This is a genomic window from Roseitalea porphyridii, assembly GCF_004331955.1.
GTDB lineage: Bacteria > Pseudomonadota > Alphaproteobacteria > Rhizobiales > Rhizobiaceae > Roseitalea > Roseitalea porphyridii.
Map to the genome: position 1 here is coordinate 1,740,603 of NZ_CP036532.1, position 448,620 is coordinate 2,189,222.

A 448,620-nucleotide genomic window follows, 5' to 3' on the forward strand; every position below is an offset into this window, starting at 1 on the left:
CGATACCGACGAGCTGGTCGTCGTCGGGCCCGCGCGTTTCCTTCAGCGTACACCGCCAGACCGTGTTGGGCGCCTTGCTGGCGTGGCCGTCGAACGACAGCGCCCAGCCCGGATAGGCATGGCCGACCACGTTCACCGCGCCATCGGTTCCGGCCAGAAGGGCCGCTCTCGCGTCGCGCGCGGTGAGCTTTCCGTCCAGCCGATCCTCCAGCATCCTTGCGGCTGCGTCGGCCAGCGTGTCGTCCATCGCCTCGGCCGCCTCGCAGCGCTCGTGCAACGCCTTCAGCTCCGCTTCATTCATATCCGCCTCCCGCAGGTTCACCTCATCAGCACCTTATTCGGCGTTGCGCGCCCTCCCTTGATACGGGTCAAGGAACGCGCTTCGCAACACCGATAGGGGTGGTGCAGCGATGATCAGGCCGCAAGGGAGGGAACCCGGTGCTTAGCTCAAACCAAAATGTGATCTTTTTCGAGCAACTGGCGCGCGGGGACGTCGCCAAGGTCGGCGGAAAGAATTCCTCTCTCGGCGAGATGGTCCAGCAGCTTGGCGGCAAGGGCGTCTCGGTGCCCGGCGGTTTCGCGACGACCTCGGATGCGTTCCGCGCCTATCTCGCCGCCAATGACCTCAACAGCTTCATCCGCGATCAGGTCGAGCGCTTCGATGATGGCCGGCTGACCCTCAAGCAGGCCGGTGAAGCCATCCGTGAGGCGATCTTCGCCGGCGACTGGCCCGACGACATCCGCACCGACATCCTGACCGCCTACAAGGAGCTCTCCGAACGGGCGGGCACGGAAAATCTGTCGGTTGCCGTGCGTTCGTCGGCCACCGCCGAGGACCTTCCCGAGGCAAGCTTCGCCGGCCAGCAGGAGACCTATCTGAACGTCCATGGCGAAACCGCGCTGCTCGAATCGTGCCGGCGCTGTTACGCATCGCTGTTCACCGACCGGGCGATTACCTATCGCCGCCACCATGGCTTCGACCATCTGGAGGTCGCCCTTTCGATCGGCGTCCAGCAGATGGTGCGCGCCGACATCGGCGGCTCGGGCGTGATGTTCTCGATCGACACAGAATCCGGGTTCGACAAGGCGGTGCTGATCAACGCCGCCTGGGGCCTTGGCGAGAACGTGGTCCAGGGCGCGGTCAACCCGGACGAATACGAGGTCTACAAACCGTTCCTGACCAACGAGAAGCTCAAGCCGATCATCGAGAAGACGCGCGGCTCCAAGGACATCAAGATGGTCTATGCGCGCGAGGACGGGGCGATGACCCGCAACGTGCCGACCTCGAAGGCCGAGCGCGCCGCGTTCGTGCTCGACGATGACGAGATCATCGAACTGGCACGCATGGCGGTGACGATCGAGGACCATTACGGCCAGCCCATGGACATGGAGTGGGCCAAGGACGGCGAGACCGGCAAGCTCTACATCGTCCAGGCCCGGCCCGAGACGGTGCAGTCGCGCGCCAATGCGGGCACGCTGAAGAACTACACGATCGACAACAAGGGCAAGACGCTGCTCACCGGCCTTTCGGTCGGCGGCGCGGTGGTCGCCGCGCCCGTCTGCCTGATCGAGCACGCCCGCGACATCGACAAGTTCATCGACGGGGCGATCCTGGTTACCTCGACCACCGATCCCGACTGGGTGCCGATCATGAAGCGCGCCTCGGCGATCGTCACCGACCATGGCGGACGCACCTCGCACGCGGCCATCGTCAGCCGCGAACTGGGCCTGCCGGCGATCGTCGGCACGGGCGATGCAACGCACGTCCTGCACGACCACCAGGAGGTCACGGTCTCCTGCGCCGAGGGCGACCACGGCTTCGTCTATGAGGGGTTTGCGGACTACGCGTCCGAGGAAATCTCGCTGACCGACGTGCCAGAGACGAAGACGAAGATCATGCTCAACATGGCAAGCCCGTCGGCCGCGTTCCGCTGGTGGCGGCTGCCCGCCGAAGGCGTGGGCCTGGCGCGCATGGAGTTCGTCGTCAACAACGTCATCAAGGTCCACCCGATGGCGCTGATCCATTTCGACACGCTCAAGGACGAGGACGCCAAGGCCGAGATCGCCGAGATTACGCGCGGCTATGACGACAAGGCCGACTTCTTCGTCGACGAACTGGCGCGCGGCCTGTCGCGCATCGCCGCGGTCGCCTATCCGCACCGGGTCATCGTGCGCATGTCCGACTTCAAGACCAACGAATATGCCGAACTGCTGGGCGGCCGCGACTTCGAGCCGAAGGAGGAAAACCCGATGATCGGCTGGCGCGGCGCCTCGCGCTACTATGCCGACGGTTACCGGCCCGGTTTCGAGCTCGAATGCAAGGCGATCAAGAAGCTGCGCGAGGAGATGGGCTTTGACAATGTCATCGTCATGATCCCGTTCTGCCGGACGCTGACCGAGGCCGACAAGGTGCTCGAGGTGATGGAAGGCGCCGGGCTCAAGCGCGGCGAGAACGGGCTTGAGATCTATGTCATGTGCGAGATACCGGCCAACGTGATCCTCGCCGAGCAGTTCGCCGAGCGCTTCGACGGCTTTTCGATCGGCTCGAACGATCTGACCCAGCTCACCCTCGGCGTCGACCGCGATTCGGGCGAACTGGCCGACGTGTTCGACGAGCGCGACCCGGCTGTCCTGTGGATGATCAGGTCGATTGTCGAACGCGCGCACAAGGTCGGGGCCAAGGTCGGCTTCTGCGGGCAGGCGCCGTCCAACTCCCCGTCCTATGCGAAACTGCTGGTCGAGGCCGGCATCGACACCATCTCGGTCACGCCGGACAGCTTCCTTGACGTGAAGGGCCATGTGAAGGAAGCCGAGGGGTAGGGCGCTCGGCGGCCTCTGCCAATTAAACCCCACCCTTCATCCCTCCCACGCTTGCGGGGGGGGTATGACGGGTGGGGGCATAACTGAACCGTGCGTGCGGGGGGTCCTGAGCCCGCCCTCAGGCAATCGCCCACACCATCAGCCCGGCAGCGATCAGCCCGACGAGCGCGACGGGCGCTGTCTTGCGCATCACCGAGCCTTCGCGCCCGGCCGCGTCGACCGTCGCGCAGCCGGCGATGATGTTGTGCGGCGCGATGATGTTGCCGATCGCCGCGCCGACGCCCTGCGCTGCCGCCATGGCGACGGGGGCGAGGTCGAGCGCGGCCGCTGCCGAGGTCTGGAACTGGCTGAACAGGATGTTGGAGGCCGTCGCCGAACCGGACACGAACGTGCCCGACGCGCCCACGAACGGCGCCAGCACCGGCCATGCCGGACCGGTCAGCGCCGCCGTCGCGGCCAGCGTCTCGATCATGCCCGAATGGACCATCAGCCGCGAAAGGGCGAGCATGATCACCAGTGCGACGCCGACCGGCACGAGGCGCCTGAGCGCCGCGCCGAGCGACGGGCCGACGACCGCCCACTGGCCGACGAGCAGCGCCCCGGCGACGATGCTCGCCATCATCAGCGTGCCCGGATGATAGAGCGGCGCGAAGCTGCCCGCGAACACGTCGTGCCAGCGCCAGTCGAAACTGATGCCGGTCGACCATGCGCGCACCGGCGAGGCGAGCCGGGTGGCGAGAATGAGAACGGTCAGGAACAGGTAGGGCAGAAGGTCCGGCAGCAGCGACCGCAGATCGACCCGCTGCATCGGCGTGAAGGCGCGCAGGATGCCCAAAAACAGGCCAAGTCCGATCATCGCGCCGGCAAGTGCGGGCAGTTCCGGCCCGGTGAAGGCGGCGAGCGCGACGAACGGCACCAGAAAGCACACGCCGGCGATGAGCGCCCAGCCCGCATCGCGCCAAGTCAGCGGCCGGTCGTCGGCGATCCGCACCAGCACGAGCAGCAGGCCGATGCCGATCACCGCGTTGAGCCCGGAAGCCATGCCGGCGAGCGCCTGCGGGTCGATGCCGGTGATCTCGATCTGCGCAAGCGTCGGCGTGCCGACGGCGCCGAACGGCACCCCCGCCGCATGGCCGACGAGCGCCATCGTCACCGCGCGCAGCGGCGAAAAGCCGATGCCGACGAGCAGCGGCGCGGCAAGCGCCACCGGCGTGCCGAAGCCGGCCGCGCCCTCGAAGAAGAGGCCCAGGAACCAGGCGATCAGCAGCGCCTCGATCCGCCGGTCGCTGGTCACGCCGGCGAGCGCGGCGCGGATGCGGCCGATCCCGCCCGAGCGCTGCTGGTATTCGAACAGGATCAGCGCTGCCAGGATGATCCACAGGATCGAGGCGGCCGAATGGGCTGTCTCGGCGGCGATGCCGGCGACCGCAGCAGCCGGCCCGGGCACCGTGGCCGGCGTGATCCCGAAGACGGACGCGGCCAGCACGAGCGCGACGGCAAGGCCAGCCGCCCCGGCGGTGATTGCCGACCAGCGCAGCACCGCCATCGCCACGATGACCGTCGCAAGCGGTGCTGCCGCAAGAAGCGCGGTGGCAACGGTCTGGTCGGTCAAGCGGTCGGTGCCCCTGCAATCTGGACGGTACGGCCGGGTGTGGAATTAGTCGATCGACCGCGCCCCGGCAAGCGCGCGCCCGCCGCACGTATCAAGCATGGCGCCTGTCACAATCGTTACAACTCGACACGTCGGCGCCCAATCACGCGCCCGATTTACACGAATTTGACAACGCATATGCAGCATTCGCGTGCCATCGGCGCCCGGAATCGCTATCGAAAAGCGCATCAGGCCGTTATGAGACCGGTTCCGCGCCGCAGAAGGCGTCTTCCTGACCGAGGCTATGACAGGCTTTTACAAATTCCGACGCGATCCCGACACGCCGGGACGCCATGCCAAGGAGCCGACCATGAGCTACCAGACAGAAATCCAGACCGCGTCCGACCTGATCTCGGCGCAGGGGACGCCGTGGGACGGCATCAACGCCGAATATGTCGCCCGCATGCGGCTTCAGAACCGGTTCCGGACCGGCCTCGACATTGCCCGCTACACGGCGAGGATCATGCGCCAGGACATGGCCGCCTACGACGCCGACCCCGCCAACTACACCCAGTCGCTGGGCTGCTGGCACGGTTTCATCGGCCAGCAGAAGATGATTTCCATCAAGAAGCACTTCGGCACGACCAAGGGCCGCTACCTCTATCTTTCGGGCTGGATGGTCGCCGCGCTGCGCTCCGAGTTCGGCCCGCTGCCCGACCAGTCCATGCACGAGAAGACCTCCGTGCCGGCACTGATCGAGGAACTCTACACGTTCCTCAGGCAGGCCGATGCGCGCGAGCTGGGCGGCCTGTTCCGGGAGCTCGACAAGGCGCGCGACGCCGGTGACGAGGTGACGGCGGCGGCCGTCCAGAAGAAGATCGACAATCACGAGACGCACGTCGTGCCGATCATCGCCGACATCGACGCCGGCTTCGGCAACGAGGAAGCGACCTATCTGCTTGCCAGGAAGATGATCGAGGCGGGCGCCTGCGCCCTGCAGATCGAAAACCAGGTCTCGGACGAAAAGCAGTGCGGCCACCAGGACGGCAAGGTCACCGTGCCGCACGCCGATTTCCTCGCCAAGGTCCGCGCCTGCCGCTACGCCTTCCTCGAGTTGGGCGTCGATGACGGCATCATCGTCACGAGGACCGATTCGCTCGGCGCCGGCCTGACCAAGCAGATCGCGGTTTCCAACGAGCCCGGTGATCTCGGCGATCGGTACAACTCCTTCCTCGATTGCGAGGAGGTGTCGGAAGAGGAGATCGGCAACGGCGACGTGCTGATCCGCCAGGACGGCAAGCTGATGCGCCCGAAGCGCCTGCCGAGCGGCCTGTTCCAGTTCAGGAAGGGTTCGGGCGAGGATCGCGTCGTGCTCGACTGCATCACATCGCTGCAGAACGGCGCCGATCTTCTTTGGATCGAGACCGAGAAGCCGCATATCGGCCAGATCGCGTCCATGGTGGACCGCATCCGCGCCGAGGTGCCGAACGCCAAGCTGGTCTACAACAATTCGCCGTCCTTCAACTGGACGCTGAACTTCCGCCAGCAGGTTTATGACGCCTGGGTCGAGGCCGGAAAGGACGTCTCCAGCTACGACCGCGACCGGCTGATGAGCGTCGACTATGACGGATCGGATATTGCCGCCGAAGCCGACGAGCGCATCCGCACCTTCCAGGCGGACGCGGCGCGGCAGGCCGGCATCTTCCACCATCTGATCACGCTGCCGACCTACCACACGGCCGCCCTTTCGACCGACAATCTCGCCCGCGAATATTTCGGCGAGCAGGGCATGCTGGGCTACGTCAAGAACGTCCAGCGCGAGGAAATCCGCCAGACGATCGCCTGCGTCAAGCACCAGAACATGGCCGGCTCGGACATGGGCGACGACCACAAGGAGTATTTCTCCGGCGAGGCGGCGCTGAAGGCCGGCGGCACCGAGAACACGATGAACCAGTTCGCCGTGCCGGCGGAGTGACGAACCAAGGGTGGCGGGCCAACCTTGGTTCGTCACCCTCGGGCCTGACCCGAGGGTCCATTCCCTTCCGCTGCCTAAGCACGCCCGCTCTTCGTGAGCGGGCGCTTTTCGTTGGCATCACGGAATGGATCCTCGGCTCAAGGCCGAGGATGACGGCGGTGCCGTCACCCCTCCAGGCGCTGCCCCAACCGCCCCGCCAGATCGGTGATAAACTGCGAGCGCCGGTTCTCGTAGCGGGCGTTTCTCGGTTGCATCACGGAATGCAATGTCGACGGAAGACCGTGGATGGCGGGGAGGGGCGCGACACGCTTTTCCCTCTCCCCGCTCGGCGGGTAGAGGGATACGAGACCGCGCGAGCGATGCGAGCGCTGGTCGCAGTTGGGTGAGGGGCGCCGGTTTGACGTGTCGAGCGATGGCGCCGCCCCTCATCCGTCCCCTCGCTGCGCTTGGGGCCACCTTCTCCCCGCACACGGGGAGAAGGGTTGGCGCTACCCCTCCAGCCGCGTTCCCAGCCGCCCCGCCAGGTCGGTGATGAACTGCCAGGCGACCCGCCCCGAACGGGCGCCGCGTGTCGTCGCCCATTCGAGCGCATCGCGGCGCAGTTCCTCGGGTTCCACATCGAGCCCGTAATGGGCGACATAGCCGTCGATCATCGCCAGATACTCGTCCTGCGAGCATTTGTGAAAGCCGAGCCACAGGCCGAACCGGTCCGACAGCGACACCTTTTCCTCGACCGCTTCGGACGGATTGATCGCCGTCGACCGCTCGTTCTCGATCATGTCGCGCGGCAGCAGGTGCCGCCGGTTCGAGGTGGCATAGAAGATGACATTGTCCGGCCTGCCCTCGACGCCGCCGTCGAGCGCCGCCTTCAGCGACTTGTAGGACGTGTCGTCCTGGTCGAAGGACAGATCGTCGCAGAAGACGATGAAACGGAATGGCTCGGCCTTGATGCGGGTCAGGAGCCGGGGCAGGGCGTCGACATCCTCGCGGTGGATCTCGATCAGCTTGAGCGGCGGTTCGGCCCCGGCGGCGTTGATCGCCGCGTGAGCCGCCTTGACCAGCGAGGATTTGCCCATCCCGCGCGCGCCCCAAAGCAGCACATTGTTGGCCGGCAGCCCCCGTGCGAAGCGCTGCGTGTTGTCGACCAGGATGTCGCGGACCCGGTCGACGCCCTTGATCAGGCCGATGTCGATGCGATTGACCTTCGGCACGGCCGACAGATGGCCCTGATCCCAGATGAAACAGTCCGCCGCGGCAAGATCGGGGTCCGGCGGGGGTGGCGGCGCCAGCCGGTCGAGCGCGGCGACGAGCCTGTCCAGCCTGTCGCTCAGCGTGGTGGCGATGTCGGCATCGGTCCGGTTCATGCGATCCTGTCGGGCTCGGCACCGGTCCGGCACGGCCGGCCGATTGTCCCCGGTTTCGGTTGCATCGGGGCTTTGCCTGACTATATTCGCGGCAAATTTCAAGGCCCGCTGCGGGCCGAACCGTTCCATGGAGTTCTGTTTGATGTTTGTTTCACCGGCGTTCGCACAGGCTGGCGGCGCGGCCCAGGGGCCAAGCCTGATCATGAGCCTGCTGCCGTTCGTTCTGATCTTCGTGATCATGTATTTCCTGATCATCCGCCCGCAGCGCCAGCAGATGAAGAAGCGCGAGGAAATGCTCGCCGCGATCCGCCGCAACGACACCGTCGTCACCGGCGGCGGCGTCGTGGGCAAGGTGACCAAGGTGCACGAGGACGAGGGCGAACTGGAGGTCGAGATCGCGCAGGGCACCAAGGTGCGCGTGCTGCGCTCGATGGTCGCCGATGTGCGCGTGAAGGGCGAGCCGGTCGCGGCCAACGACGCCAAGAAGGGCTAGGGTCGGCGCCTGCGACGCGCCCCAGCGCGCGCGGACGACAACACGCCCCAATTTCGCCAGGCGGCGCCGGCAGGCAGGCCTTGGCCGACGGACAGTTTCGGGACATGATCTGACATGCTCTATTTCGCCCCCTGGAAGACGGTTCTGATCTGGCTGACGGTCGCGGTCGGCGTGCTGTTCGCGCTGCCGAACCTCTATCCGCAGTCGGTCCGCGACAGCCTTCCGGAGATCATCCCGAACGACACGCTGGCGCTCGGGCTCGACCTTCAGGGTGGCGTGCACCTGCAGCTCAGGCTCGACCGGCAGGATCTCGTCGAACAGCGGCTCGAAAGCGTCGCCGACGAAGTGCGCAGGGCGCTCAGGGCCGAAGGCATCGGCTACACCGGCCTGTCCGGTCGCGGCCAGCGGGTCAGCTTCACCCTGCGCGATCCGGCCGACGCGGAGGCCACGCGCGAGGCCCTTTCGGACCTGACGACGCCGATCCAGACCGGCGTCCTGACCGGCGGCACGGTGCGCGAGGTCACGATCGACGAGGGCGCCGATGGCCGTTTCGTGCTCGACATCACCGATCAGGGGCTCGACTACCGCATGGCGAGCGCGCTCAGCCAGACGGTCGAGGTCATTCGCGGCCGGATCGACGAACTGGGCACCACCGAACCGGTGATCCAGCGCCAGGGCGCCGATCGCATCATCGTGCAGGTGCCCGGGCTCGGCGATCCCGAGCGTCTCAAGGACCTGATCGGCACGACCGCGCGGCTGACCTTCCAGATGGTCGACACGACCGTTTCGACCGAGGAGGCGCTGCAGTCGCGCCCGCCGGTCGGCACCGAGCTTCTTTATTCGACCGACGATCCGCCCGTGCCCTATGTGCTCGAGACGCGCGAGATCGTCACCGGCGAGAACCTGGAGGACGCGCAGGCCGGCTTCGACCAGCGCACCAACGAGCCCATCGTCACCTTCCGCTTCGACGGCACCGGCGCGCAGCGCTTCGGCCGCGCCACGCAGGAGAATGTCGGCCGTCCGTTCGCCATCGTGCTCGACGACCAGGTCATCTCCGCGCCGGTGATCCGCGAGCCGATCCTGGGTGGCTCGGGCCAGATATCAGGCAACTTCACGGTCGATGGCGCCAACGATCTCGCCATCCTGCTGCGCGCCGGCGCGCTGCCGCTCAAGCCGACCTTCGTCGAGGAGCGCACGGTCGGGCCCTCGCTTGGCGCCGATTCGATCGCGGCCGGCGAGATCGCCGGCATCATCGGCGCGATCCTCGTCGTCGGCTTCATGTTCGTCGCCTACGGCTTTCTCGGGCTGATCGCCAATCTGGCGCTGCTGATCAACATCACGCTGGTGATCGCGGCGCTCTCGGCGCTCGGCGCGACCCTCACATTGCCGGGCATCGCCGGCATCGTCCTGACGGTCGGCATGGCCGTCGATTCCAACGTGCTGATCTTCGAGCGCATCCGCGAGGAACGGCTTGGCGGGCGAAGTCTGATCCAGGCGATCGACGCGGGCTTCCAGCGCGCCTTCACCACGATCGTCGACGCCAACGTGACCACGCTGATCGCCGCGATCATCCTGTTCTATCTCGGCTCCGGGCCGATCCGCGGCTTCGCGGTGACCCTTGCGATCGGTATCGTCACCACCGTCTTCACCGCGTTCATCCTGACGCGCTGGATGATGGCCTTCTGGTTGCGCCGCCGCAAACCCAAGGAACTGCCGCTCGGCCTTGGCAGGCATCTGCGCCCCGACACCCACATCAAGTTCATGTGGCTGCGCCGCTACAGCTTCACCCTGTCGGCGCTGGTCGTGGTCGCCTCGATGGCTTTGTTCGCCACGGTCAACATGAACCTTGGCATCGATTTCAAGGGCGGCTCGCTGGTCGAGGTACAGGCGATCGAGGGCGAGGCCGACATCGGCGCCATCCGCACGGACCTTTCGGACCTCAATCTGGGCGACGTCCAGGTGCAGGGCTTCGGTGCGCCGAGCGACGCGCTGATACGCATCGAGAGCCAGGGCGGTGGCGACAATGCCGAGCAGAGCGCCATCGCCAAGGTGCGCGCCGTGCTCGAGGACGACTACAACATCCGCCGCGTCGAGGTTGTTGGGCCGACCGTCTCGGGCGAACTGGCGACCGCCGGCACCATCGCGGTTCTCGCCGCGCTCGCGGCGATCCTGATCTATATCTGGCTGCGGTTCGAGTGGCAGTTCGCGCTCGGCGCGATCATCGCCACCACGCACGACGTGCTTCTTACCATCGGCATGTTCGTGGTGACCGGGCTCGAATTCAACCTGTCGAGTATCGCGGCGATCCTGACCATCGTCGGCTATTCGCTGAACGACACCGTGGTCGTCTACGACCGCGTGCGCGAGAATCTGCGACGATACAAGAAGATGCCGATTCCCGAGTTGCTCGACATGTCGATGAACCAGACATTGCCGCGCACCATCCTGACCTCGGTGACGACGCTTCTGGCGCTGCTGGCCCTGTTCTTCTTCGGCGGCGAGGTGCTTCGCTCGTTCGTCTCGGCGATGATCTTCGGCGTGGTGATCGGCACCTATTCGTCGATCTTCATCGCGGCGCCGATCCTGATCATGTTCCGCCTGCGCCCCGGCGCCCTGTCGCAGGAGGACGACGAGGCGAAAAAGGAAAAGGCGGCGACCGCCAACACCGCGCCCGTCGACATGGACACGGCTTAGGCGCGTCGTGGCCCACTCCATCCGCGCCGGCATCGAGATCCGCGATGCGCACTTTCCGGGCCGCGCGCCGATCGACGCTTACGGCAATGGCGGCTTCCGCTTCGCCGAGATGAGCCATCGCGGCTCGATCCTGGCGCTGCCATCGGGCATCTATGGCTGGGATGCGGCGACCTTCGAGGACATCGACCTCACGCGCCTTGAGAAGGTGGTCGCCGACGCCGACGAGATCGAGGTGCTGCTGGTCGGCTGCGGGCCGGACCTGCGCGTGCTGCCGAAGGCGTTGCGCGACACGCTGCGCACCGAGCACGGCATCGTCACCGAGACGATGGCGACCGGTGCCGCCGTGCGCACCTTCAACGTGCTACTCGCCGAGGAACGCGCGGTGGCGGCGGCGCTGATCGCGGTGGAGGAGGCGCGCTGAACGCCTGAACCGGAGTTCTCCCAACTCGTTACGAATCGCTTGATTTCGCAGACGGACTGGACCCCAAAGCGCCGCACGGCGCCCCTTGCGCCGCGTCATTCCGGAACTTGTTTCCGGAATCCAGTGGCATCGACTTCGGCGCGGTTCGCAAACTGGCAACGGCGTGGCGTCGAAGAAGGCGCCGTGGATACCGGGATCAAGTCCCGGTATGACGGAGCCGGGCATGGCGACCGGCGCCGCCGTATGCACCTTCAACGTGCTGCTCGCCGAGGAACGCGCCGTCGCCGCGGCGCTGATCGCGGTGGAGGAGGCGAGGTAGGGTGCACGCCGCCTCCCTCGCCCCGCTTGCGGGGAGAGGGATGTGAGGCTTGTGAGCGTAAGCGAACTAGCCGCAACTGGGTGAGGGGGCACTTCCCAAATAGCGGCCCCTCATCCAACTGCGACATCAACTCAGCTTCGCTTCGTTGTGTCTCGTATCCTTCTCCCCGCTCCGCAGGGAGAAGGAAGCCGCCGAACAACCGCCCCAGCCTGACCGATCAAGCAAGACGCACCGTCTGACGTCCGCTCAACCCCACCCCACTGGCCAACACCATCCACCGGTGCCATATCGGCCCCATGGGCGATACCTCCGGCGATCTTCTGAACCAGCTGCGCGAGGCCGATCGCGAGCGCTACCTGTCGGTGCTTTTTGCGCCCGAGGGCCATCGTGCCGCGCTGGCGGCACTGTTCCTGTTCAACGCGGAGACAGCGCGGCTGCGCGACATCGTCTCCGAACCGCTGCCCGGCGAGATCCGCCTGCAATGGTGGCGAGAGGTGATCGACGGCGACCGCGCCGACGAGGCCGGCCAGCACCCCCTCGCAGCGCCGCTTCTGGAGACCATCAACCGCTATGACCTGCCTGCGACGGCCCTCGACAATCTGCTCGAAGCGCGCATCTTCGATCTCTACGATGACCCGATGCCATCGCGCACCGATCTTGAGGGCTATCTCGGCGAGACCGCCTCGGCGCTGATCCAGATGGCCTGTCAGATCCTTGATGGCGGCGCGGCGCCGCCGACGGCCGATGCGGCCGGCCATGCCGGCGTCGCCTACGGCATCGCCAACCTGATCCGACAGATGCCGGTGCACCGCGCGCGCGGGCAGGTCTATCTGCCCGCCGACCTGCTCGCCGCCGCCGGCACGGATTCGGGCGGCTGGCTGGCCGAGGCCGACGATCCGGCGCATGGGCGTGCCGTCAGCGCCTTCATCGCCCTCGGCCGCGACCATCTTGCGCGCGCCGACAGGGCGCTGGCCGAGGTGCCCAAGCCGCTGCGTTCGCCGTTCGCCGTGCTCGGTGTCGCGCGTGCCGTCTTCGCGCGCGCGGACAAGGCCGGGGGCAGGTCGCGCACCACGCCCGTTGCGCTCTCGCCGGTGACCGTGCAGTGGGCGATGACCCGCCGCGCGTTCGGTTTCTGAACATCGCCTTCTTCTTTGACGTTTACGTCAAAATCGCTATACTTGTCTCCTGTGTCGGGGAGGTGAGGCCATGAATCTCCTGGTCCTGGTCGCCATCGTCGGTTTCGGGATCGGCCTGATCGTGCTGCTCGTGCATCTGACGGGCGGCTCGCGGCCGACGCCGATCGACGACAAGGCAACCGTGCGCAACCGCTTCGCCGAGGACTATCCGGATGCGGGCGTCCGGCACTGCGTGCTGAGCGCGGACGGGTTCGATGCCCTGCTGGCGCTGGAGGGCGGCGATATCGGTTTGGTCCACGCCGTCGGCTCGAAGGCGCTGACCCGCCGGTACACGCACGCCGAATTCGCCGCGATGATTGAGCTGCAGGACAGCCGGTCGATCCTGCTCAGGACCGGGGAGATGACGTTGCCGCCGTTTGCGATCCGCTTCGCCGATGCCGAGGCCCGCGCCGAGGCGATGGCCGCGCTCGGCCTGTCCGTCGTTCCCGTTTCGAAAGCCGCCTGATGAACCTCGACCAGCTCATTCCGAACTATCCGGACGTCACGCAGGTGGCGATCCCGTTCTTCATCATCGCGATCATTGCCGAGCTGTATCTGCTCAAGCGCTTCGCCGACCAGCGCAAGGCCGGCTTCGAGACGCGCGACACGCTGACCTCGCTGCTGATGGGCACGGGCAATGTCGTCTCCGGCCTCCTGTTCGGTTTCATCGCCTTCGGCGTGCTGATGTGGGCCTGGCAGTTCCGCATCCACGATTTCGGCTTTTCGTGGTGGGCTGTGCTCTTGTGCTTCATCCTCGATGATCTGCGTTACTACTGGTACCACCGCATCGCGCACCGCGCCCGTTGGGTGTGGGCCGAACATGTCAATCACCATTCCTCCCAGCACTACAATTTGTCGACCGCGCTCAGGCAGAGTTGGACGGGAACCTTCACCGGCATGTTCATCCTGCGCATCCCGCTGGTCCTGATCGGCTTTCACCCGGTGATGATCGCCTTCGTCGGCGGGCTCAACCTCGTCTACCAGTTCTGGATTCACACCGAGGCGATCGGCAGGATGTGGAAGCCGATCGAGGCGATCTTCAACACGCCCTCGCACCACCGGGTCCATCACGCCACCAATCCGCGATATCTCGACGCCAACTATGCCGGCACGCTGATCATCTGGGACCGCATGTTCGGCACCTTCGTGCCCGAACTCGACGAGGACATGCCGCGCTACGGGCTGGTGCGCAACATCGGCACGTTCAACCCGATCAAGGTGGCGTTTCACGAATGGTGGGCGATGTTCGCCGATGCGAGCCGGCCGGGCCTGACGCTGAGAGAGCGGCTCGGCTACATCGTCATGCCGCCCGGCTGGAGCCATGACGGCAGCCGCGCCGACACCGCAAGGATCAAGGCGGACTATGTGGCCCGCCATCCCGACCAGGCGGGCATGCCGGGGCTGCCGGGCGGCCGTGACGGCGTGAACGAGGCGGGCAATGGTGCACGCCGCGTGCCGGCCGAATAGGGCGACCCTGTCCGGTCAGGCCGCGGCGGTCTGCGGCAGTTCGCCCGTATACTCGCCGCGCGCCGGGTAGTTCTTCTCGATGGTGAAATCGAGCGCGGAGACGAGCTCGCGGAAATGCGGACGCACGAACGGCATGGTCTGCACCGAACCGTAGTAAAGGGTCTGCGCCGGCGTCACCATGAACAGGCCGGGCTCGGAGAACAGCGCCGGCTCCTCGATGCCGATCGACGTCGTCCCGCGCGAGGTGGAGATGTAGAGCCCCCATTCGCGCGCCTTCGAAAGCGAAAGGTCGTAGCCGAAGCGCAGGTTCTTGTTGCCGATCTTGTCGGCCATGGCGCGGGCACGCTCGTCGTCATCGGAACTCAGCGCGAGCACACCGACCCCGCGCTTGGCGAATTCCGGAGCCTGCTTGTCGAACTCCGTCAGGTAGTTCGCGCAGATCGGGCAATGCAGCCCGCGATAGAAACAGATCACCGTGCCGCGCTCGGCGTCCTGCCTGGACAGGTCGAACATGCCGTGATCGAGCGTCGGAACGACAAGGTCGGGCACTTTCTGGCGTGGTACGAGCATGATTTCCCCCGGTGGTCTGCGACTGGAGTGCCGACAAAGCACCGGTGGGCGAACACGGGCAAGTCACGGATTGGCGAGGGCCATCGGCAAAGGCCTTGTCGTCCGATGAGCCCTCAGCGCTCCGGATCGGGGATGGTCAGATCCGGCGCGGGCTCGTTCTGCTGCGTGATCGTCATGGGCGCGTCGCCGCCGAACTCGTGCATCACCTTCCATGGAAATCCGGTCTCGGCGTCCACCCAGTAGCGGCTTCGGGCGGGAACGCCGGAGGGTATGAGCACATACTCCGCCTCGAACCGGTGCACCGTCCTGCCATCGAGCGCGATGTCGTAGTCACAGATGAAGCCCGTCGCCTCCTCGGCCTGCTTGTGCAGATTGGCGGCCTGCTGGTCCATTTCCGCGTCGGACTGCTCACGCAACAAGGTCCACGTTTCGCCACCATCGCCGGTCGTATAGAACCGCCCGCCGATCCAGAGGCTGACGGGATTGTCGTTCGCGTCGAGCGCCATGCCGCGCCCGTTTGGCGTCGAAAGGGCGGCGCTCTCGATCGTGGTGTCGCCCATTTCGGTGATCACGTTCTGCCGCATCGGCACGGCATGGTTCACGTCGACCATCACCGCGCGTGTGTCGGCATCGCAGCCGACGGTGGTGGCATGAGCGGGCACCGCAAAGGCCGCAATGATGGCGACCGAGCCAGAAACAATCGTATTCCGAGAACGCATCGACCCGAATAGCCCCCTCGTGTCGCCTTTGACGACATGATTGGCGGCATGCGGCCCGTGCGTCAACGGCGTACGCGTTATTCGGCGGCGATCGGCGCCTCGAGGCCGAGCCATGCTCTGGCGTCGGCGATCGCCCGGCCGGTCATCGCCCGCTTTTTGGCCATCGCCTTGTCCTTGCCGCGAAACCGGCCCTGATGGCCGTCCGGCTTGCGGATCGCGCCGTCGGGCAGGGGCGGGAACAGGCCGAAATTGATGTTCATCGGCTGGAACGAGCGCTTGCCCGGCTCGTCGTCGGCGGTCAGGTGCCCGCCGGTGATGTGGCCGAGCAGCGCACCGAACGCGCTCGTCTGCGGCGGCAGGTCGAGCGCCTGGCCGCGCCGTTCGGCGGCCGCGAAACGGCCGGCGAGCAGCCCGATGGCCGCCGATTCCACATAGCCCTCGCAGCCGGTGATCTGGCCGGCAAAGCGCAGGCCAGGCCGCGACTTCAGGGTCAGGTCCGGGCCCAGAAGGACGGGCGAATTGATGTAGGTGTTGCGATGGATGCCGCCGAGCCGCGCGAACTCGGCGTTCTCCAGACCCGGGATCATCCGGAAAATGTCCGCCTGCGCGCCGTAGCGCAGCTTCGTCTGGAAGCCGACCATGTTGTAGAGCGTGCCGAGCGCGTTGTCCTGGCGAAGCTGGACGACGGCATAGGGTTTTTCGTCGGGCCTGTGCGCGTTGGTCAGCCCCATCGGCTTCATGGGCCCGTGGCGCAGCGTCTCGCGGCCGCGCTCGGCCATCACCTCGATCGGCAGGCAGCCGTCGAAATAGGGCGTGCCTTCCCACTGCTTGAACTCGGTCTTGTCGCCGGCCAGCAGCGCGTCGATGAAGGCGTTGTACTGCGCCTCGTTCATCGGGCAGTTGATATAGTCCTTGCCCGTGCCGCCGGGCCCGACCTTGTCGTAGCGCGACTGGTGCCAGGCGATGGTCATGTCGATCGTGTCCGTATGGACGATCGGCGCGATCGCATCGAAAAAGGCGAGCGCGTCCTGACCCGTCTCGGCGGCGATCGCCTCGGCCAGCGACGGCGCCGTGAGCGGGCCGGTGGCGATGATCGCCTGGTCCCAGTCTTCGGGAGGCAGGCCGGCCACTTCCTCGCGCACCACCGTGATCAACGCGTGGGCGGCGATCTTCTCGGTCACCGCCTGCGAGAACCCGTCGCGGTCGACGGCCAGCGCCGAACCGGCCGGCACCTGGTGGGCGTCACCGCAGGCCATGATCAGCGAGCCCGCAAGCCGCATCTCGGCGTGCAGAAGCCCGACCGCGTTCAGTTCGGCATCGTCGGAGCGGAACGAGTTCGAGCAGACCAGTTCGGCGAGCCCGTCGGTCTTGTGCGCGTCGGTGCCGCGCACGCCGCGCATTTCGTGGAGGATCACGGGCACGCCGGCCTGCGCGATCTGCCAGGCCGCTTCGGAGCCGGCGAGGCCGCCGCCGATGACATGGACGGGTGTAGCGTTCATGCTCTGCAGGTAGCGCAAGGCCGGGCGGGCTTCAACATCATCGGCGAGGAGCCCCGGTCCGCGCAAACAAGAGACCCGCCGGCCAAGCCGACGGGTCCAAATGATCGGGTTGTCCGTCGCGCGATCAGCGCAGCGCGGCGGAGCGGGCCACGCCCGGAATGTCGCCGGGGGCGAAACCGATATCTTCCAGCTCGCGCTCGGAGAGACGGCGGAGCTGGTGTTCGGTGTTCCGGACCGAACGCCATTGCTTGAGCGAGTGAGCGAATTTGATCATCGTTCTGTCCTTTCCTGTTCCGGATGGTTGTCTTCGTTCGACCCCTAAATGGGCACCTCCACGCCATCTGAGAAGCGCCATTTGGGTATGGCAGCCATGAGGATATTGCAGTGCGGCATGATCTCGAAACCGGGGCTGAAACGAAAAACACCCGCCGGGGGAGGACCGGCGGGTGTTCTTCGAATGAAGGTGCGGCAAGGGAGGAGGTGCCGTGCACCTTCATGGCCCGACCGGTCCGGGAGGAGGAAAGACCGGCGGGCGAAACGGTTGCAGCGTCAGCCGCGGACCGAGCGGCGTGCGATCTCGGCGATATCGCCGCGGGCAATGCCCAGATCGTCCAGTTCGCGCGTGGTCAGGCGGCTCAGTTCGTTGTAGGTACGGCGGGCTTTCCGCCATTCGGTGAATGAGCGAGCGATGTTCATTGTTCTTCCTTTCGGTTGACTCGCGGTTTTATCCGGCTTGTCGTTGTTTCACGACGCCGATATAGGCTTGGGGCAGGGCGCTGATAAGCGACATTTGTGCATGGCACATATGCGCTTTTGCATTGCACAATCCGGCCATGATCCTTAACCGGCGCCGCCGGCCAGCGAAAACCTAAGATACTGTTCTTGAAGAGGGAATTCCGCGGCACGTGGCAAGCTGGCTGGAGCACCAGATCCGAGATTGGCGAAATCGTGGCGTCATCGACGACGCCGTCGCGGCCGCGCTTGTCGAAGACGTTCGCAAGGGCGTGAAAAACGCTCCCAATTCCGCCGCACGGCGCTTCTCCTTCTTCCGGATCGTCGCCCTTTTCGCGGCGGTCTCGTTTGCCGCGGCGATCCTGATGTTCATCTCGGCGAACTGGGAGGCGATCCCGCGCCTGGTCAAGGCGGCCGGCGTCATGATGCTGATCGGCGCCGGGCTCGTCGGCGGAGCGCTCGTGCGCAGCCGCGGTGGACGTATCGGGCCGCGGTTGGAAGAGGCGTTCTACCTCCTCGCCGGTGCGGCCTATGTCGGGGGCGTCGCCCTTGTCGGCCAGATGTATCATCTGCCCGGCACGATCGGCGAAGCCATGGCGGGCTTTGCCCTCGGTCTCGGCATTGCCGGCGTGCTCGTGCGTGGCAATGTCCTGCTCGCCGGTGCGCTTGGCGCTTTGGCTTGGTGGTACGTCGAAACGCCAAACGCGGCCAACCTGCTCGATCGCCAGTTCGCCATCGTGGTCGCGGTCTGCGCCGCCTGCTTCGTCTTTGCGCACCTAACGGGCATGCGGCGAATGCGCATCGTCGCCGTTGCAGCGGTGCTCGTCAGCATGCTGCCGTTCCTGATCGCCACCGTCGTGCCGTGGATCATCGACATGATCGAGGCCGCCGTCGAGTTCTATCAGGGGCTGCCCGAAGGCACGCGGATCGCATTGTGGCTGCTTGTTCTGGTCGCCGGCGTGATCATCCTGCGGCTGTCGCGCGGCACGACCGAAGAAAGGGCAGGGGCGCAGCGCCTTGCTCCGGCCATCGGGTTCGCGCTCGGCGTGGGCGCGCTCGCGGTGCTGCATGCCGAAAGCGAGACGCTGCTGCCGCTGATCGTCGTGGGCCCGCTTGCGCTGGCGGTCGCGCTGTTCGCGCTGTTCGCGCATGGCGCCGCCTCGCGCCCGATCCGGTACCTGGCCTATGCGCTGTTCGTCGGCGAGATCCTGTTCCTTTATGCAGCCACCGTCGCGACGCTTCTGGGCACGGCGGGCTTCTTCTTTGCGATCGGGCTGATGCTGACCGTGCTTGCCGCGGTGATCTATGCATCCGAGCAGCGCTTCAGGCGGCGCGCGGCGGGGAGTGAACGGTGATGGCGCAAGCGACCCCGGCCAAGCCCTTCCTGTTGCCGGCCGCGATTGCCGCGACCCTCGTCCTTTGCGGGCTGATCGCCTGGATGATCGAGTCGCGCGCCGTGATCCTGCGCGAGGGCACCGAGATTGTGCTTCAAAGCGAGCCGATCGACCCGCGCGATCTGCTGCGTGGCCGTTATGTCGTGCTCGGCTATCCGTCTCAGCGGATCGGTGGCCCGTTGCTCGACCCTCTGCGCGCCGAAATCGGCGAGGGCGAGACCATCGACGACGCCACCGTCTACGTCACGCTTCGACAGGGGCCGGACGGTTACCATGAGCCTGTCGCGGTCTCGCTGGCGGAACCCGACGAGGGCCTCTTCATCCGTGCCCGCGCGACCCGCGTCGCACACGACATGACGTGGCTGTTCCTCGATTTCGGCATCGGCCGGTTCTACACCAACGAGCACCGCGCCCCCGAACTCGAACGCCGCATGCGCGAGGGCGCACTGACCGAGATCGTGGTGGCCGTTGCGCCCGATGGAACCGCGCAGATCAAGGCACTGCGGCAGGCCGGCGAAACCATCATCACCGAGCCGCTCTACTAGCGTTCGGCCGCGACCGCTCCTACATCCGGCGAGCCGGCGTTTTTCATTTGATGCGCCGGACCATGATGCTATAGGGGCCGCCACTGGCGACATGCCCCGGCGTGTTGCGTCGCGGATATGGCGGAACTGGTAGACGCGCCGGATTTAGGTTCCGGTGCCGCAAGGCGTGGGGGTTCGACTCCCTCTATCCGCACCAATTCGCCACCCAGCAGGTCCAACACCACCGGCGCCCCACACGAGGACAGGCCGACGCGCCGGCAAATCGAAGGTTCAAACATGCAGGTCACCGAAACCGTCAATGAAGGGCTCAAGCGCGAGATCAAGGTCGTTGTGCCCAAGTCCGATCTCCAGGCAAAGCTGACCGACCGGCTGCACGACGCCAAGGGCAAGGTGCGCCTGAACGGCTTCCGCCCCGGCAAGGTGCCCGTCAGCCATCTGCGCAAGATGTACGGCAAGTCGTTCATGGCCGAGATCGTCAACGAGATCCTGTCCGAGACCCCGCGCTCGATCCTCGCCGAGCGTGAAGAGAAGTCGGCCACCCAGCCCGAGGTCGACATGACCGAGGACGAGGGCGAGGCCGAAAAGGTGCTGACCGGCGAGAGCGATTTCGAGTTCTCGCTCAAGTACGAGGTCATCCCGCCGATCGAATCCAAGGACTTCTCGTCGATTGCGATCACCCGGCCGGTGGTCGAGATCTCCGACGAGGAAGTCGAAGAGCAGGTCAAGCGCGTGGCCCAGTCGGCAGCCGAGTATTCCGAGAAGAAGGGCAAGGCCGCCGACGGCGATCGCGTGACGATCGACTATGTCGGCAAGCTCGACGGCGAGCCTTTCGAGGGCGGTGCCGACGAGGGCGCACAGCTCGTGCTCGGTTCCGGCACCTTCATTCCCGGCTTCGAGGAACAGCTCGTCGGCGCCAAGGCCGGCGACGAAACGCAGGTCACCGTAACCTTCCCCGAAGATTATCAGGCCGCGCATCTGGCCGGCAAGGAAGCGGTCTTCGACGTCAAGGTCACGCTCGTCGAAAAAGCTGCACCGGTTGAGATCGACGACGATCTTGCCCAGAAGCTCGGCCTTGAAAACGCCGAGCGGCTGCGGTCGGTCGTGCGCGAGCAGATCGAGGGCCAGTACGCCGGCATGACCCGTCAGAAGGTCAAGCGCCAGCTTCTCGATGCGCTCGACGAGATGTACCAGATCGACAGCCCCGAAAAGCTGGTCGAAACCGAGTTCAACAACATCTGGGCGCAGATCACCGCCGAGCTCGAGCAGGCCGGCCGCACCTTCGAGGATGAGGAGACCACCGAGGAGGAAGCGCGCGAGGAATATCGCAAGCTCGCCGAACGCCGCGTGCGGCTCGGGCTGGTGCTTTCGCACATCGGCGAAGAGGCCGGCGTCGAGGTGACCGAAACCGAACTGCAGCAGGCGGTCATGCGGCACGTGCAGCAATATCCCGGCCAGGAGCGGCAGGTCTACGAATTCTTCCAGAAGACGCCCGATGCGGTCGCGAACCTGCGCGCGCCGATCTTCGAGGAGAAGACCGTCGACCATCTGCTCGCCGTCGCCAATGTCACCGACGAGACCGTCAGCAAGGAAGAGCTGATGGCCGAGGACGAGGAAGACGACATCGTGCCGGCCAAGAAAGAGGCCAAGAAGAAGGCTGCGCCCAAGAAGAAGGCCCCGGCCAAGAAGAAGAAGGCCGACGACGCGCCGGCGGAAGCCGAAGCCGACAAGGCCGAGTAGGCCCATCCGGCATGAAGATCTGATCGAGGCCGGCCGTCGCGCCGGCCTTTTTCATGCGTGCTTTTCAGACGATCAGCCGCACGAGCGCCAGGGCGATGAGCGCGGTGACCGCGAAGATCGCCAGGAACTTCAGGTCCGGGAACCGGCGATCGCGCGCATACGTCACCGCCACGTAGATGACCACCGCAACGGCGATCATGATCAGATCGTTGATATCGAGCGGCATGGTGGGCGTCCTTACCGGATTCTGCCCACCCCCCTGCCACCGAAGCGCAAGGCGCGCAACGCCGCGCTGGCCGGGCAGGCGACGGACCTATCGTCGCCACGCGGCTTGACGTTCACCGATCGCGCGCAATGTCGAGCACTCCATCGCAGCGCAAAGGAGGCGGAACAGCCAGTGGCGAAATATCTGATCTATGGTGGCAATGGCGGAATCGGCAATGCGGTGGCGAGAAGTCTCACGCAGGACGGCCATGCGCTGCATCTGGTCGGCCGCAACGCGGACGAACTGGCGCGGGCCGCCGGCGAACTGGGCGCAAGCCACACCGTCGCGGACATCACCGACGCGGACCAGATCGCGCACGCGGCGGCCGAAGCGGGCGACGATCTGGCCGGTCTCGTCTACGCGGTCGGCACGATCAACCTCAAGCCGATCGGCAAGCTGACCCATGATGATTTCCTGACCGATTTCCGCGTCAACGCCGCCGGCGCGGCGCTCGCCATCAAGGCCTCGCTCGATGCGCTCAAGGCCGGGCAGGGCGGCTCGGTGCTGCTCTTTTCGACGGTCGCCGTTCAGCAGGGCTTCGCCGCCCACGCCTCCGTCGCCATGGCCAAGGGCGCGGTCGAGGGGCTCGTCCGGGCGCTCGGGGCCGAACTGGCGCCGAAGGTCCGCGTCAACGCCATCGCGCCGAGCCTCACCGAGACGCCGCTCGCCGGTCCGATGCTCGCCTCCGACCAGATGAAGAAGGCGATATCGGGCATGCACGCGATCCCGCGCATCGGTGCGCCCGACGATATGGCCGCGCTGGCGCGGGTGCTCCTGACCGACTCCGGCAGCTGGATCACCGGCCAGGTCATCGGCGTCGATGGCGGCCGGTCCACCCTGCGCACCAAGGGCTGAACCCGTGGCGAAGACGCTGCGCCTGGTGCTGGGCGACCAGCTTTCGCGCAATCTCTCCAGCCTGAAGGACGCCGAACCCGGCCGGGACGTGATCGTCATGGCCGAACTCTCGGACGAGGCGACCTATGTGCGCCACCATGTCAAGAAGATCGCCTTCGTCCTTTCGGCCATGCGCCATTTCGCTGCCGACCTCGCCGGCGACGGTTTCGAGGTCGACTATCGTCGCCTCGACGAGGATGACGTTTCCATCACTTCGTTCACCGACGCGCTCGAAGCGGCCGTCGCACGGCATACCCCCGAGCGCATCATCGTCACGGAAGCGGCCGAATGGCGCGTGCTGTCGATGCAGGAGGCATGGAAGGATCGGTTCGACATACCCGTGGAGATCAGGCCCGACGACCGCTTCATTGCGACCCACGCCGAGTTCGCCCGCTGGGCCGAGGACCGCAAGAGCCTGCGCATGGAGTTCTTCTATCGCCGGATGCGTACCCGGACCGGCTACCTGATGGACGATGGCGAACCGGCTGGCGGTCAATGGAACTACGACGCCGAAAACCGCGCGCCCCCCAAGGAAGGACTGTCGTTCCCCGATCGGCCCGACTGGTCCGTGGACGAGACCACGCGCGCCGTGCTCGATCTCGTTGCGAGCCGGTTCGACGACCATTTCGGCGATCTCGAACCGTTCGCCTATCCGGTCACCCGCCGGCAGGCCACGCACTATCTGAACTGGTTCGTCGACCATGCGCTCGCCGACTTCGGCACGTTCCAGGATGCGATGGTGCAGGGCGAGGCGCTGATGTTCCATTCGCACCTGTCGGCGCTGATCAATATCGGCCTGCTCGATCCGCGCGAGTGCTGCGACAGGGCCGAGGCCGCCTGGCGCGAGGGGCGCGTGCCGCTCAACGCGGCCGAAGGCTTCATCCGCCAGATCATCGGCTGGCGCGAGTTCATCCGCGGCGTCTACTGGCTGCACATGCCCGCCTATGCCGACGAGAACGCGCTCGACGCCCGTCGCGACCTGCCGGACTGGTTCTGGACCGGCGAAACCCACATGAACTGCCTGCGCCAGGCGATCACGGAAACCCGGCAGAACGCCTACGCTCATCACATCCAGCGGCTGATGGTGATCGGCAACTTCGCGCTTCTGGCCGGGCTCGACCCGAAGCAGGTCCAGGAATGGTTCCTGATCGTCTACCACGACGCCTATGAGTGGGTGGAAATGCCGAACGTGGTCGGCATGGCGCTCTATGCCGATGGGGGGCTGTTCGCCTCGAAGCCCTATGCGTCCTCTGGCGCCTACATCAACCGCATGTCCGACTATTGCGGCAACTGCCGTTACGCGGTGACCAAAAAGAACGGTCCGAAGGCGTGTCCCTTCAACTATCTGTACTGGAACTTTCTGATCGACAATCGCGAACGGCTGTCGGGCAACCAGCGCATGGGCATGATGTTCGGCACGCTCGATCGCATGGGCGACGAAAAACGGCGCGCCGTGCGCGAAGATTCGGAGCGTTTTCTTGCCGCGATCGGGGATGCGTGAGGGTCGCTTTGGCGCCGCATGCTGCGCTGCCGTTGCTGCACCGCGAACCGGTCTTGTGCGCCGCGCTGATCACGGCCTGTTTTTCGCCCGAAATATTGCCGATTGATGAACGTTTACGGTTCGTCTCAAGCGTTTGATCAAAAAGGAGAAAGTTCCTTCCGTCCACCGGCCCTCCGGAACTACTGCCGCAATTTGGCCCTTTTTCCCCCTTGCGGGGTCGAAACGATCTGCCTATAGGCCGCGCCACCATAGCCGATGGACCCCGCCCCGAGGCGGACAACAGGAGCAATCATGGATCGACAGACTGCGAAGCCGGGCTGGAACCTGACACTTTGGGCTCTGGCCGGATTTCTCATCGTCGCGCTCGCCGTGTACGTGGCGGGTGGCAAGACCAGCCAGGACATGGCCGTCACCGAGGTCAGCGCGGTTTCCTGAACCGCCTCATGCCAAAGACGGGATTCTCGAAGGGCCGCCACGGGGCGGCCCTTTTGCATCGGTGCCGATGAAGGGTACGGTGTCGCCGGCGCGCCATCGCATGTCGGTGCGGACCGCGCCCGGCCGGCCTTGGCCGCCGACAATGATGCATCTTCACCAGGGCGGCACGCGCATGTTCCTCTCGGTCTTCGACCTCTACAAGATCGGCATCGGTCCTTCCTCATCGCACACGATGGGGCCGATGAGCGCCGCCGCGCGGTTTCTCGACGAATTGAAGTCCGGTGCCTGGCCGCGTCCCGCCGGCGCCCGTGTCGAACGGCTTGGCGGGTCGCTACACGGCTCGCTCGCCTTCACCGGCGTCGGCCATGCCACCGACCGGGCGGTGATCCTGGGCCTTGCCGGCGAGCGACCCGACGCGGTCGATCCGGACGCGATGGAAGCGATCGTCGAAAGCGTCCGCAAGAGCGGGCGAGTCACGCCGCCGGGCCATCCGGCCTATGGCTTCGATCCCGACGAGGACCTTCGCTTCGACCGCGAGAACCCGATGCCCGGTCACGCCAACGGCCTCGCCTTCTACGCCTATGACGGCGACGGAAGGCTGCTGTTGCGGCGCGGCTACTATTCGGTCGGCGGCGGCTTCATCGTCGGCGAGGAAGAGATCGACCAGACCACGGTCTACGGCGAAAAGGCCGAGGACGACCACGTGCCTTACCCGTTCGCAAGTGCCGCCGAAATGGTCGCGATGGCGGAACAGTCCGGCCGGTCGATCGCCGAGATGAAGCGGGCCAACGAGATCGCCCGAGACCCCCAGGGCCATCTCGATGCGAAGCTCGACGCGGTCTGGGATGCGATGGACGGCTGCATCGCGCGCGGCATGTCGGCGCATGGCGAACTGCCGGGCGGATTGAAAGTGCGCCGTCGCGCGGCCCGCCTCGCCGATCATCTGCGCGAAAAGGCGAAATCGAACCGGTTCGATCCGCTCGTCGGCAATGACTGGCTGACCGTCTACGCGATGGCGGTCAACGAGGAGAATGCGGCCGGCGGCCGTGTCGTCACCGCGCCGACCAACGGCGCGGCCGGCACCGTGCCGGCGGTGATCAAGTACATGATGCAGTTCCACGAGGGCGCCTCGCGCGAGGATGTGCGCACGTTCCTCCTGACCTCGGCGGCTGTTGGCGGCATCATCAAGCACAATGCGTCGATCTCCGGCGCCGAGGTCGGCTGTCAGGGCGAGGTCGGCAGCGCGGCGGCGATGGCGGCGGCCGGCCTTGCGGCGGTGATGGGCGGCACGCCGCAGCAGATCGAGAACGCGGCCGAGATCGCCCTTGAACACCATCTTGGCATGACCTGCGATCCCGTCGGCGGGCTCGTGCAGGTCCCGTGCATCGAGCGCAACGGCATCGCCGCGGTCAAGGCGGTGACGGCCGCGTCGCTGGCGCTGAAGGGCGACGGCACGCACATCGTGCCGCTCGACGCGTGCATCGAGACCATGCGCCAGACCGGCGCGGACATGGACAGCCGCTACAAGGAGACCTCGCTGGGCGGGCTGGCCGTCAACCTGCCCGAGTGCTGAAACGGCCTGCGACCGGTGCAAGCTGTGGATCGATCGGCCCGGGACGTTGATCGCCGCGCACGATGATCCATCTTCAAAACATGGCTTTGCATCTTCTCAAATTGTGCGTCGGTGCCGAAAGCGTCGACGATCATCGCGCCTGGATCGCGGCGCGCATGGCCGAAAAGCGCCGTCTCGGACTGGCCGAGGAATCGATCCACACCACCCGCATGATTCCGAAGCGCGCCGACGAGATCATCGGTCAGGGCTCGCTCTACTGGGTGACCAAGGGCCGCGTGCAGAGCCGCCAGCGGGTGATCGACATCCGGCCGTTCGTCGATGATGAGGGCATTTCGCGCTGCGATCTGGTGCTCGATCCCGAACTTATCCTCACCGTGCCGCAGCCGCGTCGCCCGTTCCAGGGCTGGCGCTATCTCAAGCCCGAGGACGCGCCGGCCGATCTCGGCGACGGCGCGGCGGGACTTGCCGAGATGCCGCCTTCGATGCGTGCCGAACTGGCCGATCTGGGTCTTCTGTAGCCGGACTGTCTCGCCGCATCGATGCGCGGGCGCCCTGCGGCGTCATTGCCATCTTGCAATGGCTGGCCGAAACGCCATTTTGCTTCCATGAGCAAGACACCGGTCAGAACCGATGCGCAACGGTCGCCGGACAAGCGTGCCTCCTCGTCCGGCGACATCGCCGCGTTCTTGGACGCGGCCAGAACCATCAAGCCCGGCGCCGGCGGAGGCGGGCGCATCGTGCTGGCGCTCGATGCAACGATGAGCCGGCAGCCGACCTGGGACATGGCGTCCCAGATCCAGGCCGAGATGTTTCAGAACGTCGCCCGGGAAACCGCGTTGACCATGCAGCTTGTCTATTTCCGCGGCTTCGGCGAGTGCCGGTCCTCGCGCTGGGCTCGCAACGGCCCGGAGCTGGCAGCCATGATGACCCGGATCGATTGTCGCGCCGGCCGCACACAGATCGAAAAGGTGCTCAAGCACGCGCTCAAGGAGCACAACAAGTCGCCCATCTCCGCGCTGGTCTATATCGGCGACGCGATGGAGGAGGATCCCGATGCGCTGGGTCATGCTGCCGGACAGCTCGGCGTGCGCGGGGTGCCGGCTTTTGTCTTCCAGGAAGGGCATGAGCCGGGCGCCGAGCGGATGTTCCGCGAGATCGCGCGGCTGACGCGCGGCGGCTGGTTCCGCTTCGATCCGTCGGCGCCGCAGGTGCTGGCTGATCTGCTCAAGTCGATCGCGGTCTATGCCACAGGCGGCCTGAAAGCGCTCGAGGCGCGCGGCACCGGTTCGGACCGCAAGCTTCTCACCCAGCTCAAGGGAGGCGGTTCGGGCCGATGACCGCGCTGATCGCACTGGTCGGAACGCTCGGTTTCGCCGCGCTCGCGGTCTGGTATTTCGTGGTCACGCCCCCGGCGCAGGTGGCGACCGCGCTGCGCTATGTCGGCCCGGGCGCGCTCGGTCTTCTCGGTGCGGCGCTGACCTTCACCGGCCGGATCGGGATCGGGGCGCCGCTTCTGTTCTTCGCCTATGCGCTGTTCACGCGAGCCCGGCGCGGCGCGTCGGTGCGGTCGACCCCTGGCCAGCATTCGACCGTGCGCAGCGCGATGCTCGAGATGATGCTGGATCACGACACCGGCGAGATGGACGGCATGGTGCTCGGCGGCACGTTCGAGGGGCGCCGTCTTGGCGAGATGAGCGATGCCGAACTGATGGATCTGGCGCGCGAGGTCGACGATGACGCCGAGAGCGCCCAGCTACTTGAGGCGTATCTTGACCGCCGCATGCCCGGCTGGCGCGACGACGCGGAGCCGGACGACGGTGCGCGGCAGCGACGCACGCCCGAGTCTGGCGCCATGACAGAGCAGGAGGCCTACCAGATCCTTGGTCTTGAGCCGGGCGCGTCCGTTGCGGACATTCGCAAGGCCCATCGTGGCCTGATGCAGCGCGTCCACCCCGATCTCGGCGGCAGTTCCTTTCTTGCGCAACGGATTAACGAAGCGAAGGACTTTCTGTTGCGGCTTCATGACGAGCGGTCCTGATACGCGAAAACTTGAAACGGGACGCTTGGGCCGGGCAGGGCGCCCGGCCTAGTTCTGGTAGGCCAGGCACGAATAGTTGTAGCTCTCCAGCGCCGAGCAGGCGCCCCAGGCCTGCGACTTGGAGGCAAAGCCGGCAAAGCGGGCGCGGTGATACGTGACCCCGCCTTTGACGAATTGCTCGACATAGGGCTCGCGGTTGCCGAGCACGCCGGCCGCACGGTTCTGGGCGTTGCGCAGGAAGGCGACGGCCTGGCCCTCGGTTTCAAGGGCGGCGATCTGGATAACCCAGCCGGAGCGGTCCGGCGCCGAGGCGGTGGTGATCGGATCGACCGGCGCGGCGGGTTTCGGCTCGGGCGCATAGGCGACGACCGGCGCGCCGCCGCTGGAGCCGACCGGACGCGTCACCGACGGAACCGGCAGGCGATCGAGCGGGATCGAGGCGATCGAGGCCCCCTTGATCGCAAAGCTCGCCCGGCCGTTGCGCGCCACCAGTGGTCCCCGGTCGCGGCGCGAGGCCTTGTGCAGATATTCACCGATCAGCTTTTCCATCTGCGCGTTGCGCGAGGCGCCGGTGCGTCCGCCCATGACGACCGCGACGATCGAGCGGCCGCCCGTGTTCACCGAGGTGACGAGGTTGAAGCCGGAAGCGCGGATGTAGCCGGTCTTGATCCCGTCGACGCCCTTGATGCGGCCGAGCAGGCGATTGTGGTTGCGGTGCGTCACGCCGGCATACGTGAACGAGCGCGTCGTGAACAGTTCGAACTGACGCGGGAAGTGCTCCTGCAGCGCGATGCCGAGCCTGGCCATGTCGCGCGCGGTGGTCACCTGTCCCGAATTGGGAAGGCCGGACGCGTTGCGGAACGTTGTCGAGCTCATCCCGAGCTGGCGCGCCCTTCGCGTCATCATCTGCGCGAAATTGCTTTCGGTGCCGCCCAGATGTTCGGCCACGGCCGCGGCGACGTCATTGGCCGACTTGGTAATCAGTGCCTTGATCGCCGCTTCGGCGGTGATCGTGCCGCCGACCCGGATACCGAGCTTGGAGGGCACCATCGAGGCCGCGTGGCTGGAGACGCGGATCGGCGTGTTGGGCCGCAATTTGCCCTGCTCCATCGCCTCGAACATCATGTAGACCGTCATCATCTTGGTCAGCGAGGCCGGATACCGGGTGTTGTCGGCCCGGTATTCGTAGAGCGTCTTGCCGGTGTTCGCATCGATCACGATGCCGGCATATTTTGGGTTCGCCTGGGCCTGCTGGACGGGCGCGACCAGCACCAGGGCGAAAAGGGCGAGGAGGGCGGAAAAGGCGAGCCGGGCTGCGGGCGCGGCGCGGCGGGCGCTTGGGACGGACTGAAACACGGGGCGGGCACTCTCGTTACACGGGACGCACACGGGGCGGCGTCTGGCCGCCCATTGCCCGCAGGCTAGGGTGCCGGCGTTACCAATCGGTTTATGGTAACCGAAGCCTTGCCCGGTCGAGGCCAGTTTTCATCGAATTGTTTTTGTGCGTTGCAAAATCCGCCCTTGCAATTTTGTGCAGTGCACACTATACAGGGTGTCGAGGACGTCGCCTCCCGATGATCCGATACCAAATGCCAAACCGACAGGTGACATTATGATGAAAGCATTCGAAGACATGAGCAAATCCAACAAGGAAATGATGGACAGCGCTCTGAAGAGCTATGCGGCCATGACCAAGGGCATGCAGACCATCGCGACCGAAGCCACCGACTATTCCAAGCAGTCCTACGAAGCCGGCGCCGCCGCTTTCGAAAAGCTGGCCGCTTCGAAGTCGCTGGAAAAGGCGATGGAAGTGCAGACCGAGTATGCCAAGGGCGCCTACGAGTCGATGGTTGCACAGGCCACCAAGATGGGCGAACTGTACACCGACCTCGCCAAGGAAGTGTACAAGCCCTTCGAAACGATGGTTCCCGCTTCCAAGTAAGCGCGCCTTCGCGTCCGGCGGCTTCGGCCGCCTCTTCGATACCCGCGTGCCGTCCGGCGCGCGGGTATTTTGCGTTCGAGGGCATCGTCACGCGCACGCGACGCCCCGCTTCGAAAAGGCCGTCTTGCGCGTTTGACCGAGGGTCTTAAAATGGTCCGAACATGACCTAGATTAGGCGAGGGATCGAACCTGAGAATCGGAGCCGCCGATCACCCCCCGCAGACAATCCAAGCCGGAGATCATGCACAGCTTGCCGGAAACGAAGCAAACCGATGGCCGCGCCGCAGCCGCGATGAGTTGGCCGCTGCGGGCGGCGGGCGACGACGAGAAGGGTGGGGCCGGCCGCGGGACCTCGGTCATCACCCGAACCGAACCCAAGACCAAGAAGCCCAGCCTCTACAGGGTCCTGCTCCTCAACGACGACTACACGCCGATGGAATTCGTCGTGCACGTGCTCGAGCGGTTCTTCCAGAAGGACCGCGATCAGGCCACGCGGATCATGCTGCACGTGCATAATCACGGGGTCGGCGAGTGCGGCGTCTTTACCTATGAGGTCGCCGAGACCAAGGTGACCCAGGTGATGGATTTCGCCCGCCAGAACCAGCATCCCCTGCAATGCGTGATGGAGAAGAAATAGATGCCCGCCTTCACCCAGACCCTCGAACGCGCATTGCACCAGGCACTGACCTACGCCAATGAACGCGACCACGAATACGCCACGCTCGAGCATTTGCTGCTCGCGCTGATCGACGACAAGGACGCGCGCGCCGTGCTCGATGCGTGCAACGTCGATCTCGATGCGCTGCGCCGGACGCTGGCGCACTATGTCGACAATGACCTCGCCAACCTAGTGACGGGCTATGACGAGGACGCCAAGCCGACCGCCGGCTTCCAGCGCGTCATCCAGCGCGCCGTCATCCACGTGCAGTCCTCGGGCCGCGAGGAAGTGACCGGCGCCAACGTGCTCGTCGCCATCTTCGCCGAGCGCGAGAGCCACGCCGCCTACTTCCTGCAAGAGCAGAACATGACCCGCTACGATGCGGTCAACTACATCGCGCACGGCATCGCCAAGCGCCCGGGTGCTTCGGTCACCCGCACGCCGTCCGGCGCCGAGGAAGAGGGCGAGGCCGGTCCGGCCGGCGAGGCCGAAGAGGGCGCAAAGAAGCAGGAGAGCGCGCTCGGCGCCTACTGCATCGATCTGAACGCCAAGGCCAAGAGCGGCAAGATCGACCCGCTGATCGGCCGCACCGACGAGATCAACCGGACGATCCAGGTGCTGTGCCGGCGCTCCAAGAACAACCCGCTCTATGTGGGCGATCCCGGCGTCGGCAAGACGGCCATCGCCGAGGGGCTGGCCAAGCGCATCGTCGATGGCGACGTGCCCGAGGTGCTGGCCGACTCGACCATCTTCTCGCTCGACATGGGCGCGCTGATCGCGGGCACCCGCTACCGCGGCGATTTCGAGGAACGGCTCAAGCAGGTCGTCAAGGAACTCGAGGAGTTCGACGGCGCGGTTCTGTTCATCGACGAGATCCACACCGTGATCGGCGCCGGTGCGACCTCTGGCGGGGCGATGGATGCCTCGAACCTGCTCAAGCCGGCGCTGTCGAACGGCACCATCCGCTGTATCGGTTCGACCACCTACAAGGAGTTCCGCCAGTTCTTCGAAAAGGACCGTGCGCTCGTCCGCCGGTTCCAGAAGATCGACGTGGCCGAGCCGACGCTCGATGATGCGGTTGCGATCATGAAGGGCCTGAAGCCCTATTTCGAGGACTTCCACAAGGTCAAGTTCACCGAGGACGCGATCAAGTCGGCGGTCGAGCTCTCGGCCCGCTACATCAACGACCGCAAGCTGCCCGACAAGGCGATCGACGTGGTCGACGAGACCGGCGCGCGGCAGATGCTCGTGCCCGAAAACAAGCGCAAGAAAACCATCAACGTGCGCGACATCGAAGAGACGATCGCGACCATGGCGCGCATTCCGCCCAAGTCGGTCTCCAAGGACGACGAGAAGGTGCTCGCCAACCTCGAGAAGGAACTCAAGCGCGTCGTCTACGGCCAGGATCTGGCGATCGAGGCGCTCGCCTCATCGATCAAGCTGGCCCGCGCGGGCCTTCGCGAACCCGAAAAGCCGATCGGCTCCTACCTGTTCTCGGGACCGACCGGCGTCGGCAAGACCGAGGTCGCGCGCCAGCTCGCAACGTCGATGGGCGTCGAACTGCTGCGCTTCGACATGAGCGAGTACATGGAGCGCCACACGGTCTCGCGGCTGATCGGCGCGCCTCCGGGCTATGTCGGCTTCGATCAGGGCGGTCTTCTGACCGACGGTGTCGACCAGCATCCGCACTGCGTGCTGCTGCTCGACGAGATCGAAAAGGCACATCCGGACCTGTTCAACATCCTGTTGCAGGTGATGGATCACGGCAAGCTGACCGACCACAACGGCAAGCAGATCGACTTCCGCAACGTCATCCTGATCATGACGACCAATGCGGGCGCCGCCGACATGGCCAAGCCGGCGATCGGCTTCGGCTCATCGCGGCGCGAGGGCGACGACATGGAGGCGATCAACCGCCTGTTCACGCCCGAGTTCCGCAACCGGCTCGATTCGATCATTCCGTTCGGCCCGCTGCCGGTGCCGGTGATCCACAAGGTCGTCCAGAAGTTCGTCATGCAGCTCGAGGCGCAGCTTTCCGAGCGTGGCGTGACCTTCGATCTGGACAAGGCGGCCGTCGCCTGGCTGGCCGACAAGGGCTATGACGAGCGCATGGGCGCGCGTCCGCTGGGCCGCGTCATCCAGGAACAGATCAAGAAGCCGCTGGCCGACGAGGTGCTGTTCGGCAAGCTCAAGAAGGGCGGCACGGTCAAGGTCACCGTCGACAAGGACGAGCTGGGCGAGGACAAGCTGCATCTGGAGGCGATCGCCGACGAGGTGCCCGTCAAGCCCAAGCGCGAGACGCCCGCAAAGCGCAAGACGCGCGGCAAGGCCAAGGCCACCGCCAAATCCGGCTCGAAGACGGCCGGCAAGGGCGATGGCGAGACCAAGTCGGGCGATGACGGTGCGGCCAAGCCCGAAGCGGGTCCGGAGGGCGGCGAGGACAGCCGCGCCAAGGCCCGTTCCGCCGTACCGCGCGTGCCGCGCAAGTAGGCCGCGACAGAACCTGCAGACGACAAAGGCCCGCCATGACCGGCGGGCCTTTTCTTGTCTCCTCAAGGGAAGGCGGTGATAAGTCGTGGCGCGGCTGTCGCTTCAGAGCGTCCGCATGCCCCGTTCCATGAGTTCGCGCATGAACCGCTGGTATTTGACCCCGCGCTTGGCCGCTTCGGCCTTGATCCGCTCAAGCTGGCTCTCCGGCAGCCGCATGGTGACACGGGCCGACTTGTCTTCGAACTCGTAATGAACCGGTTCGGCCGCGCTCCAGTCATACTCCGTCAGATCGGCCTGTTCGACGAACCTCTCCGCCTCCTCATCGGTCGGAAGGGTCGGCCATGGCTTTTTCGATTTGCTCATAATGCCTGATCTCCTTGCTGTGCATGAACCGCGCGCTTATCGGGCGCAGAAAGGTCTTCCCGGCACGGTCACGGTGGGTGAACACGACGAAGACGACGCGGCCCGACGGCAGTCTGCATGCAGTTCTGAACCGGCGCTCGGACGGATCGGGGTCGGCAATGCGAAAAGTCATGTGCCGCAACGCGTGCTCGATCTCGTCCTGGCCGACGCCGTGCTTGCCGCATTTCGGCCAGTTGGCCTCGTCCCAATCGATCCCGGCGATCTTCACGTCGGAATTATGCACAATTGTACGCACACATTCAACTGTGCGAGGCCTGGGCCTGTCAGAGGTCGGCCAGGGCCTGCTTCAACTTCCGGGCGTTGGCCGCCAGCACGTCATTGTCTTCCATCTGGCCCGAATGCGGCCTCAGCGCCTGGCCGTCATGGCGGGGGATGACATGGAAGTGCAGATGGAAGACGGACTGACCGCCAGCCGCCTCGTTGAACTGCATGACCGTGATCCCGTCGGCCGCAAAGGCGGTCTTCGAGGCGCGCGCGATGCGCTGGACGACCGCGATCAAAGCGCCGACGGTCATCGGCTCGGCGTCGAGCAGGTTGCGGGCCGGCGCCTTGGGCAGCACCAGCGCATGGCCGGGCGCCTGCGGCATCGCATCCATGATCACCAGCGTGTCGTCGTCCTCGTAGACCTTGTGGCTCGGCAGGTCGCCGCGCAGGATCTTGGCGAAGATGTTGTCCGGATCATAGTCGGCCATGGCGTTCTCCCGGGTGTCGGTCGCCGTCTGCTAGCGGCGCGGCGCGGGCGCTTCAACCGCTTTTCTTGAACGGGGCCGCGTCCGACAGAATTTCGCCGAACCGGGCGACGTCGGCGCGCTCATGATGCAGATAGTCCGCGATCGCGCGCCGGAACCCTTCGTGCGGAATGAAATGGGCCGAGTGCGTCGTCACCGGCAGATAGCCGCGTGCCAGCTTGTGCTCGCCCTGTGCGCCGGCCTCCACGATCCTGAGCTTGCGGTCGATCGCGAAATCGATGGCCTGGTGATAGCAAACCTCGAAATGCAGGAACTTGTGGTGCTCGACGCACCCCCAGTGCCGGCCGAAGATGGTGTCGCCGCCGATGAAGTTGATCGCGCCGGCGATGTAGCGTCCGCCGCGCACCGCCATCACGAGCAGAATGTCCTCGGCCATCCGCTCGGTGACGAGCGAGAAGAACCGCCGGTTCAGATAGGGCCGGCCCCATTTGCGGCTGCCCGTGTCGGTATAAAAGCCGTAGAAGGCGTCGAGCGCATCCTCGGTGATGTCCGAGCTGGTCAGCCACATGATCTCGATGTCGTTTTCGACCGCCGTGGCGCGCTCCTTCTTCAGGTTCTTGCGCTTGCGCGACGACAGCGTCTCCAGGAACTCGCCATAGGAGCCATAGCCTTCATTGGTGAAGTGGAACTGCTGGTCGGTGCGATGCAGGAAACCGGCGCCGACGAGCGCGTCCATGTCCTGTTGCTGAGCAAAGGTGACATGAGCCGATGACAGCCCCAGACGCTCGGTCAGTTGCGCGATCGCGCCGGCGAGTGCCGCGCGCGCCGCCTCGGCATTGACGTTCGGGCCGACGAGCAGACGCGGGCCGGTGGCGGGCGTGAACGGCACCGAGCACTGCAGTTTGGGATAATAGCGCCCGCCGGCGCGCTCCCAGGCGTCCGCCCAGGCATGGTCGAACACATACTCGCCCTGGCTGTGGCCCTTCAGGAAGGCGGGCACAGCGGCGAGCGCGTTGCCTTCGGCGTCTTCCAGAACGAGGTGCTGGCCGTGCCAGCCGGTCTGCGCCACCGCGCACCCCGCCTCCTCGAGCGCGCTGAGAAAGGCGTGGCTGATGAAGGGGTTGTAATCGGTGCCGCTCGCGCGGCTCGCCCCGGTGAACCCGGCCCACACCTCGGCCGGCACGTCGGCCACGCGCTCGTGCACGCGCACCGAGTAGGTGGCTGGTGAAGCTTCGGATGCGGTCGATGCGGCCATGCTAACCATCTATTGCAGCGCAACGGCGCCGCAAGTCGCCGGGCACGCTTTTCATGGCGCGTCCGGATCGAACCCCTCGAACGTCATCTGGTCGGCATGGGCGCGGGTCAGCGCCACCTCCTCGGGCGTGCGCACCGTCCATGTGATCACCGGCATGGCACGCGCCCGGACCTGTTCGACGAAGCGGTTCGGCAACGCCGCGACATGATAGGACACGAACGCGATGCCGAGATCGAACGCGCTTTCGTGGGAGGCGAGGGCGGCCTCGCCGGTCCCCATGGCGGTCAGGCCGACCGGCACGGGCGAGCCCGTCGCGGCGAACGCCGCGATCAGATCGTGTTTGAACGACATGACCGCGCAAGGCCCGCCATAGTCGGCCAGATCGTCGGCGACGGCGCGCGCCAGTTCGCCATTGCGCGCGCCATTGTCCTTCATCTCGATGACCACCGGAACGCGGCCGCCGATCCGCGCGAGCGTTTCGGCCAGCGTCGGGATCGTGTCCGCCGTGCCGCCCACGGGCAGGGCGCCGAGCGCCGCCGCCGTCCACGCCACCACCGGCCCTTCCCGGTCCGTCAGCCGGTCGAGCGTGTCGTCGTGGAAGACCATCGCGACGCCGTCGGCCGAGAGCTGGACGTCGAGCTCGATCGAGAAATCGCGCGCGATCGCCGCATCGAACGCCGAGGCGGTGTTCTCCCAGCGTGCGTTGTTGCCGTCATGCCGGCCGCGATGGGCGATCGGCCGCACGGTCAGGAAACCGGTATCGGCCATCAGCTCTCGATGATCGCCTCGATCTCGACCGGCGCGTTCAGCGGCAGGCAGGCCATGCCGATCGCCGAGCGGGCGTGGCGGCCATCATCGCCGAGCACTTCGACCAGAAAATCGGACGCTCCGTTTGCCACCAGATGCTGGCTGGTGAAATCGGGCGCCGAGGCGACGAACACGGAGATCTTCACGATGCGCCGAATCGCATCCAGATCGCCGAGCGCCGCACGGGCCTGCGACAGGATGTTGACCGCGCACCAGCGGGCCGCTTCCTGGCCCTGTTCGAGCGAGACGTCGGCGCCCACGATGCCGGTCGCCGTCAGCGCGCCGTCGCGGAAGGGCAACTGCCCGGAGGTGAACAGCAGATTGCCGCTGCGCGTGTACGGCAGATAGTTGGCCGCCGGCGCCGTGGCTTCCGGAATGGTGATGCCCATGGCCGCAAGGCTTTCTTCGATCGTCTGGCTCATATCTGTTTCTTCCTGTCCCCAATGACGCGGCGCTTGGCCCTCTTGCCTCGCTTCCGCCAATAGGTTTCCTATAGTGGCGGCAAAAAGGAAAGTGAGTCCCGATGACTGATTATCGAGAGGCCGGCACGCTGGCCGTTGCCGTCTGCGCGCTGGCCGCATCGATGTCGCCTGCGCTGGCGGCGGGCGTGCAACTGGTGCCGCACCGCGCCGTCTACGCCGTCGCGCTCGACGAGGCCAGCGACCGGAGCGGCATCAACGACATGCGCGGCCGCATCGTCTACGAGTTTCGCGGCTCCGCCTGCGCCGGCTACACGACGAACTTCCGTTTCGTCACGCAGATCGCCTCGCGCGCCGGCGCGCGCGTCACCGACCAGCAGACCACCACGTTCGAGGAAGGCGACGGCTCGCTGTTCCGGTTCGTCACGCGCACCTTCGTCGACCAGGAACCCGACCGCACCATAGAGGGCACGGCGGAACGGACCGATGATGCCACGCTGGTCACGCTCACCGAACCCGAGGACGCCGCGTTCGAACTCGACCCGGCCGCATTTCCGACCGCGCACATGATCGACCTCATCGAAAGGGCCGACGCCGGCGAGCGCTTCTACGAGAAGAAGATCTATGACGGCTCGGACGACGCCGACAAGGTGATGACCACGACGGTGATCATCGGGCCGGAAAAGACCGAGGAAGCGGAGGACCGGGACGCGCTCGATCCGATCGCGGACAGCCCGTTCCGCAACGTCTCGGTCGCCTATTTCGACGAGCTGGCCCAGGGCGAAGGCGAGGGGCTTCCCGACTACCGCATCGCCTTCAAGATGCACGACAACGGCATCACCCGCTCGCTGGAGATGGACTATGGCGACTTCAGCCTGACCGGGACGATGGAGGAACTGGAACTGTTCGAACTTGAAGAGTGCGACTGAACCCTCCATCTGTTCGGCAGTTGCAATGACGGGCGCTTTGCGATAAGCGCCCGTCCATTCCACACACGGCGCACGGCTTGCTTCGGGAGACATCCGGACGGGCCACCGGTGGCGGGAAACCGCTGACGCGCCGTGGAGGCCAAACCGGAAAGGAAAAACCGCATGGCAATGCCAGACTATTCCATGCGCCAGCTTCTCGAGGCTGGCGTTCATTTCGGCCACCAGACGCACCGCTGGAACCCGAAAATGGCGCCGTACATCTTCGGCGACCGCAACAGCATCCACATCATCGATCTGTCGCAGACCGTGCCGCTGCTCGAGCAGGCGCTCAAGAAGGTGTCGGACACCGTCGCCGGCGGCGGTCGCGTGCTGTTCGTCGGCACCAAGCGCCAGGCATCCGAGATCATCGCCGACGCGGCCAAGCGCTCGGCCCAGTATTTCGTCAATGCCCGCTGGCTCGGCGGCATGCTGACCAACTGGAAGACGATCTCGCACTCCATTTCGCGGCTGCGCAGCCTTGAGGAACTGCTCGAAGGGGATGCGCAGGGCTTCACCAAGAAGGAGCGTCTGAACCTCGAGCGCGAACGCGAAAAACTCGACCGCGCGCTCGGCGGCATCAAGGACATGGGCGGCCTGCCCGACCTGATGTTCGTCATCGACACCAACAAGGAAGCGATCGCCATCCAGGAAGCCCACCGGCTGGGCATTCCGGTCGTCGCGGTCATCGATTCCAACTGCGATCCGGACGTCGTCGACTTCCCGATCCCGGGCAATGACGATGCCGCGCGCGCGATCTCGCTCTATTGCGACCTGATCGCACGCGCCGCCATCGACGGCATCGAGCGCCAGCAGGGCGCCTCGGGCGTCGACGTGGGCGCGCAGGCCGAGGCACCCGCCGAGACGGCGATCCTCGAAAGCGCCGAGCCCGCCGCCGCCGAGGCGCCGGCCGAAACGAAGGCCGAAGCTCCCGCCGAGGATCAGCCCGCCCAGGCGTGAACGCGTGCCGGACCATCGGTCCGGCCGTTCATGACCCCGTCACACGAACCGGGCAAGAGCCCGGTTCAAAAGCATAATTCGAGTTCAGGCCGACCGCGCCACGGCGTGGTTGGCGCGATGAGAGGCACGACAATGAGCATATCCGCCGCATTGGTGAAACAGCTGCGCGAACTGACCGGCGCAGGCATGATGGACTGCAAGAAGGCGCTCGAGGAAACCGGCGGCGACCTCGACGCGGCCGTCGACTGGCTGCGCACGAAGGGCATCGCCAAGGCCGAGAAGAAGTCCGGCCGGACCGCCGCCGAAGGGCTGATCGGTGTTGCCTCGGCCGGCGCGAGCGCCGTCGTGGTCGAAGTCAATTCCGAGACCGACTTCGTCGCCCGCAACGACGCCTTCCAGGCGCTGGTCGCCGACATCGCCAGGGTCGCGCTCGACACCGACGGTTCGGTCGAAGCGGTCGCAGCTGCCCCCTATCCGGGCGCCGACAAGACCGTCGAACAGGCGATCAAGGATGCCGTCGCCACGATCGGCGAGAACATGAGCCTGCGCCGTTCGGCCAAAGTCTCCGTCGGCTCGGGCACGGTCGCCACCTACATGCACAACGCGGTCAAGACCGATCTGGGCAAGCTCGGCGTGCTCGTGGCCGTCGAGACCGAGGGCGATGCCGATGCGGCCGGCGCGATCGGCCGGCAGATCGCCATGCATGTCGCCGCGACCAACCCGATGGCGATCGATGTCGACGATCTCGACCCGGCCGCCATCGAGCGCGAGCGCGCGATCTTCTCCGAGCAGGCCAAGGCCTCCGGCAAGCCCGAGAACATCATCGAGAAGATGGTCGAGGGCCGGCTGCGCAAGTTCTACGAGGAGGTCTGCCTTCTCAAGCAGTCCTTCGTGATCAACCCGGACCTGACCGTCGAGCAGGCGCTCAAGGAAGCCGAAAAGGACATCGGCGCGCCGGCCAAGGTCACCGCGTTCGAACGCTTCGCGCTGGGCGAGGGCGTCGAGAAGGAAGAAAGCGACTTCGCCGCCGAGGTTGCCGCAGCCGCCAAGGGCTGAGGCTCCCGCCTCATGACGGCCGGGTCGCGGCCGCAACGACTGCGGGCATCGCGTGACAAGGCGGTGCCCGTGTTGTATCGGGACGCAACGATTCCGCCCGCCCTTCCAGCGAACCCTTCATGACCGATCCGATTGCCTACAAACGCGTGCTGCTCAAAGTGTCCGGCGAGGCGCTTATGGGCAATCAGGGTTTCGGCATCGACGTTGAGGTCGCCGACCGCATCGCAGCGGACGTCAAGCAGGCGGTCGATCTTGGCGTGCAGGTCGCCATCGTCATCGGTGGCGGCAACATCTTCCGCGGCGTGGCGGTGGCCTCGCGCGGCGGCGACCGGGTGACCGGCGACCATATGGGCATGCTGGCGACGGTGATAAATTCGCTCGCGCTGCGCACTTCGCTCGTCAAGTATGGTCTCGATGCCGTGGTGCTGTCGGCGATCGCCATGCCGCAGCTTTGCGAGAGCTTCTCGCAGCGCAAGGCGATGTGGAACATCGAGCAGGGCCGCGTGGTCATCTTCGCCGGCGGCACGGGCAATCCCTATTTCACGACCGATTCGGCCGCCGCGCTCAGGGCGGCCGAGATCGGCGCGGACGCGCTGCTCAAGGGCACGCAGGTCGACGGCATCTATTCGGCCGATCCCAAGACCGACCCCTCGGCCGAACGCTACGACCGGCTGACCCACGCCCAGGTCATTCAAAAGGGCCTGAATGTCATGGACATCGCGGCGGTGGCCTTGACCCGCGAGAACCGCATTCCCATCGTCGTCTTTTCGATCCACGAGCATGGGGGCCTCGCCCTCATCCTTAAGGGGCAGGGCCGCTCGACCGTCGTCCATGAATCCTAACGACCGACGTTCCGGAGGAACTGGTGCCATGAGTGAATTCGACATTGCCGATCTGACCCGGCGCATGGAAGGCGCCATCAATGCCTTCAAGAGCGATCTGAGCGGCCTTCGCACCGGCCGCGCCTCGGCATCCCTGCTCGATCCGATCATGGTGCCGGCCTATGGCAGCGAGATGCCGCTCAACCAGGTGGCCAACGTCACCGTGCCCGAACCGCGCATGCTGGCGGTCAACGTCTGGGACAAGTCGATGGTCAGCGCCGTCGAGAAGGCGATCCGCGAATCGACGCTCGGTCTCAATCCGATGACCGACGGCACCACCGTTCGCGTGCCGCTGCCCGAACTGAACGAGGAACGTCGCCGCGATCTGGTCAAAGTCGCGCACCAATACGCGGAAAATGCGCGGATTGCTGTGCGCCATGTGCGCCGTGACGGCATGGAGACCTTGAAAAAGCTCGAAAAAGACGGCGAGATCGGTCAGGACGAGAGCCGCTCGCAATCCGAGGCGGTGCAGAAGAAGACCGATCATTACATCGGCCGCATCGACGAACTGCTGGCCGAGAAAGAGACCGAAGTCCTTCAGGTTTGACGCGCACCCGTTTCCCATATCCAGTCCCGGCGCCCGGCGTCCCCACGGAGAGGTCCATTGCTGTCCAAAGCGCCCGTTGACGAGATCGCCGGTCCCGAACACGTGGCCATCATCATGGACGGCAACGGTCGCTGGGCCAATGCGCGCTCGATGCCGCGCGCCTTCGGCCACAAGGCCGGGGTGGAAGCGGTCCGGCGCACGGTCAGGGCAGCCCCGCGGTTCGGCATCCGGCACCTGACGCTCTACGCCTTCTCCTCGGAGAACTGGTCGAGGCCGCCCGACGAGGTGCGCGATCTGCTCGGCCTCTTGCGGCTCTACATCCATCGCGACCTGAGCGAACTGGCGGCGAACGGCGTGTGCGTGCGCGTCATCGGCGGCCGCGAAGGGCTTCAGCCCGATCTGCTCGACCTGATCGAGCGTGCCGAGCAGCGCACGCGCGGCAATGTTCGGCTCAACCTCAACATCGCCTTCAACTACGGCTCGCGCGACGAGATCCTCAGGGCTGCCCAGAAGCTGGTCGATCAGGCCCGTCAGAGCCCCGATTGCGACCGCCGCCTGACCAGCGCCGACATCACCGCGGCACTCGATACCGCCGGTCTGCCCGATCCCGACCTGATCATCCGCACCAGCGGCGAGATGCGTCTGTCCAATTTCCTGCTCTGGCAGGCCGCCTATTCCGAGTTCGTGTTTCTCGACTGCATGTGGCCGGACTTCGACGAGGCCGAACTGGTCCGGGCGCTTGAGGAATATGGCCGGCGCGAGCGCCGCTACGGCGCGGTGGCGACGGCGCGGGACGCCGCCCTATGAGCAATCTGGCCACCCGGGTCTGGTCCGGCGTGGTGCTCGGCACGATCTTCCTCCTGGCGACGCTGGCGGGCGGCACGCCCTTTGTCATCCTGGTCACGCTGATGGCCGCCGTCTTCTGGGCCGAATGGATCGGCATGAAGATGCCTGGCGCGGACGACCGGTTGCAGGGCACCGGCATTCTGGCGCTGATCGCATGCGCGCTGATCGTGCTGTTCGCGCCGGCGTCGGTCCAGGGCCTGCTGCTGGTTCTCGTGCTCGCGCTTTTCGCGATCGCCGCCATCGGCCTCAAGGACCGCCGCGCGATCGGCGGGTTCCTCTATGCCGCGCTGCTGCTGACGAGCCTTGGCCTCTTGCGCGGGCACTGGGGCTTTCAGCCGGGCCTGGTGGCGATCATCTTCCTGGTGGCCGTGGTCTGGGCAACCGACATCGGCGGCTACTTCGTCGGGCGCGCCGTCGGCGGGCCGAAGCTGGCGCCGCGCGTGTCGCCCAACAAGACCATCGCCGGCGCGCTCGGCGGACTTGCCGGCGCGATCGTTGCAGCCCTGATCGTCCATGCCGCGTTCGGCGTCTCGGGATGGGGCGCGGCGGCCGCACTGGCCGTTTTCCTGTCGGTCCTGTCGCAGGCCGGTGACCTGTTCGAATCATGGATCAAGCGGCGCGCCGGCGTGAAGGATTCAGGCCGCGTGATTCCGGGCCATGGCGGTGTCATGGATCGCGTCGACGGTCTTGTTTTCGCCGCGATTGGCCTATGGTTTGCATGTGTGCTCAGCGCCGGCATGACCGAGCCGGCCCGGGCCTTCTTCTGACCGCTTCCGGACGTTCCATGCTCGATTTCTTCGCCAATCTGGCTTCCACCGACGGCTTCATCATCGGCATCCTGCTGCCGTTCCTGTTCGTGTTGACGATCGTCATCTTTTTCCACGAGTTGGGGCACTATCTGGTCGGCCGCTGGTGCGGCATCGGCGCCAAGGTCTTCTCGGTCGGCTTCGGCCCGGAACTGGTCGGCTTCACCGATCGCCGGGGCACGCGCTGGCGGTTGTCGGCGGTTCCGCTCGGCGGCTACGTCAAGTTCATCGGTGACATGAACGCCGCATCGGCCGGCGCGACCGACGAAGACGATCTGACCGAAGAGGAGCGGCGTCAGGCCTTCCACACCAAGAGCGTGTGGCGCCGCGCCGCCACCGTCTTTGCCGGCCCGGCCGCCAACTTCATCCTGGCGGTGGTCATCTTCGCCTTCGTGCTGGCGCTGTTCGGCCGCACGGTCGCCGATCCCGTCGTCGCCGAACTGCGCGACGGTGGCGCCGCGCAGGAAGCCGGTCTTGAGGTGGGCGACCGGTTCGTCAGCCTCGATGGCCGACCCGTTTCGAGCTTTTCAGACGTTCAGCGCTACGTCGCCCCGCGCGCCGGCCAGCCGATCGACATGGTCGTCGAACGCGACGGCGCCGAGATTGCGCTGACAATCACGCCCGAGCGCCTGGAAATCGAGGACCGGTTCGGCAACCAGATCGAGCAGGGCATCATCGGCGTCGTCAACAATCCCGAACTCGGGCGCTACCGCGTGGAGACATACGGCCCGGTCGAGGCCGTCGGCCTCGGCTTTCAGGAAACCTGGTACGTCATCGCCCGCACCGGCGGCTATCTCGCGGGCGTCGTCACGGGCCGCGAGAACGCCGACCAGATCGGCGGACCGATTCGGGTCGCGCAGGTCTCCGGTCAGGTCGCCACGCTCGGTTTCGTCGCACTGCTCAACCTGACCGCGATCCTGTCTGTCTCCATCGGTCTTCTGAACCTGCTTCCGGTGCCGATTCTCGATGGCGGCCACTTGCTCTTCTACGCCTACGAGGCCGTGCGCGGCCGGCCGCTCTCCGAAGCCGCGCAGGAATATGGCTACAGGATCGGATTCGCGCTGGTTCTGGGCCTGATGGTGTTCGCGACGTGGAACGACATCACGATTCTTTTCGGCAGCGGATAGAACGTGACGCCACGCCGGCCGGCTGCGAAATCGGTCGGATTTGAGATATTTCGTTTACCATAGCGGGGCGCGATGCGTTGCGAAAACGCCACTAAGCGGCACAAGCTAAACGCTTTTTAACCCGACTGCTTGCGTGTGCGGAAAAACCCTGCAATACGGATTTCGGCATTTGAGTGATGGTTCTGGTCTGGCTCGGACCCAAGCAGATTGGGGACACTACCGCATGAAAGCGGCTCCTAGGTTTCTAAGCGCCGTCTCGGCAGCAGCTCTGGCGATTGCGCCGGCTGTCGGCGGTGCGGTGGCAGTCAGCGTGCTGACAACCGCAAGCGCACAAGCCGCTGTCGTTACGTCCATTTCCGTGCGCGGCAATCAGCGCGTCTCCGAACAGACGATCGCCGATTTCGTTGGCTACCGCTCAGGCCGCAACTATTCGGGTTCGGACATCAACGATGCCGTGCGTGCGCTGTTCCGCTCGGGCCTGTTCGCCAATGCCGCTGTCGTCACTTCCGGGTCGACGCTCGTCGTCACCGTCGAGGAGTATGCGACCGTCAACCAGGTGCTTTTCCAGGGCAACCGTCGGCTCGACGACGATCGCCTGCGTAACGTGGTGGAACTGACGCCGCGCAGCCGCTTCGAACAGGCGATTCTCGATGCGGACGTCGAGGCGATCGTCGAGGCCTACAGCCGCACCGGCCGCAGCGACGTGACGGTCAATGCCAGCGTCGTCGATCTGGGCGAGAACCGGGTCAACGTGATCTTCCAGATCCTGGAAGGCGACCGGACCAAGATCGCGCGAATCAATTTCACCGGCAACAACGCGTTCGGCGACCGCCGCCTGCAGGCGGTGATCTCGACCAAGGCGTCCAACCCGCTGTCCTGGCTGACGCGCAATGACGTCTATGACGATCAGCGTCTGGCGGCCGACGAGGAAGCGCTGCGCCGCTTCTATTTCAACCGCGGCTATGCCGACTTCCGGATCATCTCCTCGTCCGCCGAGGTCGATCCGTCGACCGGCAACATCGTCATCAACATCGAGGTCGACGAGGGCGATCGCTACACGTTCGGCAACATCGAGATCGACAGCACGGTCACCGGCGCCGACACGAACGCGCTCGCGCGCACCATCTCGACCCGGTCGGGAAGCGTCTACAGCGCCCGCGAGGTCGAGGACACGCTGATCTCCATGTCCGAACGGCTGGCCGGTGCCGGTTTCCCGTTCGCCGAGGTCACGCCCGTCGGCAACCGCAACTTCGACAACCGCACGATCGACGTCACCTATATCGTCGATCAGGGCCAGCGCGCCTTCATCGAGCGGATCGAGATCGTCGGCAACACCCGGACCCGCGACTACGTCATCCGCCGCGAGTTCGATGTTTCCGAAGGCGATGCGTTCAACCAGGTCCTGATCCGTCGCGCCCAGCGCCGCCTCGAGGCGCTCGACTTCTTCAGCACGGTGCGGATCTCCACGCGTCCCGGCTCTTCGCCCGACCGCGTCATCGTCGTCGTTCAGGTCGAGGACAAGTCGACCGGCGAGTTCGGTGCAGGCGTTGGCTATGCCACCGGCGGTGAGAACGAGGGCGTCAATCTCGAAGGTTCGATTTCCGAACGCAACTTCCTTGGCCGCGGTCAGGCGATCCGGATCGGCATCGGTGGCAGCACATCCTCGCGCACCTACAATTTGTCGTTCACCGAGCCCTACTTCCTCGGCTATCGTGTCGCCGCCACGTTCGGCCTCTACCAGAACCGCAACGATCTGGGCGACTACGAGCGCACTAGCACCGGCGGTACCGTGTCGTTCGGCCTGCCACTGACCGACGATCTGACGGCCAATGTCGGCTACAACTATCAGCGCGACGTTTATTCGGCCGATGGCACAGACTGTACCGATCTGCCGGGCGATCCGGACGCCAACTGCGGCGCGCCGGCCTTCGTTCAGGGCCGCATCGTCAGCGGTCAGGCACGGATCAAGTCCTCGGTCATCTACGGGCTCGTCTACAACACGATCGAGGATCGCAACGATCCGCGCGACGGCTTGTTCATGCGCGTGAACCAGGAAGTTGCGGGCCTTGGCGGCGATGCGCGCTTCATCCGGACCACGGCGGACGCGTCCTACTACATGACGCTCGCCGAGGATGCCGAGTTGATCGGCCTGCTGCGGGGCGGCGCCGGCAACGTGACCGGGCTTGGCCAGAGCGTCGAGGGCTTCGACCAGTTCGAGATGAGCCCGCGCCGGCTGCGCGGTTTCGCCTTCAACGGCATCGGTCCGCGTGATGCGGCCGGCAACTTCATCGGCGGCAAGACCTATTTCAACGCCACCGCCGAATTGCAGTTTCCGCTGCCCGCGCTGCCGCGCGATCTCGGCTTCAAGGGCGCTGTCTTCGCTGACGCGGCGACGCTGTTCGGCTCCGATGTCGCCGGTGCCCAGAACACCAATCTCGAATGGCGCGCTTCGGCCGGTCTCAGCGTGATCTGGCAGTCGCCCTTCGCTCCGCTGCGCTTCGATTATGCCTGGCCGCTGGTCAAGGAACCGCAGGACGACGAGCAGCGCTTCAACTTCTCGGTGTCGACCGCATTCTGATCGGCCTGTGAACGCCCGGCCAGCCGGCCGGGCGCAGCCAGTGGTGCCGCTTTGGCCATTGACCCGCATTTCCACCATGCCGACCTGCCGGCGACGCTTGGCCATCTGGTCAAGCTGGCCGGGATCGACCTCGGCGATGATGGCCTTCGGTCCGTGCAGATCCAGACGCTTGCGTCGGCCGCCGATCCCGCACCGGGCAGCCTCGTCTTCGTCGACAATGCCCGCGGCATCGATCTTCAGGCGCTTTCGGTCTGCGCGGCGGTGATCGGCGCGGATGATCTGCAGGACAGGCTACCGGCGGGACCCGTCCTCGTGCCGGCACGGCGGGCGCGCCATGTGTTTCAGGATATCGCGCTGGCGCTCTTTCCCGCCAGCATCGGGGACGCTTCGCCCTTCATCGATCCGGCCGCGACGCGGCCCACGCAACAGGGTGCGGTGATCGCCGAAAACGCGCGGCTCGAGGACGGTGTCGTCGTCGAAGCCGGCGCGATCATCGGCGATGGCGTCGAGATCGGCTCCGGGACTATCGTTGGCGCCAACGCGGTCATCGCGCGGGGCTGCCGCATCGGCCGCCACAGCCGCATCGGCGCCAACAGCACGATCCAGTATGCGCTGATCGGCGACCGCGTACGCATCCTGCCCGGCGCGGCGATCGGCCAGGACGGTTTCGGCTACGTGCCGCGCGAGGACGGCCTGCGCAAGGTGCCTCAACTCGGCCGTGTGATCATTCAGGATGATGTCGAGATCGGCGCCAACACCGCGGTGGATCGGGGCACGCTCGGCGACACGGTGATCGGGCAGGGCACCAAGATAGATAATCTGGTGCAGATCGCCCACAATGTGCGCATCGGAATGCACACGGTGATCGCCGGTCACTGCGGCATTTCCGGTTCGGTCACCATCGGCAGCGGCTGCATGATCGGTGGCGGGGTCGGCATCGCCGACCAGATCACCATCGGTGATAAGGTGCAGATTGCCGGCGGCTCTGGCGTCATGGACGACATTCCCTCCGGCGAACGGTGGGGCGGCTCGCCCGCCCGGCCGGCAAAGCAGGCGCTTCGCGAACTGCTGGCGTTGCGCAAGCTCGCCGATGACCGTAAGAGGTCGCCTCGATCCGAGTGAAACCGAACTGGGCCGCAATGACAGAAACAAAGACCGACGGCGCGCTCGGAACCGCCGATCTCGCCGACATCATCAAGGCCCTGCCGCACCGCTATCCGATGCTGCTCGTCGATCGCATCGTTGATATTGACGGGCTCGATTCGGCGGTCGGCATCAAGAACGTCACCTATAACGAGCCGCACTTTCTTGGCCATTTTCCCGGCAATCCGATCATGCCGGGCGTGCTGATTATCGAGGGGCTGGCGCAGACGGCAGGCGCGATCGGCATCCGCAGCCTGGGCATGGACAGGCCGGCGCTCGTTTATTTCATGTCGATCGACAAGGCGAAGTTCCGCAAACCCGTCGTCCCCGGAGATGTGCTCGAATACCACGTGCGGCTGATCAAGCGGCGCGGTTCGATCTGCCGTTACGAATGCATCGCCAGGGTCGCCGGCGAGACGGTCGCCGAGGCCGAACTGACCGCCATGCTTTCGCCCGACGACGCCAAGCGCGGCGGCGGGGTGTGATCATGGACGCAAAGCCCACATTCATCCATCCCACCGCGCTCGTCGAGACCGGCGCGCAACTGGGCGCGAACGTGCGCATCGGCCCGTTCTGCCATGTCGGCTCCGATGTGACGCTTGGCGACGATGTCGAGCTGATGAGCCACGTCTCGATCACCGGCCCGACCGAGATCGGCGCGGGTTGCACGGTTCATCCGCAGGCCGTTCTCGGCGGGGCGCCGCAGAACGCCGCCTACAAGGGCGAGCCCACGCGCCTGATCGTCGGCCGCAACGTGACGATCCGCGAAGGCGTGACCATGCACCGTGGCACCGGCAATGCGCGCGGCGAGACCGTTGTCGGCGACCATTGCATGTTTCTGGCCTATTCCCATGTCGCCCACGACTGCATCATCGGCGACCATGTCACCTTCGCCAACAACGTCATGATCGGTGGCCACGTGACCATCGGAGACCGGGTGATTGTCGGCGGTGGCGGCGCCATCCACCAGTTCTGCACGATCGGCAACAATGCCTTCATCGGCGGTCTGACCGGCGTCGCCCACGACGTCATCCCCTACGGCCTGGCGATGGGCAGCCGCGCCTATCTCAGCGGGCTCAACCTGGTCGGCATGAAGCGTGCCGGCATGAGCCGGGAGCAGATCGGTCGCGTCCGTCAGGCATTCAATGAACTGTTCGCAGACAACGGACTTTCGGTGCGCGACAACGCAAGGCGCCTGGCTTCGGACTTCGCCGACATCGAACCGGTCCAGCAGATCGTCCATTTCGTGCTCGAACAGGCCAAGCGCCAGCTCACCACCCCGCTCAGCGGCGCGGGCGCGCGCAAGGCCGAAGGCCGCGCGGAGTAAACGATGGCCCGGGCGCCCGAGGACGGTTCCGGCGCACCGATCGCGATCATCGCCGGGGGCGGGCAGGTGCCCGTGCATCTCGCCCGGTCGATGGCCGATCGCGGCCTTTCGTTCGTGGTCGTCATGCTCAAGGGTGATGCCGATCCGGCGCTCGCCGCCTATGACCACATCGCGGTGAACCCGGTCGAACTGGCGCGCTTCAAGCGCTTCATGCTTGATCGTGGCGTGCGAACGGTCACGCTGGTCGGCTCGGTCCGCGGCCGGCCCGACATCGGGCGCTTCCGCCCCGACTGGACGACCCTGCGCTTCATCGGCCGCATCGTCGGCGCTCTTGGCCGGGGTGACGACGCGCTGCTGCGCGCCGTGGTACGCATGATGGAAGACGGCGGGCTCACCGTCGTCGGGGCCCACGAACTCGAGCCCGATCTGGTCGCGCCCGCCGGCCTGCTGGGGTCGGTCGCGGTACCAAGGGGGCAGCGCGCGTCGATCGACACCGGGGTTGCGGCCGCCACCACGCTCGGCGCGCTCGATGCCGGCCAGGCTGTGGTCGTCGTCGGTCGGCGCGTTGTCGCGCTGGAAGGCGCCGAAGGCACCGACGCCATGATTGAACGCGTCGCGCAGTTGCGCGCGATCGGCCGGCTCGGCCGCAAGAAGGGGGGCGTCCTCGTGAAGCTGCGCAAGCCGGGCCAGGATATCAGGGTCGACATGCCGACGATCGGCCCGCAGACGGTGCGCAACGCCGCCGCCGCAGGCCTTTCCGGCATCGCAGTCCACGGCGAAAACACGCTCGTCATGGATCGGGCCGCGACGGTCGAGGCGGCCGACCGGGCCGGCCTGTTTCTGGTCGGCCTGACGCCCGATCCCGTGGCGTTGATCGCGGGGGAGGGGCCGGGATGACCGGTGACGTCGCGCGCGCGCCGCTGATCGGCATCGTCGCCGGGGAGACCTCGGGCCAGCTCTTGGCGGCCGAACTGATCGAGGCGCTAAATGCCCGGCTCGGCGCGCCGGCCCGGCTGATCGGCGTCGGTGGCCCGCCGCTCGATGCACTCGGCCTCAACTCGCTGTTCGACGCGGACGAAATCGCCCTGATGGGGTTGAGCGCGGTACTCAAGAGCCTGCCGCGTCTCGCCCGTCGCATCGGCCAGACCGCCGATGCGCTGATCGCGGCAAAACCCGACTGCCTGATCATCGTCGACAGCCCCGATTTTTCGCTGCGCGTCGCGCGACGGGTGAAGCTGCGGCTGCCGCATTTGCCGGTCGTGAAGTATGTCGCCCCGACGGTCTGGGCCTGGCGGCCCGGCCGCGCCCGCGACATGGCGGCCTTCGTCGACCATGTCCTGGCGATCCTGCCGTTCGAGCCGCAGGTGATGGCTGATCTCGGCGGGCCGGAGACACACTATGTCGGCCACCGGCTGATGGCGGACGCGGAGCTTGAGCGCTGCTGGCAGGCCAACCGCACGCGCGGCCCACGCGCCCAGGGCGACGATACGATCAACCTGCTTCTGCTGCCCGGCTCACGCCGCTCGGAGGTGCGCGCCCTGCTCGGCGATTTCCGCCGGGCTGTCGAAATCCTGCGCGAGCGGGGCCGGGCGCTGTCCATCAGCCTGCCGACGCTTCCGCATCTGGAGCGACCGGTGCGCGATCACGTTCTGGAATGGCCCGACATGGTGCGCGTGACAACCGGGCGTGAAGCACAGATCGAGGCCTATGGACGTGCCGACGTGGCGCTGGCGGCATCGGGCACCGTCCTGCTCGAACTGGCGTTGGCCGGCGTGCCGGCGATTTCGTGCTACCGCGCCGATCCGCTGATCCGGCGTGTCGCCGAACGAATGCTGACGACCTGGTCGGCGGCGCTGCCCAACATCATCGCCGACAAGGTGGTGATCAACGAATATTATGACGAGATGATCCGGCCGGGCATGCTGGCGCGGCTGGCCGAAACGCTCGCGCGCCCCGGCAGTGCCGAACGGGCCCGCATGATGGATGACTATGCGGATATCCGCGCCCGCATGAGCGTTGACGTGCCGCCCAGCGAGAAGGGCGCGGACATCGTCGCCGCGGCCCTGCGTCGCGATGGCTGAACGAGACGGGGCTGCCGGCGGCCCCTTGACCTCAGCGCTTTGAGAGCGGGATGTAGTCGCGCTGCGGCTCGCCGGTATAGAGTTGTCGCGGCCGGCCGATCTTCTGGCTCGGATCCTCGATCATTTCCTTCCACTGGGCGATCCAGCCGACGGTGCGCGCCAGCGCGAACAGCACTGTGAACATGTTGGTCGGAAAGCCCAGCGCCTTCAGCGTGATGCCCGAATAGAAGTCGATGTTCGGATAGAGCTTTTTTTCGATGAAATACTCGTCGGTCAGCGCGATCTGCTCAAGCTCCATGGCGACCTCGAGCATCGGATCGTCCTTGATGCCCAGTTCGCCGAGCACCTCGTGCGTCGTCTTCTGCATGATCTTGGCGCGCGGATCGTAGTTCTTGTAGACCCGGTGGCCGAAGCCCATCAGGCGGAACGGATCGTCCTTGTCCTTGGCGCGGTCGATGAACTCGGGAATGCGGTCCGGCGTGCCGATCTCGGCCAGCATGTTCAGCGCCGCCTCGTTGGCGCCGCCATGCGCCGGTCCCCAGAGGCATGCGATGCCGGCTGCGATGCAGGCGAACGGATTGGCGCCCGACGAGCCGGCGAGCCGCACCGTCGAGGTCGAGGCGTTCTGCTCGTGGTCCGCGTGCAGGATGAAGATGCGGTCCATGGCGCGGGCCAGCACCGGATTGACCTCATACTCCTCGCACGGCACCGCAAAGCACATGCGCAGGAAGTTCGAAGCGTAGTCCAGATCGTTCTTCGGATAGACGAAGGGTTGGCCGATCGAATATTTGTAGGCCATCGCCGCGATCGTCGGCATCTTGGCGATCATGCGCAGGCTGGCGACCATGCGCTGGTGTTCGTCCGAAATGTCGGTGGAGTCGTGATAGAAGGCCGACAGGGCGCCGGCGACGCCGCACATGATGGCCATCGGGTGCGCATCGCGGCGAAAGCCGGTGAAGAACCGGTTCATCTGCTCGTGCACCATCGTGTGGTGCGTCACGCGGTAGTCGAAATCGGCCTTCTGCGTCTTGTTGGGCAGCTCGCCGTAGAGCAGCAGATAGCAGGTCTCCAGGAAGTCGCCATGCTCGGCGAGCTGGTCGATCGGATAGCCGCGATGCAGCAGGATGCCATTGTCGCCGTCGATGAAGGTGATCTTGGATTCGCAGCTCGCCGTCGAGGTGAAGCCCGGATCGTAGGTGAACTTGCCCGTCTGCGCATAGAGCTTCGAGATGTCGATGACTTCCGGACCCACGCTGCCCGATTTCACGGCGAAGGAGTGTTCGGCGTCATCCACGTTCAGCGTTGCACTCTTGTCAGCCATAACCTCTCCTCCTGTCGTCGTGTGGGATTCCGCTTCCTGTCCGGTGCCGCGCTGCGCAGGGGGTCCGGGGGCGGATTGTGGTTTGCGGTTTGCTAGCCCATTTGCCGATGGGTGCCAAGCTAGCCCAAAGCCCTATTGTGCGACGCACAAATCACGTTGCCGCCACCGGGTCAAGCCATCTGGTCGGCGATACGGCCGAGCGATTCCTCGCGACCGAGCACCGCGAGCACGTCGAAGACGCCCGGTGACGTGGCCCGTCCCGTCAGGGCCGCGCGCAGCGGCTGCGCGACCTTGCCCAGTTTCAGCTCTTGGCTTTCGGCGAAGGCGCGCACCGCGGCGTCCAGGTGATCGGCGTCCCATGTCCCGACGGCCGAAAGCGCGGCATGGGCGCCCGTCAGCATGGCGCGCGCATCCTCGGTCAGGATGCCGGCGGCTTTCTCGTCGAGCGCGAGCGGGCGGACGGCGAACAGGTAGCCTGCGCTGTCGACGAGCTGCACCAGGGTGCGCGCTCGCTCCTTCAGGCCCGGCATGGCAGCCAGAAGCTGGCCGCGCCTGTCATCGTCCAGTCGGCCCGCGATCGCCGCGCCGCCTTCGATCTCCGGCAGCAGAGCTTCGATCCGCTCGACCAGATAGGCATCGTCCGCCTGGCGGATGTAATGGGCGTTCAGAGCCTCGAGCTTGGCGATGTCGAAGCGCGCCGCGCCCTTGTTGATGTCGGTGACCTCGAACCACTCGATCATCTGGTCGGTCGACATGATCTCGTCGTCTCCATGGCTCCAGCCGAGCCGGGCCAGATAGTTGCGCAGCGCCTCGGGCAGATAACCCATGGCGCGGTAGGCCTCGGCGCCAAGCGCGCCGTGCCGCTTGGACAGTTTCGCCCCGTCCGGTCCGTGGATCAGCGGAATGTGCGCCATGACCGGCGCCTCCCAGCCCAGATGACCGTAGATGATCTGCTGGCGCGCGGCGTTGGTCAGATGGTCGTCGCCACGGATGATGTGGGTGACGCCCATGTCGTGGTCGTCGACGACCACCGCCAGCATGTATGTCGGCGAGCCGTCAGAGCGCAGGATCACGAAATCGTCCAGATCGACGTTCGGAAAGCGCACGTCGCCCTGCACCTGGTCGCGCACGACCGTTTCGCCCTCGCGCGGCGCCTTGATGCGGATCACCGGATCGATGCCTTCGGGCGCTTCGGCCGGATCGCGATCGCGCCAGCGCCCGTCATAGCGCGGCGGCCGGCCCACGGCCCGCGCCTGTTCGCGCATGGCGGCGAGTTCTTCCTGGCTGGCGTAGCAGCGATAGGCGTTGCCCGCCTCGAGAAGCTGATGGGCGATTTCCGCATGCCGTTCGGCCCGCGCCGCCTGCGAGACCGGCTCGCCGTCCCAGCCGATGCCGAGCCAGCTCAGACCGTCCAGGATCGCCGCGACCGCGGCCTTCGTCGACCGGGCGCGGTCGGTGTCCTCGATCCTGAGCAGCATCTTGCCGCCGGTGTGGCGGGCGTAGAGCCAGTTGAACAGCGCGGTGCGCGCGCCGCCGATGTGCAGGTAGCCCGTGGGCGAGGGGGCAAAGCGCGTGACAACGCCGCTCGTCATGGTCCGCTCCGGTTCTGTTGGCAGTGGGCCGTCAGTGCTGGCACGGCCGATGGCGGCCAATACATGTGAAGGCCGCAGATGTCGCGCTCTGGTACCACACAATTGCCAACTTGCAAGCGCGCCCGCCCGGCCGCAGGATGACCGGGGTCACGGCTGAGGACGTGGCCGTCAGGGTGGCGTCGTGGCGGGTCCGGGTGAGACAACGACCAGGAAGCGACGTGGCTGGGAACCGGTAGCGGACGAGACCGCCGCACCGGCCGAATGCCGCGCGTTCCTGCATGCGCCTGCAATTCCGAAGAGACCGACATCGGCTGAAAAACGCGCCGAGCGCACGGCCGCCGAAATCCCGGCGCCTGCACCGGCCGCACCGTCTCCGCGCGCCCGCCCGCGCCTTCAGGCCCTGCGCGCGCGATGGACGGCGCATCTGGCGCGCGCGCTCGACGACGAGGCGGCGTTCGGCACGCCTTTCCTGCTCGTCCCGGTCCTGCTGCTCGTCGGCGTCGCAGGCTATTTCGCGCTGCCGGCCGAACCGGCGGCCCACAATTTGCCGCTGGCGCTGGGCTTTTGTGCCTTGCTGTGGCACATCGCCCGGTCACGCTCGCGACCGGTTGCGCGGGTGCTGCTGACGGGCGTGCTGCTGCTCGCCGGCATGGCGCTGGCGCAATGGCACACCATGGCACAGGCGACGCAGATGCTCGGCGCGGAAGTCACCACCCATCTGACCGGCCGGATCGTGCGCATGGAGCAGCGGCCCGACGGGTCGGTCCGCTACACGCTCGATGTGCTGGCGACCGAGCGGCCGCGGCTTCGGCACGTGCCCGACCGGCTGCGCGTGACCGCCCGCGTCCCGGTAAGCGACGTGCGCGCGGGCGACGGACTGAAAGGGGTCGCGCGGCTGTTCCCGCTGTCCGGTCCGGCCCGGCCGGGCGGCTACGATTTCACATTTCACGGCTATTTCGCCGGCCATGGCGCCAACGGCTTCTTCTACGGCGCGCCGGAAAAGGTCGCCGCGCCACCGCCGGACGGTTGGCGCGCGGCCGTCGCGGCACGGCTGCAGAACGCCCGGCTGTGGCTCGGCCAACGCATCCGCGCGGCCGCGCCCGGCGAAGCCGGCACGGTCGCCGCCGCGCTCGTCAATGGCGACAAGTCGGCGATCCCCGAACCGGTCAACGAGGCGCTGCGCATCTCCGGCCTTGCGCACATTCTGACAATATCTGGCCTTCATATGGCCCTCGTCGCCGGCACGGTGATGATCGGGCTGCGGGCGGGCCTTGCCCTGTCGGGTCCGCTGGTGGCCGGACACGCGGTCAAGAAGCATGCGGCGCTCGTAGCGCTGGCGGCGATCTTCGTCTATCTGTTCATGGCCGGGGCGGGCGTCGCCACGCAGCGCTCCTTCACCATGCTGGCGGTGATGCTCGCGGCGCTGCTGCTCGACCGGCGCGCCATATCCAAACGCAACCTGGCGATCGCGGCGATCGTCATCATCGCGCTGCATCCGGCCGCCGTCGTCGGGCCCAGCTTCCACATGTCGTTTGCGGCGACGCTCGCCCTGATCGCGCTCTACGACCTCTGGAACCGCCGCCGCGCAGAGCGGGCAAGCCGAAGCCCGGCGAAACCGCGGCCCGAGGGGATCGCGGCCGCCGGCAGTGGCGCGTTTCGCTTCTTCGTCGCGCTCGCCGCCACATCGCTGGTCGCCGGCGCGGCGAGCGGGCTCTATGCCGCCTACCACTTCCAGCGCGTCGCCGTTCTGGGCCTCGTGACGAACCTTGCGGCGATGCCGATCGTCTCGCTGATCACCATGCCGCTGGCGATCCTGGCGACGCTGGCCATACCGTTCGGTGTCGATGGCCCGCTCTACGCGATGATGGCGGCCAGCGCGGGCTGGATCCTCGCCATAGCCCAATGGGTCGCCGCCCGTTCGCCGGACGGCATGGTCGGCGCCATGTCGAACGCGGCGATGCTGTGGGCGACGGCCGCCATGGTCTGGTTTTGCGTGTGCCGCACGTGGCTGCGCTGGGGCGCGGTGCTGCCGGCGCTGGCCGCGACGATGTTCATGGGCCAGCGCGACCTGCCCCTGGCGGTGATCTCCGAGGACGGCCGCCAGATGGCCGTCGTCGGCACCAGCGGCGCACTCGCCGTGAACAGGGCGCGGCCGAACGCGTTCATCGTCGAGCAATGGCAGCAGGCCTATGCGGCGCGGACGGTGATCAAGCCGGTTGGTCTGGAAGACGGTGTTGCAGAATGGGTGCTCCCGGACGCGGCAGCGGCGGTTCCTGCGCATCGCGCGGCCGATGCCGAGCCGGGCGGTCGCCGCGCGCAAGGCGCCGACCCTGTCGCCCCGATGCGCTGCGCCGAACAAATCTGCATCGCGACGGTCTGGCGCGGCGCCGAGCGATACGATCTTGTGATCCTGTCAGCGCCTTTTCCAGACGGTCCCACGAACGCGACGGCGGAGACCGGTGGGTTGAAGGCTATCGATGCAGAGGCCCATGACGGCGGCCACCACCACGCGTCCGTCCTCTGCGGGCGGTTCGATCTGATCGTTCTCGCCTACGCGCCGGCGGAGTCACCCTGCGACGACGGAACGCTCGTGCTCACGGCACGGGATCTGGCGTTCGCCGGCAGTGCGGAGATCAGACCTGCGCCGCGGGGTCGTCTGCGAACTCGGGAAAATGGAACGGCACCCGACCCGCCGCATGAAACAAGGCTTTCGCAGGAAACCGCACCGCAGACCCGGTCCGAATCGGAACGCTTGGAGGCCGAGGCGGGGACCGCAAAGAAGAGTGGCGCGGTTTCGCCAAGGCTCGCCGTCCGCCACGCCGTCTCGACGCCGTTGCGCCCCTGGCATGACGCTCGCCGCTGGAGCCGGGCCGCGCGCAATCTGGCACCCTATTGACCGCCTACCGATCGCGCGGACCCGGCCGCGACCACCGGTCGACCGGCCGCTTGTGCCGCGTCAGTAGCGCCGTACGAGGCCCACGAGCCGGCCCTGGATGCGCACCCGGTCGGGGCCGAAGATGCGGGTCTCGTAGGCAGGGTTGGCCGCTTCGAGTGCGATCGAGGCACCTTTGCGCCGGAAACGCTTGAGCGTGGCTTCCTCTTCGTCGACGAGAGCGACGACGATCTCGCCCGGATTGGCGGTGTCGGTGCGCTTGATGACGACCGTGTCGCCATCGAGAATACCGGCCTGGATCATCGAATCGCCCTCGACATCGAGCGCGTAATGCTCGCCCTTGCCCATCATGTCCGGCGGCACGGAAAGGACACGCGTCTGGTTCTCGATCGCTGAAATCGGCACGCCCGCGGCGATCTTGCCCATCACCGGAACGGCCCGGTCGTCATTGGCGCCGGCCTGCGGCATCGCTGGCGGCGATTCGGCCGGTGCCGACGGGCGGCCGAGACCGCCTTCGACGACGCTCGGCGAAAAACGCTGGCGCACCTGGTTAATCGGCTGCATCGCGTCGGGCAGCTTGATCACTTCGAGCGCACGAGCGCGATTGGGCAGGCGGCGGATGAAGCCGCGTTCCTCGAGCGCCGTGATCAGGCGATGGATGCCCGACTTGGAGGCCAGGTCCAGCGCTTCCTTCATCTCGTCGAAGGAAGGAGGGACACCGGTCTCCTTGAGCCGCTCATTGATGAACATCAGAAGGTCGAGTTGCTTGCGCGTCAGCATGGCGATTCCGGAAACAAACGAAAACAAACGTCGAACAGACGTTAACTGTTCCAGTTGTGTTCCGCAAGCAATAAAATCCGGTTAACCGCCGGCCGATTTCCTTTGCGCGCCGCGTTACCGGCCCTCCGGGCGCGGAATCACTGGCGCGGACGCAGCATCAGGCCGAAGGAAAGGGCGCTCGCGCCCGTCAGGACGGCAACTGCGACGGTCACTGCGTAAATCGTGAACATGGGAACCTCCCGATTGCTTGTGTTGTCGACTATGCTTCCAACAACGACATGCGGATGTGCGAAGTTGCACACGGGGCGGTCAAAGCAACGTGAACGGCGCGCGCCGATCGCCGGTTATGGGGAGCGATCCATGAAGACGATCATGAAAATTGCGCCGATCGGCATGGTTTTGGCGGTCCTTTCGGGGAGCCCGGCCGCCGCCACCGGCACGGTGGAATGCACGGGCGCCGACAGCGCCGATGCCAGTGTCTTCCTGTCGGTCGGCCGGCTTCCGGTCCTCGCCGTCCTGGGCGCCGTGATCGAGGCGGAGGGGACGACCTATGCAACCGACACGGACGTCAATCCGGATGCGGAACCCATCGTCTTCGGACAGGGCTTCTCCGATGGCGACCGGCTGCGCGCCGATTTCACCGATCCGAACATCGAGCAAATCCTCGTGAGCGTGCGAATCGAGCGCGCCTTCGAGGACAAGGCCGGCGCGGAGGCGGGCATCGTGCGTGTCGCCGGCCGGGGCGCCTGGCCAATCGTCTGCGTCTCGGGCTGAGGGCGGCCGGCCAGCGCCTGCCTTCGGGCGCGAGGGGCTTTGCAGGCGCGCCATATTTGCCTACACGCTTCCCATGACCCAACGCACGGCGATCTATGCGGGTTCGTTCGATCCGCTGACCAACGGCCACCTTTCGGTGCTGCGCGCGGGCCTGGTGCTGTTTGATCGCGTCACCGTGGCGATCGGCGTGCATGCGGGCAAGAAGGGCCTGTTCGCTTTCGAGGAACGCGAACGGCTTATCCATGCGGCGCTCGGGGAGACCGGTCTCGCCGGCGAACGGGTTTCGGTGGCCGCGTTCGACGGGCTGGTGGTTGAGGCCGCGCGCGCGCACGGCGCCATCGCCATGCTGCGCGGTCTGCGCGATTCGACCGACTATGCCTACGAGATGCAGATGGCGGGCATGAACACGGCCATGGCGCCGGACATCGAGACGGTCTTCGTGCCGGCCGAGGCCGAGACGCGTCCCATCGCGGCCACATTGGTGCGCCAGATCGCGGCGATGGGCGGCGACGTTTCCCCCTTCGTGCCGCCATCGGTGGAAAAGGCGCTGCGTGCGCGCTTTTCCGCCTGAACCCGATCCACTTGAACGAGGCACCTTGATGCGTTTGACACGACGAACCCTGACCGCGGCGGCCGCCGGCATGGCGCTGGCGATGACCATGGCCGGTCCCGTGACCGCCCAGTCCGACCCGGAAAACACGCTGATCATCGAACTCAAGGACGGCGAGGTGGTGATCGACCTGCGGCCGGACCTTGCACCGCGCCATGTCGAGCAGATCAAGACGCTCGCCCGCCAGGGCGCCTATGACAATGTCGCCTTCCACCGGGTCATCGACGGCTTCATGGCGCAGACCGGCGACGTCCAGTTCGGCGACATGGAAGACGGGTTCGCGCCCGGTCGCGCCGGCACAGGCGGCTCTGATCTGCCCGACCTTCCGGCCGAATTCTCCGACGAGCCGTTCGTACGCGGCACCGTCGGCATGGCGCGGGCCCAGAACCCCGACTCGGCCAACTCGCAATTCTTCATCATGTTCGACGAGGGCCGCTTCCTCGACGGGCAGTACACGGTGGTCGGCAATGTCGTCAGCGGCATGGAGCATGTCGACAACATCAAGCGCGGCGCCCAGGCCCGGAATGGCGCGGTCGATGATCCCGACCGGATGATCGACGTCACCGTCGCGGCGGACCGATAGGCCGCTCATCACCAGCAAACACGGAGAGGGAACGCAATTGACCTACAAGGACCCCGAGAACACGCTCGTCCTGGAAACCACCAAGGGCACGGTGGTGATCGAAATGAAGCCCGATCTGGCGCCCGGCCATGTCGACCGCATCAAGGAACTGGCACGCGCCGGTGACTATGACGGCGTCGTCTTCCACCGCGTCATCGACGGCTTCATGGCGCAGACCGGCGACGTGCGCTTCGGCAAGCAGGGCGGACCGCACTTCGACCCGGCCCGTGCCGGCATGGGGGGCTCGTCCCGGCCGGACCTGAAGGCCGAGTTCTCCAACGCCAACCATGCCCGCGGCACCTGCTCGATGGCGCGGGCACAGAACCCCAACTCGGCCAACTCTCAGTTCTTCATCTGCTTTGAGGACGCTTCGTTCCTCGATGGCCAGTACACGGTCTGGGGCGAGGTGATCGACGGCATGGACAATGTCGACCAGATCAAGCGCGGCGAGCCGGTTCGCGATCCCGATTCGATCGTGTCGATGAAGGTCGCGGCGGATCTTTGATCAATGCGGGCGGGCTGACTTCCGTGCGATGCGACCGTGTCGTCTGCCTGGAGGTCCTTCAACCGCTAGACCGACGGTCCGCCCATGCGCGTCGATGAATTCGATTTCGAGCTTCCCGAAGACCGCATCGCGCTGAGGCCTGCGAGCCCGCGCGATGCGGCGCGCATGCTCGTCGTGCGCGGCGACACGCTGACCGATGCGGGCGTCATGGACCTGCCGTCCTTCCTGTCGGCCGGCGACCTGATGGTGTTCAACGACACGCGCGTCATTCCCGCCCAGCTCGAAGGCACCCGCGAGCGCGACGGCCAGATCGCCACGATCGGCACCACGCTGCACATGCGCACCGCGCCGAACCGCTGGATGGCATTCGCGCGCGGCGCGAAAAAACTCAAACCCGGCGACCGAGTCCGCTTCGGCGAGACCGGCGATGCGTGTCTTCTCGGCACGCTCGATGCGTCCGTCATCGCAAAAGGCGAGGGCGGCGAGGTGGAACTGGCCTTCGATCTGGCCGGTCCCGACCTCGATGCGGCGATCGCCTTGGCGGGCCACATTCCGCTGCCGCCCTATATCGCCTCGAAACGTGCCGACGACGAACGCGACCGCGCCGACTATCAGACCGTCTATGCGCGTGAGGACGGCGCCGTCGCCGCGCCCACGGCCGGCCTGCACTTCACCGACAGGCTGTTCGACAAGCTCGATGCGGCCGGCATCAACCGCGCCTTCGTCACGCTGCATGTCGGCGCCGGCACCTTCCTGCCGGTCAAGGCCGACAATACCGAAGACCACAGGATGCACGCCGAGATCGGCCATGTCTCCGAGGCGACCGCCGCGCTGATCAACCAGACCCGTGCGCGGGGCGGCTCGATCGTCTCGGTCGGCACGACCTCGCTGCGCCTGCTCGAAAGCGCCGCCGATGAGGCGGGCACCATCCAGCCGTTCGCCGGCGCGACCGACATCTTCATCACGCCCGGCTACCGGTTCCGCTGCGTCGATGTGCTGATGACCAATTTCCACCTGCCGCGCTCGACCCTTATGATGCTGGTCTCGGCCTTTGCCGGGCTCGGGACCATGCGGCGCGCCTATGCCCATGCGATCGACGCCGGTTACCGCTTCTATTCCTACGGCGATTCCAGCCTGCTGTTCCGGAACGATCCCGATGGCTGAATTCGGCTTCGCCCTTCACGCGACCGACGGCGGCGCGCGGCGCGGCACGGTGACGACCGGGCGCGGCGCCATCGCGACGCCTGCCTTCATGCCCGTCGGCACGGCCGGCACGGTCAAAGGCCTCTATCTCGATCAGGTCAAGGACGCCGGCGCCGACATCATCCTTGGCAATACCTACCACCTGATGCTGCGCCCCGGCGCCGAGCGGATCGACCGGCTCGGCGGGCTGCACCGCTTCATCGGCTGGGACAGGCCGATCCTGACCGATTCGGGCGGTTTCCAGGTAATGAGCCTGTCCGCGCTGCGGCAGATGAGCGAAGAGGGCGTCACCTTCAAGAGCCACGTCGACGGCGCCATCCACGAAATGAGCCCGGAACGCTCGATCGAGATCCAGGGGCTTCTGGGCTCGGACATCCAGATGCAGCTCGACGAGTGCGTCGCGCTGCCGGCCGACGCGGACACGATGAAGGCGGCGATGGAACTGTCGCTGCGCTGGGCCGAGCGCTGCCGGGTCGCTTTCGGCGACCAGCCGGGCAAGGCGATGTTCGGCATCGTGCAGGGCGGCGATGACGAGAGCCTGCGCGAACAATCGGCCCGGGCGCTCACCGCGATGGATTTGAAGGGCTACTCGATCGGCGGTCTGGCGGTGGGAGAGCCGCAGGAGGTCATGCTGGCCATGCTGGACGTCGTCTGCCCGATCCTGCCGGCGGAAAAGCCGCGCTACCTGATGGGCGTCGGCACGCCCCAGGACCTTTTGCGCTCGGTCGCGCGCGGGGTCGACATGTTCGATTGCGTCATGCCCACCCGTTCGGGCCGGCACGGGCTCGCCTTCACGCGGCGCGGGCGCGTCAACCTGAAGAACGCCCGCCACGCCGAAGACCACCGGCCGCTCGACGATCAGATGGCATGCCCGGCCTCGCGGGACTATTCACGCGCCTATCTGCACCATCTGATCCGGTCGGGCGAGATGCTCGGCATGATGCTGCTGAGCTGGCACAACACGTTCTATTATCAGTGGCTTATGCGTGAGATGCGCAGCGCGATCGAGCAAGGCCGCTTCGCTGCGTTCGCCGCCGAGACCGAGGCGGTGTGGGAGCAGGGCGACATCGAAGCGCTTTGATGCGCTTTGCGGGCTTCGGACCTCTTGCCCCCACCCTTCATCCCTCCCCCGCACGCATGGAAGGGAGGACCTCTGCATTCAGCCTTGGCGTCAGGATTTGCGCCAGGCGCATGATCTGGTCGAGTGGCGCGGTTTCGATGTCTTCCCTCCCACGCGTGCGGGGGAGGGATGAAGGGTGGGGGTCTTGGTTCAGGCGGGGCTACGATGTCACGTCATCCCCGCAGCGCCCTTGCGCAGGTTCACGCCATCCACTTTCCAGGAGCCGTCAGGCTGCTGTTCCATGTAATAGACCGCGGTCCAGTCGCTGCCGTCGGGCGCGCGGATGAGCACTTCCTGCACGATCCTGCCGTCCGGCATCGCCTCGGTCCGGCCGAACGCGTAGTTTCCGGGCCGGAGAACGGGCAGATAGCCGCCCTGGACCATGGACATGAACCGGTCGAGCGTCGGGTACAGGCGTTTGATATCCTCGGATGCATGGCCGTAGGCACGGTCGAAATCGCCGGTGAGAAAGCTCTCGAGCTGATCGGTGATGACGGTGCGGGCGGCGCCCTCGTCGGCGTTGGCCTCATCGGCGGGCGCCAACAGAAACGCCAGCGCCAGCGCGAAAAGCGACGCGATGGCCATCGCCATGGGGATCAGGCGGGGTCGATTGGGCATGGGACACCTCCTTTTCCTTTCCCAACATAGGCGCTCGGGGCGCCATGGCAAACCGGCTGCCGGCGGCGAGGGCGGCGCCTTGCGCGCCTTCGGCAAATGGGGCACATGCCGGCCATGACTGGCATTTCGCCCTATACGCCGCGCGCGCTCGACCACTGCGTCCTGCCGGTCGCGGAACTGAGCATCGCCCGGGCGCGCCTCGAAGCGCTCGGCTTCATCGTCGCCGGGGACGCCAGGCATCCGTTCGGTACGGAGAACGCCTGTGTGTTCTTCGCTGACGGCACCTACCTGGAGCCGCTCGCCATCGACCAGCGCGAGACCTGCGAACGCACCGCACAGAGGGGCAACGTCTTCACCGCGCGCGATCAGGCCTACCGTTTCCGCAATGGCGACAATGGTTTTTCGGCGATCGCGCTCGCCACCGATGATGCCGATGCCGACCACAAGCGGTTCCGGCAGGACGGCATCTCGGCCGGGCGCAAGCTCCTGTTCGGGCGCACCATGACCGACCCCGAGGGTCGGTCCGGCCGGGCGACCTTCAAGAACGCGTTTGCCGCCGATCTGCGTTCGCCCGACAGCTTCTTCTTCTGCTGTCAGCGTGTGGCCATGCCCGACATCGACCGCTCGGCGCTGACCCGCCACGAAAACGGCGTCACGGGGATCGCCGGCATCGTCGCATCGGAAGCCAATCCGACGGACTTCCAGTATCTCCTGCAGGATGTGTTCAACAATCGCGAGACGCAGGCGCACTCGTTCGGCATCGACATCGCCATGGCCAACGCCGTGTTCGACGCGATGACGCCAGAGGGGCTGCGCGTGCATTTCGGTGTCGAGCGCACGGTGCCCACACGCGGCCTGCGGCTCGAAGGCATCGTGCTGAAGACAGCCAACCCCGCCCGGATGGAAAAGATCGTGACCGACAACGGCATCGGCGCACAGCGCCACAGTCACTATCTGGTCATCGACCGGGCGCCGGGGCAGGGCGCGTTCCTGGCGATCGACATGCGTGGAGAGGGGAAATGACGAGCACGCCGAGCCGAACCGGGGGTCCGGCCGAGATCGTTGCCGCCGGCACGGTGCGCTTCGGCAACGCCCTGCCGCTGGCGCTGATCGCCGGCCCCTGCCAGATGGAAAGCCGCGACCACGCGCTGAAGATGGCCGAGGCGCTCAAGACGCTGTCGGTGAAGCTCGGCATCGGCCTGGTCTTCAAGACCTCGTTCGACAAGGCCAATCGCACTGCGCTTTCCGGCAAGCGCGGCATGGGGCTCGAGGCGGCGCTGCCGGTCTTCGCCGAAATCCGCGAGCAGCTCGGCCTGCCGGTTCTCACCGATGTGCATGCACCCGACCAGTGTGCGCCGGTTGCCGAGGTCGTGGATATCCTCCAGATTCCGGCGTTTCTGTGCCGGCAGACGGACCTGCTCGTCGCCGCCGCCGCAACCGGCCGTGTGGTCAACATCAAGAAAGGCCAGTTCCTTGCGCCCTGGGACATGAAGAATGTCGCGGCCAAGGTGACCGGATCGGGCAACCCGAACGTGCTCCTGACCGAGCGCGGCGCCAGTTTCGGCTACAACACGCTGGTCTCGGACATGCGGGCGCTGCCGATCATGGCCGAAACCGGCGCTCCGGTGATCTTCGATGCGACCCATTCCGTGCAACAGCCGGGCGGGCAGGGCGCGTCGTCGGGCGGCGACCGGACCATGGTGCCGCCGCTGGCGCGCGCTGCCGTCGCGGTCGGCGTTGCCGGCGTCTTCATCGAGACCCATGACGATCCCGACAACGCCCCATCCGACGGGCCCAACATGGTGCCGCTCGACCGCATGGGCTCGCTGGTCGCGCAGCTCATGGCGATCGACGCGCTCGTCAAGTCGGACTGATCGGGCTTTTGGCCGCCGACGCGGTTTTCCTTTTCACAAAGCTCGGCTAAGGGGTCGGCCATCGCAGACCATAACACCGGGGACCATCCTTCATGAGCGCGATCATCGACATCATCGGCCGGCAGATCATCGACAGCCGCGGCAATCCGACCGTCGAGGTCGACGTGCTGCTCGAGGATGGCGCCTTCGGCCGCGCGGCCGTGCCGTCCGGAGCCTCGACGGGCGTTCACGAGGCGGTCGAGCTGCGCGACGGCGGCGACGCCTTCATGGGCAAGGGTGTCCAGAAGGCCGTCGACAACGTCAACGGCGCGATCTTCGACGCCGTCGGCGGCATGGACGCGGCCGATCAGGCCAAGATCGACGCGGTGATGATCGATCTCGACGGCACCGACAACAAGGGCAAGCTCGGCGCCAACGCAATTCTGGGCGTCTCGCTGGCCGTCGCCAAGGCCGCCGCGCAATCGGCCGGACTGCCGCTCTACCGCTATGTCGGCGGGACCAACGCCCACATGCTGCCCGTGCCGATGATGAACATCATCAATGGCGGCGCCCACGCCGACAATCCGATCGACTTCCAGGAATTCATGATCATGCCGACCGGCGCGGCGACCCTGTTCGACGCCGTGCGCATGGGCACCGAGACCTTCCACACGCTCAAGAAGAAGCTGACCGCGGCCGGCCACAGCACGGGCATCGGCGACGAGGGCGGCTTCGCGCCGAACCTGAAAAGCGCCCAGGCCGCGCTCGACTTCATCATGGAGGCGATTTCCGAGGCCGGCTACAAACCCGGCGAGGACATGCACATCGCGCTCGACTGCGCCGCCTCGGAGTTCTTCAAGGACGGTGCCTATGCCTATGAGGGCGAGGGCGTCACGCGCAGCGCCAGCGAGCAGGCCGCCTATCTCAAGAGCCTCGTCGAGGCCTATCCGATCATCTCGATCGAGGACGGCATGCATGAGGACGACTGGGACGGCTGGGAGGCGCTGACCGATGAGGTCGGCGAGATCTGCCAGCTCGTCGGCGACGACCTGTTCGTGACCAACACGGCCCGGCTGGCCGAGGGCATCGACAAGGGCATCGCCAACTCCATCCTGATCAAGGTCAACCAGATCGGAACGCTGACCGAGACGCTGCGGGCGGTCGAGATGGCGCACAAGGCCGGTTACACGGCGGTCATGTCGCACCGGTCCGGCGAGACCGAGGACGCAACGATCGCCGATCTCGCGGTCGCCACCAATTGCGGGCAGATCAAGACCGGCTCGCTCGCCCGCTCGGACCGGCTGGCAAAATACAACCAGCTCATCCGCATCGAGGAGGAACTGGGCGATCTCGGCCGCTACGCGGGCATGTCGATCCTGCCCTGACCGGTCGGTTCTCGCCGGCGACGGGCCCTTAGGGCCCGCTTAACCAAAACCGGCCTAAGCATGATCCGCACGCCAATACGGTTCCGGGTCGATGTGGACGCGCCAGTACAAGAGATCGCCGTTTCGCCATGCCGTCATTCCGGCAATCGCGATCGTCGCGCTCGGCTATTACGGCTTTCACGGCATCAACGGCAATCTCGGCCTGCAATCCAAGCAGGAATATGAGGCGCGCCTGGCGGGGCTCGAATCGGACCTTGCCGCGCTGAGCGCCGAACGGGCACGCCTTGAAACGCGGACGCTTGCGCTGAGCGACGGATCGCTGCAGCGCGACATGATCGACGAGCAATCGCGGCTCGCGCTCGGGCTGGTTCAGGCCAACGAGGTGATCCTGCTTCACAATTCGGATGCGGCGACGCGCGACCTTGAAGAATTGCTGCAGCGCAGGAATTAACTTGAGATCAGTTAATTGTGCTTTTTTCGAGCGTTCCTATAGCCTTACTGACATAAATCCTATGCGAATTGGCGGCTTGATGTCGCTGGTTTGCACAGTACAGTGCGCCAAACGCAAAAGGGACGAAACGCCATGGCGACACGCGCGCGCAAGTCCCCGTCCAAATCCAAGGCGGGGACGACCAAGAGTGCCATCGAGGCCCCCGAGCCCGCCGAGTTCGAAAAGGAAGACGAACTCAAGGCCTACCGCGACATGCTGCTGATCCGGCGGTTCGAGGAAAAGGCCGGCCAGCTCTACGGCATGGGCTTCATCGGCGGCTTCTGCCATCTCTATATCGGCCAGGAGGCGGTGGTCACGGGCGTCACCATGGCGATGGAGGATGGCGACCAGACCATCACCACCTATCGCGACCACGGCCACATGCTCGCCATGGGCATGGAATCGAAGGGCGTCATGGCCGAACTGACCGGCCGCCGCGGAGGCTACTCCAAGGGCAAGGGCGGCTCGATGCACATGTTCTCCAAGGAGAAGAACTTCTACGGCGGCCATGGCATCGTCGGCGCCAACGTGCCGCTCGGCACCGGCATCGCGTTCGCCAACCAGTATCGCGAGAACGGCAAGGTCTGCTGCACCTATTTCGGCGACGGCGCGGCAAACCAGGGCCAGGTCTACGAGAGCTTCAACATGGCCTCGCTGTGGAAGCTGCCGGTCGTCTACATCATCGAGAACAACCGCTATGCGATGGGCACGTCCGTCGCCCGCTCTTCGGCCGAGACCGACTTTTCCCATCGCGGCCTGTCCTTCAAGATCCCCGGCTTCCAGGTCGACGGCATGGATGTGCGTGCGGTCAAGTCCGCCGCCGATCTTGCGCTCGAGCATGCGCGCTCGGGCGAGGGGCCGATCATCCTCGAGATGCTGACCTATCGCTATCGCGGCCACTCCATGTCGGACCCGGCGAAATACCGCACCAAGGACGAGGTGCAGAAGATGCGCTCCGAGCGCGATCCGATCGAGCAGGTCAAGGCGCGCGTCATCGAGAAGAAATGGGCCGACGAGGACGAACTCAAGGCGATCGACAAGGATGTCCGCGCGATCATCGCCGAGGCGGCCGATTTCGCCCAGAACGATCCCGAGCCCGATGTTTCCGAGCTCTACACCGACATTCTGATCGAAGCCTGAGGGCCATTTCATGCCAATCGACATTTTGATGCCGGCCCTGTCGCCGACCATGGAAGAGGGCAACCTCGCCAAATGGCTCAAGCAGGAGGGCGACGAGGTCACCGCCGGTGACGTGATCGCCGAGATCGAGACCGACAAGGCGACCATGGAGGTCGAGGCGGTCGACGAGGGAACGCTCGGCAAGATCCTGGTTGCCGAGGGCACCGAGGGCGTCAAGGTCAACACGCCCATCGCAGTGCTGCTCGAAGAGGGCGAGAGCGCCGACGATATCGACGCGTCGGGCCGCAACGGCGGTGCCGGTGCCGCCCGGCAGCAGGCGCCCGCCAGCGAACCGGCCGCCCAGGCGCAGGAGGACACACCGTCGCCCGCCGCCGTGCCGAAGGCCGAGACCCAGCCCATGCCGGCCGACCCGGAAGTGCCCGAGGGCACCGAAATGGTGCCGACGACGGTGCGCGAGGCCTTGCGCGACGCGATGGCCGAAGAGATGCGCGCCGACGAGACGGTCTTCGTGATGGGCGAGGAGGTCGCCGAATACCAAGGCGCCTACAAGATCACGCAGGGCCTGCTCGACGAGTTCGGCGCCAAGCGCGTGGTCGACACGCCGATCACCGAGCACGGGTTCGCCGGCGTCGGCGTCGGCGCGGCGATGACGGGCCTCAGGCCCATCGTCGAGTTCATGACGTTCAACTTCGCCATGCAGGCGATCGACCAGATCGTCAATTCGGCCGCCAAGACGCTCTATATGTCGGGCGGGCAGATGGGCGCGCCGATGGTGTTCCGCGGGCCAAACGGCGCCGCCGCCCGCGTCGCCGCCCAGCATTCGCAGTGCTATGCGGCTTGGTACAGCCACATTCCGGGGCTGAAGGTCATCCAGCCCTATACGGCGGCCGACGCCAAGGGCTTGCTCAGGGCGGCGATCCGCGACCCCAATCCGGTCATCTTCCTCGAAAACGAGATTCTCTACGGGCAGACGTTCGACGTGCCCAAGCTCGACGATTTCATCCTGCCGATCGGCAAGGCGCGCATTCACCGCACCGGCAGCGACTGCACGATCGTCTCGTTCGGCATCGGCATGACCTATGCGGTCAAGGCGGCCGAGGAACTGGCCGGCCAGGGCATTGATTGCGAGATCATCGATCTGCGCACGCTGCGTCCGATGGACCTTCCGGCCGTGATCGAAAGCGTCAGGAAGACGGGCCGTCTCGTCACGGTCGAGGAGGGTTTCCCGCAGAATTCGGTCGGCGACTACATCGCCAACCAGGTCACGCGCGCCGCCTTCGACTATCTCGACGCGCCGCCGATCACCATCGCCGGCAAGGACGTGCCGATGCCGTATGCGGCCAACCTCGAGAAGCTCGCCCTGCCGAGCGTCGCCGAGGTCGTCGAGGCGGTCAAGACCGTCGCTTACGCGGATTGATTGACGCCATGATATGCTGCCCGCGCGCTAACAAGAGCCCCGCCCGCCAATGACCGATCTGGCGCACAGACGCGCGACCTACGCCGACGTGCTCGCCGCGCCACCCGACATGGTGGCCGAGATCATCGACGGCGCCCTGGTCACCCATCCGCGACCAAGGCCAAGGCATGCGCGCGCTCATGCAGTCCTTACGGGCAAGCTTGGCGATCGGTTCGACTTCGGCGAGGGTGGTCCCGGCGGGTGGATTTTTCTGACCGAACCGGAGCTTTCACTGGTCGGACAACTCGTCGTGCCCGACATCGCCGGCTGGCGGCGTGAACGCTTGACTGAACTGCCCGAGACCAACTGGATCGAGACACCGCCCGACTGGGTTTGCGAAATCATCTCGCCGTCAACCGAATATTACGATCGCACGGCCAAGCGCCGAATTTATGGCGAGGCGGGCGTGGCCTATCTGTGGCTTCTCGACCCCGACGCCCAACTGCTCGAGGCATTCGGGCTGGTGGAAGGCCGCTGGTTGCTGAACGGCACCGCTGCCGGCGACGAACAGGTCAGCCTCGAGCCGTTCGATGCCATATCCTTTCCTCTGATGTCGCTGTTTCCGTTCGACCAACCAAAGACGGGCGGCGACCCGCATCACGACACACGCAAACCCGACGAACCGGCGGGAGACTGACGCCCATGCCAATCACCATCACGATGCCCGCGCTTTCGCCGACCATGGAGGAGGGCAACCTCGCCAAATGGCTGGTCAAGGAGGGCGACCAGATCGCGGCGGGTGACGTCATCGCCGAGATCGAGACCGACAAGGCGACCATGGAGGTCGAGGCCGTCGACGAGGGCACGGTTGCAAAGATCCTGATCGAAGAGGGCACCGAGGGCGTCAAGGTCAATGCGCCGATCGCCATCCTCGCCGAAGAGGGCGAGGATGTGGGCGAAGCCGCCAGGGCCGGACCGTCTGACGGCGCATCCGCATCCTCCGAAGCGGCGGCGCAGGACGATTCGCCGCCCAAGGGCGAGACGGCGGAAGCGACATCCGGCGGAAACGGCGCGGCCAAACCGCAGCCGGAGACACCGCCGCGGTCGGTATCGAAGAGCGGCGCGGACATACCCGATGACGTGAAGGCGGGTCCGGTGCCGCGCAAGAACGGCGAGCGCGTGTTCGCTTCGCCGCTGGCGCGCCGGATCGCCGGCAATGAAGGCATCGACATCACCGCCATCACCGGGTCCGGCCCGAAAGGTCGGATCGTCAAGCGCGATGTCGAGGCGGCGCTCGAAAAGGGCGTGCCCGCTGCTGCCGAAGCCCCTGCCGCCGAGGCGCCTGGCATGGCCGCGGCCCCCGCGCCGATCGCCGCCGGCCCGAGCTCGCAGCAGGTGCTGGCGAACTTCGCCGAGGGTTCGTACGAACTCGTCAAGCATGACGGCATGCGCAAGACGATCGCCAAGCGCCTGACCGAATCCAAGCAGACGATCCCGCATTTCTACGTCACGGTCGACTGCGATCTGGACGCACTGCTCGCCCTGCGCTCGCAACTCAACAAGGCCGCGCCGGTCAAGGACGACAAGCCCGCCTACAAGCTGTCGGTCAACGACATGATCATCAAGGCCCTGGCGCTGGCGCTGCGCGACGTGCCCGATGCCAACGTCTCTTGGACCGACGAGGCGATGGTGCACCACAAGCATGCCGATGTGGGCGTCGCCGTCTCCATCCCCGGCGGGCTGATTACGCCGATCGTGCGCCGCGCCGAGGAAAAGACGCTGTCGGCGATTTCCGGCGAGATGAAGGATCTGGGCAAGCGCGCCCGCGAGCGCAAGCTCAAGCCGGAGGAGTATCAGGGCGGCACGACCTCGGTCTCCAACATGGGCATGATGCGCGTGAAGGATTTTTCCGCCGTCATCAACCCGCCGCACGCCACGATCCTGGCGGTCGGCGCGGGCGAACAACGGCCCGTCGTCAGGGACGGCGCGCTCGCCATCGCCACCATGATGAGCGTGACGCTGTCGACCGACCATCGCTGCGTCGACGGGGCGCTCGGCGCCGAACTGCTCGCCGCCTTCAAGGGCTATATCGAGAACCCGATGGGGATGCTGGTCTGAGGTGGCACGTGACAAGCCGGCCGGCCGGGTTCTTCCGGACGACCCGACGACGCGATCAGGAGATTTGCATGGCCCAACCCGCAGACATGATCCTGTCAGTTGCCGAAAACACGGTCACGCCGTTTCCGAGCGAGCCCTGAGATGGCCGCCACGGAACCGAGAACCATCCTCGCCTATGGCGACTCCCTGACCTGGGGGGCCGACCCCAGCAGCGACGGACGGCATCCGCAAGACGGCCGGTGGCCGGACGTGCTGGCCACGGAGCTCGGCGAGGGCACCAGTGTTATTGCCGAGGGATTATGCGGACGCACGACCGCCTATGATGACGATACCGGCGACTGTGACCGCAACGGCGCGCGCCTTCTGCCGACGCTTCTGGCAACGCATGTGCCCGTCGACCTGCTCATCCTGATGCTCGGCACGAACGACATGAAGCCGCATGTCGCCGGTACGGCCATCGCGGCGACGCAAGGCATGCGGCGGCTGGTCCAGATCGCAACGAGTCATATCTCAAATCGGACGGCGGCGAACCGGATGCAGATTCTGGTGGTCGCGCCCCCGCCGATCGTGCGGACCGACGACGCTGAGGCCGCGGCCATGTTCGCTGGTGGCGTCGAGCATTCACGGCAACTGGCCGATCTCTACCGTGCGCTTGCGCATCAGAACGGCTGCGGTTTCTTCGATGCGGGAACGGTGGCGCAGGCTTCCCCGGTCGATGGCGTGCATCTGGACGCCGAGAACACCGCGGCCATCGGCCGGGCTCTGGCGCCGGTCGTCCGGTCGATGCTGGAGGCGCGATTGACACCGATCAAGGAGGCATGAGCAGCGGCCGATAGGGTGGCGCGACCAACACGGACCAAGGAGCGATGTCCATGGCGCACACGCCGCACGAACTGGCCGAGGAATTTCCCGAGCATGTCGACAAGATGCACGAGCTGAAGGGCTCGAACGCGCGTTTCGCACGGCTGTTCGACGAATATCACGAGATCAACCGGGCCATTCACCGCGCCGAGACGGATGTCGAGCCCACGGATGATTTCAACATGGAGGACATGCGCAAGAAGCGCCTGCGCCTCAAGGACGAAATCTACGCGATGCTGACCGGCTGACCCGCGCCGCCCGGCATCCTGCAAGGAGACCGGGCGCTTGGAAATCCGTTCCGCCGCCATCGCCGACTGCAGTGATCTTGCCATACTCGACAATGTGGCGGGCCACGGCCTGCCGCTTTGGCTCTGGCATGGCGCCGTCCTGCGCGGCAGGGCGACAGATGCGCTGGAGTGGGGCCGCGACCGCTACCGCGACGACAGCCAGCCCTGCAACTGGCGCAACGCGCGGATCGCCGACGAGGGCGGCGAGACCGCCGGCATGGCGGTCGGCTACGCACTGCCCTCCGACGTGCCGGCGCCTTCCGAGGCGGACCCGGTCCTGCGGCCCGTGCTCGCCCTTTTCGCCCGCGCGGCGGGAACCTGGCTGCTTGACGCGCTTGCCGTCTTCACCCGGTTCCGCCGGCGCGGCACGGCGCGCCTCCTTCTGCGCGACCAGATTGCGCTCGCTGGCGACCGGCCGGTGAGCCTGGTCGTCGCCGACGACAATCTGCGCGCCATCGGCCTTTACGAGAGCGAGGCCTTCCAGCAGACCGCCAGCGAACCGTTCGTGCCGTTCGGCAAGGGACAGGCGACGACACAATGGCTGCTGATGCAGCGCCAAGGACAAGAAGAGAGGCACAATGGCTGACAATTCCTATGACGTGATCATCATCGGCTCGGGGCCGGGTGGTTATGTGACCGCCATCCGCGCGGCGCAGCTCGGCTTCAGGACCGCGATCGTCGAGCGCGAACATCTGGGCGGCATCTGCCTGAACTGGGGCTGCATTCCGACCAAGGCTCTGCTGCGGTCGGCCGAAGTGATGAATTATGCAAGCCATATCAAGGACTACGGCCTTAAACTTGAAGGAAAGGTCACGCCCGAAGTCGGTGCCGTCGTCGACCGGTCGCGCAAGGTCTCGCTGCGCCTGAATGGCGGTGTCGGCTTCCTGATGAAGAAGAACAAGGTCGACGTGATATGGGGCGAGGCAAAACTCGCCGGCACCGGCAAGGTCAGTGTTTCCAAGCCGACCAAGAAGCCGATGGAGCCGCAGCCGCCGGTGCCCAAGGGCGTCAAGGGCGAGGGCGAGTACACCGCCAAGCACATCATCGTCGCGACCGGCGCCCGGCCGCGCGCGCTGCCGGGCATCGAGCCGGACGGCAAGCTGATCTGGACCTATTTCGAGGCGATGGTGCCGCAGAAGATGCCCGAAAAGCTCGTCGTCATGGGCTCGGGCGCGATCGGCATCGAATTCGCCAGCTTCTACAATTCGATGGGCGTCGACGTGACCGTGGTCGAACTGATGGACCAGATCATGCCGGTCGAGGACGAGGAAATCTCCAAGCTCGCCCGCAAGCAGCTCGAAAAGCACGGCCTGAAGATCATGACCGGCGCCAAGGTGACCAAGGTCGACAAGAAGGCCGATTCGGTCGTCGCCCATGTCGAGACCAAAGACGGCAAGTCGACGCCGATCGAGGCCGACCGGCTGATCTCGGCGGTCGGCGTTCAGGGCAACATCGAGAACATCGGGCTCGAGGCCGTCGGCGTGAAGACCGAGCGCGGCACGATCGTCACCGACGGCTACGGACGCACCAATGTCGAGGGCGTCTATGCGATCGGCGATGTCGCCGGCCCGCCCATGCTCGCCCACAAGGCCGAGCATGAGGGCGTGATCTGCGTCGAGAAGATCGCCGGCGTGCCGGGCGTGCATGCGCTCGACACCAGCCTCATTCCGGGCTGCACCTATTGCCACCCGCAGGTCGCGTCGGTCGGCATGACGGAGAAGGCGGCAAAAGAGGCCGGCCGGAAGGTGCGCGTCGGCCGCTTCCAGTTCGGCGCCAACGGCAAGGCGATCGCGCTCGGCGAGGACCAGGGGCTGGTCAAGACGATCTTCGACGCCGAGACGGGCCAGCTCATCGGCGCCCACATGGTCGGCGCCGAGGTGACCGAACTGATCCAGGGCTACGTCGTCGCCATGAACCTCGAGACAACCGAGGAAGAGCTGATGCACACGGTCTTCCCCCATCCGACCCTGTCGGAGATGATGAAGGAGAGCGTGCTCGACGCCTATGGACGGGTTCTGAACGCGTGACCGTTCTCGAGTTTTCCGAACTGGTGCGCAATGCGGCCCTGGCTGTCGTTGCACTGGTCGGAACCTACTTGGCCTGGAAGCGCGTGTTTGCGGCGAACCGACAGGCGGAAGCATCGACCAGACAAGCCGAACTGGCTCGTCGTGACTTCGTCGCAGAGCTCTTCAACCGTGCTGTCGGACAACTTGCCCACGAACGGTTGGAAGTCCGCCTCGGCGCGGTCTATATATTGCAGCAGATTGCCGAGGATTTTCCGGATTTGTCCAAGCCGGTTCACCGCCTGCTCGCAGCACATCTGAGAGAAAACGCAATCGAGTATGGCGATAGCGAACCACCGCTCGATATCAAGGAAATCATGGAGTTCGTGGAGATATGGCTGCATCCCAGCGAGCAAGACCGCCGCACATGAGGCCCGACAACTTGCCACCTCTCGACCTGAGCGGGGCTTTCTTGCGCCGCACCAGCCTGAGCGGTGCGATTCTGAAGAACGCAAACTTTGCCGGTGCCGATTTCCAGAATGCCCGCTTTGTCGGCAGCGACTTCGAAGGGGCCGACCTGACCGGGACGAATCTGGTGGGGGCCGATCTTACCGGTGCAAAGAACCTGACGGCTGATCAGCTTCGCAGGGCGATCATCGACGAGACAACACGACTGCCCACCTACATAGATCGAACGGTGCTGACGTTGGAAGAGCAAACGGACGTATCCCCGGCGGAGTAGGTCGAAACAAGGAAAGCGAAAGCACTGCCATGGTCACCGTCGTCGATACGGTCGCAACCGCAAAGCCGAAGCTTCGCCACCCCGAGAAGGCGCACCGGCCGGATCAGGACTCCGGCCTGCGCAAGCCGGACTGGATCCGCGTTCGCGCGCCCGTCTCCAAGGGCTATCGCGAAACCAACGCCATCGTGCAGTCGCACAATCTGGTGACGGTGTGCGGCGAGGCGGGCTGCCCGAACATCGGCGAATGCTGGGACAAGAAGCACGCCAGCTTCATGATCCTGGGCGAAATCTGTACCCGCGCCTGCGCCTTCTGCAACGTCACCACCGGCCGTCCCGGTGCGATCGACCCGGACGAGCCGAAAAATGTCGCCGACGCCGTCGCCCAGATGGGTCTCAACCACGTCGTCATCACCTCGGTCGACCGTGACGATCTCGACGATGGCGGCGCGCAGCACTTCGTCGATGTCATCCATGCCATCCGCGCCCGTTCGCCCGGCACGACGGTCGAGGTGCTCACCCCCGATTTCCTGCGCAAGGACGGTGCGCTCGAAATGGTCGTCGCGGCACGGCCGGACGTCTTCAACCACAATCTGGAGACGGTCGCCTCGAACTACCTGACGGTGCGCCCCGGCGCGCGCTATTTCCACTCGATCCGGCTCTTGCAGCGGGTCAAGGAGCTTGACCCGACCATGTTCACCAAGTCCGGCATCATGGTCGGCCTCGGCGAAAGCCGCAACGAGGTGCTGCAGCTCATGGACGATCTGCGCACCGCCGACGTCGATTTCCTGACGATCGGCCAGTACCTGCAGCCGACCAAGAAGCACCACAAGGTGATGGCCTACGTCACCCCCGACGAGTTCGCATCCTACGAGGCGGCGGCCTATTCGAAGGGGTTCCTGATGGTCTCGGCGAGCCCGCTGACGCGTTCCTCGCACCATGCCGGCGAGGATTTCGAGAAGCTGCGCGCCGCCCGCGCCAGAAAGCTGGCGGCGGCCGAATAGACGATGCCGCAGTTCTCATCGACACGGCGGGTCAACCACACCGCCCGCGCCATGTTCGATCTGGTCGCGGACGTCGAGAAGTACCCCGAATTCGTGCCGCTGTGCGAGGCGCTGACCGTGCGGTCACGGCGCGAGAAGGAAGGACGCACGCTGTTGATCGCGGACATGACTGTCGGCTACCGCGCGATCCGCGAGACCTTCACCAGCCAGGTCGTGCTCAAGCCCGGGGAACTGGAGATCGACGTTTCCTATGTGGACGGGCCGTTCCGCTATCTGAGCAATCTCTGGCGTTTCGACGATTGCGGCGACGGGTGCTGCGACGTGCATTTCCACATCGACTACGAGTTCAGGAGCCGCATGCTGGGCGGGCTCATGGGCGCCATGTTCGACCGCGCGTTTCGCAAGTTCTCGGCCGCCTTCGAGGAACGCGCCGACCAGCTCTATGGACGGCCGCTGCGCTCGGCGAGCTCAGCCTGAGCCTTCGGCGTCCGCGGACCGTTCAGGCGCGCTGCCGCCGATTTCCAGCAACAGTTCGAGGGCGGTGATCACGCTCATCTGGCGGATGAAGGCGCGCCCATTGTCCTCGAACTCGCGCTTGAGCACCAGCGTCGAGCCGAACGCGGAGGCGGCGCCGAACCAGACCGTGCCCACCGGCTTGGTGTCGGACCCGCCACCGGGACCGGCGATCCCTGTGATCGAGACGGCAACGTCCGCGTCGGACCGGGCAAGTGCCCCTTCGGCCATCGCGCCGGCCACCTCGCCCGAGACCGCGCCGACCGTGTCGAGCATTTCGCCGTCGACACCCAGCATCGCCAGCTTCGCCGCGTTCGAATAGGTCACGAAGCCCCGGTCGAGCGCGTGCGAGGCGCCGTCATGATCGGTGATCGCTGCGGCGACCATGCCGCCGGTGCAGCTTTCGGCCGTCGCCGCCAGGATGCCGCGCTCGGCGTAGAGCGTCACCATGGCTTCGGAGAGTTCGGCAATCGCGTCGACGGGGTCGGTCATCCGGTTTCTCCCTTCGGTGCATAGAGGACGCTCGCCGTCGCGATCGCGGCAATGCCCTCGCCACGCCCGACGAAGCCCATCTGTTCGTTGGTGGTCGCCTTGACCGAGCAGCGCTCGATGGCGATGCCGAGCAGGCGCGCAAGCACCTCCCGCATCGCCAGACGGTGCGGGGCGATCTTGGGCGCCTCGGCGATCAGCGAGACGTCGGCGTTCAGGATCGTGCCGCCCGCTTCGCGCACGATGCGCGCGGCCTCTTTGAGGAACAGCGCCGATGCCTGGCCCTTCCATTGCGGATCGGAGGGCGGGAAATGATCACCGATGTCGCCCGCGCCGCAGGTGGCCAGAAGCGCATCGGTCAACGCGTGAAGGCCCACATCGGCGTCCGAATGCCCGCTGAGCGTCTTCGTGTGCGGGATCGCGACTCCGCACAGCATGACATGGTCGCCTGGCCCGAACCGGTGCACGTCATAGCCGTTGCCGGTGCGGATGTCGGGCAGGGCAGGGGCGGCGTTTCCGGCAAGCTGCTGTTCGGCCATGTGAAAGTCCTGCGCATAGGTCAGTTTGACGTTGGCCTTGTCGCCCTCGGTCGTCATGACCGGCAGGCCGGCCCATTCGAAGAGCGCGGCATCGTCCGTGAAATCCTCGCGATCCTCGGCCGCCGCCCGTCGATGTACGTCGGTGATGGCGGCCAGCGGAAAGGTCTGCGGTGTCTGGGCGGTGAACAGCCCGTCGCGTGGCACGGTTCCGCCGACCGCGCCGTTCTCGACACGCTTGATCGTCTCGGCGATCGGCAGAACCGGCAGGATGCCGCTTTGGGGATGGGCGGTCGCCGCCGCGTGGATACCGTCGAGCAGCGCTCGAGAAACGAAGGGACGGGCCGCATCGTGGATCATCACATGGGTGATACCGGGTGCGGTCGCGGCGAGCGCTTCGAGCCCTGCGCGCACCGAGGCCTGCCGGCTCGCCCCGCCATGCACGGTCCGATACGCCCGGTCCGCGCCGATCGCCTCGGCCAGCAGGGCGTCATCGTCGGCATGGATGACGATGCAGGTCTCGGCCGGCGCAACGAAGCCTTGAAACGCATCGAGCGTGCGGGCAATCAGGGCGCGGCCGGCGAGCCGGTGATATTGCTTCGGACCGCTGTCGAGCCCCGCCCTCGCGCCACGTCCGGCGGCCACGATCACGAGCCCCATCACGGGCGCGCGGTCGGCGGTCGGGGCGGGCATGTCGGGAACGGCGGACATCGAATGAAGACCTTCGGGAACGGCCCGGTTTATCAAAGCGGCATGATTGCGCAATCGCGCAACTCTGTATAAAGATTAGGCACGATGAACGTTTGCCCAAAAAACGCTCAAGCACCGACGCATGACGCTCTGCGCCAGCCGCTCGACATCGGCCCGGTGCGGCTGCGCAACCGCGTGTTTCTGGCGCCGATGTCGGGTATCTCGGACGCGCCGTTCCGCCGACTGGCGTATGGGCATGGAGCCGGGCTCGTCGTCAGCGAGATGACTGCCAGCCGCGAACTCTGCCAGGCGCATGCCGAAAGCCGCAAGCGGGCGATGCGCCACGCCGGGCAGGGGCCATTCATGCTGCAACTGGCCGGCCGCGAATCGCGCTGGATGGGCGAAGCCGCCCGCATTGCCGTCGACGCCGGCGCCGACGTCATCGACATCAACATGGGCTGCCCGGCCAGGAAGGTGACGGGCGGCCTGTCTGGTTCGGCGCTGATGCGTGACCTCGACCATGCGCTGACGCTGATCGAGGCGACCGTCAAGGCGGTCGATGTGCCGGTGACCCTCAAGATGCGGCTTGGCTGGGACGGGGACTCGGTGAACGCGCCCGAACTGGCTCGCCGCGCCGAACAGGCCGGCGTCCGGATGATGACCGTGCATGGCCGCACGCGTCAGCAGTTCTATGAGGGCAGGGCGGACTGGCACGCCGTCGCCGCCGTGCGTGAGGCGATCACGGTGCCCCTCGTCGTCAATGGCGACATCACCGATCCGGCTTCCGCCCGCTCGGCGCTCGCCGCCTCGGGCGCCGACGCGGTGATGGTCGGCCGCGCCGCCTGCGGCCGGCCCTGGCTCGCCGGACAGATCGCCGGCGAGGCGGACGACACGATCCCGGATGCCGACGCCATCGCCGCCTATGTGATTGACCATTACGACGCGATGCTCGCACACTACGGCGCCGACATGGGCGTGCGCCACGCGCGCAAGCATCTGGGCTGGTACATCGACGCGCATGCGGCCCATCTTGTTGGCCTGCCGGCCTTCAAGGGCGCGATCCTGCGCGAGCGCGATCCCGACATCGTCCGGCAGAAGCTGGCGATCATCTTCGAGACCGCCGCCACTGCACCACGGAGCCTGGCCGCATGAGCAAGCCGCCCGTGCAGACCGACGGATCGTCGCGGGCTCTTCAGGTGCTCAACACGATCCGCGATCCCGTCATCCTGCTCGATGCGGACAATCTGATCCGTTTTGCCAATCTTGAGGCGGAGTATTTCTTCCTGTCCTCGTCGACCCATCTGGAAGGCCGCCGGATCGACGACTTCCTGCCTTTCTCGAGCCCGCTGATCGCGCTGATCGGCCAGGTGCGCGAGGAGGGTTCGCCGGTCAACGAGTACCGCGTCGACATTTCCTCGCCCCGCATCGGCCCCGACCGGATCGTCGACATTCATGTGACACCCGTGCCCGAGGAGGCCGGCGCCATGGTCATCGTGTTCCGCGAGCGGTCCATGGCGGACAAGTTCGACCGGCAGATGACCCATCGCGGTGCCGCCCGTTCGGTGACGGGCCTTGCCGCCATGCTCGGCCACGAGATCAAGAACCCGCTGTCCGGCATCAGGGGCGCGGCGCAACTGCTCGAACTGTCGGCCAACGACGAGGATCGCGCGCTGACGCAGCTCATCCGCGCCGAGACCGACCGCATCGTCCAGCTTGTCGACAAGATGGAGGTCTTCTCCGACGAACGCCCCGTCGATCGCCAGGCGGTCAACATTCACGTCGTGCTGGATCGCGTTGAAAAAATTGCCAAAACCGGTTTCGCGCGAAATGTGCGCTTCTCCCAGCATTACGACCCGTCGCTGCCCTATGTGGCCGGCAATCAGGATCAGCTCATCCAGGTGTTCCTCAACCTGGTCAAGAACGCGGCAGAGGCCTGCGGCCAGGCCGACCGGCCGCACGTCAAGCTCAAGACAGCCTACCGGCCCGGCATCCACCTTTCGATTCCCGGCGCCAGCGAGCGCGTCTCGCTGCCGCTCGAATTCTCGGTCGAGGACAACGGCCCGGGCGTGCCCGAGGACATGCAGATGCACATGTTCGACCCGTTCATCACGACCAAGCAGAACGGATCGGGCCTTGGCCTTGCCCTTGTCGCCAAGATCGTCGGCGATCATGGCGGCGTGATCGAATGCGACAGCGTGCCCGGTCGCACGGTCTTCCGTATCCTGATGCCGGCGGCCCCACCCCACATGGCGCCGCAGGCCGTCGCCGGTCACGACACGGCGGAGGAAACCGCATGAGCAACGGCACGGTGCTGGTCGCCGACGACGACGCCGCCATCCGCACCGTGGTCAGCCAGGCCCTGTCGCGCGCCGGCTACGATGTGCGCGTGACATCGAACGCGGCGACGCTCTGGCGCTGGGTTGCGGCCGGGGAGGGCGACGCGGTCGTCTCTGACGTCGTCATGCCCGACGACAACCTGTTCGACCTGCTGCCGCGCATGAAGAAACTGCGGCCCGACCTGCCGGTCATCGTCATGAGCGCCCAGAACACCTTCATGACGGCGATCCGAGCGACCGAGAAGGGCGCCTACGAATATCTGCCCAAGCCCTTCGATCTGGTCGAACTGACCGGCATCGTCGGCCGGTCGCTGACCGAACTCAAGCGCAAGGGGTCGGGCGACGGCGTCTCGCCCGACGATGCGGGCGAGGCGATGCCGCTGGTGGGCCGGTCACCGGCCATGCAGGACATCTACCGGGTGCTGGCCCGGATGATCCAGTCCGATCTGACCGTGCTGATCAACGGCGAGTCGGGTACCGGCAAGGAACTGGTCGCGCGCGCGCTGCACGAATACGGCAAGCGCAAGAACGGGCCCTTCGTCGCCATCAACATGGCCGCCATCCCGCGCGACCTGATCGAGTCGGAACTGTTCGGCCACGAGAAGGGCGCCTTCACCGGCGCCACCAGCCGCTCGACCGGCCGCTTCGAGCAGGCCGAGAACGGCACGCTCTTCCTCGACGAGATCGGCGACATGCCGATGGATGCGCAGACACGCCTTCTGCGCGTGTTGCAGCAGGGCGAATACATGACCGTGGGCGGCCGCACCCCGATCCGCACGAACGTCCGGATCGTCGCCGCCACGAACAAGGATCTGCGCGCGCTGATCAGCCAGGGGCTGTTCCGCGAGGACCTCTACTACCGCCTCAACGTCGTGCCGCTGCGCATACCGCCGCTGCGCGAGCGGCTCGAGGACATCGGCGATCTGGTCAGCCATTTCCTCGCCAAGGTCCATGACGAGGGCCTCGAAGCCAAGCGCATCCTGCCCGACGCACTCGAACTCATGCGCCGCTATGACTGGCCGGGCAATGTGCGCGAACTCGAGAACCTGATCCGGCGCCTCGCCGCGCTCTATCCCCAGGACGAGATCACGGCCGAGATCGTCGCCAGCGAACTGCGCTCGTCGGAGGGCGCGGGCGGCGGCGGCGAGGGGGCGCAGGGCGCGATCGCGGCCGGCGACATGTCGATCGCCCAGGCCGTCGAGGTCAACATGCAGCGCTACTTCGCCTCGTTCGGCGAGGCGCTGCCGCCGCCGGGGCTCTATCATCGTGTGCTGGCCGAGATGGAGTATCCGCTGATCATGGCGGCGCTGACGGCGACGCGCGGCAACCAGATCCGCGCCGCCGACGTGCTCGGCCTGAACCGCAACACGCTGCGCAAGAAGATCAAGGATCTGGGCGTCACCGTGATCAAGGGTTGACCCGACCCGCACGCGCCGTGCGAAGAAACGCCTTGTCAGCGCCCGGTGCGTTGCAATATTGCCACAATGTGTTGCAGGTATGCGACGCTGGCCGCAAAGGCCTGAAGCGGCCGTGACGGCGTCACGGGACGTTTCAAGGGGCGCAAGGCGGGATCGACCATGGTTTCGATGGAGCAGGGCACGCCCCGCTCGCTACTGACGCGAACCCTTGGCGGCGGGCATATCGGCCCGGCCGGCGGGATCGCCGTGGTCGCCGCCGCGCTCGTCACCGCCAGCGTCTCGTTCGTCATCCTGATCGGACTGACCCCGATCCAGCCCGACAACAGCGTCACGCTGACGGCGATCGTCATCAACGGCCTGTTCGTGGCCGCGCTACTGGTGCTGATCGGTCTCGAACTGCGCAACATCTGGCAGGCGCGCCGCGACCGCAAGGCGGCGTCCCGGCTGCATCTGCGCATCGTGAGCATGTTCTCGATCGTCGCCGCCGCGCCGGCGATCGTCGTCGCCGTCGTCGCCGCGGTCACGCTCGATCTGGGACTGGATCGCTGGTTCGAGATCAGGACGCAGACCATCGTCGACAGTTCGATCCAGGTGGCCGAATCCTACGTCAACGAGGCCGCGGTCAATCTGCGTGATTCGACCATCAACATGGCCTTCGCGCTCGATCAGCGCCGCACGCTGTTCAATCTGGACCGCAACGGCTTCCGGCTCCTGCTGACGCAGCAGGCGCGCGGGCGTGGCATGCTCGGCGCCTCGGTGATCCGCCCCGACGGCAGCGTCATCCATTCCGCCGACATCGAGGTCGACCGGCCGCTGCCGCTGCCGCCCGCCGATGCGCTCGCCGCCGCCGGTGACGGCACGCCCGTCATCATCCCGCCTGGACGCACCAACCTCGTCGGCGCCGTCATCCAGCTTCGCGAGATCGAGGATGCGCTGCTCTACACGCTGCGCACGGTCGACGCCGGCGCCCTCGACGCCGTGCGGCTTATGCAGCAGAACCGCACAGAATACCAGAACCTTGAAGCCAACCAGGGCACGGTGCAGATCGCCTTCGCGCTGCTCTATTTCGGCCTGACGCTGATCCTGCTGCTGTCGGCGATCTGGACCGGTATCGCCGTCGCCAACCGGATCGTCCGGCCGATCCGCCAGCTCATCAACGCCTCCGACGAGGTCGGTCGCGGCAATCTGGAGGTGCGCGTGCCGGTGCGCGCCACCGACGGCGACATCGCCCATCTGGGCGAGACGTTCAACGGCATGCTCGGGCAGCTCAAGAGCCAGCGCGACGAGATCCTGAGCGCCAAGGATGTCATCGACAAGCGCCGGCGCTTTTCCGAGGCCGTGCTCTCGGGCGTCTCGGCCGGGGTGCTGGGCGTCGACGATCGCGGCCGCATCAGCGTCGCCAACCGCTCGGCGGCGACGATCCTGAACGGCGGCCGGCCGATCGAGACCGGCGCGACGCTGAAGGACGTGGCCCCGCCCGTTCACGCCGGCTTCGTCCAGGCGATCCGGTCGCGCCGGGCCGACTATCGCGCGCCTGTGGCCTTCACCGATCGCGACGGCCGCGAACGTGTCCTCAACATCCAGGTCAATTTCGACCGGCAGCCGGCCGGCCAGCAGGGGGCGCCGACGCGGACCCATGTCGTCACCGTCGACGACGTCTCCGATCTGGTCGAGGCGCAGCGCTCGAGCGCCTGGGCCGATGTCGCCCGCCGCATCGCCCACGAGATCAAGAATCCGCTGACGCCGATCCAGCTGTCGGCCGAGCGCATCAAGCGCCGCTACGGCAAGGCGATCGATCCCGATGACCGGGAAGTGTTCGACCAGTGCACCGACACGATCATCCGGCAGGTCGGCGACATCGGCCGGATGGTCGACGAATTCTCCTCGTTCGCGCGCATGCCCAAGCCGGTCATGGCGAGCCAGGACCTGCGCGAGACGATCCGCGAGGCGGCGTTCCTCGTCGAGGTCAGCCGCAACGAGATCACGGTCGAGCGCGATCTGCCCGACGAGCCGCTGCCCGTCACCTTCGACGCCCGGCTTGTTGGCCAGGCGATCGGCAATGTCATCAAGAATGCCTCGGAAGCCATCGAGGCCCGGCTTGCCGGTCACGACAATGCCGAACTCGCCGGTCATATCCTTGTGCGCGGCTACCGCACGCCCGACGGTGGCCACGTCCATGTCGATGTGATCGACAACGGAAGGGGGCTGCCGGCGCAGAACCGGTCCAAGCTGCTCGAACCCTACATGACCACGCGCGAGAAGGGCACGGGCCTCGGCCTTGCCATCGTCCGCAAGGTCATGGAGGACCATGCCGGCGCGCTCGAACTGCACGATGCGCCGGCCGATTTCCACGATGGCATCGGCGCCATGGTGCGGCTCGTCTTTCCGCTGCGTGCGAATGCGCCCACCGGAAACGCCGGCGACATCGAACAAGCCGCCACGGCGCCGCAGGCCGCCGCGCGGGAAGGACGTCCGGAGGTCACCTCATGAAAGCCGACATCCTTGTCATCGACGATGAAGACGACATCCGCGATATCGTCTCGGGCATTCTCGACGACGAGGGCCACGAGACGCGCACAGCCCATGACAGCGACTCCGCGCTGGCCGCGATCGCCGACCGCGTGCCACGCCTGATCTTCCTCGACATCTGGCTGCAGGGCAGTCGGATGGACGGCCTCGAACTGCTCGACGCGATCCAGCAGATGCATCCCGGCCTTCCCATCGTGATGATCTCGGGGCATGGCAACATCGAGACCGCCGTCTCGGCGATCAAGCGCGGCGCGTACGACTACATCGAAAAGCCGTTCAAGGCCGACCGTCTCGTGCTGGTCGCCGAGCGCGCGCTCGAGGCGCACGCCCTCAAGCGCGAGGTCGCCGCGCTCAAGCGCCATTCAGGCGGGCAGGCCGAGCTGACCGGCAACTCGCCGGCCATGAACGCGCTGCGCCAGCAGATCGACCGGATCGCGCCGACCAATTCGCGCGTGATGATCACCGGGCCGACCGGTTGCGGCAAGGAACTGGTCGCGCGGGCCATCCACAGCGCCTCCGAGCGCGCAAGCGGCCCGTTCGTCGCGCTCAACGCGGCAGCGATCACACCCAGCCGGATGGAGATCGAACTCTTCGGGACCGAGGCCAACGGCGCCGAGCGCAAGGTCGGCGCGCTCGAACAGGCCCATGGCGGCATCCTCTATCTCGACGAGGTCGCCGACATGCCGCAGGAGACCCAGTCGAAGATCCTGCGCGTGCTGGTCGAGCAGGAGTTCGAGCGGGTCGGCGGCGTAAGGCGGGTCAAGGTCGACGTGCGCGTGATCTCCTCGACCGCCTTCGATCTGGAGGCGCTGATCTCGCATCGCCGCTTCCGGCGCGATCTGTTCAACCGGCTCGCCGTCGTGCCGATCGCTGTCCCCGGCCTCGCCGACCGGCGCGAGGACATCGTCATGCTGGTCGACGGGTTCGTCCGCCAGATCAGCGCGCAGACCGGCATCCGGCCGCGCATGATCGACGACGATGCGATGGCCGTGCTGCAGGCGCATTCCTGGCCCGGCAACATCCGTCAGCTGCGCAATACGGTCGAACGGCTGCTGATCCTTGCCCGTGACGAACCAGAGGACCGGATGATCACGCCGGACATGCTGCCGGCCGAACTCAGCGAGAACCTGCCCAAGGCGCCCACCGCCGACGACACGCACATCATGTCGCTGCCGCTGCGCGAGGCGCGCGAGCGCTTCGAGCGCGACTATCTGCTCGCCCAGATCTCGCGTTTTGGCGGAAACATCTCGCGTACCGCCGAATTCATTGGTATGGAGCGCTCCGCCCTGCACCGGAAACTGAAATCCCTCGGAGTGTGATTTCCCATGCGCGTCATCATCTGCGGAGCCGGCCAGGTGGGCTTCGGCATCGCCGAGCGGCTGGCTTCCGAGGGCAATGACGTTTCGGTCATCGACACCTCCGAGCAGTTGATCGAACGCGTGCGCGACACGCTGGACGTGCGCGGCATCGTCGGTCACGGCAGCCATCCGGACGTCCTTGCCGCCGCCGGCGCCGATCAGGCCGAGATGATCATCGCCGTCACGCTCTACGACGAGGTCAACATGACCGCGTGCCAGGTGGCGCATTCGCTGTTCGACGTGCCCACCAAGATCGCGCGCGTCCGGGCCCAGTCCTATCTGGGTGCCCATTTCGGCGATCTCTTCTCGCGCGACCACCTTCCGATCGACGTCGTCATCTCGCCCGAAAAGGAAGTCGGTCAGGTCGTCCTCAAGCGCATCGCGCTGCCCGGCGCGACCGACGTCGTCCAGTTCGCCGACGACCATGTGACGATGATGGCGATCGAGTGCAGCGAGGATTGCCCGGTCGTCAACACGCCGCTCAGCCAGCTCACCGACCTGTTTCCCGATCTGAACGCGACCGTCGTCGGCGTCTGGCGCAACGAGAAGCTGTTCGTACCCCATTCGGCCGACCAGCTTCTGACCGACGATCTGGTCTATGTGATCTCCCATCGCGATCAGGTGCGCCGCACGCTCTCGCTGTTCGGGCACGAGGAGACCGAGGCGCGCCGCATCGTCATCGCCGGCGGCGGCAACATCGGCCATTTCGTCGCCACCGAACTGGAGCGCGAGGGCGCCCGCACCAATGTCAAGATCATCGAGCACAATCGCGAGCGCGCGATCCGCGTCGCCGACACGCTGCGCCGCACCATCGTTCTGCACGGCAGCGCTCTCGACCAGCAGATCCTGCACGAGGCCGATATCCAGGATGCCGAACTGATGGTCTCGCTGACCAATGACGATCAGGTCAACGTGCTGTCGGCGGTGATGGCCAAGAAGCTGGGCTGCGACGCGACGATGAGCCTGATCAACGATCTGGGTTACCAGTCATTCACGGCGACGCTCGGCATCGACGCCCACATCAATCCGCGCGCGGTCACCATCTCGCGGGTGCTCCAGCACATGCGCCGCGGCCGCATCCGCCAGGTCCATTCGGTGCAGAAGGGGCAGGCAGAAGTGCTCGAGGCCGAGGCGCTCGAAACCTCGCCGCTGGTCGGTCCGCCCCTGCGCGAACTCGACCTGCCCGAGGACATCCGCATCGGCGCGATCTATCGCAACGGCGAGGTGGTCCGCCCAGACGGCGAAACGCGGATCAAGGCGCACGACCGCGTCGTCATTTTCGCCAAGACCTCGGCGGTCAAGCAGGTCGAGCAGCTGTTCCGCGTCAGCCTGCAGTTCTTCTGAAGCCGCCGAACCGAAAGGGAAGGGCACCCATGTCACGCATCGCCTACGTCAATGGCCGCTACGTGCCGCACCAAAGCGCGCGTGTGCATGTCGAGGACCGTGGCTACCAGTTCTCCGATGGCGTCTACGAGGTGTGCGAGGTCTCGGACGGCTATATCCTGGACCGGACCCGGCATCTCGAACGGCTGGACCGTTCGCTGTCGGAACTGGCGATCGGCTGGCCCGTGGAACGCGAGGCGCTCGGCCGGATCATGATCGAGGTCGCCGCGCGCAACCGGGTGCGCGACGGTCTGGTCTATGTCCAGGTCACGCGCGGCGTGGCACGGCGCGATCACCCGTTCCCCTCCGCCGACACGCGCCCGGCGCTCGTCGTCACGGCGCGGTCCACCGACCGGGCCGCGTTCGCCGCGAAGGCCGAAGAGGGGGTCGGCGTCATCACCGTGCCCGACACGCGCTGGGACCGGGTCGATATCAAGACGATCGGCCTGTTGCCCAACGTGCTGGCGCGCCAGCAGGCCCGCGACGCCGGGGCGGCCGAGGCGTGGCTCGTTGACGAAGACGGCATCGTTCTGGAAGGGGCGGCGACCAATGCGTGGATCGTCACGGGCGAGGGGGAACTGGTCACCCGTCCCGCCGTCTCCGGCATCCTGCGCGGCATCACCCGCGCGACCGCGATCGACACGGCGGCCGCGCTCGGCCTGACGATGGTCGAACGCGGTTTTACGGTCGGCGAGGCCAAGGCTGCCCGCGAGGCGTTCATGACGTCGGCGACCTCTCAGGTCATGCCGGTCGTGCGCATCGACGGGGCGCCCGTCGCCAATGGCTATCCCGGTGAGATCACACGGCAATTGCGCGGCGCCTTCTTCGCCCATGCGGAAAAAATCGCCGTGCGCGGATCGCTCGCACTTGAAAAGCCGTGATCTTTTGGCAAATCTTCACACATGGCTAGGGTCATAAGCCACAGACGTGACAAGATCGGTCCACCGTACAAGAAGCCAAACGGCCGCACAGGCCAATAGACAAACAGCACGCACCAAGGCGGGGCAACAATAATGGCGGAGAGGTCGCAGAACCTTCAGGACCAGTTTCTGAACGCGGTCAGGAAACAGAAGATCCCGCTGACCATTTTTCTGGTCAACGGCGTGAAATTGACGGGCGTCGTCACGTCGTTCGACAATTTCTGCGTTCTGCTGCGCCGTGACGGCAGCGCGCAACTGGTCTACAAGCACGCCATTTCCACCGTGATGCCGAGCCAGCCCGTTCAGCTGTTCGACAGCGAGAGCGCGAGCCAGAAGACCGATTGACCGAATTCGACACCACCCCCGGCACCGCAAAGCAGGGCCGCTTCGGCGGCGTTGACCGACGCGGAAAGCCGACACGCGCGATCGTCATCGCGCCCGACATCTCGCGGCGGCCGGCAGCAACGCCCGACGCGCAGGGACCGTCGCGCACGGCCGACGAGCGCCTGTCCGAGGCGGTCGGCCTTGCGCTGGCGATAGATCTGGAAATCGCCGCCCAGTTCGTCGTGCCGCTTGCCAAGCCGGTGCCGGCCACGCTTCTGGGCAGCGGCAAGGTCGACGAGATCGCCGGCGTCATCGCCGCTGAAAAGGCGGGCCTTGTCGTGGTCGACCATGCTTTGACGCCGGTGCAGCAGCGCAATCTCGAAAAGGCCTGGAACGCCAAGGTGCTCGACCGCACCGGGCTGATCCTCGAGATCTTCGGGCGGCGCGCGCGGACGAAGGAGGGCACGCTGCAGGTCGAACTGGCGCATCTGAACTATCAGCGCGGTCGGTTGGTGCGGTCATGGACCCACCTCGAGCGCCAGCGTGGCGGCGCGGGCTTCATGGGCGGGCCGGGCGAGACGCAGATCGAGGCCGACCGCCGCATCCTGCGCGACAAGATCAAGCGGCTGGAGAACGAACTCGACCAGGTCCGCCGCACGCGCACGCTGCACCGTTCCAAACGCCAGAAGGTGCCGCTGCCGGTCGTCGCGCTGGTCGGCTACACCAATGCCGGCAAGTCGACGTTGTTCAACCGGCTGACCGGCGCCGACGTGATGGCCGAGAACATGCTGTTCGCCACGCTCGACCCGACGCTGCGCCGCGTCGGCCTTCCCGGCGGGACCGAAGCGATCCTGTCGGACACGGTCGGCTTCATCTCCGACCTGCCGACCCATCTCGTCGCCGCGTTCCGGGCCACGCTCGAGGAGGTCGAGGAGGCCGATCTCGTCATCCACGTCCACGACGCCGCTGACCCGCAGGCGGGCGCGCAGGCCGAGGACGTGCGCACCGTGCTCGCCGACATGGGCGTGACCCCGGACGACGATCACGTCATCGAGGCCCACAACAAGATCGACGCGCTGGGCCCGGCCGAGCGGGACGCGCTCGTGCGGCGGCTCGGGGACACCGAGGGCGAAGTCGCCCTGTCGGCGCTGACCGGCGAAGGCATGGACGCCCTGAAGGCGCTGATCGAGCGCAAGATCGCCGGCGCCCTGGTGACGCGCCGTTTCGTCGTGCCGGCGGCCAACTACGAGGACGTCGCCTGGCTCTACGACCATGCGATCGTCCGCGATCGCGACGACCTCGACAGCGGCGCGGTGGCCGTGACCGTGCAGATGACCCGCGAGGCGGCGGACGGCTATGCGCGCCGCCAGCAACAGCGCGAGCGGCAGGCCGGGTAGGGCGGCCTAATCCGCAGCCAGCTTTTCCGCCGCCTTCACCGAATCCCAGATCGCGTCCATCTCTTCGAGCGTTGCGGCATCCAGTGTCCGGCCGCGCCGTTCCAGTTCGCGCTCGATGGCGCGAAAACGCCGGGCGAACTTGGCGTTGGTCGCTTCGAGCGCCGCTTCGGGCTCGACGCCCAGATGACGCCCCAGATTGACCATCGCGAACATCAGATCGCCGAACTCGTCCGCAATTCCCGCTTGGTCGCCAGTCTCGACGCGCTCGGCAACCTCATCGAACTCCTCGCGGATCTTGGAGAGAACCGGCGGCGCCGTGTCCCAGTCGAAGCCGGCGGTCGCGGCGCGCTTCTGCAGCTTGAGCGCGCGCATCAGCGCGGGCAGGGCGCGCGGCACGTCGTCGAGCAGGGAAGGGACTTCGCCCTGCCCGTTTGCCGCCGCGTCGCGGTGCGCCGCGGCGCGCTCCGCCTTTTCCTCGGCCTTGATCCGCTCCCAGGTGCCCTTTGCGAGCTTGCGGCCCCGCACCGTCTCGTCGCCGAAGACGTGCGGATGCCGGCGGATCATCTTGCGCGTGACCGCATACACGACATCGCCGAAGTCGAACAGGCCGTCTTCCTCGGCCATGCGCGCATGGTAGACGATCTGCAGGAGCAGGTCGCCCAGTTCATCGACGAGATCGACCATGTCGCCGCGTTCGATCGCATCGGCGACCTCATAGGCTTCCTCGATCGTGTAGGGCGCGATCGTTTCGAAGGTCTGCTCGACATCCCAGGGACAACCCGTCTCGGGGTCGCGCAGCCGCGCCATGATCTCGATCAGCCGTGCGATGTCGCGGGACGGTTCCATGCGGGTCTCCGGGTTGCCGCCGTTCCTGACACGGCGGCGCTGAAGGGCGCAAGTCGGCACAAAGGGCAGCCGCATTGCCGTGCATACGCCGCACCGCGCTCCACCGACACCAATGTCGCATAAGATGGATTATGGAACTGGAGCGGACGCGTCAGCCGTGCGGACGGACGCTGATCGTCTCCGCACCGATGGCCTCGGCGAGCGCATTCGGGTCGACGCTGAACACGCTGTCCGGTCGGCCGGCCGCCGCCCAGACCGTATCGAAGCCCAGCAACGTCTCGTCCATATGCACCGGCGTCGGCGTCAGGTGGCCGATCGGTGCCACGCCGCCGATGGCGAAACCGGTCTCCTGGCGCACGCGCTTGCCGTCAATTCGCTTGAGCTCCAGCCCGTAAGTGTCTGCGATGAAATCGAGATCGGCATTGTGCGCACCGGAGACGAGCAGCATCACCAGCGCATCGGTCCGCGCGTCCTCGAACACCAGCGACTTGACGATCTGCGCGACATCGCAGCCGCAGGCCCGCGCGGCATCCTCGGCCGTGCGCGTCGACTGGTCCATGGTCTTCAGTTCGATGTCGAGGCCAAGCGCCGAGGCGGCGTCGGCGACGCGCGCCATGGACGATCCAGGCTTGGGAATGACGGGTTCGCTCATCGTTGCACCATTGCGGTTTCGATCACCTGGCCGTCAAAGCACGGCGCGACATGGTCGGGTGTGTCGGCCAGCACGGTGTCGTAGTCGAGCGGAATGTGCATGTGCGTCAGGAAAGCGCGTTTTGGCGCAAGCCGCTCGATCATGTCGAGCGCCTGTGCCAGCGAGAAATGGCTCGGATGCTCCCGATACTGAAGCGCGTCGATGATCAGCGCGTCGAGACCGGCAAGCTTGTCCATGGTCGCATCCGGCATGCCGGACACATCCGGGCAATAGGCAAAATCGCCGATCCGGAAGCCCAGCGAATGGATCCCGCCATGGTGCTGGTAGAGCGGCTCGAAGAGGATGGCGCCGCCCTGCCCGTTCACGTTAAACGGCTTGTCGTGCGCGATCCGGTTGTCGATCAGGATGGGCGGATAGGCGCTGCCTTGCGGCGTCTTGAAGCAGTAGCCGAACGCGGCATGCAGCCGCTCGGAGGTGGCGGCATCGGCGTAGATCGGGATCATCTGGCCCTGTGCGAAGACGAAGCTGCGCACGTCGTCGATGCCGTGAATATGGTCGGCATGGGCGTGCGTGTAGACGACCGCGTCGATCTGACGGACATCGGCCATGAGCATCTGCGCGCGGAAATCGGGGCCGGTGTCGATGACGACGCTCGTCGTGCCGGCATGGTTGACGCGCTCGACCAGCACCGAGGCGCGCATGCGCCGGTTCTTCGGATTGTGCGGATCGCATTTGCCCCAGTCGCCGTTCGGCCGCGGCGTGCCGGGCGAAGAGCCGCAGCCGAGCACGGTGACGCGCAGCGTGTCGCCGGCCTCAGCGGTCATGGCGCGGCACCTTGGCAAAGAGCGTATAGAAATTCTCGGTCGTCTGCGCCGCCAATTCGTCAGGTGGCATGCCCAGATGCTCGGCGAGCACGGCGGCGGTGTGGGCCACATAAGCCGGCTCGTTGCGCCGGCCGCGATGGGGTGGCGGCGCGAGATACGGCGCGTCGGTCTCGACCAGGATGCGGTCGCGGGGCAGGTCGCGGGCGATGTCGCGCAGTTCCTCGGAGCGCTTGAAGGCGGCGATGCCTGAAAAGGAGACGTAGCCGCCGAGCTTGACGCCGGTCTCGGCCAGCGCGCGGCCGGACGAGAAGCAATGCAGGACGAACGGGAAGGGCCCCTTCCCTTCGGTTTCCTCGGTCAGGATCGCGGCCATGTCCGCGTCGGCGTCGCGCGCATGGATGACGAGCGGCAGGCCGGTCTCGCGCGCCGCCGCGATATGCCGGCGGAAGCCTTCGGCCTGCGCCTCGCGCGGTGAATTGTCATAGTGATAGTCAAGGCCCGCCTCGCCGATCGCCACCACCTTGGGGTGATCGGACAGGCGCGCCAGGTCGCCGGCATGGATGTCGAGTTCGGTGTCGGCATGGTGCGGATGGGTGCCGACCGAGCAGAACACGTCCTCGAAGCGCTCGGCGATCGGCAGGATGCGCTCGGCGAACAGGTGCACCCTGGTCGAGATCGTCACCATGCGCACGAGCCCGGCCTGCCGCGCGCGCTCGACGACGGCGTCAAGTTCCGGCGTGAACGTGTCGAAGTCCAGATGGCAATGGCTGTCGACGAGGGTCGGCATCAGGCCCCCTGCCCGGCATTCTCCGCTTCGACATAGCGCGGAAAAACGCCCTGCGGCTTGGGCAGGTCCGTGCCGGCGACGAGTCGCGTTTCCAGATCGGCAAAGGTGCGCGCGTCTTCCGGCACGGCGACCAGATCGAGCAGCTTTGCCGACGCGTCGGGCATGAAGGGCTGCGTCATGAGCGCGATGCGCCGCACCGTCTCGGCCATCGTGTAGAGCACGGCCTTCATCCGCTCGGGATCGGTCTTGCGCAGCGCCCAGGGCGCCTGAGCGTCGATATAGCGGTCGGCCTGCGCGACCACCGCGAAGATCGCCTCGAGCGCCTTGTGCACGGCCTGCACGGCCATCGCCTCGCGCGCCGTTTCAAGCGCCGGCACGGCCGCGCCGATCAGCGCTTCGTCCTCGTCGGTCAGCGCGCCATGGTCCGGCACCTTGCCGTCGCAGTTCTTGGCGATCATCGACAGCGAGCGCTGGGCCAGATTGCCCAGTCCGTTGGCCAGATCGGCGTTTGTGCGCTGGACGATCGCGTCGTGGCTGTAATTGCCGTCATTGCCGAACGGCACCTCGCGCATGAAGAAATAGCGCATCTGGTCGACGCCGTAATGGTCGGCGATCTGGAACGGGTCGACGACGTTGCCGACCGATTTCGACATCTTCTCGCCCTTGTTGAACAGAAAACCGTGCCCGAACACACGCTTCGGCAAGGGCAGGTCCGCCGACATCAGGAACGCGGGCCAGTAGATGGTGTGGAAGCGCGTGATGTCCTTGCCGATGATGTGCACGTCCGCCGGCCAGAACCGGTTGCGCGCATGTTCGTCCGGCCAGCCGGTGGCGGTCAGGTAGTTGGTCAGCGCGTCGATCCACACATACATGACGTGGCGCTCGTCGCCGGGCACCGGCACGCCCCAGTCGAAGGTCGTCCGCGAGACCGACAGATCCTTCAGACCGCGCCTGACGAAGGCCACGATCTCGTTGCGACGGGTCTCGGGGCCGATGAAGTCGGGATGGCGCTCGTAATGGTCGAGAAGCTTGTCGGCATAGGCGGACAGGCGGAAGAAGTAACTCTCCTCCTCCATCCATTCGACCGGCGTGCCCTGCGGGCCGTAGCGCACGCCGTCGTCGCGCAGCTCGGTCTCGTCCTCGTCGTAATAGGCTTCCTCGCGCACCGAGTACCAGCCGGCATAGCTGTCCTTGTAGATGTCACCATTGGTCGCCATCCGCTCCCAGATCGCCTGGCAGGTGCGCCGGTGGCGGTCCTCGGTCGTGCGGATGAAATCGTCGTTCGACCCCGACATCGCCTCAGTCATCGCCTCAAAGCGGGCCGCGTTCCGGTCTGCCAGTTCGCGCACCTCGATCCCCTCCCCGCGCGCGGTCTGCAGCATCTTGATGCCGTGCTCGTCGGTGCCGGTCAGGAAGAAGACGTCCTTGCCGTCGAGCCGCGCGAAGCGCGCCAGCGCATCGGTAACGATGAACTCGTAGGCATGGCCGATATGCGGCTGGCCATTGGGATAGGAAATGGCCGTCGTGATGTAGAACTTGTCGCTCATGGACGCCTTGCGCGCGGCTGGTTGGGATGTGGCCGTGCTGTAGCGGATTTGCCGCGGGTTTCAAACCGCTGGGCGGGGTTTTTGAACGGCTCAGCCGCCATGCATCAGCGCGTGCACCCGCTGCGTGGCGACGAGGAATTCCTGCTTGCGATCGAGACCAAACGCGTCGGCCTGCCGCAACTGCACGCCAAGCGCCTGCTGGAAGGCGGCGATCCTGTCGGCACCACGCCTGTCACCGCCGAGCGCGGCGCTGCGCGCACGGCCCATCAGCATCTCGGCCATCATCTCGCGCAGCAGCGCATTGTGCGTGTCGTTGCCGCGCGCGCCGGCCACCTCGGCCAGCTTGTGCGCCAAAGCCGTATCGAACCGGGGTGCCGTGAACAGGCGGTCGAGACTGTCGCGCAGTTCGCCGCCGCCATAAAGCGCCAGCGTCAGCGCCTGGCGCGGCCTGCCACCGGCGAGCGCGGCAAGCCGATCGATATCCGGCTCGGCGACCGCACCGCCCACATGCGTGATCACCGCCGCGACGTCGGCATCGGCGAGCGTTTCGAACCGCACGCGCTGGCACCGCGACCGGATCGTCGGAAGCAGGCCACTTGCACCATGAGAAACAAGAAGAAACAATGTGTTGGCGGGCGGCTCTTCAAGTGTCTTCAAAAGCGCGTTGGCTGCCCCGCGCTGCATGTCGCCGACCGGATCGACGATCACGATGCGCGGCTGGTCCGCGCTTGCCGTCATCGACAGGAAGTGCTGCACGCGACGCACCTCGTCGACGGTGATCACGGTCTTGAAGCCCGATCCCTTGTCGTTCTGCGGACGGGTCAGATGGATCAGGTTGGGATGCACACCCTGGGCGATCTGCCGGTGGACGGCGGCATCGGGCCGTGGCGCCGGCAGCGTATCGCCCGGCGGCAAGGGCCCAGACAGAAGCGCATTGGCCAGGTGGAAGGCGGCGGTCGCCTTGCCGATTCCGTGCTGACCGTCGAGCAGGATCGCATGATGGCCCGACCGTGCGATCGCCAGCATCTCGGCGACGGCCCGCGCATGGCCGACCAGCCGCGTCGATGCACAGGGCGGCGGTACCTCGTCGAGGGCATCATGCTGTGCGGGCCAGGCCACCTGCTCCATCACCGACGTTCCCCGCCGGGTCGCCGCTCGAGCAGCGGCTCCACCGCATGCCAGACCGCCTCGGCGACATCGGCGGCGTCCCCGCTCGCATCGATCAGCCGGCACCTGTCGGGCTCGGCTTCGGCGATGTGGCGGAACGCGCGTCTGCGGGCCTCGTGAACGGCCACCGTTTCCTTCTCGAACCGGTCACGCTGCTGGCCCTGCGTGCGACGCGCATGGGCGCGCTTCAGCCCGGTTTCCGGATCGAGATCGAGAATGATCGTCAGGTCGGGAACGGTGCCGTGCACCGCGACCCGCTCGAGCGAGGTGACGAACCCTGGATCGAGATTGCCGCTCATGCCCTGATAGACGCGGGTTGAATCCATGAACCGGTCGACCAGCATGACCTCGCCGCGTGCCAGCGCCGGGCGAATGACCTGTTCGACGTGATCGTTGCGCGCGGCAGCGAAAAGCAGCGCCTCCATGGCGGGGCCGAAGCTTTCGGCCGCGGCTTGATCCAGCAGCACGTGTCGGACCGCTTCGGCGCCGGGCGTGCCGCCGGGCTCGCGCGAGACGGTAACGTCATGGCCGCGTGCGCGCAGGCGCTTGGCCAGAAGCCGGATCTGGGTCGACTTGCCAACCCCCTCGCCGCCTTCGAAGCTGATGAAAAGGCCTGTGCGGGTATCGTCGTTCACGGGCGTCCGGGCGGCGGCGGTCACGTCCTGATCCAGCCGATCGCCAGTTCGAGAAGCGCATCGAGGGCCTGCCGGTGGATCGGGCCGCGCTCGACGGACTGCGCGGCTTCGAGCGGCGCCGAATGAGCCAGTTCGTCGCCGAAATAGATGTGCAGGTCGGCGATCCGGTCGCCCTCGCCCACCGGTGCCGGCACCGGTCCGTCGAAGACGATGGCGGCCCGCAGGCTGCTCTGGCCGGTGAGCGGCATCAACACGGTCAGCGGGTCGATCAGGCGGACCGGCACCGAACCGCGTTCACCGCCGTAAAGGCGCACATTACCCACCTCGTCGCCCGCATCGAACAGGCTGTGGGGTTCGAAGGCCCGCATTCCCCAATCGAGCATCTTGCGCGCCTCCTCGGCACGCATGCGTTCGGATTCGAGCCCGCTCATCGCCACGATCAGCCGGCGCCCGTCGCGTGCGACCGAACCGACGATCGCGTAGCCCGAGGCTTCGGTGAAGCCCGTCTTGAACCCGTCGGCGCCGATCTCCATCGGCAGCAGCGGATTGCGGTTGCGCTGGGTGATGCCGTTCCAGGTGAACTCCCGCTGGCTGTAGAACTCGTAGAATTCGGGATAGGTGCGCTGGATGTGCAGCGCCAGCGTGATCAGGTCGCGCATCGTAACCGCCTGTCCCTCGGCGGGCAGCCCGGTCGAGTTGACGAAGTTGGAACCCTCAAGCCCCAGTTCGCGCGCCCGCTCGTTCATCAGTTGCGCGAACGCCGCTTCCGAGCCGGCAATCCCCTCGGCGATGATGATGCAGCCATCATTGGCGGACTGCACGATCACGCCCTTGATGAGGTCCTCGAGCCGGATCTCCGAATTGATCTCCGCGAACATGGTCGACGTGCCCGACGCCGCCCCGCCCGTGCGCCAGGCGTTCTCACTGACCAGGAACGTGTCGTCCATCGTCAGCCGGCCCATCTTTAGCGCGTGGAAGACCACCTCCATCGTCATCAGCTTGGCGAGCGAGGCCGGTGGGATCGGCACATCGGGGTTCTTGGCAAACAGGATGGTGCCGCTGCCGACATCGAGCAGCATCGCCTGTTCGGCCCGGGTCTCGAAGAGCTGGGCGCGGGCCGGCGGCGCGACCGCGCACGCAAGAGCGGCAATGAGCGCCAGAACGAAGACAGGATGCCGCCACCGGGCGGCCGTAACGAAGCTGAAGGGCATATGGGATCGGTCCCGGTCACGGATGTCCGTTACGGGCAAACCTAGTGTGAAGGCGCAGGGATTGGAAGATGCGGCGTGCCGCTCAGTCGGCCTTCCAGTCGGTGCGGGCCATCGGCTGCACCGCAAACGCATCGAAAGCGCTGGCGACGCGCCGGTCGGCATAGGCCGACGCGTCAAGACCGATCAGCGGACGCGTGGCACGGCGCAGCAGCGAGCCGGCCGTCGGCGTCTGCGCGGAAGTCTCGCCGAATCGTTCGGGCGCGGGCTCCCCGGTCGAGGCCATCATCACGCCGGGCCGACGCACACCCGGAAGATCCGGCCCCGCGCCGCCACCGCCGCGTGGCGCACCGACGGTCGGCGCGCCGCGGAACGAGGCGATCAGATATTCGTCGTCCTGGCCGTGCAGCGGAGCGCGGCCGAGATATTCCACCTTCACGTCGGCCGTGCCCGAGGAAATGTAGTCGAGCATGTAGGCGGCACGCTTGGACAGATCGATGACGCGGTCGTTGGAGAACGGGCCGCGGTCGTTGACCCGCACGATCACCGACCGGCCGTTGGCCTTGTTGGTGACCCGCGCATAGGACGGCAGCGGCATCGTCTTGTGCGCCGCCGTCAGGTGGTTCATGTCGTAGACTTCGCCATTGGCGGTCTTGCGGCCATGGAAGGCCTGACCGTACCAGGAGGCCCGCCCGTGCTGCACCGGCGGCTGGTCCGCGGTCGGATAGTAGCGGCGGCCGCGAACCGTATAGGGCCGACCGACCATCTCACGCCCGCCACCGCGCTGGATACGCGTTCCGTTGGCGACGCGAGGGCTGGCGGCGACACCATAGGCGGCGACCGAGAAGCTCTCCGCGCCCGAGGTGGCCGCGTTTTCGGTGAAGACAGGCAGGTTGGAAAGATTGATGACGTCGCTGCTGGCGGCGACGACACTGGAACTGCCGCTGGTCAGGGCGACCTTGGGCGACATCGAGGAACCGCAGCCCACAACGGCAATGCACAGCGCGGCGACGATGCCGCCCCGCCCCAAGCCGATCCTGAAGGTCGTGGTCCCCATAACCAATGGCGCATACACCAAGCTTTCGCGCCCGACCAGTCATGTCGGGCGATCAGGGGACCAGTATCGGTCATCTCGCTTATCAGGATGTTAAGAAGCGTGAGCTTCCCGCAGGCGCGCCCCGGTCACCCCTCGATGCGGGCGCGGCCCGAATAGCCATCGTCGCGGCGCCAGCGCAGCGTCGTCTCGCCGGTGCGACGCAGGGTGAAGCAGCTCACCTGGCCGTCGTACCAGGTCGGGAACTGCTGGCAGAGCTGGTCGCCCTGCACGAACCAGCGGCCGGTTTCGCGCGGCGCCATGAAACGGCCGAGGCCGAGCGCGCGGCCGTCACCTGTCACGCGGCCGTTGGCCTTGTAATGCAGCGGGAATTCGCCGCCGAACGGCGTGGCCAGGTAGACGCGCTTGCCGCCGATGGTTTCCTTGATCGCCGAACCGGCGAGCTGCTCGGCGGCGGCCGGCGCGGCGGTTGCGGCAAGGGCGAAAGCGGCGATAGCAAAGGCGCGGATCATCATCATATCCCCTTGTTTCGACGAAACTGTCACCTGTTACGACACGATGTCGCAACCGGATCATTTAACTGCCAAACGACTTTCCGCTTGTCCGGGTTCCGGTCGCCGCGCCCACACCTTGCTCACGCCGCCTTGCGGCGCGTGGGGCCGTGTGCCATCTAGATTTCATCGGAGGGGTGGCAGAGCGGTCGAATGCGGCGGTCTTGAAAACCGTTGAGGCTTTGCGGCCTCCGGGGGTTCGAATCCCTCCCCCTCCGCCATTGGTCTCTCAGCGCCATTGGCTGCCGTTACCGATCAGTGGGTCGGCGTGGCCCCGATTGTCCGTGGGGGACGGGCCAGACCGGATCAGCCACCGCGCCGGAGAAACTCGCGGTTGACGCAGTACCTCATGCGACCCGCGACCAGAAAATCCCGGATGATGCGTACAGATTTCGTCCGAGCAGCTGTACATCTTCACACACTGGACCACGCCTTATGTGGTGTAAGGATTACTTGATCCGACAGGTGCGAATTACCGCCTTTTGCAGCGGCCACAAGACCCAAATGATCAGCAATCATTGAACAGTTCTCCGCCGATACATCTCTTCTCAGATTGCAATCTGATCGCCAGATAAATGCTGTGAGCCATTGACTGCCCGAACAGGTCAGTGCGAGCTGACCGTAAACCGTCATGTCGTTCTGAACGGGGGCCATGATCACAGACGACTTGTTCGGCTTTCGCCCGGACTCCATCGCGGAGCCGTCAATCGGCTGCGATGCGTGCGCCTGAAGCCTCGTCGAAGAGATGAACCTTGCTGCTGTCAGGCATGATCGAAACGGTGTCGTCTGTCGAAAGCGTCAGTCGCTCACGGATCGCGCAGAGAATTTCGACGCCGTCAGCCTCCAGCACGAGATGCGTGTCGCTGCCTGTCGGCTCTATCAGGCGCACCGAAGCCTTCACGCCCTCCATGGCCCCGTCTCCAGGGATCACTGCGATATTCTCGGGCCGGATACCGTAGATCATCCGGCGCCCCGACAGTTCGGAGCCGACCCATTCGGGAAGCGGAAGGACGACGCGATCGCCCGCGGCAAACACGGGTCCAGTCTCGCCGGCGGAGACCGTTCCGGAAAGCAGGTTCATCGTCGGCGACCCGATGAAACTGGCCACGAAGGTGTTGGCGGGTCGGTCATAGAGATCGAGCGGAGCGCCGACCTGTTCGATGACGCCGTCGCGCATCACCACGATCCGGTCCGCCATCGTCATGGCCTCGACCTGGTCGTGGGTGACATAGATCATCGTGTTCCGGAGCGTCTGGTGCAACTGCTTGATTTCCGAGCGCATCTGCACACGCAATTGGGCGTCCAGATTGGACAGCGGCTCGTCGAACAGAAACACTTTGCTGTCCCGAACGATCGCCCGCCCCATGGCGACGCGCTGACGCTGACCGCCGGAGAGCTGGCCCGGGAAGCGTGCCAGAAGCGATTGAAGACCCAGGATTCCGGCGGCGTGGGACACGCTCTGGCCGATGGTCTCTTGCGGCGCTTTTCTCAACCGCATCGAGAAACCCATGTTCTCGCTGACGGTCATGTGGGGGTAGAGCGCGTAGTTCTGGAATACCATGGCAATGTTGCGCTCGCGCGGCGTGAGCTCGTTGACCACCTGTCCGCCGATCGAGATCTCGCCGCCGCTGATATCCTCCAGACCGGCGATCAGCCGCAGCAGAGTGGACTTGCCGCAGCCGGAAGGCCCGACAAGGGCGACGAATTCGCCGTCCTCGATGTGCACGCTGACGCCCTTCAACGCGTCGACGGTTCCGAACGTCTTGCGAACCTGGTCGATTCCCACCACAGCCATTGTCATACTCCTGCAGGCCGGAACGGCCGATCATGTCCGCAGATCACCAGTGTCGGCTCAAGCGCCTGAACGCGGTCGAGCGAGGCGTGAAGCTGCGCAAGCTGTTTGGGTCCGTACCACTGGGAGAAGGAGCGATCGGTGTATTCGGAGCGGATCATCGCCGTATCGCCGGCGATCAGAACGCGTTCATCGGCAGTCTCGACCAGAAGCGAGATGTGGCCGGCCGTATGGCCAGGCGTCGGGATCGCGGTCACGCCCGGCATGAGCGTGCACTGTTCGCTGATTTCCGTGATCTCGCCCATCATGGACTTCTTGGCCTCGACGATCGGCGCGCCTTCGATCGCGGTCATTTCCGCCAGTTCCCCGGCGCCGAGCACCCAGGGCTTTCCGGGCAGATGCACGATGGCTGCTGCATGATCGGTATGCGTATGCGTGGTCACAACCACGTCGATGTCGTCATAGGACAGGCCGCGGCTGGCGAGCGCATGCCACAGGATCGAATAGGCGCCGATGTGATGATTGCCGGGGTCGACGAGCATCGTCCGTTCGCCGCGCACCAGCACCGTCGAAGCGACCGGAAGGAACCCCACATTGGTGCGGAAGATCGGGTCGCCGTCGTCCGGTGACACCCCGAGCATGCGTTCCATGCGGTCGAGTTGCTGCTCCGGGTTGGACGCGAACATGTAGACCAGTTCGTCACTGTCCCAGCGGAACCGCAGGCAGACCGGATGGATGATAACTTCAACCGTCGGGGCGCTCATGACAGATCCCCCGCCAGGGCCGGCGCATTCCTGTGCAGGCCCGAACGGATCCAGTCCAGCGTTTCGAGCGCCATGAAGCTGTAATTGTAGAAGGTGAAGCCCGATGCCCGGCCTTGCGTCGCCGCGAGTTGGCTCGACAGGCCTGAAGCACTTTCGGTCTGCGGCAAGACGGCGCGAATTGCCGGAACCTGGGCAATGTCATCACCGACGACCTCGTTGTAGCGGGCGACGGCTGCCTTCAGGACCTCGGGATCGGTGAAGTAGAAGGTAGGGTGCAGCTCATCGATGGCCGGGATAATTCGGTCCAGATCGTTGCCGTTCTGCCAGGCGCGCCCGTTGGGTCCGAGTGGATAGAGCGGGCCGAAATCGAGACATGCCACCGTCATGTCCGCATCGGCCGCACGGATCGCCTCTGCCGATCGCACGATCAGGTCCGTGGGTCCGGCGTTGCGTGTCTTCAGATACGCGCCAAAGGCGCCACCGGCACCAGCTTCCAGCTCTGTCCAGCCCATTGGCTCGCGCGGCTTTCCGGCGAGCGCGTTGTCCACGGTTTCACGCACCCAGGACCGCACGATTTCGCCGTCCACGCCGTCTTCCCTCATGCGGCGCATGCATGCCGGGCAGAAGCACAGCGAGCTGAGGAATTCGGTGTCAGCATCCAGCGGCACACCGATAACTTCGTGATGATGGCCGTGCCGCAACGGGAGATATTCGATCGACTCGATCAGGATCCGTTCGAACAAGCCCATCGATGCGATATCGTCCATTACGTTGAGGACGAGATCGTCGACCTGGGCGTTGGAAGGACACAATGTGTGCGTGATCCGGTCGCCCCACGGATTTTCGACGACCATGTCCGGATGTGCAGTGCCGACGCCCGAATTGTGCAGAACGGGCATCCAGGCACTCAGCGAAATCCCACGCTTGCGTGCATGGTCCGCCAACCGCATCCAGAAACCCTCCCAGTCGTCGGAAAGATCGCTGACAGGCGGGGCCAATGGGTGCGAGCCGTGCCACCCGCCGGGTCGATAGTAGAGTGCACCCGGGGTGGGGAAGTAGAGGCGCCGCTTGGGATTGTGCGGCAGGAAGAACATGCCCGAATGGTACCAGGTGGTAAGATAGAGGGTATTGAGCCCGGCACGCTCGACCGCATCGAGAACCGCGTCGGCGCCCTCGTCGATCACGTCCCATGGATAGGCGTACAAGCCGAGCGGCGATTTCATGTGCGGGTCTCCTCCTGGTCATTACGGGGCCATGTCGCGAAGTCGGCGAAGAAGGCGGCCAACCGGGCAACCATCGCCTGAAACAGCGCCTCGCCCCGTTCCTGCGTGGCAAACGACGGTGCGCCGATCACGCCGGTCGGACTGAGTTCGCGAAAACTGGCGGCCGACGCCACGGCTCCGCCCGAAAGCAGGTCAGCTCCGAAATAGGCCGACCGATCGAGCAGATGGTCCGATGCCTTGTCCATGTCGACGAGGTCGGGGCGCGTGGCCAGCATCAACGCGGTTTCCATTTCGCAGGCATGCATGATTCCGCCCTTGTCGGATTCACGCCAATCGGCCAGTTCGGCCAGCGCAAAGTCCCAGTAGGATGCTGCCGCAGCGCGAATTCCGTGCTCGTAGAACAAGGTCTGGGTGAGATTCTTGAGAAGGTTCATATTGCCGCCGTGGCCGTTGATCATCGCGATACGACGGAAGCCATGATGGGCAAGACTGCGGGCTACCTGCCCTACGACGGCCGAGAACGTCTCGTCGTCCAATGTCACCGAGCCCGGAAAATCCATGTGATGGGGTGAATAGCCGGTCCAGACGGTTGGGGTGACGACGATTGCGGTGCCATCTTCGCAAGCGCGCTCGGCGGCTTCCTCACAGACGCTGCCCGCCAGATGCGCATCCACCATGAGCGGCAGGTGGTGGCCGTGCTGCTCGAAGGCGCCGACCGGTATCACGGCAACCGGATCACGCTCGAGCAGCATCTTGACCTCCGGCCATGTGTGCTCGGCCAGCTTTACCTTTCCACTCATCGTCTTGCCTCAATCATATTCGGACATGCGGACAGGTCGCTCCTCGTCGATCGACCGTTTCATGGCGGCGACCACCGCTTCGGCCCGGCGCGCCTCGGTCAGCCCGACCAGCGGCGGCGCGCCGGTGTCGGCTCGCGCCACGAATGTGTCGAGCGAATGTGCCAGTGCCCCGCCCACGCCGTCGGGCAACATGGGCCAATGGGTCATGTCGGGCAGAACGTAGCCTTCTTCACCGACGATCTTCATGCCCTGGGACGAGCCTTCTATGACAACCGAACCCTTGTCGCCGATCAGTCGGAAGGAGGGATCAAGTGGCTCGGGCTGGCTCGGTGGAAGCACCCACGAGGTCTCGAACGTCGCCACGGCTCCGTCGGCGAAGCGCATCGTGGCCACGACCGCGTCATGGCACCCATATTGCGCGCAGGCGCGCACGACCGCTTCCGCGTAGACGCGCTCGACCGGCGCCTGGTTGACCGCGATCGCCATCTCGATGTCGTGGATCAGTGTCGACGACAGGAGATCGGTCCAGGGCGCGTACTTCTCGATACCAAGGCGCGAGCCGACACGGCGCGCGGAGACGCTCACCGGCGCGCCGATGCCACCTTCGGCGGCGATCTGCTTCATGCGTGCAAAGCGCGGTTCGGCATGAAGGATGAAATTCACCGCCGGCTCCGCACCGGTTTCGGCCAAGGCCGCGATAAGCGCGTCGACGTCGGCAAGCGTCCTGCCCAACGGTTTCTCGAGCAGCATCTTGAGCCCGAGTCTTGCGGCTTCGACGGCCGGTTCATGCCGGAAACTCTCGGGCGTCGCGATCGAGACCGCGTCCAGCTCCTCCTGCTCCAGCATCGTGCGGTAGTCGGTGTAGGACCGACAATCGAGCGCTTCCGCCACCTCCCGCACGCGGCTTGAGTCGGTATCGGATATGGCGACAAGCTGACACAGCGGGTTTCGCCGAAAGATGCGGGCGTGAAGTTCTCCGATCAGGCCGACGCCGATCACGGCTATTCGCATAGTCTCCCCCATGGGCTTACCGGTCCGCCCCGGCCATCAGCACCTGGGTGATCAGCCGCTGGAAGACGATCATCAGCAGTCCCACCGGCAGCAGTGTCAGTACGGCTGCGGCGGCCTGCTGTCCGACCTCGATGTCGATCGTGGAGCGAAACATGCCGAGTGCGACCGTCGAGATCTTGATGTCCGAGGTGAAGATGAGTGGCGTCAGGAACTCGATCCAGGACAGGATGAAAGCAAAGATGAATCCGGCCATGATCCCAGGACGCACCATCGGTAGCACGACGTAGCGCATCACCTGCATGTGCGTGCACCCGTCGATCCGCGCGGCATCTTCCACTTCGCGCGGCAGCCGATCGATGAAGGTCTTCAGGATCCAGATCTCGAATGGAAGAATGAAACCGGAATAGGCCAGTACGAGACTGAGGAATGTGTCGTTGATCCCCCAGGACACGAACAGCACGAACATCGGGATGAGAAAGATCGTGGTCGGCAGGAAGTAGACCGAGACCATCGCCACAAGCATCGCGTTCTTGCCGGGCAGGCGCAACCGCGACAGCGCATAGGCGGCCGGCAGGGCAACGATCAGACACACCGCCGCCGTCAGAATGGAGACGAGCAGCGAGTTCAAGATGCCCTCGCGAAGGGGAACGATATGCCCGGGCGCCAGCACCGCACGAAAATGCTCGAAATCGAGCGTCGTCGGCAGGAACTGCACGTCGCGCGAACGGATCACCGTCTCGGGCTGCAGGCTGGTCAACAAGAGCCCGTACAGGGGAAATGCCATCAGCACGAAGACAACGAGCGCTGACCCGTAGATCGTGGTTTGGCGGACAAGTCGCCGGCGGGTCGAGGCGGTCATGTCGTCGCCCCTTGGCGCAGCGTGAGATAGTGGCGCACAACGGACATCACGAGCACGACGAACAGCGTGACGAGCAACAGAATGTAGGCGGCCGACGCCGCGCGGCCCAGATCGAAGGACTGGAAGGCCTCCCGATAGACGAGATAGTTCAATGTTGTCGTGCTGCCGGCCGGCCCCCGCGGGTGAGCACGAAGATGGTGTCGAACGCCTTCATCGCCCACACGAACTGGATCAGGATCAGCGGGATGGCGATCGGGACCATCAGTGGCAGCAGCACGTACCGGAACCGTTGCCAGACCGTTGCGCCGTCCACCGCTGCCGCTTCGAACAACTGCTGCGGTATGCTCTGCAGGCCGGCGAGGAAGAACAGTACCATGAAGGGGATCGCCTTCCAGACCTCGGCGATCGCGATGACGTGCAGCGCCGTCCAGCCGTCGCCGAGCCAGATCCGGTACTGATCGATCAGTCCGACGCGATAAAGAAGTGCATTCACGAAGCCGACATCGGCGTGGAACATCTGCCCCCACAGGACGCCGGCAACCACCGGAGGCACTGCCCACGGCAGAACCACAACGACGCGCAAGACCGTACGCCCGGCGAATTTTTGGTCGAGCAGCAGCGCGATCAGAAAACCGAACACGGTGGCAGCGACAGAGATCAGCAGACCGAAGTAGATCGTGCGCCAGATCGTATCGATGAAACCGGGATTGGCGAACAGACGGGCATAATTCTCCAAACCGACGAACTCGCCGATCTGCAGGCGCACCATGTCGAACTCGGTCACGCTCAGAGTCAGCGTGAAGATCGCCGGATAGAGGAAGATGCCGGCGACCAGCACGAGCGCCGGCGCAACCAGGAGCAGGCTGAAGGCCAGCTCCCGGCGGCGCAGATATCCGGCACGACGGCCGCCGATGGCGATCGCCGTGCCAGAGTGGGCCGCAGATAGATCAGGTGCGGCTTGCATTGATCAACTTGACCGCCTCGTCGAGCGCTTCCTTCGGCGCGACCTCGCGGGCGAAGGCGCGCGAAAGCTGCCCGGTCAGGATCTCCTGCCAGCGCTCGCGGTCGGGCGAATATCCACCGTCGACCGGATACTGGTACGATTGGCGGATCACTTCGGCAAAGGGCAGGTTGCCGCTGACGTCCGGGTGGCTCAGCGCCGCATCGACCGAAGGCGCCCATGGCGATGTCGATCCCTGAAGGATCTGCTTGTCCAGCGAGGTCGCCAGCTTGATGAACTGGCGCCCGCCTTCCGGATTGTCGGCAAAGACCGGTATCGAGAGGAACTCGGATCCGTCGATGGAGGCCGAAGTCTCCAGGGCCGGATTCGGAGCGTAGCCTGACTGTCCCTGGATCGCGGAATCATCGCTGCCATTGGCGATCCCAGCGATGAACGGCCAGGTGAAGAAGATACCGCGTTGGCCGGCAAGATAGGCCGGCGAGGCGTCAAAGACCCACGTATAGGTGACTGCCGCCGGATCAATCACCTTGTGCAGATGGAGCAGGTCGACCATGCGGCTGAGCGCTTCCACGCCGGCTTCCGAGTTCATGACCGGCTGCAGATCATCGTCGAGGAAGCGGCCGCCGCCACCCTGGAGCAGGCTGCCGAACGTGAACATGGAGCCGACACCACCCCAGTTGTCGGTGATGCCGTAGATGTTGTTGTCGGGGTCGTTAATCTCCTTGGCGTACTCGACCAAAGTGTCCCAGGAACCCGGCGTTGCGTGCCAATTGTTGGGAGCCTCGGTGTCGAGACCTCTCGCTTCGAAGAGCGCCTTGTTCCAATGCATGATCGGGGCGCCAATCGTGACGGGCACACCGAAGTATCGGCCCTGATAGTTGGCGGCGGTGAGCGAATTCTCGATCAGACCGTTGGGCAGGAGCTCCTGCTCGATCAAATCGGTCATGTCCGTGAGCCAGCCCTTTTCGGCGAGGCCCGACATCAGTGCCGCGGTCACGAAGACCGCATCGCCGGGGCTTCGACGCGCGATCAGGGTCGAATTCAGTTTCACCGGCAGGTCCGGGGTCGTGACCAGTTCGATTTCCGGCGTCGGCCCGTGTGCGGCGGCGTAATCGGGCGCCAACGTCTGCAGATATTCCATGTGCGAGCCCAGCAGCAATTTGACGGGCTCGTTGTTTCCCTGTTGCGCCGAAGCCAGGCGCGTGGAGGACAACAAGCCTCCGGTCATTGCGGCTGCGCCCATGGAAAGCAGCAGCCGGCGACGGTCAATTCCCTTGCACAGCATCGCGTCATCTCCCTCGTATACGCGGATTTGGGAAGCTTACGGGCAGTCCGAGAATTGTCAATCCTGTTTCGAAATACAAGATAACAGTTCCACGATGCGAAATTACTATGCCTGTTCCGACGCCACTTCGCGGTCGGCTCCCGATCAGTTCGGCATATCAGAGGCCGATCACTGCTCGCCCACGACGGCGATGCAGTCGATCTCGTATTTCAGCGTTCCGGACAGCCCCTTGGTGACCGTGGTCCGCGCCGGAAAAGGCTGCCGAAACAGCTGCGGATACAGCAGGTTGTACTGATCGCGATACTTCGGATCGGCGAGGTAATTCTGTGTCTTGACGACACGGTCCAGGCCGGAGCCACAATGCTTGAGAATCGCCTCGAGATTCCCGACCGCCCGTCGCATCTCGCCTTCGAAGTCATCGTCGACGATCTGTCCGGTCGGATCGACCGAAGCCTGCCCGGAGACAAACAGGAGGTTGCCGACCTGGACCGCCGGGCTGAACGGCAGATGAGAGTGGGGCATGGACGGATCGGTGTGGTGCTTGATCATGGTGGCTTCAACTTTCATCGAGCGGATAGATCGGTCTTTGGAGCCGCGTGTAAGGCAGCTTGCGGGGATCGGATATGCATGGTCCCTGCGTTTCGACGGTGAAGCTCGCCGCGGCGATCTTGTCGTAGGCGCGCCTGTGCGCCACGGCTGCCTTGACGCCGATCACTGACAGTTTTTCAGGGTCGATGCCCTGGCTGCGCCACTGGCCGAGATCGAAGGGCGGAGTCTTGCGGGAATTGAGAAGGATGGTGATGCCGCGATGGCGGACGACGGCGCTGGGGCCCATGGCGATGTGCTTGCCACGCGCGGCAACCATGTGGCTCTTGATGTCCTCGAGCGTGAAGTTGCCGTCGCTGCGCGAGACCAACTCGACATCGAGCTCGATCGGGCCGGGGTCGAAGGGATTGTTCTTGCCCCCGATGGCGACCGTCTTGTGTTCACCAGGCGCAAGCTCTTCCAGTTCGCCGACAGCTTCCGCGTCGGCGATCACCACGCCGGCGTTTTGTGCGTCGGCGGCGAGCAGCGCCCGCAGCACGCCGGTGCCGTTGCCCGGAGCGCCGCCACTGACATTGTCCGACGGCTCGACGAGGATGGCGGGCCCCGACGGCGGATCGGCAGCCAGGCGCTCAAGCACCGACGCGGGATCGTCTTCCTCCGGCAACCCCTGCGCGCGCAACTCCCATGCCTTGTCGCACAATGCGTCGAGAGCTTCCTCCGCTTCCGCATGGTCACCCGTCGTGATCACCGAGAAGGCCACTCCTGCCTCCGGTACATCGGCGAAGGAGAAACCTCCAACGACATTCACCGCCCAAATGTGTTCGCTGTCTTCCTCGATGCGCCGGGCGAGCACCTCCAGATCTTGCATCGGAGCCTCGGCGGTACCGGTTCCGGTCGGCGGCCAGACGATGCCGGCATGCCGGCCGACCATACGCGGCACGGTGCCCTCATTCAGACATCGCGCGAGCAACTCGGCCGCGCGCACGGCGCTGTCGCGCGCGTCGATATGCGGGTTTTCGCGATAGCAGACGAGGCCGTTGGCGTGACGTGCCATCAGGGCCGTCATGTTGGCGTGCAGGTCGAAGACACCGAAGATCGGCACGCCGGCAAGACCGTCGATGCCACGCAGCCGCTCAAGAATCGTGCCCTCCACGTCTGTCAGGCTCTGCGAGACCATGGCGCCGTGGAGGTTCAGATAGACCGCGTCGTAGGGTCCGCGGCGAGCCACCGGTTCGAGATCGGCCCAGAACGCCTCGATAACCGCATCATCGACCATCGCGGAGGGCGATGCCGCATAGGCGCATGCGGGCTCGACATCCCAGCCCTGCGCCGCGGCGACTTCAAGAAAACCGTCAATCGTCGAACCGTTGCCCGCAAAGTCCAGGATCGCCGACCCGCGCACGATGTCGAAGTCGGCAAGGCCGGTCGTGCCGTTGACGAAGCAATGGGTCTCGTGGGAGAGCCCGGCAAGCAGGATCCGGCTCATTTCCCTGCTCCACCGGAGACCAGACGCGGCCGGCGGGCCATCTGCGGGCCGATCTCCTCCATCACCGACACGATTTCCTCGCGCAGCGCGGGCGTCAGCCGGCTCTTGACGACCGACAGGCTGATGCCCGCGACCGGCATGTCATCCTCGATCATCGGCACGCCGAAGCAGGCGACGCCGGCGTCGTTCTCCTCGTCGTCCTGGGCCCAGCCGCGTTCGGCCGTTTCACGCAGCAGCGCCTCGACGGACGCCCGGTCGGTGGGCGAAAGCGGGGTGCGCTGCACCGGCGTCATGGCATCGAGCAGTTTGCGCTGGCGCTTTTCGGGCAGGAACGCGGCGATCGCCCGTCCGAGGGCTGTGCAGTGGAAGGGATCACGCACGCCCGGCCGAACCTGCCAGCGAATGCTGCGTGTCGTCTCGATGTAGTGGACATAGATGACATGCGTACCCTGGAGCACGCCGAGGTTGACCGTCTCGTTGAATCGCCGGTGCAGCATTTCCATGACCGGCAGGGCCTGCTGGCGGAGATCCTCGTAGCCATCCCCGCGGCCCAACTCGTACATGCGCAAGGTAAGCCCGTAGCGGCTGCGGGCCTGGTCCTGATCGACATAGCCGAGCCTGGCCAGCGTCTGCAGAATCCGGAACAGCGTTGCTTTCGGCAGGCCCGTGGTTTCGGCAAGCTCCTGAAGCGTTGCGCTACGCCCCAGTTCGCTCATCGCCTCGAGCACCAGGAACGTCTTCTCGACGACCGCAATATGTCCGCTCAATGGCCCATCTCCTCGAGTACCTCGCGCGCGGTCACAAGCGCGTGGTCGATATCGTCGTCGGTGTGCGCCAGCGAGACGTACCAGAGACCGCGCTCGATCAGCCTGATGCCGTGGGCAAGCATGCCCTGGCAGAACCGGCTGTAAAGGGCCTTGTCGTAGTCCAAGACGTGCTCGTAGGAGAGTGCCCGCGCGCGCTCGGAGAAGCCCATGTGGAACATCGCGCCCGGCCCCTGCACACGCACATTGAGGCGGCCTTCTTCGCCGATCGCGGCAAGGCCATCGCGCAAGCGCGTCCCCGTCTCACGTACGTGACGATACCCCTCGCCATTGTTGCGGCCCATCACTTCAACGACCGCCCGGCCGGCCGCGATGGATGCATTCGAGGCGTTCAGCGTGCCGGCGTGATAGACTTGACCGTTGGCCAGCGGCGCCATGAACTTCTCCTTTCCGACGAGCGCGGCGAGCGGAAAGCCGGCTCCCAGCGCCTTGCCGAAGAGGGCCATGTCCGGCGTCACGCCGAACTCGCCCTGCGCGCCGCCCGCGCCGAGCCGGAAACCGGTGATGATCTCATCGAAGATCAATGCCGTGCCGTACTTGTCGCAAAGCCGCCTCAGCCCTTCGAGGAAACCGGGCAGCGGTTCGATACACCCCTGGTTGCACATGACCGGTTCTGTGATGATCGCGGCCACTTTATCGCCATGGGCCGACATCGCTTCCTCGACCAGGTCCAGGTCGTTCCAGCGCAGAACGATGACGTCCTCGGCGAGCGAGGCCGGGATTCCCCCGCCCCAGGCGACGGGCGCTGGCGGTGTGTTGGATTCATCCCGCGGCGGATTGACCGAAAACGATACGTTATCGAGCCAGCCGTGATAATGGCCGATGAACTTGATGAACTTGGGTCGTCCGGTCACGTGACGCGCAAGCCGAAGGAGCGCGTGCGAGGCCTCCGACCCGCTGACCGCAAAACGCACCCGTTCGGCTGACGGAACGCAGCCCTTGATCGCCTCGGCCAGTTCGAGTTCGTCCACGTGCTGGCCTGCGAAAAGCTGTCCCGACTGGAGCGACTCGATCACTCGCCTAATCAGTTCGGGATGCGAGTGGCCCAGAATGCAGGGTCCCTGAGAGAGGGTGAAGTCGAGCAGTTCGTGACCGTCCGCGTCCCAGATTCGCGCACCCTTGGCGTGCGTATAGAACATGGGATGCGGCGAGCCCACGGCGCGAAACTGGCTGCTGACGCCGCCGGCCAACGTTTGACATGCCCTTTCATGGAGCGCCTTGGACTTTGGAAACGACAGATGGTCTTCTGCGCCGTGCTCCCCTGCCCCGGCGCGAACTTTCGACTCCAGCATTCAACCCTCCCCCATGATCTCGGCTTGGTGGCAATCCGCCCTTGGCACCCGCCTATCGTTTTCCATTGCAAAATGCAAGTTCCACGATGCAAAACAAATGGCGTTCTCACAAACCCCCTTTCCAGCCTGTTTCGAACGTGCCCACGCTCTGCTTCGCCAAACTCGGGCTGGCACAGGCGAATTGATGGCGACGGGGGCACGACCCGCCATCAGCAGAACACAGGTTTCCCGGACTTGGGGCCATCGCAAAGGTAAGGAGCAGATGCGGACGACCAGATTGGCTCGCCGCGAAAAACGTCGCGACGCTACCCGGCACCACCCAAGCAACTGGCCGGCGTCAATGCGAAACGTCTGAACGCTTCTTTCGGAGCATCGTGACGCTCCATTTCCGATGCGATCGCTTCCGAAAGCCGAGCTTCGGTCGCTGCATCACGATACGGGGCGTGCTGACCGGGATCCTTGCGTAGGTCGAACAGAACGGTTTGCGTGTCGACGACGGCACCAGGACCGTGCGCCGCAAAGGAGCTCGAGCCGGCAACCAGCGGGACCTTCAGCACCGGCGCGCCCTTGGTGAAGTCGAAAGGGCGCACCTGCACCGCGCCCCGCAGTTCCTCGATCGAGAAGAACGACTTCATGTGCGTCGGCATCAGCGTGTACTGGTAGAGCGGCTCGGCGGTCAGATCGTCCGGGAACAGGAAGTAAGTGTACCGGCCGTCGGTGATGTTCACGCCGCCGCCGAAATAGCCGAACACCGCGGTGTCGCGGACCGTCTCGCCGTCAAGCGCGCGCAGCAGCGACCGGCCGGTCACCTCGGCGGGAACGGGACAGCCGAAGAGGTCGGCGATGGTCGGCATCAAATCCACCGTCTGGGTCAGCGCAGCGGAGCGCGCCCCGCCCTGGCGCCCGGGCGTGCCGATGAACAGCGGTATGTGCGAGACCTCTTCGTAGGCATACATGCGGTTCTTGGCCCACCAATCGTGCTCGCCCAGAAGGAAGCCATGGTCGGTGGTGACCAGGAGCGCGGTGTCATCCCACAGGTCGTTCTTGTCGAAAGCATCCAGCAACCGGCCGAGCTGGCGATCGCAGAAGCGCACCAGCGCCCGGTAGCGTGCACGCAGTTGCGCGACTTCAGCGTCGGTCTCGGTCACCTTGGCATAGGGCGGCCAGTCGAAGATCGGACCGGGCATTTCGCCGGCCACCGCCTCGACATCGTCGTCCGGAGCGAAGAACGGTTCGTGCGGATCGAAGGTCTCGATCTGCAGGAACCAGCCCTCACTTCGTCCATTGCGCTCCAGAAAACGCAGGCCGGCATCGAAGGTGAGCGCCGCAGGCATCGGCTCGGCGCCGGTCATCCGCTCCCGGTTGGCCATGTAGGTGCGGAACGTCGTGCCGCGCTCCTCGGAGAATTGTTTGGGGTGGAATCGCGCGCGCCAGTCCTCCAATGGCGGATCGACGATGCCGTGCCACGGATCACGCTCCTGGCCGCGGATCATTTCGTAGCTGTCGAAGCGGTTGTGATAGGTCGCCCCGCCATCCTCCCAATAATGATAGTGATCGGTGACCAGATGCGTGTAGACGCCCTGTGCGCGCAGCATCTCGGGCAGCGAATTGTCGAACGGCTCCAGCGGTCCCCAGCTTCGGTGGAACAGGCTGAGCCGGCCGGTCTGCAGGTCGCGGCGCGCCGGCATGCACGGAAGCGAGCCGACATAGTGCCGCTCGAAGGTGGTGGTGCGCGCCGCCAGCCGGTCGAAATTGGGTGTGTCGACATCGCTCGCATAGGGCGACAGCGCCAGACGGTTCAGCGAATCGAACAGGACCAGGACGCACTTCATGCCGTCAGCCCTTGACGGCGCCGGCGGTCAGGCCGCGCACGACGCGCTCCTGAAGCACGATGAACACCATGATCGGTACCAGCATCACGATGGTGATGGCGGCGAACATCCCGGGCAGGTTGAAGTCGAACTGCGACTGGAAGAAGCGGATCGCCACCTGCGCGGTGCGCTTGTCCTCCGATGACAGCACCAGCGTGGCGAAAAGGAACTCGTTCCAGGTGAATACGAAGATCATGATGGCGACCGTCGAGATGCCGGGGCCCGACAAGGGCAGGACGATCCGCGTGAAGATCTGCCAGTAGCTGGCCCCGTCCATGATCGCCGCCTCCTCGATCGACAGGGGCAGTGAGAGGAAGAAGGCGCGCATGACCAGGAACGAGATCGGCAGGAACAGCCCGGCATAGAGCAACATCAGGCCGATGCGTGTGTCATACAGACCGAGCGTGCGGATGATCAGTGTCTCGGGCACGATCAGGGCCGAAAAGGGCATGACGAGCCCGAGTGCGAACACTGTGACCACGATGTTGCGGCCACGGAACTCGAACCTTGCGACAGGGTAGGCCGCCATGGCGGAGACGACGACGACCAGCGATGCCGCTCCGGCGCTGACAAGGAACGAGTTGGCGAGATAGCGGAGCAGCCCGATTTCGGTCAGCGCATCCTCGAAACCGTCGAGGTTCCACTGGCGCGGAAAGTAGCCCGATGCGCTGAGGATCTCGGCGTTGGTCTTGAATGCCGCAAGCACGAGCCAGAGGATCGGAAACAGCATCGCAAAGCAGAACCAGGCGATGATCGCGTAGTAGGTAATGGTCAGCCAGAGCGGGCGGCCCCAGGCCGTGCGGTCATGATCGCTCAATCGAAGTCCCTCTCGCCGATGCGGAAGACGTGCCTGATCAGGACGATGGCGACGACACCCAGAAGCACGATGTGCATGCCGATGGCGTTGGCCTCGCCCCAGTCGAAGGTCTCGAAGGCACGGTAGGTCGCCATCGACATGTTGAGCGAGGCGTTGGCCGGCCCGCCCTTGGTCGTCAGGAAGATGCCTTCGAAATAGATCAGCGACTGCGTGACGGTCAGGATCATGCAGGTGCCGATCACGTTGCGCAGCAGCGGCAGCGTGATGTACCAGTCCTGCTGTACTTCAGAGGCCCCCTCTATGACGGCGGCCTCGTACATGTCCTCGGGGATCGAGGCGATCTCGGCCATGATGATGATCATGTATAGACCGACGTGGAATATCCACGTGGCGATCAGGGCATAAAGGGCCGTGTCGTACTGGAACAGCCAGTCCTGCTGAAGGTGGCCAAGGCCGATATCCTCGAGCAGCATGTTCAGAGCGCCGTAGCGGGCGTTGTAGAAGCCCAGAAAGACGATCGCGAGCGCCGAATAGCTGACGATGTTGGGCAGGAAGAACAAGGTCCGAAACACCTTCCAACCCTTGACGCGGCGCGACAGGATCATCGCCAGCACCGCGGCGAGCGGCACATGGATCAGAACGGCCGCCCCGACCCAGATCGCGGTGTTCTGCAGGGCGGACCTGAAGGATCGGCTGTCCCACAGCTCCAGATAGTTGGCGCCGCCATTGAAGGTCATCCCGGCCGCGTTCCACTCGAAAAACGAGGTCATTAGGATCGTGGCGAACGGGAATGCCAGAAAGGTGACGAACAGCGCGATCGCCGGCAGGAGCGACACGAAGATCGACAGGCCGAGGCTCTTTTGCATGGGATCCGTTTCGTGCGGAAGAAGGGTGGGCGGCCGGTCTGGGAGGGACCCGGCCGCCCCCTGGGGCGCGCTACTGCGCGTCCTCGAGGATCTCCAGGAACGTTTCCGTGTCGATCTGACCGCGGGCATAGACCGGCCAGCTGTTGATGAATTCCTGGATGATCGAGGTGGGCATGGTGATGTTGGTATGCGGATAGGTGTGCTGAACGTCTTCGGACTCCGCCACGATGTCGAGCAGCATCGGCTCGAGCTGGCCACGCTGCTCCTCGCTGAGCTCCATGCGCGTCGGCCCGAAGCGCGAGACCATCACCGCCTGATTGAGCATCTGCTCGTCGCTGGTCAGGTACTTCAGGAAGGCGACCGAACCGTCGATCTTGTCCTGTTCCTTGGCGCCCACCGCAAAACCGGCCTCGCCCGTGACGATGATGAGTCCGCGCTCATCGCCGGCGCCCGGCGAGACCGCATAGTCGACGTCCTCGCCCAGCCCTTCCGCCGTCTCGGTGTTGACGCCCTTGATGTTGGGGATCATCCACGGCCCGTTGGCGATCATCGCCGCCTCGGCCTGCAGGAAGAGCGTCGCGCCGGTGGCGTACTGACCGGTGAAGGCGTCCTCGTTGGTGCAACCTTCCTCGAACATGCGGCGCAGCATTTCTGTTCCCGCCACCACGGGTGCATTGCCCACCAGTTCCAGATCGCCCTCGCCGCCGGCCGTCGACAGCCACTCGGCGCCGCCAGGCTGGGTCCCGATCATGTTGGCCCACATCAACCGGGTGGTCCAGTCGCCCTCGGTGGCCATGGGAATGAACCCGGCCGCGCTGAGCGTGTCACACGCCTCGAAGAACGCCTCCCAGGTGCGCGGGAACTCCTCGATCCCGGCCTCCTCGAACATCGCCTTGTTGTAGAAGATGCCGATGTAATCGCGCGAATAGGGCAACGCGTACAATTCGCCCTCGGCGGTCAGATAGGTGTCGAAGGCATTGTCGAAGAAGCTGTCGCGCCATTCCGGATCGGCTTCCAGATAGGGCATCAGGTCGACGACGCGGCCGCTGTCGCGGAGATCCTTCATCAGGGCCGTATTGCCGGTGATCAGGTCGGGCAGCGCGTCCGCGACCGCATCGGCCCGCATCTTGTCGCGATACTGCTTGTCGCCGGGGATCTCCTCGGTGACGATCTCGTACTGGCCGTCATACTCGGCGTTGAAACCCTCCAGCAGCGCTTCGCCCCACGGCTTGAGCGGATTGGTGCCGACCCAGAAGGTCGCCCAGTTGACTTCGGTCTCCTGTGCCGCGGCCGGCACCGCGAGCAGCGCGCAGGCCGCGCACGCCATGGTGGGTCCGAGAATTCTACGCATCAATTCCTCCCGTTTGGTCTTGGTTTCGACTGAGGCTCGCACAGCCTAGTGATAAATTGAATTGCTATCTTCTGATACGCCTATAAGCTGACATCATATGTTGTCGCATCTGTCCGCGCTTCTGCCGTACTTCATCTCCGTTGCCGAAACCGGCAGCCTGACGGCTGCCAGCCGGGCCCACGCGATCACGCAGCCGGCGCTGTCGAGGAGAATTCATCAGCTCGAGACCGCGCTCGGAACGGCGCTCTTTCGCCGCCATGCGCGCGGCATGTCGCTCACGTCCGCCGGAGAGGTCCTGCTCAGGCGCGCCCGCCTGATGCAGATCGAGACGCAGCGGGCGATCGATGAAATCCAGTTGCTCAAGGGTGAAGGCAAGGGAAGGATCACCATCTCCGCTGGACCCTACTGGTGCCTGACGATACTGCCCGAAGTGGTTGCCGAGGTGACCCGGACCTATCCGGGCTTCACATTCGACGTGCATCTTGCCGGCGCCAAGCCCGAGGTCGACGCGGTCGCCAGCGGCAGGTACGACCTTTATGCCGGCGGCTTCGATGTCACCTATTGCCGTGGTCTTGGTCTGGAAGTCGTGCAGGCCGCAACGCTCAGCTACATCGTGTTCGCGCCGCCGAGCCATCCGCTTGCCGACGCGATCGACATTGAGCTCGCCGAACTGGCCGCCCATCCCTGGGTGCAGTACCATGGCGACGGCGCCTGGCCATTCATCGTCGAAACCATCCAGCGCCAGGCCGATCGGCCCGTGAGCGTGCAGGTCAGTTCCGACTCTCTGGCCACGACACTGGAGCAGGCTGCGCGCGGTGCTTGCCTGATGGGTCTGTCGCAGCCGCTGGCCGACCTCGCCGCCCGCTTCGGTCTGCGGCCATTGGCATGCCAACCGCTGGATTTCCAGTTCCCCACCGGCTTCTGCTACGGTGCCTCGGCAAAGGATCTTCCCCCGCTCGCGCTCCTGATCGAGAAGCTCGAGGCAGCCGTCGCCGACTGAGCCGCGGTGGGGTCCAGCGCGGACCCGGCCAAACCGGAGCCCATCGAACGCGGCAACGCCGGTCCGTCTAGCCGCCATCGCGCCGCATCCAGTAATTGTCGACCGGAACGGCGCGCTTCACGGGCGGCGCCTGAATGATCAGGATATAGGCGCGCCGCTGCCTGGCCGTGCGATTGGGCCCGGCATAGTGCAGCGTCTTCGGCAAGTGCATCACGCAGCCCCCGGCCTGCAGCGGACAGGCGACCGTCGTGTGCGTCAACGCTTCGGGCTCATCCACCTCGAGCCCGTGAACCGAAGGGTCATGGCCGATGGGATGATGCGGCAGCACGTCGTTGCCATGCGAGCCAGGCACATATTGCATGCAGCCATTTTCGACATCGGTGTCGTCAAGCGCGATCCAGAAATTGATGCTGCGCTCGTCCATGGCCGGGTCGTGATAGGCCTGGTCCTGATGCCAGGGCGTGACATTGCCGACATGGGCGGGCTTGAAGATCATATGTTCGCCCATGACGGGCGTCGCGTCGCTGTCGAAATAGGCCTGCGTGATCGCGCTTGCGCGAGCGATGACGTCCAGATCGCGTAGCTCGGGCGCGTAGTCGGACGGCTCGAGGATCTGGGGCAATTTCAGGGAACCTTCTCTCTTGCCGCCGGCAAGATCGAACTGTCGGCCCTCATCCTGTCCGACCTTCTCCTTGAACAGGCGATCGAACATCGTCCTGATCGCATCGAGCTCGTCGCCGGAAACAAAGGACGAAACAGCCACGAACCCCTGTTCCGTCAAGGCGCGGCTCTGCTCGTCAGTCAGTACGGCTGCGCTTCTCTCCATCTTCTACCTCCCCTGCTCTCGCTTGGCGCGGTTGTGTAGACGATGGCAGCTGTGGCAGCGTTCACCGCTCTGTAGTGGAGGATTTCGAACACTTGCCCTACCGAGCGGAGTTCAAGGACGGCGCTACCAGTCTGCCGGAGCTGCCGGAAATCGGTCGGGCGTTGCAGAACGAGGCCATTTCCGGAGGGCTGCCCGAGCACACGCATGGCCGCGCGTTCGAATTCGTGGTCGTGACCAGGGGGCGGCTTTCCTGGTGGGTTGAACAGGAGGTTCTCGACCTGTCGGCGGGCCAGCTCCTGTGCACGAAGCCGGATGAGCGGCATGGGGCGGTCGGATCTGCGCTCGAGCCGAGCGAGATCATTTGGGTGCAGGTGCGTCTGGATCGACCCGGTGCGTTCGGCCTGTCGGACGAGGATCGCAGATCGTTGATCGCCGGACTGGACGATGCCCTGCGCACGGCGCCGGCGCTGCCGATACACGCGCACCATCTCAACAGCATCATGGATGCCTATGAGCGCGGCATCGCCCGGCAGGCTTTCGTGCGCGCGCACGCCATCTGTTTCCTGGAAGCCTCGCTCGACGCCCTGACCCGTCGGGAGACCGAGGCGCCCGACCCCCGGATCGCGCACGCAATGCGCATCATGCGCGCCGACCGCGAGGGGCGCTTGACCCTGCCGGCGATTGCCGATCGGGTCGGGCTCTCAGAGAGCTGGTTGCATGTCCTGTTCCAGCGCTCGACTGGCCTTTCGCCGGCAGCATGGTTGCGCGAGACCCGGATGGACGAGGCCAAGGCCCTCTTGCAACGCACGAACCGGACCATCACTCAGATCGCTCATGATCTCGGGTTTTCCTCCAGCCAGTACTTTGCCAGTGCGTTTCGCAAGCGGACCGGGCACGCCCCCAACGCCTATCGCCGATCAATACGGTCCGGCGTCGGGGGCATACCGGAGAAGGAAACCAATTGAACCCCGCGGTCCGGCGCTTGGCAGAGCCTTCGGGGGCCCGCTACACCGTCGAAAAGCATCACCTCTGACAACGTCGGCTCAAAGAATTCTGTGGCGGGTGAAGATGTCTCTCAGGGTTTCGCCGGCCGCCAGTTCGTTGCGCACGGTCGTCTCGGCGCGCACCTTGGACAACGCCTCGCCGACGATCATGAGGATGCGCGCGGCTGGAACGACGACCATGCCGTCCTCGTCTGCAAATACGAGATCGCCGCTGGCGATGTCGACGCCGCCGATCCTGCCCGGCACGTCGTAAAGCGCCAGCTTGCCGCGATACTTGGTATCGACGGGCGTCGTGCCGGAACACACCACGGGAAAGCCCATCGCACGGATCATGCGGGCATCGCGCACCGACCCGTCGGTGACGAAGCCGCCGGCTTTCAAAACCTGTGCCCGCGTCGAAAGCAGCTCGCCCCAGGGGGCAATGTGCGTCAGCCCGTGACAGGCCAGAACAGGCACCTCGTTCGGCTGCAGGCTGTCGACGAGGTCGATCTCCTCGCCGTACACGTCGAGGGCCTCGTCGTCGTGATAAACCGGCATGTAGATGCCCACGCGGGCGAGGCCGCACAGCGGCTTCGTCACGTCGAGCAGCCGCAGACCACCGCGCGGTGACTGATCGTACAGGCCGTAGCGGTCGAGCGTGTCGCTCAATACGGCGGCATAAAGCTCGCGACGGCAGGCTTCGATCGCCTCCTGGACGGTCGTCGGCATTTCGCTCATGACATCATCTCCTTGCATGGCGGGAAAAGGGTGGAGAACCGGTCGAAAAGGGGCCGGTGACCGATTGAGCCGCAAATTGCGTCGGCGTGAACCGCCGCGCGGTGAATCGGCGAACGCCGAATACCGGGCCGCGAAGGGGTACTGCGCGTCACTGCTTCGCAAGTGCCGCTCGCCGATGCAGGGCCCTCGCTCCGATCTAGATTCATAACGTCGTTCCGTCTTTCTTGGTACACTGTTTCATTTTTTATTGACATGTCGAGACCTTTTTGTGCTTGCTGTCGTCGTGCGCAGCCGCGCCCTGCAAATCCGCCCGCAGCCCGGAGTGCCGCCCGCAGCGCAGCGACGAGAACGAAGATGCCGCAAGACCTGCCGGCCGAGGACGCCCCCATCCGGGCCATACTGAATGCCATGGACGCGCTGGAGTTCATCGCGCAGTCGCGTCAGGGCGTCGGCGTGCGCGAACTGGCCCGCGCCCTTCGCCTGACGCCGGCGACGGCAAGCCGCGTCCTGGCCTCGCTGCAGGCGGGCGACATGCTCGACCAGGATCCGCACACGCAGCGCTACGACCTGGGCCCGCGGGCGCTGAAGATCGCCGCCGACCACAGCCGAAGCCTCAGCCTGCACGGCGTCGCCGAGCCCTCCCTGCGCGACCTGGCAGAGGCCACCGGCGAGACCGTCTTTCTCGGCGTGCTCGCCGGCGGCGAGGTCGTCGTCATCAACCGGATCGACTCGCCGCAGCCGCTGCGCATGGCCGGCGAACTCGGCACGCGAGAGCCCGCGTACTGCACCGCGCTCGGCAAGGTTCTCCTGGCCGCCACGCCGGAGCGCGAGCGCGCCGGGCTGATCGCCGGCCTTGACATGCAGCCGGACGCCGGGAACCGCGTCGGCACGCGCGAAGAACTGGCAGGTGCGCTCGAGACGACCGCCGGGCGCGGATGGGCCATCGACGACGAGGAACATTTCGCCGGCGTACGCTGTGTGGCCGCCGGCATCATCGACGTCGAGGGGCGCACCATCGCGGCGATCAGCGTTTCGGGGCCGGCAGTGCGGATGACAGACGACAAGATCGAGGCCACCGTGCCGACGCTGCGCGCTGCCGCCGCTGCCATCTCGCGCCGTCTCGGCCACCGCCCGGCGGACGCGCTCGATGCCCATGGCTGAGTCGGTACGGCGGATGCGCGTTGCGGTCGGCGGCTTCTATCACGAGACCAACACGCGGGCCCGCGCGCGCACGCGACTGGCCGATTTCAAGGCGTATCAGTATGCCGAAGGGACAGGTCTGGCGCCGACCTTTGCCGGCACCAACAGCGAAATCGGCGGGATGCTCGACTGGCTGGAGGAAAACGACCACGAGCCGGTGCCGCTTTTGTTCGCCGCCGCCGTGCCGTCCGGGCCGATCGAGCACGACTGCTACGTCCAGCTTCGGGAGCGCTTTCTGGCACTGCTCGCCGACGCTGGCCCGGTCGACGCAGTGCTGATCTCGCTGCACGGCGCCGCCGTGGTCGACGGTCTGGACGATGCCGATGGCGGCTTCGTCGCCGCCGTGCGCGCGGCCGTGGGCGCCAAGACGCCGATCGGCGTCACCCTCGACTATCACGCCAACATCAGCGCCGCCTTGTTCGAGGCGGCGAGCTTCGTGTCCGTCTACCGCACCTACCCCCACACCGACATGGCCGAGCGCGGCCGTGAGGCCGCGCGGATAACGCTGGCGCCCGACGGCCCGCCGGCCGGCGTCATGCGCAAGCTGCCGTTGGTCACCGTGCCGCTGGTGCAGGCGACCGGCGATCCGTCGATGGCCGGCACGATGCAAGCCTTCGGCGAGGCGCTGGCAGCGCCCGGTATCTCCAGCGTCTCGCTGGCGATGGGCTTTGCCTACGCCGACAGCCCCGATCTCGGCGCGACCGTGCTGGCCTATGCCCGCGAGCGGGAGCAGGCGGCAAGCGTCGCCGACCGCCTCGCCACCGCGGTATGGGCCCAGCGCGGCGCCCTGTTGCCGAAGCTCGTCACACTCGAGGCGCTGCCCGCGGCACTGGCCAGCGACCAGACGGGTACCACCGTCGTCGTCGACCCCTCCGACAATGTCGGTGGCGGCAGTGCCGGCGACGGAACGGCGGTGCTGGAGACACTGCTTGCCGCCGGTCTGGGCGGCGTGGTGGTCATCACCGATCCCGACGCGGTCGCGGAGGCGGAGACCGCCGGCCCGGGCGGCGCCTTCGATGCGGCAGTGGGCGCCAAGGCCGACACGCTGCACGGCCGTCCGGTGCGCTTCAAGGGCCTGGTGCAGTGGCTTGGCGACGCCTCCTTCACCAACACCAGCAGCTATATGACCGGCTTCGTGACCCGCATGGGCCGCTGCGCGGTCGTCAGCAATGGCAAGCTGCATGCGGTTCTGACAGGGCGACGGACCATGCCCTTCGACACGGGCATCCTGACCGCGGTGGGACTCGACCCGCAGGCGCAGCCGGTGATCGTGGTGAAGTCGGCGATTGCATGGCGCGCCGCGTTCGGGCCGCTCGCCCGGCGCGTTCTCGTGGCCGACACACCGGGCATCTGCCCGGCCCGGCTGCGCGCCGAGCACTACAGCAAGGCGCGGCGGCCGATCTGGCCGCTCGACCCCGACGTCGACCTAGACACCGACATCGACATCGAACAGAAAGCCCGCCAGCCATGACCGTCACCCGCGAGGACATCTTCCCGGCCTCCGAGTTCGAACAGCGCCGACAGCGCGTGCGCGGCGCCATGCGCGCGCGCAAGCTCGACGCGATCGTGCTGCACGATCCGTCGAACATCTACTATCTGTGCGGCCACCACACCCTCAATATCTGGGACTATCAGTGCCTCGTGCTGCCGCTCGACGGAACGCCGTTCATGCTGCTGTGGCAGTTCGAGCAAGGGCGCTTCAACGCCAGCGCCACGGCCTGCGAAGCGGTCTATTTCGGCAACGGCGCCGATCCGGTTGCCGCGACCGCCGAGACGCTTGCGGCGCGCGGCCTCGGCCGGACGCGTATTGGCCTGGAGGCCGGCGGCAATTTCCTGAACGCTGCGCGGCACGCCGCGCTCGTCGACGCCCTGCCGGCGGCGCGCTTTGCCGACGCAAGCGGTCTCGTCGAGGATGCCCGCGCCGTGAAGTCCCCGGCCGAGATCGACGTGATGCGGCAGGCCCAGAATGTCACCGACGCGACTATGCGCGCCGCCCTCGCCGCCATCCGGCCCGGCGCGAATGATCGCGAGATCACCGGCGCCATGGCCGATGCGCTGATTGCCGGCGGCACGCAGGGCTTCTCGATCTTCCCGATGGTCGCCGTCGGCGCACGGTCGGGCGTGCCCCATCATGCCCAGATCGGCGCCACGGTCGCGCTCGGCGACACGGTGTTCCTGGAATGCTCGCCGGCGCTCCACTGGTATCACGCGCCGCTCATGCGTACCGCCGTTCTCGGCGCACCGCGCGACCCTTTCGTTGAGGAGGTGGCGGCCGTTGGCACCGAGGCGATCGAAGCAATGATGCAGGCGATGAAGCCGGGCGTGCGGGCCTGCGAGGTCGCCGAGGCGGGCGCTCGCATCGTCGACCGCATCCGCGACGACATCCTGTTCCACGACTTCTACGGCTACTCGGTAGGTATCGGCTTCCCACCCACCTGGATCGCCGGCGGCTCGATGCAGATCACGCGCGACAACACCCGGCCATTGGAAGCCGGCATGACCTTCCATTTCCCGATGACCCTGCGCCGGCTCGGCGTGTTCGGCGTCGGGCAGAGCCGAACCGTCGTCGTCACCGAGACCGGCTGCGAGGCGCTCAGCGCGCTGCCGCTCGGCCTCGACAGGCTGTAGAGCCGACGGCGCGAATGCCCGCTAGGGCGCGGCGCCGTGCCCGGCTTGCGCACCTTAGTAGGTGGCGCGCCCGCCCGAGATGTCGAAAACCGCACCGGTGCTGAACGAGCAATCGTCCGAGGCCAGCCACAGACACATCTTGGCCGCTTCCTCGACGGTGCCGAACCGGCCCATCGGCACCTTCGACAGCATGTAATCGATGTGCTCCTTCGTCATCTGGTCGAAGATTTCGGTTCTGATGACCGCCGGAGTAACGGCGTTGACGCGGATGCCGGTGGCGGCAAGCTCCTTGCCGAGCGACTTGGTGAGCCCCAGCACGGCCGCCTTCGATGCGCTGTAGGCGGCGGCATTCGGATTGCCCTCCTTGCCGGCGATCGAGGCGATGTTGACGATGCGGCCGTAGTCGGCCTTCTGCATCGCCGGCAGCACCGCCTGGCAGCACAGGAACGTGCCGTTCAGGTTGACGTCGATGACGCGGCGCCAGGCGTCGGCATCGTAGCGGGCGACGGTTTCGTTCGGCCCGGTGATGCCGGCCGAATTCACCAGGATGTCGATGCGCCCGGCGCGCGCCAAGACGTCCGCGGCCGCCGCTTCAACCTGCGCCTTGTCGGTGATGTCGAGCGCCGTCGCGTCGACACGCTCCGCACCGATGGCGTCGGCCGCGCCCTGCACCCGGTCGGGCGCGTTGTCCCACAGCCAAACCGAGGCGCCGGCGGCATGAAAGCGGCGCGCGAGCTCGAGCCCGATACCGCCGGCGCCGCCAGTAACGATCACGCTCTGGCCGGTGAAATCATATGTCAGCATAGTCATCTCCAGATCAGCCGGAACTCCACAAGCTCCGACGGCGCGTTCAGACCGGCGTGTGCCACCACGCCTCGAACGGGTTGTTGTATAAGATGGTGTCGATCACCTCGGCGCTGACGGGGGGCACGCGCGCCTCCTCGCGTTCCTGCGAGCAGGCGAGCAGCCCGTCGACCGCCTCGTCGAAGGTCGAGAACGGGAAGTCGGTGCCGAAGAACACCTTGTCGGCGATCGAATAGTCCTGGATCTCGGCCAGACACTTCTGAAAAATCCACGGCCGGTAGCAGAGGCCGGTGATTTCGCCGTAGACATTGGGGTTCTTGCGCACGATCACCGCCGCCTCGGCCGTCCAGGGATGGCCCATATGCGCCATGATGATCTTGAGATCCGGATAGGCGAGCGCAACCGGATCGACATGCAGCGGACGGCCAAAATCGATGCGCGTCTTGGGCGGGAAAGTCGTTCCCATGTGCATCGTCAGCGGCACGTCGTTGGCCTGGCAATAGGCATAGACTGGCTGCATGCGCGGGTCGTCGAGTCCCACCCCGTTGTAGATGGGGCCGAACTTGACGCCCTTGAACTTCAGCTCTTCGATCGAGTGCCGCAGCCGCTCCATGTAGTCGGGGCGGCGCGGATCGACATAGGCGAAGCCGACGAATTTGTCCGGATATTTGGCGACCGCCGCCGCCGTGGTTTGCTCGGCGCCCTGGATACCGATGCTGTCGCCGTACTGGGGGCTAAACACGATGATGCGGTCGAAGGCCGCAAGCTCGCGCGCCAGCGTGTCGGCGTCGCTTGCCGGCGGAAGACCGCCGGGCCGCACGCGGCCAAGTTGTTCGTGGTAGACGGGCAGATACTGCTCGGGGTCCCACACATTGACGTGGCAGTCGTAGGCCGGCTTCTTCAGCTTCATGCCGCACCTCCCGCCGTTGCGAAAACGGCCTGCGCCCAATGGTCGATGCGGGCGCGGCCGAAAGCGCTGGCGGCGCTGTGCGGCGGGCGGCTGATCCCGCTGAGCGCCGACAGGCGCCGTGCGATGAGCGGTTTGCCGTAGACCAACAGCGTGTCGATCGATTCCATCATCATGTGCCACAAGGGCAGCGTTTCCTTGTAGAGCGCCAGGGCGTGCGCCCTGTCGCCTTCGTTGCCCGACACGTAGAGGCGGTAGATCCGCGAGGAGATGTCGCCGGTCTCGGCGCCCGGAATGAAGCCGGCGCAGCCGGCTTCGATGCAGTCGATCATGCCAACCCCGGCCTGACCGTTGAAGACGTCGAAAGCACCTTCGGTGCGCGTGATGAAATCGCTCACCCCGAGCGCCGACATCTCCGTCTTCATCATCGTCAGATTGGGATGCTGGGCCTGCATGCCAAGCAGGCTTTTGACCGTGAAGCCCTGGCCCAGATACTCCGGCGCGATCTGGATGCCGACCGGCAGATCGACGCCGTCGGCGACGGTTCCGAAGAACCGCATATGCTCGGTCTCCGACACATCGCGCACGGCGGCCGGCTGCAGGATCAGCCAGCTCGCTCCGTACTGCTTGGCCATCCGGCCGAAGGCGATCTGGTCGCGGGCCGTCCGCTCCGCGACGGTCACGGCCAGCGGAACGCGTCCGGCGATCGTCTCGCCGACGCACTCGACGACGCGGGCGCGCTCGTCCGCCGACAGCTTGTGCACCTCGCCGGCCAGCCCAAGAACCGTGATGCCCGCCGCGCCCCAGTCGATGAGGGCCTCGGTCTGCACGCGGATCGCGGCCAGGTCGAGCTCTCCGTTCTCGTCAAAGAACGTGTAAGCCATGGGGTAGACACCCCTGTAATTGGTCTTCGACACTGTGTTTTCCTCGTATGAGCCGCGCGGCCGACCCGCATGCGGCGACTGCTTAGGTTGTCTCGCCCTGGATCAACTCCACCGGGAGAACGATGTCATTGTCCGCGAACTCGCCCTCGTCGATGCGTTGGCACAACGCATCGGCAGCGCGGCTGCCGAGCTGTTCCGCAGGCGAGGCGACGGTCGTGATTCTGGGCTGGAAGTAGCGCCAGAAGTCGAACCGGTTGAATCCGGTGAGCATGACCTCGTTCGGCGGCGTGAGCCCGCGCGCGGAGAGCACGGCATAGGCGGCAATCGCCATCTGGTCGTTCGCCGCCAGTACCGCGTCGGGTGTATGCCCGGCGTCAAGGTAGCCGGAGAGCGCACGCTGCACATCGGCGTCCTTCTCGCTGTCGGCGGCAAGCAGCGTCATCGTGACGCCGTGGCTGGCCGCCACGGCCTCTCTAGCGCCGGCAACCCGCTCGCTGATGGCGGGCCACTCCACCCGCGGCACGACCATCAGGATCGACCTCGCCCCGCGCGCCATAACGTGCTCGGCCAGGAAACGGCCGCCAGCACGGTCGTCCTGCCGCACCGCACACATGTCCGGCTCGGTGGTCTCGACACTTTCCTGGAAGACGACGATGGGCTGGCGCAGGCTCTTCAGCAGCGTGTGCAGGTTGTATTTCGTCGGCTGGCTGCCCGAAAGGAGCAGGCAAAGTCCGTCGGTTTCCATCCGGCGGAAGGCGGTAGCCTCGCTGAGCTCGTCGGTGAAGACGCCCTGTATGGTCAGGGAATAGCCGAGTTCGGCGAGTTGCGCGCAAAGCCCGTCGGCCAGCGCAGCGATGAACGGGTCGCCCAGAAACTTGCGCTCGTCGTAGAGCACCACGAATCCGATGGAAAAGGTGCGCGAGGAGCGCAGCGCACGTGCGGCAGCGCTCGGACGGTAGCCCAGCTCGTCGATCGCCGCGGCAACGCGGCGCCTGGTTTCCTCGCCGACCAGATGGTCGCGACCGTTGATGACGTTTGATACGGTCATCACCGAGACGTCGACCGCGGCCGCGATCTCCTTCATCGTCACCTTATTTTTTGCCATCGGACCAACTCACCCTGACCGCCACCGCCGCTCACGCGGCCTCGATCCACATCTGGCGGTCTGCGGCACCCTTGAACCAGACGTCCCGACAGGCTGCGGCCATCAGATCGATGTCATCGAGATGTTCGGCCGTGGCGATGATCGTACCGGCGATCGGTCCGTGCGGCCCTGTCAGCAGGCTGTTTCCGGCCTCGTAGAAATAGGCCAGGTCAAGCGCCAGTTCGCCTTCGCCGACACCGGGGATACCGGGCGGCAGCGGCACGCCCTGCGGTAGCGGCAGATAGAGAAGGTCACCCCGCGAGGGATAGACGGTAAGGCTCTCGGCCGGCGGCACCGGATCGGGCATCTGGCACAGCATGTATATTTCGTTGTTGGCGTATTTGGCGTGCCACACCTGGTGGCGCAGGCGGTCCCGGGGCTCGATAACGGCCTGCCAGACGACCTCGGCGACGACTTCGGGGGCCGACGGGTTCGCGGCCAGCTTGCCGAACAAACGCCCCATGGCCGCGGCGGTCGGGGCGTAGTCCGAAAGGGTTTCATCCATCGCGAAGTCGAAGGAGCGGCCGCCGAAGTCTGTCTTGATCATGCCCGGCTCGACGATGCGCACCCGGATCCCGAGCGGTTCCAACTCGTAGTGCAGCGCCTCGGACAGGCCTTCGACGGCGAACTTGGTCCCGTGGTAGAGTGTGCCGAGCGGGAAGGTGATCTGCCCGCCGATGGACGAGATGTTGACGATCGTGCCCGAGCGGTTCGCCCGCATGTGGGGCAGCACGGCCTTCGTCACCTCCAGAAGCCCGATCACGTTGGTGTCGAACTGGCGCCGGATGCGCTCGGCCGAGAAGGCCTCGAGCGGGCCATAGGCACCGTAACCCGCATTGTTCAGAAGCGCATCGATGCGGCCGAACTGGTTTATGCCGTCAGACACCGCCGCAGCGATGGAGCCCGCATCGGTCACATCCAGCCGGGTGACGAACACGTTGTCTAGCGTGGCCAGGTCGGTACTCGCGGCGGGGTCGCGCATGGTGGCGATGACGTTCCAGCCCTCGGACTGGAAGCGCATCGCGGTGGCCTTGCCGATGCCGGAGGAGGCACCGGTGATCAGGATAGTGTTCATGGCGCTCTCCTCAGGCGTTCAGGTCGAGCATCTGGGCGATGCCGAAATTGGTGAAGACCGTGCGCGTCACATCATGCAGCAACTCGTTGTAGCGTTCGATCTGCGGGCCGACCCCGGTGTGATCGACAACCGTGCGGAACGGCTTTTTGCCAAAGGGCATGTCCAACAGGGCCGCCACCGCCTCGGCGATGCGCTCGGGCCGCTGGTCGGGCGTCGCGTCCAGCATCTGCGCCAGCCCGGCCGCCGACATCGCGGGCACCTGCGCGAAGTCGCCGTAACCGACCTCGCGGTCGGGATCGTTCGGAGCCACCATTCCGTCAAAAAAGGCCGTCGGCATCGCGCCTGGCTCGATGATGCAGGATTCGATGCCGAAGCCGGAAAGCTCGCTCCGGTAGCATTCCACGATAGCCTCCAGCGCCCATTTCGACGCCGAATAGGTGCCGTAGAAGGGCGTGGCGATGCGCCCGATCAGGCTGGAGGTGTAAAGGACCGTGCCGTGTCCTTGCGCGCGCATGTGAGGCAAGGCCGCGCGCATCACGCGCTGTACGCCCGTCACGTTCACGTCGAAGACTCGGCCCATTTCCTCGGGCGACATCAGTTCCTGGATTCCATAGGAGCCGATCCCGGCATTGTTGAACAAGACGTCCAGACCGCCGAGCGCCGCGATGGCTTCGGCCACCCCGGCTTCAGTGCTGGCGGTGTCCGTAACGTCCATCTCGACGACCCGCGCACCGGCGGCCTCCAACTCCGCCACAGTGTCGGCGTTCCGCCCCGCGCGGCTGCGCACGCTGCCCGCGACCGCGTTCCCGCGGTCCAGCAGCGCCAGCGCCGTGGGCTTGCCGAAGCCGCCCGCGATTCCTGTGATAAACACCTTCGCCATTGTCGTCCTCCTCATGTGTTGGTCAGACCGACCTTAATGCGGCGGGGGCGTCCATTCTTTCCTGATTGACCGGATTTCTTGCCTGATCCTCCGCGAGCGAAAAATTTCGTACAAGAAGGTAAGGCTTCTGTGCTAGGCAGGCCACAAGGAGGAAAGCATGGGTCACAAAGCCCTTCTGGATCATGTATCGGCTTTGCTCGACTGGGAAGGCCGCACGCAGGGCGCGCTCGCGCATGCCCCGAGCGGCCTGCATTTCCTGCGGTTCGCGGCTCCGACCGGACAGGACGCGATCGTCTACCGCCCGCTTCTCTGCCTCGTTCTGCAAGGCGCCAAGGAGGTCGGCACGAGCAAAAGGACCCTGCGTATCGCCGACGGACAATCGCTGGTCGTCAGCCATGCCTTGCCGGTCGTCTCGCGCATTACCGAGGCCACGCCGGATCGTCCCTACGTCGCACTGGTCTTTCCGATCGACCTCGACCTCCTGCGGGGATTGGCCGCCGACGTGGCGCCCGCCCATGCCGCCAGTCAGCCTGACCCGTTCTCGATCTCGCTCTGCCAGACCGACCTGGAGATGGAGGGGGCGCTTCTGCGCTATCTCGGGCACTGCGATCACGAGGAGTCGCGCCGCCTGCTGGCCCCGATCACGGCGCGCGAAATCCATGCCCGACTCCTCCTCGGCGCCCATGCCGAACCGCTGCGCAAGCTCCTTTGGCACGAGACGACGGCCAGCCGCATTTTCCAGGCCACGCGCGAGATCCAGTCGGACCTTGCCCGCCCCTTGGTGGTCGGCGCGCTGGCGGAGCATGCGGGCATGAGCAGTTCGGCCTTTTTCGAGCACTTCAAGGCGGTCACCGGCACCTCGCCGCTGCAATACCAGAAGGACTTGCGACTCCTGCGCGCCCGCGACGCATTGCGCAGCACAAACGAGAAGGTCTCTGAGGTTGCGTTCGGGGTCGGATACGAAAGCTCGGCCCAGTTCTCGCGGGAATACGCCCGCAAGTTCGGTGTGCCTCCAAGACAGGACCGCTCCGTCCACGCAGCAGAGTAACTTTTCGTCATCTATAAGCCGATTTGGATGGCAGTCGCTTCTTGAGCAAATGACTAGTTCGAACTTAGGAAAAACAAATAAATTCATATGCTTAGGTGGCAGAGAAGGTTCGACGTCAGGCCCATCCCCTCCGCCACAGGACGCCTCATTCCACCCCCCCCCCCGGCCTTCCTCCGACCGGCACGCATGCACCGCCGTGTTCCCCACCGGGAACCGGGCCGTTCGCCAGCCGTTGCCAAGACAAGTCAGAGTTGAAGGAGAACGTCATGCCACACGCGCCAGACATTCCTGCCCAGCATCAGGATGCGATGCCCGCCGATGAACACAGGATGGACCCGGCGCCGGACTACGAGCCGCGCTTTCCGGGCGTCGGCAAGCTGCAGGGCAAGGTCGCGCTGATCACCGGCGGCGACAGCGGCATCGGCCGCGCCGTATCCGTCCTGTTCGCCCGCGAGGGCGCCAGGATCGGCATTGTCTATCTGCGCGAGGACCGCGACGCCGAGACCACCAGACAACTGGTCGAACGCGAGGGCAGCGAAGCGCTGCTGATCAAGGGCGACATCGGCGAGAAAGGGTTTGCCACCAAGGCGGTGGCCAGCACGGTCGAGGCCTTCGGTGGGCTCGATATCCTCGTCAACAACGCCGCCCAGCAATATTTCTCGAACGATCTGACCGAGATCGACGAACAGCAGATCCGGCGCACCTTCGACAGCAACGTGATGGGCTATTTCTTCATGACCCAGGCCGCGCTCGAACATCTGTCGGAGGGCGATGCGATCATCAACACCGCCTCGGTCAACGCCTTCAAGGGCAATCCGGTGCTGGTCGACTATTCATCGACGCGTGGCGCGATCACCGCGTTCAGCCGGTCGATGGCCCTGCAGCTTCTCGATCGCGGCATCAGGGTCAACTGCGTCGCGCCGGGTCCGATCTGGACACCGTTCATTCCCGGTTCGATGCCGCCGGACAAGGTCGAGGGGTTCGGCGCCAACGCGCCGATGGGCCGTGCCGGCCAGCCATGGGAGGTGGCGACCAGCTATCTGTTCCTGGCCACGCAGGAATCGAACTATTTCACGGGCCAGACCCTGCATCCCAACGGCGGCAAGATCGTCGGCTCGTGATTTGGTCGGCGCGCCGCGCGATCGTACCGCGCGGCGCCCGGTTTCCGATCACCCGACGCGCGCCTGTTCCCGTTTCGGCAGCGTCCAGTTCGGCCGGGGGAAATGGCAGGTGTAGCCGTTCGGGAAACGCTCCAGATAGTCCTGATGCTCCGGCTCGGCCTCCCAGAAGGTCGGTGCCGGGGACACCTTGGTGACCACCCTGCCCGGCCACAGGCCTGACGCCTCGACATCGGCGATCGTATCGCGCGCCGTCTCGCGCTGTTCCTCGGACGTATAGAAAATCTCCGAGCGATAGGACGAACCGATATCGTTGCCCTGCCGGTCGATCGTCGTCGGATCGTGAATCTGGAAGAAGAACTCCAGAAGGTCGCGGTAGGAGATCACGCGCGGATCGAATTCGATCTCGATCGCCTCGGCATGGCCGGGATGGTTGCGGTAGGTCGGATTGTCGTTGCGGCCGCCGGTGTAGCCGACGCGCGTTCCGAGCACGCCCGGACGCTTGCGGATCAGGTCCTGCATGCCCCAGAAACATCCGCCGGCCAAAACGGCTCTTTCGGTGTTGGCCATATGGGCTCTCCCTTCGATTGGTGATGTGCGCCGCGTCGCCGACGGGCATTGCCGTCGTCGGTGGCGCCTCGACCGCCAATATAGGCGGTGGGCGCCGGCCGGACCATAGCGCTGGCGATCACGTGATCACTCTCCGTCGATCTCCGGCGTCGCCGGCGGCCCGCCCTTCAGATCGGCGATCAGCGCCTTCATCTCGTCGATTTCCAGCCGCTGCGCCGCGATGATCTCGTCGGCCAGTTTTCGGACGCGCGGATCGGAGATTTCGGCCCGCTCGCTCGTCAGGATGGCGATCGAATGGTGCGGGATCATCGCGCGCATGTAGGACACGTCCTGCACGGTGGTCTGGCTGCGCAGCAGGAACAGCGAGGCCGCGAACACGATCGCGCTGCCCGCGAAGATGGCGATGTTGACGTTTCGGTTCGAATACATGCCGAGCATGAAGCTGAGCATGATCACGGCCATCGCCGCGCCCATGTAGAGCGCCATGTAGGTGCGGGTCTCCGAATAGAAGACGTGATCGATCGCGTAGGTGTTCAGATACATCAGGCCGAACATGACCACGGTTGACGTTCCGATCATCGCAAAGAAGCGCCAGTATGACATTGTTTTCCCTCCAGATCGTGGCACACGCGGCGCGCCGTTCGGCTCACCGCATGCACTCAACAACCTTCCAGCGGCGGAAGGTTCCGCAGCCGCTACCGTGTGCGCACGACCCGTCGCGTCAGGCTGGCCACGAGCAGCGGGATGACGAGCCACTGGACGAGCGGCGACAGCCCGGTGCCGAACGGCGGCACGCGCGGCATCAACTCCGAATAGGTCCAGCGCAGCGAGACCTCGGTGTAGTAGTATTCGAAGCCCACCGTCAGGCCGACGCCGACCGCCACGAACAGGCCCAGCTGCCAGCCGGCCGGATTGGCGATCCAGCGCCGCGAGCGCGCGGCCAGCGCCGTCACCCAAAAGGCGGTCAGCGCGAAACCGACATCGCCGACCGTCGCCGACAGGCACACCTTGATACCCTGCCAGTGGTTCATGTCGGCCATCCCGGCATAGGTCGGCACCTGCACGAATTCCCAGACGAAATGCAGGCAGAAGGACAGGAAGGCGACGGTCACCTCGGGCACGGCCCAGAGCGAGCGGTCGGGCGCTGGCGTCTCGGTGGTCATGCTCATCGCATCAGATACTTGATGAGCGCGGCGATGCCGAGCACCAGCACGATCAGGACGAGCAGCCACACAAGGCCCATTCCGCCCATCCACCAGCCGCCATTCATCATCGTGTCGTTTCCGAACATCATGTCGTGTCCTTTCACTTGCTCGTTTGGTTATGCGTGACGTCGATCGCCGATGCGCCCTCTTCGTCGAGGCATTCGGTCTCGATCTGCACGGTGGAGAAGAAGAAGCCGTACCGGTCGCGCAGCATTGCGTGCGCGGCCTGGAGCAAGTCGGCTTGATCGCCGGCGCGGTCCTGGGCGATGCGCAGGTGCGCCGAAAACACGTAGCGGCCGCTCGTCAGCGCCCAGCCATGGACGTGATGAACATCGGCGACCCCGTCGAGTTCCGAAAGGGCGGCGATCACCTCGGACAGGTCGATTTCGGGCGGGGTTCCGTCCATGAGCAGGTGCACCGCATCGCGCATGATGCCCCAACTCGCCCACAACAACACCAAACCGAAACCGATCCCCAGCAGCGGGTCGATCGCGAGAAACCCGGTGAACTGGATGACCAGCGCGGCGACGATGATGATCAGGCTGCCGACGAAGGTCTGGATGATGTGCCAGTAGGCGCCGCGGACGTTCAGGTCCTCGCCCTGCTGGCGGAACAGAAGCCACAACGCGATGACTTCGGTGACGATGCCGCCGGCCGCGACCAGCAGCATCGGCGTCGTCGGCAGGTCGATCGGCTGGCCAAGGCGCATCACGCCCATGACGATGACGATCAGCGCCATGATGAGAAGGAACGCGCCATTGACCAGTGCACCGATAATCTCGGCGCGATACCAGCCGAAGCTGCGCTTCATGTCGGCCGGCCGGCGCGCGACACGCGCGGCGATGATCGCGACGAGAACGCCACCGACCGCCGAAAAGGTGTGAAAGGCATCGGAGATGACGGCGATCGAGCCGGTCCAGAGCCCGACGATCAGTTCGGCGACGAAGTAGAGGCCGGTGAGCCAGGCCGAAATCGTCAGCGCCCTGCCGCCGGACGGCAGGTGCCCCGCATGGCCATGGCCGGAATGGGTTTCGCTCATTGTGCCCTGCCCGCGTAACGTCGATTGAGTTCGTCATGGCCCTGCCGGATCTCGGCCGGCCATGTGCTCTTGATGTAGCTGAGGACCGCGATGATCTCGGTGTCGCCCAGCACGCCCTCATAGGCCGGCATGGCCGACTGGTAGCCGTCGAGATTGGCGGCACGGGCTACGCCATGTTTGGTGATGTCGAACAGCACCCGGTCCGGATGGTGCCAGGTATGGCCCGTCTCGTCGTGCGGCGGCGCCGGCATGAGCCCGTCAGGTCGCCGGGTCTGCCAGTCCGGCTCGCCTTCGAGCGAGGCGCCGTGACAGGACGCGCAATTGGCTTCGTAAAGCGCCTCGCCACGCGTCACGGTCGGTGCGTGATCCGGGCGCAAGAGCCCGCCCGCATCAGCGTTGCCAAGCCAGAACACCACCATGGCGGCCACAACGACCACCATCGCAGCGCCGGCCGCGAGCCACAACATTCCCCTCATCGCGGCTTGCCGCCGGCGACGTTCATCAGTCGGGCGCGCATGTCACTCGCCCATCCGCATGAACACGGTCGGCGCCACCCCGTCGCGCGTGAACGCATGAACGGTGTAGCGCGCTCCCGGATCGAACCCCATGCCGAGCGAGCCCTGCGGCATGCCGGGCACGGCGATGCCAGCAATGTCGGGTCTTTCATGCATCAGCCGCTCGATCGCCTCGGCCGGCACGTGCCCCTCGAGCACATATTTGCGGTCCGTGCCGATCACCGAGGTGTGGCAGGCGGCCATGTCGTCGGTCACGCCGCCCTGCTGCTTGATCAGCGTCAGGTCTTCCATCTCACGTGTTTCGACGGTGTACCCCGCCTCGATCATGCGGTCCGCCCACACCTGGCAGCATCCGCACCAAGGCGTCTTGAATACGGTGATGGACGTGTCGGCTTTGGCTTCCTGCGCGAATGCGCCACTGGAAGCGATGAGGGTCATGGCCAGCGCCATGCCCGTAACGGTTCTCTTCATGGATCAATTCCGATTGTCTGATTTCACGAAGGCGCCCGGAGGCGCCGATCAACGGAAATCAGGCGGCAATCGGCGGTCGGAACCGGGTCGTGTCGAGCCCCTCGGGCAGTGACGCGTCACGAAGCAGCACCAAGCCGGCATCGGTTATGAGCGAGGTCGGCTGAAGCGCAGGAACGCCCGTGGCACAATCCATCGGACAGGCCCCGGCGGCATGATGCATCGCCCCATCGGCGCTCGCGCAGCAATCGGCCATCATGTCGGCCATGTCGGCGGCAGTGATCGGCGCCTCGTGGACCGTGTCGGCCGCCGCGCCATCGAAGGCACTGCCGGGGATCGCCATGACCACCAGCAGGGCAAGCATCGAAAAAAGGCCGACGAAACGCTTCATGCGCTCCCGAATACGATGAATCGAACCTCTTTTCCAGCCCGACGAACGTCTTCGGTTCAGGCCTGGCCGACCCGCTGGGTCTGCTCGCCGAGCCCCGCGATGCCAAGCCGCATCGTCTGCCCCGCCTTGAGGTAGGTCTGGGGATCCTGTCCCATGCCGACGCCGGGCGGCGTTCCCGTCGAGATGATGTCGCCGGGCTGCAGGCTCATGAACTGGCTCAGATAGCTGACCAGATGGGCCACCCCGAACACCATCGTCGCGGTCGATCCGTCCTGGTAGCGGTGGCCGTCAACCTCGAGCCACATGGCAAGGTCCTGCGGGTCGGCGATCTCGTCGCGCGTGACCAGCCACGGGCCGATCGGGCCGAACGTGTCGGCCGACTTGCCCTTGACCCACTGGCCGCCGCGCCGGATCTGGAAGTCGCGCTCGGAGACATCGTTGATCACGCAGTATCCGGCGACATGGTCCATCGCCTCGGCCTCGCTGACGTAGCGCGCCTCGCGGCCGATCACCACGCCGAGCTCCACCTCCCAGTCGGTCTTCTCGGAGCCGCGGGGAATCAGCACCTCGTCGTTCGGCCCGCAGATCGCCGAGGTCGCCTTGAAGAAGACGATCGGCTCTTCCGGCACGGCCTGCCCGGTCTCGGCGGCGTGGTCGGAATAGTTCAGCCCGATGCAGATAAACTTGCCGACCGCGCCGACGCACGGACCGATGCGCGTTCCCTCGGCGACGGACGGCAGGGTCGACGGATCGATCGCGGCCAGCGACTCCAGTCCCTCGGGCGTGAGCGCGTGACCGGCAATGTCGTCGACGTGCCCCGTCAGGTCGCGCATCTTCCCTTCCGCATCGACGATGCCGGGCTTTTCGGATCCAGATGGGCCGTGGCGCAGAAGCTTCATGATCGTGGTCCCCCTTCGGTTCTGTGTCCGATTAGCCCTGCCCGGCCTGTCCCGACAAGCCGCTTGGGGCGGTAAAAGACCTTGACCGGGCCGGAAAGGGCGGCGGCCGAACCGGCAACGAAAAAGGCGCCCGGAGGCGCCTTTGCCGATCAATTCAAGGCCGGATCACTCCGGAAGCTGGTCGTCGATGCCTTCGATGTAGAAGTTCATGCCGAGCAGTTCGCCTTCGCTGGCGGTCGCGCCTTCGGCCAGCCACTCGGTCCCGTCCTGCTTGTTGATCGGGCCGGTGAACGGCTCGAAATCGCCCACCATGATGCGCTTTTCGGTGTCGTTGGCCATCGCGGCGACATCGTAGGGCATGTTCCAGTACGGCGCCATGACCACGTGCCCTTCGGCGAGCCCGCCCCAGACATCGTGCTGCTCCCAAGTGCCGTCGAGCACCGCGCCCACGCGTTCGATGTAGTAGGACGCCCAGTCATCGACGATCGAGGTCAGCTGGGTCTCCTCGCCGAACGCGAACATGTCCGACGCCTGGCCGAACGCCTTGATGCCGCGCTCGGCGGCCACCTGCATCGGCGCGGTCGAATCGGTGTGCTGCACCATGATGTCGACGCCCTGGTCGACCAGCGCCTTGGCGGCATCCGATTCCCTGCCCGGGTCGAACCAGGTGTTCACCCAGACCACCTTGACCTCGAAATCGGGATTGATCGACTGCGCGCCGAGCATGAACGCGTTGATGCCGCGAACCACCTCGGGGATCGGGAACGAGCCGATATAGCCGGCAACGCCCGCCTCGGACACGCTCGCCGCGATCTGGCCCAGAACGTAGCGGCCCTGGTAGAACTTCGAGTTGTAGGTCGCCACGTTCTCTGATTCACGCTTGTAGCCGGTGGCGTGCTCGAATTTCACGTCCGGAAAGCGCGCCGCGATCTTGTTGGTCGCGTCCATGAAGCCGAACGAGGTGGTGAAGATGATGTCGCAGCCCGAACGGGCAAAGCGCTCGATCGCGCGCTCGGCGTCCGCGCCTTCCGAAACGCTTTCCAGATAGGCGGTCTCGACACGGTCGCCGAACTGCTCCTCGACGGCGAGAAGGCCCTGATGGTGCTGATACGACCAGCCATAGTCGCCGATCGGACCGACATAGATCCAGCAGGCCTTGGCGTCGGCCGCCTGGGCGGTCGCCGTGGCTGCGAGAGCGGCTCCTGCCGCCAGAAGTGTTGTTGCAAGCTTGTTCATCGTTGCCTTTCCCCGAAACGCGTCACTGAGATGATCTGGCGCCCGTGCGCCTCCCGGCCGTGATGGTTCTGTTCTTTCGCTTAGCGTTCCGGGACAAATGGCTTGCCCAGCGACGCCGGCGTATTCCGCATCGTCATCCGTCTGTTCGATGAAATCAAGACGAGAACGACGATCGTCGCCAGATAAGGCAGCGCCGACAGGAACTGCGAGGGAATGCCGAGCCCCTGCGCCTGCACGTGGAACTGGGCGATCGTGACCGCGCCGAACAGATAGGCGCCGACGACGACCCGCCACGGCAGCCATGAGGCGAAGACGACCAGCGCCAGCGCGATCCAGCCCCGCCCCGCGGTCATGCCCTCGACCCATTGCGGAATGTAGACCAGCGACAGGTGCGCTCCCGCCAGCCCGGCGCAGGCGCCGCCGAACATGACCGCCAGATAGCGCACGCCGATCACGTTGATGCCGAGCGCGTGGGCCGAGCCGTGATTGTCGCCGACCGCCCGCAGCGTCAGTCCGGCGCGGGTGCGGAAGATGAACCACCACACGCCGATCGCGAGCGCCACCGACATGTAGAAGATCGGATCCTGGCCGAAGACGAGCTTGCCGATAAGCGGAATGTCCGACAGCAACGGTATGTCGAGCGTGCCGAGCTTGACGCCGGGCAGGCCGACGAACCGTTCGCCCACCATGCCGGCCACGCCGAGACCGAGCAGGGTCAGCGACAGGCCCGTCGCGACCTGGTTGGTCGCAAGCGTCAGGGTCAGGAAGCCGAACAGCAGCGAGAACAGCGCGCCGCAGACGATCGCCGCGAGCACGCCGGCCCATGGGGAGCCGGTCAACTGGGCCGCGCCGAAACCGGTCACCGCGCCGATGATCATCATGCCCTCGACGCCCAGATTGAGCACGCCCGATCGCTCGACGACCAGTTCGCCGAGCGCGGCGATCAGCAGCGGCGTCGCCGCCGTGATGATCGTCAGCACGATCGCCTGAAGAATGTCGGGGCTCATTGCGCGGCCTCCAGCCTGGCCTTGACCGCCTCCGGTTCGGGCGCCGGCTGCGGTTTGGGGCGCACGATGCGGATGCGGTAACGGATCAGCGTGTCGCAGGCGAGCACCGAGAACAGCAGCACACCCTGGAAGACGTTGGCGACCTTGTCGGAAATGCCGAGCGAGATCTGCGCCGCCTCGCCGCCCAGATAGGACAGCGCCAGGATCAGGCCTGCAGCGACGATCCCGAACGGATTGAGCCGTCCGAGGAAGGCGACGATGATCGCGGTGAACCCGTAGCCCGGCGAGATCGACGGCCGAAGCTGGCCGATCGCCCCGGAAACCTCGACGATGCCGGCGAGACCCGCGAGCGCGCCCGACAGAAGAAACGCGAAGAACACCATGCGCCGCTGCGAGAAGCCGGCGAACCGCCCTGCCCGCGGGCTGGCGCCAAGGACGCGGATCTCGTAGCCTTTCAGCGTCTGCGCGAGCATGAACCAGACCACGAGCGCCGCAAGGATCGCGAAGACGAAGCCGAAATGGGCGCGTCCGGATGCCGACATCATCTCGGGCAGGACCGCATCGGCATGAAACGAGCGCGTCTCGGGAAAGTTGAACCCTTCCGGATTGCGCCAGGGTCCGCGCACCAGCCAGTCGAGAAAGAGCTGGGCGACGTAGACCAGCATCAGCGAGGACAGAATCTCGTTGGTCCCGAACCGCGCCTTCAGGAATGCCGGGATGGTCGCCCACGCCATGCCGCCGGCTAGGCCCATCAGCAGCATCATGGGCAGAACGAGCGGGCCGGTGATCTCCGGATAGAGGACCGGCAGGATCGAGCCGGCGACCGCGCCCATGACGAACTGGCCCTCGGCGCCGATGTTCCAGTTGTTGGACAGAAAGCACACCGAAAGCCCGACCGCGATCAGGATCAGCGGCGTCGCCTTGATGATCAGCTCATGCAGCGACCAGACCTCGGTCAGCGGCTCGATGAAGTAGGCGTAAAGGCCGGTGATCGGCGACTTGCTCAGCATGGCGAACATCAGCGCGCCGATCAGCGCTGTGATCACAACGGCAATGAACGGCGAAAGGATCGAAAACAGCGTCGAATGCTGCGGCCGGCGGTCCAGTTCGATGCGGATCATGCGGCGGCCCCTTGCTGCTTTTCAGGCTCGGCTCCGCCCATCAGCAGGCCCAGTTGCTCGCGGGTGACGGTGCGCGCATCGAGCGGCTCGGACAACGCGCCCAGATGCAGAACCGCGATCCGGTCGCAGATCTCCAGCAGTTCATCGAGATCCTGGCTGATGACGAGGGCGGCCGCGCCCTTGCCCGCCGCATCCATAAGCGCCTGCCTGATGCGCGCGGCCGCGCCCGCATCGACACCCCAGGTCGGCTGGTTGACGATGAACAGGTGCGGTCGCCGGTCGAACTCCCGGCCAAGAATGAGCTTCTGCAGATTGCCGCCCGACAGCGTCCCGGCATCGGGATTGTCGCCCGACTTGCGCACGTCCATCGCATCGACGACGCGCGACAGCGTCCGTCCGAGCGCCGAGCGCCGCAGCATGCCCAGCCGCCCGCCCGACTGATAGGCGCTGGCGTCCGATGCGTGGCGGCTGAGCAGGATGTTCTCGGTCAGCGCCATGGTGGCGACCGCCGCGTGGCCGAACCGTTCCTCGGGCGCGAAGGCGGCCCCCAGCCGCCGCCGGCCGTTCGGACCGAGACGGCCGGCCGGCGTGCCGCCGATCAGAACGGCATTGGCGTTGGCCTGCAATTGCTCGCCCGAGAGCGCTTCGAACAGTTCGGACTGGCCGTTGCCCGCCACACCGGCGATGCCGAACACTTCGCCCGCATGCACCTCGAGATGGATGCCGCGCAGCGGCGTCGAGAACGGGCCGAGCGGCGGCTGGTCGAGCGCGTGCACGGCGAGCACGGTCTTGCGACCCTCCATCGCCGCCTCGTGATCGGCCGGACTGCGGCGGACCGCCTCCACCTCGGCGCCGACCATCATCGCGGCAAGACTGCTCGCGGTCTCCTGGCGCGGGTCGCAATGGGCGACGACCTTGCCGTGCCGCAGAACGGTCGCGCGCTCGCAGAGCCGTTTTACCTCCTCGAGCTTGTGCGAGATGTAGAGGATCGCCTTGCCCTCGGCCTTCAGCACCTCCAGCGTCTCGAACAGGCGCTCGGCCTCCTGCGGCGTGAGCACCGATGTCGGCTCGTCCAGGATGATCAGTTCGGGCTTCTGCAGCAGGCAGCGGATGATCTCGACGCGCTGGCGTTCGCCCACAGAAAGATCGCCGGCGAGCGCTTCGGGATTGAGCGTCAGCCTGTAATGCTCGCCGAGCCGGCGCGCCTCGTCCGCCACCGTCGACAGCGTGACGTCTTGCTCCAGCGACAGGGCCACATTCTCTGCGACCGTTAGCGAGTCAAAAAGGGAAAAGTGTTGGAAAACCATGCCGAGGCCAAGCTTTCTTGCATCGGATGGGCTGGGGATCGCGACCGGCTGGCCCCGCCAGAGGATCCGTCCGCCATCGGGCTTGAGCGAGCCGAACAGCATCTTGACCAGCGTCGACTTGCCCGCCCCGTTCTCGCCGAGCAGCGCGTGGATTTCCCCGGCGACGATATCGAGATCGACCGCATCGTTGGCGACCAGCGCGCCGAAGCGCTTGGTGATGCCCTCGACCGCCAGCAGCGGCGCCGTCGTCGTCGCGGATGCGTTGTCGTGCATGGGCGGCCCGTTCGTTGCGCAACCGGCAGAAGGTAGGCGGGCGCGGCATCGCTGCGCAATGCAAAATGTACCGGTCGGGAAAAACTCCCCACAATCGCCACGTCACTGCGGCAAAAGGCGGCTGGACACGGCGCGCCCGCCGCGCCAACTCTGCCGATGACCGAACACCGGAGACCGAACATGACCAAGCCTGCCGACATCCTCGTTTCCGGAGCAGGCCCGACCGGCATGGCCGCCGCGCTCGAGGCCGCCGCCTGCGGCTACAGGACCGTGCTTGCCGCGCCGTCGGGAACGTTTCTGGACGACGATGCGCGCACGACCGCGCTGATGCGCCCGGGTATCGCCATGCTGCGCGAATACGGCGTCTTCGATGCCTGCGCGGACCGGAGCGCTCCCCTGAAGACGCTGCGCATCGTCGATGCGACCGACCGGCTGTTCCGCGCACCGTCCGTCAGCTTCCGCGCCAGCGAAGCCGGGTTCGACGAGTTCGGCTTCAACATCCCCAACCGGGTGCTCAATGCGGCATTCGAGGAAGCGGTCGGCGCAAGTGACCTGATCGAGGTCGTCGATGCCATGGTCTCGGCGATCGCCTTCAACGAGGACGCGGCCTTCGCCACGCTGTCGAACGGCGACACCTATGAGACCAAGCTCGTCGTCGGGGCCGACGGCGTCAACTCGCTGGTCAGGCAGGCGGCGGACATCGGCCAGCGCAATTGGGCCTATCCGCAGACCGCCGTGGTCGCCGCGTTCGATCATGAGCGCCATCATGGCTTCACATCGACCGAATTCCACACGCAGGAGGGACCGTTTACCCAGGTTCCCCTGCCTGGCAACCGATCGAGCCTGGTCTGGGTGATGCGGCCAGAGCGGGTCGAAGAGGTGATGGCGATGGCGCCCGACGCGCTGGCGCTCGAGATCGAACGAAATCTGCAATCCACGCTCGGCAAGATCTCGGGCGTGACGACGCCCCAGGCCTGGCCGCTGTCGAGCCTTGTCGCCAACACGTTCGGCAAGGCCCGCGTCATGCTGATCGGCCAAGCGGCCCATGCCTTCCCGCCGATCGGCGCGCAGGGTCTCAATCTGGGCTTCCGCGATGTCGCCGATCTGGCCGCCGTGCTCGCCAAGGCCGGTGATGACCCCGGCGCACCGTCGGTCGCGCGCCGTTACGACATGCGTCGGCGCGCCGACGTCTACATGCGCACCGGCGGCGTCGACCTGCTCAACCGGTCGCTGCTGACCGATTTCCTGCCAGTGCAGATGGGCCGCGCCGCGTTCCTGTCGGTGCTGAGGAACATCGCGCCGCTGCGCGGTCTGGTCATGCGCGAGGGCATCGAACCCGGCGGCGGCCTCAGGGCGATCGCCGAAGGCTTCCGGCGGGTGCCCTCGCCCGTCAGAACAGATCGGCCGGCAGGATAGAATTGGTCATCAGGTAGAGCAGCAGCGTCACGGTCGCGACCGAGCCGACCGTGGTCAGCAGCACCATGGCCGAGGCGCGCTCGACCCAGACGCCATATTGCTGTGCGATGACGTAGACGTTGGTGGCGCTTGGAAGCGCGGCCAGCAGCATCGCCGAATAGACCCACACCGGCGGGAAATCGCCGATGTAAGAGACCAGCACGTAGGCAAGAAGCGGGTGCACGATCAGCTTGATCGGCACGATGAAGCCGGTCTCGGCCGGCACGCGCTTGAGCGGCCGGAGCGCCAGCGTGACGCCCATCGCGAACAGCGCGCACGGCGCCGCCGCGCCGGCCAGATAGTCGAGCAGCGTCTGGGCCGGCGCCGGCGGGCGGAACCCGATCACCGCCGCGCCGATGCCGACGATCGTGGCCAGGATGAACGGATGCAGCAGGATGCGGCGCGCAACTTCCAGCGCCAGCTTCCATGCCGGCGGCTTGTCGGGCGATTCATCGGCCAGCGCCATCATCAGCGGCGCCATGACGAAGTGCAGCGTGTTGTCGAAGCAGAAGACCAGCGCCACCGGCACCACGGCCGCCTCGCCGAACGCCAGCAGCGCAAGCCCCGGCCCCATATAGCCGATATTGCCGTAGGCCGCGGCCAGCCCCATGATCGTCGACTGGTCGATCTTGCCGCGCGTGCGGAAGATGCCGATCACGAACATCAGCGCGAACACCGCGAAGGTTGTCAGCGTCGTGCCGATGATGAACCGCCACTGCGTCAGTTCCTCGACCGGGGTCTTGGCCAGCAGGTTGAAGAACAGCGCCGGCAGCGCGACGTAGATGATGAACGTGTTCATCCAGCCGAGCGCCTCGATCGGCTGGCGCGTCAGGCGCGCGGCGATGAAGCCAAGCGCGATCAGCCCGAAGAACGGCAGAACCAGGCCGATGACGTTTGCCATGAATTCCCCTGCGCGGCCGACAGGCCCGAACGGGCCGGCGATAGCGGTCCGTGCCGCGCGGGGTCAAGGCCTTGAAACAAGTCGTCAATCGCATCAGATTAACGCCATGAGATACTCAGACGCCAAAATGGTGCACGCGCGGTTCGCGATCGGCGATATCGTCCGGCACCGCATGTTTCCGTTTCGGGGGGTGATCTTCGATATCGACCCCGAGTTCGACAACACCGAGGAATGGTATGAAGCCATTCCCGCCGAAATCCGTCCGCGCAAGGACCAGCCCTTCTACCACCTGCTCGCCGAGAACGAGGACACCGAATATGTGGCCTATGTCTCCGAGCAGAACCTTCTGCCGGATGAGAGCGGCGAACCCGTCCGCCACCCGCAGGTGGGCGACATGTTCGACTGGAATGCCGATAACGGCCGCTACGTGGTCCGCGACGCCATCGCGCACTGACGGTGTGCGCCCTGCGATAGATCGAAGATGAAACAATGTGCCCGCGCCGTTGTCAGACGGCGCGGGTTTCCTTTGCCGCCTCGCGCATCGCCATGATCAGTGTCTCGGGCTCGTGGGCACCCGAAACGGCGATCCGGCGCGCGAAGATGAAACAGGGCACGCCCGTCACGCCGATCTGCGCGGCGTGGGCCGCCTCGGCGCCGACCTCCTCGACATCGCGCTCGGTTGCCAGCAGATCCCGGACAAGGGCGTCGTCCATGCCCGCCTCGCCAGCGGCGCGCGCCAGCACGTCGGTCTTCCCGATGTCCTCGCCGTGCAGGAAGAAGCGGCGGAAGAGCTGCTCGACGACGGCACCCTGGGTCGCCTCGTCGACGCCGCCGGCCCAGCGGATCACGCGGTGCGCATCGAGCGTGTTCGGCGACACGTCGATGGCCTCGAAATTGAAGTCGATGCCTTCGCTGGCGCCGGCCGCGCCGATGCGGGCATAGGCTTCCTGCGCCTGATCGGCGCCGCCGAACTTCGCATCGAGATACTCGCGCCGGTCGACGCCGCCGGCGGGAATGGTCGCATCGAGCTGGAACGGCCGCCATGTCACCGACAGGTCGAACTCGCCCTCGGCCATCTCCGCGGCCCGTTCGAGCCGTCGCTTGCCGATGAAGCACCAGGGGCACATCACGTCGGAGATGACGTCGACGCTCATCGGCGCGGGATCGCTCGTCATGTCCACCTTTCCGGCGCCGGGCGCCCTATTCGCTTCGCGTCGACCACCAGACCGGCAGTTGATAGCCGTAGAGCGGCGTGTCCGTGTCCGGATATTCGATGTGGTTCCAGTGCGCGACCCAGCTTTCGCGCAGATGGTAGAGCGGCACGGCATAGTGACCCGAGATCAGGATCCGGTCGAGCGCCCTCACCGCCGCCGCGAATTCGTCCCGGTCGCGCGCATTGACCATCTCCTCGATCATCGCATCGATCGCCGGATCATTGGCGCCGGCGAAGTTGAAGGTGCCTTCGGGCTCGACCGATTGCGAGCCCCAGCGCCATATCTGCTCGGCGCCCGGCGACAGGGACGCCGACAGCGAGCCGGCGACCATGTCGTAGTCCCAGGTCTGACGGCGTTTCTGGAACTGCGCATCGTCGACGCCGCGCAGCGAAATCGCGATGCCGATCGCTTCGGCCGTGCGCTGATAGGCGAGCGCCATCCGCTCGATCTCGTTGGTGGTCGCGCCGACGACCGTGCCGAGCAGGATCTCGAATGAGAGCTGCTCGCCATCCTTCATCATGCGGCCGTCCACGATCTCGTAGCCGGCCTCGGCGAGCTTGGCGACCGCCTCGCGCAGCACGGAGCGGTCACGTCCCGAACCGTCGGTGACCGTCGGCGCGTAGGTGCCGTCCATGATGTCGGGCGAGACCGCGTCGGCGAAAGGCGCCAGCAACGCCCTTTCGCGCTCCGTCGCGGGGCGACCAAGCGCGGACAGCTCGTCCGAATTCTGCCAGTAGGAGCCGGTGCGCGAAAACCGGTCCGAGAACAGGTTCGCGTTGATCCATTCGAAATCGAACAGCATCGAAAGCGCCTCGCGCACCCTGCCGTCCGCGAACACGTCCCGACGCGTGTTGAAGAAGAAGCCGAAGAACCGGTCGGGCCGGTCGGACACGAAGGTCGACTTCAACACTTCGCCGTTCTCGACGGCCGGGAAGTCGTAGGCCGTCTCCCATTTGACCGGATCGCTTTCGGGGTAGATGTCGAAAACGCCCTTCTTGAAGGCCTCGAAGCGCGCCGTCGCGTCGCGGAAATACTCGATCGTGATCGTCTCGTAGTTCGCAAAGCCGCGCATCGCCGGAACCTCGGCGCCCCAATAGTCTGGATTGCGCCGATAGGTGATGCGGGTGCCCGGCTCGACGCTCTCGACGAGATAGGGTCCGCTGCCCACGGGCGGCTCGAGCGTTGAATCCTCGAACGTGTCGACATCGATGGCGTGTCTGGGCAGCACCGGCGTCAGGCCGATGATCAGCGGAAATTCGCGATTGGCCTGCTCGTTGAGGTTGAACCTCACCTTGCGCTCGCCGGTCTTCTCGATCGACTCGATCCGGTCCATCCGGCTCGAATAGGGCGGACGGCCCTTCTCGGCGAAGATCTCGTAGGTGAAGATCACGTCCTCGGGCGTCACCGGCTCACCGTCCGACCAGCGCGCCTCCTCGTTCAGCGTGAATTCGACCCAGGTGCGCGCATCGTCCGTCTCCACGCTCTCGGCGAGGAGGCCGTACATGGTGAACGGCTCGTCGCGCGAGCGCTGCAGCAGCGGCTCGTAGATCATGTTGCCGAATTCGGGATCCCACACGCCGCGCGCGGTCGTGCGCATCGACTTGAGGACGAAAGGATTGAGGCTGTCGAACGTGCCGACCACGCCATAGGTGACCGATCCGTCCTTCGGCGCGTCCGGGTTGGCATAGGGGAAATGCGTGTAGTCCGGCGGCAGCGCCGGCTCGCCATGCATCGCGATGCCGTGCATCGGCTCCGCCGGCGCCGGCAGCGCGGCGAACGAAACGGCCACTGCGGCAAGAATGATGTGGCGCAGCAACGAACCGCTCCCTTTGCGTCGAATCCGGATGGCCGCACCATGCCAGAACCCCGATAGACTTCAAGGGTCGGCCGGGGCTGGAAAGCGCAGCCTTGAATGTGTATCAGCACCGGCAGGCAATCGTCACGGTCCGGCCGCATTTGCGGGCCACGGCTGCGGCACCTCAAGGCAACACAGCAATCACGAAGGACGAACATGGCGACGGCATCGAAAACGGCTTGCCTGGCAGCGGCGCTCGGGGCTCTCGCGCTCACCGGCGCGACGGCCCATGCTCAGGGACAGCCCACGCCCCAGAACGAATGGTTCAAGGTCTGCACAAAACAGGCCGACAACGACATCTGCAACGTGCAGAACATCCGCACGGCCCAGACCGGGCAGCTTCTCACCGCAGTGAACATGATCCAGATCACCGGCAAGCAGAACCGCGCCCTGTTCCAGGTCGCCGTTCCGACCGGCCGGGTCATTCCCGCCGGCGTGGCCTTGCAGATCGACGATGGCGAGACCCAGCGCATCCCCTATTCGATCTGCCTGCCCGACCGCTGCATCGCCGAGGCGCAGCTCAGCCAGGAACTGATCAACGCGTTCAAGGCCGGCGGCAGCGTGACGCTGACGACCGTCAATTTCCAGAATCAGCCGAACCCGGTCGAGGTGACGCTGCAGGGCTTCACCGCCGCGTTCGAGGGCAACCCGCTCAAGCAGTCCGAGCTTGAATCACGTCAGCAGGAACTGCAGGCCGAGATCGAACGGCGTCGCGAGGAATTCCAGGAGCGGCTCAAGGCCGAGCAGGATCGCGCCAAGGCCGACGACGGCGCTGCTGCGACCGAATAAGGCCGAACCCGGCGCCCAATAGCGCCGACGACATCATCGGGCCGCCGGCGTTCCGCGCCGGCGGTCTTTTCGTTCAGGCCGCCTGCTTCTGGGTCTCGGCCAGCTTGGCCAGCCGGGTCATCAGCACCGCCGCGCCGGCGAGACGCTTCTCCGGGCTCGGCCAGTTGCGCGAGAAGACGACGGACTGGTCCGGTCGGATCTTGGCCAGATCGCCCTGCTCGCCAATCCACTGGACCAGGCCCGCCGGATTGGCGAATTCCTTGTTGCGGAACTGCACGACCGCGCCCTTCGGGCCGGCATCGAGCTTTTCGACATTGGCCTGCCGGCACAGCGCCTTGATGTAGACGATCTTCAGAAGGTGCTCGACCTCCTCGGGAAGCGGGCCGAACCGGTCGATCATCTCGGCGCCGAAGCCGTCGATTTCGGACACGTCCTCGAGCCCACCAAGCCGGCGGTAGAGCGACAGGCGCAGCGACAGGTCGGCGACATAGCTCTCCGGGATCATCACCGGCGTGCCGACGGTGATCTGCGGCGACCATTCGCCATGGTCGGCATCGTCCTCGCCCTTCAGTTCGGCGACCGCCTCTTCGAGCATCTGCTGGTAGAGTTCGAACCCGACTTCCTTGATGTGCCCGGACTGTTCCTCGCCCAGAAGGTTGCCCGCGCCGCGAATGTCCAGATCGTGGCTGGCAAGCTGGAAGCCCGCGCCGAGCGTATCGAGCGACTGCAGCACCTTCAGGCGCCGGTCGGCGGTCTTGGTCAGCGGCTTGTTGGCCGGCAGCGTGAACAGCGCATAGGCGCGCAGCTTTGACCGTCCGACGCGGCCGCGAAGCTGGTAGAGCTGGGCAAGGCCGAACATGTCGGCGCGGTGGACGACGAGCGTGTTGGCGGTCGGAATGTCGAGCCCGCTCTCGACGATGGTCGTCGACAGCAGCACATCGTAAGAGCCGTCATAGAAGGCGTTCATGATGTCTTCGAGTTCGCCCGGCGCCATCTGTCCGTGCGCGACGGCGACCTTCAGTTCGGGCACGTTCTCGTCCAGATAGGCCTTGACGTCGCCAAGGTCGGAGATGCGCGGCACGACGTAGAAGCTCTGGCCGCCGCGATAGCGCTCGCGCAGCAGCGTTTCGCGGATCACCAGCGGATCGAACGGCGCGATGAACGTGCGCACCGCAAGCCGGTCGACCGGCGGCGTGGTGATCAGCGACAGTTCGCGCACGCCGGTCAGCGCCAGTTGCAGCGTGCGCGGGATCGGCGTCGCCGACAGGGTCAGCACATGCACGTCGGATTTGAGCTCCTTGAGCCGCTCCTTGTGCCTGACGCCGAAATGCTGCTCCTCGTCGACGATCAGCAAGCCGAGCCCCTTGAACCGGACGCCCTGCCCCAGAAGCGCGTGTGTGCCGACGACGATGTCGACCGAACCGTCGGCAATGCCCTTCTTCGCCTCGGCCAGCGCCTTCGGCCCGGCGATGCGCGATGCGTGCGCGATGTTGACCGGAAGTCCGGCGAAGCGCTCGGTGAAGCTCTTGTAGTGCTGGCGCGCCAGCAGCGTGGTCGGCACGACGACGGCCACCTGCAGCCCGTTCATGGCGGCCAGGAACGCCGCGCGCAGCGCCACCTCGGTCTTGCCGAAGCCGACATCGCCGCAGATCAGCCGGTCCATCGGACGGCCCTGCCCCAGATCCTCCTCGACGGCCTCGATCGCCGAAAGCTGGTCCTCGGTCTCGTCATAGGGAAAGCGCGCGGCGAACTCGTCATAGAGCCCTTCGGGCGCGCGCAGTTCGGGTGCGGTCCGCATCTGCCGCTCGGCGGCGATCCGGATCAGGTCGCCCGCCATGTCGAGCAGGCGTTTCTTCAGCTTGGCCTTGCGCGCCTGCCATGCGCCGCCGCCGAGCCGGTCGAGTTGCGCCTCGGCGCTGTCCGAGCCGTAGCGCGACAGAAGCTCGATGTTCTCCACCGGCAGGAACAGCCGGTCGTCGCCATGGTAGCGGATTTCCAGGCAGTCGTGCGGCGCGCCGGCCGCCTCGATCGTCTTCAGACCCGAAAAGCGGCCGATGCCGTGATCGACATGAACGACCAGATCGTCCGGGTTGAGCGCAGCCACCTCGGAGATGAAGTCCGAGCCGCGCTTCTTGCGCCTGCGCCGCACCAGCCGGTCGCCGACGATGTCCTGTTCTCCGACGATCTCCGTGTCGCCCCAGGCAAAACCGTGCTCGATGTTCAGGATCGCCGTGCCGATCACCGATCTGGGAAGGCCGGCGAGCGCGGCCGCATCGGGCGCGGCGCCCGAAAAGCCTTCGAGGCCGTGCTCCTCGAGGATCTGCGTCAGCCGCGTCAGCGAGCCTTCCGACCAGCCCGCCAGCACCAGGCGTTTTCCGCCGGCGCGGATGTCGGCCAGATGCCGTGCCGCGATCTCGAAGACGTTGGCGTCCTTCTGCGCGCGCTCGGCGGCGAAGTTGCGCACCGCGCGGCCGCCAAGCGCGATCGCCGCCGTGCCCTCGGTCTCGGGCTGATCGAACGGGGTAAGCCGGATCGCGGTGCGCGCGGCGAGCGTCGTGTCGACCTCCGTCTGGTCCATGTAGAGCGCGGCCGGCTCGACCGGCTTGTAGGGCGCCGCATCGGCCATCGCCTTGCCGGAAAGCTGGTCGGTGCGCGCGCGGTAATACTCCTGCACCTGATCGATTCGCTCGGCGACGGCGTTCATCGCCAGCGGCTCGAGCACCACCGGCGCGCCGGGAAGCGCGTCAAGCAGCGTCACCATTTCCTCGGAAAAGAACGGCAGCCAGTGCTCCATGCCGGCAAAACGCGTCTGCGCGACGACCGAGGCATAGAGCGCATCGTCGCGGGCGGGCGCGCCGAAGGCGTCGATGTAGCGCGCGCGGAACCGGCCGACCGATGCCGCATCGAGCGCCACCTCGCTCATCGGCTGCAGCGTGAAGCTCTTCTTCTGGTCGGTCGTGCGCTGGCTCGCCGCGTCGAAGCCGCGGATCGTTTCCAGCGTATCGCCGAAGAAGTCGAGCCGGACCGGACCCTCACCGCCGGGCGCATAAAGATCGACGATACCGCCGCGCACCGCATATTCGCCGACCTCGCGCACCGTCGGCACGCGCGCGAACCCGTTGCCGGACAGCGTGTCGATGAGCCCTTCCATCGCCACCACCTGGCCGGGGCGGACATGGATCGCCTGTGCGGCGATGGAGGCCGGCGGCGCGACCCGCTGGACGAGCGCATTGGCTGTCGTCAGCACGACCGCCCGGCGCGGCGTCCCGGTGAGCGAGTTGATCGCGATCAGCGCCGACAGCCGCTGCGCGGTGACCTCGGCGCTGGGCGAAACGCGGTCATAGGGCAGGCAGTCCCAGGCCGGAAACTGGATCACGTCGAGCTTGGGCGCGGCAAAGCCCAGCACCTGCGCGATGTCGGCCATACGGCCCGCATCGCGCGCCACATAGAGCACCGGCCCGTCCGTCTGCCCGGCAATGCCGGCCAGCACGAACCCCTCCATGCCGTCGGCGACGCCGGTCAGGGCAAGCTGGCCCGCATCGGCTGGCACATGCGGGAAGTCGAAAAGCGTTTCAGGCATCGGTCAGGTCAATTCGATCCGGTGGTGCGCGCAGATCGCGCGAAAGAGCGGCGTGTCGTGCTCGGGCGGCACGGGCCCCTCGCCCGTGAACCATTTGAAAAGGTCCCGGTCGAGGATCGCCATCAGCGATTCAAACGCGGCAAGCTCGTCGGCGTTCATTTCGTTCACATGGGCGTCCGCATAGCCGCCCAGCAGCAGATCCATTTCCTTCATGCCGCGATGCCAGGCGCGGAATTTCGCGCGCCTTCGGCGGACATCGAGGTCGGGTTCGTCTGTCATGACGGCGCAGCGATCCGGGGCTTTGGGTGATTGCCGGGGCATATAGCGTCCGCCGCCGCGCCTGTCAGCCTTGATCTTGGCGATGGCGGCAAAGATAACCGGCCGATGCGCCCGTCGATCCTCGATCCGCTGTTCGCCCCGGTCACCACGCTTGAAGGCGTCGGCGACCGCGTGGCCGCGCAGATCGGCCAGGCCCTCGGCAGAAGCGGCGAGCGCGGCGTTCCGCACGTCGCAGCGCTCCTCTTCCACCTGCCCCATTCGGTGATCGACCGGTCGGCCCGCCCGACCATTATGGCCGCCGTGCCTGGCACGATCGTCACGCTGACGCTGCATGTCGACCGGCATCAGGCACCGCCGCGCGGCAACCGGCGTGTGCCCTACCGCGTCTTCTGCCATGACGAATCGGGCGAGATCGCGCTGACCTTCTTCCGCGCCCACGGCGCATGGCTTGAACGCACGCTGCCCGTCGGCGAACGGGTGCTCGTGTCGGGCAAGGTCGAATGGTTCAACGGCCGCGCCTCGATGGTCCATCCCGACCACATCGTCGGCGAGGACGATGCGGACAGCCTGCCCGCCATCGAGCCGGTCTATCCGATGACTGCCGGGCTTTCGGCCAAGGTGCTGCGCCGGGCGATCCTGCAGACGCTCGAACGGCTGCCGGACCTGCCCGAATGGGACGACCCGGCGCTCATTGTCCGCGAGCGCTGGCCGACAATGAAGGGCGCCCTGCAGGCGATCCATCATCCGCAATCGGCGCTCGATATCGCGCTCGAGACGACCAACCGGCGCCGGCTCGCCTATGACGAACTGCTCGCCGGGCAATTGGCGCTGGCGCTGGTGCGCGCCCGAATGAAAAGGAAGGCGGGCCGCGCGCTGACCGGCGACGGCCGTCTGGTCGACGCGGTCGAGGCCGCGTTCGGCTTTGCGCTGACGGGCGCGCAGACCCGGTCATTCGGCGAGATCGCCGCCGACATGGAAGCGCCCGAGCGCATGCTGCGCCTGCTGCAGGGCGATGTCGGCGCCGGCAAGACGATCGTCGCGCTGATGGCGCTCGCCCGCGCCGTCGAGGCGGGCACGCAGGGCGCGCTGATGGCGCCGACCGAGGTGCTGGCGCGCCAGCACATGGCGACCATCGGTCCGCTGGCCGAAAAGGCCGGCCTGCGCGTGGCCCTGCTCACCGGCCGCGACAAGGGCGCCCGCCGCGCCGAGGTGCTCGACGCGCTGAAGGCCGGCGACATCGACATCCTGATCGGCACGCATGCCCTTTTTCAGGAAGGGGTCGAATTCGCCGATCTCGGCCTTGCGGTGATCGACGAGCAGCACCGGTTCGGCGTCCACCAGCGGCTGATGCTGTCGGCCAAGGGCGCGGCCGTCGACATGCTGGTGATGACGGCGACGCCGATCCCGCGCACGCTGGTGCTGACCGCCTATGGCGACATGGACGTCTCCAGGCTCGACGAAAAGCCCGCCGGCCGCAAGCCGATCCGGACCGTCGTCATGCCGATCGCGCGCATGGACGATCTGCTCGGCCGGGTCCGCGCCGCGCTCGACGAGGGACGCAAGATCTACTGGATCTGCCCGCTGGTCGAGGAAAGCGAGGACGTGCCGGTCATGTCGGCCGAGGCGCGCCATGCCGATCTGGTGAAATCCTTCGGCGATGCGGTCGGCCTCGTCCACGGCCGAATGGCCGGCCCGGACAAGGACGCGGCAATGGCCGCCTTCAAGGCCGGCGACACGCGCATTCTGGTGGCGACCACCGTAATCGAGGTGGGCGTCGACGTGCCCGATGCGACCATCATGATCATCGAGCATGCCGAGCGGTTCGGCCTGTCGCAGCTTCACCAGTTGCGCGGGCGTGTCGGGCGCGGCGCCGAAGCCTCGTCCTGCATCCTGCTCTATGGCGAACCGCTGGGCGAAACCGCCCGCGCCCGGCTCGACGTGATGCGCGCCACCGAGGACGGGTTCGTCATCGCCGAGGAGGATCTGCGCCTGCGCGGCGAAGGCGAACTTCTGGGCACGCGCCAGTCGGGCATGCCAGGCTTCACGCTGGCGCGCATGGAGGCCCATGCGGACCTTCTGCCCGTCGCGCGCTCGGACGCGCGGCTGATCCTCGAAACCGATCCCGAGCTTCAAGGCAAAAGGGGCAAGGCGCTGCGCACGCTGCTCTACCTGTTCGAACGCGACGCCGCCGTGCGCCTTCTGAGCGCAGGCTGAGAGTCGACCGGCGACATCACCAGCAGGGCCGTCATTCCGGGGCCGCGAAGCGGAACCCGGAATCCAGAGCGGAGACCTCAGCCATCGACGCACTGGATTCCGGATCAGGCTACGCCTGTCCGGAATGACGTGACGAAGGAGCGCGGCGCACGGCTTTTGAGGACCCGCCGCCGTCAGCCCTTTGCTGCCTTCGCCTTGGCGAGCTTCGCCCGCAGCCGGGCGGCGAGGCCATCCTTGGTGACCTGCCGCGCGCGGCCGATGCCGAGCGCGTCCTCGGGTACGTTTTCGGTGATCACGCTGCCCGAGCCGACATAGGCGTTCGCGCCGACCGTGACTGGCGCGACGAGCGCGGAATTGGAGCCGATGAAGGCGCCCGCGCCGATCGTCGTGCGGTGTTTGGAAAACCCGTCATAATTGCAGGTGATCGTCCCTGCCCCGATATTGGCGCCGGCGCCCACCGACGCATCGCCCATATAGGTCAGATGGTTGACCTTGGCGCCGTCGGCGATCTCGGCATTCTTGGTCTCGACGAAATTGCCGACCTTGGTCTTCGCGCCAAGGCGCGTGCCAGGGCGCAGCCGCGCGAACGGGCCGATCTCGGCGTCCGCGCCGATCTGCGCCCCTTCTATGTGCGAAAAGGCGCGGATGCGCGCGCCCGATGCCACCGTCACGCCCGGCCCGAACCAGACGTTCGGCTCGACCGTCACGCCGGGCGCGATCTGCGTATCATGGCTGAGAAAAACGGTCTCGGGCGCGGCCATCGTCACGCCGCCCAGCATCAGTTCCCGCTGCCGCCGCGCCTGCCAGATCGCCTCGGCCTCGGCCAGTTCGGCCATCGTGTTGATGCCGAGCACGTCCTCGACCGGCGCCTCGATGGCGCGCACGGTCAGCCCGCGTTCGCGCGCGATCTGGACCGCGTCGGTCAGATAGTATTCGCCCTTGGCATTGTCGTTGCCAATGGCGTCAAGAAGGTCGGCCAGATGCGCGCCGGCGAACGCCATCAGCCCGCCATTGCAGAAACCGATCGCCCGTTCCTCGTCGGTTGCATCCTTGTGCTCGCGGATCGCGACCAGCTGGCCCTCCTCTTCGATCAGCCGGCCATAGCCGTGCGGATCGGCCGGCCGGAAGCCGACGACGACCAGATCGGCGCCCTCCGCCAGACCCGCCCGCGCCGCGCCGAGCGTGTCCGGCGTCACCAGCGGCGTGTCGCCGAACAGGACGAGCACGTCGTCGAAGCTCTCCTCGATCGCCGGCAGCGCGGCGGAAACCGCATTGGCCGTGCCAAGCTGTTCGTGCTGGGTGAAGAAACGCGCCTGCCCTTCAAGGGCTCCCAGCGTCTCGCGCACCTGGTCGGCGCCATGGCCGACCACGATCGCCAGCGCGTCGCTTCCGGCGGCGCGCGCGCAGCCGGTGACGTGCGCGACCATCGGCAGTCCGGCGACCGGGTGCAGCACCTTGGGCAGTGCCGATTTCATCCGCGTGCCGGCCCCGGCGGCCAGGATGATGGTCAGACAGGAGCGCGCCATCGCCGATTCCCCATTGTCTTCAAATGACGCGTCCGCTCTATCGGCAACCGCGTCGCTTTTCCAGACGCCGCTTGCCGGTCAATCCAAAGCCCGGTAGGCGATCGGCATGCCCGAACGCGCCGCATCGCCCTCGCTTGCCCTGCCCTATGCGGTGATGATCGCGACGCCGCTGTTCTTTTCGACCAACATCATCTTCGGCCGCTTCGTCGCGGGCGAGACCGCGCCCTTCGTGCTCGCCTTCCTGCGCTGGTCGGCCGTCGCCGCAATCCTCCTGCCGGTTGCGATCGCGCGCAAGGGTCCGATGCTCGCCGCCGTGCTCGCCGAACACTGGCGGCTTCTGATTGCTCTGGGCGCGCTCGGCATGGGCATTTGCGGCGGCGGCGTCTATCTGGGACTGACGCACACCACCGCGACGAACGCCACGTTGATCTACTCGGTCTCGCCGGTGTTGATCATCCTGCTCGAACGGGCCTTCAAGGGCCGGCGCATCGCCCCTCGCGAGGCGCTGGGCACGGTGCTCGCCTTTACCGGGGTCGCCTGGATCGTGCTGCGCGGCGATCTGGCGACGCTGATCGGCCTGTCCTTCAATCCGGGCGACCTGCTCATCGCGCTGGCGGCGCTTGCCTGGGCGGGCTATTCGATCCTCTACCGCACGGACGGGCTCGGCCGGCTCGACAATCTGAGCCTGTTCGCGCTGGTCGCCGCCTTCGGCGCGCTCGCGAACCTGCCGCTGGCGGCTGTCGACCTGGCGCGGGGCGACGGTCTTCCGGCGACGGCCGAGGCGTGGTGGGCGACCGCCGGCATCGTCGCCATCTCGTCCCTTCTGGCCTTTTCGGGCTTCCAGTACGGCGTTCGGGCGCTCGGCGCGTCGATCGCCGGCCTGTTCATGTATCTGATGACACCGTTCGGCGTGATGCTGGCGGTGATCTTCCTCGGAGAGCGGCTGGCCGCCTTCCACGGCATCGGCATCGTGCTGGTGCTGACCGGGATCGCGGCGGCGACCTTCCCGGCCGCGCTTGTCGAACGGCTCCGGCGCTAGCCGAGACGCCCGAGCGCCGGGAACTGCTCGAGAAGCCAGAAGGCCATCGCCTGCATGCCACCGGTCAGGAACAGAACGCCCGCCAGCACCAGCAGCACGCCGATCGTCTTCTCGACCGCGCCCAGATGGGTCCGGAACCGCGTCAGGAACTGCATGAAGCGGCCCGAGAACATGGCAGCCAGAATGAACGGCACGCCGAGCCCGGCCGAATAGACGGCCAGCAGGCTGGCCCCCTGCCCGACGCTGTCCTGCGCGCCGGCGAGCGTCAGGATCGGCCCGAGGACAGGGCCGATGCACGGGGTCCAGCCGAACGCGAAGGCAAGGCCCATCACATAGGCGGCGGCCGGGTTGGCCGGCACGCCCCGGCTCTGGAAGCGCGCCTCGCGCGACAGGAACGACAGCCGGAAGACGCCGAGGAAATTCAGGCCCATGATGATGATCACCACGCCGGCGGCCATGGCGAGCTCGGTCTGATAGGCCCTCAGCAGGCCGCCGATCGTCGACGCGCCCGCCCCGAGCGCCACGAACACGGTGGAGAAACCGGCGACGAAGGCCAGCGCCGCCGTCATCAGCGGCAGGCGCACGGCGGAAAACCGCGCCGTGGCCGCACCGGATGGACCTGGCGTGGCGTCAGGCTCGATCGCCGCCGAACCGCCATTGTGGCGAAAATCGTCCATCGAGACGCCCGCCATGTAGCAAAGATAGGGCGGCACGAGCGGCAAGACGCACGGCGTGATGAACGAGATCATGCCGGCGAGGAACGCACTCAGATAGGTGATTTCGAGGTCCATGCCGGTCCCGTGATTGAACGCGATGGGAACTGCGCCGAAGGCCAGCAACAGCGGCCGCGCAGGCCATGGGGCGCGGCCCGCCATGCCCGCAATGCTTGCCGCGCGCAACACCCTTGGGGCGAAAATAGACACGCATTCCGTCACTTGCCAATCACACTCGTGCGCGACCTTGTGCCTCGTCGGCAGGCGGCCTCATGCCGCCGAGGCGGTCACCGCGCTCACTTGCCCCCACGAGGTCGGGAAGACCGCCATGGATATCGGGGCCACGCACTGATCGGCAACGAGCGTTGGGCGACGCATTGGGCCTGCAAATGCGGTTGACCGGATCGGCCGGTTTGCGTATGCACCCAACGACCGCGCCGGACAGCATCTGGCGCGGTTTCCCTTGTCGGGAGCGCGTAGCTCAGCTGGTAGAGCAACTGACTTTTAATCAGTAGGTCCAGGGTTCGAGCCCCTGCGCGCTCACCAACAAAAATCAAACCTTTAGAGCGTTTCTGGTGTCTCCCGGTCTGTTTGCCCATTGTCGGGGTAACGCGAGGGGTAACAAAGGCAGTGGCGGCGAGTCAGCTAAGTTGAAGCGACTGCGTCAGATTGGTGCAGAGCAATCCCCAAGGTATCTCGGCAAGGAGCTGCGCCCCATGCACAAACGCAAAAACAAAGGGGACAAGGATCTCGGTGGCGTGGAAGGGCCTGTGCTTGTTCCCATCACCATCAACATCGAGGATTTTCCATTCGTCCGCATAGGGGCTAGCAGGCAAGCGCGCTTCCAGCGCGGTGATGACCTCGAATTTTGCATCATTCAGAGACTTGTAGCTTGTCACTGCGCGTCTCCACAGAAAACAAACGGCCAATCCGGCAATGGAAACGGCGACCGTGTCTAGAGAACCGAAGTCTGACTGGGACAGGTAGGCCGCACCCCCAATGATTGCGGTGTTGACAGTGAGATAAAATGAATTCGCAGATTGGCGCCGTTGACTCACGCGGTCGGCCATCTCCACAAGCATCTTGTAGATCTCGAGAAGGCTCTTAGCCTCAAGGTCTCTTTCCGGATCGCTCGGCAACACTATTTGCTCTCGTTGCCAAGCCGCCAGACGGCATTGATGATAGATTCCTTTTTCCAACCAACCGACTCACGGGCTGCTTCTACCACAACAGAAGACGAGCGTTTTTGCCCCCAAGGGTCGACCGCAACAATGGGTCTACTTAGCAGTGTCGCACCGGCGATCTCTTTTTTGATCCATTTACTGTGGCTCGCATACATGCCGGTCGGGATGACTACCACGTGACTGATTATAAGCCTCTCGTATATCGCCGCTTGGAGGGTTGCGTCGTTGGGTGCGAAGTGGATCGGGTCATCGCGCGGCACTGACGTGTTAAAGAATTGTAACGGCTGACCATCTACGGACCACTGCTCGTCAAAGATCCATTCTGCGAGCCGATCGTAATGGCCGGAATACGCCCAAGAATGACTGATAAAAACGTTCATGCGGCCTCCCAACTTTCAGGCGAACTTAGCAGATCGAGTGAGAACTATGCCATAGAATTTGGGTTCGACAGTCGGCGTGATCTCTGATGTCACTAAGGGCCTCCCCCCGCTAATCCAATTGGGCCGGGTTCACCAGTATCCGCCTTCGACGCCATCGGCACAGGTCTAATCTGATCCCCCTTCCGGATCAGCGCTCACAGCCCAGATCAACATCGCAGCAAATATCAGTATGCCGCACACAAGCATTTGGCTCACCCTCCAAAGCTTCCACGGTTCTTCGATTGTCTGCTCCAAGTCTGTTTGGTTTTCTTGAAGGCTTTCTGAAGCGAGGGCTCCCCGATTCTTGCGGGTGTGGAATGGGCCGAAACCTTGCGCGTCTTCGCGACCGGCCAAGAAAGGGCCCGGCCCCTGCATGGGGCGCACAAGGCCGAGCCCAAGCGGTCCAACGGGTGAGGTAAGGACCACCCAACGGAACCTGAGGATTGTGGGCGACGCCGTCAATGGCCGCTCCCGGCTTCGCGCTGCGCAGCCATCAATTGACCAAGACGGCAACCGCAGGCTCAATCTTCTCGCCTATCTGATCCGGCCACGTGCGCAGGCGCTCGATCTCGACACCATCGGCGGTGACGGTGGTCAGATCACAGTGCCCGCCGATGCCATAGATTTCGGGCAGATCGGGCTTGGCCGGATTCGGGGCTTTCTGTCGGCGCATCGCTTCCACGATGTCGGCCCCAAAGCGGCGCATCGCGTCATTGCCCGCCGCCACGAAGTCATCCGGCGTGAACGGCAGCTTTGCCGGGTCGATGGCGGGGCCGCCGCCGTATTCCGGCCCGATGTCATAGAGCGTGAACGGGTGCATGTCGGCATATGCCGCGTGCGTCGTGTACATCATCGCAAATGGCGTGCCCGCGTCTGAGACGCCCGCCAGGATCAATTCGTGCTCATACCTGCCAAGCTGTTCGCGCCGGCGCTCGTCGCCCAGCATGGCTTGCAGATAGGCAATCACGCGGTCCACCGACCCTGACGCCCCGACCACGCGCAAGGCCGCCTCCATGGCCTCCAGCGCGGCCATTTCGCCGCGTCCGGTGATAGCGAGCGGCAGATCGCCGACCGGCAACGATTTGCATTGAATGTCGATCAGCGTGCCGTCCTCGCGGTAGACCGCGCCATCGGTCAGCATTTCGACGCGATCCTCGCGCACGATCAGATAATAGGCGCTCATTGCTGCCCTCCAAGGTTCAGGTTCATGATTGTTCCGTGAATGCCGCCGGGGCGCGCACCGACGCCAAGGCCGCCGCTGAACAGGCTGTCGAGCGCGGAATCGAGCATCCGGTCGATTACCTTGTCCAAGGCACTGGCGAGCGCGTCGGCCGCACTCTTGCCGCTGCGCAAATCAGAGATGAAGCCGCCGAGCACATCCTTGCCCAACGCCCGCATGTCCTCTGCCGCCTCGCGCGCGCGATCCTGGCTTTCGGCAAGCTTTTCGGCCTCAGCACTGGCGTTGGCATAGGCCCCGGCCAGCGTGTTGATCTGGGCTTTGAGTTCGGGCGTGATCGCCAGCCCGGCCTTGCGCGCGGCGGTTTCCAGTTCAACGGCCGCCCGCGCCTTCTCAACGCTTGCGCCATAGTCGTTCAACAGCGGATTGAGCACCGCCAGGGCGCGGGTCTCGGCCCGTATGACTTCGGTTCGCTCGCGAAGCTGCGCGATCTCGCGTTCAAGCTCATTGGTCCGCCGAGCGCGCGACTTGCCGCCGCCGCCGCGACCGGAGCGAGCGCCGCCCGACACGGGATAATCCGCCGCAGAGATTGGATTGACGCCAGCACCGCCCAGGCGGCCAGCCTTGCCCCCCGCCGTCCTGACGGGCAAAGCACCGCCAAACCGCGCAGGATCGACGCCAGCGGCCGGATCGGCCTGCGGAGCGATGAAGCCACCGACCGCCCCGAATATCTCGTCGTTGAGCGATACCTTGCCGACCAGGGCGAGGAATTGCCGCGCCAGTTCATTGGCCTGCCCCAGCCGTCCGATGAACGTGCCAAGCGGTCCCTCAGCGACACGCACCGCGACATCGCCCATATACTCTATACCGCCGGCCAGATCGTTGAGCGCGGCCGCGAGTTTGCCGCTGGTGTCCGTGGTCCGATTGAATTCGCCGGCCGCGTCCTTGAGCGCATTCTGAATGTTCGTCAGCCCGTCGCCGACCGTGCGGCCGGTTGCAGCGAACTTCTCTTCGAGCGTGACAGCGCCGGCCTCAAAGGCGCGGAAAAAGGCTTGCGATGAAATCTCACCATCGTTGACCATCTGGCGAAGCTTGGCGACCGATCCGCCCGCTTCTTCGAGGCCGGCGGCGACGGCCTGAAGGATTGTCGGCGCACCGTCCAGAATCGAGTTGAATTCCTCGGCGCGCACGATGCCGGAGCCGAGCGCCTGGGATAGCTGCAACAGCGCGCCTGAAGCTTCTTGCGATGATTGCCCGGCCACACGGATCGCGACGGCGACGTTTTCGGAGAAGGTGATCAACTCCTGCGACGTGACGCCGAGTTCCTTTTGCCGCAATGCCGCCCGGCTGTAGAGTTCGACCAGATCCTCGATCGGCACCGATGCCCGCTGCGCGGCGGTGAATAGTTGGCCATAGACGTTGGAAAGCTGTTCGCCTTCAAGGCCGGCCACCCGCAAGGCGTTCTGGATACGGGTTGCGCTGTCGATTAGCGCTTGAGCGCCGCGCACTGTGACCGCACTGGCGAAGGCCGCCGCGAATGCGCCACCCAGCCGAGAGAAGCCGGCGGATAGCCGCTTGTTCATGCGATCGAACCGCCCCTCGATCGCGCGGGCGCGTCGATTGGCCGTCTGATTGGCCTTGGCCAATTGCTTATCGAATTTCGCCTGACTGGCTTCGAGCCGCACAATCAAGCGTTCTACTTCGGTCGCCATGCCCGGCCCCCTATGCTTGGGAAAAGGCGGCGACGGACACCGAGAAAGCCGCCGCCGCCAGTTGGCCGGGCACCATGGACACGCCTGGTGTCCGGCTGAGGGACATCGTTAGGAACTGGCGACCTTGAGAAGCTTCACCGCGTCGTCGTTCGCCAGCCCGCCACCGATGCGGCGATAGGCGTAGAAGAGCACGTTCGGCTTGTCGGTGTAGGGATCGCGCAGCATGCGAATGCCGGGCCGTTCGATGATCGTATAGGCCAGATCGAACCGGCCGAAGGCGATCGGGTATTCGTTCGCGCCAACGTCCGGCATGTATTCGTCGATCTCGACGGGGTAACCGAGAAGGGTCGCCGGCTGGCCAGCGGCCATGGCGGGCTGCCACAGATACTGGCCTTGCGTGTCCTTGAACTTGCGGACCGTGGCCATGGTGTTGCTGTTCATCAGCCAGCGCGCACCGGTGCGGTACGGTGCCCGCAGCGCCACCATCAGGTTGACCAATACGTCGCCAGGATCATCGGTTGGGAAGGCCGCAGCCTCGCCCGTGGGCACATATTCGATCGTGCCGGCCGCGCGGGAATAATCGCCATCTGTGTTCGTGGCGTAGCTGAGTAGGCCTTTGGGCTTGAGCGTGCCGTCGCCGGAGATGAGCGCGTCGGCTTCGGTGCGGCCGAACTTGTCGGCGATCTTGCCCTCAATCCACAGGCCCAGGTTCACATTGGAGTCGTCAATGAGGCGCTGCGAAATTGCTTGCAGGGCGTAGATTTCATGAAGCGGGATGCTGAACTTGCCGAGCGTTGGCGTCGAGCCCTTCGACCGCGTGGCCGTCTCGCCAACCCAGGCCGCGTCCGGCTCGTCGCGATCGTCGATTTCCTCGAAGCTGTCACCGGTGTTGATCACCTCGACACGCGCCAGCCGGCGAAGGGCCGAGAAGTCGTGAAGGCGCTGCGTCATGACGCGGGACTGGGCCGGCAGAACGGTATAGCCGCCGTCCGGGTCAGAGCCGACCGTCATCACGTTCTTGAGTTCGGTTTCGTCGCCCGTGCGAATGAACGCCGCGACGGCCTTGCGCTCGTCGTCCAGCTTGCCGGCGTTTGGTTCACCGCCACCGGCGACGCCAATGCGGTTCAGGCGCATTTCAAGCGCTTCACGCTCCTTGCGCTCGGCTTCAATGGCGCCCTCGATCGAGGACTTGAATCCAGAAAAGGCTTCGCCCTGATCCTCGATCAGCGCTTTGATTTCTTCGAAGTTGACGGACATGGGTTTACCTCCAAATAACGTTGGCCGCAAACTAAGTGCTTTGTCCGCTCATGTCCTCGGAGTTATTTAGTTTCGTCCGAAGTTTTTTCCGGAGACGGTCGCGCGTTGCTTCGAAACCGCTTTCAGTGGCGAAGTATGCTGCTGCCATTTCCGCCGCCCGATTAGCCGATCCCGCGACACCGGTGCGCAACAAGCGTTCCGCATAGGCCAGCGGGCGTGCGTCATCGACGGGACGCCGGCCAGCGCGCTCGCCGCGAAGCATCGCCGCCGCTGAAGCGAACCGGCCATCCTCGAACAGCCGGGCCGTAACTTCGAGCAAGTCAGCCGCGTCGGCGCGGAGCTTAGCCGTGGCGTCGTCAGTGGACATGCCCGCCGCCCTCGGCCTTGCGCGCTTCCCGACGCATGGCGTCCGTCATCTGTTCGAGCACGTTCGCAATATCGTCCAGACTGTCGCCTTGGTAGGCCTGCATCGCGGCCGCACCGCCTTTGACCGCACCCTCGAAAACTGCGATCGGCGTCATGCCCTGGCTTGCAGCAAACTTCTCAACGAGGCCGAACACGCTTTCAGCCACGATCTTCACATTGCGGTCGTGCTGCGCCAGCAGCTTCTCGTCGGCGGTGTTATCGCCAGTGTTTCGATAGTCGTCCATTTTTCACTCCTGAGAAACTTTTTTTCCGCGGTTTATGGTGAGAAAGCTTCCGCGCCGGTCCGTGGGCGAACGGTCATGAAGATCGGAACGCCCCCCTTAGTCGATCGGCCAGCCGTCGGTGCCAAAGATCGGCCGGCCGCGTCCGCCTCGCTCGATGCTCTGCTTGTGTCCGGTGTGACAGGCGCGGCATAGGCACTCGATGTTGCCCGCGTCCCAGAACAAGGCGAGGTCGCCTTTGTGTGGGCTCTTGTGGTCGGCGACGAGGTTGGATGTCTTGGCTTCCAGCTTGCCGCAGCGCTGGCACGTGAAGCCGTCGCGCGTGAGCACCGACCACCGAAGCTCAGCCCATCGCTTGGTCTTGTAGAGCTTCCGGTATGCCTCAGCCTCAGGGCTGCGCTGGTTGCGTGAGTTGCGCGTCATTGCCGGGCCTCTTGGTCATGAGGCGTGCGGCGGTCGATCTCGCGCTGAACGGCCTCGCAGAACAATTCAATCTGCCGATTGGCCTCATCGCTGCTGACGCCAGCGTCGATCAGTCGGTTGACCATTCGGCTGGTGATGTCGCGCCAGTATCGTTCGCGGGCCGTGTCGTTGCGTTGGCGCATGAACACGGTGGCGACGTGGCGAGCCTTGCCGATCCACCGATCTGCCGGGAAGGCGATGACGGCGGGTGCAGGCTGCCAGTTGAAGAGGGGAAGGTTCGTTTCACTCATGACCACCCCCTCCGTGGCAGATATATACATGTGTACCTGAGACGGGACTGTTCATGTGCCGAACCTCCGGGTTTCGGTCCCTGAGACGGGACTGTGAGCGGGAATTTTGGTGGGATTTTCAGGTGACGGTCCCTGAGACGGGACTGTTCGGTCCCTGAGACGGGACTGTGTTTTTTTCTGCGCGGTCCATTCGCGGAACCGCTTAGATGCCGGCTGATTGGTGCGATTGCAGAAATGCGCGGTCAGACGATACTCCGTCGCAAGCCGAGTTTTGACGTTGAAGCTTGATGCTTGCGTGACCTCGATGAACCCGCGTTCGAGCAGTTCGGCAAGGGCGCGTTCGGCTGTTGATTTGCCAACGTTGATCGCATCGGCAAGCGAGCGAACGGCCATTGCAAGATGTCCGTTGTTCGAGCCGTTGAACCGATCGGCAAACTCGACGTAGGCGGCGCGAGCGACGGGCGACAGCGAGCGCCATGCCTCCGTGCGCAAGAACCAGTCCTCAAGCATGACAAACCGTGTGCCGCGTCGCTTCTTGTTTCCGGCCCGCTTGCTCATGCCCCCTGCCCCCCGCCGACATGGTCTTGCCCTTCGGCGTCGTGCGGCTCGGTGAGAACGTCGATCTCCGCATCCTGCGCATGAAATCCGGGCGCCTCGGTTGACGCCTCTCGTTGGTCGAGCGCGTTGGTCCAGCCGAGCGACGGCTCGCCACGGTCGCAGGCGTCATCTTCCAAATCGTGTTGCAATCCGGCGTCGGTATGGTGCCCGCCCTGCCCCAGCCACGGTTCGTCGTCGCCGTTCGGCTCGTCATCGGGGAAATCGGCGGTTTCGAGGTCCGGGTCGCCCTCGATCCGATCGAGCGCGGCGATCAGGATTTCCAGCGCCAGGCCGATGCTGTCGCGTATCTCGCGCGCGTCGTCGGGCTTCATGATGCGCCCCCGCGCTCGGCAACGCGGCTGCGCTCGAATGCGACCAGCTCGGACTCGCGGAAATAGCAGCGTCCCCGGATTTTGATCGGCCGGGGGAAGCCCATGCGCTCGTCGCGCAGCCATCTGTGAATGGTCATATCGCTAACGCCGTAGCGCTTGCGGACCTGCGGGCGCGGGACGAACACATCGTCGGCGGCCGGCTTTGGTGTGGTGATGTTCATGTTAGCCCTCGTCATTGTCGTGGGCCAACTTTCGCTGGCGAGCAGCCGCTGGTCTTGTCAGACCTCCAACGAAACGAGTGAACTTATGACAACTTTAGCGCCTCCCGTCGCCGAGCGCTGTTGATGATGTCCTGAGCATCCCAGTCAACACCCTTGGCGTTGGCCAAGTCGGTGAGAAAAGCCACGAAATCCTTGGTGTGCCGTTCCAATGCGTTGCCGGAGTAGCGCTCCCAAGCAATGCGCGCACCCTCATAGAAGGTGATCTTCTCCCAAGTTTTACTTTCGGTGGCCTTCCCGCTTGGCGCACGCAGTTTGGCGGCCTCGTCGGTCGCGGCCTTTACCGCACTTGGGTAAACCGGATCATCAGTTGCGATACGGTCTGTGCTTCGCCCCGTTAGGCTCCAAAGCATGGCCTCTAGCAACGCTGAAGGGCTGGTGGGGCCCTTCCGACCATCGAACGTGTCGTGTGCGATAGGCCAACCGAGTTTGCCATCCGCAAGGCGTTGGTCCGTGTTTGCCCCGAACTGCTTCCACAGCGCCAAACCTACATTCGGATGCATATCGTTGATGGCGGCAAGTGCTGATCGGAGCCCACTCTCGAATTGACGCACAAGTCGTTTCTGCCGCTCGGGATCAGCGACGGAAAGGCGATCGGTGCTTTCAAGAAAATGCTCCACCATCAGGGCTTCGATGTCGTCGATCTCCGCATCCGGAAAATGCTTCCGCAGCACACCAAGTATCATGGACGCGCTCATTGCGAGGCCCTCGACAATGCCACCACCTTTGAGCCAGCCGCTTCACCTGAAACCAGCCGATCAACATAACCCGCCCATGCGTCGAGCGCGGCGGCCTTTTCGTCGTGGTAGCTGTGTCGATTGTAGACCAGCGCGACGCCGCTGACAGCGCCAGTGCGGTGGCCTAGAACAGCCTCGACCACATGCGGCTGGATGCGCAACGCGGCCATGCCGGATGCCGCCGTGCGGCGCAGATCGTGATACCGCCAAGGCTGAAACTCGATCGGCTCGTCGCCGGCTTCCTCGCGCGCTTGGGCAAGCATCAATTCATCAAGCCGCCGCTTCGCCTTTGAGAAGCCCGATACAGCCGTTTCACCGGTGACGGTGAACACGTAGCCGGCCGGTGACTTGATGCGCGTCAGGCCGCCCAGAATGGCCAGGACTGGCTCGCTGAGCGGCACGGTATGCTCGCGCCCGCCCTTCATGCGATCGGCCGCCAGCGTCCACACACGGGCTTCTGTGTCGATTTCTGGCCATGTCATCTTGCCGACCTCATCGCGGCGTTGCCCGGTCAACAGCAAGAGCTTGACCAGCGGCCCGAACGGCTCGCCAATCTCGTCGCACGCGGCCAATAGCCACCGGACCTCATCATCGCTGAGGCGACGGTCGCGGCTGGCCTCCTTGTGCGGCTTCTTCACGCCAGCGGCGAATGACGTTTCGATGATGCCGCGTTCGACGCACCAATTGCCGAACCGGCTGAGCGCAGACAGGACACGGTTCGCGATGTATGGCGCCGGCCCTTTGGAGCGCGTCCGGTGCTCGGCCGTGCCCTCCATGATGCCGTCGAGCAGATCATTGACGTCCCGGCGCGTGATGTCCTGAATTCGCCGGCCCTTCCAGGCAGGCTTGATCTCGTAGTCGAAAATGCGCCGTGTGTCGTAGGCCGAGCGTGGCGTATGGATCAGCACATAGCGCGTGATGAAGCGGTCAATGACGTTCTCGACCAGATCGCTATCCTCATCGGCCTTGCGCTGCGCTTCGGCTGCCGCCTCGCGCTTGGCCTTCATCGGGTCGATGCCCCGGTCAACGTCGATCAGCAGACGCGCCGCCTGTTCACGCGCGTCGGCCAGTTCGATCGTGGGGTAAGCGCCGATCGTGAATTTGGCCGGTTTTGAGGTTTCGGGGTGGCGATATCGGATCGCCCATGATTTCTTGCCGCTCGGCTGGACGATCAGATAGAGGCCCGGCTGGCGAGCGTCGGCAATCTCCTGCCGCTTTTCGGTAGGTTTGAGCCGGTCAATCGAGACTGCGGTGAGCGCCTTCGCCATGGTCAGTGAAACGGTGAACCGCCCTCCGGGGTAACACAGGGGTAACAGAATGAGCCGTTATTCAGCGTTACCCCGTGTTATAACGAAGCGCAACGAATTTCTGGAAACATAAGGATTTCAACCAGTAAATGGCTGTGGACGCACTCATCTGTTACCGCCCGTTTGGGCCGTTCCGACAACTTTTAATCAGTAGGTCCAGGGTTCGAGCCCCTGCGCGCTCACCAAAAAAATCAATCACTTAGACCATCGTTAGCATCATATTGAGGCCAAAATCGGCACACACACTCCACACACACTATGGAGGGTGATGCTCGACCCACAAATCCGCCGTCGCACCGGCCGGAGGGTCCTTCAGGACGCCGATGAATTGCTCATCGGAGAAGCGCGATGGTGTCATTCTTCATCTCCCTCTGCAGGGATGGTTCAGCCGTAAGGCGAGTGCACTCCGTGGGATCTGCGCCTCCCTTCCAAGGGTAATCCGATAACGGACCGCAAGCGACCGCGCATATTTCTGCTTGTGAGCACGTACAGCAATCTGATATCGCTCAAAATTGAACGATGAAAGAACTCATCGACTGGATTCAGGATGGGAAACAAGGGGAGCCTGTGCACCCCTTGTGCGGTAGCCTGTCCACCTCTTTGATCATCCATGTCAAGCCAACGCGCTAGATTTCGGCAAGACACGCATTTGCGTGTGCTCCGGCTGCTTGATTCCAACCCGCAAATGTCGCAGCGCGAACTGGCGGATGCGGTGGGAGTCAGTGTTGGCGGGATGCATTACGTCCTCAAGGCCCTTATCGAAAAAGGGCTGGTCAAGATTGGGAACTTCACTGCCGCCGAGGACAAGCGGCGGTACGCGTATATTCTCACTCCACGGGGTATGCTCCGAAAGGCTACCCTTACCCGTGCGTTTCTTTCTCGAAAGATGGAAGAGTACGAAGCTCTCCGCCAGGAAATCGAAGAGCTGAAGTCAGACCTCGATGATTCGCCGGCGCGGAAACCCTCATAAGTGCGTCATCAACTCGACGCCTGCCGAATGAAAAGCAATAGGAGGGGATCCAGCCATCGTACAGCCCCTTACCAATCGTCTGCGGCCACGCCTCATCAGAAGAGGGATTTATGAAGAAGATACTTCTGGTGTTCGGCACTCGGCCCGAAGCTATCAAGATGGCGCCTGTATTTGACAAGCTCAAAGATGCGTCGGAATTCGATGTCCGCGTCGCCGTCACGGCCCAGCATCGCGAAATGCTAGACCAGGTACTTCGGCTCTTCAGTATTGAACCGGCTTATGATTTGAATGTCATGAAGCCGGGACAGGGCTTGACCGAGATCACGGTGGCGGTCCTGCGAGGACTGGATCCGGTCCTTGAAGATTTTTCGCCCGATCTGGTGTTGGTCCACGGCGATACGACCACGACACTGGCAGCATCCTTGGCCGCCTATTATCGACGCGTAGCCGTTGGCCACGTCGAGGGTGGGCTGCGGACCGGCGACATCTACTCACCATGGCCGGAAGAGATCAATCGGAAGGTCGCGGGCACGATTGCGACGCTCCATTTCGCGCCAACACAGAAGGCGGCGTCAAACCTTGTTGCCGAGGGGGTTCGGGACGCGGCAATCTCGATAACGGGAAACACGGTGATCGACGCGTTGCTCGATGTGGTGGCTCGTCTCGAAGCGGATCCGGACCGCAGCGACGAACTCGACGCGACATTCGGAATCGATCCGTCGAAGCGCATGATCCTCGTAACCGGACATCGACGCGAGAGTTTTGGCGGAGGGTTTCAGCGCATATGCGATGCACTTTCGGTGCTTGCGCAACGCGATGATGTACAGATCATCTATCCGGTTCACCTCAACCCGAACGTCAAAGGGCCGGTGGAAGCAAGCCTGGGTGCACTCGCTCAGGTCAAGTTGATCGCACCCGTCGAGTATCTCCCGTTTGTTCACTTGATGCGGCGGGCCGACATAATACTGACCGACTCCGGTGGCGTGCAGGAAGAAGCGCCATCTTTGGGCAAGCCGGTTCTGGTCATGCGCGACACCACGGAGCGGCCAGAGGCTCTCGATGCAGGCACGGTGAAGCTTGTCGGCGCGAATACGGAACCGATTGTCCGCGAAGCAACATGTCTTCTTGATAATCCCACAGCTTATCGGGCGATGGCTCGTTCGCATAATCCCTATGGCGACGGACGGGCTGGCGAGCGTATCCGAGACGCCATTATGGATTTCTTTGGATCCGGCAGAGAACACCTGCAATGAATGAAAGCCCCTTCCGGCGGATTTCGGTGATCGGGCTCGGATACATCGGCCTTCCGACCGCTGCGATGTTCGCCTCAAGAAAGATCGAGGTTGTCGGCGTTGATGTCGACGAACGTACCGTCGAGACCATCAATCGCGGAGAGGTGCATATCGCAGAGCCAGACCTCGACATCGTCGTTCGTGCGGCAGTCAAGGAGGGCTACCTTCGAGCAACAAGTGAGCCTGAGCCCGCTGACGCATTCCTCATTGCCGTGCCGACACCATTCAAGGGTGACAACCACGAACCGGATCTGTCCTACATTGAAGCCGCGGCGAACGCGATTGCCCCGGTCCTCAAAGAAGGCGACATCGTCATTCTAGAGAGCACGTCGCCCGTGGGCGCCACGGAGGCGATGGCGAACTGGCTCGCCGGCGCACGTTCCGATCTGACATTTCCGCAGCAGGCTGGTGAGTCATCGGACATTCGCGTGGCTCACTGCCCCGAACGGGTCTTGCCGGGAAAGGTCATGCAGGAGCTGATTACCAATGATCGCGTCATTGGTGGCCTGACACCTGCATGTTCACAACGGGCAATTGCCCTTTATCAGACATTTGTCTCAGGCAATTGCGTCGTTGCGAGCGGTCCGCGTGTCGCCGAGATGGCCAAGCTGACCGAAAACAGCTTCCGCGATGTCAACATCGCTTTCGCCAATGAACTGTCCGTGATCTGCGACAAGTTGAACATGGACGTATGGGAATTAATACAACTGGCCAATCGCCATCCGCGCGTCAACATCCTGCAACCCGGACCAGGTGTCGGTGGCCATTGCATCGCGGTCGATCCGTGGTTCATCGTGTCGTCGGCGCCAGAACAGTCGCGGCTAATCCGAACTGCACGCGAGGTGAATGACGCCAAGCCAACCTGGGTCTTGGACAAGGTCAGCGCCGCGGTCGGCGCCCACCTGGTATCCCATCCAAAGAAAACCGCGACTGATGTGTGTGTCGCCATATACGGGCTCACCTTCAAGGCCGATATTGACGATCTGCGCCAAAGCCCTGCCCTCGCCATTGCCAGAGAGTTGAGCGTTAGGCATGCGGGCCGGCTCGTCGCGGTGGAACCGAATCTTCGGAGCAGTGATGCTCTTGACGATGTTCGAATTGAGCTGGTCGGGCTCGAAGCAGCGGCGCAGTGCGCAGATGTTCACTTGCTTCTGGTTGATCACGCGCAGTTCAAGGCCGCCCATGTCCCCAATGGACACGTAATTGATACGAAAGGTATTTGGGAACGCTGACAGAGGGCGCCTGCGCGGCTTCACGTCTTGTCGCTCAGACGGTAGCTAGCCACTTCGATTCTCACTGCCCGTGCGCCTGAACCGGGCCTTCGAACTTGAGGGCCAGTCAGCAGCCTTACCTCTACTGGAGTAGACGCATGCTGGAAGACAGCAGTATCCTTGTCACGGGCGGAACGGGCTCATTCGGCAATGCATTCGTGCCGATGACCTTGAAGAAATACAATCCCAGAAAGATCATTGTTCTGTCTCGTGACGAGATGAAGCAGTGGGAGATGGCGAAGTCGTTCACGAACGAATCGCGCATTCGGTTCTTCGTCGGCGATGTTCGTGACAGGGATCGGCTGTACCGGGCGCTCGATGGCGTCGACTATGTGGTCCATGCGGCCGCGACCAAGATTGTCCCGACCGCCGAGTACAATCCGTTCGAATGCATCAAGACCAACATCAACGGGGCGATGAACCTCATTGACGCTTGCATCGACAAGAAAGTCAAAAAGGTGGTGGCCCTTTCCACCGACAAGGCCTCCAGCCCCATCAATCTTTACGGGGCAACGAAGCTGGCGTCAGACAAGCTCTTTGTTGCCGGCAACGCCTATGTTGGCGAGCACAGCACTCGTTTTTCGGTCGTTCGATACGGCAATGTCATGGGATCCCGGGGGTCGGTTATCCCATTCTTCCAGTCGATCCGCGATAAAGGCGTGCTGCCGATCACGGACCCGCGCATGACACGTTTCATGATCTCGCTGGAACAAGGCGTCGAACTCGTCTGGCATGCCTTCGAGGACATGGAAGGCGGCGAAATCTATGTCAAGAAGATACCGTCAATGAAGGTCACTGACATTGCGCGCGTCGTTGCCCCAGAAGCAACCCAGGAGGTCGTCGGTATCCGGCCTGGCGAGAAGCTGCACGAGCAGATGATCGGTATCGAGGACGCCAGCTTCACGTTCGAGTATCCTCAGCATTACAAGATCCTGCCTTCCATCAACAATTGGTATCGCAGCGAGAACCGGATCAAGAACGGCAAGCCGGTGAGCGAAGGCTTCCACTACACCAGCGACACCAACAGTGACTGGATGAGCGATGTGCAGCTTGAGCAGTGGCTTACAGACAATGCCGAGAAGATTGGCAGGCTGTAGGCCATGATACCTTACGGCCGTCAAGACATTTCACAGGAAGACATCGATGCTGTCGTCGATGTTCTGAGGTCCGATTTTCTTACCCAGGGACCGACTGTTCCCAAGTTCGAAGAAGCGGTTGCCGGTTATGTTTCGGCTCCGCACGCCGTCGCGGTCAATAGCGCCACCTCCGCGTTGCACGTTGCTTGCCTGGCGCTCGGTCTTGGTCCGGGGGATTGGCTTTGGACGACTCCGATCACATTCGTTGCGTCAGCAAACTGCGCTCTTTACTGCAACGCGTCGGTCGATTTCGTCGACATTGATCCCCTCACCTGCAACATCAGCGTGACGGCCCTGGAAACCAAACTGAAGGCCGCTTCGTTGGCTGGTCGGCTGCCAAAAATTGTGGTGCCCGTGCACCTCGGTGGTCAATCGGCCGACATGCAGCGGATCGCCGAGCTCGGTCGGGAGTATGGCTTCCGGATCATTGAAGATGCCTCACACGCGATTGGCGGCAGCTATCTTGGCGCGAAGGTTGGTGGGTGCCGGTACAGCGATATCACGGTCTTCAGTTTCCATCCGGTCAAAATCATCACGACCGCCGAGGGTGGTTGCGCGACGACGTGCGATGACGATCTCGCTGTCAGAATGCGGCTCGCTGCGAGCCACGGTGTAACAAGAGACCCTACACTCATGACGCACGCGCCCGACGGTGACTGGTACTACCAGCAGGTCGCGCTTGGATATAACTACCGCATGACGGAGCTTCAGGCCGCACTTGGTTTCCAGCAGATGAAGCGGCTGGATCAATTCGTCGATGCGCGTACCGAGCGCGCAGTTCGATATTCGGAGCGTCTCGTACATCTGCCGCTTGACCTGCCGGTCATGCAAGACGGTGCGGTGTCAGCCTGGCATCTGTACATCATCAGGTTGCAGCTTGACCGCATTGCCGCTTCGCACAAGGACGCGTTCTCCGATCTGCGAAAGGCCGGCATCGGCGTGAACCTTCACTACATCCCGGTCCACCTGCAGCCATTCTATCGTGCTATGGGCTTCAAGCTAGGTGATTTCCCTGACGCTGAAGCATACTACCGGCGAGCGATGTCCATTCCGATTTATCCGGGGCTCACCGAAGCAGCTCAAGACCGGGTGATTGCCGCTCTTGAGAACGTGTTGCGATGATCGCGGCGAAACTAGCGCTGGGCGGGGCTCAGTTCGGGATGGCTTATGGCATTACCAACACCGTGGGCCAACCATCCGAGACCTCACTGAAAACGCTGCTCGATATGGCGTCGAAAGCCGGTGTGGATCTCATTGATACAGCCCCCAGCTACGGCGAGAGCGAGGCAATCCTTGGCCGGTTGAGCGCGGGAGACAGGTTTCGAATTGTAACCAAGACGCTGCCGTCTGGCAGCGCGGCCAACGTCTCCGCCATGCTTGATCAGGTGCGCAATTCGTTGACTGACCTCAAACAAGACGCGGTTGAAGGCCTCTTGTTCCACAATGCGGACGTTCTCACCACGAAAGATGGTGAGAAACTGTACCATGCCGCCCATCGCTTGAAGATGGAGGGCATTGTTTCGAAGCTTGGCGCATCCGTCTACGATACCGTGCAGGTCGACGAGCTTCTGCAAGGCTTCGATCTCGATCTCGTACAAGTGCCGATGAACCTGCTGGACATGCGTCTCATCGTCAGTGGTGCGCTTGATCGCTTGAAGGCCAGCGGTGTCGAGGTGCACGCGCGTTCCGCCTTTCTACAAGGCATCCTGCTTTCTGACCCCGATCATATTCCCGAAAGGGCCCGCAAGCTGCGCCCCGTCGTGCGCCAGTTGCACAGCAGGCTTGCGGAAATGCGGCTCTCGCCACTCGAAGCTTGTCTCGGCTATCTGGCATCGTTGGATGAGATCGATCGAATCGTCGTGGGTGTGGTTTCACCGTCCGAATTGAGCGAGATCCTGAGTGTCCCGGATCGGCATGTTTCGGCGGCCCTGTTCGCAGACATAGCGACGGACGACGCCGAACTCCTTGATCCAAGGTTCTGGTCCTAGGCTATGGCGGAACTCAGGCTCGGGATCTTGGGAATGAGCGAGGCAAACGGGCATCCCTACTCATGGTCCGCAATCTTCAACGGATACGAGCCAACGACCATGGCCGACTGCGGCTTCCCGGGAATCCCGATCTATCTGGCGAAGCAGAAGTTCCCCGATGATCGTATTGCCGGTGCCCGTGTTACACATGTTTGGACACAAGATGCGCTGCTATCGCAGCACATCTCGAACGCGACCTACATCGATACAGTGGTGCCGTCGCCCGAGGACATGATCGGCGCAGTTGATGCAGTGCTGCTCGCCCGCGATGATGCTGAGAACCACCGCCAGTTTGCTGACCCCTTTCTTGCGGCCGGGCTGCCCGTCTACGTCGACAAGCCATTTGCCCACTCCCGCAGGGCTGCCGAAGCGTTCTTCTCGCAAGAAGTGCGGGACGCCCAGATTTTCTCGTGTTCGGCGCTGCGCTTCGCGCAGGAAATGCTTGTTCCTTCAGAAGAGCTGGCGCGCATCGGCGGGGTTACACGGATTTCTGCGCAAGTGCCGAAATCATGGACCAAATATGCAATTCACGTGATCGACCCGATCCTTGCGAACTGCGGCAAACTGCCGGCTGTCAGTGACGTGCGCGTGCGCCAGTTCGGTGCGGAAAATGATTGCACTGAGGTTTCTTTTGCATGGGACGGCGGTGAACGAACGTGCCAGATCACGGCTTTTGGCCGTGAACCATCGCCCATCTCGGTCAGCTACTCCGGCCCTCGCGGAACAATCCATACCGAGTTCGCAGACTCGTTTGCGGCATTCAAGAGAGCGCTCTGCGTGTTCTTGGAAGACAGCGTGATTGGCCGGCATTCCCACGCTGCGCAGATTCTCGATGCAATCGACATTTTGGAGCTTGGTACGTGAAGTTCTTGATCATTGGCCTCGGCTCAATGGGAAAGCGCCGATTGCGCAATCTCCTTTACCTGGGACACCGCGACATAACCGGATTCGATATACGGATCGACAGGCGCGAGGAAGCGCGGGATATCTATGGTATCGAGACTATTGCTGCAGTGGACGATTCCGATGTGTCAGATTTCACCCACATCATCATTTCCACCCCGCCGGCGGACCACATAGAATATGCCTCCCGCTTCCATGCGATGGGAAAGCATGTGTTCATCGAGGCCAGCGTCGTCGATGACGGCTACGATGCACTTCTGCCTGCTCTCACCGAGCGGGGAAACATTCTGGCCCCCTCTTGCACGATGCGGTTCGATCCCCTGAACATACAGGTGCGGGACTGGTTGCGAGCCGGCCGCATCGGCAAAGCACTGTTGTGCCAGCATCACTTCGGAATGTTCCTGCCAAATTGGCATCCATACGAGTCAATTCATGACTTCTACGTATCGAAGCGCGAGACAGGTGCGGCGCGCGAAATCGTGCCGTTTGATCTTGTCTATCTGAGTTGGTTCTTTGGTTTGCCGACGCAAATTCGTGCAATGACGGACCAGACCGGCCGTTTGGACGCGGATATCGACGATGTGTACGCGCTCGTATTCAGGGCGCCGGCGTGCCGCATGGTGCAGATGACGGTCGATGTCGTGTCTCAGGTTCCCTGCCGCACTACTAGGATTGTGGGCGAGACCGGCAACATCGATCTCGATACCGTCGCTGGAACTCTGCGCCTCTACGACAGCAACGAGGATCGATGGATACTCAAGACGCGCTCCAAACTGGGCAAGACGACATCGACAGAGGAGATGTACGTTCAGGAGATGCGTTGTTTCCTGGATGCGACCAGGGGTCTCGGCGAGTACCCATACACGCTTGCAGAAGACCATGCGATCTTGAAGCAGCTTTATGCCGCGGAGCGAGCCGCAAAGAGCTAGGAATGCCTGGAGCAATCGTCATCCAAGCACGCATGGGCTCGTCTCGATCTCCGGGGAAGATTTCGCATTCTCTGCAGGGCGAGCCGATGCTTGAATATCAGATCAAGCGGCTGCAGCACGCGGGCCTCAGGAGTATCTGCGTTGCCACCACAGATCGCGATCAGGATGACATAACAGCACAAGTTGCCGAGCGAACCGGTGTTTGGTGTTTTCGCGGCAGCGAGAATGATGTCATGGGCCGCTACCTCGCTTGCGCGGACTACTTCGACATTGATCCGATCATACGGGTGGGCGGCGATGATCCCCTGTTGGACCCTGAAGGGATTAAGTTTCTCGTCAAACGCCATGGCGAGACGATGGCCGACTTGGTCTATGCCAGTCACCCCGGCGGCTGGATATACGGAACTGCTGGCGAACTCGTCACAAGGGCAGCCCTGCGTCGCGCAGCCGAGTCCACAAGCGACCCGCTCGACCGGGAGCATGTGATCAGCTTCCTCAAACGCAGCGAAGGATTCTCGCGCGTAAAGGCCGTGCCGCCTTCAAAATCGTTAATTCGTCCAGAAATATACCTTTCAGTCGATTACACGGAAGACCTGCACCTGATTGAGCAGATACTGGCACATTTCACCGCGGTGGGACGGCGCTATGACTTCAGTCAGGACGAGCTGATTGCCCTTTATGACAGCGGCAAGCTCGAGATCAGGAATACCCATCTTCACGACGGCTTCTAGAGCGGAGTTCCGGAATGCCCTACTTCAACATGTCGGCCGAGCAGATCTCGCGGGCGATGCACGAACTCATTCCCGGTGGTAACCACACATACAGCAAAGGGGATGACCAGTTCCCCGGCAATGCGCCCAAGGTGATGGCGCGGGCCAAGGGCGCCTACTGCTGGGACGTCGAGGACAACGAGTACCTCGACTGGGCAATGGGTAATCGCGTGATGTCGTTGGGACACGCCAACGATCATGTCGACACGAAGGTTTTCGAAGCAATGAGGTTGGGCGCCAACTTCACGCGGCCCGGCATCCTCGAATATGAGTTGGCTGCCTACCTGACCGATCATTGGCCATGTGCGGAGATGGTCAAGTTCGGCAAGAACGGCTCCGATGTCGTCACCGCAGCGGTGAAACTGGCGCGGGCATACACTGGCCGCCCTTACGTCCTCGTTTGCGGTAGCCATCCGTTCTTTTCGATCCATGACTGGTACATTGGTTCGACCGAGATGAACTCGGGTACCTTGCCCTCCGAGCGGCCATACACACTGAAGTTCATCTATGGTGACCGCGGCAGTGTCGAAGCTGCATTCGCCGACTATAAGGACCAGATCGCGGCACTGATACTCGAGCCGGTGAAGAATGACTCGCCTTATGCCGACCCGCGACCATCCGACCTAACGCAATCCGGCATGAACCGCAACGGCGACAACACCGGCAACTTCTTGCAGTATCTGCGCGAAAAGACGGAGGCTGAGGGCACCGTTCTCATCTTTGACGAGATGATTGCGGCAATGCGGTTCGGATCACGCGGTGCGCACCATCACTACGGCATCCTTCCGGATCTGGCGACTTTCGGAAAAGCGATCTCAAATGGCTATTCCTGCTCGGTGTTGGCAGGCAAAAGAGAGATCATGGACCTGGGTGGAATTACACATGATCGCGAGCGGGTGTTTCTGCTGTCGCAGACGCATGGCTCTGAAACGGTCGGATTGGCCGCAACGCTTGCAACAATGCGGTTCTACAACGAGCACAATGTTGAGGACCACATTTGGTCGATCGGGCGGGCTTTGAAGGCGGCGGTCACCGACACGGCCAGGGCAAAAGGCCTGTCGGAGCGCGTCAGAATAATCGGCTTCGAAGCCAACCCGCAAATCCTCTGCTTCGACGAAAGCGGCGCCTTCTCCAGCACGCTCAACACGCTTTTTCATCAGTACATGATCGAGGAAGGCGTGCTTATTCCGTGGATTACCATTACGCACGCACATAGGATGGCTGAAGTCGATCGAACGGCTGAAGCATTGGATCGAGCTCTGACACAACTCGAGTCGGCCATCGCCGCTGATGCTGTGGATCGATTGCTCCTGGGGCCAGCGCAGAAGCCGGTGTTCAGGAAATACAATTGAGGCCGCGCCAGTCACCCGGCGCACGGCAAACGATGGCGGTCGCGTGTCTGATCTGACCGATATGGTCGCCTTCAGGACGGACGCCTCGACCAGGCTCGGCATCGGACACGTGATGCGTTGCCTGGCACTTGCCGATCGCCTCACCAGTATCGCGATCATGAGCATTTTCTTCTGCCGGGAACTGCCGGAGGCCCTCAAGGGCCGACTTGAGCGACACGGACACCGAGTTCACCTTTTCGGTGATGCCTCAACGCCCGCTGGCGAGGTCGCCGAAATTGCCCAAGCAATAAGGGAGCTACCGAATAGGCCAAAGACGTTGGTCTGCGATCACTATGAACGCGATGGCACCTGGCAGGCGAGACTTCGCGATGTCGTGGAGCGGTTGGTTGTCATCGACGATCTGGCCAACCGAAGTCATGACTGCGATCTCTTGGTGGATCCGTCTGTCGACCGTCGCCCGGAGGACTATTCGGGATTGGTTCCTGGCGAAGCGATTGTTTTGACGGGCACGAGATTTGCCATGTTGCGGCCTGAGTTTGCCCTATTGCGTGAACAGACGACGGTCGAGGCGGCGGCCACCGTTCGCTCACCGCCGTCGCGCATCGTCGTTTCCATGGGTGGCAGCGACGAACCGAACGCGACCGGATACGTGCTGACGGCTCTTGATGCATTGGAGCCAGCTATTCGTGACACGCTACACATTGACGTGGTGGTTGGCGGCGGTTGTCCCCATGTCCCCAAGCTTCGCGAGCAGGCCGACCGGCTTGGGTTGAATATCACTCTGCATGTCGACACCGAAGACTTGGCGGACATACTGGCAAGTTCAGACCTCGCCTTTGGTGCTTCCGGTGGCTCATCTTGGGAACGATGCTGCCTTGGCGTGCCGACCATCACACTCGTGCTTGCCGACAACCAACGTTACATTGCTGAACGGCTTGCAGGCCACGGCGCTGTCATCAACCTTGGGACCTGGCCCGACATCAGCCATGAGTCCATACGTGCGGCATTTCTTTCCCTTCACGGCAACACGGCAGCACTGGCAGAAATGCGCACCGCCGCCCTAGCCATTTGTGACGGACAAGGTACGCGGCGTGTCGTCGAAGCAATCGTCGGCTACCGCATGACGTCAGGGCAGGCGATCGCCTTGCGTCCGGCGCTTGCCGACGACGCAGAGACACTGTTCCGATTTCAATCGGCGCCGGGCGCGCGGGCGCATTCTCGCAACCCGGAACCACCCAGTTGGGAGGGGCATTGCGCGTGGTTTGCGCGGCGGCTATCGCAGAGTTGCAGTCCCTTCTACATGGTCATGGCCGGGGACGTAGTGGTTGGTATGGTACGGCTCGATCGCCGTTCAGCGGATGAGGAGGAGTATGAAGTCTCCATACTGATCGATCCCGCGTGGCACGGACAGGGCCTTGGTCTTGCCTCCCTTAGGCTGTTGCGCCTTCGACATCCCGGCCTGCAGATCGTGGCAAATGTCAGCCCGAAGAACCGCGCTTCACAGGCAGTCTTTCGGCGGGCGGGCTATGTGAAGGTTTCCCCCGACTGGTATGAATTGCGCGCAAACTCGCCTGGTATCGGCAAACGAGGTGCATCATGAAGATCAACGGACGCAGCATTGGCCCGGATCATCCTCCGTACATAATCGCCGAGCTATCGGCCAACCACAACGGCGACATTGAACGTGCTTTCAGGATCATGGAGATTGCGCGCGACAGTGGTGCGGACGCGCTGAAGATTCAGACCTATTCCGCAGACACGATCACGATCGAAAGCAATCGGCCCGAGTTCCAGATCAAGGGCGGCCTTTGGGATGGCCGGAGCCTCTACGAACTCTATAAATGGGCGCAAATGCCCTGGGATTGGCATGAACCGCTCTTCCAGAAGGCCCGCGATCTCGGCATCACCATCTTCAGTTCGCCTTTCGACTTCACGGCCGTAGATCTGCTTGAGAGCCTGAATGCGCCGGCCTACAAGATCGCCTCGTTTGAAGCTATCGACTTGCCGTTAATCCGCTACGTTGCCCAGACGGGCAAGCCGATGATCATTTCCAGCGGCATGGCCAACGCCGACGAGATCCAAGACGCTGTTGCGACGGCGCGTGAGGCGGGCTGCGACTCAATCGTCGTTCTGCAGTGTGTCAGCGGCTATCCGGCGCCCGCCGAAGAGTACAATCTGCGCACGATTGCGGACATGAAGGACCGGTTCGGCGTTCTCGTTGGCCTGTCGGATCACACGATCGACAACGTAGCCGCTGTTACATCGATCGGAGTGGGCGCCTGCGTGATCGAAAAGCACGTCACTCTGGACCGTAACGGCGGCGGGCCAGATGACAGTTTCTCGCTGGAGCCCGACGAGTTGAGGGCGCTTGTGCGCGACGCAAACATTGCCTGGAAGGCGATGGGTTCGGCCAGCTATGGGCAAAGCCCGAGCGAGAAAGGCAATGCACAGTTCCGCCGATCGCTTTACGTCGTCAAGGACGTTGCAAGGGGTGAGACCTTCACGAACGACAACGTGCGAAGCATCCGCCCTGGAATAGGCCTCGCGCCCAAACACCTTGATGACGTGCTTGGCAAGACCGCAAGCAAGGACATCGAAAGAGCAACACCCATGTCGCTGGATCTGGTCACTAAGTAGGCGGTTGTGTCAGTGGACTCAAAGGGTACGGAAAGCCGGCTTGCAGCTTAAGGCGCTACTCTCGGGGTCGGCCATCTACCTTGTCGCCAGCGTTCTGGCGGCCGGCCTTCCGTTTCTGTTGCTTCCCATATTGACCCGTTACCTGTCGCCTGCAGAGTTTGGGTTGGTTGGCATCTTTCAGGGTCTCTACATTTTCTTTCTCGCAACCTGCGGCCTCAGCATAGCCGGCGCGATAGTACGTCAATCCTATGACGTGGATCGGGAGGGAATTGCGGTCTATATCTTCAACGCCTTGCTGATCCTCGCCGCCACCACCTCTTTCTTCGTGGTCGTCATCTGGGCATTTGGCGGCCAGTTGTCGGCCTGGCTCCAGATTCCACCCGAATATCTCTACCTTGCGCTTGTCGCGGCGGCGATGGTCTTCGTTCTGAATATCCTTCTGGGCCAGTTTCAGGTTGGGGAACAGCCGGTCCGATATGGCGTGTTCCAGGTTGGTCACAGCCTGCTGAACATTTCACTCAGTCTGGTGGGTGTCGTCATCCTTTCGGCCGGCGCCATGGGCCGCGTGGGCGGTATCGTCGTTGCGGCAATAGCCGCGGGACTTGTTGCCCTGCTCGTTCTGAGGAGGATCGGACGGCTGAGCCCGCGGTTCAATTCCGGCGACGTGAAATCAGCGTTGCGTTTCGGAATCCCATTGCTGCCTCACGAACTCGGTACGTTCCTGCTGAACTGGCTTAGCCTGTTCGTGCTCAACACCATGCTCAGCGCAAGCCATGTCGGCATCTATCTGCTCGCCTTTCAGGTGTCGATGGTCCTTGGCGTGATCTGCGATGCGTTCAACAGGGCCTATGTGCCGTGGCTGTTCTCGATACTGAAGACAGGCGATGCTGACGATCGTGCCTCGGTCGTCCGGCTGACTTACGTTTACTTTGGTGGCCTGTGCGTCGTCGTCCTACTTGGCTTTGCCCTTTCGCCTTGGTTCGTATCTCTAGCGTTTGGCAGATCATATGCTGATGCGGCATGGATGATCGGGTGGCTGCTGCTAGGTCAGGCTCTGGGGGGCGCTTATCTCATGGTGACCAATTATATCGTGTACGCGAGACGAACTGAACTGCTCTCGGCGATTACAATCTTCGCAAACGCGGTCAACATCATTGTTTTGTTTACGTTAGTGCCGGCAGTTGGTGTCGCCGGTGCAATCATCGGCTTCGTCCTGACACGCGCACTCATCTTCCTGTTGACATGGGCCTGCTCAGTCCGTCTCGTGGCGATGCCGTGGCTCACGCCCCGTGTTGCTCAGTGATTATGGATCCGTGCCGCATGCGGATGGCGCCTCGGATAGAGGATTCAGTGATTGCATCGCATGAAAACCCGGAGGGACGCCCGCGCGGTCCCCGATCTTGGCCGGACCATGCCCGGCTCGTCAAAACAGGCAGCGAAATGGACAGTAAGAAAGCCGCTGACGATTGGACAAGCTTCGATGAACGTCAGCTCGCCTATCACACAACGCAATGGAAGAACCCCAAGGAGTCCACGAAAGCGTTCGAAGCCTTTATTGCCCACCGGTTGGATGGCTCGCGCAGAATCATCGATCTCGGCGCCGGTACAGGAGCGGCGACAGCCTTTCTGGCGGGACGCCACCCGGCAACCGATTTTGTAGCGGCCGATTATGTGTCGGATTTTCTTCGCATTGGCGAGAACGTCGCAAAGAACCAGGGATTGGACAACCTCGCCTTTCGGCAACTCGACTGGATGGAGATGCCCGAAACAACCGAGTTTGACGGGGTAGTATCCCTTCAGACCCTGTCATGGCTGCCAGAGCCGGTTGAGCCGCTCGTGCAGGTATTCACGAAGCTCAAGCCAGAGTGGTTCGCGCTCACGTCGCTATTTTACGAGGGGGACATCTCCTGCACCATATCTGTGCACGAGCATGTCACTGGCCAACGCTTCTTCTATAACGTGTACGCCATCCCTGAAATCCGGCGGGTATGCGCCGAGCACGGTTACCACATCGCGTCGACGAAACGATTTGAGATCGGAATTGATCTCGAAAAACCGGACAATCTCGATGCAATGGGGACATATACCAGACGCGTAGTGACAGAGTCGTCGGATACGATCGAACGCCTGCAAATCAGCGGTCCGATCCTCATGCCATGGCATATGCTGCTGATAGAGCGGAGCTAGCGGCGTTGTGAATGCTCCCACCATGCACGAGACGTGCCCAATCTGCGGCCACGGCGGTCTAGTGGTTTTGGAAGTTGCCAGTCACCTCAGATACGACGTTTGCGGCAAATGCGGGGTGTGCATAAAGCATGTGGAGTCGGCAAGCGCGCAGGAGGATTTCGCATCCAGTCAGAATGCGTACTACGAGGAGACCATCGAAGATCCGTTCGCTGAACCCTCAGCGATAATGCGTGAGCGGTTAGCACACCGTGCTCGGGTGCTGCAGCGATATATCAAGCCCGGCAGCTCGGTCCTCGAAATCGGGCCAGGCGGTGGGCAGGTCGCTGATTGGCTCTTGCGAAACAACTGTGACTATCTGGGATGTGAGATATCCAAGGAGCTGACAAAAAGACTTAAGGCCAGAGGTATCCCTGTCGTAAACAATGATTTTGAGATGCTTCCCTCCGTCGATGCATTCGACTTGGTGCTCTCATTTCACACGATCGAACATGTCCCCGAGCCGCAATCACAACTCACGAAAGCATTTTCGATCGTGAAGCCTGGCGGTTTCTTTATCATCGCGACACCGAATGCGCGATCATGGGAACAACGCTTGTTTTCAAAGCTGTCAGCAAATTTCGACGTTGGACATCTGCACGTATTCTCACCAAGGTCTTTAGTCATGATGGCGGAGGCTGCCGGTTGGCAGGTTCACGCCTCCTCGACGTCAGAATACACGTCGGACTGGCTGCGTATCCTTAGCAAGGTATTGCGGCGGTTCCGCAATGAGGACGAGGTTGCTTCGGCAGGAAAGTACTCGCGTATGGCGGCATCCGGCGGTGCCGACCGCGCGATTTCCCTTATTTCGGCAGTCACCGCGCCGCTGCGGCTTGTTCAGGCATCACTTGGTGGTGGAAACGAGATCGTGCTGGTCTTGCAGAGGCCGAATGCACGTTGATCACATGACGAGATCGCCGGACAGAAGCGGCGCCGCAAATCCGATCCGGATCCTCGTCTTCGATTGCTGGCTGCCGGGGTTTCTGTACGTTCGCCACCTAGCCGATACCGAAGGGGTTTCGCTGACCTTCGTTCACAATTCCGAGCGGCAGCTTGGAACACCGGCCCGGGAATACAAGGACTTCAAGGAGCGCCTTTCGCCGCCTGACTGGGTAAAGGACTTCGGCGATTACGATCACCGGTTCGCGACGCTGTTCGACACGGAAAAGCCGGACGTCGTGCTCGTTACGTCGATGCACTATCTTGAATGTCGGTCTGCACTCCTGTTTGCAGCCGACAGGGGCGTGATGAGAGCGTTCATTCCGCATGGGATTTTTCTTCTTGATCGAAGCAAGGTGATCGGGTCACCCAAATCCGTGTTCGACCGCGTCAAGCGCCTGTTGGAGAAGCTTCCCCGGGCCGTCTATTACGGCCGATTCTTCTGGAGCGCGCATTTCCAGCGCGAGCGAGATCAACGAGGATCGTTCCTGGCGGCCTTCTCGTGTTTTCTGGATCTTCTCTCCAACTACTCCAACTGGCAGTGGGCGCCCTCGCCGCAGGCTCAACGATATTACGCTCGCTTACTCGATATCGGGATCGTATATGACGCCCAACTTGCAAAGTACTATTCGCAAAATCTTGGAGCCATTGTGGACGGAACCGAGTTCAAGGTATCGGGGACGCTGGACAGCGGCAAACTGCGTCGGGCGCTCAGTGTGGCACGGAAGTCCGGTGCGTCCGCGCCGGTGCCACCAAAGGTGGCGTACTACGTCTCGAGCCCCTACCCCGAGGACTTTTCGGCAAGCGGCGCGAGGGCCCTGGCGGATCTGTTGATGACGCTTCGATCGTTGGTCCAGTCAGCCGGTTGTGAGCGCCTGATCTACCGGCCCCACCCTGGAGAACCAAGTTGGTTCGTTGACGCGGCGTGTGCACAGCACGGTATTGAGTGCGACATATCGCGCGACCTCTCCGGGTTCATTAATGCGAGCCTTGTGTGCGGCACCAGTTCAAGCTTGCTTTACAACGCAATCATATTGTCGAAGCCGATTCTGACCGTTTCGTCGGAGAAGTTCAAAATGGATGCGCCCTATTACGAGCCTCTGATCAGCTACCCCCGAATTGCAGTCGATCTGGATAGGGCCGTCGATGTATTGATAGAGGAGAATCGCGAAGCACTCGTTTCGGCATTGCGAAGCAGCAGTACCACGCCTGAATCTGCAGTCTCAGATCCTGTCGAAGTCCTGTTGGAGACAGTTCGTTCAGAACGTGCATCATGACGCCTCCCCAGCCATATCTGGCGGGGCGCAGCCAGCAGACCACAGAAGCCGGGCTTCTGTGATTCATTAAGGAGAGTCATGGTTGGTCGGACGCATATTGCCAGCATGACTGCCGTATTCACCGCGTTCATGATCTTTCAGATCTACGCGTTTCTCATCTACGACCCGATTCTGCTGGCAGGGGGGGCAGGCTTGATGGCCCTGGTTGTGGTTCATGGTCATCACCACATATTGCGGCGAGAATTGACTGCTTCGAGGCTAGTACTCATCACGATCATCGCGGCGTTGACGCTCGCTCTTCCGTTTGCCCTCAATCAGACTCTGGTCTCCTCCTATCACTACACGATCGGTGTGACTTCGATCCTGGCCGCATACATATTTTCCCGATTCCCGCTTGAGACGTATCGTAGCCTTCGTCTTGCGCTTGTGGCCCTGCAGTCTTACACGATCTGGTTCTTGTTAACGACAACGCACACCGTGTTTCCACTCGATTACATGATCGAGGGATCGAGCAGTAATGGTATCACGTCCGTTCTCGTTATACTTCAGGCTGCATATGTCGGTATAAGTTTTCATGTCCGGCGAAAGGCGGCCATAATAACGTCTCTGGCAACACTTTACATTGCTTTGGAGGGCTTTGGCAGAGGATCCATCCTTTCAGCGGCAATGATCTGTTTCCTCATGCTGCCCTTATATTTTCTTTCGATTCGGACAGCAGCAGGGCGCCTTGCTGTGATCCTTGTGGCCTTGATAGTACTTGCCTTCTTTGTGCCGCGAACAATTGACGTGGTGAGTAATTACCTCGTGAACTCCACGAAGCTATCGCAAGGTCTTCTGGACCCGGCGAGAGCCGAGATGTATCGCGATTATCTGGCCAAAATTGACCCTGTTACCTTCTTCACCGGTACTGACTTTGAAGGAACAAGCATCGAGGCCAAGTATAACGGCAATCCTCACTCATCACTGATCCGGGCCCATCACCTCTTTGGCATTCTCTATCTGCTGGCGGTCCTGGGTTCGCTAGCAGGTGCAGTCCTGGCGACCCGCACGTGGGTAAGTCTCTTCATCACGGGTGCGCTGATATCGATCATCCTGTTCCGATCGGTAAGCGAACCGGTCATTTTCCCGACGGCAATGGACTTCTTCGTTTTCGTGTTCCTCTTCATCGCTTGCGGCTCCCCCCGCAGTCGGGCGAGTCGAGCGGTCCGAGAAGCGCCACGTGCAGGCATCGCCGTCTCCTGAAGTGAAGTTGCGACCTCTCAAGATCAGGCGAGGTACGGCGATTGCCGCCACCGCGGCATTGAGTTAGTGCGAGCCATCGCAGGGCATTGGATGCCTCTTTCAACCGAACCAATCGTGGACCAAGCAAAAGGCCGTGTAGCAATGCCCGAAATGATAGTGTGCACCAATTGCGTGATGGACACGACCGATTCGGCAATCACTTTCGATGAATGCGGCGTTTGTGATCATTGCCGCGATTTTCAGGAGAACGTCTCGCCGAACTGGCATACCGATGAACGCGGGCGCGCAGAGCTCTCGGCGATCATCGACCAGGTGCGCAAAGCCGGCAAAGGACACGACTTCGACTGCCTGCTCGGCCTCAGCGGAGGCTTGGACAGCTCGTTCATGTTGCATTGCCTGGTCAAGGATTTCGGCCTTCGACCGCTGGTGTTTCACGTGGATGGTGGCTGGAACAGCGATCTCGCAGTCAACAACATCCAAATGCTCGTCGAAAAGCTGGGGCTGGATCTCTTCACAGAGGTTATCGATTGGGAGGATATGCGCGACTTCCAGCTTGCGTTCTTCAAGTCTGGAATTTCGCAGATCGACATTCCGCAGGATCATGCCTTCATTGCTACGCTCTACAAGTTTGCGAACCGATACAACGTCAAATATATCATGAACGGCGGCAACATCGCCACGGAAGGCGTTCGCAACCCGTTGGAATGGCTGTACTACGGTACAGACATGTGGCTGATCAACGACATCCGCAAGCGGTTCTGCACGCGGCCGCTGACCCACTACCCTTTCAGCTCGGTGCTGTTCCACAAATTCTACTTGCGCTACCTTCGCGGAGTCCAAGTTGTCCGACCGTTAAATTACATGCCGTACTCGAAGGACCTCGCGATCAATACGCTGCGCAATGAATACGGTTGGCGGGCGTACCCGCAAAAGCACTTCGAAAGTCGTTTCACAAAGTTCTTCGAAGGTTACTGGCTGCCGACCAGGTTTGGATACGATACGCGAAAGGTGCAGTTCTCATCATTAATTCTGACGGGCCAGATGACGCGGAATGAAGCGCTGGAAAAACTCAAAGTACCAGCCTACGACCCCAGTACGATCGATGATGAATTCGCCTATATCGCCAAGAAGCTGGGCATCAGTGTGGAGGAACTGCGTCGCTACCATACAATGCCGCTGAAGAGCTATAAGGACTACCGTAACCAGGAGGCGCTGTTCAGGATGGGCGCCAAGGTTCTCCGCGCGGTCGGCATCGAACGCTCTATCAAGCGGTGACCGCCATGTTATGCATCATCGACTATGGCTCAGGAAACATCGCGGCGATCGCCAACATCTGCGAGCGCGAGCGCATTCCGCATATCATCACCCATGATCCCGCCCGCTTCGACGCAGCAACGCATTTCCTTCTGCCTGGCGTCGGAGCCTTCGATCCTACCGTAGAGACGCTGCGCGTCTCGGGCATTCTGCCCGCGCTGGAAACGGCGGTTATGGAGCAGCGGAAACCGATCATGGGCATCTGTGTCGGCATGCATCTACTCGCTGATAGCAGCGACGAGGGCAGGCATCAGGGGCTCGGCTGGATTCCGGGCCATGTGACCCGCATCGACATCCAAGCTCTCAAGCAGCCACCGCATCTGCCTCATATGGGCTGGAACGACATCGCAGGCGACCCGGGCGATCCCTTGCTGATGGGAGTCGATCTGGAGCGCGGGTTCTATTTCCTCCACTCCTACTTCTTCGAGCCACACAATCCTGAAGATGTCGTGGCGACAGTGACCTACGGTACTGAGCTGCCCTGCATTGTGCGCCGGGGGCACGTGATCGGGGCACAGTTCCACCCCGAAAAGAGCCATGCAAACGGCATTCGGCTGATCAAGAACTTCGTGGGCGTCGCCTGATGCTCAGGTCGCGCGTCGCTCCCTATCTTCTGCTCCGTGGAAAGGGTCTGGTGAAGACTCAGAAGTTCGGCAATGCAAAGTACGTGGGCGATCCGATCAACGCCGTGAAGATCTTCAACGAGAAGGAAGTCGACGAGCTCACTCTCCTGGACATCGACGCCACTGCCTCCGGCCGCGGTCCAGACCTCACCCTGCTCAAGGACATCGCCGCAGAAAGCCGAATGCCGCTGTGCTACGGCGGCGGTGTACAGGACGCGGAAATGGCCGCCAGAATCATCGCGCTTGGGTACGAAAAGGTCTCCGTCAGCCACGCGGCGCTGGAGCGGCCAGCGCTGGTACGAGAAATGGCCGACCGCATTGGACGGCAAAGTGTCGTGGTGACGATCGATGTCAAGAAAGAAGGTCTCTTGAGCGGTAAGCACAAGGTCTATTCCCGCAACGCCAAGCAAGCGCACAAGGTCGACCCCATCGACTTCGCCATGAAATGCACCGAACTGGGTGCCGGCGAAATAGTGCTGAACTCAATCGATCGTGACGGCATGATGCAGGGCTATGGCTTGGATCTCGCGCGCAAGCTGCGGGGATCTATCACCACGCCGATGACCGTGGTCGGCGGCGCCGGTTCGATTGACGATCTCCGTGCCTTGACCAACGAATTGGGACCGGTCGGCGCCGGCGCCGGCAGCTTGTTTGTATTCAAAGGCAAGTATCGTGCAGTGCTGATCAGCTATGCCCGCCCCTGACGCACCTCCCAGTCGCTTATCGTAAAGAGACGATGAAACAGATCCTCCAGAACCTCTCCACTGGCGAATCCCAACTCGTGGAAGCGCCGGCTCCGCAGGCGCGGCAGGGAAGTCTGTTGATCGACACGACCGCATCACTCATTTCCACGGGCACTGAGCGCATGCTCGTGGACTTCGGCAGATCGGGTCTGATCGCAAAGGCTCGTGGTCAGCCCGATAAGGTGCGGCAGGTCCTCGACAAGGTGGCCACCGACGGGCTGATGAGTACCGTCGACGCCGTGCGCTCGAAACTTGGGCAGCCGATCCCGCTGGGCTACTGCAATGTGGGCGTTGTCCGCGAGTCAGGGGCCGATCGGTTTCGAAAGGGCGACCGGGTGGTTTCGAATGGGCCGCATGCAGATGTTGTCTGCGTGCCGAAGAACCTCTGTGCCCGTATTCCTGACAATGTGACCGACGAGTCAGCCACTTTCACCGTGGTCGCCAGCATCGGATTGCAGGGCATACGTCTGGCCCAACCGACCCTGGGCGAGGCATTTGTGGTTACCGGCGCAGGATTGATCGGCCTGCTGACCGTGCAGATGCTGCGGTCGCAAGGATGCCGGGTGCTGGCCATCGATTTCGATCCGGAGAAGCTGGAACTGGCGCGCACTTTCGGAGCGGAGGTGTGCAACCCAGCCGCAGGTGAAGACCCTGTTGAAGCGGGTTTTGCGTTCAGCCGCGGCCAGGGAGTGGATGGTGTCATCATCACGGCTTCAACCAAATCCAACGATCCGATCGCTCAGGCCGCACGGATGTGCCGCAAGCGAGGGCGCATCATCCTGGTGGGTGTGGCCGGGACGAACCTCAATCGCGCAGATTTCTACGAGAAGGAACTGAGCTTTCAGGTTTCCTGCTCCTATGGTCCGGGCCGTTATGACCCACAGTATGAGGAACACGGTCACGATTACCCGGTTGGCTTCGTTCGTTGGACCCAGAAGCGCAATTTCGAGGCCGTCCTCGACCTGCTCGCTTCGGGTGCGTTGAACGTCGCACCGCTGATCAGCCACCGGGTGCCGTTCGATGAAGCGCCACGCGCCTACCAACTCCTGTCGACCGACAAGACGGCCCTGGGGATCCTGCTGACCTATGGCCATGCCTCAGAACCGCGCCATTTGCGCAGCGTATCCTTGACGGAAACGCCTGTTTCCAGTTCGGCAAAGGCGGTCGTTGGCTTCATCGGGGCCGGGAACTATGCCTCGCGCGTACTGATCCCGGCTTTCAAGGCCTCCGGGGCTTTCCTGCACACCATCGCCTCGACCGGAGGAACGAATGCCGTAGTGCATGGTCGCAGGACGAGCTTTGCCAATGCGACATCAGACACCGAGGCGCTGATCGCGGACCCGGACATCAGCGCCGTCGCAATCGTGACCAGACACAACAGTCATGCCCGTCTGACGCAGCAGGCCCTGCGCGCAGGCAAGAATGTCTTCATCGAGAAACCCTTGGCCCTGACTTACGAGGAGCTTGACGACGTCAAGGCTGCTTACGCCGAAAGCAGGAAGCACCTGATGGTCGGCTTCAACCGCAGGTTCGCGCCGCAGGTGCAGACCATGAAAGGCCTGCTCGACAAAGTGAGAGCGCCGAAGAGCTTCGTCATGGTGATGAACGCTGGGGCTATTCCAGCCGACCACTGGACACAGGATCCGGCGGTCGGAGGAGGACGAATTATCGGCGAAGCATGTCACTACATCGACCTGATGCGCTTTCTCGCGGGCACGCCGATCACATCGGTCCAGGCGCAGCGCATGGGCGACACCGACGCCGAGGCCGTGACCGAGGACAAGGCCGCAATTACGCTTGGTTTTGATGACGGGTCGTTCGGCACGATCCACTACCTCGCGAACGGCGGTGCGTCCTTTCCCAAGGAACGTGTCGAGGTGTTCGTCTCTGGGCGTACCCTTCAGTTGGATAACTTTCTCAAGCTAAGGGGATACAACTGGCCAGGTTTTCGGAAACAGAACCTCTGGCGGCAGGATAAAGGACAGAGGGAATGCGCTGCTGCCTTCGTCAAGGCAGTCGAGGCGGGCGGTGCGGCGCCGATCCCTGCCGAGGAGTTGTTCGAAGTCGCCAAAGTCACCATCGACGCGGCCCGGATCCTGCGTTCACAAGGATGAGACGCCTGAAACGACTGCGGACCTATGCCCGCATCGGACCGGCAAGCATCGCGCGGGTGGCTGCTTATCGGTTGGGATTGATGACCGGTTGGCATCCGGCTCTTCGGCTCTCCGCAGCGGTACCTGCTCGGCCTTTCTTTCGCGCTTCGGAACGGCGGGGAGACGTGCCCTCACCTAACAAGGCATGGGACGATGCCCTGCATTGGTTCGGCTGGTACCAAAGGCCGCTGCCATCTGATACGCCCAACTGGTTCGGCAACCCGTTCTCGGAAACGCGCCAGCCAGACGCCTCACGCGATTGGTGGCGTATTTCCGATTTTGGCGCCGGCGACATCAAGGGGCTTTGGGAACTCTCGCGTTTCAACTGGGTCTTGGCGTGGTCCACCAAAGCAGCCGACGGGGACACTGCTGCACTGAAGCGGATGAACCATTGGCTGGCTGATTGGGCCCGAGAAAACCCGCCCTACAAGGGCCCGAACTGGAAATGCGGGCAAGAGGCATCGATCCGCGTGCTGCATCTCGTTGCGTCCGCTTGGGCACTCGGTCAGGATCGCGCCCCGGAACCAGGCCTTGTCGATCTCACGGCCGCCCATCTGCAACGGATCGCATCGACCATCTCGTACGCAATAGGCCAGCAGAACAATCATGGCACTTCTGAAGCTGCAGCGTTGTTCATTGGCGGAAGCTTCCTCTCCGGAAGTGACCCTCGCGCCGAGACCTGGGCGCGTACGGGCCGGCGTCGTCTGGAAGAGCGCGCTGCAACCCTGATTGAGCCCGATGGTAGCTTTAGCCAGTATTCGGTGACCTATCACCGGCTCATGCTGGACACATACGCACTTTCCGAAGCCTGGCGGCGGCATCGTGGCTTGCCCGAATTTTCCACCCGTTTGCGTAATCGCCTGGCTGCCGCAACGGACTGGCTCTGGAGCCTCATCGATTCTAAATCCGGCGATGCTCCCAATATCGGGGCCAACGACGGGGCGCACCTGCTGCAACTGACTGGCGCCGACTATCGCGACTTCCGCCCTTCGGTCCAACTTGCGGCGGCCCTGTTTCGCGGGGCCGATGCTTTTGGTCCGGGACCGTGGATGAAGCCGCTTCGTTGGCTCGAGGTCGCCGATGGAAAGTCCATCGCTTCACCGCATAGTCAAAGCTTCAACCATGGAGGCTATCATGTTCTCCGGATCGGATCGGCAATGGCAGTACTGCGCTATCCGCGGTTCCGCTTCCGCCCCAGCCAAGCCGATGGCCTGCATGTCGATCTCTGGCGTGATGGGATCAATCTTCTGCGCGATGCGGGAACTTTCAGTTACAATGCCGAAGACTCCGAGTGGTTTTCTGGCACGGCGGCTCACAACACGATCGAGTTTGACGGGCGCGACCAGATGATCCGCCTTGGGAGATTTCTGTTTGGTGACTGGCTCAGCGCCCAATCCGTCGAGGCCGTTCGCGACGACGGCGACGCGGTAACCGCGGCGGCGGCCTACACTGACGCCAAGGGGGCACGGCATCACCGCACCATCACGCTGACCGCCGATGGAATGCTTTGCCGAGACGTCATATCTGGAAACTTCCGCGAGGCCTGTCTACGGTGGCGCTTGGCGCCTGGCCAATGGCAACTCGACGACACCATTATTCGCAGTGGAACGTGCTCGATCTCAATTGAGGTCGACGGTGTGCCGATGCCTCCGACAATTGGAGCTACTATGGAATCCCGCCACTATCATCACAGAGCGGAGATCCCATTCATCTCTGTCAAGGTGAACCGGGCGGCGACTATCGTCACCGAGATCACCTTCTGATTATGCACGTCCTCTACTTTCATCAGCACTTCTCGACCCCGCAGGGGTCTGCAGGAACGCGGTCTTACGAGATGGCCCAGGCACTCATCCGAGCGGGACACAGCGTCACGATGGTTTGCGGTCGCTATGCGCAGGGTGAGACCGGGCTGAACACGCCGTTCGCAAAGGGGCGTCGGCGCGGGGTGGTTGATGGTATTGACGTGATCGAGTTTGATCTCGACTACGGAAACCACATGACGTTTGTGCAGCGCGTCGGGGTGTTTGCGAAGTTCGCATTCGGCTCAATAGGGGTCGCCCTGCGTGAGCCTGCTGATGTCGTCTTTGCCACTTCGACGCCGTTGACGGCTGGCATACCGGGTATTTTTGCGCGCTGGCTCCGAAGCAAGCCCTTTGTTTTTGAGGTGCGTGATCTATGGCCCGAACTTCCTAAAGCAATGGGCGTCATCACCAACCCGATCCTTCTTGGACTAATGTCGATGCTGGAGTGGGCGTCCTATCACTCGGCCAATCGACTGGTCGGCTTGTCGCCCGGGATCGTTGAAGGGATCGCTGCACGCGGCGTCGACAAGTCGCGTATAGCGATGATCCCGAATGGGTGTGATCTTGGTCTCTTTGCAAGCCCTCTTGAGGTGTGGCGTCCCGAGGGCGTGCAAGATGACCAGTTACTTGCCATCTTTGCTGGCACGCATGGCAACGCAAATGGGCTCGATTCGGTCTTGAATGCCGCCGCGGTGCTCAAAGAGCGGAGCCGAGACGACATCCGGATCGTCTTGGTCGGCCAAGGCCGTGACAAGCCAGACCTGCAGGCCCGCTCGCGCGCCGAGAACCTCGACATCGTGTTGTTCCTCGACCCCGTCCCAAAGACCAGGCTAGCAGGGCTGATGGCTGGCGCCGATATCGGGCTCCAGGTCCTGCGGAATGTGCCAGCCTTCTATTACGGCACATCGCCGAACAAGTTCTTCGACTACATATCGGCCGGGTTGCCGGTGCTGAACAACTATCCAGGTTGGCTCGCGGGGCTGATTGCGGAGCATGATTGCGGATATGCAGTGCCGCCCGATGATCCGGCAGCTTTTGCAGATGCGCTGATCGGCGCCGCGGAAGGCCGCCATGGCCTGAAAAGGATGGGAACTAACGCCCGCCAGCTTGCGGAGGATCAATTCTCGCGGAGCCTCCTTGCCAGCAAATGGGTCGACTGGCTCACGGGCGCAGGGCGAGCATGAAACGATGAAGCGGACACTGGACATCCTCGGAGCTCTGTTCGGCTTGGCTCTCTTGTTCCCGGTTCTTGCGATCGTTGCTCTGCTCATCTGGTGGAAGATGGGATCGCCCGTTCTCTTCTGCCAAACACGGCCCGGGCTCCACGCCAGGCCCTTCAAGATGGTGAAGTTCCGGACGATGCGCGATGCGATTGATGCCAACGGAACCCCCCTGCCCGATGCGGAAAGGCTCACCGGGCTTGGCAGTTTCCTGCGGTCATCATCGCTCGACGAGTTGCCCGAGCTTTGGAACGTCCTGAAAGGTGAGATGAGCCTGGTCGGGCCGCGCCCGCTGCTGATGGAGTATCTGCCGCTCTACAACGCAACCCAGGCGCGCCGGATGGAGGTTCGTCCCGGCGTGACCGGTTGGGCGCAGGTCAATGGGCGAAATGCGATCTCTTGGGACGAGAAATTTGCACTGGATGTCTGGTATGTCGACAATCGGAGCTTGGCATTGGATCTGAAAATAATCTGGCTCACAATCTGGAAGGTGTTCGGTCGCAGCGGCATTTCCGCGGCGGGCAAAGCGACCATGTCCAAGTTCACCGGGAGCAAATCTTGAGCAGACTAATCGGTGTCTATGGGGCATCGGGGTGCGGACGCGGCATCATGCCTCTGTTACGCGCGCAATTCCCGCAAAACGAACTTGTCTTCATCGACGATGGACAGGCGCCCGGGCACGTCAATGGCCATGAAATCGTTGACTGGACTGACTTTCTCGAACGTGATGACGATGAGAGGGCCATCAGTATCGCCGTCGCCAAGCCGAATGTCCGTCGTTTTCTCGCCGAGAGATGCGCGGCGGCCGGAATTCCGTTGATTGAGGCACGGGCGGCCTCTGTCGTCCAGATGGACGACGTCTCTATCGGAGAGGGCGCATGCCTATCGCCATTTGTAACTCTGACATCCAATATTCGGATCGGTCGGTGTTTTCACGCCAATCTTTATTCGTATGTCGAGCACGACTGCGTCATTGGCGATTTCGTGACGTTTGCGCCTGGAGCCAAAGTCAATGGAAGTGTCACGATCAGAGACGACGCCTATATTGGCTCGGGCGCGGTCATCCGGCAGGGCGTGACCATCGGCAATGGAGCGATCGTGGGCATGGGGGCGATCGTGACTCGTGACGTGCCGTCGCGTTCGACCGTCGTTGGAAACCCCGCCAAACCGCTCGTCGACGTCTGATCATGCGCATTCACCTCTCCCGCCCACATATGTCCGGCCATGAAGAAGCCCGAGTGGCCGAAGCATTTGCATCGAATTATATCGCTCCGCTTGGCCCACAGTTGGAGGCCTTCGAAGCGTGCGTGCGGGACTATCTTGGGGATCAAGACCTGCATTGCGTCGGGCTATCCTCTGGATCGGCAGCGCTGCACCTCGCCTTGCGAATTGCGGGTGTCGGCCCAGGCGACGAGGTCTGGATCTCCTCGATGACATTCGCCGGCGGCATCTTCCCGGTGAGTTACATGGGCGCAACGCCGCGCTTCTTCGATCTAGACCCGGCCAGCTGGACGCTCGACACTGCCCTCCTTTCCCAGGAGTTGGCCAAGGCCGCGGCCGAGAACCGCTTGCCCAAGGCCATTGTGCCCACCGACTTGTATGGCCAGTCCGTCGATCTCGATGCGCTTGAGATCCTTGCGGCTCAGTATGACGTCCGCCTGATTCTTGACAGCGCCGAGAGCTTCGGCGCCGCCTACAAGGCCGGCCGAAAGGCGGGCACCGGCGGTGACGCTGCGATCTTGTCGTTTAACGGCAACAAGATCATCACAACTTCCGGCGGCGGCATGCTGGTGACGCGTCACGGGAATTGGGCAGATCAGGCAGGCTTTCTGGCAACGCAGGCCCGCGATCCTGCCCCGCATTACGAGCACTCCACCTACGGATACAATTATCGCCTGTCCAACATCTGCGCGGCTATCGGGCTGGGCCAGATGAACGTTCTGGACGCCCGCGTTGCGCGCCGTCGGGAAATCTTCGCACGCTACGAGGCCGCCCTCGCCCGCCCGGGCGTCGCATTCATGCCCGAGCCCGAGGGGCTGCGGTCGACCCGCTGGCTCACCGCGCTGACGATCGATCCAGATCGCACCGGCGTGAGCCGGGAGGACATCCGTCTCATGCTTTTAGAAAGGCAGATCGAGTCCCGGCCGCTTTGGAAACCGATGCATATGCAGCCGCTCTACGCGGGCGCGGTCTATCACGGAACCGGAGTCGACGAGCGCCTCTTCACCAACGGCCTTTGCCTGCCGTCTGGTAGTGACATGACCGATTCAGAGCAAGATGAGGTAATTGCACTGATCTCTGCCCTGCTTGACCAGCGCACTCAAGACTGAACGGAAAAGGGTTTGACAGATCATCAGCCCGCGAAAAACAGTGATATTGGCTCAGTCATACAGACACTTCAATATTGTTTGATCAATAGATAGATACGTATTTTAATAGCAGGAAGTGTATCAGATCTTGTTTTCACGAAACAAATTTACGTCTAGGGAGAAAAATACAGACAAATATTCAACACACGGTGAAATGCTGGAATTTTCGACGTTCTTTTTCATCCTGACTTCGTTTTTGTCTTCGCTTCTGATTTGGTACTTCCGGTCCAATATTGGTTCAATTCAGCACTGGCAGATCCTATATTTCTTCCTTGCCGCTGCCACGCCGGCCGCGGTTATCGGCATGCACGCCAGGTTTGCCGGTCGCATCGACGGCCTCTATGGACCTCTGTTGGCACTTGGCACCTTGGCCACCTTCGCACTGCCGGCATTGTTGCCGGCACTCGTCGTGCCGATCATCGCCATCGCCGTTTCAATCAACGTCGGGCTCGTCGTTTCGCTGACACGGCTGAACAGATTGCTGTCCATTGGCGCATCTTTGGCGCCTGCCTTCGTATTTGTGCTCTTTCATTTTGTTGTCATGAACTCATCAGGGTATGCCACTCTGTTTACACCAGAAGCCTGGCTCTCCGGTACCCTGCATCCTGATACCGCCTATCACTCCGCCATTTCGGCGATGATCACATTCTACGGCGAGATCAGCACGGGTATAGATGGCCTATCAGGCCTTAGGTATCACATCCTGACGCATATCTTTCTCGGGATGATGGCGAAGTCCGCAGCGTTGCCGATCACATACGGCTACTTCTTGGGCATGCAAATCATTGCCGTGCCGCTCCTTTATTTCTTCCTGTGCCTTTCGGTCATCGTCCTCGCCGGACCCTTGGGGCGCAAGTCACTTGTCTGGATCGTAATCGCTCTTCCTATTTCCATGGCAATTATTGTGCAGCGATGGGGATGGGAGTCACATTTGCTTTCCGAGAGCCATATTTTCGGCCTGATGCTGCTACTCTTGGGTCTTTCGACGCTTAAGAGCATTGCTGACGATGAAGACGCGCCTCCCTCCAATGCTCATCTTGCCGCAGGCCTGCTGATCGGTATCCTGGCACTGACGGCCAAGATCTCGATTGGTCTGGTCTGGTTTGCGGGCCTCGGCTACCTGTTGTTGCGGAAGGGGCCGATCAACGTTCGTCTCGTTGCAGTCTTCGCGGTCTGGGCGATCCTGATTGCTGCAGTGACTGTGGCCATCGCGTTGCCCGCCGACCATGTTTCCACTGCACGGTTCAACCCGCTCCATTCCCTTCAATATACCGGAGTATGGATTACCAATCTTGGCATGATCGGGCTGGCACTGATCGTGATCGCGCTGCAATGGATGTCAGCCTCGCAACACGCTCGATACTTGCTGGAGGCACTGGCGATCATGATGATTGCCGCGGTCACGCCTGCCATGCTGCTCGAACTAGACGGCTTCTTCTACTTCATGAACGTCGGCACATGGGTGGCAATCAGCGTAGTATGCGCGTTCGCGTTGCGGGCCGCGACGCGATGGCGTTGGGCTGGTCTTGGTGTCGGTGCAGCGACCGTTCTTGCTGCCGGATTGCTCGTTGTCGACATCGCCCCGGGCTTCGGCCAACAATTCGTGGCTGCGCGCAACAGCTATCTGGCGGCTCTCGCACCGGAGGAGGCAACGCGGCACGCCGAGACCGGTTTTTTTGACAGAGCGCCGCTCAGAGCAATGGCCACCGCCTACACCACGTCAAGCGGTGGGCGCATGCTTTCCGAAGTGTCGCGAAATGGCTTGAGCGCGGGCGACGACGTGCTGGTCTTCTTGCCGCCTGACGCGGAATGGTTCTGGTCATCCCACCCCAGCTGCATCGTGCCACCAATCAGCGTGCCGGGCTCAGTCGGCCTTCCAATGCTGCTCGGTGTACCACCCGTGTCCGGGGGCTGTAAACTCAGCCACTATTATGGCTATTCCTCGTATGGTCCGCAATCGCGCTCCGTGTTTGCCGACGACATCACGCTTTGCGAGCGGGCGGCCGACCGCGGCTTTGGTGCGGTACTGGTCTTCAATGCCGCTGCCGCCTCGCGGTTGCTGCAGTGCAATTCGGCCGACTGAAAACGGGAGTGGGGTCCGTTTGAACCGGATATCTCGGATAGATGCCGCAGTTGTCGGCGGTGGCAGATGGGCGGGTGAACATGCTCTGACGCTGCTGGATGTTCTGCCTGCCGAGGCGAAGCTTCACGTCTGTTCAAGTTCAAATCCCGAGGCATGGGATGAGTTCGCCCAACGGCTTGGCTGCGAGGACCGATCGCGGCTGGTAGCGTGTAACACGATCGATGATATCGGCCATACGTCAAGCGTCGGCATGGTTGTTGTCGCCCGCCGAGCACGCGATCATGCCGAAACAGCGATACGATTGTTGCAAGCTGGCAAGTGCGTCCTGATTGAAAAACCCTTCGCACTCACTCTTGCTGACAGCCAAAGGATCGCCGCAAGCGCGTCGCCCAATCGCTGCGCCGTCAGCCTGCCATTGCTGCACGCTACCTACATGCAGCAGTTCCTTGCAGCGTCAGGGAGAATCGGAAGGCGGCGGCGCGTCAATATTATTTGGTCAGATGCTATGGGCGAAGTTCGTCGTGGCCGCGTCAAGCGACATGACCCATCGGTGAGTGTGATACTGGATGTATTCCCGCACATATGGAGCATCATCGCACAAGCCGGACTCGGCGGCGCGTTGGACTTGAACCAGGTGTTCGTCGGAAACGCCGGTGCCGACATCGAAATGCAGTTTCTGGCCAATGGAGTAGTGACCGAGGCGCGCATGACCCGCAATGGCTCGACGCGAATGCGGATTCTGTCCATCCAAGGCGAAGACGGCGAAGCGTGTATCGACTTCTCCGAGGAGCCAGGCCATGCCACCGTTGCAGGAATGCCGATCTGCGTCAGTGCCGGGTTCAGCAGTCCCTTGCGACGCATGCTCCGGTTTGCCTACCGGTCATTTTTGAACAATGAGCCACTCGGCCTTCATGATGTCCGATTGGCGCATCGGGTTTTGGAGTTTGCCCTTGAGGCCGAGAAAGAAGCCGTGGAGCGGTAGGTCAAGACACCGTTGGCCCGTGCGAGGGTACAGGGAGGCGACCGGCCCATTCCATGACGCAAGTCGCCCTTGACGCATGACTATTGATGCCGCACTGGTGGACGGTCGGTTGAAGGCCCGTGCCGAGTGGGCGCAGCACTCTGTTTGGGACACTGCAATTGAATCAAAGCGCGCTGAAGTCGCAGTCGCGATGGCCGTGAACTTCCTGCAATCAACGGCACATTGTGTATTTCTGGCGAACTGCGGGTACTGATGATGCAATCCATCCGACAGCTCTCCAAGCCGCTCGCTCTGACTGAGTTGGTTCGGTTCTGCATGGTGGGCGCGACAACGCTCGCCTTGTATGTGGTTCTGTTTGTCTTGCTATCGCAGATTGCAGAGGATCACTTCGTTCCGGCCCTGTCCGCTGGAACCGCTGCCGCTCTCGTAAGCTTTATCCTCCAGCGCAACTGGACGTTTCGCTCGAAGGCGACCGTACAGGCCTCGCTGCCGAAGTTCCTGCTAATTCATGGAGCAGCAGCGGCACTGAACGCGCTTTGTGTTGAGTTCGCAGCGGGCACTCTGGGCCTTCCGGTGTATGCCGCCTTGACCTTCGGCGCCGCGGTTTACGGTGCCTTCAGCTATCTGGCCCAGAAGCTCTGGTGCTTTCGGCCATGAGTGCGCTTCTCTCACAAACCCGCTTTCCCAGGGCCTGGCTATTGGCACAGAAGCTGATTGGAGGAACGCCTGACAAGAAACGCCTTGCGCTTCGGCACTACACTGGTCAAAAGCATATCCTGGAGATCGGCTGCTCGGTCGGAAACATTGCCGATGCCTTCGTCGATGAGGCGATCTCAACTTACACCGGCATCGACATTGACGAAGCGGCACTAGGCATTGCCCGTTCGCGGTTCGTGGACGATGACAGATTCTCCTTTAGAAGCGACCCACTTGAAGACCTCGTTGCGTCAGAACAACGCTGGGACTTCGTGTTGATTGCCGGTGTCCTGCACCATGTCGATGACGGTACGGCGCTTGACATGATCCGCTGCTGTGCAGCGCTGACCGCCGAGGATGGGCTGCTCGTGGTATCTGAGCCGGTACCCCTGCGCACAGGCGACGGCGTGGCGTTCCGGATCATTCACGGTGTCGAGCAGGGTCAGTTCCTGCGCGAAACGGACGAACTCGTGTCTTTGCTAGAGTCAAGCGGTCTGACCGTCCGTGAGCGCGAAGAACCATTGATCGGTCCGGGCATATCACCGCGTCCGAAGATGATGCGCTTTGCGCTGATCACTGCGATACCGGAGCGGAAGAACAACTATCCCGGGCGGACTGCAGCGAGATAGTACTGGGCACCAAACGGCAATCGCCCCAACAGACCGTCCGCTGCGGACAGGAGGCGGCCGACCGGTGGTACCGACAGTATTGTGCGCGTGCGTATATCTTCAAACCCCGCACCCGCAAATCTCCGTCGCAGACCGCCTGGCCACAGCAACACCGCGTCTTTGTCGATCTCGCACGTCTTGACTATGTACTGCGTCGCCGGGTTGATTGGGTTGTGTTCGAATACGAGAGCAAGGCCGCCTTTCTTCAAGACGCGGGCCATCTCGGCAACGAAGTCGGACCAGTTACTCCGGGGAACGTGGTGCATGACGCATATGGCAAACACGATATCAAATCGCTCATCGTCGTAGGGCAAGCGCCTTCCATCATAGTGCGCATAGGTAACAAAAGAATGCTTGCGCCGCGCTAGCTCGATACTGCGCTCAGACACGTCGACGCCATGAAGGGACCCGAAAGCACCCTTCAAACCCTCATGATAGGCGCCGATGCCGCAGCCATGGTCGAGTACTTCGAGTGCGCTCACATCGCCGAAGTGCGACTGCGCTTGACGCAATATCTCGTCGCGCTTGACATTGATGAAGAAACTGTGCTCGCGGCCCGTAAAGGCGAGCGCCTGATTGATAGTCTCCTCGTAATCCTCGGTAATGCGATCGAAGTCCGCAGCGATCTGCCCTTGTGTGACCCCGGTGGTATTGCTGGTCTTTTTCGTCATGCTGGCAGATCCGAACGTCAGGCTAGTGCCAACGCTTCCAGGGAGCGTTGCCACTACGCCACATCTCGTCTAGCTCGCGCTGGTCTCTGAGCGTGTCCATCGGCTTCCAGAATCCATGGTGCTGAAAGGCTGAAAGCTGGCCGGCTGCCGCGAGGCGTTCGAGAGGTGATTTTTCCCACGAAGTCGCATCGTCATCAATGAAGTCGAAAACACCCGGTTCCAGAACGAAAAAGCCGCCATTGATCCAGCCCGCCTCATTGTCCGGTTTCTCGTGGAATCGCTTCACGCCTCGTTCCTCGGCAATATCCAATATCCCGAAGCGGCCAGGTGACCTAACGGCAGTGACAGTGGCGAGACGACCCTTCTCCTCGTGGAAGTCAACCACATCCCTGATGTTCAGATCGGCAACTCCGTCGCCGTAGGAAAGACAGAAAGTCTGATCTCCGATATAAGGCGCGATGCGTTTGATGCGCCCACCGGTCATTGTCTCCAGGCCCGTATTCACGAGCGTCACCTTCCACCTTTCGCTGGGCTCGCCGTGGAATTCCAACTTGTTCTCACCCAGATGCACGGTGAGATCGTAGTTTTCGGTAAAGTAATTCACGAAATATGACTTGATCTTGTGAGCCTTATAGCCGCAGCAGACGATGAATTCAGTGAAGCCGGATGCTTCATAAATCTTCATGATGTGCCAGAGAATGGGCCGGCCGCCGACTTCGACGAGCGGTTTGGGAATCATCTCCGTTTCCTCAGAAAGCCGGGTTCCCATGCCGCCAGCCAACAGAACAACAATCATGCCGAACCTCTCCACACAGCGTCCAAAGACATACTCGACTAGGGCGCTGCTGCGAGAAAACTCTCAATGTCGTCAGCCACCAGCAGCGCGGCATCCTCGCCATCCGCGCACCTTCGATACCATACGGCAGCGCGGCGAACCGCTTCTTTGGCGTCCCACCTCGGCCGCCAGCCGAGCAAGCGACGCGCTCGTGTGGAATCGACAGTCAAAAAGTGCGTTTCCTTGCGAGTTCCGCAACGCGGCTCAGCGTCTTTCACAATGGCACCCGCACCCCAATTGGTGGCGAAGGCTTTCGCCACGTCGCGTACGGTCGCGGCATTATCACCGGAGGGCCCGAAATTCCAGCAGCCAAAACGGCTGGTGCTTTCGTTAAGCAAATGGTTCGCCAGGACCAGATAGCCGGTGAGAGGGTCCAGCACGTGCTGCCAGGGACGCACGGCTTCGGGATTCCGCAGAACGAGAGGCTGACCCGTCTCGAAAGCACGCGCTGCATCCGGCAGAAGCCGGTCATCTGCCCAATCGCCGCCGCCTATGACGTTGCCAGCTCGGACGGTTGCAATGCCCTTTTGGCCATCGGCGAAGAAAGACGAGGCCATGGACGCGGCAACGAGTTCTGCCGCAGCTTTCGATGCGCTGTATGGGTCGGCGCCACCGAGCGTATCGGTTTCGCGATAGGCCCAGACGTGTTCCTCATTGCGGTAGACCTTGTCGCTGGTGACAATCAACACGGCCTTGACACCTGGCACGCGCCGGACCGCCTCCAACACCTTCACTGTCCCGATAATGTTGGTTTCGAAGGTCGATACCGGGTTGTCGAACGATGCAAGCACGAGCGGCTGTGCCGCCAGATGCACAATCACCTCCGGCGCAGCGGTGGCCATCGCGGCTTGAAGCGCACGATGATCATTTACGTCGCCTTCGACGCTAAGGTGGTTCTGCAAGCGCAATTGAGGATAGAGCAGGCGCGGCCTGTGATCGAACCCGAAACCGGTCGTCTCGGCACCCAGCCTGGAAAGCAGGGCGCAAAGCCAGGAACCCTTGAACCCCATATGCCCAGTTATGAAAACACGGCGGCCGGCCCAGTCTCCCAGTTCATCGGCCGCTACCATTGCAGTCGGCTTTCGGCGGTTTCGATATCCTCATCGAAGTTTACCATGTGTGCGATCACGATCGAGGGTCGCTGACGTACTTGATCATAGATCCTGCCAACATAGGCGCCCAGAATACCCAAAAAGATGCTGTTCAGGCCGATGCCGAACAAAATCAGGATCTGCGTTGTGGTGAAACCGCGCGGCAGGCTGTCGGGCGAAACCAACCAGAGGAGAAAATAGGACAGCGCCAGAAGAACGGCCCCGGTGGCAACGACAAGGCCGATATGAAACGAGATTCTGAGCGGCATGCTCGAATGAGCCATAACGCCACCAAAAGCCATGTGGGTAAGCCCACGAAGCCGGAACTTGCTCTGGCCGAACTTGCGCTCAGACCTGTCAAAAGGAATACCGATCTGATTGCGCGCCAGAGACGAGATCAGCCCCCTAAGGTAGACATGGGGGTCGTGTATGCGTCTCAGCCTTTCTATCATGCTTCGATCGATGAGTCGGAAGTCACCGGCATCGGCAATGAGATGATCGCCGTCCAACTTCGCCAGCAGTTGATAGAAGCTGCGTCTCCCCTGAGAGAGAAGCCACCCCTCTTTGCGGCGGCGCCTGACGCCAACGACGACATCATGCCCCTCTTCCCACTTCCGAAGGAAGTCCGCGAACAATTCGGGAGGGTCCTGCAAATCAGCGTCGATCTGGATCGCCGCCGCCCCGCGTGCAAGCCGATAGCCCGTCAGAACGGACTGCTGGAAACCGAAGTTACGAGCAAAACGTGCGATGCGCACGTCAGGATCCTTGTCGGCTATCTTGCTCAACAGCGCGAACGTATTGTCGGTCGAGTGGTTGTCGGTGAACAGGAACTCAAACCGATAATCCTTCAACTCGTCTGTGACACGACGCAGTTCCGCATAGGTCCGTTCGACATTCGATTCTTCGTTAAAGACTGGAATGACGATTGAAATGAGCGGTCGGTCCGAAGATACGTCGTGCGGTTCACGTTCACCGACATGTTTCTGCGACTGCGTCATAGGTCAACGGCTCTACGGTGACAGGCGATCGAACTCGTCCGCGTTGAAGATATCGACTATCGGTGCGGTGAGCCCTCGTTTGCCCAGGTAGCCACGAATCTCATGCGAGATATGCCAAGCAAGATTGATGATCGGTGCATCGCCGTGGTTCTCCCAGTCCATGCAGTCGTCGGAGACGATCGGAATCATCGTACCGGGAATGTTATGCCCGATCTTCATGGATCCGGGCTTCTCATGCACGCGCTGCAACACGCCCTCGTCCAAGTCTAGCAACTCTACCAGAATAGCCGCCCTGCCGGGAAAAGCCTTCCCGATCAGGGGCCCATGTTCATCGACCATTTCGTCAATCAGGTCACGCTTTCGACTGCGCCAAGTCGGAACACGACGGCCGAGATCGTACAGCCGTTCGCAGAAATCGGCTTCGTCGGGATCGGTTTGGTCATCTGCCGTGCGGGCAGATGCCGCCCGATCATGACCCAGCATGACGCGAATATTGCCGCCGTAGCGCTTGGGAAATTCGACGGACAGAACCTCAACGCCAAGCGCCTCGGCCACATAGGAAAAAGACGTCAGACTGTAGGTTCTCGGATGCTCATGATAGAAGGTGTCAAACTGATACCGATCGAGAACGGACCCAAGATAGTGGTTCTCGATCACAACAATCGTGTGCGGGCCCATCAGGACTCTCAGGGCGTTCAACAGCTCCTTCAGGTTCTCGATATGCGCAAAAACGTTTGTGAATGTCACAATGCGCGGTTGGCCTGCTAGCGCAACGATCTCCTCCGCTGTTGCGGTCGTGAAGTAATCCTGTCTCACCGTATGACCGGACTCGATTGCATCAGCCGCTGCATCGGTCGGCTCAATGCCCAATGTCTTTGCACCCTTTTCGCGAAAGAGGGTCAGGAGGCTGCCATCATTGCAGCCAACGTCCAGGACGGTCTCTCCGGATAACGAACCGGCTGCCTCCTCAACCCGCGCGACCAGTTGCTTCATGCCGCTCAGGACGTCAGCCGTGTGGCGCGCGCGATAGTGGTATGAGGGCGGAAACAGAACGCTCTTGGGTATCTGATGGGCCTGGTGTGCCGTCTTGCAGGTGTCACAGAACATGATCGATATTGGGTACTTCTGCGCAACACGCTGGTCACCGGTCGGGACGAGATCGTCGCACATGGGATGATCGCCCAGATCAAGAACATGCTCCAGGACCGTGCTTCCGCACAGCTCGCATCGAGTGGTCAATCTGGTTTCGGGTTTTTTCATGTACGTGATCTGCCACACCTGAGCGGTCCAGTTTGACTGTTAGTGCATGAGCGGCCCTTGGTCCATCGAGACGACGGTTTCCGGGGCCGGTGGTCGATAACCGACTGCGCTGTGTGGACGCATCGCATTGTATTGTTTGCTCACTGTTCGATCAGGATTTGGGCTTCGCGCCGCCTCTAGCAGAATTCACCGTCGAGCAGTTCATACCGCCGCCGGGCATTGAGGCTTTCTCGGCACTGGTTCTCGCAGGGGCTCTCGCATTGGATATAGGTGGTCTTTGCGCCGACAGCCTTTATTCAATCCTGCACGGCGTGGGCAACGAGCTCGAGGCCGTTATCCGAGCGAATGAACGAGTCGTCATTGTGAACCATCCGGTCCTGCCGAAGGCCAACCCGCTTTGCCAGATCAACGCATTATGTGAAAGGGGCGATCGGCAGTACCGCGCAGATCGGCTCGAAGCGGTGCGCATTCCGATGCGCCACAACGAAGTCCAGCATCAGTTCGACGGGCGGTCTGGCTTCGCCATCGCAAGACACGCTGATGCCTCCCGCAGGATCTCGTTGGCTTGGCGCAGCTCCCGTCTTCCCGCTTGGGCCGCCTTCTTCCTCTCGGCCACGTCGCCGGGAACGCCTGCGCTTGCCGAGGCACATCGTTGCAAATTGTTCAAATTTGAGCGATAGGACCTTTGAGATCAGGGAACGCTCCGTGATAGATCGTGATCGTACATTTACGTGGTATCTGGCGCAGTTGAAGCCGAACTGCGCCGCGGTGGCGCAGAACAATCTCAAGCGGCAAGGATTTGAAACCTTCCTGCCTGTGCACGAGGAAACCAGGGGGAAGAACGGCAAGTTCGATACCAGAATGGCGCCGCTCTTTCCGGGCTACATCTTCGTCGCGTTCAATGCCGCCAAGGGTTTGTGGCGAAAGATCAACTCGACTTATGGGGTCAGCCGCCTTGTCGGTTTCGGTCAGGGGCCGACGGAGGTACCGGCCGAAATCATGCAGCAGTTGATGGCGCGCTGCGACGAACATGGACGATTGCTTCCTTCGGGGCGCCTCCAACCAGGCGACCGTGTAACACTTGTGACAGGACCACTGGCGAGCTTTGCCGCGGAGATCGAAGCCATCGCTCCCGATCAGCGCGTCTGGGTGCTTCTCGACATTATGGGCGGACAAACCCGCGTCACGGTTGGTGCCGACCAGTTGCGGCCCATTTGAGTCGGTGGCGTGTTTGCAGCACGAGCAATTTAGCAGTGCCTTCTGTCCTATCGACATCCCCCGGTTTAAGCCGACGTGATCTGGAGTCCTCCGGTTGTGTGACTGTCCTGATTGACAGCGCGCGGTTCGTAAGGGGCCAAGCGCGCACGCGGATGACGTTCAGAACCTCCATTCACGCGCCTGGTTCTCATTGGGCCGCAGGGTTGAATCGCTCCATCTTGCGGTTCACAATGCCATTCCACTGCATAGACAGATCAATTCGACACCCCATCATTTCTGCGCGCTCACCAAAGGGCCGTGCATGAGGAGCTTTCTTCGATGAGCGGCCTTCTCGCACTGCTCGACGATGTCGCCGCGATCGCCAAGGTTGCGGCTTCCTCGGTGGACGACGTGGTCGGCCAGGCCGTCAAGGCTTCTTCCAAGGCCGCCGGCGCGGTGATCGACGATGCCGCCGTCACGCCGAAATACGTGCACGGCTTCTCCGCCGAGCGCGAACTGCCGATCGTCTGGAGGATCGCGCGCGGCTCGCTGTTCAACAAGCTGGTGATCCTGCTTCCGGTGGCTCTGCTGCTGTCGGCGTTCGCGCCCTGGGCGATCGCCCCGCTTCTGATGGCCGGCGGCACCTATCTTTGCTTCGAGGGGGCCGAGAAGGTCTGGCACGCGATCAACCCCGCCGACCATCACGCCGAGGATCTGTACAAGGAAAAGCTCAGCGACGCCCATCTCGAGGAAAAGAAGGTCGCCGGCGCGATCAAGACCGATTTCATCCTGTCGGCCGAGATCATGACGATCGTGCTGTCTTCGCTGCCGCCGGGCCTCGCCTTCGCGATGGAGGCGAGCGCGCTCGCCGTCGCCGGCGTGCTGATCACGGTCGCCGTCTATGGCGCGGTCGCGGTGATCGTGAAGGCGGACGATGTCGGCCTGCGCATGGCCGCCGCGGGCCGCCATCGGCGCACGCGCGCCGCCGGCAAGTGGATCGTGCGCAACATGCCGCGCCTGCTGCGGCTCCTGGTGATCGTCGGCACCGCCGCGATGCTCTGGGTCGGCGGCTCGATCATCATGCACGGCCTTAACGAGATGGACGTCAAGGCGCCCTACCAGACCATTCACGACATTGCCGTGGCGGTGGCCGCGCTGGTTCCCGAGGCGGTTCGCGGTTTCACCGAATGGTTCGTCACCGCCCTGATCGACGGCATCGCCGGACTTGCGATCGGGCTCGTGGTTCTGCTGATCGTCAACCGCATCGTGGCGCCGCTGCGCCGGCGGTTCGCGCCGGCCGACAGGGAGCCGACCGAAAAGGCCGGTCGCGGTTGATCCGCTTCGCAGCGAGAGGCACCGCTGACCAAAAGGTAAAAAAAGCGGGCCCGAAAGCCCGCTTTCCGTCTGACTGTCCCCGTTCCGTCCGGAACGGGAGGGCCGGTCAGGCCGCCGACAGATTCTCGGCCGAGCTCTTGCCCGAACGCTGGTCTTCGACGACCTCGTAGTTGACCTTCTGGCCTTCATCGAGACCGTGCATGCCCGAGCGCTGAACGGCCGAGATGTGCACGAAGACGTCCTTGCCGCCGGCTTCCGGTTCGATGAAGCCAAAACCCTTGGTGGTGTTGAACCACTTGACGGTACCTGTTGCCATGTCGCGTATCCTTTTCATTGACGCATGATGACGTGCGGCCAAGCCGGGCCGCTTTCCGATCGATCGAATTTTGGAAGAGAGAACGTCAGCAGGCGTAGAACGCGAGGCCAAGGTCGTCGGGCCAAAAGTGTCGATTTCTTATTGTGGACGACAATTGCGGCTTCCGCAAGGCACAAACGTGCACACGCCGCATGGCCCGTCAGCTGCCGCCCGCGGCCGCCTTCGGAAGGGCCTCCGGTTGAATCCCGAGCAGCCGCTCGATGTCCTGTCGCGGCATCGGCTTGTGGAACAGATAGCCCTGCCCCCGTTCGCAACCGAGCCGGCGCAGCATCTGCGCCTCGGCCCAGTGCTCGATGCCCTCGGCGACGGTCGTGTAGCCCAGATCGCGCCCAAGCCCGATCAGCGAACGCACGATCGACTGGTCCGCGGCCGACCGCAACATGTCGTCAACGAAGGTCTTGTCGATCTTCAGGATGTTGAATGGCAGGCTCTTGAGGTGGGTCAGGGACGAAAAGCCGGTGCCGAAATCGTCGAGCGCGATCTGCACGCCTGCTTCGAGAAGGTTCTGAAGCTGTTCCGTGATCGCCGCCGCCGCGCTGTTGATCACCATCGTCTCGGTGATCTCGATGACCAGGTTCTCGGGCCGCAGCCGATGCCGCCCCAGGGTCTCGATGACACGCAGCGCGAAGCCCGGCTGTTCGAGCACCGCCGCCGTCACGTTGATGCCGACCCGGCCGAACTTGCCGCCGGCCCGGTCCCAGGCGGCCATGTCCTCGCACACACGTTCGAGCATGACGCGGCTGAGATCGATGCTCATGCGCGCATCGTCGAAGACATCGGCGAATTGCGCGGCCGTCAGCACACCGCGCTCGGGGTGCTGCCAGCGCGCGAGCGCCTCCATCCCCGTCGCCTGGCCGGTGGCGAGTTCGACCACCGGCTGATAGTGCGGCACGATCTGTCCCAGATCGAGCGCTTCGCGGAAGCTTTGCATGACGAGAACACGCCGCTCGAAGCACTGCTCCATGACGAATTCGAAACGCCGCAGATGGCAATCGGCATCGTTCTTGGCGTCGTAGAGCGCCAGATCCGCGCGCCGCATCAGCGCCTGCGTGTCGGTTCCGTCGGCCGGCGCGACGGCGAACCCGCCGGTCGCGTGTACGGCGACGCCCGCCGCGTCGACGCGGATATCCCTTTCGATGGCGGCCTTGAGCCGTGCCGTCTCGTCGTCGAGGTCGATCGCGGCCTCGCCATCGCCGATCAGGACGGCGAACTCGTCGCCGCCCATGCGGGCGAAGAACCAGTTCTCGGGCATGTCCGCCTTGAACTGGCTGGCAAAGCGCACCAGCACCTGGTCGCCGACATCGTGCCCGTGCTGGTCGTTGACCTGCTTGAAGCGGTTAAGGTCCGCCACGCACAGCATGAAGCCATGCCCCGTCTCGGCCGAGCGTGCCGCCACGCGCTCGAGCCGCTCGTTGAACGCGGCGCGGTTCGCCGTGTCGGTCAGGGCGTCGGTCATGGCGAGGCGACGCATTTCAAGTTCCTGCTCACGCTGTTCGGTGACGTCCTGGAAGGTGCCGAACAGCCGCGTTGTGCGGCCGTCCACGACCTCGGGCAGGCCGATCACGCGGGCCCAGCGCCGGCCCCGGTGCGGCGTGTCGAGTTCCAGCGTCAGGTCGAACGAGACCTGCTCGCGGATCGCCCGCGTGACCGCCGCGTCGAACGCGCCGCGCGACCGGGGCGCGAACGAACGGGTCGCATCGTCGCGCGTGGTCGGCATGCCCGGGGTCACGCCGAGTATGCGATAGATCTCGTCGCTCATCGAGATGTGCGGCTCGCCATAGGTCCAGCGCCAGGCGCCGATCCGCGACACCCGCTCGATATGCGCAAGCAGGGTCTGCTGCAGCTTGGTCTCGCGGTTGGACGCGGTCAGGCGGGCCCGGTCGCGGACATGTTCGGTGACATCGCGCGCGACACCGCGATAGCCGACGAACTGGCCCTCGGCATCGAAATGCGGGATGCCGCTCGATTCGAACCAGCGGATCTCGCCAGAACTGGCCTCGAGCGGATAGCGGAAGCGCCGGAACGGCTGACGCCGCATCAGCGTCTCGTGATGCTTGCGCCAGATGTCGTGATCGAGGTCGCGCTTGTTGATCTGCGAGCGCGACCGGCCGAGAAATTCATCGAACGGCAGCCCCGTCAGCGCGGTGAAACCGCTGCTGAGATAAGTCAGGACCAGGTTTTCGTCGGTTTCCCAGGCCCAGAAGTCGGCGACTTCCAGATAATCGTCGACCAGGTAGCTGCCCTTGGTGTCGATCAAGCCGTTTTCCCCCCGCGATGAAGTCACAGGGGAACATGATACGGTTGCCGCAAGGTAAATCGCCGCACCCCGAAATGACGTTACCTGTCTCGTCTGCGGGCGCGACTGTCAGACCAGCCGGCTCTGCGCGACGGCCGCCTCGATGAAGCTGGCGAACAGCGGGTGCGGGTCGAACGGACGCGACTTCAGTTCGGGGTGATATTGATCTTACATCGAGGAAGTCTGATGATATCCGCGGGGTGGTATGGGGGAGACAATGCGACCAGAATATTTATCACAGGGCGAAGAAGCTCGCCTCTTTCCAGTCCTTTCGACAACTTCCAAAGAAGGTCGAACAACGTCGATTGTCCTTGCCTGCTTGTCACTGGTGGACGAGTTCGCGCAGGCTTTGCTGAAGACCGTTTCGCAGCGCCCGGGAAAACGAACGAAGATCGAATGCTTCACCGAAGTTGTCTTCAAAGGACAGAAGCGGGCGAAGGTGGAGCGTCCCGATGGCTTGATTGTTCTGACGACCGGGCCGCGCGTTTGGAAAGCGCTCGTCGAGGCAAAGGTCGGAAACACGAAGATCAACCCGGAGCAGATCGAAAAATACAGGACCATTGCCAAGGATTTCGGAGCGGACTGCGTCATCACGATCTCGAACCAGTTTGCCACGCGCCCGGACCATCATCCGGACGATGCCGTCCGCAAACAGCGATCGAAGATACCCGTCTTCCACTGGTCGTGGATGAAGATCCTGACTGAGTGCGATCTGCTTATCAGCAATGAGACGGTGCAGGATTCCGAGCAACTCCTCCTGATGAAGGAACTGCGGCGCTTTCTGACGCACGAAAGTGCAGGGGTGAGAGGGTTTGACCGGATGCCGCCGGAATGGAGCGCGGTCAACAAGCTCATTTCGAACGGCGGGAAGCTTCCGGCACGCTCCCATGAAGCCGAGATTGTTATCGATGCCTGGCATCAGGAGACGAAAGACCTATCGCTCATTCTCAGTCGTCAGACGGAAACGGCGGTTACAGAAAGACTGTCGCGAAAGCACAGCAAAGACCCGACGCAACGACGCAAGGACGAACTGGCATTACTGAGGGAGCAATGTCAGCTTCGGGCCGAACTGCAGATCGAGAATGCGGCGGCGCCCATCCAGGTTACCGCCGATCTGGCCCGTCGTACCGTCGATGTCGGGATGTCGTTGCGAGCGCCCGACGACCGGAAGTCGGCAAAAGCCCGACTGAATTGGCTGCTGCGCCAGATTCGCGGCGAGGCCAGCGATGATCTGCACATCAGGCTTAACTGGCCTGGCAGGAGCGATCCAACGCAGTTCCCTTACACGGAACTGGTTCAGGACCCCGCGATTGTCGAGGAAGGGAAAGAGGGCCTCACCGTCTACAGTTTCGACGTGTTCCTGTCCAAGAGGCTCGGAGCGCGGTTCATTCAGCAAACGAACTTCATCAGCGAGCTTGAGAGCCTGGTACCGGACTTCTATCGCAAAGTGGGTCAGAACCTCACGGCATGGCAGATGAAGCCGCCCAAAATCCGCGAGGAGAAGAAGGAAGCTGAGGACGTATCGGTCGAAGCGATAGCGGAACTAGAGCGACCGGAACCTGGTTGAATTCAGACCAGCCGGCTCTGCGCGACCGCCGCCTCGATGAAGCTGGCGAACAGCGGGTGCGGGTCGAACGGACGCGATTTAAGTTCGGGGTGATACTGCACGCCGATGAACCAGGGATGGTCTTCATATTCGATCGTCTCGGGCAGCACGCCGTCCGGCGACAGGCCTGACACCGTCAGGCCGGCGTCCTCGAGAGCCTGTTTGTATTCGATATTGACCTCGTAGCGGTGCCGGTGGCGTTCGGAGATGTGCGTGTCGCCGTAGATCCCGGCGATCCTGGTCCCCTCGCCCAGCATGGCTTCGTAGGCGCCAAGACGCATCGTGCCGCCCAGATCGCCCTCCACGGTGCGCTTCTCGAGCATGTTGCCCTTCAGCCACTCGGTCATGATGCCGACGACGTTCGTGCCCGGCTTTTCGAATTCCGATGAAACCGCGTCCTCGATGCCGGCCAGATTGCGCGCCGCATCGAGCACCGCCATCTGCATGCCGTAGCAGATGCCGAAATAGGGCACCTTCTTCTCGCGCGCGAAGGTGGCGGCGCGGATCTTGCCCTCGGCGCCGCGCTCGCCGAACCCGCCCGGGACGAGAATGCCGTGCACCTTGTGCAGGTAGGCGGCGGGATCCTCTGAATCGAAGACCTCCGATTCGATCCACTCCAGATGCACCTTCACACGGTTTGCGATGCCGCCATGGTGCAGCGCCTCGATCAGCGACTTGTAGGCATCCTTCAGGCCGGTGTACTTGCCGACGACGGCGATCGTCACATCGCCTTCCGGATTGTGGATGCGCTCGCAGACCTCGTCCCAGACCGCCATGCGCGGCTTCGGCGCCGGCTCGATTCCGAACGCGGCGAGGACCTCGGCGTCCAGCCCCTCGTCGTGATAGGCCTTGGGCACGTCGTAGATGTTCCTGACGTCGAGCGCCTGGATGACGGCGCTTTCACGCACGTTGCAGAACAGCGACAGCTTGCGGCGCTCGGCCTCGGGGATCGGCCGGTCGGCTCGCACCAGGAGGATGTCGGGCGCGATGCCGATCGAGCGCAGTTCCTTGACCGAATGCTGGGTCGGCTTGGTCTTCAGTTCGCCGGCCGCCGACACGTACGGCATCAGCGTCAGATGGACGTAGACCGCGTTGCCGCGCGGCAGATCGTTGCCAAGCTGGCGGATCGCTTCCATGAACGGCATCGCCTCGATATCGCCGGCGGTGCCACCGATCTCGCACAGCACGAAGTCGTAGCCGTCATTGCCGTCGAGAACGAACTGCTTGATCTCGTCGGTGACGTGCGGGATCACCTGCACGGTCGCGCCCAGATAGTCGCCGCGCCGCTCCTTGGTGATGATGTTCTGGTAGATGCGCCCGGTCGTGATGTTGTCGTACTTGTTGGCCGACCGGCCGGTGAAGCGTTCGTAATGGCCAAGGTCCAGATCGGTCTCGGCGCCGTCGTCGGTGACGAACACCTCGCCGTGCTGGTACGGGCTCATCGTGCCCGGATCGACGTTGAGATAGGGGTCGAGCTTTTTCAGCCGCACCGAATAGCCGCGCGCCTGCAGCAGCGCGCCCAGGGCGGCCGAAGCGATACCTTTGCCAAGCGATGAGACCACGCCACCGGTGATGAAGACGTACCGTGCCATGGGGCCTCACGCTTAGCCGCGGCGATGCGATTCCGCAAAGAAAAAATCGACGGTGTGGGAAACCGGCATTGCGGGCCGGTCACCGTCAGTTGTTCGGCACTCCGCCGCTCGATCCGCCAGAGGCGCCGCCGGTGCCGGTGCCGCCACCGGTCGGAACCGACGTGTCGGGCACTTCGCTGTCGGACGGAACCCCGCCCTGACCGGCCGGCTGCTCCTGCGCCGGTCCCAGAAGATCGAGAACGCCGCCCTCGCCCGGAACGCTTTCGCCGGTTTCCGGATCGACGGTTTCACCGACCGCCGGAATGCGGTCGAGCACGTCGGTCGGATCGGTGCCGTAACGGCCGAGCAGGCCAAGGCTCACAGATGTGACGAAGAACGCCGCGCCAAGGATCACCGTGATCCGGGTCAGCGGGTTGGCCGCCCCGCGCGCGCTCATCGCATTGCCGCCGCCGATGCCAAGCCCCCCGCCCTCGGAGCGCTGCAGCAGGACCACGCCGACGAGCGCGATCACGATCATGAGGTGAATGACGATGAGGATGGTCTGCATGGAACCCGGATGTCCGTTGTCGGCGCGCATCGCTTGCGCTCGGCCGGTGGTGAATTGGCGCGTCTGTACATGGATTGCCGGGCGCTGCCAAGGCGGGCCGCGGGCCCGGTCCGGCTGCGTCAGCGCGCCGGCATCGCCGCGCAAATGGCAAGGAAATCGTCCGATTTCAAGCTCGCCCCTCCGATCAGCGCGCCATCGACCGAGGAAATGGCGAAGATGTCGGCGGCATTGGCCGGCTTGACCGACCCGCCATAGAGCAACCGGAAGCGCGCGCCGGACGAACCGAACCGCTGCTTGAGCTGCATGCGCATGTGATCGTGCATCGTCTCGATGTCGTGCATCGACGGCGTCAGGCCGGTGCCGATCGCCCAGACCGGCTCATAGGCGATGACGGTGTCGTCGGGACGGGCGTCCTCGGGCACCGACCAGGCAAGCTGGCCGTCGACGACGTCCTCGGCGCGTCCGGCCTCGCGCTCCTCGCGCGTCTCGCCGACGCAGACGATCGCGGTCATGCCCGCCGCATGCGCGCCATTGGCCTTGCCGAGCACGTCGGCATCGCTTTCGCCATGATCGGCGCGGCGTTCCGAATGGCCGACGATCACATACGACGCTCCCGCTTCGACCAGCATCGCCGGTGAGACATCGCCCGTATGCGCGCCCTTTTCGGCGTGATGGCAGTCCTGCCCGCCGATCGCCAGCGGCGAGCCGACGACGGTGCGCACGGCGCGGTCGATCAGCGTTGCCGGCGTGCAGATCACCGCGTCGTACGGCGAGTCCGATTTGGTGCCATCGACGCCGTTGGCGATGCGCTTGAGTTCGGGCAGGTCGGCGCCGGTGCCGTGCATCTTCCAGTTGCCGGCGATCAGCGGACGGATGGGGTCGGCCATGATGTCTCGGTCTCCTGATGGGCTTGCGTGCCTGCTAGCTGGTTTGCCGCGCGTGCGAAAGTCCCGCCGCGACGATCGTGCGCGGTGCGCTGCTTGCATCGGCGGCATCGGGTTCATAAGAAGGGCCTTCGAGACAAACGGACCATTTTTCATGCTCGGAACCCTGCGCGATGCGGCCAAGACCTGGGTCGCCAAACTGCTCCTGCTGCTGCTGATCCTGTCGTTTGCGGTCTGGGGTATCTCCGACCAGATTCTTGGCGGTGGCGGCGGCAATGTCGTCATGGAAGCGGGCGAATCGACGATCAGCGCGCAGCAGTACCGGCTGGCCTACGAGCGGACCGTGCGCGCCAATTCCGAACAGTTCGGCACCCGCCTGACACGCGAGCAGGCGCGGATGCTTGGTATCGAGGACGCCGTGCGCGCCCGCATGGTGGGCACGGTGGTGCTGGACGAGCAGGCCCGCGCGATGGGGCTTGGCCTCAGCGAAGACCGGCTCGCCGAGGTGATCAGCGAGGATTTCGGCGGCAATCTGAGCGGCGACCAGATCCGCATGGTTCTCGGCGACATCGGCATGCAGCCGGCCGACTATGTCCGCGACCGCGAAAAGGAAGCCGTACGCCAGCAGATCGTCGAGGCGGCCGCCGACGGCGTCGTCATGCCCGCCACGTTCCTCGATGCGCTGCATCGCTATCAGGGTCAGACGCGCGACGTCAGCTTCGTCGAGATCGACGCATCGGCGATCGAGCCGCCCGGCGAGCCGAGCGAAGCCGAACTGTCGGCGTTCTTCGAGGAGAACGTCGACGACTATCGGGCGCCCGAATACCGGACGATCCGCTACGTGCTGCTGACGCCCGACCAGATCGCCAACCCCGCCACGATCGACATGGAAACGGTTCGCGACGAATACGAAACCAACCGTGCCCGCTACGCCCAGGCCGAAACGCGCACCATCCAGCAGCTTGTCTTCTCCGACCGGGACGCGGCCGAGGCGGCCCGCCAGCGCATCCTCGCCGGCCAGAGCTTCGAGGACGCCGTCGCCGAAACCGGCCGCACCATGGCCGATGCGACGCTCGGTACGTTCGAGCGGGACGAGGTGCCGGATCCGGCGGTGGCCGAGGCGGCCTTCGGCTTGCGCGAAGGCGCCGTCTCCGAAGTCGTCGACGGCACGTTCGGTCCCCTGCTGGTGCGCGTGACAGAGATCACACCCGAGCAGACCCAGCCCTTCGACGAGGTCGCCGAGACGATCCGTCGGGAACTCGCGCAGCTCGAGGCGCGCGACATCCTGCCTGACCTGCACGACGGTTACGAAGACGCGCGCGCAGGCGGCGCGACGATGGCGGAGGCGGCCAGTTCCCAGCAGCTCGAGGCCGTGACGCTTCCGCCGGTCGACGCGCGCGGTCGCGGCAAGGACGGCGAGCCGCTCGGCGGCCTGCCGGAAGCCGAGGCGCTGCTCGAGAACGCGTTCGAGGTCGAGATCGACGAGGAATCGCGGCCCCTGAACGCCGGCCGCGAGGGCTATTTGTGGTACGAGGTCACGGACATCGAGCCCGAGCGCGCCCGCACGCTCGACGAGGTGCGCGACGAGGTCGTCGCCGACTGGCAGGCCGAACAGCGCGACCAGGCTCTCGATGCGGCGGCCGAAGAGGTCGCCCAGGCGATCCGGGACGGCGCCGAACCGGCAACCATCGCCGACGAGCAGGGTTATCGCGCCGACGTCAAGTACGGTCTGGCGCGCACCGGCCAGGACGCCGATTTCGGCGCGCCGGGGCTTGCGGCGGTCTTCGGCGTCGGCCCGAACGCGGTCGACATCACCGAAGGCGCCACCGGCAACCGCCGTCTCGTCTTCCGCATCGACGCGATCACCGACCCGGTCGGCGGCGCCGAAAGCCTCGCCGATGGCCTGCGCGAGCAGATGGGACGGAGCCTGGGCGACGATCTGCTGAACCAGATGGTCAACCGGATGCAGCAGGAATTCCCGGTCACGCTCTATCCGACCGCGCTCGAACGCGCGCTCGATGCCGGCGCATGAGGAGTGACCGGATGGCCAACATCAAGCCGCTGATCGCCAAGGCCGCCGACGGCACGCCGCTGAGCTGGGACGAGGCGCGCCGCGCCTTTGACATCATCATGTCCGGCGAGGCGACGCCCGCGCAGATCGGCGGCTTCCTGATGAGCCTACGCGTGCGCGGCGAGACGACCGACGAGATCGCAGGGGCCGTGGCGACGATGCGCGCCAAGATGCGGCCCGTAGAGACCACCCTGCCCGTCATTGACATCGTCGGCACGGGCGGCGACGATTCCGGCTCCTACAATGTCTCGACGCTCGCCGCGATCATCGCCGCCGGCGCCGGCGCCCATGTCGCCAAGCACGGCAACCGTTCGCTGTCCTCGCGCTCCGGCGCGGCCGATGCGCTGGCCGAACTGGGCGTCGACATCGAGGCCGAGCCCGACACGATCGCCCGCTGCATCGAAAAGGCCCGGCTCGGTTTCATGTTCGCGCCGGTCCACCACCCGGCGATGCGCCATGTCGGCCCCTATCGCGTCGAACTGGGCACGCGGACGATCTTCAACCTGGTCGGCCCGCTCTCCAATCCGGCCGGCGCGGCGCGTCAGGTGCTCGGCGTGTTCTCGCCGCAATGGGTCGAACCGCTCGCCCATGTGCTCCGGACGCTCGGCTCGGACCATGTCTGGGTCGTCCATGGCGACGGGCTGGACGAGTTGACCACGGCCGGCGACACGCAGGTCGCCGAACTCAAGGACGGCACGGTGCGCACCTTCACGCTGACGCCGGAAGAGGCCGGCCTCGAACGCGCCGACCCGGCCGATCTGAAGGGCGGCGACCCGGCCGAGAACGCCGCCGCGCTGCGCGCCGTGCTGGAAGGCGCCCGCAACGCCTATCGCGACATTGCCTGCCTGAACGCCGGCGCGGGCCTCGTCGTGGCCGATCTCGCATCGGATATCGCCGACGGTGTCGCCAAGGCGCAGGCCGCGCTCGACGATGGCAGCGCCAAGTCCGTGCTCGACAGGGTCGTCGCCATCTCGACCGGAAACGGCTGACCATGGCCGATATCCTCAAGAAGATCGAAGCCTACAAGCGCGAGGAGATCGCCGCGGCCAGGGCGTCCGTGCCGGTCTCGGAGCTTGAAGCGCGCATCACCGCCAACGCGCCGCCGCGCGGGTTCCTGAAGGCGCTTGAGGCGAAGAAGGCGGCTGGCGCGTACGGGCTGATCGCCGAGATCAAGAAGGCGAGCCCTTCGAAGGGCCTGATCCGCGCCGATTTCGATCCGCCAGCATTGGCGCGCGCCTACGAAGCGGGGGGCGCGGCCTGCCTGTCGGTCCTGACCGACGCGCCGTCGTTTCAGGGTGCGCCCGATTATCTGACCGGGGCGCGTGCGGCGACCGCCCTGCCCGCGCTGCGCAAGGATTTCCTGTTCGACACCTATCAGGTGCTCGAAGCGCGCGCCTGGGGCGCCGACGCGATCCTGATCATCATGGCGAGCGTCAACGACGCGCTGGCCCGCGATCTCGAACAGGCCGCGTTCGCGCTGGGCATGGATGCGCTGGTCGAGGTCCATGACGAGGCCGAAATGGAGCGCGCCCTGCGGCTCGATTCGCCGCTGATCGGCGTCAACAACCGCAACCTTCGCACCTTCGCGGTCGATCTTGCCACCAGCGAGCGGCTGGCGCCGATGGTGCCGGACGGGCGCGTGCTCGTCGGCGAAAGCGGCATCTTCACGCCGGCCGATTGCGCCCGGCTGGCGCGGGTCGGCATCGCCACCTTCCTTGTCGGCGAAAGCCTGATGCGTCAAGACGATGTAACGGCGGCCACGCGCGTGCTGCTCGCCCGGCAAACGGCGGAGGCCTGAGATGGCCGGCGGGCCGCTGACCCATCTGGACGAGACGGGCGCGGCCAACATGGTCGACGTGTCCGCCAAGGCGGAGACGGCGCGCGAGGCGACTGCCGAGGGCCGCGTGAGCATGGCGCCGGCGACACTCTCGGCGATCCTTGCCGGCGATGCGGCCAAGGGCGATGTGATCGGCACGGCGCGCCTTGCCGGCATCATGGCCGCCAAGAAGACCGCCGATCTGATCCCGCTGTGCCATCCGCTGCCGATCTCAAAGGCGAAGGTGGAAATCGCCCCGGTCGATGACGGCCTCGTGGTGACCGCGACGGTGCGCGTCACCGGCCGCACTGGCGTCGAGATGGAAGCGCTGACGGCCGCAAGCGTGGCCTGCCTGACGATCTATGACATGGCCAAGGCGATGGACAAGGCGATGGAGATCGGCGGCATTCGCCTCCTCGAAAAGACCGGCGGCAAGTCCGGTCACTGGCGCCGCCCCGAACCGGACACGGACATCGCCTGATGGCCATGATGGCGGTCAGCGAGGCGCTCGCGCGGCTGCTGGCCGATGCGGGCCCGCTTGACGCCGAAACCGTTCCCCTGTCGCAAGCGCGCAGCCGCGTGCTCGCCGACGATGTCATCGCCCGGCGCACGCAGCCGCCCTTCGCCGTGTCGGCCATGGACGGCTATGCGGTGCGCGCCGCCGACACGGGCGACCCCACCCGGCCGCTGACCGTGATCGGCGAGGTGGCGGCCGGCCAGGTCTTCGACACGCCCGTCGAAGCCGGCCAGGTCGTGCGCATCTTCACCGGTGCTCCGGTGCCGCAGGGCGCCGACGCGATCCTGATCCAGGAAGATGCCGAGCCCGCCGGCGAAGGGACGATCAGGGCAGGCGAAGCGGTGGCAAGGGGACACCATGTCCGCCCGGCCGGGCTCGATTTCTCCGAAGGCGACCGGCTGATCGAAGGCGGCACGCGGCTCGATGGTGGCCATCTGAGCCTGGCTGCCGCCGGCAACCATGCCGAACTGGACGTGCGCCGCCGCCCGCGTGTCGGCGTTCTCGCCACGGGCGATGAACTGGTGCAGCCGGGCATGTCGCCCGGCCCCGGCCAGATCGTCGCCTCGAACGGCTACGGGGTTGCCGCGATCCTCGAAGATGCCGGCGCCGAACCGTTCGATCTTGGCATCGCCTGCGACCGGCGCGCCGATCTCGACATCAAGCTCGACGCCGCGCTTGCGGCCGAGTGCGACGTGCTGATCACGCTCGGCGGCGCCTCGGTCGGCGACCACGATCTGGTGCGCCCCACCTTCGTCGCGCGCGGCATGGAACTTGCGTTTCACAAGATCGCCATGCGCCCCGGCAAGCCGATGATGTTCGGCCGGCTCGGTGCGATGCGCGTACTGGGCCTGCCCGGCAATCCGGTCTCGAGCCTGGTCTGCACGCATCTGTTCGCCGTACCGCTGATCGAGGAACTGGCCGGACGGCCACCGAGCCAGCGCCGGACGACCGCGCGCCTTGGCGCGCCGCTCGGCGCCAACGGGCCGCGCGAGCACTACATGCGCGGCGCTCTGACCCGCGAAGATGACGGCACGCTTGTCGTCACGGCGTTCGACAATCAGGATTCCTCGATCATCCGCCTTTACGCGGCGGCCGATGCGCTGATCGTACGCCCGCCCGGCGCCGACGCGCTGGACGCCGGCTCCCGGGTCGAGATCGTGATCCTGCGCGAACCGCGCTGAACGAGGCGGCCTATTGCGCGCGCTTGGACAGCGCCAGCCAGACGCCGCCGCCGATCAGGAACGTACCCGACACCCGTTCAAGTATGCGCACATTGTGCCGGCTCAGCAGTCCGCCGGTCTTGCCGGCGGCCAGCGCATAGCCGCTGTCGAGCACGGTGGCCGTGATCATGAAGATCAAGCCGAGGAAGACCGTCTGCAGCGCCGCGTTGCCCTCGGGCACGATGAACTGCGGGATGAACGCGCCGAAGAAGAACAGCGCCTTGGGGTTCGACCAGATGACGATGAAGCCCTGCCAGAAATAACCGCGCAGGGACCGCGCCCTTACCTGCCCCGCATCCGGTTCGCCGAGCCGGCCGTCCGAGCGCCACATCTTCACGCCCAGCCAGATCAGATAGGCCGCGCCGGCAAGCTTCAGCCAGACGAACATCTCGCCCATGACGGTGACAACGGTCTCGAGCCCGAGCGCCAGAACGCCGATCATGATCAGAAGGCCGGCCTGCGTGCCCGCCACATTGGCAAGGCCCGCGCTGGTGCCGGTGCGCAGCGAATTGGCGATGATCACCGTGACCGAGGGGCCGGGCACGATGACGATGACGATGCAGGCGATCAGATAGGCAAGAAGAGTGGCCGGGTCGACCATGACATGCACTCCGTTGAACCCGATCCTTGTCGGCCCGCGGTGCGTGCGCGTCAAGCGCCCGTTTCGTCCCCCGGTTCGGCAAGTTCGTCCCCGCCCGCCTCATCCTCGCCCGCCTCGTCTTCGCCGTTGCGCTCGGCTTCGGGAATGCGCTCGACCGAAACCACCTTCTCGCCCTCGCGCGTGGAAAAGATCGTCACGCCCTTGGTCGCCCGGCTGGCGAAGCGGATGCCGTCGACGGGCACGCGGATAACCTGGCCGGCGTTGGAGACCAGCATGATCTGGTCGCCCGAACCGACCGGGAACGCGGCGACGAGATCGCCGATCTCGTCGCTCTTGGAGGTATCGGTGGCGCGGATGCCCTTGCCGCCGCGCCCGGAGACGCGGAAATCGAAGGACGAGGATCGCTTGCCATAGCCGAACTCGGAGACGGTCAGCACGAACTGCTCGCGCGCGGCGAGCGCGTTGAACCGGTCCTCGTCGAGCGCGACATCCTCTTCGATCTCCTCCTCGGCCCCGCTGGTGCCCGCTTCGTCATCGGGCAGCCCGGCGGCGCGGCGAATCGCGGCGGCCCGGCGCAGATAGGCGTTGCGCTCCTCGGGCGTGGCGTCGGTATGGCTGAGAATGGTCATCGAGATGACGTGATCGTCCTCGCCCAACGCGATGCCGCGCACCCCGGTCGACGAGCGGCCGGCGAACACGCGGATGTCGGTGACCGGAAAGCGGATGCACTGGCCCTTTGCGGTGGTGAGCAGGACGTCGTCGTCCTCCGAACAGGTCGCAACGCCAAGGATCCGGTCGTCCGAGCCCTCCTCGAACTTCATCGCGATCTTGCCGTTTCGGTTGACCTGGATGAAGTCGCTGAGCTTGTTGCGGCGCACCGAACCCGAAACGGTGGCGAACATGACGTCGAGATCGGCCCAGCTTTCCTCGTCCTCGGGCAGCGGCATGATCGTGGTGATGCGCTCGTCGGCCTCGAGCGGCAGCATGTTGCGCAGGAACTTGCCGCGCGACTGCGGCGTGCCGACCGGCAGGCGCCAGACCTTTTCCTTGTAGACGATGCCGCGCGAGGAAAAGAACAGGATCGGCGTGTGCGTGTTGGCGACGAACAGCCGCGTGACGAAATCCTCGTCCTTGGTCGCCATGCCCGCGCGGCCCTTGCCGCCCCGCCGCTGCGCCCGGTAGGTGTCGAGCGGCACGCGCTTGATGTAACCCTGGTGGGAGAAGGTGACCACCATGTCCTCGCGGGCGATCAGGTCCTCGTCGTCCATGTCCGGACCGCCCTCGACGATCTCGGTGCGGCGCGGCGAGCCGAATTCATCGCGCACCGCGACAAGCTCGTCCTTGACGATCTGCAGGATGCGCTGGCGCGAGGACAGGATATCCAGATAGTCGCGGATCTGGTCGCCGATCGCGTTAAGCTCGTCGGCGATCTCGTCGCGGCCGAGCGCGGTCAGCCGCTGCAGGCGCAGATCGAGGATGGCGCGTGCCTGCTCCTCGGACAGATTGTAGGTGCCGTCCTCGTTGAGCGTGTGGCGCGGATCGTCGATCAGTTCGACCAGCGGCGCGACATCCTTGGCCGGCCAGCGCCGCGTCATGAGCTGTTCGCGCGCGGTCGCCGGATCGGGTGCGGCGCGGATCAGCGCGATCACCTCGTCGATATTGGCGACCGCGATGGCGAGGCCGACCAGCACATGGGCGCGATCGCGCGCCTTGCGCAACAGGAACTTGGTGCGACGGCTGACGACGACTTCGCGGAAGGCGACGAAGGCGCGCAGAAGGTCGAGCAGCGTCATCTGCTCGGGCTTGCCGCCATTGAGCGCGACCATGTTGGCGCCGAACGAGGTCTGCAGCGGCGTGAACCGGTAGAGCTGGTTGAGGATCACGTCGGCATTGGCGTCGCGCTTGAGCTCGATGACCACCCGATAGCCCTGCCGGTCGCTCTCATCGCGGATGTCGGAGATGCCCTCGACGCGCTTTTCGCGCACCAGATCGGCCATCTTCTCGATCATCGAGGCCTTGTTGACCTGATAGGGGATTTCCGTGACGACAATCGACTCGCGGTCGCCGGACCGTTCCTCGATATGCGTCTTGCCCCGCATGACGATCGAACCGCGACCGGTCTCGTAGGCGCTTCTGATGCCGGCCCGGCCCAGCACGATCGCCCCGGTCGGAAAATCGGGCCCGGGGATCACCTGCATGATCTCGGCCAGCGTGATCGCCGGATTGTCGATCAGCGCCATGCAGCCGTCGATCACCTCGCCCAGATTGTGCGGCGGGATGTTGGTGGCCATGCCGACCGCGATGCCGCCCGAGCCGTTGACCAGCAGGTTGGGAAAGCGCGCCGGGAGTACGACGGGCTCGGAATCCGAACCGTCATAATTGTCCTGGAAATCGACCGTTTCCTTGTCGATGTCCTCGAGCAGTTCGTGCGCGACCTTGTCGAGACGCGACTCGGTGTAACGCATCGCGGCGGGCGGATCGCCGTCGATCGAGCCGAAATTGCCCTGCCCGTCGACCAGCGGCACCCGCAGCGACCAGTCCTGCGCCATGCGCACCATGGCGTCGTAGATCGCGCTGTCGCCGTGCGGGTGATACTTACCCATCACGTCACCGACGATGCGCGAGGACTTCACATATTTGCGGTTCCAGTGGTAGCCGCTCTCATGCATCGCATAGAGGATGCGGCGGTGCACCGGCTTGAGGCCGTCGCGCGCGTCCGGCAGCGCCCGGCTGACGATCACGCTCATCGCGTAATCGAGATAGGAACGCTGCATCTCCTCGAGAATGGAGATCGGCTCGATGCCGTCGCCGCCGCCTGCGCCGGCCGGGGGTGTCTCGTCGTTCAAACGTGAATTCCCGTCATAGATTCGTTCCTTGTAACATAGTGCGCACGGCGCGGAAAACCAAACTTTCCAAGCGTTTCGGCGCGATTTTCACAGCGTTCGACCAACCGCCGGTCGCCCGCGGAAATGTCCTGCCGTGGGCGCCCCTCCGGCGGGCTCATGCGCCCGGCCGGCGGCGGCCATTGCCCGCATGGCGGCGCCCCTGTATGCCGGCGCCATGACGCTGGACATGATCATCAATGCGACGGTGACGCTGCTGGTGACGATCGACCCGGTCGGTCTCGCCCCGCTGTTTCTGGCCGTGACCGGCGGCATGGATCGTGCCCAGCGGCGCGAGACCGGCACGCGGGCAATCGTCATCGGTTTCGCCGTGATGGTGCTGTTCGCGGTCCTTGGCACGGCGATCCTCGCCCTGTTCGGCGTCACGCTCGCCGCCTTCCGGGTCGCCGGCGGGCTGCTGCTGTTCTGGATCGCCTTCGAGATGATCTTCGAGAAGCGCCAGGAGCGCCATGAGAACACGGCCAACCGCGCGATCTCGGCCGATCACGTGCGTTCGGTGGCGGTGTTTCCATTGGCCATCCCGCTGATCGCCGGGCCCGGGGCGATCTCGGCGCTTGTGCTGCTGTCGGGCGACTTCGCCGGACCGCTGGAACGCGCGGCGCTGATCGGCATCGTGGCGGCGATCCTCGCGCTGACCTGGGTGATCTTCATCCTCGCCGAGCGCGTCGACCGGCTGCTGGGCGAAACCGGCCGGTCGGTGCTGACGCGTCTTCTCGGCGTGATCCTGTCGGCGCTTGCGGTGCAATTCGTCGCCGACGGCGTCAGGACACTCGCGGCCGCCTGAATCCGACCGCCCCGGTCAGCGCAAGGCGTCCAGATCGACTTCCATCTCGGCGCCGCCGAACCCGTGCACGCTGTCGCGGGCCCGGATCGTCACCACACCAATCTCGTCGTCGACCAACACGCCGGCCAGCGAACGGGTGAAGGGCTGCTCGTTCACGTGCGGATGGGCAAGCACACGCTCGCCCAGCACCGTCCCGTCCGGCGCGATCACCTGCCACAGATCGGCATAGTGGTCCCAGCCCTCGTCGGCATGGCGCACGGTCACCTCGAACCGCCATGTGCCGTCGCCGGACCGTTCCGCCTCGGCGCCCACGATATCGGCCTCGCCGGCCAGCGCGGTCACCGCCATCGCCAGAAACAGCGCAAACAGGCTGACAAGAAACACCGGCGCGAGCGCGAACTGCGTCACCGCAGCAGGCCGCGGCGCGAACCCGTGCGCATGGCAGCCATCGCGGACGCGCGTTTCGCACGCCGAACCGAAATCAGAAGGGAATCTCGTCATCGAGATCGCGCACGAAATCGTTGCCGCCGTCCTGCCCGCCCTGCCCGGACCCGCGATCAATGCCGCCAGAACCCTGACCGACCCGGTCACCGCCATAGCCGCCCTGACCACGGCCATAGCCGCCGCCCTCGGCATCGGCCCGGCTGTCGAGCATCTGCAGTTCGCCACGGAAACGCTGCAGCACCACCTCGGTGGAATAGCGGTCCTGGCCGTTCTGGTCGGTCCATTTGCGGGTCTGCAACTGGCCCTCGACATAGACCTTCGAGCCCTTCTTCAGATAGTTCTCGGCCACCTTCGCCAGGTTCTCGTTGAAGATCACCACACGGTGCCACTCGGTCCGCTCGCGCCGCTCGCCGGACTGCTTGTCGCGCCATTGCTCTGAGGTCGCCACCGAAAGGTTGACCACCGGATCGCCCGAATTGAGCCGGCGGATTTCCGGGTCGGCGCCCAGATTGCCCACCAGGATCACCTTGTTCACGCTGCCTGCCATACCATCGCTCCAATCGGGATTTTCGACACCATAGGCCCTGCGTCGGCGCCCTTGAAGGCGCAAGCCGACTGTCCACAGGGACTTTTGCCAACCATCCCGCTTGTGTTTGTTCCTTTTTTGTTCTAACGACTGCATCGGCGACTGTCAACTCGCCAACAGAGACAGGCAGCAAGGGAGCGGGCAGCACCGGATCTTGTCAGCAATCGTTGCCCCGCCGCTCGACATGGCCGTTTCATTGCCTAAATTGGAGGTTGCTTTCTTCGCCGGGCCAGCGCCCGGCCGTTTCCGGCAGCACCGTTTTCATGACCGACCAGAAATTCATCTCCATTCGCGGCGCGCGCGAGCACAACCTCAAGAACGTCGACCTGGACCTGCCCCGCGACAGCCTGATCGTGATGACCGGCCTTTCGGGGTCGGGCAAGTCGTCGCTCGCCTTCGACACCATCTATGCGGAGGGCCAACGGCGCTATGTCGAAAGCCTTTCGGCCTATGCGCGCCAGTTCCTCGAAATGATGCAGAAGCCCGATGTCGACCAGATCGATGGGTTGTCGCCGGCCATTTCCATCGAGCAGAAGACGACGAGCCGCAATCCGCGCTCGACCGTGGCGACCGTCACCGAGATCTACGACTACATGCGGCTTCTGTTCGCCCGTGTCGGCGTGCCCTATTCGCCGGCGACGGGCCTGCCGATCGAGAGCCAGACGGTCAGCCAGATGGTCGACCGCATCCTGGCGCTCGAGGAAGGCACGCGGCTCTACCTGCTTGCGCCGATCGTGCGCGGCCGCAAGGGCGAATACCGCAAGGAACTGGCCGAGCTGATGAAGAAGGGCTTCCAGCGGGTCAAGGTCGACGGCGCGTTCCACGAGATCGCCGAGGTTCCGGCGCTCGACAAGAAGTACAAGCACGACATCGACGTGGTCGTCGACCGCGTCGTGGTGCGGGCCGAAATGGCCGCGCGGCTGGCCGACTCGCTCGAACAGGCGCTGTCGCTGTCGGAGGGTCTGGCCGTCGCCGAATTCGCCGACCGTCCCCTGCCCGACGCCGAGACACAGGCCGGAGGCTCGGCCAACAAATCCAAGAACGACACGCACGAACGGCTCGTCTTCTCCGAGAAGTTCGCCTGCCCGGTGTCGGGCTTCACCATTCCGGAGATCGAGCCGCGCCTGTTCTCGTTCAACAACCCTTTCGGCGCCTGCCCCCATTGCGACGGGCTGGGCACCGAACAGGGCGTCGATCCGGCCCTCGTCGTGCCCGATCCCGGCCTGACGCTGGCGAAGGGGGCGATCGCGCCATGGTCGAAATCGGCCAATCCGTCGCCCTACTACACCCAGACATTGCAAGCGCTCGGCAGGGCCTTCGGCTTCAAGCTGACCGATGCGTGGGCGGATCTGAGCGAGGACGCCCGCCATGCCATTCTGCACGGCACCGGCGGCCGCGAGATCGAGTTCGCCTATGATGACGGCCTGCGCACCTACAAGGCGAAGAAGAGCTTCGAGGGCGTGATCGGCAATCTCGAACGGCGCTGGCGCGAGACGGATTCGGCCTGGATGCGCGAGGAGATCGAGCGCTACATGTCGCAGAACCCCTGCTCGGTCTGCCATGGCGCCCGCCTGAAGCCCGAGGCGCTGGCGGTGAAGATCGCAGGGCTGCACATTTCCGAGGTCGCGGCGATGTCGATCCGGCACGCCAACGACTGGTTCAACGCCCTGCCCGACGCGCTCAACGACAAGCAGAACGCAATCGGCGTGCGCATCCTCAAGGAGATCCTCGACCGGCTGAAGTTCCTCAACGATGTCGGGCTCGACTATCTGACCCTTGCGCGCAATTCGGGGACGCTGTCGGGCGGCGAGAGCCAGCGCATCCGTCTCGCCAGCCAGATCGGCTCGGGTCTGACCGGGGTGCTCTACGTGCTGGACGAACCGTCGATCGGCCTGCACCAGCGCGACAATGCCCGCCTGCTCGACACGCTGCGGAGGCTGCGCGATCTCGGCAATACCGTCATTGTGGTCGAGCATGACGAGGACGCGGTGCTGAGCGCCGATTACGTCGCCGACATCGGCCCGGCGGCGGGTGTGCATGGCGGCCGCGTCGTCGCCTCGGGCACGCCGGCCGAGATCATGGCGAACCCCGCCTCGCTCACCGGCCAGTACCTTTCGGGCGCGATGGGCATCGCGGTGCCGGCCGAGCGCCGGCCTGTGGATCTCAAGCACCGCGCGGTCACGGTGCGCGGAGCGAACGGCAACAATCTCAAGGACGTCACGGCCGCGCTGCCGCTGGGCACCTTCACCTGCGTGACCGGCGTTTCGGGCGGCGGCAAGTCGACCTTCCTGATCGAGACGCTCTACAAGGCCGCCGCGCGGCGCATCAACGGCGCACGCGAGGCGCCCGCCGAGCACGAGCGCATCGACGGGCTCGAACACATCGACAAGGTGATCGACATCGACCAGTCGCCGATCGGCCGCACGCCACGCTCGAACCCTGCCACCTATACCGGCGCGTTCACGCCGATCCGCGAATGGTTCGCCCAGTTGCCCGAGGCCAAGGCGCGCGGCTATCAGCCGGGGCGTTTCTCGTTCAACGTCAAGGGCGGGCGCTGCGAAGCCTGTCAGGGCGACGGCGTCACCAAGATCGAGATGCACTTCCTGCCCGACGTCTACGTGACCTGCGATGTCTGCCACGGCAAGCGCTACAACCGCGAAACGCTGGAGGTCGAGTTCAAGGGCAAGTCGATCTCCGACGTGCTCGAGATGACGGTCGAGGAAGGCGTCGATTTCTTCGCCGCGGTTCCGGCGGTGCGCGACAAGCTGGCGACGCTCGAACGGGTCGGCCTTGGCTACATCGAGGTCGGCCAGCAGGCAACGACCCTGTCGGGCGGCGAGGCGCAGCGCGTCAAGCTCGCCAAGGAACTGTCGCGCCGCGCCACGGGCCGCACGCTCTACATCCTCGACGAGCCGACCACGGGCCTGCATTTCCACGATGTCGCCAAGCTCTTGGAGGTGCTGCACGAACTGGTCGAGGCCGGCAACACGGTCGCGGTGATCGAGCACAATCTCGAAGTGATCAAGACGGCGGACTGGGTGATCGATCTGGGGCCCGAGGGCGGCGATGGCGGCGGCGAGATCGTCGCCGAGGGTACGCCGGAGGACATCGTCGCAGTCGACCGGTCCTATACGGGGCAGTTCCTGAAGGAGCTTCTGGAACGACGCCCGGTCAAACGGGTGGAAGCGGCGGAGTGATGAGCGGTGGCGCTACCAGACCGTTGCGACGCTGAATGTCGAGAAAGCATCGTCGCTGGTGACGAGTGTCAAGCTTTCCGATCGCGCCTGGGAGGCCAGGAGCCTGTCGAATGGGTCTCGATGATCGCCAGGCAACAGGCCGGCCATAACCGCATGATGCTGGTTGATAGAAAGCGGCGAAAAACGCTCGCCTTCAATGATCGCCTCGAAGTCATCTGCCAGTACGGCCGCTTCATGCCATTTGCCAATGCGAACCTTGTTGGCGATCTCGAATGCCGAGACCGCACTGACGAATACATCTGTCTGCGGGTCGGCGATGATCGTGGTCGCCGTTTTCGAAAGCAGCGGCGCTCCGGTCAACCACCAGACAAGCGCATGCGTGTCCAGCAGGTGACTCAATTCTCGCCTTTGGCCATGTCCGTGCCTTCCCACGCAGCCAACTCTTCTTCGGTCATCGGCCGCAGGAAGAGATCGTCAGGGATTGCACCGCGCAAATGCTTGAGAGCGCCGGGCTTGCGCGGCTCGCGACGCGACGGCGACAACGGCACGATCTTGGCCACTGGCGTGTCTCCACGCGCCAAAATGACCTCCTCGCCGGCTTCCACCCGCGCGATGAGGCTCGACAATTGGGATTTCGCTTGATGCATTTTCACGATCATGCACGCAATATAGCTAAGCACTTAGCTAAGCACAATGGGACGGCGCGGTCATGACCTCGGGAACCATCCGCGTCGGCATCGGCGGCTGGACGTTCGATGCGTGGAACGAGACCTTCTATCCGCCCGAAGTGAAAAAGAAGGATCAGCTCGAATACGCCGCGAGCCAGCTCAAGACGATCGAGATCAACGGGACCTATTATCGCGGGCAGAAGCCCGAAACCTTCGCCAAATGGGCCGCGGCGACCCCGGACGGCTTCGTCTTCTCGGTCAAGGGCAGCCGTTTCGTCACCAACCGCAAGGTTCTGGCGGAGGCCGGCGGCTCCATGGCGAAGTTCTTTGCGACCGGCGTCACCGAGCTGGGCGACCGACTCGGGCCGATCCTGTGGCAGCTCGCGCCAACCAAGAAGTTCGACGCCGACGATTTCGCCGCCTTTCTCGATCTGTTGCCGAAACGCCATGATGGCGTGCCCTTGCGCCACGCGGTCGAGGTGCGCCACGAGAGCTTCGCCAAGCCCGAAGCCGTCGCCATCGCCCGCGCGCGCAACGTCGCCATCGTCGGCGCGCTGCACGAGACCTATCCGGCGATCTGGGAGGTGGCCGCCGACTTCGTCTATGTGCGCCTTCAGACCGGCTCGGACGACATCGAGACCGGCTATGGCGGCAATGAGCTGGCGGCTTGGGCCGAACGGCTCCGGAAATGGTCCGGAGGCGGCGCACCCGACGACCTGCCGCTTGTCGATCCCGAAGACCCGGCCGAGAACCGCCCGCGCGAGGTCTTCTGCTACCTGATCGGAAGCGGCAAGAGCCGGGCGCCCGCGGGCGCGATGGCGCTGCAGGCCCGCGTCGACGGCGCCATGGACGAGGAACGCGAAGGATGACCATTGTTCGACCCGGCTACGCCGCCATTACCCCCTATCTGGTCTGCAGCGATGCCGACGCAGCGATCGCTTGGTACGCCAGGCATCTGGGCGCGACCGAACGCTACCGGCTGGCCATGCCCGGCGGCGGCATTGCCCATGCCGAGATCGCTATTGACGAGATGGTCGTGATGCTCTCCGATGCATTCCCGGACATGGGGATCGTCGCCCCGGACGCGCTGGGCGGATCGCCGGTCTCGCTGCAGGTCTACGTCGCCGATGCCGACGCGACCTTTGCCGCGATGGTGGCCGACGGCGCCGAGGCGCTCTTCGAGGTCACCGATCAGTTCCACGGAGACCGTTCCGGCAAGCTGCGCGATCCGTTCGGCCATCTTTGGTTCGTGGCGACGAACAAGGAACCGCTCGGGCCCGACGAGATCGTTGCCCGTTTCGGCTCGCAGTCGGAAGGATGAGCGTCTTTCCGCCGGGCTGCCCTACAACGAGGCGCAAACCTCGCAGTCGGGGAACGCCACGCTGAAGTCGTAGTGCGCGACGATGTTGCGAACGGTCTCCGAAATGCGCTTCATCTCGGGCCCGGCAAACCCGTCCATTCCCGCGAGGAAATCGATCTGCGCCTCGAGCAGGTCCTTCTCCGCCTCGTGTGAGTTGATCAGGTCCTGGTAGATCCCGTCGGTCTGTGCGCCGAAGCCTTCGGTGCGATAGATGTAGGCGAGTTCGGTGAACCGGTTCATGATCACTTCGCGGTCATCCATCGCCGCGCGCCCGAACCACAGCGCGTAGCCTTCGTCGATCTCGGGCGAGATCACCGCATCGCCGAGAATGCGGTTGCGGAAATGGCTGCGAAAGGTGATCGCGATCCCGGTCGAATTGACGAGCTTGTCGCCGTGCCGCGCGCTCAGCCGATTGAGCGAATCCGCCAGATTGGCCTGGAACAGGGCGTCGATCCCCATTTCCGCCGAGGCGAGGAAATCGGGATTGGTCTCGATGCCGTCGATGCCGACAAGTTCGTCCATGAACGAAATGAACGCATCGCGCTCGATGTTGGAGAAGCTCTCCTCCTGATCGAGTTTCCGGCTGAGGATGTTGAAGCGCAGGATCTTGATCTGGTTGTCGATGTCGCCCTTGGCCTGTTCGAAACTGTCGCTCACCGCGGCGTCGACCACCGGCCCCACCTCCGCGCGGACGCGCTCCTCCACCAGTCGCTCGGTCTGTTGTGCAAGCGCGTTGCGGTTGTTTTCGAACAGGTTGGCGATGTTGGTGTAGCCGAGCAACGCAAGTCCGGCGACCAGCACGGAGAACAGCGCGCGCCAGCGCCGCTCGCGTGCCTGAACCTTCTGGTCGGTCTTGTGAGCGGCGGTCTCGACAATCAGGTCGAACGTGTCCTTGTCGATGGTCATGGCCGCCTCCCTCGCCCGATCTTCGCACGATGATACATGAACACACGGCCTCTATGAACAGAAACCATTGCGAACTGCACTCGGAAAGGTTGAACGCGATTTATTTGCTTTTCTTTGGAGCCCCATTTCTTCTGAGCGCACACGTTCGCCGCATCGGTCCGGGATGCATGCGCGCCGTCGCGACGGGCTGCGCCAATGCCGCGCCTACTTTAGAACCGCTAAAAACTAGAGTAATTGACACAAGTTTGCCGAGCCGCCATATACTGACGGAAGAAGTCAGCTTTTTGCGAGCCCGAACGATACGGCGATGAATCCCTTTCAGTGCGCAGGCCCAAAGGGTGATCCGGACGCGGACCGGTCGACCGAACGACTGGTCCTTGCGGCTTACCGGCACTATGCCGGCGCGCCCGTGCGACACGATGAAACACTGATGGACCGTCCGCACATCGCGTTCGCCGATGATCTGCCGCCGGCCGGAAAGCGCATCGTGGTCGCCGCCCTTTGCGACTTCGTCGAGGCCCTCGGTCGCTGCAGCCGCTGCCCGCTTCACACGTCGGCATCGGAAGCCGACGAGCCCGGGCCGGCAGAGAGGCTCATCCTCGCCCTGATCGCGGCCATCCAGACCGGTGACGATCGTGTCGCGGACCTGTGTCTGCGGTCGCTTTCCTGTCCGTCTCGATGCCAGCCGGTCGCGCTTGCGGCGGGCAATCTGGCGCTGATCCTGAAAGGCGTGGGCCGGACGCTCGCACCGGTGCCACTGCCTCTCGTGCGCCAGATCATCGAAACCGAAACGCCCGCCGACACGCCAGTCGCTGCCGCGATCGGCCCGGCCCCGGTCACGTTGCATTAGGCGCGCCATGGAGCTCGTTGTTCACAATCGGTTCCGCAACAAGCCGATGGGCCTTGATCGAGATCATGGCCCGCGTCCAGCCGCGCATGCGAGGACAGAGTGGCTGCAAGGGGAGTCGTGCCCGAAATGATCGTGTGCTCGTGCAACGTGATCGCCAAGGCGGAGATCGAAGCCGTCATCGAGAGTTTTCTCGAACGCGATGAATGGCAGCTCATCACGCCGGGCATGGTCTATCACGCGATGGCCAGGCGCGGTAAATGCTGCGGCTGCTTTCCGCGCGTCATCGACATGATCATCGAGGCCAGCGAAGCCTATCATCGCCGCAAGGCGACGCCCGAGGACAAGATCATCCCCTTCATCCGCCGCATCCGCGAGGAACACGACCGCTGCGAGACGGTCCGCCGCGTGGCAAGGACCGCGAAAATGCGCCGTGCGGCTTGATCTTGCGGCGCGAAGATCCTCATTTGGCGGAACAATCAGAACCGGAGGGACTCACCCATGAAGGGCAATGAGAAGGTGATCGAGCGGCTGAACGAGGCGCTTTTTCTCGAACTTGGCGCGGTCAACCAGTACTGGCTCCACTATCGCCTGCTGGAGGACTGGGGCTATCAGAAGCTGGCCAAGAAGGAGCGCGAGGAAAGCATCGAGGAGATGCACCACGCCGACAAGATCACCGCGCGGATCATTTTCCTCGAAGGCTTCCCCAATCTGCAGAACGTCGCGCCGCTGCGCATCGGCCAGACGGTGAAGGAAGTGCTTGAAGCCGATCTGGCCGGCGAAAAGGATGCCTGGAACTCCTACACCAAGTCCCGCGACATCTGCGAACAGGCCGGCGACTACGTCACCAAGAACCTGTTCGAGGAACTGATCGCCGACGAGGAAGGCCATATCGACTTTCTCGAGACGCAGCTCGACCTCATGGAGAAGCTGGGCGCCGAGAAATACGGCCTGCTCAACGCCGCTTCTGCCGACGAGACCGAGTGAGGGCCGCGCCCCAGGCCCCGCGCACCGTTTACGACAACTGGACGAACCGGCTTTACACCGGTCCGTCGTGTGCTTATCTGCATCCGGCGGCCCCTATAGCTCAGTTGGTAGAGCAACTGATTTGTAATCAGTAGGTCCTGGGTTCGAGTCCTAGTGGGGGCACCATCACCGGTCGGGGCAAGCGCCCGTTCCGGCGGGGGTCGGCCGGTTGCCGCCCGCGCCGCTGGCCTACCGAAACGGGGAGCCGAGCGTCCATGGACCAGACCCTGACCGGCAGCCTCGCCTTCCTGTCCTCGGGCACCGAGGAAGCCGAAGAATCCGCGCGCAGGCTGGCCGCCCTCTACGGCCAGTCCTCGCTCGGCGAAGCCGGCGTGATCGTCGCGCTCGGCGGCGACGGCTTCATGCTGCAGACGATCCACCGCTTCATGAATTCGGGCAAGCGGATCTACGGCATGAACCGCGGGTCCGTCGGCTTCCTGATGAACGAATATGGCGAGGACGATCTGCGCGAGCGCATCGCGGCGGCGCTGGCCGAAACGATCCGACCGCTGCGCATGACCGCCGTCGACGACGAGGGGATCGCCCACAGGGCGCTGGCGATCAACGAGGTTTCCCTGTTCCGCCAGTCCTACCAGGCCGCCAAGCTGCGCATCACGATGGATGGCAAGGTGCGCATGGATGAACTCGTTTGCGACGGGGTCATGGTCGCCACGCCGGCCGGCTCGACCGCCTACAATCTGTCGGCGCAGGGGCCGATCATCCCGATCGAGGCGCCGCTCCTGGCGCTGACGCCGGTCAGTCCTTTTCGCCCCCGGCGCTGGCGCGGCGCGCTCCTGCCCAATCGCGTCACCGTCGACATCGAGGTGCTGGAGGCATCCAAGCGTCCCGTCAACGCGGTCGCCGACCACACCGAGGTCAAATCGGTGCGGCGGGTCACCGTGCGGGAGGCGCGCGATGCGACCGCGACGATCCTGTTCGACGCCAACCATTCCTGGGACGAACGCATCCTCGCCGAGCAGTTCCGCTACTGAGGACATGAAAAAGGCCGGTGGTCCCAAGGGACCACCGGCGTCGCGCGCCCCGTGCCGGAGCGCTGTCATCACGCGATGATTACATCGTGCCTTCGGGCATGATCACCCCATCGATGACGTGGATGACGCCATTGGAGGTTTCGATGTCCGGGGTCACGATGTTGGCATCGTTGACCATCGGGCCGTCGCCGAGGCTGATCGTGATGGTCGAGCCTTCGACCGTCTCGGCGGTCATGCCGTCTTCCAGATCGGACGACATCACCTTGCCGGGCACGACGTGGTAGGTCAGGATCGAGGTAAGCTGATCCCGGTTCTCTTCCATCAGAAGGTTCTCGACGGTGCCGTCGGGAAGCGCTTCGAATGCCGCGTCGGTCGGGGCGAACACGGTGAACGGACCTTCGCCCTTGAGCGTCTCGACCAGACCGGCAGCCTGGACGGCGGCGACCAGGGTTTCGAAGTCGTCGTTGCCGGCGGCGGTGTCGACGATGTCCTTCATATGTCCGTCGGCCATGGCAACGCCAGCCATCAGGCCGGTTGCGGCAACGGCTGCGAGTGCGGTCTTGAACGGTTTCATTAGGAAATTCTCCCGGTTTGATACATTGCAGGACGCGTCATTGCTCGCATCCCATCCACTTTACGCAGGCGCTTGCCGGCGGTTCGCCGATCGCAGAGCAAAGGCGCCCGGCGGCCTTTGCGAAAGCGGGGCCTTCAAAGTCACAATTGCCGACATAAACGCCCGACTTTCCTTGTTTTCCGGGCGTTTTGGTTGACATCGCCTCGCCGGTTGCCTATCCGGCGCTTAGAAAGCGCGGCCCGTGAGGGGCCTGGCGCGCACCGTAAACCCAACGGAACCTACCTTTGGTCACATTTGCCGAACTTCCCTTGTCACCCAAGGTGATCAAGGCCGTCGAAGACGCCGGCTATACCGAGCCCACGCCGATCCAGGAACAGGCCATCCCCCACGTGATGGCCGGCAAGGATGTGCTCGGCATCGCCCAGACCGGCACGGGCAAGACAGCCTCCTTCGTGTTGCCGATGATCACCAAGCTCGAACGCGGCCGCGCCCGTGCGCGCATGCCGCGCACGCTCATTCTGGAACCGACGCGCGAACTGGCCGCGCAGGTCGACGAGAACTTCCAGAAATACGGCAAGCACCACAAGCTGCAGGTCGCGCTGCTGATCGGCGGCGTCTCCTTCGACGATCAGGATCGCAAGCTCGAACGCGGTGCGGACGTGCTGATCGCGACGCCGGGCCGGCTGCTGGACCATTCCGAGCGCGGCAAGCTGCTGCTCAACGGTGTCGACATCCTGGTCATCGACGAAGCGGACCGGATGCTCGACATGGGCTTCATTCCCGATATCGAGCGGATCGCCGGCCTGATCCCGTTCACCCGCCAGACGCTGTTCTTCTCGGCCACCATGCCGCCGGAGATTGCGCGGCTTGCCGACCAGTTCCTGTCGGCGCCCGTACGCATCGAGGTCGCGCGCGCCTCCTCTACCGCCGCCACCGTCGAGCAGAAGCTCTTGAAGACCGGTTCGAAGGATTTTGAAAAGCGCGCCGCGCTGCGCGAACTGCTCAAGGCGCAGGACGACATCAAGAACGGCATCATCTTTTGCAACCGCAAGCGCGACGTGGCGACGCTGTTCCGGTCGCTGGACAAGCACGGCTTCTCCGTCGGCGCGTTGCACGGTGACATGGACCAGTATTCGCGGACCCAGACGCTCGAGGGCTTTCGCAAGAACCAGATCCAGTTGCTGGTCGCGTCTGACGTCGCCGCGCGCGGGCTCGACATTCCCGACGTCAGCCACGTGTTCAACTTCGATGTGCCGATCCATGCCGAGGACTATGTGCACCGCATCGGTCGCACCGGCCGTGCCGGCCGTTCGGGCAAGGCCTTCACGCTGGTCGACCGGACGGTGATGAAATATCTCGAATCGGTCGAAAAGCTGATCGACAAGAAGCTCGACTATGTCGAGGGCATCGCGGCACCAGAGGCCGAGGACACGGGCGAGGACGAAGCCCGCCCGGCCCGCGGCGGTCGGCGCGATCGGCGTTCGCGCCGGGACAAGGGCCGTGACGATGCCCCCAAACGGGCCGAAAAAGCCGATGAGGACACGTCGGCCGATACGTCCTCGTCCAACAAGCCGGACTCGTCCAAATCCGATGCACCGAAGTCCGAGTCGGCCGAGGCAGACGATCGCCACGAAGGCAAGGACCGCTCGCGGGAGAGCAAGCAGGCCGTCCGCGCCGCCAACGACGATCAGGCCGGAGGCGGCAGGGACCGCAAGAAGAAGCGCGACCGCAAGCAGGATGACACGCCCGTCGGCTTCGGTGACGACATTCCCGCCTTCATGATGATCGGCCGCTGACGCGGCCACGGCGCCCGATTATTTGCGGGCGCGGCGCGCCGTCTGCACGGCGAGATCCGCCCAGGGCGCCATCGCCTCGGCATCCTCCAGCGCTTCGTCGGGCACCTGCCAGTAAGGCATCATCGAGACCTTGCCGGTCTTCGGATTCTCATAGCCCCAGCGCTGCATCCCGGCCGCCTCGTAGGCCGGCGAAGACCGGGCGTCACCCTTGACGTAGAGCCGGTCGAACGCCACCACGGCGAAGATGCCATCGGCGCAGTAGATGCCCTGCCCGCCGAACATGCGCCGGATCGTGATCGGTCCGACCGAGGCGAACAGGTCGCGCAGATAGTCCTCGTCCATCGATGAAGCGACCCTATTTTTCGATCCGATAGTCCTCATGGCAGGCCGAACAGGTGCCCCCCATGTCCCGGAACGTCGCCTGGAGCACGTCGGAATCGGCGCCGCCGGCAGCCTGTTCGGCGAAAGCCAGCGCGGCCGTCTCCAGTTCGCCGGCGATCGCGGCGAACCGGTCGAACTCTTCCCAGATGACCGGCCGCGCCTCGCTGGGCGGCTCCACCGTCGCCTCCTCGAACTGCATCGGCATCATCCCCGCGTGGCGCGCCACGCGCTCGGCGGCATCGCGTCCCGCCGCCGGGTCGAGATCGCCGCCGCGCAGGCCGCGCCCGATGAGCTTCATATCGTCGGCGATCGCCTTCATCGAGTCCATCCGGACCTTGACCGCCCCGGTCGCGCCCTCGTGCGCGATCGCCGCCGTCGCGGCCAGAACGGCCACAGCCACACCACTTGCGATCGTAGCTCGCATCCCAATCCCCCTCTTTTCCGGCACAGAACATATCGCACCGGCGTCATATGGAAAGACGGCCGGCCGCCGGCGTGATGCGCACTATGGCACAGAACGGCCGATCGCGACGATGCCAACGAGCAGGACCAGCAATTGCAAGGCGAACAGGCGTGCCAAGATGGACCCGACAAGACGGGCAGCAAACCGGCCCGCCGTTTCGGCGGCGCGCCGTCCCGCGCGATGAGTGGGGTCGTGCGATGATGCCATGGTCAGCGCCTCCTGCGTTCGGACAGGAGGAAGTCTGCACCGCGTTAACCCTATCGCTGTGCGGCGTGTCACACCGCGGCGGTTCTCAAAGTTCGCCGCGCGCCTCCGCCAGTTCCTTCAGATCGGCCGGCTTGAGCTCGACCGATTCGCCGCAGCCGCAGGCGGAGGACTGGTTGGGATTGTTGAAGACGAACCCGGTGCGCAGCTTGGTGACCTCGAAATCCATCTGCGTGCCCAGAAGATAGAGCATCGCCGCCGGATCGACCCAGACATGGGCACCGGCGTGGCTGATATGGTCGTCCTTCGCATCGGGCTCGGTGACGAGGTCGACGGTGTATTCCATGCCCGCGCAGCCGCCCTTCTTGATGCCGACGCGCACACCCTGCGCACCCTGTTCGGCGCGGGCCGCGACGATCTCGCGAACCCGGTCCGCCGCCGCATCGGTCATGGTCATGATGGCAAAGGCCATGTCGGAACTCCGTGTCTTCCAACCAAGGTAGGCAGCGTGGTGGCGCTGCGCAAGGCAATCCGGCCTGCCCCTCATCCTCACCTTCTCCCCGCTCGCGGGGGAGAAAGGGGCATCGACCACCGCGACCATCGTTTACCGCCAGCTCCATGCCGACACAAAGGCCGCTTCAGTCCAGGTCTCCTTCTCTCCGCTCGCGGGGAGAAGGTGAGAATGAGGGGCATAATCCGAGTTCGTCAGTAAAGCCCCACCGCGATCTGCGCTTCCTCGCTCATGCGGTCGGGCGTCCAGGGCGGATCGAAGGTCATCTCGACCTCGACATCCATGACCCCTTCGACGGTGCGCACCGCGTTCTCCACCCAGCCGGGCATCTCGCCGGCCACCGGACAGCCCGGCGCGGTCAGCGTCATCTCGACCTTGACCGTCCGGTCATCCTCGATGTCGACCCGGTAGATCAGGCCGAGTTCATAGATGTCGGCCGGGATCTCGGGATCGTAGACGGTCTTGAGCGCCGCCACGATATCGTCCGTGAGCCGGGCCAGCTCCTCGCGCGGAATCGCCGATTCCTGCACCGGCGCTGCGGCCTCGCTGGCGGCCGCATCTGTGGCGGCGGTGTTCTGTGCGGCTTGATCGTCCATCATCTCTTCACCCTATCACATCACGGTTCAGGCGAAAAAGGCCCGCGCCTTCTCGAGCGCCTCGACGAGCGCGTCGACCTCGGCGCGCGTATTGTACATGCCGAACGAGGCACGGCACGTCGAGGTTGCGCCGAAACGCTTGAGCAGAGGCTGGGCGCAATGGGTGCCGGCGCGCACGGCGACGCCCGAGCGGTCGATCACCATCGAGATGTCGTGCGCGTGCAGCCCCTCGATCTCGAAGGCGATGATCGCCGCCTTGTCGGGCGCGTTGCCGATGATGCGCAGCGCATTGATGCCGTGCAGGCGTTCGTGCGCGTAGGCGCGCAGATCCGCTTCATGGGCGGCGATCGCCTCGCGGCCGATCCGATCCATGTAGTCGAGCGCGACGCCAAGGCCGATCGCCTGCGCGATGGGAGGCGTGCCCGCCTCGAACCTGTGCGGCGGATCGGCATAGGTCACATCATCCTCGGTGACGTCGAGGATCATCTCGCCGCCGCCCTGGAACGGCCGCATCCCGGCCAGCCGGTCCTTCTTCCCGTAGAGCACGCCGATCCCCGACGGGCCGTAGGTCTTGTGGCCGGTGAACACGTACCAGTCGCAACCGAGTTCCTGAACATCGACGGGCAGGTGCACCGCGCCCTGGCTGCCGTCGACCAGAACCGGAATGCCGTGGCGGTGCGCGATCTCGCACACCTGCCTGATCGGCACGACCGTGCCGAGCACGTTCGAGACATGGGTAATCGCGACCAGTTTGGTGCGCTCGGTCAGCCGCGACTCGAATTCGGCGATATCGAACTGTCCCTCGTCATCGACCGGCACCCAGACGAGCTTGGCGCCATGGCGCTCGCGCAGGAAATGCCAGGGCACGATGTTGGCGTGGTGCTCCATGATGGTGAGGACGATCTCGTCGCCCTCGCCGATCGCGTCCGCTCCGTAACCATGGCTGACGGTGTTGATCGCCTCGGTCGCCGATTTGGTAAAGACGATCTCGTCGACCGACGCGGCGTTCAGGAAACGCCGCACCTTCTCGCGCGCGCCCTCATAGGCGGCGGTTGCGGCGTCCGAGAGGTAATGAAGGCCGCGATGGACGTTGGCGTACTCGTTTTCGTAGGTGCGCGAGACCGCATCGATGACCGCGCGCGGCTTCTGCGCAGAGGCGCCATTGTCGAGATAGACCAGCGGCTTGCCATGAACTTGCCGGGACAGAATCGGAAAGTCCGCGCGGATGGCCTCGACATCGTAGCCGGTGTTGGAAACGGGATCAGCACTCATATCTGCTTGTCCTTGCGTGCCTGCCCCTTCTCCCCGCCTTCTCCCCGCAGGCGGGGAGAAGGGGTCGCCAACTTGGGCGCCGAACTCTTTGTTCCTCGGCGCCAAGGCTCGCTCAGGAAATGCACAAGCGTTGAGGTCTCCTTCTCCCTGCTTGCGGGGAGAAGGTGAGGATGAGGGGCAAAAGCAACACAGGTCATCATCCGTGCACCTCGAGCCAGTCGCCGATGCGCGTCTCGAGCGCCTCGATCAGCGCTTCGTCCCCGAGTTCCTCGACGATCTCGTCGACGAAGGCTTCGATCAGGAGCCCGCGGGCGGTCTTTTCGGTAATGCCGCGCGCCATCAGGTAGAACAGATGGTCGTGGTCGATCTCGGCGACCGTCGCGCCATGGGCGCAGACGACATCGTCGGCGAAGATTTCCAGTTCCGGCTTGGTGGAAAAGCCGCCATGGTCGGACAGCAGCAGCGTGTTGCAGGCCATCTGCGCGTCGGTCTTCTGCGCCGGCTGGGCCACGCGGATCTGGCCCTGGAACACGCCCTGCCCCTTGCCGGTGACCACATTGCGCACGGTTTCCGTCGAGACCGTGTTGGGCACCAGATGATCGAGTTCGAGCGTCACGTCGCAATGGCTGGCATCGCCGATCAGGTTGATGGCGCGGAAGTTCAGTTCGCTTCCTTCGCCCTGCGAGACCGCGTGCACCTCCTGGCGTACCAGCTTGCCGCTGAAATTGGCGATGAAGACGGTCGCCCGCGCGTCCTTTTCCAGCGTCAGCTTGAGGCTCGAAAGATGGGTCGCGGCCGCGCCCTGCTCCTGCACGATGATCCAGGTCACGTCGGCGCCTTCGCGCACGGTCAGCTCGGTCATGTTCGACGCCAGCACCGGTTCGCCCGTGCCCACGTGGCGGTCGATGACCGTCGCTTTCGCGCCGGCGCCCGCTGAAACGATGTTGCGCGTGTGCACCTGCCCGCCATTGTGGGCCGTCTGGATCTCGATCGGCCGGTCGACGCTCGCGCCGTCGGCGATCGTCAGCCGCAGCCCGTCCGAGACGAACGCGGTGTTGATCAGCGCAACAGCATCGTCCGGGTCCGGCTCGTCCAGCGCAATGCCGCCGACATCGGCGCGCAGGCCATCGGCCACCGCCTCGTGCTGGACACCGTCGATGTCGACGCGCTCGGCAAGTTCGCCATCGACGAAAACGAACCGATGCGCCCCTTCGAGCAGCGAAGGCACGGTCGCCGCGCTCCCCTCGGTCTGTGCGTCCGGCACCTCGGCGAGAAGCCGCCGAAGATCGGTGTAGTGCCAGGCCTCGATCCGGCGCGTCGGCAAGCGGTGCCGCTTGAGCGTCTGCATCGCGCGATCGCGCGCCATCACCGCATCGGCGTTGCCGGGCAGATGGCCGCTGCGCTCACCGAACAGCGCGACGAGCGCGCTTTCGGCCGTGGTCAGCGGCGTGTCGGGCTTGGGAACGGGTTTGGCGACCATCAGGCGGCCTCCGCAACGATGTCGGCATAGCCCTTGGCTTCCAGTTCCTCGGCGAGCGTCTTGTCACCGGTGCGCACGATGCGGCCGCGCGAGAGCACGTGCACCGTGTCGGGGACGATGTAGTCGAGCAGGCGCTGATAGTGGGTGATGACCACCATGGCGCGCTCGGGCGAGCGCAGCGCATTGACGCCGTCGGCGACGATGCGCAGCGCGTCGATATCGAGGCCCGAATCGGTCTCGTCGAGCACGCACAGCTTCGGCTCGAGCAGCTTCATCTGCAGGATTTCCGAGCGCTTCTTCTCGCCGCCCGAAAAGCCGACATTGAGCGGGCGCTTGAGCATTTCCATCTCGATGTCGAGCGTGCCGGCGGCCTCGCGCACCTTCTTGATGAAGTCGGGCGTTGTCAGTTCCTCCTGCCCGCGCGCCTTGCGCTGCTCGTTCAGCGCCACCTTGAGGAACTGCATGGTGGCGACGCCCGGTATCTCCAGCGGATACTGGAAAGCAAGGAAGATGCCGCTGGCGGCGCGCTCGGCCGGGTCCATCTCGAGGATCGATTCCCCGTTGTAGAGGATTTCGCCCTCGGTGACCTCGTAGTCCTCGCGCCCGGCAAGGACGTAGGAGAGCGTCGACTTGCCCGAACCGTTCGGCCCCATGATGGCAGCGACCTCGCCCGCCTTCACGGTCAGGTTCAACCCCTTGATGATCTCGGTGCCGTCCTCGGCGATCCGTGCGTGCAGGTTCCTGATTTCAAGCATCTTTCCCTCTATGCGTCATTGCGGGGCAAATCGCCCCCTTGTGCGTTTTCCGTGCCGCCGGTCTATCTCCAATACGGCACCGTTCTCATTCCATCTTCGTTTCGAGTTGGCGGCACTCTGCTCGTCATTCCGGGGCCGCGCAGCGGAACCCGGAATCCAGACCGCCTTCCCTCGCCTTCTCGCCGCGATCGCGGATCGCGTCCGATGGATTGTCTCGTGCGTAGCAACTCTCCAGCAAGTCCGACCAATCGGGGTTGAAGCCCTCGATCAGGTAGAGTTTCCATGCCCGCCGCCACTTCTTCAGTTCCTTCTCCCTGGCTATCGCCTCAACGATGTTGTCGTGCCGTTCGTACCAGACCAGTGTCGTGCAGCCGTACCGGCGCGAAAATCCCGGTGTCAGACCATCCCTGTGTTCCTGCGCACGTCCCTGAAGATCACTCGTCACGCCGGTATAGATGGTCCCGTTGCGCTTCGACGCCATGATGTAGACCCAACCGGACAATCGCGTCTCTCACTCCCATTTCTCGCCTCTGGTTTCCGGGTTCCGCTGCGCGGCCCCGGAATGACGGCAAATCAGTCTCCTTTCGACCTGAACAGCCCGCGGACTGCAAAGCTCACGGCGGCGATCCCGCCCAGGATGCCCGCCGATGTGTAGGGCGAGCCGAACGGCGCCCAGAAATAGCCGATCGCCGTGGCGATCAGGATCGACGCGGCACCGGCCAGGCGGATCGTGCCCGTCAGAGCGCGGCCATCGCGACGCTCGTCCTCCATCACGCCCTGCTCCGGTCCAGGACGGCCGCGCCCGCAATTGCGAGCAGGCCCGCCATGATCCCCGCATTCTTGGAGAAGAGCTGGAACTGGATCGCCGCTTCTTCTCCCTGCAGCACCCAGAACGGGTGCAGATACCAGTTGACCACCGCGACGTAAGCGATCAGGCCGAACGCCGCCGGAACGATCAGGCGCCCGATGATCAATGCGGCGCCGCCCGCCGTCTGCAATGCCATTGCCGCATAGACCAGCGGCGCCGGCTGGCCGAACCCGGCCCTCGACAGCATGCCGGCCATGTAGCCGGTCGCGGCCAACTTCAGGACGGCGGAGCCCACGAAGAAGACGCCGAACGCGATCCGGGCGATGGCGATCAGCACCGATGCGGCCGGTTCGCGGCGCACGGCTTCGGAGCGATCAACGCGGTCCGCGCTTCTCATCCTCACAGCCCCAACGCGCCCCGGACACCGGGCAGAAGCGTGGCGGCCACGATGCCGACGATCACGCCGACGAGAATCCGCCGGTTCCGGCCGCCAAGGGAAGGCGCCAGCGCCGCGACCGCACCGCAGATTGCGCCGTACCAGACAATGGCGGTTGCATCGAACATGGCTGCTCCCGAACCGTCGCCCGAACGGTCGTCGTTAGCCGACGCTTCCCTCGAGCGAAATGCCGATCAGCTTCTGCGCCTCGACGGCGAACTCCATCGGCAGTTCCTGGATCACCTCCTTGACGAAGCCGTTGACGATCAGCGCGATCGCCTCCTCTTCGGGGATGCCGCGCTGCATGCAATAGAACAGCTGGTCCTCGGAGATCTTCGAGGTGGTCGCCTCGTGTTCGAGCTGCGCCGAGGAATTGTTGGCCTCGATGTAGGGTACGGTGTGCGCGCCGCACCGGTCGCCGATCAGAAGCGAGTCGCACTGGGTGAAGTTGCGCGCATCGGTCGCCTTGCGGTGCACCGAAACCTTGCCGCGATAGGTGTTCTGCGACGTGCCGGCCGAAATGCCCTTCGAGATGATGCGGCTGGTCGTGTTCTTGCCCAGATGGATCATCTTGGTGCCCGAATCGATCTGCTGGGCGCCGTTCGAGACCGCGATCGAGTAGAACTCGCCGCGCGAATTGTCGCCGCGCAGGATGCAGGACGGGTACTTCCAGGTGATCGCCGAGCCGGTCTCGACCTGGGTCCAGGAGATCTTGGAATTGTCGCCCCGGCAGTCGCCGCGCTTGGTGACGAAATTGTAGATCCCGCCCTTGCCCTGGGCATCGCCCGGATACCAGTTCTGCACGGTCGAGTATTTGATCTCGGCGTCCTCGTGCGCGATCAGTTCGACCACGGCCGCGTGAAGCTGGTTTTCGTCGCGCTGCGGCGCCGTGCAGCCTTCCAGATAGGACACATAGGCGCCCTTCTCGGCGATGATCAGTGTGCGCTCGAACTGGCCGGTGTTCTTCTCGTTGATGCGGAAATAGGTCGACAATTCCATCGGGCAGGTCACGCCCTCGGGCACGTAGACGAACGAGCCGTCGGTGAAGACGGCTGAGTTGAGCGTGGCGTAGTAATTGTCCGAGACCGGCACGACCGACCCAAGATACTTCTTCACCAGTTCGGGATGCTCGCGCATCGCCTCGGAGATCGACATGAAGATCACGCCGGCCTTGGCGAGTTCCTCCTTGAAGGTCGTGACGACCGAGACCGAATCGAACACCGCGTCGACGGCGACCTTGCGCTCCTGCACACCGGCAAGGATTTCCTGCTCGGCGAGCGGAATGCCCAGCTTCTCATAGGTGCGGCGGATTTCCGGATCGACGTCGTCGATGGTCTTCGGCCCGCTCTGCCCCTTGGGGGCGGCGTAGTAGTAGATGTCGTTGAAGTCGATCTTCGGATAGGACACGCGCGCCCAGTCAGGCTCTTCCATGGTCAGCCATCGGCGATAGGCGTCGAGACGCCAGTCCAGCATCCATTCCGGCTCGTCCTTCTTGGCCGAAATCAGCCGGATGATGTCCTCGTTCAGGCCCTTGGGTGCCTTGTCCATCTCGAGGATGGTCTCGAAGCCGTACTTGTACTGATCGACATCGATCTTGCGGACCTGGTCGATCGTCTCCTGAACCGCTGGCATGGGTGCTCTCCTTCAACCGACATCATGGGGACCGTCTTGCCGCAGCCTCCCTATTGGTTCTAGGTCATAGCGCAGTTTTGAAAAGTTCTAAAGATGTAAAATCTGACATTTTCCAGCAACTTTTCGCAGATGGGCGCGCCGATGCCCGAAATCAAGCCATCACGCGGCCCGCATGCGCCCCACGATCGGCGATATCGCTTCAAGCAGCGCGGACAATTCGTCCCACCCCGTGCCGACGCCGAACGACACGCGAATGGCGCCCTCCTCGCCCGGCACGCCCATCGCGTCGAGCACATGGCTGCGGCCGACCTTGCCCGAAGAGCAGGCCGAACCGGAGGAGACCGCAAAGCCGGCAAGGTCCAGTCCGATCGCCAGCGTCTCCGCCTTCACGCCCGGAACGGTGAAGAAGGTCGTGTTGGAAAGGCGCGCCACGCCGGCTCCATGGATCGCGATGTCGGGCACGTGCTCGCGCAGGCCGGCTTCGAACCGGTCGCGAAGCTGATCGAGTTCGGCGAACGCGGCCAGTTCCGCATGGGCGGTCTCGGCCGCGGCACCGAACCCCGCGACCAGCGCAGGCGCCTCAGTGCCGCCGCGATGGCCGCGCTCCTGACCGCCGCCCCTGATCAGCGGCATCGGCATCATCAGGTCCGAGGCCGCCGCCATCGCGCCGATGCCCTTCGGCCCGCCGATCTTGTGCGAAGAAAGGATCAGGAAATCGGCGCAACCATTTGACAGATCGAGCGGAATGCGCCCAAACGCCTGCACGGCGTCGAGAACGAGCACACCACCGGCCTTACGGACCACGTCCCTGATCCGCTCGACCGGCTGGATGACGCCGGTCTCGTTGTTGGCCCAATGCATGGCGACCAGCGGCAGGCCGGACGACGCGTCATGACCGGCAAGCGCCGACTCCAGTTCCACCAGGTCGGCGATGCCATCACGATCCACGCCGATGCGCGTGACCCGGTCGGCCGGAAAACGTCCGCCGGCAAGCAGGCAAGGATGATCGGCCGCGCAGACATAAAGGTGCCCCATGGCGAGCGGCGAGCGGCCCATGGTCCAGTCCGGCGTCAACAGCGTTGCCGCCGCCTCGGTCGCCCCCGAAGTGAAGACGATGTGGTCCGGATCGGTGCCGACGCACGCGGCGACCTGGCGCCGGCCCTTCTGCACGATCGCGCGCAGCGCCCGGCCGCTGGCATGCACCGATGACGCGTTGCCCTCGGCGTCGAGCGCGGCGACCATGGCGGCGCGCGCTTCGGCGCGAAGCGGAGCGGATGCGTTGTGGTCGAGATAGTGGCTCATCGATCGCCGGCCGGTCGGCCGTCCGTGCGGGATTTTCTTGATATTTCGGGCGCGATGGTCATATGACGGCCTCCGCGCTTGCATTCAAGTTTTTCACGCCTTGAACCGGCCGCCAGGCACGCATCCGATCGACCGGCCGAGGCCGAAGGATGCGCAGGCCGTTCCGTTGCGCCAAGGAGGGCATATGCCAGAAGTCATTTTCAACGGTCCGGCCGGACGCCTCGAGGGCCGCTACCAGCCCGCCGCCGACAAGACCGCTCCGATTGCGATGATCCTGCATCCGCACCCGCAGTTCGGCGGCACGATGAACAATCCGATCATCTACAACCTGTTCTACATGTTCCAGAAGCGCGGCTTCACGGCCCTGCGCTTCAACTTCCGCTCGATCGGGCGCAGCCAGGGCGAGTTCGACCACGGCGTCGGCGAACTGTCGGACGCGGCGAGCGCGCTCGACTGGGTGCAGTCGCTGCATCCGGAATCGAAGAGCTGCTGGATCGCCGGCTATTCGTTCGGCGCCTGGATCGGCATGCAGCTTCTGATGCGCCGGCCCGAGATCGAGGGGTTCATGTCGATCGCGCCGCAGCCGAACACGTATGATTTCTCGTTCTTGGCGCCCTGCCCCTCCTCGGGGCTGATCATTCACGGCAGTCAGGACAAGGTGGCGCCGCCCGATGCCGTTCAGGGCCTGGTCGACAAGCTGCACACCCAGAAGGGCATCCTGATCACCCAGAAGACCATCGAGGGGGCCAACCACTTCTTCACCGGGCACGAACAGACCCTGCTCGACGAATGCGCCGACTATCTCGACGCGCGCATGCGTGGCGAACTGGTGCCCGACAACGTCAAGAAGCTCGCCGGGCGGTAAGGCGACCACCAGCGCCGCGCCGGACGGCCCTGCAGGCCTGCGCCCATGCCGGGCGCGCCCTCTTTTCACGACAAGCGACCGATCAGCAACGAGACAGCCATGTCCGCCTTCAAGTCCGACTTCCTCAACGTTCTCAGCGAACGGGGCCTCGTCCACCAGATTTCCGATCCCGAGGGCCTCGACGCAAGGTGCATGGAAGGGCCGATCACCGGCTATGTCGGCTACGACGCGACGGCGACCAGCCTGCACATCGGCAATCTGATCACGGTGACCCTGCTCTACTGGCTGCAGGAGACCGGTCACCGGCCGATCACGCTGATGGGCGGCGGCACCTCGATGGTCGGCGACCCGTCCTTCCGCGACGATCAGCGCCAATTGCTGACGCCCGAGAAGATCGACGAGAACATCGCCGGCATCAAGCGCGTGTTCGGCCGGATCCTGCGCTACGACGACAGCCCCACCGGCGCGATGATGATCAACAATGCCGACTGGCTGATGAAGCTGAACTATGTCGACTTCCTGCGCGAGGTGGGCCGGCATTTCTCGGTCAATCGCATGTTGACCTTCGATTCGGTCAAGCTGCGGCTCGACCGCGAGCAGTCGCTGTCCTTCCTCGAATTCAACTACATGATCATGCAGGGCTACGACTTCGTCGAGCTCAGCCGCCGCTATGACTGCATCCTGCAGATGGGCGGCTCCGACCAGTGGGGCAACATCGTCAACGGCCTCGACCTGTCGCACAAGATGGGCGGCCCGCAGCTCTACGCGCTGACGACGCCGCTGCTGACCACCGCCTCGGGCGCCAAGATGGGCAAGACGGCGCAGGGCGCGGTCTGGCTGAACGGCGACCTCTTCAGCCCCTACGATTTCTGGCAGTATTTCCGGAACACCGAGGACGCCGATGTCGAGCGCTTCCTGAAGATCTTCACGCGCCTGCCGCTCGACGAGATCGCAAGGCTGGCCCGGCTGAAGGACACCGAGATCAACGAGGCCAAGAAGGTGCTGGCGACCGAGGCGACGGCCGTCGTGCATGACCGCCAGGCCGCCGAGGAAGCCGCCGAGACCGCGCGCAAGACCTTCGAGGAAGGCGCACTGTCGGACAATCTGCCGACGATCGAAATCCCGAAGGGCGAACTCGACGCCGGCACGGGCCTGCTGACGCTTCTGGTCTCCGCCGGCCTCGCAGGCTCCAATGGCGAGGCACGCCGGCACGTCAAGGGCGGCGCCGTGCGCGTCAATGACGGCCCGGTCGGCGACGAGCGGATGACGGTCGACGCCGGCCATCTCGCCGACGGCGTGATCAAGCTGTCGCTCGGCAAGAAGAAGCATGTGCTCGTCAAGCCGGTGTGACGGCAGCGCCGGCCCCAAATCTTGCCTTCGAGCGCTGCCGACTGCGTCATTCCGGAACCTGATTCCGGAATGACGTTGCCACGTTCGCTCACCGGAACTCGAAGATCGATCTGAACACGCCCGGCGCAATCAGCGACAGCGGATTGACGGTGATCTGCGGGCGCTCGAACGAACCTTCGAGCTTGAAGGTCACGCCGATCAGCCCCCGGTCGCGGCCATTGCCGAGCACGAGCCCCAGGATCGGTATCTCGGCGAACAGCGAGTTGAGCCCGTAGGCCGGCATGAACGTTCCGGTGATGCGCATCAGCCCGTCCGGATCGTAGACCTGTCCCTGCAGCGCAAGGCCGACCAGCGGCCCGCGCACCACGCCCTGCTCCAGCGTCAGCCCGTTCGGCGTGAACGAGGCGATGCCCTGGGCGAGATCGAAGACAACCTCGCGCGTGTCGATGTCCCGCCCGACCGCATCGCGCAGGCTGTTCGTTCCCTCCGGACGGCTGGAGACGAGCTGGGCCAGTTTTGGTTCGTCGAAGATGCTGAAATCGGTCATCCGGATCGGCCCGGACAGACGTCCACCCTGCCCGCCCGACAGGGCGACGTTCAAAACGCCGCCGCGAACCTGGCCGTAAAGGTCCGCAAACCGCAGCAATTCGCCCGCATCCAGCGCCTCGATCCGCACCCGGCGTGCGGCGCCCTGGCCTTCGAGGGCCAGCGAGAAGGGCATGCCGCTCGCACCCGTGCCGGTGACCGACAAGCTCTGAAGGCCGCCTTCGCGGATCGACAGTTCGGCCCGCACGTTGCGCATGCGCACGCCGCGAAAGCCGCGCACCGTCCCGATATCGACCGACACGGTCACCGGAACGGCCCCCTCGCCCGACCCGTCGGTCGAGTTCATCTCCTTTCGCACATGGCGGATCAGGGCGCGCACATCGAGCGAAGAGCCCTGCACATCCACGCGGTAGCCGTTTCCGGCGCGCCGGACGTCGACGGCGACATCATCGCCCTCGTTGAGGCGCAACGTGCCGAACCGCACGCGCTCAAGACCGCCCTCGCCGACCGTGATGGTGCCGTTTGCCGCGAACGAGCCGCCTGCAAGGCGAAAATCGTCCATCGTCGCACGGCCGTCCTCGAGCAACAGGTCGAACGCGGCCGTCGCAGCAACCCCCGTTCCTTTCGACCAGCCGATCCAGGGCAGGCGCAACTCCGCCGGCCCGAGGTCGGCCTCGACCTCGAACGCCTCCCCCGCGCCCTCGAGCCTCACCGGCGTCGGCCCTCGCAGCAGCACCGCCAGCCCCGGCGCCAGCGACCGCCGGGTCTCGTCATCAAGCCGCAGCGTGATGTCGCGTGACGCTTCGAGCGGCGAGTCGCCGAAAGGCATCACCATCGCCACATCCGCCGGCATGCCGTCAATCGCGCCCGAGACGTCGATTTCCGCGCCAGCCGGCGTGACGCTGATCGAGCCATCGAGCGAGGACAGCAGGCGGCCCTCGACCGGTTCGGCGATCGCCGCGTCGGCGAGCGTCATGTCGACGCTCCACTCCGGCGGGGGCGCGGCCGTGCCCGCATTGAGCGCAATCGTCAGCGCGATCTGCGCATCCACCGCACCGCTCAGGTCGGCCGGATCATAGTCGCGGTAGGATTGCGCGCTGATCGGCCGATAGGCGATGATCTCGCCGAGCGCGTCGGCGCCGCCCGAAAGGCTCACATTGGCGTCGGCCATCACGAGGCCGTCCTCGTCGCCCGGCCGGATGATCATCACGCCCTCGCGCGCCTGCGCCGTCCGGCCGCTCGGCAGATAGACCGTGCCCGCCTCAAGGATCATCCGCGTGGTTTCGTCGGCAAATTCGACGCGACCGACCGCATCGCGCACCGGCGGCAGATCGCCGGCGATATCAAAGCGCACGCCCTCGACATCGAGCGTGATCCGGCTGTCGCCGGCAAGCCGTTCGCCGGTCTCCGGCACGCGACGCCTGAGCGGTTCGGCGATGTCGAAACGGCCCTCGACCACCCGCCCGCCGGCAAGGTTCTCCAGCACCCAGCGCCGGGCGGCGCGGGCGACCGGCGCGGGCCAGAACTGCTTGAGACCGGCGACCGACATGTCGTTGATATCCACGCGGAACACCGCGCTCGGCGCGACACGGTTGAAGCTGACCTGCCCCTCGGCGACGGCGCCGCCGGCGTCGGACTGCATCTCGATGTCGGTGAAGTTGAGCAGCCGCGTGCCGGGTTCGAACACCCCGCGCGCCCGCGCGGCGAACCGCAGCCGGCCGACGGGCGAGTCGGCGGGCGCGAGTTGCCCCCGATTGGCGATCGCATCGAATTCGATGGCGCCGGCGGGGCTGTTCGAAAGCGTTTCGTTGCGCGACGCGTCGCGCAAACGGGCGCCCAGTTCAAAGGTCGACCGGCCAAGCGCCCATGTCACAGGCTCGAGCGTGACGATCTGGTCGTCAAAGCCGTAGTCGAAGACGAAGCGGCCCGACAGCGGCACATAGTCGCCCTCGGCGAGTTTCAGGCGCATGTCGCGCGGCGCCAGCGAGACGCGCAGCACATCGCCCCCGCCGCCGGCGCCCGCATCGACCATCTCGATCCGCGCCCGCGAGGGTACCGGCTCGCGTTCGGCGTCGGGCTCGTGATCGGTCATGACGTCGGAGAACAGCGTCGGCAGCCGCCGCCAGGGAAACGGCATCCCCTCCGCCTCGATGTCGAGCTGCACCGGGCCGTCGGCAAAGGCTGTTCCCGGGACCGAGAGCGTGCCTGCAAGGGCACTGACCACTCCGTCGAACGCGACCGATCCGTCGATCTCCGCCGTCCCTGTCCCATCGGCGCGTGCCGTCAGAGAGACGACACCGAGTCGCGATGCGATCGGGTTCGGATCGACGATCACTTCGCTGTCCGCGACGGTCAGGGTGAGACCGTCCTCCTGGTGCAGGTGCACCTGCCCCCAGTTGCGAACGCCGGCAAACGCGGCGTCGAACCGTTCGGGCACGTCCGCAAGCGTGAAGGGAGCCGTCGCTTCGGACGGCGACGACCCGGCTGCCGCCCGCAGCGCCGGCAGGTCGATCAACGCGCCATCAAGCGCAATGCCCGCGATGCGGGGCTCGCCGCCGACAAGGCTGAACGGGTCGATCCGCACCGACAGCCGTTCGGCCGCGGCCACCGGCGCATTCCCGTCGCGCGCGCTCAACGCGGCTTCGCTGAAGCGGATCGCAAGGCTCGGCGGGAACGCAAGGCGCACATCGGTGCCGCCGAGTTCGAGACGCAGCGTATCGGGAACCATGCGCCTGAGCGTGTCCTCGGCCATCCGCTGCGCCGGCCCGGCGAAGACGCCCGTCGCCAGAAGGCCCGCCAGCAATGCGACGATGGCCAGCGCGCCGAACGTTACGGCGAAGACGCCGCGCAAGCGCCGCGAACGGATCAGCGGCAGCAGCGGCGCGGAGACCGGGCCACGCCGGCCGCCACGATGCGACGGCAGCCGGTGCAGCGGCTGCACCGACTTGCGGTCGAAGCGGACGAATTGGCCGTCGTGCTTGTTCAATCGCTTTCCAACGCTCGGCAGGCCCGATGGTCGCCCTCAAGCCATGGACGGGCACCACACTGCTCTTATATGCCACGGGCGGACGGACGCCAGGGATTTGCCCGACGTCAGCCCTAAGGCGCCGTGCGCCGAACATCGACCGTACGATCACAGAGCAAGGAAACCGATCCGTGACCAGTCCCGACGCCGGCGCCATGGCGCCCGATTTCTCACTTCCGGCCGACAATGGCGAAACCGTGTCCCTTTCAGCGCTCAAGGGGCAACAGGTCGTTCTTTATTTCTACCCCAAGGATGACACCAGCGGCTGCACCAAGGAGGCGATCGCCTTCTCCGGACTGCTCGACGAATTCAAGGCCGCCAACACGGTCGTGCTGGGCATGTCGCCGGACAGCGCCGGCAAGCACGACAAGTTCAAGGCCAAGCACGACCTGACGGTCACGCTCGTGGCCGACGAGGACAAGACGACGCTCGAGACCTATGGCGTCTGGGTCGAAAAAAGCATGTACGGGCGCAAATATATGGGTGTCGAGCGCTCGACGTTCCTGATCGACGCCGATGGCAAGATCGCCAGGGTCTGGCGCAAGGTCAAGGTGCCGGGCCATGCCGAAGAGGTGCTCGAACAAGCCCGCGCGCTGAACGGCTAAGCCCGTTGCGGGCGGCCACGGCGAACCCGTGCGGCAGCGGCTGCCCGCCACCCCGTTGCGGCAACAGGATCAAGCGGTTGGCGGTCCGTTCACGCCCTTTCCCGATACGCTTTGTTAACCCTAACGGAGTGTAATTTCCCGACCAGCAAGACTGACTCGGGAGACGGGGCACCGTGGGCCAATCCACCGCATTCGGACGCCGCAAGCAGCCGCACATGATCGTGATCGCGCAAGGCGATCGAATCCGCCATTTCTCCATCCGGCCATGGGTGGCCGCCCTTTGCGGCGCAGCGGTCTTTGCTGGCCTTGCGGGTTATCTGATCGCCACAGGCTACCTGATCATGCGCGACGACCTGATCAACGCCGCCGTGATGCGTCAGGCGCGCGTGCAGCATGCCTACGAGGACCGCATCGCCGCGCTGCGCGCGCAGGTCGACCGCATCACCTCGCACCGCCTGCTCGATCAGCAGTTCATGGAGAGCAAGATCGCCGAACTCGCCACGCGCCAGAGCGCGCTTGCGGCGCGGGCCGGCACGCTTGAGCCTCTGCTCGAACGGGCCCGCGACAAGGGGCTGAGCGGCCAGGTCGCGCCCGTCGACGAATTGCCCATTCCCGCGCTGCGCCCGGGCGCCGACCAGGCGTCGCTCGACCCCGTTCCCGGCGTGACCGCGATCGCCGACAATCCGCTGTTCCGGGGCGCAAACGCGATTTCGCTTGGCGCGCATGCCTTCGCCGCGCCGGCGCGCCCGGCCGGCACGACGACTGTGGCCGCGCACGGCAAGACCGACCGGCTGGCTCCGGCGGCCGATCCGCTCGCCGCGCTCGACACCGTGACCTCGACCCTTGAACGGGTCGAACTGGAACAGCTTGAACAGATCGACGTGCTCACGCGCGCCGCCTATCTGCGCCGCAACGCGCTGATCGAAGCGGCCAAGGCGTCCGGCCTTCCGGTGCGCTCCGAGCCGGTTCCGCTGGAGGCGGTCGGCGGCCCGTTCGTGCCCCTCGACGAGGCGGCGATCGACGAGGGCTTCGAGGCCGGACTTGCCGAACTGAGCGAAGCGCTCGACGCTCTGGAGCAGACGCGCGGCGAGGTCACCGCCTTTCCGATCGCCCATCCGGTCCCCGGTCGGCAGATCACCAGCGGCTTCGGCAAGCGGCGCGACCCGATTCTCGGTCGCAGCGCCTTCCATGCGGGCATCGACTTCCGCGCCCCGACCGGCACGACGATCCGGGCGCCCGCTGCCGGCAAGGTCGTCAAGGCCGGTCGCAGCGGCGGCTATGGCATCATGGTCGAAATCGATCACGGAAACGGACTGACCACGCGCTTTGCTCATATGAGCCGGCTCGCGGTGAAGGCGGGGCAGACGGTCGAGCCCGGCCAGAAGATCGGCGCTTCGGGCAACACCGGCCGATCCACCGGCCCACATCTGCACTACGAAGTCCGGGCCGGCGGCAAGGCGGTCAATCCGATGCGCTATCTGAAGGCCGGCACCCGGATCGGCAACCACCTGTAGGGCGGTGGTTCAGCCCTCCGGCACGGCCGCGTCGATGACGCGAAGCTGCGGAATGCGCCGGCCGTTCCAGTGATTGATCGATACGGTCCCGGCCAGATGCAGACCGTTGCCGACATTTTCCGACAGCATCCGCCCCAGTGGCTCGTCGCGAACCCTGAAGGCGATCGCATCGAGGCTCCCCGGCCCCATGCCGCGCAGCGACAGCTTCAGATGGCCGTTGCCGACCGGCTTGACGTGACCGATCTGATGGCGCGGCAGCACGAACACCGGCTGCGGATTGCCCGAACCGAACGGGCCGGCCTGCTCGAGCCGGTCGATCAGCTCCGCCGTCACGCCAGACGCCGATAGCGCGCCGTCGATTTCCAGCACGTCGTTGGCGACGAGATCGGATACGCGCCCGGCCGCCTGCTCCTCGAAGAAGGCGCGCAGGCTCCCGAGCCGGTCCGCCCGCACCGTCAGGCCCGCCGCCATGGCATGACCGCCGCCCTTTTCGAGGATGCCGGCTTCGACGGCGCGGCGCACGAGCCGGCCCAGATCGAAGCCGGCGATCGAGCGCCCCGAACCCGTCCCGACCCCGTTGGCGTCAAAGGCTATGGCGAAGGCCGGCTTCCGGAAGGATTCACGCAGCCGCGCGGCGATCAGGCCCGCGATGCCCGGATGCCACCGGTCGCTTTCGGTGACGATCACCGAGGGCGGATTGGCCGACTGCAGCTCACGCTCGGCCTCCGCGCGCGCCTGCTCGACCATCTCGGCTTCGATCGCCTGGCGCTGGGCGTTCAGCGCATCGAGTTCGCCGGCAAGCGCCCGCGCGCCGTCCGCATCGTCGGTGGCGAGCAGCCGCGCGCCGAGCGCAGCGTCGCCGATCCGACCGCCGGCATTGATGCGCGGGCCGAGCACATAGCCGAAATGGAACGGCGCCAGCGGCTCGCCGATGCGGGCGATCGAGGCGAGCGCGGCCAGACCCGGATTGTTCTGCCGCCGCGCCACCTGCAGGCCCTTGACGACGAATGCCCGGTTCAATCCCATCAGCGGGACCACGTCGCAGACCGTCGCCAGCGCGACCAGATCGAGCAGCGCCATCAGGTCAGGAGCATTTTTGCGACCATCGGCGCGAAGCTGTCGCGACACGTCGACCAGCGTCATGAACACCACGCCCGCCGCGCACAGATAGGTCAGCCCCGACATGTCATCGTCGCGGTTGGGGTTCACGACGGCCGCCACCTCCGGCAGCGGCCCGCCGATCTGGTGATGGTCGAGGACGACGATCTCGGTGCCCGATCCGGCGATTGCCTCGAAAGCGGCCGCGCTGTTGGTGCCGCAGTCGACGGTGACGATCAGCGAGGCGTCCTCGGCGAGCGTGCGCATCGCCGCCGGGTTGGGGCCGTAGCCCTCGAAGATCCGGTCGGGAATGTAGACCGCGGGCTCGATGCCGAAATGACGCAGATAGCGCGCTAGCAGCGCGCTCGATGCCGCCCCGTCGACATCATAGTCGCCGAAGATCGCGACGCGTTCGCCCGTGGAGATCGCGCGTGCGATCCGGGCAGCCGCCGCATTGAGGTCCGTGATGACGGACGGATCGGGCATCAAGGCCTTGATCGTCGGATCGATGAAGCCCGGCGCGTCCGCGGCGGCAACACCGCGTGCCGCGAGTACGCGGGCGAGGATCTCGTCCATCCCGTGGGTCTGGGCGATGTCGAGAGCGACGTTGGACTGCGCCGGCGTCAGCCGTTCCACCCAGCGGCACTGGCGGGCGGACTGGCGCACATCGAGAAAGGCCGGGCGCGTGCTCATCGTCCCATGTCGCCCTTGCCGGCGACAGCGTCAAGCGCGTGACGGACTGGCGCCGCTCAGAACTTCTCCATGTCCAGATGTCGCGCGGTGATCTCGCGAATGGTCTTGGACCGCGAGCGCATGACGATCGTCTCGGTCTGGATGAAGTTGCGGGCGAAGCGCACGCCGGCGAGCATGTTGCCATCGGTGACGCCGGTCGCCGCGAACAGCACGTCGCCGCTCGCCATGTCCATGATCGAATAGGTCTTGCCCGGATCGGAAATCCCCATGCGCTCGGCCCGCTCGCGCTTCCCGTCGGTGTCGAGGATCAGCCGGCCCTGCATCTGCCCGCCGACGCAGCGCAGCGCTGCCGCCGCCAGCACGCCCTCGGGCGCGCCGCCGATGCCCAGATAGATGTCGATCGAGGTGTCCTCGGGGTCGGTCGTGTCGATCACGCCGGCGACGTCGCCGTCGCCGATCAGCCGGATCGCCGCCCCTGATTCGCGCACCGCGTCGATCAGGCCGGCATGGCGCGGCCGATCGAGGATGCAGGCGGTGATCTCGTTGACCGGCACGTTCTTGGCGTTGGCCAGCGCGTAGATGTTGTCGGCCGGCGAAGCGTCGAGGTCCACGAGCCCCTCCGGATAGCCGGGCCCGATGGCGATCTTCTCCATGTACACGTCGGGCGCGTTCAGCAGGCTGCCCTTGGAGGCGATCGCAATGACGGCGAGCGAGTTGGGCTGGTTCTTTGCACACACGGTCGTGCCCTCGAGCGGATCGAGCGCGATATCGACGGCCGGGCCGCTGCCCGCGCCGACCTGCTCGCCGATATAGAGCATCGGCGCCTCGTCGCGTTCGCCCTCGCCGATCACCACCGTGCCGGAAATCGGCAGCCGGTTGAGTTCGGCCCGCATCGCATCGACCGCGACCTGATCGGCCGCCTTTTCGTCACCGCGTCCGCGCAGTCGCGCCGCCGCGACCGCGGCGCGCTCGGTCACGCGCGCCAGTTCGAGCGACAGTTCGCGGGTCAGTCCCGGCGTCTGCATGGGTTGGTTCATTGGTCTGCGCACCCCGATCTGGCGATTTCTTCTGCCGGGGTAAGACCATAGCGATGGCCCCCGCAAAAGCCTGAAAACGGCCCTGCCCCAAACAAAATCGATTTAGACGGAAAGCGCCCTGGTCCGGTCAACCGGCCCGTTCGATCCGGATGACCTGCGGCCGCGAGATCAGATGCCCGTCCTCGACGATCTGCGCGATGGCGTCGCGGACGGCCCGCTCGGTGGTCTCGTGCGTGGTCAGGATCACCGTCTTCGGGCTCGGCGTCTCCTCGTCCTCGCCATAGGGATTGTCCGGCCCCATCGGCACCGGGTGCGGTGCCGCGCCATGCTGGACGATCGATTCAAGCGAGATGCCCTGATCGGCCATGTGCCGGGCAATATCAGCGAAAACGCCGGGCCGGTCGTGCACCGTCATGCGGACGAAATAGCCGCCCTCGTGGGCCCGCATGCGGGCGCGCTTGTAGGGCTGCAGCCGGTCGGCGGGGCGGCCGAGCGCCGGCGCCTGCTGACGCCCCGGCTGGCTCTTGGCGATGTCAGCCAGATCGCCGATCACCGCCGAAGCGGTCGCATCGCCCCCCGCGCCGGGTCCGGACATCAGAAGTGTGCCGACGATATCGGCCTCGACGGCGACCGCGTTGGTGACGCCTTCCACCTGCGCGATCACCGAGCCGAGCGGCACCATGGTCGGGTGCACGCGCTGTTCGATGCCCTCGGGGGTGCGCTGGGCGACGCCGAGCAGCTTGATCCGGTAACCCAGTTCGCGCGCCGCCTCGATGTCGCCGAGCGCGATGTTGGAGATGCCTTCCATGTAGATGTCGTCGGCGGCGATCTGCGTGCCGAACGCAAGCGAGGTCAGGATCGCCAGCTTGTGGGCGGTGTCGTGCCCCTCGATGTCGAAGGTCGGATCGGCCTCGGCGTAACCGAGCCGCTGCGCGTCCGCCAGGCAGTTGGCGAACGAGATCCCGTCGCGCTCCATCCGCGTCAGGATGTAGTTCGCGGTGCCGTTCATGATGCCGTAGACGCGGCTGACGGCATTGCCCGACAGCGATTCGCGCATCGTCTTGATGATCGGAATGCCGCCGGCGACGGCCGCCTCGAAATTGAGGATCACGCCGGCCTTCTCGGCCCGTTCGGCCAGACCGACACCATGCTTGGCCAGCAGCGCCTTGTTCGCTGTGACGACATGGCGGCCAGCTTCAAGCGCGGTCGTAACGCCGTCGAGCGCCACCCCGTCCTCGCCGCCGATCAACTCGACGAAGACATCGATCTGGTTGCTCTTTGCAAGGGCGACCGGATCGTCGAACCATTGTGCCTGCGACAGGTCGACGCCGCGGTCCTGATCGCGATTGCGCGCGCACACGGCCGTCAGTTCGATCGGCCGGCCGCACTGGGCGGTCAGCTCGTCGGCCTTTGCCGCAAGCGCACGCGCCACCGACGCGCCCACCGTGCCAAGGCCTGCAAGCCCGACGCGCAAACTCTCGCTCATAAATCCAGGTCCCCTCGTCGGCCCTATCGCCGCGCATCCAAAGAGACCACATTGTGCAACGTGGTCTCGGCGCTCTGCAGGAAGCGTTTGATGTTGCGTGCGGCCTGCCGGATTCGGTGTTCGTTTTCAACCAGCGCGATGCGCACATGGTCGTCGCCATGCTCGCCGAAGCCGATACCGGGCGCGACGGCCACCTCGGCCTTCTCGATCAGCAGCTTGGAGAACTCGAGCGAGCCGAGATGCCTGAACTTCTCGGGCACCGGGGCCCAGGCGAACATGGTCGCCTGCGGCGGCGGCACGTCGAAGCCGGCATTGGCAAAACTCTGCACCAGAACGTCGCGGCGCTTCCGGTAGGTCTCGCGCACCTCGGCGATCTCCGACCCGTCGCCGTTCAGGGCGGCGGTCGCCGCCACCTGGATCGGCGTGAACGCGCCATAGTCGAGGTAGGATTTCACGCGCGCCAGCGCTCCGATCAGCCGCTCGTTGCCGACCGCGAACCCCATGCGCCAACCGGGCATCGAGAAGGTCTTCGACATGGAGGTGAATTCGACCGTGACATCCATCGCGCCCGGAACCTGCAGCACCGAGGGCGGTGGCGCGTCGTCGAAATAGATCTCCGCATAGGCAAGATCGGACAGGATGATCAGTTCATGCTTGCGGGCGAACGCCACCACCTCCTTGTAGAAATCGAGCGAGGCGACGAAGGCGGTCGGGTTGGACGGGTAGTTCAGGATCACCGCCAGCGGCTTGGGGATCGAATGGCGCACGGCCCGGTCGAGCGCGGTCATGAAACCCTCGTCCGGCTCGACCTGCATGGAGCGGATCACGCCGCCCGACATGATGAAGCCGAACGCATGGATCGGATAGGTCGGATCGGGACACAGCACCACGTCGCCGGGCGCGGTGATCGCCTGGGCCATGTTGGCGAACCCTTCCTTGGAGCCGAGTGTGGCGATCACCTCGCGCTCCGGGTCGAGCTTCACGCCGAACCGGCGCGCGTAGTAGGCCGCCTGCGCACGGCGCAGGCCGGGAATGCCCTTGGAGGACGAATAGCGGTGCGTGCGCGGATCGCGCACCGTGTCGCAGAGCTTGTCGACGATCGAGGTGGGCGTCGGCAGATCGGGATTTCCCATGCCCAGATCGATGATGTCGCGACCGGCCGCGCGGGCACTGGCCTTCAGCCGGTTGACCTGTTCGAAGACATAGGGCGGAAGACGCTTGGTCTTGTGAAACTCTTCCATGGCGCAGCTTTCCCGGAATGGTCGAAAGGCTATAAACCCCGGCTTGTGAAAAAGCGAGGGGCGACGGGCCTATTGGCGGCCCTCGATCCGGCGCAGAACCTCTTCGGAATGGGTCGCGGCGAGCCGTTCGAGTTCGGCAAGACGCGCCGCGCTCGCTTCGGGCGAAACCCGGCCAGCGGCGACACCGGCCTGCAGCGCCCGCATCTCGGCAAGCAGCGCGGCGCGTTCGGCATCGGTGATGTGTGTGGACGCTGGCGGTGGTTCGACGTTGATGTTCGGGTATGCGCCCGTGTTGCGCGCAAGCACGCCGGGATCGGGCCGCGCAACGCCGGCATCCGCCGTGGCCGGCCCGCTCGCTGGCGCCGCGTCCGGTGCGACGGGAGCGTCCTCGGCGGCCGGCGACGCCGGTGGCGGCAGCGGCGCATTCGAGACCGGGGGCTCGACACCGGAAAACGCCGTGTCTACCGTCGAGGTCGAGGTGCAGGCCGACGCGGCGGCGATCGGCGCCATCAGCGCAAGGCGTCGCAAAAAAGACAGAGTTGGCGAGGCGTTAGGCAATCGGGCTACGGCCTTGGTTCCGGTTGATCGTCATCGTCGTGCAACGCTAGTATGGCTTCACGAAGGCCGCCGCAACCGACGCCAATGGCCGCAAGGGATGGAAACGATGAGCGCCAAGGCCCGCGACGACGACCCGGGCGACACCTCGGACAAGGGGCGCGAGGCGATCGACGCCTATGTGATCAAGGACCCCGAAGCCTTTGCGCGCAATCTGGCCCGCATGGTGCAGGCCGCAGGCCACGCCGCGGCCGAGTGGGTCGGCCCGCGCGAGCGCGGCGAGGCGACCGACACCATCTCCGAACCCGCCGCCGACATGGCCAAGACGTTTTCCAAGGTCACCGAATACTGGCTGTCGGACCCGCAGCGTGCGCTCGAGGCGCAGACCAAGCTGTTCTCGGGCTACATGAACATCTGGGCCAACTCCATCAAGCGGATGGGCGACCCGTCGCTCGCCGAGGCCATCCCGACATCGCCGCGCGACAAGCGCTTCGCGGACGAGGACTGGACCGGCAACGCCTTCTTCTCGTTTCTCAAGCAGGCCTATCTGGTCACTTCGCAATGGGCGACCGATCTGGTCGACAATGCCGAGGGGCTCGACGCCCACACCAAGCACAAGGCGCAGTTCTACGTGCGCCAGTTCACCAACGCGCTTTCGCCCTCCAACTTCATGATCTCCAATCCAGAGATCTTCAAGGAGACGGTCGCCACCAACGGTGAGAACCTCGTGCGCGGGATGGAACTGCTGGCCGAGGATCTGAAGACCGGCAAGGGCGAGGTGCGCATCCGCCAGGCGGACTATTCGAAGTTCGAGATCGGCAAGAACATCGCGACCACGCCCGGCAAGGTGATCGCCCGCAACGATCTGGTCGAGATCATCCAGTACGAGCCGACCACCGAAACCGTGCTCAAGCGGCCGCTTCTGATCTGCCCGCCCTGGATCAACAAGTTCTACATCCTCGATCTGAACCCCGACAAGAGTTTCATCAAGTGGGCGGTCGATCAGGGCCACACCGTCTTCGTCATCTCGTGGGTAAACCCTGACGAGCGACACGCGCAGATGGACTGGGACGACTATATTGACAACGGGATCGTGTTCGGCCTCGACACGGTGCAGAAGGCGACCGGCGAGGAGCGGGTCAACGCGATCGGCTATTGCGTCGGTGGCACGCTTCTGTCGGCGGCACTGGCGCTGATGGCGCGTCAGGGCGACCAGCGCATCGCCACCGCGACCCTTTTCACGACCCAGGTCGATTTCACCCATGCCGGCGATCTGAAGGTCTTCGTCGATGACGAGCAACTCGAAGCGCTCGAAACGCGCATGAAGCAGACCGGCTATCTTGAAGGTTCGAAGATGGCGACGGCCTTCAACATGCTGCGCTCCGGCGACCTGATCTGGCCCTACGTCGTCAACAACTACATGAAGGGCAAGGACCCCCTGCCCTTCGACCTGCTCTACTGGAATGCCGACTCGACGCGCATGGCCTGCGCCAACCACATCTTCTATCTGCGTAACTGCTATCTCGAGAACAATCTGGCCAAGGGCAGGATGAAGCTCGGCGGCAAGCCGGTGAAGCTGTCGGACGTGACGATCCCGATCTACAATCTGGCGACGCGCGAGGACCATATCGCGCCGGCCCTTTCGGTGTTCGAGGGCTCGAAACTGTTCGGCGGCGAGGTCACCTACGTGCTCGGCGGCTCGGGCCACATTGCGGGCGTCGTCAATCCGCCTCACCGCGGCAAGTACCAGTTCTGGAGCGGTCCGAAGGTCGAGGGCGCCTTCGAGGACTGGATCGGCAAGGCCGAGATGACCGAGGGTTCCTGGTGGCCGCACTGGCACAAATGGATCCGCAGCCAGGACAATGCCGACGTGCCCGCCCGCACCAAGCTTGGCCTCGGCGGCAAGAAGAAGCTGCTCGGCGACGCCCCCGGGGAGTATGTCAGGGTGCGGGTGTGATCGCCCGCGCTGAACGACGGCCTTCCCGATGATCTTCGACCCGCCCCTGATCGAGGCGCGGCTGATCCGCCGCTACAAGCGCTTTCTGGCCGACGTCACGCTCAAAGATGGTCGTGACATCACCGTCTCGGTGCCCAACACCGGCTCGATGATGGGGCTGACGACGCCCGGCTCCCGCGTGTTCCTGTCGCGCTCGGACGATCCCAAACGCAAATACGCCCACCGACTCGAACTGGTCGAGGCGGACGGCACGCTGGTCGGCATCAACACAGGTCTGCCCAACCGGCTGGCCGCCGAAGCGATCATGGCGGGTCTGGTGGGCGACCTCGGCGCCTATCCGACGATCCGGCGCGAGCAGAAGTACGGCACGAACTCCCGCATTGATCTGCTGCTGGAGGACCCGGCGCGCGGTCGCGCCTATGTCGAAGTCAAGAACGTCCACCTGATGCGCGAACGCGGCCTTGCCGAATTCCCCGATACGAGGACCGCGCGCGGCGCCAAGCACCTGCGCGAACTTGGCGCCATGGCCGAGGCGGGCCACCGTGCCGTGATGGTCTTCGTGATCCAGCGCGCCGACTGCGACCAGTTCCGGCTGTGCCGCGATCTCGACCCCGACTACGCGGCCGAATTTGATCGGGCGACGGCGCGCGGGGTTGAAGCTTTCGCGGTTCGGTGCCAAATCTCGACGAATGCCATCCTGCCCGACGCGCTGCTCCCGATCGACGAGCCGCTCGCGGGCGCGGCCTGATCGACCTTCCGGGCGGACCCGACCATGGTGACCTATCTCGACGCTGCCGTTGCTCCGGTGAAGAACACCGGCCAGATTCGCCTGCACGGCGAAGAGGGCTTTGCCGGCATGCGCAAGGCCGGGGCCCTGGTCGCCGAGGCGCTCGACGCGGTTGCCCCGCTTCTCGAACCCGGCACCACGACCAACCGAATCGATCGGTTCCTGTTCGAGTTCGGCATGGACCACAACGCCGTTCCGGCGACGCTGAACTATCGCGGCTACACCAAGAGTTCGTGCACCTCGATCAACCATGTCGTCTGCCACGGCATCCCGAACGACAAGCCGCTGCGCGACGGCGACATCGTCAACATCGACGTGACCTACGTGCTCGACGGCTGGCATGGCGATTCTTCGCGCATGTACCCGGTCGGCCAGCCCAAGCGCGCCGCCGAACGGCTGATGGACGTCACGCATGAATGCCTGATGCGCGGCATTGCCGCCGTCAAACCGGGCGCCCGGATGGGCGCGATCGGCGCCGCCATCCAGAGCTTCGCCGAAGCCGAGCGCTGCTCGGTCGTGCGCGACTTCTGCGGCCACGGCATCGGACGCCTGTTCCACGACGCGCCGAACGTTCTGCATTACGGCCGCGCCGACGAGGGTGCCGAGATCAAGCCGGGCATGATCTTCACCATCGAACCGATGATCAATCTGGGCCGCGCCCATGTGAAGGTCCTGTCGGACGGCTGGACGGCGGTCACCCGCGACCGGTCGCTTTCGGCGCAGTACGAGCACACGGTCGGCGTCACCGGGGACGGCTGCGAGATCTTCACCCTGTCGCCCGGTGGCCTGGACAAGCCGGGCCTGCCGATCGCGCGGTAGACCATGGCCGATGAAGGCGACGAGCATGACGAGCGCGCCGCCTTCCTGCGTGAAGCCCGTGACAACACGCCGTTCGCCCGCACAAAGGCAACGCGAACGCCCTCGCCCCATGCCGGCCATCGCGAACGGCTGCGCGCCCGGTTCGCCAAGGCGGGCGCCGACGCGCTCGCCGACTACGAATTGCTCGAACTTCTCCTCTACCGCTCCATTCCCCGGCGCGACACCAAGCCAATCGCCAAGGCGCTGATCGCCCGGTTCGGATCGTTCGGCGCGGTGCTGGGCGCGGACCCGGCCCGCATCGCCGAAGTGACCGGCATGGGTGAATCGAGCGCGCTCGACCTCAAGATCGTCGCCGCCTCGGCGCGGATGATGGTCCGCCAGGGCATCGACGACCGGCAGGTGCTGAACTCCTGGTCGGCGGTGATCGACTATTGCACGGCCGCCATGGCGCACGAGAGCCGCGAGCAGTTCCGCGTTCTGTATCTCGACAAGAAGAACGGGCTGATCGCCGACGAGGTCCAGCAGACCGGCACGGTCGACCACACGCCGGTCTATCCGCGTGAGGTCCTTCGCCGTGCGGTCGAACTGCACGCCACCGCGATCATTCTCGTGCACAACCACCCTTCCGGCGATCCGACGCCCTCGCGAGCCGACATCCAGATGACGAGGAAGATCGTCGAGGCGCTCGAACCGCTCGATATCGTCGTGCACGACCATGTGATCATCGGCAAGTCCGGCCATGCGAGCCTCAAGGGGCTGGGGCTGGTGTGAATGCGCGCGCTCCTTCTCCCCGCGGGCGGGGAGAAGGTGGGCCCGAGCGCAGCGAGGGGTCGGATGAGGGGCAGCGCAACCGGTTGCCTCAGCCCCTCAAGGGGAAGGCCAGTTTCCTTGCTTCACGTCATCCCGGAACCTGATTCCGGGATCCATCATCTATCCCGGCGCCGTGGATTCCGGGGTCAAGCCCCGGAATGACGGCTTCATCGGGCGGTCGGCGAAAACACTTCACAACGGAATGTTGTCGTGCTTCTTCCAGGGGTTTTCGAGGTCCTTGTTGCGCAGCAGCCGCAGCGCACGGGCCACCCGGTTTCGCGTGGAGCGCGGCATGATCACCTCGTCCACATAGCCGCGCTCGGCGGCGACGAACGGCGAAAGGAACCGGTCCTCGTAGGATCGTGTGTGTTCGGCGATCCTGTCGGGATCGCCGGCATCCTTGCGGTGGATGATCTCGACGGCGCCCTTGGCGCCCATCACCGCGATCTGCGCGCTCGGCCAGGCATAGTTGATGTCGCCGCGCAGATGCTTGGACGCCATCACGTCATAGGCACCGCCGAACGCCTTGCGGGTGATCACCGTCACCTTGGGCACGGTCGCCTCGCCATAGGCGAACAGCAGTTTCGCGCCGTGCTTGATCAGCCCGCCATATTCCTGGCTGGTGCCCGGCAGGAAGCCCGGCACGTCGACGAAGGTGACGATCGGGATCGAAAACGCGTCGCAAAAGCGCACGAACCGCGCCGCCTTGCGGCTGGCGTCGGAATCGAGCACGCCCGCCAGCACCAGCGGCTGGTTGGCGACGAACCCCGTCGTCCGCCCTTCCATCCGGCCGAAACCGGTGACGATGTTCTTTGCGAAGTCGGCCTGGATTTCGAAGAAGTCGCCTTCGTCGATCGTCTTCTCGATCAGTTCCTTGATGTCGTAGGGCTTGTTGGCGTTGTCCGGCACCAGCGTGTCGAGCGACGGATCGTCCTCGCCGATCGGCTGGTGCGTCTGCAGTTCCGGGATCGGGGCCGTGTTCGACGAGGGCAGGAAATCGACCAGCCGACGCATCTGCAAGAGCGCGTCGACATCGTGATCGTAGGCCCCGTCGGCGATCGACGATTTGGTCGTGTGCACCCGCGCTCCGCCCAGTTCCTCGGCGGTCACGGTCTCGTTGGTGACGGTCTTGACCACATCGGGGCCGGTGACGAACATGTAGGAGCGTTCGCGCACCATGAAGATGAAGTCGGTCATTGCCGGCGAATAGACATCGCCCCCCGCGCACGGGCCCATGATCACCGAAATCTGCGGTATGACACCCGAGGCGAGGATGTTGCGCTGGAACACTTCGGCGTAGCCGCCGAGCGCTGCCACCCCCTCCTGTATGCGGGCGCCGCCGGCATCGTAAAGGCCGATGATCGGCGCGCGGTTTCGCAGCGCAAGATCCTGCACCTTCTGGATCTTCTGGGCGTGGGTTTCCGATAGCGAGCCGCCGAAGACGGTGAAATCCTTGGCGAAGACGAAAACGGCGCGCCCGTTCACCGTGCCCCAGCCGGTGACGACGCCATCGCCCGGTATCTTGGTCTGGTCCATACCGAAATCGGTGCAGCGGTGCTCGACGAACATGTCGAACTCCTCGAAACTGCCCGCGTCGAGCAGCACCGTCAGCCGCTCCCTTGCGGTCAGCTTGCCGCGCCCGTGCTGCGCGTCGATGCGCTTCTGACCGCCGCCGAGCATCGCGGTCGCCCGGCGCTGTTCGAGTTCCTCGATGACCTCTTTCATGCCTGCCCGTCCCTTGCCGCCTGTGCGTCCGGATGGCTAGCAGGCCGCACCGGCGCCGCAAAGCCGCCTTTCGGACTATCCCGAAAGCGCGCCGACCATGCGCTCGGCCGCTTCCATCTCGCGCCACCGCCGAGCGCGCATGGCACTGGCTTCGGCATCCTCGCCCCATTGGGCGATGTTGAAATCCTCGTCGACATGCGCCGCTTCCCACGCCTCGGCCGCGCTCCACTCGCCCCGGAACGTGCCGAAGGCAAGGATCGCCGATCCGGTCAGCGTCGTCATCGAATGCAGCGCGGCGAGCGCGACCGGATCGTCGATCTGCCTGACGAGCGCGCCCAGCGCGGCCAGCGTCTCGCGCGGCTGGGCGACGTGCATGACGCCCTCGGCCAGAACGAAGCGCGCGCCGGCCTGCCGCTCGGCCCAGTCGAGCAGGCCATCCCATTTCGCGCGCTGCGCCTCGACAAGCGTTTCGGGTGCGTCCGCCCGGTAGCACAGAAGATCGGTTCCGAAGAACCGGATGACGTCCTCGACCACCGCCTGTGGGTCGGCGGCGACGCCGTCGATCGCCGTATTGACCAGACGAAAGGCGGGCATGGTCGCCGGATCGAGCGTTTCGCCCTGGGCGGCGAATTCGTCGGCGACGATCCGCGCCGCCGGCTCGGTCGCCAGCGCGATGATCGTCCGGCCGGGCGTTTTCGCGGGTCTGCCATCGAGATGGACGGCGAACCCGTCAGCCTCCGGAGCAATCCCGGCCGTCTTGTAGAAGCGCCTGGGCAGCGGCGCGCGCATCGCCTCCTGCGCCGCCTTGACCGGATCGCGTGCCTCGGGCCGGCCCGCGTCGAGTTCGTTGAGAATGTCGCGCATGGTGCGAACTCCGTTTCGGTCCCAGATAGTCCCCCACCCCGGCCCGAGACAAGCGCCCGATGCATTTCGCCTGCGATCGTCGGCTGTGCCATAGTGCGGCCTGATTCGGGGCTTCACGAACAAGCATGGCAATGGACGACACAGGCGACCTCTTCGGCACTTCGCAAACACCGGCCGAGCGGCAGGCTCCGGCGCGCAAGCCGGCCCCGAAACCGGCGCCGGTGGCCACCGGCGATGGCGGCTACGACGCCTCGGCCATCGAGGTGCTCGAAGGTCTGGAACCAGTGCGCCGGCGTCCGGGCATGTACATCGGCGGCACCGACGCCAAGGCCCTGCACCATCTGTTCGCCGAGGTCATCGACAATTCGATGGACGAGGCGGTGGCCGGACACGCCACCTTCATCGAGGTGTCGCTCGACGCCGACGGTTCGCTTACCGTCACCGACAATGGCCGCGGCATCCCGGTCGACCCGCACCCCAAGTTCAAGGACAAGTCGGCGCTCGAAGTGATCATGACGACGCTGCATGCGGGCGGCAAGTTCGACGGCAAGGCCTACGAGACCTCGGGTGGCCTGCACGGGGTCGGCGTCTCCGTCGTCAACGCCCTGTCGGATCAGCTCGACGTCGAGGTGGCGCGGGGCCGCAGGCTCTACCGCCAGCGCTTCGCGCGCGGCACGCCGCTCGGCCCGATCGAGGATCTGGGCGAGGTCCACAACCGGCGCGGCACGAAGGTGCGGTTCCACCCAGACCCGGAGATCTTCGGCGAAACCGCGAAGTTCGACCCTGCGCGACTGGCGAAGATGGCCCGGTCGAAGGCCTATCTGTTCGGCGGTGTCGAAATCCGGTGGGAATGCGCCGAGGAACTGGTCGCGCCGAAGGATCGTGACAAGACCCCGCTGAAGGCGACCTTCCACTTCCCCGGCGGGCTGAAGGACTATCTCGAGGCCTCCCTGCCCGGCGACCACCGCATCGCCGACACCATCTTTTCCGGCCGGACCGAAAAGACCGGCGGACATGGCGCGGTCGAGTGGGCGATCACATGGCACACGGGCGACGGGTTCGTGCACTCCTACTGCAACACGATCCCGACCGGCGAAGGCGGCACGCACGAGGCCGGCCTGCGCCTTGCCATGACGCGCGGCCTGAAGGCCTATGGCGAGATGACCGGCAACAAGCGTGCTTCGGTCATCACAACCGAGGATGTGATGATCTCGGCGGCCGCGATGCTGTCGGTTTTCGTGCGCGAACCCGAGTTCGTCGGTCAGACCAAGGATCGTCTTGCGACGATCGAGGCCCAGAGGATCGTCGAGCAGGCGCTGCGCGATCCGTTCGACCACTGGCTGACCGCCTCGCCGCAACAGGCAAACCGGCTGCTCGAATGGGTGGTCGACCGTGCTGACGAGCGGCTGCGTCGCAGGAAGGAAAAGGAAATCAACCGCAAGAGCGCGGTGCGCAAGCTGCGCCTGCCGGGCAAGCTGGCGGACTGCTCGCAGAACTCGGCCGCAGGCGCCGAGATCTTCATCGTCGAGGGCGATTCGGCCGGCGGCTCGGCCAAGCAGGCCCGTAACCGCGCGACCCAGGCGATCCTGCCCCTGCGCGGCAAGATCCTCAACGTCGCCTCGGCCGGCCGCGACAAGCTGACCGCCAACCAGCAGATCGCCGACATCATCCAGGCGCTCGGCTGCGGCACCCGCTCGAAATATCGCGACGAGGATCTGCGCTACGAACGCGTGATCATCATGACCGACGCCGACGTCGACGGCGCCCATATCGCGTCGCTGCTGATCACCTTCTTCTTCAACGAGATGCCGGAGCTGATCCGCAACGGTCACCTGTTCCTAGCGGTGCCGCCGCTCTACAAGCTGACCCAGGGCGGGCGCACGCTCTATGCCCGCGACGACGCCCACCGCGCCGAACTGATGGAGCGCGAGTTCAACGCCAAGGGCAAGGTCGAGGTCTCCCGCTTCAAGGGGCTTGGCGAGATGCTGCCGAAGCAGCTCAAGGAAACGACGATGGACCCGAAGAACCGGGCACTGCTGCGTGTCGAGGTCGACGAGATCGACACGGCCGGCACGCGCCGCACGGTCGACGACCTGATGGGAACCAAGCCGGAGGCGCGCTTCCGCTTCATCCAGGACAACGCCGCCTTCGCGCGCGACCTCGATATCTGAACCGCGCCGACGTTTCGTCCCCGGCGCAAGCGACTTCAGGCGGCGGCGAGATCGCGGGCATGCGCCCGGGCATTGTCGCGCATGGCGTCCAGATGGATCGATCGCAGCAGGCCCAGAATGTCGTCGTTCGCCGCATCGCGCCGGCCGGCGGTCTCGCGCTCCATGCGTTCGAGCACGCGCCGCGTGATCTCCTGCACCCCGGCCGAAAGGCGCCCCACGGCGACATCGCGCCACAGCGCAACCGCCTGCACGAAGACCGGCTGAACCGTGTCGGCGAGCCCGGCATTGGTCAGCAACGCGCGCAACTGGTTGGTGCGCTCGTTCACCAGGATCGCCGTGACGCGCTGTGGCGGCACGTCCGCGAGCGAGGACAGCACCGAGGCAAGAAAATCGATCTGGCCGCGACAGACCGCCCGCACCAGCAGGACGGTCGTCAGGTCGCCATGATCGCGCATCGGGTCGACCAGCGCGGCGCAGCCCGCCGTGTCGAGCTGCGCCATGAGCGCACACAATGCCTTCTGCTCACCATCGCGCACCAGATGATCGGCCATTTCCGGCCCCGCGACGGCCCGGATGAAGGGACTTTCGCCGAGCGCCTGGCCGGCCGCCTTCATCAGGCGGTAGCGAAGCTCCGGCGGCAGGTCGCTGCGTTCGAGCAGCGCGCCGCGCAGGTTCGCATGGCCGGCAAACCGGTCCACGATCATGTCGAGGCAATCGCGGCACACGCGGGCATTGGCGTTGCCGACCAGTTCGAGAACCGCATCGGCAGCGCCGTGCCTGCTCAACGCACGCGCCAGCGAATTCGACACTTCCGCGCGGCCGGCGATCAGGCGCTGCAGGGCCGGCGGCGATGTGCGGGCACGTTCGATCAGGTCGCCGTCATGGATCACCGGCGACCGGGCGATGACGATCGCGGCGATGTCGATCTGGTCGTGAACCAGCGCGGTGACGATCTGTGCCGGCGCGCGGGCGCTGCCCGAAAGCGCCTCGGCCAGCGCGAACCGCACCTTCGGGGAAGGATCGTCGAGCAGAAGCGTCAGCGCCGCCTCGGCCGCGATGCGGTCGTCGATATCGAGGTCGGACTGGAGATAGGCCCGCGCGAGCGCCGAAGCCGCCGCCGCGCGGCGCGCCACGTCCGCTGAGTCCTTCCATTTCAGGAAATGCCGAACAATCAATGCCGTAAGCCCCGTCGCCGAAAGATGAACCGACGCTAGGAGCAAATGGTTTACGTTTGGTTCACCATGCCAGTTGGGACTTCGGTAACCGTGCGGCCTGCGCCGCACACGTCAGGCCGAACCGTCGTAGGGCCCTTCGTAATGCGAGATCAACGCGTCCAGATCGGGCCGCGGCCGGTCCGGAATCGGCGTGTCGTAGTCGCCGATATGGACGACGGCCGCCATCCGCTCGTGCGGCGCAAGGCCAAGGATTGCCCGGCCTTCGGCGTCGTCGCTGTACCAGCCGGTCACCCAGTTGACCGCAAATCCCGCCGCCGTGGCGGCCGTGACGAGGTTCATCGCGACCGCACCGGCCGACAGGAACTGCTCCCATTCGGGGATCCGCTCGTGCGACCCGGCCGTCGAGACCACGCCGATCGCCACCGGCGCGCGTCGCAGGCGATTGCGCTCGCGTTCGAGGTCATCGGCGCTGGTCTCCGGATCGCGTGCCGCGACCAGCGCGGCGAGGGCGTCGCCGATTCGCGCGCCATCGTCCGGCCGGTAGATGACGAAACGCCAGGGCTCGAGCCGGCCGTGATCGGGCGCCCGGGCGGCAATCGCCAGCAGCCGGCGCAGCATCGCATCGTCGGGACCCGGACCGCGGAATTGCGTAAGCGGCACCGATTTGCGCCGCTCGAGGAACGATAGGACCTCCTCGTGGCGTTCGCCGGGCTGGATCAGGGACATCGAGCGGGACATGGGACCTCCGTCTTGGCGCACGTCCTATGCGACAACGGCCTTGAAATTGCCACCGCTTTGGGCTGTGACACTTGGCCATGATGCATGCTTCGATGTTTCCCCCGGCCCGCGCGGGCCTTGCCGCGATCGCCACGCTGCTGGCCGCGCTCTTGTGCCCGTCGACGAATGCCGGCGCACAGGAGACCGACGACGGCCTGCCGCCGATCGAGGTTCCGGCAGATGCGGCCGCGACCCTGCCCGAACTCGACCTGCCCGGCCTGACCAGCTACGCGCCGGCCGATCGTGTGGCGCCGCTGACCGGTGCGACGGCGGGCGAACTGTTCCTCGAGGCCAAACTCAGCGAGGAAGGCGCGACGGTCGGCAACGGGCTCGTCTGGCGTATCTTCGACACCCAGGCCGGACCGGACGGCACCTTGCCGCTGATCGCGACCGCTCAGGGCGGCGCGGCGCAGTTCGCGCTCGAACCGGGAAGCTATCTCGTGCACGCCGCCTTCGGGCGCGCCAGCGCGAGCGCCCGCGTCTCGATCGGACAGGAAACACGCCGTCAGACCATGGTGCTGAACGCGGGCGGGCTGAAGCTCGACGCCTCCCTGCCCGACGGCAGCGCGGTGCGACGCGGCAAGCTCGCCTTCGACATCTTCGACATGAACGCCGATGGCGAACGCGATCTGATCCTGCCGGGGGTGCCGCCGGGCAAGACGGTCCGGCTTCCGGCGGGCACCTACCATGTCGTCTCGCGCTATGGCGACGTGAACGCCAACATTCGCGCAGACCTGCGTGTGGAGCCGGGCAAGCTCACCGAAGCCGCGATCGAGCATCGCGCCGCGCAGGTCACGCTCAACCTTGTTCGTTCAGAGAACGGCTTCCCGCTGGCCGATACCGCATGGTCGGTGATCGGCGCATCGGGCGAGGTGCTGTTCGAGGATGTCGGCGCCTACCCCACGATGATCCTCGCCTCGGGCGAATACACCGCGATCGCCAACCACCGCCAGAACATCTACCAGCACAATTTCCAGGTCGTTGCGGGTCGGGACGTGACCGTGCGCGTCATGGCAACCGACGCCGCTCAATAGCCGCCGCACCCGATCGACGGCGTCTCAGCCGCAGGGGCCGGCGTTGAGCTCTTCGACATGGGCGCCGCCGCGGCCGCTCGGGTCGAGCCGGAAGACGCTGTCGTGCAGGTGCTGCAGCAACTGCTTGCGGTCGCGGTACTGAGCCAGTTCGTCCCATGGCATGACATCGCCGATCCACGCCTTGATCTGCCGACCGTAAAGGCGCTGGAACTCGCGGATCAGCAACGACGTCCGCAGCGTCAGCGAAAACTGGCTGACCAGATGGAACACGCGCCCGTTCTGCCCCTCGAAATAGACCGGAACGACCGACGCGTTGGCGGCCTGCACGAGCTTGGCGACGAAAACCTTCCACGGCAGGTCGCGCGCCCGACCGAGCCCCTTGGGCGCGGTGGCGACGCCGCCGGACGGGAAGATGACGATCGTCACGCCCTCCTTGAGCAGCCTGAGCGCCTCCTGGCGCGTCTTGAGATTAAGCGCCAGCGCTTCCTTGTTCTCCTCGAACGAGATCGGCAGCGAATAGGGCTTGAGCTCGGGAACCTTCAGGAGATCGTTGTTGATGATGACGCGGAACGGCCGGCCCAGCCGCTCGGCCAGCGACAGGAACGCGATTCCGTCGCCGATGCCGTAGGGATGATTGGCGACCATGACGAGCGGCGTGTCGGGCAGGTCCTCGGGCGGCCAGCGCCCCCCGCCCGCCTCGAGCCGGACCTCGATGAGGTTGAGCATCTCGGTGAAGACATCGTCACGCTTGCCGAAGATCTCGCTGCGCCAGAACTCGTAGAGTTCGGCCAGCCGGTCGCGGCCCGACATGTTCTCGACCGTATGGATGATCCACCGCTTGACCGGCGGATCGGTCGGCCGCGCATATGACAGTTCAGCGAAGCGAACGTTCCGTGTCATGGTCTTCGATGGCATGCCCCTTCGAAATGGTGCGCTTGTGTAGCAACTCAAGGCGATCGTGTCCCGCAAAAGCGGAACACGATCACGCATGATTTATGCTGCAGCGCGCGCCTTCGCCTGCCGCCTGCGGCGAAGATCGGGAGGCGTGGCCTCGTCCGACAGGCTCTCGACCACCGCATCGAAGCCGAGCGTCGACTGATCGCGCGAACCGAGCCGGCGGATGGAGACCGTGCGCTCCTCCGCCTCGCGGCGCCCGCACACGAGAATGACCGGCACCTTGGCGAGCGAGTGCTCGCGCACCTTGTAGTTGATCTTCTCGTTGCGAAGGTCCGTCTCGACGTGAAGCCCGGCCTCCCGCAAGGCCTCGGCCAGTTCCTCGGCATAGGGGTCGGCTTCGGACGTGATCGTCGCGACGACTGCCTGCACGGGCGCCAGCCACAGCGGCAGGTGGCCGGCATAGCTTTCGAGCACGATACCCAGGAACCGCTCCATCGAACCGCAGATGGCGCGGTGGACCATCACCGGCCGCTTCTTCTCGGAATCGGAGTCGATGTAGAACGCGCCGAAGCGTTCGGGCAGGTTGAAGTCGACCTGGGTCGTGCCGACCTGCCATTCGCGGCCGATCGCGTCCTTGAGCGTATACTCGAACTTGGGTCCGTAGAACGTGCCCTCGCCCTCGTTGATGCCGGTCGTGATGCGGTCGTCCTCGGCCGCCATGCGTTCGAGCGAGGTCTTCAGGATGTCCTCGGCATGGTCCCACATGGCGTCGGTGCCGACGCGCTTTTCGGGCCGCGTGGCCAGCTTGACCTCGACCTCCTCGAAGCCGAAATCGGCATAGACCGACATCATCAGATCGTTGATCTTCAGGATCTCGGCCTCGAGTTGCTCCTCGGTGCAGAAGATATGCGCATCGTCCTGGGTGAAGCCACGCACGCGCATCAGCCCGTGCAGGGCGCCCGAGGGCTCGTAGCGGTGCACGACGCCGAACTCGGCCAGCCGGATCGGCAGGTCGCGATAGCTCTTAAGGCCGTGCTTGAAGATCTGCACGTGCCCCGGGCAGTTCATCGGCTTGAGCGCGAACGTGCGCTGGTCTTCCACTTCCGGGTCGGCCGAGCGCACGCCGAACATGTTCTCCTTGTACCAGCCCCAGTGACCGGACGTTTCCCAGAGGTCCGAGACCAGCACCTGTGGTGCGTTGACCTCTTCATAGACGCCCTCGAGGCGCCGCCGCATGTAAGCAACGACCGTCTGGAAGATGCGCCAGCCCTTGGCGTGCCAGAACACCGTGCCCGGCCCCTCTTCCTGGAAATGGAACAGGTCCATCTCGCGTCCCAGGCGTCTGTGGTCGCGCTTTTCGGCCTCCTCGATCATGTGCAGATAGGCGTCGAGCTGGTCCTGGCTGGCCCATGCTGTGCCGTAGATGCGCGAAAGCATCTCGTTGTTGGAATCGCCGCGCCAGTAGGCGCCGGCCACCTTGGTCAGCTTGAACGCATTGCCCACTTGGCCCGTCGAGACCATGTGCGGGCCACGACACAGGTCGAACCAGTCGCCCTGGCGGTAGATCTTGACGTCCTCGCCTTCGGGAATGGCGTCGACGAGTTCGACCTTGTAGCGCTCGCCCATGTCGGCGAAGACCTCCTTGGCCTTCTCGCGCGGCCAGATCTCCTTCTCGAAGCGCGCATTACGCTTGATGATCTCGGCCATCTTCTTTTCGATGACCGGCAGGTCCTCGGGCGTGAACGGCTCGTTCTTGGCGAAATCGTAGAAGAAGCCGTTGTCGATCACCGGGCCGATGGTGACCTGCGTGCCGGGCCACAATTCCTGCACCGCCTCGGCCATCACGTGCGCCGCATCGTGCCGAATCAGCTCCAGGGCGCGCGGGTCCTCGCGGGTGACGATCTCGATGGCGCCGTCCTCGACCGGATCGGCAAGATCGCGCAGGCGCCCGTCGAGCGCGATGGCGACGGCCTTCTTGGCGAGCGATTTGGAGATGGATTGCGCGACGTCCGCGCCGGTCGCTCCGGGGGGAAAGACGCGTTCGGAGCCATCGGGGAAAACAAGGGAAACGTCGCCGGTTGCGGCCATGTCTGATCTCCTTTCCAGTCCCGCATACAAGCGCGGGTGGTTCTGTTGCATCGCGCAGATAGGCGATTGCATGGCCGAGGTAAACCCGGGCCCGGCTGGCCGGGCCGCACATTGCCTCATACGCCCGCCGCGTCGATAAGAGAGGCGGAGACGGGTCCTGAGGGGAAAGAGGCGATGGAAGAGATCACCGGCAACGGGGTGGCCGCGGGCCTTTCGCCACCCTGGTTCGAGGCGCTCCTGCACCAGGTCGCATTCGCCGCAGAACTGCTCGGCGTCGGCGCGATCATCGCGGGCGGGCTGCTTGCGATCTGGCGGGCGGCGCGGCACTGGCTCGACCCGGGTCTGCGCGATCGAACCTATCATACGTTCCGGCTGACCCTGGCCCGCGGCATCCTGCTCGGGCTCGAATTCCTCGTCGCCGCCGACATCATCGGCACCGTGGCCTTCGAGCCGACGCTGCAGAACCTTTCGGTGCTCGCCGTGATCGTCGCGATCCGCACGTTCCTGAGCTTCTCGCTGACCATGGAGATCGAGGGCCGCCTGCCCTGGCGGGACGACCGGCCGCCCAAGTGAGCAAGCGGCGCGATTTCCCCCGCGCGCTCTTGTCGAACCAGATGGCGTTTGCTATCCGCGCCCGGTCAGCCTATCTGGCTGTCGTCACCGGTGTGCGGCCGTGGCGGAATTGGTAGACGCGCAGCGTTGAGGTCGCTGTGGGGCAACCCGTGGAAGTTCGAGTCTTCTCGGCCGCACCATCCCTTTCCCAGATCAGTCCTTCCTGCGGGCGCGCTGCGGCCGGCCGGGTCTTCGTACCCGGAGAATGCGCTCGGTATCGCTTTGGATATGGGCCGTGTCCGCCAAACCCTTCGAATCGGGTCTGCGCCAGCGAAAACGTCGGGGCGGTTGCCGTCAGTCGACGAAGCCGGCCGCGCGCGGCAGGAACAGCACCAGGTCCGGGACGTAGGTGATCAGCAAAAGGACCACCGTCATCACGCCCCACAGCGGATAGACCTTGCGCGTGACCGCCGAGATCGGACGTCCCGCGACCAGCGCCGAGACGAACAGGGTCCCCCCGAACGGTGGCGTGATCATCCCGATGACGCAGTTGAACACGAACACGATCGCGATGTGGTTGGGATCGAAGCCGTACGATGCGGCAACCTCGAGGAAGATCGGGCTGAGCAGCAGGATGATGGCGAACCCTTCCATCGGCATGCCCAGAAGCATCAGGAAGATGTTCATCACGACGAGGAACAGCCATGCCGACTCGACATTGGCCTGGAACCAGCCCGCCACCGCGTCAGGCACGCCGACCGCGGCCATCAGCCAGTTGAAGATGGTAGCCCCGCCGACCAGGAACATGATCGCAGACGAGATCGCGCCGGCCCGCAGCGTGACCTTCGGGATGTCGGACCATTTCAGTTCGCGATAGACAAACTTGCCGACCAGGATCGTGTAGACCACGGCCACGCCGGCGGCCTCGGTCGGCGTGAACAGACCGCTGAAGATGCCGCCGCTGATCACCACGGCAAGCCCCATAGCCGGCACCGCCTGGATGAAGGTCCGTCCGACCTCTCCCAACGAAAAGGTGCCCGAAGCTGCGTACTGCTCGCCGCCCTTCTTGGCGTGTCGGTAGGACAGGTACAGCAGCGCAGGCACGACGAGCAGCCCGGGTATGATGCCGCCAAGGAACAGCGCCGACACCGAGAGGTTGTTGGTCACCGCGATCAGGACCAGCATCGTGCTGGGCGGCAGGATCTGCGCCAGCGTTCCGGCGGTGCCGATCAGGGCGGCGGAGAAGTCGATATTGTACTTTCGCCGGCGCATGTCCGGCATGAGCGCCGACGACACCGCCGCCGTGTCGGCGCTGCCCGAACCCGACATCGCGGCGAGCGCCGTCGCGGTGAGCACCGCCACCATCAGCAGCGATCCGGTGATCCAGCCGACCAGCGCCATGGCAAAGGCGATGATCCGGCGCGCCAGCCCGCCCGCTTCCATCAGCATCCCGGTGAGAAGGAAGAACGGGATTGCCATCAGCGTGAAATTGTTGAGGCCGGCGACGAACCGGTGCGCGACCAGCACGAGCGGCAGGTCCGAGGCGATCACGGCGACAAGGGCGGCAAGGCCGAAGACGAACGCGACCGGCACGCCAAGCAGAATGAAGAAGAAGAAGCCGGCGGCCAGCGTGCTCATGCGTCATCCTCCTGCGGCCCGCCGAACGGGTCGTCCCAGCGCTCGAACACACGCAGGACGATCTCCAACGCCAGGAGCGTCATGCCGATCGGCATGCAGATGAAGACGATCCACATGGGTATCTGCTGGACGGGCGACATCTGTCGGAAACCGGATTCGGTCAGAAGGATGCCGCCGTAGAAAAGGACTGCGACCAGCACCAGGCTGCACAGCGCGATGAAGACGCTTAGCGCCCGCGCCAGCCGCAGGTCCAGATGTCGGGTCAGCGTGTCGAGGGCGAACATCGAACCGTGGCGCAACGCGACGCTGCCCCCGATCGCCGTCAGCCAGATCTGCGCGAACGACGCGGTCTCCACCGCGTTGCTGACACGCAGGTTGAAGGTTCGCCCCACGATCTCCCCGACCACGGAAATCACCATGAAGAAGAAGATCAGGACAACCGCGCAGTCCGTTGCGAACCGCACGATTGCCAGAAGGCGTTTGAGCACGCCCTGTCTCATCTTGCCGTCGTCCCCGTACCGGCCTTACTGATCCATGATCATCTGGAGCAGTTCGCGTTCCTTGTCGGACTTGAGGAACTCCTCATGGACCGACTTGGCCGCTTCCTGGAAGGGAGCGCGCTCGGGTTCCGTGACGTTGACGCCCTCGGCGACCAACTCGGACAGCTTCTCCTCATCGCTCTGCCGATAGCGCATGAAGTGGTCCTGACCGATCTCGCGGCCGATCTGCTGCAGCGCCTCTTGGGTTTCTTCGGGCAACTGCTGGAACTGGTCTTCGCGCATGATGATGAAGTTCGAATAGAACAGCCAGCTCACCTGCGCCCAGTTCGGCGCGACCTCGTAGAACTTCTCGGTGAAGTAGTTGGTGTTGGCGGCATCGCCCCCGTCGACCACGCCGGTCTGCAGCGACGAGTACACCTCGGTGTAGGCGATCGCCGTGGCATTGGCGCCGAACGCGTTGAAGGTGGCCACATGCACCGGGTTCTGGACGGTGCGGATCTTCCGGCCGCGCAGGTCCTCGAACGATTCCAGCGGCTCGCGCGTCATGATGTGGCGGGCGCCGGAGGTCAGCGCACCGAGCACCCTTATGTTGTCCTCGGCGGCTATCTCGATCATCTCGTCGAGCAGATCGCCATGCATCGTTTCGGTGTAGTGGTCCCAGTCGCGGAAGATGAAGGGCATGTTCAGCACGTTCATTTCCGGTACCCAGTTGGCGATCACCGCTGCGCTGGGCATGGTGATGTCGATCGTCCCGAGCAGCAGGCCCTCGACGGCATCGACCTCGCCGCCAAGCTGCGCGCTGGGGAAGATCTTGACGGTGTATTCGCCGTTCGTGGCTTCGGCGACGCGCTCGGCGAAGGCCGTCGCGGTCACGTGGTTGGGGTCGGAGGTCGGCGAGAAATGGGCCAGGCGGAACTCGGTCTCCGCCATCGCCGGCGTCGCCACACCGATGGCCATAGCCAGCGCCGCTGCGCCGAGCATGATATCGCGTCTTTTCATCGTGGGTCTCCCTCAGATCGATCCATGGGTCCGGCTGTCCAAACAGCCGGGTTCACACGCCGGAGACTGAACGCGGATTCGACGATCCTTTGGGCTGTCGCCCCGAGACCGCGGATCCTCCTCACCCATGCTCTCCTCCCTGCGCCTGCTCTGATATGTTGCATCAGAGAGGCATGCTGTAAAGTCAAATGTCGGACAATCGACAATCAGGGGTTCGATGCCTGCATGGCGCTTTGCGGGAAGGACACGACGAGCGACCCGTCAGCGACGTTTCGGCGGCGGGCCGCAGCAATGGCAAAGATGGATGGAGACGACAAACGCCAACGGCGCCGTGCCGCGAAACGCAAGGCGCCGCGCGCAAGCCCAAACCCGTACCGACCGGGCCGACGCTTCAGGCAAGTGCCTGACGCGCCCCGACGATGGCCGCATCGATCCGTTTTCCGGTCATGGCTCCCGAGAGCCGAACCAGTTCGCGCCCGTCCGTTGCGGTCAGGATCAGGGTCGGCAGCGTGCGCACCTGATGGCTCTCGGCAAGGGCCGCGTCGGTCGCCACGTCGACCTTGCGCACGATCACATCGCGATGGCCGGCAACGACCCGTTCGATGATCGGATCGGCCATGCGGCAGGCGCCGCACCAGTCCGCCCGGAAGTCGAGAAGCGTGATCGGCGCGTCGGCGACCGGTTCACCACTCATACCGCGCTCCGCGCGGCCGCTTCGCCTTCAGCGCGCCAGCGCTGATACTCCGCGAACTCGTCGGTCGAGGCGGGCGGGACCTTCATCAGCGCGCCGAACGCCGATCCGGCGATCATGAACAGGGTCCATACCACCAGTTCGACGATCTCGGGTTCGGAGAATTCCTGCTTGAGAACGTCGAAGACCTCGTCGTCGATTGCCGGCAGGTCGGCGATGTTCGCGCAGACGGTCTCGGCGAACGCGACGGCGACGGCGGTGCGGCCGTCCCGTTTCGCTGCGTCGGGCCGGCCGAGCGACGAGCAGAACGTGCATCCGACCTTGTCGGCGATGACCCGCCGTACTTCCTCCTTCAATTCCGGGTCTAGGCCCGAAAAGCGCATGGATCCGTCCAGTGCATACCATTTCTCCAGAATGTCGGGCCGATGTCCGAGCGCGCGGTGAAATGCGTTGCCCTCGATCGGGGCCGGTGTGATGCGGGTCACGGCAATTCCTCCCTGCCGTTGCGGTTATGGACGACGGAGCGGCTTGGCCGCGCCGCCCTGGTGTCAGATCGACGGCTCCAGCCGGCTGTTGGCGATCAGTTCGGGAATGGAGGCGTTGTTGGGCATGCGCAGCAGGAAGGCGACCGCCTCGGCCAGCGTCTCGGGCCGGATGCGCTCGGCCGCAGGCGTGACGCCAGGAATCGAGGCGATCAGTTCGGTGTCGACGGCGCCCGGACAAAGAGCGGTACACCTGACACCGTCTTTCCAGCCGGCGGTCTTGGCCGCGTGGCTGAGCGCCATCAGTGCGTGCTTGGTCATGGTGTATCCGACCGACACCCCTTCCCTGTAGCGCTTGGCGTCGGTGGAGGCGACGTTGATGATCCGGCCGGCGCCCGTCCTTGCGAGATGCGGCATCGCGAGCCGGATCAGCCGGAACGGCGCCTTGACGTTCACCGTCCACAACTCGTCGAGCAGCGTTTCCTCGCCTTCTGTGAGGCTGATCTGCCGCAAGATCCCGGCATTGTTGATCAGCCCGTCGATGCGGCCGAAACGGGCGAGCGTCGCGTCGACCCAGGCATCGGCCGTGTCGAGATCACTCGCATCGAACCGGAACGCGGCGAAGCGGTCGGGGTCAGCCCCATCGAACATCTCCGCCGCCTTTTCGAGATTGCGCACGCCTACAGACACCGTGAAGCCATCTGAAAGCAGGCGTCTCGCCATCGCCGCGCCGATCCCGCCCGTCGCCCCGCTGAGCAGGATGACTCGTCCATCGGGTTCAAGCGTGATCGGCGAAGTCTGGTCTGGAGCACTCATCTCAGAAAAGGCCCTGATAGACACCGCCATCGTTGACGATGTTCTGCCCTGTCATGAAACCGGACTGCGCCGAGCACAGATAGGCAACCAGATCGCCGCACTCGGAGGGGTCGGCGATGCGGCCGGCCGGACAGGTGCGGATCCGGTCCTCGACGATGGCCTCGTAGGTCGTGTTGCCGCGCCGCGCATGGTTATGAAGGTTCGTGTGCAGCGCCTCCGTATCAAATAGGCCGGGGCAGACCGTGTTGATGGTCACATTGTCCCCGATGATCTCCCGAACCATCGCGGCGATCGCGCCCGACAGCGCCAGACGCGCGGCATGGCTTGCCGCGAAGTTGACCTGCGGGAACTTGATGAAGCTGACCGACATGTTGACGATCCGGCCGAACTTGCGCTCGCACATGCCGGGCACGACGGCGCGGATCAGTTCCAGCGACGAGAAGAAGTGCGCCTCGAGCCAGCCGTCCCAGTCGGCCCGCGACATTGTGCGGAAGTCGGCCGGCACCTGACGCACGCCCGGATTGGTGACGAGGATGTCGGGCTCCGGACAGGCGGCGATGATCGCCGCCCGCCCTTGTTCGGTCGTCACGTCCCCGGCGACGGTGTGCACCGTCGCGCCGGTTTCGGCGGCGATTTCGCCGGCAGCCTCGTCCAGGGGCCCCTGCGAGCGCGCCGCGATCCAGATCTCAGCACCCTCACGGCCCAGCGAGATGGCCGACGCCTTGCCGAGCCCCTTGCTGCCGCCGCACACGATGGCGCGGCGGCCCGATATTGCCAAATCCATGGTCCAACCTCAGCTTTCGGGCGTGAAAGAGGCCGCCATCAGGCGGGCGGGAACCTTGAACCGGCCGACGACGTCGCGCATCTGCTCGCGTTCGGTCGTAACATCCACCTGATCGCCGGCAACGACAACGGTCGCCGGAAGCAGCTGCGCGTTGTAGCGCGCGGCCTGGGACTCGGTGTAGCCGCCAGTGTCCAGGAAGGCCACGAAGTCGCCCCGCTCCAGCGGCGGCATCTTGCGATGGCGCCCGACCTCGTCGGAGTTGCAAAGCGGCCCGACCAGATCGACCGTCTCGGTCGCCTCGCGGCCGGCGTCCTTGACCGGAACCGAATGGTAATACCAGTCCAGGATCGCCGCCCATGACAGGTGGTTGGTCGACAGGTCCATGTTTACCCACTTTTTCTTGTCGCCGACCTTGACCGCGCCGACCTTGCCGACCGCAACGCCGGACGGACCGGAGAGGGCGCGGCCCGGTTCCAGCCGCAGCTTGGGCAGCGGCAAGCCGTGCTTCTCCGCCTCGTCCTTGATCGCCTCGCTGCACAGCCGAGCATAGTCGTCGGCCGTGGCGGCGCTGTCGTCGTCGATCTGGCTGTTGGGCCCGGTGCCGTACCACTTGCCGAAGGTCCAGCCGCCGCCGATGTCGATGCAGGGCGGCGTCCAGCCGGTCTTGTCGCGGATGTGGGCCGACCAGGTGATCATCTCGCGTGCCATCACCGCGAAGTCGGCGGCTACGTTGGACATGCGGCTGAGGTGGAAATGCGTTTCCTTCAGATTGATGTTGTCCATCTTCAGGGCGCGGTTGACGATCTCGACCGTCTGCTCCCGGCTCATGCCCCACTTTGTGGAGTCGCTCTGCTCCTTCAGCGTGCCCGGCCCGTGCATGGCGACACCGGTGCGGTCCTTGAGCGGATCGAGATCGAGCTTGAGCCGGATGCCGATGTCGGCGGACTTGCCGAGCTTCCTGGAGACGGCGTCGATGCGGTCGAGTTCGTCCATCGCATCGATGTTGATGCACAGCCCGTTGGCGACCGCCATCTCGAGCTCTTCATCCTGCTTGTTCGATCCGTTCAGGACCAGGGTCTTGGCGTCGGTGCCGGCAAGCAGCGCCATGTACATCTCGTTGACGCCGAAACAGTCGCCGCCGGCGCCTTCCTGGTTCATGATGTGGCGGATCGCCAGCCCGTTGTTGGACTTGTTGGCGAACAGGATCTCGACGTCCGGATAGTGTTTGCGGAAGGCGTCGCGGAACAGGCGGTAGCGGTGCCGCAACTCGTTTTCCGAGATGATGAAGAGCGGCGTGCCGAAGCGCTCGGCCAGATCCTGGACGTCGCACCCGTCCACCCACAGATTGCCGTTCGGACCGATGCCGATGAATTCGCCGAACTTGGTCGAGAACTCCGGCGGGTTCAGTTGCGTCTCGCCTCCGCTGATCGTTTCGTGTTTTGTCATTTTGGTCCTCCTGGGAACACGGGGTGAACTGGTTTGTGCAAGGGCGCATCGCCCTTGATACTGGCGCGGATCACGCGCCCGGCGGTCGGCCGGTCATCGCCGACCTCCCGATGCCGTAGCCATCGCGTCGGCACGGAGCCGATCGCTGTTGAGACGATGGCCGGCGGCGGCGTCGAACACGTGGATCCGGTCTGCCCGGATCGACGCATCCACGGTGTCGCCTGACTTCAGCTGCGTGTCGCCCGGCACCCGGGCGGTGAGCGAAAGCCCGTCGAGATCCATGATCACGATGCTCTCGTGCCCGGTCGGCTCGACCAGGCGCACCTTCGCCCGCCGTGGCCCCTGCCCCACCGATACGTCCTCGGGCCGTATCGCGAAGCTGACGGGCCCGGCCTTGGCGTCGTCGGACAGGTGCCCCTCCGGCAGGTCGGCCGAGAAGGCGCCGCTGTCTATTCGCCAACCCCCGGCCGCCTGCGTCAGCGTGCCCTCGAGCACCGCCATCGATGGCGTGCCGATGAAACTGGCGACGAAGGTGTTGGCCGGCCGGTGATAGATTTCGGAGGGCGTCGCGAACTGCTGCAGGGCACCCTTGTTCATGACCGCGATGCGCGTCGACATCGTCATCGCCTCGAGCTGGTCGTGCGTGACGTAGACCATCGTGCACCCGATCCGCCCGTGCAGTTCGATCAGTTCGGCACGCATGGTCGCGCGGAGCTTGGCATCGAGGTTGGAAAGCGGCTCGTCGAGAAGGAACACCTGCGGCTCGCGCACCAGCGCACGGCCGAGCGCAACGCGCTGCTGCTGGCCGCCCGAAAGCTGTTTGGGCTTGCGTTCGAGCAGGGCTTCCAGCTCCAGCAGCCGGGCGGCGGCGCGGACCCGTTCGCCGCGTTCCGGCTCGCCGATGCCGCGCTTCTTCAGGGGATAGGCCATGTTCTGCGCCACCGTCATGTGCGGGTAGAGCGCGTAGGACTGGAACACCATGGCGATGTCGCGTCTTGCCGGCGGTACGCCGTTGACCACCCGTTCGCCGATGCGGATCGTTCCGCCGGTGGGCTGCTCCAGCCCGGCCAGCATGCGCAGCGTCGTCGTCTTGCCGCAGCCCGAGGGGCCAAGCAGGCTGACGAATTCGCCGTCCTCGATCTTCAGATCGAAACCCTCGACCGCGATCATCGCGCCGAACGCCTTTTGCACCTTGTCGAAAACGACTTCAGCCATCGGTAATGTCCGTTTTCACCCCTTGACCGCGCCCGCACCGAAGCCACGGGTCAGGAAACTCTGCAGGAAGGCGAAGATGATGATCAGTGGCACGCTCATCATCACCGAGGCCGCCATCAGCAGCGACCATTCGATGTTGAACGAGGTGATCAGCATGTTCATCACGCCGGTTGTCAGCGGGCGCACGCTGTCCGAATTCACCAGCACGAGCGCGTAAAGATATTCGTTCCAGGCAAGAATGAAGGTGAAGAGTGCCGTCGAGACGATGCCGGGCAGCGCCTGCGGCAGGATCACGTCGACGAACGCGCCGATACGACTCGCGCCATCGACAAGCGCCGCCGATTCAAGGTCTTCCGGAATACCGGCCATGAACGAACGCAACAGCCACAGCGCATAGGGCAGCGCGAATGTCGTGTAAGCGATGACGAGGCTCGGGATCGTGTTGGCAAGGCCGATCTGCACCATCAGCAGGTACAGCGGAATGATCAGCACGACCGATGGCAGCAAATAGGTGAACAGGACCAGCGTCGCCAGCGTCTCGCGACCGCGATAGCGGAAGCGCACCAGGCTGTAGGCGCCGAGCGTTGCGACGACGATCACCAGCGCCGTCGTCGACACGGCAAGGACCATCGAATTGCGGAAGTAGCGCAGGAACGGCGTCTCGGTCAGCAGCCGCCAGTAATGCTCGAACGTGATCGCCTCGGGCAGGAATGTGGGCGGAATTCGGAACAGTTCGCTCTGCGGCTTGATCGAGGTGAGCACCATCCAGATCAGCGGGAACGCAACGGCGAGCACGATCGCCCATGTGACCAGGTTTATGAAAAGGCGTTTGAGGATCGAATCGGGCGGCATCAGACCGGATCCCTGTCACGCGTCTGGCGCAGATAGATCAGCATGAAGGCCAGCATCACGATCATCATGGTCACCGCATAGGCGGCCGCCATGCCCATCTGGTTGAGCCCGAATGCTTCCTGATAGACGACGAGCGGCAGCGTCTGCGTCGAATTGATCGGACCGCCGCCGGTCATCAGCCAGATCAGGTCGAACTCCTTGAAGTCCCAGATCGCCCTGAGCAGGATGATGACGATCAGCACCTCGCGCAGTTGCGGCAGTGTCACATCGAAGAACCGTGCGATCGGGCCGGCCCCGTCGATCCTGGCCGCCTCGTAGAGCGGATCGGGAATGGTCTGCAGCCGGGCGAGAACGGCGATGACGACGAAGGGGAAGTACTTCCATGCGCCGACCACGATGATCGAGATCATCGCGTTCGGCATCGCACCCAGCCAGTTGACGGGCATGTCGATCAGTCCCGCTGCGAGCATGAGATGGTTGAGGATGCCGTAGAGGTCGTTGAACAGCCAGCGCCAGACGAGCACCGCGACAACGGTCGACAGGAAGTACGGAAACAGCACAAGGCTCCGCGCCAGCGACCGGAACACGATCGACTGGTTCAGCAGAAGCGCGACCCCGACGCCGCACACGATCTGCAGGATCAGCGTGCCGATCGTCCAGATCAGCGTGTTGGCAAGCGCATTCCAGAAGCGTCCGCTCGCAAGCAGGACTGCATAGTTGTCTACGCCAACCCAGTTGCCCTCGAGCGTCGGCGTGAAGATCGAGAACAGCGACAAATAGATCGCCGAAATGAGCGGATACAGGATCACCGCACAGAAGATCAGAACCGTCGGCGCTATCAGCGCGGTCCCCAAGAGCGCATAGCGTCGGTCGAGCGTATCGGATGTCGTGGTCGCGACCGCCAATGGGTCAGCTCCCCTCGCCTGTCTTGCTGTCGGTTGACGTGCGCCCGGGCCGGCTTTCGCCGGCCCGGACCGGGAGGAACATGGAACGATCAGGAGTTCATGATCTCTTCGAGGCGCAGCGCGGTGGCACCGACGACGGCCTTGGGGTCCTCGTCGTTCAGCACGACGCGCTGGACCATCTCGGCGATCGCATTCGAGGCGATGATCTCGCCGGCCTTCGCGTTGGATTCGTGCTGCGGCGTCTCGTAGCCCAGATTGTGCCCTGCTGCCGCTGCAGCGGCCATCAGATCGACTTCCTCGGTGAACTGCTCGATGATCTCGTTGTCCTGATAGGCGGGATCCTCGGAGATCGTCCTGAGCACCGGGAGCACGTGGCCCGGCGCCGCGTGAAGCTGTTCGATGTAGCCCGGCGGCTCGAACAGGAACGCCGCGAAACGCTTGGCGGCATCCTTGTTGTCGGCCTGGGCCGGGATGAAGACGCTCGGGAAGTCGTTGAACGTCCACGCCGGAATGTCCTCGGACATGCGCGGATAGGTGGCGTTGGTGACCTGACCGGCGATGGCCGGGTTCTGCGCGGTCACGTTGGCGAGCACGCGGCCGGCATAGATGCCCGTGGCCGTTGCGCCCGAAACAAACGCCGTCAGGCTCTCGCCCCAAGAATAGCCGGTCGCACCGGGCGGTGAAAGCTCGCGCATGGAGGCGTAGAATTCGAGCGCGTCGTAGGTGGCCTGGCTGTCGAGCGCCACCTCGAGGTCCGGCGAGAACACCGACCCGCCGGCGCGGTGAATGAATCCGATGAAGATCAGCGAGGTCATCGAATTGAGACCATAGGGCAAGGGAGCGCCGAACACCCCGCCGCCCTGCATCTTCTGACAGGCTGAACGCAGTTCATCCCAAGTCACCGGAATCTTGTCGACGCCGGCCTGTTCCATAAGGTCACGACGCACCCAAAGCATGTCGGCGGCCGTGTTACCGATCCCGGTGCCCACGAAATTGCCGTCGGCGGCCTTGTAGACCTCGTTTGCACCCTCATAGTACTTGTCCGGGCCGATCGCCTCGATCACGTCGTTGAACGGTTCGATCAAGCCCTCGGCATAATAGGTCTGCACCGCGAATGACGGCAGGTGCGTGACGATGTGCGGGACTTCGCCGGACGCGAATGCGGCGGCGAGCTGGGTGGCATAGCCTTCGTCCGAGGTCGGCTCGAACATCACCTTGATGTCCGGATTGGCCGCCTCGAAGGCTGCGATCTGGGCGCGGTAGGCAGCCAACTGGGCCGGTGACGACTGCGGCGACCACCAGCGCAGCGTGACCTGCTGGGCGTGCGCGCGCGACGTCAGTCCGAACGTACCGGCGGCGGCCGCGACACCGGCCGCACCCATACCCTGCAGAACGCGGCGGCGTGACGCGCCGCCCTTATGCGATGAGCCCGTCAGTTTCATTGCAAATCTCCCTTTTTGCATGCGACCGCGGCACAAAGGAGGGCCGCTTCCGCTCCTCCCCGTTCGTAGTGCGAACAGATGTTCACTATCTTCATGCCAAATGCGCCGGCTTGGCAACCCTAAAATTGCTGGATTGTAAAATTGTCGGTCAATCAGCAATCTCGCGTCAATCCACGCCCGTCATTTCCCGCCGTGCCGTCCTCCGAAAACGCCCGCCGGCGTTGCTTTCACGCACATTTCAGGACGTATACGCGCGGAGTATCTACATCCCGCTCCACGTGTTAGGCGCCAGTTTCCGGGTTCGCCAACATCGGGGAAGCGGCTCGCGGGCCTTCCGAGCATTCGAATCTACCCTTGACGCGACTGTCAGCGCCAGAAAAAGTTCGCATTGCGCACATTTTGGTCTATTTGCGCAGGCTCTGGCGAGAGCCGCTTAAGGGGACAGGCGAGGAAGCATGATGGATCGCGAAGAGGGGCACACCTTCGAGACGGGCGCGGCACAGCCGGCCGGACCGGCAAACGACGAGCGCACGAATGAGCGCGATTTCGTCAACGCCCTGGCGCGCGGGCTAGAAGTCATTCGCGCGTTCAGCCGTCACAAACCGCGCATGACGCTGACCGAAGTCGCGGCTGCTACGGGCATGACCCGTGCCACCGCGCGCCGACTGCTGCTGACCCTCGAGCGCGAGGGATATGCGCAGTCCGACGGCAAGCATTTCTCCCTGCGGCCGAAGGTCCTCGAGCTGGGGCTTTCGGCGCTGTCCTCCATGGATTTTTGGGAGATCGCCCAGCCGATCATGAACGACCTGTCCGAGCGGATCTCCGAATCCGTGTTCGCCGCGGTGCTTGAGGAAGATGAGGTGGTCTATGTGGCGCGTGCCCACGCCGCCAGCCGCCGCATCTCGATCGGCATCCATATCGGCAGCCGCGCGCCCGCCCATTGCGTGTCCACCGGACGGGTGCTGCTGGCCGCGCAGCCCGACGAGGCGCTCGACCGGTATCTCGACAACGCCACGCTCGAGGCGGTCACGCCCTACACCGAGACCTCCCCGGTCAGGCTGCGCGAGCGGATCGAGGACGCGCGCCGCCAGGGCTGGTCGCTGGTCGACCAGGAACTCGAGGTGGGTCTTCGGTCCCTTTCGGTGCCAATCCGCAACCGGTTCGGCGATACGGTGGCCGCGCTCAACGTGTGCTGCCCGACGCCGCGATGGACGCTCGATGACATGCGCTCGAAGCTTCTTGTCGACCTGCTCGACGCGTCCAACCGCATCACGGTCGGGCTGCAGCGCTGACTGGCTGCTTCATCGCCTCCGCGAAGCGGGCCGGCGAGAAATTGCGCATGTCTTCCGATGGCGCCCGCCCGAGCACGCAGTCGGCCACCAATCGCGCCGCCAGTGGTCCGAGCGTGTAGCCGGCATCGCCCGGTATGGCGACATAAAGGCCGGGCACCGCCTCGACCGGTCCGAGGATGCTCTTTCCGTCCGTCACCGTGTTGATGCCCGCCCACGTTCGGATGATGTGCAGCCCGGACACGGACGGCACGATGTGCTGGGCCAGCGTCGCGTTGCCGACGATGCTGGCCAGTTCGACCATGGGCAGATCGTTCGGCCCGGTCACCCGCGCCGGCCATCCGCCACCGATGACCACGTGGCCGCTGGCGAACTGCTTGAGCGTGATCGGCCGGTCGGCGTGCTGGACCAGGTGCGGAATGAACGGATCCGCCGGCTCCGTGATGTTGACGTGCAGCGCTTCCGGCGAGACCGGAACCGGAACGTCGAGCGCGCCACACAGCGCCCGCGAGCCCGACGCCGCCGCGATGACGATCTTACCTGCCCGCAAATGACCGGCACTGGTTTGCACCGTGAACCCGCTGTCGCGCGGCACGACCCGATCGACCGTGACATTGTCGATCAGCACGGCGCCCTTGTCGATCGCGCGGTTGCGCAGCGCGGCATTGGCGCGCAGCGGATTGAGCTTGCCCTCGTTCGCGCAGAATTCCGCGCCGATCACGGCCGGGCCCAGATAAGGCGCCAGCCGATCCAGTTCGGCGCGATCGACAATCTCCGAATCGAGACCGAAGGCGCGCTCACGTCCCGCCTTGTAGCGCAGGAACTCCAACTGCTCGTCGGTTTCCGCCACCATCAGCCCGCCATGCATCGACATGCCGAAGTCGGCGTCCAGCAGGCTTTCCAGTTCGCGCCAGAACGCGATCGCCTTGGGATAGAGATGAAGCGTCGATTCCAGGACCGGGACCTGATCGGGATAGATGCGCATGAAACGGCTCTGCATCTGCGCATGCAGGCTGCCGGCGTTGGAGTTTGAACCGGCCGGCGCGCCTGCATCGACGAGCACGACTTCCCGGCCCTCTTCTGCCAGAAAGCCGGCAAGGGCGACGCCGACAACGCCGCCGCCGACAATCAGGATCGCGGCTTCAGCGGGCAAAGCGCTCATTTCGCGGACGGATCCCTGGCCAGACTGCCGATCGCGATCGGCTTGACCGGCAGGCGCGGCGCAAAGCCCGAATATTCGTCGCTCCGGTGCCCGTTCCGCTCCAGAATCGCGGCCAGAAGCGCACCGCAATAACGGCCCTGGCAATGGCCCATTCCGACGCGCGTCCGGCGCTTGACCGCGCCGGCGCCCCCGATGCCCTCGGCGAGCGCGGCCTCGACCTCGCCATAGGTGACTTCCTCGCAGCGGCACATGACCGTTTCGGGCGTCGGAGTGACCTCATCGACAGTCGGCTTGAAGATGGTCCAGAGAGCCGCTTGAAACCGGCGATGACGCACCGTGTCCCGGCCCGCGCGACGGAGTTGGCGACTGAGCGCGGCAGAGCGGCCAAGATCGAAACCGGCATGGCGCGCCGCGGCAGCACCGGCAAGCGCTCCGTCGGCAAGCGCGACGCGCGCGCCGCCCAGACCGGTGCAGTCGCCGACGGCGAACAGGCCGTCGACCGTCGTAGCGCCCTCCGCGTCGCGCCGAAGCAGCGCCATGCCTGTTGCCGGATCGCGGTCGCATCGCGCACCGAGCGAGCGCGGCAAATCGCTCGACGGCAGGAAACCGTAACCGAGACAGACCGTATCGCAGCGTACGGTTCGAGCGCCCGCGCCGGCAATCGTGGCTTCCAGTTCCCCCTCCACATGCGCTATCCGCGCGAGTTGGCTTCGGTAGATCACCGGAACGCCCATCGTGCGGCAGTCGACGAGGTATCTGAGCCCCTGCAGCGCCAGGCGCGGCGCGTTGATGGCGAGCCGGGCGGCCTGCGGCGGCGAGCGCGGCGCCGCCGCCGATTCGACGACGCCGACCAGTTCGGCTCCTCCCCGCGCCAGTTCGGCGGCGACCTGAAGATTGAGCGGACCGTTGCCTGCGATCAGCACCCGCTTTCCCGCCAAGCGGCGATCGGTGCGCCACATGGTCTGCGCGGCACCGGTCGTCATGACGCCCGGCAGCGTCCAGCCCGGCACCGGCCAGGGACGTTCGAAGGCGCCGCCCGCATAGACCGCCGCGCGAGGCTGCACGACGAGCGTGCCGCCGCCGCGATTGACCGCGAAGACGAGTGGCTCGAACGCGCCCCAAACGAGCGTTTCGGGCCAGATGTCGACGCCGGCGTGGCGGACATCCTCCACCAGTCGCCGGCCTTCCTCCTGCTGGGCGTCGATGGTCTGACCGGCCGATGGCTGTTTGAAGTACTGGCCGCCCGGTATCGCCCGTTCATCGGCGAGCACGACATGCGCCCCTGCCCGGCGTGCCGCGAGCGCGGCCGCAAGCCCCGCCGGTCCGGCCCCGATCACGAGGACGTCTGGAGTCTCGGTCTTCACGCTGTCGATCGTCACGTGCGGCGGATTGGGATCGGTGGTCGAGGGCTTGCCCGCACGTCCGGCGCGGGCGATTTCCATGCCCGGCTTCACCTTGGTCATGCAGGCCCGGACATTGCGTTGTCCGTCTATGTCGACAAGGCAGTCGCGACAGACCCCCATGCCGCAGAAGACGCCTCGTTCAGTTCCCTTCGGCGTGGCACGCAGGACCATGTGGCCTGCCGAAGCCAGCGCCGATGCGACGCTCTCGCCGTGCCTGGCCTTAACGGGCTCGCCCTCGAAGGCGATCTCGACCTCGCTGCCCTCTTTCAGCGCGATGGGTTCGAACTTCATGAGAGCGGATCGACGCGCGACCGCGTCCGCTGGCCGGAATCGTCATCCGGAAATGCAAAGAGAAGCACCATTGGCGTGAAGACTGCCCTTCGGGAGGTTCGCATGGCGGACATGTAATACACTATCCGAACACTCCGTCCAGCGTCAACGGCCGAACGCGGGCAAAGATGTCGCGCAGAGCAAGCAAACGACAAAAGGCGCCGCGCTGCTTTCGTCGCCGAAGAGAGCGGTAATCCGGACACATCCGCGTGCCGCCCAGCCGGTGATGCGGTCGAATGCCGGACGACGCTCCGCAGGGGCCGGTCAGACCTTGCCTTCGACCTCGGCTGGCGGACGCAGCATCCTGATCGCCTGCACACCCAGTTCTAGGTGCCGGTCGATCTCGGCGTGCATCGCATCGAGGTCAGGACCGAGCGCAACCTCGAAATAGCGTCTCGCGTCCTCCAGGAAGCTGTTGGAGTGGACGATCGATTGCGTCATCACGAAATTGAGCTGGATCTGCTGCGACAATTGCTGCCAGACGCCCAGAAGCACGGAATTGTCGGCGAACTCGTACGGAAAACTGTGGAAATGAAGCTCCGCCTCGATCGAGGCGAGCTTGTCGCGGGACCGGACCGCGCGCGCCAGCGAATCATGGCGGCGGGAAAACTCGTCCTCGTATGCGCCATCGCGCCGATCCCAGAGCTCGCTGAAGCAGTGCTTTTCAAGCGAGCCGCGTACCGAATAGACCTCCTCCATGGTCGAGGCGTCCGTCTCGGCGACATAGGTGCCTGAATAAGGCTTGTTCACCAGCAGCCGCTGATCCACCAGTTCCCAGATGGCTTCGCGCACGGACCCGCGGCTCACGCCAAATCTTTCGGCGAGTTCTGACTCCACGATCTGAGCACCCGGCTCAAACTGGCCCGACAGGATGAGCGAACGCATCGTCTCGGCGATCTGCGCCCGGCGTGTCACCGGGACGATCGCATCGAAGTCGGGAAGCGCAGGCTTGGAGGGCCGGGTCTTATGTCGTGTGCTCATAAAAAGATCCGAAGATTATCGGGGCAGCCCGGCGTGACCGGATGCGGTTCGGCTTGATCCTACAACCATGCCGGCCGTGTCAATCTGTGCCCACTGCGCCGGAATTCCAGAGCGGGAAAGCCAATTCGCGTCGCTTCGCTCCGACGGACGCCATATTCGACGCGCCGCCGGCCCCGCAACGCTGGTCCGCACGCAGGATCATATTGACAAAGGCCATTGATCGTCCGACAATCAACAATCTGATTTGGACATGCGCCGTGCCCCGCGGTACCGTTTTTGCGCGCGTCAGTTTCGGTCCCGTCCGGGCCATGAGAACGCACGCTTCAAAGCGGTTGACTTGCCCGGCGTTGGCGAGCACGGCAAACGGGCCGGGTGGCCAAACCGCATGTCCGACCAGGAAAGAAGCGCCCGCCGTCGCGTCAGCGTGTCGGGCAAGCACCTTGCGCAAGGCGCAAACCACATTCGGTCCGCCGGCGATTGCGGGACCGCTTCCGAGGATCGACCGAAATGGACCAGCAGGCCAACCCCAATTACGCGCTCGCCGAACTCGACAAACAGACCATGTTGCATCCGGTCACGTCGATCGCGGCACTCGAGGCCGACGGTCCGCAGATGTTCGGCAAGGCCTCGGGCGTCCGCATTGCCGGGCCACTCGGCCACGACGTCATCGATTTCGGTGCGGGTCTTTGGTGCGTCAATGTCGGCTACGGGCGCCAGGAACTGGCCGACGCGGCTGCCTCCGCGATGCGCGATCTGAGCTACTACCACCTTTTCGGCGGCGCATCGAACGAGCCGGCGGTTCGGCTGGCCGACGAAATCCTGACTTTGTTCCACGAGCAGGCCGGCGCCGGACACCTCTCCAAGGTCTTCTTCGGCACGTCGGGTTCGGACGCCAACGACACCGCCTACAAGCTCGTGCGTTACTACAACAACCTTCGTGGAAAGCCTGAAAAGAAGAAGTTTCTCGCCCGGGCCGGAGCCTATCATGGCCTCACCTACGCAGCCGGCGGCCTGACCGGAATTCCTGCCTATCACAAAGCCTTCGATCTACCCCAGGAAGGCGTGCACCATCTCACCTGCCCGCATCATTTCCGCTTTGCCGACGCAGGTGAAACCGAAGATAATTTCTGCGACCGGCTGATCGCCGAACTGGAACGGACCATCGAGCACGAAGGCGCCGAGACCATCGCCGCGATGATCGCCGAGCCGATCATGGGCACCGGCGGCGTCCTCATTCCGCCGCGCAGATACCTCGAGCGCGTTCAGGCTCTGCTGAGGAAGAACGATATCCTGTTCATCGCCGACGAGGTCATTACGGGCTTTGGTCGTCTGGGAAGCTGGTTCGGCACGGGTCACTATGGTCTGAGGCCCGACATCGTCACGCTCGCCAAGGGCGTCACCAGCGCCTATTTCCCGCTGTCGGCGACGGTGATCTCGGAGGACATCTTCGAAACCCTGCGCGACGCATCGGCCGAACATGGCCCGGTCATGCACGGCTTCACCTATTCGGGCCATCCGGTCGGCTGCTCGGTGGCACTCGAGAACCTGGCTCTTATGAAGCGCGAGAACATCGTCGCCAACGCGGCCGAGATGGGCGATCATCTGCTTCGCAGGCTGCGCGAGAAAGCCGGAGATCACCCCTTCGTGGGCGACATTCGTGGCGAGGGGCTGATGGCTGCGGTCGAGTTCGTCGCCGACAAGGCGGAGCGCCGCTTCTTCCGCCTGCCGCAGGGTGCGCACCGGGTCGTCGCGCGCCATTGCCTCCAGCAGGGCGTCGCGATGCGGCCGCTTCCGTTCATCGAGGTGGTCTCCTTCTCGCCGCCGCTGTCGATCAATCCGGCGGAAATCGACGAAGGTGTCGACGCTTTCGTGCGCGGTCTCGAGGCCGCCACCCCCGAACTGGTAAAGCTGGCCGCCGATGTGGCGTGAGCCGGCAGGAGAGACGCAGACCATGACCCATTCCGTATTGCTGCACATCGACGGCCAATGGACCGAAGCGAGCGAAGGGCGCACGCTCGATGTGATCAACCCGGCCACCGAAGAGGTTGTTGCGACCGTCGCCAGGGCCGAGATCGCCGATCTCGACAGAGCGGCGCAGGCCGCCGAGCGAGCCTTCCAGACCTGGCGGCGCACTTCGGCCGTCGAGCGCAGCGCACTGATGCGCAAGGCGGCTGGCCTTGTCCGCGAGCGCCGCGACATGATCGCACGGCTGTTGACGCTGGAGAACGGCAAACCGATCGCCCAGGCACGGCTCGAGGTCGAATCGGCCGCCGAGATGCTTGAGTGGTTCGCCGAGGAAGCCCGCCGCGTCTACGGCCGCGCCATTCCGGCCAGGGCGCCGGGCATCCACCAGCTTGCGATCCGCGAGCCGGTCGGCCCGGTGGCCGCCTTCACACCGTGGAACTTCCCGATCAGCCAGGTCGTGAAGAAGCTGGCCGCGGCGCTCGCCGCCGGGTGCTCGATGGTCATCAAGGCCGCCGAGGAAACGCCCGCATCAGCCGCCGAACTGGTCCGCGCCTGCGCCGACGCCGGCGTGCCCGACGGCGTCATCAATCTGGTCTTCGGCGTCCCGGCGGAGATCTCCGAGCACCTGATCCCGCATCCGGCGATCCGCAAGATGTCCTTCACCGGCTCGACGGCGGTCGGCAAGCAGCTTGCCGCGCTCGCCGGCCTGCACATGAAGCGCACGACGATGGAACTGGGCGGCCACGCACCGGCCATCGTGTTCGCCGACAGCGATCTGCCGCAGGCGGCCAAGCTGATCGCCGCTTCCAAGTTCCGCAATGCCGGCCAGGTCTGCATCGCCCCGACCCGGCTGATGGTCGAGGAGCCCGTGTTCGACCGTTTCCTCGACCTGTTCATGGAGCAGGTCGACGCCATCGAGGTCGGCGACGGCCTGAACGAAAAGGTCACGATGGGCCCGGTCATCCACGAACGTCGCCTGCAGGCGGTCGAAGACCTGATCCAGGACGCGGTGCGCCATGGCGGACAGGTGCGCAGCGGCGGCCAGCGCATCGGCAACAAGGGCTATTTCCTGGCGCCGACCGTCATCACTGGCACGCCGGTCGAGGCCGAGGCGATGAACACCGAAGTGTTCGGCCCGGTGGCCCTCGTCGCGCCCTTTGCCGATGCCGACGCGGCCGTGGCCGAGGCGAACCGCCTGCCCTATGGCCTCGCCAGCTACGTCTACACCGGCTCGGCGCAGACCATGGCGCGCCTGTCCGATGCGGTCGAGTCCGGTATTGTCGCTTTCAATCACACCGCCGTTGCGCTTCCCGAAACGCCATTCGGCGGAATCAAGGAATCCGGTTACGGCTCCGAAGGCGGCATCGAGGGCCTCGACGCCTACCTGAACACCAAGTTCGTCACCCAGTCGGTCGCTACCCCGCAATAGATTGAGCGACGTGATTTCGGATCAGGCCGGCTCGCGGTGGCCCGGCGATCAGGGCGGATCATGAACCAGACCATCTCAGAGCGGGCCGATGCGCCCATCGCAGTCGTCGGAGCCGGCCCCATCGGCGCCGGCTTCGCCATCGTTTTCGCGCGCGCCGGTCATCCGGTACGGCTGCATGACCCCGAACCCGCAAGCCTCGATGGTGCGCGCCGCTACATCGCAAACAGCCTTGCGCAACTCGCCGAACACGGATTGCTGGACGAGACGACCGACGCGATCGCCGCCCGGATCGACCATGTCGGCGATCTCGGCACGGCGGTCGCCGACGTCGCCCACATCCAGGAATGCGCCCCCGAACGGCTGGAACTGAAGCGAGACCTGTTCGAGCAGATCGAAAGACTGGCGCCACAGGACACTGTGATCGCAAGTTCCGCCTCGGCCATTCCGGCCTCGCAATCCGCATCGCATCTGAAGTCGCGCGAGCGCTGCCTGGTCTGTCATCCGGCCAATCCACCCTTTCTTATTCCCGTCATCGAGATCGTGCCGGCGCCATTCACCGCACCGGCCTGCGCCGAGCGGACCCATGCGCTCATGGCCGGTGCCGGCATGAAACCGATCATGGTGCGCAAGGAGATCGAGGGCTTCGTCCTCAACCGCTTGCAGGGAGCCATGCTCCGTGAAGCCTACTGCCTGTTCCGGGACGGCATCGCGTCGGTCGACGAGATCGACGAGATCGTCCGCAACGGGCTGGGCATGCGCTGGTCGTTCATCGGCCCGTTCGAGACGGTCGATCTGAACACGCGCGGCGGACTGGCCGCGCACGCGCTCAGGATGGGACCTGCCTATGCCCGCATGGGCAAGGAGCGCGGACAGGACGACCCCTGGACGGCGGACCTTGTTGAACGCGCCACGGCCGAGCGCCGCGAACTGCTGCATCTCGATGACTGGCAGGAGCGCGTTGAATGGCGCGACCGCCAGCTCATGGCCCTTCTCGGCCATCGCCGCGCGCGCGACGCCAAATCCGGCTGACGGGCCTGGACCAGGCGCCGGCGGAGCCCGCGAGGGTGCGCTTGACCGCATGGTGCCGGGCGGTAGTTTGACGGTCGTTCGGCGTGCGATGCATGCGAACGCGGCCCTGGCGCGATCGGATGAGTTGGCTGGAACGCCGCACGGACGGCACGAGACGTATAAGGGGCATCGATGACGGCATCGCGAAAGACCAGGGCGGCACGTGCGCGGGAACTCCCTGGTTTCAAGACGAGCCTGCCGAAGACGCGCCGTGCCCAGGTCGCCGAGATCCTGCGCAAGCACGTGCTGAGCGGCAAGATCGAGCCCGGAACGCAGCTGATCGAGTCGCGCCTGTCTCGAAGCCTCGGCGTCAGCCGCAGTTCGATCCGCGAAGCGATCTGGGAACTGGTCGACCAGGGCCTGCTGGTCAACCGGCCCTATGCGGGCACGTTCGTCGTCAGCCTCGACGAGAAGGCGATGTGCGATCTGTTCGCGTTACGTGGTGCGCTCGAGCGCTTCTGCTTCACCGAGCTCTGGCCGAGGCGCAACGAGACCTTCGGCGCCGAGTTCACCAACCGGCACGAGGCGCTCGTGGCCGCCGTGGAAGCCGGCGACGAGGACAAGACCCTCGCTGCCGAGCTGCACTTTCACAGCTTTCCCTATCAGTATGCGGACAACCAGGCCCTTCGCGAGGTCTGGGAACAGCTCTACAATCGAATTCAGCTCGGCATCGCGATGACGCGCGGCTTCACGCGGGGCAGCGAGTTCGTCGAGAACAACAGGCGCTATCTGGATGCCGCGCTGGGCGACGATCTCGAGGCGATGCTGCGCGAGATCGACAGGCATCTGCAGATCGGCGTGGATGATGTCCGTGATCTCATGGGTGCAGACCCACGCACCGGTGCGCAGACCGGAGCGGGCGCGGCGCTTTGACTTCGTAACCTGGCCCCGGTCGGCCGCTCTTCACGATCCTTCGATTTCGGCTTCGCCGTGCACGGACGCGGCGCGAACACGCACGAAGGCTTCGCCCCATGTCCCAGCAAATGTGATGGAAAACGCGTTTCATGAACGCGTTTGCGCTTCAAAACACAAGGCCCATTCTTGTCAATCGTCCGACAATCGACTATGCCCGATCCACGGCTCGGAGCCGACAGTTGAGCGACGACCATCACGCGGCTTCGCTCGTATCTCGTTGCCAAGGAAGACAGTTTCATGGATCGCAACAGCATCGACTGGTTCGGCCCCCTGCCGGCCCTGACCACCCCCTTCGACACTCAGGGCAACATTGACGAGACGTCCTTTGGGGACAATGTCGAGCGCTTGATCGCGGCCGGATCGACGGGCTTCGTTGTGGCCGGATGTACCGGTGAGTTCTGGTCGCTGTCGGCGGCCGAGCGGGAGCGCTTCTACAAGCTCGCCGTGGAGATCGTCGACGGCCGCGTCACCGTGATCGTGGGTACGGGCGCCGTCACCGCCGACGAGACCGTTCGTTTCACGAAGATGGCCGAGATGGCCGGTGTCGATGGCGTGCTGGTGCTGCCGCCCTACTTCATCAAGCTGACGGACGACGAAATCTACGCCCATTACGAGGAAGTCTCCAAACGTACCGAGGCGCCGATCCTGCTGTACAACATCCCGGCGAACGCGGTGAATGCGCTCTCGCCCGACCTCGTCGCGCGGCTCGCCGACATCGATAACGTGGTGGCGGTCAAGGAAAGTTCCGGCGACTGGAACAACTTCTACAAGACGCTGATCGCCGCAAAGGACAAGATCAGGGTCTTCTGCGGGCCGTCCTCGATTTACGGCGTGCCAGCCGCGACGCTCGGCGCCGACGGCTTCATCGACTGCTTCCCGAATGTATGGGCGGACGGCGGCAGGCCGCTCTACGATGCCGCAATGGCTGGCGACACGGGCAAAGCGGCGACGCTGCAGGCGACCGGCCGGCGTCTGACCGATCTGTTCACATCCGAGGGCCGCACGCTCTATCCGGCAACCAAGGCGGCGATGGACATGCTCGGCTTCCCGGGCGGCGGAACCCCGCGCAAGCCGCTGCAACCGTTGACGGGCGAGCAGCGCACCGGTCTCGAACGCGGTCTTGCCGAACTCGGGCTTCTCTAGTCAGAGCGGCCGGGCAGCCCGAACCGCGCCCGGCCTTCAGACAGGGCGATCAGCGGATGTAGGATGCGCCGTTGACGTCAAGCGTCGCGCCCGACAGGTAGCGCGACTGGCCCGAGGCGAGAAACGCGACCACATTGGCCACTTCCTGCGGATCGCCCCACTCGCCCATCGCGAGCGTCTTGAAGATCTTCTCCTTGCCGCCCTGGCTGCGCAGGAACGTCTCCGACATCTGCGTGGCAATCAGGCCGGGCGCGATCACATAGGCGAGAACGCCCTGCTGGGCGTAGTTCAGGGCGACGCTCTGCGTCAGCGCCTTGATCGCCGCTTTGGAGGCGCCGTAGGCGAAGGCGCCGGGATTGGTCGACCCGCGCTGTCCCGCCCAACTGGAGAAGGAAATGACGATGCCGCCGCCATTGTCGCGGAAGTGACGCACTGCGTCGCGCATCAGCCGCGCCGGCGCGAGCACGTTCACTTGCATCGTCTCTCCCCAGACATCGTCCCACTGCTCGTCGGAGGCGTCGATCGGCGCGGTCTCCAGCATCACCGCCGCATTGTTGACGAAGACATCGATGCGGCCGCGCCAGGCGAGCGCCTCGGCCCAGAGCCGCGCCGCCTCGCCATTGTCGTGCATGTCGGCCCTGATCAGCATCTTGCGGTCGTCCGGCAGATCGGCAACGGCTTCTTCCGCGCCGGCCCGGTCGGAATTGTAGTGGGCGATCACGTTGGCGCCGTGGCGGCCGATCGTACGCGCCACGGCCGCGCCCATACCCTTGGATGCCCCGGTGACCAGAACGGTCTTGTCCTTCAACCCTTCCATGTCACGCGATCCCGAAACCGCCGTCGATGGGTAGGATATGCCCCGTTACGGCATTTGAAAGCGGCGAGGCCAGGAACAGCGCGCCGTCGGCGACATCGTCCTCGGTGGCCACGCGATTGAGCGGCGCCTGCGCCGCAAGCTGGGCTTCGGCTTCCGCCTCCGAAGGTCCGCCCTTGCCGGCCCGATATCTGAGCCGCTCGCGCATGGCTTCGGAGAGGACAGGCCCGGGCGCCAGGGCGTTGACGCGGATATTGTGGGCACCAAGCTCCAGCGCCGCGCAGCGAACGAGACCCAGCAGCGCGTGCTTCGAGCTCGTATAGGCGCCCTGCAGCGCCGCGCCCTTCAGTGAGTTGATCGACGCGGTGACGACGATGGCGCCGCCCTTGTCCTTCATCAGCGGCACGGCATGCTTGAGCGTCGCGGCGACGCCGCGCACATTGATCGCGAACACGCGATCCCACTCTTCCAGGTCGAGGCCGTCGCTGTGGCGCCAGACGGGAACGATCCCCGCATTGGCGACGACGATATTCAGTTGCCCGCCATCGCCAGCGACCTGCTCGAACGCGGCCCTGATCTCCTCTTCGTTGGCGACATCGACCGGTCGTCCCGAGTATCCGTCCGGCAGGGTCGCACCATCGAGTACATTGGCGAGGTCGAAGACCTGGCCGGTCGCGCCATGTTCGCTCAGGCGAGCCGCGATCGCCCGGCCGATGCCGCGGCCGCCACCGGTGATCACCGCCCGCCTACCCTTTAGAATGTTTTTCATGCGCTCCTCCTCGCCATGATGCGGTGCCGGCAGGGCCATGGGGCCCGCCTTTCCGCTCTCTCCCGACCGGGCTCGGGGACGACCCGCCCCCGGCCCTCATTCAAGCTGCGCCTCAGAACGCATGCGGATAGTGCTCGCGGGCATACTCCTCGGAGATATAGCCGTCGCGCAGATCGGCCTTCACGCGCTCGACGTCGCGTTCGGCCGCCGGCCCGTAGCCACCTCCGCCCCCGGTGCGCAGCGTGAACAGCGAGCCGGCCGGAATGGGAAGCCGGGTTACCTTGGAGAAGTCGACCTTGCGTCCGTCGGGGTATTCGAGCGACGCGCCGTTCGCGCGCGCTTCGCCACCGCCGGCCAGACCCCAAGGGGCGTGCCGCGAGCGCTCGATGGCCGAGGTCATGTTGATCTTCTCGGTGAAGCGGAAGGCGAAGTCGATGCCCGGACCGCCGCGATACCGGCCCGGCCCGCTTGAATCCTGCGCCAGTTCCATGCGTTCGGTGATCCAGGGGTCGCGCTGCTCCCACACCTCGAGCGGCGTGAACCGCGTTGCCGATTCCGAGATGTGCAGCATCGTACCGCCATCGCCGCCGTCCCACGCACCCTGCCCGACCGGATGCGGTGCCCCGTCGGCCCAGGGCTCGCCCGTCCCTTCGCGCCAGCCTGAATAGGAAATGCCCAGAATACAGCCGCCGCTCGACGCGGGCACGGCGGACGGCACCGCCTTGGCGACGGCATTGTAGATGACCTCGATCGCCTGCAGGGCCGGCCAGCCGTAAAGGTAGCACGGCGACGGCGGCAACGGATGGAACAGCGTGCCCGGCCGCGTGATCACCCTGAGCGCCCTGAACATGCCCTCGTTCGGCGGCTCGCCGAAGCCGGCGAGCATCGAAATCGCGACACGGCTCGCCGAGAGCGTCGAGGGGACCGGGCAGTTGATCGGCCCGCCCTGCGCCGGCGGCGCGTTCGAATAGTCGAGCGTGACCTCCGATCCGTTGACGGTCAGCGTGACCTCGAACGGGATTTCGTCGTCATCGACGCCGTTGTTGTCGAGCACGCCCTGGCCCGTATAGGTGCCGTCGGGGATCGACTCGAAATATTTGCGCACGACCCGCTCACCGTGATTGTACATCTCCTCGACGCACGGCCAGAACACGTCAGGTCCGAAACGCTCGAAGACCTGCTTGAGGGCGATACCCCCGGCTCGCACGGCGACGATGGTGGCGTTCATGTCGCCTTCCACCATTTTCGGGATGCGCGAATTGGCCAGAACGAGTCGGTAGATGTCGCGGACGATCTCGCCGCGCGCGCAGAGCTTGACGCCCGGGAAGACCGTGCCCTCCTGATAGACGTCGACCGTGTCGGTGCAGTAGACGTCCTTGGCGCCGATATCGAGCCAGTGGCCCTTGATCGCGGTGTAGCCGATCAAGCCGACCGACTCGTCGAACACCGGCATGACCATCGCCACGTCCTGCGGATGCGAGCCGGTGCCGTAAGGCCAGTTGTAGAGAAGCACGTCGCCCGGTTCGAGTGCCTCGACGCCGCCGACATTGTCGACGGCCTCGCGGATGCAGAAGTCCAGCGTGCCCATGAACATCGGCAGGCTCGGAGCCTGTGCAAGAAGCCGGATGTCCTTGTCGTAGATCGCCACCGCGAAATCGAGCACCTCGTAGATGACCGGCGAGAATGCGGTGCGCATCAGCGCCTGCTTCATCTGGTTCGCCGCAGAGTTCAGCGCATGCCGCACCACCTCGGTGGTGATCGGATCGGCGTCGGTCTGCTTGCCGATGCCCTGCGCGGCTTCGTGGATGACCTTGTCCTGCGTTTTCATATCAATCCTGCCCTTGCGAGATGACCAGTTCGCCCTTGTCGCCCGTGCGGACGTGCCAGCCTTCATCGACATAAAGCGTCGCCGTGCTTTCGGTGATGATGACCGGCCCGTCGATGGGCTGGCGAATGGAGGTGCGGTCGACCACGTCGAACTCCATGAAGTCCCGACGCTTGAACGAATAGGCCTGCCACGTCGCTTTCGGTTGCGGCTGCACGGCAGGCGCGGCGTGTTCGCGTCGCGGCAGCGGAATCCGGTTGGTGGCGCGGGCGGCGACGATCTCCACCGGGAATTCCATCGTGCTCCCGAAGGTGCGCAGATAGTCTTGCTCGAACAGGGTCCGGATATCGGCGGCCGAAACGGCCAGTCTCCGGTCGCGCAACGGGATCTGGATGGTCGGCCCGTGTTCCTGGCCGACATAGCGCAGGTCAAGGCTGGCCTCGCTAACCAGCGAGGGATCGGAAATCTCGCCGCGCCGGTCCAGTTCCTCGAACAGTTCCCCGAGAACATCGTTGATCTGTTCGATGCTGTCCTCGCCGAGCGGCATGATGCGGGTCTGCGCAGCCGTCTGCACCATGTCGGCGCCAAGTAGCCCCCAGGCCGAGAAGTTGCCCGCCAGCGGCGGCACCACGATCGACCGGATCTGCAACTCGTCGGCCAACAGGATCGCGAACATCGGCCCGGCGCCGCCGAACGGCAGCAGGGTCATGGTTCTGGGATCAAGCCCCTGTTCGACAGTGATCTCGCGCATCGCATTGGCCATGCTCGATGTGGCGATCCGCATGATGCCGACCGCCGTTGCCAGCACGTCCTGGCCGATCTGCTCGGCGACATTGCCGATCGCTCTTTCGGCCGCGTCGAAATCGAGCCGGATGCCGGAGGCGAGCTTGCCCGGGCCGAGCATGCCAAGATAGGCGGCCGCGTCGGTGGTCGCCGGCTCGGTGCCGCCCTTGCCGTAACAGGCTGGCCCAGGTACGGCGCCGGCACTGCGCGGGCCGACCCGCAGCAGGCCGCCAATGTCCCTGTAGGCGATCGAACCGCCCCCCGAGCCGATCGAGCGCACGTCGACCCAAGGCGTCTGCACCGGCATGCCGGCCACCTCGCCCTCGAACAGGACCTTGGCGGCTCCATCCATGATCAGCGCCGTATCGAAGCTGGTGCCACCGACATCGGCGGTGATCAGCGACCGGATCTGAAGCGATTCGGCGATCTCGCTGCCGCCCTGGGCTCCGCCGACCGGCCCCGACATGATCGTCTCGAAGGGCCGGTCGCCGGCCTCGGCGAAGGTCATCGAGCCCGACCCGGATCGCGTGATCAGGCACCGCCCCTTGAAGCCAAGCTCGGCAAGGCCGGCCTCGAGGCGCTGCAGATAACTCGACATGCGTCGGCGCACGAAGGCATCGATCGCCGTCGTCGAGAAGCGCTCATACTCGCGATATTCGCGCGAAACCTTGTGCGAGAGCGAAATGTCGCCGGTCCAGCCATGCTCCCGCAGCAGTTCGGCCATCCGAAGCTCGTGGGCCGGATTCGCATAGGCGTTCATGAAGCAGACCGCGATGCTGTCGACGCCCTCGGCCTGGAACGCTTCCACGTGGACGGCGACCGCACCCGCGTCGAGCGGCTTGTGCTCGGACCCGTCGAAAAGGATCCGCCCCTCGACCTCGCGCCGCAGATGACGCGGCACCAGCGGAGCTGGCTGCTCCCAGAACAAATTGTACATCTCGGCCCGATCGCCACGTCGAATCTCGAGGACGTCGCGGAATCCCTTCGTGCAGATCATGCCGACCTTGGCGCCCCGGCGTTCGAGCAGCGCGTTCAGTCCGACCGTGGTGCCGTGCAGGAAATACGCCGCGCTTGCGATCACCTTGCTTGGCACGAATTCGCGAATCGCCCTGATCACGCCCTCTTCCGGCGCCTCGGGTACGGTCGGAACCTTGCCCTCCCTGGTTTCGCCGGTCTGTTCATCGAAGAACACCAGGTCGGTGAACGTCCCACCGATATCGACCCCGATACGTGTTGCCATTGCCAGAACTCCGTTTGCGCGCAGCGCCTGCCGGGCCCCCGGCACCGACAGGCTGCGTTCGGTGCGTGTTTATGTGAGTGGCCGGATAGCGTGTCAAGGAATTGTTCGTATGAGATATCAAAGTTCGTATAATGACACATTTGCTCTCTCATTCTAGTATACGGAAGGCGACTGAGCGGCACCCTGCCTGACCTCGCAATCTGTCTAACTACTTGCAAAAAGGCGATCTTTGACACGGAGGTCGGCTTGCAATCGCGTGAAGCCGCCTGCGCCGGCGCAGATTCCACCGACGGAAACGGGGCTTGCAAATTCGTGCATTGGGTGTTTGTCTAGCGAACAGACTTTCATCATGTGAACGCAATATCGGCGGGCGGAACGGGGTTTGGACACGGAAATGAGGCTCGAAAAGACCGGCGCCGTCCGGATCGGATTCGACATTGGCGGCACCTTCACCGACTTCGTGCTCGACGGCGCCGATGCAGGCACGGTGCGCCTGCACAAGAACCTGACCTCCTATCCCAACCCGTCCGACGCAGCGCTCGAAGGCCTCACGGAACTGCTGCGAAAGGCGAACCTCGAATTCGCCGATGTCGACGAGATCCTGCACGGCACGACGCTGGTGACCAATGCCCTGGTCGAGCGCAAGGGCGCCCATCTCGGCCTGCTCACGACGGCCGGCTTCCGCGACACGATCGAGGCCGGGCGCGAACAGCGCTACGACATCTACGATCTGTTCCTGACCTTCCCCGAACCGATCGTTCCCCGGCAGTTCCGACTCGAGATCGACGAACGGCTCGATCGCGACGGCAACGTCGTGGTTCCCGCCGGCGACGACCAGATCCGCGCGCAACTGGGCCGTCTACGCGCGGCCGGTGTCGAGGCCGTCGCCGTCTGCTTCCTGCATTCCTACCGCAATCCCGATCATGAGCGGCGCGTGGGTGAGATCGCGCGGGCCGAGTTCCCCGAACTGTTCGTATCGCTCTCCAGCGAGGTCGTTGCGGAGATGTGGGAATACCAGCGGATGGTCACCACATGCGCCAATGCATATGTGATGCCGCTGATCGACCGCCATCTCGTCTCGCTCGATCGCGAGTTGCGCGCGCGCGGCTTTCGCGGCGAACTGCGCATGATGCATTCGGCCGGTGGACTGATGACCGCCGAGGCGGCACGGTCCAATCCGGTCCGGCTGCTCGAATCCGGTCCCGCCGGCGGAGGTCTTGCCTCGGCCATGTTCGGCGGCAAATGCGACCGGGGCGATCTCATCTCGTTCGACATGGGCGGCACCACCGCCAAGGCCTGCCTGATCGAGAATGGCGAAGTTGCCATCGCGACCGAACTCGAGGCGGCCCGCGTCAACCGCTTCACCAAGGGGTCGGGCCTGCCGATCCGCACGCCCGTCATCGATCTCATCGAGATCGGGGCCGGCGGCGGCTCGATCGCCGAGGTCGATCGGGTCGGCCTGCTGAAGGTCGGGCCGCGCTCGGCCGGTTCGGTTCCGGGTCCAGCCTGCTACGGCAAGGGCGGCACCGAACCCACGGTCACTGACGCCAACCTGCTGCTTGGCTACTACGATCCGACCTTCTTCCTGGGCGGCCGGATGCCGATCGACATCGACGCCGCCCGGCGCGCCATGCAGGGTCTGGCAGACGCGCTCGGCCTGAGCGTCGAGGAAGCGGCGGCCGGCATCCACGATCTGGTCGTCGAGAACATGGCCGCTGCGGCGCGCGTTCACATCGTCGAGAAGGGCAAGGACCCGCGCAGCTTCGCGATGATCGCCTTCGGCGGCGCCGGTCCCGCCCACGCGGTCGACGTTGCCCGCGTGCTCGGCGTACGCGAGGTTATCGTGCCGCCGGCATCGGGCGCGGCCTCGGCACTTGGCTTTCTCGCCGCTGCGCCGAGCTTCGAGACCGTTCGCTCGCTGAGGGTGGAGGTGCGCCCGGCGACCGACTTCGCCGAGGCCAACGCGATCCTGCGCGATCTCCAGGCTGCAAGTGCCGAGCAGGTCGCAGCGCTCGGCGTACCGTCCGGCGAGATCACGGCAACGCGGTTTGCCGACATGCGCCTGATCGGACAGATGCACGAGGTGACGGTCGAACTGCCGGCCGGCCCGCTTGGCCCGGCGATGCTGTCCGAACTCGTTGCGCGTTTCGAGGCGGACTACACGCGCCAGTTTTCGGCGATGCCTGAAGGCGTTCGTCCCGAGATCACCAATCTGCGCGTGCGCTGTTCGGCCCGCGTGCCCGATCTCGAAGCACGCCCCCATGTCGACCGGGAGACGGGCGAGGCCCGCAAGGGCACGCGCCGGGCCTGGTTCGGCGACGGCTATGTGGAGACGACCGTCTTCGATCGCTACGCGCTCGTCCCCGGCGACACGATATCCGGACCGGCGATCATTGAGGAAACCGAATCGACGACCATCGTGCCGCCTGGCTGCACCGTCGGCATCGACCAGGATCTGAGTCTGCGGATCGAGGTCTCCGTCGACACCAGCAAGGACCTCGGTCTCGGTGATGATCCCGGCGAGGAAGCGATCATCGCGCGTCTGGAGTCCGATCCGGTGACGCTGGAGATCATGTGGAGCCGCCTCGTCTCGGTGACCGAGGAGATGTGGCACACCGTCTGCCGGACGGCCTTCTCGCTGGTGATCTCCGAGGCGCAGGACTTCGCTTGCGATCTGCTCGACCTCAATGGCGATACGCTCGCCCATTCGCCGCGCGCAATGCCGGTATTCAACCTGACGCTCCCGCGCGCGGTCAAGGCGCTTCTGAAGGCCTACCCCATCGAAACGCTTCAGCCCGGCGACGTTCTGATCACGAACGATCCCTGGCTGTGCGCCGGCCATCTGTTCGATATCGCCGTCGTCACGCCGATCTTCCACAAGGGGCGGGTCGTCGCGCTTTCGGGCACGGTCGGCAACGTCAACGACATTGGCGGCACGCGCGACTGGCTTTCGGCCCGCGAGGTCTACGAGGAAGGCTTCCAGATACCGCCGATGAAGCTGTACGAAGCGGGCCGCCCCAACCGCACGCTGTTCAGCCTCCTGGAGAAGAACGTCCGCACGGCCGATCAGGTGCTCGGCGATCTGGCCGCCCTCGTCGCCGCCAACGAGATCGGCGCGCAACGGCTTGCCAGCTTCATGGCAGATTACGGCCTTGACGATATCGGCCCGCTCGCAAGGCTGATCCAGCACAAGTCCGAGACGGCCATGCGCAGCGCCATTGCGGCCCTGCCCGACGGCGTCTACCGGTCGGAATCGTGGAACAACCCGTTCGGAACGCCGATGCGCCTCCCGGTCACGCTGGAAGTGGCCGGCGACGAAATCCGCGTCGACTTCGAAGGCGCGCCGCCGCAGCTTGCCAAGGGCGGCATCAACTGCACGCTCAGCTACACGGCGGCGCACGGAGCCTATCCGATCAAGTGCATGCTCACACCGGAGGTACGGTCCAACGCCGGCTGCTACCGGCCGATCTCCATCGATGCGCCGGAAGGCTCGATTCTGAACGCGCGCTATCCCGCCTCGGTCAATCTCAGAACGCGCACCGGCTGGTATATCGCCCCGGCGATCTTCTCGGCGCTCGCTCCGGCCGCGCCTGATCGCGTGCTCGCGCCGACCGGCCTGCCCTTCACCTCCAACATCTATGGCGACACGGCCGACGGCGGCACCTATGCCGACGTCCTGTTCGCCGGCGGCGGACAAGGCGCCTCGGCCAGGGGTGACGGCAAGAGCGGCCTTCTCTGGCCGACCTCGGCATCGAACACGTCGATCGAACTGTTTGAATCACGGGTGCCGATCCTGGTTCTGGAGAAGTCTTTCATCGCCGATTCAGGCGGACCGGGACGTCACCGGGGCGGTCTCGGCCAGCGCATGCGCTTCCGGCGCCTCGACGGCTCCGGCGGCCCCATGCTGAGCACGCTTTATCCCGAAGGCGTGACCAACCCCGCCGGCGGCCTGTTCGGCGGCGGCGCCTGCATTCCGGCGTCGGCCCGGATCCATTCACTGGACGGCGCCGTGCTGCGCGATTGCGAAACGGGCGCGCTGGTCGAAATCGAAACCGACGAGGAGATCTTCCACGTCGTCGTGGCGGGCGGCGCCGGATATGGTGATCCGTCCGAGCGGAGCCCCGAGATGATCGAAGCCGATCTGGAAGCAGGGCTCGTCACCACCGAAGGCGCCGAACGCGACTATGGCTACCGCGCCGAACCCGGTGCGGAAAGCCGGACGGCGGAGGCGGCATCTCGATGACCGGTCCCGCACATCATCCATACCGCCCCGTAAGGGCTCTCGCTCAGCAATCGTGGAGGAGAATCTCATGCTGAAACTCGACAGACGCCAACTGATGGTCGGCACCATGGCCGCAACGGCCGCCGCCGCGCTGCCCGGAGTGGCCATGGCCCAGCAGGGCAAGACCCTGGTGATCGGCAACCAAGGCGCGCAGACCCATTTCGACCCACACGCCGGTCAGGACTATCCGACCTCGGTGCTGATGCGGAACCTCTACGATTCACTCGTCGATGCCGTTGGCGCGCCGCCGCAGATCGTGCCGCGCGTGGCGACCGACTGGACGATTTCCGAGGACGGTCTCGTCTACACCTTCAACCTCAACCCCGAAGCGCACTTCCACGACGGAAGCCCGATCACGGCCGAGGCGGTGAAATACTCCTTCGACCGCATCCAGGCGATCGGACGCGGCAACAACTGGATGATCGAGGGCGTCGTCGGGCCCGACACGATCGAAGTGGTCGACGATCACACGGTCGTCTTCACCCTGATGGAGCCGTTCGCGGCCTTCCTGCAGGTCCTGCCGTGGATTTCGATCGTCAACCCGGCAATCATCGAGGCCAACGCCGGCGACGATATGGGCCAGACCTATCTGCTCAACAACACGGCCGGTTCCGGACCGTTCACCGTCGGTCGCTACGAGCCCGAGAGCGTCATCGTGTTCAACCGCGACCCGGACGGCTGGCGTGAGGGCGGCGGCAACGCTGACACCATTGTCTGGCGTTATGTACGCGAGAACACCAACCAGCGGCTGATGCTCCAGCGCGGCGAGATCCATATGGCCGTCGACCTGACGAGCGACGACATGAAGGCGCTCGAAGGCATGCGGGGCGTCAAGACCGTCATCGAGCCCGGTGACCGGACCTTCTCCATGAAGATGAACACCGAGGTCGGCCCGACCGCGGACGTGAATCTGCGCAAGGCGATCTCTTACGCCTTCGATTATGACGAGATGCTGCGCGTCGCCGGCTATGCCGACCTGATGCAGGGCCCGCTGCCCTCGAACCTGTTCGGACACGACAGCGATCTGGAAGTGCCGCGCCGCGACCTCGAAAAGGCGCGCGAATATCTGGCCAAGAGCGCCTATCCGGACGGCGGCATCACGCTCGACGCGGTCTATGTGACCGGCCTCGAACAGGTTCGCCTGTGGCTGCTGGTGCTGCTCGACAGCCTGCGCGACATCAACATCGACCTCAACATCATCCCCGCGACTTGGCCCGACATGCTGCGGATGGCCGAAAGCCCCGAGAGCTTCCCGGACATCTTCACCGTCTATCTGGCGATGGGTTATGCCGACCCCGACGTGATCGCGTTTGCCGGCTATCACTCGAGCCGCAACGGCGGCTGGCAGAACCCGGTCTACAACAACCCCGAGGTGGACTCGCTGATCGAGCAGGCCCGTTTCGAGCCCGATACCGAACGCCGGCTCGAACTCTACGAGGAACTGCAGGGCAGGATCGTCGACGACGCACCCGACATCTTCGGCGTGGTCGAGCGGTCCAAGGTCGGCCTTCGCGACAACGTGGAAGGCTTCGTCTTCACCCCCATCATCGTGCAGGCGGTGGACTTCTTCCCGCTGTCCCTGACCGACTGACCGCGAGCTGAGCGACAATGCTTCGATACGCCCTTTTCCGTATCGCACTGATGGTGCCGTTACTGATCGGGCTGTCATTGCTCGTGTTCCTGATCGGGCGGGTCCTGCCGGGTGATCCGGTGGGGCTCGCCGCAGGGCCCTATGCCAGTCAGGAAGAACGCCAGGCGATCGCGGCCGAATACGGCCTCGATCAGCCGCTTCCGATTCAGTACTGGAACTACGTCACCGGCGTGCTGGAGGGCGACTTCGGACGATCGCTGATGACGCGACGGCCGGTGGCCGGCGATCTGGCGAACTATCTGCCGGCGACGCTGGAACTGGTCTTCTTCGCGCTGCTGCTAGCAATCGTCATCGGCATTCCGCTCGGTCTGATCGCCGGCGTCAAGCGCAATGGCAAGACCGATGTGGCGATCGCCGCCGGCTCGGTTTCGGCCATGTCCATGCCGCCCTTCTTTCTGGGGCTGGTGCTGCAGCTCGTCTTTGGCATGATGCTGTCATGGCTGCCGCTCAGTGGGCGCCTGCCGTTCACGGTGACCCCGCCACCCGGCGTCACCGGCCTTTATACGATCGACAGCCTGATCGCCGGCGACTTCACCGCATTCCGGTATTCGTTGCTGCATCTCATCCTGCCGGCCGTGACGATGGCGCTCGCGCCGATCGCGACGATTTCGCGGATCATGCGCGCTTCGACCATCGAGGTGCTGCAGAAGGATTATGTCCAGACCGAACGCGCGCTCGGCCTGCCTTCCTCGCTGATCCTGTTCAAATACGTCTCCAAGAACGCGGCGTCGGCGACGCTGACACTGATCGGCCTTTATGTGGGATGGCTCTTGGGCAGCACCGTGCTCGTCGAAAAGGTGTTCGACTGGCCGGGCATCGGCCTTTACGCGACCAACGCAATCCTCAACCAAGACTTCAATCCCGTACTGGCGGTCACATTGGCGATCGGCGTGATCTTCATCTTCGCCAACCTGATCGTCGACATGCTGTACGGCGTGCTCAATCCAAGGGTCAGCCACAGGAAATGACGCAAGCCGCTGAAACCTCTGTCGACACCGCCCCCAAGCGCTCCTCGCGGCGCACCAACTGGGCCCGCGGCTTCTATCGGTTCCGGCAGAATCCGCTGTCCGTGGCCGGGCTGATCGGGGTCGTGTGCCTGCTGTTCATCGCCGCGTTCGGGCCGCAGCTTGCCCCCTACCCCGAACATCTGGCGGGGGAGATCAACGTGGCCGACCGTTTCCAGCCGCCCTCGGCCGAGTTCTGGTTCGGCACCAACGAAGTCGGCCAGGACGTGTTCTCGCTGGTCCTCGCCGGCGCCCAGGTGTCGCTGCTGAGCGGTATCGCCGTGATCATCCTCGCCACGCTGATCGGCACGGTGATCGGCGTGATCGCAGGCTATTTCGGCTCCTGGCTCGACGAAATCCTGATGCGCTTCACGGATCTCATCCTGACGCTTCCCGGACTGATCCTCGCCATGGCGATCGCCGCCGGGCTCGGGCCGAGCATCCCCAACATGATCCTGGCGCTTGCCCTGGCATGGTGGCCCGGCTTCGCCCGCATGGCGCGCGGCGAAGTTCTTTCCACCAACGCCGAACTCTACGTCACCGCGGCTCGGGCGCAGGGCGCTGGCAACATGCGCATCCTCACACGCCATATCCTGCCGAACATCACTTCGCCGGTGATCGTGAAGATGTCGCTCGATGTCGGCTTTGCCATCATCGCGGTGGCCTCGCTCGGCTTCATCGGCATCGGCGTCCGGCCGCCGACGCCCGAGTGGGGCGTGATGCTGTCGGTGTCGCGCACCAATCTCCCGCACTACTGGTGGACCGCCATCTTTCCCGGCTTCGCCATCTTCCTGTCGGTGCTGAGCTTCAACTTCCTCGGCGACGGCCTGCGCGACGTGTTCGATCCGAGGGCGCGCCGATGAGCCTTCTGCAGATCAAGGACCTGCGCCTGACCATGCGCAGCTTCGAGGGCGAGAACCTGGTGCTCGACGGTGTCGGCCTCGATGTGGAGAAGAACGCCATTTCCGGGATCGTCGGCGAGACCGGCTCGGGCAAGTCGCTGACCGGCCTTTCCGTCTCCCGCCTGGTGCCGACCCCGCCGGGCCGGTATCTGGGCGGCACGATCCGTTTCGATGGTCAGGACCTGATGCGCGCCTCCGAAGAGGAGATGCGGCGGCTGCGCGGCCGCCAGATCGGCATGATCTTCCAGGACCCCACCACCAACCTCAACCCGGCGTTCCGCATCAGCACGCAGATGATCGACATCGCGCTGAACGTCGCCCGGACCGACCCCGGCCTGATCGGCGTATCGGCGCGCGCTTCAAGAGCCGAAAGAAGACGCGCGGCGCGGCGGCGCTGCGTCGAACTGCTTGGTCTGGTCGGCATTCCGGAGCCGGACAGCCGGATCGACGCCTATCCGCACACCTATTCGGGAGGCATGCGCCAGCGCGTCCTGATCGCCATGGCGCTGATCGGGCAGCCGCGGCTTCTGATCGCTGACGAACCGACCACCGCGCTCGACGTCTCCGTTCAGGCGCAGGTTCTGGAACTGATGAGCTCGTTCGTCCGCGACCGCGACCTGACGATCATGTTCATCACCCACAATATCGGCGTGGTTGCGCAGATCTGCACCGATGTCTCGGTGATGAACACCGGACGGATCGTCGAGAGCGGCGATGTCCATTCCGTGCTCAAGAACCCGCAACACGGCTACACGCGCGAACTGCTCGGGGCGGTGATGACGAAGGACACGCCCCGGCCCGAGCGCCGCAAGGTCCTTGCTGGGAGTGTTCCATCATGACCGTGCTCCAGGTGCAGAATCTGACCAAGAGCTACTCCGTGCCGGGCGACTATTTCGGTCGCGGCGGCGAGACGATCACCGCGCTCGACGATGTCAGCTTCGAGGTTCGGCGCGGCGAGACCGTCGGCATCGTCGGAGAGTCCGGCTCAGGCAAGTCCACGCTCTCGCGCATCATCCTGGGCCTCGAACAGCCCGACGCCGGCCGGATCGTCTTTGACGGCGTCGACCTTGCGACCCTGTCGCGGCGCGAGCTTCGCGCCATCCGCGCGCGCATTCAGGTCGTCTTCCAGGATCCGTACGCGTCGCTCAACCCGCGTATGTCGGTGCATGACCTGATTGCCGAACCCATGGAGGTCCACCGCGACACGATGGGGATCAGCCGCAGGGCGATCACCGACCGGGTCGCCGAGCTGCTGACGCTCGTGCAGATGCAGGAAGACCACATGCACCGCTATCCGCACGAATTCTCAGGCGGCCAGCGCCAGCGCATCGGCATCGCGCGTGCGCTGGCGTGCAAGCCCGAACTGATCGTGCTCGACGAGCCGACCTCGGCGCTCGACGTTTCAGTTCAGGCCCAGGTGCTCGAACTGCTCATCGGGCTGCAGGACGAACTCGGCCTGACCTATCTTTTCATCAGCCACGACCTCGCCGTAGTCCGTTACCTGTGCGAGTCAGCCATTCTCGTCCGCAAGGGCAGGCTGATCGAGAGCGCGCCCATCGAGCAGCTCTTCACGACCCCGCAAAGCGACTATGCCCGCACGCTGATCGGCGCCATGCCGGACATTGATCCCGACAAGTCGCCCTACCGAACCTGACACCGCAAACCATTGGAGAAGATGAGTGCCGAACGAGAAGCCCGTATGGGACATCGTCGATCAGAAGAAGCCCGCCTTCATCGAGCTGAGCGACCGGGTCTGGGACAATCCCGAACTCCAGTACCGGGAACATGCCTGCGTCGGCATGCATCGGCAGATGCTGGAGGCGGAGGGCTTCAGGATCGTCGACCGACTGGCGGGGATCGAGACCGCCGTCATGGGAGAGGCCGGCGAAGGCGGCCCGGTCATCGCGATCCTCGGCGAGTTTGACGCGCTGCCCGGCCTCAGCCAGGTCGCGGGCCTGGACGAACAGAAACCGGTCGAACCGGGCGGCAACGGTCATGGCTGCGGGCACAACCTGCTCGGCGCCGGCGCACTTCTGGCCGCGTCCGCGGTCAAGGATTTCCTCGCCGCCAACAACCTGCCCGGCCGCATTCGCTACTACGGCTGCCCGGCCGAGGAAGGCGGCGCGGCCAAGACCTTCATGACCCGCGATGGCGTTTTCGATGACGTCGACATCGCGCTGTCCTGGCATCCGACGGCGTTCAGCGGGATCATTCCGCCGCTGACCCTGGCCGTGACCATGATGGATTTTCACTTCACGGGACGCGCGGCGCATGCGGCGGTCTCGCCGCATCTTGGCCGCAGCGCGCTCGACGCGGTCGAACTGATGAGCGTCGGCGTCAACTATCTGCGCGAGCACGTACCGCAGGATTGTCGCATCCACTATGCCCTGCTCGACAGCGGTGGGATGGCGCCCAACGTGGTGCAGGCGCAGGCCCGCGTGCGCTATTCGATCCGGGCGCTCACGACCCCGGACATGCAGGCGCTGGTCGAGCGCGTGAAGGCCGTCGCCGAGGGCGCCGCCACCATGACTGGCACCAGTGTCGAGTGCAACGTCGTCACCGCAATGTCCGAAGTGCTCGACAATTCGCCCCTTTATGCCCTGCTGCACAGGAACATGATGGAACTCGGCCCCACGCCCTTCGACGACGAGGACCGCGACTTCGCCCGCCGCATGCAGGCCACCATGACCGCCGACGATATCGAGGCGGCACATCTGGCCGCCGGCGTGCCACGCTCGGACGCGCCGTTGTGCGATACGATCGTTCCGCTCGAAACGCGCGGCGTCCCGATGCTGGGCTCGACCGATCTGGGCGATGTGAGCTGGGTCGTTCCCTTCGCCCAGGCAGGATCGGCCACCTATGCGATCGGTACGCCGGGCCATAGCTGGCAATTGACCGCCCAGGGCAAGTCACCGGCCGCGCACAAGGGCATGGTGCACGTCGCCAAAGCGCTTGCCGGCACTGCGCTCGATCTGTTCGCTGACGACGATCTGATCGAGACGGCCAAGCGCGACCTGAGCGAACGCCTCGCCAAAGCGCCCTACAAGTCTCCCCTGCCCGAGGGCCTCCAACCACAGGTGCCCGCATGACGATCATGACCACCACGAGCGCCGACGTGGCGCCCCTCTTCAAACCGTTCGGCGTGCGCGACCTGACCGTGAAGAATCGCTTCGTGATGGCGCCGATGACGCGATCACGCTCCCCGCGCGGCGTGCCGACCCAGGAAGTCGTCGACTATTATCGCCGCCGTGCCCAATCCGAGGTCGGGCTCATCCTGACCGAGGGCACGGTCATCGACAGGCCGTCCTCCAAGAACGACCCGAACGTGCCGCACTTCCACGGAACCGAGGCGCTTGCGGCCTGGCAAGAAGTGGCCGACGCCGTCCATGCCGCAGGCGGCCGGATCGCCCCGCAAATCTGGCATGTCGGACCGCGCCGCGATCACCGGGTGGAATGGACCCCGCCCGGGCCGGTCGACACCGCGTCGGGCCTCGTCGACTTCGACAGCCCCCGGCTTCCGCCGATGGACGAAAACGCCATTGCCGACACGATCGCCGCGTTCGGCGCGGCCGCGAACGAAGCCGTCAGGCTGGGGTTCGATGCGGTCGAGATTCACGGCGCGCATGGCTATCTGATCGATGACTTCTTCTGGCACGTATCCAACCTCAGGTCCGACCGCTGGGGCGGCGCGACGGTGCGCGAGCGCGCCCGCTTCGGAGCCGAGGTCGTGGCGGCCGTGCGGCGGGTCATGCCCGAGGGCATGCCGCTGATCTTCCGCCTGTCGCAGTGGAAGGGCGTCGACTACGACGCGCGCGTCGCGCAAACCCCGCAGGAGATGGCCGAGTGGCTGGAACCACTGGCCGAGGCCGGGGTCGACATCTTCCATTGTTCGCAGAGGCGATTTTGGGAGGCCGCATTCGACCAGTCCGATCTCAACCTCGCCGGCTGGGCCAAGAAGGTCTCCGGCCTACCGACGATCACCGTCGGTTCGGTCGGCCTTTCGGGGGAGTTCATCGCCGGCGTCAATGGCGAGCGCTCCGAGCCGCGCGGTCTCGACGAACTGATGCGCCGTTTCGATCGCGGCGACTTCGATCTCGTCGCGGTCGGCCGGGCCTTGCTCGCAGACCCCGAATGGGTGAAGAAAATCCGGCACCGTCAGTTCGATCAACTAAGGGCGTTCGATCCGCAAGTGCTGAAGAGCTATTATTGATGGGGCGGCCTTGGTCCGGGCTTTGGGTTCATGACCTTGGCGAAGAGACGATGAGGGGTAGCGACAGCATGGATATTCTTGCCGCGTTGAGACAAACGACTTGCAAGCGGCCTGCGCGCAGATCGCCGAACGGACGCGCGTGCGGGGCCTTCGACAAGGGCCGGCCTGCCGGAACGCTGTTCGAGTCGGCACCGACATGCCGCGACTGCCGCTATGCGGGCCGGAGCATCCGGTCATGAGCCAGGATCATCTTTCCACCTTCGCGCGTGGGCTGGACGTCATTCGCGTCTTCACCCATCACAAGCCCCGCCTTACCCTCAGCGAGGTCGCAGCGGAGACGGGTCTGACCCGCGCGACCGCACGACGCTTCCTGCTGACGCTGGTCAAGGAGGGCTATGTAGGCGTCGAGGGGCGCTATTTCAGCCTCCTGCCCAAGGTCTTCGATCTGGGCTTTTCGGTGTTCGTTTCGATGGACATCTGGGATGTCGCAAAGCCCATCATCGACGAACTGGCCGAAGAACTTCAGGAGTCGGTCAATGCAGCGATCCTCGACAATGATGCCGTGATCTATCTGGCAAGGGCCCAGCCGAACCGCATGGTGTCGGTCGGCATCAGGGTCGGCCACCGCATGCCGGCCTATGCCGGCTCGACCGGGCGCATCCTGCTGGCCGCACTCTCCGAACAGGATCTGCGCGAATATCTCGAGAACACCACCCTCACTGCCATCACCCCGGCGACCATCACCTCCAAGGTTCGGCTGCGCGACGAAATCGAACAGGCCCGCAAGCAGGGCTACGCCTATGTCGAGGATGAACTTGAAATCGGCCTTCGGTCGATCTCGGTGCCGATCCGCAACCTCGACAGCGACGTCGTCGCCGCGCTGAACATCGGTTGCCCGTCCGGAAGGGTCGATGAGGAAACCATGCGCGGGCCGATGCTGACCGCCCTGCGCGAGGCATCGCAGCGGATCACCGACAGCCTTCGCGGGTGAAGGCGGCGCCCTTCGGGCGAGCAGGACATCAACGGCTGATCACTTGCATCTTTGCCGGCGCTGCGCCATCTGGCGCTCATGAGTGAAACGCTCGCCACCGCCCCGCCTGAACGCGACATGATCGCCGGCCTGTTTCACGCCGCGCCCGGCTCGCCGCCGGTCGAATGGCGCATCGCCGACGGGCTGACCGATTACGAAGAGGCGCTCGAGGCCATGCAGGCGCGCGCCGAGGCGATCAGGGCGGGCACGGCGAACGAACTGGTCTGGCTGGTCGAACACCCCCCGCTCTATACGGCCGGCACCAGCGCCGACCCCGCCGACCTGACGGACCCGGACCGGTTCCCGGTCTACGAGACAGGGCGCGGCGGCCAGTACACCTATCACGGGCCCGGCCAGCGCGTGGCCTATGTCATGGTCGACCTCAAGCGCCGACGCCAGGACGTGCGCGCCTTCGTCGCCGCGCTCGAGGCGTGGATCATCGGCACGCTCGACCGGTTCAACGTGCATGGCGAGCGGCGCGAGGATCGCGTCGGCGTCTGGGTCCGGCGGCCCGAACGGGCCGGCTCCGCGCCGGGCGTCGTCGCCGAGGACAAGATCGCCGCGATCGGCATCCGCCTGCGCAAATGGGTCTCGTTCCACGGCGTTTCGATCAATGTCGAGCCGGATCTGAGCCATTATGGGGGCATCGTGCCCTGCGGCGTGTCGGACCATGGCGTGACCAGCCTCGTCGATCTCGGCCTGCCGGTCACGATGGCCGATCTCGATGTCGCGCTGAAGGCCGAGTTCGAGACGGTCTTCGGGCCGGTCGTCTGATCCCTACTCGAACTCCAGGATCACCGCGTCCACCGCGAGGCTGTCGCCGACCTCGGCGTGGATGACAGAGATCGTGCCGTCGCGCTCGGCGCGCAGGACGTTCTCCATCTTCATCGCCTCGATGACCGCGAGCGTCTGGCCGGCCTGCACGGTCTGTCCGACCTCGACGGCCAGCGAAACCACCAGCCCGGGCATCGGGCAGAGAAGCTGCCTGGACGTATCGGCGACGGCCTTTTCCGGCATCAGCCCCTCGAGGCGCGCCACATGCGGCTGCATGACATGGGCGATGACCTGATGACCGCGCCAGTCGATGCGAACGCCGTTCGTCTCCGGCCTGATCTGCGCGACCACGGCCTGCCCGTCGACGGTGCCGGTCCACAGCACGTCGCCGAGCCTGAAACCGGTTTCGACGAAGACCGGTTGGCCCTCCTCCAGCGTCACCGACATCGACCAGCGCTCGCCCGGACGCGGCTCGGCCACGCGCATGTCGAAATAGTCGCCGCCGAGCTTGACGACCCAGTCTTCGCCCAGCCGGCCCGAATGCGGCGCGATCCGCCCGGCGTGGCGGTCGAGCCTGTCCTTGCGGATCAGTTCGACCGACAGCGCGATGGCCGCCAGCGTCTGCCGCGCCTCCTCGTTCGGCTCGGCCGATGCGAAACCGTCCGGATACTCCTCGGCGATGAAATTGGTCGTCAGGCGCCCGTCGCGCCATCGCGGATGCGCCATCAGCGAGGACAGGAAGGGGATGTTGTGGGCGATGCCGTCGATCACGAAAGCGTCGAGCGCGTCACCCATCGCATCGATGGCCGCCGCGCGCGTCGGCGCCCAGATGCACAGCTTGGCGATCATCGGATCGTAGAACATGGAAATCTCGGCGCCCGCGAACACGCCGGTGTCGTTGCGCACGGCCAGATCGTCCTTGCGCAGTTCCGCCGGCGGCCGATAGCGCGTCAGCCGGCCGATCGAGGGCAGGAAGCCGCGCACCGGATCCTCGGCATAGACGCGGCTTTCGATCGCCCAGCCATCGAGCTCGATGTCCTCCTGCCGGAAGGCCAGCTTCTCTCCGGCCGCCACACGGATCATCTGCTCGACCAGATCGAGGCCGGTGACGAGTTCGGTCACCGGATGCTCGACCTGCAGTCTTGTGTTCATTTCGAGGAAGTAGAAATTTCGGTCCTTGTCGACGATGAACTCGACCGTGCCGGCGCTCTGATAGTCGACCGCCCTTGCCAGCGCGACGGCCTGCTCGCCCATCGCCGCGCGGGTTTCCTCGTCAAGGAACGGTGATGGCGCCTCCTCGATCACCTTCTGGTTGCGACGCTGGATCGAGCATTCGCGCTCGCCCAGATGGATGCAGTTGCCATGTGCGTCGGCGAGCACCTGGATCTCGATGTGCCGCGGCTGCTCGACGAACTTCTCGATGAAGATGCGGTCGTCGCCGAAGCTGGAGGCGGCTTCGGACTTCGAGCGTTCGAACCCGTCGCGCGCCTCCGCCTCGTTCCAGGCGATGCGCATGCCCTTGCCGCCGCCGCCGGCCGAGGCCTTGATCATCACCGGAAAGCCGATCTGGCCGGCGATGGTGGCGGCTTCGTCAGCGTCGGCGATCAGGCCCATATGGCCCGGTACGGTGGAGACGCCCGCCTCGGCCGCGATCTTCTTGGACGTGATCTTGTCGCCCATCGCCTCGATGGCACGCGGCTTGGGACCGATGAAGACGATGCCTTCCGCTTCCAGCGCCTGACAGAAGGCAGCCCGTTCGGAAAGAAACCCGTAGCCGGGATGAACCGCCTGCGCGCCGGTCTGCCGGGCCGCCTCGATGATCGCATCGATCACCAGATAGCTTTCCGAGGCCGCGGGCGGGCCGATCCGCACCGCTTCGTCCGCCATCTCGACATGCAGCGCGTCCACATCGGCATCCGAATGCACCGCGACGGTCGCGATCCCCAGGCGTTTGGCCGTCTTGATGATCCGGCAGGCGATCTCGCCGCGATTGGCAATCAGGATCTTGTCGAACATGCCCCGCCTTTGTCCCGCTCTTGTTCTGGTCAGCCGGACCTTGATACGGAAAACGCCGGACCGGGCAATCACCGATTGGTCTTAGCGGTCATGGGCCGTCCGCGCCAGCAGCCCCGGAACGAACGACGCCCGCCGATGGCGAGCGGCGGGCGCGTGAAGGATCGTTGGGCCGGGCGGCGTGAAGGTCAGGCGACCCGGTCGATCAGCGGCACAAGGCTCGGATGAACGTCAGGCGACTCCGCCTTGATGAAACGCAGGAGCGCCTTCTCGTTCTCGTGCAGCACGCCGTCGCGACCGATACGCGCGGCGATCCAGTCCGCCTCGTTCTCGCAGATCGTTTCCGCGGCTGCATTGGCGGCGGCAAATCGCTCGTTCTTCTCGCGATAGGCGTTCTCGACGCCGGTCTTCGTCTTCACCGCATCGATGTAGCCGCGCAGGCCACCGGCGACGACGCGGCTGAAGAAGCCGGCAACATCGACGCTCGTGTCGTCGAGCCACTCCTGCCGCCGCAGGGCAACGTCACGATCGACGGCGACATGGCGTGTCGCCGCCATTAGCGAAAAGCCGATCGCCTTGACGAACAGGTCCGACCAGGCCGGATCGTTCTCGGCCTCGACGGTGCGGTCGTTGATGTCGAACAGCACCTCGGCTTCCTCGCGGGTAATCCCGGCCTGCCCGTCACCGCCGAATGCATAGAGGATACGCCGCAGCATCGCGACATCGTCCACAGTCACGACACCGGGCCTGGCCTGCCGGCCGCGCGCCAGCGGGCCGTCGCCGTCCGTGACAACATGGGCGACCTGCTGCAGCGCGAAGGCGCTCAGCCACGCGGGCATGGACTGGGCCTTTTCCATCACCCGCATGAGAAGCTCGAGTTCGGTGCGCGAGCACACGACGCCGTCGCGCGAGATCGCATCGACCAGCCATCGCGCATTGTCCTCGGAGACATAGCCGACCGGCGGCTCCTGGCCGACCAGATAGTCGCCGATCGCCTCGATGAAGAAGACGTCCCACTCCGGCGCGCGTTCACGGCACGAATTGTCGACGGCGAACAGCGCATCGGCTTCCGTCCGGCTTACGACGCCATCCCTGAAGACACCCCGCCGCAGCGCCAGCACGTCCTCGGCGGTCACCGCACCCTTCGACACGATCTCGGCCACGGGCCCGCGCAATACCAGTTCGCCCATCGTCATACCCCGTTCTCCGGACGCACTGCGCCGGTCAAAATCCCGGGGTCAGCCTAGCCGCACCGGCTTGAATTTCGGCTAAGCGACGTGGTTAAGCCAAGCTTGCGATCAACATCATGGAAGGCTCATTGCGATGAGCGATTCGGCTGACGCGCTGGCCGAGGCCTACAATGGGGCGCTCGCGCACGAAAAGGCGGGGCGACGGGACGAGGCGGCGGCGCTCTATCGGCGATGCCTCGAACTCGCGCCGTCCGATCCGTGCGGCGCGGCGATGCGGCTCGCCTCGATGGGACTGGGCCCGCCGCCCGATCGCGCCGGCGATGCATATATGGCGACGCTGTTCGACCAGGTCGCCGACCGGTTCGACCACATCCTGACCGAGGAACTTGGCTATGCGGTGCCGATGCAGGCGTCCGAATGGCTCAAGGCGCATCGACCGGGGCCCTATGACCGGCTCCTCGATCTTGGATGCGGCACGGGGCTCTCGGGGATGATGCTCGAAGACATCTGCGCCCACGCGACCGGCGTCGACATCTCCGAACAGATGGTCGAGAAGGCCGACGAGCGCGCCGCCTATGACGAACTCTACATCAACGAAGCGGTCCATTTCCTTGAAGAATGGGCAAAAAGCGCCGATCGGGCGCACGCGCCCTTCGACCTGATCGTCGCCACAGACGTGCTGCCCTATTTCGGCCCGCTCGAAGCCCTGTTCGACGGAATCGCGGCAAACGCCACCGCGAAGTGCCGCCTCGTCGTCTCGGCCGAGACCCTGCCCCAACTGGCCAGCGCCAATGCAGACTGGTCGGTAACGCCGCACCAGCGGTTCGCCCATTCGGCCACCTATCTGGAAGCGATGTGCGCCCGCGCCGGGTTCGCCGAGATCGAGCTTTGCCAGCCGATCACCGTGCGTCACGAGGAAGGCGCGCCGATCCCCGGCTTTCTGGTGATCGCGGCGACCGGTTAGCTGGGCCGGTAGCCGGCCATCATCTCGCGCTTGCCGGCAAAGCCGGGATGCTTTTGGACGATGAAGCCGGCGTTCCGCAGGTTGCGCCGCACCCAGCCGGCCGCGGTATAGGTCGCAAAGCTGCCGCCCGGCGCGGTGCGCGCGAAGACCGCGTCCATGAGTTCGGCCGACCACATGTCCGGATTGCGCGCCGGCGCGAAGCCGTCGAGATACCAGGCATCGGCGATACCCTCCCACGCCGTGACACGGTCTGGCGCGTCGCCGACATGGACCGTCAGGGTCGTCTGCTCGTCGAGCGGCCACGGCGTCGACGCCGTCGACAGGGCGGGCCAATGCGCAAGCAGGCGATCGCACAGCGGCAGCAGATCCGGCCAACGGCCGATCGCCTTGCGCAATTCGGCCGCCTGCATGGGAAACGCCTCGAACGAATGGAAGTGGAGACGCGCGCCCGGCCGCCGCGCCGCGATCCATTGGCGCCAGGTCTCAAGGGCGTTCAGCCCCGTGCCGAAGCCCAGTTCGGCGATGGTGAAGTCGCCGCCCTCGGACCAGCGGTCCGGCAGCCCGTTATGGCCGATGAAGATGTGAGCCGTTTCGGCGCGGCCATCCTCTCGGGCGTAAAAATGATCGCCAAAGCGCGCCGAAAACGGCATATCGCCGTCCGTCCAGCTCAGTTCGTCCCGGTCGAGCCCGTCACCCAATGTCCGTTTCTCCCGCTCCGTCATCGCCCGACATCGCCGTCATCGGCGGCGGCATCGTCGGGCTGTGGTGCGCTCTTGCCGCGGCACGGCGCGGCGCGCGCGTCACGCTCATCGAAAAGCGCACAATCGGCGCGGGCGCAAGCGGGGGCATGCTCGGCGCGCTGATGCCGCACCAGCCGGTGGGCTGGAACGAGAAGAAACAGTTCCAGCTCGACGGACTGCTGTCGCTCCCCGACCGCATCGCCGACCTGGAAGCGGCAACCGGGCTTTCCTGCGGCTATCACCGGGTCGGCCGGCTGATGCCCATCGCCCACCCCGAAAAGCGCCGGCAGAGCGCGCAATGGGCCGACGGCGCCAAGACACACTGGCCGGACGGGCTGGGGTGGCGGGTCGACGACGCCAACCCCGCGCCCGGCTGGCTTGCCGACACGAGCATGCCGCACGGGGTCAATCACGACACGCTGTCGGCGCGCCTCGACCCGCGCGGCCTCGTCGCCGCGCTGCGCACCGTGCTCGACGGCGATGGGCATGTCACCATCGCGGAAACCACCGCAGTAAGCGGTGTCGCACGCGACGGATCGCTTGCCCTGTCGGACGGCCGCGCGATCACGCCAGGCGCGACGATCATCGCCGCCGGAACCGGCGCATTCCCGCTGATCGATCCGGACGATCCGGCCCGGATAGGCCGCGGCGTGAAGGGCCAGGGTGCCCTCCTCCGGCCGCGGAACCCGCTCGATCCCGACCGGCCGATCCTCTACGACAAGGGCACCTACGTCATCGCCCACGAGAGCGGGCTGGTCGCCGTAGGCTCCACCTCGGAGGACGGGTTCGACGCGCCCGACACGACCGACCGGAAGCTGGACGCGCTGCTCGACACCGCACGAGACCTCTGTCCGGCGCTGGCCGGTGCCGGGATCGTCGAGCGCTGGGCCGGCGTGCGCCCGCGCGCGGCTGGTCGCGAACCGCTGATCGGCCCCCTGCCCGGCTACGCGAACACGATCGTTGCGACCGGCGGCTTCAAGATCACCTTCGCCATCGCGCACCTGATGGCCGACGCGGCGGTCGGTTTCGGGTTGGGCGACGCGCCTTCGCTCCCCGCCATCTTCCGGCCGGAGCACCGGCTCGCACCGACCGGATGAGCCGCCGCATTTCGCGCCGGACGCGCCACGCCACCGGTCCCGCTATCGGCCTTGCAAGCCCCGCGCGGCTGTGTCACCGGATGCGGCGCGAAAGGATGCGCAGATGAGCCAGCCGGCCATGCCGGGCGCCAGCACCGGCGCCGAGACCGAAACGATCCGCAAGGCCGGCCCGCTCGACATCACCGCGCTGGTGACGGTGGCGATGATCTGGGCTTCGGCCTTCATCGCCATCAAGGTGGCCGTGCCCGAGACCGGGCCGCTCTGGCTTGCCGCCAGCCGCGTCGCCATCGGTGCGCTCGTGCTCGCCCCCTATGCGCTCTGGCGCGGGCTCGTGCTGCCGCAGACACTGCGGATCTGGGCCCTCGTCATCCTGATGGCCCTTTTCAACGTGGTCGTGCCGTTCTTTCTGATCTCCTGGGCCGGGCTGACGATCGATGCGGGCATGATGGCGCTTCTGATGGGCACCGGCCCGTTCATGGCGCTGATCGGCAGCCACTTCTTCACCCATGACGACAAGATCAACGCACTCAAGCTGATCGCGGTCGCGCTCGGTTTTTCCGGCGTGTTCGTGCTGGTCGGTGGTGGCGCGCTCGGCCAGTTCGGCAGCACCTACGTGCTCGCCCAGCTTGCCACGCTCGCCGGCTCGCTGTGCTATGCGACATCGGGGCTGATCGTGCGGCGCATTCCGATGCCGCCGACGCGGCTTGCCTTCCTGACCCTGTGCATCAGCGCCGCCATCCTCATCGCCGCGGCGCTGATCGTCGATGGCGTCCCGGACGCGCTGCCCGGCGCGTCCGCGCTGTGGGCGCTGATCTATCTGGGCGCGTTTCCGACCGGCCTTGCCTATGTGATGCGTTACCAGCTCATCCGCGCGATCGGCTTTTCCACCTTCGCCCTTTCGATCTACATGATCCCGCCGTTCGGCGTTCTGCTCGGCTTCGTCATCCTGGGCGAAGCGCTTCAGCTCAAGGTGATCATCGCGCTCGCGCTCATTCTCGCCGGGCTCTATTTCGCCCGGCGCGGCAGCGGCGCCGCCGCGCCCCCAAGCGGGCCGGCGCGATGAGGATCGGGCTCTCCGAAAGCCGCGCCGCCGGCAAGCGGATCGACGCGCTGGACGTTGCCCGCGGCGTCGCGCTGGTCGCGATGGCGACCTATCACTTTTCCTGGGATCTCGACTATTTCGGCTATCTGCCGCCGGGCAGTTCGACCACCGGCGTTCTCAAGCTCTATGCGCGTTCGATCGCCTCGTCGTTCCTGTTTCTGGTCGGCGTGGGGCTCGTTCTGGCCCACGCCAACGGCATCCGCTGGCGCGCCTTCGCCCGCCGCTGGGTCAAGATCGCCGCCGCCGCCCTGCTGATCTCGGTCGTCACCTTCTTCGCCACGCCGCAGAGCTTCGTCTTCTTCGGTATCCTGCACCACATCGCCTTCGCCTCGATCGCCGGGCTGGCCTTCCTGCGGCTGCCCTGGTGGGGGTTGCTTGTGCTGGCGGCCGCCACCTTCGCGGTCACGCCGCTGCTGCAGACGCCGCATTTTGCGACGATGGCGACCTACTGGACCGGCCTGTCGTCGATCCAGCCGCAGACCAACGATTTCGTGCCGGTGCTGCCCTGGTTTGCTGCGGTGCTCGCCGGCATGGGCGTCGGCAGGCTCGTCTTCATCGCCCGGACCCCGCCGGGTGTGCTCACGCCCGGTGGCTGGACCGCGAAAAGCTCCGTCAGCCGTCTGCTCGCATTGTTCGGCCGCTGGAGCCTGACCTTCTATCTGTTGCACCAGCCGATCCTGTTCGGCCTGGTGCTCGCCTATGCGCAGGCCTTCCCCGCCGCCCGAGATTTCTCGAGCGCCTGCAACCGCGCCTGCGCGCCGCAGTTCGGCGTCGAACGCTGCATCGCCTACTGCACCTGCGCCGAAGCCGAACTGGCGGCGGCCGACAAGCTGACGCTCCTGGAGTCCGATCCCTCGCTCGCCCAGACCGACCTTGAGACATCGGCGATCATCGCCCAATGTGCGTTCGAGGCCGGCATCAACGCCAACGAACAAAGCCAATGAGCGATCGCAGCCATCCCGAAGACCGTCCGAACACGATCCCCTGGCCGCCCATCCTGCTGGTCGGCTTCATCGCGCTCGGCTTCGCGCTCGGCCGGTTCGTCCCGCTGGGATGGCCCGCCGGCATGTGGGGCGATCTGCTGACCGGGCTCGGTCTGTTTCTGATCATCCTCGCCCTGATCATCGACGTCACCGCAATGCGCACGATGGCCGCCGCGAAGACCACGATCCTACCACACCAGCGCTCCGATCATCTGGTCACGCGCGGCATCTTCCGCTTCAGCCGCAACCCGATCTATGTCGCCAATGTCATGCTGATCGCGGGCATCGGCCTGTTCGCCGGAAATGCGTGGCTGCTGCTGCTTGCGCCGGTCGACGGCCTTGCGACGCAGAAGCTGGCGATCGAGCGCGAAGAGGCGCATCTGGAGGCCCGCTTCGGCAAGACCTATCGCGACTACAAGAAGAAGGTGAACCGCTGGATATGATCCGGCGACCGCCGGCTAGGACGCAACGCGCAGTTCGGCGAGCCGGTTCAGGCAATTCTCCTCGACCTGGTCCAGTTCGGCGAGCGTTTCCTCGATGTCCTTGCGCTTCTGGCGAAGTTCAGCGCGACGTTCCTCGACCCGGGCGATGATCGTGCGCATCTGGCCCGCCTCCCCGGGCGGTTCCTTGTACATCTGGATGATCTCGCGAATCTCGGCGATCGAAAATCCCAGCCGCTTGCCGCGCATGATCTGCTTGATCAGATGACGATCACCGGGGCGGAAGAGCCTGGTCCGTCCCCGGCGGACCGGCGCGATCAGCCCCTCATCCTCGTAGAACCGCAGGGTTCGCGTCGAGACGCCGAACTCCCGCGTCAGTTCGGTGATCGTGTAGAATTCGCGCATCCGCTCCCCGGCCGCAGGCGCGATCCGGCTCCTGTTGAGAAGCCGACAGTCTAGAAACTCTTACGTAAAAGTCAATTTCGCAAGGGCGCCATTTCGGCCGCTCAGATGCCGAACCAGACCGCCGCCAGCCCCAAAAAGGCAAAAAAGCCAACAACATCGGTGACCGTGGTCACGAAGACGCTCGACGCGACCGCCGGATCGACCTTCATCCGGTCGAGAATCAGCGGCACGAAGATGCCGGCCAGCGCCGCGCAGACCATGTTGACGACCATCGCGATGGCGATGACCACGCCCAGCCCCGGCGTCCAGAACCACAGCGTCGCGACGATGCCGATGACGACGGCGAACAGCACGCCGTTCAGCAGGCCGACCAGCGTCTCGCGTCGGATGATCCGGCCGGCATTGTAGATGTCGAGTTCACGGGTCGCCAGCGCCCGGACGGTCACGGTCATCGTCTGGGTGCCCGCATTGCCGCCCATCGAGGCGACGATCGGCATCAGGACCGCAAGCGCCACCATTTCCTGGATCGTCGCGTCGAACAGGCCGATGACGAAGGACGCGAGCACGGCCGTGCCCAGATTGATCATCAGCCAGGTGAAGCGGGAGCGGGTCGTCTCGATCACCGAGTCCGACAGTTCCTCGTCGCCGACACCGCCGAGCGCCAGAATGTCCTCCTCGGCCTCTTCCTGGATCACGTCGACCACGTCGTCGATGGTCAGAACGCCCACCAGCCGCTCGTTCTCGTCGATCACGGCGGCCGACAGAAGGTCGTAGCGCTCGAAGATCTGGGCGGCCTCCTCTTGGTCCATCTCGGCGGGCACGGCATGGCGCGTCTCGCGCATGATGTCCTCGATGCGCACCTCGCGCTGCTCGCGCAGGATGCGGTCGAGATCGACCGCGCCGACCAGCCGGAACGTCGGATCGATCACGAAGATTTGGCTGAAACGCTCGGGCAGATCGGCATTGTCGCGCAGATAGTCGATCGTCTGGCCGACGTTCCAGTAGGGCGGCACGGCGACGAAGTCCGCCTGCATGCGCCGGCCGGCGCTGTCCTCGGGATAATCCAGCGAGCGCCTGAGCCTGATCCGCTCGGTGAACGGAATGCGGCCGAGGATGTCGGCCTGCTCGCCCTCGTCCATGTCTTCCAGGATGTAGACCGCATCGTCGCTGTCCAGTTCCTGCAGCGCGAGCGCGATCTGCTCGTTCGGCAGGACCGTGATGATCTCGAGCCGGATCGCGTCGTCGATATGGGTCAGCGCCGAATAGTCGAACCGGTCGCCCAGCAGCGCCACCAGTTCCTGTCGCTCGGAAGGCTCGAGCGCGGCGATCAGGTCGCCCATCTCCGATTCGTGCAGCGGCTCGGTCAGTTCGGCGAGCTGGTCCGTGTCGCCGGCCGAGACGGCGGCGCTCACCTGATCGAGAAAATCGGGCCGGATGACGCCGCTTTCGGCGTAGATGTCCGGATCGGTCGTCTGCTCTTGACTGGCCAAGTCGGCCCACCCCTTTTGACTGATCGTTCGGTCAGGTGCCGGACGCCGCACGCCCCGCCCCGCCGAGGTCTAGCCGCTCGACACGCAAATAGAAATGACGGCCGCGTCGTGCCAGCCCGATTTCGTCACCGGTGCGCGCGATGGCGCAGGGCGGCAAGCGGACCGGCGATCGTTTCGGGCACGTTGTCGATGCCCGACGTGCCGAACGGGCCGCACCGGCCGACGCGCTTGGCGGTCAGGATCGTGCCGGTCACAAGGCCATGGCGGGCGATCGCCTCGTAGCCATATTCCGAGCAGGTCGGCAGATGCCGGCACGTGTTGCCGATGAAGCCCGAAAGCGTGAGCTGATAGAGCCGGATCAGGCCGGTCCCCGCAAGCCGGCCGGGCGTCTTCGGCCAAGGCCCCTGCCAGTTGCGCGACGCGGGCGCCTTCGCTTCGGTGGGATGGGCGCACATGTCAGGCCGCGCTCGCCCGGGCCTCGATCTGGTCGAGCGCATCGAAGACCGCGTCGAACACCAGCAACGTCGAGGCATGCCGGGCGGGATAGTCCTTGACCGGCTGAAGCCAGGCCAGATCCGCGAACCGGCCCGTGGGCGCCGGGCCGCCCTCTTTCAGCATCGCTATCATCGTCTTGCGCAGGGCGCGCAGCGCATCCGCGTCGGTTCCGACGATCTCGCGGGCCATCACCGCCGAGGAGGCCTGGCCGAGCGCGCACGCCTTTACGTCCTGACCGAAGGCGGCGACCCTACCGTCATCCATCGCCAGATCGACGATCACCGTCGAGCCGCACAGCTTCGAGTGCGCCTTCGCGGTCGCATCGGGCGTTTCCAGACGCGTCGCGACCGGCGGATTGCCCGCCAGTTCGAGGATTTTCGCGTTGTAGATCTCGTCGATCATCGCATCCTGCCTGCCCTGCGCTTTCGTGCCCCACCATCGAACTGGTTTTCAACGGCACCGCGATTATATAGGAACCATGAAACGGCGCAGGCAAGTGCGCGGTGGCAGGCTCGCGAGGAGCAGTTCACCCGCGTCGGCGCAGATCCGGGAAACATGGGCAAGCAAGTGGTCCGCCAGAAGTTCCGTGCGTAACAAGACCGCTGCCCAAACAAGGAGACGAGCTATGGACGCCATCGCGCCCGCCACCGCCAACCCAGCCGACGAGCGCCCCAGCCGCGAAGAAGCCGAAGCGGCCGTCCTGACATTGCTCAAGTGGATCGGCGACGATCCGGCGCGCGAGGGTCTCAGGGAGACCCCCTCGCGCGTGGTCAAGGCCTATGAGGAGATGTTCGGCGGCTACGAAAACGACCCCGCCGACATTCTGGGCCGCACCTTCGAGGAGGTGGCCGGCTACGACGATATCGTGCTGGTCCGGGACATCGACTTCCACTCCCATTGCGAGCATCACATGGTGCCGATCATCGGCAAGGCGCACGTCGCCTACCTGCCGCACGACCGGGTGCTCGGCCTTTCAAAGATCGTGCGCGTCGTCGACATCTTCGCCCGCCGCCTGCAGACGCAGGAGACGATGACCGCCCAGATCGCCACCGCGATCGACGATGCGCTTGCCCCGCGCGGCGTCGCCGTCATGCTGGAGGCCGAGCACATGTGCATGGCGATGCGCGGCGTGCGCAAGAACGGCTCGACCACGATCACCACCCGCTTCACCGGCAGTTTCGAGGATCAGGCCTGGCAGAGCCGGTTCACCGACCTCGTCCGCCAGCGCTGAACGGCCGCTTGATCGGCGCGCCGGTCCGGCATAGATCGGCGCGATGACCAAATCCCTGCGCGAACAGTTCGACCCGCCGGTGCCCGGAAAGGGCGAAATGGAGGAAGGCGGCCGGTTTCGGCCGCGTTTCTCCGCCGACGGCCTGATCACCACGGTCGTCGCCGACGCCGATGACGGCACGGTGCTGATGGTCGCGCATATGAACGCCGAGGCGCTATCGCTGTCGCTCGAAACCGGCATCGCCCACTATTGGTCTCGGTCACGCGGCCAATTGTGGAAAAAGGGCGAAAGCTCGGGCAACCTGCAGCACATCGCCGAGATGCGCACCGATTGCGACCAGGATGTGCTGGTGGTTTCCGTCAGGACCGAAGGACACGGCGCGGCCTGCCATACCGGCCGCAAGAGCTGCTTTTACCGGCGTGTCGTGCGCAACGGGGACGGCGCGCTGGCGCTCGAATTCGACACCGCCGACACGCCGCGCTTCGACCCCGACAAGATCTACGGCAAGGACTGATCGCGCCGGTCAGGCCGACGAGGTAATGTAGTGGCGGATTTCCGCCGCCTCCTGCTCGACCTCGGCGATGCGCCGCTTGACCACGTCGCCGATCGAGATGATCCCCGCCAGTTTTCCGTCCCGCTCCACCGGAAGGTGGCGGAACCGTCCCTTCGTCATCAGTTCCATCAGCCGGTTGATCGGCATGTCCTCCGTGCAGGTGACGACGTTGCGGGTCATCAGCGCCGAAACCGGCTCGCTCAGCACGCTTGCGCCGCGCTTGGCGATCGCGCCGACGATGTCGCGTTCGGAAAGGATTCCCTTGATGCGGTGGTCGTCGTCGACGACGACCATCGCGCCGACCCTGTGCTCGCCGAGCGCCCTGACCGCGTCATGAATGTTGCCATTCTCCGAAACGGTGAAAACGTCCGGCCCCTTCTCCTCCAGAATACGGGCAACCGACATGGCACGACCTCCTCCCGCCGATCAAAGAAAAGGAGCATCGGACATCGGGCCGGCGTTGACAAGCCTTGCGCCGCTCACGCGCTCGGCGCGCGCCTGTCGAGCCAGCCGATCGCGAAGAAGCCGGTGACGAGCCCGCCGATATGCGCCTCCCATGCGATCGAGGCGCCGCCTGCAAGGCCGAACCAGTTCGCGCCCGTGGCGAGATTGATCGCCATCCAGATCAGGATGAACGGCAGCACACCGGGCTGTCCGAGCGAGGCCAAGGGGCCGAGCAGCGGACCTGCGAAACCGCGCCGCGGATGGCGCCTGTCGGCCCGGAAGCCGAACCGCGCGGCCGCCCCCAGAAAGCCGGAGACGGCGCCGGACGCGCCCAGAAGCGGTACCCAGTCGCCGAAATAGAGCGCGGTGTGCAGCGCCACCGCACCGATCGCGGCGATCACCCACAGCGCCAGCGTGCGCACCCATCCCAGCCGCCAGGCGACCGGCGCGCCGAAGGCGACGAGCCAGATCATGTTGAATGCCAGGTGCATCCAGTCGCCATGCAGGAAGGTGTGCGTGACCGGTGCAAGCAGCGTCGGCAGGTCGAGCTGGAAGAAGCCCGGCGCGTAGCGGACCGGAAAAAAGGCGAAGTTGATGATAAGCCAGCGGTCGAGGGCGCCGTCGAAGACGAGCGTCCGCGCCAGATGGACGCCGACGCACACGGCCACCAGCGCAATGATCGCGCCGTGCAGGTTGACCGGTGGTGCCGGACGGCGCCGATCATCGCCTTCGGGCGGTTGCAGTGCCCCGGAAGCGGGCGGATCGCTGTCGGTGTTCGGCTGGTCCATCGCAGTTCCCTTGGCTGCGCACATAGATATCCGACAGCGCAAAAAAAGAGGCCATCCAGGTTTCCCTGGATGGCCCGGTGAGTCCCCTGCCCACCCCGTAACCGGAAAGTCTGAGTGCTGCGGCGGAGCCGCTCCCGTTTCGACTTGGTAAATGCCAGATTAACGGCCCAGCCACAAGCAATGTCCGCCGACAGGGTTAACGCCGCCGGTCCGGCGCTGGCCCGCCCCTTGCATCGTCGACGCCATGGCGAACGCGATGCCGCGATCCGTGCCGCGATGGCACAGATCCCGTCGCCCAAGGGTGAAAGTGATACGATGCGTCAAAAGGGAACAAGGCTGGTCTTCGACTACTGGAACGATCTGCGCGACCGACGCCCGGCGCCAGCGCGCAACGAGATCGCACCGGCCGCGCTTGGCCGGTCGCTGGCCAATGTCTTCATTCTCGATGCCGGCGGACAGACGGCACGCTTTCGCCTCGCCGGCACGTGGCTGGGCTCGGTGTTCGGCCGCGAAATGACCGGCGAGCCGTTCGCGGCCCTGTTCGACCGGGACGATCGCGCGCTGATTGCCCGGCTCGTCGCGGCGGTCGCAGCCGAATCGGCCGTCGCCGTGCTCGACCTGCACGCCACCGCCGAGGGCGGCCGTGCGTCCGACCTCGAACTCGTGCTGCTGCCGCTCAGCGACGAGCCGGGACGCATCCTCGGTGCCATCCACGCCTACCGTCCCGCCTTCTGGCACGGCGCCCACCCGCTCGGACCGGCCCGGCTGACCGGGCTGCGCGTCATGGACGCGGACCGGTCCCTGTTCGGCATGCCGGGACGCCCGGCCATCGCCATGCCGCAGGCGCGGCTTGCTGAGCGGCCGCAGGCCCGCCGCCTGCTGCGCGTGATCGAAGGAAACGCCCAGCGGGACCGGCGGCGCGCGCACGACCATGACGGGCGGCCGCATCTGCGCATCGTCGGTGCGGGACGGCGCTCGTCGGACCCCGTCTGAGGGCCGCGTCCGCAGGTCGGCGAAGGGGCCGACCTGCACCATCTTGCGGGCCGGATTCTTACCCCTTGTTAACCGTTCGACCCCTAAGGTCTTCGCAGCACGACGCTTCCCGAAGAGAGATCACGATGCTCAGCGCCGCTGTTGCAGACCAGACAGGAAACGGCCCCAACCGGCGCGCCTTCCAGCGCGTCAAGGTGAACCTGCATGGTCGCTTCATGTTGCAGGACCGCTCCGAGCATTCCTGCCAGATTCTCGACATGTCACCGGCGACGGTGACGCTCTATTCGGACGCACAGGCGCGCGAAGGCGAACGGATCATCGCCTATATCGACCATATCGGCCGCGTCGAAGGCCATGTCGTACGCACCTTCGACGGCGGGTTCGCGGTCGATCTGAACACCTCGCCGCGCAAGCGCGAGAAGCTGGCCGCCCAGCTCGTCTGGCTCGCCAACAAGCATGAGCTCGACCTGCCCGAGGACCGCCGCCACGAGCGCGTCATCCCCAAGAACGCCTCGTCGATCCTGACCCTTTCCGATGGCCGGCAATATCGTTGCCGCATCGTCGACCTGTCCCTGTCGGGCGCCGCCGTTTCGATCTCGGTGCGGCCCGCCATCGGCACGCTCGTCAGCCTTGGCGGCATGCGCGGCTCGGTCGTGCGGCATTTCGACGAAGGCATCGCCGTCGAGTTCGCCTTCGTCCAGCGCCCCGAATCGCTTTCCCAGTATCTCGGCTGACGGACAGCCGGCTGCCGCTCTTTACGACGTGACATCCGCCCTCCGGGGCGGATTTTTCGTTCGGGCGCCTGCGGGATACGTTCGCGCGGAAATCCCTCCCTCTCCGATCCGTCGTTCCCCCCGGATAGCGCAGCGGATGCGACGGTAAATCATCCGTTGCACGGTCAGCCAGAATCCCGAACAAATGCGCCGCGCATTTTAGTCCTATTCTATTCTTATTCTATTCGAGCTTTATCCAAGTATAAGTAAAATATACACGCGAAAGTTCGCGTGGTGTAGATTTGTGTCTGTCATGTTGTTCGCATCAGGGAGACGGACACATGACAAATACAATCAATCATGCGCGGGGACGCGCCTGTTCTTTCACGACCAAGCCCGGAGCCCGGCGCCAGGCCGCTTCGATCGGCGTGCCGACGGCTGCGGCCCTCGCCGGCGCCGTACTGCTCGGCACCACGCTGGCCGCTCAGGCGATCACCATGCCGACGGGCGGACGCACGACCCAGCCGATCGGACACTACGAGTTCTGCCAGCGCACGCCGGGCGAATGCCGGCCGACTTCAGAGGCCGCGCCGCACGCTCTGGACCGCGCAAGCTGGGCGGCGATGATCGAGGTCAACAACCACTACAACACCACGGTGCTGCCGCTCACCGACATGCAGATCTGGGGGCGCGAGGAACTCTGGTCCTTCCCCGAGGATGTCGGTGATTGCGAGGACTTCGTGCTCGCCAAGCGGCATCGCCTCAAGGAGATGGGCTTTCACCCCTCCAACCTGCTGATCACCGTGGTGCGCCAGCCAAATGGCGAAGGGCACGCCGTCCTGACGGTGCGCACCGATCGCGGCGACTTCATTCTCGACAATCTGGTCGGCGAAATCGCCGACTGGCGCGACACGCCCTACACCTATCTCAAGCGTCAGAGCACCCGCCACGCCGGACGCTGGGAAAACATCAACGACAGTCGGACGCGCATTTCGGCGCGCTGACGACGGTTCGCCCGGTCAGTCCCCACCCACCCGTCCCCAAGACCGGGCCAGGGCCGGCTCTCGCAAGAGGGCCGGCCCAACCTTTTCGGGAAACCTGTGATCAGCCTCAGGGCAGCGGCTTGAGTTGCGCCGCGAACCGGCGCGCGTTCTCGACATAATGATCGGACGAAAGGCGAAGGCCCGCGATCGCATCGTCGTCGAGCGTGCGGGCGACACGCGCCGGCGCACCGATGATCAGGCTGTTGTCGGGAAACGTCTTGCCCTCGGTGACGAGCGCCCCGGCGCCGACAAGACAGTTCGCCCCGATCCGCGCCCCGTTCAGCACGATCGCGCCGATGCCGATCAGCGAATTGTCGCCGATCGTGCAGCCATGCAGCATGGCGCGATGGCCGATCGTGCAGCCTGCGCCGATCGTCAGCGGAAAGCCCGGATCGGTATGCATGACCGTGTGCTCCTGCACGTTCGTGCGGGCGCCGATCGTCAGCGGTTCGTTGTCCCCGCGCAGAACGCAGCCGAACCAGACGCTGCTGTCCTCGTGCAGGTCGACCCTGCCGATGACGTGCGCATCATCGGCGATGAAGGCCGGGCCGGCTCCGACAAGCTCCGGCGCCGCGTCGTCAAGTGAATAGAGTGTCATCGCGATCCCCTGCCAGGCTGGCTTCGCACACCTTTGGCAGACAACGCGGGCCGCTTCAATCAGGCGATGACGGCCAGCCGGCCGGTCTCGACCGCGACGACGCCGACGAGCCCTGCCCAAAGGGCGGCAAACACGATCGTCGTCATCGGCCAGCTCGTGCGCGCCGCGTCGGCGCGAGCCGCAAAGCCCTCGCGCAGCACCAGAACCGGCCCGCACAGCGCGAAGAACAGCGCGGCGGCGGCCGGCCCGAGCCGCGTCACCGTCGACCGGTCGAAGGCCGGCTGCATGCGCATCGCGCCCTCCAGAAAGTGAAACACGCTCAGCGACACCGCAAAGCCGACTATGACGCACGCAACCAACATGACACGACCCACCCTCGTTAACCGGGTATTAACCCCGTCCGGTTCGAGTGGTGCAAGCCCCGTGCCACCGCGGCGCGATCGCCATCAACCACGGTCTGACAATGACGCACGCCCCGTCGACGACCACGCCGGTCAGCGCACCGGACGAAGGCCCGCAGATCAGCGACGGGCTCGCCGGCCTGGCATGGCGCGCCTTCTGGGCGCTGGGTGCGCTTGCGCTGGTCTCAGCCCTGATGGTGCTGGCCGGCAATCTCTACGGGGAGCGCCTTCTGAGGGCCAATCTGAGCACTTCGGCCGAGCCGCTGCAGATCGTCATCGGCAATGACGTGCTCGACGTGCCCGAGAACATGTTCCGGCATGCCGACCAGCGCGTCGCCGGCATCACAAACCGCGCGGAACTGAAGGTTCACTGGCCGGAGCGGTCCGGCTATCGCACCGATCTGGCCGACGCGTTTTCGGACACCAGTCCCGAAACGGTACAGACCGTCCTGATCTCGATCGCCCGTCGCCAATGGCTGCTCGACATGGCCGGACGGCTCGATCTGGTCTACCAGAAGGCGATCGACCCGGCGAAGCCGCCGCGCTCGGTGCACGGCCTGACGGCGGTCGCGCTCGATCCGGCCCACGGCTATGTCGACGAAACGCTCTACTACGCCCCCTCCGCCACGAGCGCACTTCCGGTCTTCATCGCGCGCTGCAACGAGCCGGGCGCCGGCCGCGAGGCGCTGCTGCTGGCGTGCGAGACCGACCTGTTCTTCGGCGAGACGCTGGAGGTGCGTGTGCGGTTTCCGGCCACGTTTCTGGCGGACTGGGCCGAGTTCAGCGCCGAGCTTGATTCGTTGCTGGAGAGTTTTCTCGTAACGCCCTGATGGCGTTCAACCTTCCAGATCTATGTCCAGGATCGACATGGACAGATCGTACGACACCTCGCCTTCGTCCTCGATCCGCGAAATGACGCCCAGGAACTCCTCGCCCAGATAGAGTTCGGCCGAATCGCTCAGCTTGGGCCGCGCCTTGACGGCGAGCGAGGGGTTGCCGAACGTGCGACGGAAATAGGCGGTGAGCTGTTCGAGTTCGCTGGCTTTCACGGCTGCTTTCCTCCGGGACGGCATTGCATGGAACATTTCAGGCGGGACCATCCGGCGCCGCAGGCGCGGAACCGGACGGGCTCCAACTGGCACGGGGAACATCCCGGTGCAAGGCCTGCGGCCGGGGAAGCTCAGGACAGCATCTGGTCCATGGCGCGCGAGGGCTCGGCGCAGCCGCTTTCGCCGACCACCTTGGCGGGCACGCCGGCCACCGTCTTGCACGGCGGCACGTCGGCGAGCACGACCGAGCCGGCCGCCACCTTGGAGCAGTTGCCCACGGTGATGTTGCCGAGGATCTTGGCGCCAGCACCGATCAGCACGCCCGAGCCGATCTTGGGATGTCGGTCGCTGCCTTCCTTGCCGGTACCGCCCAGCGTCACCGAATGCAGGATCGACACGTCGTCGCCGATCGCGGCGGTCTCGCCGACCACGAGGCCGGTTGCATGGTCGAGGAAGATGCCCTTGCCGATCTTCGCGGCGGGATTGATGTCGGTCTGAAATTCGGACGAAGACCGGCTCTGCAGATAAAGCGCGAAGTCGCGCCGACCGTTCGAATGCAGCCAGTGGGCGAGCCGGTGCGTCTGGATGGCGTGAAAGCCCTTGAAGTAGAGCAGCGGCTCAAGCCGGCGGTGGCAGGCCGGATCGCGGTCGAAGACCGCCTGAAGATCGATGCGCACGGCCTCCGCGAAGCCCGTATCGGCGTCGAGCATCGCGTCGAACGCCTGGCGGATCAGTTCAGCCGGAACATCGGGATGGTCGAGCCGCTCGGCGACCCGGTGCGCGATCGCCTGTTCGAGGCCCGCCTGGTTCAACACCCCGGTGTGAAAGAACGTGCCGATCGCCGGATCGGTGTCGACGGCGGCCTCCGCCTCCTGCCGGATGCGGTGCCAGATCGGATCGACCGGGTTCAGCGCAGGCGACTGCCGGCGGGTCGTGTCTTGAGCCATCATGGTCTCCCAACCGAAGTAGCGTGCCTCAGCCTAGCCGAACTGGCCCCTATTTGGAACCACCGGGACGCCGATCAAGGCCCCTGCTGCGCCGCCAGGAAGTCGAGGACAGCCGCCTTGAAGGTGCGGTCGCCGACGGCGAGCATGTGATCGCGCCGCTCGATGTCGAAGGCGCGCGCGTCGCGCATCAGCGCGGCGAGCGGTCCGGGAGCACCGGCGATGTCGTCCCTGGTGCCGACGCCGATCAGCGCCGGCGCGGCGATTTCGCCCATCTGCTCGGGCGTCAGGAGGGTGCGCGAGGACTGGATGCAGGCGGCAAGCGCGATGCGGTCGCTGCCGGTCTGGTCGGCGAAGGCGCGGAACATGCGGCCGCGCTCATGGGTGACGTCGTCGATCGAGGGCGCGAGCAGCGCGTCCGCGATGGCGTCCCATTCGCCGACGCCCTCGACCATGCCGATGCCAAGCCCGCCGAACACCAGGCTCTGTACGCGCGCGCCATGTCCGAGCGCGGCGAACGCGCAGATGCGCGCGCCCATCGAATAACCGAACAGATGCGCGCGCCCGATCTCCAGATGATCGAGCAGCGCGACGGCATCGCCCGCCATGCGCTCGGGCGTGTAGGCGGACGGATCGTGCGGCTTGTCGCTGTCGCCATGACCCCGATTGTCGAGCGCTATCGCCCGGTATCCGGCCTTCGTCAGCGTATCCACCCAGCCCGGTCCGATCCAGTTCACCTGCCCGTTCGAGGCAAAGCCGTGCACGAGCAGAACCGGCGGGCCCTGTCTCGGGCCCTCGTCCAGATAGGCGAGCTGCAGCGCGTCATGCGAAAAGTGCGGCATCGGGTCTCCTCGTGCCCTTGCGGCGATGATTAAGCGAAAGACGGGTGGAAATTCGCCGCGCGACTGGCTACCAAGTTCGGCAGTGCAGCGAAAGGGGCGCGCCGTTCGCCGGCCTGCGCCCGCACCCGAGCAACGCGAACCGGAGACGGACCATGGCCGGTGGCACCACGCCCCATTTCCACAACGATGCCGGACACGACCGGATCGCGATCGGCGTCAGAGAGTTCATGTGCGTCGGCGCGACCCCGCCCTACGATCATCCGCACGTCTTCCTCGACATGGGCGATGAGAACGAGATCGTCTGCCCCTACTGCTCGACGCTCTACGTTCACAATCCCGACCTCGCCGCCGGCGAGACCGAACCCGCCGGATGCGTGTTCGACGCGCACGCCGACGCCGCCTGAGGCGGGCCTGAACGCCATGGGCGCGCCGGCCGGTCCCGACCATCCGATCATCGTCGTGGGCGCCGGCATCGGCGGTCTGACCGCCGCGCTGAGCCTGTCCCGCCATGGCCATGCCGTCACGATCGTGGAGGCGTTCGAAGCCCCTTCGGAGATCGGTGCGGGCCTGCAGGTGCCGCCCAACGCCTGCCACGTGCTCGACCGGCTCGGCCTTCTCGACGCGCTCCGGGCCAAGGCGTCGATGCCCGACCGCATCTGCCTCGGCGACGCGGTCACCGGCCGGATCGTGCTGACGCTTGACGCCAATCGCGCAGGCCACGCAGACGACATCTACCTGACGGCCCACCGGGCGTTGCTGCATGGCGTTCTGTACGACGCCGCCTGCCGCGACCCGGCGATCACGATGCTGACCGGCCATCGCGTCGTCGACGCACGCGAGGAGGACGCAAAGGTCACGCTGACCGCCGCGCACGGCGGCGAGAAAGTGGAACTGGAGGCGCCGGCGGTAATCGGCGCCGACGGCATCTGGTCGATGTTGCGCCACGCGGTGCCGGGCGCTGGCGCTCCCCAGCCGACCGGCCGCATCGCCATGCGCGCGGTCGTTCCCGCGCCGCCGGAAAGCCAGTCCAACGCGGTCATCGCCTGGATGGCGCCGCATGCGCATCTGGTGACCTATCCTGTCCGCAATGCGGACACGCGCAATCTGGTCGCGGTCATTCGCGGCAAGGTGGGGCGGGCGACCTGGTCCGAACATGTCGACTTCGAAACGCTCGAGAACCTGTTCGAAAAGCTCGCCCGAACCCCCTATGGCGACCTTGGCGACAACGCCGCCTGGACAGCCTGGCCGCTCTATACCGTCGATCCCCATGGCGCATGGCATTCGGCCCGCATCTGCCTTCTCGGCGATGCCGCGCATGGCCTTGAACCGTTTGCGGCCCAGGGCGCGGCCATGGCGATCGAGGATGGGCACGTGCTCGCACGGGCGATCACCGAATTCGGCGCCGATCATCGCGCCGCCTTCGCCAGCTACCACGCCGAACGGGCCGACCGCGTGCGCCGCGTCGCCAAACGCACCGCCTTCAACCGCTTCACCTATCACCAGGCCGGAATCGGTCGCATCGCGCGCAATCTGAGCTTCCGGACGCGACCGGCGAGCGCCTTCAAGGCCGATCTCGACTGGCTCTACGGCTACCGCGCCTGAGCGTCCGCAACGCGGGCAAGCCCGAATTCGAGCGTCTGCGCCACCGGCGTCCAGGCGCCGACGCCGATGCCTGCCTCGCGAAGGCGCGCGCCCACCCATGAATTGCAGGTCGCAATCGGCGTGAAACGGCCGCGGCCGGCAAAGAACCGGTCGCCGAAGCCCTGGGTGATCTCGGGGATCGGGTCTGTGCGCGCGAACGACCGGCCGATCGCGGCGGTCAGCGCGTCGAGCTGGGCCTCGGACACATCGATCGCATAGAGCCCCTCCGCGTCGCCATCAAGCGGACCGAGCGGCTGCACGTGCATGACCGTCTCATCGAACGCCAGCGCGCGCGCCGCGATGCCGGCCGTCAGATCGCGCACCTGCCGCAGGCTGGTGTAGGCGGTCACCGAACCCCAGCCGAACAGCCAGTGCCGCACGGCGGCGGGATCGACCGGATGGTTCGACGGATCAAGGCCCAGTTCGCCCATGACGCCGGCCGCACGCTCGCCGACACCGCCTGCTTGCGCCGGCAGCGCGATCCCGGCGTGAAAGCCGTTGGAGAGAACGAAGATGCGGTGCGGTTTCGGCCCGTTCCCCTCGCCCACGCCCGGATATGAAGCGGGCAGCGGCACCGCGCCGAGCCCGAGCGCGGCGATGACCGCGACCGCGACGACGAGCGGCCAGACGATCAGCCGGCGCAGCATGGACCGAGCAAGCGCCGCGCGCTCAGTGCAGGATCTGGCTCAGGAACAGCTTGGTGCGCTCGTGCTGCGGGTTCTCGAAGAACGGCTCGGGCTCGTTCTGCTCGACGATCTGGCCCTGGTCCATGAAGATGACGCGGTTGGCGACCTGCCGTGCAAAGCCCATTTCGTGCGTCACGCACAACATCGTCATGCCTTCCTCGGCAAGGCCCACCATCGTGTCGAGCACTTCCTTGATCATCTCCGGATCGAGCGCCGAGGTCGGCTCGTCGAACAGCATGATGCGCGGGTTCATGCACAACGAGCGGGCGATCGCCACGCGCTGCTGCTGACCGCCCGACAGCTGGCCGGGATATTTGTTCGCCTGCTCGGGAATCTTGACGCGCTCGAGGAAATGCATGGCGCGCTCCTCGGCTTCGCGCTTGGGCATCTTGCGCACCCAGATCGGCGCCAGCGTGCAGTTCTCCAGGATCGTCAGGTGCGGGAAAAGGTTGAAGTGCTGGAACACCATGCCGACCTCGCGGCGCACTTCGTCGATCTTCTTGAGGTCGTTGGTCAGCTCGATCCCGTCGACGACGATCTTGCCCTTCTGGTGTTCCTCCAGCCGGTTGATGCAGCGGATCAGCGTCGACTTTCCCGAGCCCGACGGTCCGCACACGACGATCCTTTCGCCGCGCATCACCTTCAGGTTGATGTCGCGCAGGACGTGAAAGTCGCCGAACCATTTGTGCATGTCGATGATCTCGACGGCGACGTCCGTGTCCGAGATCTGCATTCTGGAACGGTCGACCTGGATTTCGTCCGGCTTGACGGCGTTCTCGCTCATGTGGCGGCTCCCGGTGGTCAGTTGCGCTGCGACGTGTCGAGCCGTTCTTCCATGTACATGGAGTAGCGCGACATGCCGAAGCAGAAGAGGAAATAGACGATACAGGCGAAGAAATAGCCCGTCAGCGACTGCACCGGCGAGGCCCAGCTCGGATCCGAATAGGAGGACTGGATCTGGCCGAGAAAGTCGAACAGGCCGATGATCAGCACCAGCGTGGTGTCCTTGAACAGGCCGATGAACGTGTTGACGATGCCCGGAATGACCAGCTTGAGCGCCTGCGGCAGGATGATCATGCGCATCATCTGGCCCCAGTTCAGGCCGAGCGCCATGGCGCCCTCGTACTGGCCCTTGGGCAGCGCCTGCAACCCGCCGCGCACCACTTCGGCCATGTAGGCCGACGAGAACAGCGCCACGCCGATCAGCGCCCGCAGGAGTTTGTCGAAGGTCACCCCCTCGGGCAGGAACAGCGGCAGCATCACCGAGGACATGAACAGAACGGTGATCAGCGGCACCCCGCGCCAGAACTCGATGAAGACGACGCAGAAGAAGCGCACGATCGGCATGTCGGAGCGCCGCCCGAGTGCCAGCGCGATGCCGATCGGCAGCGAGGCGGCAATGCCGGTGACCGCGATGACCATCGTCACCAGCAGGCCGCCCCAGACCGAGGTCTGCACCCGCTCGAGGCCGAAATCGAAGCCGATCAGCGTGATGACGACGAAGAAGCTGGCGCAGACGATCGCGGTCGCCTTGAGCGCCGGCATCGGGTCCGATTGCGACCCGCGCGCGAAGCCGTAGGCGACGAGCAGCGCCAGACCGGTCACCAGGGCGAGCGGCAGGTACAGGCCGCGCACGTCGAAATTGCCGCCGGTCAGCAGGATCAGCGTCGCGATCGGGAAGACCAGCACCATGAAGACGATGTTCTCGCGCTTGAACGGCGCCGACGGCATCAGCAGCGGCACCAGCCCGCCGAAGAACATCAGCCAGACGATGTTCACCCGCCACTGCGATTCATCGGGGTAGCGGCCGTAGATGAACTGGTTGGCGTAGTCGCCCACATAGGCCCAGCAGGCGCCGAACCAGTCGGGCGGCTGGACACCGCCCTGCGCCTCGGTGGTGCAGGCGGCCCGGTCCTCGCCGAACCAGACCGCGTCGATCAGGAAGAACTGGATGATCGGCGGGATGATCAGATAGAGGACGTAGATGCAGACGAGCGTGAGGATCGTCTGCGGGATCGACGGGAACAGCTTCTCGCGCATCCAGCCGATCGGGCCGCGATTGACCGCGGGGGCGGCCTGCTCGGGCAGCATCTGGTCGCGCACATAGCTGATCTGAAGGTCGGTCTTGGCCGTTGCGTCGCTCATGGTCAGCGCTCCACCAGCGCCACGCGCGCATTGTACCAGTTCATGAACGCCGAGGTGAGCAGCGAGAATGTCAGATAGGTCAGCATGGTGATCGAGATGATCTCGACCGCCTGGCCGGTCTGGTTCAGCGCCGTTCCGGCGAACACCGAGGTCAGTTCGGGATAGGCGATCGCCACCGCGAGCGAGGAATTCTTGGTCAGGTTCAGATACTGGCTCGTCAGCGGCGGAATGATGATCCTGAGCGCCTGCGGGATGATCACCAGGCGCAGGTTCTGACCCTGCCGCAATCCAAGCGCATGCGCGGCTTCGGACTGGCCCCGGCTGATGCCCAGAATGCCTGCGCGCACGATCTCGGCGATGAAGGCGGCCGTGTAGGTCGAAAGCGCGACCAGCAGCGCGATGAACTCGGGAATGACGGTCATGCCGCCCGAGGGCCTGAAGCCGCCCATCTCCGGAACGTCGAAGGTCAGCGGCGCGCCCATCGCCACGAAGGCCAGCAAGGGCAGGCCGACGATCGCGCCGAAGCCCACCCAGAAGGCCGGGAACCGTTCGCCGGTGGCCATCTGCCGCTTGTGGGCCCATCGCGACACGCCAAAGGCGATGGCGAGCCCGGCGATCAGCGCCACCAGGATCACGATCGATCCGTCACCCCACACCGGCTTTGGCGCGAAGTAGCCGCGGTTGTTCAGAAGGCCGAGCGGGCCAAAATCGAAGCTCTCGCGTGGACCGGGCAGCAGCCGCAGCACCCCGAAATACCAGATGAATATCTGCAGAAGCAGCGGCAGGTTGCGCAGGAACTCCACATAGGCCGTCGCCAGCCGGCTGACGATCCAGTTGTTGGAGAGCCGCGCGATGCCGACGATGAAACCGATGACCGTCGCAAGAATGATGCCGATGAACGCGACGACGAGCGTGTTGAGCACGCCGACGACATAGACGCGTCCATAGGACGATGTTCCCTGGTCGTATTCGATGAGCGACTGGGCGACCGAGAAACCGGCGTTCTCGTCAAGGAAACCGAACCCCGAGGCGACGCCCGCCGCCTGCAGGTTGGCGTTCATGTTCACCCAGCCCGCATAGACCAGGTAGGCGACCACCACGCCCAAAACGATCTGGAAGAGCCAACTGCGGACCTTCGGATTGTTCAGCAGCGCCACCTTGGGCGGTGCTTCCTCCTGGCCGTGCGGGGATGGTCCTCCGGGCGCGATATCGGTGACAGCCATTCGACCTCCTGGGCCCCTTCGTCGCAGGTTCGGCGGGTTCGATCACACGCGCGCACGAGGTCCGCGCGCCCGACCGGACGCGATGCCGTGCGGTCGCCGTCGCGGCGACCCCGCATGCAAGTGGGCCCGGACGATCATCCGGCCGGGCCCATCTTGTCGACGCTTAGCGGATCGGCGGTGCGTACTGCAGGCCGCCGTCGGTCCACAGCGCGTTGATGCCGCGGGCGATGCTCAGAGGCGTGTCGGGGCCGACGTTGCGCGCGAAGATCTCGCCGTAGTTGCCGACGTGCTTGATCACCTTGTAGGCCCAGTCGTTCTCGAGGCCGATGTCGGTGCCGAACTCACCCTCGACGCCGAGCAGGCGGCGGATACCGGGATTGTCGCTTTCGAGCATCTCGTCGACGTTCTCGCTGGTCACGCCCATTTCCTCGGCGTTGACGGTGGCGAAGTGCACCCACTTGACGATGTTGAACCACTGATCGTCACCCTGGCGCACGACCGGGCCGAGCGGCTCCTTGGAGATGATCTCGGGCAGCACCTTGTGGGCACCCGGATCGGTCAGCTTGAGGCGCTGGGCGTAGATGCCCGACTGGTCGGTCGTGTAGACGTCGCAGCGGCCGGCATCGTAGGCCGCGACCACCTCGTCGGCCTTCTCGAAGGCGACCAGCTCATATTCCATGTTGTTGGCACGGAAATAGTCGGCGACGTTCAGTTCGGTCGTGGTGCCGGTGTTGGTGCAGATCGATGCGCCCGACAGTTCCAGGGCCGAGTTGATGTTCATGTCCGTGCGGATCATGAAGCCCTGGCCGTCATAGTAGTTGACGCCGGCGAAGTTCAGGCCGAGCTGCGTGTCGCGGCTCATCGTCCAGGTCGTGTTGCGCGACAGCACGTCCACTTCGCCCGACTGCAGCGCGGTGAAACGCTCCTTGGCCGACAGCGGGGTGAACTTGACCGCTTGCGGATCGTCGAAGATCGCCGCGGCGATGCCACGGCACAGATCGACATCCATGCCGCTCCATTCGCCGTCCGCGTCCGGATTGGAGAAGCCGGGCAGACCCTGGCTCACGCCGCACTGGACGAAACCCTTCGCTTCGACGTCATCAAGCGTCGCTGCGGAGGCCGTCGATGCGCCGAGCGCGACGATTGCTGCTCCCAGAACGCCTGTGAGTACAGTCTTTGTCATGGAGTTTTCCTCTTGGTTGCTCAAGTAAACTTGGGCTTGAGCGCCGACTTACCGCGGGCTCCGGCGCAAGCCGGAACGCGAACGGCACCTCCCTTCCCGGTTGAAAGACAAAGACAAAAACAAGGCACGGTCAAGCGCTATCTCGTTCGATCGTTGCGATCAGCGCGCATCCCAAAGCGTTTTGGGCCGGCCGGCAGGCCCCGTTTTGGCCCCCGCGCGCCATGGCGGCGTCCGTGTCCGCAGCGCGCCATGCGACACCGGATGAACAGGATTGCGCGTCCTCCCTGGCGGCCACGGACCCGCGCAGTTGACGACGGAGCGGCGAGCGCCTACCGGCTCGCGCTGACGCGCAAGACGAGGAGACACGCAGATGGCGAAGAAGGACACGGCCGGCGGCCGCGGGATCAACACGCAGCTCGCCCATTCGGGCAACGACCCGCACGAATTCCATGGCTGGGTCAATCCGCCGGTCGTGCACGGCTCGACGGTGCTCTTCCCCGATGCCGCCACCATGAAAGCCACCCAGGTGCGCTCGGCCGATGCCCATTCGCGCAGCCGCGTCCAGCGCTACACATACGGCACCTACGGCACACCGACGACGGATGCGCTGTGCGAGGCGGTCAATGCGCTCGAAGGCAGCGCCGGCACGATCTTGGTTCCGTCGGGCCTCGCCGCCGTCACCGTGCCGCTGCTGGCGTTCCTTTCGGCCGGCGACCATGTCCTCATCGTCGACACGGTCTACTTTCCCACGCGGCGCTTCGCCGACACGATGCTGACGCGCCTTGGCGTCGAGGTCGAGTATTACGCGCCCGACATCGGCGAGGCGGTCTCGGCGCTGTTCCGCGACAACACGAAAGTGCTGTTCATGGAGACGCCCGGCTCCAACACGTTCGAGATGCAGGACGTGCCGGCGATGACGGCGGCGGCCAAGGCGCGTGGCATCGTGACGATGATCGACAACACCTGGGCGACACCGCTGTTCTTCAAACCGCTCGACCACGGCGTCGACATCTCTATCCATGCGGCGACGAAATATCCCGGCGGCCATTCGGACGTGATCATGGGCATGGTCAGCGCGGGCGAAGCGACATGGCCGCAGCTCTACAACACGCAGGTCGCGCTCGGCACATGCGGCAATTCCGACGACGCCTTCCTGGTCCTGCGCGGGCTCAGGACCATGGGCATCCGGCTCGAACGGCACCAGAAGACGACGCTCGCCATCGCCCGCTGGCTGGAAACGCGCTGGCAGGATGGCGACACGATCGTCGGCCCGGTGCTGCACCCGGCGCTCGAGAGTTTCCCCGGCCACGACATCTGGAAGCGCGACTTCTGCGGCGCCAGCGGCATCTTCTCGTTCGTGCTCAAGGATGCGACCGAGGCGCAGGCCCACGCCTTCATGGACGCGCTCGAGCTTTTCGGTCTCGGCTATTCGTGGGGCGGCTACGAAAGCCTCGTCACGCATGTCTATCTGAAGGACCGGACGGTCTCGGCGCGCGACTATGGCGGACAGATCATGCGGCTGCAGATCGGGCTCGAGGACGAGGACGATCTGCGCGCCGACATCGCACAGGCGCTGGAAGCGGCCAGGGCGGCCGGCTGACGCTCAATCCCTGACGGACCAGGGCGGACGCCGGCGCTCAAAGAACGCTTCGATGCCGGCTTGCGCCTCGTCGGTCTCCCAGCGGTCAGCAAGCAGCGCGGCGGTGTGCTCGGCGAGCGTTTCGGGCTCGGCGGCTCCGAGATCGAGGCACAGGCGCTTGGCGGCGGCGATCGCGCCGGGAGCGCCGGTCAGCGCATCGGCGACCGCCTTTTCGACTTGCTCGTCAAGGTCTTCCGGCGGGCAGCTCATGCCAATCAGCCCGCCGCGCAGCGCGAAATCGGTGTCGAACGGGCGGCCCGTGAAGAAGACCTGGCGGGCCAAACCCTCGCCCATGCGGCGCACGACGAACGGGCCGATCGTCGCCGGGATCAGGCCGAGCCGCGTTTCGGTCAGCGCAAAGCGCACGCCCTCGACTGCGATCGCCACATCGCACACCGCCAACAACCCCACCCCGCCGCCGAACGCATTGCCGTGCACGCGCGCGATCAAGGGCTTCGGCAGCCGGTTGAGCGCGCCGAGCATCGCGGCAAGCGCCCGGCTTTCGTCCATCTTGCCGGCCCGGTCCTTGTCGCGCTGCGCGCGCATCCAGTTCAGATCGCCGCCGGCGCAGAAACTTCGGCCCTCGCCGCGCAGCACGACGACGCGGGCGTCCTCGTCGGTCGCCAGCAGCGTCGCAGCCGACGTCAGTTCGGCGATCATCTCGGCATCGAAGGCGTTGTGCGTGTCGGGCCGCGCCAGCGTCAGCGTGGCGACGCCGCGCGCGTCCGTTTCCAGCCGGATCGTCCGGTACTCGCTCATGGTCCGCCCTCCCCGGCGGCGCGGGCGCGCAGCACGCGCCGCATGATCTTGCCGGTGGTCGTCACCGGCAGTTCGTCGATCGCCTCGATCTCGCGCGGATATTCGTGCGCGGCAAGCCGCTGCCTTACATGCGCTTTCAGCTCTTCCGTCAGCGCGGCATCGAGCGCGCAGCCCTCGGCCAGCACCACATAGGCCTTGACGATCTCGGTGCGTTCCGGATGCGGCTTGCCGACGACGGCGGCCACGCGCACGGCCGGATGGCGGATCAGGCAATCCTCGATTCCGGCCGGCCCGATGCGGTATCCGGCCGAGGTGATGACATCATCGTCGCGGCCGACAAAGCGTATCCAGCCGTCCGTATCCATGACACCCCGGTCGCCCGTCACCAGCCAGTCGCCGATGAACTTGTCCGCCGTCGCCTGTCGATTGTTCCAGTATTCGAGGAACATGACCGGGTCGGGCCGGCGCACGGCGATCATGCCCTCCTCGCCGGGCGCGATCTTGGCGCCATCCCCATCGATGATCGCGACGCTGTGGCCGGGCACGGGCCGGCCCATCAGACCCGGCCGGGCCTCCATGATCGCCGCGCAGGACGAGACAACCAGATTGCATTCGGTCTGGCCGTAGAACTCGTTGATCGTCACGCCCAGCACGCGCCGGCCCCAGTCGATCAGTTCGGCGCCGAGCGACTCCCCGCCCGAGCCGACCGTGCGCAGACAAAGCGGTTCAGGCGGCGCATCCGGAAAGGCGGCGCGCATCATCTTCAGCGCGGTCGGCGGCAGGAACGCGTTGGTGACGCGATGGCGGGCCATCAGCGCAAAGGCATCCTCGGCCGAAAACCGGTCGAAGCGGCGCGCCACCACGGGAACGCCGTGCAACAGCGCCGGCATAAGGACGTCGAGCAATCCGCCGATCCAGGCCCAATCGGCCGGTGTCCAGATCACATCGCCCGCCTGCGGGAAGAATTCGTGGTGCATCTCGACGCCCGGCAGATGTCCCAGCAATACACGATGGGCATGCAGCGCCCCCTTCGGCGCGCCCGTCGTGCCCGAGGTGTAGATGATCAGGGCCGGATCGTCGGCCGCCGTGTCGACCGGCGCGAAAGCGTCCGATTGGTCGGCCAGCAGCGTGTGCAGGTCGGCGATCCGAAGGTCCTTCTGGCCGCCATCGACGGTGAGGATGTCGAGCCCTTCCTGCGCGCCCGCGCCCATCGCGCGCAGCTTCTCGGCCCCCTGCCGGTTGGTGATGACGTGCGCGATGCCGGCATCGACGATCCGGTGTTCGAGCGCTTCGGGACCGAACAGCACGAACAGCGGCACGGCGATCGCGCCCATCTTGTAGATGGCGATATGGCCGGCGGCGGTCTCCAGCGCCTGCGGCAGCAACACGCCGATCCGGTCGCCGCGTTTGGCGCCCCGCGCGGTCAGCAGGTTGGCGATGCGGTTCGACAGGCCGCGCAGTTCGCCGAAGCTGACGATACGGTCATCCTCATCGAGGATCAGCGCCGGCCGGTCCGGTTCGGCCCCGGCCCAACGGTCGCAGGCGGCGCCTATGTTGAAGCGTTCGGGAATGTCCCAGCGGAAGCGTTCGACCAGTTCTTGGTAAGTCTCCGCTTTCGGAAGCATCAGTCGGCCTCCGGCTCGAACGCGACAAGGACCGCCCCGCCCTCGACGCTGTCGCCCTCACCGCCATGCACCGCCGCGATCAGCCCGGCGCGCGGCGCGGTCAGCGCGTGTTCCATCTTCATTGCCTCGACCACCATCAGCCGGTCGCCGGCCTCGACCCGGTCGCCGGGCCGCACATCGACAAGCCGGACGATGCCGGTCATCGGCGCGGTGACCGCATCACCGCTGTCGACGATGCCACAGGTTTCGGCGAGCGGATCGGGCACGGCGAAAGCATGGATCGCGCCGTCGAGCAGCACCGAGACGTGCGTGCCCGCCCCGTCGCGATAGCGCATCACATCGGCCCGGACGCTGCGGTCACCCTGCCGACCGGCGACCACCGTGCCGTCGCGGCCAAGGCCATCGAGCCGCAGCTTTGTTTCGCCATCGAGCGTCACGCTGCCCGGCCCGTGCAGGATCAGCCGGCGCTCGACCAACCCCTCGCCCTGCATCAGGCGCACCGCATGGCTCGCCTCGCCCCACAGGCGCCAGCCAAGGCGCGGCTCGGCAAGGTCGAGATCGAGCGCGGCGATGGCGGCGAACGCGATGGCAAGGTCCGGCGTTGCCGGCGCGGCGGTCAGCGCTTCGAGATCGCGGTCGATCAGGCCCGTGTCCACCGCGCCCGCCGCAAAGCCCTCATGGCGTGCGAGCGCCAGAAGAAAGGCGCGGTTGGTCACCGTGCCGGCCACGTGGGTGTCGGCCAGCGCGCGGCGCAGCCGATGCAGCGCCCCGGCCCGGTCGACGCCGTGGGCGATGATCTTGGCGATCATCGGGTCATAGTGCGGGCTGATCGCATCGCCGGCACGGACGCCGGTATCGATGCGTGCGTCGCCAAAGGCCAGATGCGCCAGCCGGCCGGTCTGCGGCAGGAAACCGTTCGCCGGATCCTCGGCATAAAGGCGCGCCTCGAACGCATGGCCGCAGAGGGCGATGTCGTCCTGCGCCAGCGGCAGGGCTTCGCCCGCCGCCACGCGCAACTGCCATTCGACCAGATCGATGCCGGTGACTGCCTCGGTGACGGGGTGTTCGACCTGAAGGCGCGTGTTCATCTCCATGAACCAGAAGCCGTCGGTACTGAGCGCCCCGGACCCGTCGGCGATGAACTCGACGGTCCCCGCCCCCTCATAGCTGATGGCCCTGGCCGCCCGGACCGCCGCGCCCGTCATCGCCGCGCGCACTTCCTCGGTCATGTCCGGCGCCGGCGCTTCCTCGATCACCTTCTGGTGGCGGCGCTGCAGCGAGCAGTCGCGCTCGAACAGATGCACCACATTGCCATGCGCATCGCCGAACACCTGCACCTCGATATGGCGCGGCGCGGTGACGAACTTCTCGATCAGCACCGCATCGTCGCCGAACGCGGCCTGCGCCTCGCGCCGACAACTTTCGAGCGCGGCATGGAAATCGGCCGCGCGCTCGACCTTGCGCATGCCCTTGCCGCCGCCGCCCGCGCGCGCCTTGATCAGCACCGGAAAGCCGATCTGGTCGGCTTCGCCCGCAAGGAAATCGGCGTTCTGGTTGTCGCCATGATAGCCCGGCACGACCGGCACGCCGGCCCCGGCCATCAGCGCCTTGGCGGCATCCTTGAGCCCCATGGCGCGGATCGCCCGCGCCGACGGGCCGACGAAGATGAGCCCGGCCGCCTCGACCGCCTCCACAAAGCCGGGATTTTCCGACAGGAACCCGTAGCCGGGATGGATCGCATCGGCGCCGGTGGCCTTCGCCGCCGCGATGATGGCGTCGGCGTTCAGATAGCTCTCGGCGGCCGGCGACGGGCCGATCCGCACTGCCTCGTCCGCCATTTCGACATGCAGAGCGTCGGCGTCCGCATCCGAATGGACGGCGACCGTGGCAATGCCCATGCGCCGCGCGGTTCCGATGACGCGACAGGCGATCTCGCCTCTGTTGGCGATGAGGAGCCTGGTGAACACTACTCCCCACTCCGCATCTCTGACTGTACTTCTGCTACCGTTACGTAGCTCCCATTGACCGAGAGATGAACGCTGGCTGACAAATCGGGGAATGCGATCTGATTCCAAACACAAGCTTGCATTGCGCGATCTATTGATGTGCGCATTTCGATCTCTTCACGCCGGGCGATCGTGGAATGGAGAGTGTACAAGATGTCGTGAACATCATTGAAGCCAAGGAAAACGGCGTTCCGAATCTCGCAATCGAGCGATGCGGCATCATTTGAATCACTGAGCAAATCCCGGCTTACACCTACCTCACCAAATTTCTTGTCGGCGTAGAAAAGGTTAAACGACGGCCCGTACGTCGGTCGGTCAAAACCACCGCCGACGTTCAGATCAGCTGACTCGCGTTCTTCAATTCGAAAGAGCGAATCCTCATAGATCATGTTGAACCAATGGGCGTAGGTATCAAAAACCTCATAGAGCCGCTCGTCCAGTTCGTTCACTCCAATTTGACCCTTTATAGATTCAGGGCGCCGTTTCTGAGGACTTATGGGTGCCCCAGATTTTCTCAGACTTTCGACCCATTTGCGAAGCCTAACGAACTCTTGGTGCTCTTCCAGCGACTGTAGCCAACCAAGCATTCCCTCCCCCTCTCTTGCGATTTCTGGCACTTGACGTTCGCTCCGCTCCGTCAAGACACCGAAATCGCTTTCTCCCCCTCCAAGGGGGAGAAACTCACATCCGGAACACGCCGAACCGTGTCTCCTCCACCGGCGCGTTGAGCGCGGTGCGCAGGCTCAGCGCCACCACGTCGCGCGTCGAACGCGGGTCGATGATGCCGTCGTCCCAAAGCCGCGCCGAGGCATAGAACGGGTGCGACTGTTCCTCGAACAGATCGAGCGTCGGCTGCTTGAAGGCGGCCTCCTCATCGGCGCTCCATGTGCCGCCCTTCGTCTCGATGCCGGCGCGCCTGACCGTGGCGAGCACGCCCGCCGCCTGCGCGCCGCCCATCACGGCGATGCGCGCGTTCGGCCACATCCACAGGAAATTCGGCGCATAGGCGCGCCCGCACATGCCGTAATTTCCCGCCCCATACGAGCCGCCGATGATCACGGTCACCTTGGGCACGGCCGCGGTGGAGACGGCCTGCACCAGCTTGGCGCCATCCTTGGCGATGCCGCCGGCCTCGTACTTCGAGCCGACCATGAAGCCGGTGATGTTCTGCAGGAACAGGAGCGGGATCCTGCGCTGGCAGCACAGTTCGATGAAGTGCGCGCCCTTCAGCGAGCTTTCGGAAAACAGCACCCCATTGTTGGCGAGGATGCCGACCGGAACCCCGTCGATATGTGCAAAGCCGGTGACCAGCGTCGCGCCGTAGCGCGGCTTGAACTCGGCGAAGTCCGAGCCGTCGACAATCCGCGCAATGACCTCGCGCACATCATAGGGCGTCTTCGGATCGGCCGGGATCAGATCGAGCAGATCGTCCGGATCGTCGCGCGGTGGCACGGGCGCCTTGAGCGCGATGGCCGGTTCCGGCGCCGGGCGGAGATCGGCGACGATCCGGCGGGCCAGCGCCAGCGCGTGATGATCGTCATCGGCGAGATAGTCGGCAACGCCCGACAGGCGCGTGTGCGTGTCGCCGCCGCCCAGCGTTTCCGCATCGACCACCTCGCCGGTCGCTTCCTTCACCAGCGGCGGGCCTGCCAGGAAGATCGTGCCCTGCTCGCGTACGATGATGGTCTGGTCGCTCATCGCAGGCACATAGGCGCCGCCCGCCGTGCACGAACCCATCACCACCGCGATCTGGGCGATGCCCTTGGCGCTCATCCGCGCCTGATTGAAAAAGATGCGCCCGAAATGGTCCCGGTCGGGAAACACCTCGTCTTGGTTTGGCAAATTGGCGCCGCCCGAATCGACCAGATAAAGGCACGGCAGCCGGTTTTGCTCGGCGATTTCCTGGGCGCGCAGGTGCTTCTTGACGGTCAGCGGATAGTAGGTCCCGCCCTTCACCGTCGCATCGTTGCACACGATCATGCAGTCGCGGCCCGACACCTTGCCGACACCCGCAATGACCCCGGCGGCGGGAATATCGTCGCCATAGACGCCGCGCGCGGCGAACAGGCCGATTTCGAGGAACGGCGCGCCGGGATCGAGCAGGCCCTCAACCCGGTCACGCGGCAGAAGCTTGCCGCGTTTGAGATGGCGCTCGCGCGATGCCTCCGAGCCGCCGACCATAATCCGCGCGGCCTCGGCGGCGGTCTGTTCGGTCTGGGCGCGCAGCCCGCTCAACGGATCACCTCGATCGGACAGCCGACCTCGAGGCCGGCCCAGGCCCTGTCGGCGGTCAGCACGGTCGCCCCGCTGCGCACGCCCAGCGCCAGGCAGGCGCGATCACCCAGCGACAGCCCGGACTTCTTCGTCACGCTTCGAAGCGCAGCGGCCTCGGCAGCCTGGTCGGCATCGAAGGCGATCGTCTGCGTTCTCAGAAGATCGAGCGTTTCCCGCACTTCCTGATCCGAGTAGCCCTTGTCGATCAGCCGCGTCATGATCTCGGCGAGGTTGACCGCGCTGATCGCCAGCGAACTGATACGGTCCTTGACGTTCTCTCCTCCGGGCTCATCAAACAGCGCCGCAAGGACCGCCGAACTGTCGGCCACGACGTTCATGCGTCTTCGTTCCACATCGCCTTGCGCTCGGCGAGGAACGTGTCGACCACCCTTTCGCCCGGCTTCTTGTGCCGGGCGGCAATTGACGCTGCCCTGCGAAACGCGGTGCGTGGCGAGATCACCCTGAGTTCCCCATCCTGCACCGCCGCCGAAACCTGGCCGTCTTCGTCGAGCGCCATGGCAGCGAGAATCTGCGGCGGCAGCACGAGCCGTCCGTTCTCGATCTCAAGGCGTATCGGCGACGTCGTGCCCGGCTCGCCGGATACCGTCTTCTTCCTGGCGGCTTTCATCCTGTCGGCTTCCAGAACATTGCGGACGTGCTGATAGCGGATCTCGAGCAACCGGGCGATGTCGGCGCGCTTGTAGCCCCGCTCATCGAGGGCGCGAATCTTGGCGGACTTGGTCGGCAGCGTATCGATCGCCCCCCTGACATCCTCGGGCAAGCTGTTCATTGCAGACCTCCAATAGGGAACAACAGTACCTATATAACCTACAATAGAAATCCAAACAACAACAGGTACTACCTCGTCTCCGCGAACAGTTCCCGGCCGATCAGCATGCGGCGGATTTCGCTGGTGCCGGCGCCGATCTCGTAGAGCTTGGCGTCGCGCAGCAGCCGTCCGGTCGGATAGTCGTTGATATAGCCGTTGCCGCCCAGGCACTGGATCGCTTCGAGCGCGATCTGCGTCGCCTTTTCGGCGCTGTAGAGGATGCATCCGGCGGCGTCCTTGCGCGTCGTCTCGCCCCGGTCGGCGGCCTGCGCCACGGCATAGACGTAAGCGCGACAAGCGTTCATGGTCGTGTACATGTCCGCCAGCTTGCCCTGCATGAGCTGGAATTCGCCGATAGGCCGTCCGAACTGCTCGCGCTCGTGCACGTAGGGGACGACCACGTCCATCGCCGCGGCCATGATGCCAAGCGGCCCGCCGGCGAGCACGATCCGCTCATAGTCGAGACCGGACATGAGCACGTTGACGCCCCTGCCCTCCTCGCCGAGCACGTTCTCGAACGGCACCTCGCAATCCTCGAACACCAGCTCGCCCGTATCCGAGCCGCGCATGCCCAGCTTGTCGAGCTTCTGCGCCGTCGAAAAACCGGCCATGTCCTTTTCGATCAGGAACGCGGTGATGCCGCGCGGGCCAGCCTCCGGATCGGTCTTGGCATAGACCACCAGAACGTCGGCGGTCGGGCCGTTGGTGATCCACATCTTGTTGCCGTTCAGCACGTAGCGGTCGTTCCTCTTGTCAGCGCGCAGCTTCATCGAGACCACGTCCGAGCCCGATCCCGGCTCGCTCATCGCGAGCGCGCCCAGATGCTCGCCCGAGATCAGGCCGGGCAGATAGCGCGCCCTCTGGTCCTCGCTGCCGTTGCGAGCGATCTGGTTGATGCAAAGGTTCGAATGGGCGCCATAGGAAAGGCCGACCGAAGCCGAGGCGCGGCTGATCTCCTCCATCGCGACGACATGGGCCAGATACCCCATGCCCGCGCCGCCATCGCCCTCGGGCACGGTGATCCCGTGCAGGCCGAGCGCGCCCAGTTCGGGCCACAGATCGCGCGGAAACGCATTTTCCGCATCGATCTCGGCGGCGCGCGGCGCGATCCGTTCGAGCGCAAAGCGCTGCACCATCTCGCGCAGAGCCTCGATCTCCTCGCCGAGCGCGAAATTCATCGTCGCGGTGAACATGTCCCCTCCCGTGCCGGCGCGGCCTATTCGGCCGCTTCGGCAAGTCGCGCCCGTTCGGGCGGCCTGTCAAGCGCCGCGAGCAGCCGGGCCCGTTCTGCGGCCGCCTTGTCCATCGCCTCGTCCTTCACCGGCCCGAAGCCGCGGATCATGTCGGGCACGGACAAGAGATCGCGCGCCGTCTCGAACCGGTCGTCATCGAGCTTGTCGAGCACCGTCTCCACATCGGCCTCGAATTGCGTGATCAGCGCCCGCTCGGCGCGACGCTCGGCCGTGTAGCCGAACGGGTCGAAGGCCGTGCCGCGAAGACCCTTGAAGCGCGCCAGCACGCGCATCACTCGCAGCATCCACGGGCCGAACTCGCGCTTTTTCGGCCGGCCGTTTGCATCCTCGCCGGGCAGGAAGGGCGGCGCCATGTTGAGCGAAAGCCTGATATCGCCCTCGAAGCGGCCGTGCAGGAACCGGTCGAAGGCCGGATCGGCGAACAGCCGTGCCACCTCGTATTCGTCCTTGTAAGAAAGCAGCCTGGCGTAAGCGTGCGCGACCGTGCGGACGAGCGCGTCCCGATCTTCGGGTTCCGACAGGCGCTCGGCGGCAACCGACCGCACGCGGTCGAGCAGGGCCTTGTAGCGTTCGGCGAGCCTTGCATTCTGATAGTCGGTCAGATGGCTGGCGCGATGGGCGATCAGCTCGTCCGTTCCCATCTCGGCCATCGGCCTGAAGCCGTTGCGGTCCGTTTCGAGCGCCTCGATCCGCGCCGGATCATGCGCCATGATCCGGCCCCAGCGGAACGCGTCGATGTTGGCCTTCACTGCCACGCCGTTGATCTCGATCGCCTTTTCGATCGCCTCGGCGCTGAGCGGCACCAGACCCTTCTGCCAGGCAAAGCCGACCATCATGATGTTGGTGGCGATCTCGTCGCCGGCAACGGCCATCGCCGCCCGGCCGAAATCGTGGAAATGCGCGTCCGGACGCACGACCGAACGCACCGTGTCCTCCACCGTGCCCTTCTGGAAGTCGAAATCGCGCTGGCGCACGAACTCGGCGACCGGCGTCAGCCTGGCGTTGACGACGGCATGGGTGCGCTCGGGGTCGCAGCGCACCGTGCCGTCGCGCGAGGCGGCAACGACCGTGTCGGCGGCGAGCAGGAGGTTCGCCCCGCCCGGCGCGATGCGCGGGCTCTTGCGCGGATTGTCCTGCGCCGACAGGCGGATATGGCTCATCACCGCGCCGCCCTTTTGGGCCAGACCGGCCATGTCGAGAACGAGCGGCGCGACGCCCTCGAGCCGCGCGGCCATCGCGATAACGCCGCCGATTGTCAGAACGCCGGTGCCGCCGACGCCGGTGACGGCGATGTTCCAGCTCGGCGCCATTTCCGGCAGCTTCGGCGCAGGCAGATCGTCAACATCGGGCGCCGCCGTCCGGCCGCCCTTCTTCACATTGCCGCCACGGATCGTCACGAAGGACGGGCAGAAGCCCTTCAGGCAGGAATAGTCCTTGTTGCAGGCCGACTGGTTGATCTGCCGCTTGCGGCCCATCTCGGTTTCCAGCGGATCGATGGCGATGCAGTTGGACTGCACCGAACAGTCCCCGCACCCCTCGCAAACGGCCGGATTGATCAGCACGCGCATGTCCGGGTCTTCCATCAGCCCGCGCTTGCGCCGGCGCCGCTTTTCGGCCGCGCAGGTCTGCACATAGACGATGGCCGAAACGCCGGGCGTATCGCGCAGCTCCTTCATCACCGTGTCGATCTCGTCGCGGTGGCGAATGTCGGTGCCCGGCGCAAGATCGGGCGCGCTGTAGGCATCGATATTGTCGCTCATCAGCACGATCGGCCCGACGCCCTCATTGTGGAGCTGGCGCGTCAATTGCTGCGGGCTCAGCGTGCCGTCGATCGGCTGGCCGCCGGTCATCGCGACCGCATCGTTGTAGAGCAGCTTGTAGGTCATGTTGGCGCCGGCCGAGACGGCCTGCCGGATCGCCAGGATGCCGGAGTGGAAATAGGTGCCGTCGCCCAGGTTGACGAAGACGTGGCTCTCGTCGGTGTAGCGCGAGACCGCCGTCCAGGGCACGCCCTCCCCGCCCATCTGCGTGAAGGTCTCGGTGTTCCGGTCCATCCACTGGACCATGTAGTGGCAGCCGATGCCGGCCAGCGCGCGCGAACCCTCGGGCACCTTCGTGGAGGTGTTGTGCGGGCAGCCGGCGCAATAATGCGGCATGCGGGTGACCGCCGGCACGTGGCTTTCGGAGAAGCGCTCGCGTTCCTCCAGATAGGCAAGCCGCGCCTTGATCTGCATCCTGAGCCCGTCATCGATGCCGTCGAGCCGCAGCACGCGGTCGGCGATCGCGCGCGCCACCGCGCCGACCGACAGGCCCTTTGACAGCGACAGGAACGGCTGGTCGTTCTCGTCGAACTTGCCGACGATGCGCGGGCGCACATCGGCGCGCCAGTTGAACAGGTGCATCTTGATCTGGTTCTCGATGATCTCGCGCCGTTCCTCGACGACCAGCACCTCCTCGAGACCCCTGGAGAATTCGCGCACCCCCTCCGGCTCGAGCGGCCATGTCATGCGCACCTTGTAGAGCCGCAGGCCGATATGGGCGGCTTCTTCCTCGCCGATGCCCAGTTCAAAGAGCGCCTGGCGGACATCCTCATACGCCTTGCCCGAACCGGCGATGCCGAATCGCGCGTTCGGGCAATCCATTGTGATCTCGTCGACCCGGTTGGCGCGGGCGAAGGCAAGCGCCGCATAGGGCTTGATCTCCTGCAGGCGCTGGTCCTGCACCAGCGGCGGATCGGGCCATCTGAGGTTCACCCCGCCGGGCGGCAGGTCGAAGTCCGGGATGACGAACTCGCGCCGCTCGCCGGCGAGATCGACGACCGAGGTGGTCTCGACCGTGTCGGAGATGAACTTCATGCCCACCCAGAGGCCCGAATAGCGCGACATGGCGATGCCGAGCAGACCCAGTTCGAGAAATTCGTGGATCGAGGACGGGTAGAGGCACGGAATGATCGCCGAGGCGAACGCGTGGTCCGACTGGTGCGGCACGGTCGAGGACTTGCAGGTGTGGTCGTCGCCGGCCAGGCACAACACGCCGCCATGGGCCGCCGAGCCGGCCGCGTTGCCATGCTTGAAGACGTCGCCCGACCTGTCGACACCCGGCCCCTTGCCGTACCAGATGCCGAGCACGCCGTCCTTGCGGGCGCCCGGCGAAAGCCCGACCTGCTGCGTGCCCCAGACCGCGGTCGCGGCCAGTTCCTCGTTGACGCCGGGCTGGAAGGTGACGTCGTGCTCGTCCAGATGCCTCTGCGCGCGCAGAAGCTGCTGGTCGTAGCCGCCGAGCGGCGAGCCTCTGTAGCCGGTCACGAACGCGGCGGTGTTCAGCCCGGCCGCCCGGTCGCGGCGCATCTGCACGATCGGCAGACGCACGAGCGCCTGCATGCCGGTCATGTACACCACGCCTTCTTGCGCGGTGTAAGTGTCGTCCAGGCGGACGGCATGGATGGTCATGGGTCTTTCCCTCCTCCGGCGCCGGAGGCGCGCGGAGCGGCACGGCGTGCCGATCTCGGGAAGGGCCGGACGGCGGCGCGTTGGCGCCGCTGCCGCCATCACCAGCGCGGCAAGGCCGTGCCCTGGCTGGTGTTTGCAACTGCGGCCAATCTAGGACGCGATTCGGCCGGCGGGCAAGAAAAAGCGCAGCGCAGCCGGCAAAGACGCGGTCGTCATCTTCGGCCGATCTGAAGAAGATCAAGCAAAGTGTTGAACTGGCTGGCGAACCCGGCAGGACTCGAACCTGCGACCTGATGATTAGAAGTCACCTGCTCTATCCAGCTGAGCTACGGGTCCGTTGCGCCGCATATAGACATGCGGCCCTGCGGCACGCAATTGCCCGGCATGCCTGAACAAGGCAAGGCGCCGGGCGCTTGTGGCAACCCGTCAGTGGGTCCAGGGCGTGCGGCGGTCGTACTTGAAATTGTCCGCATAGGCCTGGCGCCGACGCTTGGGCTCCTGCGGCTCCTCGATCCGGTAGGCGATGCCGTGCTTTTCGGCATAGGAGACCGCCGCTTCCTTCGTGGCGAAACGAAGCCGCACCTGCTGGCGCATGTCGGACGAGGACGTATAGCCCATCAGCGGCTCGACCCGGCGCGGCTGCTCGCGGTCGAACTCAAGCACCCAATGGCCGGTCTTGGCCTTGCCCGACTGCATGGCCGTCTTGGACGGGCTGTAGATGCGCGCGCTCATCGGCGTCTCCCATCGGTCTCGATCCGGCGGCCGGACGCACAACGCCGGTCGCGCCAGGTTTCCGCACTTGGGCGGCCATTGGTCGGAGCGGCAGGATTCGAACCTGCGACCCTCTGGTCCCAAACCAGATGCGCTACCAGGCTGCGCTACGCTCCGAAATGGCCCTTGCGGCTCCGACCGCATACACGCGACCGGCACACCCGGCAAGTGGGGCGATGCGGGCCTGCAAGGCCTGTCAGGGCGCGCCGATCGCCGGATGGTCCAGCCGGTCGCCGGCGGCAATGCCGAGCCGTTCGGCCGTGCCGGCATGGACCTCGAGGACATATTGCGCCGGCGCGCCAGAACGGATCGAGGCGGTGGAGAACGGCACGGTCCGCTCGGCCACGCGCACGATCGTTCCGGCCCCGTCGGCGAAGATGATGTCGAGCGAGGTCGGCGTGTTCTGCATCCAGAAGCTGCGCGGCGCCTCGCCGTCGAAGACGAACAGCATCGCGCGGTCCTCGGGCAGGTCGGTGCGGTGCATGAGCCCGCGCGCGCGCTCCGCGCCCGTCCGGGCGATTTCGAGGTCGAACCGCGCCTTCGTCTCGCCGTCCGCGCCGACCACGTCCAGAGCGACGGCATCGACCGGAAGGCGCATCGGCTCCTGCGCCCGGACGGGGCCGGCGGCCACCGCCACGACCAGCAGCAGGACCGGCACGATCGTCGTCCTGAAAGCAAGCGCAACCATCGCCGTCAGATGGCGCCGCCGGTCGCCGCGATCAATGATCAATGGGACGATGGCGGCTGAACGCCGATATCGGGATAGATCTCGGCCGCCATCAGCCCCTTTTCGCCTTCGCCGAACCGGGCGATGACCACCTGGCCGGGCCGCAGTTCGGTCAGTCCGAAGCGGCGCAGCGTCTCCATGTGCACGAAGATGTCGGGCGTGCCCTCGCCCCGCGTCAGAAAGCCGAAGCCCTTGGTCCGGTTGAACCATTTGACGATCACCCGTTCGAGCCCGCTGGTCGGCGTCACGTTGACGTGGGTGCGTGGTTCGCTGGAGGCCGGATGCACCGCGGTCGAGGTATCCATGGAGATGACGCGGAAGGCCTGGTAGCCGCGCTCGCCGCGCCTCGCCTCGCAAACGATCCGCGCCCCCTCGAGCGCGGTCTGGAACCCGTCCCGACGCAGGCAGGTCACGTGCAGCATCACATCACCATAGCCGGCCTCGTCGGGGACGATGAAGCCGTAGCCCTTGGCGATGTCGAACCACTTGATCTGTCCGGCGATCTCGACAAGCCCGGCGACGCCCCCGCCACTCGCCGCATCGGCCGTCCGGCCAACGTCCTTGTCCTTGCCTGACTGCGAGCCATCACTCATACGACAAACATCCCCGCCACGCCCGGGCGTCGGTGGACCAGATGCGTCCGGGCCGTGATTCGCGGTGAGGATAGCACTAGGACGGCCGATTGCGGCAAGTGCGAAATCCCCGATTGTCCGGAATAGGACTCGCGGACGGGCTTGACGCGGGGACACTGTGAATAAGTATGAGGAAGTCGGTCTCCGAAGCCGGCTCCGTGTTTGCGGGCGCGGCAGAAATGCTGCACCGCCCACCAAGCTGACGATCTCAGGAAGGGCAAGGATGCGATATCTCCACACCATGGTGCGCGTGCGCGACATCGACGAGTCGCTCGATTTCTACTGCGGCAAGCTGGGCCTTGAGGAAATCCGGCGCCACGAGAACGACAAGGGTCGGTTCACGCTGATCTTCCTGGCCGCCCCGGAGGACAAGCAGGCAGCGCTCGACACCCGGGCGCCGATGATCGAACTGACCTACAACTGGGACCCCGAGGAGTATCAGGGCGGCCGCAATTTCGGCCATCTGGCCTATGTGGTCGACGACATCTACGAGACCTGCCAGCGGCTCGCCGATGGCGGCGTCACCATCAATCGGCCGCCGCGCGACGGGCACATGGCGTTCGTGCGCTCGCCGGACGGCATCTCGATCGAGCTGCTGCAGAAGGGCGATGCCCTGCCCCCTGCCGAGCCCTGGGCATCGATGGAGAACACCGGAAGCTGGTAGGCCGGCGCGCCGCCGCCACAATCGCGGGCCGGCCGCTGCCTTGATCGCTCCACTTTTTGGCCGTATTCGGCACGTATCGCTCGCCGAGCGTTCTGATCGGGGCACGTCGGGACGCGTGAGAAGGGCTCGCGAAAGACACGACGGACACCGGACGTCGGGATCGGCTCAATGGTAACCATGGGTTAACCACGACCGTTCCTTATGGCTTCACCACCGGTGGTTGAGGGGACCATATTTCTTGAAACCGAAACCTGGCATCGCTGCTGATGGACGCTTCTGGCGCGCGGCCGGTGCGTTCTCGGCGGCGTTGATCGTATCGGCCTGCACCTCGGCAACCATCGACACTGTCGCGACCGGCCTTCAGCGGGCGCCCATGCCGGGCTCGGAATCCGTGATGGCCCTCGGCGACGCCGATATGCTTCCCGATCCGGACGTACGGCCCGGTGCGCCGGTGGGCATGGCCGATGCCGGCCCGGTCGCCGATGACGCCGGAACGCAGACCGCCGGCGCCAACGCCTTCGCCGGCCCGACGCCGACGGCCCCGACGGCGGTCGCGCTCGGCGAGCCGTCGACGGCCCCCGCCGGAGCCGGTGCCGAAACTCAGCCGGTCGAAACCGCCCTTGCCGCCAGTGACGACACCGCCGTTTCGAACGGCGTCGCGCCCGATGCCGCGAACGGCACCGCCGGCGCCGATCTCGCCACCCAGCGTATCATGGCCGCCGAGAACGCGCCCACCGCCGCATCGCCCGATGGCGCCGATGCCGAGGTGCCCGCCGCCATTGCAAGCGCGCCGCAGCCCGCCAATCCGACCGCGTCGATCGCCCAGGGACAATCCGACAGCCGGAACCGACCGGGCTTCCTGAACGCGCTGTTCGGCAGCCGCCGCGACGACTCCGGCCGTCCGCGCCCATTGGTTGCGACCGCATCCGCCAGCGAGACGCCAAGGCGCGTCATCGCCGAGCCGGCCGAACAGCCGCGCCCGGTGATCGCATCGGCCTCGGCGCGCGGCAGCGCCGCGGGCCTGCCCGGTTTCAGCCGTGAACGCGCCTTCGGCATCAACAGCGACGACGGAGCCGGCGAGGATGCGCCCGTGCAACTCGCCTCCGCCGCCGGTCTGGCGCGGCTCGCGCCGAACGGGCTGCGCACCCAGCATTCCGGCGTCGACGTCGCCTGCCTGAAGCCGGCGCTCGTGCGCGTGCTCAAGCGTATCGAGCAGCGCTACGGTCAGCCGGTGATCATCACTTCGGGCTATCGCAGCCCGTCGCGCAACCGCGCGGCGCGTGGCGCCAAGAACTCGCTGCACATGTATTGCGCGGCAGCCGACATCCAGGTGCCGGGCGTCAGCAAGTGGGATCTGGCCGCCTATCTGCGCTCGGTTCCGGGACGCGGCGGTGTCGGCACCTACTGCCACACCAAGTCTGTTCACATCGATATCGGTCCCAAGCGGGACTGGAACTGGCGCTGCCGCCGGGGCGGCTGACGCCAAGCCACCAGGGTCCGATCCGCCCGAACGCGGGCAGGCGAACCCTTGCAAAAGGCGCCGCACCACCCCATTTTCCCGCCGGTCGCAAAAAACGGATTTTCGCTTTGCGATCAGGGTTGCGGCGGCAGATGATTGTGCCTATACACCCGCTCACCTTGATGCGCGCCCATCGTCTAGCGGTCTAGGACGCCGCCCTTTCACGGCGGAAACACGGGTTCGAGTCCCGTTGGGCGTGCCACTTCTCCGGCCAGAACTCATCCGGTCCGGCTTCGCGGGCCCCCTGCCACGTATCAGGCCGGCCGTGCCAGATCGTCGATGATCGGGCAGTCGGGCCGGTCGTCGCCATGGCAATGCTCGACCAGTTGCGTCAGCGTCGCGCGCAGCGATTGCAGGTTTGCGATCTTCGCCTCGATCTCGCCGATCTTGTCGAGCGCCAGCGCCTTCACGTCCGCGCTCGCCCGTGCCTCGTCCTCGTAGAGCGACAGCAGCAGCCGGCATTCCTCGATCGAGAACCCCAGGCTCCGCGCACGCTGCACGAACCGCAGCCTGTGGATGTCCCGCTCGGAATAGTCGCGATAGCCGTTGGCCGCGCGCGCCGGGCGGACGAGGCCGATCTCCTCGTAATAGCGGATGGTCTTGGCGGGCAGCTCAGTCGCTTCCGCCGCCGTGCCGATGTTCATCGCCGATCCCCAGTTCCGAATGGCCATAGGTGGCGCGCAGCCGGTCGATCTCGACATCGGTGAAGCCGATCGCGCGGGCGCGCTGCAGGAAGAGCGCAAAGCTGTCCGGTTCGCGCGCGCCGTCGTCGCGCGTTCCAAGTGCCTTTTCCTTCAATGCCCGCTCGTGCTTCATCGTCTCGCTTTCGTCGTTCGGCTTCATCCTACGTGCCCGGACCGCTCGCGGCCTTCTGACATTGTCGTGTGATGATGCGCCAAAGCTTTTTTTTGCGCCTTCCAGTCACAGGAAGGTCAAGCCGCTGGCCGCTGCACAATTCGCAGATGATATGGGGTCACGTACTGGCCCGTTCCACAGCCGGCCGCAGCGACGCGGCGTCGCGGCCGCATGGAGAAGTCAGCCCTGCCCGGCATCGGACGGCGGGTGGATATTGATGAAGAAGGGCCGGCCGCCGACCGTAACGAGCCGTGCTGTGCCCGATCCGAAGGCGTCGGCGATTGCCACGCCAAGTTCGCCGGGAACGGGCTGACCGGCCTCGACGACGCGGTCGCGGCCGTCCGCAAGGTCGGTGATGACCGCCACGGCCCGGCCCGCCGCACGGGCGCGGTTGACCGATTTGAGCACGAACGGATCCATCGCCTAGCCGACCCGCTCGATATAGACACGCATTGTGGCGTCTTCCGGCGATCCGGGTGCCCCGGAGCCATCGAGATCGATGATCTCTGGCGCACCCGATTCGATCACCGCGCGGGCCCGTGCGACGATCGCCGCTTCGATCCTTTCGTTCCCCAACGAGCCAGCGATCGCATCGTCCTCGTCGACCGCCATCTGCTGTCCGACCCGCAGCGCCACGGCCGGCGGACACGCGATGAGCGACGCGATCGCGACCTCGCGCCCCTGTCTCATCGCCCGCTCGGCGAAGTCGAGCGGATGGTCGGAAGCGTCCGTCATCGTGAACATTTCTCCCCCCGGTCGGCCGAGCCTACGGCGTTCCGGCGCCCGCGAAAAGCAGCGCTATCTTGGCTGGTGCTTGCCCTTTGCGATGCGCCGGTGCATCACGGCGCCATGGCTGCGCGCGCACTGTTCCTTGCGGCGATCATCGCCCTTTCGGCCGCCCTGCCGGCGCGGGCCGCCGAGGGCGCGGCGCTGATCGCGCCCATGTCCGGCACGTTCGAGGCGCTCGGGCGCGACATGCGCCGCAGCGCGACCGCGATTTTGGGCGACGACCTGCCGGTGATCGACGATCAGTGCGAGCCCGAACCGGCGGCAGCGGCCGCGCGCGACACGATCGTTGCCGGCGACCGGATCGTCATCGGCCTGCCCTGCATCGATGCGTTCGATGCGGCCATGCCGCTCCTCGCCGAGGCCGCGATCCCGGTGCTCGCCGTCGGCGTGCGCGCGCCCGACATCACCACGCCGCCGCGTGATCATGACGGCCCGTGGCCGGTGTTCCGCGTCGGCCCGCGCACCGGCGACGAGGTCGAGGCGCTCGCCGCCTACGTCGCCGCCGACTGGCGCGAGGAGAATTTCGCGGTGATCGACGACGGCACGCTCTACGGACGCGAACTGTCCGAGGACATCAGGCTGATGCTGGCCGACCGGGCGCTCGAACCGGTGTTCGTCGACACCTACCGGCCGCTTCTGGAGAACCAGACGCCGCTGGTGCGGCGGCTGCAGCGGTCCGGCGCCACCCACGTCATCATTGGCGGCGACGCGCGCGATGCCGCCGTCATCGCCGCCGATGCCGAGCGCATCGGCTACGATCTCACGCTCGCCGGCGGCAGCATCCTGATCGCGCCGCCCGACGATGGCCGCCTGCCCGACGGCACCATCATCGCCGCGGTACCGTACGATATGGATCTGGCCGCGATGGCCGCCCGGATCGCCAGGCAGGCGCTCGCATCGGACCTGCCGATCGCCGAAGCGCTGCGCATCGCGACCTTCGCCACGGCCGCCGGGCCCCTTTCCTTCAACGCCACCGGCGAACCGGACCTCGACTTCGTGCGCATTCACGCGGTCCGCGACGGCCGACCGCAACCAGTGCCAGCAAACGGGGACGGATGACGCCATGACGCCCGGAGACCGCAACCTGATCACCGACATTGCCGGCCTGAAGGTCGGCCAGGCGACCCATGCCCGCATCAAGTCGGGCGTCACCGCGATCATCTGCGACGAGCCGGCGGCCGCCGGCGTCAAGGTGCTCGGCGGCGCCCCCGGCACGCGCGAGACCGACCTGCTCGAACCACACAACACGGTCGAGGGCGTCGATGCGATCGTGCTCGCCGGCGGATCGGCCTTCGGTCTCGATGCGGCCGCCGGCGTGCAGGACTGGCTGGCCGAGCAGGGACGCGGCTTTCCCGTCGGCCCGCACCGCGTGCCGATCGTGCCTGCGGCGATCCTGTTCGACCTGATCAATGGCGGCGACAAGAACTGGGGCGACAGGTCGCCCTATCGCGCGCTCGGCAATCTCGCCGCGCAGAGCGCCGGGCCCGATTTCGCGATCGGCAGCCATGGCGCCGGCGCGGGCGCGCTGACCGCCACCCTCAAGGGCGGCCTCGGCTCGGCCTCGGCAATCCTTGACCGGCCGGGCCTGACGGTGGGCGCGCTCGTCGCGGTCAATTGCCTGGGCGCGGTCACCGTCGGCGACACGCCCCATTTCTGGGCCGCCCCGTTCGAACAGGATGGCGAGTTCGGCGATCTCGGACCCGCCCATCCGTTTCCGGCCGATGCAACCGATCTGCGCATCAAGTTCCGCGACCTGGTCTCGGACGGCGCCCCCGTGAACACCACCATCGGCGTCGTTGCGACCGACGCAAAGCTCACCAAGGCCCAGTGCAAGCGGCTGGCGATCGCCGCCCATGACGGGCTCGCCCGCGCGATATGGCCCGCACACACCCCGTTCGACGGCGATTGCATCTTCGCCCTGTCCACCGGCCGCGCCGACACCGGACCCGATCTGGACGTCTTCGTCGATCTGTGCGCGGCCGCCGCCTCGACCATGGCGCGCGCCGTCGCGCGCGGCGTCTATGCGGCCCATGAAGAGCCGGGGGATATCATGCCGCCCTGGTCGGCGCGCCGTTGACACGGGCCCCTGCCCGCGCCAACCCCGAACCAGACAGACCCGGAAGCCGCCATGCGTGACATCAAGATCGCACCCTCCATCCTCGCCTCCGATTTCGCCAGGCTGGGCGAGGAGGTGCGCGACGTCGTCGCCGCCGGCGCGGACTGGATCCATCTCGACGTGATGGACGGCCATTTCGTGCCCAACATCTCCTACGGGCCCGACGTGATCGCCGCGCTGCGCAAGCACACGGACGCACCCTTCGACTGTCACCTGATGATCGCGCCGGCCGATCCGTACCTGGAAGCCTTCGCAAGAGCCGGCTGCGACGTGATCACCGTGCATGCCGAGGCAGGACCGCACCTGCACCGGTCGCTGCAGGCGATCCGGGCGCTCGGCAAGAAGGCCGGCGTCTCGCTGAACCCGGCAACGCCCGCTTCGGCCATCGAACATGTCATTGATATGGTCGATCTGGTTCTGGTGATGAGCGTCAATCCGGGCTTCGGCGGGCAGAAGTTCATCGAGGCCGTGCTGCCCAAGATCGCGGCGATCGACGCGATGATCGGCGACCGCCCGATCGATCTGGAAGTCGATGGCGGCATCACCGCCGAGACCGCCGGCCCCTGCGCCAGGGCCGGCGCCAACGCCTTCGTGGCCGGTTCTGCCGTCTTCAAGGGCGGGACAATCGAGGCCTATCGTGCTAGCATCGGGGCCATTCGGGCGGCGGCGACGGACAACCGGCCATAGGAGGTCGATATGGTTGGCGTTTTCTTCTGCAGGCTGCGCGCCTGCCTGGCTCTGGCGCTCATCGCCGCGCTGCTGGTCTTCAATCTCACATCGCAATCGCGGGCGGGCGATGCGGCCACGCTGAACATTCTGGGTTTCTCCTCGGACGGGTCGGTCTTCGCCTTCGAGGAATATGGCGTGCAGGACGGTTCCGGCTTCCCCTACGCGAACCGTTTCTACATCGACACCGAGACCGATACCTTCATGCCCGGTTCGCCGGTCCGCAAACGCATCGACGACGAATCGGCCAGCGTTTCGGAGGTCCGCGCCCAGGCCCGCAGCGCCGGCCAGGCGATTATCTCCGACGCGCTGCTTGCGGCCAATCCCGGCTACACGGCCGGGCTGAACCCGATCACCGAACTGTCGGCCGATCCGTTCCGCATGGTCGTCAATCCACGGCCCGTTAATCCGCCGATCGACGCGCCGCTCGAGGTGCGCCTGTCCGAGATGCAGTTCGCCGCCGAACCGCCCTGCGACGGCGTCACCGACGCCAGCATCGGCTTCCGGCTGGTGAAGATCGACCCGACGCCCGGCGGCACGACCGAACTGCTCAACGAGGATGACAGCGTGCCCTCAAGCCGCGGCTGCCCGCTGGGCTATTCCATCGGCGGGGTCCAGACCTTCTTCCCCGACAAGGCCGACCCGGTCTTCGCGGTGCTGATCGCAATCCGCTCGTTCGGCTTTGAGGGCCCCGACTTCCGCTGGATGGCCGTGACCGGACCGATCGCGCCCTGACCGGCCGGCCCGCGATGAGCGATGGCGCTTCACGTGCCGCCTCGCGCGCACAAGGCATCAGGCTGGCGATCGCAGCGCCGGCGCTAGCGGCCGCCATCGCCGTCTGGACCCTTGCCTCGCTGACGCTGCGCTTCGGATGGGCCCTCGGGCCTCAGCCTGTCACGGTCGCCGCGATCTTCGGCGCCGGCGCGGGCATCGGGTTCGCCATCGCCGCCTTCTTCGCGACACTCGTTGCGACCGGCACCCGCCGCAGGATGGCACTGACCTTCGGCATCGCCGTCGCAACCATTCTGGCGAGCACGCTGGCGCTCTATTTCCTCGAACACCGCGCCTATTTCAGCCAGTGGCACGGCCCCGCCCTGTCGCGGGTCTGGTTCATCCAGCAGTTCTACACCGGCGTCGCGGCGGCCGGCCACGTGGCGGTCCTCGGAACCCGCTATCTCGGCCTGCCCGCCTTGGCGCTTCTGGCCCTTGCGAGCTGGTGGACACACCGCAACGCCGATTGAGTGTCGGGTCCGGCCCTGATAGGGCAAACCATCCCGCCACCGCCCTTGCAGGTTCGCCATGATCCCCCGCTATTCGCGACCCGAAATGGTCGCCATCTGGTCGCCCGAGACGAAGTTCCGCATCTGGTTCGAGATCGAGGCGCATGCCTGTGACGCACTCGCCAAGGCCGGCGTCATTCCCGAGCGCGCCGCCCAGATCATCTGGGAAAAGGCGGGGTCCGCCACCTTCGACGTGGCCCGGATCGACGAGATCGAACGCGAAACGCGCCATGACGTCATCGCCTTCCTGACCCATCTGGCCGAGATCGTCGGGCCCGAAGCGCGCTTCGTCCACCAGGGCATGACCTCGTCGGACGTGCTCGACACCTGCCTTGCCGTGCAGCTCTCGCGCGCCGCCGACATCCTGCTCGCCGATCTGGACGCGCTGCTCGCCGCGCTCAAACGCCGCGCCTTCGAGCACAAGGACACGATCACCATCGGTCGCAGCCACGGCATCCATGCCGAGCCGACCACATTCGGTCTCAAGCTCGCCCAGGCCCATGCCGAATTCGAGCGCTGCAAGTGCCGGCTCGAGGCGGCCCGTGCCGACATCGCCACCTGCGCCATCTCCGGCGCCGTCGGCACTTTCGCCAACATCGATCCGGCCATCGAGGCGCATGTCGCCGACGCGATGGGGCTGACCGCAGAACCGATCTCGACCCAGGTGATCCCGCGCGACCGGCACGCCATGTTCTTCGCCACGCTCGGCGTGATCGCCTCGTCGGTCGAGCGGCTGGCCGTCGAGGTGCGGCATCTGCAGCGCACCGAGGTGCTCGAGGCCGAGGAGTATTTCGCGCCCGGCCAGAAGGGCTCGTCGGCCATGCCGCATAAGCGTAACCCGGTCCTGACCGAGAACCTGACCGGCCTTGCGCGCATGGTGCGCGGCTACGTCACCCCGGCGCTGGAGAACGTCGCGCTGTGGCACGAGCGCGATATCTCTCATTCCTCGGTCGAGCGCATGATCGGCCCGGACGCGACGATCACGCTCGACTTCGCGCTGCACCGGCTGACCGGGGTTATCGACAAGCTCGTGGTCTATCCCGAGGCGATGGAAGCCAACCTGCATCGGTTTCGCGGCCTGATCCACTCCCAGCGCGTGCTGCTGGCGCTCACCCAGGCGGGCGTGTCGCGCGAGGACGCCTACCGGCTCGTCCAGCGCAATGCGATGAAGGTGTGGGAGCAGGGCAAGGATTTCCTGGACGAACTGCTCGCCGACGACGATGTCCGCGCCCATCTGTCCGAAGACGAGATCCGTGCCCGGTTCGACCTCGGCTACCACACCAAACATGTCGACACGATCTTCACGCGGGTCTTCGGCGAGAGCTGACCTCAGCCGTCCGGGCATAGCGAAGGGCTGCCCTGCGCCAGCCACTGGTCGAGCGGCAGCCGGCGCGGCTCCAGGGAGACGGTCATTTCGGTCGTCTCTTCGCCGATGATGCCCCTTCCCGTGAACACGTTGATGTCGCAGCCACCGGCGGCATCGGGATCGAGCGTGTCGCGATGGTCGTATGTGAACCCGGCGACCAGCAGGTCGCCGTCGCGCCATGCGAGCGTGACGGTCTGGTACCAGCGGCTGCGACCGACCGCTTCATTCTTCGAGATCAGTTGCAGGGAACCGGCGTCGGTGAACGCCACCGCCGGCCGGTTGCCGACCATGCCGCCCGGCAGGCCGCCCCAGGCGGCATCGGCGTAGACGCGCCACGGCTGAAGCGCGCCTTTGTCGAGGCCCGTACCGCGCAGCAGGACCAGCGCATGGTCGTCATGCGCCTCGTCCGCGCCGGGCGCGATGAGAAGCGCGGCGTCGCTCGCCCCGTCGCCATCGAGATCGCCGCTCGCCACCGACACGATCCGGTCGAGCGCGACGGCTTCAAGGTCGCCGGCCTGCCCAGGCACGGCGGCAAGGAGTGCGACGAACAGGGCCAGGTAACGGACCGTCACCCTTTGTGACCACGTTCGATGCGCTTTACGAAATTGATTTTCCATCGCTTTTCATCCCGTTCACGAGAGCGAGGCCAATTCTGTCGGCGTGAAACGCACCGTGCGCGAACCCATCGCCATCGCAACGCATTTGTTCAGCACCCTGAGTTGGGGGCAAGTCCAATGGAGGACATCATGACCGACGAACGCGACTACTACTCCACCCATCGCGCCCCGGGCCGCGGCGAAAGCTCATCGAGCGGCATGCGGTGGGGCGGACTGGCGCTGATCGCCCTTGTGCTGCTGATGGCCGTCTTTTTCGTGTTCGGCTCGAACGCACCCGAAAACGGGACCGAGGCGCCCGATCTGGCGCCGCCGGCGGCCGAAACGACAGAGCCCGCCCCCGTCGAGCCCGAGCCGGTCGCGCCGATCGAATAAGGCGCAGGACGACATGACGGCCCCGCGGTTGACATCGGCGCGCGGGGCCGCCACCTCGCGGACCATGAAGATCCGCGACGCCGATATCCTCATCATCCCCGGCTACCGCAATTCCGAGCCCGACCATTGGCAGAGCCGGTGGCAGGCGAAGATGGCGACGGCCCGCCGCGTCGAACAGGCCGAGTGGACCAAGCCGGTGTTCGAAGACTGGGTCGCCAGCGCGCAGGAGGCGATCGCCGCCTCGAACGGCGACGCCGTGCTCGTCGCCCATTCGCTGGGTGTCACGACCGCCGTGCACGCGATCCATCGCGCGCCCGAACTGGCCGACAAGGTGCGCGGCGGCTTCTTCGTCGCGCCGCCCGATGTCGCCAATCCGAAGATCCGGCCCCGCCACTTCATGACGTTCGGCCCCTATCCCGAAGACCCTCTGCCGTTTCCCGCCTTCGTGATCGCCAGCCGCGACGATCACTATACGAGCTTCGAGAAGGCCGAGGAGACCGCCGCGAACTGGGGCGCGCTGCTGGTCGACGCTGGCAATTCGGGACATTTGAACGCACAGTCGGGCCACGGGCCGTGGCCGGAAGGACTGATGGTGTTCGCCCGCTTCATGAAGCGGCTGTGACCGTGCCGGTCAGCCGCCCCGCGCGGCCGAAAGCACCGCCTGCGCGCCCCGGTTGACGATCGCCGCATCGAAGCCGGCCGCGATCAGCCCGAACCCCATCTGCGCGTAACGCGGCGCCATCGCCGGATCGACCGCGAAGATGCCGGCAAGCTTGCCCTTCGCTTTCGCCCGCGCCGCGACATCGGCCACCGCGTCCATCATGTCGTCCAGCGTGGCGTCGACCCCCTGCCCGCCCGTCCAGGCGATCGAGAAGTCGGCCGGACCGACGAACACCGCGTCGATGCCGTCGACATCGAGGATGTCGTCGAGCGCATCGAGCGCGGCGCGCGTTTCGATCATCGCGAAACAGAGCGTGTCGGCATTGGCGCTGTGTAGATAGGCGTTGCCGCCCTCGACGCCGCGCAGCGCGAGCCCCCTTGTCGGGCCCCAGGAGCGCTCGCCGAGCGGAGGATATTTCGTGAAGGCGGCGAGCGCCCGGGCGTCCTCGACCGAATTGATCATCGGCGCGATCACCGCGTCGGCTCCGAAATCGAGCGCGCGCGAGGCCATGTCGAAGCGTCCCACGGGCACGCGGACGATCGCCGGAACCCGCCGCAGGAGCACGGCGGCGACCCCGTCCCAGATCGACGCTTCGTGATGGCCGCCATGCTGCATATCCATGGTGACCGCATCGAAGCCGGCGCCGGCGATCATGCCGACCAGTCCCGCCTCCGGCTGGGCCGACCATGCGGTCAACACCGTCTTGCCGGCGCGCAGCGCACCGGCCAATTCATAGCCGTAGGCGGCCATGTCCCCTCCCCGCCGGATTGCCCGGTTCTTCGTGGTCTAGCTTTTTTCGATCTCTTCGGCGGCCTTGACCATCAACTCGTCCATGGTGCGCCGGATCTGGTGATCGGACTGCTCGACGCCGGCGGCGTCGAAGTCGCCCCTGATCTTGCGGAACACGTCCTCGTCGCCCGGCTCCTCGAAGTCCGCCGCGATCACTTCCTTGGCATAGGCCTCGGCGTCCGCGCCGGTCTTGCCCAGCTTTTCGGCGGCCCACAGGCCGAGCATCTTGTTGCGGCGCGCCTCCGCCTTGAACCGCAACTCGGCGTCGTGGGCGAACTTGTTCTCGAAAGCGTCCTTGCGGTCCTTGATGCTCATCGGTGCTCCTTCGGCGGACGGCCCTGATTGGTGGTGGCTGGTATGTAAGCCTAGCGCCGGTCTAAACCAAATGGTTTGTCAAAGATCAACCGGCCGCGCCACGCGGCGAACCGGCGCGCGGACGGGTGCGAAATTTCATCCGTCAGGGCCCGGCGGCCATTTGTTTTGGCGGTCCGTTTCGGATAAACGGGGCCATTCGATCGACCGCCGTCCGCGCCCCAACCCACTGGCGCGAGCGCGATGTACAAAAGGCCAATGCATGAAACAGCGCCGCCGCATCTACGAGGGCAAGGCGAAGATCCTCTATGAGGGCCCCGAGCCCGGCACTCTGATCCAGCATTTCAAGGATGACGCGACCGCCTACAACGCCGCAAAGCACGATGTCATCGAAGGCAAGGGCGTCCTCAACAACCGGATATCCGAGCATATTTTCACCGCGCTCAACCGGATGGGCATCCCCACCCACTTCATCAAGCGCGTGAACATGCGCGAGCAGCTCATCCGCGAGGTCGAGATCATTCCGGTCGAGATCGTCGTGCGCAACATCGCCGCCGGCTCGCTCTCCCAGCGCCTTGGCATCGACGAGGGCACCGTGCTGCCGCGCTCGATCATCGAGTTCTACTACAAGTCCGATTCGCTCGGCGACCCGCTCGTCTCCGAGGAACACGTGACCGCCTTCGGCTGGGCAAATCCCCAGGAGATCGACGACATGATGGCGCTCGCCATCCGCGTCAACGACTTCCTGTCCGGCCTGTTCCTGGGCATCGGAATCCAGCTCGTCGACTTCAAGATCGAGTGCGGCCGGCTGTTCGAGAACGACATGATGCGGATCGTGGTCGCCGACGAGATCTCGCCCGATTCGTGCCGGCTGTGGGACATCGGCTCGAACGAGAAGCTCGACAAGGACCGCTTCCGCCGCGACATGGGCGGCCTGGTCGAGGCCTACACCGAGGTCGCGCGCCGGCTCGGCATCATGAACGAGAACGAGCGCCCCCGCGCCTCCGGCCCGGTGCTGGTCGCTTCAAAGGACAAGCTTCACTAGGAACCCGCGATGATCGTGCCGGTCGGCCGCTTGGCCGCGTGCCTCGCCATCACCACGCCGCTGGCCGCCTGCGTTGCCGCGCCCGCAGCCGTCGAGGGGGCGTCGCCGCGCGGATGGAGCGCGCTCGGCGAACGCACCTATTCCTGCGCGCGACCCGCCTGCCCCTATCCGGGCCGTGCCGGACACGAACTCGTCGCGCTCGGCCCTTCGGGCGACACGCTGTTCGAGACCAATGACGAGGCGACCCGGCGCGCCTTCCAGAGGGCCTTTGACAGCGCCGTGGAGCGAAGCCGGCTCGGCGCCGGCCGGGACTATCGCATCGAGGGTCCGATCACGCGCGCGATGATCGGCGCGCACGAGACCCTGCGGTTCGCGGTCACCGGAAGCGGCGCGGCCGCCGAGCCCGGCCATGCGATCGTCCTTCGCAAGAACGGGCGCTTCCACATGGTCTTCGCCTTCGCGGACACCGAAACGGCCGCGCGCGCCGCCGCGCTCGACTTCGTCAACGCAATCACGCTGTGAAGGAACCGAACCGCCGATGATCAAGGCCCGCATCACCGTCACCCTCAAGAACGGCGTGCTCGACCCTCAGGGCAAGGCGATCGCCAGCGCGCTCGCAACGCTCGACTTCAAGGATGTGGCCGGCGTCCGGCAGGGAAAGGTGTTCGACATCCAACTCGACCATTCCGACAGGGCGCGCGCCGAAACCGAACTTGCCGACATGTGCCAGAAGCTGCTCGCCAACACGGTGATCGAGGATTATGCGGTGGAGATCGTCTGACCGATGAAGCCCGCCATTGTCCTTCTTCCCGGGCTCAATCGCGACCGCGACATGATCGCCGCGATCGAGACGATCACCGGCAAAAAGCCGCTCACCCTGTGGCAGACAGAGACCGAGATACCGGCGGACGTCGGGCTGGTGATCGTGCCGGGCGGCTTCTCGTTCGGCGATTATCTTCGCTGCGGCGCGATCGGCGCGCGCATGCCCGTGATGCGCGCGGTCGCCGAGGCGGCGGCGCGCGGCGTGCGCGTTCTCGGCGTCTGCAACGGCTTTCAGCTTCTTATCGAAGCGGGCCTTCTGCCCGGCGCGCTGATGCGCAACGCCTCGCTCAACTTCGTCTGCCGCAGCGTGCGCCTTCAGATCGTCAACGCCGACACCGCGTTCACGCGGAACTACCGGCCGGGGCAGATCATCGATTGCCCGGTCGCCCATCACGACGGCAACTATTTCGCCGACGCCGAAACGCTGGCCCGGCTCGAGGGCGACGACCGCATCGTCTTCCGTTACGCCGAAGGCACCAATCCGAACGGTTCGACCGCCGATATCGCCGGCATCGTCAACGCGCGCGGCAACGTGCTCGGCATGATGCCGCATCCGGAAAACCTGGTCGAGCCGGCCCATGGCGGCACCGACGGCCGCGCCCTGTTCGAAAGCGCGCTCGATCTCGTCGAAGCCTGAGCCGGCAGCCTAGCGCAAGGCGGTTTCGAGTTCGCCCGGCGTCGTGCGCGTCACGGTGATCGTCTCGCTCACCGCGTTGCACAGGAACACCAGGTTGGCGTCCACCGAGATCAGCTTGACGGTGTAGTGCGCGCCCGTGTCGGTCATCAGTTCGACATGGGCCTGAGGCGCGCCGAGATGCGACAGCATGCCGTCGACCATCTGCGGACAAAGGTCGAAAGGCGCCTGTCGCTGCAGCATCACCTCCTCGGCCGCATTTGCCGGCGCCCCCACGACGCCCAACACCAGTGCGGCCGTCAGCGCGGCCGCCTGAAAGAGATTCCGTCCCATTGGAATGTCCCCCGGTCTTGAAGTTTGCGGTTTCGTCTCGTCTCCTTGTCTGAGCCCGGCGATTCGTCCGTCGCCTTTGATCCCGATCGGAACAGCCTATGCGTGATTCGCCCATCTCCAAAATCACGAAATGGCGCGAGGTGCCCGCCGGGCTGGCGGCGGGCACGGCACTGCTGTTCGTACTGGCCGGCTGCCAGGCGTTCGAGCCGCCGGGTGGGCCGGTCGTTGCCGAGGTTGACGCGCCTTCGCCGGTGGCCGCCCTGCAGCGCATCAACGAGCGCGGGCTGCAATGCTGGTTCCGCTCGGGCGACCGCGATTTCCGCAACTATGCGATGGTGCCCGAACTCGACACGCGCACCGGCCAGCCGCGCATCCTGATCGTGCGGCGCGGCAATCAGCAGGGTCTGCCGGAACTGGTGATCACCGCCGGCGGCGACCCGGTGCGCATCACGACTTTCGGGCCGCTCGCCGGCGAAAGCCTGTCGGCGCGCATCAATGCCGATATCCTGGCATGGAGCGCCGGCCGGCCGAGTTGCTCGTGATCTGATCCGGACGCCGGCGCGCGAGCCGTCAGCGGCTGCGCTCGAAGAACGGCAGCGACTTGCGGATCTCCGAATCGGCCTGATCGGGCGTCAGACCGATGTCGCGCAGTTCCTCGACGCCGAGCTTGCTCAGGTGAATGCGCGTGCGTCGCTTCTCGTATTTGGCCACGATCATCGCAACGAGCACACGTCCCCACACGCGAAACGGCACGGCGCTCGCCGTATCGTAGCGGACACCGGCAATCGTGAATGGCCGGAAGCGGAACGGTATTGTACCAATTGTACCCATAGCATTGATCTCCATTGTCCCTGTGAGGACATGCATGAGGTACATTGACTCATTGACGGGTACAATATATCGAATTGTCACCATGACAACTTGGCTCCCCGATCTGTCCCGCGACAATGGCCCGCTCTATCTGGAGCTCGCCAACCGCATTCAGCAGGATATCGAATCGGGCTCCCTGCCCGCCGGCGTGAAACTGCCGCCGCAGCGCAACCTCGCGTTCGATATCGGCGTGACCGTCGGCACGGTCAGCCGCGCCTACGCGGTCGTGCGCGAGCGCGGTCTGGTGACAGGCGAGGTCGGGCGCGGCACCTTCGTCGCAAGCCGCGAGACCGGCGTTCCGAACGGCCAGTTGCCGATCACGCTGCGCCCGCCGGGCGGCTATCACGAGGAAGCGCGCGCCGACGTCATCCGGCTCGATTCCTCGGCCGCCTTCAGCGAGGCCGGCGCCGCCGAAATCCGCCCGCTCCTCGCCGAAGTGTCCCGCGACGGCTGTGACGAGATGGCCGGCTATGTGCGCGGCATCGAGCCCGACTGGCGCAAGGCCGGCGCCGACTGGATCGCCCTTGGCAGCCGATGGCGACCCGAAGAGGAGAACGTCCTGCCCACCTCGGGTGCGCAGGGCGCGCTGATCTCGATCATTGCCGGCGCCACCAACCCGGGTGACCGGATCGCCTGCGAGGCGCTTACCTTCGCCGGCGTTCCCCGCAGCGCGCAGCTCATCGGGCGCGGCGCGGTCAGCGTCGCCATCGACGAAAAGGGCATTCTGCCCGAATCCTTCGAGACCGTCTGCGCCCAGCAGCACCCCCGGCTGCTCTTCCTGATGCCGGCGGTGCACACGCCGCTGACCGTCGCGCTGTCGCCCGAGCGCCGCCGGGCGATCATCGAGATCGCGCGGCGTTACAATGTGCTGATCATCGAGGATCACCTCTACGCGTCGGTGACGCCCGACCCCTACGAGCCGATCGCGGCGCTCGCGCCGGACATCACCTTCCACATCGGCGGGCTCTCCAAGGCGGTGGCCGCCGGCCTTCGCGCCGGCTGGGTGGCGACGCCCGCCCACATGACGGCGCGTGTGTGGTCCGCCCAGAAGATGCTGACGGGTGGCTCGAGCTATCTGCTCAGCGACATGGCGGCGCGCATGGTCAACTCGGGCGCTGCGATGGACGTGCGCACCCGCGTGCGCGAGGAGATCGCCCGGCGCGTGACGGTGATGCGCACCGTCTTCGAGGGCTGCGACATCAAGATACGCGATTACACGCCGTTCGCCTGGCTCAAGCTGCCCGAACCATGGCTGTCGGGCACCTTCAAGGCAGCCGCCTACGAGGAGAAGGTGCGCATCGACGACGAGGACGAATTCAAGGCCGGACGCGGCGACCAGCGCTTCCACGGCGTGCGGGTCGCCTTCGCCGCCATGGCCAAGGACATCGAGACGATGGAGATTGGTGCGCGCCGCCTGCGACGCCTGCTCGATGCCGGCCCGGCCGCCTATCACAGCTACAATTGAGGCCCCCACCGCCGCCATTGACTTTCACGCTCCGTCCGGACAAGCGACGAGCGCCGCCACCCTCCGCACGTCCGCTGCCAGGACCAAGCCCATGACCGACCGCCCCGCCCCGGCCGGAACCGAACGCGCCATCCTGCCCGACCTGGTTCGGGCCTTCGCGCTGGTCGGCATCGCGCTCGTCAACGTGCAGTACCTCGCCTGGCCGGCGATGACCGGCTATCCCGACGCGGCCTTTGCGACGCAGGGCGACGTCGCCGCCTACTGGGCCGTCAACGCGCTGTTCCTGCTCAAGTCCTACACGCTCTTCGCCTTCATGTTCGGGGCCGGCTTCGCCTACCAGATCCTTTCGGCGCAGCGACGCCGAGCGGGTTTTTCGGCCGAGTACTGGCGCCGAATCGTCGGCCTTGTCGTTCTCGGCATCGCCCATGTCGCGCTGCTGTTCCAGGGCGACATCCTGGTGATCTACGCGATCCTTGGCGCCTTCCTCTTCCTGTTCCGGAACACCGGCACACGCACGCTGATCCGCTGGGCCATCGCGGTGTATGGGGTGCAGATCCTGATCGTGGTCGCGCTTGCCGGTCTCGCCTGGCTCGGCGCGACGATGGCGCCCGAGATCATGGCCGCCGAGGCAGCGGCGCTGCAGGAGCAGGCCGACCGCGCGACGCGCGTCTTCGGATCGGCCGGATTCACCGAAGCGGCGGCGCTGCGGCTTGCCGAATGGTCCGAGATCGTCGTCTACGGGCTGATGCTTCAGGGACCGGGCGCGTTCGCCTTCTTCCTGTTCGGACTTGCGGCGGTGCGCGGCGGCGCGATCGCCGATCTGGCGCCGGTCCCGCCGCATCTTCCTGCCGGTCGGCCTCGTCGGCAGCGCGGCGGGCGCCTGGGTCCTGGGCCAGGCGAGCGTGATGATCGACCCCGAAATGCTGATCGGCATGGTGCTGATCACCCTGTTCGGCCCGTTTGCCAGCGCCGGCTATATCGGCCTGATCGCCCGGTGGGCCGAAGCGCCACCGAGCGCGACGAAGACCTTTCTGGCACGCGGTGGCACCGCGACCCTGACCGCCTACCTGACGCAGTCCCTCATCTTCTCGCTGATCTTCAACGCCTACGGGCTGGGCCTGTTCGGATCGCTCGGCGTTGCCGCCTGCACGGCGATCGCCTTCCTGGTGGCGCTTGTCAGCATCGGCTTTGCCAGCCTTTGGCGGTCGCGGTTCGAGCGCGGCCCGATGGAGGTGCTGCTGCGGCGGTGGACCTATCTGGGCACACGCTGAAGCGCGCACTGGCGTCTCGCCGCCACCGACGCTAAAGACCGGCCATGTCGATCCCCAACACCATTGCCATCACGCCCGAACTGATCGAGGCGCACGGCCTCAAGCCGGACGAGTACGACCGTATCCTCGAGCTGATCGGCCGCGAACCGAGCTTCACCGAACTCGGCATCTTCTCGGCCATGTGGAACGAGCACTGTTCCTACAAGAGCTCGAAGAAATGGCTGCGCACCCTGCCGACCGAGGGTCCGCAGGTGATCCACGGCCCGGGCGAGAATGCCGGCGTGGTCGACATCGGCGACGGCCAGTGCGTGGTCTTCAAGATGGAGAGCCATAACCACCCCTCCTACATCGAGCCCTATCAGGGTGCTGCGACCGGCGTCGGCGGAATCCTGCGCGATGTCTTCACCATGGGTGCCCGTCCGATTGCCGCGATGAACGCGCTCAGGTTCGGCGAACCGGACCATCCCAAGACGCGTCATCTGCTCGCCGGCGTCGTCTCCGGGATCGGCGGCTACGGCAATGCGTTCGGCGTACCCACCGTGGGCGGCGAGCTCGAATTCGACGCCCGCTACAACGGCAACTGCCTGGTCAACGCGTTCGCCGCCGGCATCGCGGACACCGACAGGATCTTCCTGTCGAAGGCCGAGGGCGTCGGCCTGCCGATTGTCTATCTGGGCGCCAAGACCGGTCGCGACGGCGTCGGCGGAGCGACCATGGCCTCGGCCGAATTCGACGACACGATCGAGGAGAAGCGCCCGACCGTCCAGGTCGGCGACCCGTTCACGGAAAAATGCCTGCTCGAGGCCTGCCTTGAACTGATGGCCACCGGCGCGGTGATCGCCATCCAGGACATGGGCGCGGCCGGGCTGACCTGCTCGGCGGTCGAGATGGGCGCCAAGGGCGATCTGGGCGTCAGGCTCGATCTCGACCGCGTCCCCGTCCGCGAAGAGATGATGAGCGCCTACGAGATGATGCTCTCGGAAAGCCAGGAGCGGATGCTCATGGTGCTCGATCCGCAAAAGCGCGCCGAGGCCGAGGCGATCTTTGTCAAATGGGGTCTCGACTTCGCGATCGTCGGCGAGACGACCGACGATCTGCGTTTTCGCGTGGTCCATCAGGGCGAGGAGGTCGCCGACCTGCCGATCAAGGAACTCGGCGACGAAGCGCCCGAATATGACCGGCCGTGGGTGGAACCGGGCACCTATCAGGACTGGGATGACGCGTCGGTTCCCGAGCCGGACGATTATGCGGGCGCGATCCTCGCCATGCTCGGCTCGCCGAACCTTTGTTCGCGCCGCTGGGTCTTCGAGCAGTACGACACGCTGATCGGCGGCAACAGCCTGCAGCGCCCCGGCGGCGATGCCGGCGTCGTGCGCGTGCCGGGCCATGCGACCAAGGCGCTCGCCTTCTCCTCGGATGTGACGCCGCGCTACGTCGAGGCCGATCCGTTCGAGGGCGGCAAGCAGGCCGTCGCCGAATGCTGGCGCAACATCACCGCCACCGGCGCCGAACCGCTGGCGGCGACCGACAATCTCAACTTCGGCAATCCCGAACGGCCCGATATCATGGGCCAGCTCGTCAAGGCGATCGAGGGCATCGGCGAAGCCTGTTCGGCACTGTCCTTCCCGATCGTGTCGGGCAATGTCTCGCTCTACAACGAGACGCAAGGGGAAGCCATCCTGCCCACGCCGACCATCGCCGGCGTCGGCCTCATCCATGACTGGGCGCACATGGCGCGGATCGGCACGATGCAGGACGGCGATGCGGTCTTCATGCTCGGCGGCGACGGCACGCATCTGGGCCAGTCGGCCCTCGCCCGCATCGTCCACGAGCGCACGGACGGGCCGCCGCCACCCGTCGATCTCTACCAGGAAAAGCGCAACGGCGATTTCGTCCGCTCGGCCATCCAGAACGATCAGGTGACCGCCTGCCATGACGTCTCCGGCGGCGGCCTTGCTGTCGCGCTTGCCGAGATGTGCCTCGCCGCGGACAAGGGGATGACGATCGAGGTGGGCGATACCCACCCGCCCCACGCGCTGCTTTTCGGCGAGGATCAGGGCCGCTACGTCGTCACCGTGCCGGCGCGGAACGCCACCTTCTTCGCGCTCAACGCCGAAGGCGCCGGCGTGCCGTTCCGGCGCATCGGCGCCGTGGATGGCGACCAGTTTGTGTTGACCGGGTCGGCCAACGCTTCCATATCTCTCGATCAGATGCGCCGCGCGCACGAAGGCTGGTTGCCGGACTACATGGCCGGGCCCGCCCGCGCCGAGGCCGCCCGACAGGAGACCGCCCAATGCCGATGAACGCCGCCGATATCGAACGCATGATCAAGCAGGCGATCCCCGACGCCAGGGTGACGATCCGCGATCTGGCCGGCGATGGCGACCATTACGCGGCCGAAGTGGTCTCGGAGAGCTTTCGCGGCAAGACGCGCGTGCAGCAGCACCAGATGGTCTACCAGGCGCTCGAAGGAAACATGGGCGGTGCGCTGCATGCGCTGGCGCTGCAGACCAACGCGCCGGACTGATCAGTCGCCGCCGCCCTTCGGGTAGGCCGCAAGGATCGGCCCGGCCGGAAACCACGAGCCGATCTGCATGTCCGTGCCGATAGCCAGGGCCGACACCTTGCCGTCGAGGAACAGTGCGTTGCGGGCGCCGGCGTGGTCGCGGAAGAAGCGGGCGAAGTTGCCGAAGCTGACCCGATCGAGGCTGACCGCGAAGACGACCGATCCGTCCTCGGTGACGCCGACACCGTTGCGGATGAAGCGCGTCGAGCCGTTGGGCAGGATGCGCGGGTGGATGGCGCCGTCGATCACCAGCATCGGCCCCGATTGCGTTGCGTGGCGCACCGGAAGGTTCGCCTCGGCGAAGGCTTCCGTTTCCAGAACCCCCGGCTTCCCGTCCTCGGTGACGAAGAACACCCCGTTCGGCTTGAGATGGAAATTGCCCGGACCGTCCGAGGTCACCAGCCCCATCCGCTCCTGCCCGTCCTCCACGTAAAGGCCGACCGGGCTGAGATCGGCGTGATACATGCCGCCGTTCATGGCGACCGCCGGCGCGTCTTCCGAAGTACCCTCGGAAGCGGCGAAGGCGCGCACGCTGCCATAGGCCGTGCCGTCGGGGCGGCCGAGGTGCACGGCGAATTCCGTTCTCGCCGGATCGAATGTGCAGGACAGATAGCGCGCGCCCTCGAAGGTCACGCTCTGGCAGGGAGCACTGCGACCCTCGGCGATCGCCGTCGCCGGACCGCCGAGCGGCACCATGCAAAGCAGGGCGCCGAGCGTCACTCGTGCACGGAAGAGAAGCGGCGCCGCGCGCACGGCCAGACGGCCATGAACGCCGCGTCCAGGCTTGCGCCCGCGCGCATCTTGTTTTGGACCGAACCGCAAGTTATCTCGGGGGCGTGACGTCATCGGGCCTTGAACCCGAATGAAAGGAACAGGACAATGCCGGCAATCAACGAATTCATCGACAATGAGGTCAAGGGCAACGATGTGGTGCTCTTCATGAAGGGCACGCCCGGATTTCCGCAGTGCGGCTTTTCGGGCCAGGTCGTCCAGATTCTCGACTATCTCGGCGTCGACTACAAGGGTGTCAACGTGCTCGCCGACGACGAGCTGCGCGAGGGCATCAAGCAGTACTCGAACTGGCCGACGATCCCGCAGCTCTACGTGAAGGGCGAGTTCGTCGGCGGCTGCGACATTGTCCGCGAGATGTTCCAGGCCGGCGAACTACAGGGCCATTTCGAGGAGAAGGGCGTCGCGGCCAAGGGCGCGGCCTGATCCGCGCTTCATTGCGCTCGTGACAAAGCGTTGATTGCCGTGGCGGAAACGCCATGGCAGATGCTCGTCCATGACAGCGCATCCCCTTCCCGACCCCGCCGCCAGCGCCTTTGCCGCGCAGGCAGACGCATGCCACGATCTGGGCTCGCCGCTCGTCGCGGCGATCTGTTCGCTGGTCGCCGAACGCGGCCTGCCCGACAGCGCAACGCGGCGGCGAATCGCCACCTGGCCCGGCGCGATTGGCGCGCGCGAGGCGGCCGTCCCGCTGCGGTTCACCGCCGCCCTGCACAGGCTCGTGCTCGACGGCGCCGATGACGGTCTCGCCGCCGCCTTCCCGCCCGCCGACCTCAACCGCGACGTGCTCTGGCATGCGCTGCGCGCGGCCGTGTCGGCGCATGACGGGTTCATCGCCGCCTATCTCAACTCCCCGCCGCAGACCAACGAGGTCGCCCGCGCCGCTCTGCTCCTGCCGGCCCTTCTCGATCTTCATGCCGCGCACGGCCTGCCGTTTAGCCTGCTCGAACTGGGCGCCTCCGCCGGCCTGAACCAGAACCTCGACCGCTTCGCCTACGACTACGGCGCCTGGCAGTGGGGCGATCCGGCCTCACCCGTTCTCGTGGCGTGCGAGTGGCGCGGCAAGGCCGGCCCGCCGCAGGCCCGGGACCTCGAGATCGCCGAGCGCAGCGCATGCGATGTCGCGCCCGTGCCGGTCGGGACACAAGACGAGCAACGGCGGCTTCTGTCATATGCCTGGGCCGATCAGCACCCGCGGCTCGCCAGGCTCTCGGCCGCCATGGAGCTGGCCGGCGCCCATCCGCCGCAGGTGGAAGCGGCCGGCGCCGCCGACTGGCTGGAGGACCGGCTCGCGCCCCTGCCCGAGGGCCGGCTGACCGTCGTGCTTCACACGATCATGTGGCAATATCTGCCCGATGCCGAAAAGGCGCGCGCCGAGACGGCGATCCGGCGCGCTGGCCGTGATGCCGGACAGGACAGGCCCATGGCCTGGCTGCGCTTCGAGGCGGACGGCCAGTCGCCCGGCGGCGGCGTCTGCCTCACGACATGGGCCGGCGTCGCCGATGACGGTATCACGCGCCTTCTGGCGCGGGGCGACTATCACGGAAGATGGCTTCAGATGTTGCCGTAAATCGCCTCGGCCATGGACCGCACGGGGCCGGCGCCCCTATGTAAGGGTCGGCAAACGGAGGAAACAATGACCTGGACCGTCTATCTTTCCGGCGAAATCCACACCGACTGGCGCGAGCAGATCGAACAGGGCGCGGCGAATGCCGGCCTGCCCGTCGCCTTCACGGCCCCGGTGACGCACCATGCCGCATCCGACGATTGCGGCGTTGCGATCCTTGGCGCCGAGGACGACAAGTTCTGGCACGACCACAAGGGCGCGCAGATGAACGCCATCCGCACGCGTACGCTGATCGAGAAGGCCGACGTCGTCGTGGTGCGCTTTGGCGACAAGTACAAGCAGTGGAACGCGGCCTTCGACGCCGGCTATGCGAGCGCGCTCGGCAAGCCGCTGGTCGTCATGCATCAGGACGAGCACGCCCACGCGCTCAAGGAGGTCGACGCGGCCGCCCTCGCCGTGACGAAAACACCCCAGCAGGTCGTCGCCATCCTCGACTACGTCATCAACGGTCATCTTCCCGGCTACACCGACCGCGCCCAGGCGGCGCAATAGGAGAGCTGGCGGCAGATGTCGGGATCGCCGGCCCGGCGCTTTCCAACCCGGCCCGAAAAGGCTATCAACATGATGCGCCGCCCGTCGGCGCATTTTTTTGCTTTGGTAATGCCATGTCCGATGCGGTCACATTCAGGGGCTTCGGTGAAAAGGCCCTGCCCTTCCTCAAGGCGCTGGGCTTTCATCAGGACCGCGACTGGTTCGCCGAGAACAAGGCGCTCTACGAGGCCGAGGTGAAGACGCCGCTGGGCGATCTGGTCGAGGCGGCATCGACGCGCTTTGCGGCCGAGGGCGTGCCGCTCCGGGGCAGCCGCAAGACCTCGCTCTACCGGGTCTATCGCGACGTGCGTTTTTCCAAGAACAAGGACCCCTACAACACGCACGCCAGCGCGCTGATGACCCGCACGGGCAACAAGAAGGACAATGGCTTCGTCTACGTCCACATCTCCAACGAGCGCAGCTTCGTCGCGTCGGGCTTCTACGCGCTCGAGGGGCCGGAACTGCGGGCGCTGCGCGATCTGATCGTGCGCGAGCCCGACAGTTTCCGCACGCTGCTCGCCAACATGGCGGCCCACGGGTTCGACCTCGACCGCTCCGAGGCGCTCAAGCGCACGCCGCGCGGCTTCGAGGATGTGGACGACGAGGAGATGATCGGCTGGCTCCGGCTCAAGCACTTCACCTTCATCGACGAGATCGACAACGCCATCGTGACCACGCCGGCCTTGCTGGAGCGGATGGTCAGTCTCGGCACGATCTCGATGCCCTTCCTCACCTTCGGCTGGCGCGCCATCGATCCGCTGCGCGAGGAGGCGCCGGCATGAGCGCGCCCGCCACCGGCGCCGGCGCCACGCCGGGCGCGTCGCCCGAGCCGCTCAAGGCAGGAATCGGCATGCGCGAATTCATCGTGCTGATCGCCGCGCTGACCTCGATTGTCGCCTTCTCCATCGATTCGATGCTGCCCGCGCTGCCGGTGATCGGCGACGATTTCGGGCTCGCCAACCAGAACGACCGGCAGTTCGTGCTGATCGCCTTCGTGCTGGCGTTCGGGCCGGCGCAGCTGATCTTCGGGCCGATCGCCGACCGGTTCGGGCGCAAGCCGATCCTGCTGGGCGGCCTCGGCTTCTTCGTTCTGGCCTCGTTCGGCGCGGCTATCACCGAGAGCTGGTGGGCATTGCTCGCCTGCCGGACCGCCCAGGGCATCGGTGCTTCGGCGGTGCGCATCACCACCCAGGCCATCGTGCGCGACTGTTTTGCCGGCCGCGAGATGGCGCGCGTGATGTCCTATGTGTTCACGGTCTTCATGCTGATCCCGATCGTCGCCCCGGCGCTGGGGCAGGCGATCGTCGCGGTGACCGACTGGCACTGGCTGTTCGCCGTGCTGGGCCTGGCCGGTGCGGCGCTCGCCGCATGGGCCGGCATGCGCATGGACGAGACCCTGCCGGTGAGCGCCCGCCGGCCGCTCGACGCGCGCAGCATCGTCGCCGCCTTCCGCGAGATCCTGACGAACCGGATCGCGCTCGGCTACACGCTCGCCGTCACCCTGTTCTTCGGCGGCCTGTTCTCCTTCATCGTCTCCATCCAGCAGATCATCGAGGTGGTCTACGGGCTGGGCGAATGGCTTGCCGTCATCTTCGCGTTCAGCGCCAGCGCGATGGCCGTGGCAAGCCTCGGCAACGCATCGCTCGTGCGGCAGCTCGGCATGCGCCGCATCTCGCACGGGGCGCTGATCAGCTTCACCACGCTCGGCGCGCTTCTGCTGGTGCTCGGCCTTCTCACCGTGCCGCCCTTCTGGCTGACGATCGGACTGATCAGCCTGATCATGATGTCGTTCGGCTTCGTCGCGGGCAATTTCAACGCGCTCGCAATGGAGCCGCTCGGCCATGTCGCCGGCGCCGCGTCGTCTGTCCTGGGGACGATCTCGTTCACGGGCGGCGCGGTTCTCGGCACGCTGACAGGCCAGGCGTTCAACGGCACCATCGTGCCGCTTGCCCTTGCCTACTTCCTGTTCGGCGCGGTGGGTGTGGCGATCGTGCTGATCACCGAGCGCGGGCGGCTTTTCGCCGCCCAGCACGATCAGGACGTCTGATCGCCCGACGCCGCCGCGAAATCGAACAGGGCCGGGTCGAGCAGATGGCTCGGCCGCACATTGGCGAGCGCCCGGATCATCGTTTCCTTGCGACCGGGCGTCGCCGCTTCCATGTCGGCGAGCATCTTCTTCATCGCGTTGCGCTGCAGCCCGTCCTGCGAGCCGCACAGATCGCACGGGATGATCGGAAACTTCATCGCCTCGGCGAACCGCGCAAGATCGGCCTCGGCGCACCAGACGAGCGGGCGCAGCACTTCCAGATCGCCCTCGTCGTTGACGAGTTTCGGCGCCATCGCGGCCAGCCGGCCGCCATGGAACAGGTTCATGAAGAACGTCTCGAGCATGTCCTCGCGGTGGTGGCCGAGCACCACCGCCGAACAGCCCTCCTCGCGCGCGATCCGGTACAGATGCCCCCGCCGCAACCGCGAGCACAGCGCGCAATAGGTGCGGCCTTCGGGCACCTTCTCGGTGACGATCGAATAGGTGTCGCGGTATTCGATCCGGTGCGCGATGCCGTGCCGGTCAAGCCATTGCGGCAGGATGTGCTTGGGGAAGTTCGGCTGGCCCTGGTCGAGATTGCAGGCGAGGATCTCGACCGGCAGCAGGCCACGCCATTGCAGGTCCACCAGACACGCCAGGAGCCCGTAGGAATCCTTGCCGCCGGACAGGGCCACCAGCCAGCGCGAGCCAGGCGTGACCATCGAGAAATCGTCGAGCGCCTGGCGAACCTGGCGCAGAAGGCGCTTGCGCAGCTTGTTGAAGCCGACCGAGGACGGCGCCTCGGCGAACAGCCGGTGCGCGCCGCCGCCTTCTTCCAGATCGTCGATCGCCGCCGGCTGGCCCATTTCCGCCGATGCTCCGTTCTCCGCCGTCCCTATCGCGCGCCGAACACGCTTGCCCGCACGGGACAGTCCTATCGAGCCGGGCGCGCCATGTCACCGGATCATGGGGGCTCCCAAAGAAAAGGGCCGCCCGAACATCGGACGGCCCCTTGATGCATCGATGGCGGCAGGCCTTAGCGCGAGTAGAACTCGACGACCAGGTTCGGCTCCATCACCACCGGATAGGGCACGTCGCCCAGCGCCGGCACGCGGGCGAAGGTGGCCGTCATCTTGTTGTGGTCGGCATCGACATAGTCGGGCACATCGCGCTCGGCAAGCTGGGTGGCTTCGAGCACCATCGCCATCTGCTTGGACTTCTCGCGCACCTCGATCACGTCACCCACCTTGCAGCGGTAGGACGGGATGTTGACGCGCTGGCCGTTGACCTTGACGTGACCGTGGTTGACGAACTGGCGCGCCGCGAAGATCGTCGGCACGAACTTGGCGCGGTAGACGATCGCGTCCAGGCGGCTTTCGAGCAGGCCGATCAGCGTCTCGGGCGTGTCACCCTTGCGGCGCGCGGCTTCCTCATAGACCTTGCGGAACTGCTTTTCCGAGATGTCGCCGTAATAGCCCTTGAGCTTCTGCTTGGCGCGAAGCTGCACGCCGAAGTCCGAAAGCTTGCCCTTGCGGCGCTGGCCGTGCTGGCCGGGACCATATTCGCGATTGTTGACCGGCGACTTGGGGCGACCCCAGATGTTCTCGCCCATACGGCGGTCGAGCTTGTGTTTGACTGAACTGCGCTTGCTCATCGCATTTCCTTTCAGAACGTTGCGCCCGGTTCTTCACAAACCGGATCAAGGAAACGCGCCCTCCTCTGCCGGCCGTTTTCGCCGACTGACAGGCCCTGCCACGCACGCTTTGCGGAAAGGACCACGGGACACGTAAGAAACGGCGGCCGGAACGGCCTCCGTGACATCGCCGATCTAGGCGAACGGCGTCCGCAAGTCAATCGCCGCCGTGGCGACATGATTGTGCCAGATCACACAGCACCGATCGGACGTCGCCGGCAGGCTTTCCTCCATCAGCGGCGTGCCGGAGAACAAGGCGCGCCCGATCAAGCAAAGGAAGCCAGACATGAAGACGTTAACAAACGGACGGACGCTTGCCATCGTCCTGGGCGGCATGATCGGCGCCCTGGGCGCTGCCAGCGTGGCGCAGGCCGAACACAATTCGAAGATCTCGTGCTACGCCTATGTGCACGATCAGTGCTTTGGCGGCGGCGCCAGCAACTGTTCGGACGACGACTACGATTGGGGTCTGGACCAGTGCGACGGCTACTATCCGTCCACCGAGCCGGCGCGGCAGGCGATCGGAAACATCAAGGCCAGCACCACCGACAACCCGCGGATCCGGGCCGTCATCGGCCAATCGATGCGCAAGTAACACGGACCGGCGGAGCGGCGAACGCGTCGCTCCGCAGCCGCCGGTCGGCTCGCCTCAACACCGCCGGGCACGAAACCGTCAGGCCGAATACGGCACTGTCGAGAGCCCGAACCCGGAGACAAGGCGCATGACCTCGGTGCGCGGGTCATCGGAGGTGAAGACGGCAATGTCGGGCCGCCGATCGTCGCGATGGGCGAATTCCATCCCTTCGGCAAGAGCGAGCGCGCGCCGGGCGATCGCCTCGGACGTGTCGATCCAGTCGACCGGCCAGGGCGCGGTCTTGCGCATCCGGTTGGCGAGAAAGGGATAGTGCGTGCAGGCCAGAACGACGATGTCGGTGCGCCGACCGTTCTCCTCGACGAAACAGGGCGCGATCTCGCGCCGCACGGCCTCCTCGTCGACGAAGCCGGTCTGCATGTAGGTCTCGGCCAGTTCGGCAAGGTTCTCGCTGCCCACCAGGCGGACATGGCAGCGCGCCGCGAACTGGCTGATCAGGTCGCGCGTATATTGCCGACGAACCGTGCCGGGGGTTGCCAGCACAGAGACCAGGCCGGACCGGGTGCGCTCGGCGGCCGGCTTGATCGCCGGCACGGTGCCGACGAACACCTGGTCCGGAAACACCACGCGCAGCCGGTCGATGGCCAGCGTCGACGCCGTGTTGCAGGCGATCACGATCATGCCGGGCCGGAACGTCTCGATCAGCCGGCCGAACAGGTCGACGAGCCGGTCCAGCAGCGCCGGCTCCTCCCAGGCGCCATAGGGAAAGGCGGCATCGTCGGCGACGAACACGTACCGCAGACCGGGCAGGATGATGCGCGCTTCCTTGACCACCGACAGCCCGCCAATGCCGCTGTCGAAGAACAGCACCGATGGATCGACCGGTTCACTCACCGCCGGACGTCCTTCCTTTTGCCGCCCGCGTCGGCCGCCTGCGCGGATCGTCGCCCGGCGAGCCCTGCCCGCGCGGCATTTCCGGCGAGAACCGGTCCAGCGAGGAAATCACGCCGCGCAGCAGGCGGATCTCCTCGACCGAGAAGCCCGGTCGCGACAGGACCGCCCTGATGCCGTCGACCTGCACGGGCTTGCGCTCGGGCGGCCGGAAATAGCCGCGCGCGTCGAGCGCCGCCTCGAGCTGTTCGAACAGGCCGACCAGTTCGGCCCGCGGCGCCGGCGTGAACTCCGGCCCGGCAAACGGTAAGGTCTCGTCCTCGCTGCCGGCCGTCTTCAGATATTCATAGGCCATCAGCAGCACCGCCTGGGCGATGTTCAGCGAGGCGTAGGCGGGATTGACCGGGAAGGTGACGATGTCGTCGGCGAAACCGATTTCCTCGTTGTAGAGGCCGAAACGCTCGCGCCCGAACAACATGCCCGTCGCCTGCCCCGACCGGTCGCGGGCGCGCATGTTGGCGCAGGCCTCGACCGGGCCGAGCACGCGCTTGAAGCCGTCGCGCTGGCGCGCGGTCGTGGCAACGACATAGGTCAGGTCGGCGACGGCCTCGGCCAGCGTCTCGAACACGCGCACACCTTCAAGCACGTAGGCCGCGCCGCTCGCCGTCGCGTTTGCCTTCTCGTTGGGCCAGCCGTCGCGCGGGTTGACGAGACGCAGGTCGATCAGCCCGAAATTGGCCATGGCGCGGGCGACCATGCCGATGTTCTCGCCGAGTTGAGGCTCAACGAGGATCACGGCGGGGCCTTCCTCGATGCGGTCCTGGGTGGTGTTGGTGCCGGCCATGGTGCGCGTTCAGCGGGTGATGTCGATCATCCGCAGGTACGCCAAGCCGGAAGGCCAGGCAAGCGCCCGTCAGGCGGCCGGCCGCCTCACCCGGTCGGCTTCCCAGGTGCCGGCATTGTCGAGCACCATGTCCGGCTCGCGATAGGCCTGCCGCAGGAAGCGCTCATAGACCGCCCCCTCCACATCGCGGCCAATCGGGCCCGTGGTGCCGGTAATCATCCGCAAGGCTTCCTGCAGCGCATCGACCGTGCCCGAGCCCTCGTCGAACTGCGCCTTCTTGCGCCAGACCAGATCGTGCGGCAGCAGATCGGCGCAGGCCTTCCGCAGGATCCATTTCTCGGTGGTCGGCCCGGTGGCCTCGGCCGCATCTGCGTCGGTGCGGCACAGTTTCAGGCTGGCCGGGACCGACTGGGCGAAGTCGATCAGGTCGCGGTCGAGGAACGGCGTGCGCGCCTCCAGGCTCTCGGCCATCGTCACGCGGTCGACCCGCTGCAGATTGATGTTGTGCATGGTGCCGAGGCTCCGCGTCAGTTCGTCGGCGAGCGCGCGCGGATCGTCCACATAGCCATGGTGGTAGGTGTAGCCGGCGAACAGTTCGTCCGCCCCTTCGCCGGTGAGCACCGCCTTGACCTGACGCCGGGCGAGCTTTGCGGCGAAATGGGTCGGAATGGCGCTGCGCACCAGATCGATGTCGGCGCTTTCAAGGTGATAGATGACATGCGGCAGCACGTCGGCGATGTCGGCGGGCGTGAAGGCGTGCTCGTGATGGTCCGATCCGATATGGGCGGCGACCTTGCGCGCGGCCATCAGATCCGGCGAACCTTCGGTGCCCACCGCGAAGGTCTTGAGCGGCGTCTTGCCGGCGCGGGCGCGGCTGCGGGCAGCCAGCGCTGCGATGATCGAACTGTCGAGCCCGCCCGACAGGAACGAGCCGACCTCGACATCGGCGACCATCCATTTCTGGACCGCCTCCACCAGCACCAGGCGCAGTTCGCGCGCAGTGGCCGTCACGTCGAGGCCCGGTTCGGCCTCGGCCGCCCCATGCGGAATGCGGTACCATTGGCGGTGGCCGCGCGCGCTGTCATAGAGCGAACCGGGCGCGATCGCCTCGATATCGACCAGACCCATGCCGTCGAAGGCCTTCAGTTCGGAGGCGAAGATCAGCCCCTCGCCATGGCGGGCCATGTAGAGCGGCTTGATGCCGAGCGGATCGCGCGCGGCGACGATGCGTCCGGGCGTCGCCAGCACGAAGGCGAACATACCGTCGAGCCGGCTGATCCAGCGGCCCGCGCCCGTTCGAAACAGGTGCAGGATCGTCTCGCTGTCCGAGGCGCTCTCGAACTCGTCGGCGCCAAGGATGGCCCGCAGATCCTCGTGGTTGTAGATCTCGCCATTGACCACCAGCATGTCGTCGCCCTGGTTGATCGGCTGACGGCCATCGTCCGGTCCGATGATCGCAAGGCGGCTGTGCGCCATGACGACCGGCGCGCCGGCGAGCGCGGTCACCTCGGTCGCGTCCGGCCCGCGATGGGAGAGCCGCGCGACCATGTCGCGCGCCAGCGCCTCGTCGCCCGCATGCCATAACGTCACAAAGCCGCACATCGTTGTTCTGTCCTTCGACCGGTTCTCGCTTGCCTGAATGATAGGTGCCCTACGCCGCTATTGCGATAGCGGCTTTCGAAAATACGACACGAACTGCCTCTCACGCACGACTGAGCAAGCCGGCAGGCTGCGGCCGCGATGCCGCCGGCGGACGACTATCGGAGCGTTTGCGCGGTTCTGACCCCTTTGCTATAGCGGCGCAAAAAACCCCCGGGGCGCCCCAAGTCCGGCGCTCCATTCCAACCCCCTTTCCCGAGGTCGAAAATGGCGAAAATCAAGGTCGAAAATCCGGTGGTCGAGCTGGACGGCGACGAGATGACGCGGATCATCTGGCAGTTCATCAAGGACAAGCTGATCCACCCCTATCTCGACATCGACCTGAAGTATTACGACCTCGGCGTCGAATCGCGCGATGCCACCGACGACCAGATCACCGTCGATGCGGCCAACGCGATCAAGGAGCATGGCGTCGGCGTCAAATGCGCGACGATCACGCCGGACGAGGCGCGCGTTGAGGAATTCGGCCTCAAGAAGATGTGGCGTTCGCCGAACGGCACGATCCGCAACATCCTGGGCGGCGTGATCTTCCGCGAGCCGATCATCTGCAAGAACGTGCCGCGCCTTGTGCCCGGCTGGACCAAGCCGGTCATCGTCGGCCGCCACGCCTATGGCGACCAGTATCGCGCCACCGATTTCCGCTTCCCCGGCAAGGGCAAGCTGTTCATGAAGTTCGTCGGCGAGGACGGCAAGGAGCAGGAGTACGAGATCTTCGACGCGCCCGGCGCCGGCATCGCCATGGGCATGTACAATCTGGACGCCTCGATCGTCGACTTCGCCCGCGCCTCGCTGAACTACGGCCTGCAGCGCAAGGTGCCGGTGTACCTTTCGACCAAGAACACGATCATGAAGGTCTATGACGGCCGCTTCAAGGACATCTTCCAAGAGATCTACGAGGCCGAGTTCGAGGACGCCTTCAAGGAAGCGGGCATCTGGTACGAGCACCGGCTGATCGACGACATGGTCGCCGCCAACCTGAAATGGTCGGGCGGCTATGTCTGGGCGTGCAAGAATTATGACGGCGACGTGCAGTCCGACACGGTGGCGCAGGGCTTCGGCTCCCTCGGCCTGATGACCTCGGTGCTGATGACGCCGGACGGCAAGACCGTCGAGGCCGAGGCCGCGCACGGCACGGTCACGCGCCACTACCGTCAGCACCAGGCCGGCGAGGAAACCTCCACCAACTCGATCGCCTCGATCTTCGCATGGACGCGCGGGCTGGCGCACCGCGCCAAGCTCGACGGCAACGAAGCACTGGCCGATTTCGCGCGCACCCTCGAGGAGGTGTGCGTCAACACTGTCGAAAGCGGCTACATGACCAAGGATCTCGCGCTGCTGATCGGCCCCGACCAGAAATGGCTGACGACGACCGGTTTCCTCGACAAGATCGACGAGAATCTGCAGAAGGCGATGGCCCGCTGAACAGGCCACGTCGGGGCCCCGCGTCGTACAGCAGCCGAAACCGGAACGAAAAGGGCGCCGCAACGGGCGCCCTTCTTCTGATGACGTTGAGGTCGGCCCGGCCGTTCAGGCCTCTTCGGCGACCTTTTCGAGCCCTTGCGCCACCGCGGCGATCGCGTCGTCGGCCTTGTCGCCGTCCGGACCACCGGCCTGGGCCATGTCGGGCCGGCCGCCGCCGCCCTTGCCGCCAAGCGCGGCCGAGGCCAGCCGCACCAGATCGACGGCGCTGTAGCGATCGGTGAGATCATCGGTCACGGCGACCACGACCGAGCCCTTGCCATCCTCGGATCTGGCGACCAGCGCCACCACGCCAGAGCCGATCTGCGTCTTGGCCTCGTCGGCCATCGGCTTGAGATCGCGCGGTGAAATGCCGTCCACGGCCCGCCCCATGAAGTTCACGCCGGCGATCTGCCGGGTTTCGGCCCCTGCGCCAGAGCCGGTCGCCGGACCGGCCAGCGCCAGCGCCTTCTTGGCCTCGGCGAGCTCGCGCTCGAGACGCCGGCGTTCCTCGACGAGCTGGCCGATGCGGCCGACGGCCTCTTCCGGCGTCGTCTTCAGCGCGCCCGCCACCGCGCGCATGCGCTCGTCCTGCGCCTCCAGATAGCGCCGCGCGCCCTCGCCGGTCAGCGCCTCGATCCGCCGCACGCCGGCGGCCACCGCGCTCTGGTCGACAATGCGCACCAGGCCGATCTCGCCTGTGGCGCCGACATGGGTGCCGCCGCACAATTCCACCGAATAGGGCTTGCCGGCCTTGTCGCCGCGCGTCGCCGTGCCCATCGAGACGACGCGCACCTCGTCGCCATACTTCTCGCCGAACAGCGCCATGGCGCCCTGCTCGATCGCCTCGTCGACCGCCATCAGCCGCGTCGTCACCGGCGCGTTCTGCAGCACGATCTCGTTGGCGATGTCGGCGATTTCGGCCAGTTCCTCCTCGCTGATCGGCTTGGGATGGGCGAAATCGAACCGCAGCCGGTCGGGCGCGACGAGCGACCCCTTCTGCGTGACATGGGTGCCGAGCACTTCGCGCAGCGCCTCGTGGACAAGATGCGTCGCCGAATGGTTCGAGCGCAGCGCGCTGCGGCGGCCATGGTCGACCTCCATCTCGACCACCGCGCCGACGGCGACGGCGCCCTCGCGCAGCCGGCCATGATGGATGAACAGGCCGTCGGCCTTCTTCTGCGTGTCCTCGATGTCGATGACGAAGCCCTCGCCGCGCATGACACCCTTGTCGCCCTGCTGGCCACCCGATTCGCCGTAGAACGGCGTCTGGTTCACGATCACCGCGACGGACTGGCCGCTGTCTGCCATCTCCGTGCGTGCGCCCTCGTGCACCAGCGCCTTGACGACGCCTTCGGCCTTCTCGGTCTCGTAGCCGAGGAACTCCGTCGCGCCGAACTCGTCGCGCAGGCCGAACCAGATCGCCTCGTCCGCCGCGTCGCCCGAACCCTGCCAGTTCGCCCGCGCCTCGGCCTTCTGCCGCTCCATGGCTGCGTTGAACCCGTCCACATCGACGGAAATGCCGCGCTGGCGCAGCGCATCCTGGGTCAGATCGAGCGGAAAACCATAGGTGTCATAGAGCTTGAACGCCGTTTCCCCGGCCAGTTCGTCGCCTTCCGAAAGCGTGTCCGTCGCCTCGTTGAGAAGGCCGATGCCGCGCTCGAGCGTCTTGCGGAAGCGGGTCTCCTCGAGCCTGAGCGTTTCGGAGATCAGATCGCGCGCGCGGCCCAGTTCCGGATAGGCCTCACCCATCTCGCCGATCAGGGCCGGCACGAGCCTGTGCATCAGCGGCTCGGCCGCGCCAAGCAGGTGCGCATGGCGCATGGCGCGACGCATGATCCGCCGCAGCACGTAGCCGCGCCCCTCGTTCGATGGCAGCACGCCGTCGGCGATGAGGAAGGAGGTGGCCCGCAGATGGTCGGCGATCACCCGGTGGCTCGCCTGCCGCTCGCCTTCGGCCTTGGTGTGCGTGAGCTGCTCGGACGCCGAGATCAGCGCGCGGAACAGGTCGATATCGTAATTGTCGTGCACGCCCTGCAGCACCGCGGCGATGCGCTCGAGCCCCATGCCGGTGTCGATTGACGGGCGCGGCAGGTCGACCCGCTCGTCGGGCGTGACCTGGTCGAACTGCATGAAGACCAGATTCCAGATCTCGATGAACCGGTCGCCATCCTCGTCCGGAGACCCGGGCGGGCCGCCCGGAATATGATCGCCATGGTCGTAGAAGATCTCCGAACACGGCCCGCACGGACCGGTCTCGCCCATCTGCCAGAAATTGTCGTGCGTAGGGATGCGGATGATCCTGTCTTCGGGCAGGCCGGCGATCTTCCGCCACAGGTCGAACGCCTCGTCATCGGTGTGATAGACGGTGACGAGCAGGCGGTCCTTGGCCAGTCCGAACTCCTCGGTGATCAGTTTCCAGGCCAGTTCGATCGCGACATCCTTGAAATAGTCGCCGAACGAGAAATTGCCGAGCATCTCGAAGAAGGTGTGGTGCCGGGCGGTATAGCCGACATTGTCGAGATCGTTGTGCTTGCCGCCGGCGCGCACGCATTTCTGCGAGGTGACCGCGCGCGCATAGTCGCGCTTTTCGAGCCCGGTGAAGACGTTCTTGAACTGCACCATGCCCGCATTGGTGAACATGAGCGTCGGATCGTTCAGCGGCACGAGCGGGCTGGAGGGCACGATCGTGTGCCCGTGCGAGGCGAAGAAGTCGAGAAATGCCGTGCGTATCGAATTGACGCCACTCATGAAAACACCTTTGGAAAGTCCGTGCCGAACGCCGGCGCGGCGCGGCCGCCCGCAAGGCGGCGGCCATCGGCCCGCCATGCCCCGCGCGGCCGGTCAGGGCCGGTGATTACGGCAAAAGCCGGCCCGCTGTCCAGCACGGGCCGGCGCAATGGCCGATGGCGATATAGGAAGCGTGGCCGGAGCCGTTAAGCCCCGGCGATCAGCCTTCTGCGGCCGCGTCGCCGTCGAAGTCGGTGCCGTCCGCCGCCGCCGAGGCGCTCTCCTCGTCGTGCAGGAACTGGTCGGCAAGCAGGCCGGCATTCTGCCGCAGCGCCATCTCGATCCGCGCGGCGACATCGGGATTGTCGCGCAGAAACTGCTTGGCGTTCTCGCGTCCCTGCCCCAGCCGCTGGCTGTCATGGGAGAACCAGGCGCCCGACTTCTCGACGATGCCCGCCTTCACGCCCAGGTCGATCAGCTCGCCGGTCTTGGACACGCCCTCGCCATACATGATGTCGAACAGCACCTCCTTGAACGGCGGCGCCAGCTTGTTCTTGACCACCTTGACCCGGGTCTGGTTGCCGACGACCTCGTCGCGGTCCTTGACCGCGCCGATCCGGCGGATGTCGAGCCGCACCGACGCGTAGAACTTCAGCGCGTTGCCGCCCGTGGTCGTCTCGGGCGAGCCGAACATCACGCCGATCTTCATGCGGATCTGGTTGATGAAGATGACCATCGTGTTGGACCGGGAGATCGAGGCGGTCAGCTTGCGCAGCGCCTGGCTCATCAGCCTGGCCTGAAGTCCCGGCAGCGAATCGCCCATCTCACCCTCGATCTCGGCGCGCGGGGTCAGCGCGGCAACCGAATCGATCACCAGCACGTCACACGCGCCAGACCGGACCAGCGTATCGGCGATCTCGAGCGCCTGTTCGCCGGTGTCGGGCTGGGAAATCAGCAGATCCTCGAGGTTGACGCCCAGCTTGCGCGCATAGACCGGGTCGAGCGCATGCTCGGCATCGACGAAGGCGCAGATGCCGCCCTCCTTCTGCGCTTCGGCCACCGTGTGCAGCGCCATGGTCGTCTTGCCCGAACTTTCGGGCCCGTAGATCTCGATGATGCGCCCCTTGGGCAGCCCGCCGACACCGAGCGCGATGTCGAGCCCCAGCGATCCGGTCGACACCGTTTCGATCTCGACGACCTGCTCGTTGACGCCAAGGCGCATGATCGAGCCCTTGCCGAAGGAGCGTTCGATTTGCGCCAGCGCCGCGTCCAGAGCCTTTGACTTGTCCACCGATTTGCCCTCGATCAAACGCAGATTATTCTGAGCCATGGGTCCACCCTTATGCTAAAGCGCCGCCGCGCGCAAAGAAACGATTGCGAATTATGTACCATCTTTGTTCCGCATTGGCAAGACATTTAAATGATTGAATTACCTGTGCAATCGAGATTTGTTCGTGATCTGTCTCATCCGTCTGCTCCCGCAGGGCCGGCGCCGGCGACCGGCACGGAGCCGCCGCGGTGCGGATTCGCGCGGGCGGCGCGGTGAGCAAGGCGCCCGCCATCGTCGGCATCGGCGGCGCCCATGTCGACCGGATCGGTCACGTTTCCGGACCATTCCGGCCCGGCGCGTCCAATCCGGGCGCGATGGTCGAGCGCGTGGGCGGCTGCATGGCCAACATGCTGCGTGTGGCAAGGGCGCTGTCCGGCGATGCTGTCGGGCTGATCTCTGCGCGCGGCGGCGACATGGCCGGCCGCGCCGTGGCCGAGGCGCTCGACGAAGCCGGCATCGACGATCACAGCGCGGTCTTTCTCGACCGGCCGACACCGACCTACACCGCGATCATGGACGAAACGCGCGAGGTCCGCGCCGCGCTCGCCGACATGGATCTCTACGAGACCGGGCTTGCGCGCCACCTCGGCCGCGCCGAACCGCGCGCGCTGATCGCAGGCGCGGCGATCGTCGTCGTCGACGCCAATCTGCCGCCGGCCGCGATCGGTGCCGTGCTCTATGCCGCCCGTTCTCCCGTGGTCGCGCTCGCGGTGTCGCCGGCCAAGGCGGAGCGCCTGGCGCCCCACGCGGCGCGCTTTGCCGTGACCTTCATGAACCGGCGCGAATGCAATGCGCTGATCGGCCGCAACACGGACGCCACGCTCGATCCGGCGGCGCTGACGCGGCTTTCGGCGCTCGGCTTTGCGCGTGCGGTCATCAGCGATGGCGATCGCGCGGTCACAGTGCGCGACGGCGAGACGGCGTTCCGCCAGCCGGTCGGAACGGTCGCCGCGCCGGTGGACGTCACCGGCGCGGGCGATGCGCTTGCCGGCGCGGTGATCGCCCATTGGCCGACCATGGCGCTTGGGAAGGCGGTGCGGCTGGGCGTTGCGGCGGCCGCCGCCACCATCGCGGTGCGCGATCCCTTCCGCGCCGATATCGGCGCGTGCGACCTTGCCGGCGTGGCGGCCGCCCTGCCCGCGCCGGCGCCGCTCGATGCAGACCCCGCACCAATCGGAGACGACCATGCAGCCGATCCGCTTTGAACCTGCCGTGCGCGGCGCGCTCGACGAGCGCGCGCCCGTCGTCGCGCTCGAATCGACCATCATCACGCACGGCATGCCCTGGCCGGACAATCTGGCCATGCTCGAACGGGTCGAGGCGGCGATCAGGGCCGAGGGCGCGACGCCGGCGACGATCGCCGTCATCGACGGGTCGATCGAGGTGGGGCTGACCGGGGCGCAGGCGCAATCGCTTGCAAGGCGCAAGGGGGGCGCCAAGCTCTCGCGGGCCGATCTGGCCTTTGCCTGCGCCCGAGGGCTGACCGGCGGCACGACGGTCGCTGCAACGATGATGGCGGCACACGCGGCGGGCATAGAAATCTTCGCGACCGGCGGCATCGGCGGCGTCCACAAGGGCGCCGAGACCAGCTTCGACATCTCCGCCGATCTCGACGAACTGGCGCGCACACCGGTCACCGTGGTCTCCGCCGGGGCCAAGGCGATCCTCGATATCGCCAAGACGCTCGAGGCGCTGGAAACGCGCGGCGTTCCGGTGATCGCCGTCGGCCAGGACGAAATGCCCGCATTCTGGTCGCGCACATCCGGCCTTAGGGCGCCGCTGAGGCTCGACGACGCGGCGGCGATCGCCCGCTTCATCGCCACGCGCGCGAACCTGCCCTCGTTCGGCCATGGCGGCGTCCTGATCGCCAATCCGGTGCCCGCCGAGGCGGAGATCCCGCGCGATCAGATGCGGGCCCATATCGAAACGGCCCAGGCCGAGGCCGAACGCGACGGCATCGCCGGCAAGGACGTCACGCCCTGGCTGCTGTCGCGGATCGTCGAGATCACCGGCGGGCGCAGCCTCAAGACCAATATCGCGCTGGTCGAGAACAACGCCCGTCTCGCCGCGCGGATCGCCGTCGAGCGCGCGCGGCTCTGATCGCGCGCGGCGCTTGTCACGGCCGTGCAAAGTGCGGCATGCTGTCGCCGCACGACCATGGTCCCGGGGGCGAACCTCCGAATGCAGCATCTTTCGGCATTCTCGCTGTTTTCGGCGCTCGCGCCGGAAGCCGACAAGCGCTTTTCCGGCCAGTGCTCGATCAGCGACTTCGCCGAGAACGAACTCGTGCTCGATTTCGACGATGACACGCACGACGTGTTCCTGATCGCGACCGGCCAGGTCCGCGTGATCCTGAGGATCGCCACCGGCCGCGAGGTGATCCTGGGCGAGATGGGCGAAGGCGCGTTCTTCGGCGAACTGGCCGCGATCGACGGCACGCGCCGGTCAGCCAACATCACGGCGATGGTCCGCACCCGGCTGATCCGCGTCCCGCAGGCCGTCTTCGTGGAAATCCTGAGAGAAAGCCCGGACGTGGCGCTCGAACTCATGCGCACCATGTCGGCGCGCATCCGCGGCCTCAACACGCGCCTTGCCGAGCATTCTTTCCTGGCCGCCAAGTACCGGCTCTATTCGGAACTGATCCGCCTGTCGCGCCCGCGCAAGGGCCATGACGGCCAACGCACCATTTCGCCGCCACCGGTGCAGCAGGACCTTGCCGAACGGATCGGCTGCCGGCGCGAGGTGGTCAGCCGCGAGATCGCCCGGCTCGAGCGCGAGCAAATCATCGAGCGCACGCGCGGCGCCATCGTGCTGGCGCGCATGGACGAACTCAACCGCCGGCTCACCGAAGGCTGGGAGCGCGGCGGCTGATCTGGCCGGGTCCGGTCAGTTCAGGTAGCGGGTGGGGTCGACCGGCTTGGTGTCCTTGCGGACCTCGAAGTGCAGCTGCGGCTGACGCGCATTGCCGGTCATGCCCGATGCGCCGAGCGTCTGGCCGCGGCTGACATCGGCGCCGCGCGACACCGAGATCGAATCGAGGTGGCCATAGACCGTCACGTACCCGTCCGAATGGCGCACCAGCACGGTCTTGCCGAACTCCTTGAGCCCGTCGCCGGCATAGATGACGACGCCGTTCTCGGCCGCCTTCACCGCCGTGCCCTTGGGCACCGAAATGTCGATGCCGTCATTGGGCCGGCCACCCGAATTGCTGCCGAAGCCCGAGATAATCCGACCCCGCGCCGGCCAGCGCATGCTGGCGACGCCCGTCGCATCGGGCGCGCGCGCCGTGCTGGTCTCGTCGATCGTGCGCACGCTCGGCGCGCTCTCCGGCTCGCTGGTCTGGGAAGGCGTAACCGAGCTGGTCACGATCGGATCGACATTGGCGTCGGCGGCCACGCTGGCGAGCGCGGCCGAGGCGCCGGGAATGATCAGCGTCTGGCCGATCCGCACGACGTCGGAGTCCATGCCGTTGGTCCGCTTGATTGCCTCGATGCTGGCACCCGTCCGGCGCGATATCGCCGAAAGCGTGTCGCCGGACTGGACGGTATAGCTGCCCGCCGAAGCCGACGCGGCGGCCGCCTGCCCCTGCGGCGCCGTCGCGCGTGGCGCGGCCGCAATGATATTCTGCGGACGGACGGTCGGCGTCGGCGCGCGGTCGAGCCGCACGTCGGAGCGGCCGCCGACGCTGGCGCGCGCCGAGCGGACCCCGGCATTGGCGTCGGGCGCCGAAACCGGCACCGTGCGCCCATAGACATACGTCGGGATCAGGATCCTCTGGCCGGCCTGCACCGACCGCGCGTCCGAAAGGCTGTTGACCTTCTTCAGCGCATCGACCGGCACGCCGTAGCGTTTGGAGAGGTTGTAAAGCGTCTCGCCCTGGGCGAGCGTCACATAGGTGCCACCGGCGCCGGTCCAGCCGGCGGCCTGACCGGCAGCCGCCGAAGCGGAGGCAACGGCATTGCTCGTCCGGGGGAGCGCGGCGGCGGCGCTGCGCTCGATTTCCCGCGTGATCTCCGAGGGCTGGGCCGGCGGCATCGGCTGGCTTGCCGCGGAAGGCGCGCCGACCGGCGCACGGCTGACCGGCTGCGGAACCGCGCCGGCGGCAGCCCCGGCGATCGAACCGGTCGACATCGAATCGACGCCGCGCGGCGTTGCCGGCGGCGCCGCGGCGACCTGTGGCGCCGCCGCACCGATGCGGGGGGCGCTTTCAGGGAACGGGGTCTGCACCGCCGCAGGCGGACGCACCGGCACGGCGTTGGTGTAGAAATTGTCCGAGAAACGCATCACGTCTCCGGCACAGCCGGAAACAAGGCCGCCAAGGACGATCACCGAGGCGGTTTGCAGCAATCTCGCCGGACGTCGGCGGGCTTCGACCATACGCATTACTCGCCCTGTCCCTTTGCCAAACATGACCGGGATTAAAGCGCGTTAGTCTTACCCGACGGTTAAGCGTCGCCGACATAAAGGTTTTTCGGGACGATCAGAGGACCTGCGGCAGCCCGCTGGCGATCGGCTGGACGCGGACCGCGCCGATATCCTCGCGCTCGAACCGGCTGCCGACCTTGGTCAGCCGCACCAGCACCTGCGGGCGATCGGCTTCGCCGACCGGGCAGACGAGCACGCCGCCCGACACCAGCAGTTCGCCGAAACCGCGCGGCACCGCCGAAAAGGCCGGCCATACGACGATCCGGTCGAACGGGCCGTCAGCCGCCGGCTGATTGCCGTCACCCCGGCTGGCGATCACATTATCGCGCTTGAGCGTGCGCAGACGGCTCTGCGCGGCCTGATGCAGACGGGAAAAGCGCTCGATCGTGTAGACCCGCTTGGCCATCAGCCCCATGACGGCGGCGGTGTAGCCCGAACCGGTGCCGATCTCGAGCACCCGGTGATCGGGCTCGAGCCCGAGCGCGGTCAGGATCAGCGCCTGCTGGTCGAGCCCCTCGATCTCGGTGCCGCAATCGATCGGGATCATCCGGCTCGACCATGCCGCCCCGTGATGTTCCGGCGCGATGAAGCTGCGGCGCGGCGTCGCCTCGACCGCCTCGAACAGCGCCTTGTCGTCGATGCCCGAGGCCCGCATCCGCAAGAGGAAGGCGGCGAAGCCCTCGCGGTCGATCGCCGAAAGGCCCGTCGAAATGGCAAGCGCGGGCGTCATGCGAGCGTGTCCCGGAGCCGGTCCTTGAGTTCGTGCGCGGTCAGGTCGAGCTTCAGCGGCGTCACGGCGATCCGGCCCGAACGCAACACGGCGACGTCGGTGGAATCTTCTGCCTCCACCGGCGAACGGCCGAAGCGCATCCAGAAATAGGGAAAGCCGCGCCCGTCCTGGCGTTCTTCCATGAACAGGCCGTGCAGCAGCTTGCCCTGCTCGGCGACGGCGATGCCCTTGACCTCGTCGGCCCGGCAGTTGGGGAAATTGACGTTGATGAAGGTGCCCGGCGGCATGTCCATGCCGATCAGTTTCTCGATCAGCGGCGGCGCATGTTTCTCCGCCACCGCCCAGGGTACGAAGCGCCGATTGTCGCTGAAATTGTAGGCCTGGCTGAGCGCGATCGAGCGGATGCCCAGAAGCGTGCCTTCCATGGCCCCGGCGACCGTGCCCGAATAGGTGATGTCGTCGGCAATGTTCTGGCCCGAATTGACGCCCGAAAGGACCAGGTCGGGCCGTTCGGGCATGACGTGGGTGACGGCCATGATCACGCAGTCGGTCGGCGTGCCGCGCAGCGCGAAGCGCTTCTCGTCGATCTCGCGCAGCCGCAGCGGATCGTTCAGGGTCAGCGAATGGGCAAGGCCGGATTGATCGGTTTCCGGTGCGACCACCCAGACATCGTCCGACAGTTCCCGGGCGATGCGTTCGAGCACCGCCAGCCCCTCGGCATGGATGCCGTCATCGTTGGTCAGAAGGATGCGCATGATGTGTCCTGCCTAACGAGACATGCGAAGCCTGCGACAAGCCGGCGACCGTACCCGGCCATCAGCCGCCCGCCCCGATGACGTCGATGCCGCCCATATAGGGCCTGAGCACGTCAGGCACGGCAATCGAGCCGTCCGCCTGCTGGTAGGTTTCCATGACCGCGATCAGCGCCCGGCCCATCGCAACGCCCGATCCGTTCAGCGTGTGCACGAAGCGCGTGCCCTTCTCGCCTTCGGGACGATAGCGCGCGTTCATGCGCCGCGCCTGGAAGTCGCCGCACACCGAACAGGACGAGATCTCGCGATAGGCGCCCTGCCCCGGCAACCAGACCTCCAGATCGTAGGTCTTGCGCGCCGCAAAGCCCATGTCGCCGGTCGACAGCACCATGGTGCGGAAGTGAAGGCCGAGCCGCTCCAGGATCGTCTCGGCGCAGCGCGTCATCCGCTCATGCTCCTCGATCGAGGTTTCGGCATCGGTGATCGAGACCAGTTCGACCTTGTAGAACTGGTGCTGGCGCAGATAGCCGCGCGTGTCGCGCCCGGCCGACCCGGCCTCGGAACGGAAGCACGGGGTCAGCGCGGTGTAGCGGCGCGGCAGGTAATCATGGTCGATGATCGTCTCGCGGACGATGTTGGTCAGCGGTACCTCGGCGGTGGGGATGAGCCAGTGATCCGTGGTCGTGCGGAACTGATCCTCGGCGAACTTCGGCAACTGCGCCGTGCCGAACAGCGCGTCGTCGCGCACGAGCAGCGGCGGGTTGACCTCGGTGTAGCCGTGCTCGGTCGTGTGCACGTCCAGCATGAACTGGCCGAGCGCGCGCTCGAGCCGCGCCAGACCGCCGTTGAGCAGCGTGAAGCGCGCGCCCGACATCCTTGCGGCGACCTCGAAATCCATCTGGCCGAGCGCCTCGCCCAGCTCGAAATGCTCCTTCGGCTCGAAGTCGAACGTGCGCTTCTCCCCGCTGCGGCGCACCTCCACATTGGCGTCCTCGTCCGCGCCCACCGGCACGTCGTCGAGCGGCACGTTCGGCACCCGCGCCAGCGCGTCGCGCAGCCGCGCGTCCAGATCGCGCTCGGTCTCTTCGGCCGTCGACAGGAACTGCTTGAGGTCGGCGACCTCGGCCTTCAGCGCCTCGGCCTTTTCGGTCTCTCCGGAGGCCATCGCCGCGCCGATTTCCTTGGACGCGGCGTTGCGGCGCGCCTGCGCGTCCTGCACGCGGGCCACATGCGCGCGCCGTTCCTCGTCGAGCGCGATCAGCGCGGCCGATTCCGACGCGGCCCCGCGCTTTTCCAGCGCGGCGTCGAGCGCCTCGGGATTGTCCCTGATCCAGCGAATGTCGAGCATGGGGATAAGTCCTGATCCGAACCGCTCGGTGCATCGCGGAAAGCGCGCGCAAGGTCAAGACGCGGGCGGAGGGTTTACGGTGCTCGCAGCACAGCCGTGGCCGCGAAGCCGTCATCCTCGGGCTTGACCCGAGGATCCATTCCGTTTTGCCGCCCCCGTGGCCATACATTCAAGACCAGCTTCGATTTCGACACAACGGAATGGATCCCATGGTCAAGCCATGGGATGACGCTGCTGGAGCGGGCGGCCCGACGCCTACGGCCCTGTTGTCTTGGCCGGATCGGGCGTCTCGTCCGCCTCGGACGCCTCGGCTGCGTCCTCCTCGTCATCCTCGTCGTCGTCATATTCGGACGGCGCGGGCCGGAAGCGGCGGGACATGTAGATCGACAATTCGTAGAGCGCGATCGTCGGGATCGCGAGGCCAAGCTGCGTCATCGGGTCGGGCGGTGTCAGGATCGCCGCGGCGATGAAGGCGATCACGATGGCGTATTTGCGCTTGGCGGCGAGCCCTTCGGGCGTGACGAGCCCGGCACGCGACATCAGCGTCAGCGCCACCGGCAACTGGAACACCAGGCCGAAGGCGAAGATCAGCGTCATGATCAGCGAAAGGTATTCAGAGACGCGCGGAAGGTGCTGGATAGAGGCGAGCCCCTCCCCGCCCGGCTGCTCCAGCGACAGGAAGAACCACATCGCCATCGGGATGATGAAGAAGTAGACCAGCGCCGCGCCGACCAGGAACAGGACCGGGGTGGCGACGAGAAACGGCATGAAGACGCCTTTCTCGTTGGAATAGAGCCCCGGCGCGATGAACAGGTAGAGCTGCGTGGCGATCAGCGGGAAGGCAAGCACCAGCCCGCCGAACGCGCCGATCTTGATCTGCGTGAAGAAGAATTCCTGCGGGGCGGTGTAGATGAAGCGAACATCATCCGGCGTCAGCCCGTGCCACTCGACGGCCCACTGAAAGGGGACGACGAGCAGGTTGAAGATCGGCGTGGCGAAGGCGAACGCCAAGAGGAACCCGGCCAGGAAACCGCCCACGCACCAGATCAGTCGCCGCCTGAGCTCGGTCAAGTGCTCGATCAGCGGAGCGGCCGTCGCCTCCATCCGGGCCTCTTCGTCGGCCCTGCTCATCCGTTATCGCCTCCCGAGGCGGGCGCATCGGCCTTGGCCGTCTTGCGCCGGGTGGTCGAGGCGGACGTGCCCTTGGAGGGCTTGCGCGTCGCGCGCGTGCTTCCGGAACCGCCGGAGGCCGATTTGCGGGACGCGGTGGTCGATCCACGTCCGGACGCGCCGGCCGGTTTTGCGCGCGCGCTGCCGCCCTTGGCGCCCGACTTGGCGCCGGTTGCCGTGCCGTTTGCCTTGGCCGACTGCGCCCGCGTCCCGCTCTTGGCGGGCTTGGTGGCGCCAGCCGAACGGGTCGTCGCGGCCGGCTTGTCGGCCTTGGCGCGCGACGTGGACGTGCCGCTGTCGCCCATGGCGGCCGGCGTTTTCCTGGCTGTCCTGCTGCGCGCCTTTGCCGTGGGCGGCGGTGCCTCGTCGGAGGGCTCTTTGGCTGCAGCGGTCTTCGACTTCTTCGCGGGACCTTTGGCCTTCCTTGCCGGTTTGGCCGGCGTTTCGGTCTCGGTGCTCTCACCGCCCGGCCTGGTGTCGGTCGTCGCGGCGGCCTTGCGGCGCGCCGATTGCGCGGCCCGCGCCTTCTCGCCGGACTGTTCGAGCCCCATCTGCGGCGGGCTCTTGGGCAGTTCGGGCAGTTTCGTGTCGCCCATTGCCTTCTTCATGTCGGCGTCGATCTCCTTGCCGGCCTCGGCCAGCGGATCGAGCGCCTTCCTGATCTGGCGGCGGGGATCGAGCGAGCGCACATCGTCGGCGAAGGAGCGCACATCGTCCAGTTCGGCTTCCTTGAGGGCGTCGTCGAACTGCTTGCGGAAGTCGCCGGCCATGCGCCGGACGGACGTCATCGTCTTGCCGAAGCCGCGCAGCACCTTCGGCAAGTCCTTCGGCCCGATCACCACGACCAGGACGATGGAAATGACAAGCAGTTCGGTCCAGCCGAAATCAGGCAGCATCGATCAGTAACCTTGCGCGCCAGGTTGGCGCAGCTTGACCGTCAGCCCTTCTTGACGGCGTCGTTGACGGGTTTGACGCTCTCGTCGGCCTTGTGCTCGACGGTCCGCACCGAGTCGTCGCTGTCGTCCTGGCCGTCCTCGTTGTCGTCCTTCAAGCCCTTGCGGAAATTGCGGATTCCCTTGGCGGCATCGCCCATCAATTCCGGAATCTTGCCGCGGCCGAACAGCAGAAGCACGATCACGAGCACGATGATCCACTGCCAGATGCCGAATGTGCCCATTAAACTCTCCCTGATACGCTCTGGTTCACTTAAGCGCTTTCGGACGCGCTTTCAAACAGCAATATGTCGCCCGGACGCACCGAAATCATCACATCGCGGGCATCGCGCGCAAGCTCGCCCGCTCTGATCCGCGCGCGGACCGGCGCGGTTGCGCCCTCCACGGCCAGCCAGAGCTGCTCGGTCACGCCCAGAAAGCGCCGCGCCGTGATCCGTCCGAGCACCGTGCCGGCGGGCGTCGGCCCGCCCCGATAGGCGCTCGCATCGACACCGGCGGTGCGCACGGCCACCGTCAGCTTCGCGCCGTCGTCGAACCCGGTCGCCGGAAACCGGCCGAGCGGCGTGTCGACCGCACCGCCGCCGACGCGAGCGTCGAACACGTTCAGTTCGGCGAAGAAGCCGGCGACGAACAGGTTGGCGGGCGCGTGGTAGATGTCCTCGGCGGTGCCGGTCTGCACGATCCGGCCCGCATCGAGCAGCGCGATCCGGTCGCCAAGGCGCATCGCCTCCTCGGCATCATGGGTGACGACGATCGTCGTCGCGCGCATCTCGCGCAAAATCGCCAGCGTCTCGGCCCGCACCGAATCCTTCAGGCGCGTGTCGAGGCCCGAGAACGGCTCGTCCATCAGCATCACCGAGGGGCGCGGCGCCAGCGCGCGGGCGAGCGCCACGCGCTGCTGCTCGCCGCCCGACAGGACATCGGGATAGGAGCCCGCATGGTGGCCAAGGCCGACGCGGTCGATCGCCGCCTTGGCCTCGCCGGCGGCCACGGCCGTCGCCATGTCGGTCAGTCCGAAACGGATGTTCTGGGACACCGTCATGTGCGGGAACAGCGCGAAATCCTGGAACATCAGGCCCACCGAGCGCTTTTCGGGCGGCACGAACCGGCCGGGCCCGGCCACCTCGCGGCCGTTCATCAGCACGCGCCCGCTCGTCTGGCGCTCGAGGCCGGCGGCGACGCGCAGCAGCGACGTCTTGCCCGAGCCCGACGGCCCCAGAAGACACAGGATCTCGCCGGCATTGACCGTCAGGGAAATGCCCTTGAGCGTATGCACCGGCCCGTAATGCAGGTGCACGCCCTCGAAGGTGAGTTCGGCCGCGAAGGTGACGCCGGCGCGGGGCGGCGCCTTGGCCGGCGCTGAAGCCATCGGATTGCCCGTTCAAACCAACCGTTTCGGACGTAGGGGAACGTCCGCCGGCCAGCGGAATGCCGGACCGGTGCGGCTGTCAATCATTGCCCGCTTTCGGTGTCAACAGACCCAGCTCCTCAAGGTCGATGTCCTCGAGCGGCTCCTCGGCGTCGGTCAGCACGTCCGGATCGATCGTCGGGTTCGGCATGGCGAAGTCGGACGGCAGCCGCGCCGACAGCAGGCCCGCCGCCTTCAACTCGTCCATGCCGGGCAGATCGCGCAGTTCGGACAGGCCGAAATGGTCCAGAAACGCGGTCGTCGTGCCATAGGTCACCGGCCGGCCGGGCGTCTTGCGCCGGCCGCGCAGCTTCACCCAGCCGCTTTCGAGCAGCACGTCGAGCGTGCCCTTGGAGGTTTCGACGCCGCGGATGTCCTCCATCTCGGCCCGCGTGACCGGCTGGTGATAGGCGATGATCGCAAGCACCTCGAGCGCGGCCCGCGACAATTTGCGCTGCTGGACCTGCTCGCGGCTCATCAGGAAGGAAAGGTCAGCGGCCGTGCGGAACGCCCAGGCATTGTCGATCCGCACCAGATTGACGCCGCGCTTGTCGTAGAACGCGGCAAGGTGCTTCATGACGTCGCTTACGGCGATGCCGTCCGGCAGCCGTTCGGCCAGCGCCTTCTCGGTGACCGGTTCGGCCGAAGCGAACACCAGCGCTTCTGCCATCCGCGCCGCCTCGGCCAGCGCCATGCGCATGGCGGGATTGTCCTTGCGCCCATGGTCCTCCTGCCGTTCGCCGAAGGCTTCACCCAGAAGGTCGGTCATCTGTTCGATCCCGAGCGGTTTGCCGCCGTCGTCGATCTGGTCGGTCATGGTGCGACCTCCTCATTGTCCCCGGTTTCGCCGACCGGCACGCGGTTGGCATCGCGCATCATGATCGGCGCAAAGGGCCGCTCCTGGCGGATGTCGATCACCCCCTCGCGGACCATTTCAAGGCTTGCCGCAAACGCGCTCGCGATCGCCGTCGTGCGCTCCTTCGGCGACGGCACATAGGCCAGAAGATAGGCGTCGAACGGCGTCCAGTCGGCCATCGTGCCGATCAGCCGGCCGAGAATCTCGCGCGCATCCTTCAGCGACCACACGGTCCGCTTTTCGACATGCACCTCTGTGTTCGCATTGCGCTGGCGCGTTCCGCCATAGGCCGCCAGAAGGTCATAAAGGCTCGCCTGGAAATCCGAACGGCGCTCGACGATAACGGTCTCGGGCATGCCGCGCGCGAAGACGTCGCGGCCCAGCCGGTTGCCGTTGATCAGCCGCGCGGCCGCATCGCGCATCGCCTCCAGCCGGCGCAGGCGGAACTGCAGGATCGCCGCCATCTCCTCGCCGGACGGTTCGTCCTCTCCCTGAGGCTGCGGGATCAGAAGGCGCGATTTCAGATAGGCGAGCCATGCCGCCATGACGAGATAGTCTGCGGCAAGCTCGATGCGCAGCGCCTTCGCCCCCTCGATGAAGGCGAGATATTGCCGCGCCAGATCGAGCACGGAAATCTGCGTCAGGTCGACCTTCTGATCGCGCGCAAGGTGCAACAGAAGATCGAGCGGTCCCTCGAACCCGTCGACATCGACCACCAGCGAGGGCTCGTCTGTCCTGCGTTCGGGACCGGTATCCTGCCAGACCGGTTCCATCGGCACGGCACGGGCCGGCCGTCGCGCGGCCGCGCCATCGGTTCCCGCTGTCTGTGCCTTGCCCATCGTCGCTCCGTTGCGCGCCGCCTGCCCGTCAGGCGACGGCGGCGACAAGCCTTTCGAATTCGGCGCGCAGATCATCCGCCCGCGCCACCGTACCGGGCACCCCGGCCATCGCCGTCGCCCGTTCGGCCCGCTCGCGCGACTTGCCGGACAGGAGCGGGGTCGCCTCGGCGACCGGCCGCATCTCGTCCATCTGCCCGTTGCAATGTAGGACCACATCGCAACCCGCCGAAAGCGAAGCCTTGGTGCGCGCGGCGAAATCCCCAGAAAGCGCGTGCATCGACAGATCGTCGGTCATCAGCAGGCCGTCGAACCCGATGCGTTCGCGGATCACCTCGCCGACGACGCGCGCCGAGGTCGTGGCGGGGTTGTCCGGATCGAGCGCGGTATAGACGACATGGGCGGTCATCGCCATGGGCATGTGCGAAAGCGCGCCGAACGGCACGAAGTCGATGCGAGCGAGCGTTTGCGCATCGGTGTCGACCTCCGGCAGAGCCTTGTGACTGTCGACCAGCGCCCGCCCGTGCCCGGGAATGTGCTTGATGACCGGCAGCACGCCCCCTTCGAGCAGGCCTTCGGCCGCCGCCTCGCCCAGTTCGGCGACGGTCGCCGCGTCGTGCCCGTAGGCGCGGTCGCCGATCACGTCATGGGAGCCGGGAACCGGCACGTCGAGCACGGGCAGGCAGTCGGCGGTGATGCCGAGCGGCAGAAGATCGGCCGCATGCAGCCGGCTCATCAGCCTTGCGGTGTGCAGGCCCGCCTCGCGGTCCTTGCGATAGATCTCGCCGAGCACCGCGCCCGATGGATAGTCGGGCGCGATCGGCGCGCGAATGCGCTGCACCCGGCCGCCCTCCTGGTCGATGAAGACCGGCGCAGCGTCGCGGCCCACAAGCTGACGGAACCGTGCGGTCAGATCGGCGATCTCGCCAGCGGCGCCGATGTTGCGCGCAAAAAGGATGAGGCCCCACGGGCGCTCGGTGGCGAAGAAGGCTTCCTCCTCCGCCGACAGGCGCGTTCCCGCGCACCCCATGATCATCGCCTTTGATTCGGTCATGGCTCACGTTACCCGCACGGCCGCGAAACGAAAAACGGGCGGCCAGGCCGCCCGTCCCCGTCCGGTGCGTGTACTCGCGCCTAGCGGGCGACGAAGCAGTTGCCGCCGGACGCCTTGATGCGGTTGCACAGGCTGTTGGCATCGCCCGAACCGTCGGCGGCCACGCGGATCCGGTAGAACGTTCCGCGCCCCTCGATCACCGCGCGCTGGATCGTCATGCCGCGTCCGGCGATCAGCGAGCCATATTGCTGCGAAAGACGCGTCGCGGTCGCACGCGCGGCCTCTTCGGACGGCAGGGCGGCAAGCTGCACGGTGAAGCCGCCGGTGCTGCCGTTGGTCACGGTCGGCGTCGGCGTGGTCGAAGCCGGCTGCGGATCGGGGGGGCTGGCGGGCGCCGAGGCGACCGCGTTCTGCCGGTTGACGACGTTGACGGGCTGATCGGCCGGCCGGCTCGCGATCTCGGTCGGCGTCGCCGTTGTCGTCTGAACGCGGCGAACGATGACGGGCGCGCCGTCGGCGTCGTCGCTGGCCGTGCCGGTCCGCGAATCCGTCGTTCCATCGGTCGCCGTGTCGGCTGTCGGCGCCGGCGTTTCGGCGACTGCCGAGCCGTCATTGCCGCCATCGACCGGCAGGCCGGCGACCGTTTCGGGTTCGCCGACGATCGGCGCGGTGGTTTCGGTCGCAGCGGGCTCGTCGGCCGGCGGTGCGGTGTCGGTGGCCGCTGCCAGCGCCGGCGTTTCGGCGTTCGCCGCAGGCTCGGGCGCGGGCGCACGTTCCTCCAGCGTGCCGTCGGGCCGGACCACGAGCGTGCGCACGCGCCGGGGCGTGATCGGTGCGATCGCCTCCTGGGTGGTGCTCTCGGTTCCGCCTTCGGTCAGCCGGTCCTCGGACTTGGCGCCGCCGGCGGCGACCGCCGAAGGCAGCCCGTCGGCAGGGGCAGAGGCGATGTCGACCGGCTCTTCGGCTGTGGAGACGAGGTTCTCCTGCTCCGGTTCGGCATCCGAGCCGGACGCGAACACGGCGCGATCCTGGTTGGGAACGGTCGTTCCGCCCGGATCGTCCGGCTCGATCTTGACCGGCTCCGCATCGGCCTCGACCAGCACAGGGCCGTCGTCGACCGCACTATCGCCGCCCGAAAGGGCGAGCACGCCGCCGATGCCCAGTATGGCGAGACCGGCAACGACCGCGCCGATGATGATCGCCCGCCGGCCGGAGTTGCCCGGTTGCGTCTCGCCGGTTGCCGATGCTGTGCCCGCCTGGGCGTCGTCAAAGCCGTCAGCGTGGCGCGCCGTGTCGAGATCGTGCCCGACGAACTCGATGTCGCGGGCCAGTTCAGCCTCGAAGCCGGCGGCGTCGAACGCCGTGTCGTCGAAAAGGTCGGCGGGGACCGGATCGGGCTTCGGTTCGGCCACCGGACGGTCGGGCGTGTCCTCGTCGAGCGCGCTCGCAAGTTCGTTCTCGAGCCCCGAAAACGCGCCATCGGTCAGCGTGGCATCCGAGGGTGTTTCGAACTCGGGCACGTCGAAGTCGGCGGCGGCGACGCCCTCGAAGCCGCTCATGTCGACCGTGTCGAGAACCGGCGCTTCCCCGGCGGGCACCGCCTCGGCCGGGGCGGAGGCTCCGGCCTGAACGGGCCGCGTGACGCCGGCATCGTCGAACTCGGGAAATTCCCGTTCGAGGGCCGACTGGAAGTCGGCATCCATGTCCTCGATCGAGCGGGCCTCGGCGCCGGCGGGAACGAACGGCGCGTCCGGATCGGGACCGCGTTCAAGGCCCATGATCGCGGCGAGTTCGTCGACCGGATCGATCGGCGCCGAACCGTTTGTCGCCGGCTCGGCCCGACCGGAAACTTCCTCCGGTGGCGCAAGGGCCGTTTCGGACCAGCGGTGATCCCCGCCCTCGTCGAAGGGAGCCGTTTCGGCGAGCGCCTCGTCGAACGCGCTCACGAAGTCGGATTCGATGTCGAACGCCGATCCGTCCGCCTCGGGATCAGCGCCGGCGGTGGATTGGGGGACGTCCGCCCGTGTGGGTGCGGGCACCTCGAAGTCGGGAGCGACCGGGGTCGCCCGCGAAAAGACCGGCCCGTCGCCGGCCTGTCCTTGCTCGGACGGCGGGCTGGCGGTTGCGTTTTCGGACGCTGCATCGACGTCATCGTCTGGGTACGGCGCATCGCTCGCGTCAGAGCCTGCCGCAGACCAGGCAGCTTCGATATCCGACCAGTCGTCGGCCAGTGCCTCGGCGGACGGGACGTCGTCCGGGGCGGACGCCGGCGCGTCGTGGGGTTCCATCGGCGAAAAGCCGGCGACCGCGTCGTGGTCGGTCTCCGCCTCGACCGCATCGCGCAGGTCGGGCATGGGTTCGGCATGCGCGACAACCGGCTCGGGATCGGTCGCCGGCGCCGGCGTGCCGGACCCCGAGAGCATCGCCGCCAGTTCGTCCTCGAGCGAGGGGGCGGCAGCGGCCTGCTCCGGCTCGGAGACCGGCACCGTTTCGGCGGAGGGCGCCGGTTCGGCCGGCGCCTGCCAGCCGGTCGGCTCGGACGGGGGCGCGTTTTCGGTCGTCCCGATCACCGCGTCGAGCGGCTGACCGGTGTCCTCGCCCTTTTCGCCGATCGGCGTATCGGCGTGCGCGAAAGCCTCCGGTTCCGCGCTGGCGACATCGTCGTCGTACCGGTCGCCGCCGGCCTGTTCGGCGCTCACAGAAGGAGCGGGCTCGTCGGCCGGCTCGGGCGGCTGCCATGCGCTGGCGGGCGCTGACGGCGGCATGTCCAGTTCGGCTTCCATCGCCGAGCCGGTATCGCCGGACCGCGTTGCCTCTCCGGTGTCGCCGGCGGAGAGGAAGGCTGGAATCTCCAGCGGTTCCTGCATCGCGGTCGCGGTTTCGTCGCTCGGCGGATCGGCACTGTAAGTGTCTTCGGGCGTATACGCAGGCTCGGCCGGCGCCGGGCTCGGGTCCAGTTCGGCTTCCAGCGCGTCTTCGAGATCGATCTGCGCGCCGTCGTCCGGCTCGGCCGCCACGGGCACCTCGTCGGTGACCGGCGTCTCGTCCGGCGGCGCCTCGTCCTGCTCCTCGCGCGGCGTCTCGTCGAAGCCCGCGATCAGCGAGAGCTCCATCAGCGGATCATGCGCGGTGGCTTCATCCCCGTCGTTCCGGTCATACGGAAACAGGGCCTTGCGATCGGCATTGTCGGCCATGATAGCGGTCCTACTCTTACCCGGCAGGCCGGGCATCGACCCCAGCCCGCGCAAACGCTACTGCCAGCGCAATATGGGCAAAACGTGGCTCGCGATCAGCGCATCTCGGCAGGCGCATCCACGCCCAGGATCGCAAGCCCCGACTGCAGGACAAACAACACGCCCTGCACGAGACCCAGTCTGGCTTGCGTCAATTGTGGGTCGTTAACCTTAACAAAGCGTAAGGCGTCCTCGCCGGTGCCACGGTTCCAGTGGGCATGCAGCGCGCTGGCAAGATCGTGGAGGTAGAACGCGACCCTGTGCGGCTCGCGCGCGCCGGCAGCCGCCTCGATCAGGCGCGGATACTCGGTCAGCTTGCGGATCAGCGCGATCTCGCCGGGATCGTCGAGCAGGTGCAACAGGCTCGCATCGGCCGTCATCTCCCCGCCGAACCGCTCGCGCGCCTGCCGGAACACGGAGTGGCAGCGCGCCGAGGCGTACTGCACGTAGAAGACCGGGTTGTCCTTGGACTGTTCGGTCACCTTGGCGAAATCGAAGTCGAGCGGCTCGGAGCTCTTGCGGTAGATCATCATGAACCGCACCGCATCGCGGCCGACCTCGTCGACCACCTCGCGCAGCGTCACGAACTGGCCCGACCGCTTGGACATCTTGACCGGCTCGCCAGCCTTGAACAGCTTGACGAGCTGGGTGAGCAGCACCGTCAGCGTCGCCTTTCCGTCCGAGACTGCCCGCGCCAGCGCCTCCATGCGCTTGACGTAGCCGCCATGGTCGGCCCCGAGCACGAAGATCATCTCGTCGAAGCCGCGCTCGTACTTGTCGACGAAATAGGCCACGTCGGCGGCGAAATAGGTGTACGAGCCGTCGGACTTGACCAGCGGCCGGTCAATGTCGTCGCCGACCTCGGTCGACTTGAACAGCGTCTGCTCGCGATCCTCCCAGTCCTCGGGCAACTGACCCTTGGGCGGCGGCAGCGTGCCCTTGTAGACATGGCCCTTCATGGTCAGCTCGTTGATCGCCGCCCGGATCTTGCGGGCGCCGTCGGCGTGCAGCGTGCGCTCGGAGAAGAACACGTCGTGATGGACGTTCAGCGCGGCCAGATCGGCGCGGATCATCGCCATCATCGCCTCGATCGCCGCGTCCCGCGCAATGGCGAGCGCATCGGCCTCGGCCATCTTTGTCAGCGCCTCGCCATGGTCGGCCGCCAGCGCCGCGCCGACCGGCTTGAGATAGTCGCCCGGATAGAGCCCTTCGGGAATTTCGCCGATATCCTCGCCGAGCGCTTCGCGGTAGCGCAGCATCACCGACCGGCCGAGCACGTCGATCTGCGCCCCCGCATCGTTGATGTAGTATTCCTTGGTCACCTCATGGCCGGCAAAGGCGAGAAGGTTCGCCAGCGTGTCGCCAACGACCGCGCCGCGGCAGTGGCCGACATGCATCGGCCCGGTCGGATTGGCCGAGACATATTCGACATTGACGCGCGTGCCCTGCCCCGCCGCGCCGCGCCCGTAATCCGTGCCGGCATCGAGAATCTCTGCAAGCCGCGCCGTCCAGAACCGGTCCGACAGGCGCAGATTGACGAAGCCGGGCCCGGCCACCTCGGCCGCACTGACGTCGGTATCGCCTGCCATCGCATCGGCGATCCTCTGGGCCAGATCGCGCGGGTTCTGGCCGATCTTCTTGGCCAGAACCATCGCCGCGTTGGTCGCAAGATCGCCATGGTCGGGATCGCGGGGCGGCTCGACCTGGATGCGCGACAGATCGAGCTCACCGCCGTCGGCGGCGGCCAGATCCATCGTCCTGACGGCATCGGCGATGCGGTCGCGAAACAGGGCGAAAATGTTCATCGAACGGTCCTGAAGGTAACGGCGGCGGGCACGATCGGCCCTTGCTCGGCGGCTCGCTAACGCAATTCCGGAGTCCGGTCAAACAGCCGCCGATGCTCGTCGAGCGCGAACGTGTCGGTCATGCCGGCGATGTAGTCGGCGACACGAATGGCCAGTTCCGGCTCGTCCATCCGCCCCACATCTTCGGCCCACTCGCGGCCCATCAGCGTCGGCGTTTGCATGAATTTTCGATAGAGATCGCGCACCACATCCTCGGCCTGCGCCCGCACCCGCATCACCGCCTCGTGGCGATAGAGCCGGCCGAAAAGGAACCGCTTCAGGCCCGCCTCGCGCGCGGCCATGTCGTCCGAGAAGCGCACGATCGTTTCGCCCGCATCGTGCACGTCCTCGACCGAACCCGGCGCGATCCGGTCCAGGCTTGCGCCCGTCTGGCCGATCACGTCCTCGACCATGGCGGTCATCACCCGCCGTGTCGTCTCGTGCGCGCGGCGTGCCTCGTCGAGCCCCGGGTAGCGCGTGTCGACCAGCGCCAGCGTCTCGCCCGCAAGCGGGGCCTCGGCGAGCATCTCGAACGTCAGCAGCCCGGCGCGCAGCCCGTCGTCGATGTCATGGGTGTTGTAGGCGATATCGTCGGCGATCGCGGCGACCTGCGCCTCCAGACTCGCATGGCGGTCGATCTGAAGATCGTGCGAGGCGACATAGGCGGCGATCGCGCGCGGCAGCGTCTTGCCGTCGAGCGTTGCGCCCGTCGCGCGGTCGACGAGCGGCCCGTTGTGCTTGACCAGGCCCTCGAGCGTCTCCCACGACAGGTTCAGACCGTCGAACTCGGCGTAGCGGCGCTCAAGGAGCGTGACCACGCGCAGCGCCTGGGCGTTGTGGTCGAAACCGCCATGATCGGCCATCAGTTCGTCGAGCACGTCCTCGCCGGTGTGGCCGAACGGGGTATGGCCGAAATCGTGGACCAGCGCGATCGCCTCGGCCAGATCGTCATCGAGCCGGAACGCGCGCGCCAGCGCCCGGGCGATCTGCGCGACCTCGATCGTGTGCGTCAGCCGGGTGCGGTAATGGTCGCCCTCATGGCTGAAGAAGACCTGCGTCTTGTGCTTGAGCCGGCGAAAGGCGGTCGAATGGACGATCCGGTCGCGGTCGCGCTGGAACGGCGTCCGCGTCGGGCTCTCCGGCTCGTCCTTCAACCGGCCGCGGCTGCGCGCCGGATCGGTCGCGAAGACCGCCCGTTCGCCGAAGCCGAACCCGATATTCGCGAACCGTCCTGCCATGGTCGCGCCCTTGTGCCGGCCTCACGCATATTGACGCCGTCCCCGCCCGTCCATACCTTCATACAACAATCACGAACCGGCGCGCCGCGCCGAAGGTGGAGCTGATGACCGCACACGACCAGGCCATGACCGACAAGACGGTCGAGGTGACCGACGCCGCCTTCGCACGCGTCGCAAAGGTGCTCGCCGGCGAGCCCGAGATGGACGCGCTGCGCGTTTCGGTCGAGGGCGGCGGATGTTCGGGCTTTTCCTACAAGTTCGACCTGGTGTCGGGCCGCAATGACGATGATGTGGTCCTTGAAAAAGACGGCGCAACCATCCTGGTTGACGAGCTTTCTCTGGTCTACATGGGCGGCTCGGTGATCGACTTCGTCGACGATCTGATCGGCCAGTCCTTCCAGATCCGCAACCCCAACGCTGTGGCGAGCTGCGGCTGCGGCACGTCGTTTTCGATCTGACGCCGCGTGAAGATCGCGACCTGGAACATCAACGGCGTCAAGGCCCGCCTCGACACAGTCCTCACCTGGCTCGAACAGGCAAGGCCCGACATCGCCTGCCTGCAGGAAATCAAGTCGATCGACGAGAACTTCCCGCGGGAGGCGTTCGAGGCGCTCGGCTACAATGTCGAGACCCACGGACAAAAGGGCTTCAACGGCGTGGCGATCCTTTCGCGGCTGCCGTTCGACGAGGTCAACCGCGGCCTGCCGGGCGCCGATGACGACGTGCAGGCACGTTTCATCGAAGGTGTTTTCTCGACCGAAGCGGGCGCGCTGCGCGTCGTCTCGCTCTATCTGCCCAACGGCAATCCGGTCGATTCGGAGAAGTTTCCCTACAAGCTGTCGTGGATGGAACGGCTCGAAGCGTGGGCGCGCGAGCGGCTGGCGCTCGAGGAACCGCTGGTGCTGGCCGGCGACTACAACGTCATCCCGATGCCCGAGGATTGCCACGATCCGGCCGTGTGGGCCGGCGATGCGCTGTTCCGGCCCGAAAGCCGAACCGCTTTCCGCAGGCTCGCCAATGCCGGCTTCACCGACGCGCTGCGGTCGACCACCGAAGCGCCGGAAATCTACACGTTCTGGGACTATCAGGCCGGCGCCTGGCAGAAGAACAACGGCATCCGCATCGATCATCTGATGCTCTCGCCCGAAGCGGCGAACCGGCTCGGCGGCGTCACCGTCGACAGCCATGTGCGCGCTTGGGAGAAACCGTCCGATCACGTGCCGGTCGTCGCCGAAATGGCCTTCTGAGACCGCGTTCGCCCGGCTGCGCGACCGCCCGATTGTCGAAAGCCGCTGTTTGTGGAACACTCCGTCCACGGAGGATGTGCCACGATGAAACACCTTCTCGTGCCGACGGTGCTGATCGCGCCAATGCTCGCCCCCCTGCCCGCCCTGGCCCAGTCGGGCTTCGAGGCGGAAAAAGCGGTCCGCGCCATTCCGTGTACCTGTCGCTTCAAGGGCGCCGATATTCCGGTCGGCCAGACCATGTGCCTGGACCTGCCGAACGGTCCGGTTCTTGCGCAATGCGACCGGGTTCTGAACAACACGGCCTGGAAGACGTTGCAGCACGGCTGCCCGACGCCGGGGCTTTCCTAGGGCAGATTCAGCGAATGCGCCCTGGCCTGACGGCCTTTTCGGATGGCTAGCGCGACGCCATGTCCTCGGCCAGCACCATCGCCGTGCGGCGGTCGGCTTCCGAGGCAAGCGCGAACGCCTCTTCCTGGATCTGGCGGATCCAGCCGCGATCAGCGGGTTCGGCCTCTTGCAGCGCCGCCGTCATCATCGACAGGCCGCGCACGGTCTGGCCGTGTTCGAACAGGATCTGGCCGAGCATCGCCTGCGCGCCGACATGACCCTTCTGGGCGGCCAGATTGAACCAGCGCGCGGCCTGGCGCGGATCGGCATTGCCGCCCTGCCCGTCACGCAGCATGCGGCCCAGCTCATACTGGGCGTTCGGGTCGCCGAAATTGGCCGCCGCCTGCCAGTAGAGATCGCGGGCCCGGCGCGGGTCGGCGATCACCGGCGAATTGGGGATGCCGCGCTTCATGTAACCGGCCAGCGAGACCAGTGCATTGGCGACAAAGGTGGATTCCTGCGAGCCGGGCGTCGCACCCTCGCTGACGATGCCTTCGAACAGCTTGAAGGCCTGATAGTCGTCCTCGGCGACGCCGTCGCCCGCCGCATACATGTGCGCCAATTTCCAGCGCGCGCCGGAATGGCCCTGTTCGGCCGCGTCGCGATAGGCGCGGAACGCCTCGTCCTTGTTGCCGCTCTGATAGGCGGTGAAGCCGAACTTGAACAGGCTGCGCATGCTCTTCTGGGCCGGCGTCGAGGCGACGCCGGACTGCTCGTCGAAGGCACGCGCGGACGGCGCGGCCAGAAGACCGCCCGCCACGATACCGGCGGCCGTCAGGCCACCTACGCAATAACTGAACGCTCGATGCGACATCAAATGTCCGCGTAACACTGTTTTTCCTTCGCACCACCCGGATGGGTCACCGCACCGTAGCGCGCCTCGCCGACCGTTTGGGCATACTTCCAGAGCGTGCCCGACGTGTAGTCGGTCTCACGCGGTTGCCACTGCTCGCGACGCTCGGCGAGTTCATTTTCGCTTAGCGCCACCTCCAACGTGCCCTCGACGGCGTCGATGGTGATCACGTCGCCATCGCGCAGCAGGCCGATCGGGCCGCCGACCGCCGCTTCCGGCCCGACATGGCCGATGCAGAAGCCGCGCGTTGCGCCCGAGAAGCGACCGTCGGTGATCAGCGCCACCTTGTCGCCCATCCCCTGCCCGTAGATCGCCGCCGTCGTCGCCAGCATCTCGCGCATGCCGGGCCCGCCCTTGGGTCCCTCGTAGCGGATCACCAGCACTTCGCCCGCCTCGTAGTCGCCCTGCCGGACCGCTTCGAAACATTCTTCCTCGCTGTCGAAGCAGCGCGCTGGCCCCGAAAATTTCAGCGTCTTCATGCCGGCGACCTTCACGATCGCACCGTCCGGCGCCAGATTGCCCTTCAGGCCCACGACACCGCCGGTCTGCGTGATCGGTTTCGACACCGGGTAGACCACGTCCTGCTCGTCGTTCCAGGCGACATGTTCCATGTTTTCGGCCAAAGTGCGGCCGGTCACCGTCATGCAGTCGCCGTGCAGATAGCCGCCTTCGAGCAGCGACTTCATCAGAAGCGGAATGCCGCCGGCCTCGAACAGGTCCTTGGCGACATACTTGCCGCCCGGCTTGAGGTCGGCGATGTAGGGCGTCTTCTTGAAGATCTCGGCGACATCGAACAGGTCGAACTCGATGCCGCACTCATGGGCGATCGCCGGCAGGTGCAGCGCGCCGTTGGTCGACCCGCCCGAGGCGGCCACCACCGCGGCGGCGTTCTCGAGCGCCTTGCGCGTGACGATGTCGCGCGGGCGGATGTTGCGGGCGATCAATTCCATCACCTTCTCGCCGGCGGCGAAACCGAACCGGTCGCGGATCTCGTACGGCGCGGGCGCGCCGCAGGAATAGGGAAGCGAAAGACCGATCGCCTCGGCGACCGTCGCCATCGTGTTGGCGGTGAACTGGGCGCCGCAGGAGCCGGCCGAAGGGCACGCGACCTGCTCGAGCTCGTCGAGATCGGCGTCGCTCATCTTGCCGACCGAATGCTGGCCGACCGCCTCGAACACGTCCTGCACCGTGACCTGCCGGCCCTTGAAGGTGCCCGGCAGGATCGACCCGCCATAGATGAACACCGACGGCACGTTGAGCCGGACCATCGCCATCATCATGCCCGGCAGCGACTTGTCGCAGCCCGCAAGGCCGATCAACGCATCGTAGCAGTGGCCGCGCATGGTCAGTTCGACCGAATCGGCGATCACGTCGCGGCTGACGAGCGAGGCCTTCATGCCCTGATGGCCCATCGCGATGCCGTCGGTGACGGTGATCGTGCAGAATTCGCGCGGGGTGCCGTTGGCAGCGGCGACGCCCTTCTTGACCACCTGCGCCTGACGCATCAGCGCGATGTTGCAGGGCGCCGCCTCGTTCCAGCACGAGGCGACGCCGACCAGCGGCTGGGCAATCTCCTCGGACGACAAACCCATGGCATAAAGATAGGACCGGTGCGGCGCGCGCGCCGGTCCGACCGTCGTGTAACGGCTGGGCAGTTTGGATTTGTCGAATACGGGTTTGTCCATCTGGTCCGATCCTTGTCGCTGGGCAGGCCGGTGACGTTTCGTCAGGCCCGCCAGCGCGCAGCCAGTGGCGTGCGCGCGGTTTATGACGGAAAAGGGGCACCGCCCCCGGGCGCCTCCTTAGCCGAATTCTTTGCAGGTAAGTGTTGCCGAATCGTCACAAAGCGTGATCGGAACGCATGGTGACGATCACCCGTCCCGGCCGGCAAGCACCGGCCTGCGCTGATCCGATCGCTCCGCCGCCGCGTATCTCCTTGCAAATGGGGCGAAGGACCGGCCGCGATGGAATTCGGCACGATCTTGTTCAGACTTTCCGGTCGACGGCGAGAACGGGGTTCCGCGCCGGCGACGGCCCATCCCCGACCCGCGGTCGATCGGCTGAACGCAGCGTCCACAAACGGTGCACTGGCGCACCCGCCTCGCCGACCCCACCTTACAAAGCAAGAATTGACCGGTACCAAGGGAGAACCGTCATGACCGTTCGCAGCAACAAGGCGCTCGATCTCGCCCGGATGATGATCAAGCAGGCCAAACTTCTCAAGGGCGCCGGCCTGATCGCCGAGGCCAAGGCGCTGGCGCGCCGGGCCATCGAGATCAACGCGATCGGCCATCAGGCGACACGTCTGCGGGCGCAGCCGGTCCGCATCGCCGGGCCGCGCCGCTAGGCGGTTCCCGTCCATCACGCCCGTCGCGGCGCCCTTCGCGCGCCGCGATGATCACTCTTCTTCGAGCGTTTCCTTGACCTTGGTGGCAAGCTGCTTGAGCGAGAACGGCTTGGGCAGGAAGCCGAACCGGGCGCCCTCGGGCAGGTTCTTGGCGAAAGCCTCTTCGGCATATCCCGACACGAAGATGAACTTGATGTCGGGATTGTCCTTGCGCACTTCCCGCAGGAGCGACGGCCCGTCCATCTCCGGCATCACGACGTCCGAGACAACGAGGTCGACCTTGCCGCCCGCCTCTTCGAGCACATCGAGCGCTTCCATCCCGTCGCCGGCTTCCAGAACCGTGTAGCCGCGCGAGGTCAGGGCGCGTACGCCGCCCATCCGCACCGCGTCCTCGTCCTCCACCAGAAGCACGGTCGCCGAACCGGAAAGATCGCGCTTGGCGCTTTCGTGCTCGCTCTTGCGCGTGGCCGGCGCCTCGCCCGCGCCGGCATCGGCCAGCGGCTCGTGGCGCGGCAGCAGGATCGTGAAGGTCGTGCCCTCGCCCTCGACCGATGACGCATAGATGCCACCGCCGGTCTGCTTGATGATGCCGTAAACCATCGAAAGGCCGAGCCCGGTTCCCTTGCCGACCTCCTTGGTCGTGAAGAAGGGCTCGAAGATCTTTTCGAGCACGTCGGCCGGAATGCCCGTGCCGGTGTCCGTGACCTCCACCGCCACATAGTCGCCCGGCTCGATGCCGGGCGTTTCCATGCCGGCCACGACGTCGGCGGTCAGATTGCGCGTCGCGATCGTCAGTTCGCCCCCCTCGGGCATGGCGTCGCGCGCATTGACGGTCAGGTTGACGATGACCTGCTCGAACTGCCCCAGATCGGCCTTGACCGGCCAGAGTTCGCGGCCGTGCTCCATGTTCAGCCTGATCTCGTTGCCGATCAGCCGGCTCAGCAGCATGCGCAGATCAGCCAGAACGTCGGTCAGGGACAGCACTTCGGGGCGCAACGTCTGGCGGCGGGAGAAGGCCAGAAGCTGCCGAACGAGAGACGCGGCGCGGTTGGCGTTCTGCTTGATGTTCATGATGTCCGGGAAGGACGGATCGGACGGCCTGTGGCTGGTCAGCAGCAGGTCCGAGGCCATGATGATGGCGGTCAGCACGTTGTTGAAGTCGTGCGCGATGCCGCCGGCAAGCTGTCCGACCGCCTGCATCTTCTGGCTCTGGGCCATCTGTGCCTCGAGCGCCTTCTGCTCGGTCGTCTCCATGGCGTGGACGATCGCCGCTTCCTCGGGCCCGTCCCCGGTCGCCGCGCCCTCGATGGGATTGGCGACCGCATTCACATAGACCCGGATGTGCCGTTCGGTGCCCTCGCCGGGCAGCACCGTCTCGAAGGGCTCGATGTTGGCGCGGTTGGCCTTGGCCGCATCGAACGCCTTGTCGAAACGGTCCCGGTCGCGCTCGTGGATGATGGTCTCGAACTTGACGTGCCGCGCCAGCGCGTCCTGGTCGACGACGGCCCCGAACAGGCCCGCGAACGACGCGTTGGTGCGCAATATGCGGCCATCGGCGTCGAGCGCGGCGATCGCCATCGGCGTCGAGTTGAAGAAACGGCTGAAACGCACTTCGGCGCTGCGCAGGTCCTGGGCGCTGTCGGCCCCTTGCGTCCTGTTGAGCACGATCGTGCGCATCGGCCCCGGATCGCCGGCAGCCGTGGTCTGCACGCGGTGGATCAGCTGCACCGGCAGGTTCTCGCCATTGGTCTTGGCAAGATCGACATCGACGATGGCGCTGCGCACCGTGCCCGGCTCGGCCTTGATGCCCGAGACGAGCTGCATGCCGCCGCCGACCACGAGATCGGACAGGGTGATCTGGCCGGGCACGAAGCTCGTCAGGTCGATGCCCAGCCATTCGGCGAGCGTTGCGTTGACATATTGCACATGCCCGCCCGCGTCGGTGGCAAAGAAACCCGCCGGCGCGCGATCGAGATGGTCGATCGCCTTCTGCAGTTCGAGAAAGGCGGTCTCCTGCTGCTGGCGCTCGGCCGAAATGTCGGCGATCCGCCAGGCCTTGAGCGGCTTTCCGGTCCGGCCCGGGTCGATCAGATGAACACTGGCCCGGTACCATCGCGGCTGGCCGCTCGCCTCGCCCAGCCCGCTCAGCAGGCGGAACTCCTCTTCGGCGTCCAGCCCGCGCGCGGCGCTGTTGGCGAGCCTGTACAGCGCGTTCGCCGCATCGTCATGGCGCGAAAGCACCGCCTCGGGCGCCTGCGCCTCGACCTCGGTCTCCGCGCCGATCAGCGAGCGATAGGCCTGGTTCGCATAGACGATCGCATCGGCATTGTCGGTGACGCAGATGCCCTCGGACAGGCTCTCGACGAAGCCGCCGACGATCTCGTTCTCGCGGCGCGCGCCCGAGAAGGCAACGAGCCCGATCACCGAGGCGAACAGGTAGAAGACGCCGACCATGGCCAGGATGCCCAGAAGGGCGAGCAGGAAGCCCTCGTCGATCTGTTCGCGGAAGAAGAACAGCACCACCGCAAGCGCGAGCGACACGATGCCGACGATCATCAGGCGCGTGGTCGCCGAAGGCCCGCCATCGCGCGGAGCACTCCGCGCGCGGCTTCCGGAGCCCTGCGCTGCCTTGCTCATGCAGTGATTCCGTCGCTTACGTCGGTTCCCGCTGGTTTGAATCACAATCCATGCAGGCGGGGAAGCCCTGCCGGAAAAAATTGTCACGCCGGGCGCAACTTGATAGCAGGTCCGCGCATTGAGGATTCCGCTATGTCCTGGCTGACATCACTGTTCACCGACCCGGCCACGGCGCCGGCGGCATGGGGGCTTCTGGCCCTGGTCGCGCTGCTGGTCGTGGTTCTCGCGGCCACGCGCATGCGGCGTGCGCGCAGCGGCATGTTCGTTGCCGGCGGCCGCAAGCACCGGCTCGCCGTGCTCGATGCGACGGCGATCGACAATCGCCGCCGGCTGGTGCTGGTCAGGCGCGACGATGTCGAACATCTGATCCTGATCGGCGGCCACAACGACATGGTCGTCGAAACCGGTATCGGGGCGGCCGAGGCGAAGGCGGACAAGCAACGCGATGCCGCGCCCGGAGTGCGGCGTGAACCCGCCGGGGCTGGCCCCGCCGATCGTCCGGGCGGGGGATCGGGCGCCGAAGTCGCGGCCGCCTCGGCCGTCTCGCGCCCCGCCGGCAAACCGTCCGCGCCTGAAATGGCCCCTGCCGCCGAGCCGCGCCCGGCCCAGAGACCGGACCCCGCGCCGCCGCCGGCGCCTCCGGTCGCCAAGCCGCAGCCGAAACCGCCCGAGCGTGTCGAGCCGACGCTTTCCGAACCGCGCAGCGCGTCACCGGTCGGCTCGGCCGCTGTTGCGCCGAACCGGGCGCCCGATGTGGCACCGCCCGCGCAGGCACGGCCACAGCAACCGGCCCCGGCGGTCGACCACCGGCCGGCCGCGCAGACAGCCGCCGCCGCCGCGCCGCCGGCTCACGTGGCACCCGACAATCGGCCGCAGGCAACCGGTCCGCACGCTGCCGCCTCGGATGACACGTCGCTCGACGTCGAGATGGAGCGCCTGCTTGACGGATTGCTGGACGAACCCGCCAGGCGCGACAACAATTGATACCGTCGTCCGACGAGGCGGCTCCGGACGATCGGTGACCCGCTCGTGCGTTCGCTGCGGCGCCGTCAGCACCGTCCCGTTGCGAACCCCTGATCGAGCACCGGCCGCTCAGTCGTCCCGATAGACCTTTTCGCGCCGTTCGTGCCGCTCCTGCGCTTCCAGCGACAAGGTGGCGATCGGACGCGCGTCGAGCCGCTTGACCCCGATCGGATCGCCGGTCTCCTCGCAGAACCCGTAGGTGCCGTCGTCGATCCGCTTGATCGCCATGTCGATCTTGTTGATCAGTTTGCGCTGGCGGTCGCGGGCGCGCAGTTCGATGGCACGGTCGGTCTCGGAGGTTGCACGGTCGGCGATGTCGGGGTGATTGGCGCTGTCGCGCTGGAGGTTTTCAAGTGTCTCGCGCGATTCGCGCAGCAGATCGTTCTTCCAGGCGATGAGCTTGTCGCGGAAATAGGCCCGCATCCGGTCGTTCATGAACGGTTCGTCTTCGGTGGGTTCGTAACCGTTGAGGGTGATCTCGTCGGACATTGCGTGATCCCAGAGTGAAGATTGGCCGCTGTATAGTCGCAGCCCGGCAGCGCCTCAAGTTGCAATTGCGTGAAATGGTTGTGGTTTCGAGATCGTGCTCCGGGCGGCACGCCGGGCCGGCCGCGCCATCGAACGATTGCGCCGTCGCCCGCCCCGCGATATGCGATCTGTCGCGGCGCGGCGCCGTCCGGAGGGAAACCATGAGCAGGCTGTTCTTGTTGCGCCACGCCAAGGCCGAGTGGGCCGAACCCGGCCAGCGCGACTTCGACCGCGCGCTCGCCGCCTCCGGGATCGAGGACGCCAAGGCACTCGCCGCCAACATGGTCGCGCACGATCTCATCCCCGGAAAGGTGATCTGCTCTTCGGCCGTCCGCGCGCGCCAGACGCTGGAAGCGATCAACACGGTGCACGACCTCGCCGGCATCGCCAGCTACGACCAGAACCTCTATGCGACCGATGCGCCGGGTTATCTCGAGGTTGCCGCAAAGTCCGGTTTCGACGATGGGCTCATGCTGATCGGACACAATCCCATGCTCGAGGACGTCGCCATGGCGCTTTCGGCCGAGGGCGACGATGCGCTTGTCGGCGAATTGCAGATGGGCTTCCGCACCGCCGGCCTCGCGGTGATCGACCTCGATGCGCCGATGTCGGCCGTCGAGACCCAGCGCGGCCGGCTCGTCGCCTATCTGACGCCCCAGGACGGCTGAAGGCCCCGCAAGGCGCACTCCCTTTCAACGCAAGTGCAGGCTGCATATATCCGGAGCCTCAACAGCGCGGAAAATGCGGGGATATCGAGGCCTTGAACCAACTGACATCGCTCGGCGACGAGGCGAGAATCGCGCTCGACACGGCCGCGGGGCGCGCCGCCGGGTTGTTCAGCCCCAATCTGCGGCTTGGCGTGACCGGCCTTTCGCGCGCCGGCAAGACCGTCTTCATCACCGCGCTCGTCCACAATCTGATTCATGGCGGGCGGCTGCCGCTGTTCGACCCGGTGCGCTCGGGCCGGCTGGCGCGGGCCTATCTGGAACCGCAGCCCGACGATTCGGTCCCGCGCTTTGCCTATGAGGACCATGTGCGCGCGCTGGTTGACGAGCGCATCTGGCCCGAATCGACCCGTTCGATCAGCCAGCTCCGGCTCACCGTCGAATATGAGAGCGCCTCGGGCTGGAACCGGATGTTCGGCCGAGGCCGGCTGCATATCGACATCGTCGACTATCCGGGCGAATGGCTGCTCGACCTGCCGTTGCTCGGCAAGGATTTCAGGACGTTCTCGGCCGAGGCGACCGAACAGTCCGAAAGCGCGGTCCGCAGCGAGGTCGCACGCCAATGGCGCGCGATCGCCGATGCGATCGATCCGGATGCCGATGCCGACGAGGCGCAGGCCGAAACGCTGGCGCGCGCCTTCCGCGCCTATCTGGCCGAATGCCGCGCCGCCAGCCGGTCGCTCTCGACGCTGCCGCCGGGACGTTTCCTGATGCCCGGCGACATGGAAGGCTCGCCCGCGCTGACCTTCGCGCCGCTGACGCGCATGTCCGACCGGGCCCGGTCCGGCAGCATGCAGGCGCTCATGCAGCGCCGCTACGAGGCCTACAAGTCGCTGGTCGTCAAACCCTTCTTCCGCGCCCATATCACCCGCCTCGACCGCCAGATCGTGCTCGTCGACGCGCTTTCTGCGATCAATGCCGGACACGAGGCCGTCGCCGACCTCGAGCGTGCCCTCACCGAAATTCTCACCTGCTTCCGACCGGGCCGCAACAACCCCTTTTCGGCCCTGTTCCAGCGGCGCATCGACCGCATCCTGGTCGCGGCCACGAAGGCCGATCACCTGCATCACGAAAGCCATCGCCGCCTCGAGGCGATCATCGACCGGCTGGTCGAGCGCGCGGTCAGGAAGGCCAGCCTTTCGGGCGCCTCGGTCAACACGGTCGCCATGGCGGCCGTCCGGGCGACCCGCGAGGCGACGGTGACCGAGGACGGCGAAACGCTGCCCGTCGTCGTAGGCACGCCGATCGACGGCGAGAAGATCGGCGACGAAGTCTTTGACGGCAATAAGGAAACCGCCGTCTTCCCGGGCGATCTTCCGGACGATCCCGGCAAGCTTCTCGAAGCGCGCGAGGGCGCCGGGCAGCGCTTCGTCCGCATGCGGCCGCCCAGGCTCGAACGGACCGCCGAGGGCATGACCCTCTCGCTGCCCCATATCCGCCTCGACAAGGCGCTCCAGTTCCTTCTGGGAGACCGGCTGGCATGAGCAGGAAGACACCCCGAGGCCCCCGCGCTTTTTCGGTCGACGAGCCTTCCCCCGAGGCCAACCCCGGAGCGAAACGGGAGGACCCGCCCGTCCGCGAGCGCGAACCGCGCGCCTTCGAGGACATGGCCCGCATCGAGATGGCCGAGGAGGACTTCTTCGAGCGCGAGGCGCGTGACGAGACCGCGCCGCCGCCCGTTCCACCAAGACGGCGCTCGAAGGGACTGCGGCTCGGCGCGATCGCCCTGTCCGCGTTCGGGCTGGTGATCACCCTGGCGCTCGGAATCTGGTTCGAACAGCTCGTCCGCGCCCTTTTCGAGCGGCACCCGGTGCTGGGCCAGGTCGGCCTGGTCGCGATCGTCATCCTTGCGCTCGCACTGCTCGCCGCCGTGACGCGCGAACTGATCGCGATCGGCCGCCAGCGCTCGGTCGACCGGCTTCGCGAGGAGATCGCCACCGCGCTCGAGGCCGGCAATGGCGGCGACATCGCCGGGGCCACGGCCAGGCTTGCGGCCCACTATTCCCATCATCCTAAGACCGCGGCCGGACGCGCCCATCTCGCCGAGATCCGCACCGACATCATCGATCCCGAGGACCGCTACCGCATCACCGAGCGCGAGATGCTGACGGCGCTGGATGCCGAGGCCCGTACGCTGGTCATGAACGCGGCCAAGCGCGTCTCGGTCGTCACGGCCGTCTCGCCGCGCGCGCTCGTGGACATCGGGTACGTGCTCTACGAGAATATCCGCCTGATCCGCGTGATCGCCGAGCACTATGGCGGCCGCGCCGGCACCTTCGGCACGCTGACGCTCGTCCGACGCGTCGTCAGCCACCTCGCCGTGACCGGCACGATCGCCATCGGCGACGGTCTGATCCAGCAGCTTGTCGGGCACGGCGTCGCGGCGCGCCTGTCGGCCCGGCTCGGCGAGGGCGTCGTCAACGGGCTGATGACCGCGCGCATCGGCATCGCGGCGATGGCGGTGTCGCGCCCGGCTCCGTTCGTCGCCCTGCCGCCGCCGCGCATGGCGGACATGGCGCGCACGCTGACGCGCTACACGGCGGCGCAACGCGGCGACACGAATCTTGATGGGAAAAGCGGCGTCGGCTAGCGTGTGCACAAGAATGCCTTAACCATTGCCGGTAATGATCGCGGCGCAATGCTGACAACAAGAGTGTGCTCCATGCGCAACCGCCTGGCCCTGTCCGCCCTCGCCGTCGCCGCCACGATCGGCGCCATCGCTCCGGCGCATGCCGACCAGGCACGCGATGCCCGGTTCTTCGCGCAGATCGAAGGCAAGTGGCGCGGTCCGGGCGAGATCGTCGCCGGCAAGTACAAGGGCACCAAGTTCGTCTGCCAGTTCGACGGTTCGGTCCCGCAATCGACCATCGGCATGTCGCTCGACGGCGATTGCCGTGTCGGCCTGTTCACCCAGCGCATGTCGGCGACGGTCGAGCGGCAGGGCCGCGGCTACAAGGGCTCGTTCCTTGACGGCGCCAGGGGCGAAGGCCTCGATGTGACCGCCGGCAATGTCAGCCGCGATCGGGTCGCGCTCACGCTCAACCGCAAGCAGCTTGACGGCGCCATGCTCGCCCGCCTTGCCGACGAGAACACGCTGAACGTGACGGTCTCCGTGCGGGTCGGCGAGGAACTGGTGCCGGTGATCGGCATGAGTCTCGACAGGCTCGATCCGGTCAAGGTCGGCTCGGTGAACTGAGCGCGCTAGCGCGGCACCTGCAACACCACGTCCGATGGCTCGATGCCCGTCCGGTCCGTCCGGTCGACGGCCTCCCGCACCCGCGTGCCGGCGATCATCCGCCCGGGCGCGATGTCGGCGAGCGGCACCAGCACGAAGGCCCGTTCGAAAAGGCGCGGATGCGGCAGCGTCAGCTCGGCCGTCCCAAGGTCCAGATCGCCATAGGCGATCATGTCGATGTCGAGCGTGCGCGGACCCCAGCGGGTCGTGCGTTCTCGCCCCGCCCCGCGCTCGGCCGCCTGCAGGCGCTGCAGCAGCGTCTCCGGCGGCAGCGCGGTCGCAAGTTCGGCGCAGGCGTTCAGGAACATCGGCTGGTCGGTCAGCCCCCAGGGCGGCGTGCGGTAGACCGGCGACACGGCGATCACATCGGTCTCCGGCTCGGCATGCAGCCGGTCGAGCGCGCGCTGCATGGCCCCGCCCACATCGCCGACATTGCCGCCCAGCGCGATCAGGACGCTGACCGTCTCAGGCATCATGGCAGACATGCACCTCGATATGGTCGAGCACGCCCGGCACCGGCGCGTTGGGCTTTCGCAGGGTGATCTCGGCGCGCCGTATCTGGTCAAACCGCGCGCACAGCGCCTTTGCGATCTCCAGCGCCAGCGATTCGATCAGATAGCGCCGCTTGCCGGTGACGATCCGCTCGATCTCCTGGAAGGCGACGCCATAGTCGACCGTGTTCGTGATGTCGTCATCGACCAGCGCCCGCCCCGGTTCGACGAACAGCCGCGCATCCACATAGAAGCGCTGGCCGAGGAACTCCTCCTGATCGAACACGCCGTGGCGCGCAAAGAAGGCGCAATTCTTCATACGGATTTCGTACATGCCTGCCGGCTCCAATCATGCGCCATCGCGATGGCCGGCGGCGACCATAGCATCGGCCATGGCCAGCGCGTCGGCGTTCATTGCGACATCGTGCACCCGGAAAAGCGCCGCCCCCGCCGCGCGTAGGAGCGCGGTCGTCGCGGCCGTTGCGACGTCGCGACCCTCCGCCTGACGACCGGTGAAGTGCCCGAGGAACCGCTTGCGGCTGGTGCCGACGAGCAAGGGATAGCCCAGGGCGTGCAGTTCGGCGAACCGGGCCATCAGCGCCGCATTGTGCGCAGGATCCTTGGCGAAACCGAATCCCGGATCGAGCACGATCTGCGCGTCCCGCACGCCGGCGGCGAGCGCGATCTCGATCGACCGCGACAGGAACGCGCGCTGGTCCTCGATCGGGTCGGCGAGCACATCGCGCTCGCGGCCCGTATGCATGATGATCAGCCCGGCGCCCGTCTCGGCCACCAGATTCGCGATCTGAGGATCGTGCTGCAAGCCCCAGACATCATTGACGATTTGCGCGCCCGCCTCGAGCGCGGCACGGGCCGTCTCGGCGCGGTAGGTGTCCACGGAGACCGGCACCTCCGGCAGTGCGGCGCGGACCGCTTCCAGCACCGGCATCAGGCGCGCCCGTTCCTGTGTCCCGTCGATCGGCGCGGCGCCCGGACGGGTGCTTTCGGCGCCGATGTCGAGGATCGCGGCGCCCTCGGCCACCATCGCCGTGGCCGATCGGACCGCCGCCTCGGGGCTGAGGTTGTCGCCACCGTCGGAAAAACTGTCGGGCGTGACGTTCAGCACGCCGACGAGAAGCCCCTTAGGGCCGAGCGTCAGCATGTTGCCGCTGCCCAGCTGCCATTGCCGCGCCGCGAACGGGTTCGCGTTCGTCTCCCCTGGAGACCCCCGCCCTCCATCGCGCGGGGGCATCGGCTCAGGCCTGCTGTTCGGGAACGCGGACGATCAGCCCGTCGAGCTCGTCGCTCATCTTGATCTGGCAGGACAGGCGCGAGTTCGGCTTGGTCTCGTAGGCGAAGTCGAGCATGTCCTCTTCCATCACGTCCGGTTGGCCGACCTTCTCGGACCATGCCGGGTCGACATAGACATGGCAGGTCGCGCAGGCGCATGCGCCGCCGCACTCGGCCTCGATGCCGGGCACGGCGTTCTTGATCGCGTTTTCCATCACCGTCGAGCCGCTCTCGGCCTCGAGATCGAACTCGGTGCCGTCAAAAGCGATGACTTTCAGCTTGGGCATTTCGGACTCCGGCAGGCGCGCCCGGACAGGCGCGATCGACACGCGCGACTTAGCTAATCGAACCCGATTGTCAAGCAAGCGCCGACCGCGCCCCTGCCGCGACGATCCGGCCCGCCGGATCAGCGCAGCAGGGAGTTGATGTAGTCGCAGGTCCGGTCGATTTCGGAGAGCAGCGCCCGCACGCAGCCGCCTTCGGCGGGCGTCTGTTCCAGCGCTCCGGCCGTCTCCGCGATCGCGCCGGCGCCGATCGCCCGCGCCGCCCCCTTCAGCGTGTGGGCGTCGCGCTTGCGCTGCTCGGCGTCGGCCTGTCCTTCCATGGCGCGGGCGATGCCCTTTGCCTGCTTCAGGAAGAGCCGCAGAACCTCTTCCTCGAGGGCCCGGTCGCCGCCGGTCTGGCGGGCCAGCTTGACCAGATCGACCGGCCGCGCCCGGTCCATGGTCATGCATTGCGTTTTCGGTGTCGCGAACACCGGATGGTTCTGTTCGGTCATGTCCCTGCCTCGTCGCCCTTTCGTCCCTGTGCCGCAGGCTGGCACGAACTGATGGGCAAGCGGTTAATGTGCGCCGGCTGCATGAAGGACGAGGGTACCGTCCGCCATGCCGGCGGCCGGCTCGAACCGCGAAAAAATGGCGATCTCACGGCGCGTTAACTTTATCTTTAAAGTTTTTCGAGGGGCGCCGATAACGTGTTCCATTCTGGTACCGGCACCGGTACGATGCGATGCAACCTAGCCGACGTATCGGCCGCGACCTCAACCGGGTGCTGCGAACGTCGGCGCGTATGCGTGTATAGAGACCGGGATCAACCCGGCCCCGAGTAGCAGGTGAGGCTTTCATGGCGCAAAACAGGAACGCACAGGACCTGGATGCCGATATGGAACTGGCGCTTCAGGAAGCGCTGGAAGAAGATCTGGCAAGTGACGACGCCGACGTCGATCTCGACAGCGAACTCTCGCTCGACGATTTCGAGGCCCAGGTCAGCAAGGCCGCCAACGAGTTGAGCAGCGCGCGCGGCGGAGATCGCGCCGACGCCGGGCCGACGAGTGCGGGAACGGTCGCGGCAACCGCGGCTGCAGCGACCGCGGCCACGCCCGCTTTCCGCGCCGCCAATGACGACAATGCCGAGCGCGAATACGCCCAGCTTCTCGAACGCATCAACACCGGCCCGACCGGCCGGCCCCTCATGTGGGCCTTCCTGATCAGCCTGGTCTGGTTGGCCGGCGCCGCCGCGCTCGCGCACATCCTCTATTCGCCCGACGTCTGGCAGATCCGCACGATCGAGCAGGTCCGCGCGCTGCCCGGCGTGATCGCCATCGCGATCGGCACGATCGTGCCGATCGTCATGTTCTTCGGTTTCGGCATCATGGTCCGCCGGGCCAGCGAAATGCGCAACACCGCCCGCTCGATGAGCGAGATCGCCTTCCGGCTGGCCGCGCCCGAGAACCTCGCCCAGGATCGCGTCGCCATGGTCGGCCAGGCGGTGCGCCGCGAAGTTGCCGCCATGGGCGAAGGCATCGAGCGCACGATCGCCCGCGCCACCGAACTCGAAGCGCTGATGCAGAACGAGGTGACCGAACTCGAACGCGCCTACTCGGACAACGAGGTGCGCGTACGGTCGCTTCTGAGCGAACTGGGCAACCAGCGCGAGGGCGTCGTCACCCACGCCGAGCGGCTGCGCGCGTCCATCTCCGGGGCCCACGAACAGCTTCGCGACGAACTGACCAACGTCACCGACACGCTCAGCGACAAGGTCACCGCTGCCTCGACGCAACTCACCGGGGCGCTGAACCAGACCGGCGACAGCCTGCTCGACCGGATCAACGAGACCGGGAATTCGGTCAACGCGGCGATCGCCGGCCAGGTCAACGAGATCAGCGGACGCTTCACCGCCTCGGGCGACGCGCTGGCGAGCCTGATCGAGACGCGCATCGCCAATCTCAGCGAGGCGACCGACACCGCCGGCCGCGAACTCGGCCAGACCATCGAAAGCCAGATCGAGCGCATGCGTTCGGTGCTTTCCGAACGCGGCGACCATCTGGTCGGCGAATTCGAGACGCGCATCTCGGCGGTCGACCAGAGCACCGAGCGGCTCAACAGCGCGCTCGACGCGCGCGCCCGCCAGCTCAACGAGACGCTGCTGGAGCGCACCCGCGCCATCGCGGACACGCTGTCCGAAGGCGCCAGCTCGATCACCGAGACGGCCGAGACCGCCCGCGCCAGCGTCGCCGACCAGGTCGGCGCGCTCGAGACGTCGCTGTCGGAGACGCTGGACAGCCGCGGCGCGGCCTTCTCGCAGCGGCTCGAGGCCATTTCCGATCGGATGACAGGCGCCATCGACGCGCGCACGGCCGAATTCCTCGAAAAGACCGAGGCACGCAGCCAGGCCATGACGGATGCGGTCGACCGCACGGCGCAATCGCTCGCCGACTCCATGGACAGCCACGCCGCGCGTCTGGACGGCAAGGCCGAAGAGCTGTCGGGCCGGTTCACCGCGATGACCGAGGACGGCATCGGCAAGCTCGCCGCGCAGGTCGACGAAGCCGGCCAGCGCATGGATGAGAAGACGCAGGCGGCCTTCGCGGCGGCAAGCCACAACAGCCAGCGCATCACCGGCGCTCTGGAAGAACAGGCAGCAGCCATGGAGCGCCGCGCCGCCGAGATGGCCCAGCGCGTCGAAGCGGCCATCGCCGATGCGTCGGGCCGGTTCAATGCCAGCGGCGACGCCGTCGCCGACGCCATCTCCATGTCGACGAAGACCGCGCTCCAGGGTCTGCAGGACTCCGAGCAGCGCCTGACGAGCGGTCTTTCCAGCCTGAACGAGACGGTCACCGCCAAGCTCAACAGCGCCGGCGAAGCGCTTCTCGACCGCCTGCTGACGACCTCGATGGAGACGAGCGCGCAGATCAGCCACACGGCGGACGGTTCGGTTTCCGAGATCGAGGCGGCCAACCAGCGCCTCGTCGCGTCGATCGCATCGCTGCGCGAGGAGACCGAAGGCGCGCTGAGCACAATGAGCGACGACGCGCTCGGACGGCTTTCGGGGGCCGGCGAACAGGCCGCGCAGCGGATCGAGGACGTCAACCGCCGCACCTCGCAGAGCATCGAGGCGCTGCGCGACTCCACCGTCGAACGCCTGAAGACGACGAGCGACGAGACGATCGGCCTCTTGAACGCGACGACCGAGACGTCGGTCTCGATGATCGCCGACACGACGAGCGGATTTCTCGAAAAGCTCGACGAACGCACCGGCGCCATGTTCGAGGCTACCCAGCGCGCCGCCGAGCGCCTGTCCGAGGCGCTGGAGGCCCCCGGCGCCGACATCGACGCCAAGACGCGCGAACTCACCGGCCGGCTGGCCGCGATGGCCGAGCAGATCGCCTCGTCGGTGGAAGTGCGCTCGAACGCCGCGATCGCTTCGCTTGCCGATGCGACACAGTCGCTCGAAGCGGCCTTCCAGTCGCAGTCGGGCGTCGTCGACGAACGCACGCAGACCATGCAGCGCGCACTCGAAGCGGGCATCGACAATGTCCGGCGCGTGCTCGAGGACAGCGCCGGCCGGCTTGCCGGCTCGCTGCGCGAGCGGGTGATGGAAACCCGCGCCGCGATCGACCAGGAAGCCGAGCGCGTGGCGCAGCTCGGCAGCGACCAGAGCGAGCATGCCTCCGAACGGCTCAACGCCGTCCTCAAGGCGCACCAGGAAGCGATCAGCCACGACATCGCCAACTACGACCGCCAGATCGGCGAACGCACGACCGCGCTCGCGCAGACGCTGGAGACGACCGCCGTCCCGCTCATCGAGCGGCTCGGCAAGGACGGCGCCGACGTTGCCGCGCAGCTCGAAACGGCCACGCGCGCGGCAACCGAGCGCCTGCGGTCCGAGAACGAGGCGCTGGTCACCGCGCTCGCCAGCGGCACCGCCGACACGCTCCAGGCGGTCGAAGCGATGCAGAACAACCTGTCCGGCTCGGTCGAATCCCTGCTCGACCGCACCCGCTCCACCGTCGACACCATGCACGACACGCTGGGCGGTTCGGTGGGCGGCCTGCTCGACAGGCTTTCGGCCTCCAATGCCAAGCTCGGCGAACTGATCGAGATGGCGGCCGGCAATCTGGGTTCGCTCGAGGACCGGCTGGCCAAGAGCACCGACGGGTTCAGCGACCGGCTGGGCACGATCCAGAACGAGTTGCGCGAGACCACCGACGGCTTCACCAACCGGGCCGACAGCGTCGCGCAGAACCTGCAGAGCTCCGTCCTGCTTCTGGGCAACAACACCGAAAAGCTCGACCAGGTCTCGCAGAACACGCTGTCCCAGGTCGCCTCGATCGCCTCGCGATTCGACGAGCACGGCCGCGTTCTGTCCTCGGCTTCAGAACTTCTGGGTCAGGCGCAGTCCAACCTCGAAGCGACGCTCACCGAGCGCCGCGACGCGCTCGAGACCCTGTCGTCGGGCCTGGTCTCCAAGTCCGAGGAGATCCAGCAGATCATGCGTTCTTTCGAAAGCGTGATCGCCGGCACCCTGTCGAAGATCGAGGAACGGGCGACTTCGTCGACCGACGCGCTGGCGGCCAACATCCGCCAGACCGCCGACGAAGCGATGAGCCGGTTCGACGACGCGACCGCGCAGATGCGCCGCGTCTCGGCGGAGATCCGCAACGAACTCGAAAGCGCCCGCGACGAGGTTCGCCGCGGCGTGCTCGAACTGCCCGAGGAGACACGCGAAAGCGCCAACGCGATGCGCCGGGCCGTTTCCGAGCAGATCAACGCGCTCAAGGATCTCTCGCGCATCGTCGAGGAATCGGGACGCGCGTTCGACGTGGGAGGCTCGACCGGCGGAAAAAAGCCGCAAGCCCGGTCGGATAGCGCCGAAACGCGCTATTCTGCCGGGCCTTCGGTCGACACCGCGCCCGATCTGCGCGGCGGTCTCGATCTTGCTCCGCCGCCGATCGCCCCGCGCGCCAGCGAGGCCCCGCGCCAGTACGAGACCGCCTCGAGCGACGGCGGTGGCTGGGTCAGCGATCTTCTCAAGCGCGCTTCCAGCGACGAGCCGGCCCAGCCGCAGCGGGCGCCGGCCCAGACGGTGGATTCGCTCAATTCGCTGTCGGTCGACATCGCCCGCGCGATCGACCACGAGGCGGCGAGCCAGCTCTGGGAACGCTATCGGCGCGGCGAGCGGGACATCTTCACCCGTCGCCTGTACACGCTCGCCGGTCAGCGCACCTTCGACGAGATCAAGGCCCGCTACACGCGCGATGGTGCGTTCCGCACCTCGGTCGACCGCTACATCCGTGACTTCGAGCGCCTGCTCGGCGATGTCGCGCGCAACGACCGCGACGGTCTGATGACGCAGACCTACCTGACCTCGGACACCGGCAAGGTCTACACCATGCTGGCCCACGCCAGCGGCCGGCTCGCCTGATCGGGCACGCCCAACAAGGACAAACGCATCAGAACCCCGCGCCCTCGCCGGCGCGGGGTTCTTCGTTTCCGCATTGTCGGTTCAGATCAGTTCGGCAACCCAGCCGACGATGTCGGCGGCGACGCGCGTGAATGCGGCGTTGAGCGCCCGCACATAGACGTCCGGCGCGGCGCTGCGCGACACCGGCACGGCGACCTCGAAGCGCCGGTCGGCACGCACCACGCCGTTCCGGTCGTCGAGCAGCTTGACCTCGATCTCCACCTCGGCGACGCCCGCCGGCACGTCGATACCGAAAGCGCGGATGTTGGTGACGATCTGGTAGTCGATCGCAAGGCCCTGTCCGGGCAGGCCGACGCCCGAAAAGCGATCGGCGCGGTCGAAGCTTTCGGCGAGCCGGCGCTGGACGAGCCGGGGCAGCCGGTCGCCCCAGCGGGAATCGCCAAGATACTGGATCGTGAACGGCGCCGTCTCGACGACGATGTTGTCGGAATCGAGCGCCTGCACCGCGACGGGTTCGGCGATCAGGATCTGCGTGCCGCGCCGGACCGGTCCTGCCGGTACCTGGGAGGGCGCAACCAGATTGAACGTGTCGGGCGGGTCCTCGGTGGCCCCGAGCGCGGCACAGCCATGCAGCAGTGCGGCCGCGGCCGAGACCGCGATCAGCCGATGCGCCCGGCGCCGCCATGGCCGCTCCGCGACGCGCGCGGCACACTCCAACTCGTTGTCATGGCGCATGAACGCAGAACCACCGTGACCCGCTGACGGGCGCGATGAACCGTGCGCCCCTTTAACCGCCAACGGCTTATCAGCGGCGCTGGCGTCCGTCAAAGCGCTTGACGTCGCCTTCGCCGCCGAACAGCAACCGCTGTGGATCGCGCTCGATGCTGGTGATCGCCTGCTCGATGCGCGTGATCGACCGGCGCGTGTCGGAAACGAGCGCCTCAACATCGCGCAGACCCCGATCCGAGAACCGTTCGAGCCCCCCGCCGATGGCATCGAGCCGCGCATCGAGATTGACGGCGACATCGCGGAACGCGCGCAGCGTCTCGCCGGCGTCGGCGATCAGCGTTTCGGCGCCCTCGCCGCCCTCACCGAGGAAGGATTCAAGCCGCGCCAGCACGCCGTCCACCCTGGTCGAGGCCGCGTTCAGCCGCTCGCTCAGTTCGGTGACGTTTGCGAAGATCGTGTCGATATCGTCCTCGCGCCCCTCGAGCGCCGCGGTGACCGCCTCGAGGTCGGAGGTGATCTCGCGCGCCGAGCGGCCGGCCTGGGCAAAGTCCTCCACGGCCGTGCCGACCGATTCGGGATCGACGGCGGCAAACAGTTCGTCGACCCGGTCGAACGAGCCTTCCACACGCGAGCCGACATTTTCCAGTCCCTCGAAGGTGCGCGTGGCCGAGGCAAGCAGCGCGTCGACATTGTCGGTCGTCTGGTCGAGATCGCCGGTAAACCCGCGCACGTCGGCGATGATCGCGCGCACCTCCTCCGGGTCGATCGAGGCCAGCAGGGTTTCGGCGCGGCCGACCGTCTCATCGACCGACCGGACAACCTGCTGCGCGGCCTCGCCGGCCTGCGCGAAACCGTCGACCGCCGCGTTGACCGCCTCCGGATCGACCGCCGCGATCAGCGCGTCGACCTGATCGAAGGAACTGTCGACGCGCGTGCCGATCGTTTCAAGCCCCTCGAGCGTGGTACGGGCCGAGGCGACGAGCGTATCGAGATCGTCCGACGCGGTGGAAAGGTCTTCGGCGAAGTTTCGCACCTCTGCGACGATCGCGCTGACATCGTCGGGGTCGACGGCCGCGATCAGCTCGTCGGCGCCGGCGAGCGTCTGCTCGAGCGATCCGGCCAGCGTCTCGAGCGATCCGCCCAGCTCTCCCATCCCGGTCAGGAATTCGTCGATACGGCCCGAATTGGCGGCCAGTGCGTCACTGATCTCGGTGACGTTCTCGACCGCGGCGGTCAGCGGGCCACGTGCATCGGCGACGAAACCCTCGACCTCCGACAGGATGTTGTCGGCGCGGTCGGCGATGTCCTGGGCCGTGGCCAGCAGATCGTTGAGCGGCGTCGGATCGGCGGTGATCGTCGCGATCTCGTTGCGCTCCTCGGCGACCGCGAACACGTTCGGCTGATCGACGGCGCCGCCCTCCAGTTCGATATGGGCAATGCCGGTCAGCCCGGTGAAGGAAAGAACCGCTTTCGTGGCCTCGGTGATCGGCAGGTCGCGGCGCACCTGCGCCTCGGCGATCACCACGCGTGGATTGTCGGCGGCGAATCCGAGCCGGTCGACCTTGCCCACGTCGATCCCGTTGAACTTGACCAGGCTGCCGTTCGAAAGACCCGTCACCGATCCCTCGATGATGATCCTCAACGGGGCGGTCTCGCCGCCGGTGTTGGTTCGCGCAATCCAGTAGACGAACGCGAACGCCGCCGCGAAGATCAGGACGGTGAAGGCGCCGACGGCCACGTAATTGGCTTTGGTTTCCATAAATGACTGACCTAACGTCTCAACTCGGTGTGGCCTGGATGTGCCGCGCCCGTTTGCCCCGGAAATAGGACTTAATCCAGGCATCGTCGTTCTTCAGCATCTCCGACAGCGGACCGCAGGCGATCACGCGCCCCTCCCCCAGCACCGCGATCCGGTCGGCGACCGTGAACAGGCTGTCGAGGTCGTGGGTCACCATGTAGACGGTCAGACCCATCGTATCGCGCAGCTTGGCGATCAGTTCGTCGAACTCGGCCGCGCCGATCGGATCGAGGCCCGAGGTCGGCTCATCGAGGAAGACGATGTCGGGATCGAGCGACAGCGCCCGCGCGAGCGCGGCCCGCTTGATCATGCCGCCCGACAGTTCGGAGGGATATTTGTCGGCATCGCGCGGCCTGAGGCCGACCATCTCCAGCTTCACGATCGCCAGTTCGCGCATCAGCTTGCTGGGAAGCCGCACATATTCGCGCATCGGCACCTCGATGTTCTCGGCCACCGTGAGCGCCGAGAACAGCGCCCCGTGCTGAAACAGGACGCCCATGCGCATGTCGATGCCGATCCGCTCGTCCTCGCCGGCCTTTTCGATGTCCCGGCCGAAGATCGAGATGCTGCCCTCCTGCTTCGGCGTCAGCCCCAGGATCGCGCGCATCAGCACCGACTTGCCGGTGCCCGAAGCGCCGACGAAACCGAGAATCTCGCCGCGCCGCACGTCGAGATCGAGATCGTGCAGCACGACGTGGTCGCCGAACTGCACGTGGATGTCGCGTACGCTCAGCACGATGTTGTCATTGCCCGCCATCAGAAATCCACCGCCGCGAAGAACATCGCGAACAGGCCGTCGACGACGATGACCACGAAGATCGCCTTGACCACCGACGCTGTCACGCGCTCACCCAGCGACTCCGCGCTGCCGCCGACCTTGATGCCCTCGACCGAGGCGATGATGCCGATGATGATCGCCATGAACGGCGCCTTGATGAGGCCGGCGAGAAACGTCGTCATGTCGATCGCATCGCGCATCCGCGTGATGAACGCATCGGGCGAGATGCCCGAATAGGTCTGGGCGACGAACATGGCGCCAGCGAGAGCGGCGATGTTGGCGATGAAGGCCAGCAGCGGCAGAGCGATGACCAGCGCCACCAGCCTCGGAAAGACGAGCACGCCGATCGGGTTGAGCCCGATCACCTGCAGCGCGTCGACCTCCTCGCGCATCTTCATCGAGCCGATCTCGGCGGTGATGGCGCTGCCGGACCGGCCAGCGATCATGATCGCGGTCAGCAGCACGCCGATCTCGCGCAGCACGAGGATGCCGACGAGATCGACCACGAAGATCTCGGCGCCGAAATAGCGAAGCTGGAAGGCGCCCTGCTGGGCGATGATCGCGCCGATGATCGTCGACATCAGCACGATGATCGGGATCGCGCGCACGCCCATCCGGTCGATCTGGTTGACGACGGGCGCCATCGCCAGCGTGTTGCGGTGGCCCGTCTTCATCTGGCTGCCGCGCACCGCCGCGCCAAGGATGTGCAGACCCATTACCGCGTCGCCGCGCAGCTCGTACATGTAGCGGCCGAGCCCGCCGAGCGTCGCTGCAAGGCGATCGGTATGCGTCCGATCCTGTTGCGCCGACGGTGGACTGACGCTCTCCGAGACGGCGGCGACGAGCTGTTCCGCCGACGCCGAGAAACCCGAAAGCCGCGCCGGCTGGTTTCGGGCCTGCGCCGCACGCATGGTGCGCACGATCAGCCAGGCCCCGGCCGTGTCGACGGCCTCCACCCCTTCCGCGTCCAGATGCAGCGTGCCGGCATCGCCGGCATCCTTGAGCGCCTGACGCAGCGGCGCGTCGGCGGCGCCGACGGTCGCAGTCAGCCATGCGCCCGAAAGGCGGATGACCGGATCGGCGCCGGACTGGTCGAGTGCGACGCGTGGCGCGGATCTGGCCCTGAGCGCCTGGCGGTCCATGTCCTGATCGGTGACGAGGCTCATCGTGCCTATGTAGCGTGCCAAGGCCTCGCCGTCAGCAGGCAAGCCGAACCGAATGCCGCCGGGCGCCGCATTGCGCGGTGACCGGCCGAAGCGTAAGGCTCGGTTTCGATCCGCCGACAGGAGCAGCCCGTGACAGCGCTCACCATGACCGCGAACGCCCAGAGCTTTCCGATCAACGGCCGCTTCCGCATCGCGCGGGGCGCCAGCACCGAAGCCCATGTGATCGAATGCGTCATCGGCGACGGTGCGTCGACCGGCCATGCGGAATGCGTTCCCTATGCTCATTATGGCGAGACGGTCGACAGCGTTATCGAGCAGATTGCCGGCCTGCCCGCGCTCGACGCGCAGCTCACCTGCGACGAGTTGCGCGCCATCGTTGGCCAATCCCTGCCCGCCGGTGCGGCGCGCAACGCCGTCGACTGCGCCCTGTGGGATCTCGCCGCCAAGCGATCGGGCACCCCGGTCCACGCGCTCGTCTGCCGGCATCCGCCGCGTCCGGTCGAGACGGCGGTGACGCTGTCGCTCGATTCGCCCGACAACATGGCCGACGCGGCGCGCGGAGCCAAGAACAGGAAGCTTCTGAAGATGAAGCTGTGCGGCGACGATCTGGACATCGCCCGCATGCATGCGGTGGCCGCGAACGCCCCGGACGCCCGTCTGATCGTCGATGCCAACGAATCCTGGCGCGAGGACAATCTCGTCGCGATGATGGAGGAAGCCGCCCAACTCCACGTCGCCCTGGTCGAACAGCCACTGCCCGCCGGCGCCGACGCGAAACTGGCGGAAATCCCCCACCCCGTGCCGGTGTGCGCCGACGAGGCCGCCCACGTGACCGCCGATCTCGAACGGCTTGGCCGGCTCTACGACGTCGTCAACATCAAGCTCGACAAGACCGGCGGACTGACCGAGGCGCTGCGGATGCGCGATCGCGCCCGCCAGATGGGCTTCGGCATCATGGTCGGCTGCATGGTCGGCACCTCGCTGGCGATGGCGCCCGCCGTCCTTCTCGCCCAGGATGCCGATTTCGTCGATCTGGACGGGCCGCTGCTGCTGGCCCGCGACCGCAAGCCGGCGCTGCACTATTACGGGGCGACCGTTTCGCCGCCCGCGCCCGCCCTTTGGGGCTGAGCGCCGTTGACCCCGGTCGCCAATCAGCTACACCGGCCCGAGCAGGAACCGGGAGGATATCGATGGATCTGGGACTGAAGGGCAAGAAGGCGATCGTGTGCGCGTCGAGCCGCGGGCTCGGGCGCGGCTGCGCCGAGGCGCTGGCGCGCGAGGGCGTCGATCTGTTCATCAACGGGCGCAACGCAGAAACCAGCGAGAAGACCGCCGAGGCGCTGCGCGCCCACGGCGTTTCCGTTGAACTCGTGCTCGGCTCGATGTCCGATCCGGCGACGCAGGAGGCGCTTCTGGCCGCCTGTCCCGAGCCCGACATTCTCGTCAACAACAATGGCGGCCCGCCGCTCAAGGACTTCCGCGACCTCGACCGCGACGCCATGCTCGAAGGCGTGACGCAGAACATGGTCACCCCGATCGAGATGATCCAGCGGGTGATCGACGGGATGGCCGAGCGCGGTTTCGGCCGCATCGTCAACATCACATCCCTGTCGGTCTACCAGCCCATTCTGGGCCTCGACCTGTCGTCGGGCGCGCGCGCCGGGCTGACCGCGTTTCTCGCCGGCATCGCCCGCTCGGTCGCCGGCAAGAACGTGACGATCAACAACAT

Annotated in this window: 438 protein-coding genes, 8 tRNA genes, 2 pseudogenes and 1 other annotated feature (2 of these 449 running past the window's edge); of the genes and pseudogenes, 214 read left to right on the forward strand and 234 right to left on the reverse strand. The window is 65.5% G+C overall.

The genetic code is table 11. The features are described 5' to 3' along the window. A protein-coding gene (locus E0E05_RS08520; RefSeq protein ID WP_131616323.1) for a hypothetical protein crosses the window boundary here: on the reverse strand, positions 1-301 show its 5' portion. Its footprint begins 80 nt before the window's first position; only the first 301 of its 381 coding nucleotides appear in the window; its start codon is at positions 299-301; its stop codon lies beyond the left edge, outside the window. A 137-nt stretch (positions 302-438) separates the two neighbouring features. Here E0E05_RS08520 and ppsA point away from each other — a divergent pair, with 137 nt between their 5' ends. After that, positions 439-2,820: a phosphoenolpyruvate synthase gene (ppsA, locus tag E0E05_RS08525; protein ID WP_131616324.1), complete on the forward strand. Its 2,382-nt coding sequence runs from the start codon at positions 439-441 to the stop codon at positions 2,818-2,820. A gap of 118 nt (positions 2,821-2,938) precedes the next feature. On the opposite strand, the gene E0E05_RS08530 is transcribed toward ppsA, so the two are convergent. Beyond that, positions 2,939-4,432, reverse strand: coding sequence for an L-lactate permease (locus tag E0E05_RS08530; RefSeq protein WP_210215776.1), 1,494 nt, complete (start codon positions 4,430-4,432; stop codon positions 2,939-2,941). A gap of 349 nt (positions 4,433-4,781) precedes the next feature. Here E0E05_RS08530 and E0E05_RS08535 point away from each other — a divergent pair, with 349 nt between their 5' ends. Further along, positions 4,782-6,386 carry an isocitrate lyase gene (locus E0E05_RS08535; RefSeq protein ID WP_131616325.1) on the forward strand — a complete coding sequence of 535 codons (1,605 nt, stop codon included), beginning with the start codon at positions 4,782-4,784 and terminating at the stop codon, positions 6,384-6,386. Positions 6,387-6,874: 488 nt separating this feature from the next. Here E0E05_RS08535 and E0E05_RS08540 read toward each other — a convergent pair whose 3' ends face one another. After that, positions 6,875-7,750, reverse strand: coding sequence for an ATP-binding protein (locus E0E05_RS08540; RefSeq protein ID WP_131616326.1), 876 nt, complete (start codon positions 7,748-7,750; stop codon positions 6,875-6,877). A 142-nt stretch (positions 7,751-7,892) separates the two neighbouring features. On the opposite strand from E0E05_RS08540, the gene yajC reads away from it, so the two are divergent. The 6 genes from yajC to E0E05_RS08575 all read left to right on the forward strand — a co-directional run bounded on the left by yajC (position 7,893) and on the right by E0E05_RS08575 (position 14,319). Then, positions 7,893-8,243, forward strand: coding sequence for a preprotein translocase subunit YajC (gene yajC, locus E0E05_RS08545; RefSeq protein ID WP_131616327.1), 351 nt, complete (start codon positions 7,893-7,895; stop codon positions 8,241-8,243). A gap of 114 nt (positions 8,244-8,357) precedes the next feature. Next, on the forward strand, positions 8,358-10,937 hold the full coding sequence (gene secDF, locus E0E05_RS08550; protein WP_131616328.1) for a protein translocase subunit SecDF: 2,580 nt from the start codon (positions 8,358-8,360) through the stop codon (positions 10,935-10,937). Positions 10,938-10,956: 19 nt separating this feature from the next. Then, entirely contained in the window at positions 10,957-11,358 is a 402-nt protein-coding gene (locus tag E0E05_RS08555) for an Mth938-like domain-containing protein (protein ID WP_131617960.1), read from the forward strand. A 615-nt stretch (positions 11,359-11,973) separates the two neighbouring features. Beyond that, positions 11,974-12,813, forward strand: coding sequence for a phytoene/squalene synthase family protein (locus E0E05_RS08565; protein ID WP_131616329.1), 840 nt, complete (start codon positions 11,974-11,976; stop codon positions 12,811-12,813). 70 nt (positions 12,814-12,883) lie between these two features. Then, entirely contained in the window at positions 12,884-13,318 is a 435-nt protein-coding gene (locus E0E05_RS08570; protein WP_131616330.1) for a hypothetical protein, read from the forward strand. Beyond that, positions 13,318-14,319, forward strand: coding sequence for a sterol desaturase family protein (locus E0E05_RS08575; protein ID WP_131616331.1), 1,002 nt, complete (start codon positions 13,318-13,320; stop codon positions 14,317-14,319). The genes E0E05_RS08570 and E0E05_RS08575 overlap by 1 nt, the downstream gene beginning before the upstream one ends. 15 nt (positions 14,320-14,334) lie before the next feature. On the opposite strand, the gene E0E05_RS08580 is transcribed toward E0E05_RS08575, so the two are convergent. The 5 genes from E0E05_RS08580 to E0E05_RS08600 all read right to left on the reverse strand — a co-directional run bounded on the left by E0E05_RS08580 (position 14,335) and on the right by E0E05_RS08600 (position 17,803). Further along, positions 14,335-14,889, reverse strand: a complete 555-nt coding sequence (locus E0E05_RS08580) for a peroxiredoxin-like family protein (protein WP_131616332.1) — start codon at positions 14,887-14,889, stop codon at positions 14,335-14,337. Between the two features lie 113 nt (positions 14,890-15,002). Then, on the reverse strand, positions 15,003-15,608 hold the full coding sequence (locus E0E05_RS08585; protein ID WP_131616333.1) for a hypothetical protein: 606 nt from the start codon (positions 15,606-15,608) through the stop codon (positions 15,003-15,005). 77 nt (positions 15,609-15,685) lie between these two features. Next, positions 15,686-17,107, reverse strand: coding sequence for a methylenetetrahydrofolate--tRNA-(uracil(54)-C(5))-methyltransferase (FADH(2)-oxidizing) TrmFO (gene trmFO / locus E0E05_RS08590; RefSeq protein ID WP_192900458.1), 1,422 nt, complete (start codon positions 17,105-17,107; stop codon positions 15,686-15,688). A gap of 124 nt (positions 17,108-17,231) precedes the next feature. Further along, positions 17,232-17,381: a DUF1127 domain-containing protein gene (locus E0E05_RS08595; RefSeq protein WP_131616334.1), complete on the reverse strand. Its 150-nt coding sequence runs from the start codon at positions 17,379-17,381 to the stop codon at positions 17,232-17,234. A gap of 275 nt (positions 17,382-17,656) precedes the next feature. Beyond that, a complete protein-coding gene (locus E0E05_RS08600; protein WP_072041397.1) occupies positions 17,657-17,803 on the reverse strand; it encodes a DUF1127 domain-containing protein in 147 nt (48 codons plus the stop codon). Positions 17,804-18,012: 209 nt separating this feature from the next. Between E0E05_RS08600 and E0E05_RS08605 the strand changes: the two genes are divergently transcribed. From E0E05_RS08605 to tig, 4 genes are all read left to right on the forward strand, one after another. Continuing rightward, on the forward strand, positions 18,013-19,194 hold the full coding sequence (locus E0E05_RS08605) for a DUF2157 domain-containing protein (RefSeq protein ID WP_131616335.1): 1,182 nt from the start codon (positions 18,013-18,015) through the stop codon (positions 19,192-19,194). Further along, positions 19,194-19,778: a GDYXXLXY domain-containing protein gene (locus E0E05_RS08610; RefSeq protein ID WP_131616336.1), complete on the forward strand. Its 585-nt coding sequence runs from the start codon at positions 19,194-19,196 to the stop codon at positions 19,776-19,778. The genes E0E05_RS08605 and E0E05_RS08610 overlap by 1 nt, the downstream gene beginning before the upstream one ends. Positions 19,779-19,889: 111 nt before the next feature. After that, a tRNA-Leu gene (locus E0E05_RS08615) sits at positions 19,890-19,974 on the forward strand. A gap of 80 nt (positions 19,975-20,054) precedes the next feature. Next, positions 20,055-21,515, forward strand: a complete 1,461-nt coding sequence (gene tig / locus E0E05_RS08620; RefSeq protein ID WP_131616337.1) for a trigger factor — start codon at positions 20,055-20,057, stop codon at positions 21,513-21,515. A gap of 64 nt (positions 21,516-21,579) precedes the next feature. Here tig and E0E05_RS17335 read toward each other — a convergent pair whose 3' ends face one another. After that, on the reverse strand, positions 21,580-21,741 hold the full coding sequence (locus tag E0E05_RS17335) for a hypothetical protein (RefSeq protein ID WP_158629312.1): 162 nt from the start codon (positions 21,739-21,741) through the stop codon (positions 21,580-21,582). A gap of 171 nt (positions 21,742-21,912) precedes the next feature. Here E0E05_RS17335 and E0E05_RS08625 point away from each other — a divergent pair, with 171 nt between their 5' ends. From E0E05_RS08625 to E0E05_RS08650, 7 genes are all read left to right on the forward strand, one after another. After that, complete coding sequence (locus E0E05_RS08625) at positions 21,913-22,635, forward strand: SDR family NAD(P)-dependent oxidoreductase (protein ID WP_131616338.1); 723 nt, start codon at positions 21,913-21,915, stop codon at positions 22,633-22,635. Positions 22,636-22,639: 4 nt separating this feature from the next. After that, positions 22,640-24,175, forward strand: coding sequence for a cryptochrome/photolyase family protein (locus E0E05_RS08630; RefSeq protein WP_244598018.1), 1,536 nt, complete (start codon positions 22,640-22,642; stop codon positions 24,173-24,175). 291 nt (positions 24,176-24,466) lie between these two features. Further along, on the forward strand, positions 24,467-24,610 hold the full coding sequence (locus E0E05_RS17340) for a hypothetical protein (protein ID WP_158629313.1): 144 nt from the start codon (positions 24,467-24,469) through the stop codon (positions 24,608-24,610). 172 nt (positions 24,611-24,782) lie between these two features. Further along, positions 24,783-26,183: an L-serine ammonia-lyase gene (locus E0E05_RS08635; RefSeq protein WP_131617962.1), complete on the forward strand. Its 1,401-nt coding sequence runs from the start codon at positions 24,783-24,785 to the stop codon at positions 26,181-26,183. 80 nt (positions 26,184-26,263) lie between these two features. Next, positions 26,264-26,701, forward strand: a complete 438-nt coding sequence (locus tag E0E05_RS08640; RefSeq protein WP_131617963.1) for a DUF1489 family protein — start codon at positions 26,264-26,266, stop codon at positions 26,699-26,701. Positions 26,702-26,788: 87 nt separating this feature from the next. Beyond that, entirely contained in the window at positions 26,789-27,520 is a 732-nt protein-coding gene (locus tag E0E05_RS08645) for a VWA domain-containing protein (RefSeq protein ID WP_131616340.1), read from the forward strand. Next, entirely contained in the window at positions 27,517-28,221 is a 705-nt protein-coding gene (locus E0E05_RS08650; protein WP_131616341.1) for a DnaJ domain-containing protein, read from the forward strand. The genes E0E05_RS08645 and E0E05_RS08650 overlap by 4 nt, the downstream gene beginning before the upstream one ends. Before the next feature lie 48 nt (positions 28,222-28,269). Here the strand turns inward: E0E05_RS08650 and E0E05_RS08655 are convergent, their stop codons facing one another. Then, entirely contained in the window at positions 28,270-29,577 is a 1,308-nt protein-coding gene (locus tag E0E05_RS08655) for a D-alanyl-D-alanine carboxypeptidase (protein WP_210215777.1), read from the reverse strand. Between the two features lie 256 nt (positions 29,578-29,833). Between E0E05_RS08655 and E0E05_RS08660 the strand changes: the two genes are divergently transcribed. From E0E05_RS08660 to clpA, 3 genes are all read left to right on the forward strand, one after another. Further along, entirely contained in the window at positions 29,834-30,163 is a 330-nt protein-coding gene (locus E0E05_RS08660) for a phasin family protein (protein ID WP_039730707.1), read from the forward strand. Between the two features lie 292 nt (positions 30,164-30,455). After that, a complete protein-coding gene (gene clpS / locus E0E05_RS08665) occupies positions 30,456-30,800 on the forward strand; it encodes an ATP-dependent Clp protease adapter ClpS (RefSeq protein WP_131616342.1) in 345 nt (114 codons plus the stop codon). After that, positions 30,801-33,311, forward strand: coding sequence for an ATP-dependent Clp protease ATP-binding subunit ClpA (gene clpA, locus E0E05_RS08670; RefSeq protein WP_131616343.1), 2,511 nt, complete (start codon positions 30,801-30,803; stop codon positions 33,309-33,311). A gap of 102 nt (positions 33,312-33,413) precedes the next feature. Here the strand turns inward: clpA and E0E05_RS08675 are convergent, their stop codons facing one another. Genes E0E05_RS08675 through E0E05_RS08700 form a run of 6 tightly spaced genes read right to left on the reverse strand, consistent with a single transcriptional unit; the run spans position 33,414 to position 36,907 of the window. Then, a complete protein-coding gene (locus E0E05_RS08675) occupies positions 33,414-33,674 on the reverse strand; it encodes a CopG family antitoxin (protein ID WP_131616344.1) in 261 nt (86 codons plus the stop codon). After that, positions 33,631-33,942, reverse strand: a complete 312-nt coding sequence (locus E0E05_RS08680) for a BrnT family toxin (RefSeq protein WP_131616345.1) — start codon at positions 33,940-33,942, stop codon at positions 33,631-33,633. Before E0E05_RS08680 ends, E0E05_RS08675 begins: the two co-directional genes overlap by 44 nt. Before the next feature lie 55 nt (positions 33,943-33,997). Continuing rightward, positions 33,998-34,426: an HIT family protein gene (locus E0E05_RS08685; RefSeq protein ID WP_131616346.1), complete on the reverse strand. Its 429-nt coding sequence runs from the start codon at positions 34,424-34,426 to the stop codon at positions 33,998-34,000. A 52-nt stretch (positions 34,427-34,478) separates the two neighbouring features. Next, positions 34,479-35,678: a GNAT family N-acetyltransferase gene (locus E0E05_RS08690; protein ID WP_131616347.1), complete on the reverse strand. Its 1,200-nt coding sequence runs from the start codon at positions 35,676-35,678 to the stop codon at positions 34,479-34,481. 51 nt (positions 35,679-35,729) lie between these two features. Then, on the reverse strand, positions 35,730-36,446 hold the full coding sequence (locus E0E05_RS08695) for a glycerophosphodiester phosphodiesterase family protein (RefSeq protein ID WP_131616348.1): 717 nt from the start codon (positions 36,444-36,446) through the stop codon (positions 35,730-35,732). Beyond that, positions 36,446-36,907, reverse strand: coding sequence for a RidA family protein (locus tag E0E05_RS08700; protein WP_131616349.1), 462 nt, complete (start codon positions 36,905-36,907; stop codon positions 36,446-36,448). Before E0E05_RS08700 ends, E0E05_RS08695 begins: the two co-directional genes overlap by 1 nt. 101 nt (positions 36,908-37,008) lie before the next feature. On the opposite strand from E0E05_RS08700, the gene E0E05_RS08705 reads away from it, so the two are divergent. From E0E05_RS08705 to lpxB, 14 genes are all read left to right on the forward strand, one after another. Further along, the gene (locus E0E05_RS08705; protein WP_131616350.1) at positions 37,009-37,833 is read left to right on the forward strand and encodes a cell envelope integrity EipB family protein; all 825 of its coding nucleotides are present in this window, start codon (positions 37,009-37,011) and stop codon (positions 37,831-37,833) included. A 162-nt stretch (positions 37,834-37,995) separates the two neighbouring features. Further along, positions 37,996-38,829 (forward strand): 30S ribosomal protein S2, encoded by an 834-nt coding sequence (gene rpsB, locus E0E05_RS08710; RefSeq protein WP_131616351.1) that lies wholly within the window; start codon positions 37,996-37,998, stop codon positions 38,827-38,829. A 132-nt stretch (positions 38,830-38,961) separates the two neighbouring features. Beyond that, positions 38,962-39,885 (forward strand): translation elongation factor Ts, encoded by a 924-nt coding sequence (tsf, locus tag E0E05_RS08715; RefSeq protein ID WP_131616352.1) that lies wholly within the window; start codon positions 38,962-38,964, stop codon positions 39,883-39,885. Between the two features lie 119 nt (positions 39,886-40,004). Then, positions 40,005-40,727, forward strand: a complete 723-nt coding sequence (pyrH, locus tag E0E05_RS08720) for a UMP kinase (protein WP_131616353.1) — start codon at positions 40,005-40,007, stop codon at positions 40,725-40,727. 28 nt (positions 40,728-40,755) lie between these two features. Beyond that, positions 40,756-41,313: a ribosome recycling factor gene (gene frr / locus E0E05_RS08725; protein ID WP_131616354.1), complete on the forward strand. Its 558-nt coding sequence runs from the start codon at positions 40,756-40,758 to the stop codon at positions 41,311-41,313. An 84-nt stretch (positions 41,314-41,397) separates the two neighbouring features. After that, on the forward strand, positions 41,398-42,120 hold the full coding sequence (locus E0E05_RS08730) for an isoprenyl transferase (protein ID WP_131617965.1): 723 nt from the start codon (positions 41,398-41,400) through the stop codon (positions 42,118-42,120). Beyond that, positions 42,117-42,926, forward strand: a complete 810-nt coding sequence (locus E0E05_RS08735) for a phosphatidate cytidylyltransferase (protein WP_131616355.1) — start codon at positions 42,117-42,119, stop codon at positions 42,924-42,926. Before E0E05_RS08730 ends, E0E05_RS08735 begins: the two co-directional genes overlap by 4 nt. 17 nt (positions 42,927-42,943) lie before the next feature. Beyond that, the gene (rseP, locus tag E0E05_RS08740) at positions 42,944-44,092 is read left to right on the forward strand and encodes an RIP metalloprotease RseP (protein WP_131616356.1); all 1,149 of its coding nucleotides are present in this window, start codon (positions 42,944-42,946) and stop codon (positions 44,090-44,092) included. A gap of 310 nt (positions 44,093-44,402) precedes the next feature. After that, positions 44,403-46,670 (forward strand): outer membrane protein assembly factor BamA, encoded by a 2,268-nt coding sequence (gene bamA / locus E0E05_RS08745; RefSeq protein WP_342212057.1) that lies wholly within the window; start codon positions 44,403-44,405, stop codon positions 46,668-46,670. 51 nt (positions 46,671-46,721) lie between these two features. Continuing rightward, on the forward strand, positions 46,722-47,792 hold the full coding sequence (gene lpxD, locus E0E05_RS08750; protein ID WP_244597638.1) for a UDP-3-O-(3-hydroxymyristoyl)glucosamine N-acyltransferase: 1,071 nt from the start codon (positions 46,722-46,724) through the stop codon (positions 47,790-47,792). Between the two features lie 17 nt (positions 47,793-47,809). Next, positions 47,810-48,298, forward strand: a complete 489-nt coding sequence (gene fabZ, locus E0E05_RS08755; protein ID WP_131616358.1) for a 3-hydroxyacyl-ACP dehydratase FabZ — start codon at positions 47,810-47,812, stop codon at positions 48,296-48,298. A 2-nt stretch (positions 48,299-48,300) separates the two neighbouring features. Then, on the forward strand, positions 48,301-49,140 hold the full coding sequence (gene lpxA, locus E0E05_RS08760) for an acyl-ACP--UDP-N-acetylglucosamine O-acyltransferase (RefSeq protein ID WP_131616359.1): 840 nt from the start codon (positions 48,301-48,303) through the stop codon (positions 49,138-49,140). Between the two features lie 3 nt (positions 49,141-49,143). Then, positions 49,144-50,037 (forward strand): LpxI family protein, encoded by an 894-nt coding sequence (locus tag E0E05_RS08765; RefSeq protein WP_131616360.1) that lies wholly within the window; start codon positions 49,144-49,146, stop codon positions 50,035-50,037. Beyond that, positions 50,034-51,221, forward strand: coding sequence for a lipid-A-disaccharide synthase (gene lpxB / locus E0E05_RS08770; RefSeq protein ID WP_131616361.1), 1,188 nt, complete (start codon positions 50,034-50,036; stop codon positions 51,219-51,221). The genes E0E05_RS08765 and lpxB overlap by 4 nt, the downstream gene beginning before the upstream one ends. 31 nt (positions 51,222-51,252) lie before the next feature. Here the strand turns inward: lpxB and gltA are convergent, their stop codons facing one another. Both gltA and gltX read right to left on the reverse strand, forming a co-directional pair. Further along, on the reverse strand, positions 51,253-52,542 hold the full coding sequence (gene gltA / locus E0E05_RS08775) for a citrate synthase (RefSeq protein WP_131616362.1): 1,290 nt from the start codon (positions 52,540-52,542) through the stop codon (positions 51,253-51,255). A gap of 170 nt (positions 52,543-52,712) precedes the next feature. Then, positions 52,713-54,134, reverse strand: coding sequence for a glutamate--tRNA ligase (gene gltX, locus E0E05_RS08780; protein ID WP_131616363.1), 1,422 nt, complete (start codon positions 54,132-54,134; stop codon positions 52,713-52,715). Positions 54,135-54,315: 181 nt separating this feature from the next. Between gltX and E0E05_RS08785 the strand changes: the two genes are divergently transcribed. After that, positions 54,316-57,030, forward strand: a complete 2,715-nt coding sequence (locus E0E05_RS08785; RefSeq protein WP_131616364.1) for a ComEC/Rec2 family competence protein — start codon at positions 54,316-54,318, stop codon at positions 57,028-57,030. Between the two features lie 60 nt (positions 57,031-57,090). Here E0E05_RS08785 and lexA read toward each other — a convergent pair whose 3' ends face one another. Beyond that, complete coding sequence (lexA, locus tag E0E05_RS08790) at positions 57,091-57,807, reverse strand: transcriptional repressor LexA (RefSeq protein WP_131616365.1); 717 nt, start codon at positions 57,805-57,807, stop codon at positions 57,091-57,093. Positions 57,808-58,179: 372 nt separating this feature from the next. Between lexA and E0E05_RS08795 the strand changes: the two genes are divergently transcribed. The 6 genes from E0E05_RS08795 to tgt all read left to right on the forward strand — a co-directional run bounded on the left by E0E05_RS08795 (position 58,180) and on the right by tgt (position 62,602). Next, positions 58,180-58,581, forward strand: a complete 402-nt coding sequence (locus E0E05_RS08795) for a hypothetical protein (protein WP_131616366.1) — start codon at positions 58,180-58,182, stop codon at positions 58,579-58,581. Positions 58,582-58,654: 73 nt separating this feature from the next. Then, on the forward strand, positions 58,655-59,152 hold the full coding sequence (coaD, locus tag E0E05_RS08800; RefSeq protein ID WP_131616367.1) for a pantetheine-phosphate adenylyltransferase: 498 nt from the start codon (positions 58,655-58,657) through the stop codon (positions 59,150-59,152). 28 nt (positions 59,153-59,180) lie between these two features. Continuing rightward, complete coding sequence (locus E0E05_RS08805; protein ID WP_192900394.1) at positions 59,181-59,774, forward strand: peptidylprolyl isomerase; 594 nt, start codon at positions 59,181-59,183, stop codon at positions 59,772-59,774. Positions 59,775-59,811: 37 nt separating this feature from the next. Continuing rightward, complete coding sequence (locus E0E05_RS08810) at positions 59,812-60,318, forward strand: peptidylprolyl isomerase (protein ID WP_131616368.1); 507 nt, start codon at positions 59,812-59,814, stop codon at positions 60,316-60,318. Positions 60,319-60,402: 84 nt separating this feature from the next. Continuing rightward, positions 60,403-61,482: a tRNA preQ1(34) S-adenosylmethionine ribosyltransferase-isomerase QueA gene (queA, locus tag E0E05_RS08815; RefSeq protein WP_131616369.1), complete on the forward strand. Its 1,080-nt coding sequence runs from the start codon at positions 60,403-60,405 to the stop codon at positions 61,480-61,482. After that, the gene (tgt, locus tag E0E05_RS08820) at positions 61,475-62,602 is read left to right on the forward strand and encodes a tRNA guanosine(34) transglycosylase Tgt (RefSeq protein WP_131616370.1); all 1,128 of its coding nucleotides are present in this window, start codon (positions 61,475-61,477) and stop codon (positions 62,600-62,602) included. Before queA ends, tgt begins: the two co-directional genes overlap by 8 nt. 207 nt (positions 62,603-62,809) lie before the next feature. Here tgt and E0E05_RS08825 read toward each other — a convergent pair whose 3' ends face one another. Next, the gene (locus tag E0E05_RS08825) at positions 62,810-63,259 is read right to left on the reverse strand and encodes a DUF4864 domain-containing protein (RefSeq protein WP_244597639.1); all 450 of its coding nucleotides are present in this window, start codon (positions 63,257-63,259) and stop codon (positions 62,810-62,812) included. A gap of 114 nt (positions 63,260-63,373) precedes the next feature. Here E0E05_RS08825 and E0E05_RS08830 point away from each other — a divergent pair, with 114 nt between their 5' ends. The 16 genes from E0E05_RS08830 to E0E05_RS08905 all read left to right on the forward strand — a co-directional run bounded on the left by E0E05_RS08830 (position 63,374) and on the right by E0E05_RS08905 (position 77,012). Next, positions 63,374-64,282 carry a VOC family protein gene (locus E0E05_RS08830; protein WP_131616371.1) on the forward strand — a complete coding sequence of 303 codons (909 nt, stop codon included), beginning with the start codon at positions 63,374-63,376 and terminating at the stop codon, positions 64,280-64,282. After that, a complete protein-coding gene (kdsA, locus tag E0E05_RS08835) occupies positions 64,279-65,133 on the forward strand; it encodes a 3-deoxy-8-phosphooctulonate synthase (protein ID WP_131616372.1) in 855 nt (284 codons plus the stop codon). The genes E0E05_RS08830 and kdsA overlap by 4 nt, the downstream gene beginning before the upstream one ends. A gap of 92 nt (positions 65,134-65,225) precedes the next feature. Beyond that, on the forward strand, positions 65,226-66,497 hold the full coding sequence (eno, locus tag E0E05_RS08840) for a phosphopyruvate hydratase (RefSeq protein WP_131616373.1): 1,272 nt from the start codon (positions 65,226-65,228) through the stop codon (positions 66,495-66,497). A 91-nt stretch (positions 66,498-66,588) separates the two neighbouring features. Then, positions 66,589-66,948, forward strand: a complete 360-nt coding sequence (locus tag E0E05_RS08845) for an FtsB family cell division protein (RefSeq protein WP_131616374.1) — start codon at positions 66,589-66,591, stop codon at positions 66,946-66,948. A gap of 132 nt (positions 66,949-67,080) precedes the next feature. Beyond that, positions 67,081-68,127 carry a pyruvate dehydrogenase (acetyl-transferring) E1 component subunit alpha gene (pdhA, locus tag E0E05_RS08850; RefSeq protein ID WP_131616375.1) on the forward strand — a complete coding sequence of 349 codons (1,047 nt, stop codon included), beginning with the start codon at positions 67,081-67,083 and terminating at the stop codon, positions 68,125-68,127. Positions 68,128-68,137: 10 nt separating this feature from the next. Then, the gene (locus tag E0E05_RS08855; RefSeq protein ID WP_131616376.1) at positions 68,138-69,544 is read left to right on the forward strand and encodes a pyruvate dehydrogenase complex E1 component subunit beta; all 1,407 of its coding nucleotides are present in this window, start codon (positions 68,138-68,140) and stop codon (positions 69,542-69,544) included. 109 nt (positions 69,545-69,653) lie between these two features. Continuing rightward, positions 69,654-70,220, forward strand: a complete 567-nt coding sequence (locus E0E05_RS08860; protein WP_244597641.1) for a Uma2 family endonuclease — start codon at positions 69,654-69,656, stop codon at positions 70,218-70,220. Positions 70,221-70,225: 5 nt separating this feature from the next. After that, positions 70,226-71,641, forward strand: coding sequence for a pyruvate dehydrogenase complex dihydrolipoamide acetyltransferase (locus tag E0E05_RS08865; protein ID WP_131616378.1), 1,416 nt, complete (start codon positions 70,226-70,228; stop codon positions 71,639-71,641). A 141-nt stretch (positions 71,642-71,782) separates the two neighbouring features. Continuing rightward, positions 71,783-72,463, forward strand: coding sequence for an SGNH/GDSL hydrolase family protein (locus E0E05_RS08870; RefSeq protein WP_131616379.1), 681 nt, complete (start codon positions 71,783-71,785; stop codon positions 72,461-72,463). Positions 72,464-72,513: 50 nt separating this feature from the next. Then, on the forward strand, positions 72,514-72,750 hold the full coding sequence (locus E0E05_RS08875) for an HP1242/YdcH family protein (RefSeq protein WP_131616380.1): 237 nt from the start codon (positions 72,514-72,516) through the stop codon (positions 72,748-72,750). 37 nt (positions 72,751-72,787) lie between these two features. Beyond that, positions 72,788-73,375, forward strand: coding sequence for a GNAT family N-acetyltransferase (locus tag E0E05_RS08880; RefSeq protein WP_131616381.1), 588 nt, complete (start codon positions 72,788-72,790; stop codon positions 73,373-73,375). Next, complete coding sequence (lpdA, locus tag E0E05_RS08885) at positions 73,368-74,816, forward strand: dihydrolipoyl dehydrogenase (protein ID WP_131616382.1); 1,449 nt, start codon at positions 73,368-73,370, stop codon at positions 74,814-74,816. The genes E0E05_RS08880 and lpdA overlap by 8 nt, the downstream gene beginning before the upstream one ends. Beyond that, positions 74,813-75,223 carry a hypothetical protein gene (locus E0E05_RS08890; RefSeq protein ID WP_244597643.1) on the forward strand — a complete coding sequence of 137 codons (411 nt, stop codon included), beginning with the start codon at positions 74,813-74,815 and terminating at the stop codon, positions 75,221-75,223. The genes lpdA and E0E05_RS08890 overlap by 4 nt, the downstream gene beginning before the upstream one ends. Beyond that, positions 75,220-75,534, forward strand: a complete 315-nt coding sequence (locus tag E0E05_RS08895) for a pentapeptide repeat-containing protein (protein ID WP_131616383.1) — start codon at positions 75,220-75,222, stop codon at positions 75,532-75,534. The genes E0E05_RS08890 and E0E05_RS08895 overlap by 4 nt, the downstream gene beginning before the upstream one ends. Positions 75,535-75,563: 29 nt before the next feature. Further along, the gene (gene lipA / locus E0E05_RS08900) at positions 75,564-76,535 is read left to right on the forward strand and encodes a lipoyl synthase (protein ID WP_131616384.1); all 972 of its coding nucleotides are present in this window, start codon (positions 75,564-75,566) and stop codon (positions 76,533-76,535) included. 3 nt (positions 76,536-76,538) lie between these two features. After that, on the forward strand, positions 76,539-77,012 hold the full coding sequence (locus tag E0E05_RS08905; RefSeq protein WP_131616385.1) for a type II toxin-antitoxin system RatA family toxin: 474 nt from the start codon (positions 76,539-76,541) through the stop codon (positions 77,010-77,012). On the opposite strand, the gene E0E05_RS08910 is transcribed toward E0E05_RS08905, so the two are convergent. Both E0E05_RS08910 and E0E05_RS08915 read right to left on the reverse strand, forming a co-directional pair. Continuing rightward, positions 77,004-77,540, reverse strand: a complete 537-nt coding sequence (locus tag E0E05_RS08910; RefSeq protein WP_131616386.1) for a CinA family protein — start codon at positions 77,538-77,540, stop codon at positions 77,004-77,006. The two genes, E0E05_RS08905 and E0E05_RS08910, sit on opposite strands and share 9 nt — an antisense overlap. Beyond that, complete coding sequence (locus E0E05_RS08915; RefSeq protein ID WP_244597644.1) at positions 77,537-78,784, reverse strand: bifunctional 2-C-methyl-D-erythritol 4-phosphate cytidylyltransferase/2-C-methyl-D-erythritol 2,4-cyclodiphosphate synthase; 1,248 nt, start codon at positions 78,782-78,784, stop codon at positions 77,537-77,539. Before E0E05_RS08915 ends, E0E05_RS08910 begins: the two co-directional genes overlap by 4 nt. An 84-nt stretch (positions 78,785-78,868) precedes the next feature. On the opposite strand from E0E05_RS08915, the gene dusB reads away from it, so the two are divergent. From dusB to hflX, 9 genes are all read left to right on the forward strand, one after another. Beyond that, positions 78,869-79,915, forward strand: a complete 1,047-nt coding sequence (gene dusB, locus E0E05_RS08920) for a tRNA dihydrouridine synthase DusB (protein WP_131616387.1) — start codon at positions 78,869-78,871, stop codon at positions 79,913-79,915. Further along, positions 79,912-81,060 (forward strand): two-component system sensor histidine kinase NtrB, encoded by a 1,149-nt coding sequence (locus tag E0E05_RS08925; RefSeq protein ID WP_131616388.1) that lies wholly within the window; start codon positions 79,912-79,914, stop codon positions 81,058-81,060. The genes dusB and E0E05_RS08925 overlap by 4 nt, the downstream gene beginning before the upstream one ends. Then, on the forward strand, positions 81,057-82,517 hold the full coding sequence (ntrC, locus tag E0E05_RS08930; RefSeq protein ID WP_131616389.1) for a nitrogen regulation protein NR(I): 1,461 nt from the start codon (positions 81,057-81,059) through the stop codon (positions 82,515-82,517). Before E0E05_RS08925 ends, ntrC begins: the two co-directional genes overlap by 4 nt. A 159-nt stretch (positions 82,518-82,676) precedes the next feature. After that, positions 82,677-85,007, forward strand: coding sequence for a sensor histidine kinase (locus tag E0E05_RS08935; RefSeq protein WP_210215688.1), 2,331 nt, complete (start codon positions 82,677-82,679; stop codon positions 85,005-85,007). Continuing rightward, positions 85,004-86,365 carry a nitrogen assimilation response regulator NtrX gene (ntrX, locus tag E0E05_RS08940; RefSeq protein ID WP_131616390.1) on the forward strand — a complete coding sequence of 454 codons (1,362 nt, stop codon included), beginning with the start codon at positions 85,004-85,006 and terminating at the stop codon, positions 86,363-86,365. The genes E0E05_RS08935 and ntrX overlap by 4 nt, the downstream gene beginning before the upstream one ends. A 6-nt stretch (positions 86,366-86,371) precedes the next feature. After that, on the forward strand, positions 86,372-87,748 hold the full coding sequence (gene trkA, locus E0E05_RS08945) for a Trk system potassium transporter TrkA (protein ID WP_131616391.1): 1,377 nt from the start codon (positions 86,372-86,374) through the stop codon (positions 87,746-87,748). A gap of 29 nt (positions 87,749-87,777) precedes the next feature. Beyond that, on the forward strand, positions 87,778-88,668 hold the full coding sequence (locus E0E05_RS08950; RefSeq protein WP_131616392.1) for a D-amino-acid transaminase: 891 nt from the start codon (positions 87,778-87,780) through the stop codon (positions 88,666-88,668). A 132-nt stretch (positions 88,669-88,800) separates the two neighbouring features. Then, a complete protein-coding gene (gene hfq / locus E0E05_RS08955; protein WP_131616393.1) occupies positions 88,801-89,052 on the forward strand; it encodes an RNA chaperone Hfq in 252 nt (83 codons plus the stop codon). Beyond that, a complete protein-coding gene (gene hflX, locus E0E05_RS08960; RefSeq protein ID WP_131616394.1) occupies positions 89,049-90,428 on the forward strand; it encodes a GTPase HflX in 1,380 nt (459 codons plus the stop codon). The genes hfq and hflX overlap by 4 nt, the downstream gene beginning before the upstream one ends. A gap of 6 nt (positions 90,429-90,434) precedes the next feature. On the opposite strand, the gene mazG is transcribed toward hflX, so the two are convergent. From mazG to E0E05_RS09010, 10 genes are all read right to left on the reverse strand, one after another. Further along, positions 90,435-91,274 carry a nucleoside triphosphate pyrophosphohydrolase gene (gene mazG / locus E0E05_RS08965; protein ID WP_131616395.1) on the reverse strand — a complete coding sequence of 280 codons (840 nt, stop codon included), beginning with the start codon at positions 91,272-91,274 and terminating at the stop codon, positions 90,435-90,437. Positions 91,275-91,425: 151 nt separating this feature from the next. Further along, positions 91,426-91,926 carry a YbaK/EbsC family protein gene (locus E0E05_RS08970; protein WP_131616396.1) on the reverse strand — a complete coding sequence of 167 codons (501 nt, stop codon included), beginning with the start codon at positions 91,924-91,926 and terminating at the stop codon, positions 91,426-91,428. After that, on the reverse strand, positions 91,923-92,750 hold the full coding sequence (locus E0E05_RS08975; protein WP_131616397.1) for an MBL fold metallo-hydrolase: 828 nt from the start codon (positions 92,748-92,750) through the stop codon (positions 91,923-91,925). The genes E0E05_RS08970 and E0E05_RS08975 overlap by 4 nt, the downstream gene beginning before the upstream one ends. Continuing rightward, positions 92,740-93,537, reverse strand: coding sequence for a TatD family hydrolase (locus E0E05_RS08980; protein ID WP_131616398.1), 798 nt, complete (start codon positions 93,535-93,537; stop codon positions 92,740-92,742). Before E0E05_RS08980 ends, E0E05_RS08975 begins: the two co-directional genes overlap by 11 nt. Continuing rightward, positions 93,537-95,084: a methionine--tRNA ligase gene (gene metG / locus E0E05_RS08985; protein WP_131616399.1), complete on the reverse strand. Its 1,548-nt coding sequence runs from the start codon at positions 95,082-95,084 to the stop codon at positions 93,537-93,539. Before metG ends, E0E05_RS08980 begins: the two co-directional genes overlap by 1 nt. A gap of 90 nt (positions 95,085-95,174) precedes the next feature. Continuing rightward, positions 95,175-96,212, reverse strand: coding sequence for a DNA polymerase III subunit delta' (locus E0E05_RS08990; protein WP_131616400.1), 1,038 nt, complete (start codon positions 96,210-96,212; stop codon positions 95,175-95,177). Then, positions 96,212-96,910, reverse strand: a complete 699-nt coding sequence (gene tmk, locus E0E05_RS08995; RefSeq protein ID WP_244597646.1) for a dTMP kinase — start codon at positions 96,908-96,910, stop codon at positions 96,212-96,214. The genes E0E05_RS08990 and tmk overlap by 1 nt, the downstream gene beginning before the upstream one ends. After that, on the reverse strand, positions 96,907-98,097 hold the full coding sequence (locus E0E05_RS09000) for a D-alanyl-D-alanine carboxypeptidase family protein (RefSeq protein ID WP_131616402.1): 1,191 nt from the start codon (positions 98,095-98,097) through the stop codon (positions 96,907-96,909). The genes tmk and E0E05_RS09000 overlap by 4 nt, the downstream gene beginning before the upstream one ends. A gap of 82 nt (positions 98,098-98,179) precedes the next feature. Further along, positions 98,180-99,151: a septal ring lytic transglycosylase RlpA family protein gene (locus E0E05_RS17895; protein ID WP_428977573.1), complete on the reverse strand. Its 972-nt coding sequence runs from the start codon at positions 99,149-99,151 to the stop codon at positions 98,180-98,182. A 125-nt stretch (positions 99,152-99,276) separates the two neighbouring features. Then, positions 99,277-99,660 carry a hypothetical protein gene (locus E0E05_RS09010; protein ID WP_131617973.1) on the reverse strand — a complete coding sequence of 128 codons (384 nt, stop codon included), beginning with the start codon at positions 99,658-99,660 and terminating at the stop codon, positions 99,277-99,279. Between the two features lie 170 nt (positions 99,661-99,830). Between E0E05_RS09010 and E0E05_RS09015 the strand changes: the two genes are divergently transcribed. Further along, positions 99,831-99,920: transfer RNA gene (locus E0E05_RS09015), tRNA-Ser, on the forward strand. Between the two features lie 482 nt (positions 99,921-100,402). Here the strand turns inward: E0E05_RS09015 and E0E05_RS09020 are convergent. The 17 genes from E0E05_RS09020 to E0E05_RS09095 all read right to left on the reverse strand — a co-directional run bounded on the left by E0E05_RS09020 (position 100,403) and on the right by E0E05_RS09095 (position 117,447). Continuing rightward, positions 100,403-101,494 carry an ABC transporter ATP-binding protein gene (locus E0E05_RS09020; RefSeq protein ID WP_131616403.1) on the reverse strand — a complete coding sequence of 364 codons (1,092 nt, stop codon included), beginning with the start codon at positions 101,492-101,494 and terminating at the stop codon, positions 100,403-100,405. Between the two features lie 2 nt (positions 101,495-101,496). Continuing rightward, positions 101,497-102,255 (reverse strand): MBL fold metallo-hydrolase, encoded by a 759-nt coding sequence (locus E0E05_RS09025; RefSeq protein ID WP_131616404.1) that lies wholly within the window; start codon positions 102,253-102,255, stop codon positions 101,497-101,499. Then, positions 102,252-103,478: a glycoside hydrolase family protein gene (locus E0E05_RS09030; RefSeq protein ID WP_131616405.1), complete on the reverse strand. Its 1,227-nt coding sequence runs from the start codon at positions 103,476-103,478 to the stop codon at positions 102,252-102,254. Before E0E05_RS09030 ends, E0E05_RS09025 begins: the two co-directional genes overlap by 4 nt. Beyond that, positions 103,475-104,230, reverse strand: coding sequence for a creatininase family protein (locus E0E05_RS09035; RefSeq protein ID WP_158629314.1), 756 nt, complete (start codon positions 104,228-104,230; stop codon positions 103,475-103,477). Before E0E05_RS09035 ends, E0E05_RS09030 begins: the two co-directional genes overlap by 4 nt. 57 nt (positions 104,231-104,287) lie before the next feature. Next, a complete protein-coding gene (locus tag E0E05_RS09040) occupies positions 104,288-105,301 on the reverse strand; it encodes a Gfo/Idh/MocA family protein (protein ID WP_131616407.1) in 1,014 nt (337 codons plus the stop codon). A 4-nt stretch (positions 105,302-105,305) separates the two neighbouring features. Continuing rightward, a complete protein-coding gene (locus E0E05_RS09045; RefSeq protein WP_131616408.1) occupies positions 105,306-106,148 on the reverse strand; it encodes a carbohydrate ABC transporter permease in 843 nt (280 codons plus the stop codon). Then, a complete protein-coding gene (locus E0E05_RS17345) occupies positions 106,145-106,300 on the reverse strand; it encodes a hypothetical protein (RefSeq protein ID WP_158629316.1) in 156 nt (51 codons plus the stop codon). The genes E0E05_RS09045 and E0E05_RS17345 overlap by 4 nt, the downstream gene beginning before the upstream one ends. Beyond that, positions 106,297-107,112 carry a carbohydrate ABC transporter permease gene (locus E0E05_RS09050; RefSeq protein WP_131616409.1) on the reverse strand — a complete coding sequence of 272 codons (816 nt, stop codon included), beginning with the start codon at positions 107,110-107,112 and terminating at the stop codon, positions 106,297-106,299. Before E0E05_RS09050 ends, E0E05_RS17345 begins: the two co-directional genes overlap by 4 nt. Beyond that, the gene (locus E0E05_RS09055) at positions 107,096-108,394 is read right to left on the reverse strand and encodes an ABC transporter substrate-binding protein (RefSeq protein WP_131616410.1); all 1,299 of its coding nucleotides are present in this window, start codon (positions 108,392-108,394) and stop codon (positions 107,096-107,098) included. Before E0E05_RS09055 ends, E0E05_RS09050 begins: the two co-directional genes overlap by 17 nt. Before the next feature lie 168 nt (positions 108,395-108,562). After that, a complete protein-coding gene (locus E0E05_RS09060) occupies positions 108,563-108,961 on the reverse strand; it encodes a RidA family protein (RefSeq protein WP_244597648.1) in 399 nt (132 codons plus the stop codon). Beyond that, positions 108,951-110,426, reverse strand: coding sequence for a M81 family metallopeptidase (locus E0E05_RS09065; protein ID WP_131616411.1), 1,476 nt, complete (start codon positions 110,424-110,426; stop codon positions 108,951-108,953). Before E0E05_RS09065 ends, E0E05_RS09060 begins: the two co-directional genes overlap by 11 nt. Next, positions 110,423-111,193, reverse strand: coding sequence for an IclR family transcriptional regulator (locus E0E05_RS09070; RefSeq protein ID WP_131616412.1), 771 nt, complete (start codon positions 111,191-111,193; stop codon positions 110,423-110,425). Before E0E05_RS09070 ends, E0E05_RS09065 begins: the two co-directional genes overlap by 4 nt. After that, the gene (locus E0E05_RS09075; RefSeq protein WP_210215689.1) at positions 111,190-112,389 is read right to left on the reverse strand and encodes an aspartate aminotransferase family protein; all 1,200 of its coding nucleotides are present in this window, start codon (positions 112,387-112,389) and stop codon (positions 111,190-111,192) included. Before E0E05_RS09075 ends, E0E05_RS09070 begins: the two co-directional genes overlap by 4 nt. 458 nt (positions 112,390-112,847) lie before the next feature. Beyond that, a complete protein-coding gene (locus tag E0E05_RS09080; RefSeq protein ID WP_131616414.1) occupies positions 112,848-114,374 on the reverse strand; it encodes a sulfatase in 1,527 nt (508 codons plus the stop codon). Positions 114,375-114,378: 4 nt separating this feature from the next. Continuing rightward, entirely contained in the window at positions 114,379-115,230 is an 852-nt protein-coding gene (locus E0E05_RS09085; protein WP_131616415.1) for a carbohydrate ABC transporter permease, read from the reverse strand. Further along, positions 115,227-116,096, reverse strand: coding sequence for a carbohydrate ABC transporter permease (locus tag E0E05_RS09090; protein WP_158629317.1), 870 nt, complete (start codon positions 116,094-116,096; stop codon positions 115,227-115,229). Before E0E05_RS09090 ends, E0E05_RS09085 begins: the two co-directional genes overlap by 4 nt. Before the next feature lie 70 nt (positions 116,097-116,166). Beyond that, positions 116,167-117,447 (reverse strand): ABC transporter substrate-binding protein, encoded by a 1,281-nt coding sequence (locus E0E05_RS09095; RefSeq protein WP_131616417.1) that lies wholly within the window; start codon positions 117,445-117,447, stop codon positions 116,167-116,169. Positions 117,448-117,544: 97 nt separating this feature from the next. Here E0E05_RS09095 and E0E05_RS09100 point away from each other — a divergent pair, with 97 nt between their 5' ends. After that, a complete protein-coding gene (locus E0E05_RS09100) occupies positions 117,545-118,447 on the forward strand; it encodes a LysR family transcriptional regulator (protein WP_131616418.1) in 903 nt (300 codons plus the stop codon). Positions 118,448-118,514: 67 nt separating this feature from the next. On the opposite strand, the gene E0E05_RS09105 is transcribed toward E0E05_RS09100, so the two are convergent. After that, positions 118,515-119,273, reverse strand: coding sequence for a phytanoyl-CoA dioxygenase family protein (locus E0E05_RS09105; RefSeq protein WP_131616419.1), 759 nt, complete (start codon positions 119,271-119,273; stop codon positions 118,515-118,517). 92 nt (positions 119,274-119,365) lie between these two features. On the opposite strand from E0E05_RS09105, the gene E0E05_RS09110 reads away from it, so the two are divergent. Then, positions 119,366-120,238: a helix-turn-helix domain-containing protein gene (locus E0E05_RS09110; RefSeq protein WP_131616420.1), complete on the forward strand. Its 873-nt coding sequence runs from the start codon at positions 119,366-119,368 to the stop codon at positions 120,236-120,238. Positions 120,239-120,316: 78 nt separating this feature from the next. Here the strand turns inward: E0E05_RS09110 and E0E05_RS09115 are convergent, their stop codons facing one another. Further along, a complete protein-coding gene (locus tag E0E05_RS09115) occupies positions 120,317-120,994 on the reverse strand; it encodes an RraA family protein (RefSeq protein WP_131616421.1) in 678 nt (225 codons plus the stop codon). 354 nt (positions 120,995-121,348) lie between these two features. Here E0E05_RS09115 and E0E05_RS09120 point away from each other — a divergent pair, with 354 nt between their 5' ends. Genes E0E05_RS09120 through E0E05_RS09130 form a run of 3 tightly spaced genes read left to right on the forward strand, consistent with a single transcriptional unit; the run spans position 121,349 to position 124,822 of the window. Continuing rightward, the gene (locus E0E05_RS09120) at positions 121,349-122,155 is read left to right on the forward strand and encodes an IclR family transcriptional regulator (protein WP_158629318.1); all 807 of its coding nucleotides are present in this window, start codon (positions 121,349-121,351) and stop codon (positions 122,153-122,155) included. Then, a complete protein-coding gene (locus E0E05_RS09125; RefSeq protein ID WP_131616423.1) occupies positions 122,142-123,665 on the forward strand; it encodes a M81 family metallopeptidase in 1,524 nt (507 codons plus the stop codon). Before E0E05_RS09120 ends, E0E05_RS09125 begins: the two co-directional genes overlap by 14 nt. Beyond that, positions 123,662-124,822, forward strand: coding sequence for a M24 family metallopeptidase (locus E0E05_RS09130; protein ID WP_158629320.1), 1,161 nt, complete (start codon positions 123,662-123,664; stop codon positions 124,820-124,822). The genes E0E05_RS09125 and E0E05_RS09130 overlap by 4 nt, the downstream gene beginning before the upstream one ends. A 54-nt stretch (positions 124,823-124,876) precedes the next feature. Here the strand turns inward: E0E05_RS09130 and E0E05_RS09135 are convergent, their stop codons facing one another. From E0E05_RS09135 to E0E05_RS09160, 6 genes are all read right to left on the reverse strand, one after another. Beyond that, positions 124,877-125,626 (reverse strand): SDR family NAD(P)-dependent oxidoreductase, encoded by a 750-nt coding sequence (locus E0E05_RS09135; protein WP_131616425.1) that lies wholly within the window; start codon positions 125,624-125,626, stop codon positions 124,877-124,879. Between the two features lie 46 nt (positions 125,627-125,672). Continuing rightward, a complete protein-coding gene (locus E0E05_RS09140; RefSeq protein WP_131616426.1) occupies positions 125,673-126,536 on the reverse strand; it encodes an amidohydrolase family protein in 864 nt (287 codons plus the stop codon). Then, complete coding sequence (locus E0E05_RS09145) at positions 126,533-127,417, reverse strand: dihydrodipicolinate synthase family protein (RefSeq protein WP_131616427.1); 885 nt, start codon at positions 127,415-127,417, stop codon at positions 126,533-126,535. The genes E0E05_RS09140 and E0E05_RS09145 overlap by 4 nt, the downstream gene beginning before the upstream one ends. 82 nt (positions 127,418-127,499) lie before the next feature. Then, positions 127,500-128,501: a LacI family DNA-binding transcriptional regulator gene (locus E0E05_RS09150; RefSeq protein ID WP_158629321.1), complete on the reverse strand. Its 1,002-nt coding sequence runs from the start codon at positions 128,499-128,501 to the stop codon at positions 127,500-127,502. A 52-nt stretch (positions 128,502-128,553) separates the two neighbouring features. Continuing rightward, positions 128,554-129,636, reverse strand: a complete 1,083-nt coding sequence (locus E0E05_RS09155; RefSeq protein ID WP_131616429.1) for an SDR family NAD(P)-dependent oxidoreductase — start codon at positions 129,634-129,636, stop codon at positions 128,554-128,556. A 10-nt stretch (positions 129,637-129,646) separates the two neighbouring features. Beyond that, positions 129,647-130,516, reverse strand: coding sequence for an SDR family oxidoreductase (locus tag E0E05_RS09160; protein WP_131616430.1), 870 nt, complete (start codon positions 130,514-130,516; stop codon positions 129,647-129,649). A 157-nt stretch (positions 130,517-130,673) separates the two neighbouring features. On the opposite strand from E0E05_RS09160, the gene E0E05_RS09165 reads away from it, so the two are divergent. Both E0E05_RS09165 and E0E05_RS09170 read left to right on the forward strand, forming a co-directional pair. Further along, entirely contained in the window at positions 130,674-131,564 is an 891-nt protein-coding gene (locus tag E0E05_RS09165) for an AraC family transcriptional regulator (RefSeq protein ID WP_131616431.1), read from the forward strand. Between the two features lie 266 nt (positions 131,565-131,830). Then, positions 131,831-132,685: an SDR family oxidoreductase gene (locus E0E05_RS09170; protein WP_131616432.1), complete on the forward strand. Its 855-nt coding sequence runs from the start codon at positions 131,831-131,833 to the stop codon at positions 132,683-132,685. Positions 132,686-132,733: 48 nt separating this feature from the next. Here E0E05_RS09170 and msrA read toward each other — a convergent pair whose 3' ends face one another. From msrA to E0E05_RS09230, 13 genes are all read right to left on the reverse strand, one after another. Next, the gene (msrA, locus tag E0E05_RS09175; RefSeq protein ID WP_131616433.1) at positions 132,734-133,252 is read right to left on the reverse strand and encodes a peptide-methionine (S)-S-oxide reductase MsrA; all 519 of its coding nucleotides are present in this window, start codon (positions 133,250-133,252) and stop codon (positions 132,734-132,736) included. 126 nt (positions 133,253-133,378) lie between these two features. Then, the gene (locus E0E05_RS09180) at positions 133,379-133,855 is read right to left on the reverse strand and encodes a DUF305 domain-containing protein (RefSeq protein WP_131616434.1); all 477 of its coding nucleotides are present in this window, start codon (positions 133,853-133,855) and stop codon (positions 133,379-133,381) included. 92 nt (positions 133,856-133,947) lie between these two features. Further along, positions 133,948-134,415 carry a hypothetical protein gene (locus E0E05_RS09185; protein WP_131616435.1) on the reverse strand — a complete coding sequence of 156 codons (468 nt, stop codon included), beginning with the start codon at positions 134,413-134,415 and terminating at the stop codon, positions 133,948-133,950. Between the two features lie 2 nt (positions 134,416-134,417). Then, positions 134,418-134,546 carry a hypothetical protein gene (locus E0E05_RS17795; protein ID WP_280176629.1) on the reverse strand — a complete coding sequence of 43 codons (129 nt, stop codon included), beginning with the start codon at positions 134,544-134,546 and terminating at the stop codon, positions 134,418-134,420. A gap of 11 nt (positions 134,547-134,557) precedes the next feature. Next, positions 134,558-135,496 carry a cation diffusion facilitator family transporter gene (locus E0E05_RS09190; protein ID WP_131616436.1) on the reverse strand — a complete coding sequence of 313 codons (939 nt, stop codon included), beginning with the start codon at positions 135,494-135,496 and terminating at the stop codon, positions 134,558-134,560. Beyond that, positions 135,493-135,963 (reverse strand): c-type cytochrome, encoded by a 471-nt coding sequence (locus tag E0E05_RS09195; RefSeq protein ID WP_131616437.1) that lies wholly within the window; start codon positions 135,961-135,963, stop codon positions 135,493-135,495. Before E0E05_RS09195 ends, E0E05_RS09190 begins: the two co-directional genes overlap by 4 nt. Positions 135,964-136,014: 51 nt before the next feature. After that, positions 136,015-136,482, reverse strand: coding sequence for a DUF411 domain-containing protein (locus E0E05_RS09200; RefSeq protein WP_131616438.1), 468 nt, complete (start codon positions 136,480-136,482; stop codon positions 136,015-136,017). Positions 136,483-136,540: 58 nt separating this feature from the next. After that, positions 136,541-136,870, reverse strand: a complete 330-nt coding sequence (locus E0E05_RS09205; protein ID WP_131616439.1) for a hypothetical protein — start codon at positions 136,868-136,870, stop codon at positions 136,541-136,543. A 56-nt stretch (positions 136,871-136,926) separates the two neighbouring features. Then, the gene (locus E0E05_RS09210; protein ID WP_131616440.1) at positions 136,927-137,769 is read right to left on the reverse strand and encodes a fumarylacetoacetate hydrolase family protein; all 843 of its coding nucleotides are present in this window, start codon (positions 137,767-137,769) and stop codon (positions 136,927-136,929) included. A 165-nt stretch (positions 137,770-137,934) separates the two neighbouring features. Continuing rightward, entirely contained in the window at positions 137,935-139,005 is a 1,071-nt protein-coding gene (locus tag E0E05_RS09215; RefSeq protein ID WP_131616441.1) for a BMP family ABC transporter substrate-binding protein, read from the reverse strand. Positions 139,006-139,085: 80 nt separating this feature from the next. Next, positions 139,086-140,012 carry an ABC transporter permease gene (locus E0E05_RS09220; protein WP_131616442.1) on the reverse strand — a complete coding sequence of 309 codons (927 nt, stop codon included), beginning with the start codon at positions 140,010-140,012 and terminating at the stop codon, positions 139,086-139,088. Then, positions 140,009-141,133: an ABC transporter permease gene (locus E0E05_RS09225; protein WP_192900396.1), complete on the reverse strand. Its 1,125-nt coding sequence runs from the start codon at positions 141,131-141,133 to the stop codon at positions 140,009-140,011. The genes E0E05_RS09220 and E0E05_RS09225 overlap by 4 nt, the downstream gene beginning before the upstream one ends. After that, entirely contained in the window at positions 141,130-142,713 is a 1,584-nt protein-coding gene (locus E0E05_RS09230) for an ABC transporter ATP-binding protein (RefSeq protein ID WP_131616443.1), read from the reverse strand. Before E0E05_RS09230 ends, E0E05_RS09225 begins: the two co-directional genes overlap by 4 nt. A 180-nt stretch (positions 142,714-142,893) precedes the next feature. On the opposite strand from E0E05_RS09230, the gene E0E05_RS09235 reads away from it, so the two are divergent. Then, a complete protein-coding gene (locus E0E05_RS09235) occupies positions 142,894-144,129 on the forward strand; it encodes a UbiH/UbiF family hydroxylase (protein ID WP_131616444.1) in 1,236 nt (411 codons plus the stop codon). On the opposite strand, the gene E0E05_RS09240 is transcribed toward E0E05_RS09235, so the two are convergent. Continuing rightward, positions 144,104-145,069: an AEC family transporter gene (locus tag E0E05_RS09240; protein WP_131616445.1), complete on the reverse strand. Its 966-nt coding sequence runs from the start codon at positions 145,067-145,069 to the stop codon at positions 144,104-144,106. The genes E0E05_RS09235 and E0E05_RS09240 overlap by 26 nt on opposite strands. A gap of 127 nt (positions 145,070-145,196) precedes the next feature. Between E0E05_RS09240 and hspQ the strand changes: the two genes are divergently transcribed. Next, positions 145,197-145,523: a heat shock protein HspQ gene (hspQ, locus tag E0E05_RS09245; RefSeq protein ID WP_131617976.1), complete on the forward strand. Its 327-nt coding sequence runs from the start codon at positions 145,197-145,199 to the stop codon at positions 145,521-145,523. 52 nt (positions 145,524-145,575) lie between these two features. Here the strand turns inward: hspQ and E0E05_RS09250 are convergent, their stop codons facing one another. After that, complete coding sequence (locus E0E05_RS09250; RefSeq protein WP_131616446.1) at positions 145,576-146,244, reverse strand: DsbA family oxidoreductase; 669 nt, start codon at positions 146,242-146,244, stop codon at positions 145,576-145,578. 25 nt (positions 146,245-146,269) lie between these two features. Further along, positions 146,270-148,099 carry an extracellular solute-binding protein gene (locus tag E0E05_RS09255; RefSeq protein ID WP_244597649.1) on the reverse strand — a complete coding sequence of 610 codons (1,830 nt, stop codon included), beginning with the start codon at positions 148,097-148,099 and terminating at the stop codon, positions 146,270-146,272. 195 nt (positions 148,100-148,294) lie between these two features. On the opposite strand from E0E05_RS09255, the gene E0E05_RS09260 reads away from it, so the two are divergent. Beyond that, the gene (locus E0E05_RS09260) at positions 148,295-148,927 is read left to right on the forward strand and encodes an invasion associated locus B family protein (protein WP_131616447.1); all 633 of its coding nucleotides are present in this window, start codon (positions 148,295-148,297) and stop codon (positions 148,925-148,927) included. 73 nt (positions 148,928-149,000) lie between these two features. Here E0E05_RS09260 and mfd read toward each other — a convergent pair whose 3' ends face one another. Together mfd and E0E05_RS09270 are read right to left on the reverse strand one after the other, a co-directional pair. Continuing rightward, positions 149,001-152,507 carry a transcription-repair coupling factor gene (mfd, locus tag E0E05_RS09265; RefSeq protein ID WP_131616448.1) on the reverse strand — a complete coding sequence of 1,169 codons (3,507 nt, stop codon included), beginning with the start codon at positions 152,505-152,507 and terminating at the stop codon, positions 149,001-149,003. Positions 152,508-152,510: 3 nt separating this feature from the next. Further along, positions 152,511-152,786, reverse strand: a complete 276-nt coding sequence (locus tag E0E05_RS09270; protein WP_131616449.1) for an FAD assembly factor SdhE — start codon at positions 152,784-152,786, stop codon at positions 152,511-152,513. 105 nt (positions 152,787-152,891) lie between these two features. On the opposite strand from E0E05_RS09270, the gene recG reads away from it, so the two are divergent. Next, on the forward strand, positions 152,892-155,000 hold the full coding sequence (gene recG, locus E0E05_RS09275) for an ATP-dependent DNA helicase RecG (protein WP_131616450.1): 2,109 nt from the start codon (positions 152,892-152,894) through the stop codon (positions 154,998-155,000). Between the two features lie 173 nt (positions 155,001-155,173). Here the strand turns inward: recG and glmU are convergent, their stop codons facing one another. After that, on the reverse strand, positions 155,174-156,526 hold the full coding sequence (glmU, locus tag E0E05_RS09280) for a bifunctional UDP-N-acetylglucosamine diphosphorylase/glucosamine-1-phosphate N-acetyltransferase GlmU (protein ID WP_131616451.1): 1,353 nt from the start codon (positions 156,524-156,526) through the stop codon (positions 155,174-155,176). A gap of 106 nt (positions 156,527-156,632) precedes the next feature. Between glmU and E0E05_RS09285 the strand changes: the two genes are divergently transcribed. Then, a complete protein-coding gene (locus tag E0E05_RS09285) occupies positions 156,633-157,565 on the forward strand; it encodes a DMT family transporter (RefSeq protein ID WP_131616452.1) in 933 nt (310 codons plus the stop codon). On the opposite strand, the gene E0E05_RS09290 is transcribed toward E0E05_RS09285, so the two are convergent. Further along, positions 157,562-158,356, reverse strand: coding sequence for a cytochrome c biogenesis CcdA family protein (locus tag E0E05_RS09290; RefSeq protein WP_131616453.1), 795 nt, complete (start codon positions 158,354-158,356; stop codon positions 157,562-157,564). The two genes, E0E05_RS09285 and E0E05_RS09290, sit on opposite strands and share 4 nt — an antisense overlap. A 392-nt stretch (positions 158,357-158,748) precedes the next feature. Here E0E05_RS09290 and E0E05_RS09295 point away from each other — a divergent pair. Further along, positions 158,749-158,824 (forward strand) — tRNA-Lys (locus E0E05_RS09295). Positions 158,825-158,919: 95 nt separating this feature from the next. On the opposite strand, the gene E0E05_RS09300 is transcribed toward E0E05_RS09295, so the two are convergent. From E0E05_RS09300 to E0E05_RS09365, 14 genes are all read right to left on the reverse strand, one after another. Further along, positions 158,920-159,477: a RipA family octameric membrane protein gene (locus E0E05_RS09300; RefSeq protein ID WP_158629322.1), complete on the reverse strand. Its 558-nt coding sequence runs from the start codon at positions 159,475-159,477 to the stop codon at positions 158,920-158,922. Further along, the gene (locus tag E0E05_RS09305) at positions 159,420-159,842 is read right to left on the reverse strand and encodes a TIR domain-containing protein (RefSeq protein WP_131616455.1); all 423 of its coding nucleotides are present in this window, start codon (positions 159,840-159,842) and stop codon (positions 159,420-159,422) included. The genes E0E05_RS09300 and E0E05_RS09305 overlap by 58 nt, the downstream gene beginning before the upstream one ends. Positions 159,843-160,374: 532 nt before the next feature. Beyond that, positions 160,375-161,064, reverse strand: coding sequence for a hypothetical protein (locus E0E05_RS09310; protein ID WP_131616456.1), 690 nt, complete (start codon positions 161,062-161,064; stop codon positions 160,375-160,377). Beyond that, positions 161,061-162,770 carry a tape measure protein gene (locus E0E05_RS09315; protein ID WP_131616457.1) on the reverse strand — a complete coding sequence of 570 codons (1,710 nt, stop codon included), beginning with the start codon at positions 162,768-162,770 and terminating at the stop codon, positions 161,061-161,063. Before E0E05_RS09315 ends, E0E05_RS09310 begins: the two co-directional genes overlap by 4 nt. 108 nt (positions 162,771-162,878) lie before the next feature. Beyond that, a complete protein-coding gene (locus E0E05_RS09320; RefSeq protein ID WP_131616458.1) occupies positions 162,879-164,027 on the reverse strand; it encodes a phage major capsid protein in 1,149 nt (382 codons plus the stop codon). Positions 164,028-164,058: 31 nt separating this feature from the next. Then, positions 164,059-164,394: a hypothetical protein gene (locus E0E05_RS09325; RefSeq protein WP_131616459.1), complete on the reverse strand. Its 336-nt coding sequence runs from the start codon at positions 164,392-164,394 to the stop codon at positions 164,059-164,061. Continuing rightward, entirely contained in the window at positions 164,384-164,677 is a 294-nt protein-coding gene (locus E0E05_RS09330; protein ID WP_131616460.1) for a hypothetical protein, read from the reverse strand. The genes E0E05_RS09325 and E0E05_RS09330 overlap by 11 nt, the downstream gene beginning before the upstream one ends. Positions 164,678-164,773: 96 nt before the next feature. After that, on the reverse strand, positions 164,774-165,097 hold the full coding sequence (locus E0E05_RS09335; RefSeq protein WP_131616461.1) for an HNH endonuclease: 324 nt from the start codon (positions 165,095-165,097) through the stop codon (positions 164,774-164,776). After that, positions 165,094-165,387 (reverse strand): DUF6074 family protein, encoded by a 294-nt coding sequence (locus E0E05_RS09340; RefSeq protein ID WP_131616462.1) that lies wholly within the window; start codon positions 165,385-165,387, stop codon positions 165,094-165,096. The genes E0E05_RS09335 and E0E05_RS09340 overlap by 4 nt, the downstream gene beginning before the upstream one ends. A gap of 51 nt (positions 165,388-165,438) precedes the next feature. Then, positions 165,439-165,945 (reverse strand): aminotransferase-like domain-containing protein, encoded by a 507-nt coding sequence (locus tag E0E05_RS09345; RefSeq protein WP_131616463.1) that lies wholly within the window; start codon positions 165,943-165,945, stop codon positions 165,439-165,441. After that, positions 165,942-166,316, reverse strand: a complete 375-nt coding sequence (locus tag E0E05_RS09350; protein ID WP_131616464.1) for a hypothetical protein — start codon at positions 166,314-166,316, stop codon at positions 165,942-165,944. The genes E0E05_RS09345 and E0E05_RS09350 overlap by 4 nt, the downstream gene beginning before the upstream one ends. Beyond that, a complete protein-coding gene (locus E0E05_RS09355; protein ID WP_131616465.1) occupies positions 166,313-166,537 on the reverse strand; it encodes a helix-turn-helix transcriptional regulator in 225 nt (74 codons plus the stop codon). Before E0E05_RS09355 ends, E0E05_RS09350 begins: the two co-directional genes overlap by 4 nt. An 83-nt stretch (positions 166,538-166,620) precedes the next feature. After that, on the reverse strand, positions 166,621-167,280 hold the full coding sequence (locus tag E0E05_RS09360) for a hypothetical protein (protein WP_131616466.1): 660 nt from the start codon (positions 167,278-167,280) through the stop codon (positions 166,621-166,623). A gap of 8 nt (positions 167,281-167,288) precedes the next feature. Continuing rightward, positions 167,289-168,599: a tyrosine-type recombinase/integrase gene (locus E0E05_RS09365; RefSeq protein WP_131616467.1), complete on the reverse strand. Its 1,311-nt coding sequence runs from the start codon at positions 168,597-168,599 to the stop codon at positions 167,289-167,291. A 694-nt stretch (positions 168,600-169,293) separates the two neighbouring features. Between E0E05_RS09365 and E0E05_RS09370 the strand changes: the two genes are divergently transcribed. The 30 genes from E0E05_RS09370 to E0E05_RS09510 all read left to right on the forward strand — a co-directional run bounded on the left by E0E05_RS09370 (position 169,294) and on the right by E0E05_RS09510 (position 202,220). Next, a complete protein-coding gene (locus E0E05_RS09370) occupies positions 169,294-169,608 on the forward strand; it encodes a MarR family EPS-associated transcriptional regulator (protein ID WP_210215690.1) in 315 nt (104 codons plus the stop codon). Between the two features lie 110 nt (positions 169,609-169,718). Continuing rightward, complete coding sequence (wecB, locus tag E0E05_RS09375; protein WP_131616469.1) at positions 169,719-170,861, forward strand: non-hydrolyzing UDP-N-acetylglucosamine 2-epimerase; 1,143 nt, start codon at positions 169,719-169,721, stop codon at positions 170,859-170,861. Continuing rightward, entirely contained in the window at positions 170,858-172,132 is a 1,275-nt protein-coding gene (gene wecC / locus E0E05_RS09380) for a UDP-N-acetyl-D-mannosamine dehydrogenase (protein ID WP_131616470.1), read from the forward strand. The genes wecB and wecC overlap by 4 nt, the downstream gene beginning before the upstream one ends. A gap of 137 nt (positions 172,133-172,269) precedes the next feature. Next, positions 172,270-173,268 carry a UDP-N-acetylglucosamine 4,6-dehydratase (inverting) gene (pseB, locus tag E0E05_RS09385; protein WP_131616471.1) on the forward strand — a complete coding sequence of 333 codons (999 nt, stop codon included), beginning with the start codon at positions 172,270-172,272 and terminating at the stop codon, positions 173,266-173,268. A 3-nt stretch (positions 173,269-173,271) separates the two neighbouring features. Further along, complete coding sequence (pseC, locus tag E0E05_RS09390) at positions 173,272-174,429, forward strand: UDP-4-amino-4,6-dideoxy-N-acetyl-beta-L-altrosamine transaminase (RefSeq protein ID WP_131616472.1); 1,158 nt, start codon at positions 173,272-173,274, stop codon at positions 174,427-174,429. Beyond that, positions 174,426-175,295 carry an aldo/keto reductase gene (locus tag E0E05_RS09395; RefSeq protein WP_131616473.1) on the forward strand — a complete coding sequence of 290 codons (870 nt, stop codon included), beginning with the start codon at positions 174,426-174,428 and terminating at the stop codon, positions 175,293-175,295. The genes pseC and E0E05_RS09395 overlap by 4 nt, the downstream gene beginning before the upstream one ends. 33 nt (positions 175,296-175,328) lie before the next feature. Further along, positions 175,329-176,198 carry a Gfo/Idh/MocA family oxidoreductase gene (locus E0E05_RS09400; RefSeq protein ID WP_131616474.1) on the forward strand — a complete coding sequence of 290 codons (870 nt, stop codon included), beginning with the start codon at positions 175,329-175,331 and terminating at the stop codon, positions 176,196-176,198. Continuing rightward, positions 176,195-177,166, forward strand: a complete 972-nt coding sequence (locus E0E05_RS09405) for a Gfo/Idh/MocA family protein (RefSeq protein WP_131616475.1) — start codon at positions 176,195-176,197, stop codon at positions 177,164-177,166. Before E0E05_RS09400 ends, E0E05_RS09405 begins: the two co-directional genes overlap by 4 nt. Positions 177,167-177,198: 32 nt before the next feature. Further along, positions 177,199-177,897 (forward strand): cytidylyltransferase domain-containing protein, encoded by a 699-nt coding sequence (locus tag E0E05_RS09410; RefSeq protein ID WP_244598064.1) that lies wholly within the window; start codon positions 177,199-177,201, stop codon positions 177,895-177,897. A 14-nt stretch (positions 177,898-177,911) separates the two neighbouring features. Continuing rightward, positions 177,912-179,288 (forward strand): glutamate-1-semialdehyde 2,1-aminomutase, encoded by a 1,377-nt coding sequence (locus E0E05_RS09415; RefSeq protein WP_131616477.1) that lies wholly within the window; start codon positions 177,912-177,914, stop codon positions 179,286-179,288. Between the two features lie 43 nt (positions 179,289-179,331). Continuing rightward, positions 179,332-180,888 carry a UDP-2,4-diacetamido-2,4,6-trideoxy-beta-L-altropyranose hydrolase gene (gene pseG / locus E0E05_RS09420; protein WP_158629324.1) on the forward strand — a complete coding sequence of 519 codons (1,557 nt, stop codon included), beginning with the start codon at positions 179,332-179,334 and terminating at the stop codon, positions 180,886-180,888. Further along, positions 180,885-181,925: a pseudaminic acid synthase gene (gene pseI, locus E0E05_RS09425; RefSeq protein ID WP_131616479.1), complete on the forward strand. Its 1,041-nt coding sequence runs from the start codon at positions 180,885-180,887 to the stop codon at positions 181,923-181,925. Before pseG ends, pseI begins: the two co-directional genes overlap by 4 nt. A gap of 40 nt (positions 181,926-181,965) precedes the next feature. Further along, a complete protein-coding gene (locus E0E05_RS09430) occupies positions 181,966-183,228 on the forward strand; it encodes an oligosaccharide flippase family protein (RefSeq protein WP_158629325.1) in 1,263 nt (420 codons plus the stop codon). A gap of 137 nt (positions 183,229-183,365) precedes the next feature. After that, a complete protein-coding gene (locus E0E05_RS09435) occupies positions 183,366-184,112 on the forward strand; it encodes a class I SAM-dependent methyltransferase (RefSeq protein WP_158629326.1) in 747 nt (248 codons plus the stop codon). Between the two features lie 130 nt (positions 184,113-184,242). After that, on the forward strand, positions 184,243-185,049 hold the full coding sequence (locus E0E05_RS09440; protein WP_158629327.1) for a class I SAM-dependent methyltransferase: 807 nt from the start codon (positions 184,243-184,245) through the stop codon (positions 185,047-185,049). Then, positions 185,039-186,364, forward strand: coding sequence for a hypothetical protein (locus E0E05_RS09445; RefSeq protein ID WP_131616483.1), 1,326 nt, complete (start codon positions 185,039-185,041; stop codon positions 186,362-186,364). The genes E0E05_RS09440 and E0E05_RS09445 overlap by 11 nt, the downstream gene beginning before the upstream one ends. 105 nt (positions 186,365-186,469) lie before the next feature. Next, on the forward strand, positions 186,470-187,606 hold the full coding sequence (locus tag E0E05_RS09450; protein ID WP_131616484.1) for a hypothetical protein: 1,137 nt from the start codon (positions 186,470-186,472) through the stop codon (positions 187,604-187,606). Between the two features lie 174 nt (positions 187,607-187,780). Next, positions 187,781-188,881: an N-acetyl sugar amidotransferase gene (locus E0E05_RS09455; RefSeq protein WP_244597652.1), complete on the forward strand. Its 1,101-nt coding sequence runs from the start codon at positions 187,781-187,783 to the stop codon at positions 188,879-188,881. A gap of 5 nt (positions 188,882-188,886) precedes the next feature. Beyond that, on the forward strand, positions 188,887-189,504 hold the full coding sequence (gene hisH, locus E0E05_RS09460; protein ID WP_131616485.1) for an imidazole glycerol phosphate synthase subunit HisH: 618 nt from the start codon (positions 188,887-188,889) through the stop codon (positions 189,502-189,504). 50 nt (positions 189,505-189,554) lie between these two features. Then, a complete protein-coding gene (locus E0E05_RS09465; RefSeq protein ID WP_244597654.1) occupies positions 189,555-190,247 on the forward strand; it encodes an AglZ/HisF2 family acetamidino modification protein in 693 nt (230 codons plus the stop codon). Between the two features lie 32 nt (positions 190,248-190,279). Next, the gene (locus E0E05_RS09470) at positions 190,280-192,400 is read left to right on the forward strand and encodes a bi-domain-containing oxidoreductase (protein ID WP_131616487.1); all 2,121 of its coding nucleotides are present in this window, start codon (positions 190,280-190,282) and stop codon (positions 192,398-192,400) included. Then, positions 192,397-194,202: a heparinase II/III family protein gene (locus tag E0E05_RS09475; RefSeq protein ID WP_131616488.1), complete on the forward strand. Its 1,806-nt coding sequence runs from the start codon at positions 192,397-192,399 to the stop codon at positions 194,200-194,202. Before E0E05_RS09470 ends, E0E05_RS09475 begins: the two co-directional genes overlap by 4 nt. Positions 194,203-194,273: 71 nt before the next feature. After that, complete coding sequence (locus E0E05_RS09480; protein WP_210215691.1) at positions 194,274-195,425, forward strand: glycosyltransferase family 4 protein; 1,152 nt, start codon at positions 194,274-194,276, stop codon at positions 195,423-195,425. A 4-nt stretch (positions 195,426-195,429) separates the two neighbouring features. After that, entirely contained in the window at positions 195,430-196,023 is a 594-nt protein-coding gene (locus tag E0E05_RS09485; protein ID WP_131616490.1) for a sugar transferase, read from the forward strand. Further along, on the forward strand, positions 196,020-196,646 hold the full coding sequence (locus tag E0E05_RS09490; RefSeq protein WP_131616491.1) for an acetyltransferase: 627 nt from the start codon (positions 196,020-196,022) through the stop codon (positions 196,644-196,646). Before E0E05_RS09485 ends, E0E05_RS09490 begins: the two co-directional genes overlap by 4 nt. Before the next feature lie 53 nt (positions 196,647-196,699). After that, positions 196,700-197,791: a DegT/DnrJ/EryC1/StrS family aminotransferase gene (locus E0E05_RS09495; protein WP_280176631.1), complete on the forward strand. Its 1,092-nt coding sequence runs from the start codon at positions 196,700-196,702 to the stop codon at positions 197,789-197,791. A gap of 193 nt (positions 197,792-197,984) precedes the next feature. Beyond that, on the forward strand, positions 197,985-199,913 hold the full coding sequence (locus E0E05_RS17350; protein WP_158629328.1) for a hypothetical protein: 1,929 nt from the start codon (positions 197,985-197,987) through the stop codon (positions 199,911-199,913). Positions 199,914-199,932: 19 nt separating this feature from the next. After that, entirely contained in the window at positions 199,933-200,895 is a 963-nt protein-coding gene (locus E0E05_RS09500) for a Gfo/Idh/MocA family protein (RefSeq protein ID WP_158629329.1), read from the forward strand. Positions 200,896-201,147: 252 nt separating this feature from the next. Continuing rightward, on the forward strand, positions 201,148-201,552 hold the full coding sequence (locus E0E05_RS09505; protein ID WP_131616494.1) for a GtrA family protein: 405 nt from the start codon (positions 201,148-201,150) through the stop codon (positions 201,550-201,552). Continuing rightward, positions 201,549-202,220 (forward strand): class I SAM-dependent methyltransferase, encoded by a 672-nt coding sequence (locus E0E05_RS09510; RefSeq protein ID WP_131616495.1) that lies wholly within the window; start codon positions 201,549-201,551, stop codon positions 202,218-202,220. Before E0E05_RS09505 ends, E0E05_RS09510 begins: the two co-directional genes overlap by 4 nt. Here the strand turns inward: E0E05_RS09510 and E0E05_RS09515 are convergent. From E0E05_RS09515 to E0E05_RS17680, 7 genes and pseudogenes are all read right to left on the reverse strand, one after another. After that, on the reverse strand, positions 202,193-202,930 hold the full coding sequence (locus tag E0E05_RS09515) for a class I SAM-dependent methyltransferase (protein WP_131616496.1): 738 nt from the start codon (positions 202,928-202,930) through the stop codon (positions 202,193-202,195). The genes E0E05_RS09510 and E0E05_RS09515 overlap by 28 nt on opposite strands. A gap of 22 nt (positions 202,931-202,952) precedes the next feature. Then, positions 202,953-203,726: a glucose-1-phosphate cytidylyltransferase gene (gene rfbF, locus E0E05_RS09520; protein ID WP_131616497.1), complete on the reverse strand. Its 774-nt coding sequence runs from the start codon at positions 203,724-203,726 to the stop codon at positions 202,953-202,955. Between the two features lie 38 nt (positions 203,727-203,764). Beyond that, positions 203,765-204,835 (reverse strand): CDP-glucose 4,6-dehydratase, encoded by a 1,071-nt coding sequence (gene rfbG / locus E0E05_RS09525; RefSeq protein ID WP_131616498.1) that lies wholly within the window; start codon positions 204,833-204,835, stop codon positions 203,765-203,767. Beyond that, positions 204,829-205,854 (reverse strand): glycosyltransferase family 2 protein, encoded by a 1,026-nt coding sequence (locus tag E0E05_RS09530; protein WP_131616499.1) that lies wholly within the window; start codon positions 205,852-205,854, stop codon positions 204,829-204,831. Before E0E05_RS09530 ends, rfbG begins: the two co-directional genes overlap by 7 nt. Positions 205,855-205,866: 12 nt before the next feature. After that, on the reverse strand, positions 205,867-207,114 hold the full coding sequence (locus E0E05_RS09535; RefSeq protein ID WP_131616500.1) for a class I SAM-dependent methyltransferase: 1,248 nt from the start codon (positions 207,112-207,114) through the stop codon (positions 205,867-205,869). A 39-nt stretch (positions 207,115-207,153) separates the two neighbouring features. Next, a pseudogene (locus E0E05_RS17675) lies at positions 207,154-207,467 on the reverse strand (integrase core domain-containing protein); the annotation flags it as partial. A gap of 63 nt (positions 207,468-207,530) precedes the next feature. Next, positions 207,531-207,748 (reverse strand): annotated as a pseudogene (locus tag E0E05_RS17680) (IS3 family transposase); the annotation flags it as partial. Beyond that, positions 207,537-207,653, reverse strand: a sequence feature (AL1L pseudoknot). (Overlaps the previous pseudogene by 117 nt.) Before the next feature lie 71 nt (positions 207,749-207,819). Here E0E05_RS17680 and nusG point away from each other — a divergent pair. Together nusG and E0E05_RS09545 are read left to right on the forward strand one after the other, a co-directional pair. Further along, positions 207,820-208,332, forward strand: a complete 513-nt coding sequence (gene nusG / locus E0E05_RS09540; RefSeq protein WP_210215693.1) for a transcription termination/antitermination protein NusG — start codon at positions 207,820-207,822, stop codon at positions 208,330-208,332. Between the two features lie 318 nt (positions 208,333-208,650). Beyond that, the gene (locus E0E05_RS09545) at positions 208,651-209,646 is read left to right on the forward strand and encodes a DUF808 domain-containing protein (protein ID WP_131616502.1); all 996 of its coding nucleotides are present in this window, start codon (positions 208,651-208,653) and stop codon (positions 209,644-209,646) included. Positions 209,647-209,752: 106 nt separating this feature from the next. Here E0E05_RS09545 and E0E05_RS09550 read toward each other — a convergent pair whose 3' ends face one another. Both E0E05_RS09550 and E0E05_RS09555 read right to left on the reverse strand, forming a co-directional pair. After that, on the reverse strand, positions 209,753-209,962 hold the full coding sequence (locus E0E05_RS09550; RefSeq protein ID WP_131616503.1) for a cold-shock protein: 210 nt from the start codon (positions 209,960-209,962) through the stop codon (positions 209,753-209,755). Between the two features lie 199 nt (positions 209,963-210,161). After that, positions 210,162-212,279, reverse strand: coding sequence for a putative bifunctional diguanylate cyclase/phosphodiesterase (locus tag E0E05_RS09555; RefSeq protein ID WP_131616504.1), 2,118 nt, complete (start codon positions 212,277-212,279; stop codon positions 210,162-210,164). Between the two features lie 367 nt (positions 212,280-212,646). Here E0E05_RS09555 and E0E05_RS09565 point away from each other — a divergent pair, with 367 nt between their 5' ends. Beyond that, positions 212,647-213,885, forward strand: coding sequence for a hypothetical protein (locus tag E0E05_RS09565; protein ID WP_210215694.1), 1,239 nt, complete (start codon positions 212,647-212,649; stop codon positions 213,883-213,885). A gap of 2 nt (positions 213,886-213,887) precedes the next feature. On the opposite strand, the gene pyrG is transcribed toward E0E05_RS09565, so the two are convergent. The 3 genes from pyrG to tpiA form a co-directional block, all read right to left on the reverse strand. Continuing rightward, entirely contained in the window at positions 213,888-215,516 is a 1,629-nt protein-coding gene (pyrG, locus tag E0E05_RS09570) for a CTP synthase (RefSeq protein WP_131616506.1), read from the reverse strand. An 85-nt stretch (positions 215,517-215,601) separates the two neighbouring features. Next, the gene (gene secG, locus E0E05_RS09575) at positions 215,602-216,063 is read right to left on the reverse strand and encodes a preprotein translocase subunit SecG (RefSeq protein WP_131616507.1); all 462 of its coding nucleotides are present in this window, start codon (positions 216,061-216,063) and stop codon (positions 215,602-215,604) included. Between the two features lie 119 nt (positions 216,064-216,182). Continuing rightward, positions 216,183-216,950: a triose-phosphate isomerase gene (tpiA, locus tag E0E05_RS09580; protein ID WP_131616508.1), complete on the reverse strand. Its 768-nt coding sequence runs from the start codon at positions 216,948-216,950 to the stop codon at positions 216,183-216,185. 151 nt (positions 216,951-217,101) lie between these two features. On the opposite strand from tpiA, the gene E0E05_RS09585 reads away from it, so the two are divergent. The 5 genes from E0E05_RS09585 to E0E05_RS09605 are packed head-to-tail and all read left to right on the forward strand — an operon-like array spanning position 217,102 to position 222,532. Beyond that, positions 217,102-218,979: a peptidyl-prolyl cis-trans isomerase gene (locus E0E05_RS09585; RefSeq protein ID WP_158629330.1), complete on the forward strand. Its 1,878-nt coding sequence runs from the start codon at positions 217,102-217,104 to the stop codon at positions 218,977-218,979. Between the two features lie 11 nt (positions 218,980-218,990). After that, the gene (gene trpD, locus E0E05_RS09590; protein WP_131616510.1) at positions 218,991-220,007 is read left to right on the forward strand and encodes an anthranilate phosphoribosyltransferase; all 1,017 of its coding nucleotides are present in this window, start codon (positions 218,991-218,993) and stop codon (positions 220,005-220,007) included. Between the two features lie 2 nt (positions 220,008-220,009). Further along, a complete protein-coding gene (gene trpC, locus E0E05_RS09595) occupies positions 220,010-220,816 on the forward strand; it encodes an indole-3-glycerol phosphate synthase TrpC (RefSeq protein ID WP_131616511.1) in 807 nt (268 codons plus the stop codon). 1 nt (position 220,817) lies between these two features. After that, complete coding sequence (gene moaC / locus E0E05_RS09600) at positions 220,818-221,315, forward strand: cyclic pyranopterin monophosphate synthase MoaC (protein WP_131616512.1); 498 nt, start codon at positions 220,818-220,820, stop codon at positions 221,313-221,315. Next, complete coding sequence (locus tag E0E05_RS09605; protein ID WP_131616513.1) at positions 221,315-222,532, forward strand: molybdopterin molybdotransferase MoeA; 1,218 nt, start codon at positions 221,315-221,317, stop codon at positions 222,530-222,532. Before moaC ends, E0E05_RS09605 begins: the two co-directional genes overlap by 1 nt. 10 nt (positions 222,533-222,542) lie before the next feature. Here the strand turns inward: E0E05_RS09605 and E0E05_RS09610 are convergent, their stop codons facing one another. Both E0E05_RS09610 and gyrA read right to left on the reverse strand, forming a co-directional pair. Beyond that, a complete protein-coding gene (locus tag E0E05_RS09610; protein WP_131616514.1) occupies positions 222,543-223,172 on the reverse strand; it encodes a LysE family translocator in 630 nt (209 codons plus the stop codon). A gap of 50 nt (positions 223,173-223,222) precedes the next feature. Continuing rightward, a complete protein-coding gene (gene gyrA / locus E0E05_RS09615; protein WP_244597656.1) occupies positions 223,223-226,018 on the reverse strand; it encodes a DNA gyrase subunit A in 2,796 nt (931 codons plus the stop codon). 187 nt (positions 226,019-226,205) lie between these two features. Here gyrA and E0E05_RS09620 point away from each other — a divergent pair, with 187 nt between their 5' ends. Then, complete coding sequence (locus tag E0E05_RS09620; protein ID WP_244597658.1) at positions 226,206-226,859, forward strand: MarC family protein; 654 nt, start codon at positions 226,206-226,208, stop codon at positions 226,857-226,859. A gap of 15 nt (positions 226,860-226,874) precedes the next feature. On the opposite strand, the gene E0E05_RS09625 is transcribed toward E0E05_RS09620, so the two are convergent. Continuing rightward, on the reverse strand, positions 226,875-227,267 hold the full coding sequence (locus E0E05_RS09625) for a hypothetical protein (RefSeq protein WP_342212064.1): 393 nt from the start codon (positions 227,265-227,267) through the stop codon (positions 226,875-226,877). Positions 227,268-227,340: 73 nt separating this feature from the next. Beyond that, on the reverse strand, positions 227,341-227,850 hold the full coding sequence (gene ssb, locus E0E05_RS09630; RefSeq protein WP_131616515.1) for a single-stranded DNA-binding protein: 510 nt from the start codon (positions 227,848-227,850) through the stop codon (positions 227,341-227,343). A 302-nt stretch (positions 227,851-228,152) separates the two neighbouring features. Here ssb and uvrA point away from each other — a divergent pair, with 302 nt between their 5' ends. Then, the gene (gene uvrA, locus E0E05_RS09635) at positions 228,153-231,086 is read left to right on the forward strand and encodes an excinuclease ABC subunit UvrA (protein ID WP_131616516.1); all 2,934 of its coding nucleotides are present in this window, start codon (positions 228,153-228,155) and stop codon (positions 231,084-231,086) included. A 12-nt stretch (positions 231,087-231,098) separates the two neighbouring features. Here uvrA and E0E05_RS09640 read toward each other — a convergent pair whose 3' ends face one another. Together E0E05_RS09640 and E0E05_RS09645 are read right to left on the reverse strand one after the other, a co-directional pair. Further along, a complete protein-coding gene (locus tag E0E05_RS09640) occupies positions 231,099-231,485 on the reverse strand; it encodes a type II toxin-antitoxin system VapC family toxin (protein WP_131616517.1) in 387 nt (128 codons plus the stop codon). Next, positions 231,482-231,745 carry a type II toxin-antitoxin system Phd/YefM family antitoxin gene (locus tag E0E05_RS09645; RefSeq protein ID WP_131616518.1) on the reverse strand — a complete coding sequence of 88 codons (264 nt, stop codon included), beginning with the start codon at positions 231,743-231,745 and terminating at the stop codon, positions 231,482-231,484. The genes E0E05_RS09640 and E0E05_RS09645 overlap by 4 nt, the downstream gene beginning before the upstream one ends. A 50-nt stretch (positions 231,746-231,795) precedes the next feature. Here E0E05_RS09645 and E0E05_RS09650 point away from each other — a divergent pair, with 50 nt between their 5' ends. Next, complete coding sequence (locus E0E05_RS09650) at positions 231,796-232,623, forward strand: DUF72 domain-containing protein (RefSeq protein WP_131616519.1); 828 nt, start codon at positions 231,796-231,798, stop codon at positions 232,621-232,623. Further along, positions 232,620-233,075: a VOC family protein gene (locus E0E05_RS09655; protein WP_131616520.1), complete on the forward strand. Its 456-nt coding sequence runs from the start codon at positions 232,620-232,622 to the stop codon at positions 233,073-233,075. The genes E0E05_RS09650 and E0E05_RS09655 overlap by 4 nt, the downstream gene beginning before the upstream one ends. 21 nt (positions 233,076-233,096) lie before the next feature. Here E0E05_RS09655 and E0E05_RS09660 read toward each other — a convergent pair whose 3' ends face one another. Continuing rightward, the gene (locus tag E0E05_RS09660) at positions 233,097-234,020 is read right to left on the reverse strand and encodes a hypothetical protein (protein WP_131616521.1); all 924 of its coding nucleotides are present in this window, start codon (positions 234,018-234,020) and stop codon (positions 233,097-233,099) included. A 430-nt stretch (positions 234,021-234,450) separates the two neighbouring features. On the opposite strand from E0E05_RS09660, the gene E0E05_RS09665 reads away from it, so the two are divergent. From E0E05_RS09665 to E0E05_RS09685, 5 genes are all read left to right on the forward strand, one after another. After that, on the forward strand, positions 234,451-234,870 hold the full coding sequence (locus E0E05_RS09665; protein WP_131616522.1) for a hypothetical protein: 420 nt from the start codon (positions 234,451-234,453) through the stop codon (positions 234,868-234,870). A 99-nt stretch (positions 234,871-234,969) separates the two neighbouring features. After that, positions 234,970-235,311 carry a (2Fe-2S)-binding protein gene (locus E0E05_RS09670; RefSeq protein ID WP_244597659.1) on the forward strand — a complete coding sequence of 114 codons (342 nt, stop codon included), beginning with the start codon at positions 234,970-234,972 and terminating at the stop codon, positions 235,309-235,311. Positions 235,312-235,368: 57 nt separating this feature from the next. Continuing rightward, on the forward strand, positions 235,369-235,854 hold the full coding sequence (bfr, locus tag E0E05_RS09675; protein WP_131616523.1) for a bacterioferritin: 486 nt from the start codon (positions 235,369-235,371) through the stop codon (positions 235,852-235,854). Positions 235,855-235,943: 89 nt separating this feature from the next. Next, a tRNA-Thr gene (locus tag E0E05_RS09680) sits at positions 235,944-236,019 on the forward strand. Between the two features lie 89 nt (positions 236,020-236,108). Then, complete coding sequence (locus E0E05_RS09685) at positions 236,109-236,885, forward strand: NAD kinase (protein ID WP_131616524.1); 777 nt, start codon at positions 236,109-236,111, stop codon at positions 236,883-236,885. Between the two features lie 79 nt (positions 236,886-236,964). Here the strand turns inward: E0E05_RS09685 and E0E05_RS09690 are convergent, their stop codons facing one another. Beyond that, on the reverse strand, positions 236,965-237,459 hold the full coding sequence (locus tag E0E05_RS09690) for a fasciclin domain-containing protein (RefSeq protein WP_131616525.1): 495 nt from the start codon (positions 237,457-237,459) through the stop codon (positions 236,965-236,967). Between the two features lie 284 nt (positions 237,460-237,743). Between E0E05_RS09690 and E0E05_RS09695 the strand changes: the two genes are divergently transcribed. Beyond that, positions 237,744-239,255: a DEAD/DEAH box helicase gene (locus E0E05_RS09695; protein WP_131616526.1), complete on the forward strand. Its 1,512-nt coding sequence runs from the start codon at positions 237,744-237,746 to the stop codon at positions 239,253-239,255. An 18-nt stretch (positions 239,256-239,273) separates the two neighbouring features. Here the strand turns inward: E0E05_RS09695 and E0E05_RS09700 are convergent, their stop codons facing one another. The 14 genes from E0E05_RS09700 to E0E05_RS09755 all read right to left on the reverse strand — a co-directional run bounded on the left by E0E05_RS09700 (position 239,274) and on the right by E0E05_RS09755 (position 249,095). Then, entirely contained in the window at positions 239,274-239,597 is a 324-nt protein-coding gene (locus tag E0E05_RS09700; protein ID WP_131616527.1) for a TfoX/Sxy family protein, read from the reverse strand. Positions 239,598-239,610: 13 nt separating this feature from the next. After that, the gene (locus E0E05_RS09705) at positions 239,611-240,060 is read right to left on the reverse strand and encodes a c-type cytochrome (RefSeq protein ID WP_131616528.1); all 450 of its coding nucleotides are present in this window, start codon (positions 240,058-240,060) and stop codon (positions 239,611-239,613) included. Between the two features lie 81 nt (positions 240,061-240,141). Beyond that, positions 240,142-240,306 carry a hypothetical protein gene (locus E0E05_RS17565; protein ID WP_210215695.1) on the reverse strand — a complete coding sequence of 55 codons (165 nt, stop codon included), beginning with the start codon at positions 240,304-240,306 and terminating at the stop codon, positions 240,142-240,144. Between the two features lie 85 nt (positions 240,307-240,391). Continuing rightward, positions 240,392-240,775: a Fe-S cluster assembly scaffold SufA gene (gene sufA, locus E0E05_RS09710; protein ID WP_131616529.1), complete on the reverse strand. Its 384-nt coding sequence runs from the start codon at positions 240,773-240,775 to the stop codon at positions 240,392-240,394. Positions 240,776-241,008: 233 nt separating this feature from the next. Further along, positions 241,009-241,413 carry an SUF system Fe-S cluster assembly protein gene (locus E0E05_RS09715; protein WP_131616530.1) on the reverse strand — a complete coding sequence of 135 codons (405 nt, stop codon included), beginning with the start codon at positions 241,411-241,413 and terminating at the stop codon, positions 241,009-241,011. Positions 241,414-241,437: 24 nt separating this feature from the next. Beyond that, positions 241,438-242,682, reverse strand: coding sequence for a cysteine desulfurase (locus E0E05_RS09720; protein ID WP_131616531.1), 1,245 nt, complete (start codon positions 242,680-242,682; stop codon positions 241,438-241,440). Positions 242,683-242,878: 196 nt separating this feature from the next. Continuing rightward, positions 242,879-244,162, reverse strand: coding sequence for a Fe-S cluster assembly protein SufD (gene sufD / locus E0E05_RS09725; protein WP_131616532.1), 1,284 nt, complete (start codon positions 244,160-244,162; stop codon positions 242,879-242,881). Beyond that, a complete protein-coding gene (gene sufC, locus E0E05_RS09730) occupies positions 244,162-244,917 on the reverse strand; it encodes a Fe-S cluster assembly ATPase SufC (protein ID WP_131616533.1) in 756 nt (251 codons plus the stop codon). The genes sufD and sufC overlap by 1 nt, the downstream gene beginning before the upstream one ends. A 124-nt stretch (positions 244,918-245,041) precedes the next feature. Then, positions 245,042-245,419, reverse strand: coding sequence for a GIY-YIG nuclease family protein (locus E0E05_RS09735; RefSeq protein ID WP_210215696.1), 378 nt, complete (start codon positions 245,417-245,419; stop codon positions 245,042-245,044). A 71-nt stretch (positions 245,420-245,490) separates the two neighbouring features. Continuing rightward, positions 245,491-245,688, reverse strand: coding sequence for a hypothetical protein (locus tag E0E05_RS09740; protein WP_131616534.1), 198 nt, complete (start codon positions 245,686-245,688; stop codon positions 245,491-245,493). Further along, a complete protein-coding gene (locus tag E0E05_RS09745) occupies positions 245,688-246,122 on the reverse strand; it encodes a DoxX family protein (protein WP_131616535.1) in 435 nt (144 codons plus the stop codon). The genes E0E05_RS09740 and E0E05_RS09745 overlap by 1 nt, the downstream gene beginning before the upstream one ends. A gap of 2 nt (positions 246,123-246,124) precedes the next feature. Next, a complete protein-coding gene (locus tag E0E05_RS17495; protein ID WP_192900397.1) occupies positions 246,125-246,289 on the reverse strand; it encodes a hypothetical protein in 165 nt (54 codons plus the stop codon). 34 nt (positions 246,290-246,323) lie between these two features. Beyond that, entirely contained in the window at positions 246,324-247,793 is a 1,470-nt protein-coding gene (sufB, locus tag E0E05_RS09750) for a Fe-S cluster assembly protein SufB (protein WP_131616536.1), read from the reverse strand. Positions 247,794-247,952: 159 nt separating this feature from the next. Then, on the reverse strand, positions 247,953-249,095 hold the full coding sequence (locus E0E05_RS09755) for a cysteine desulfurase family protein (protein WP_131616537.1): 1,143 nt from the start codon (positions 249,093-249,095) through the stop codon (positions 247,953-247,955). Positions 249,096-249,279: 184 nt separating this feature from the next. On the opposite strand from E0E05_RS09755, the gene E0E05_RS09760 reads away from it, so the two are divergent. Both E0E05_RS09760 and tyrS read left to right on the forward strand, forming a co-directional pair. After that, the gene (locus E0E05_RS09760) at positions 249,280-249,960 is read left to right on the forward strand and encodes an alpha/beta hydrolase (protein ID WP_131616538.1); all 681 of its coding nucleotides are present in this window, start codon (positions 249,280-249,282) and stop codon (positions 249,958-249,960) included. A 99-nt stretch (positions 249,961-250,059) separates the two neighbouring features. Next, a complete protein-coding gene (gene tyrS / locus E0E05_RS09765) occupies positions 250,060-251,310 on the forward strand; it encodes a tyrosine--tRNA ligase (protein ID WP_131616539.1) in 1,251 nt (416 codons plus the stop codon). Between the two features lie 88 nt (positions 251,311-251,398). Here tyrS and E0E05_RS09770 read toward each other — a convergent pair whose 3' ends face one another. Further along, the gene (locus tag E0E05_RS09770) at positions 251,399-254,842 is read right to left on the reverse strand and encodes a YhdP family protein (RefSeq protein ID WP_131616540.1); all 3,444 of its coding nucleotides are present in this window, start codon (positions 254,840-254,842) and stop codon (positions 251,399-251,401) included. Positions 254,843-255,036: 194 nt separating this feature from the next. Here E0E05_RS09770 and bcp point away from each other — a divergent pair, with 194 nt between their 5' ends. Together bcp and E0E05_RS09780 are read left to right on the forward strand one after the other, a co-directional pair. After that, positions 255,037-255,486, forward strand: a complete 450-nt coding sequence (gene bcp / locus E0E05_RS09775) for a thioredoxin-dependent thiol peroxidase (RefSeq protein ID WP_131617984.1) — start codon at positions 255,037-255,039, stop codon at positions 255,484-255,486. Positions 255,487-255,659: 173 nt separating this feature from the next. Beyond that, complete coding sequence (locus tag E0E05_RS09780) at positions 255,660-257,000, forward strand: M23 family metallopeptidase (protein WP_244597660.1); 1,341 nt, start codon at positions 255,660-255,662, stop codon at positions 256,998-257,000. Between the two features lie 9 nt (positions 257,001-257,009). Here the strand turns inward: E0E05_RS09780 and recJ are convergent, their stop codons facing one another. The 5 genes from recJ to E0E05_RS09805 all read right to left on the reverse strand — a co-directional run bounded on the left by recJ (position 257,010) and on the right by E0E05_RS09805 (position 263,065). After that, the gene (gene recJ / locus E0E05_RS09785) at positions 257,010-258,791 is read right to left on the reverse strand and encodes a single-stranded-DNA-specific exonuclease RecJ (RefSeq protein ID WP_131616541.1); all 1,782 of its coding nucleotides are present in this window, start codon (positions 258,789-258,791) and stop codon (positions 257,010-257,012) included. Positions 258,792-258,847: 56 nt separating this feature from the next. After that, positions 258,848-259,816, reverse strand: a complete 969-nt coding sequence (gene glpX, locus E0E05_RS09790; protein WP_244597662.1) for a class II fructose-bisphosphatase — start codon at positions 259,814-259,816, stop codon at positions 258,848-258,850. A 139-nt stretch (positions 259,817-259,955) separates the two neighbouring features. Then, positions 259,956-261,314, reverse strand: coding sequence for a homoserine dehydrogenase (locus E0E05_RS09795; protein WP_131616543.1), 1,359 nt, complete (start codon positions 261,312-261,314; stop codon positions 259,956-259,958). A gap of 23 nt (positions 261,315-261,337) precedes the next feature. After that, positions 261,338-262,555, reverse strand: a complete 1,218-nt coding sequence (locus E0E05_RS09800) for an LL-diaminopimelate aminotransferase (RefSeq protein WP_131616544.1) — start codon at positions 262,553-262,555, stop codon at positions 261,338-261,340. A 69-nt stretch (positions 262,556-262,624) separates the two neighbouring features. Further along, positions 262,625-263,065 (reverse strand): hypothetical protein, encoded by a 441-nt coding sequence (locus E0E05_RS09805; protein ID WP_131616545.1) that lies wholly within the window; start codon positions 263,063-263,065, stop codon positions 262,625-262,627. 154 nt (positions 263,066-263,219) lie between these two features. On the opposite strand from E0E05_RS09805, the gene E0E05_RS09810 reads away from it, so the two are divergent. Genes E0E05_RS09810 through radC form a run of 4 tightly spaced genes read left to right on the forward strand, consistent with a single transcriptional unit; the run spans position 263,220 to position 267,444 of the window. Next, a complete protein-coding gene (locus tag E0E05_RS09810) occupies positions 263,220-265,067 on the forward strand; it encodes a PHA/PHB synthase family protein (protein ID WP_131616546.1) in 1,848 nt (615 codons plus the stop codon). Between the two features lie 28 nt (positions 265,068-265,095). Further along, on the forward strand, positions 265,096-265,815 hold the full coding sequence (sfsA, locus tag E0E05_RS09815; RefSeq protein ID WP_131616547.1) for a DNA/RNA nuclease SfsA: 720 nt from the start codon (positions 265,096-265,098) through the stop codon (positions 265,813-265,815). 24 nt (positions 265,816-265,839) lie between these two features. Further along, entirely contained in the window at positions 265,840-266,673 is an 834-nt protein-coding gene (gene map, locus E0E05_RS09820) for a type I methionyl aminopeptidase (RefSeq protein WP_131616548.1), read from the forward strand. A 3-nt stretch (positions 266,674-266,676) separates the two neighbouring features. Next, entirely contained in the window at positions 266,677-267,444 is a 768-nt protein-coding gene (radC, locus tag E0E05_RS09825) for a RadC family protein (RefSeq protein WP_131616549.1), read from the forward strand. Between the two features lie 231 nt (positions 267,445-267,675). On the opposite strand, the gene E0E05_RS09830 is transcribed toward radC, so the two are convergent. Then, positions 267,676-269,208, reverse strand: coding sequence for an acyl-CoA carboxylase subunit beta (locus tag E0E05_RS09830; RefSeq protein ID WP_131616550.1), 1,533 nt, complete (start codon positions 269,206-269,208; stop codon positions 267,676-267,678). Between the two features lie 75 nt (positions 269,209-269,283). After that, positions 269,284-270,072 (reverse strand): ATP12 family chaperone protein, encoded by a 789-nt coding sequence (locus E0E05_RS09835; protein ID WP_131616551.1) that lies wholly within the window; start codon positions 270,070-270,072, stop codon positions 269,284-269,286. 131 nt (positions 270,073-270,203) lie between these two features. Between E0E05_RS09835 and parE the strand changes: the two genes are divergently transcribed. Next, the gene (gene parE, locus E0E05_RS09840; RefSeq protein WP_131617986.1) at positions 270,204-272,243 is read left to right on the forward strand and encodes a DNA topoisomerase IV subunit B; all 2,040 of its coding nucleotides are present in this window, start codon (positions 270,204-270,206) and stop codon (positions 272,241-272,243) included. Between the two features lie 35 nt (positions 272,244-272,278). On the opposite strand, the gene E0E05_RS09845 is transcribed toward parE, so the two are convergent. Further along, a complete protein-coding gene (locus E0E05_RS09845) occupies positions 272,279-273,376 on the reverse strand; it encodes a DUF2336 domain-containing protein (RefSeq protein ID WP_158629331.1) in 1,098 nt (365 codons plus the stop codon). A 153-nt stretch (positions 273,377-273,529) separates the two neighbouring features. Then, complete coding sequence (locus E0E05_RS09850) at positions 273,530-274,156, reverse strand: nitroreductase family protein (RefSeq protein ID WP_244597664.1); 627 nt, start codon at positions 274,154-274,156, stop codon at positions 273,530-273,532. A gap of 92 nt (positions 274,157-274,248) precedes the next feature. On the opposite strand from E0E05_RS09850, the gene E0E05_RS09855 reads away from it, so the two are divergent. Then, a complete protein-coding gene (locus tag E0E05_RS09855) occupies positions 274,249-275,229 on the forward strand; it encodes a hypothetical protein (protein ID WP_244597666.1) in 981 nt (326 codons plus the stop codon). A gap of 24 nt (positions 275,230-275,253) precedes the next feature. Here the strand turns inward: E0E05_RS09855 and E0E05_RS09860 are convergent, their stop codons facing one another. Both E0E05_RS09860 and thrS read right to left on the reverse strand, forming a co-directional pair. Beyond that, positions 275,254-276,129 carry a lysophospholipid acyltransferase family protein gene (locus E0E05_RS09860; protein ID WP_131616553.1) on the reverse strand — a complete coding sequence of 292 codons (876 nt, stop codon included), beginning with the start codon at positions 276,127-276,129 and terminating at the stop codon, positions 275,254-275,256. 93 nt (positions 276,130-276,222) lie between these two features. Next, positions 276,223-278,214, reverse strand: coding sequence for a threonine--tRNA ligase (thrS, locus tag E0E05_RS09865; protein ID WP_131616554.1), 1,992 nt, complete (start codon positions 278,212-278,214; stop codon positions 276,223-276,225). Between the two features lie 174 nt (positions 278,215-278,388). Between thrS and E0E05_RS09870 the strand changes: the two genes are divergently transcribed. Together E0E05_RS09870 and E0E05_RS09875 are read left to right on the forward strand one after the other, a co-directional pair. Then, a complete protein-coding gene (locus E0E05_RS09870; protein WP_131616555.1) occupies positions 278,389-278,787 on the forward strand; it encodes a DUF1622 domain-containing protein in 399 nt (132 codons plus the stop codon). 94 nt (positions 278,788-278,881) lie between these two features. Then, positions 278,882-278,966, forward strand: a tRNA-Leu gene (locus E0E05_RS09875). A gap of 154 nt (positions 278,967-279,120) precedes the next feature. On the opposite strand, the gene E0E05_RS09880 is transcribed toward E0E05_RS09875, so the two are convergent. The 12 genes from E0E05_RS09880 to E0E05_RS09935 form a co-directional block, all read right to left on the reverse strand. Further along, the gene (locus tag E0E05_RS09880; RefSeq protein WP_131616556.1) at positions 279,121-280,404 is read right to left on the reverse strand and encodes a TRAP transporter large permease; all 1,284 of its coding nucleotides are present in this window, start codon (positions 280,402-280,404) and stop codon (positions 279,121-279,123) included. Then, positions 280,401-280,892: a TRAP transporter small permease gene (locus tag E0E05_RS09885; RefSeq protein ID WP_158629332.1), complete on the reverse strand. Its 492-nt coding sequence runs from the start codon at positions 280,890-280,892 to the stop codon at positions 280,401-280,403. The genes E0E05_RS09880 and E0E05_RS09885 overlap by 4 nt, the downstream gene beginning before the upstream one ends. Before the next feature lie 36 nt (positions 280,893-280,928). Further along, positions 280,929-281,903 (reverse strand): TRAP transporter substrate-binding protein, encoded by a 975-nt coding sequence (locus E0E05_RS09890; protein WP_131616558.1) that lies wholly within the window; start codon positions 281,901-281,903, stop codon positions 280,929-280,931. Positions 281,904-282,294: 391 nt separating this feature from the next. Then, positions 282,295-282,597 carry a thioredoxin family protein gene (locus E0E05_RS09895; RefSeq protein WP_131616559.1) on the reverse strand — a complete coding sequence of 101 codons (303 nt, stop codon included), beginning with the start codon at positions 282,595-282,597 and terminating at the stop codon, positions 282,295-282,297. Continuing rightward, complete coding sequence (locus E0E05_RS09900; RefSeq protein ID WP_131616560.1) at positions 282,594-283,079, reverse strand: carboxymuconolactone decarboxylase family protein; 486 nt, start codon at positions 283,077-283,079, stop codon at positions 282,594-282,596. The genes E0E05_RS09895 and E0E05_RS09900 overlap by 4 nt, the downstream gene beginning before the upstream one ends. A 63-nt stretch (positions 283,080-283,142) precedes the next feature. Beyond that, positions 283,143-283,892 carry an SDR family NAD(P)-dependent oxidoreductase gene (locus tag E0E05_RS09905; protein ID WP_131616561.1) on the reverse strand — a complete coding sequence of 250 codons (750 nt, stop codon included), beginning with the start codon at positions 283,890-283,892 and terminating at the stop codon, positions 283,143-283,145. 1 nt (position 283,893) lies between these two features. After that, entirely contained in the window at positions 283,894-284,676 is a 783-nt protein-coding gene (locus tag E0E05_RS09910) for an SDR family oxidoreductase (RefSeq protein WP_131616562.1), read from the reverse strand. 9 nt (positions 284,677-284,685) lie between these two features. After that, positions 284,686-286,122, reverse strand: coding sequence for a diaminopimelate decarboxylase family protein (locus E0E05_RS09915; RefSeq protein ID WP_131616563.1), 1,437 nt, complete (start codon positions 286,120-286,122; stop codon positions 284,686-284,688). Between the two features lie 93 nt (positions 286,123-286,215). Continuing rightward, positions 286,216-287,337 carry an ABC transporter ATP-binding protein gene (locus E0E05_RS09920; RefSeq protein WP_131616564.1) on the reverse strand — a complete coding sequence of 374 codons (1,122 nt, stop codon included), beginning with the start codon at positions 287,335-287,337 and terminating at the stop codon, positions 286,216-286,218. A 15-nt stretch (positions 287,338-287,352) separates the two neighbouring features. After that, the gene (locus E0E05_RS09925) at positions 287,353-288,189 is read right to left on the reverse strand and encodes a carbohydrate ABC transporter permease (protein WP_131616565.1); all 837 of its coding nucleotides are present in this window, start codon (positions 288,187-288,189) and stop codon (positions 287,353-287,355) included. Beyond that, positions 288,189-289,094, reverse strand: a complete 906-nt coding sequence (locus E0E05_RS17355; RefSeq protein WP_158629333.1) for a carbohydrate ABC transporter permease — start codon at positions 289,092-289,094, stop codon at positions 288,189-288,191. The genes E0E05_RS09925 and E0E05_RS17355 overlap by 1 nt, the downstream gene beginning before the upstream one ends. A gap of 89 nt (positions 289,095-289,183) precedes the next feature. Then, positions 289,184-290,536, reverse strand: a complete 1,353-nt coding sequence (locus tag E0E05_RS09935) for an ABC transporter substrate-binding protein (RefSeq protein ID WP_158629334.1) — start codon at positions 290,534-290,536, stop codon at positions 289,184-289,186. A 455-nt stretch (positions 290,537-290,991) separates the two neighbouring features. Between E0E05_RS09935 and E0E05_RS09940 the strand changes: the two genes are divergently transcribed. Next, a complete protein-coding gene (locus E0E05_RS09940) occupies positions 290,992-291,828 on the forward strand; it encodes an IclR family transcriptional regulator domain-containing protein (RefSeq protein ID WP_244597668.1) in 837 nt (278 codons plus the stop codon). Here the strand turns inward: E0E05_RS09940 and E0E05_RS09945 are convergent. From E0E05_RS09945 to E0E05_RS09955, 3 genes are all read right to left on the reverse strand, one after another. Beyond that, positions 291,806-292,987 carry an NAD(P)/FAD-dependent oxidoreductase gene (locus tag E0E05_RS09945; protein WP_131616568.1) on the reverse strand — a complete coding sequence of 394 codons (1,182 nt, stop codon included), beginning with the start codon at positions 292,985-292,987 and terminating at the stop codon, positions 291,806-291,808. The two genes, E0E05_RS09940 and E0E05_RS09945, sit on opposite strands and share 23 nt — an antisense overlap. Then, positions 292,984-294,681, reverse strand: a complete 1,698-nt coding sequence (locus tag E0E05_RS09950; RefSeq protein WP_131616569.1) for a 2Fe-2S iron-sulfur cluster-binding protein — start codon at positions 294,679-294,681, stop codon at positions 292,984-292,986. Before E0E05_RS09950 ends, E0E05_RS09945 begins: the two co-directional genes overlap by 4 nt. Positions 294,682-294,984: 303 nt before the next feature. Next, the gene (locus E0E05_RS09955) at positions 294,985-295,701 is read right to left on the reverse strand and encodes a GntR family transcriptional regulator (protein ID WP_131616570.1); all 717 of its coding nucleotides are present in this window, start codon (positions 295,699-295,701) and stop codon (positions 294,985-294,987) included. A 507-nt stretch (positions 295,702-296,208) separates the two neighbouring features. Here E0E05_RS09955 and E0E05_RS09960 point away from each other — a divergent pair. The 5 genes from E0E05_RS09960 (at position 296,209) to E0E05_RS09980 (ending at position 302,221) form a co-directional block, all read left to right on the forward strand. After that, complete coding sequence (locus E0E05_RS09960) at positions 296,209-297,630, forward strand: aminotransferase family protein (RefSeq protein ID WP_131616571.1); 1,422 nt, start codon at positions 296,209-296,211, stop codon at positions 297,628-297,630. A 22-nt stretch (positions 297,631-297,652) separates the two neighbouring features. Continuing rightward, complete coding sequence (locus E0E05_RS09965) at positions 297,653-299,095, forward strand: NAD-dependent succinate-semialdehyde dehydrogenase (protein ID WP_131616572.1); 1,443 nt, start codon at positions 297,653-297,655, stop codon at positions 299,093-299,095. Between the two features lie 60 nt (positions 299,096-299,155). After that, positions 299,156-300,124 (forward strand): 3-hydroxyacyl-CoA dehydrogenase, encoded by a 969-nt coding sequence (locus tag E0E05_RS09970; RefSeq protein ID WP_131616573.1) that lies wholly within the window; start codon positions 299,156-299,158, stop codon positions 300,122-300,124. A 171-nt stretch (positions 300,125-300,295) separates the two neighbouring features. Then, positions 300,296-301,036, forward strand: a complete 741-nt coding sequence (locus E0E05_RS09975) for a GntR family transcriptional regulator (protein WP_131616574.1) — start codon at positions 300,296-300,298, stop codon at positions 301,034-301,036. A 279-nt stretch (positions 301,037-301,315) separates the two neighbouring features. Next, the gene (locus E0E05_RS09980) at positions 301,316-302,221 is read left to right on the forward strand and encodes a dihydrodipicolinate synthase family protein (protein ID WP_131616575.1); all 906 of its coding nucleotides are present in this window, start codon (positions 301,316-301,318) and stop codon (positions 302,219-302,221) included. A 49-nt stretch (positions 302,222-302,270) separates the two neighbouring features. On the opposite strand, the gene E0E05_RS09985 is transcribed toward E0E05_RS09980, so the two are convergent. The 4 genes from E0E05_RS09985 to E0E05_RS10000 all read right to left on the reverse strand — a co-directional run bounded on the left by E0E05_RS09985 (position 302,271) and on the right by E0E05_RS10000 (position 307,652). Next, a complete protein-coding gene (locus E0E05_RS09985) occupies positions 302,271-303,038 on the reverse strand; it encodes an SDR family NAD(P)-dependent oxidoreductase (RefSeq protein ID WP_131616576.1) in 768 nt (255 codons plus the stop codon). A gap of 1 nt (position 303,039) precedes the next feature. Continuing rightward, complete coding sequence (locus E0E05_RS09990) at positions 303,040-303,804, reverse strand: SDR family oxidoreductase (protein ID WP_158629335.1); 765 nt, start codon at positions 303,802-303,804, stop codon at positions 303,040-303,042. Between the two features lie 112 nt (positions 303,805-303,916). Beyond that, positions 303,917-305,632 carry a hydantoinase B/oxoprolinase family protein gene (locus E0E05_RS09995; RefSeq protein ID WP_131616578.1) on the reverse strand — a complete coding sequence of 572 codons (1,716 nt, stop codon included), beginning with the start codon at positions 305,630-305,632 and terminating at the stop codon, positions 303,917-303,919. A 1-nt stretch (position 305,633) separates the two neighbouring features. After that, positions 305,634-307,652: a hydantoinase/oxoprolinase family protein gene (locus E0E05_RS10000; protein ID WP_131616579.1), complete on the reverse strand. Its 2,019-nt coding sequence runs from the start codon at positions 307,650-307,652 to the stop codon at positions 305,634-305,636. Positions 307,653-308,034: 382 nt separating this feature from the next. Here E0E05_RS10000 and E0E05_RS10005 point away from each other — a divergent pair, with 382 nt between their 5' ends. From E0E05_RS10005 to lipB, 10 genes are all read left to right on the forward strand, one after another. Beyond that, positions 308,035-311,895: a hydantoinase B/oxoprolinase family protein gene (locus E0E05_RS10005; RefSeq protein WP_244597670.1), complete on the forward strand. Its 3,861-nt coding sequence runs from the start codon at positions 308,035-308,037 to the stop codon at positions 311,893-311,895. Between the two features lie 67 nt (positions 311,896-311,962). After that, positions 311,963-313,525 carry an ABC transporter substrate-binding protein gene (locus tag E0E05_RS10010; RefSeq protein WP_131616581.1) on the forward strand — a complete coding sequence of 521 codons (1,563 nt, stop codon included), beginning with the start codon at positions 311,963-311,965 and terminating at the stop codon, positions 313,523-313,525. Between the two features lie 17 nt (positions 313,526-313,542). Continuing rightward, on the forward strand, positions 313,543-314,553 hold the full coding sequence (locus E0E05_RS10015; RefSeq protein ID WP_131616582.1) for an ABC transporter permease: 1,011 nt from the start codon (positions 313,543-313,545) through the stop codon (positions 314,551-314,553). Continuing rightward, complete coding sequence (locus E0E05_RS10020) at positions 314,550-315,452, forward strand: ABC transporter permease (RefSeq protein WP_131616583.1); 903 nt, start codon at positions 314,550-314,552, stop codon at positions 315,450-315,452. The genes E0E05_RS10015 and E0E05_RS10020 overlap by 4 nt, the downstream gene beginning before the upstream one ends. Then, positions 315,449-316,330 carry an ABC transporter ATP-binding protein gene (locus E0E05_RS10025; protein WP_131616584.1) on the forward strand — a complete coding sequence of 294 codons (882 nt, stop codon included), beginning with the start codon at positions 315,449-315,451 and terminating at the stop codon, positions 316,328-316,330. The genes E0E05_RS10020 and E0E05_RS10025 overlap by 4 nt, the downstream gene beginning before the upstream one ends. Beyond that, positions 316,327-317,145 (forward strand): ATP-binding cassette domain-containing protein, encoded by an 819-nt coding sequence (locus E0E05_RS10030; RefSeq protein ID WP_131616585.1) that lies wholly within the window; start codon positions 316,327-316,329, stop codon positions 317,143-317,145. Before E0E05_RS10025 ends, E0E05_RS10030 begins: the two co-directional genes overlap by 4 nt. Before the next feature lie 25 nt (positions 317,146-317,170). Continuing rightward, positions 317,171-318,580: an amidohydrolase gene (locus tag E0E05_RS10035; protein ID WP_131616586.1), complete on the forward strand. Its 1,410-nt coding sequence runs from the start codon at positions 317,171-317,173 to the stop codon at positions 318,578-318,580. Further along, on the forward strand, positions 318,577-319,701 hold the full coding sequence (locus E0E05_RS10040) for an NADH:flavin oxidoreductase (RefSeq protein WP_244597672.1): 1,125 nt from the start codon (positions 318,577-318,579) through the stop codon (positions 319,699-319,701). The genes E0E05_RS10035 and E0E05_RS10040 overlap by 4 nt, the downstream gene beginning before the upstream one ends. 235 nt (positions 319,702-319,936) lie before the next feature. Continuing rightward, positions 319,937-320,692, forward strand: coding sequence for an IclR family transcriptional regulator domain-containing protein (locus tag E0E05_RS10045; protein WP_210215697.1), 756 nt, complete (start codon positions 319,937-319,939; stop codon positions 320,690-320,692). A gap of 117 nt (positions 320,693-320,809) precedes the next feature. Next, entirely contained in the window at positions 320,810-321,505 is a 696-nt protein-coding gene (gene lipB / locus E0E05_RS10050; RefSeq protein ID WP_244598066.1) for a lipoyl(octanoyl) transferase LipB, read from the forward strand. Positions 321,506-321,508: 3 nt separating this feature from the next. Here the strand turns inward: lipB and E0E05_RS10055 are convergent, their stop codons facing one another. Both E0E05_RS10055 and E0E05_RS10060 read right to left on the reverse strand, forming a co-directional pair. Continuing rightward, positions 321,509-323,521, reverse strand: a complete 2,013-nt coding sequence (locus tag E0E05_RS10055) for an acetyl-CoA carboxylase biotin carboxylase subunit (protein ID WP_131616589.1) — start codon at positions 323,519-323,521, stop codon at positions 321,509-321,511. Between the two features lie 185 nt (positions 323,522-323,706). Continuing rightward, a complete protein-coding gene (locus tag E0E05_RS10060; protein WP_244597675.1) occupies positions 323,707-324,714 on the reverse strand; it encodes a hypothetical protein in 1,008 nt (335 codons plus the stop codon). Positions 324,715-324,841: 127 nt separating this feature from the next. Here E0E05_RS10060 and E0E05_RS10065 point away from each other — a divergent pair, with 127 nt between their 5' ends. Continuing rightward, entirely contained in the window at positions 324,842-325,672 is an 831-nt protein-coding gene (locus tag E0E05_RS10065) for a methyltransferase domain-containing protein (RefSeq protein WP_131616590.1), read from the forward strand. Here E0E05_RS10065 and mnmC2 read toward each other — a convergent pair. Continuing rightward, positions 325,669-326,394 carry a tRNA (5-methylaminomethyl-2-thiouridine)(34)-methyltransferase MnmC2 gene (mnmC2, locus tag E0E05_RS10070; RefSeq protein ID WP_131616591.1) on the reverse strand — a complete coding sequence of 242 codons (726 nt, stop codon included), beginning with the start codon at positions 326,392-326,394 and terminating at the stop codon, positions 325,669-325,671. The genes E0E05_RS10065 and mnmC2 overlap by 4 nt on opposite strands. Here mnmC2 and E0E05_RS10075 point away from each other — a divergent pair. From E0E05_RS10075 to E0E05_RS10090, 4 genes are all read left to right on the forward strand, one after another. Next, on the forward strand, positions 326,370-327,509 hold the full coding sequence (locus E0E05_RS10075; protein WP_131616592.1) for an NAD(P)/FAD-dependent oxidoreductase: 1,140 nt from the start codon (positions 326,370-326,372) through the stop codon (positions 327,507-327,509). The two genes, mnmC2 and E0E05_RS10075, sit on opposite strands and share 25 nt — an antisense overlap. Before the next feature lie 103 nt (positions 327,510-327,612). Beyond that, complete coding sequence (locus E0E05_RS10080) at positions 327,613-328,572, forward strand: DMT family transporter (protein WP_244597676.1); 960 nt, start codon at positions 327,613-327,615, stop codon at positions 328,570-328,572. Next, on the forward strand, positions 328,569-329,555 hold the full coding sequence (locus E0E05_RS10085) for an acetyltransferase domain-containing protein (protein ID WP_131616593.1): 987 nt from the start codon (positions 328,569-328,571) through the stop codon (positions 329,553-329,555). Before E0E05_RS10080 ends, E0E05_RS10085 begins: the two co-directional genes overlap by 4 nt. Then, on the forward strand, positions 329,552-330,037 hold the full coding sequence (locus E0E05_RS10090) for a methyltransferase family protein (protein WP_131616594.1): 486 nt from the start codon (positions 329,552-329,554) through the stop codon (positions 330,035-330,037). The genes E0E05_RS10085 and E0E05_RS10090 overlap by 4 nt, the downstream gene beginning before the upstream one ends. Before the next feature lie 15 nt (positions 330,038-330,052). Here E0E05_RS10090 and E0E05_RS10095 read toward each other — a convergent pair whose 3' ends face one another. The 4 genes from E0E05_RS10095 to E0E05_RS10110 form a co-directional block, all read right to left on the reverse strand. Next, complete coding sequence (locus tag E0E05_RS10095; RefSeq protein ID WP_039722434.1) at positions 330,053-330,439, reverse strand: MerR family transcriptional regulator; 387 nt, start codon at positions 330,437-330,439, stop codon at positions 330,053-330,055. A gap of 101 nt (positions 330,440-330,540) precedes the next feature. Beyond that, on the reverse strand, positions 330,541-331,929 hold the full coding sequence (gene mgtE / locus E0E05_RS10100) for a magnesium transporter (RefSeq protein ID WP_131616595.1): 1,389 nt from the start codon (positions 331,927-331,929) through the stop codon (positions 330,541-330,543). 125 nt (positions 331,930-332,054) lie between these two features. Continuing rightward, the gene (yidD, locus tag E0E05_RS10105) at positions 332,055-332,384 is read right to left on the reverse strand and encodes a membrane protein insertion efficiency factor YidD (RefSeq protein ID WP_131616596.1); all 330 of its coding nucleotides are present in this window, start codon (positions 332,382-332,384) and stop codon (positions 332,055-332,057) included. A 1-nt stretch (position 332,385) separates the two neighbouring features. Next, positions 332,386-332,826: an iron-sulfur cluster assembly scaffold protein gene (locus E0E05_RS10110; RefSeq protein ID WP_131616597.1), complete on the reverse strand. Its 441-nt coding sequence runs from the start codon at positions 332,824-332,826 to the stop codon at positions 332,386-332,388. Positions 332,827-333,049: 223 nt separating this feature from the next. Between E0E05_RS10110 and folE the strand changes: the two genes are divergently transcribed. Together folE and hisI are read left to right on the forward strand one after the other, a co-directional pair. Then, positions 333,050-333,655, forward strand: a complete 606-nt coding sequence (gene folE / locus E0E05_RS10115; RefSeq protein ID WP_131616598.1) for a GTP cyclohydrolase I FolE — start codon at positions 333,050-333,052, stop codon at positions 333,653-333,655. A 43-nt stretch (positions 333,656-333,698) separates the two neighbouring features. After that, a complete protein-coding gene (gene hisI / locus E0E05_RS10120; RefSeq protein ID WP_131616599.1) occupies positions 333,699-334,169 on the forward strand; it encodes a phosphoribosyl-AMP cyclohydrolase in 471 nt (156 codons plus the stop codon). Between the two features lie 9 nt (positions 334,170-334,178). On the opposite strand, the gene E0E05_RS10125 is transcribed toward hisI, so the two are convergent. Both E0E05_RS10125 and E0E05_RS10130 read right to left on the reverse strand, forming a co-directional pair. Further along, complete coding sequence (locus E0E05_RS10125) at positions 334,179-334,613, reverse strand: CBS domain-containing protein (RefSeq protein ID WP_131616600.1); 435 nt, start codon at positions 334,611-334,613, stop codon at positions 334,179-334,181. Positions 334,614-334,687: 74 nt separating this feature from the next. Next, the gene (locus E0E05_RS10130) at positions 334,688-335,440 is read right to left on the reverse strand and encodes a rhomboid family intramembrane serine protease (RefSeq protein WP_158629336.1); all 753 of its coding nucleotides are present in this window, start codon (positions 335,438-335,440) and stop codon (positions 334,688-334,690) included. A 315-nt stretch (positions 335,441-335,755) separates the two neighbouring features. Here E0E05_RS10130 and E0E05_RS10135 point away from each other — a divergent pair, with 315 nt between their 5' ends. The 3 genes from E0E05_RS10135 to E0E05_RS10145 all read left to right on the forward strand — a co-directional run bounded on the left by E0E05_RS10135 (position 335,756) and on the right by E0E05_RS10145 (position 338,150). Then, positions 335,756-336,433 (forward strand): PAS domain-containing protein, encoded by a 678-nt coding sequence (locus tag E0E05_RS10135; protein ID WP_158629337.1) that lies wholly within the window; start codon positions 335,756-335,758, stop codon positions 336,431-336,433. A gap of 125 nt (positions 336,434-336,558) precedes the next feature. After that, positions 336,559-337,167 carry a PilZ domain-containing protein gene (locus E0E05_RS10140; RefSeq protein ID WP_131616603.1) on the forward strand — a complete coding sequence of 203 codons (609 nt, stop codon included), beginning with the start codon at positions 336,559-336,561 and terminating at the stop codon, positions 337,165-337,167. A gap of 320 nt (positions 337,168-337,487) precedes the next feature. After that, positions 337,488-338,150, forward strand: coding sequence for a transglutaminase-like cysteine peptidase (locus tag E0E05_RS10145; RefSeq protein WP_131616604.1), 663 nt, complete (start codon positions 337,488-337,490; stop codon positions 338,148-338,150). Between the two features lie 106 nt (positions 338,151-338,256). On the opposite strand, the gene E0E05_RS10150 is transcribed toward E0E05_RS10145, so the two are convergent. Beyond that, a complete protein-coding gene (locus E0E05_RS10150) occupies positions 338,257-338,787 on the reverse strand; it encodes a gamma carbonic anhydrase family protein (RefSeq protein ID WP_131616605.1) in 531 nt (176 codons plus the stop codon). A 59-nt stretch (positions 338,788-338,846) separates the two neighbouring features. Beyond that, complete coding sequence (locus E0E05_RS10155; RefSeq protein WP_131616606.1) at positions 338,847-339,149, reverse strand: DUF6949 family protein; 303 nt, start codon at positions 339,147-339,149, stop codon at positions 338,847-338,849. A gap of 101 nt (positions 339,150-339,250) precedes the next feature. On the opposite strand from E0E05_RS10155, the gene E0E05_RS10160 reads away from it, so the two are divergent. Beyond that, on the forward strand, positions 339,251-340,018 hold the full coding sequence (locus E0E05_RS10160) for a hypothetical protein (RefSeq protein ID WP_131616607.1): 768 nt from the start codon (positions 339,251-339,253) through the stop codon (positions 340,016-340,018). A gap of 6 nt (positions 340,019-340,024) precedes the next feature. Here the strand turns inward: E0E05_RS10160 and E0E05_RS10165 are convergent, their stop codons facing one another. The 3 genes from E0E05_RS10165 to E0E05_RS10175 all read right to left on the reverse strand — a co-directional run bounded on the left by E0E05_RS10165 (position 340,025) and on the right by E0E05_RS10175 (position 342,023). Next, on the reverse strand, positions 340,025-340,237 hold the full coding sequence (locus E0E05_RS10165; RefSeq protein ID WP_039722791.1) for a DUF3126 family protein: 213 nt from the start codon (positions 340,235-340,237) through the stop codon (positions 340,025-340,027). 131 nt (positions 340,238-340,368) lie between these two features. Then, positions 340,369-341,184 carry a serine O-acetyltransferase gene (gene cysE / locus E0E05_RS10170; RefSeq protein ID WP_192900398.1) on the reverse strand — a complete coding sequence of 272 codons (816 nt, stop codon included), beginning with the start codon at positions 341,182-341,184 and terminating at the stop codon, positions 340,369-340,371. 74 nt (positions 341,185-341,258) lie between these two features. Next, complete coding sequence (locus E0E05_RS10175; RefSeq protein WP_131616609.1) at positions 341,259-342,023, reverse strand: alpha/beta fold hydrolase; 765 nt, start codon at positions 342,021-342,023, stop codon at positions 341,259-341,261. Between the two features lie 152 nt (positions 342,024-342,175). Between E0E05_RS10175 and E0E05_RS10180 the strand changes: the two genes are divergently transcribed. Beyond that, positions 342,176-342,427, forward strand: coding sequence for a zinc-finger domain-containing protein (locus E0E05_RS10180; RefSeq protein WP_039722581.1), 252 nt, complete (start codon positions 342,176-342,178; stop codon positions 342,425-342,427). Between the two features lie 16 nt (positions 342,428-342,443). Continuing rightward, positions 342,444-343,625 carry an FAD-dependent monooxygenase gene (locus E0E05_RS10185; RefSeq protein WP_158629338.1) on the forward strand — a complete coding sequence of 394 codons (1,182 nt, stop codon included), beginning with the start codon at positions 342,444-342,446 and terminating at the stop codon, positions 343,623-343,625. Here the strand turns inward: E0E05_RS10185 and E0E05_RS10190 are convergent. From E0E05_RS10190 to E0E05_RS10210, 5 genes are all read right to left on the reverse strand, one after another. Then, complete coding sequence (locus E0E05_RS10190; RefSeq protein WP_131616611.1) at positions 343,613-344,311, reverse strand: DUF2459 domain-containing protein; 699 nt, start codon at positions 344,309-344,311, stop codon at positions 343,613-343,615. The two genes, E0E05_RS10185 and E0E05_RS10190, sit on opposite strands and share 13 nt — an antisense overlap. Positions 344,312-344,333: 22 nt before the next feature. Beyond that, a complete protein-coding gene (locus tag E0E05_RS10195) occupies positions 344,334-345,134 on the reverse strand; it encodes an amino acid ABC transporter ATP-binding protein (protein ID WP_131616612.1) in 801 nt (266 codons plus the stop codon). Between the two features lie 17 nt (positions 345,135-345,151). Further along, positions 345,152-346,495, reverse strand: coding sequence for an amino acid ABC transporter permease (locus tag E0E05_RS10200; RefSeq protein ID WP_244597678.1), 1,344 nt, complete (start codon positions 346,493-346,495; stop codon positions 345,152-345,154). 2 nt (positions 346,496-346,497) lie between these two features. Next, the gene (locus E0E05_RS10205) at positions 346,498-347,718 is read right to left on the reverse strand and encodes an amino acid ABC transporter permease (RefSeq protein WP_131616613.1); all 1,221 of its coding nucleotides are present in this window, start codon (positions 347,716-347,718) and stop codon (positions 346,498-346,500) included. A 163-nt stretch (positions 347,719-347,881) separates the two neighbouring features. Next, entirely contained in the window at positions 347,882-348,901 is a 1,020-nt protein-coding gene (locus E0E05_RS10210; RefSeq protein ID WP_131616614.1) for an amino acid ABC transporter substrate-binding protein, read from the reverse strand. 370 nt (positions 348,902-349,271) lie between these two features. Between E0E05_RS10210 and metC the strand changes: the two genes are divergently transcribed. Further along, on the forward strand, positions 349,272-350,501 hold the full coding sequence (metC, locus tag E0E05_RS10215; protein ID WP_131616615.1) for a cystathionine beta-lyase: 1,230 nt from the start codon (positions 349,272-349,274) through the stop codon (positions 350,499-350,501). Positions 350,502-350,504: 3 nt separating this feature from the next. Here the strand turns inward: metC and E0E05_RS10220 are convergent, their stop codons facing one another. From E0E05_RS10220 to E0E05_RS10285, 14 genes are all read right to left on the reverse strand, one after another. Then, positions 350,505-351,299, reverse strand: coding sequence for a crotonase/enoyl-CoA hydratase family protein (locus E0E05_RS10220; protein WP_131616616.1), 795 nt, complete (start codon positions 351,297-351,299; stop codon positions 350,505-350,507). Then, positions 351,296-352,924, reverse strand: a complete 1,629-nt coding sequence (locus E0E05_RS10225) for an acyl-CoA synthetase (RefSeq protein WP_131616617.1) — start codon at positions 352,922-352,924, stop codon at positions 351,296-351,298. Before E0E05_RS10225 ends, E0E05_RS10220 begins: the two co-directional genes overlap by 4 nt. Beyond that, a complete protein-coding gene (locus E0E05_RS10230; protein WP_131616618.1) occupies positions 352,924-354,891 on the reverse strand; it encodes an acetyl/propionyl/methylcrotonyl-CoA carboxylase subunit alpha in 1,968 nt (655 codons plus the stop codon). The genes E0E05_RS10225 and E0E05_RS10230 overlap by 1 nt, the downstream gene beginning before the upstream one ends. Then, positions 354,891-355,379 carry a hypothetical protein gene (locus E0E05_RS10235; protein WP_131616619.1) on the reverse strand — a complete coding sequence of 163 codons (489 nt, stop codon included), beginning with the start codon at positions 355,377-355,379 and terminating at the stop codon, positions 354,891-354,893. The genes E0E05_RS10230 and E0E05_RS10235 overlap by 1 nt, the downstream gene beginning before the upstream one ends. Positions 355,380-355,611: 232 nt before the next feature. After that, positions 355,612-357,165, reverse strand: coding sequence for a carboxyl transferase domain-containing protein (locus E0E05_RS10240; protein WP_280176635.1), 1,554 nt, complete (start codon positions 357,163-357,165; stop codon positions 355,612-355,614). Further along, positions 357,162-357,542, reverse strand: a complete 381-nt coding sequence (locus tag E0E05_RS10245) for a type II toxin-antitoxin system VapC family toxin (RefSeq protein WP_131616620.1) — start codon at positions 357,540-357,542, stop codon at positions 357,162-357,164. The genes E0E05_RS10240 and E0E05_RS10245 overlap by 4 nt, the downstream gene beginning before the upstream one ends. Next, positions 357,539-357,994, reverse strand: a complete 456-nt coding sequence (locus tag E0E05_RS10250) for a hypothetical protein (RefSeq protein WP_131616621.1) — start codon at positions 357,992-357,994, stop codon at positions 357,539-357,541. Before E0E05_RS10250 ends, E0E05_RS10245 begins: the two co-directional genes overlap by 4 nt. A 68-nt stretch (positions 357,995-358,062) precedes the next feature. After that, positions 358,063-359,211, reverse strand: coding sequence for an isovaleryl-CoA dehydrogenase (locus E0E05_RS10255; protein WP_473665569.1), 1,149 nt, complete (start codon positions 359,209-359,211; stop codon positions 358,063-358,065). Positions 359,212-359,249: 38 nt separating this feature from the next. Then, positions 359,250-362,735: an indolepyruvate ferredoxin oxidoreductase family protein gene (locus E0E05_RS10260; RefSeq protein ID WP_131616623.1), complete on the reverse strand. Its 3,486-nt coding sequence runs from the start codon at positions 362,733-362,735 to the stop codon at positions 359,250-359,252. A gap of 259 nt (positions 362,736-362,994) precedes the next feature. Beyond that, positions 362,995-363,071 (reverse strand) — tRNA-Arg (locus tag E0E05_RS10265). Between the two features lie 90 nt (positions 363,072-363,161). Next, positions 363,162-363,467: an ETC complex I subunit gene (locus tag E0E05_RS10270; RefSeq protein ID WP_131616624.1), complete on the reverse strand. Its 306-nt coding sequence runs from the start codon at positions 363,465-363,467 to the stop codon at positions 363,162-363,164. Positions 363,468-363,546: 79 nt separating this feature from the next. After that, a tRNA-Pro gene (locus E0E05_RS10275) sits at positions 363,547-363,623 on the reverse strand. Between the two features lie 79 nt (positions 363,624-363,702). Continuing rightward, positions 363,703-364,194 carry a DUF192 domain-containing protein gene (locus tag E0E05_RS10280; protein ID WP_131616625.1) on the reverse strand — a complete coding sequence of 164 codons (492 nt, stop codon included), beginning with the start codon at positions 364,192-364,194 and terminating at the stop codon, positions 363,703-363,705. Between the two features lie 38 nt (positions 364,195-364,232). Further along, on the reverse strand, positions 364,233-364,826 hold the full coding sequence (locus E0E05_RS10285; protein ID WP_039723202.1) for a cold-shock protein: 594 nt from the start codon (positions 364,824-364,826) through the stop codon (positions 364,233-364,235). A gap of 262 nt (positions 364,827-365,088) precedes the next feature. Here E0E05_RS10285 and E0E05_RS10290 point away from each other — a divergent pair, with 262 nt between their 5' ends. After that, on the forward strand, positions 365,089-365,529 hold the full coding sequence (locus E0E05_RS10290) for a VOC family protein (protein ID WP_039723203.1): 441 nt from the start codon (positions 365,089-365,091) through the stop codon (positions 365,527-365,529). 207 nt (positions 365,530-365,736) lie between these two features. Here the strand turns inward: E0E05_RS10290 and E0E05_RS17800 are convergent, their stop codons facing one another. Then, positions 365,737-365,868 (reverse strand): hypothetical protein, encoded by a 132-nt coding sequence (locus E0E05_RS17800; protein WP_280176636.1) that lies wholly within the window; start codon positions 365,866-365,868, stop codon positions 365,737-365,739. Positions 365,869-365,923: 55 nt separating this feature from the next. Between E0E05_RS17800 and E0E05_RS10295 the strand changes: the two genes are divergently transcribed. Both E0E05_RS10295 and E0E05_RS10300 read left to right on the forward strand, forming a co-directional pair. Beyond that, positions 365,924-367,009, forward strand: a complete 1,086-nt coding sequence (locus E0E05_RS10295) for a D-Ala-D-Ala carboxypeptidase family metallohydrolase (protein ID WP_244597680.1) — start codon at positions 365,924-365,926, stop codon at positions 367,007-367,009. Between the two features lie 165 nt (positions 367,010-367,174). After that, positions 367,175-367,250: transfer RNA gene (locus E0E05_RS10300), tRNA-Glu, on the forward strand. 52 nt (positions 367,251-367,302) lie between these two features. Here E0E05_RS10300 and cueR read toward each other — a convergent pair. The 4 genes from cueR to E0E05_RS10320 all read right to left on the reverse strand — a co-directional run bounded on the left by cueR (position 367,303) and on the right by E0E05_RS10320 (position 368,647). Continuing rightward, positions 367,303-367,692 carry a Cu(I)-responsive transcriptional regulator gene (cueR, locus tag E0E05_RS10305; protein WP_131616626.1) on the reverse strand — a complete coding sequence of 130 codons (390 nt, stop codon included), beginning with the start codon at positions 367,690-367,692 and terminating at the stop codon, positions 367,303-367,305. Beyond that, entirely contained in the window at positions 367,661-367,891 is a 231-nt protein-coding gene (locus E0E05_RS10310; protein ID WP_131616627.1) for a hypothetical protein, read from the reverse strand. The genes cueR and E0E05_RS10310 overlap by 32 nt, the downstream gene beginning before the upstream one ends. A 192-nt stretch (positions 367,892-368,083) precedes the next feature. Continuing rightward, the gene (locus E0E05_RS10315; RefSeq protein WP_131616628.1) at positions 368,084-368,311 is read right to left on the reverse strand and encodes a hypothetical protein; all 228 of its coding nucleotides are present in this window, start codon (positions 368,309-368,311) and stop codon (positions 368,084-368,086) included. Between the two features lie 15 nt (positions 368,312-368,326). Further along, a complete protein-coding gene (locus E0E05_RS10320; protein ID WP_131616629.1) occupies positions 368,327-368,647 on the reverse strand; it encodes an XdhC family protein in 321 nt (106 codons plus the stop codon). 105 nt (positions 368,648-368,752) lie between these two features. Between E0E05_RS10320 and E0E05_RS10325 the strand changes: the two genes are divergently transcribed. The 6 genes from E0E05_RS10325 to purB are packed head-to-tail and all read left to right on the forward strand — an operon-like array spanning position 368,753 to position 374,141. Beyond that, entirely contained in the window at positions 368,753-369,751 is a 999-nt protein-coding gene (locus E0E05_RS10325; protein WP_158629339.1) for an ABC transporter substrate-binding protein, read from the forward strand. 4 nt (positions 369,752-369,755) lie between these two features. After that, positions 369,756-370,769: a P1 family peptidase gene (locus E0E05_RS10330; RefSeq protein WP_131616631.1), complete on the forward strand. Its 1,014-nt coding sequence runs from the start codon at positions 369,756-369,758 to the stop codon at positions 370,767-370,769. Positions 370,770-370,820: 51 nt separating this feature from the next. Then, on the forward strand, positions 370,821-371,495 hold the full coding sequence (gene rpe / locus E0E05_RS10335; protein WP_131616632.1) for a ribulose-phosphate 3-epimerase: 675 nt from the start codon (positions 370,821-370,823) through the stop codon (positions 371,493-371,495). Positions 371,496-371,504: 9 nt separating this feature from the next. After that, positions 371,505-372,269, forward strand: a complete 765-nt coding sequence (locus E0E05_RS10340) for a DUF2259 domain-containing protein (protein WP_131616633.1) — start codon at positions 371,505-371,507, stop codon at positions 372,267-372,269. Between the two features lie 14 nt (positions 372,270-372,283). After that, a complete protein-coding gene (locus tag E0E05_RS10345; RefSeq protein WP_131616634.1) occupies positions 372,284-372,775 on the forward strand; it encodes a hypothetical protein in 492 nt (163 codons plus the stop codon). Between the two features lie 58 nt (positions 372,776-372,833). Continuing rightward, entirely contained in the window at positions 372,834-374,141 is a 1,308-nt protein-coding gene (purB, locus tag E0E05_RS10350) for an adenylosuccinate lyase (RefSeq protein ID WP_131616635.1), read from the forward strand. A gap of 2 nt (positions 374,142-374,143) precedes the next feature. Here purB and E0E05_RS10355 read toward each other — a convergent pair whose 3' ends face one another. Then, positions 374,144-374,752 carry a hypothetical protein gene (locus tag E0E05_RS10355; RefSeq protein ID WP_131616636.1) on the reverse strand — a complete coding sequence of 203 codons (609 nt, stop codon included), beginning with the start codon at positions 374,750-374,752 and terminating at the stop codon, positions 374,144-374,146. A 174-nt stretch (positions 374,753-374,926) separates the two neighbouring features. Between E0E05_RS10355 and E0E05_RS10360 the strand changes: the two genes are divergently transcribed. Together E0E05_RS10360 and E0E05_RS10365 are read left to right on the forward strand one after the other, a co-directional pair. Next, complete coding sequence (locus E0E05_RS10360; RefSeq protein ID WP_131616637.1) at positions 374,927-375,169, forward strand: hypothetical protein; 243 nt, start codon at positions 374,927-374,929, stop codon at positions 375,167-375,169. Positions 375,170-375,233: 64 nt separating this feature from the next. Next, positions 375,234-375,791: an RBBP9/YdeN family alpha/beta hydrolase gene (locus tag E0E05_RS10365; protein WP_131617996.1), complete on the forward strand. Its 558-nt coding sequence runs from the start codon at positions 375,234-375,236 to the stop codon at positions 375,789-375,791. Between the two features lie 9 nt (positions 375,792-375,800). On the opposite strand, the gene E0E05_RS10370 is transcribed toward E0E05_RS10365, so the two are convergent. Together E0E05_RS10370 and E0E05_RS10375 are read right to left on the reverse strand one after the other, a co-directional pair. Further along, positions 375,801-376,580: an HpcH/HpaI aldolase family protein gene (locus E0E05_RS10370; protein WP_131616638.1), complete on the reverse strand. Its 780-nt coding sequence runs from the start codon at positions 376,578-376,580 to the stop codon at positions 375,801-375,803. Positions 376,581-376,616: 36 nt separating this feature from the next. Next, a complete protein-coding gene (locus E0E05_RS10375) occupies positions 376,617-376,934 on the reverse strand; it encodes a DUF1476 domain-containing protein (protein ID WP_131616639.1) in 318 nt (105 codons plus the stop codon). Between the two features lie 259 nt (positions 376,935-377,193). Between E0E05_RS10375 and purC the strand changes: the two genes are divergently transcribed. From purC to purQ, 4 genes are read left to right on the forward strand one after another with little or no spacing between them, the layout of a single operon-like run. Next, positions 377,194-377,976, forward strand: a complete 783-nt coding sequence (purC, locus tag E0E05_RS10380; protein ID WP_131616640.1) for a phosphoribosylaminoimidazolesuccinocarboxamide synthase — start codon at positions 377,194-377,196, stop codon at positions 377,974-377,976. A gap of 9 nt (positions 377,977-377,985) precedes the next feature. After that, complete coding sequence (locus E0E05_RS10385) at positions 377,986-378,498, forward strand: hypothetical protein (protein WP_131616641.1); 513 nt, start codon at positions 377,986-377,988, stop codon at positions 378,496-378,498. 16 nt (positions 378,499-378,514) lie between these two features. Next, positions 378,515-378,757: a phosphoribosylformylglycinamidine synthase subunit PurS gene (gene purS, locus E0E05_RS10390; protein ID WP_131616642.1), complete on the forward strand. Its 243-nt coding sequence runs from the start codon at positions 378,515-378,517 to the stop codon at positions 378,755-378,757. A 3-nt stretch (positions 378,758-378,760) separates the two neighbouring features. Next, complete coding sequence (purQ, locus tag E0E05_RS10395; RefSeq protein WP_131616643.1) at positions 378,761-379,435, forward strand: phosphoribosylformylglycinamidine synthase subunit PurQ; 675 nt, start codon at positions 378,761-378,763, stop codon at positions 379,433-379,435. 9 nt (positions 379,436-379,444) lie between these two features. Here purQ and E0E05_RS10400 read toward each other — a convergent pair whose 3' ends face one another. After that, positions 379,445-379,765 carry a hypothetical protein gene (locus E0E05_RS10400; RefSeq protein ID WP_131616644.1) on the reverse strand — a complete coding sequence of 107 codons (321 nt, stop codon included), beginning with the start codon at positions 379,763-379,765 and terminating at the stop codon, positions 379,445-379,447. 98 nt (positions 379,766-379,863) lie between these two features. Here E0E05_RS10400 and E0E05_RS10405 point away from each other — a divergent pair, with 98 nt between their 5' ends. Beyond that, positions 379,864-380,307: a hypothetical protein gene (locus tag E0E05_RS10405; protein WP_131616645.1), complete on the forward strand. Its 444-nt coding sequence runs from the start codon at positions 379,864-379,866 to the stop codon at positions 380,305-380,307. A gap of 28 nt (positions 380,308-380,335) precedes the next feature. On the opposite strand, the gene E0E05_RS17690 is transcribed toward E0E05_RS10405, so the two are convergent. Further along, positions 380,336-380,596, reverse strand: a complete 261-nt coding sequence (locus tag E0E05_RS17690) for a DUF1127 domain-containing protein (protein ID WP_244597683.1) — start codon at positions 380,594-380,596, stop codon at positions 380,336-380,338. An 82-nt stretch (positions 380,597-380,678) separates the two neighbouring features. Between E0E05_RS17690 and E0E05_RS10415 the strand changes: the two genes are divergently transcribed. From E0E05_RS10415 to E0E05_RS10430, 4 genes are all read left to right on the forward strand, one after another. After that, a complete protein-coding gene (locus E0E05_RS10415) occupies positions 380,679-382,100 on the forward strand; it encodes an aminotransferase-like domain-containing protein (protein WP_131616646.1) in 1,422 nt (473 codons plus the stop codon). Between the two features lie 788 nt (positions 382,101-382,888). Next, entirely contained in the window at positions 382,889-383,371 is a 483-nt protein-coding gene (locus E0E05_RS17900) for a DUF418 domain-containing protein (RefSeq protein ID WP_131616647.1), read from the forward strand. A 44-nt stretch (positions 383,372-383,415) separates the two neighbouring features. Beyond that, positions 383,416-385,674: a phosphoribosylformylglycinamidine synthase subunit PurL gene (purL, locus tag E0E05_RS10425; RefSeq protein WP_131616648.1), complete on the forward strand. Its 2,259-nt coding sequence runs from the start codon at positions 383,416-383,418 to the stop codon at positions 385,672-385,674. Then, entirely contained in the window at positions 385,665-385,898 is a 234-nt protein-coding gene (locus E0E05_RS10430) for a BolA/IbaG family iron-sulfur metabolism protein (protein WP_131616649.1), read from the forward strand. The genes purL and E0E05_RS10430 overlap by 10 nt, the downstream gene beginning before the upstream one ends. Here E0E05_RS10430 and E0E05_RS10435 read toward each other — a convergent pair whose 3' ends face one another. Continuing rightward, positions 385,899-386,657 (reverse strand): phosphodiester glycosidase family protein, encoded by a 759-nt coding sequence (locus E0E05_RS10435; protein ID WP_158629340.1) that lies wholly within the window; start codon positions 386,655-386,657, stop codon positions 385,899-385,901. A 159-nt stretch (positions 386,658-386,816) separates the two neighbouring features. Here E0E05_RS10435 and grxD point away from each other — a divergent pair, with 159 nt between their 5' ends. The 5 genes from grxD (at position 386,817) to E0E05_RS10460 (ending at position 390,931) form a co-directional block, all read left to right on the forward strand. Then, entirely contained in the window at positions 386,817-387,152 is a 336-nt protein-coding gene (gene grxD / locus E0E05_RS10440; protein ID WP_131616651.1) for a Grx4 family monothiol glutaredoxin, read from the forward strand. Positions 387,153-387,222: 70 nt separating this feature from the next. Continuing rightward, positions 387,223-388,296, forward strand: a complete 1,074-nt coding sequence (locus E0E05_RS10445) for a DUF2332 domain-containing protein (protein ID WP_131616652.1) — start codon at positions 387,223-387,225, stop codon at positions 388,294-388,296. A gap of 66 nt (positions 388,297-388,362) precedes the next feature. Beyond that, positions 388,363-388,845 carry a YtoQ family protein gene (locus E0E05_RS10450; protein WP_131616653.1) on the forward strand — a complete coding sequence of 161 codons (483 nt, stop codon included), beginning with the start codon at positions 388,363-388,365 and terminating at the stop codon, positions 388,843-388,845. Positions 388,846-388,958: 113 nt separating this feature from the next. Continuing rightward, complete coding sequence (locus E0E05_RS10455) at positions 388,959-389,666, forward strand: TIGR02453 family protein (protein WP_131616654.1); 708 nt, start codon at positions 388,959-388,961, stop codon at positions 389,664-389,666. Then, positions 389,663-390,931, forward strand: coding sequence for a multidrug effflux MFS transporter (locus E0E05_RS10460; RefSeq protein WP_131616655.1), 1,269 nt, complete (start codon positions 389,663-389,665; stop codon positions 390,929-390,931). Before E0E05_RS10455 ends, E0E05_RS10460 begins: the two co-directional genes overlap by 4 nt. Here the strand turns inward: E0E05_RS10460 and ttcA are convergent. Beyond that, complete coding sequence (ttcA, locus tag E0E05_RS10465; RefSeq protein ID WP_131616656.1) at positions 390,919-391,776, reverse strand: tRNA 2-thiocytidine(32) synthetase TtcA; 858 nt, start codon at positions 391,774-391,776, stop codon at positions 390,919-390,921. The two genes, E0E05_RS10460 and ttcA, sit on opposite strands and share 13 nt — an antisense overlap. A gap of 170 nt (positions 391,777-391,946) precedes the next feature. After that, positions 391,947-392,564, reverse strand: coding sequence for a 30S ribosomal protein S4 (gene rpsD, locus E0E05_RS10470; protein WP_131616657.1), 618 nt, complete (start codon positions 392,562-392,564; stop codon positions 391,947-391,949). A gap of 325 nt (positions 392,565-392,889) precedes the next feature. Here rpsD and E0E05_RS10475 point away from each other — a divergent pair, with 325 nt between their 5' ends. Next, positions 392,890-393,198, forward strand: coding sequence for a hypothetical protein (locus E0E05_RS10475; protein ID WP_131616658.1), 309 nt, complete (start codon positions 392,890-392,892; stop codon positions 393,196-393,198). Positions 393,199-393,276: 78 nt separating this feature from the next. Here the strand turns inward: E0E05_RS10475 and murI are convergent, their stop codons facing one another. The 3 genes from murI to asnB form a co-directional block, all read right to left on the reverse strand. Then, positions 393,277-394,089 carry a glutamate racemase gene (gene murI / locus E0E05_RS10480; RefSeq protein ID WP_131616659.1) on the reverse strand — a complete coding sequence of 271 codons (813 nt, stop codon included), beginning with the start codon at positions 394,087-394,089 and terminating at the stop codon, positions 393,277-393,279. Beyond that, positions 394,082-394,930 (reverse strand): RNA methyltransferase, encoded by an 849-nt coding sequence (locus tag E0E05_RS10485; RefSeq protein WP_131616660.1) that lies wholly within the window; start codon positions 394,928-394,930, stop codon positions 394,082-394,084. The genes murI and E0E05_RS10485 overlap by 8 nt, the downstream gene beginning before the upstream one ends. A gap of 69 nt (positions 394,931-394,999) precedes the next feature. Beyond that, positions 395,000-396,532 (reverse strand): asparagine synthase (glutamine-hydrolyzing), encoded by a 1,533-nt coding sequence (asnB, locus tag E0E05_RS10490; RefSeq protein ID WP_131616661.1) that lies wholly within the window; start codon positions 396,530-396,532, stop codon positions 395,000-395,002. Positions 396,533-396,796: 264 nt separating this feature from the next. On the opposite strand from asnB, the gene E0E05_RS10495 reads away from it, so the two are divergent. Next, entirely contained in the window at positions 396,797-398,011 is a 1,215-nt protein-coding gene (locus tag E0E05_RS10495) for an NADP-dependent isocitrate dehydrogenase (RefSeq protein ID WP_131616662.1), read from the forward strand. 105 nt (positions 398,012-398,116) lie between these two features. Here the strand turns inward: E0E05_RS10495 and alaS are convergent, their stop codons facing one another. Together alaS and recA are read right to left on the reverse strand one after the other, a co-directional pair. Beyond that, the gene (gene alaS / locus E0E05_RS10500; protein WP_131616663.1) at positions 398,117-400,798 is read right to left on the reverse strand and encodes an alanine--tRNA ligase; all 2,682 of its coding nucleotides are present in this window, start codon (positions 400,796-400,798) and stop codon (positions 398,117-398,119) included. A 199-nt stretch (positions 400,799-400,997) separates the two neighbouring features. Further along, positions 400,998-402,107, reverse strand: a complete 1,110-nt coding sequence (gene recA, locus E0E05_RS10505) for a recombinase RecA (protein ID WP_131616664.1) — start codon at positions 402,105-402,107, stop codon at positions 400,998-401,000. A 212-nt stretch (positions 402,108-402,319) separates the two neighbouring features. Between recA and E0E05_RS10510 the strand changes: the two genes are divergently transcribed. From E0E05_RS10510 to E0E05_RS10520, 3 genes are all read left to right on the forward strand, one after another. After that, positions 402,320-403,312, forward strand: a complete 993-nt coding sequence (locus tag E0E05_RS10510) for a PfkB family carbohydrate kinase (protein WP_158629341.1) — start codon at positions 402,320-402,322, stop codon at positions 403,310-403,312. After that, positions 403,293-404,207 (forward strand): pseudouridine-5'-phosphate glycosidase, encoded by a 915-nt coding sequence (locus E0E05_RS10515; protein ID WP_131616666.1) that lies wholly within the window; start codon positions 403,293-403,295, stop codon positions 404,205-404,207. Before E0E05_RS10510 ends, E0E05_RS10515 begins: the two co-directional genes overlap by 20 nt. 81 nt (positions 404,208-404,288) lie before the next feature. Next, complete coding sequence (locus tag E0E05_RS10520; RefSeq protein WP_158629342.1) at positions 404,289-404,978, forward strand: Crp/Fnr family transcriptional regulator; 690 nt, start codon at positions 404,289-404,291, stop codon at positions 404,976-404,978. A 15-nt stretch (positions 404,979-404,993) separates the two neighbouring features. Here E0E05_RS10520 and E0E05_RS10525 read toward each other — a convergent pair whose 3' ends face one another. The 14 genes from E0E05_RS10525 to E0E05_RS10590 form a co-directional block, all read right to left on the reverse strand. Beyond that, a complete protein-coding gene (locus E0E05_RS10525; RefSeq protein ID WP_131616668.1) occupies positions 404,994-406,484 on the reverse strand; it encodes a peptidoglycan DD-metalloendopeptidase family protein in 1,491 nt (496 codons plus the stop codon). Positions 406,485-406,587: 103 nt separating this feature from the next. After that, a complete protein-coding gene (locus E0E05_RS10530) occupies positions 406,588-407,262 on the reverse strand; it encodes a protein-L-isoaspartate(D-aspartate) O-methyltransferase (RefSeq protein ID WP_131616669.1) in 675 nt (224 codons plus the stop codon). Further along, positions 407,259-408,017, reverse strand: coding sequence for a 5'/3'-nucleotidase SurE (gene surE / locus E0E05_RS10535; RefSeq protein WP_131616670.1), 759 nt, complete (start codon positions 408,015-408,017; stop codon positions 407,259-407,261). Before surE ends, E0E05_RS10530 begins: the two co-directional genes overlap by 4 nt. A gap of 61 nt (positions 408,018-408,078) precedes the next feature. Continuing rightward, positions 408,079-409,362, reverse strand: coding sequence for a serine--tRNA ligase (gene serS / locus E0E05_RS10540; protein ID WP_131616671.1), 1,284 nt, complete (start codon positions 409,360-409,362; stop codon positions 408,079-408,081). Between the two features lie 255 nt (positions 409,363-409,617). Next, positions 409,618-410,493 carry a twin-arginine translocase subunit TatC gene (gene tatC / locus E0E05_RS10545; protein ID WP_131616672.1) on the reverse strand — a complete coding sequence of 292 codons (876 nt, stop codon included), beginning with the start codon at positions 410,491-410,493 and terminating at the stop codon, positions 409,618-409,620. Continuing rightward, complete coding sequence (gene tatB / locus E0E05_RS10550) at positions 410,490-411,428, reverse strand: Sec-independent protein translocase protein TatB (RefSeq protein WP_244597687.1); 939 nt, start codon at positions 411,426-411,428, stop codon at positions 410,490-410,492. Before tatB ends, tatC begins: the two co-directional genes overlap by 4 nt. 41 nt (positions 411,429-411,469) lie before the next feature. Beyond that, positions 411,470-411,709: a twin-arginine translocase TatA/TatE family subunit gene (locus E0E05_RS10555; protein ID WP_131616673.1), complete on the reverse strand. Its 240-nt coding sequence runs from the start codon at positions 411,707-411,709 to the stop codon at positions 411,470-411,472. A 29-nt stretch (positions 411,710-411,738) separates the two neighbouring features. After that, the gene (locus tag E0E05_RS10560) at positions 411,739-412,854 is read right to left on the reverse strand and encodes an ABC transporter ATP-binding protein (RefSeq protein ID WP_131616674.1); all 1,116 of its coding nucleotides are present in this window, start codon (positions 412,852-412,854) and stop codon (positions 411,739-411,741) included. Positions 412,855-412,933: 79 nt separating this feature from the next. After that, on the reverse strand, positions 412,934-413,662 hold the full coding sequence (gene scpB, locus E0E05_RS10565; RefSeq protein WP_131617998.1) for an SMC-Scp complex subunit ScpB: 729 nt from the start codon (positions 413,660-413,662) through the stop codon (positions 412,934-412,936). Between the two features lie 44 nt (positions 413,663-413,706). After that, positions 413,707-414,588 carry a segregation and condensation protein A gene (locus tag E0E05_RS10570; RefSeq protein ID WP_131616675.1) on the reverse strand — a complete coding sequence of 294 codons (882 nt, stop codon included), beginning with the start codon at positions 414,586-414,588 and terminating at the stop codon, positions 413,707-413,709. Between the two features lie 28 nt (positions 414,589-414,616). Further along, entirely contained in the window at positions 414,617-415,639 is a 1,023-nt protein-coding gene (nagZ, locus tag E0E05_RS10575; RefSeq protein ID WP_131616676.1) for a beta-N-acetylhexosaminidase, read from the reverse strand. A gap of 80 nt (positions 415,640-415,719) precedes the next feature. Then, a complete protein-coding gene (locus E0E05_RS10580; protein ID WP_131616677.1) occupies positions 415,720-418,833 on the reverse strand; it encodes an SPOR domain-containing protein in 3,114 nt (1,037 codons plus the stop codon). Between the two features lie 95 nt (positions 418,834-418,928). Then, on the reverse strand, positions 418,929-420,677 hold the full coding sequence (argS, locus tag E0E05_RS10585) for an arginine--tRNA ligase (protein WP_131616678.1): 1,749 nt from the start codon (positions 420,675-420,677) through the stop codon (positions 418,929-418,931). A 56-nt stretch (positions 420,678-420,733) separates the two neighbouring features. Further along, on the reverse strand, positions 420,734-421,954 hold the full coding sequence (locus tag E0E05_RS10590; protein WP_131616679.1) for a deoxyguanosinetriphosphate triphosphohydrolase: 1,221 nt from the start codon (positions 421,952-421,954) through the stop codon (positions 420,734-420,736). Positions 421,955-422,058: 104 nt separating this feature from the next. On the opposite strand from E0E05_RS10590, the gene erpA reads away from it, so the two are divergent. The 3 genes from erpA to E0E05_RS10605 all read left to right on the forward strand — a co-directional run bounded on the left by erpA (position 422,059) and on the right by E0E05_RS10605 (position 423,549). After that, on the forward strand, positions 422,059-422,412 hold the full coding sequence (gene erpA, locus E0E05_RS10595) for an iron-sulfur cluster insertion protein ErpA (protein WP_192900399.1): 354 nt from the start codon (positions 422,059-422,061) through the stop codon (positions 422,410-422,412). Between the two features lie 6 nt (positions 422,413-422,418). Further along, positions 422,419-423,201 carry an exodeoxyribonuclease III gene (xth, locus tag E0E05_RS10600; RefSeq protein WP_131616680.1) on the forward strand — a complete coding sequence of 261 codons (783 nt, stop codon included), beginning with the start codon at positions 422,419-422,421 and terminating at the stop codon, positions 423,199-423,201. 84 nt (positions 423,202-423,285) lie between these two features. Continuing rightward, complete coding sequence (locus tag E0E05_RS10605; RefSeq protein ID WP_131616681.1) at positions 423,286-423,549, forward strand: hypothetical protein; 264 nt, start codon at positions 423,286-423,288, stop codon at positions 423,547-423,549. Positions 423,550-423,595: 46 nt separating this feature from the next. On the opposite strand, the gene E0E05_RS10610 is transcribed toward E0E05_RS10605, so the two are convergent. Then, positions 423,596-424,402 (reverse strand): tetratricopeptide repeat protein, encoded by an 807-nt coding sequence (locus E0E05_RS10610; protein ID WP_131616682.1) that lies wholly within the window; start codon positions 424,400-424,402, stop codon positions 423,596-423,598. Beyond that, positions 424,402-426,126: a dihydroxy-acid dehydratase gene (gene ilvD, locus E0E05_RS10615; RefSeq protein WP_131616683.1), complete on the reverse strand. Its 1,725-nt coding sequence runs from the start codon at positions 426,124-426,126 to the stop codon at positions 424,402-424,404. The genes E0E05_RS10610 and ilvD overlap by 1 nt, the downstream gene beginning before the upstream one ends. Before the next feature lie 470 nt (positions 426,127-426,596). On the opposite strand from ilvD, the gene E0E05_RS10620 reads away from it, so the two are divergent. Further along, on the forward strand, positions 426,597-426,788 hold the full coding sequence (locus E0E05_RS10620; protein WP_131616684.1) for a hypothetical protein: 192 nt from the start codon (positions 426,597-426,599) through the stop codon (positions 426,786-426,788). Between the two features lie 51 nt (positions 426,789-426,839). On the opposite strand, the gene cckA is transcribed toward E0E05_RS10620, so the two are convergent. After that, positions 426,840-429,425, reverse strand: a complete 2,586-nt coding sequence (gene cckA / locus E0E05_RS10625) for a cell cycle histidine kinase CckA (RefSeq protein WP_131616685.1) — start codon at positions 429,423-429,425, stop codon at positions 426,840-426,842. 36 nt (positions 429,426-429,461) lie between these two features. On the opposite strand from cckA, the gene E0E05_RS17570 reads away from it, so the two are divergent. Continuing rightward, on the forward strand, positions 429,462-430,409 hold the full coding sequence (locus E0E05_RS17570; protein ID WP_244597688.1) for a flagellar biosynthetic protein FliO: 948 nt from the start codon (positions 429,462-429,464) through the stop codon (positions 430,407-430,409). 108 nt (positions 430,410-430,517) lie between these two features. On the opposite strand, the gene dksA is transcribed toward E0E05_RS17570, so the two are convergent. Next, on the reverse strand, positions 430,518-430,937 hold the full coding sequence (dksA, locus tag E0E05_RS10635) for an RNA polymerase-binding protein DksA (protein ID WP_131616686.1): 420 nt from the start codon (positions 430,935-430,937) through the stop codon (positions 430,518-430,520). 200 nt (positions 430,938-431,137) lie between these two features. On the opposite strand from dksA, the gene E0E05_RS10640 reads away from it, so the two are divergent. The 4 genes from E0E05_RS10640 to E0E05_RS10655 all read left to right on the forward strand — a co-directional run bounded on the left by E0E05_RS10640 (position 431,138) and on the right by E0E05_RS10655 (position 434,897). Then, the gene (locus tag E0E05_RS10640; RefSeq protein ID WP_158629343.1) at positions 431,138-431,644 is read left to right on the forward strand and encodes a SixA phosphatase family protein; all 507 of its coding nucleotides are present in this window, start codon (positions 431,138-431,140) and stop codon (positions 431,642-431,644) included. A gap of 92 nt (positions 431,645-431,736) precedes the next feature. Further along, entirely contained in the window at positions 431,737-433,185 is a 1,449-nt protein-coding gene (locus tag E0E05_RS10645; protein ID WP_131616688.1) for a YcjX family GTP-binding protein, read from the forward strand. Beyond that, complete coding sequence (locus E0E05_RS10650) at positions 433,182-434,291, forward strand: YcjF family protein (RefSeq protein WP_131616689.1); 1,110 nt, start codon at positions 433,182-433,184, stop codon at positions 434,289-434,291. The genes E0E05_RS10645 and E0E05_RS10650 overlap by 4 nt, the downstream gene beginning before the upstream one ends. A 72-nt stretch (positions 434,292-434,363) precedes the next feature. Next, entirely contained in the window at positions 434,364-434,897 is a 534-nt protein-coding gene (locus tag E0E05_RS10655; protein ID WP_131616690.1) for a hypothetical protein, read from the forward strand. A 5-nt stretch (positions 434,898-434,902) separates the two neighbouring features. On the opposite strand, the gene folK is transcribed toward E0E05_RS10655, so the two are convergent. The 5 genes from folK to E0E05_RS10680 all read right to left on the reverse strand — a co-directional run bounded on the left by folK (position 434,903) and on the right by E0E05_RS10680 (position 437,495). Further along, positions 434,903-435,409 carry a 2-amino-4-hydroxy-6-hydroxymethyldihydropteridine diphosphokinase gene (gene folK / locus E0E05_RS10660; protein WP_131618000.1) on the reverse strand — a complete coding sequence of 169 codons (507 nt, stop codon included), beginning with the start codon at positions 435,407-435,409 and terminating at the stop codon, positions 434,903-434,905. Further along, positions 435,402-435,761 (reverse strand): dihydroneopterin aldolase, encoded by a 360-nt coding sequence (folB, locus tag E0E05_RS10665; protein ID WP_131616691.1) that lies wholly within the window; start codon positions 435,759-435,761, stop codon positions 435,402-435,404. The genes folK and folB overlap by 8 nt, the downstream gene beginning before the upstream one ends. Positions 435,762-435,776: 15 nt before the next feature. Beyond that, positions 435,777-436,589, reverse strand: a complete 813-nt coding sequence (folP, locus tag E0E05_RS10670; protein ID WP_244597690.1) for a dihydropteroate synthase — start codon at positions 436,587-436,589, stop codon at positions 435,777-435,779. Between the two features lie 94 nt (positions 436,590-436,683). Then, positions 436,684-437,004 carry a 2Fe-2S iron-sulfur cluster-binding protein gene (locus E0E05_RS10675; protein WP_131616693.1) on the reverse strand — a complete coding sequence of 107 codons (321 nt, stop codon included), beginning with the start codon at positions 437,002-437,004 and terminating at the stop codon, positions 436,684-436,686. Positions 437,005-437,123: 119 nt separating this feature from the next. Beyond that, positions 437,124-437,495, reverse strand: coding sequence for an Hpt domain-containing protein (locus tag E0E05_RS10680; RefSeq protein WP_131616694.1), 372 nt, complete (start codon positions 437,493-437,495; stop codon positions 437,124-437,126). Between the two features lie 344 nt (positions 437,496-437,839). Between E0E05_RS10680 and E0E05_RS10685 the strand changes: the two genes are divergently transcribed. Then, positions 437,840-442,420, forward strand: coding sequence for an apolipoprotein A-IV repeat region-like domain-containing protein (locus tag E0E05_RS10685; RefSeq protein WP_131616695.1), 4,581 nt, complete (start codon positions 437,840-437,842; stop codon positions 442,418-442,420). 81 nt (positions 442,421-442,501) lie between these two features. On the opposite strand, the gene E0E05_RS10690 is transcribed toward E0E05_RS10685, so the two are convergent. The 4 genes from E0E05_RS10690 to E0E05_RS10705 form a co-directional block, all read right to left on the reverse strand. Further along, entirely contained in the window at positions 442,502-443,155 is a 654-nt protein-coding gene (locus E0E05_RS10690) for an ABC-type transport auxiliary lipoprotein family protein (protein WP_131616696.1), read from the reverse strand. Positions 443,156-443,225: 70 nt separating this feature from the next. Further along, positions 443,226-444,908 (reverse strand): MlaD family protein, encoded by a 1,683-nt coding sequence (locus tag E0E05_RS10695; protein ID WP_158629344.1) that lies wholly within the window; start codon positions 444,906-444,908, stop codon positions 443,226-443,228. Between the two features lie 19 nt (positions 444,909-444,927). After that, positions 444,928-445,704 (reverse strand): ABC transporter ATP-binding protein, encoded by a 777-nt coding sequence (locus E0E05_RS10700; protein ID WP_131616698.1) that lies wholly within the window; start codon positions 445,702-445,704, stop codon positions 444,928-444,930. Next, entirely contained in the window at positions 445,704-446,891 is a 1,188-nt protein-coding gene (locus E0E05_RS10705) for an ABC transporter permease (protein WP_131618001.1), read from the reverse strand. Before E0E05_RS10705 ends, E0E05_RS10700 begins: the two co-directional genes overlap by 1 nt. A 144-nt stretch (positions 446,892-447,035) precedes the next feature. Here E0E05_RS10705 and dgcA point away from each other — a divergent pair, with 144 nt between their 5' ends. Both dgcA and E0E05_RS10715 read left to right on the forward strand, forming a co-directional pair. Beyond that, positions 447,036-448,019: an N-acetyl-D-Glu racemase DgcA gene (dgcA, locus tag E0E05_RS10710; protein ID WP_131618002.1), complete on the forward strand. Its 984-nt coding sequence runs from the start codon at positions 447,036-447,038 to the stop codon at positions 448,017-448,019. 62 nt (positions 448,020-448,081) lie between these two features. Continuing rightward, positions 448,082-448,620: the 5' portion of an SDR family oxidoreductase gene (locus E0E05_RS10715; RefSeq protein WP_131616699.1), read on the forward strand. 238 nt of this gene lie beyond the right edge of the window; only the first 539 of its 777 coding nucleotides appear in the window; it begins with the start codon at positions 448,082-448,084; its stop codon lies beyond the right edge, outside the window.

What these genes read in the sequence shown, in the direction of transcription:
- E0E05_RS08535 (WP_131616325.1), top strand. Translation starts at nt 4,782, where the DNA reads ATGAGCTACCAGACAGAAATCCAGACCGCGTCCGACCTGATCTCGGCG.
- E0E05_RS08540 (WP_131616326.1), bottom strand. Translation starts at nt 7,750, where the DNA reads ATGAACCGGACCGATGCCGACATCGCCACCACGCTGAGCGACAGGCTG.
- yajC (WP_131616327.1), top strand. Translation starts at nt 7,893, where the DNA reads ATGTTTGTTTCACCGGCGTTCGCACAGGCTGGCGGCGCGGCCCAGGGG.
- secDF (WP_131616328.1), top strand. Translation starts at nt 8,358, where the DNA reads ATGCTCTATTTCGCCCCCTGGAAGACGGTTCTGATCTGGCTGACGGTC.
- E0E05_RS08565 (WP_131616329.1), top strand. Translation starts at nt 11,974, where the DNA reads ATGGGCGATACCTCCGGCGATCTTCTGAACCAGCTGCGCGAGGCCGAT.
- E0E05_RS08570 (WP_131616330.1), top strand. Translation starts at nt 12,884, where the DNA reads ATGAATCTCCTGGTCCTGGTCGCCATCGTCGGTTTCGGGATCGGCCTG.
- E0E05_RS08575 (WP_131616331.1), top strand. Translation starts at nt 13,318, where the DNA reads ATGAACCTCGACCAGCTCATTCCGAACTATCCGGACGTCACGCAGGTG.
- E0E05_RS08580 (WP_131616332.1), bottom strand. Translation starts at nt 14,889, where the DNA reads ATGCTCGTACCACGCCAGAAAGTGCCCGACCTTGTCGTTCCGACGCTC.
- E0E05_RS08585 (WP_131616333.1), bottom strand. Translation starts at nt 15,608, where the DNA reads ATGCGTTCTCGGAATACGATTGTTTCTGGCTCGGTCGCCATCATTGCG.
- trmFO (WP_192900458.1), bottom strand. Translation starts at nt 17,107, where the DNA reads ATGAACGCTACACCCGTCCATGTCATCGGCGGCGGCCTCGCCGGCTCC.
- E0E05_RS08595 (WP_131616334.1), bottom strand. Translation starts at nt 17,381, where the DNA reads ATGATCAAATTCGCTCACTCGCTCAAGCAATGGCGTTCGGTCCGGAAC.
- E0E05_RS08600 (WP_072041397.1), bottom strand. Translation starts at nt 17,803, where the DNA reads ATGAACATCGCTCGCTCATTCACCGAATGGCGGAAAGCCCGCCGTACC.
- E0E05_RS08610 (WP_131616336.1), top strand. Translation starts at nt 19,194, where the DNA reads ATGGCGCAAGCGACCCCGGCCAAGCCCTTCCTGTTGCCGGCCGCGATT.
- tig (WP_131616337.1), top strand. Translation starts at nt 20,055, where the DNA reads ATGCAGGTCACCGAAACCGTCAATGAAGGGCTCAAGCGCGAGATCAAG.
- E0E05_RS17335 (WP_158629312.1), bottom strand. Translation starts at nt 21,741, where the DNA reads ATGCCGCTCGATATCAACGATCTGATCATGATCGCCGTTGCGGTGGTC.
- E0E05_RS17340 (WP_158629313.1), top strand. Translation starts at nt 24,467, where the DNA reads ATGGATCGACAGACTGCGAAGCCGGGCTGGAACCTGACACTTTGGGCT.
- E0E05_RS08635 (WP_131617962.1), top strand. Translation starts at nt 24,783, where the DNA reads ATGTTCCTCTCGGTCTTCGACCTCTACAAGATCGGCATCGGTCCTTCC.
- E0E05_RS08640 (WP_131617963.1), top strand. Translation starts at nt 26,264, where the DNA reads ATGGCTTTGCATCTTCTCAAATTGTGCGTCGGTGCCGAAAGCGTCGAC.
- E0E05_RS08645 (WP_131616340.1), top strand. Translation starts at nt 26,789, where the DNA reads ATGAGCAAGACACCGGTCAGAACCGATGCGCAACGGTCGCCGGACAAG.
- E0E05_RS08650 (WP_131616341.1), top strand. Translation starts at nt 27,517, where the DNA reads ATGACCGCGCTGATCGCACTGGTCGGAACGCTCGGTTTCGCCGCGCTC.
- E0E05_RS08660 (WP_039730707.1), top strand. Translation starts at nt 29,834, where the DNA reads ATGATGAAAGCATTCGAAGACATGAGCAAATCCAACAAGGAAATGATG.
- clpS (WP_131616342.1), top strand. Translation starts at nt 30,456, where the DNA reads ATGAGTTGGCCGCTGCGGGCGGCGGGCGACGACGAGAAGGGTGGGGCC.
- clpA (WP_131616343.1), top strand. Translation starts at nt 30,801, where the DNA reads ATGCCCGCCTTCACCCAGACCCTCGAACGCGCATTGCACCAGGCACTG.
- E0E05_RS08675 (WP_131616344.1), bottom strand. Translation starts at nt 33,674, where the DNA reads ATGAGCAAATCGAAAAAGCCATGGCCGACCCTTCCGACCGATGAGGAG.
- E0E05_RS08685 (WP_131616346.1), bottom strand. Translation starts at nt 34,426, where the DNA reads ATGGCCGACTATGATCCGGACAACATCTTCGCCAAGATCCTGCGCGGC.
- E0E05_RS08690 (WP_131616347.1), bottom strand. Translation starts at nt 35,678, where the DNA reads ATGGCCGCATCGACCGCATCCGAAGCTTCACCAGCCACCTACTCGGTG.
- E0E05_RS08695 (WP_131616348.1), bottom strand. Translation starts at nt 36,446, where the DNA reads ATGGCCGATACCGGTTTCCTGACCGTGCGGCCGATCGCCCATCGCGGC.
- E0E05_RS08700 (WP_131616349.1), bottom strand. Translation starts at nt 36,907, where the DNA reads ATGAGCCAGACGATCGAAGAAAGCCTTGCGGCCATGGGCATCACCATT.
- E0E05_RS08705 (WP_131616350.1), top strand. Translation starts at nt 37,009, where the DNA reads ATGACTGATTATCGAGAGGCCGGCACGCTGGCCGTTGCCGTCTGCGCG.
- rpsB (WP_131616351.1), top strand. Translation starts at nt 37,996, where the DNA reads ATGGCAATGCCAGACTATTCCATGCGCCAGCTTCTCGAGGCTGGCGTT.
- tsf (WP_131616352.1), top strand. Translation starts at nt 38,962, where the DNA reads ATGAGCATATCCGCCGCATTGGTGAAACAGCTGCGCGAACTGACCGGC.
- pyrH (WP_131616353.1), top strand. Translation starts at nt 40,005, where the DNA reads ATGACCGATCCGATTGCCTACAAACGCGTGCTGCTCAAAGTGTCCGGC.
- frr (WP_131616354.1), top strand. Translation starts at nt 40,756, where the DNA reads ATGAGTGAATTCGACATTGCCGATCTGACCCGGCGCATGGAAGGCGCC.
- E0E05_RS08735 (WP_131616355.1), top strand. Translation starts at nt 42,117, where the DNA reads ATGAGCAATCTGGCCACCCGGGTCTGGTCCGGCGTGGTGCTCGGCACG.
- rseP (WP_131616356.1), top strand. Translation starts at nt 42,944, where the DNA reads ATGCTCGATTTCTTCGCCAATCTGGCTTCCACCGACGGCTTCATCATC.
- fabZ (WP_131616358.1), top strand. Translation starts at nt 47,810, where the DNA reads ATGACAGAAACAAAGACCGACGGCGCGCTCGGAACCGCCGATCTCGCC.
- lpxA (WP_131616359.1), top strand. Translation starts at nt 48,301, where the DNA reads ATGGACGCAAAGCCCACATTCATCCATCCCACCGCGCTCGTCGAGACC.
- E0E05_RS08765 (WP_131616360.1), top strand. Translation starts at nt 49,144, where the DNA reads ATGGCCCGGGCGCCCGAGGACGGTTCCGGCGCACCGATCGCGATCATC.
- lpxB (WP_131616361.1), top strand. Translation starts at nt 50,034, where the DNA reads ATGACCGGTGACGTCGCGCGCGCGCCGCTGATCGGCATCGTCGCCGGG.
- gltA (WP_131616362.1), bottom strand. Translation starts at nt 52,542, where the DNA reads ATGGCTGACAAGAGTGCAACGCTGAACGTGGATGACGCCGAACACTCC.
- gltX (WP_131616363.1), bottom strand. Translation starts at nt 54,134, where the DNA reads ATGACGAGCGGCGTTGTCACGCGCTTTGCCCCCTCGCCCACGGGCTAC.
- lexA (WP_131616365.1), bottom strand. Translation starts at nt 57,807, where the DNA reads ATGCTGACGCGCAAGCAACTCGACCTTCTGATGTTCATCAATGAGCGG.
- E0E05_RS08795 (WP_131616366.1), top strand. Translation starts at nt 58,180, where the DNA reads ATGAAAATTGCGCCGATCGGCATGGTTTTGGCGGTCCTTTCGGGGAGC.
- coaD (WP_131616367.1), top strand. Translation starts at nt 58,655, where the DNA reads ATGACCCAACGCACGGCGATCTATGCGGGTTCGTTCGATCCGCTGACC.
- E0E05_RS08805 (WP_192900394.1), top strand. Translation starts at nt 59,181, where the DNA reads ATGCGTTTGACACGACGAACCCTGACCGCGGCGGCCGCCGGCATGGCG.
- queA (WP_131616369.1), top strand. Translation starts at nt 60,403, where the DNA reads ATGCGCGTCGATGAATTCGATTTCGAGCTTCCCGAAGACCGCATCGCG.
- tgt (WP_131616370.1), top strand. Translation starts at nt 61,475, where the DNA reads ATGGCTGAATTCGGCTTCGCCCTTCACGCGACCGACGGCGGCGCGCGG.
- E0E05_RS08825 (WP_244597639.1), bottom strand. Translation starts at nt 63,259, where the DNA reads ATGCCCAATCGACCCCGCCTGATCCCCATGGCGATGGCCATCGCGTCG.
- E0E05_RS08830 (WP_131616371.1), top strand. Translation starts at nt 63,374, where the DNA reads ATGACTGGCATTTCGCCCTATACGCCGCGCGCGCTCGACCACTGCGTC.
- kdsA (WP_131616372.1), top strand. Translation starts at nt 64,279, where the DNA reads ATGACGAGCACGCCGAGCCGAACCGGGGGTCCGGCCGAGATCGTTGCC.
- eno (WP_131616373.1), top strand. Translation starts at nt 65,226, where the DNA reads ATGAGCGCGATCATCGACATCATCGGCCGGCAGATCATCGACAGCCGC.
- E0E05_RS08845 (WP_131616374.1), top strand. Translation starts at nt 66,589, where the DNA reads ATGTGGACGCGCCAGTACAAGAGATCGCCGTTTCGCCATGCCGTCATT.
- pdhA (WP_131616375.1), top strand. Translation starts at nt 67,081, where the DNA reads ATGGCGACACGCGCGCGCAAGTCCCCGTCCAAATCCAAGGCGGGGACG.
- E0E05_RS08855 (WP_131616376.1), top strand. Translation starts at nt 68,138, where the DNA reads ATGCCAATCGACATTTTGATGCCGGCCCTGTCGCCGACCATGGAAGAG.
- E0E05_RS08860 (WP_244597641.1), top strand. Translation starts at nt 69,654, where the DNA reads ATGGTGGCCGAGATCATCGACGGCGCCCTGGTCACCCATCCGCGACCA.
- E0E05_RS08865 (WP_131616378.1), top strand. Translation starts at nt 70,226, where the DNA reads ATGCCAATCACCATCACGATGCCCGCGCTTTCGCCGACCATGGAGGAG.
- E0E05_RS08870 (WP_131616379.1), top strand. Translation starts at nt 71,783, where the DNA reads ATGGCCGCCACGGAACCGAGAACCATCCTCGCCTATGGCGACTCCCTG.
- E0E05_RS08875 (WP_131616380.1), top strand. Translation starts at nt 72,514, where the DNA reads ATGGCGCACACGCCGCACGAACTGGCCGAGGAATTTCCCGAGCATGTC.
- lpdA (WP_131616382.1), top strand. Translation starts at nt 73,368, where the DNA reads ATGGCTGACAATTCCTATGACGTGATCATCATCGGCTCGGGGCCGGGT.
- E0E05_RS08895 (WP_131616383.1), top strand. Translation starts at nt 75,220, where the DNA reads ATGAGGCCCGACAACTTGCCACCTCTCGACCTGAGCGGGGCTTTCTTG.
- lipA (WP_131616384.1), top strand. Translation starts at nt 75,564, where the DNA reads ATGGTCACCGTCGTCGATACGGTCGCAACCGCAAAGCCGAAGCTTCGC.
- E0E05_RS08905 (WP_131616385.1), top strand. Translation starts at nt 76,539, where the DNA reads ATGCCGCAGTTCTCATCGACACGGCGGGTCAACCACACCGCCCGCGCC.
- E0E05_RS08910 (WP_131616386.1), bottom strand. Translation starts at nt 77,540, where the DNA reads ATGACCGACCCCGTCGACGCGATTGCCGAACTCTCCGAAGCCATGGTG.
- E0E05_RS08915 (WP_244597644.1), bottom strand. Translation starts at nt 78,784, where the DNA reads ATGTCCGCCGTTCCCGACATGCCCGCCCCGACCGCCGACCGCGCGCCC.
- dusB (WP_131616387.1), top strand. Translation starts at nt 78,869, where the DNA reads ATGAACGTTTGCCCAAAAAACGCTCAAGCACCGACGCATGACGCTCTG.
- E0E05_RS08925 (WP_131616388.1), top strand. Translation starts at nt 79,912, where the DNA reads ATGAGCAAGCCGCCCGTGCAGACCGACGGATCGTCGCGGGCTCTTCAG.
- ntrC (WP_131616389.1), top strand. Translation starts at nt 81,057, where the DNA reads ATGAGCAACGGCACGGTGCTGGTCGCCGACGACGACGCCGCCATCCGC.
- E0E05_RS08935 (WP_210215688.1), top strand. Translation starts at nt 82,677, where the DNA reads ATGGTTTCGATGGAGCAGGGCACGCCCCGCTCGCTACTGACGCGAACC.
- ntrX (WP_131616390.1), top strand. Translation starts at nt 85,004, where the DNA reads ATGAAAGCCGACATCCTTGTCATCGACGATGAAGACGACATCCGCGAT.
- trkA (WP_131616391.1), top strand. Translation starts at nt 86,372, where the DNA reads ATGCGCGTCATCATCTGCGGAGCCGGCCAGGTGGGCTTCGGCATCGCC.
- E0E05_RS08950 (WP_131616392.1), top strand. Translation starts at nt 87,778, where the DNA reads ATGTCACGCATCGCCTACGTCAATGGCCGCTACGTGCCGCACCAAAGC.
- hfq (WP_131616393.1), top strand. Translation starts at nt 88,801, where the DNA reads ATGGCGGAGAGGTCGCAGAACCTTCAGGACCAGTTTCTGAACGCGGTC.
- mazG (WP_131616395.1), bottom strand. Translation starts at nt 91,274, where the DNA reads ATGGAACCGTCCCGCGACATCGCACGGCTGATCGAGATCATGGCGCGG.
- E0E05_RS08970 (WP_131616396.1), bottom strand. Translation starts at nt 91,926, where the DNA reads ATGAGCGAACCCGTCATTCCCAAGCCTGGATCGTCCATGGCGCGCGTC.
- E0E05_RS08975 (WP_131616397.1), bottom strand. Translation starts at nt 92,750, where the DNA reads ATGACCGCTGAGGCCGGCGACACGCTGCGCGTCACCGTGCTCGGCTGC.
- E0E05_RS08980 (WP_131616398.1), bottom strand. Translation starts at nt 93,537, where the DNA reads ATGCCGACCCTCGTCGACAGCCATTGCCATCTGGACTTCGACACGTTC.
- metG (WP_131616399.1), bottom strand. Translation starts at nt 95,084, where the DNA reads ATGAGCGACAAGTTCTACATCACGACGGCCATTTCCTATCCCAATGGC.
- E0E05_RS08990 (WP_131616400.1), bottom strand. Translation starts at nt 96,212, where the DNA reads ATGGAGCAGGTGGCCTGGCCCGCACAGCATGATGCCCTCGACGAGGTA.
- E0E05_RS09000 (WP_131616402.1), bottom strand. Translation starts at nt 98,097, where the DNA reads ATGCCCTTCAGCTTCGTTACGGCCGCCCGGTGGCGGCATCCTGTCTTC.
- E0E05_RS17895 (WP_428977573.1), bottom strand. Translation starts at nt 99,151, where the DNA reads ATGGGGACCACGACCTTCAGGATCGGCTTGGGGCGGGGCGGCATCGTC.
- E0E05_RS09010 (WP_131617973.1), bottom strand. Translation starts at nt 99,660, where the DNA reads ATGATCCGCGCCTTTGCTATCGCCGCTTTCGCCCTTGCCGCAACCGCC.
- E0E05_RS09020 (WP_131616403.1), bottom strand. Translation starts at nt 101,494, where the DNA reads ATGGCTGTGGTGGGAATCGACCAGGTTCGCAAGACGTTCGGAACCGTC.
- E0E05_RS09025 (WP_131616404.1), bottom strand. Translation starts at nt 102,255, where the DNA reads ATGAGCGCCCCGACGGTTGAAGTTATCATCCATCCGGTCTGCCTGCGG.
- E0E05_RS09030 (WP_131616405.1), bottom strand. Translation starts at nt 103,478, where the DNA reads ATGAAATCGCCGCTCGGCTTGTACGCCTATCCATGGGACGTGATCGAC.
- E0E05_RS09035 (WP_158629314.1), bottom strand. Translation starts at nt 104,230, where the DNA reads ATGCTGCTCGAGCGTGATCCGGTTGCCGTGATACCGGTCGGCGCCTTC.
- E0E05_RS09040 (WP_131616407.1), bottom strand. Translation starts at nt 105,301, where the DNA reads ATGGGGGAGACTATGCGAATAGCCGTGATCGGCGTCGGCCTGATCGGA.
- E0E05_RS09045 (WP_131616408.1), bottom strand. Translation starts at nt 106,148, where the DNA reads ATGACCGCCTCGACCCGCCGGCGACTTGTCCGCCAAACCACGATCTAC.
- E0E05_RS09050 (WP_131616409.1), bottom strand. Translation starts at nt 107,112, where the DNA reads ATGCAAGCCGCACCTGATCTATCTGCGGCCCACTCTGGCACGGCGATC.
- E0E05_RS09055 (WP_131616410.1), bottom strand. Translation starts at nt 108,394, where the DNA reads ATGCTGTGCAAGGGAATTGACCGTCGCCGGCTGCTGCTTTCCATGGGC.
- E0E05_RS09060 (WP_244597648.1), bottom strand. Translation starts at nt 108,961, where the DNA reads ATGAAAGTTGAAGCCACCATGATCAAGCACCACACCGATCCGTCCATG.
- E0E05_RS09065 (WP_131616411.1), bottom strand. Translation starts at nt 110,426, where the DNA reads ATGAGCCGGATCCTGCTTGCCGGGCTCTCCCACGAGACCCATTGCTTC.
- E0E05_RS09075 (WP_210215689.1), bottom strand. Translation starts at nt 112,389, where the DNA reads ATGTTCTATACGCACGCCAAGGGTGCGCGAATCTGGGACGCGGACGGT.
- E0E05_RS09080 (WP_131616414.1), bottom strand. Translation starts at nt 114,374, where the DNA reads ATGAAGTGCGTCCTGGTCCTGTTCGATTCGCTGAACCGTCTGGCGCTG.
- E0E05_RS09090 (WP_158629317.1), bottom strand. Translation starts at nt 116,096, where the DNA reads ATGCAAAAGAGCCTCGGCCTGTCGATCTTCGTGTCGCTCCTGCCGGCG.
- E0E05_RS09095 (WP_131616417.1), bottom strand. Translation starts at nt 117,447, where the DNA reads ATGCGTAGAATTCTCGGACCCACCATGGCGTGCGCGGCCTGCGCGCTG.
- E0E05_RS09100 (WP_131616418.1), top strand. Translation starts at nt 117,545, where the DNA reads ATGTTGTCGCATCTGTCCGCGCTTCTGCCGTACTTCATCTCCGTTGCC.
- E0E05_RS09105 (WP_131616419.1), bottom strand. Translation starts at nt 119,273, where the DNA reads ATGGAGAGAAGCGCAGCCGTACTGACTGACGAGCAGAGCCGCGCCTTG.
- E0E05_RS09115 (WP_131616421.1), bottom strand. Translation starts at nt 120,994, where the DNA reads ATGAGCGAAATGCCGACGACCGTCCAGGAGGCGATCGAAGCCTGCCGT.
- E0E05_RS09120 (WP_158629318.1), top strand. Translation starts at nt 121,349, where the DNA reads ATGCCGCAAGACCTGCCGGCCGAGGACGCCCCCATCCGGGCCATACTG.
- E0E05_RS09125 (WP_131616423.1), top strand. Translation starts at nt 122,142, where the DNA reads ATGCCCATGGCTGAGTCGGTACGGCGGATGCGCGTTGCGGTCGGCGGC.
- E0E05_RS09130 (WP_158629320.1), top strand. Translation starts at nt 123,662, where the DNA reads ATGACCGTCACCCGCGAGGACATCTTCCCGGCCTCCGAGTTCGAACAG.
- E0E05_RS09135 (WP_131616425.1), bottom strand. Translation starts at nt 125,626, where the DNA reads ATGCTGACATATGATTTCACCGGCCAGAGCGTGATCGTTACTGGCGGC.
- E0E05_RS09140 (WP_131616426.1), bottom strand. Translation starts at nt 126,536, where the DNA reads ATGAAGCTGAAGAAGCCGGCCTACGACTGCCACGTCAATGTGTGGGAC.
- E0E05_RS09145 (WP_131616427.1), bottom strand. Translation starts at nt 127,417, where the DNA reads ATGGCTTACACGTTCTTTGACGAGAACGGAGAGCTCGACCTGGCCGCG.
- E0E05_RS09150 (WP_158629321.1), bottom strand. Translation starts at nt 128,501, where the DNA reads ATGAAGGAGATCGCGGCCGCGGTCGACGTCTCGGTGATGACCGTATCA.
- E0E05_RS09155 (WP_131616429.1), bottom strand. Translation starts at nt 129,636, where the DNA reads ATGAACACTATCCTGATCACCGGTGCCTCCTCCGGCATCGGCAAGGCC.
- E0E05_RS09160 (WP_131616430.1), bottom strand. Translation starts at nt 130,516, where the DNA reads ATGGCGAAGGTGTTTATCACAGGAATCGCGGGCGGCTTCGGCAAGCCC.
- E0E05_RS09165 (WP_131616431.1), top strand. Translation starts at nt 130,674, where the DNA reads ATGGGTCACAAAGCCCTTCTGGATCATGTATCGGCTTTGCTCGACTGG.
- E0E05_RS09170 (WP_131616432.1), top strand. Translation starts at nt 131,831, where the DNA reads ATGCCACACGCGCCAGACATTCCTGCCCAGCATCAGGATGCGATGCCC.
- msrA (WP_131616433.1), bottom strand. Translation starts at nt 133,252, where the DNA reads ATGGCCAACACCGAAAGAGCCGTTTTGGCCGGCGGATGTTTCTGGGGC.
- E0E05_RS09180 (WP_131616434.1), bottom strand. Translation starts at nt 133,855, where the DNA reads ATGTCATACTGGCGCTTCTTTGCGATGATCGGAACGTCAACCGTGGTC.
- E0E05_RS09185 (WP_131616435.1), bottom strand. Translation starts at nt 134,415, where the DNA reads ATGACCACCGAGACGCCAGCGCCCGACCGCTCGCTCTGGGCCGTGCCC.
- E0E05_RS17795 (WP_280176629.1), bottom strand. Translation starts at nt 134,546, where the DNA reads ATGATGTTCGGAAACGACACGATGATGAATGGCGGCTGGTGGATGGGC.
- E0E05_RS09190 (WP_131616436.1), bottom strand. Translation starts at nt 135,496, where the DNA reads ATGAGCGAAACCCATTCCGGCCATGGCCATGCGGGGCACCTGCCGTCC.
- E0E05_RS09195 (WP_131616437.1), bottom strand. Translation starts at nt 135,963, where the DNA reads ATGTTGTGGCTCGCGGCCGGCGCTGCGATGGTGGTCGTTGTGGCCGCC.
- E0E05_RS09200 (WP_131616438.1), bottom strand. Translation starts at nt 136,482, where the DNA reads ATGAAGAGAACCGTTACGGGCATGGCGCTGGCCATGACCCTCATCGCT.
- E0E05_RS09205 (WP_131616439.1), bottom strand. Translation starts at nt 136,870, where the DNA reads ATGAAGCGTTTCGTCGGCCTTTTTTCGATGCTTGCCCTGCTGGTGGTC.
- E0E05_RS09210 (WP_131616440.1), bottom strand. Translation starts at nt 137,769, where the DNA reads ATGAAGCTTCTGCGCCACGGCCCATCTGGATCCGAAAAGCCCGGCATC.
- E0E05_RS09215 (WP_131616441.1), bottom strand. Translation starts at nt 139,005, where the DNA reads ATGAACAAGCTTGCAACAACACTTCTGGCGGCAGGAGCCGCTCTCGCA.
- E0E05_RS09220 (WP_131616442.1), bottom strand. Translation starts at nt 140,012, where the DNA reads ATGAGCCCCGACATTCTTCAGGCGATCGTGCTGACGATCATCACGGCG.
- E0E05_RS09225 (WP_192900396.1), bottom strand. Translation starts at nt 141,133, where the DNA reads ATGATCCGCATCGAACTGGACCGCCGGCCGCAGCATTCGACGCTGTTT.
- E0E05_RS09230 (WP_131616443.1), bottom strand. Translation starts at nt 142,713, where the DNA reads ATGCACGACAACGCATCCGCGACGACGACGGCGCCGCTGCTGGCGGTC.
- E0E05_RS09235 (WP_131616444.1), top strand. Translation starts at nt 142,894, where the DNA reads ATGACCAAGCCTGCCGACATCCTCGTTTCCGGAGCAGGCCCGACCGGC.
- E0E05_RS09240 (WP_131616445.1), bottom strand. Translation starts at nt 145,069, where the DNA reads ATGGCAAACGTCATCGGCCTGGTTCTGCCGTTCTTCGGGCTGATCGCG.
- hspQ (WP_131617976.1), top strand. Translation starts at nt 145,197, where the DNA reads ATGGTGCACGCGCGGTTCGCGATCGGCGATATCGTCCGGCACCGCATG.
- E0E05_RS09250 (WP_131616446.1), bottom strand. Translation starts at nt 146,244, where the DNA reads ATGACGAGCGATCCCGCGCCGATGAGCGTCGACGTCATCTCCGACGTG.
- E0E05_RS09260 (WP_131616447.1), top strand. Translation starts at nt 148,295, where the DNA reads ATGGCGACGGCATCGAAAACGGCTTGCCTGGCAGCGGCGCTCGGGGCT.
- mfd (WP_131616448.1), bottom strand. Translation starts at nt 152,507, where the DNA reads ATGCCTGAAACGCTTTTCGACTTCCCGCATGTGCCAGCCGATGCGGGC.
- E0E05_RS09270 (WP_131616449.1), bottom strand. Translation starts at nt 152,786, where the DNA reads ATGACAGACGAACCCGACCTCGATGTCCGCCGAAGGCGCGCGAAATTC.
- recG (WP_131616450.1), top strand. Translation starts at nt 152,892, where the DNA reads ATGCGCCCGTCGATCCTCGATCCGCTGTTCGCCCCGGTCACCACGCTT.
- glmU (WP_131616451.1), bottom strand. Translation starts at nt 156,526, where the DNA reads ATGGCGCGCTCCTGTCTGACCATCATCCTGGCCGCCGGGGCCGGCACG.
- E0E05_RS09285 (WP_131616452.1), top strand. Translation starts at nt 156,633, where the DNA reads ATGCCCGAACGCGCCGCATCGCCCTCGCTTGCCCTGCCCTATGCGGTG.
- E0E05_RS09290 (WP_131616453.1), bottom strand. Translation starts at nt 158,356, where the DNA reads ATGGACCTCGAAATCACCTATCTGAGTGCGTTCCTCGCCGGCATGATC.
- E0E05_RS09305 (WP_131616455.1), bottom strand. Translation starts at nt 159,842, where the DNA reads ATGAACGTTTTTATCAGTCATTCTTGGGCGTATTCCGGCCATTACGAT.
- E0E05_RS09310 (WP_131616456.1), bottom strand. Translation starts at nt 161,064, where the DNA reads ATGAGCGCCTATTATCTGATCGTGCGCGAGGATCGCGTCGAAATGCTG.
- E0E05_RS09315 (WP_131616457.1), bottom strand. Translation starts at nt 162,770, where the DNA reads ATGGCGACCGAAGTAGAACGCTTGATTGTGCGGCTCGAAGCCAGTCAG.
- E0E05_RS09320 (WP_131616458.1), bottom strand. Translation starts at nt 164,027, where the DNA reads ATGTCCGTCAACTTCGAAGAAATCAAAGCGCTGATCGAGGATCAGGGC.
- E0E05_RS09325 (WP_131616459.1), bottom strand. Translation starts at nt 164,394, where the DNA reads ATGTCCACTGACGACGCCACGGCTAAGCTCCGCGCCGACGCGGCTGAC.
- E0E05_RS09330 (WP_131616460.1), bottom strand. Translation starts at nt 164,677, where the DNA reads ATGGACGACTATCGAAACACTGGCGATAACACCGCCGACGAGAAGCTG.
- E0E05_RS09335 (WP_131616461.1), bottom strand. Translation starts at nt 165,097, where the DNA reads ATGACGCGCAACTCACGCAACCAGCGCAGCCCTGAGGCTGAGGCATAC.
- E0E05_RS09340 (WP_131616462.1), bottom strand. Translation starts at nt 165,387, where the DNA reads ATGAGTGAAACGAACCTTCCCCTCTTCAACTGGCAGCCTGCACCCGCC.
- E0E05_RS09345 (WP_131616463.1), bottom strand. Translation starts at nt 165,945, where the DNA reads ATGAGCAAGCGGGCCGGAAACAAGAAGCGACGCGGCACACGGTTTGTC.
- E0E05_RS09350 (WP_131616464.1), bottom strand. Translation starts at nt 166,316, where the DNA reads ATGAAGCCCGACGACGCGCGCGAGATACGCGACAGCATCGGCCTGGCG.
- E0E05_RS09355 (WP_131616465.1), bottom strand. Translation starts at nt 166,537, where the DNA reads ATGAACATCACCACACCAAAGCCGGCCGCCGACGATGTGTTCGTCCCG.
- E0E05_RS09360 (WP_131616466.1), bottom strand. Translation starts at nt 167,280, where the DNA reads ATGATACTTGGTGTGCTGCGGAAGCATTTTCCGGATGCGGAGATCGAC.
- E0E05_RS09365 (WP_131616467.1), bottom strand. Translation starts at nt 168,599, where the DNA reads ATGGCGAAGGCGCTCACCGCAGTCTCGATTGACCGGCTCAAACCTACC.
- wecB (WP_131616469.1), top strand. Translation starts at nt 169,719, where the DNA reads ATGAAGAAGATACTTCTGGTGTTCGGCACTCGGCCCGAAGCTATCAAG.
- wecC (WP_131616470.1), top strand. Translation starts at nt 170,858, where the DNA reads ATGAATGAAAGCCCCTTCCGGCGGATTTCGGTGATCGGGCTCGGATAC.
- pseB (WP_131616471.1), top strand. Translation starts at nt 172,270, where the DNA reads ATGCTGGAAGACAGCAGTATCCTTGTCACGGGCGGAACGGGCTCATTC.
- pseC (WP_131616472.1), top strand. Translation starts at nt 173,272, where the DNA reads ATGATACCTTACGGCCGTCAAGACATTTCACAGGAAGACATCGATGCT.
- E0E05_RS09395 (WP_131616473.1), top strand. Translation starts at nt 174,426, where the DNA reads ATGATCGCGGCGAAACTAGCGCTGGGCGGGGCTCAGTTCGGGATGGCT.
- E0E05_RS09400 (WP_131616474.1), top strand. Translation starts at nt 175,329, where the DNA reads ATGAGCGAGGCAAACGGGCATCCCTACTCATGGTCCGCAATCTTCAAC.
- E0E05_RS09410 (WP_244598064.1), top strand. Translation starts at nt 177,199, where the DNA reads ATGGGCTCGTCTCGATCTCCGGGGAAGATTTCGCATTCTCTGCAGGGC.
- E0E05_RS09415 (WP_131616477.1), top strand. Translation starts at nt 177,912, where the DNA reads ATGCCCTACTTCAACATGTCGGCCGAGCAGATCTCGCGGGCGATGCAC.
- pseI (WP_131616479.1), top strand. Translation starts at nt 180,885, where the DNA reads ATGAAGATCAACGGACGCAGCATTGGCCCGGATCATCCTCCGTACATA.
- E0E05_RS09435 (WP_158629326.1), top strand. Translation starts at nt 183,366, where the DNA reads ATGGACAGTAAGAAAGCCGCTGACGATTGGACAAGCTTCGATGAACGT.
- E0E05_RS09445 (WP_131616483.1), top strand. Translation starts at nt 185,039, where the DNA reads ATGCACGTTGATCACATGACGAGATCGCCGGACAGAAGCGGCGCCGCA.
- E0E05_RS09450 (WP_131616484.1), top strand. Translation starts at nt 186,470, where the DNA reads ATGACTGCCGTATTCACCGCGTTCATGATCTTTCAGATCTACGCGTTT.
- E0E05_RS09455 (WP_244597652.1), top strand. Translation starts at nt 187,781, where the DNA reads ATGGACACGACCGATTCGGCAATCACTTTCGATGAATGCGGCGTTTGT.
- hisH (WP_131616485.1), top strand. Translation starts at nt 188,887, where the DNA reads ATGTTATGCATCATCGACTATGGCTCAGGAAACATCGCGGCGATCGCC.
- E0E05_RS09470 (WP_131616487.1), top strand. Translation starts at nt 190,280, where the DNA reads ATGAAACAGATCCTCCAGAACCTCTCCACTGGCGAATCCCAACTCGTG.
- E0E05_RS09475 (WP_131616488.1), top strand. Translation starts at nt 192,397, where the DNA reads ATGAGACGCCTGAAACGACTGCGGACCTATGCCCGCATCGGACCGGCA.
- E0E05_RS09480 (WP_210215691.1), top strand. Translation starts at nt 194,274, where the DNA reads ATGGCCCAGGCACTCATCCGAGCGGGACACAGCGTCACGATGGTTTGC.
- E0E05_RS09485 (WP_131616490.1), top strand. Translation starts at nt 195,430, where the DNA reads ATGAAGCGGACACTGGACATCCTCGGAGCTCTGTTCGGCTTGGCTCTC.
- E0E05_RS17350 (WP_158629328.1), top strand. Translation starts at nt 197,985, where the DNA reads ATGCTGGAATTTTCGACGTTCTTTTTCATCCTGACTTCGTTTTTGTCT.
- E0E05_RS09505 (WP_131616494.1), top strand. Translation starts at nt 201,148, where the DNA reads ATGATGCAATCCATCCGACAGCTCTCCAAGCCGCTCGCTCTGACTGAG.
- E0E05_RS09510 (WP_131616495.1), top strand. Translation starts at nt 201,549, where the DNA reads ATGAGTGCGCTTCTCTCACAAACCCGCTTTCCCAGGGCCTGGCTATTG.
- E0E05_RS09515 (WP_131616496.1), bottom strand. Translation starts at nt 202,930, where the DNA reads ATGACGAAAAAGACCAGCAATACCACCGGGGTCACACAAGGGCAGATC.
- rfbF (WP_131616497.1), bottom strand. Translation starts at nt 203,726, where the DNA reads ATGATTGTTGTTCTGTTGGCTGGCGGCATGGGAACCCGGCTTTCTGAG.
- rfbG (WP_131616498.1), bottom strand. Translation starts at nt 204,835, where the DNA reads ATGGTAGCGGCCGATGAACTGGGAGACTGGGCCGGCCGCCGTGTTTTC.
- E0E05_RS09530 (WP_131616499.1), bottom strand. Translation starts at nt 205,854, where the DNA reads ATGACGCAGTCGCAGAAACATGTCGGTGAACGTGAACCGCACGACGTA.
- E0E05_RS09535 (WP_131616500.1), bottom strand. Translation starts at nt 207,114, where the DNA reads ATGAAAAAACCCGAAACCAGATTGACCACTCGATGCGAGCTGTGCGGA.
- E0E05_RS09545 (WP_131616502.1), top strand. Translation starts at nt 208,651, where the DNA reads ATGAGCGGCCTTCTCGCACTGCTCGACGATGTCGCCGCGATCGCCAAG.
- E0E05_RS09550 (WP_131616503.1), bottom strand. Translation starts at nt 209,962, where the DNA reads ATGGCAACAGGTACCGTCAAGTGGTTCAACACCACCAAGGGTTTTGGC.
- pyrG (WP_131616506.1), bottom strand. Translation starts at nt 215,516, where the DNA reads ATGGCACGGTACGTCTTCATCACCGGTGGCGTGGTCTCATCGCTTGGC.
- secG (WP_131616507.1), bottom strand. Translation starts at nt 216,063, where the DNA reads ATGCAGACCATCCTCATCGTCATTCACCTCATGATCGTGATCGCGCTC.
- tpiA (WP_131616508.1), bottom strand. Translation starts at nt 216,950, where the DNA reads ATGGCCGACCCCATCCGTCCGCTGATCGCCGGCAACTGGAAGATGCAC.
- E0E05_RS09585 (WP_158629330.1), top strand. Translation starts at nt 217,102, where the DNA reads ATGCTCGGAACCCTGCGCGATGCGGCCAAGACCTGGGTCGCCAAACTG.
- trpD (WP_131616510.1), top strand. Translation starts at nt 218,991, where the DNA reads ATGGCCAACATCAAGCCGCTGATCGCCAAGGCCGCCGACGGCACGCCG.
- trpC (WP_131616511.1), top strand. Translation starts at nt 220,010, where the DNA reads ATGGCCGATATCCTCAAGAAGATCGAAGCCTACAAGCGCGAGGAGATC.
- moaC (WP_131616512.1), top strand. Translation starts at nt 220,818, where the DNA reads ATGGCCGGCGGGCCGCTGACCCATCTGGACGAGACGGGCGCGGCCAAC.
- E0E05_RS09605 (WP_131616513.1), top strand. Translation starts at nt 221,315, where the DNA reads ATGGCCATGATGGCGGTCAGCGAGGCGCTCGCGCGGCTGCTGGCCGAT.
- E0E05_RS09610 (WP_131616514.1), bottom strand. Translation starts at nt 223,172, where the DNA reads ATGGTCGACCCGGCCACTCTTCTTGCCTATCTGATCGCCTGCATCGTC.
- E0E05_RS09620 (WP_244597658.1), top strand. Translation starts at nt 226,206, where the DNA reads ATGGCGGCGCCCCTGTATGCCGGCGCCATGACGCTGGACATGATCATC.
- ssb (WP_131616515.1), bottom strand. Translation starts at nt 227,850, where the DNA reads ATGGCAGGCAGCGTGAACAAGGTGATCCTGGTGGGCAATCTGGGCGCC.
- uvrA (WP_131616516.1), top strand. Translation starts at nt 228,153, where the DNA reads ATGACCGACCAGAAATTCATCTCCATTCGCGGCGCGCGCGAGCACAAC.
- E0E05_RS09645 (WP_131616518.1), bottom strand. Translation starts at nt 231,745, where the DNA reads ATGATCGTGAAAATGCATCAAGCGAAATCCCAATTGTCGAGCCTCATC.
- E0E05_RS09650 (WP_131616519.1), top strand. Translation starts at nt 231,796, where the DNA reads ATGACCTCGGGAACCATCCGCGTCGGCATCGGCGGCTGGACGTTCGAT.
- E0E05_RS09655 (WP_131616520.1), top strand. Translation starts at nt 232,620, where the DNA reads ATGACCATTGTTCGACCCGGCTACGCCGCCATTACCCCCTATCTGGTC.
- E0E05_RS09660 (WP_131616521.1), bottom strand. Translation starts at nt 234,020, where the DNA reads ATGACCATCGACAAGGACACGTTCGACCTGATTGTCGAGACCGCCGCT.
- E0E05_RS09665 (WP_131616522.1), top strand. Translation starts at nt 234,451, where the DNA reads ATGGACCGTCCGCACATCGCGTTCGCCGATGATCTGCCGCCGGCCGGA.
- bfr (WP_131616523.1), top strand. Translation starts at nt 235,369, where the DNA reads ATGAAGGGCAATGAGAAGGTGATCGAGCGGCTGAACGAGGCGCTTTTT.
- E0E05_RS09685 (WP_131616524.1), top strand. Translation starts at nt 236,109, where the DNA reads ATGGACCAGACCCTGACCGGCAGCCTCGCCTTCCTGTCCTCGGGCACC.
- E0E05_RS09690 (WP_131616525.1), bottom strand. Translation starts at nt 237,459, where the DNA reads ATGAAACCGTTCAAGACCGCACTCGCAGCCGTTGCCGCAACCGGCCTG.
- E0E05_RS09700 (WP_131616527.1), bottom strand. Translation starts at nt 239,597, where the DNA reads ATGGACGAGGACTATCTGCGCGACCTGTTCGCCTCGGTCGGACCGATC.
- E0E05_RS09705 (WP_131616528.1), bottom strand. Translation starts at nt 240,060, where the DNA reads ATGCGAGCTACGATCGCAAGTGGTGTGGCTGTGGCCGTTCTGGCCGCG.
- E0E05_RS17565 (WP_210215695.1), bottom strand. Translation starts at nt 240,306, where the DNA reads ATGGCATCATCGCACGACCCCACTCATCGCGCGGGACGGCGCGCCGCC.
- sufA (WP_131616529.1), bottom strand. Translation starts at nt 240,775, where the DNA reads ATGGCCTTTGCCATCATGACCATGACCGATGCGGCGGCGGACCGGGTT.
- E0E05_RS09715 (WP_131616530.1), bottom strand. Translation starts at nt 241,413, where the DNA reads ATGATGGACGATCAAGCCGCACAGAACACCGCCGCCACAGATGCGGCC.
- E0E05_RS09720 (WP_131616531.1), bottom strand. Translation starts at nt 242,682, where the DNA reads ATGAGTGCTGATCCCGTTTCCAACACCGGCTACGATGTCGAGGCCATC.
- sufD (WP_131616532.1), bottom strand. Translation starts at nt 244,162, where the DNA reads ATGGTCGCCAAACCCGTTCCCAAGCCCGACACGCCGCTGACCACGGCC.
- sufC (WP_131616533.1), bottom strand. Translation starts at nt 244,917, where the DNA reads ATGCTTGAAATCAGGAACCTGCACGCACGGATCGCCGAGGACGGCACC.
- E0E05_RS09740 (WP_131616534.1), bottom strand. Translation starts at nt 245,688, where the DNA reads ATGGAGGACGAGCGTCGCGATGGCCGCGCTCTGACGGGCACGATCCGC.
- E0E05_RS09745 (WP_131616535.1), bottom strand. Translation starts at nt 246,122, where the DNA reads ATGAGAAGCGCGGACCGCGTTGATCGCTCCGAAGCCGTGCGCCGCGAA.
- E0E05_RS17495 (WP_192900397.1), bottom strand. Translation starts at nt 246,289, where the DNA reads ATGTTCGATGCAACCGCCATTGTCTGGTACGGCGCAATCTGCGGTGCG.
- sufB (WP_131616536.1), bottom strand. Translation starts at nt 247,793, where the DNA reads ATGCCAGCGGTTCAGGAGACGATCGACCAGGTCCGCAAGATCGATGTC.
- E0E05_RS09755 (WP_131616537.1), bottom strand. Translation starts at nt 249,095, where the DNA reads ATGAGCCACTATCTCGACCACAACGCATCCGCTCCGCTTCGCGCCGAA.
- E0E05_RS09760 (WP_131616538.1), top strand. Translation starts at nt 249,280, where the DNA reads ATGCCAGAAGTCATTTTCAACGGTCCGGCCGGACGCCTCGAGGGCCGC.
- tyrS (WP_131616539.1), top strand. Translation starts at nt 250,060, where the DNA reads ATGTCCGCCTTCAAGTCCGACTTCCTCAACGTTCTCAGCGAACGGGGC.
- bcp (WP_131617984.1), top strand. Translation starts at nt 255,037, where the DNA reads ATGGCGCCCGATTTCTCACTTCCGGCCGACAATGGCGAAACCGTGTCC.
- recJ (WP_131616541.1), bottom strand. Translation starts at nt 258,791, where the DNA reads ATGAGCACGCGCCCGGCCTTTCTCGATGTGCGCCAGTCCGCCCGCCAG.
- glpX (WP_244597662.1), bottom strand. Translation starts at nt 259,816, where the DNA reads ATGCAGACGCCGGGACTGACCCGCGAACTGTCGCTCGAACTGGCGCGC.
- E0E05_RS09795 (WP_131616543.1), bottom strand. Translation starts at nt 261,314, where the DNA reads ATGAGCGAGAGTTTGCGCGTCGGGCTTGCAGGCCTTGGCACGGTGGGC.
- E0E05_RS09800 (WP_131616544.1), bottom strand. Translation starts at nt 262,555, where the DNA reads ATGGAAGAGTTTCACAAGACCAAGCGTCTTCCGCCCTATGTCTTCGAA.
- E0E05_RS09805 (WP_131616545.1), bottom strand. Translation starts at nt 263,065, where the DNA reads ATGGCGCCGATCGCCGCCGCGTCGGCCTGCACCTCGACCTCGACGGTA.
- E0E05_RS09810 (WP_131616546.1), top strand. Translation starts at nt 263,220, where the DNA reads ATGAGCGCCAAGGCCCGCGACGACGACCCGGGCGACACCTCGGACAAG.
- sfsA (WP_131616547.1), top strand. Translation starts at nt 265,096, where the DNA reads ATGATCTTCGACCCGCCCCTGATCGAGGCGCGGCTGATCCGCCGCTAC.
- map (WP_131616548.1), top strand. Translation starts at nt 265,840, where the DNA reads ATGGTGACCTATCTCGACGCTGCCGTTGCTCCGGTGAAGAACACCGGC.
- radC (WP_131616549.1), top strand. Translation starts at nt 266,677, where the DNA reads ATGGCCGATGAAGGCGACGAGCATGACGAGCGCGCCGCCTTCCTGCGT.
- E0E05_RS09830 (WP_131616550.1), bottom strand. Translation starts at nt 269,208, where the DNA reads ATGAAAGAGGTCATCGAGGAACTCGAACAGCGCCGGGCGACCGCGATG.
- E0E05_RS09835 (WP_131616551.1), bottom strand. Translation starts at nt 270,072, where the DNA reads ATGCGCGACATTCTCAACGAACTCGACGCGGGCCGGCCCGAGGCACGC.
- parE (WP_131617986.1), top strand. Translation starts at nt 270,204, where the DNA reads ATGGACGACACAGGCGACCTCTTCGGCACTTCGCAAACACCGGCCGAG.
- E0E05_RS09850 (WP_244597664.1), bottom strand. Translation starts at nt 274,156, where the DNA reads ATGTCCCGCTCGATGTCCCTGATCCAGCCCGGCGAACGCCACGAGGAG.
- E0E05_RS09855 (WP_244597666.1), top strand. Translation starts at nt 274,249, where the DNA reads ATGTTTCCCCCGGCCCGCGCGGGCCTTGCCGCGATCGCCACGCTGCTG.
- E0E05_RS09860 (WP_131616553.1), bottom strand. Translation starts at nt 276,129, where the DNA reads ATGACACGGAACGTTCGCTTCGCTGAACTGTCATATGCGCGGCCGACC.
- thrS (WP_131616554.1), bottom strand. Translation starts at nt 278,214, where the DNA reads ATGGCCGCAACCGGCGACGTTTCCCTTGTTTTCCCCGATGGCTCCGAA.
- E0E05_RS09870 (WP_131616555.1), top strand. Translation starts at nt 278,389, where the DNA reads ATGGAAGAGATCACCGGCAACGGGGTGGCCGCGGGCCTTTCGCCACCC.
- E0E05_RS09880 (WP_131616556.1), bottom strand. Translation starts at nt 280,404, where the DNA reads ATGAGCACGCTGGCCGCCGGCTTCTTCTTCTTCATTCTGCTTGGCGTG.
- E0E05_RS09890 (WP_131616558.1), bottom strand. Translation starts at nt 281,903, where the DNA reads ATGAAAAGACGCGATATCATGCTCGGCGCAGCGGCGCTGGCTATGGCC.
- E0E05_RS09895 (WP_131616559.1), bottom strand. Translation starts at nt 282,597, where the DNA reads ATGAGTGGTGAACCGGTCGCCGACGCGCCGATCACGCTTCTCGACTTC.
- E0E05_RS09905 (WP_131616561.1), bottom strand. Translation starts at nt 283,892, where the DNA reads ATGAGTGCTCCAGACCAGACTTCGCCGATCACGCTTGAACCCGATGGA.
- E0E05_RS09910 (WP_131616562.1), bottom strand. Translation starts at nt 284,676, where the DNA reads ATGGATTTGGCAATATCGGGCCGCCGCGCCATCGTGTGCGGCGGCAGC.
- E0E05_RS09915 (WP_131616563.1), bottom strand. Translation starts at nt 286,122, where the DNA reads ATGACAAAACACGAAACGATCAGCGGAGGCGAGACGCAACTGAACCCG.
- E0E05_RS09920 (WP_131616564.1), bottom strand. Translation starts at nt 287,337, where the DNA reads ATGGCTGAAGTCGTTTTCGACAAGGTGCAAAAGGCGTTCGGCGCGATG.
- E0E05_RS09925 (WP_131616565.1), bottom strand. Translation starts at nt 288,189, where the DNA reads ATGCCGCCCGATTCGATCCTCAAACGCCTTTTCATAAACCTGGTCACA.
- E0E05_RS09935 (WP_158629334.1), bottom strand. Translation starts at nt 290,536, where the DNA reads ATGAAACTGACGGGCTCATCGCATAAGGGCGGCGCGTCACGCCGCCGC.
- E0E05_RS09940 (WP_244597668.1), top strand. Translation starts at nt 290,992, where the DNA reads ATGATGGATCGCGAAGAGGGGCACACCTTCGAGACGGGCGCGGCACAG.
- E0E05_RS09945 (WP_131616568.1), bottom strand. Translation starts at nt 292,987, where the DNA reads ATGAGCGCTTTGCCCGCTGAAGCCGCGATCCTGATTGTCGGCGGCGGC.
- E0E05_RS09950 (WP_131616569.1), bottom strand. Translation starts at nt 294,681, where the DNA reads ATGAAGTTCGAACCCATCGCGCTGAAAGAGGGCAGCGAGGTCGAGATC.
- E0E05_RS09955 (WP_131616570.1), bottom strand. Translation starts at nt 295,701, where the DNA reads ATGAGCACACGACATAAGACCCGGCCCTCCAAGCCTGCGCTTCCCGAC.
- E0E05_RS09960 (WP_131616571.1), top strand. Translation starts at nt 296,209, where the DNA reads ATGGACCAGCAGGCCAACCCCAATTACGCGCTCGCCGAACTCGACAAA.
- E0E05_RS09965 (WP_131616572.1), top strand. Translation starts at nt 297,653, where the DNA reads ATGACCCATTCCGTATTGCTGCACATCGACGGCCAATGGACCGAAGCG.
- E0E05_RS09970 (WP_131616573.1), top strand. Translation starts at nt 299,156, where the DNA reads ATGAACCAGACCATCTCAGAGCGGGCCGATGCGCCCATCGCAGTCGTC.
- E0E05_RS09975 (WP_131616574.1), top strand. Translation starts at nt 300,296, where the DNA reads ATGACGGCATCGCGAAAGACCAGGGCGGCACGTGCGCGGGAACTCCCT.
- E0E05_RS09980 (WP_131616575.1), top strand. Translation starts at nt 301,316, where the DNA reads ATGGATCGCAACAGCATCGACTGGTTCGGCCCCCTGCCGGCCCTGACC.
- E0E05_RS09985 (WP_131616576.1), bottom strand. Translation starts at nt 303,038, where the DNA reads ATGGAAGGGTTGAAGGACAAGACCGTTCTGGTCACCGGGGCATCCAAG.
- E0E05_RS09990 (WP_158629335.1), bottom strand. Translation starts at nt 303,804, where the DNA reads ATGAAAAACATTCTAAAGGGTAGGCGGGCGGTGATCACCGGTGGCGGC.
- E0E05_RS09995 (WP_131616578.1), bottom strand. Translation starts at nt 305,632, where the DNA reads ATGAAAACGCAGGACAAGGTCATCCACGAAGCCGCGCAGGGCATCGGC.
- E0E05_RS10000 (WP_131616579.1), bottom strand. Translation starts at nt 307,652, where the DNA reads ATGGCAACACGTATCGGGGTCGATATCGGTGGGACGTTCACCGACCTG.
- E0E05_RS10010 (WP_131616581.1), top strand. Translation starts at nt 311,963, where the DNA reads ATGCTGAAACTCGACAGACGCCAACTGATGGTCGGCACCATGGCCGCA.
- E0E05_RS10015 (WP_131616582.1), top strand. Translation starts at nt 313,543, where the DNA reads ATGCTTCGATACGCCCTTTTCCGTATCGCACTGATGGTGCCGTTACTG.
- E0E05_RS10020 (WP_131616583.1), top strand. Translation starts at nt 314,550, where the DNA reads ATGACGCAAGCCGCTGAAACCTCTGTCGACACCGCCCCCAAGCGCTCC.
- E0E05_RS10025 (WP_131616584.1), top strand. Translation starts at nt 315,449, where the DNA reads ATGAGCCTTCTGCAGATCAAGGACCTGCGCCTGACCATGCGCAGCTTC.
- E0E05_RS10030 (WP_131616585.1), top strand. Translation starts at nt 316,327, where the DNA reads ATGACCGTGCTCCAGGTGCAGAATCTGACCAAGAGCTACTCCGTGCCG.
- E0E05_RS10040 (WP_244597672.1), top strand. Translation starts at nt 318,577, where the DNA reads ATGACGATCATGACCACCACGAGCGCCGACGTGGCGCCCCTCTTCAAA.
- E0E05_RS10045 (WP_210215697.1), top strand. Translation starts at nt 319,937, where the DNA reads ATGAGCCAGGATCATCTTTCCACCTTCGCGCGTGGGCTGGACGTCATT.
- lipB (WP_244598066.1), top strand. Translation starts at nt 320,810, where the DNA reads ATGATCGCCGGCCTGTTTCACGCCGCGCCCGGCTCGCCGCCGGTCGAA.
- E0E05_RS10055 (WP_131616589.1), bottom strand. Translation starts at nt 323,521, where the DNA reads ATGTTCGACAAGATCCTGATTGCCAATCGCGGCGAGATCGCCTGCCGG.
- E0E05_RS10060 (WP_244597675.1), bottom strand. Translation starts at nt 324,714, where the DNA reads ATGACGATGGGCGAACTGGTATTGCGCGGGCCCGTGGCCGAGATCGTG.
- E0E05_RS10065 (WP_131616590.1), top strand. Translation starts at nt 324,842, where the DNA reads ATGAGCGATTCGGCTGACGCGCTGGCCGAGGCCTACAATGGGGCGCTC.
- E0E05_RS10075 (WP_131616592.1), top strand. Translation starts at nt 326,370, where the DNA reads ATGTCCGTTTCTCCCGCTCCGTCATCGCCCGACATCGCCGTCATCGGC.
- mnmC2 (WP_131616591.1), bottom strand. Translation starts at nt 326,394, where the DNA reads ATGACGGAGCGGGAGAAACGGACATTGGGTGACGGGCTCGACCGGGAC.
- E0E05_RS10080 (WP_244597676.1), top strand. Translation starts at nt 327,613, where the DNA reads ATGAGCCAGCCGGCCATGCCGGGCGCCAGCACCGGCGCCGAGACCGAA.
- E0E05_RS10085 (WP_131616593.1), top strand. Translation starts at nt 328,569, where the DNA reads ATGAGGATCGGGCTCTCCGAAAGCCGCGCCGCCGGCAAGCGGATCGAC.
- E0E05_RS10090 (WP_131616594.1), top strand. Translation starts at nt 329,552, where the DNA reads ATGAGCGATCGCAGCCATCCCGAAGACCGTCCGAACACGATCCCCTGG.
- E0E05_RS10095 (WP_039722434.1), bottom strand. Translation starts at nt 330,439, where the DNA reads ATGCGCGAATTCTACACGATCACCGAACTGACGCGGGAGTTCGGCGTC.
- yidD (WP_131616596.1), bottom strand. Translation starts at nt 332,384, where the DNA reads ATGTGCGCCCATCCCACCGAAGCGAAGGCGCCCGCGTCGCGCAACTGG.
- E0E05_RS10110 (WP_131616597.1), bottom strand. Translation starts at nt 332,826, where the DNA reads ATGATCGACGAGATCTACAACGCGAAAATCCTCGAACTGGCGGGCAAT.
- folE (WP_131616598.1), top strand. Translation starts at nt 333,050, where the DNA reads ATGGACGCCATCGCGCCCGCCACCGCCAACCCAGCCGACGAGCGCCCC.
- hisI (WP_131616599.1), top strand. Translation starts at nt 333,699, where the DNA reads ATGACCAAATCCCTGCGCGAACAGTTCGACCCGCCGGTGCCCGGAAAG.
- E0E05_RS10125 (WP_131616600.1), bottom strand. Translation starts at nt 334,613, where the DNA reads ATGTCGGTTGCCCGTATTCTGGAGGAGAAGGGGCCGGACGTTTTCACC.
- E0E05_RS10130 (WP_158629336.1), bottom strand. Translation starts at nt 335,440, where the DNA reads ATGGACCAGCCGAACACCGACAGCGATCCGCCCGCTTCCGGGGCACTG.
- E0E05_RS10135 (WP_158629337.1), top strand. Translation starts at nt 335,756, where the DNA reads ATGCGTCAAAAGGGAACAAGGCTGGTCTTCGACTACTGGAACGATCTG.
- E0E05_RS10140 (WP_131616603.1), top strand. Translation starts at nt 336,559, where the DNA reads ATGCTCAGCGCCGCTGTTGCAGACCAGACAGGAAACGGCCCCAACCGG.
- E0E05_RS10145 (WP_131616604.1), top strand. Translation starts at nt 337,488, where the DNA reads ATGACAAATACAATCAATCATGCGCGGGGACGCGCCTGTTCTTTCACG.
- E0E05_RS10150 (WP_131616605.1), bottom strand. Translation starts at nt 338,787, where the DNA reads ATGACACTCTATTCACTTGACGACGCGGCGCCGGAGCTTGTCGGAGCC.
- E0E05_RS10155 (WP_131616606.1), bottom strand. Translation starts at nt 339,149, where the DNA reads ATGTTGGTTGCGTGCGTCATAGTCGGCTTTGCGGTGTCGCTGAGCGTG.
- E0E05_RS10160 (WP_131616607.1), top strand. Translation starts at nt 339,251, where the DNA reads ATGACGCACGCCCCGTCGACGACCACGCCGGTCAGCGCACCGGACGAA.
- cysE (WP_192900398.1), bottom strand. Translation starts at nt 341,184, where the DNA reads ATGGCTCAAGACACGACCCGCCGGCAGTCGCCTGCGCTGAACCCGGTC.
- E0E05_RS10175 (WP_131616609.1), bottom strand. Translation starts at nt 342,023, where the DNA reads ATGCCGCACTTTTCGCATGACGCGCTGCAGCTCGCCTATCTGGACGAG.
- E0E05_RS10180 (WP_039722581.1), top strand. Translation starts at nt 342,176, where the DNA reads ATGGCCGGTGGCACCACGCCCCATTTCCACAACGATGCCGGACACGAC.
- E0E05_RS10185 (WP_158629338.1), top strand. Translation starts at nt 342,444, where the DNA reads ATGGGCGCGCCGGCCGGTCCCGACCATCCGATCATCGTCGTGGGCGCC.
- E0E05_RS10190 (WP_131616611.1), bottom strand. Translation starts at nt 344,311, where the DNA reads ATGCTGCGCCGGCTGATCGTCTGGCCGCTCGTCGTCGCGGTCGCGGTC.
- E0E05_RS10195 (WP_131616612.1), bottom strand. Translation starts at nt 345,134, where the DNA reads ATGAGCGAGAACGCCGTCAAGCCGGACGAAATCCAGGTCGACCGTTCC.
- E0E05_RS10200 (WP_244597678.1), bottom strand. Translation starts at nt 346,495, where the DNA reads ATGAGCGACGCAACGGCCAAGACCGACCTTCAGATCAGCTATGTGCGC.
- E0E05_RS10205 (WP_131616613.1), bottom strand. Translation starts at nt 347,718, where the DNA reads ATGGCTGTCACCGATATCGCGCCCGGAGGACCATCCCCGCACGGCCAG.
- E0E05_RS10210 (WP_131616614.1), bottom strand. Translation starts at nt 348,901, where the DNA reads ATGACAAAGACTGTACTCACAGGCGTTCTGGGAGCAGCAATCGTCGCG.
- metC (WP_131616615.1), top strand. Translation starts at nt 349,272, where the DNA reads ATGGCGAAGAAGGACACGGCCGGCGGCCGCGGGATCAACACGCAGCTC.
- E0E05_RS10220 (WP_131616616.1), bottom strand. Translation starts at nt 351,299, where the DNA reads ATGAGCGAGTACCGGACGATCCGGCTGGAAACGGACGCGCGCGGCGTC.
- E0E05_RS10225 (WP_131616617.1), bottom strand. Translation starts at nt 352,924, where the DNA reads ATGCTTCCGAAAGCGGAGACTTACCAAGAACTGGTCGAACGCTTCCGC.
- E0E05_RS10245 (WP_131616620.1), bottom strand. Translation starts at nt 357,542, where the DNA reads ATGAACGTCGTGGCCGACAGTTCGGCGGTCCTTGCGGCGCTGTTTGAT.
- E0E05_RS10250 (WP_131616621.1), bottom strand. Translation starts at nt 357,994, where the DNA reads ATGAACAGCTTGCCCGAGGATGTCAGGGGGGCGATCGATACGCTGCCG.
- E0E05_RS10255 (WP_473665569.1), bottom strand. Translation starts at nt 359,211, where the DNA reads ATGAATTTCGCGCTCGGCGAGGAGATCGAGGCTCTGCGCGAGATGGTG.
- E0E05_RS10260 (WP_131616623.1), bottom strand. Translation starts at nt 362,735, where the DNA reads ATGACCATCCATGCCGTCCGCCTGGACGACACTTACACCGCGCAAGAA.
- E0E05_RS10270 (WP_131616624.1), bottom strand. Translation starts at nt 363,467, where the DNA reads ATGAGCGCGCGCATCTACAGCCCGTCCAAGACGGCCATGCAGTCGGGC.
- E0E05_RS10280 (WP_131616625.1), bottom strand. Translation starts at nt 364,194, where the DNA reads ATGGTTGCGCTTGCTTTCAGGACGACGATCGTGCCGGTCCTGCTGCTG.
- E0E05_RS10285 (WP_039723202.1), bottom strand. Translation starts at nt 364,826, where the DNA reads ATGAGTGATGGCTCGCAGTCAGGCAAGGACAAGGACGTTGGCCGGACG.
- E0E05_RS10290 (WP_039723203.1), top strand. Translation starts at nt 365,089, where the DNA reads ATGCGATATCTCCACACCATGGTGCGCGTGCGCGACATCGACGAGTCG.
- E0E05_RS17800 (WP_280176636.1), bottom strand. Translation starts at nt 365,868, where the DNA reads ATGGTTGCCGAGGTGCAGGCCGATACGATCAACGCCGCCGAGAACGCA.
- E0E05_RS10295 (WP_244597680.1), top strand. Translation starts at nt 365,924, where the DNA reads ATGGCCCTCGGCGACGCCGATATGCTTCCCGATCCGGACGTACGGCCC.
- cueR (WP_131616626.1), bottom strand. Translation starts at nt 367,692, where the DNA reads ATGAACATCGGCACGGCGGCGGAAGCGACTGAGCTGCCCGCCAAGACC.
- E0E05_RS10310 (WP_131616627.1), bottom strand. Translation starts at nt 367,891, where the DNA reads ATGAAGCCGAACGACGAAAGCGAGACGATGAAGCACGAGCGGGCATTG.
- E0E05_RS10320 (WP_131616629.1), bottom strand. Translation starts at nt 368,647, where the DNA reads ATGTTCACGATGACGGACGCTTCCGACCATCCGCTCGACTTCGCCGAG.
- E0E05_RS10325 (WP_158629339.1), top strand. Translation starts at nt 368,753, where the DNA reads ATGGCTGCGCGCGCACTGTTCCTTGCGGCGATCATCGCCCTTTCGGCC.
- E0E05_RS10330 (WP_131616631.1), top strand. Translation starts at nt 369,756, where the DNA reads ATGACGCCCGGAGACCGCAACCTGATCACCGACATTGCCGGCCTGAAG.
- rpe (WP_131616632.1), top strand. Translation starts at nt 370,821, where the DNA reads ATGCGTGACATCAAGATCGCACCCTCCATCCTCGCCTCCGATTTCGCC.
- E0E05_RS10340 (WP_131616633.1), top strand. Translation starts at nt 371,505, where the DNA reads ATGGTTGGCGTTTTCTTCTGCAGGCTGCGCGCCTGCCTGGCTCTGGCG.
- E0E05_RS10345 (WP_131616634.1), top strand. Translation starts at nt 372,284, where the DNA reads ATGAGCGATGGCGCTTCACGTGCCGCCTCGCGCGCACAAGGCATCAGG.
- purB (WP_131616635.1), top strand. Translation starts at nt 372,834, where the DNA reads ATGATCCCCCGCTATTCGCGACCCGAAATGGTCGCCATCTGGTCGCCC.
- E0E05_RS10360 (WP_131616637.1), top strand. Translation starts at nt 374,927, where the DNA reads ATGACCGACGAACGCGACTACTACTCCACCCATCGCGCCCCGGGCCGC.
- E0E05_RS10365 (WP_131617996.1), top strand. Translation starts at nt 375,234, where the DNA reads ATGAAGATCCGCGACGCCGATATCCTCATCATCCCCGGCTACCGCAAT.
- E0E05_RS10370 (WP_131616638.1), bottom strand. Translation starts at nt 376,580, where the DNA reads ATGGCCGCCTACGGCTATGAATTGGCCGGTGCGCTGCGCGCCGGCAAG.
- E0E05_RS10375 (WP_131616639.1), bottom strand. Translation starts at nt 376,934, where the DNA reads ATGAGCATCAAGGACCGCAAGGACGCTTTCGAGAACAAGTTCGCCCAC.
- purC (WP_131616640.1), top strand. Translation starts at nt 377,194, where the DNA reads ATGAAACAGCGCCGCCGCATCTACGAGGGCAAGGCGAAGATCCTCTAT.
- E0E05_RS10385 (WP_131616641.1), top strand. Translation starts at nt 377,986, where the DNA reads ATGATCGTGCCGGTCGGCCGCTTGGCCGCGTGCCTCGCCATCACCACG.
- purS (WP_131616642.1), top strand. Translation starts at nt 378,515, where the DNA reads ATGATCAAGGCCCGCATCACCGTCACCCTCAAGAACGGCGTGCTCGAC.
- purQ (WP_131616643.1), top strand. Translation starts at nt 378,761, where the DNA reads ATGAAGCCCGCCATTGTCCTTCTTCCCGGGCTCAATCGCGACCGCGAC.
- E0E05_RS10400 (WP_131616644.1), bottom strand. Translation starts at nt 379,765, where the DNA reads ATGGGACGGAATCTCTTTCAGGCGGCCGCGCTGACGGCCGCACTGGTG.
- E0E05_RS10405 (WP_131616645.1), top strand. Translation starts at nt 379,864, where the DNA reads ATGCGTGATTCGCCCATCTCCAAAATCACGAAATGGCGCGAGGTGCCC.
- E0E05_RS17690 (WP_244597683.1), bottom strand. Translation starts at nt 380,596, where the DNA reads ATGGGTACAATTGGTACAATACCGTTCCGCTTCCGGCCATTCACGATT.
- E0E05_RS10415 (WP_131616646.1), top strand. Translation starts at nt 380,679, where the DNA reads ATGACAACTTGGCTCCCCGATCTGTCCCGCGACAATGGCCCGCTCTAT.
- purL (WP_131616648.1), top strand. Translation starts at nt 383,416, where the DNA reads ATGTCGATCCCCAACACCATTGCCATCACGCCCGAACTGATCGAGGCG.
- E0E05_RS10430 (WP_131616649.1), top strand. Translation starts at nt 385,665, where the DNA reads ATGCCGATGAACGCCGCCGATATCGAACGCATGATCAAGCAGGCGATC.
- grxD (WP_131616651.1), top strand. Translation starts at nt 386,817, where the DNA reads ATGCCGGCAATCAACGAATTCATCGACAATGAGGTCAAGGGCAACGAT.
- E0E05_RS10445 (WP_131616652.1), top strand. Translation starts at nt 387,223, where the DNA reads ATGACAGCGCATCCCCTTCCCGACCCCGCCGCCAGCGCCTTTGCCGCG.
- E0E05_RS10450 (WP_131616653.1), top strand. Translation starts at nt 388,363, where the DNA reads ATGACCTGGACCGTCTATCTTTCCGGCGAAATCCACACCGACTGGCGC.
- E0E05_RS10455 (WP_131616654.1), top strand. Translation starts at nt 388,959, where the DNA reads ATGTCCGATGCGGTCACATTCAGGGGCTTCGGTGAAAAGGCCCTGCCC.
- E0E05_RS10460 (WP_131616655.1), top strand. Translation starts at nt 389,663, where the DNA reads ATGAGCGCGCCCGCCACCGGCGCCGGCGCCACGCCGGGCGCGTCGCCC.
- ttcA (WP_131616656.1), bottom strand. Translation starts at nt 391,776, where the DNA reads ATGGGCCAGCCGGCGGCGATCGACGATCTGGAAGAAGGCGGCGGCGCG.
- rpsD (WP_131616657.1), bottom strand. Translation starts at nt 392,564, where the DNA reads ATGAGCAAGCGCAGTTCAGTCAAACACAAGCTCGACCGCCGTATGGGC.
- E0E05_RS10475 (WP_131616658.1), top strand. Translation starts at nt 392,890, where the DNA reads ATGAAGACGTTAACAAACGGACGGACGCTTGCCATCGTCCTGGGCGGC.
- E0E05_RS10485 (WP_131616660.1), bottom strand. Translation starts at nt 394,930, where the DNA reads ATGGCCGGCACCAACACCACCCAGGACCGCATCGAGGAAGGCCCCGCC.
- asnB (WP_131616661.1), bottom strand. Translation starts at nt 396,532, where the DNA reads ATGTGCGGCTTTGTGACGTTATGGCATGCGGGCGACGAGGCGCTGGCG.
- E0E05_RS10495 (WP_131616662.1), top strand. Translation starts at nt 396,797, where the DNA reads ATGGCGAAAATCAAGGTCGAAAATCCGGTGGTCGAGCTGGACGGCGAC.
- alaS (WP_131616663.1), bottom strand. Translation starts at nt 400,798, where the DNA reads ATGAGTGGCGTCAATTCGATACGCACGGCATTTCTCGACTTCTTCGCC.
- recA (WP_131616664.1), bottom strand. Translation starts at nt 402,107, where the DNA reads ATGGCTCAGAATAATCTGCGTTTGATCGAGGGCAAATCGGTGGACAAG.
- E0E05_RS10515 (WP_131616666.1), top strand. Translation starts at nt 403,293, where the DNA reads ATGCAGCCGATCCGCTTTGAACCTGCCGTGCGCGGCGCGCTCGACGAG.
- E0E05_RS10520 (WP_158629342.1), top strand. Translation starts at nt 404,289, where the DNA reads ATGCAGCATCTTTCGGCATTCTCGCTGTTTTCGGCGCTCGCGCCGGAA.
- E0E05_RS10525 (WP_131616668.1), bottom strand. Translation starts at nt 406,484, where the DNA reads ATGGTCGAAGCCCGCCGACGTCCGGCGAGATTGCTGCAAACCGCCTCG.
- E0E05_RS10530 (WP_131616669.1), bottom strand. Translation starts at nt 407,262, where the DNA reads ATGACGCCCGCGCTTGCCATTTCGACGGGCCTTTCGGCGATCGACCGC.
- surE (WP_131616670.1), bottom strand. Translation starts at nt 408,017, where the DNA reads ATGCGCATCCTTCTGACCAACGATGACGGCATCCATGCCGAGGGGCTG.
- serS (WP_131616671.1), bottom strand. Translation starts at nt 409,362, where the DNA reads ATGCTCGACATTCGCTGGATCAGGGACAATCCCGAGGCGCTCGACGCC.
- tatC (WP_131616672.1), bottom strand. Translation starts at nt 410,493, where the DNA reads ATGAGCAGGGCCGACGAAGAGGCCCGGATGGAGGCGACGGCCGCTCCG.
- tatB (WP_244597687.1), bottom strand. Translation starts at nt 411,428, where the DNA reads ATGCTGCCTGATTTCGGCTGGACCGAACTGCTTGTCATTTCCATCGTC.
- E0E05_RS10555 (WP_131616673.1), bottom strand. Translation starts at nt 411,709, where the DNA reads ATGGGCACATTCGGCATCTGGCAGTGGATCATCGTGCTCGTGATCGTG.
- E0E05_RS10560 (WP_131616674.1), bottom strand. Translation starts at nt 412,854, where the DNA reads ATGGCTTCAGCGCCGGCCAAGGCGCCGCCCCGCGCCGGCGTCACCTTC.
- scpB (WP_131617998.1), bottom strand. Translation starts at nt 413,662, where the DNA reads ATGACCGACCTTCTGGGTGAAGCCTTCGGCGAACGGCAGGAGGACCAT.
- E0E05_RS10570 (WP_131616675.1), bottom strand. Translation starts at nt 414,588, where the DNA reads ATGGGCAAGGCACAGACAGCGGGAACCGATGGCGCGGCCGCGCGACGG.
- nagZ (WP_131616676.1), bottom strand. Translation starts at nt 415,639, where the DNA reads ATGACCGAATCAAAGGCGATGATCATGGGGTGCGCGGGAACGCGCCTG.
- E0E05_RS10580 (WP_131616677.1), bottom strand. Translation starts at nt 418,833, where the DNA reads ATGGCCGACAATGCCGATCGCAAGGCCCTGTTTCCGTATGACCGGAAC.
- argS (WP_131616678.1), bottom strand. Translation starts at nt 420,677, where the DNA reads ATGAACATTTTCGCCCTGTTTCGCGACCGCATCGCCGATGCCGTCAGG.
- E0E05_RS10590 (WP_131616679.1), bottom strand. Translation starts at nt 421,954, where the DNA reads ATGGCAGGACGGTTCGCGAATATCGGGTTCGGCTTCGGCGAACGGGCG.
- erpA (WP_192900399.1), top strand. Translation starts at nt 422,059, where the DNA reads ATGACCGCACACGACCAGGCCATGACCGACAAGACGGTCGAGGTGACC.
- E0E05_RS10605 (WP_131616681.1), top strand. Translation starts at nt 423,286, where the DNA reads ATGAAACACCTTCTCGTGCCGACGGTGCTGATCGCGCCAATGCTCGCC.
- E0E05_RS10610 (WP_131616682.1), bottom strand. Translation starts at nt 424,402, where the DNA reads ATGTCGCATCGAGCGTTCAGTTATTGCGTAGGTGGCCTGACGGCCGCC.
- ilvD (WP_131616683.1), bottom strand. Translation starts at nt 426,126, where the DNA reads ATGGACAAACCCGTATTCGACAAATCCAAACTGCCCAGCCGTTACACG.
- E0E05_RS10620 (WP_131616684.1), top strand. Translation starts at nt 426,597, where the DNA reads ATGACCGTTCGCAGCAACAAGGCGCTCGATCTCGCCCGGATGATGATC.
- cckA (WP_131616685.1), bottom strand. Translation starts at nt 429,425, where the DNA reads ATGAGCAAGGCAGCGCAGGGCTCCGGAAGCCGCGCGCGGAGTGCTCCG.
- dksA (WP_131616686.1), bottom strand. Translation starts at nt 430,937, where the DNA reads ATGTCCGACGAGATCACCCTCAACGGTTACGAACCCACCGAAGACGAA.
- E0E05_RS10640 (WP_158629343.1), top strand. Translation starts at nt 431,138, where the DNA reads ATGAGCAGGCTGTTCTTGTTGCGCCACGCCAAGGCCGAGTGGGCCGAA.
- E0E05_RS10650 (WP_131616689.1), top strand. Translation starts at nt 433,182, where the DNA reads ATGAGCAGGAAGACACCCCGAGGCCCCCGCGCTTTTTCGGTCGACGAG.
- E0E05_RS10655 (WP_131616690.1), top strand. Translation starts at nt 434,364, where the DNA reads ATGCGCAACCGCCTGGCCCTGTCCGCCCTCGCCGTCGCCGCCACGATC.
- folK (WP_131618000.1), bottom strand. Translation starts at nt 435,409, where the DNA reads ATGCCTGAGACGGTCAGCGTCCTGATCGCGCTGGGCGGCAATGTCGGC.
- folB (WP_131616691.1), bottom strand. Translation starts at nt 435,761, where the DNA reads ATGTACGAAATCCGTATGAAGAATTGCGCCTTCTTTGCGCGCCACGGC.
- folP (WP_244597690.1), bottom strand. Translation starts at nt 436,589, where the DNA reads ATGCTGACGCTCGGCCCTAAGGGGCTTCTCGTCGGCGTGCTGAACGTC.
- E0E05_RS10675 (WP_131616693.1), bottom strand. Translation starts at nt 437,004, where the DNA reads ATGCCCAAGCTGAAAGTCATCGCTTTTGACGGCACCGAGTTCGATCTC.
- E0E05_RS10680 (WP_131616694.1), bottom strand. Translation starts at nt 437,495, where the DNA reads ATGACCGAACAGAACCATCCGGTGTTCGCGACACCGAAAACGCAATGC.
- E0E05_RS10685 (WP_131616695.1), top strand. Translation starts at nt 437,840, where the DNA reads ATGGCGCAAAACAGGAACGCACAGGACCTGGATGCCGATATGGAACTG.
- E0E05_RS10690 (WP_131616696.1), bottom strand. Translation starts at nt 443,155, where the DNA reads ATGCGCCATGACAACGAGTTGGAGTGTGCCGCGCGCGTCGCGGAGCGG.
- E0E05_RS10695 (WP_158629344.1), bottom strand. Translation starts at nt 444,908, where the DNA reads ATGGAAACCAAAGCCAATTACGTGGCCGTCGGCGCCTTCACCGTCCTG.
- E0E05_RS10700 (WP_131616698.1), bottom strand. Translation starts at nt 445,704, where the DNA reads ATGGCGGGCAATGACAACATCGTGCTGAGCGTACGCGACATCCACGTG.
- E0E05_RS10705 (WP_131618001.1), bottom strand. Translation starts at nt 446,891, where the DNA reads ATGAGCCTCGTCACCGATCAGGACATGGACCGCCAGGCGCTCAGGGCC.
- dgcA (WP_131618002.1), top strand. Translation starts at nt 447,036, where the DNA reads ATGACCGCGAACGCCCAGAGCTTTCCGATCAACGGCCGCTTCCGCATC.